The following is a 461373-nucleotide window of genomic DNA, read 5'->3' as shown; positions in this document are numbered from 1 at the left end:
GCGCAGGCGAAGCTGGTGCCCCAGTCGGCGATGGTGGTGGCATAGAACGCCGGCTCGAACAGCTTGTGCTCGATGAACACGTTCCAGTCGCTCGGGAGCGCGGCGTAGATCTCGCGCATGCTGTCCAGGTAGCGTTCCAGCGCGCCGCGCAGATTGTGCTGGCCGGGGAAGTTGGCGCCATCGCCGACCCACACGGTCAGCGCCTGCGAGCCGATCGCACGGCCAATCTCGATGCATTCGATATTGTGAGCCACTGCCTGCGCGCGCACGGCGGCGCTGGTCGAGGTGAGGCTGCCGAATTTATAGCTCTGTTCCTGGCCCTGCTGGTCCTGGAAGGTATTCGAATTGACCGCGTCGAAGGCCAGGCCCAGCGCCTTGGCCGTTTCGCGCAGCTCCGATGCATCGGTCGGTTTGTCCCACGGGAAGTGCGGCGACACGCTCGGGGTGGCGCGCGTCAGCTGGTGGATGACGGCGCAGTCTTCCAGCTTCTCGAACACATTGCGCGGCTCGCCGTGGCCCGGGAAGCGCGCGAAACGCGTGCCGCCGGTGCCGGCGCCCCAGCTGGGCACCGACACGGCGAAGGTTTGCGCCAGCGCGGTCAGTTTGTCGATGTCCAGGCCGCGGCGCGCCAGCATGCCGCCCAATCCCTCGTAGTCGGCCTGCAATTGCGCGTCCAGTTTGGCGTTCTGGTCCGCGACCAGGCCAGCGTCGATTACGCTTGTCATTCTCGTCTCCTCCATGCAGGCGGCATAAGCCGCCGATGACCGGTAACGCGACCTTGATGGGTCGGCGTCCCGGCTTGTTGTGATGTCTTGCTATCTTAGCGTATCGATCGTGGTCAGCGGGTGAAGGCAGCGGCGTTGCCGGCATCCACGTTCAGGATGTTGCCGGTGCTCTTGCCCGACTTGTCGCTGGCGAAGAAGTACACGGCTTCGGCGATGTCTTCCGGCAGCACCGACAGCTTGAGCATGCTGCGCTTGCGGTAGAACTCCTCGACGTCGTCGGCTTCGATCTTGTTGGAGGCAGCGCGTTCTTCCTTCCACTTGCCGTCCCAGATGCGCGAGCCACGGATCACGGCGTCCGGATTGACCACGTTGACGCGGATGCCGTGTTCTGCGCCTTCCAGCGCCACGCAGCGCGCCAGGTGCAGCTCGGCCGCCTTGGCGGTGCAGTAGGCCGAGGCGCCGGCTGATGCTACCAACCCATTTTTGCTGCCCACGAAGACCATGCTGCCGCCCAGCCCTTGCTGCTTCATGATGCGGAAGGCGGCGCGGGAGGCCAGGAAATAGCCGGTGACGAGGATGTCCTGGTTGCGCTTCCAGATGTCCAGCGTGGTCTCGTCCAGCGGCGCTGCCGAGGCGATGCCGGCGTTCGAGATCAGCAGGTCGACGCCGCCGAAGCGCAGCGACGCCGCTTCCAGGATGCCGGCCACTTCTTCCTCGCTCGTGATATTGGCGCGCACGGTGCCGATGCTGTCCTTGCCAGCCACCTTGACCAGGTCCTTCCCGGCCTGCTCGAGCGCCTCGGGGTCGATATCGGTCACCATCACGCAGGCGCCCTCTTGCAGCAGCTGGCGCGCGACCGCCTGGCCGATGCCGCCGGCGCCGCCGGTTACCAGCGCGATGCGTCCGGCCAGGCTTTTCGGCTTGGGCATGCGCTGCAGCTTGGCTTCTTCGAGCAGCCAGTATTCGATGTCGAAGGCTTCCTGTTCCGGCAGGCCGACATAGGTGTCGACGCCGTTCGCGCCGCGCATCACATTGATGGCATTGACGTAGAACTCGCCGGCGATGCGCGCCGTGGCCTTGTCCTTGGCAAAGGACAGCATGCCCACGCCCGGGATCAGGTAGATGATCGGGTTGGCGTCGCGGACCTTCGGGCTGGTGGCGCGCTTGCAGCGCTCGTAATACGCGGTGTAGTCGGCGCGGTAGTCGACCAAGGCCTGGTCGAGACTCGCCGCCAGGCGCTCGAAATCGGGCGCGCTTGGGTCGAAGTCCAGCACCAGCGGGCGAATCTTGGTGCGCAGGAAGTGGTCCGGGCACGAGGTGCCCAGCGCGGCCAGCGGCGCCAGGTGGGCGCTGCTCACGAATTCGAGCACGGCGTCGCTGTCGTCGAAGTGACCGAGCTTGTACTCGTCCTTGCTGATCTTGCCACGCAGGAGTGGCATCAGGCGCGCCGCCAGCGCCGCACGCTCGGACGCCGGCAGGATCGGGCTGGCCTGGCCGCCGAACACCGGCTGCTGGACGTTCTGCGCCAGCCAATCCTCGGCGCGCTTGATGATCGCCAGCGTGGTCTCGTAGCACGACTGCGAGGTATCACCCCAGGTGAACAGGCCGTGGCCTTCGAGGATGATGCCTTTCAGCTGCGGGTTCGCCTGCGACACCGCTTCGAGCTTCAGGCCCAGGTCGTAGCCCGGACGCTGCCATGGCAGCCAACCCAGCTCGCCCTCGAAGATCTTCGCGGTGAGCTCCCTGCTGTTCTTGCAGGCGGCGATCGCGATGCAGGCATCCGGGTGCATGTGGTCGACGTGGCGCCGTGCGATATAGGCGTGCAGTGGGGTGTCGATGCTGGCCGCGCGCGGGTTCAGGTTGAAGGTGCAGTGCGGCAGGTAGCCGACCATCTCGTCCTCGTGTTCGAGGCCGCGGTAACGTCCCTTGAGCGCATGCAGCTTGCTCATGTAGAGGGTCGAGAATCCGTCCAGCTTGATGCTGCCCAGGTCACCGCCCGAGCCCTTCACCCACAACACCTCGACCTGCTCGCCCGACAGCGGGTCGATCATATCGATCTTGGCCGAGGTATTGCCGCCACCGAAATTGGTGATCCGCAGGTCGGAACCCAGCAGGTTGGACCGGTACAGCAGCAGTTCCGGCTCACTCAGCGTGGCCGCGACGGCTTCATCCCAGCGCGAAGTGATCGGTTCGCGCTGCTTCGTTTCGCTCAAAGCGCCCATCAATATCTCCTAGTTGATTGTTTTGTCATCGAATCGATGCGTCTCTTCCATGTCCTGCGTCCGCATGCTGATCGGGCAGCGCTACGGCATCGGCAGACAGTAGAAAGCAGCGGCCCACGGGGTGTCAACGCGGAAACAATCAACTTGCTGACCAAGTCAGAATCAATCACCGACTTGATCGATTTGAGCGTTTGTGCGCTGCAGCGCGGGGAAATAATCAGTCAATTGATCATTTGGTGATTGACGATATTGCATCTAGAAACTACTCTTTTCGAACACCCCGCGATTCCTGCCCAAAAGAGGCATGGAACGACGGGCCCCATGCCGCACACATCCGGACGGCTTACGGAGGAGACACAATATGGTGAATCACAAACGCCGCAAGCGTTTGCTGAAACTGCTTGCCGAGCACCAGACGGCAACGGTCCAGCAGCTTGTCGAATGGCTCAACGCGTCCCCGGCAACGGTCAGGCGCGACATCAGCTGGCTGGCGGGACGCAATCTACTCACCCGCACCCGGGGCGGCGCAGAGAACCTGCTGCCCAAGACGCGCCAGTTCCCGCTGACCAGCGAAACGTTCCAGAACAATATCCAGTGCTTCGCCTCGCGCAAGCGCGCCATCGCCCGCCATGCAGCGGGCATGTGCAACGACGGCGAGACGATCATCATCAACGGTGGCACCACCACCTTCATGATGGCCGAATTCCTCACCGAAAAGCAGCTCAAGATCCTGACCAACTCTTTCCTGATGGCCGAGCGTCTGCTGGTCTCGAGCGAGAACGAGATCATCGTGCCGGGCGGCCGCGTGTACCGCGAGCAGAATGTCATCCTTTCGCCGTTCGACAACGACATCACCCAGCACCACTACGCCACCAAGATGTTCATGAGCGTCTACGGCCTGTCGCTGCTGGGACTGATGGAAGCCGACCCGCTGCTGATCCAGGCCGAGAAGCGCCTGATCAGCCAGGCCGAGGAACTGGTGGTGCTGGCCGACAGCTCGAAGTTCGCGCGCAAGGCCGGCCTGATCCTGTGCGGCCTGGACCGCGTGTCCACCGTGATCACCGACACCGATGCCTCCGACAAGGCGGTGCAGCTGCTGGAGCAGTATGGCGTGAAGGTCGTCACCGTCGAACCCGACGGCGACCTGCCGGCGCTGCGCACCACGCGCTACAGCCCCCAATATGACTTGCAGTCCGCAGCCCTGATGGAGATTTCGCATTGAAGATCAAACAGCTCCTGCTCGCTGCGGCGGCCGTCGGCATGATTGCCGGCCTGGCCGGCTGCGCCGACAAGAAGGCCGAAGCCGCGCCTGAAAAGACACGCATCGCGATGGTCGTGAAAAGCCTGGGCAACGGCTTCTTCGATGCCGCCCACCAGGGCGCGAAGGACGCCGCCGCCGAGATCGGCGGGGTCGAGATCATCTACACCGGCCCGACCACGCCCAGCGCCGAAGGCCAGATCGAGATCATCAATTCGCTGATCAGCCAGAAGGTCGATGCGATCGTGGTCTCGGCCAACGACCCCAACGCCCTGGTGCCGATCGCCAAGAAGGCGATGCAGCGCGGGATCAAGGTGATCTCCTTCGACAGCGCGCTGGCCCCCGACGGGCGCCAGATGCAGCTCAATCCCTCCAACGCGGAGCTGATCGGCCAGAAGCAGATCGAGATGGCGGCGGCCGAATTGAACGGCAAAGGCGACCTGGCAATCCTGTCGGCGTCGGCCCAGGCGACCAACCAGAACATCTGGATCGGCGTCATGAAGAAAACGCTCGAGCAGCCCCAGTACGCGGGCCTCAGGCTGGTGGCGACCGTTTATGGCGACGACCAGTCGGACAAGAGCTACCGCGAAGCCATCGGCCTGCTGCGCAGCCACCCCAACCTGAAGGCGATCATCGCCCCGACCACGGTCGGCATCGTTGCCGCCAGCAAGGCGGTGGCCGACGAAGGCCTGGTGGGCAAGGTCTTCGTCACCGGCCTGGGCCTGCCGTCCGAGATGGCCGGCCACGTCAAGAGCGGCGCGGTGCGCGAGTTCGCGATCTGGAATCCGATCGATCTCGGCTACGCAGCTACCTTCGCGGCCCACCAGTTCGTGGCCGGCAAGGCGCAAACGGGCGATGGCGCGATCGTCTCGGTCGGCCGCCTGGGCGCCGTGACGCTGGATGCGAATGGCGAAACCGCCCTCGGCCCGCCGTTCACCTACAACGCCGGCAACGTCGACCAGTTCGCGAAGCTGTTCTGACCCGGCCCGTTCGCCGCGCGCATGACCGCCTGGTCGATGCGCGCGGCGCCTTTCATCCGTTTGCAACACCAATATGCCAGTGACCCAACTGACAAGCCCTCCCCTGCGCCCGCACGACGGCGCGCCCGCCGCGCCGGTACTGCAGCTGACCGGCATCACCAAGCGCTTCAACGGCGTATGCGCCCTGAATGGCGTGCGCCTGTCCATCCGCCCGGGCGAAGTCATGGCCCTGATCGGCGAGAACGGGGCCGGCAAGTCGACCCTGGTCAAGACCCTGACCGGGATCCACCGTCCTGACGAAGGCGCGATCCTGCTCGACGGCAAGCCCGTCTCCTTCGGCAGCCCGCAGGAAGCGATGGCCGCCGGGATCACCGCCGTGCACCAGGAAACCGTGATGTTCGACGAATTGTCGGTGGCCGAGAACATCTATGTTGGGCGCCATCCGACCCGCGGCCCGGCGCGGCGCATAGACTGGGCCGGCATCGAGGCCGAGGCCGAGGAGCTGTTTGCGCGCCTGGAGGTATCGCTGCCGGTGCGTGCGCGGGTGCGCGACCTGTCGGTGGCGCAGCGCCACTTCGTCGAGATCGCGCGCGCGCTGTCGCAGGATGCGCGCGTGGTGATCATGGACGAGCCCACCGCCGCGCTGTCGCAGCGCGAGATCCGCGAGCTGTATCGCATCATCGACGGGCTGCGTGCGCGCGGCACCGCCGTCATCTTCATCTCGCACAAGTTCGACGAAATCTATGAGGTGGCCGACTGCTACACGGTGCTGCGCGACGGCCAGTTCGTGGCCGAAGGCCGCCTGGCCGACGTGAAGGAACCGGAGCTGGTGGCGCTGATGGTCGGCCGTGCGGTGCACCAGGCCTATCCCAAGGCCGCGGTGGAAATCGGCGCGCCGCTGCTGGAGGTCGAGGGGCTGTGCCATCCGACCGAATTCCAGGATGTCGGCTTCACCCTGCGCAAGGGTGAGATCCTCGGCTTTTATGGGCTGGTGGGCGCCGGCCGTTCGGAGGTGATGCAGGCGCTGTTCGGGTTGACGTCGCGGGTGACCGGCAGCGTGCGGCTGGAGGGCCAGCCGGCGGTATTTTGTCATCCGGGCGAAGCGATCGCGCGCGGTCTGGCCTATGTGCCCGAGGACCGCCAGCATCATGGCGCGCATTTGACCATGCCGATCATGCACAACATCACGCTGCCGATCCTGTCGACATTTGGCTTCTTTCCCCGCGCCCGGGCAGAGGCCGCGCTGGCGCGCCGCTTCGCCGAACAGCTCGAACTGAAGGCCGCCTATCTGAGCCAGAACGTCGACGAGCTCTCTGGCGGCAACCAGCAGAAGGTGGTGCTCGGCAAATGGCTGGCCACCGATCCCAAGGTCATCATCCTCGACGAACCCACCAAAGGCATCGACATCGGCTCCAAGGCCGCCGTGCACCGCTTCGTGAGCGGGCTGGTAGAACGCGGCCTGTCGGTGATCCTGGTCTCGTCCGAACTGCCCGAGGTGCTGGGTCTGGCCGACCGTGTGGTCGTGATGCGCCAGGGGCGCGTGGTGCGTGAATTCACGCGCGGGCAGGCCTCGCCCGAGACGGTGGTCGCGGCCGCGTCCGGGGTCGACCTGGGACTGGAGGCGGCGCCATGAACAAGCGTGTCTCCCTGACTGGGATATTCAGGCAGCGTGAAGCCTTGCTGGCCGTGATGGTGGTCGCGCTGGTGCTGCTGGTCGGCCTGCGCGCCCCGGTCTTCCTCACCACCGCCTCGCTGGCCAACCTGCTCACCGACAGCACCCTGCTCGTGATGCTGGCCCTGACCCAGATGCTGGTGATCGTCACCCGCGGTATCGACCTGTCGGTGGCCTCGAACCTGGCCCTGTCGGGCATGGTCGCGGCGATGCTGGCGTCGAACAACCCGGAACTGCCGCTGCTGTTCGTGATGCTGGCCGCGGCCGGCACCGGCCTGGCGCTGGGCCTCGTCAACGGCGGCTTGATCGGCTATCTGGCGCTGCCGCCCATCGTGGTCACGCTGGGCACCATGAGCGTGTACCGCGGCCTGGTGTTCGTGATCTCGGGCGGCGCCTGGGTGTCGGCGCACCAGATGCCGGCCAACTTCATCGGCTTCCCGTTGCAGCGCCTGTTCGGCCTGCCGCACCTGGTGTGGATCGCCCTCGGCGCGGTGCTGGCGATGGCCTTCCTGGCCCGTCACACCCGCTTCGGCCGCGACCTGTACGCGATCGGCAATGCGCCGCAATGCGCCGCCTACATCGGCATTCCGACCGCGCGCCGCCTGCTGTGGACTTATGGCCTTTCGGGCATGGTGGCGGGCTTGTGCGGCTACCTGTGGGTGGCGCGCTATGCGGTCGCCTATACCGAGATCGCCTATGGCTTTGAATTCACCGTGATCGCCGCCTGCGTGATCGGCGGCGCCAGCATCGCCGGCGGCGTCGGCTCGGTGCTCGGCACCGTGCTCGGCGCGTTGTTCCTGTCTGTGATCGGCAATGCCTTGCCGGTGCTGCAGGTCTCGCCATTCTGGCAAAGCGCGCTGACCGGCGCCGTGATCCTGGTCGCCGTGCTGCTCAATGCCGGCGGCAACCGCAAGCGCAGCCGCCAGATCCTGCCGCTGCACCAGACCGAACCCAATGCCGCAAGGAGCGCAGCATGAATGCGACCAGCATCGCCGAGGTCGAAACCCTACCTGACACCAAGACCGTGAACGAATCCAGCCACACCTCGCGTTATACGATCCTCGACCGCCAGCGGCCCGGCCTGCGCCATGTGCTGGCGCGCTGGGAGACCCTGCTCGCCCTGCTGCTGCTGGCGGTATTCGTCGCCGGCGGCGTCACGCTGGAGCACTTCCTCGATCCCTACAACCTGCTCGACGGGACGGTCAATTTCAGCGAGAAGGCCCTGATCGCGCTGCCGATGGCGCTGTTGATCATCTGCCGCGAGATCGACATCTCGGTGGCCGGCACGCTGGCGCTGTCGTCCGTGGCGATGGGCATGGCGCACACGGCAGGCGTGCCGGCTGGGGCCCTGCTGTTCGTGGCGGTCGGCGCCGGCCTGGCCTGCGGCTGGCTGAATGGCTTCCTGGTGACGCGCTTCATGCTGCCCTCGATCGTCGTCACCATCGGCACCATCGCCCTGTACCGGGGCCTGGCCAGCGTGGCGCTGGGCGACCAGGCCTTCACCAACTATCCGCAGTTGATGGCCGACTGGGGACAGGGAACGTTCTTTGGCGTGGTGCCGCGCGCCTTCGTGATCCTGCTCGGTTTCGCGCTGCTGTTTGCCGTGGTCTTGCATGCCACCACGGCGGGCCGCCGCATCTACGCGATCGGCAACAATCCGGATGCCGCGCGCTTCTCGGGCATCGCGGTCGACCGCTACCGCCTGGGACTGTTCATGCTCACCGGCGCGATGGCGGGCCTGGCGGCCTTCCTGCTGACCGGCCGCATCGGCAGCACGCGGCCCAACATCGCCACCGGCTGGGAGCTCGAGATCATCACCATGGTGATCCTGGGCGGCGTGAGCATCGCCGGCGGCGCCGGCACCATCGGCGGCGTGCTGCTCGCGGTACTGACGATGGGCGCGGTCACTTATGGCCTGGCGCTGGCCAACGTGCCCGGCATCTATATGACGATCGTGGTGGGCGTGCTGCTGCTGGCGACCATCGCGCTGTCGCGCCTGTTGCGCGGCAAGCCAACCCGCCATTGATGGAGCGCGATCCCATGCAAGCGACCCCGGACGACGCCCTGATCGTACTCGACATCGGCAAGACCAACGTCAAGCTGGCCCTGGTCGATGCCACCGGACGGCTGCTGGCCGAACGGCGCCGGCCCAACGCGATCCTGCACGACGGCCCCTATCCGCACCACGATACCGACGGCATCTGGGACTGGATGCTGACCACCTGCCGCGCCTACGCCGGCCAGGCGCGGGTGACGGCGATCGTGCCTGTGACGCACGGCGCCACCGCCGCCCTGGTCGACGACGACGGCCTGGTGCTGCCGGTGCTCGACTACGAGGCGGCGCTGCCGGGGCTCGACTACGCCGCGCTACGGCCGGCCTATGCGCAGACCTACTCTCCGTTGCTGCCGTCTGGCCTGAACCTCGGCCGCCAGCTCGCCTGGCTGCAGCAGCAGCACCCGGAAGCCTTCGCGCGGACCCGCCACATCCTGATGTACCCGCAGTACTGGGCCTGGCGCCTGTGCGGCGTGGCGGCCGGCGAGGTGACATCGCTCGGCTGCCACACCGATATGTGGGACCCGGTGCACCAGGACTACTCGTCGCTCGTGACGCGCATGGGTTGGGAGCCGCAGCTGCCACCGCTGGCGCCGGCCTGGACCGCGCTCGGCGTGCTGCGCCCCGAGGTCGCGCAAGCCACCGGGCTGGCGCCAAGCTGCGAAGTCCTCTGCGGCATCCACGACAGCAACGCATCGCTGCTGCGCCACCTGGGCCGCGATGGCGCCACCGCACCACGCACGGTGCTCTCGACCGGCACCTGGCTGATCGCGGCCGCCTTCGGCGCCAGCCTGGATGGCCTGCGCGAAGATGCCGACATGCTGGCCAACACCAACGCCCTTGGCCAACCGGTAGCCTGCATGCGCTTCATGGGCGGCCGCGAATTCGGCGCACTGGCCGGCGACCAGCCGGCCACCTGCTCGTTCGAACAACTCGAACAAATAATCGCGCGCGGCACGATGGCGCTCCCGGGATTCGCCGACGGCGGCGGCCCTTTCGCAGGCCGGCAAGGCCATATCAAGGGACCGCCTCCGCTCGACGTCGGCGAACGCTTCGCGCTCGCCACGCTGTATTGCGTGCTAATGACCGACTACTGCCTCGACGCGCTCGGCGCCCGCGGCCCGATCACCGTCGAAGGCGCCTTCACCGCCAACCCCTGGTTCGGCCCCCTGCTGGCCAGCCTGCGCCCCCACCAGGCCCTGGCCTATTCCGACGACGCCAGCGGCACCACCTGCGGCGGCTGGCTCCTGCGCTACCGCGACGCCACCCCAACCACCCAACACCACCCCAAGCCCCCGCGCAGCGTCACCGGCCTCTCCGCCTACCGCACCGCCTGGCGCGCCGCCCTTCCCACAGCCACCCCGCACCTATCCCACGCCCAATAACCCAACAATTAGGGTCAGAGTCGAATTATTGACCAATTGATTTACTGAAGTTGTCAAACAATTCGACTCCGACCCTATTTGTTTGAGTGCCACGGCAGGCCCATGATAGGGAAACCGTGACGGCCAACGGCGGCCGCTTTCTCTGACGACCACATAAATGCGCAAAAGCCATTGATCGGCACGATCTAGCCTCCTAATTAGGGTCAGAGTCAAATTTCCAAGCAATTGCCCAGCAAATTATTAGGGTCAGAGTCGAATTATTGGCCAATTGATTTACTGAAGTTGGCAAACAATTCGACTCTGACCCTATTTGTTGATTGGATGGGCGCGCTATTTTTGGGGGTGCTCGTCGTGGCCGGTCATGATTTCGAGGGGGACGCCGCCGCGGGTGGTGCGCAGGGGGAGGAGCTTGATGGGCTCCAGGGCGTTTTCGGGGCGGCCGTCGGTGGTTACTGCGAGCGCTACTGTGTTTTCGCCGTTCGGGTTCAGGATGCCCGGGGGGATAACGAAGGTGCGTTGGGGGCCGATGTGGGCGATGAATTGGCCCATGTTCCAGCCGTTGACGAAGATTAGCGCGCGGTTGTCGCGGTCGGAGCGGGGCTTGGCCGTGTCGCCGAAGGCCAGGGCCAGCTGGACGTCGTGGTCGCGCGGCAGGTCGAGCTTGAATTGCGTGCGCAGCCAATAAGTGCCGGCGGCTGGTGGGGCGTCGGTTGGACGCGTCGACTGCCAACCTTGGGACGGGACCGATGGCAGGTGCCAGCCGACGCGTTCGCCGTACAGGCCACCGTTGTTCATCGGGCCGCGTACGCGGTCGACCAGTTCCTCGCCACCCTGGCGGCCCTGGATGCGCCAGGCGATGGGCGTGCCGAAGCGCTGGCCGCCGCGGCTCGTCAGCGAGGCGGAGATCAGGCCGCGCGCCTCGCGGTGGAAGTCGTCCGCCATCAGGTTCCAGTTGTGGCCGTTGTTGCGCACCATGACCGCGATCACGTGCTCGCCCGGAGTCAGCTTGCCCAGGTCGAGCTTGACGCTGTCGGTGGTCTCCGGGAACGAGCGGCCGGTGTCCAGCTCGTGCTGGCCGACGAAGCGGCCGTCGATCCATACCTGGATCATGCCGGCGCCGCCGGCTCCGTAGAACAACTCGAGCTGGTTGGCCTTCGGATCGGTACTGGTGAAGCGGCCGCGATACCACACGTCGCCGTGGTGGAAGCCGTAGTCGCTCATCGCCAGCGTTGGCTGGCCGCGTTCGGGCATGGTCCAGGTCTGGGCCGCCGACGCGCGCCGGTCAGCCTGCACCCAGGCGCTGTCGTCGAAGCGCGGCGCCGCTTCCAGGCTGTCCATGCGACGGGTCCAGGCCAGGCGCGCCAGGTCCGGCACGCGCACCGCATCCGGTCCCTTCACGCCATTTGCACGCACGCTGCCGTCCGGCTGGGGCGTGAGCGCCAATGGCTGGCCGTTGAAGCTGGCCGTTTCGAACGCCGGGCCCCAGATTTCGATGGCGCCATCCTGGTCGACGTCGCCCGTCATTGCCAGCTCGCCGTCGGCGAGCCGCGCCGAACGCACCAGCGCCGGCGTCAGTTGCAAGGCGCGACCGGCGCCGGTGTCCTGGGTCCAGAAGCGCATGCTGGTCTGTTCGTCCGCCAGCAGGAGCAACATCGGGGCTCGCCCGCCGCCCGAGATGCGGACCCGCGCCAGGCCGTCGTGCACATAGTTCAGCACCAGGTCGCCCTTGGCTGCGTCCCAGCGCGATTGCACCTGGCCCGCCAGCACCTCGACCTTGGGCGCGCCCGCATAGCGCAGCACGGTCTCGCCCTCCAGTCCATCGCGCCCGTGCAGCAGCGCGATGTCGCGCTCGCCGTCGCGCAGGTGGGTCTGCAGCTCGGAGGTCGAATACACCAGGCGCTGGCGTTCCATGTCGTACGACGCCAGCAGCATGCGCGCGTCCTGGCCGCGAAGCAGCGACGCGATCGTGTACTCGCCGTCGCGCGTGGTCAGCCTGACGCTGAAGCGCTCTTCTCCCTTGCCATCAACGGGGTTGTGGGCCGCGAACACCACGTGGGTGCCCAGGCGCTTGTTGACGTTGTGGTAAACCTTGACCTTGCCGTCCAACGGCGCCAGCGATGGCCCCTTGTCCATCTCTGCCAGCACCGCCTCGGCAGCCTGCACGAACATGCCCTGCTGCTTGAGCGCGTAGGCCTTGGGACGCAGGCTGCGGTCTTCCGAGATCGCCGCACCGTAGTCATACGAAGTGTAGACCACCGGGCCGGCCAGCCAGCCCCAGGACGTTCCGCCGAAGGTCATGTAGACGTTGTGGATCGTGATCCGATTGATCAGGTTAGTGCCATAGAACACCCGCTGGTAGCCCTTGCCCTGGCGCTCGGCGGTGCAGGCATAGGTGCCGTTCGAGCCCCAGTAGTCGAACCAGCCGCCGCCCAGTTCCGCCGCAAAGCCCGGCGTGGCGGGGGAAGACAGCGCGCCCGCGCGGGGGCCCGGCGCGCCGTAGATGCCCCAGTCGGGCGCCTTGTTGGCGCCCGCCGGATTGGCGTGCACGTCGCAGCTGCCGCCCGGGTAGCCGTCGAAGGCGTAGATGTCGGTCGGGCCGGGATTGGCCCATGCCGCGCTCGAGTCCTTCGGCGTCCAGTCGGGCAGGCGGCCTGCCGAGTTGTGGAAGAACGGCACCGTGATGCCGTCGCGGCGCGCCTTGCGCGCCAGGTGCTCCATCTGGCGCACGTGCTTGGGCTCTACCTTGCCCAACTCGTTTTCGAGCTGGTAGGCGATCACGTTGCCGCCGCCATCGGTCACCTGGTGGCGTGCGATGATCGCATTCACCTGGGTCATCCACTCGTCCACCGCCGCCAGGTACACCGGATCGTCGGTGCGCGCTTCGCCGCGGTTGCGGAACATCCAGCCGGGATAGCCGCCGCCGGTCAGTTCCGAATTGATGTAAGGGCCGGTGCGGGCGATGATGTACATGCCCTCCTCTTTGGCAATCTGCAGCGCGCGCTCGACGTTGCGGATGCCGGAGAAATCGTAGACGCCGGGCGCCGGCGAGTGGTAGCCCCAGTCGAAATAGAAGGCCACGCCATTGAAGCCCAGCGCCTTCATCTTTTGCATCACGTCGCGCCACAGGGCCGGATTCGGCAGGCGGAACGGGTGGATCTCGCCCGACCACACCACCACCCGCTTGCCGTCGATCTTGAGCGAGTACTGGTCCCAACTGACCTTGCGCGGCTGGCTCTTGGAAACCGAAACGCCGGCCAGCGCCATGCCATCGGCAGCCAGCGCGCCGAAGCCGGACGCCATCGCGGCAGTGCCGGTCAGGCGCCGCCGTTCACCCCAGCTGCGGCCCCCATCGAGGCTGTCGGCATGCCATGCGCGCCGGGCGGCGTCGCTGCCATACAGGCGCAAGGCCGAGCCATGACGCACCAGGGCCGTCGCCGTCATGCCGGCGCCCAGTTTATCCAGGGTGGTCTCGATCTTCCACGGGCCGGCCAGGGCGCCGGCGCGCGCCAGCACCAGCCGGCCGCCCTGCTGGCGCACCACCGCCACATAGCCTTCGCCGTCAAGCAGCACGGCCGCGTCGAGGTGGCCGGCCAGCCCTTCCAGCCGCCGTGGCGCCGACCAGTCGTTCATTTGTGAGTCCGGCGCGACCACCTGGATGCCCCCGGCATTCGCGAACACGAGCTTGAGCGTACCATCGCGCTCGCGCACCCAGCCAGGCTTGCCGGCCTGGCCGGCACCGCCCAGCGGGATGTCGCGCACGAATTCCCATTGGCGCAGATCGGGGGAACGGGCCAGGCCGATGCCGCCCGCGCCGTTCGCATATGCCAGGTAGTAGCGACCATCGGCGTGCTGCGCCAGCGCCGGCTCGCGCAGGGCGCCGGATGGCGGCGTCCAGGTCTCGGAAGCCAGCGAGGTGAAATCGGCGCCATCGTTCGACACCAGGATGCTCAACGCATTGGCCGCACCGGCCGTCAGCGCCGGCATCAGGACGACCTGGCCGGCGCTGTCGCCGGCCTTGCCGGCGTCACGTGCAGCCTGCTGGCCCGAGCCTTGGGGAATGCCGAGCTCCTGCGCCGATGCCAGTCCTGCCGACCACAGGGCGGCGCAGGCCGCCATCGAGAGATGCCACTTCATACCCTACTCCTTTGCTGCACATCGTTACTTGAAACGTCAGTTTCCCTCATTGATCTCTTACCTTCCTATCGGCGACAGGTTCACCGAAGTCCGGCATACCGTCGGCGCGCCAGCCGATCGCCTGCGCGCGCGTGTGACGGTTCGGGTCGCGCAGCGGTTCACCCACGATGTCACGATAGTTGCGCGCGTGGTAGACCAGGATGTCAGTCTTGCCGTCTGGGCTGGTGGTAAAGCTGTTGTGGCCAGGTCCATACTGGCCAGTCTTGTCGCTGCTGCGCAGGACTGGCTGCGGCGACTTGGTCCACGCGGCCGGGTCGAGCAGGTCGGCGTCCTCTTTCGCCCACAGCAGGCCGAGCGCATAATTGGCGTCGGTCGCGCTGGCCGAATACGTCATCAGCACGCGGCCATTCCTGAGCAGCACCGCCGGCGCCTCGTTGACCCAATGACCGCGCTTCTCCCAGGCGTGCTCGGGACGTGTCAGCAGCACTGCCGGCTGGCGGATCGCCAGCGGCCCGTCCATCTGCGCCAGGTAGATATTGGTGCCCTTGCTGCCATCCGGCGCGACCTGGGTCCATGAGAGATAGCGCTGGCCACGGTGCGCGAAGGTGGTGGCGTCGAGGGCGAAGCTCTCCCAACCGGTCTTGAGCTGGCCGCGCTCGATCCACTCGCCCTCGAACGGATTCTCTGCGCTGTTCTCCAGCACGTACAGCCGGATCTCCCACACCTTGTCGGCGCGGCCGGCGCTGAAGTACAGATACCACTTGCCATCGATGCGGTGCAGCTCGGGCGCCCAGATATGGGCTCCCATCTCGCCGCCCGCGTGCTTGCGCCAGACCACCTCGGCCTCGGCCTTGCCGAGTTGGTCGAGGCTGCGCGCGCGGCGCAGTTCGATGCGGTCGTACTCGGGCACGGTGGCCGTGAAGTAGTACCAGCTATCAGGATGCAGCGTGACATGGGGATCGGCGCGCTGGCGCACCAGGGGGTTGGCGAAGCCCGCATCAACATCGGATGCGGGAGGCGCCTGGCAGCCCGTCAGCGCCAGCAGCATGCACAGTACCGGCAGTGCAGTGGGTTTCATGGAGTCCTCTCAAGCGAAAAAGCCAGCCACCCCATCAAGGGCGGCTGGCTGCAGACATCGGGAGCGAAATCAGATCTTGACGCCCAGGGTCAGGAAGTAGCGGCGTCCCGACCAGGCCAGTTCGTTGATCCGGAACGGGTCGCCCGCATCGCTGCGCTGCACTTCGTCGGTCAGGTTCTTGCCTTCCAGCGCGAGCGACACGCGGTCGTTGAAGCGCCACTGGATCTTCGCATCGAGGAAACCGGTCTTTTCCTGGAACACCGGATTGCCCGAGACGTCGTTGGCGCCGGTGAAGAAGCGGTCACGGTAGGTATAGGCCAGGCGCGCATTGACCGGACCCTGGTCATACCACAGCGAGAGGTTGTAGGCGCTCTTCGACATGCCGGGATACGGCAGCACGGTGTCGTCGAGCAGGTTCAGGCGCTCCTTGCCTGGCGCGTACTTGAAGTCCATGCGGGTGTAGTTGGCGTCGACGCCGAAACCGCTCAGCCAGCCCGGCAGGAAGGTCAGCGCGGTACGGCCGGCCAGCTCGATACCCTTGGTGGTGGCGCCCTCGCCGTTGACCGCCTGGGTGACGTTGAAGCGCTGGCCATTCTTGAAGATGTCGACGTCGCGGGTGAGCACGCGCTCGATCACATAGCTCGAGATGTCCTTCTCGAACACGGCCAGCGACAGCTGGCTGTCCGGGGTCGGGTAGTACTCGAGGCTGAAGTCGCTGTTGGTCGAGCGGTAGGGTTTCAGGTCCGGATTGCCGGCGGTGCAGGTATCGATGCCTTCGCCCCCGAACTGCGGATTGCCGCTGCCCAGGACGCAGGTGGCGTTCGGCGCCAGCAAGTCCATGCGCGGACGCGCCATCGCCTTGGCCCAGCCGACACGAGCGAGGAACTTGTTGTCGATGAACCAGAAGGCGCCATTAAAGCTCGGCAGCCAGTCGTGGTAGGTATTGTCGATCGTGACTACCCCGTTGCTCATGACGACGTCGGTGTAGGTCGAGGAGCCGGGAGACGTTGCGGTACGCACCGAGTAGCGCTGCAGGCCCGAGGACTTGTTGTCGGTGCGGGTGTAGCGCATACCGATATTGCCGTCGACCTCATAGCCGAACAGCTGGGTGGCCCAGTCCAGGCGCAGATAGGTGGCGGCGATCTTCTCTTCCACGCCGAACGCCGGGATCTGCGCATAGGTGTTGCCGTCGCTGCCAGGCGAGTTATACAGGTAGTCGTGGTTGAAGGCCGAGGTGTCGAAGTACGGCGCCGCATTCGCAAACACCGGCGACATCCAGCCCGACGGCATGCCCTTGACGTCCCCGAGGCCGCCGAAGAACGTGCCGGGCGAACGGCCGCTGACGGCGTTGATCAGCGCCGCCATCTGCGCCGCATTCATGTAGCTGGTCGAATAACCCGAGTTGATGAAGGACTGCGCGTCGTTCGGACGCTGCGCGCCGCCGGTATAGAACGGATCGTAGATGGCGGTCTGATTGACGTTGGCGCCGCGCACATTGATGTCGTCGGCCGTGGAACTCAGATTGGCGCCATTGCTGGCGAGGTAGCCGCCACCGTTGTACTGCGTCGATTCAGCCTTGCGCGCCTGGGCGCCGAACGACACCCTGGTGAAGAACGGCGTGGTGAGGCGATAACGCAGGTCGATCTTGGCCTGGTCTTCCTGGTTCTTGGTCTCGCTCGGGCGGTACTGGAGCTGGGCCTGGACGTAGGAAGCCGGGTCATCCGGGCTGTAGCCGGCCGGGAAGGTAAAGCGCGGCAGGCCCTGGTCGTCCAGCGTCACCTTCAGGCCCGGCGCATTCTGGGTCAGCGCGATATTGTTGCTGTCGCTGTCGTACATCGAGCGCGAGGTGCCGAACAGGCCTTCCATCTCGAGCCGGTCGCGCTTGTACAGGAAGCCCGAAGTGGTGTAGCGCGAATCGATGTCGAGCTGGAAGTCGCGCGCCGAGGTGCCAAAGGCGCCCTGCCCGCCGCGGCCTGCCGCGTACAGGCAGTTGCCGACGGTGTAGGACGTAACGTGGTGGTTCGTGATCACCATATCGTCCGGCGTCGTGGCCGCCGGGACGCAGGTGCCGACGGTGGTCGGCACGCCGGTGGCCTGATTGTAGACCGGCGCCTGGCCGGCGTTTGCCAGGCGATTCGCATCCGGGAAATCGGTGCCGAAGTTGCGGTCGTTCAGGCGCTGGCGCTGGGTATTGGCCTGGTAACTGACCCAGGCATTGAAGTTCTTGCTGAATTCGTACTGCGCGGTGACCTCGCCCGACGAGCGCTTGTGGTCGCGGGTCCAGATGCCGTAGCGCGCAATGCCCGGTGAGTAATCGAACCACTGGCGGCGGCAGGCGTCCGCCTGGGCGCTGGTCAGGCCCGAAGTCCCGCAACTGGCCGCGTCGCCGATCCCGGCCAGGCGCGGATCGGTGCTGACCACGGTCTTCTCGGGCGACTTGTCCCAGTCCTGGATGAAGCGCCAAGACGTGTTGCGCGCGTAGTCGTTGCGGGTGTGTACCTCGTCGTACACGAAGTTGGCCATCAGGCCCAGCTTGCCGTTCAGGTATTTGTCGGCCATGTACAGGTTGCCGCGCGGTTGCACGCCGCCGCGCGAGGTCGAGTGCTCGGCCGCGATACTGGTGCCGATGGTCGGCTCCTTGAAGTCGAGCGGCTTGCGGGTCTTGATCGACACCGATCCGCCGACGCCACCCTCGGTCATGTCGGCGGTGATGCCTTTGTAGACGTCGATCGAGCCGATCAGCTCCGACGCCAGCTCGCGCAGCTCGGCGCCGCGGCCGGCGCCGCCGCCGGTGCCGAGCACCGACATGCCGTTGATCTCGATGCGGTTCAGGTCAGGCTCGACGCCGCGGATCGAGATCTGCGAGCCTTCACCGAAATCGCGCGACAACTGCACGCCGGTCACGCGCGACAGCGCTTCGCCCACGTTCTTGTCGGGGAACTGGCCGATGTCTTCGGCCACGATGGAATCGGATACGGTACTGGCGCGCAGCTTGCGGTCGATGGCCGAGGCCACCGAGCGGCGCGTGCCGGCGATGTGGACGATTGCGGGCGCGGTCGCGGCATCGCTGATTGTGGCCGGCGGCGCGCTGGCCGAAGGTGCGGTCTGGGCGGCTTCCTGCGCCAGCGCGCCGTGCGCGGCGAGGATGGCGATCACTGCGGCTACCGCCCGCGCGCAGCGGGTCGGGTGAAGCACTTGCGTGCGTGTCGTTGCATGGTTCATCGGTCGTTGTCTCCAAGGGCTCTGTTTTAGATGTACTGCCTGGCCTTGAAAACATTCTATGTGCGTATAGTTGCCCGATCCCATATGGCATTGAAAGAATCATGCACCTGATCGAAAGGCGTACTTCCAACCGGGAATCGCTCAATCGACTGAGCGATTCCCGGGATGTGCATGGTGCGCAAGCCGCACTCCCCGCATCAGGGCAGCTCGTAGAACTCGGCCTCGACGATCGACAGCTGCGAACGCGCGACCTGCTGCGCGCCGGCGTCGGCATTGGCCTGGTTGGCCACTTCGAGCATCCGGATCGCTCCCGCGTCATCGGCCTGTCCGTCGAGCGCGATCCTCACTTCGCTGCCGCTGCGCGGAGCCAGCGGCAAGGTAACGTAACCGAGGTTCTTCGGCGTCGTGCCCCGGTACACCTCGGCGCCATCGACGAACACGCGCAGCGGATAGCTGCGCTCGCGCCATCCGGTCAGCTTCAGGACCAGCTCGCGCAGCAGCGCCGGCCGCGCCAGGCGATACGTGATCTCGGCCGGCACACCGGGCTCGTTGGCCCAGCTCGTGGTCTCGTCATCGTCGACCGACAGCGCGGCGCGCTCGCCGTTGCTTGCCGCGGTGCTGCCTGCCACCGGCACCGCGATACGTGATGGCGCGAACGATGGCGTCGGCGGGGTCGGGCCGCGTGCGAGGCGCAGTGGTGGCGGCGCCGGCAGCGCCGCCAGGCCGCCATTGACCGCAACCGGTGTCGACGCCAGCGCGAATTCAGCTGGGGCCAGGCCGTCGGAACGGGCACGCAGCACGATCTTGCCAGCGTCGGTCTTGCTGCGTACGAGGACGCGGTTCACGCCACCTTCCAGCGGCAGCGTGCGCGCCAGCACGTGGTTGTCCGCTCCCTGCGCGATCCCGCCGCGCCATTCGGCCGGCCCTGCCAGTTCGAAGCGCACCGTATCGAGCGCGACCGGATTGCGCCGGCCGGCGGCATCGACCGCCTCAACCTGCACCAGGGCCAGGTCGGCGCCGTCGGCGCGCAGGCCGTGCGGGGACGGTATCGCCGACAGGCGCAAGGCAACCGGCGGCCCGGCGGTCATGAGCACCGCCACGCACACCTGCCGCCCGCGCGCATCGATGCCCACCGCTTTCAGTTCTCCCGCCTCGAACGCCACCGCATCGAAAGTAAAGGTGAAGCGGTCGCTCTGGCGCGCAGGCCCCAGGTCCCGGCCATTGAGCATCAGCCTGACCTGCTCGGCGCTGGAGATCACGTGTACCGGCTTGACCGTTCCCGGGGCATAGTTCCAGTGCCCGACGATATGGGCGCGCGGGCGCTCGACGTCGACCCAGCCGTCCCACATCACCTGGTGCGCGAAGAACGCGTCCTTCGGGATCCGCATCGCGTCCACCTCGCCGCTGCGGCGGTAGTTTTCGGCACCGCGGTGGTGGGTATTACTGTCGGAGAAAATGATGTTGACGCCGCCGCTCGAGACACGCTTGCCGGTGCCGGGACGCTCGCGCCAGTAATCATGCCAGCGGCGCACCGTCTCGAGCGCGAAGCTGTCGCCGTTGCGGTTGTAGGTGGCGGCGCTCTGCCCCTTGTGGAGCGGGCCATCGCCGTCCTTGTGGAACGGCGGCGAGAAATCGTCCCAGAACTTGCGCGCGCCCTCGTCGCGCATGTATTCCATGGCCCACATCGGATTGCGCGCGCTCTTGTTAATGTACAGCATCTCACCGCCGTACTCGGCCACCTCCTGCAACGCGCCGCCCAGCATCTCGCGGCTGCCGGCGGCGCGCCCGCCATGCGGGTCGTAGCGGTCGCGCAGCGCCCGCATCTCGGCCATGTGGGCCGCGCTCACGCCCTTGTTGCCGGACTCGTAGAACAGGATGCTGGGGTTGTTGCGAAAGTAAACGATTGCATCGCGCATCGCCTCCACCCGCTGGCCCCAGCGCCGGTCGCCGACGTCGCGCTCCGAATCGCCGGCCGGCATGGCCTGGATCAGGCCGACGCGGTCGAGCGACTCGACGTCCTGGCGCCAGGGCGCCACGTGCATCCAGCGGATCAGGTTGGCATTGCTCTCCACCGCCAGGCCGCTGCTGTAGTCGCTCAGCCAGGGCGGCACCGACAGGCCCACCGCCGGCCATTCGTTCGAGGTCCGCTGGGCGTAGCCCTTCATCTGCAGCACGCGGTCGTTCAGCCTGACCATGCCGTCGCCGAACCCGGTCTTGCGAAAGCCGGTGCGCGTGACGACGCTGTCGAGCGCCTTGCCGTCGACCCTGAGGGTAGTGACCACGTCATACAGGTAGCCGTAGCCCCAGCTCCAGAAATGCAGCCCCTCGACCTTCGCGCCGGCGCGCGCGGTGACGGTGGCGCCGGCGGCGACAGTCTGTGGCGCGGCGGCGAAACGGGCGACCGCCTTGCCGTCCTTGTCGCGCACTTCCACCTCATACGTGAAGCTGCGCACTTGGTGTGACCCATTATGCACCTCGGATTCTGCCGTCACCGTCGCGCTGCGGCCCGGGATATCGAAATCGCGCGCGTAAACGTAGACGCCGGTCGTGCCCAGGTTCGACAACAGGGGCAGGGTCTGATACAGCGATTCGGTGACGTGCAGGCGCACGTTCTTGGGCAGGCCACCATAGTTGGCGTTGAAATTTCGGTCGGCCCATTGGTAGCGCTGGCCGGTGGCCTGCTCGCGGTAGTCCCAGCGGTTGTCGGTACGCACCGCCACCACGTTCTCGCCCGCGACCAGCGCGGCGCCGATATCGAAGCCGAAGGCCGTCACCCCGTTCTCGTGCAGGCCGATGCGGCGACCGTTGACGAACACCTCGGCCGCCTGGCGCGCGCCTTCGAACTCGATGAACACCTTCTGCCCGGGCGCGCGGTCCTCGATGGTGAAGCGCTTGCGGTACCAGGCGATCCCGGTCGAATGGTCGACGATGTCCCTGGCATAGGCGTCGTCCTCGTTCCAGGCGCGCGGCAAGGTCACCGGCTTCCACGCGCCGTCATCGAAGCCCGGCAGGTGGGCGCCGGCAGGGTCGCCGACCGTCAGCTTCCAGCCGGGGTTGAAATCGTATTGGGCCCGGGCGGCCCAGGCAGGCGTGGCTGCCGATGCAGCGGCCAACAGGACGGCCAGGGCCAGTGCGGTGCTATCCATGAATGTCTCCATCCGGCTAATGTATTAGTGCGCCAGTGCCGGTATTGTTCAGCATCCGGACCCGCCTGTGCGGCCCGGTCTCGAATCACTCAACATCGTGACCGATCGCGTCATCCGGATTGACGGGCGCGCCGAATCATCCGGTAATGGCGGCCTTGACGTATTTCATTCACCAGCAGCGACATCATGAGCAAACCATTCAGACGCATCCTCCTCACCGGCGCCGGCGGCAACCTGGGCCGCCGCCTGCGCGAGCGCCTGCACGATTTCGCCGACATCGTGCGCCTGGCCGACGTGGCCGATATCGGTCCCGCCGGTCCGAACGAGGAAGTGGTGCAGTGCGACCTGGCTGACCGCGCGCAGGTGATGCGCATGTGCGAGGGCGTCGACGCGGTGCTGCACTTCGGCGGCGTGTCGACCGAGGTCGAGTTCGCGCCCATCATGCAGGCCAATATCCTGGGCATGGTCAATCTCTATGAAGCGGTGCACAAGCTGGGCATCCGGCGCGTCGTCTTCGCCAGCAGCAACCACACGATGGGCATGTACGAGACGAGCCAGCGGGTCGACGCCGGCATGCTGCCGCGCGCCGACGGTTACTACGGCCTGTCGAAAGTCTGGGGCGAGAACCTGTCTCGCTATTACTGGGACCGCTTCGGGGTGGAGACGGTCTGCATCCGCATCGGCTACTGCTTCCCCGAGCCGGTGACCCATCGCCAGATGGTCACCTGGCTCAGCCTGGACGACCTGGTCGAACTGCTGCGGCGCGCGCTGGTCACGCCGCGTGTCGGTCACACCATCGCCTTCGGCGTCTCCGACAACCCGGGGCGCTGGTGGGATGACCGCGAGGCGCGCCACCTGGCGTTCCAGGCCGGTGACAGCTCGGCGCGGTTCACCGTCGATGGCGGCCAACCGTTCGCCTATCCGCCGGAGGACGACCTGAGCACCTTCCTGCAGGGTGGCGCGTTCGTGACTACCGGTCCGAAATATCCGCAATAAGGCCTCGATGAAGATTCCCGGCCTGCTTGCCCTTGCCGCGCTGCTGAGTGGCGGCGCTGCCCATGCCCAGCCATTCGCGCTGGACCGCGATGGCGCCCTGCCCCTGCTCGTCACCGACGGCAGCGCTACCACCCGCCTGGCCGCCGACCTATTGGGCCGCGACCTGGAGGCGCTGACCGGCATTGCCGGCCGGCGTGTAGAACGACTTGGCGACTGCCCGCAGCGCTGCATTGTGATCGGCAGCGCCGGCACCGCCCTGGTGCGCGAGGTCGCCGGCGCCATCGGCGCCGACCTGGCGCCGCTCGCCGGGCAGCGCGAGCGCTACGTCCGCGCCATGGGCCGCGCCGACGGACGCGAGGTACTGCTGATCGTCGGCGCCGACCGGCGTGGCGCCGTGTACGGCGTGGTCGACGCCTCGCGCGAACTGGGCATCTCGCCCTGGGAGTGGTGGGCCGACGTCAGGCCTGCGCGCAAGACAGGGCTCACGCTCGACGGTACGCAGCGCCTGTCCCCCGCGCCCTCGGTGACGTGGCGCGGGATCTTCATCAACGACGAGGACTGGGGCTTGCAGCCGTGGGCCGCCAAAACCCACGATCCAGCAAAAGACATCGGCCCGCGGACCTATTCCCGCGTATTCGAGCTGATGTGGCGCCTGAAAGCCAACCTGCTCTGGCCCGCGATGCATGACAGCACCAAGGCGTTCTACACGATCCCCGGCAATGCCCAGGCAGCCGACGACCATGCGATCGTGATCGGTACCTCGCATGCCGAGCCGATGATGCGCAATAACGTCGGCGAATGGCAGGCCGGCTTCGGAGAATTCAACTGGTTCACCAACCGCGACGCGCTGCTGGGCTACTGGCAGCAACGTGTGGACGAGGTCAAGGGCTTCGACAACGTCTACACCCTCGGCCTGCGCGGCGTGCACGATTCGGCCATGGAAGGCGCCAGCGGGCCGGACCAGGCCCGGGCGAAGGTGGAAGAAGTCATCACGGCGCAGCGCGCGATACTGGCGCGCAGAGTCGGCCAGAGCCCCGACCGCATCCCGCAGGCGTTCACGATGTACAAGGAGGTGCTGGACTACTACAACGGCGGCCTGCGGGTGCCGGACGACGTGACCCTGGTCTGGCCCGAGGATAATTACGGCTACCTGAACCAGCTCGGCACGGCGCGCGAACGCGCGCGCAGCGGCGGCAATGGCATCTATTACCACGTCTCGTACTGGGGCCGCCCGCACGACTACCTGTGGCTCGGCACCACCCACCCGGCGCTGATCCGCGACCAGCTCCAGCGCGCCTGGACCACCGGCGCGCATCGCCTGTGGATGCTGAACGTGGGCGACATCAAGCCCAACGAATACCTGGCCGAGTACTTCCTCGACGCCGCCTTCGACGCCAGGGTGCTGGGCCAGGAGCCGGCGCGCCACCTGTCCGCCTGGGCCGGACGGCAGTTCGGCGCCGCCCACGGTGAAGAAGTCGCGGCGATCAAGCTCGAATACTATCGCCTGGCCTGGGAAAGGCGCCCGGAATTCATGGGCTGGAGCCAGACCGAACCCACGCGCCCGGTGCGCACCACCGAATACGTCCGCACCGGCGGCGAGGAAGCCGAGCGGCGCCTGGCGTCCTACCACGCCCTGGTGCGGCGTGCCGAGGCGCTCCAGGACCGGCTGCCTGCGCAGCTGGCAGACGCTTACTTCCAGCTGGTGCTGTATCCGGTGCGCTCCAGCGCCAGCCTGAACGAGCGCATCCTGAAGCTCGACCTGGCCGCGGAGTACGCGCGCCAGCAGCGGCCCTCCTCGAACCTGTACGTACGCCAGGCGCGGCGGGCGCATGCCGCCATCGCGGCCGATGCCGCCGCCTACAACGCCCTGGCGAACGGCAAGTGGGCCCATTTCATGGACGTCGCGCCGCGCCGGCTGCCGGTGTTCGCCGAACCGGTCTACCCGACCTATGACACGTCCACGCGGCGCGGCTGCGGCCTGGTCTACCCGGCGCCGCATTCGGTCGAAGCCAGCCAGCTGGCGGTGCCGGCCGGACGCGCGGTCAGCCGCACGCTGACCCTGGTCAGCCATGGCGGCCAGGACGCCGCCTGGTCGGTCGCGCCCGAGGCGCGCGGCGTGCGCCTGGATGCGGCGTCGGGCCGTCTCGACGCGGCCAACGGCCACGAACAGCGCCTGGTGCTGCATGTCGACGGAAGCGCCAGCCCCGCGCTTACCCTGCGCTGCGGCGCGCAGGCGCTGAAGGTGAACCTGCAGGCGCATGCCGCCGACACTGCCCTGCCGGGCGAGCGCGAACGCATCGTCGTGCTGCCGGCGGCCAGCGCCACGGCATCGCCCGACTGGGAAGCCCTGCCCGGCCTGGGCACGTCCGGCAAGGCCATGCGTGCGCGCCTGGACCTGCCGTCGCGCGGCCCGGAGGCGCTGGCAGGCGTGGCGCCGCTCGAATACCGCTTCCAGACCCGCACTGAAGGCGGCGCCACGCTGCGCCTGGTCGCCGTGCCCGTACATGCACTGACGGCCGAAAACCGCCTGCGCATCGCCGTGCAGCTGGACGATGGGCCACTCGAGACCTTCGACTACACGACGGTCGGCCGCAGCGACGAATGGAAGCGCAATGTGCTGGGCAATATGGCGGTACGCAGCAGCGCGCGGGCGCGGCTCGATCCGGGCCTGCATACCTTGCGCGTCTATGCGCTCGATCCGGGTGTGGTATTGGACCGCATCGACGTCGTGATGGACGGGGCGCCGGAATACTACGGCATGCCGTCTGCTGACTGACGCGGCGCAGGTCGCCAACTACAAAGGTAAACGCAACGCATGAATCGAAAGGAAACGACGACAAACACTTTCGAAACCCTTCGAAACGGCCATTTTCCTCATTAATTATCAGTTCGAGCAGAGCGGCCACCCGAAAACGAAAGTTCTGCGGTACTATCGCTGAGCTGGCGCAATGACGCACCACAGCAACGGCGACGGCCTGGCAAACGAGGCTGCGCCTGACTGACAACCACGACCGGGACACAAGACCCCGGCGGCATAGAGACATCGACCCATGACCCCATTCACCACGCTCGACACGTTTGTCTTCCTGGTCTACTTCGTGGCCATCTCGGCCTACGGCATCTGGATCTACTGGCGCAAGAAGCGCACCAGCGGCAAGGCCACCCACGACTTCTTCCTGGCGGAGGGGTCCCTCACCTGGTGGGCGATCGGCGCCTCGCTGATTGCCTCGAACATCTCGGCCGAGCAGTTCATCGGCATGAGCGGCTCCGGCTACCGCATCGGCATGGCGATCGCCGTCTATGAACTGATGGCGGCCGTGACCCTTGTGATCGTGGCCGTGTTCTTCATGCCGGTCTACCTCAAGAACCGCATCTATACGATGCCGCAATTCCTCGAACAGCGCTACGGCAAGGCGGTGGCCACCACCATGGCGGTGTTCTGGCTGGGCCTCTACGTAGTGGTGAACCTCACCGCCATCCTCTACCTCGGCGCGCTGGCGATCAGCAGCATCGCCGGCCTGGACGTGATGGCCTGCATGCTGTTCCTGGCAGTGTTCGCAACCGTGATCACGCTGGGCGGCATGAAGGTGATCGGCTACACCGACGTGGTGCAGGTGCTGTGCCTCGTGATCGGCGGCCTGGTCACCACCTGGATCGCGCTCGACCTGGTGGCGGCGCTGGCCGGCGGCCAGGGCGCGCTGCGCGGCATGAGTGAGCTGTATCTGCGCGCCGGCGAACATTTCGACATGGTGCTGTCGCGCGACAATCCGGCCTATATGGACTTGCCCGGCATGTCGACCATCATCGGCGGCATGCTGATCGTGAACCTGAACTACTGGGGCTGCAACCAGTACATCATCCAGCGCGCGCTCGGCGCCGACCTGCACACGGCGCGCAAGGGCCTGCTGTTCGCGGCCTTCCTGAAACTCCTGATGCCGATCATCGTCGTCTTGCCGGGCATCGCCGCCTATGCGCTCGACCGCTCGGGCACGCTGGGCGACGCCATGCGTCCGAACGGCGAACTGAATCCCGACCGCGCCTATCCGACCCTGCTCGCCCTGCTCCCGGCCGGCATCAAGGGCCTGGCTTTCGCGGCGCTGACGGCGGCCGTGGTGGCCTCGCTGGCCGGCAAGGCCAACAGCATCGCCACCATCTTCACGCTCGACATCTACAACAAGCACTTCAACCGCGAAGCCAGCGAGCAGAAGATGGTGTGGATCGGCCGGGTGTCGGTAGTGGCCTCGATGGCCATCGCCGTGCTGCTGGCGCCACTGATGGGCATCGACAAGAAGGGCGGATTCCAGTACATCCAGGAATACACCGGCTTCGTCTCGCCCGGCATCCTGGCGATGTTCCTGCTCGGGTTCTACTGGCGCAAGACCACGGCGGCGGCGGCGATGTTCGCCACCATCGGCGGCCTGGTGTTCTCGGTGTTCCTCAAGTTCCTGCCGCTGGCGATGGACCTGTCGTTCCTGGCTCCGATCGGCTTCGCGGTCGACAACGGCGCCGGCGTGTACGAAATCCCCTTCCTCGACCGCATGCTGATCGTGTTCATCATGGTCGTCATCGGCATGGTCGTGATGAGCAAGATGGCCGCGCAGGACGGCACGCTCAAGCGCATGCACATCGACCGTTCGCTGTTCCGGGTCGATGGCGGCTTCGCGCTGGGCTCGGCCGTGATCTGCGTGCTGCTGGTCGCCATCTATGGCATCGGGTGGTAAGCTCAAGACCGACCAACCGACCATGACGAGGAACGCGATGTTCAATCCTACCGACCACCCGCACCGCCGTTACGATCCGCTCGGCGGCGACTGGGTACTTGTCTCTCCCCACCGCGCCAAGCGCCCCTGGCAGGGGCAGCAGGAAGCCCCGGACCGCGCGCCCAGGCCGGCGCACGACCCGGGCTGCTATCTGTGCGCCGGCAATGTGCGCGTCAATGGCGAGCGCAACCCCGATTACCAGGGTACGTATGTGTTCGCGAACGATTTCGCGGCCCTGATGCCCGACACCCCGGACGCGCCGCCTGGCGCCGATCCGCTGTTCCAGAGCATGAGTGCGCGCGGCACCAGCCGCGTGATCTGCTTCTCGCCCGACCATGCGAAATCGCTGCCGCAGCTGCCCTTGCCGGCGCTGCGCGGCGTGGTCAACACCTGGTGCGAGCAGGCCGCCGAGCTGGGGGCCAGCTACCGCTGGGTCCAGGTGTTCGAGAACAAGGGGGCGGCGATGGGCTGCTCCAATCCGCACCCGCACGGCCAGGTGTGGGCCACCAGCTTCCTGCCCGACCTGCCCGCACGCGAAGACCGCCTGCAGCGCGCCTACCACGCCGAGCATGGCCGGCCGCTGCTGCTGGATGTCGCCGAGCGCGAAGCCGGCGCGCGCGAGCGGGTAGTGGTCGAGACCGCGCACTGGCTGGCCGTGGTGCCTTACTGGGCGGCCTGGCCGTTCGAAACGCTGCTGCTGCCCCGGTTCCCGGTCCAGCGGCTGGAAGACCTGGATGACGAGCAGCGTACCGACCTGGCGCTCGCCCTCAAGCGCCTGACCACCCGCTACGACAACCTGTTCCAGACCTCGTTCCCGTATTCGATGGGCTGGCACGGCGCGCCGTATGGCGAGGGTGACAATACCCAGGCTTGGCAGCTGCATGCCCACTTCCATCCACCGCTGCTGCGTTCGGCCTCGGTGCGCAAGTTCATGGTCGGCTTCGAGATGCTGGCCGAGGCCCAGCGCGACCTGACGCCGGAACAGGCGGCCGCCATGCTGCGCGCCGTCTCCGACGAGGTGCACTACCTCGACGCCGCCGACACCTCTGCTTCCAACCCTTGAGCGTACGATGAACGATTCTTTGACGGCCAGAGCGGCCGACGTCTTCCTGGCCGCCTTCGGCCAGCCGGCCACGATCCGGGTGCAGGCCCCGGGCCGGGTCAACCTGATCGGCGAACATACCGACTACAACGGCGGCCTGGTGCTACCCTGCGCCATCGGCTACCGCACGGTGATCGTGGCGCGGCCGCGCACCGACCGCCGCATGCGGGTGGTGGCCGCCGACTACGACGACGCCATCGACGAGTATGCGCTCGACGCGCCGATCGAACGCCTGGCCGCGCCGATGTGGGCCAATTACGTACGTGGCGTGGTGCACGAACTGCTGCAGCGCGAGCCAGGGGGCCAGGGCTTGCGCGGCTTGGACATGGTCATCGCCGGCGACGTGCCGCAGGGCGCGGGCCTGTCCTCCTCGGCCTCGCTGTCGGTGGCGGTGTGCACCCTGTTCTCGGCCCTCCCCGACTATCCGGGCCTGGGACCGATCGAGGCGGCCCTGGTGGCCCAGCGCGCCGAAAACGACTTCGTCGGCTGCAAGTGCGGCAATATGGACCAGATCAGCTCCGCCTGCGGCGTCCAGGACCATGCGCTGCTGATCGATTGCCGTTCATTGGAAGTCAGTCCTGTACCGATTCCCGCGGGCGCGGCGATCATGATCGTCGAATCGCACATCACCCGCGGCCTGGTCGACAGCGCCTACAACACGCGCCGCGCCCAGTGCGAGGAAGCGGCGCGCCACTTCGGCGTGCCGGCACTGCGCGACGTCGACCTGGCCACGCTTGCCGAAAAAGGCGGCGAACTCGATCCGGTCGTGCTGCGCCGCGCACGCCACGTCGTCAGCGAGAACGAGCGCGTCGTCGCGGCGGCAGAGGCGCTGGCCGCCGGTGACCTGGAACGTATGGGAGAACTGATGGCGGCCTCGCACGCATCGATGCGCGACGACTTCGAGATCACGGTACCCGCCATCGACCGCCTGGTCGACATCGTCAAGGGAGCGATCGGCGCGGCCGGCGGCGTGCGCATGACGGGCGGCGGCTTCGGCGGCTGTGTGGTGGCGCTGGTGCCGGAAGCGCTGGTGGAGTCCGCGCGCCAGGCGCTGGCCCGCGACTATCGGGCGCCGAACGGCGCGCAGGCCACCGTGCACGTCTGCCGCGCGGCTGCCGGCGCCGGCAGCCTGTAAGGACTACAGCGACGCTTTCTTGCCGTTGACGATCACGTTGTCCAGCCGTACGCCGGTGGCGCCGGCAATGTCGAGCCTGGGGTCGCGCAGCGTGAGCTCGATGTCCTTGAACACGATGTCGCTAATCTCGGTCTGCCCGGGATTCGGCCGGATGCGCCCGAAGCCGCCATAGCGGCCCGTGATGCCCTCCAGCCGGATATCGCGCACGATGGACTTCGGCGGCGGGACGCCCTTGAGGTCCACGTACTGGGTCCACGGCTGTACCGACACGATGGCGCCGCGCTCCGACTGCAGGACCAGGTTGCGCAGGTGGACGTTCTCGTAGTGCTGGGGCGTGTCCGGGCGCAGCTTGAGCACCGCAACATTGAGCACGTGGCCCGTCACCCGGCAATCCTCGACCAGGATATCGCGCACCAGGGTCGCTTCGCTGCCCAGTGTGATGACGCTGTGGCCGCGCCTGAATTCGCAGTTACGCACCCGCACATCGGTTACGGGCGGGCTGTCCTTGTCCTGCAATGCAAACGGTCCCTTGGAGCCCTTGGCGGCGATGCAGTCGTCGGTCACCGAGAAGTAGCAGCCGTCGATTGTCACCCGCTGGCAGCTATCGAGGTCGATCCCGTCGGTGCTTGGCGCCTGCTTGTAATCGTCCGGCACCACGAAGCGCGCATGCTTGACCGTCACGTCCTGGCAGCGGTACAGGTGCAGGTTCCAGAACTGCGAATCCTTGAAGGTCACACCCTCGACCGTCACGCCGCGCGAACGCTCGATCAGGGCCAGGCGCGCGCGCGGCACGCTGATGTTCGGGAAGTTGCCCGGGTCCTTGTAGGCATTGCGCAGCTTCCAGAAGCGGTCCCAGATCGGACGCCCGGCACCGTCGAGCGTGCCCTCGCCGCTGAGATGGAAACCGTCGCAGCCGTCGGCATTGACCAGCGCCGGGTTGAAGTTCTCGGCGAAGTGGCCTTCGATCCGGGTGCGCCGGGCCGGAAAATGTTTCAGGTCCGTCGAGCACTTGAGGACCGCCCCCTTGGCCAGGTGCAGGTGCACGCCGGGCTTGAAGAACAGTGCCCCGCTGACGAAGACGCCGGCCGGCACGACCACCGTCCCACCGCCGCGCGCGGCCAGCCCATCGATCGTCTGCTGGATAGCGGCGGTGTTGACGGTCTTGTCGTCGGCCACGGCGCCATGAGAGGTGATGTCGGAGCGCTCGGCGCCTACCGCCAGGACCGGCACCGCGGAGGCGCCGAATGGCGCAGCCATCAACGAGAGCGTCAGGCGCCGGCGATGGGAGTGAGTGTGCGGCATGGTCTTTTCTCCTCGTGTGTCATGGTCCCACCAGGCCAGCCGCGCGCGCCGCCTCGTCCAGCGAATCGCCGACCAGCGCCATGTTCTGGATCGCGGCCAGGCTCCACTGCGCCGAGCCGTTGGTGCCGATATTCGGCAGCTCGTGTAGCTCGCGCAAGACCGCCACGCCGCCGACCTTTCTCGCGGCCGCGTGCGACTTCATGAAGTTCGAGGCGAACAGTTCGCGCCAGGCGCGCAGGGCCAGCGCCCGGTCGCGCTCGTGATGGGCGGCGTAGGCGGAGAGGCGCGAGTGCGAGTCTGGCTGGGCCCGGCCGCGCGGCGCGCTGCCCAGCAGCGCGACCAGTTCTTCACTGGTCGCGTTGTAGTAGCGGCAGTACTCTAGCCAGGCCTTGCGGTAGCCCGGTTCGTCGATCAGCGTCAGGAGCTCGGAACTCATCTCGACCACGCCGAACACGCCGTTCAGTTGCGAGATGCGGGCCTGGTCGCCCGGCCCGCTGAATTTCCCGGTCCTGGGATCGTAGGGCGCCGCCGAGGCAAACCAGCGGCGCTCGAGCGCGCCGATGGTGCGCATGCCGTTCACGATCTTGTCGCGCCAGCGGGTGTCGCCCGTGCGTTCCCATTCGGCCAGCCAGGCCGCGACCAGCGAGCCCCAGACGGTGCCGAAGGAGGCGTCGACCAGCGCCGGTGCATTGGCCGACCTGCCTGCCGACGGCAGCGCGCCGGGCGTGGAGCCGGGACGCAGCTTGCGGCCGATGTCGACCTTGTGCAGGTCGGCGTCGGAATCGAGCAGCTCGCGCATCAGGTCGCCCGTGCGTTCGTCGGCGGTGAGGAAGTAGTAGATGCGTCGATAGGCAGCGTTCGATACGCGCGGCTGCTTGGACGAATCCGACCAGTGCTGCACGCCATGGCGCGTACCGAAGCCCTTGAACGGACCGGCATGGTACACGTCCACTTCGCCCGTATGCCGCGTCATCGCCTCGGCGAACCTGAAGATGTCGGCGCGTCCGGTGCGCAGGTAGCTGTACCACAGCCACAGGTCGGTCGACAACTCCGAATTGTCCCAGGCATAGCCGCCGATATCGTAGCGCCACATGTGGCGGTCGTTGTCGTAGGCATGCATCACGTCGCCATAGGACCAGAACCCATACCAGCGATGCTGCTCGACTTCGCGCAGGTACTGGTCCAGCCTGAAGGCGAGATGATCCTCGATCAGCTGGCGCGCCGGCGTGCTGCGGTCGCTCACGTCCCAGTCGCCGAACACGCCGCAGGCGTGGATGCGGGCAGGTTCCAGCACCAGCCGGGCTGGATTGGCCACCTGCTCGGCCATGTCCGAGAAGTCCTGGTGCGAAGGCGTGGCGCCCAGCACCCACAGTTGCAGCTCGGTGGTGCGGGCCACGCCGGGCGAGGCGTCCCAGCCCGGCTCGTAGTCCTCGTAAGTGATGTTCAGGCCCGCGATTTGCTCCTCGAAGGTGTCCATGCCGTCGGCCGAGCGGTAGGAGCGCATGTCCATCGCCGGGCTTGAAGGGGACCACATCCAGGCGGTGACGTCGGCCATGTCGCTCGCCGCCTTGCGCACGTCCAGCTGGCTGGGTGTGCGCTGCCAGAAATCCTTGAAGCCGAGCGCCACGCCGCCCGTCGCGCCGCCGGCATACACCAGGCCGCGGGTCCTGGCGCCGGCGTTGGCGTCGATCCAGGCGTGGCCACTGCGGGTGCGCTTGCGCAGCGCGAAGCCGTCCGGCGTGGGCTGCGCCAGCGTAAAGTCGCCCCACTCAGGAATCCAGCGCAGGCCATCCTGCACCGGCTTGGCCATTCCGGCCAGCGGCGGCAGCGCCTGGCCGGCCACTTGCGCATCCTTGTATTCCTGGCCGGGATCGCGCCGCAGGCCGGTCACCGGCCGCACCGCCTCGCCCCACACGCCGACGCCTTCGCCGGCGAAGCGCACATGGCGGTCGTGGGTCGCATCAGGCATGGCTACCCTCGCCGTCACGCCGAGTCCTGCAATGAAATCCCGGGCCGGATCGCCGTCATAGATGAAGGAGTGGACGATGCGCACGCTGTCCGAACCGGCGTAGAAATACAGGCGCACCGAGAATGGCAGCCAATCGCGCCCGGCCCCTGCGCGCGCGGCATGCACGCCGTCGAGCTTGACGACGGCCCGCACCGGTCCCTCCTGCTCCAGCGTGACACGCGTGACCTTGCTGGTGAAGAGTTCGCGACGCACGCTGCCCGCGTCTTCCGGCTCGGGGCCGTCCTGGCGCAGCGCGACCAGGCGGAGGTGCTGCATCGTCACCCTGCCGGCGCGGGTCGCGCGCTCGACCAGGTATTCGCCGCTGGTCGGCACGGTCCACGTCAGTTCGCCGGCGCTGACCGTGAGCGCCTCAGCAGACTGCCTGACCGATACGCCCGCTTTCGCCGTGCCCCCGCCCGGCTCCAGGTTCCAGCCGGAGGCAGGCGCGCCGCCGGCCACCGCATGCGCGGTCCACTTGAGCGAGCCATCCGGCCAGTAGGCCAGCGGCCACGATTGCAGCGCGGGACCACCGGCGCCCAGCGTGAAGCGCAGGTTCTTGTTGGCGGCCAGGCGCAGCGTCCCGCGCGGCCACGGCACGCCCAGGGTGGCGCCTTCGAAGCGCGCCGGCGCCTGGCCGTCGAGCCAGCGCAACGCGGTGCCGGAGACCGGCTTGCCTTTGCCGCCGACGTTGGCGGTGGCGGCGTGGGATGCGATCGGTGCTCCCGGAACGGCGGCCAGCGCGGCCGCCATCTGCACGAAGCGTCTGCGGGATGGGAGGAATGGTGGCAAGCGGCGTCTCCATCTGATATTTCAGTGCGATGGATTATGCGGCCGTGGGCTGCGCGTTGGACTTCCTGAGCAGAAATAATCAAGCAATGGATCGATTCACGCGCAAGCCGCCAGCTCGCAGATCATCTCCGCCAGCAAACGCGATCCCTTCATCATCTCCTTCTCAACCACGTTCTCGGACAGCTCCAGGCAGGCCGCGGTTTCGAGCTGGGACAGCCCTTGGATTCTGCGCGCCCGGTAGACCTGCCGGCAGCGCCGCGGCAGCCGGTCGATCAGGCGCAGCACCCAGCGCAGCTCGGAACGCGCCATGGCGACGCGCTCGGTCGACGGGCTGGCCTCGGGCATATCGAGGTCGTCCAGGCTGGCCAGCATATCGATCCGCAGCGCGCAGTCGCGGCGAAAGCGGTCCAGCATGATGTTCTTCGCGACCTGCATCGCGAACGCCCTGGGCGTCGCGATGTGCTCGACCGACGCGCTGCGTAGCAGGCGGCAGTAGACCTCCTGGACCAGGTCGTCGACATCGTCCGGCGTCGCACACAGCCGCCGCATGCCGGCGCGCAGCTCCGCCTCGAACGGCATTACGTTGGCAGTGACCCATCCGCTGTTCAACGACATGGTTCGCTGGATCCTCATGTGGCTTGAAGGCCCCTCAGTATTTACACCTTTTGGTTCCGTTGGGCCCTCTATCGCCATTCAATCAACAACTTGATCTTTACGGTCGGCGGCGGCGGGAACCGTGTCCGAATTCGTCATTGATGCGGTAGACGGCATATCGCCACCTACCCAGAAAACATAACATCGATATCGGAGACAGCGACCATGAGATCCAGACATCAGCTTTCCCCCGGCGCCGCAGTCCTGCGCCGCAGCCTGACCAGCCTCGGCGTGCTCGGCATGCTTGCCACGCTCGATACGCAAGCGCAGGAGGCTGCGCCGCTCGAAACCGTGGTCGTCACCGGCTTTCGCGCCAGCTTGAACAGCGCGCTGAACACCAAGAAGAATGCAGATGGCATCGTCGACGTCATCAAGGCCGAAGACGTCGCCAAGTTCCCCGATGCGAACCTGGCCGAATCGCTGCAGCGCGTGCCGGGCGTGTCGCTGGTGCGCGGCGACGGCGGCGAGGGCAAGCAGATCAGCGTGCGCGGGCTGAACGCGGGCTTCACCCGCGTGCGCATCAACGGCATCGAGGCGATCTCCGCGACCGGGGCCTCGGACATCAATGGCAGCACCAACCGCTCGCGCGCCTTCGACTTCTCGGTGTTCGCCTCGGAACTGTTCAACAGCCTGGAAGTGCGCAAGACCTCGCAGGCCGACATCGAGGAAGGTTCGCTCGGCGCCACGGTCGACCTGCGCGCGGCGCGCCCGTTCGACTTCAAGGGCGAGACCATCAGCATCGGTGGCCAGCAAGCCTACAACACGCTCGCGCACCGCCCCGCCCCGCGCGCCACGGCGCTGTACTCGAACCGCTGGGATACCGGCATCGGCAAGGTGGGCTTCCTGGTCTCGGCTGCCTACTCCAAGCGCCATGCGACGGAGGAAGGCTATGAGGCGGTCGAACTGCTGTCGGCCGACTCGGACGGCGGCTTCTGCTCACCATTGGGCGCGACGCCGCAAAACCCCGCCAACTCGGGCGTCAAGGGCATCACCCCGGCCAACTGCGGCTTCAACCTGCCTCGCACTTCAACCGGCGCCGCTTACAACGACGTGTTCGGCCGCACCGACAGCTATGGCAATACGGTGGCCACGCCGGCGCCCGGGTCGGGCGCCTTCCATCCGCGCATTCCGCGCTACCGCCGCTCGGTGGCCGAATACGAACGCGCGGGCCTGACCGCGGCCTTCCAGTGGCGCCCCGCCGCCGGCACCGAACTCAATCTCGACCTGCTGGGCGGCGACTTCAAGAACGACCGCTATGACAACTACATCTCGGCGATCTCCTTCGGCCGCAGCCTCGCCGCCGCCAACGGCAAGCCGCAGACCTCGATCGTCGAGACCTCGTTCAACGGCAACGGCAGTTGGGAATACGGCCGCTTCAACGGCGTCGACGTGCGCTCGGAAGGCCTGCTCGACGTGAACAATACCGAATTCCGCCAGCACGTCTTCTCGGGCACGCACAAGCTGACCGACACCATCGAGCTCGATTTCATGAGCGGCGTGTCGCGCTCGACGCTCGATTCGCCGATGCGCGCCACGGTGCAGATCGACGCGCCCAACGTCAACGGCTTTTCCTATGATTTCCGTGGCAACCGCAACGTCCCGACCATCGATTTCGGCGTCGACGTCGCCAACCCGGACAACTTCAGCTGGGGCCCGGTGGACCCGGACGGCACGGTACACGGCCAGTTCGTCGGCCGCAAGCTCGAAACCGGCAACAAGCTCAAGACCCATGCAGTGGGCGCCAGCTGGGACATCAACGACAACCTCACCTTGCGTACCGGCTGGTCCAAGCGCGAGAACAGCTGGACCAATTTCGAGGTCGGCTCTGGCGCGCCGAACGGCCTGCCCAATCCGGCGGGATTCCGCATGGATAGCGTGACACGCATGATCAGCAATTTCGGCCGCGGCCTGGAAGGCAGCGGCTATCCCAGCCAGTGGGTGGCCATCGACCTCGACAAGTTCCGCAAGGTGTGGGACATCGAATGCCACTGCGCCGCGGTCCCGGGCTCCGAATACAATCTGCTGAACCAGTCGAACCGCCGGGTGCGCGAGAAGATCGATGCCCTGTACCTGTCGGCGGACTTCCACTACGACGTCGGCCCCGTCACCTTGCGCGGCAACGCGGGGGTGCGCGCCGCCGAAACGAAGGCCACGGCGGCGGCGCTGGTCAATGCCGGCGGGCGCCTGGAAGAGATCAGCTTCGACAAGACCTACCGCGACTACCTGCCGGCGCTGAACCTGACCGCGCAACTGCCGCGCGAGGTGTTCCTCCGATTCTCGGCCGGCAAGACCCTGTCGCGGCCTGAATACATCGACCTGGCGCCATCCGCTGCCGTCAATGTGCAGGCGCAGACGGTCGGCATCGGCAATCCAGAACTCGACCCGATCCGCGCCAGGACCTACGACCTGCAGGCCGAGTGGTACTACGACAAGGGCGCCATGGTGTCGTTGGGCTTCTTCCGCAAGGAGATCGACACCTATATCCAGAGCGTCGGCGAGCGGGTTCCGTACAATTCGCTGGGCCTGCCGGACGCGCTCCTGGCCGGCGCCGGCTGCTCGCTTACGGGCGGCACGCCGGCCTGCCCTACCCTGCCGGATTCACTGGTGACGGTCAGGCGCGCGGTGAACACGCCGGGCGGGCCGCTCAACGGCCTCGAATTCAACCTGCAGGCGCCGTTCAACTTCCTGCCCGGCGTATGGCGCAACTTCGGCCTGCTGGCCAACTACACGCGCGTGAAATCGACCATCACCTACATCACGCGCACCGCGACCGCCACCCTGCCCCAGCTGTCGATGGATGCGAACCTGGTCGGCATGTCACCCAAGGCGGGCAACCTGACCCTGTATTACGAGGATCCGAAGTTCAGCGCACGGATCTCGGCGGCGCACCGCTCCGAGTACCTGTTTAACGTGTTGGGCGACGTCAACGGCCACGACTTCACCTTCGTCGACGCCGCCACCAACCTGGACTTCTCGATGTCGTATAACCTGACGCCGCAACTCCGCGTCACGCTCGAGGGTTCCAACCTGACCGACGAGCCGCTGCGCTACGGGCGCGACTCGCAGCGCAACGACACGCTGCTGTACGCGCACTCGGGGCGGACCTTCGCCTTAGGGATGGCGTACAAGTTCTGAGGAGCCCAGGGCGCGTGCCTGGGCCCGCGCCTTGACGCCGGCGCGCGGCCCGGTCACGCGCACCAGCACGCTCGCGATCCCCGCCTCGGTTTCCACCACGTGGCTACCGACGATCTGCGCGCCTTCGATGCCGGAGAATGCAACTTCGGTGCCAGTCGCAGGCACCGTGGTGCCGTTGGCGTCGCGCAGGCGGGCGCGCAGGAAGACCAGGTCGCCCTCGACGGCGGGCACGCCGAGGTCGTCCAGTTCCAGCGCCAGCGTCGTCGGCTGCTGGGGCGTGCGCACGCGGTGCTCGGCCACGACTCGTCCGCCAGCATAGGCCAGCGCCACGAGTTCGCCGGGCGCATAGCCGCCGGTGTCGAATTCGAGCGGGGGATGCGCCAGGCGCGGGTGGGTGCTGGAAGGTGCGCTCTTCTGGCGGCCTACCAGCTTGCCGTTCAGGCGCAGCTCGACCTCCTCGGCATTGCTGAACACGCGCACGCGCGGATTCGAGTTGGCCTGCCAGTAGCTGGCGATGAAGACCATCGGGCCGCCACCCCAGCGGGGTGAACTCTCGGTGGCGCTACGTTGGGAGCGGAAGAACTCGGCCGCGAACTTGGGCAGGCGCTCGATGCTGAGCAATCCCGATTCCTCGAGATCCGCCGCATAACCGCGCGCATAGTCGAACATCACCCAATAGCCGTCGGCGAAGGCAGGCGTGGCGGCGTTGTCGTCGTGGGCCTCGGCCACATTGCGGGCCTGCTGCAGCAACCGGGTTTCGCCGCTACCCAGTGCCTGGCGGCTCGAGCGGTCGACCGGCTTGAGGTCGGCCCAGGCGTCCTGGTTCAGGCCAGCGTTCATTGCATAGTATTCCCAGTCCCCATACTCGGACACGATCAGCGGCTTAGCCGGCAAGGCATGCTTACTCCCTATCCTGTGCTGGCGCGCCTGCAGATAAAGATCATAGGTCTGCGGCACCCAGCCGGCGGACCAGGCCTGGTCGCCCGGGTATTCCTGGTGCACGGTGGCGTGCAGCGCCTGCACCAGCGGATCCGGCATATCGGTCTCGTTGAGCGAGCACTCCCAGGCTACGACACTCGCATGGTTGCGATCGCGCCGGATCATGTCGGCGCAGGTGCGCAGCGCCTGGCGTGCGAAAGCCGGGTCGGGATTGTGGAACTGCCAGCCGGGGATGGCCGGCAAGACCATCAGGCCCAGTTCATCGGCCGCCGCCATGAAGGCCGGCGACTGCGGATAATGCGACAGGCGCACGAAGTCGAAGCCGTAGCGCTTGATCAGCAGCGCATCGCGCGCATCGGCCTGCGGCGACAGCGCATAGCCGACGTATGGGTATTCCTGGTGGCGGTTGACGCCGCGCAGGCGCAGGGGCTCGCCGTTGAGCAGCAGGAGGCCGCCCTCGAAGGCCAGGCGGCGCACGCCGATGCGGGTCGCGACCAGATCCTCGCGGCCGGCGGCGGAGACCCTCGTCTTCAGCTGATACAGGTTCGGCGTCTGCGGCGACCATAACCTGGGCGTGCGCACCGTGAGCGGCATGGTGACGTGGCGGCGTTCGCCCGCCTTCAGACGCAGCTGCTGCTCGGCCTGGGCCACTTGCCTGCCCTCCCATGCCAGCGTGTGGCGCACAGTGACCGCCTGCGTGCTCTTCGACGTGTTGCTGACCTCGGCCTTGACCTCTACCTGCGCCTCGCCCTTGTCGGCGCGCGGATAGGTCACGAATATCCCGCCGCCGGCCGGCGTGGCCGAGAGCATTTCGTCCGTGACGTGCACCGGCGGCTTGATCACGAGCCGCACGTCGCGGTAGATGCCGCCGTGCTGGATGTAGTCGAGCTGCTTGAGCGGCTTGGGGCCGGTGATCGGGTTGTCCTCGTTATTGGCGCGCACCACGAGTTCGTTCGCGCCCACGGGCCGCAAGGCATCGGTGACGTCGAACGCGAACGGCAGGTAGCCGCCCAGATGCTGTCCCAGGTGGCGGCCGTTCAACCAGACGTCGGCCACGTTCATCACGCCCTCGAAACGCAGGATCGCGCGCTCGCCCGGCCGCAGCGTGACGTCCAGGCGCTTCTTGTAGAACGCCGTGCCCTGCCAGGGGGCGGTCGGTACGCGCGGCTCGATGCGCGCCGCGTGCGGGAGGTTCACCTCGGACCAGGCGCCGTCCGGGACCTGGTCCGGGCTAACGAGCTGGCCGGCCTCGTCGCGGTAGAACTGCCATGATGCGTTCAGGTTGAGTTCTGCCGCCTGTACAGGCGCGGCCAGTGCCAGCGCCAGGAGGGCCGCACGGATCAGGATCAAGACCATGTTCATCATTCGCGCACCAGGCTGAAGTCGTCGAGGGTGAGCCAATCGCCGTCCTTCCCTTCCGAGTAGACGCCGATCTGCACACTGCCGGTGGCAACCTGGATGCCGGGCAGCGTCACCTCGGTCCACTGCGCCAGCGGGTCCGGCAGCGAGCGGGCGATTTCGGCGCCGCCGTGCCCGGAAGCGTACAGCCGCGCCACGCGCTGGCCGCCGCTACTCTTCACCCAGGCCTTGAGGGTATAGCGGCCATTCGGCAGCGTGACATTCTGGATCGCACTGCCCATCGTCTGCCCCGCATGACGCAGGCTCAATGCCCAGCGTCCGGTGCGTCCCTCCAGCACGTTCATGAACGGCGCATCGCCCTTGATGCTGGTCCAGCTGCTGACCCATCCTGCGACGCTCGTCTCGCGCACCCGGTCCGCCTCGAAGCCGGGGTTGAGCAGGTAGTTATTGCCTTTGCCGACGGCCCAGGTGCCGCGCGCGGCGTCCAGCGTGAATTCGCTGAGCGAGTTGAAGCGCGGCGCGGTGCCCTCGAACGACAGCGGCGTCCAGACGTGGTAGCCATGCCCGTTGCCGGCAAAATTGCTCCAGCGGTCGCCCGCATACAGCACCGTGGTGCCGGCGCTGCCCTGGAGCGGAATGAAGAAGCCGTTCTGCGACACGTGCGAAAAGTCCGCCTCGGTGCCCTCGATGATCCGCTCCGGCGTGTACGGGCCGGTGATGTTCGGCGACGTCATGTAGAAGCTGCGCGAGGCGTTCCAGCCGTGCAGGTCGGACGAGCAGAAATAGTACAGGCCCTTGTGCTTGAACATCGCATTGCCTTCGCGCCCGCCGGCCGGCGTACTGTGGATGTTCGTCGCCGCCTCGACCTGCAGGAAGTCGGATTGCCGCAGCGGCGCCACGTACAACTGGCGCCGGTCGCCGTTGCTGCTGAAGATCAGGTAAGGCTGGCCGTCGTCGTCGGTGAACACGGTCTGGTCGCCCGAGGTGGGCGTGGCGACGTTGTCGATCTTCGCCTGCAGCCGCTCGAACACGAAGGGGCCGTTGGGACTGGCGCTGGTGGCGAACAGCACGCCGCCGCCAGTGCCCTTGCTGCTGTACTGGGTGAGCAGCACGTACTTGCGGGTCGCCTTGTGGTAGACCACGCCCATGCGTCCCAGCCAGGCCTTGGGATCGTACTGCTTGCCCAGGCCTTGAGGCGTAAGGACGTCGCCCTCGAAGGTCCAGTTCACCAGGTCGGTCGACGAGTAGGCGGTGACCGCGCTGAAGTGCGGCTGATCCAGCGCCTTTCCCGGCGCCTCGGCATAGCTCACCGCCTCGGCATACTTGACGCCATACCAGTAGTACTTCGCGCCGACCTTGAGCATGCCGCCGCCCTGCGAGTAGATCGGCCTGCCGGCGGTGTCCTTCCAGAAGATGCCGTTGCGGATGGTGGTGTCGGCGGCAGTTGCCCCCTGCGTCACGCCAGCAAGGGCCAGCGCCAGCGCCAGGCAGGCGAACCCGCCGCTGCGAAAGAAATGCTCGATCATCGATTCTCCAGTATGACGCCCGTCGCGTCGGGCATGCGGGAACGTCGCGTCCCGCCCGGCAGTATAAGAGTGCTCTGCCGCCCGCGACGACGCCCATCCGATCAACATGCTGAGCAATCCTTTCCGGGGCGGTCTGCCCCGGAACACATCGCCCATAATCGCAATCTGTCCATCCCGCACGGAGTCCAACCCAGCATGCATCGTCTCCTGTCTTCGATCATCGCCTACGCGGCCAGCGCCCTGATCGCCGTGCAGGCGCAAGGCCTCGCCCCCGCGCCCGCCCTTGAGGGATTCACCGCGGACCCGTCGATCAGGGTATTCGGAGACACCTATTATCTTTACCCGACTTCCGACAAGCCGAACTGGATGACCACCGACTTCTCGGTCTGGTCTTCGAAGGATCTCGTCAAGTGGAAGAAAGAGCGGATGGTGCTGGACGTCGCCAACGATCTGAAATGGGCCAATATCAAGGCCTGGGCGCCGGACGCCATCGAGCGTAACGGCACCTATTACTTCTACTTCAGCGCCGATCACAAGATCGGCGTGGCCACCGCCAAGTCGCCTACCGGCCCCTTCGTCGACGCCCTCGGCGCGCCGCTGCTGGTCCTCACCGCCCAGATGACGACGAATACGATCGACCCCTACCCCTTCATCGACGACGACGGCCAGGCCTATCTGTACTGGGGCAACGGCGATGAAGCCAACGCCTACAAGCTCAAGCCTGACATGGTCACCGTCGAGGGCGAGGTGCATCGCATCCCGATGAAGGATTTCCGCGAAGGCGTGGTGGTCTTCAAGCGCCAGGGCAAGTACTACTTCATGTGGTCGATCGACGATGCGCGCAGCCCGAATTACCGGGTCGGCTGGGGCACGGCGGATTCGCCATTGGGGCCGGTGAAGGCGGCCACGAACAACTTCATCGTCCTGCAAAAGAACGGCCAGGCGGTCGGCACCGCCCACCACAGCGTGGTCCAGGTCCCCGGCACCGATCGCTGGTACGTGGCCTACCACCGCCACGCCATCCCGGAAGGCAACGGCTACCAGCGCCAGACGGTGCTGGCGAAGATGAACTTCGACATCGACGGCAACATCCTGCCGATGGACCCCATGCAGAGCGCCTTCCAGCCCGGCGACGTCGGCGAGCCGATCGTCGACGGCAAGGGCTTGAACGCCGCCGCACCGGCAGACCGCCCCAACTACCTGCTGGCCCACTTTACCAGCGAGACCACCGACGGCGAGCAGATCTACTTCGCCACCAGCCAGGACGGCTACCTTTGGACCGACCTGAATGGCTCGAAGCCGGTCCTGCGCAGCACGATCGGCGTACAAGGCGTGCGCGATCCGGCGATCGTGCGCTCGCCACGGGGCGATAAATTCTGGATCCTCGCCACCGACTTGCGCATCGCCAGTGGCAAGGGCTGGCAAGCCGCCATGCACAAGGGCAGCACGAAACTGGTGATCTGGGAGTCTAACAACCTGGTCGACTGGTCGGCGCCGCGCCTCGTGGACGTGGCCGGCGCCATTCCAGACGCCGGCAGCGCCTGGGCGCCCGAAGCCATCTACGACGAGCGCAGCGGCGACTACCTGGTCTACTGGGCCACCATCTCGCCGGCCGACGGCGTCACCAAGCCGCGCATCTATTACTCACGCACGCGCGACTTCGTCAGCTTCACGCCGGCCACGCTGTACATCGACCGTCCCGGCACGCATGGCCTGATCGACACCCAGATCGTCAAGGTCGACGATCCGCGCTCACACTACCGCTACGTGCGCGCCTCGGGCGACGGCCAGCTGACGCTGGAAGGCGCCAATGAACTCCTGGGCCAGTGGGATGTCCTGGGCGACCTGCGCCCACTCGGCCTGACCGGCAAGGATGTCGAAGGTCCGATCCTGTTCAGGATCGCACAGACCGGCGAATGGGCCATGTGGGTCGACCAGTATGCGCGCAAGGCCGGCTACCTGGCATTGACCAGCGACGACCTGTCCCGGCCGGAGCGCTTCCGACGCGCGGACCCGGCCAGGATCGATTACGGCCAAAACAAGAAACGCCACGGCGCCATCCTGAACATCAGCACCGACGAATACCGGCGCATCCAGGCCCGGTGGCAGAGGGCCGCACCAACGAAGGCGAGCCTGCCATGAAGCGATACCTGCTGCCTGCCCTGCTGTTCTGCCTTGCCGCCGGCGCACACGCCGATAACCCTATCGCCACCGACATCTTTACTGCCGACCCGGCCGTCGTGGTCGACGGCAAGCGCCTCTATCTGTACACCGGCCGCGACGAAGCCAAGCCGGGCGAGACCACCTACAAGATGAATGAATGGCGCGTGTTCTCGACCTGCGATATGCGCAACTGGACCGACCACGGCGTGGCCGCCACGGTCAAGACCTTCGCCTGGGCCAAGGCCGATGCCTTCGCCGCCGACGTGGTCAGGCACAAGGGGAAATACTATCTGTATGCGCCGGTCAAGCACGCCACGATCCCCGGCTTCGCCATCGGCGTCGGCGTGTCCGACACGCCGACCGGGCCATTCAGGGATGCGCGCGGCTCGGCGCTGGTGACCAACGACATGACGCGCGAGACGCCGAACGGCTGGGACGACATCGACCCGGCCGTGTTCGTGGACGACGACGGCCAGGCCTATATGTACTTCGGGAACAAGGTGCTCAAATACGTCAAGCTCAAGCCGAACATGATCGAGCTCGATGGGCCGATCCAGACGGTGGGCCTGTTCAATTTCGAGGAGGCGCCCTGGCTGCACAAGCGCGACGGCGTGTATTACCTGAGCTATGCGAGCGGCCTGCCCGAAGTGATCGCCTATGCGACGGGGCCCAGCCCGACCGGCCCCTGGACCTATCGCGGCGTGATCATGGACAAGAACAAGGTGACGCACACGATCCACCAGGCCTTCGCCGACTTCAACGGCAAATCCTACATCTTCTATCACAACGAGATGCTGTCGGGCGCCGACTACCGCCGCTCGGTCGCGGTCGAGGAATTCAGCTACGGGAAGGACGGCGCGATTCCCCACGTCGCCCAGACCCGCACCGGCCCGGCAGCCAATCCGGCGCCGGGCTGTGGCGGCTAGCGATTCAGACCCTGATGACGTCAAGTCAAGGCAAAGGTCTTTTTGAGCTACCTTAAGAACGTCGTTGCCACGAAGGTGGGAACCTAAGTTGCTAGCGTTTCGACGACGTTAGCAGCACTTGGGTTCCCGCCTGCGCGGGAACGACGTTTTCAGGCGAACGATGGAAGAGTTGGCGCCCAACTCACTGGCACAAGATCAAACCCCGACCATCGAAACGGCCTTGGTGTTGAGGTAGGACTCCAGCGCCTCCGGACCGCCTTCGGAACCGTAGCCCGAATCCTTGATGCCGCCGAACGGCATCTCGGCACTCGGCGTGGCAGGCTGGTTGATCCACAACATGCCGACTTCGACGCGGTTCATCAGGAGCTGGGCGTTCTTGATCGAGCTGGTGAACGCATAGCCGGCCAGGCCGAACGGCAGGCGGTTGGCTTCCGCGATTGCGTCTTCGAGGCTGTCGAACCCGCGGATCGCCGCCACCGGGCCGAACGGCTCGTCGTTGAACACGCTCGCCGCCAAAGGCACGTCGGCCAGGATGGTCGGCGCGAAGAAGTTGCCGGCGTCGCCCACGCGTTCGCCACCGGTGGCGATCACCGCGCCCTTGGCGCGCGCGTCGTCCACCAGCTGCGACATCGCCGTCAGGCGACGTGGATTGGCCAGCGGCCCCAGGGTGGTGCCTTCGTGCAGGCCGTCACCGATTTTGAGGCTTTCGGCGTGCTTGACCAGCGCGCGGGTGAACTCGTCCTTGACCGCGTTGTGCACCAGGAAGCGGGTCGGCGAGATGCACACCTGGCCCGCGTTGCGGAACTTGGCGCCGCCGGCGGCCCTGACGGCCAGCGCGACGTCGGCGTCGGCCGCGACGATCACCGGCGCATGGCCGCCCAGCTCCATCGTCACGCGCTTCATGTGGGCGCCGGCCAGGGCGGCCAGCTGCTTGCCGACCGGGGTCGAGCCGGTGAAGGTGACCTTGCGGATGACCGGGTGCGGGATCAGGTAGCCCGAGATCTCGGCCGGGTCGCCGAACACCAGGCCCACCACGCCCGGCGGTACGCCGGCGTCGACGAAGCACTGGAACAGCGCGGCCGGCGACGCCGGGGTTTCTTCAGGCGCCTTGCACAGGAAGGAGCAGCCTGTGGCCAGCGCCGCGGCCAGCTTGCGCACGACCTGGTTGATCGGGAAGTTCCACGGCGTGAAGGCGGCGACCGGGCCGACCGGCTCCTTCAGCACCAGCTGTTGGGCGGCTGGGTTGCGCGACGGGACGATGCGGCCATACACGCGCATGCCTTCGGCGGCGAACCAGTCGATGATCTCGGCGCCGGCCATGGCTTCCATCTTCGCCTCGGCCAGCGGTTTGCCCTGTTCCTGGGTCAGGAGGCGCGCGATGTCGCCGGCGCGCTCGCGCAGCAGGTTGGCGGCGCGGCGCATGGTGGCGGCGCGCTCGGCGGCGGGAACGACGCGCCAGGCCTCGAAACCTTTCTGGGCGGCGGCCAGTGCGCGGTCCAGGTCGGCGATGGCGGCATGGGCCACGCTGCCGATCGGCTGTCCGGTGGCCGGATTGACCACGGCAATGGTCTTGCCGCCGGTGGCGTCGACCCATTCGTTGGCGATCAGGAGGCGGATGTCGGGATAGCTGGAAGTGGTCATGAGCATCAAGGTCCAGATTGGTAAGGCGTTCATGATAGTCGTTTTCGCGCAGCTTGGCCGGGCGCGCCGGGAAAGTGGCGCTGCGCGGCCGGGAAAGCGCCTACCGCTCGGTCTCGGAAGCGATCACGCCCCGCGGCCCGGGAACGGGGATGGGTACGGTATCCCAGCTGGTGCCGCATGCGATCGCGCATCGCCTGCTGATGCTGCCGATCGTCTGACCGGGATACCTTACCGGCCGGCGCAGCTCAAGGCCCATGCGGCGCGAGTTGCGCAACGGCGTCGGTCAAGCGCTCCAGCGAAATCGGCATTCCCAGGTAGCGCGCGAAACCGGCCGAGCGCAGCGCCGCGAGTTCGCCGTCGCGCAACTGACCGCCCATTGCGATGGCCGACACCTGGGCGTAGCCCGGCTGCTGGCGCAACAGGCTCAGTAGTTCCAGGCCGCTCATGTCTGGCAGGATTACATCCGACAACACCAGATCGAACGGGGTTGCGGCTTCGCGTGCGACCTGCAGAGCTTCCCTGGCGGTGCTCGCGCTGCCGACGACGGCTTGTTCGTGCACCAGCAGGTTCGACAGTGTCCGTATTGTGCGACCATTTCCATGAATCAAAAGAATATGCCTGCCGCGCAGCACCAAAGACCGGTCCGGGCCGGCTGCCGATGCCGGCGCTCCCGCGCGCATGCGGGGCAGATAGACCCGGAAACGCGCGCCCGGCACGCCCTCGGCGGATTCGACCTCCATCCATCCGCCATGGCTGGTCGCCAGATCCTTCACCAGCGTCAGGCTTAGCGCGGCGACATCCGCGGCGCCGGTTTGCTGCAGGGCGCCGCTGCGGGCCGGCTCGAACACGTCGCGCACCTGGGCCGGCGCGAAGCCGCCGCCCGCATCCTGCACTTCGACGCAGGCCAGCATGCCCTCGGTCGACAGCCGCAGCGCGACCGTGTCGCCGGGTGCGGAACGCGTAATCGCACTACGCAACAGGTTCCAGCCCAGTTGCCGGATGCGGACTGCGTCGCCGTCGACCATGACGTCGGCCGGCAACTCGACGTGCATCGTCACCTCGTGCTGCGCCGCGCTCGGCTGCATGATGTCAACAGCTTGTTGCAGCGCCTCGCGCATGTCCACGCTGCCACGCTCGATGCCCAACCTGCCGGTGCGCAGGCGTGTGAGGTCGTTCGCGTCGTCGATCATGCGGGCCTGGGTCTGGATCGCATCCCTGATGGTGGCCGCGAAGCGCGCGAACGTATCGGCGTTGCCCGCCCCCGATTGTCGCAGCAGGGATTCGCCGGTCAGCTGGATCAGGTTCAATGGCTCTTTCAACTCATGCGACAGCACGAGCAGGAAATGATCGCGCGCACGCGCGGCCTGTTCCGCGCGCATCCGTTCGTGCTGCTCCCATTCCAGCTGGGCAGCCTGCTGCTCGAGCATGCGCTTCGAGCCGGTCAGGTCGCGCGCGATCTTGACGAATCCACGCGCCCGTTCGTCCTGCAAAGGCGTGGTAATGTCGTTGCAAAAGACTTCGGTGCCATCCTTGCGCAACAGCCAGCGCTCGCGCTCCATGCGTCCGTCGTCGAGCGCGCGCCGCAGCTCGGTTTCGGCCTGGCCGCGGTTACGCTCTTCGGGCGGCAGCAGTGTATCGATGGAGCGGCCCAGCATCTCGAACTCGGCATAACCGAAGACGCGCTCGGCGCCGCGGTTCCAGCTGGTGACCAGCCCCTGCTGGTCGAGCGTGGCGATCGCGTAGTCCTGCGTGCTGGCGGCGATGAGGCGCATGCGCTGCTCGCTGGCGAGCAGCTGCTCCTCGGCCGCCTTGCGCTGGCTGATGTTCACGAAGGTCGCCACCACGCCGTCGATCTTGTCGGCCGAGGTACGATACGGCAGCAGCCGCGCGAAATACCAGCCGCCGTCGCTGCTGCGCACTTCGCGTTCCGTCGATCGCAGGTGCTCGACCGCATCCTCGATATCGGTCAACAAGTTCGGATAGGCCAGGCGGTGCGTGATGTCGGCCAGCGGGCGTCCGATATCGCTGTCAATCAGGTTGAACAACTTGTCGGTCGGCTTGCTGTAGCGCTTGATGCGCAGCTGGCGGTCGACGAAGATCGTCGAAATCTCGGTCGCGGCCAGGAAGTTCTGCAGGTCGTCGTTCGACTTCGTCGTCTCGTCGATCTTTCCCTTCAATTCGAGGTTCACCGTCAACAATTCTTCGTTGACCGATTGCAGCTCTTCCTTGCTGGTTTCCAGTTCTTCCATCGCCGAACGCAGCTCTTCGTTGACCGCCTGGAGTTCTTCGTTCGATGCCTTGAGGTCGCCCATGGTCGCTTCATACTGGTCGATCAATCCGCGCAGCTGTTCCTTCGTGTTGTGCAACTCGTCTTCCAGGTGGCGCGCGATCGAGAGTTCAGCGGCATTCACCCGCACCGGGGGCGCGTCCACCTTGATCTCCCTCGCCTCGAACAAGAGCATGCTCATGCCGGTGCCGCCGTTCTGCCGCCGGTCAGGCCGCACCGTGAGACGCAGGCCGATCGTCTGGCCGTCCAGACTCACCGGAATTTCCCCTGTTTCGACGACCTGTCCGGTCTTGTTGGCCTGGAACAGCGCGGCGCGCAGCTCGAGCTGCACGTCGGGATGCACGAGATCGAGCACCTGCTGCGTCGACTCGCCGGCCGGGGGCCGCATGAATCGGACGGCGGAGCTGCTCGCGTACATGACGTCGTTGTGCTCGTTGACCATGATGCTGGGCGGCGCGATATCTTGGATCAGCTCCAGATAGATCCGCTGGATCGGCCGCTCCTTGCGTTCGGCGACAGGCACCGCCGGCACGAAGGCCGCCGGAGCAATCGCGCCTGGCGTGGCCATGGGAGCGATGTACTGGTTGACGCGGCTCTTGACCGGCCGGTAGATGCGATTGCGCTTGTCGACCGCGGTGAACAGATGCGGGACCGAGTCGGCCGACTCGGCATTTCCGAGAAACAGGAAGCCATTCGGCTGCAGCGCATAGTGCATCATCTCGAACACCTTGCGCTGGACATCGCGGTCGAGGTAGATCAGCAGATTACGGCAGGTCAGCAGGTGCACCCGCGAAAAGGGTGGATCGCGCAGCACATTGTGGATCGCGAACAGCACGGAGTCGCGCAGCTCGCGTTTGATGCAGTAGTGCTCGTCACGCCCGTCGAAATAGCGGCGCAGGCGGGCCGGCGGCAAGTCGGTAACGATCGACTTGGGGTACGTTCCCGCGCGCGCGACCGCGAGCGCACGCGCATCGATGTCCGATCCGAACACCTGCAGCGAGCGCGCCTGGCCGGCAGGCTCCAGCGCATTCTGGTCGGCCAGCAGCATCGCCACCGAATAGGCCTCCTCGCCGGTCGCACAGCCCAGCGCCCAGCTGCGAATCTGCTCGTCGGCCGGGGTGGTCTGGAAAATCCGGGGAATGACCTCGCGCTCAAGGGCCTCGAATGCCTCGCGGTCGCGGAAGAAGTTGGTGACACTGATGAGCAGGTCCTGCAGCAGCGCGAACACTTCGCCGGGATCGGTCTCGACCAGGTTACGGTAATTGCGCACGTCGGGCAGCATCGAGACCTGCAAGCGGCGTTCGATCCGGCGCAGGATCGTGGCGCGCTTATACTGCCGGAAATCATGTCCGGTGCGCTGGTGAATGATGGTCAGGATGTCGCGCAAGGCCTGCTCATGATCGTCGTCGGCCACGCTTCTGCCACGACCGATGGCCAGGCTGAGCTCACCGGCCCTGGGCAGCACGATCATGCGCGAGTTGCGCGCGATTTCGATCAGCTTCTGAGGCATCTCGACCACCGGCAGCACGAAGTCGACCGTCCCGGTCGCGATCGCGCTCTGTGGCATGCCCGTGTGCTCGGCGTCATCCGGCACCTGGGCCATGGTCACCCCGCCCATCTCCTTGATGCGCGCGATGCCCACCGCGCCATCGGAACCCGCCCCCGACAGGATGACGCCGACAGAGCGCTCCCGATGCACCTCCGCCAGGGCGCGGAAGAACTTATCGATGGCGGTGCGCACGCCCCTGGTACGCGCCGCCGGGACGATATGCAGCGCGCCGTCATTCATGACCAGGTCCTGGTTGGGCGGAATGACGTAGACATGGTCCGCCTCGATGGCGACGGTGCCGGAGACTTGACTCACCGGCATCCTGGTCCTCAGTTGCAGGATCGCCGCCATGGCGCTTTCATGGTCCGGCGCCAGGTGCAGCACAATGACGAAGGCCATGCCTGTGCTGCTTGGAAGTTCCGTCAGGAATCGTTGTAACGCAACGATGCCGCCGGCCGAGGCACCGATGCCCACCACCGGAAAGTCCAGCGTGCTGGGCACGATGCCCGGATCGGATGGAAAATGGTCCAGCACATGCTGTTCGTTGTCGCTCATGAGTCAGGGTCGTGTCGTCCGTCTTGTGGCAGCCTGTTGCGCCGATGGCGCGACCAAGGCAATTTTTAACAGGATATATCGTTTTGCCGACCGCGAATAGGAACATCGGGCGCGAACCGGGCGCGCCTCGCATGCCGCAGGGCTGGCAGCACGCGCGCAGCCCGTGCGGCTGCCTCGGCCTGGCGAACAGTACTCCGCGCGGGGAAATGACGGGCTTTGCCTGATCGACAGCCGCCATTCGTGACGTCGGACACGCCCGCGGGCGGGCCGCACGCGCGCTCAGGGACCTAATCGACAAGCCACGGCAAATCGGCAAGCGCCAGGCCGGTGAGGACAGTTGACTCGTCGGACAGCATGCGTCCCGACTGCGGATAAGCAGGCTCCAGGCGTGCACTCGAGGGCACGGGCGGCACCGTAGCGGCCAGCCAGGAACTCGGCCTGTCGCTTGATCGCCCAGCCCTGCAGACCAGGCGGCTGGGGAAGCCCGAATCGCGCGAACGACGCTGGCATAAAACGGTTGGCGTGGTAGCGGCAGCAGTAGGGTCACAAGCCTCCCAGGCGAGACCAGGTTCGAGGCCTCCGTGTTCGATAAACATGCTATTTCGCAGTCCGGGCAGGATGGCAAACTGGCCGCGTACGGAGGGGCCGCACAACAGCGCCACCGCCGCGATTCGCCGGGGCGTTCTTCCTCGGGCCATGTCCGGTGTCATCAAAACCAGTGCTTCAGCATGCGCACACTTTCCAGCGGATGCCAGCCGAAAATTAAAAAAGCCCCTGAAATCAGGGGCTTGGGGTAATGCCGTTAAGTTAAGCTGCTGAGCCAACTATCAAATACGTCGTCCCCGCGAAGGCGGGACCCAAGTCCTGCAAACGTCGTTGAAACGCTTGCAGGATTGGGTCCCCACCTTCGTGGGGACGACGTTTTTATGCTAACTCAAGAAGCCTTTTGCCTTAACTTAACGCCATTAGGGGCTTGGGGTGTCTTTAATGCCTGAATCTGCCAGCAACTGCCGGGTCGGGAATCACTCCACTCGATTTTGCAGGAAAGCGACTTTATCTATGTCCTCGGTGTAGCGGTCGATTCTCTCGATCGCCTCTTGAATGTGGGCCAGATAATCGACCAACCGCTGCCGATCCTTGCTCATACCGGCACAGCTTCGGCAAGCACTGTTGCCCGGAATGTCTCGGGAAGCGCCCTCGGCGTAAGCACGTCAACTGGTACTCCAAGCAATTCCAGGAGTTCGTGTCGGATCGCCCCGATGTCGAAAAGTGTGGTTTCCGGCGTCGGGTCGACAAGTAGATCCAAGTCACCCTCATCCGTGTCGCGACCTTGAACCACAGATCCAAATACTCGAGGGTTGCTGGCACGATGTTCCGCCACAATCGTGCGAATAGCTTCCCGGTGTGCGCGTAAGGCGATAGATGGTTTCATGGCAACGGTCCGCGTAGTTCGGAGATGTTGGAGAGATCGTACCATTGTGAGTACATCGCCCAAGGTTGTGTGGGCCGCCATCCCAAGACCGTACGCGGAAACGAATGCACACTCACGACGCCCCTGCCTCCTACCCCCCCTGTCCAGCAGCGGCAAGTGCGCTTTCAAGTCGCCCGCGACCAGCGGTCCTGACATGGGTCATCCCCAGCCGCTTCGCCATTGCAACCACGGCCCCTTCCCTGGGCGCGCCTTCAGCAATGACCGAAAAGGCTACGGACACCAGCTCGGCCATACAAATTTCGTCCAGAGTTCGCCCGCCTTCAATATCGCCGCGGAACGCAACAGCAGTCCCAGGCCCTCGACCTTCCGCCCAGAAAAACACCCCAACGTCTTCCGCGGTGTGCGTTAGACACGAGAATGCGATCGAAGAAACGCGCTCCTGGATGCGCGCCCCAGTTCGCTGCCAGCCATGCTGGCGTGCAATCCTGCGCGCCAGCACAGTGTCCCTGATCGGTCCTTCGTTCCCGACGATTTCTCGCACCAAGTCTCGAAGCTGATCGTCGTACGCCGCGGCAAAGAATGCGTCAGCATTCAAGGAGGCGCCAGTTGAATGTTCGAGCTCCAGCTCCCTGACAGCAGGCGCTTCGCGATGGGCATCGCCATCACCCTGCGCAGCGGCTCCGACCGGTCCCGCCATATCTGCTGCAACCTGGGTGTCGGCCAGCACGCTGTCCTCGGTCCTGGCCTTGGCAATCGCTTCCCTGGCCTGCGCCGACGCTGCTTCACGCTGGCTCTCATGACTGCGCCGCTGACGGCTTGCGTCCAGCAGGTGCTCGAGAGCCGCATGCACCCTCTCGAGCGTTCCCTCCCGGTCGACCCACCAGTCGGTCGACCAAATCCGGACGATTTCCCAACCCAAGCCACGTAGTACCTGCTCGCGCAGCATGTCGCGATCGCGCGCGGTCGCTGAACGGTGGTAGGTTGCACCGTCGCACTCGACACCGCACAAATAGGTACCAGGAGCATCGGGATGAACGACCCCCAGGTCCACGCGGAATGACGATGCGCCGATCTGCGTCTGCACCTGCCACCCCTTCGACGCCAGAGCAGCCGCGACCGCCTCTTCAAACGGACTCTCGAACCCGCCCAGGCTGCCCTTGGTCGCCTCCGCCAATGCACGAGGCCCTCGTTCAGCGAACTCCAGGAAATGCTTCAGGTCCCTGACCCCTGCCGCTTGCGTGCGCGACAGATCGAACTGTTCAGCTTTGAGACTTGAAAAAATGCGTAGCTCTTGCCGGGCGCGGGTAATCGCCACGTTCAGACGGCGCTCGCCGCCATCCCGGTTCATCGGCCCGAAGTTCATCGATACCGCGCCCGACAGGTCAGGCCCATACGTGACTGAGAAATAGATGATATCGCGCTCGTCTCCCTGGACCGATTCCAGGTTCTTCACGAACAACGGCTCCAGTTCCACCTCCGAGAAGTACGACTCCAGCGTCGGATCTTTCCTGCGTTCTTCGTCAAGCAGGTCTTCGATGAGATTCATCTGCTCGGTATTGAAGGTCACCACTCCGATGGTCAACCTCGATTCCTTGAACCCCGGCGATTTCAGGCGAGCAACGATGTCCGCCACCAGCGCCTTGGCCTCCGATTTATTGATGCGCGCGCCACCCTTTTCATACACGCCGGCGACGTGATGGAAGCTGACGGCACGGTCTTCGGTGACTGGAGACGGGAAGGTGACCAGGCCGCCGCCGTAGTAGCGGTGATTTGAGAAGGCTATCAGCGATTCATTGCGGCTGCGGTAATGCCATGCCAAATTCATCGTGGGCAAGTTCGCACCCATGCACTCGTCGAGAATACTTTCCAGATCGGTCTCGACATCCTCGTCATCCGACGACGATTCGGCGCGATCGAAGAACGCCGTCGGCGGCAGTTGCTTCGGGTCGCCGACCATGACGACCTGACGGCCGCGTGCCATGGCGCCGATCGCGTCCCACACCGGGATCTGCGACGCCTCGTCGAACACCACGACGTCGAACGTGCTGGCATCCGCCGCCAGATACTGGGCGATCGATAGCGGGCTCATCAGCAAGCACGGCGTCAGTTTCGCCAGGGCGGTCGGAATGCTCTGCATGAGTTCGCGCAGCGGCATGTGCTGCTTCTTCTTGCCGATCTCATGCCTCAACACACCCCACTCGGACGCGCGAGGCACACTATCGGCCTTCGGCATGCCAGCGCATAGCGACGCCCGCACCCATGCCCGGGTCACGTCGGTGAACTGTTTGTCGAGCGCGCGGAAGTCGCCGATTCGCTTCTCGTGTTCGGCAGATACAAAACCGCGGACGACGGGTTCGTCGTCGACCGCACGATTGAGCCACCAGCGGCTGTAATTGGTCTCGAATACGCGTAATACTTGGTTTGGCCCAATCAAGCCGCTTTCCATCGCGTGAACGATTGGGCCCAGCGCAAGCGCCAGTGTTTCGTCTCGCACTTTTCGCCACGCGCACCAAGCCCTGAGACGCGGCTCGGCAGCCGCGATATGGCCGCAACAGGCAATCAGATCGTCGAGCGCCATGGCGTTAAATTGCAGTACTACACCTTCGTCAAAAGCGCCAATCGTTGCCAATGGAGAGATCGCCTCCTGCAATACCTCGAGCGTGCTCCGGTACTGCTTGGCCGCCTCGACAAAAGGCCCAGAGGGATCGAGCAAGGCGTTGCCTTCGTCCACCATCTGCTCGAATGCCTGTCGCAGCGCGGCTGCGTCATCCGGCGACTCGGCCAGGTTGGCGATTGCGGCAGAGACCACGGCATGGAAAGACGCCACGCGCTCAATCGCCTCCGCGCTGGTCTGCAGCCCTGCCCATATACCACCAGTCAGCTCGCGTAGCTCATCTAATCCACGCAGTTTATCCTCGACGGCGTCGCGCTCGCGCAACCGCTGGTAATCGCTTGCCAGTATCGCACCACAACCGGATGCTGCGACCTCGTCGTGTTCGCCCTGCAGCGTCCCCGCGTCCTGGACAGCGCGGAGGGCGGTTGCGAAGCGCAGCGCGGCACCCAGTAAATGCGGCTGGGTAGCGTCGCCAGCCCACAGTCCCTGCGTTTCCGCCGTCAGCGTCTGCATGCCGGCAATCTCGGCGTCGAGGCTGCGCAGCGTGCGCAATCGATTCAGGTCGTTGGCCAGCGCGGTACCACATCTACCATTCTCGACTGCCTCGAATTCCTGGTCTGCCCATTCGGCGCGCCGACGTGCCTGGGTCAAGGATTCCTGGAACCGTAGTGCGGTTCGAACGAATTCCTGCCGGGTCTTCAAGCCTGTCCAGATTCCTTCAACCATGGGACCGATCTCGACCCCCGCAAGCTCGGATTTCAGGTCGCGAATGCGTACCAGGAGCGGAAGGTCCCCGGCGATGTCGGCATCGCCGTCTCCCGTCACGCAATCCTGCACGGCCTTGGTGATCGCACGTTTGCGCAGCCACGACATCGGCCAGGCGCTGCGCTCTGCCTCCACCCAGCCCCGCTGCAACTGATGGACGTTCACTTGCTCGACCTGCTCGCCGTACCGGACCGACAAGCTATCTTCGCTTGCCGCCAGCTCCTCCAGCAGCCGCAGTCCTTTCTCGAGCTCGGACACTACATCGGACGACCATGGTTTCCCAAGCTGTGCATGCAGACCTTCACGTTCGGCCAGCAATGCGAGCGCTTTCTTGCAGCGGGCGACGACAGCCTCGGGCCAGGCGACGCTGATTTGCGCAGTCAGTTCGCGATGCTGGAGCACATATTGCATTCCTTCGCCCAGTCGATCCAGCAGCATTCGCACATCGGGACGGAAGACGAAGCCCCACTGGTGTCCGAATGCGTCGGGAAGGCAGCGCGACAGGTCGGCGATCGCAGTGCGGGCACGCCGGTTTGTCGGAAGACCCAGCAAGCCGGTAACGTCCTGCAGTGCCGAAATCGCGCGCTGGGTGTTCTGCGCTGCCGGGACGACCGTGCGCGCTGCGGTGATGAAGCTCTGCTGCCAGGTCGGCGTCCAATCAGCGCGCCCGACTGCCGTCAGCGGGCCTTCGACCAGATCGCCAGCACCGACCGCTTCGGCATTGACCTCGAGGCGTTCGGCCAGATCACGCAGATGGTCGAGCTGCCCGAGGTCATGAGCATTCGCATCGGCCCAGTACAATTCGACGACGGGCACATCCATGCCATCGACGACCTTGCCGATCGCAATGTAGATGGTCAGGCCATTCCGGTGCCGGTGGTGCAATCGCTCGACGTAATGGTTCAGGTCGTCACGATAGCGCTTCAACTTGACGGCCTGGGCGCGCCATTCTTCGGGATCAACATCGCCCTGCGCATCCCAGGCCTTTTGCAATTGCGCGATCACGTCGAGCTTACGTGCTTTGCTCGAATGCAGCTCCAGGCAAAACTCTCCCAGGCCCACCTCGCGCAGGCGCCGGTAGACAACGTCCAGCGCCGCGATCTTCTCGGATACGAAGAGGACACGTTTGCCCTCGGCGAGGCATTGAGCGACCAGGTTGGCAATGGTCTGGCTCTTACCAGTGCCAGGCGGCCCGATCAGGACAAAGTCCTTCCCGCGTGCACCCGCCATGACGGCCGACAGCTGTGACGAATCGGCAGGCAACGGGCAGAAGGTCGATTCGGGCGCAAAGTCGGCGTCAAGCTGTTTCGGCAACGGGAATGCGATACTGGATGGATACGGCTCCCGCGGGGTGTCGATCAGATGGCGCACGACCGCGTTCTGCCGCAGTTGGTCGGTTCGCTGCGCCAGATCGACCCACATCAAGTATTTTCCGAAGGAGAAGGATGCCAGAACGACTTCGTCCGACACCTCCCATCCCTTGACATCGCGGACCGCATGCGACACGGTCTTCCAGATGCGTGCGATGTCCAGGCCGGCGTCGTCCTGCGGAAGATCGCCATCGACGACGCCGAGGTTCAAACTGAAATCCTGGCGCAACATCTCGACCAGGGTAGGATTAAAGCGTGGTTCATCCTCATGAAGGGATACCGTGAAGCCAGAGCGGGCGCTCTTGCGGTGCAGAGAAACCGGAATCAGGATTAGCGGCGCCTTGTACTTCTGCCCGCCCTTATCGTCGCGCGTCCAGTTCAGGAAGCCGAGCGCCAAGAACAGTGTGTTAGCGCCCCCTTCCTGCATCGTCGTGCGCGCATGGCGATACATGTCGACTAGTCTGGTCTCGAGTTCAGTATCCTGCATGCCGATAAACACCTCGCGCCGCCTGAGCGCGTCCAGCGCATGTTCGCGGCGTACGTCCTCTTGGGAGCGCTGCTGATGCACAGCCTGGTCGCGCGGGTCACGTCCATCCATCAGATCGGGTCGCGGCAGCAGCCGGATTGTCGCCCCGCCAGACAACACGTCTTCCAACGCCCCGGGGTCCGGGGCATCGATCCGGACTGCCTTCTTGCCTGCCTTGAAATTGAGTAGGTTATTGCGTAGCGACAGGTCGAGGAGCTTGCGCTGCCAGCGCGCGAGCCTGTCCTTGGGATCGAGCACGGGCTCCTCGGCGACGGCAGCATCGTCAGAAAAATCGGGAGCGCCACTATCGAAGGTCGCCGCAGTCGCCTGGGTCGCGTCGTCAGGCGTCACGACGACCTGGCTATCGCCGCTGGCGAGCGGTTTGATTCGCTGCATCCGCGCACGCCGGATATCGACGACAAGCTCGAACGCTTCCTCGTATTCTTCTGCGATTGCACGTGCGGCGAACTCGGTGGCATATGTAAAGCTCGGCGCTGGACGATGGGTGATCAACGTGCTCTCGAACAACACCAATTCCTTGAGTCGCACGCGCTTGCGGATAGCGGTAACGTCATCCACCACCACCGTCGAGAACTCTTCATGCCGCAGCCAGACCCCCGGGAAGGCGTGCCCTTTCGTGAACACGACCATCGGGTTCAGGCCCGCCTGCTCGAGGGCCGAGCAAAACAGCAGCGTGAGGTCCAGGCAGGTGCCGATACCGGCATCGAGTATCTGCGAAGCGCTGCGCACCTTTTGTCCCCGGTGTTCGAAGCTCGCAGGTGGCAATGCGTAATCAAGACCAAGTCCCGCCACTGCGGTCCACAATGCAGAGGCAAGCTCCCAGGCCCGCTTTGCACCACCTTGATAGCCATCTAGTGCTGAGTTCTTGCCGGCTTCGCGCAGCACTTGGGCAGTGCGTTTCAAGAGCCGGTCGACGGCCAGTTCGTTCGGCTGCACGAAAGCGGCTACGAGATCCGGCAGATGAGCCAATCCACCCCACTGATTACGAGGCAGCAGTTCGATCTTGCGCTCTTCGGTTGCCAGGACCCGCTCTTTGTCCGTTCCTGCAAACTCAAGAAGTGATACCGTAATGGTCGAGGTCTCGGCTTCGGTTAACCTGGCGAGCAGGATGCCGTCCAGCGCAACGTCACAATCCTTGATGTGATACCGCGATATTGCATCGCATGCGTCGATGGACCACGTCTTTGGCTTCACGAACGGCGGGAAGGACTCAAGACGTACCTGCAATTGCAAGAGTTCCCGGTCACTCTGGTTGGCGATCGCCAATTCGCGCAAAAGCGGCACCGCGTTCTGGAAATCAGCGAGGTTGAGCTTACTGGCGTTCGAAATATGAATCTCGTAATCTACTCGCGCCACGACGGTATTTACCGCCGAGTCCAAAACCTGTTCCACACTCATCCCCCAATCCCGGTCACAAACCAACTCATCCTGTTCTACGTGGATCTCACGAAGACATAAGTCCACCTTCAACGGTAACACAATGAGATTTACCAATTACTCACCAAATCTATCTCAAGTGTTAAACCTGCACTTAGACAGTTTTGGCTGTAGTGACCTTTAGCACTATAAAAAAATTCGCTAATCCTTCGCGAGAGATGTTAAATCGTCCACAAAGAGCCAGCCCGAGGATCGCTCCCCCATGTGCCTAATTAGCAACAGAATTGCAAATGTGGAAACAGCCTCTACATATTTACGGGGAACGTCCGTAAGTACTCTTGGGGGATAAAAGATCTGCCGACTAATGAACAGCCGGCGGCAGGTGCGTATGCGGGTTCCGATATAGCTCCGTCGGAGAAAGAAACTGTCCCAACAAAAAAACCGCTGATCTTTCGGTTAGAAAAAATCAGCGGCTTATTTTTTAACTAGAAATCAAAAACTTAAAAAAATCCCTCACTCCCACTCGATCGTGGCCGGCGGTTTGCCCGAAATGTCATATACGACACGGTTCAAACCACGCACTTCATTGATGATGCGATTGCTCACCTTGCCCAGCAACGAATGCGGCAAATGCGCCCACTGCGCCGTCATGAAGTCCAGTGTCTGCACCGCGCGTAGCGCAACCACGTACTCATAAGTACGCCCATCGCCCATCACGCCCACCGACTTCACCGGCAGGAACACCGCAAACGCCTGGCTGGTCGCCTCATACCAATTGACCGGCGCCTTGCCAGCATCGATACCCGGCACCATTGGCACTTCGAACGGCGTATTGCGCAGCTCTTCGATGAAGATCGCATCCGCCTCGCGCAGCAGGTCCGCATACTCTTTCTTGACTTCGCCGAGAATACGCACGCCCAGGCCCGGGCCAGGGAACGGATGACGATAGACCATGTCGTGCGGCAGCCCAAGCGCCACACCCAATTTACGCACCTCGTCCTTGAACAGCTCGCGCAGCGGCTCGAGCAGCTTCAGGTTCAGGGTCTCGGGCAGCCCGCCCACATTGTGGTGGCTCTTGATGGTCTGGCCCTTCTTGCCCTTGCCGGCCGACTCGATCACGTCCGGATAAATCGTGCCCTGCGCCAGCCACTTGGCGTTGGACAGCTTGCCCGCCTCGACCTGGAACACCTCGACGAACTCGCGGCCGATGATCTTGCGCTTCTGCTCTGGATCAGTGACGCCGGCCAGGTGGCCCATGAACTGCGCCTCGGCATCGATGCGGATGACTTTCACGCCCAGATTCTTGGAGAACATGTCCATGACCATCTTGCCTTCATCCTTGCGCAGCAGGCCGTGGTCGACGAACACGCAGGTCAGCTGGTCGCCGATCGCGCGGTGGATCAGCGCAGCGGCGACGCTCGAATCGACGCCGCCCGACAGGCCAAGAATGACTTCATCGGTGCCGACCTGTTCGCGGATCTTGGCGACGGCTTCGCCGATGTAGTCCGGCATGTTCCAATCCGACTTGCAGCCGCAGATCTCGTGCACAAAGCGGCCGATGATGGCTTCGCCCTGGGTGGTGTGCGTCACTTCCGGGTGGAATTGCAGCGCGTAGAAGCGGCGCTCTTCGTCGGCCATGGCGGCGATCGGGCAGCTGTCGGTCGAGCCCATCAGCTTGAAGCCTTGCGGCATGTCCAGGACCTTGTCGCCGTGGCTCATCCACACCTTCAGCATGCCGTGGCCTTCGTCGGTGACGAAGTCGTTGATGCCGTTCAGCAGCGCGGTGTGATTGCGGGCGCGCACTTCGGCGTAGCCGAATTCGCGTTTCAGGCCGTTCTCGACCTTGCCGCCCAGCTGGGCCGCCATGGTCTGCATGCCGTAGCAGATGCCCAGCACCGGCACGCCGGCTTCGAACACCGCCTGAGGCGCGCGCGGCGAATCGCCTTCGAGCGTCGAGTTGTGGCTGCCCGACAGGATGATGCCCGAGGCGCCGTATTCGCGGACGAACTCGTCGCTGACGTCATAGGGGAAGACTTCGGAGAACACGCCGGCGTCGCGCACGCGGCGCGCGATCAGCTGGGTGACCTGGGAGCCGAAATCGAGGATGAGGATTTTGGAATGCATGGGATGCGTCTATGGTGAGGAATTCGTGGAGAGGAATTCGGTAGGGTGGAAGGCTCCGCCTTCCACGCGTCCAGGCAACGCGAGCGATGGTTGAACGCGTGGACGGCAAGCCGTCCACCCCACGAGTGGCCGCCGGGCGGCCGCGCGATATGGCTTATTCCGAACGATAGTTCGGCGCTTCCTTGGTGATCTGCACATCGTGCACATGCGATTCGCGCATGCCGGCCGAGGTGATCTCGACGAACTCCGCCTTCTCGCGCAGCTCTTCGATGGTGGCGCAGCCGCAGTAGCCCATCGACTGGCGCACGCCGCCGATCAGCTGGAAGATGATCGCCAGCACGCTGCCCTTGTAGGCGACGCGGCCCTCGATGCCTTCCGGGACAAACTTGTCGGCCTTGCTCGAGGCTTCCTGGAAGTAGCGGTCGGCCGAACCGTCGGCCATCGCGCCCAGGCTGCCCATACCGCGATAGGATTTGTAGCTGCGGCCCTGGTACAGGATCACTTCGCCTGGTGCTTCTTCAGTACCGGCGAACATCGAACCCATCATGACCGTGTGGGCGCCGGCTGCCAGCGCTTTCGAGATGTCGCCCGAGAAGCGGATGCCGCCGTCGGCGATGCACGGCACGCCGGTGCCTTCCAGTGCCTTGGCCACGTTCGAGATCGCGGTAATCTGCGGCACGCCGACGCCGGCGACGATACGGGTGGTGCAGATCGAGCCTGGGCCGATGCCGACCTTGACCGCATCGGCGCCCGCTTCCACCAGCGCCAGTGCGGCGGCGGCGGTGGCGATGTTGCCGCCGATGACGTCCACGTGCGGGAAGCGCTCCTTGATCCATTTCACGCGGTCCAGGATGCCCTGCGAGTGGCCGTGGGCGGTGTCGACCACCAGCACGTCCACGCCGGCGGCGACCAGCAGCTCGATGCGCTCCTCGTCGCGCGGGCCCACGCCGGTGGCGGCGCCGACCAGCAGCTTGCCCTGCGAATCCTTCGAGGCCAGCGGGTGCTCGTGCGACTTCTGGATGTCCTTCACGGTGATCAGGCCGCGCAGCTCGAACTCGTCGTTGACCACCAGCACGCGCTCCAGGCGGTGCTTGTTCATCAGGCGCTTGGCTTCAGCGGTGTCCGCGTCCTCCTTCACGGTCACCAGCTTGTCGCGCGGCGTCATCTTGGCGCGCGCTTCGGCCTCCAGGTCTTCTTCGAAGCGCAGGTCGCGGTTGGTGATGATGCCCACCACCTGGCTGCCCTCGACCACCGGGAAGCCACTGATGCCGTGCTGCTGCGAGAGCGCCAGCACTTCACGGATCTTCATGGTCGGCGGGATCGTGATCGGATCGCGCAGCACGCCGGCTTCAAAACGCTTCACCCGCGCCACTTCGCGCGCCTGGTCGGCCGGACGCAGGTTCTTGTGGATGATGCCGATGCCGCCTTCTTGCGCCATCGCGATCGCGAGATTCGCTTCGGTCACGGTGTCCATCGCCGCCGACAGCAGCGGAATGTTCAGCGAAATATTACGCGTCAGCTTGGTGCGGAGCGAAGTTGCAGCCGGAAGAATGTTGGAGTAAGCGGGGACGAGCAGCACGTCATCGAAGGTGAGTGCTTTTTGGAGGAGACGCATAGTATTTCCTATAGGCGCAAAAGCAAATTATACAGAAACTCTCAATTTCCGTCGCCGGGGAGGCCAAAATTTCTTTTGCTCGGTGCTCCAGGCAATTGACAGCCGAGCCAGGACATGGCGAAATCGACGCGATCATTCGGGAACCATTTCATGCCTCTTTTTTCCAGACACGCCCTCGGCGCCCTGCTCCTCGTCGCCGCCACCGCCGCCCACGCCCAGTACGTCTGGATCGGCCCTAACGGCACGCGCCAGTATTCCGACCGCCCGCCACCGCCGGGCACGCCGGCCGGCAAGATCCTCAAGGCGCCCGGCCGCCCCGCAATGGAACCGGCGACCTCTTCACAGACCAGCGCCGAGCCTGCTGCCGGGAGCCAGGACGCCGCCAGGCCGCCCACGCTGGCCGAGCAGGAGGCAGCTTTCCGCGAACGCAGCAAGGCGCGCGCGGAGCTGGAGCAGAAGAATCAGGAAGACGCTGAGCGCCGCAAGCGCCTGGCCGAGCATTGCGCGGCGGCCCGCGAGACGCAGGCCAGCCTGAACTCGGGCATCCGCGTCGCGCGGGTCGGCCCCGATGGCGAAAAAACCTATATGAGCGACGAAGAAAAGGCCGCGCGCAGCGAACAGGTCAGGCGCGCACTGCAGGAGTGCCGCTGATCCGCTACGCGGCCGGCGCGCTCACTGGCTCGGACGCGGCCTCCACGCGGTTGCGCCCGCCCGCCTTGGCCGCATACAGGGCCGTATCGGCGCGCGCCATCAGGCTCGCGATGCCTTCGCCCGGCTGCAGCATGGCCATGCCGATGCTGACCGTACAGGACACGCCGGCCGCGCCCACTTCCGCCTGCGGCGCACGTTCGAGCGCGGCGCGCAGGCGCTGGGCCACCGCCAGTACCGTGCCGTCGTCGGCATCGGGCAGCAGTACCGCGAACTCCTCGCCGCCCAGGCGCGCACAGTAGTCGATCTTGCGGATCACTTGCTGGGTGCGCTCGACGAGGTCGCGCAGCACCTGGTCGCCCACGCCGTGGCCATGGGTGTCGTTGATGCGCTTGAAGTGGTCGGCGTCCACCAGCAGCAGGCCCAGACCGCTGCCGCGGCGTTCGGCCCGCGCCAGCTCGCGCTCGGCGAAAGCGAAGAAGGCGCGGCGCGAAGCGGCCCCGGTCAGGTGGTCGTGGTCGGCGGCATGCGTGCTGGCGGCGATCAGGCGCGCATTGGCCATCATCACGGCGCCCAGGGTCAGCGCCGGCAGCGCCAGGGTGCCGATCGCGAAAAACACCAGGTTATAGGTGCTTGCCTCGAGCAGCGAATAAGGCTGGTAGGCGTCGATGGCGTAGAAGGTTCCGCGCCAGGCGTGGCCGACGCCCAGCACCAGGGCGGCGCAGCGAGTGAAGGTGAACGAATAGCGCAGGCTCGGCTCCACCGTCCCGCGCAGGGTGGTGCCGATCGCGAAACAGACGGCGCCATGGTAGAGCGACATCGCCACGATGCGCAGCGGCGCCGATTCGACCGCATGGTGGAAGAAGACGAGCGCGGACATCGCGGCCAGGGCGGCGCCGGCCAGCCAGCGCCACGGGACGGAGCGTCCCAGGAAGCGCCGAAAACCGACGTAACTCATCGTGATCGTGCCGAGGTAGAGCGCGTTGGCCACCTCGATGGTCAGGAACTCGGGGACCGCTCCCCGCGCCGCGAACAACAGCAGGGCCGCCACCGCCAGCAGGTTCGCCCGCCGCCACTCGCGAATGCCCGCCACCCCGCTCTTGGCGAGCGAGGACAGGACCAGCAGCATGACCCCCGACAAGGCGGTGGTCACTAATATCAGACTCAGGGCATTCAACATCGGCACAGCAATAAGGCGGGTAGAAAGGCGGCAGGTGGAAACGTTGCCTCTGCCCCATGGGATCCTTCATGATACCAAGAAACCCCGAGAAATCTATCCAATTATTGCAGTTGCGCAACAATTAAGGCTAGCACGCCCTGCACGGGTGCTAGGCGCCGTCGGCCGCCGGGTCCGTCGCGCTGCGCTCTTTCTTGGCCGCGCGCTTGCGGCGCGACTCCTTGGGATCGGCCACCAGCGGCCGGTAGATCTCGATGCGGTCGCGCTCACGCAGCACGGTGTCGAGCGTTTTTTTCTTGGCGTAGATGCCGACCGGCTGCGTCGTCAGGTTGATATCCGGGAAGGCTGCGAGAACGCCGCTGCGCTCGATCGCCTCGCCGATCGTCGTACCCGCCTCCACCTGCATCTGGTGCAGCCATTCGACCTTGTCGCTGGCATAGCACACCGAAATGCCCAGCAGCTCAGCCATACACCGCCTCGGCGCGCTTGCAGAACGAGTCGACCATGCTGTTGGCGATCATGCCGAACACGGGGCCGACGATCTGGGCCAGGATCACGCTCGAGAATTCGTACTGCATGTCGAAGTCGATCTTGCAGGCGTCTTCACGCAGGGCCTTGAAACTCCACGTCGCCTCCAGCATCTTGAAAGGACCGTCGACCAGGTGCATCTTCATCTGGGTCGGGCGCTGGTTGTGGTTCGATGTCGTGAAGCTTTGCTTGACGCCGTGGAAATTGATTTGCAGGCTGGCGACCAGCTTGTCATCGGTCCGCTCGACGACCTTGACGCCTGCGCACCAGGGCAGGAACTTTGGATAATCCTCGACCTTGGCAACGAGGTCGAACATCTGTTCTGCGCTATAGCCAAGGAAAACTGATTTGTGCACTACTGCCATTGGTCAACCGTTTGTTATGATGTTGGTCAAGTTGCATGCGCCATTCGTTGGCGCAATGGCAGTAGTTTAACCGACACGCGAATTTTCGCCTTTTCATGAGCATCGCTGACAATAAAAAAGCCTTTTTTGACTACTTCATCGAAGACCGCTACGAAGCGGGTCTGGTGCTGGAGGGTTGGGAAGTAAAAGCCATCCGCGAAGGGCGGGTGCAGATCAAGGAAGCCTATGTGCTCGTGCGCAATAACGAGCTCTACCTGTTCGGCGCGCACGTCAGTGCGTTGACGACGACTTCCACCTTTAGCCACCCGGAGGCGCTGCGCTCGCGCAAGCTGCTGCTGCACCGGGCCGAAATCGACAAGCTCATCGGCAAGGTCGAGCGCGCCGGCTTCACGCTGGTGCCGCTCAACCTGCACATGAAGAAAGGCCGCGTGAAGTGCGAGATCGGCCTGGCCAAGGGCAAGAAGCAGCACGACAAGCGCGCGACCGAGAAGGACCGCGACGCCAAGCGCGAAGTCAACCAGGCGATGAAGACCAACCGCCGCTGACGAATAAAAACGCGGCTCGGCAATCTCCACGTCGCTCCCGCACCTACCACGTCGCTCCCGCGAAGGCGGGAGCCCAAGTTCGCACGCCCCCGCTCTCCGTTCGACGTAGCGGACCTATTGAATGACTTGGGCTCCCGCCTTCGCGGGAGCGACGTTGGTGGTATTGGTATGCCGTTGACGGTATGCGCCCGCCTCAGGCCTCCTGCACCTTCGGCGCCACCGCACTGCGCACCGACAGGCGCCAGGCCCCAAAGCTCAGCAACAGGCCACCCGCCACGCCCAGCGCCAGTTTCAGCGCGCTGTCGAACAGCAGCGGCGCCACCAGGCCCGAGACCAGCGCGAACGACATCATCTGGATGAAGCCGACCATCGACGAGGCCAGCCCCCGGTTGCTCGGGAACAGGCCCATCGCGGTCAGCTGCACCGCCGGCATCGCCACCGCCAGGCCGAAGGTGTACACGAACAGCGGCAGCACCGACCATGGCACGCTGGCCGGGAACAGGCCGTGATAGCCGACGTTGAGCACCACGCCCAGCGTCATCACGGCGTAGCCGGTCCACATCATGCCGCCCGGCGTAGAACTGTGGGCACGCTTGCCGCCCCAGGCCGAACCCACCACCATGCCGCCCACCAGCGGGATGAACATCCACGCGAACGCCGTCTCGGGCAGGCCGAGGATCTCCATCACGAAGTTCGAGGCCGAGCCGATGTAAAGCGACAGGCCGCTGAAGGCCAGGCCCACCGACAGCGCCAGGAACACGAATTGCGGGTTGCGCAGCACCATCAGGTAGTTGCGGCCGATGGTGCCGGGATGGAAGGCCTGGCGCTTCTCGACCGGCAGGCTTTCCGGCAGCAGCTTCATGACCATCAGGATCATCGCCGCGCCGAACACGGCCAGGAATACAAAGGACGAGCGCCAGCCGAAGGTCACGTGCAGCCAGCCGCCCAGGATCGGGGCGATGGCCGGCGCCAGGCCGAACACCATCATGATGTGCGACATCATGCGCTGGGCTTGCGCGCCCGAGAAACGGTCCTGCACGATGGCCTGGCCGATCACCGAGCCGGCGCCGGCCGACAGGCCCTGCAGCGCGCGGAACACCAGCAGCCAGCCGAAGCTTGGCGCCCAGGCCGCGCCGATCGAAGCCAGCGTATAGACCGACAGCGCAGCCAGGATCACGGGGCGGCGGCCGAAGGAATCCGACAGGGTGCCGTAGAACAGCATCATGAAGGCGAACGTGAACAGGAACACGCTCAGGGTCTGCTGCACGGCCACCGGGCCGACCCCGAATTCGACACCAATGGCCGGCATCGACGGCAGATAGGTGTCGATGGCCAGGGCGCCGATCATGCCGAGGCAGGCGAGGATGACGGTGAGGAGCTTTTGCATGTACTGCACTTTCGGGATCATTGCCAACACCGCAGGATGCGGCATTGGGGGGACGCGATTGTACGCTATTTCGATCCCGCCAATCTTCACCGATCCTCACGCAGCGACATGCCGAAGCGGTCCAGGCGCGGCATCCAGTTCTCCTGATAGGCAGCCGACACGAGGATCCGTTCGGCGCGGCCGATCAGCTTCTCGCGCGGCACCAGGCCGATCACGCGCGAATCGGCGCTGTCGTTGCGGTTGTCGCCCAACATCAGGTACTGGCCGGCCGGGATGCGCTGCGGCGCGAAGTTGCGCGGCGCCGGCACGCCCGGCAAGACCTGGATGCGCTGGCGCGTGCCGGCCACCCGCTCTTCCATGCGGATCGCGCCCACCTCGATGCCGCGGCTGCGCTCGCGCGCCTCGCCCAGCACTGCGTAACTGGCGCCTTCGCCATTGACGAACAGGCGGTCGCCCCGCATTTCGACCAGGTCGCCCGGAACCGCCAGCACGCGCTTGATCAGGCGCGTGTCGTCTTGCGGCGAATGGAACACGACCATGTCGCCGCGCGCCGGCTCGCCCAGGTGCGCCACGCTGTGCTCAGTCAATGGTATCTTGAGGTCGAAGGCCATGCGGTTGATCAGCACCACGTCGCCCTCGAGCAGATTGGGGCGCATCGAGCCGCTCGGGATCGGGCTCCAGTCGGCCACCGCGCTGCGAAACACGCCGAACAACAGCAGGAACATCAGGAAGCCCTTGTTGGCGCGGACGAAGTTTTTCATGGACGACTCCTCGGTGAATGGAGCGCCAAGCATAGCCGCCGCCTTCGATACGAGGCTTAGCAGTTCATTAAGGAAATGGCGGCAGCGGCGGGGACGAGTGTCACCGGGCTGTCATATTTGACATCTACACTGCCTGCGGGACGACTACGACCGCAGAATATGGATATGAAGAAAAAGGCCATCGAGGCTGAGCTCAAACAATTTTCCGACGGCGGCGCCTATCTGAACCGCGAACTGTCGCTGCTCGAATTCAACCGCCGCGTGCTGGCCCAGGCCGAAGACCCGTCGGTGCCCCTGCTCGAACGGCTGCGCTTCTTGTGCATCGTGGCGAGCAACCTGGACGAATTCTTCGAAGTGCGGGTCGCCAGCCTGCTGGCCCAGTACCAGCTCGACCGCGCCAGCGGCGCCCTGCCCGATGGCCTCGCAGCCAGCCTGGAACGCGCCAGCGCCGAATGCCGTCACCTGATCGCGCGCCAGTATAGCCTGTTCAACACCGAGATCCTGCCACAGCTGTCCGAGCACGGCATCCATCTGCTGCACCGCAGCGAGCGCAACGCCGCCCAGCGCGCCTGGGTCAAGCAATACTTCGACCGCGAGGTGCGCCCGCTGCTCACGCCGATCGGACTCGACCCGGCCCACCCCTTCCCGCGCGTGATCAATAAAAGCCTGAACTTCATCGTGGAACTCGCGGGCAAGGATGCCTTCGGGCGCGGCTCGGGCATCGCCATCATGAAGGCGCCGCGCGTGCTGCCGCGCGTGATCCGGCTACCGGACGAGCTCTCGGACAAGAAAGGCGCCTCCTACTGCATGCTGTCGTCGGTGATCCAGGCCCATATGGCCGACCTGTTCACCGGCCGCGAAGTGGTCTCTTACTCGCAGTTCCGCGTTACCCGCAACAGCGACCTGTGGGTCGACGAGGAAGAAGTCAAGAACCTGCGCCAGGCGCTGCAGAGCGAACTGCATGGCCGCCAGTACGGCTTCGCGGTGCGCCTCGAGGTAGGCCGTTCCTGCCCCGAGCACCTGTCTAACTTCCTGCTCAACCAGTTCCAGATCGACCGCAGCCGCCTGTTCAAGGTCGACGGTCCGGTCAACCTGGGCCGCCTGCTGGAGATCGTCAACGCCAACGACCAGGCCGAGCTGAAATTCCCGCCGTTCGTCCCCGGCTATGCCGGCAAGCTGTCCGGCCCCGACCTGTTCGCCACGCTGCGCAAGCACGACGCGCTGCTGCACCACCCGTTCGAGTCGTTCCAGCCGGTGATCAACTTCATCGCCTGCGCCGCGGCCGATCCGAACGTGGTGGCGATCAAGCAGACCATCTACCGCGCCGGCAGCAATTCGGAACTGGTCGAAGCCCTGATCGAGGCCGCGCGGCGCGGCAAGGAAGTCACCGTCATCGTCGAGCTGATGGCGCGCTTCGACGAGGAGGCCAATATCAACTGGGCCGAGAAGCTCGAGCAGGCCGGAGCCCAAGTCGTGTATGGCGTGGTCGGCCTCAAGACCCATGCCAAGATGGCCCTGGTGCTGCGCCGCGAGCCCAGTGGACTGCGCCGCTACGCCCACCTGGGCACCGGCAACTACAACCCGACCACGGCCAAGTTCTATACCGATATGGGGCTGCTGACGGCAGACCCGGACCTGACCTCGGACGTCAACGAGGTCTTCATCCACCTCACCAGCATGACCCGGCCCAAGCAGCTGTCGAGCATCTGGCTGGCGCCGTTCTCGCTGCAGAAGGAAGTCGTGCGCGCGATCCGCCAGGAAGCCGATATCGCGCGCCACGGCCGGCCGGGCCGCATCATTGCCAAGATGAATTCGCTCACTGACGAATCGGTGATCAAGGCGCTGTACGAGGCCTCGAATGCGGGGGTCAAGATCGACCTCATCATCCGCGGCGCCTGCGCGCTGCGCCCGGGAGTGGACGGCCTGTCCGAAAACATCAAGGTGCGCTCGATCGTCGGGCGCTTTTTGGAGCACACCCGCATCTTCTACTTCCGCAACGACCTGAAGCACGACGTGGTACTCAGCAGCGCGGACTGGATGAACCGCAACCTGTTCCGCCGGGTCGAAGTGGCATTCCCGATCCGCTCGACGGCGCTCAAGCGGCGCGTGATGCGCGAGGGCCTGCAGCCCTACCTGAAAGACAACGTCAATGCCTGGGAACTGGCTCCCGACGGCCGCTACCGCCGCCGCAAGGCGCGCGGCAAGCAGGGGCAGTACAGCGCACAACAGGTGCTGATGGAGCTGCTGGGCGCCGCCAACCTCAATAACGATACCGACGACAAGGAAAACGATAATGGAACTGATCCTGTGGCGCCACGCTGAGGCCGAGCCGGGAGAGCCGGATTCCGCCCGCGAACTGACGCCCAAGGGCCAACGCCACGCCGCGCGCATGGGCGCCTGGCTGGACCGCAAGCTGCCGCCCGCTTGCCGCATCCTGGTGAGCCCCGCCACGCGCTGCATCCAGACGGTGGAGGCGCTGGGGCGGCGCTACGAGGTGGTCGAGGCGCTGGGCACCGAATCGAGCGCGGAAGCGATCATCGAAGCCTGCGGCTGGCCCGAGCACCGCCAGCCGGCGCTGATCGTCGGCCACCAGCCGCTGCTGGGCCAGGTGGCGTCGATGGTGCTGTGCGGGACCAAGCAGGATTGGCGCATCCGCAAGGCGGGCGTGTTCTGGATCGAACACAAGGAGGCGGATGGCGTGCCATATATCCGGCTGGTGGCGGGGCCGGATGTGATCGGCAAATTGCGCTAAGGCCGAACGAAACCACCAGTCCCGGCACGTCGTTCCCGCGAAGGCTGGAACCCAAGCGTGCTCGCGCTGAGGAGATGTTCGATGTTGCCTACTGCTCAAGAAACTTAGGTTCCCGCCTCCGCGGGAACGACGAGATGCGAGCGCGCGTGGCCAGCATCGACCTCACTTCGCCTGGAACCCGACCCCCACCTCATTCCAGCTGCACTCTTCCTTCTCGAACCATGGCGCCAGCGTCGGATGCCGCGCCAGCAGTTCCGGCGGCAGGTCGATCTCGATCTTGCCCTTCATGCGCAGGCGCAGGCCGCCGATGTCGTTGTCGGCGCGCGCATGCATCAACACCACCGCCAGCCGCAGCGCCAGCACCGCCTTGGCCAGGTCGGGCTCGACCAGCGCCTCGCGGATCTTGCGCAGATTTCCCTTCTGTCCCAGCACCAGGGTCGCCAGCAGGCGCTGCTCGCGCGTCGTGAAGCCGCCCAGGTCGGCGTGCTCGACGATGTAGGCGCCGTGCTTGTGGGCGCCGCTCATCGAGATGGCCAGGCCGATCTCGTGCAGCATGGCGCTCCAGGCCAGGTAGTGCGGCTGGCTGTCGGCCTGCGGCTGCAGGCGCTCGTACAGCAGGGTCGCGATGCCGCAGGTGCGCAGCGCGCGCTGGGTGTCGACCCGGAAGCGCTGCATGCAGGAGCGGATCGCGGCGTCGCGCCGGTCGCGCCGGTTGGCGCGCAGTTCGAGGTCGGACAGCACGCCCAGGCGCAGCCCGGCATTGACCGCGTGCAGGCGCTCGACCTTCAGCTCCTGCATGGCGCCGATGAGCACCGTCAGGCCGCCCACCATCACCGGCACCCGGTCGCGCTTGACGCCCTGCAGCGCGAACGCCTCCACGTGGCCCAGCTCGATCAGGATGTCGCGCAACGCGTGCAGACTGGCCTGCGACACCGTGCCGTCGCCGATCGCATTGCGGCCGATGACCTCCGAAATGGCGCGCATGGTGCCGGATGAGCCGTAAGCGGCGTCCCACCCCTGGGCGTGATAGAGCGAGGCGGCGTCCTCGAAACGGGCGCGCGCCGCGGTGACGGCGGCATCGAAGGAGCGCGCGGTGATGCGGCCGTCGGGGAAATAGTCCCTGGCCTGAGGCTGGGTGCCGATGCCGAACGACTCGACCAGGTGGATCTCGGGGCCGGTCCCGGCGATGACCTCGGTCGAGCCGCCGCCGATGTCGATCACCAGCCGCCGCTCGTCCTGGCGCTCGATCGCGCGCGTCACGCCCATATAGATCAGGCGGCCTTCTTCTTCGCCCGAGATGATCTCGATCGGATACCCGATCGCCGCCTCGAGCTGCGGCAGCAGCTGGTCGGCGTTCTTCGCCACGCGCATGGTATTGGTGGCGACCACGCGCACGGCGTCGAGGTGGTACTCGTCGAGGATCTTGCGGAAGTCGTGCAGGCAGGCGACCGCGCCGCGCATCGCCGCCTCGGTGAGCATGTTATTGCTGTCGAGCCCCGCCGCCAGGCGGAGCGGGTCGCGCGCGGTGCGCACGATGTGCATGCGGGCGCCGAGCGGCTCGCCGATGTGCAGGCGGAAGCTGTTGGACCCGAGGTCGACGGCTGCAAACATGAGGTCCTTTCGAAAATGGACGAATCCCGCGGCCAGCTCATGCTGCGCGGGATCGATTAGACGCCAAGTATACAGCGTGGCACGGGCCGCCACCAACCCCGGCACACGAAAAGTGTCCCGGGTGTTGCGCGGCGCGGCCCGTTCAGCGGTGCTGGCGGGCGGCCGGGCGGCGGCGCAGGCAGTACCAGGCGCCGACCAGGCAGGGAATGCCGAGCGTGACGGCGGACAGGGCGTCCCAGATGCCGTCGCCCAGCAGGGCCGAGATCAGGCCGATGGTGGTGAGGATGGCAAGCACGATCGGCGCGCCCCAGATCTGCATGGGCGTTTTGCTCACGATGCGCCTCCGTCGCGCGCCAGCACCGGCGCTTCATGGCCACGGGCCGGCACGTGCTTGTCCAGGGCCGCGGCCTTGGTCGTCGCACTGGCGGTCTTGCCGCGCTTGACCCACAGGTACAGGCCCGTCACCAGGATCACGATGGTCGCGATGTCGAGCACCGCCCACAGGAATTTCATCCACTGGCCGCCGTAGTCGCCGAAGTGCAGCGGCTGCGACACCAGCAGCGCCTTCAGGTACCACGGCAGTTGCGGGGCGTCGGTCAGCTCGCCGGTATGGGCGTCGACCAGCACCGGCTGGTACATGCGCGAGCTGAACGGCTCGTCGCCGTTCATGAAGATGCCGTAGTGGTGGGCGCTGCTGAAGTCCGTGCCCGGGAAGGCCACGAAGGCAACCCGCATGCCCGGCAAGCGTTCCTTGGCCTTTTCGATCGCGTCGTGCACCGAGGCGGTGTGCGGCTGCGGCGCCTTGTCCTTGTACTGGGCCAGGATCTGGCCCAGCTCATTGTGCTGGTAATACTTGAGCATCAGGTCGGCCCAGGTATTGATCATGCCGGTGCCGCCGACCACGAACAGCCAGGTGAGCGTGACGATGCCCAGCAGGTTGTGCATGTCGAGCCATTTGAGGCGGCTGCTCTTTTCCTTGCGCACGGTGCCGAAATCGAGCTTGCGCATGAAGGGCGAGTACAGGACCGCGCCGCTAACGATGGCGACCAGCAGCAACAGGGCCATCAACCCCAGGAACAGCTTGCCGGCCAGGCCCATGAACAGGTCGACGTGCAGCGCCAGCATGGTCGACATGAACACGCCGCCCTCGAAGGCCGGTTCGACGATCACCTTGGTGGTGCGGGCATCGACCGCGATCGGCTTGTAGTCGTGGTCGTGCATGTGGTCGGCCAGCGTCACATGCCAGATCTCGGGCACGTCCGCCTCTTGCGAGATGAACATCGGCTTCTTGGCCGGGTACAGCTCCTTGGCCGAGGCGATCACGGCGTCGACGTTGCCCATCGGCGTAGGCTGCGACAGGGTCGGCGGCTCAACCTCGTTGCCCAGCAGGTGGCCGATCTCATGGTGATAGATGAGCGGCAGGCCGGTGAGGCACAGCAGCAGCATGAAGATGGTGCAGACCAGGCTGGACCATTTGTGAATCCAGCCCCAGCGGCGCAGGGATACGGGTGACATGTTATTGGGTATGCATTATAGCTAGAGATACAGGTCATGAATAATAATCGTTCTCATTTACATAAGCAAGTATCGGGCATAGAATGCGCGTTACTTTTAATGCATAAAAAGAGCAAGACACATGAACACGCTGCGCTTCACTCCAACTCCGGCCGCGCTGGCCGCCGCTCTCCTCATCGCCACGACTGCGTCTTCCACAGCGTTTGCCCAGCAAGCCGAGCCGAAAACCGATGAGAACATCACGACCGTGGTCGTGACCGCCTCGGCCGACGCCTCGGCCCAGGGCTTGCCGGCCGCCTATGCCGGCGGCCAGGTGGCGCGTGGCGGCCGCCTGGGCCTGCTGGGCAACGTCGACATCATGGACACCCCGTTCAACAGCACCAACTACACCCATGCGCTGATCCAGGACCAGCAGGCGCGCAGCGTGGCCGACGTGGTGCAAAACGACCCGTCGGTGCGGGTGGCGCGCGGCTTCGGCAATTACCAGGAGCTGTACATGATCCGCGGCTTCGCGGTCGGTTCGGACGACACGGCCTATAACGGCCTGTACGGCCTGCTCCCGCGCCAGTTCGTCGCGACCGAGCTGATGGAACGGGTGGAAGTGCTGCGCGGCGCGCACAGTTTCATCAACGGCGCGGCGCCGGCCGGCGGCAGCATCGGCGGCTCGATCAACATCCTGCCCAAGCGCGCGCCGAACCAGGAACTGAGCGAAGTCACCGTCGGCGTCGAGACCGGCGGCCAGGGCTACGGCGCCATCGACCTGGGCCGCCGCTTCGGCGAGGAAGGCCGCGCCGGCGTGCGCGTCAACGTGGCGCACCGCAACGGCGACACGGCGGTCGACCGCGAAGAACGCGAATTGAGCGTGTACTCGATCGGCGTCGACTACCGCGGCCGCGGCTACCGCCTGTCGGCCGACGTCGGCGCGCAAGACCACCAGCTGACCAATGCCCGTCCGAGCGTAGACCTCGCCGCCGGCCTGCCGATGATCGCGGCGCCGGAGGCGGGCCGCAACTTCGCCCAGCCATGGACCGTCTCGAATGAGCGCCACACCTTCGGCACGGTGCGCGCCGAGGTCGACCTGGGCGCGAACGCGGTGGCCTGGGCGGCCGCCGGCCTGCGCAACGGCCAGGAATTCAACATCCTGTCCAGCATCGACGTCAACGCCGTCAATGGCGACGCCACCATGGGCCGTTTCGACAATATCCGCAAGGACCAGGTCCGCACCGGCGAAGTGGGCGTGCGCGGTTCGCTGCGCACCGGCTTCGTCAAGCACGTGCTGAGCGCCTCGGCCTCGGGCTTCCATTCGAAGTCGCGCAACGCCTATGCGATGGGCGCCAATTTCGCCTCGAACCTGTACAGCCCGCGCGACGCGGCGGCGCCGTCGCCGACCGCCTTCGTCGGCGGCGACATGGATAGCCCGCTGGTTACCTCCAAGACCATCCTGTCGGGCCTGGCGGTTGCCGACACCATGTCGTTCATGGACGACAAGGTGCTGGTCAACGTCGGCCTGCGCCACCAGCGCATCAAGGACTTCGGCTACGACTACAACACCGGGCTGGAGAACTCGGGCTACGAATCGAGCAAAAACACACCGTTCGCCGCCATCGTCTACAAGCCGCGCAAGGACTTGTCGGTGTATGCCAACTACAGCGAAGGCCTGCAACGCGGCCCGGTCGCCTCGGGCACCGACATCGTCAACCAGGGCGAGATCTTCGCGCCCTACGTCGCACGCCAGCGCGAAGCGGGCGTCAAGTACGACAGCGGCCGCTATGGCCTGACAGCCGCCGTGTTCACCACCAGCCAGCCGAGCGCCTATGTCCAGGACCGCGTGTTCGGCGTGTTCGGCGAGCAGCGCAACCGCGGCCTCGAGCTGTCGGTGTTCGGCAACCCGGTGCGCGGCCTGAAGCTGCTGGGCGGCCTGACCCTGATCGACGCCGAGCAGCGCATCACCATCGGCGGCATCAACCAGGGCAAGGACGCAATCGGCGTGCCGGAAACGCAGCTGAACATCGGCGCCGACTGGGACGTGCCGGGCGTGGACGGCCTGTCGGTCAACGCGCGCACGGTGTACACCTCGAAGCAGTATGCCGATGGCGCCAACCTGCAGAAGCTGCCGTCGTGGACCCGCCTGGACCTGGGCGCGACCTACAACACCCGCTTCATGGACCGCGACCTGACCCTGCGCGCGCGCGTGGACAACGTCACGGACAAGAATTACTGGGCGTCGGCCGGCGGCTATCCGGGCGCGGGCTACCTGGTGCTGGCGGCGCCGCGCAGCGTGGTGTTGTCGGCGACGGTCGGTTTTTAAGCCGTAGTCATTGCAGGCGCAGGTCGTCCTTCACGGCGGCCAGCGCCATCCTGTCGACCACCCCGGGCGCGATCAGCTTGAGCCAGCGCCCGATCCGGCCCTGCGCGGTCATCACGATCTCGCGCTCGCGGTTCTCCATCGCCTTGACGATCAGGCGCGCGCATTCTTTGACCGGCATCGCCTTTTCTTCCTTGAGCGCGCTGGCGCCGGCCTCCTCTCCCCTGGCGTTGAAGCCACGGTAGCGGATGCGCGTGGCCACCACACCTGGATAGGCCGTGGTCACGCTGACACCCGCCTCCTTCAGCTCCACCCGCAGCGCTTCGAAGAAGCCGCTCATCGCGAACTTGGTAGCGCAATACGCGGTGCGTCCCGGCACCCCGACCAGCCCTGCCAGCGACGACACGGCCACGATGGCGCCGCGGCTCGCCTTCAAATACGGCAGCGCGGCCTGGGTGCACCATACGCTGCCCCACAGGTTCACGCGCATCAGCTCTTCGTACCAGGCCAGGCTCTCGACCTCTTCGAACAGGGCGTGCGCCGAACGGCCGGCATTGTTGACCAGGACGTCGATGCGCCCAAAGCGTTCGACCGCCTGCGCGATCAGGCGCAGGCAATCGTCCTGGCGGCCGGCATCGAAGGTCACCGTGAGCGTGTCGGCGCCGAGCGCCTGGCACTGGCCGGCAACCAGGTCGAGCGGCCCCTGGTTGCGCGCGCCCAGCACGAGCTTGATCCCGGCGCCGTGCCGGGCCGCCAGCTGGCGCGCCATCTCGGCGCCAATGCCGTCCGACCCTCCGGTGATGACGATGACCCGGCTCATTTTTGCGCCTTCACGATCTGCAGCGCGCTGGCGATCACGGTGCTCATATCGCCCAGGTTGGCCGGCACGATCAGGGTGTTGTTGGTCTTGGCCAGGTTCGCGAACGCGTCCACGTAGTGCTCGGCCACGCGCAGGCTGACCGCGTCCATGCCGCCCGGTGAAGCTATCGCCTCGCCCACCTGGCGCAATGCCGCTGCGCTGGCGTCGGCCAGCGCCACGATGGCGGCAGCCTCACCCTGGGCGCGGTTGATCTCGGCCTGCTTTTCGCCCTCGGAGCGCGCGATGGCCGCCTCGCGCTCGCCGCTGGCGATATTGATCTGCTCCTGGCGCCGGCCTTCGGAGGCCGCGATCAGGGCGCGCTTCTCGCGCTCGGCCGTGATCTGGGCCTGCATCGCCAGCAGGATCTCGGCCGGCGGCGTCAGGTCCTTGATCTCGTAGCGAAGCACCTTGACGCCCCAGTTGGCGGCCGACTCGTCGATCGCGTTCACGATGTGGGTGTTGATCAGGTCGCGCTCTTCGAAGGTCTTGTCCAGCTCCATGCGGCCGATCACCGAGCGCAAGGTGGTCTGGGCCAGTTGCGTGATGGCCTGGATGTAATTCGACGACCCGTACGAGGCGCGCATGGCGTCGGTCACCTGGAAGTACAGGATGCCGTCCACATGCAGCTGGGTGTTGTCGCGCGTGATGCAGACCTGGGGCGGCACGTCGAGCGGGATCTCCTTCAGGCTGTGCTTGTAAGCGACGCGGTCGATGAACGGCACCACGATGTTCAGGCCGGGGGCAAGGGTGGCATGGTACTTGCCGAGGCGCTCGACCACCCAGGCGTTCTGTTGCGGCACCACGTTGATGGTCTTGAACACGAAGACCAGGGCGATGGCAAAGATCACGATCGCGACCACGCTGAAAGACAGTTCCATGTGCATCCCTTCCTGTTTTTGGGTTGTTCTCGTTCAGGCCTGGCGGCGGGCGACGATCAGGCGGTTGCCCTGGACCTCGACGATCTCGAAGTCGCCCGGTTCCGGGTCCAGGCCGGCGCGCAGCTCGACGTCCCACAGCGCCCCGCGGTACATCACGCGCGCGCGCCGCTCCTGCCACTGCGGCACGGTGACGCGCTGGCCGATGTCCAGGTTGATGCTGGGGTCGTTCGCGGCCTTGCCGCGCCCGGGCCGCGCGTAGCGGGTGCGGCGCAGGATCATGGTGGCGCCGATGCCGACGACGGCTGCCGCCAGCGTCTGCAGCGGGCCGCTGGCGCCGAGCCAGGCGACGGCGGCGCCGGACAGCAGCCCGATCGCGATCATCAAGAGGTAGAACGTGCCGATGAACAGCTCGGCCACGATCAGCACGCCGGCCCCAATCAGCCAGTACGTCCAGTCGGACATGTCAGGGTCTCCTTCTTGTCATGGAATGAAAAAACCCTCGCTACCCGGAGAGGGTAAGGAGGGTTTGCATGACCGCGCGGTGGGCTGCGGCGGTTGGTCGTGAGGGCTTGGAAAGCGATCATTCCTGCCAGTGTAGCACCGGCGGCCCCCCGATGGGGAATGTCGGGGATCAGCCCTTGGCCAGCTTCTGCCAGGTCTCGATCACCGAATCCGGGTTGAGCGACATCGACTCGATGCCCTCATCCACCAGCCACTGGGCGAAGTCCGGATTGTCCGACGGCCCCTGGCCGCAGATGCCGACGTACTTGCCCTGCTTGAGGCAGGCCTTGATCGCCAGCGACAGCATCGCCTTGACGGCCGGGTCGCGCTCGTCGAAGTCCTTGGCCAGCAGTTCCATGCCGGAGTCGCGGTCCAGGCCCAGGGTGAGCTGGGTCAGGTCGTTGGAGCCGATCGAGAAGCCGTCGAAGTACTCGAGGAACTGCTCGGCCAGGATGGCGTTGGACGGCACTTCGCACATCATGATCAGGCGCAGGCCGTTCTCGCCGCGCTTCAGGCCGTTCTTGGCCAGCAGGTCGACGACCTTTTCGGCCTGGCCCAGGGTGCGCACGAACGGCACCATCAGCTCGACGTTGGTCAGGCCCATCTCGTTGCGCACCCGTTTCATGGCCGCGCATTCCATCGCGAACGATTCGGCGAAGTCCTCGGCCAGGTAGCGCGCCGCGCCGCGGAAGCCCAGCATCGGGTTTTCTTCGTCCGGCTCGTAGCGCGAACCGCCGATCAGCTTCTTGTACTCGTTCGACTTGAAGTCGGACAGGCGCACGATCACCGTCTTCGGCCAGAAGGCGGCAGCGATGGTGGCCACGCCTTCGACCAGCTTGTCGACGTAGAAGGCGCGTGGCGAGGCGTGGCCGCGGGCCACCGATTCCACCGCTTTCTTCAGGTCGGCGTCGATGTTCGGGTACTCGAGGATGGCCTTCGGGTGCACGCCGATATTGTTATTGATGATGAACTCGAGGCGGGCCAGGCCGACGCCGTTATTGGGCACCGACTGGAAGTCGAAGGCCAGTTGCGGGTTGCCGACGTTGAGCATGATCTTGGTCTTGATCGGCGGCAGTTCGCCGCGCGCGACTTCGGTGACCTCGGTTTCCAGCAGGCCGTCGTAGATCATGCCTTCGTCGCCTTCGGCGCAGGACACGGTGACCAGGGTGCCGTCCTTGAGCACGTCGGTCGCGTCGCCGCAGCCGACCACCGCCGGCACGCCCAGCTCACGCGCGATGATCGCCGCGTGGCAGGTACGGCCGCCGCGGTTGGTGACGATCGCCGCTGCGCGCTTCATCACAGGTTCCCAGTTCGGGTCGGTCATGTCGGCCACCAGCACATCGCCCGGCTGCACGCGTTCCATCTCCGATGGGTCGGTGATGACGCGCACCGGGCCGGCGCCGATCTTCTGGCCGATCGCACGGCCATGGGTCAGCACGGTGCCGCTGCCTTTGAGCTTGAAGCGCTGCTGGGCATCGGTCGATTTCTGCTGCGACTTCACGGTTTCAGGACGCGCCTGCAGGATGTACAGCTTGCCGTCGCGGCCATCCTTGCCCCACTCGATGTCCATCGGACGGCCGTAGTGGTTTTCGATGATCATCGCGTACTTTGCCAGCTCGATGACTTCTTCCTCGACCAGCGAGTAGCGGTTGCGCAGCTCGATCGGCACGTCGACCGTCTTGACCGAGCGGCCGGCCTTGGCTTCGCTGGTGAACTCCATCTTGATCAGCTTGGAGCCGATATTGCGGCGGATGACGGCCGACTTGCCCTGGGCCAGCATCGGCTTGTGGACGTAGAACTCGTCCGGGTTCACTGCGCCCTGCACCACGGTCTCGCCCAGGCCATAGCTCGAGGTGATGAACACCACGTCCTTGAAGCCCGACTCGGTATCGATGGTGAACATCACGCCCGAGGCGCCGGTATCGGAACGCACCATGCGCTGCACGCCGGCCGACAGCGCGACCTCGGCGTGGGTGAAGCCCTTGTGCACGCGGTAGGAGATCGCGCGGTCGTTGTAGAGCGAGGCGAAGACGTGCTTCATCGCCTCGAGCACGTTGTCGATGCCGACCACGTTCAGGAACGACTCCTGCTGGCCGGCGAAGGACGCATCCGGCAGGTCTTCGGCGGTGGCCGACGAGCGCACGGCGAACGAGACTTCGGTTTCCGAACCGGCGACCAGGCGCTCGTAGAACGAGCGGATGTCGCTTTCCAGGCGTGGCTGGAACGGGGTCTCGACGATCCAGCCGCGAATCTCGGCGCCGGCGGCGGCCAGCGAGCGCACGTCATCGACGTCCAGGTTCTCGAGGCGGGTGGCGATGCGCTGGCCCAGCGATGGACCGCCGTTCGCGCTATGGTCGAGGAAGTCGCGGAAGGCGTCGGCGGTGGTGGCAAAGCCGGTCGGCACGCGCACACCGGCGGTGGCCAGCTGGCTGATCATCTCGCCGAGCGAGGCGTTCTTGCCGCCGACCGACTCGACGTCGGTCATGCGCAAGTCCTCGAACGAGGCCACGTAGACGCGGTTGGCCGCGTCTGGCGTCAATGCTGGAGTAGCTAGGTTAGTCATGATAAAACACCCTTACTTGATGATGGAAATCTGTTGGCGCATCGGTGCCGGTAAGCGGGGGCGTCTTGACGTGTTCTTGTTATTCTGGCCCGCGTGCAGCACAATGCAAAACCCGTTGCCGAGCATTTTACCCCGCGACAGGGTGAAGTGCAGCGCACTTTTGATGTTACTTTGTCAGCAAAGCATACCGATCCAGCCATCATGACCGACGATTCCCTGCCTCCTCCAGTCACCGCTTCGCGCACCGTCTTCTTCGTTTCGGACGGCACCGGCATCACGGCGGAGACCTTCGGTCACGCCGTGTTGAGCCAGTTCGACCTGCGTTTCCGCCAGATCCGGCTGCCGTTCGTGGATTCGATCGAGAAGGCGCACGACGCCGCGCGCCGCATCAACGAAAGCTTCGCGCTGCACGGCCAGCGGCCGATCGTGTTCTCGACGCTGGTGAAGCACGACCTGTCGAGCGTGATCCGCTCGGCCAACGGCATGCACATGGACCTGTTCCAGACCTTCGTCGCGCCGCTCGAGCAGGAGCTGGACGTCAAGTCGACGCACACGATCGGGCGCATCCACAATGCAGTGGACACCGAGGAATACAAGAACCGCATCGAGGCAATCAATTTCTCGCTAGCGCACGACGACGGCCAATCGCACAAGAACCTGGCCGAGGCCGACGTGATCCTGGTCGGCGTCTCGCGTTCCGGCAAAACGCCGACGAGCCTGTACCTGGCGATGCAATACGGCCTGAAGGCCGCAAACTATCCCTTGATCCCCGACGACTTCGAACGCGGCAAGCTGCCGAGTTCGCTGCCGCCATTCAAGGCCAAACTATTCGGCCTGACGATCACCCCAGAGCGCCTCTCGCAAATCCGCAACGAGCGCCGCGCCGGCAGCAAATACGCCTCCCTGGAAAACTGCCGCTACGAAGTCAACGAAGCCGAACACCTGATGCGCCGCGAAGGCATCCGCTGGCTCTCGTCGACGACGAAATCCATCGAAGAAATCGCCACCACCATCCTCCAAGAAATCAAACCCGACCGCCGCGAGTACTAACGCCCATTAGGGTCAGAGTCGAATTATCGAGAAAGCTTTCGGAGTGCCCATTAATTCTGCACAAGCCAGCCTCGACTTGCCTAAAAGCTCGTGCACATTAATTAGGGTCAGAGTCGAATTGTTTGACAGCTTTGAGGAATTGCTCCGCAATTCTACTCTGACCCTAATTAATTTCCGCGGTTTGAGCACCGTCGGCCGAGCACTCTGGAGATAAGATTCCGCAGAGGACTACAGTCCCCAACTGTTAGCGCTATATCACCCACAAATTAAATAGGGTCAGAGTCGAATTATTTGACAACATTAACAGCTGAGCCGTTAATTCGACTCCGACCCTAATTATCCGTCGAGTAATTGGCCAATAATTCGACTCCGACCCTATTTATTTGCGGGCCGAGTTTGGGAAATTGCTCAACAATTCTACTCTGACCCTAATTGGGGGTTAGAAGAATTGGCGCCAGTCGGCGAGCCAGGGGGGGAAGGCGGTGGCTTCCATGGGGTTGGCGATGTGGTAGCCCTGGGCGTAGGTGCAGCCGAGGCTTTGGAGGAAGTCCCAGTCCTGGCGGGTTTCGACGCCGACGGCGACGGACATGCGGTCGAGACTGTGGGCGAGGTTCAGGCAACTGCGCAGGACCGTACCCAAGGGGCGGCGCTTTGAGGCGCCGTCGACGAAGCTGCGGTCGATTTTCAGTTCGGTGAAGGGGATGCGCGCCAGTAGTTGCAGGTTCGATCTTCCTGTGCCGTAGTCGTCGATCGCCAGGCCGAAGCCCATCATACGCAGGCGGACCAGGCGTTCGATGAAATCGGGGTTCGTGTTCAGGACCGACGATTCCGGCAACTCGAAGGTGATGTAGTCGGGCAGGACCTTGTGGCGCTCCAGCGAGGCCACGATCTGGCGCACGAAGGCCGGATGGGCCAGCGTTTCGGGGGCGATGTTCAGCGAGATCGGGACCGGGATGCCCTGCTCCTGGAACCAGCGGCAACGCTCCACCGACAGCTCGATCATGCTCCAGTCCAGGAAGTCGATGCGGCCGCTTTCTTCCAGCGCTTCCATGAAGGATGCGGGGCCCAGCACGCCGTGCTCGGGGTGGCGCCAACGGGCGAAGGCTTCCAGGCCTTTCACCTGGCCGGTCGCGAGCTCGATCTTGGGCTGGAAGAAGGGCTCGAACTGGCGCTTCTGCAGGCCGATGCCGATCTGCTGGAAGGTGAAGCGCGGGCCGCCCGGCTTGCGCGGTGCACGCGCCAGCGGGGCATAGTTGTCGAGCAGCGGTTTCAGCTTGGCGGCGCTGACCGGCCTGGCGATCACGCCCAGCAGCTCGACGCCGTAAGCCTCGGCCAGGGTCTCGACCGAGAACAGCAAGTCGGCGGGCTGCGCGCCCGTGACCACCAGGCGCGCCGGCGTTTGAATCTCTCCCAGCTTGCGGATCAGCTCAAGGCCATCCATGCCCGGCAACGCGAGATCGATGATGGCGATGTTCACCGCCGGCGCCAGGCCGGCTTCCAGGGTCTGCAGCGCGTGATGCCCGTCCGGCACCTCGGTGACGCGGCTGGCGCCGAGCTGGCCCAGCAAGTCCACCAGCGCCCTGCGCTGGGCCGGGTCGGCTTGTGCCACCAAAAAATGCAAATGCGCGATGTCCATCGTTGCTCCAGTTTCCCAGCCGCCAGCCTACGCGATGCGCGGGAAGCCGTCCATATTTAAGCTACATCTGCTGCTGGCGCAGTCCTTCGAAGAAGCACACGGCCGCGCAGGCAGCGACGTTGAGCGACTCGACCTGGCCCGCATGCGGCACCGCGACCCGGTGCGTGGCGAGCTTCAATAATTGATCCGACACGCCCTGCCCTTCGTGCCCCAGCACCCAGGCCACCGGCCCGCGCAGGTCCAGCGCATACAGCCGCTCGGCCGCATAGCCGCTGGTGGCCAGCACCGGCACCGAGGCGCCCTGCACCAGCGGCGCCAGCTCTACCCCCTCGAAGATGTCGAGCACGAAGTGCGCGCCCATCGCCGCGCGCAGCACCTTCGGCGACCAGCAGAAGGCGGTGCCGGGGCTGCAGTAGACCTGCTTGATGCCGGCCGCCGCCGCGCTGCGAAGGATCGAGCCGACGTTGCCCGGATCCTGCACGCCGTCCAGCAGCACGCTCGACCCCACCAGGGCCGGCGCCGCCGAAGGCTGAGGCGAATCGATCACGAACAGCAGATGCACGCCATGTTCGACCTGGCTGACGGCGTTGAACAGCGCGTCGGGCAGCGCCGTCACCGGCGCATTCCGGTCTTCACAGCGAGAGACGATGGCCTGCACTTCGTGGTTGCCAAGTGCGCCCTCCGACACCACGCAGTGGTGCGGCGCGCCGCGCAGGTCGAGCCAGCTCTGGCACAGATGCACGCCGTCGAGCAGGCTTTGCCCGGCCTTGCGCCGCGCCTGCGAGCTGGTGGCCAGGCTTTTCAGGTCTTTATAGAACGCGTTGTCGCGCGAGGTGATGGTTTTCATACTGCTCATGCTTCAATCAATTCAGCAAACAGGTCGACCTGCAGCATATTGCGTACCGGCGCGAACGAACGCCGGTGTGCCGGCGACGGGCCGTGCAGGCGCAGGCGCTCGAGGTGCAGCGCCGTGCCGTAACCCTTGTGCTGGTCGAAGCCGTATTGCGGGTAAAGGTCGTGCAGGCGCACCAGCGCGGCGTCGCGCGCCGTCTTGGCCAGGATCGAGGCGGCCGAGATGGCGTTGACCTTGTCGTCGCCCTCCACGATCGCATGCGCACGCACGTCCATCTGCGGGCACCGGTTGCCGTCGATCAGGGCCAGCGTCGGCAGCGTGTGCAACGCTTCCACCGCGCGTCGCATCGCGAGCATGGTCGCCTGCAGGATGTTGATGCTGTCGATTTCTTCGCACGAGCATTCGGCGATGGCCCAGGCCAGTGCATGCTCGCGGATCAGGGGCGCAAGCTGGTCGCGCCGCGCCTCGCTCAGCTTCTTGGAATCGCGCAAGCCCTCGATCGGCCGCAGCGGATCGAGGATGACGGCGGCGGCGAACACCGGCCCCGCCAGCGGACCGCGTCCGGCCTCGTCGACACCGCAGACGATATCGAGTTCGGTGAACGGCCGCAGCCTGGGCGGCAGGCCGGGATACAGATTGACTTTCTTCTTCCTCATGTCAGCTCACGCGGCCCTGTCCAATGACGCGCAACACCGCTTCCGCGCTCTCGCGCGCACTGTCGCGCAGCAGGCTGTGATGCATCTCCAGGAAACGCGCGGCCAGCCGCTCGCGCCCGGCCGCATCCTGCAACTGGGCCCACACGGCGTCGGCCATGGCTTCGGGCGTGGCGGCGTGCTGGATCAGCTCCGGCACCAGGAACTCGCGCGCCAGGATGTTCGGCAGGCCGATCCAGGGCTGGTAGCCCATGTGACGCATGATCGCATACGAGGCCGCCATCACCTTATAGGCGATCACCATCGGCTTCTTGAACAGCGCCACTTCCAGGGTCGCGGTCCCGGAAGCGACCAGCACCGCGTCGGCGGCGGCGATCGCCGTGTGCGAGCCGGCGGCGGTCACCTGCAGTTCGACGTCCTGCAAGCCGGCCTTGACCACGAGCTCGTCGAAGTAGGCGCGCTGGCGTTCGCCGACCATCGGCACCACGAAGGTCAAGCCCGGATCGCGCGCGGCCAGCAGCTTGACCGCGCGGATGAACGGCTCGGCCAGGTATTTCAACTCGCCCATGCGGCTGCCCGGCATCACCGTCACCACGCGCGCATCCGGATCCAGGCCGAGTGCGCGCCGCGCCGCGGCCACGTCCGGCGCCAGCGGGATGGTCTCGGCCAGCGGGTGCCCGATATACGTCACCGGCACGCCGGCCTCGCGATAGATCGCTTCCTCGAACGGGAAGATCACCAGCATGTGCGACACAGCGCGCTGGATCTTCTTGATCCGCCCGCCGCGCCAGGCCCAGATCTGCGGCCCGATGAAGTGCACGGTCGGAATGCCGGCGCCGCGCAACTGCTCTTCGAGGCCGAGATTAAAGCCCGGATAGTCGGCGCCGATGAAGGCGGCCGGCCGCTCGGCGATGAGACGGTCGCGCAGCCGGCTCTGGATGCGTTTCAGTTCAGGGTAGCGGGGAATGACTTCGAACAGGCCGCGCACAGTGAGCGTGTCCATCGGGACCTCGCTGACGAAGCCCAGCTCGATCATGCGCGGCCCGCCGATGCCGTGGAAGCGCGCCTGGGGCAAATGCGGCCGCAGCCCGGCCAGCAGGCGCGCGGCAAGCATGTCGCCGGACGCCTCGCCGGCCACCAACGCCAGCGAAACGTCGTTGTTCATCTCGTTAGCGGACGATGCCACGGGTGGCGGTGCCGAGGAATTCGCGCAGCAGGCGAATGTCTGCGCTGGCCGCCGGCAGGCGCTCTTCTTCGGCCAGCAGAGCCGTCTTGGCTTCTTCCAGCGTCAGGTTCGAGCGGTACAGCAGCTTGTAGGCGCTGCGGATGCCGTCCAGCTGTTCGCGGCTAAACCCGCGCCGCTTGAGGCCTTCGAGGTTCACGCCGCGCGCGCCGGCCGGATTGCCGGAGACGAGCACATAGGGCGGCACGTCCTGGGTCAGGCTGGTGTACATGCCGATGAAGGCATGGGCGCCGATCTTGCAGAACTGGTGCACGCCGACGAAGCCCGACAGGATGGCCCAGTCGCCCACCTGCACGTGGCCCGCGAGCTGGGCGTTGTTCGAGAAGATCGTGTTGCTGCCCACCTGGCAGTCGTGCGCCACGTGGACGTAGGCCGAGATCCAGTTGTCGCTGCCGACGCGGGTCACGCCTTCGTCCTGGACCGTGCCCACGTTGAAGCTGACGAACTCGCGCACCGTGTTGCGGTCGCCCACTTCGAGGCGGGTTGGCTCGCCGTCCCACTTCTTGTCCTGCGGCGCGCCGCCGATCGAGCAGAACTGGAAGAACTTGTTGTCCTTGCCGATCGTCGTGTGGCCTTCGATGACCGCGTGCGGGCCGACCACGGTGCCGGCGTCGATGCGCACATGCGGCCCGATGACCGAATACGGGCCGACCTCGACCGAGCTGTCCAGCTCCGCCTTCGGATCGACGATCGCGGTCGAATGGATTTTACTCATCTGGCTCTCCTTACTCGGCCGCGCTATCAGGGCCTTTCATGGTGGCTTCGGCGGCGCCGCGGATGGTGCACATCAGCTCACCTTCGACCGCCACCTTGCCGTCGACGGTCGCCACCGCCTTGTACTTCCAGATGCCGCGCGACACGCGCAGGATCTCGATTTCCATGCGCAGCTGGTCGCCCGGCTCGACCGGACGCTTGAAGCGGGCGTTGTCGATGCCGACGAAGTACACCACCGAGTTTTCGTCCGGCTTGACGTTCATGGTCATGAACGACAGGATGGCCGCGGTCTGCGCCATCGCTTCGATCATCAGCACGCCAGGCATCACCGGCTTGTGCGGGAAGTGGCCGTTGAAGAATTCTTCGTTGACGGTGACGTTCTTGATCGCGACGATGCGCTTGCCCAGTTCGACGTCCAGCACGCGGTCGACCAGCAGCAGCGGATAGCGGTGAGGCAGGTATTCCTTGATCTGGGTGATGTCGAGGGTCTTGAGTTCTGGAGTGGTCATTTTTGTTCTGTCAGGTTTCTGATGGTTTTCTCGAGCGTGCGGATCTTGGCGCGCATCGAATCGAGATTGCGCACGATCGCCGCGCTGCGTTCCCATTCGGCGTTCTTGGCCAGGGGGTAGAAGCCGGTGTACTGGCCCGGTTCGAGGACCGAGCGCGACACCATGCTGCCCGAGGAAATATGGACGTTGTCGGCGATTTCGAGGTGGCCCAGCACCATGGCGGCGCCGCCGAAGGTGCAGCGGCTGCCGATCTTGGCGCTGCCGGCCACGCCGACGCAGCCGGCCATCGCGGTGTGCGCGCCGATGCGGCAGTTGTGGCCGATCTGGATCTGGTTGTCGAGCTTCACGCCGTCTTCGATCACGGTGTCGTCCAGCGCGCCGCGGTCGATCGTCGTGTTGGCCCCGATGTCGACGTCGTCGCCGATCAGCACGCGGCCGGTCTGCGGAATCTTGATGTAGGCGCCAGCTTCGACGGCAAAACCGAAGCCGTCGGTGCCGATCACCGCGCCCGAATGCAGGATGCCGCGCTTGCCGATGCGGCAGCGCGCGTGGAAGGTCACGTTCGCGAACAGCTGCGTGTGTTCGCCGATCGCGGCTTCGCGCCCGATGAAGCAGCCGGCGCCGATCACGACGTGGGCGCCGATGACTGCGCCCGCCTCGATCGTCGCGTGCGGCCCGACGTGGGCGGTCGGGTCGACCATGGCGCCGGGATCGACCACGGCGCTCGGATGGATGCCGGGCGCCGGCGCCTGCTCGGTGAGCGACACGAAATACTGTGCCGCGCGGGCGAAGTAGGCGTAGGGGTTGGTGGTGACGATGCGCGCGCCTTCATAGGTCGCGGCCACCGTCGGATCGTCCAGCGGCGACAGGATCAGCGCCGCCGCCTGGCTTTGCGCGGCCAGTGCGCGCAGCTTGCTGTTGCTGAGGAAGCTGATGTGCGAAGCGCCGGCGCTGTCCAGGGGGGCGATCGCCTGGACCTCGAGGTCCGGGTTGCCCACCAGCTGTCCGCCGAAGCGCTCGACCAAATCGCCCAGTCGAATGCCCATCTCGGTCTTTCCAGTGTAAGTCAAAATCGGTACTGCTTTACTTGTCGAGCAGTTTCAGGATCTTGTCGGTGATGTCCACGCGTGGGCTGACCCACGCCGCCTCGACCAGCACGGCGTCGAGTTTTTCCTGTTCCGCGACCTGCTCGACCAGCTTGTAGGCCTTTTGCGCGATCGCGGCGCGTTCTTCGTTCTTGCGCTGCTGCAGGTCTTCCTGGAACTCGCGCTGCATGCGCTCGACGTCCTTCTGCATGTTGTACAGCTCGCGCGCGCGGCGCGTGCGGTCCAGCTCATTGAGGCCCGCCGCTTCGGCGTCGAACTTCTCGGACGTCTGCTTGTACTTGCCGACCATCTCCTCGACCGCCTTCTGGCGCTTCGAGAACTCGGCGGCCAGCTTGGCGTCGGCCGCCTTGGCCATCCTGGAGTCGGTCATCAGGCGCTCGGTGTAGACGAAGCCGATGCGGCTGACGGTCGCCTGCGCCTGCGCCAGCGGCGCGGCACAAACTGCGGCCAGCACCAGCGAGGCGCCGAGCGCGGGTCGAACCGTGGACCTGCGTTCACCAGGCAGCGAGTCAATCAGATTTTTCAACATAAGTCTCTCGCAATCGTTCTTCGGGTCGCCGTGGGTCGCTTAGAAGCCGGTACCCATCTGGAACTGGAAGCGCTCCAGGCGGTCGCCCGGCAGCGAATTCAGCGGCTTAGCATAACTCAACTTGAGCGGACCGACCGGGGAAATCCAGGACAGGCCGATACCGGCCGAGTAGCGGAACTCGTCGAAACGGATCTTCGCGTCTTCCTGGAACACCTGGCCGCCATCGACGAAGGTGAACCAGCGCAGGCTGCGGTCGGTGCCGCTGCCCGGGAACGGGAACTGCAGCTCGGCGTTGCCGATGATGCGCTTGGAGCCGCCGATCGCATCGTAGTAACGCGGATCGACCACACCCAGCGACGAACTCTCGTAGCCGCGCACCGAACCGATGCCGCCCGCGTAGAAGTTCTTGAACACCGGGTAGGCGCTGCCGCCGATGCCCTTGCCGTAATCGAACTCGCCGCGCAGGGCCAGCGTCATCCAGCGGGTCAGCGGCTTCCACCACTGATGCTCGTACACCATCCGGTAGTACTTGGCGTCGCCGATGGCGTCGATCTCGAAGTTGGCGCGCTGGAAGCGGCCGCGGGTCGGGGTCACCGCGCTGTCGCGGGTGTCGCGGCCCCAGGCCGCGGTCAGCGGGATCGCATTGGTGGTGGCCTTGCCGATGCCGCTGGCCGGGCCGCCATTCTGGCGCACGAAGGTCTGGTAGACCGTCGGCGAGGTCTGGTCGGTTTCCAGCTCGGTGCGTTCGAGTCCGGCGCCGAAGTAGACGGTGTCGGATTCGGAGAACGGCACGCCGAAGGTCAGGTTGCCGCCCATCTGCTTGACGGTGTAGGAACCGATGTTCAGCGCCGGCGGACGCGAGGTGCGCAGGTACAGCGAGAAGGCGCGCGAGATGCCGTCATCCGTGAAGTACGGGTTGGTCTGCGAGAACGCGATCGTGCGGTTGTACTTGCTGGTGTTCAGCTCGATGCCGACCGTGTTGCCGCTGCCGGCGAAGTTGGCCTGCGAGATCGACGCAGTGAAGGTGAACTTCTCGGACTGCGAGAAGGCGCCGCCGATCATGAAGTTACCGGTCGGTTTTTCTTCGACCGCGATGTTCACGTCGACCTGGTCCGAGGTGCCTGGCGACTCCGGCGTCTCGACCTTCACGTCCTTGAAGTAGCCGAGTCGGTCGACACGGTCGCGCGACAGCTTGACGCGGTTGGCGTCGTACCACGAGCTTTCGAACTGGCGGAATTCGCGGCGGATGACTTCGTCGCGGGTGACCGTGTTGCCCGAGATGTTCATGTGGCGCACATAGGCGCGCTTCCCCGGATCGACGAAGAAGGTAAACGCGACTTCGCGTTTCTCGCGGTCGAGTTCCGGGTTGGCCGTCACGTTGGCGAAGGCGTAGCCGTAGGTGCCCAGGCGGTCGGCGATGAACTTGTTGGTCGCTTCCTGCAGGTCGCCGACATAGGTCTTGCCCGGCTGGAGCACGATCAACTCCTTGAGCTCTTCCTCGCGGCCGAACATCTCGCCCTCGAGCTTGACGCTCGAGACGGTGTACTGCTCGCCCTCGGTGATGTTGAGGGTCAGGTAGATGTCGCGTTTATCCGGGGTGATCGAGACCTGGGTCGATTCGACGTTGGCTTCGAGGTAACCGTGGTTCAGGTACCAGGACTTGATGGTCTCCAGGTCGCCGGTCAGCTTTTGCTTGGAATACTGGTCGGCCTTCGAGTACCAGGTGAACCAGCCCGACGGGCGCAGTTCGAGCAACTGGCGCAGCTGCTTGTCGGAAAAGGCCTTGTTGCCGATGATGTTGATGCCCTTGATCTTGGCGACATCACCCTCGTCGATATTGAACATGACCGTCACGCGGTTGCGCTCGATCGGGGTCACGGTGGTGGTGATCTTGACGCCGTACAGGCCATGCGACAGGTACTGGCGCTTGAGCTCCTGTTCGGCGCGGTCGACCGAAGCCTTGTCGAAGATGCGGGTCTGGGCCACGCCGATCTCGGACAGCGCCTTGACCAGCATGTCTTTTTCGAATTCCTTGGTGCCGGTGAAATCGACCGAGGAAATCGCCGGGCGTTCCTCGACCAGCACCACCAGCACGCCATTTTCTTCCTCAAGGCGGATGTCCTTGAAGAAGCCGGTGGCGTACAGTGCCTTGATCGCGCTCGAGGCCTTGGCGTCGTCGAAGGTCTCGCCCACGCGCACCGGCAGATAGCTGAACACGGTGCCTGCTTCGGTCCGCTGGATGCCTTCGACCCGGATATCCTTGACGACGAACGGGTTGGCGGCCAGCGCATTGCTTGCGCACAGGGTCAGCACGGCCGCGCCGATCAAGCTGCGACGAATGAACGGCAGGGCAAAACGATCTGGTTGTGATTTCATTGGCTGGATCAAAGGGTCAGTCATTTGGACAACGATTGCATATTATTCTGTGCCGGGAATTGCACGCCCGATTCCGGGAGCGCATGCGGGCCGCTAAAGCAGCCGCACCAGGTCATTGAAGACGGCGAGCGCCATCAGCATGAACAGCAGGCCGACCCCGGCGCGCTGCGCGAACTCTCCGACGCGCGCAGGAAGGGGACGCCCGGTCAAAACTTCCAGCGAATAATACAGTAAATGGCCACCATCCAGAACTGGAATTGGTAACAAATTCATTACTCCTAAGCTGATACTAATAAAGGCGATGAACTGTAAATAGCTTACGAGACCTATTCTTGCAGTCTGTCCGGCATAATCGGCGATGGTAATGGGACCGGTCACATTCTTCCACGACGCTTCCCCGGTAATCATCTTCCAGATCATCTTGAGGGTCATCACGCTGGTGTCCCAGGTGCGCTCCGCGCCGCGCGCGATCGCCTCGAACGGGCCCGAACTCACGGTCACCATCTCCGGGGCCTGGGCCACCATGGCCTTGATCACGCCGCGGCCATTCGCATCCGGCTCCGGGGTCAGGGTCAGCGCCACGGGGCGTCCGCCCCGCTCGACCTCGATCGCCATCGGCTTGCCTGCAGATGCGCGCACGGCCTCGATGAAGGCGATGCCATCGACGACGGGCTGGCCGCCGGCGCGCAGCACCAGGTCGCCGTCCTGCAGGCCGGCGCGCTGCCCTGCCCCATCCGCGATCACCTTCTCGATGCGCGGCTGCGGGCGCCACAGGTCCAGGCCCAGTTCGGCCATCACGTCGGTCTCGACGTCGAGCCGGCCGACCACGGCCGCAGGCAAGGTCGCGCCATAAGTGCCGCCGTTGGCGCTGCGCAGTTCGAGGCGCGCGTCGGATTTGTCGACCGCCGCCTGCAAGACCTGCCAGCGCAGCTCGGTCCACGAACGTACCCCGTTGCCGTTCACCGCCACCACGGTATCGCCGCCACGCACGCCGGCTTTTGCCGCCTCGGATGCCGCCGGCGCCTCGCGCAGGCGCGCCGAAGGCTCGTCCACGCCATGCATATACAGCGCGGCCATCAGGCCGATCGCGAGCAGGAAGTTGGCCAGCGGGCCGGCGGCCACGATGGCGATCCGCTTCCAGACGTTCTGGCGCGTGAATTCGCGATCCAGGTCGGCGTCGCTGGTCGGCGCGGTTTCGGGGTCGCGCGCATCGAGCATCTTGACGTAGCCGCCCAGCGGCAGCATGGATACCGCCCATTCGGTCTGGTCCTTGCCGAAGCGGCGCGACCAGACCACGCGGCCCATTCCGACCGAGAAGCGCAGCACCTTGACGCCGCAGGCGCGCGCGACCAGGTAGTGGCCCAGTTCGTGGATCACGATCAGGGGACCGAGCGCCAGCACGAAGGCCAGCACGGTGTAAAGCATGGTCATGGTGCGCTCCGTGGGATCAGCGCTGCAAGCCTGAAGCGAGGTTCGATACGGCGTCGTCGGCGGCCGCGCGCGCGCGCGCGTCCTGGGCCAGCACCGCCTCGATCGACGGGGCCGGGCCGTGCGGCACGACGTCGAGCGCGTGGCGAATCACGCGGTCGATGTCGCGGAAACCGATGCGGCGCTCGAGGAAGGCCTGCACCGCCACCTCGTTGGCCGCGTTGAGCAGGGCCGGGGCGGTGCCGCCCGCGCGCAGCGCGTCAAAAGCGAGTGCCAGGCAAGGGAAGCGCTCGAAGTCGGGCGCGAAGAACTGCAGCCCGGCCATCTGCGTCAGGTCGAGCTGGGCCACGCCCGAGTCGATCCGCTCCGGATAGGCCAGCGCATTGGCGATCGGCGTGCGCATATCGGGATTGCCCAACTGCGCCAGCACCGAGCCGTCCACATACGAGACCATCGAATGGATCACGCTCTGCGGATGGATCACGACTTCGATCTGGTCGGCCGGCGCGCCGAACAGCCAGTGGGCCTCGATCACTTCCAGGCCCTTGTTCATCATGGTGGCGGAATCGACCGAGATCTTGCGGCCCATGACCCAGTTCGGGTGCTTGCAGGCTTCATCGGGGGTCACGCTGTCGAGCGTCTCGACGGCGCGGTTCAGGAACGGGCCGCCGGATGCGGTCAGGAGGATCTTTGCCACGCCCGAGGCGGCTGGAACCCGCGCATACGAGGACGGCAGCGACTGGAAGATCGCATTGTGTTCGCTGTCGACCGGCAGCAGGGTCGCCTTGTGCTCGCGCACGGCATCCATGAACAGCTGGCCCGACATCACCAGCGCTTCCTTATTGGCCAGCAGGATCTTCTTGCCGGCGCGGGCCGCGGCGAGCGTCGGCGCGAGGCCCGCGGCGCCGACGATGGCGGCCATCACGATGTCGGTGTCGGCGCTGGAGGCGATATCGCACAGCGCCTGCTCGCCATATTCGACACTGGTCGGCAGGTCGGCGATCAGGGCCGCGAGCTGCGCGGCGGCTTCAGGGCTGCCGACCACGGCGCGCTGCGGGCGGAACTGGCGGCAGGCCGCGGCCAGTTCTTCCACGCGCGAATGCGCGCTGAGGGCGTAGACGCGGTAGCGGCCTGGATGGCGCGCCACCACGTCGAGGGTCGAGGCGCCGATCGAACCGGTGGCGCCAAGGATGGTAATGCCTTGCATGGAGACTTCCTTCTAGAGCCGGGTGGCGATCAGGGCCGCCAGCGGCAGGACCGGCACGAGTGCGTCGATCCGGTCCAGCACGCCGCCGTGGCCAGGCAGCAGATTGCTGCTGTCCTTCATGCCGGCGCGACGCTTGAGCTGGGATTCGAACAGGTCGCCGACCACGCTGGCGACGACGATGAGGGCGATGACGCCGAGCATGCCGGCCCAGCCGAAGCTGGCCTGCACGCGCACCGCGAAGGTATTGGCGAGGGCCTCGCCGCCGAACAGGACGGTGGTTGATGCCAGCAGCACGGTCACGATGCCGCCGCCGATGGCGCCTTCCCACGACTTGCCGGGCGAGATCGACGGCGCCAGTTTGTTCTTGCCGAAGGTCTTGCCGCACACATAGGCGAAGATGTCGGCCGACCAGACGATGACGAGCACCGACAGCAGGAACAGGGCCGAGTACTGGAACAGCATGACGATGGCGGCGAAGCAGGCCACCAGCGAAATCGCGTACAGCAGACTGAGCAGCGTGTTCGGCGTGCTGGCCAGCGGCGGCAGGCCGAGCTTGAGCGTGGGCGCGAAGCGCAACGCCCACAGCAGCGCGCCGATGGCGAACCAGAAGGTCGGATCGCCCTGCTCGCGCATGAAGAAGGCATAGGCGAAGGCGATGGTCCAGGCCGCCGCGATCGCCACCGCGCTCTTCGCGCCCGGATTGAACAGGCGGAAACACTCCCAGATCGCCGCTCCGAAGAACACCGAAGCGACCACCGCGAACGCCGTGGGGTTATTGGAGTACAACACCGGCAGCAGGACTGCCAGCAGGACGAGCGCGGTGACGATCCGGGTCTTGAGCATCAGTTGGTCTTCTTCGCTACTTGGGCGCTGGTCTGGCCGAAGCGCCGTTCGCGCGCCTGGAACGAGGCGATGGCCTCATCCAGCGCCTCGGGCGTGAAATCGGGCCAGAAGGTGCTTGTGAAATGCAGTTCGGCATACGCCAGCTGCCACAACAGGAAATTGGAGATGCGTTCCTCGCCGCCGGTCCGGATGAACAGGTCGGGTTCGGGCGCATACGCCATCGCCAGGTGCGGAGCCAGCATTTCCTCCGTAAATTCGGTCACGCCGGGGTTGGCCTGCACCATCTTCCCCGTTGCCTGCATGATATCCCAGCGGCCGCCATAGTTGGCGCACACGGTGACGGTCAGGCGGGTATTGCCGGCGGTGCGGCGCTCGGCATTGGCGATCATCTCCTGCAGCTTGGCGTCGAAGCGGCTCAGGTCGCCCACGACTTTCAGGCGAATATTATTGGCGTGCATCTTCGAGACTTCGCGCTCGAGCGCCGTCACGAACAGGCGCATCAGCAGCGAAACCTCGTCGGCCGGGCGGCGCCAGTTCTCGGACGAGAACGCGAACAGGGTCAGGTACTCGACCCCGCGCAGCACGCAGGCTTCGACGATGCCGCGTACGGCTTCCACGCCCTTGACGTGGCCGGCGACGCGCGGCAGCAGGCGTTTGGTGGCCCAACGGCCATTGCCATCCATGATGATGGCGACGTGGCGCGGCACGGCGGGCGTCTCGGGAACGGCGGTGGTCGAACTTTTGAACATCTTGTATCCAGCAGTGCTGCGCCCGGACTCCCGTCCGGCGGTGCGCATATGGCCAATCAGAATTGGACAATCATAAGGTAGGCGGACCGGCCGCGGCAAGTTGCCGGGGCCGGTCCGCAAGAAAGCCGTTGAGCCAGACCTTACACCGTCAGGATTTCTTTCTCTTTTTCACCCAGCAGCTTGTCGATGTCGGCCACGGCCTTGTCGGTCAGCTTCTGGATTTCGTCCGAGGCGCGGCGCTCGTCGTCTTCCGACGCGGTCTTGTCTTTGACCATTTTCTTGAGCGCTTCGTTGGCATCGCGGCGGATATTGCGCACGGCAATCTTCGCATCTTCGCCTTCCGACTTGGTCAGCTTGACCATTTCTTTGCGGCGCTCTTCGGTCAGCGGCGGGGTCGGCACGCGGATCATGTCGCCCTGCGACGATGGGTTCAGGCCCAGGTCGGCGTCGCGGATCGCTTTTTCGATGGTCGCGGCCATTTTCTTTTCGAACGGCTGGACGCCGATGGTGCGCGCGTCGACCAGGGTCAGGTTGGCGACCATCGGCAGCGCGGTCGGGCTGCCGTAGTAGTCGACCAGCACGTGGTCGAGGATGCCGGTGTGGGCGCGGCCGGTGCGGACCTTGGCCAGGTCGGCTTTCAGGGTCTCGATGGACTTGATCATGCGCTCTTGCGCGTTCTTTTTGACGTCAGCCAGGGACATGCTGCTCTCCTTGTTGTTCAGTAAATATTTAAACGTGTACCAGTGTACCTTCGTCTTCGCCCATGATCACGCGGGTGAGCGCGCCGGGTTTGACGATGGAGAACACCTTGATCGGCAGTTTCTGGTCGCGGCACAGGGCGAAGGCGGTGGCGTCCATCACTTGCAGGTGCTTGGCGATCGCTTCGTCGAACGTGATGCTTTCGTAACGCGTCGCGTGCGGGTCTTTCTTTGGGTCGGCGCTGTAGACGCCATCGACCTTGGTGGCCTTCAGGACGATCTCGGCCGAGATCTCGGCGCCGCGCAGGGCGGCCGCGGTGTCGGTGGTGAAGAACGGGTTGCCGGTGCCGGCGGCGAACACGACCACTTTACCTTCTTCCAGGTATTGCAGCGCTTTCGGGCGCACATACGGCTCGACCACCTGCTCGATGCCGATCGCCGACATGACGCGGGCGGTGATGCCGACGTGGCGCATGGCGTCGGCCAGGGCCAGCGCGTTCATGACGGTGGCCAGCATGCCCATGTAGTCGGCGGTGGCGCGGTCCATGCCCTGGGCGCCAGGGGCGACGCCGCGGAAGATGTTGCCGCCGCCAATCACGACCGCCACCTGCACGCCCAGCTTCGCCACTTCCGCCACGTCGGCCACCATGCGCTCGATGGTGGCGCGGTTGATGCCGAACGGGTCGTCGCCCATCAGCGCTTCGCCGGACAGTTTCAGGAGGACTCGTTGGTAGGCTGGTTTTGACATGATGAAGCGGCTCCTAATGTGATGTTTCGATGGTGCGAATTCGGGTCCGATCGCGGCCCGTGGGCTGCGATCTCATCTGCCTCGAGGGCGATGGCATTGTAAGGCGGGCGCTGCGCGTGAGGCGCTACGGTGTGCATCGAACTTAGGTTCCCGCCTGCGCGGGAACGACGTGCGGAAGGTGCGGACTGTGGAGCCTTCTTCGGCCCGCACCCCATGAACGTCGTTCCCGCGACGGCGGGAACCCCAGTTCGCCGTGCAGCCAAGAAATACTTCATGGCCGCAACACACAAACGATCCCACCTTAAAAAAACGGACCTTGCGGCCCGTTCTTTTGATTACTGCTTGTTTGCAGCCATCTGGGCTGCAACTTCTGCTGCGAAGTCGTCGACCTTCTTCTCGATGCCCTCGCCCACCACGTACATGGTGAATGCCTTGACGCTGGTGTTCGATGCTTTCAGGTATTGCTCGATCGACTGCTTGTCGTTCTTCACGAATGCCTGGTTCAGCAGCGACACTTCTTTCAGGTACTTCTGCACCGAACCGTCGATACGCTTGGCGACGATTTCGTCCGATTGCGGCTGCTTGCCTTCGGCGACAGCTTTTTCAGCGTCTTCCTTGGCCTTCAGTTCGGCGACCGAACGCTCTTTTTCGATCATTTCAGCAGGCACTTGCTCCGACGACAGAGCGACTGGCTTCATTGCAGCGATGTGCATGGCCAGGTCCTTGCCGACTTGCTCGTCCGCGCCGTCGAAGTCGACGATGACGCCGATACGGGTGCCGTGCAGGTACGAAGCCAGCTTGCCGGTGGTTTCGAAACGCTGGAAGCGACGCACGGTCATGTTCTCGCCGATCTTGCCGATCAGGCTGGTACGCACGTCGTCGAAGGTCTTGCCGTCGTGCGGCAGTGCTGCCAGGGCAGCGACGTCAGCCGGGTTGTTCTCGGCGACCAGCTTGGCAGCCAGGTTGACCATGGCCAGGAATTCTTCGTTCTTGGCGACGAAGTCGGTTTCGCTGTTGACTTCGACCAGCGCGCCGACGTTGCCGGAGATGTAGGTAGCCACGACGCCTTCGGCGGTGATGCGTGCCGATGCCTTCGATGCCTTGCCGCCCAGCTTGACGCGCAGGATTTCTTCAGCACGACCCATGTCGCCGTCGGCTTCGGTCAGTGCTTTTTTGCATTCCATCATTGGCGCGTCGGTCTTCGCGCGCAGTTCGCCTACCATCGCTGCAGTAATCGCTGCCATGTTGATTTCTCCTAAATGTTTTATCCGGGTTGCAGGTCGTTATAAAACGCCCCACAGGTATTCAGCTTAAAAAAAGGGGGGCTCGTGTGCGGCGCCCCCTTAGATGTGCCAGCGGGTCAAGGACCCGCCGTCACTTATGCCTGCTCGGAAACTTCGACGAAGTCGTCGCCGCCAGCCTTGACCATTTCAACGACTTCGTTGGTGGCGTTGGCGCGGCCTTCCAGGATCGCATCGGCGACGCCGCGTGCGTACAGGGTGATCGCTTTCGACGAGTCGTCGTTGCCTGGGATGACGTGGGTCACGCCTTCTGGCGAGTGGTTGGTATCGACGATGCCGATGACCGGGATGCCCAGCTTGCCGGCTTCGGTGATGGTGCCCTTGTGGTAGCCGACGTCGACGACGAAGATCGCGTCAGGCACGCCGCCCAGGTCCTTGATGCCGCCGATCGACTTCTGCAGCTTTTCCATTTCGCGCGAGAACAGCAGCGCTTCTTTCTTCGACATCTTCTCGACCGAACCGTCTTCGACCTGGGCTTCCATGTCTTTCAGGCGCTTGATCGAGGTCTTGATGGTCTTGAAGTTGGTCAGCATGCCGCCCAGCCAGCGCTGGTCGACGTAAGGCACGCCAGCGCGCTGAGCTTCAGCGGCGATGATGTCGCGTGCTTGACGCTTGGTGCCGACCATCAGGATGGTGCCGCGGTTGGCCGAGATCTGCTTGATGGTTTTCATCGCATCCTGGTACATCGCCATGGTTTTTTCCAGGTTGATGATGTGGATCTTGTTGCGATGACCGAAGATGAACGGCGCCATCTTTGGGTTCCAGAAACGGGTCTGGTGGCCGAAGTGGATACCGGCTTCCAGCATTTCACGCATAGTAACGGACATGTAATTCTCCAGGGTTGGGTCTTGAATGTGGCCAGTCACCAGTCAGGCACCCTTTTAGGGCCACATTCGCGATTTCAATAAATTAAAGGTACAGTTTTTACAACATTGCTCAATGCGAATCCGAGCAACCCGAGATTCTAGCGGGATTTGCCGTTTTATTCAAGCGTGACGTGGAGCTGGCGGCCGCAGCGACCCTGAGGAAGGAATGTTTCCTCTATAATGGACCCTTATTGCACACTCAGTGCATCGACTACCGCAGGATAAGAATCCCCTATGGCCTCCACTCCCAAAACTCCCGAAGAAATCGAAGGCATGCGCGTCGCCTGCCGCCTCGGCTCGGAAGTGCTCGACTATATCACCCCATTCGTGAAGCCCGGCGTCACCACCGGCGAACTCGACCGCCTGGCGTATGAGTACATGGTCAACGTCCAGGGCACGACCCCGGCGACCCTGAACTACGCCCCGCCCGGCTACCCGCCCTTCCCCGGCTCGATCTGCGCCTCGCTCAACGACGTGATCTGCCATGGCATCCCGGGCGACCGCGTGCTGAAATCGGGCGATGCGCTCAATATCGACATCACCCCGATCACCAAGGACGGCTACCACGGCGACAACAGCCGCATGTACCTGGTCGGCGAGCCGTCGATCATGGCGCGCCGCCTGTCCGAGATCACCTTCGAATGCATGTGGCTGGGCATCGCCGCCGTCAAGCCGGGCAAGCACCTGGGCGACATCGGCCACGCGATCCAGCAGCATGCAGAAAAAGCCGGCTACAGCGTGGTGCGCGAATTCTGCGGTCACGGCGTGGGCCGCGTGTTCCACGAAGAGCCGCAGGTGCTGCACTACGGCCGCCCCGGCACCCTTGAGGAACTCAAGCCGGGCATGATCTTCACCATCGAGCCGATGATCAACGCCGGCCGCCGCGACATCAAGGAAATGCCGGACGGCTGGACCATCAAAACGAAAGACCGCAGCCTGTCGGCCCAATGGGAGCACACGGTGCTGGTCACCGAGACCGGGGTCGAGGTGCTGACCATGTCGGCCGGCAGCCCGCCGCCGCCCGCCATCGTGCTGCCGCTGCTGAACCCGGGCGCGGTGCCGGCCCTGGCCGCGGCTTAAAGGAAAGCCCATGGGACAGGCCGCCCTGCTCGACACCGCCCGCACCACGCTGCGCCAGCGCCTGAAAGCCGAACGCCAGCTGGTATTCCAGGCCTTCCAGGAAGACGGCAAGCCCGAAAAACTCCTGCGCAGCCTGCGCCAGGTGGTCGACGGCGTGCTGCTCGATGCCTGGCAGGCCGCCGGCCTGCCGGAGCACACCGCGCTGGTGGGCGTGGGCGGCTACGGGCGCGGCGAACTGTTCCCCTATTCCGACGTCGACCTGTTGATCCTGCTGGGACAGCCGGCCGACGCCATCACCCAGGCGCGCCTGGAAGGCCTGGTCCAGCTGCTGTGGGACCTGGGCCTGGAGATCGGCCACAGCATCCGCACCGTGGACGAGTGCCTGAGCGAATCGGCCGCCGACATCACCGTGCAAACGAGCCTGCTGGAAGCGCGCCTGGTCACCGGCAGCGCGCCGCTGTTCGAGGAGCTGCAGCGGCGCTACCGCGACGCCCTCGATCCGCAGGCCTTCTTCCAGGCCAAGACCGCCGAGATGCGGCTGCGCCACGCCAAGCACGAATACACCGCCTTCGCGCTCGAGCCGAACGTCAAGGAAAGCCCCGGCGCGCTGCGCGACCTGCAGGTGATCCTGTGGGTGGCCAAGGCCGCGGGCCTGGCCGACACCTTCGGCCAGCTCGCCACGCGCGGCCTGATCACGCGCATGGAAGCGCGCCAGCTGCTGGAAAAGGAAAGCGCCTTCAAGGACATCCGCATCCGCCTGCACCTGCATACGAAACGGCGCGAAGACCGGCTGGTGTTCGACGTCCAGACCGCGATCGCCGGCACCCTGGGCCTGACCGCCAGCGGCGAAGGTCCTGATGCGCGCCGCGCCAGCGAATTTTTGATGCAACGCTACTACTGGGCGGCCAAGACCGTGACCCAGTTGAATACGATTTTGCTGCAGAACATCGAGGCCCAACTGTTCCCGCAGCCGTCGGTGGCCATCCCGATCAGCGCCCACTTCACCCAGGTGGGCAGCCTGATCGACGTCGTGGCCGACGACACCTTCGAGAAGCACCCCTCCGCCATCCTCGAGCTGTTCGTGGCGATGACCGAGCGCCGCGAACTGAAGGGCATGACGGCGCGCGCCACCCGCGCGCTGTGGCATGCGCGCACTTTCATCGACGAGGCCTTCCGCGCCGACCCTGGCAACAAGGCGCTGTTCCTGCGCGTGCTGCAGGCGCCGCGCGGCCTGGTGCACGCGCTGCGCCGCATGAACGAATTCGGCATCCTGGGCCGCTACCTGCCGGCCTTCCGCAAGATCGTCGGCCAGATGCAGCACGACCTGTTCCACGTGTACACCGTGGACCAGCACATCATGATGGTGGTCCGCAACCTGCGCCGCTTCACGATGCCGGAACACGCGCACGAATACCCGTTCTGCAGCCAGCTGATCGCCGACTTCCACGACCGCTGGCTGCTGTACGTGGCAGCCCTGTTCCACGACATCGCCAAGGGCCGCGGCGGCGACCATTCCAAGCTCGGGATGGACGATGCGCGCGGCTTCTGCCGCGAGCACGGCATCAGCGAGGAAGACACCGAACTGGTGGTATTCCTGGTCGAGCAGCACCTGACCATGTCGACCGTGGCGCAGAAGCAGGACCTGTCCGACCCCGACGTGATCCAGGCCTTCGCCGCCGTGGTGAAGGACGAGCGTCACCTGACCGCGCTGTACCTGCTGACGGTGGCCGACATCCGCGGCACCAGTCCCAAGGTGTGGAACGCCTGGAAGGCCAAGCTGCTGGAAGACCTGTACAAGGTCACCCTGCGCGTGCTGGGCGGCGAGCCGCATTCGGCCGACCGCGAGCTGCGCACGCGCCAGAAGGAAGCGCTGGCTACCCTGCGCCTGTTCGGCCTGGACGCCAATGCCCACGAAGCGCTGTGGAAGCAGCTCGACGTGGCCTACTTCCTGCGTCACGACGCCTCCGACATCGCCTGGCAGACGCGCGCGCTGGTCGACAAGGTCGACGCCGACAAACCCGTGGTGCGGGCGCGGCTGGCGCCGATCGGCGAAGGCCTGCAGGTGGCGGTCTATGTGAAAGACCAGCCCGACCTGTTCGCGCGCATCTGCAGCTACTTCGACCGCAAGAACTTCAGCATCCTGGACGCCAAGATCCACACCACGCGCCACGGCTATGCGCTGGACAGCTTCCTGGTGGCGGACGAGAACTTCGCCGGCAGCTACCGCGACATCATCAGCCTGATCGAGCACGAGCTGTGCTCCCAGCTGCTGTCGCAGGAGCCGCTGCCGGCGCTGGTGCGCGGACGCCTGTCGCGCGTGGCGCGCACCTTCCCGATCACGCCGACGGTCGAACTGCGGCCGGACGAGCGCGGCCAGTTCCACGTGCTGTCGATCGCCGCCAACGACCGCATGGGCCTGTTGTACGCGATCGCCAGCGTGCTGGCGCGCTACCGGCTCAACCTGCACACGGCCAAGATCATGACCCTGGGCGAACGCGTCGAGGACGTGTTCCTGATCGACGGCCCGGCCCTGAACAATCCACGCACCCAGGTGCAGCTCGAGACCGATTTGCTTGATGCACTGAAGGTCTAGCCCTTAAAGTTTGACTCACCTCCTTTTACAGTAAAGTTTTACCGATGACCGAACCGCTCCGCCTCTCCAAACGTATGTCCGAACTCGGCCTGTGCTCGCGCCGCGAAGCCGATGAATGGATCGCCCGCGGCTGGGTGCGGGTGGACGGCAAGGTCGTCTCGGAACTGGGCAGCAAAGTGCTGCCGACCCAGCGCATCACGGTCGAGCGCCAGGCCGCGGCCGAACAGTCGAAACGCGTGACCATCCTGATCAACAAGCCGGTCGGCTACGTCAGCGGTCAGGCCGAGGATGGCTACACGCCGGCGATCGCCCTGATCAAGCCCGAGAACCGCTGGGCGGACGATCCGGCGCCGGAACAGTTCCACCCTACCCAGTTGCGCAGCCTGGTGCCGTGCGGACGCCTGGACATCGATTCGGTGGGCCTGCTGGTGCTGTCGCAGGACGGCCGCATCGCCAAGCACCTGATCGGCGAGACCACCTCGGTCGACAAGGAATACCTGGTGCGGGTGCAGTACACCAAGCCGGGCAAGCTGCCCGAGAGCGACCTGAAAAAACTCAACCACGGCCTGTGGATGGACGGCAAACCGCTGTTGCCGGCGAAGGTGCGCTGGCAGAACGACGACCAGTTGAGCTTTACCCTGCGCGAAGGCAAGAAGCGCCAGATCCGGCGCATGTGCGATATGGTCGGGCTGAAGGTCGTGGGCCTCAAGCGCGTGCGCATCGGCAAGGTCAAGCTGGGCAACCTGCCCGAGGGACAATGGCGCTACCTGGGCGCCGACGAAGTGTTCTGACGGCGCAGTTGCAGGTCGCCTTTAAGCGAAGTCTAGCAGCGCCACTGCTCTTCAGTACTGTCGAACACAGTGCTGTCACACTCAGGTCGAATGCAAGACAATGCATTCGACTTCGACCATTCCCAACCTCACCTCCTCACCGAGTGTCGTCAATTATTAGGAATTAATTTCCACAACGGAATTCTCTATGTGCTGAGAAACGTCAAGCGACATCGACATCTCTCCATTAAATTGGAAGTGCGTTCCCTATCTGGAGAAACCGATGAAATCAGTCCGAAAGGTTGCGAAAAATTTCCAATTGATCATCTTGGCGATGCTGTTTTACTCCACAAGTGCATCGGCTAGTTATATCACTGCCAAATTGATCAACCCGCCGAACAGTTCGGGGTTCAGTCGCGCCAACCCTGCTATTCATGTAAAGCAAAGACTGCCGGTGGGCGATACGATGACAGCGACCATGACCTCGAATGGCGTAGTTATCACAAATAACGACGGAACTGTACCAACATATCAAGAAACAGTTACTGACGTTCATGATGGCGTCCAATTCGTCATGCCTGGCATAGTCAATAACAAAATTGTAACGGATATCTTCCAAACCCATTCCAATCCAACCGTTGGCAACGGGATCTTGCAGGCTGCTGCCTTCAACAATGAAGGCGAGCTGACTCCGAGCCTGGTCGAGTTCGAGGGACTGGGTGGTTGGCTTGCCGAAAACGGATACGTTAGCAGCAATCCGCTAGCTGTTCCTGATTTTATTATTTGCGGAGATATTTTCTACGGCGTGGACCTATCTATCTGGGCGGCGGCTGGCTTTTCGGATATGGAGTCCCGTCTGGGACAAACGTTTGCCATTACAAATGGTCGATCCGATGCCCTGCCGGGATTTTTGTTCGGCACAAGCGCCATGTTTTTTAATGGCGACGGATGGGAAACCGCTTCCCTGTTTACCGGTACGGTGACACTTGACTCATACCACGAATTCGATGTGCCGGAGCCAGGCAGCATGGCTCTGTTCGGCATTGCTGCCATTGGCTTCATTGCTCGACGAAAAACTTCCAGGGGAAATATGTCTTCTGAGAATTAAGGTATGAGACTTTATTGAAAGGACGGTAGCACCGTTCTGTCCAGGACAGACCGCAACTCGAAAGAGTTGCGGTTCAACGAGTATGCACGGCACGGCGCGGCCGGCAGTTGCCGCCTACAATGCCGGTTTGCCTTGCGGTAGCGGCGCGGCACCGGCGAGCAGGCCCTCGGCCTGGAGTTCTTGCCAGAACGCCGGCGGGATGACGATGTCCATCAATGCTGCATTGCGCTGCAGGTGGGCCACGCTGCTGGCGCCGGGGATGGTGGCCGCCACCACCGGATGCGCGAGGCCGAACTGCAGCGCCGCCGCCGGCAGGTCGACGCCGTGGCCCGCCGCCACCTGGCGCAGGCGCTCGCGCTGCGCGATTTTGTCTTCATCGGCCGGGCCATAGTCGTAGTTCGGGCCGCCCGCCAGGAAGCCGGAGTTGAACGGCCCGCCCAGCACCACCTTCGCGCCGCGCTCTTCGCACAGTGGGAACAGTTCGTCCAATGGCGTGGTTTCCATCAGCGTGTAACGGCCGGCCAGCAGGAAGATGTCGGGATCCGAATCGCGCAGCGCGCGCAGGCACGGGTCGACCGTGTTCACGCCCAGTCCCCAACCCTTGATCACGCCCTCCTCGCGCAGCTGCACCAGTCCCTCGAAGGCGCCGCCGCGCCCGGCCGCGATGGCGTAGTAGTGCTCGTACTCGGCCTGGCTGAAACGGTCCGGCGACAGGTCGTGCACGTAGACGATGTCGATGTGCGACAGCGCCATGCGCTGCAGGCTGTCCTCGATCGAGCGGCGCGCGCCGTCGGCCGTGTAGTCGGTGATGCGCCGGAACGGCAGGCCACCCACGAAGGGGGCGGCAATCTCGGGTGTCGCGCTCGGCGCCAGGATACGGCCGGCCTTGGACGACAGCGTGTACTCATCGCGCGGACGGCGCCGCAGCGCCTGGCCGAAACGGTGCTCGGACAGGCCGGCGCCGTAGTGCGGCGCGGTGTCGAAATAGCGGATGCCGGCGTCCCAGGCGGCATCGACGGTGGCTTGCGCCGCCTCTTCGCTCGTGTGGTGGTACATATCGCCCAGGCCGGTGCCGCCCAGGCCGAGACGTGTGAGGGGTTGATAGCGCTGCGTCATTATTCCGTCCTTTCTCGACTGCTCATGATGGGACAGATTCTGCCTGCCGGACCACGACGTCGGCGCACGCCAGCGCCGCGGCGCAACCTCGCCTTCAGGCCGCGCGCCGGCTTTCGATCTGCACCAGTGCGGCGCCCAGCACGTCGAGGTCGACCGGCTTGGCGAACAGGTCGTGGAAGCCCGCCGCCAGCGCCAGCGCCCGGTCCTTCTCCTGCGCATAACCCGTCACCGCGATCAGGATCGCCCCCGACGCCCCGGGCTTCTTGCGCAGCGCGGCGGCCAGCTCGTAGCCGTTCATCTCGGGCAGGCCGATGTCGAGCAGGCAGACGTCCGGCCCGAAGGCCGGCAGCGCGCTCAAGGCCTCGCGCGCGGAATGGGCCACCAGCACCGTATGACCCAGGGTTTCGAGCAGCAGCGACAAGGTGACCGCCGCGTCCTCGTTGTCGTCGACCACGCCGATGCGCAGCGCCGGCAGCTTGCCCTGCGGCGCGTTGCGGTCACGCGCGCGCCGCTCGATCTGCGCGCGCGTCGACAACGGCAGGCTGACATGGAAGGTGCTGCCCTGTCCGGGGCCATCGCTGCTGGCGCTGACCGCGCCGCCGTGCAGCTTGAGCAGGCTGCGCACCAGCGCCAGCCCGATGCCGAGACCACCCTGGCTGCGGTCCAGGCCGCGCGCGCCTTGCGCGAACAGGTCAAAGGCGCTGGCGATCAGCTCGGGCGACATCCCGATGCCGTCGTCGCGGATCTCGAGGCCGAGCGCAGCGCCATCGGTGGTCAGGCGCACCGCGATGCGTCCGCCTTCGAGGGTATATTTGGCGGCGTTGCTGAGCAGGTTGGTCATGACCTGCACCAAGCGCTTGCGGTCGCCGACGACGACGGCGCGCGCCGGCGGCAAGTCCAGTGTCAGGCGGTGCCGGTGCTTCTCGATCAGCGGCCGCACCTGCTCGATGGCGTCGGCGATGACGTCCTTGAAGTCAAGTTCGCGCAGCTCGAGTTCCACCTTGCCGCGGGTGACGCGCGAGACGTCCAGCAGGTCGTCGATCAACGACGTCATGTGGCCGGCCTGGCGCGCCACGATCTCGCTGGCGCGCTGCACCATGGCGGGATCGAGGTTGAAGTTGGACAGCATGGTGGCGGCCGAGACGATCGGCGCCAGTGGATTGCGCAGCTCGTGGGCGAGCATGGCGAGGAATTCGTCCTTGCGCTGGTCGGCCTCGCGCAACGCGGCGATCAGGGCGTCCTGCTCGGCCATCGCCTTGCGCAGCTCGATCTGGCTCATGATCTGGTGCGCCAGGGTGGCCAGCACGAACTGTTCCTGCTCGCTCAAGCCCTGCGGCCGCGGCTTGTCGTCCAGCACGCACAAGGTGCCGAGCGGCACGCCGTCGCGCGTCTTGAGCAGGGCTCCGGCATAGAAGCGCAAGCCGGAATCCTTCGTCACCAGCGGATTGCACCTGAAACGCGGATCCTCGCGCGTATCGGGCACGATCAACTGCTGCTCCTCGAGCAGCGCGAAGCGGCAGATCGAGTCGTCCAGCGGCATCTCGCGCGTGCCCAGGCCGATCTCGGACTTGAACCACTGGCGCCCGCGCGCGATCAGGTTGACCGCGGCGATCGGCGCCGACAGCAGCTGGCTGACCAGGCGCACGACGTCGTCGAACGAGCGCTCGGGCGGCGTGTCGAGGATGCCGTAGGAATCGAGGACGGCGAGGCGCGCTTCTTCGTCGAGGGTGGCGGTGCTGGACGTCATGGGTGGTCGGAGGTGGCGTAATCTGGCCGACAACACGCCGGCTGGCAGCCAATTATAGAAACAAAGCGGCGCACCCGGCCACACGGAACGTCCTGGAAAGTTTGCCCTGGGTCTTGCAATCGCGCCTGGACGGTGGTCAGGCGCCGAAGCGCCTGGCCCCAGCCGCGATCCAGACCACCACGCCCAGCACCGACAACGGCGTCAGGAAGATCATCGGCACCATCAGGCCCGGACGCCCGGCCACGACCCAGGCGCAGCCGAGGTTGACGAGGGCCGGCAGCATTACGCGCAGCGCTGCGTAGCGGTTCAGGCGCGCAACCTGGTCCCGCGCCGCCGGGTAGTGCACGAAATTGAGAAGCTTACGCCCCGGCGCGGCATACAGCACGATGGAGAGGATCAGGAAGATCGCGGCGAACAGCAGGAAGGGATGGCCCATGACAGGCGGACCTTTCAGGCCAGACCGGGACGCAGCCTGCGCCACAGCGCGCGCGCCGCCGTATGCACCAGCCAGGAAAGCAGCGCGATGACCGCCCCGAACATGGCCGGCAGAATTGGGCCGGCCACCAAGCTCATGGCCAGCACGAAACCCAGCAGATACTCGGCATGCCACAGGCGCACCACGAGGGCCAGCGCCAGCAGGCCAAAGAAAATGTAATCGACCAGCGGGCTGCCGGCCGCGAACAGCGCCGCCAGCGTGGCGCCATAGGCCAGCGCGCACAGGAAAGCGATGATGGGCGCCGGCTTGAGCGAGGACCCGCCGCTGGCGGCAAGTCGCGCGCGACGATCGATCCTGCCGACGGTCCACCAGGTCAGCAGCGGCACCAGCAGCAGGCCCCACCAGTTGGAGACTGCCGGAAGGTCGGGATTGGCCAGCAGGTGATGCGCCACCACGCCGCCATGCAGATGCTCGCGCGCGAGCAGGACCAGTTCGGCGCACAGCGCCAGGAGAGTCAGGAGGGTGCGGCGACGGCTGGAGGCGGCGTGCATGTGGGATTCCCGGGCTGGAGGTGGAAGAGCTCTAGCGCCTCACACTACCAGAAGTCGCAGCCCCGATCTACGCCGGGAGCGGATTCCATGCACCCATCATGATGTGCATACGCCTTCAGCCGCCCAGCACCGTGACGACCACCCGCCGCCGGTGCGGCGCGGTGCGGTGTTCCCACAGGTAGATGCCCTGCCAGGTACCCAGCAGCATGCGCCCTGCCCCGACCGGAATCGTCAGCGCGGTGTCGGTCAGCATGGTGCGGCCATGGGCCGACATATCGTCCGGTCCTTCGGCGTCGTGGCGGTAGGCCGGGTCGCCGTCCGGCGCCAGGCGAGAGATAATGGTTTCCAGGTCGCGCCGGACGTCGCTGTCGGCATTCTCGGTGAGCAGCAGCGAGCAGCTGGTGTGCTGGACGAAGACGTGGACCAGGCCACATTGCAGCGTCGACGCCGCGACCACCGCGGCGACGTCGCGCGTGATGTCGCGGGTGCCGCGCCCGCTGGTCGAAAATTCGAGGATGGTCTGGTGCGCCATGCTGCCGTCCTAGGATGATAGCCGAGGCCTTCATCATAAGCGACAGCTAGTCGCGGCGGCGGTCGGCCAGGAACTGCTGTGCGCGCGGATGCTGCGGATGGGCGAAGAACTCCTGCGGCGTGGCCTTCTCCAGGATCTTCCCCTCGGCCATGAACCAGATCCGGTCGGCGACGTCGCGCGCGAATCCCATCTCGTGGGTCACGCAGACCATGGTCATGCCCTCGCCCGCCAGCGAGCGCATCACCTGCAGCACCTCGCCCACCATTTCGGGGTCGAGCGCGCTGGTCGGCTCGTCGAAGAGCATGATCGGCGGCCGCATGGCCAGCGCCCGCGCGATCGCCACCCGCTGCTGCTGGCCGCCCGACAGCGCGTTCGGATAGGCGTCGGCCTTGTGCGCCAGGCCGACCCGCTCGAGCAGCTGCATGGCGTAGTCGCGCGCCTCGGCCTTCGTCGCGCGTTTCAACTTCACCGGCGCCAGCATGCAGTTCTCCAGCACCGTCAGGTGCGGGAACAGGTTGAAACTCTGGAACACGAAACCGATGCCGGCGCGCAGCGCGTTGACATCGAAGCCTTTGGCGTGAATGTCGCGGCCGTCGATCTCGATGCGGCCGGCGTCGATTTCCTCGAGCCGGTTGAGGGTGCGGATCAGGGTCGACTTGCCGGAACCGGAAGGCCCGCACACCACCAGCACCTCGTTGTTGTCGACGCGCTCGGTGATGTCCACCAGCGCGTGGTAGTCGCCATAGTATTTATTGACTTTATCGAGAACGATCATCGTTGATGCACTTTCATGACGCTTGCACAGCGCGCCGTTGCAGGCGCCGCTCGAGCAGGAAGGCCAGGCGGGACAGGCCGAAACACAGGATGAAATAGGTCAGCGCCAGGATCAGGTAGACCTCGACCGCCCGGGTGAACACCAGGGTATTGATCTGGGTGGCGATGAACGAAACTTCGGACAGGCCGATGATGTAGCCTAGCGAGGTCGCCTTGATGGTCGAGACCAGCTGGTTGACGATCGACGGCAGGCCATGGCGCAGGGTCTGCGGCAGCACCACGTGGCGCAGCGCGGCCCCGTAGCCGAGCCCCAGCGAACGGGCGCTTTCCAGCTGCCCCTTGGGCAGCGCGCGCATGCCGGCGGCCACGATCTCGGCCAGGTAGACGCTGTCGAACACCACCAGCACCATCAGCATCGTGGTCGCCTGCGAAGTCTTGACGCCGGTGACGGCGGGCAGGAAGAAGTACACCCAGAACAGCACCAGCAGCAGCGGCACGGCGCGCACCACCTGCACCAGGCCGGCCACCGGCAGGCTGATGGCGCGATACGGGCTGACGCGGGCGATGCCGAGCAGCAGGCCGAGCGGCATCGCCAGCACCAGCGCCGCGCCGGACAGCAGGATGGTCAGCACCAGGCCGCCCAGCGGCCCTTCGGGATATTGGCCGACCAGGAAGTACAGCCAGTAGGTATCGATCAGTTCGAGCATGCGTCGCCTCTCAGGTCGTCCGTACCGGATAACGGCGCTGGAACAGGTGCGCCAGCAGCGAGATCACGAGCGAGACCGTCAGGTAGGCCAGCGTGGCGAAGGTGAACGCCTCCAGGCTGCGAAAGCTGGCCGTTTCCACGCGCGCGGCCTGGTACATCAGTTCGGCGGCGCCGATGACGGTGGCCACGCTGGTGTCCTTCCACAGGTTGACGGTCTGCGACAGCAGCGGCGGCACCGAGGCGCGCAGCGCCTGCGGCAGCAGCACCAGGCGCACTGCGGCCACCCGGCCCAGGCCCAGCGAGCGCGCGGCCTCGAGCTGGGTCGCCGGGATGGCGCGGATGCCGCTGCGGATGTCCTCGGCCATGTGCACGCCGGCGTACAGAGAGAGGGCGATGACGGCGCAGATCACTTCGGGGTTGTTCGCGTACAGGACTTCGCGCGCGCCTTCCGGCAGCAGCTCGGGAAAGGCGAAGTACCAGAACAGCAGGTGCGCCAGCAGCGGCACGTTGCGGATCGCCTCGACGACGGTCGCGCCCAGTGCGCGCAGCGGCGCGAAGGTCGAGGTGCGCATCACCGCCACCAGCGCGCCGAAGGGCAGCGCGAAGGCGAAGCTGATGACGGTCAGCTGGATCGACAGGAAGAAGCCCTGCACCAGCCAGTCGTGGTACTCGCCGGACTGCAGGATGGTCGGATCGAAGAACAAGACCAGACTCAGATCTGATCGGTGTGGATCTTGAAGCTGCGCTTGGCCAGGTTGGTGCGGGTGCCGGGGCCATACCATTTATTGAACAGCTGCTCGGCGGCGCCGCTGCTTTCCAGCTCGCGCAGGGTCTGGTCGATCACGGCCTTCAGGCCCTTCTCGCCCTTGCGCAGGCCGAGCGCGAGCGGTTCGTTGCCGATCGACGGCGCCAGGATGGTGAAGCCCTTGGCGGCCTGGCCCAGCTTGCCGTAGTCGGACAGCAGCGAGGATTCGTCGTTGACGTAGGCGACGCCCTTCCCCTGGCGCAGCGCCTGGAAGGCTTGCTGGGTATTTTCGAAGGTCACCACCTCGACGTTCGGCACCGCCTTGCGGATATTCGTTTCCTGGGTGCCGCCGCGCACGGTCAGCACCTTCTTGCCGGCCAGCTGGGGCAAGCCGGTGATGCCGCTGGCCGCGCGCACCATGACCTTGGAACCGGTCACGAAGTGGGTCAGCGCGAAGTCCACCTGCGATTCGCGCTCCTTGTTGTGGGTGAGCGAAGCGGCCAGGATGTCGACGTGGCCCTGCTGCAGCTCGGGAATGCGGGCGGCCACCGAAATCTGCTTGAACACCGGCTTGACGCCCAGCTTCCTGGCCACCGCATTGGCGATGTCGATCTCGTAGCCCACCAGCTGGCGCGATTTCGGGTCGATGAAGCTGTTCGGTTCATCGGTGCCGAGCACGCCGAACACGATCTGGCCCTTTTGCTTGATGTCGGCCAGCTGGTCGGCTTGCGCGAGGCCGGCGGACAAGGAGGCGCCCAGGGCGAAGGTGCTCAGGATGAGGTGACGGCGAGTGATCATTGATGCTCCGGCTACGATAACGGTGACGATTGCGATTCCTTCGACTATAGAACAAACGCTTATATCGAAAAACGACTAATTTGCCATAAGAAAATGTCGAAAAACTCATATAGCGGCGCAACAAGGGGGCGACCCGTGCGCCTCGCGCCGCAAATTGTTGTCATAATTACCTCAACCCGATCGGAGAAGCCATGCTCGTCGTAACCTACAATGTCAACAGCATCAACAGCCGGCTGGACGCCCTCGTCCAGTACCTCGGCGAGCGAGCGCCCGACGTCGTCTGCCTGCAGGAGCTCAAGGCCCCGCAAGACAAATTCCCGCTGCAGGCGATCCAGGACGCCGGCTACCACGCGCTGTGGCACGGCCAGAAAAGCTGGAACGGCGTGGCGATCCTCACGCGCGAGCCGGCGCAAGAGGTCCAGCGCGGCCTGCCGGGCGACGAGACCGACGAACAAAGCCGCTACATCGAGGCCGTCTACAAAGGCATCCTGATCGCCGGGCTGTACCTGCCGAACGGGAATCCGGCCCCCGGCCCCAAGTTCGACTACAAGCTGGCCTGGATGGAGCGCCTGCGCCTGCGCGGCCAGGAGTTGCTGGCGCAGGGCATCCCCGCGGTGCTGGCGGGGGACTTCAACGTCATCCCCACCGAGCGCGACGTCTACAAGCCGGAGCGCTGGGTCGACGACGCCCTGTTCCGTCCCGAGACCCGCGCCGCCTTCGAACGCCTGATCGAACAGGGCTGGCTCGATTCGCTGCGCGCCATCCACCCGGACGAGACCATCTACACCTTCTGGGATTACTTCCGCAACGCCTTCGGGCGCGACGCCGGCATCCGCATCGACCACCTGCTGCTCAGCCCCAGGCTACAGCCGGCGCTGAAGGACGCCGGGGTCGACAAGTTCGTGCGCGGCCGCGAAAAGCCGAGCGACCATGCGCCGACATGGATCGAGCTGGACCTGGCGAAGATCACACCATAAAAATTTGAATCTATAAACCGGCGCTTGCGCATGACGCCGCATCGCCACCACCACCATTGCATAACAAGGAGCACACCATGAAACGACTACTCATCGCCGCCGCCGTCCTGGCCCTGCCGCTGGGCGCCCAGGCAGTCTCGATGCCGGGCTTTTGCGCACGCGGCATCGGCAGCGCCGAAGCCAAGGTCTGCCAGCATCCCGGCTCGGCAGAATCCGAAGGCCTGGTCTTTGCGCTGTACCGCGCCGCACTCGAAAAACTCGACGCGGGCCCCAGCAAGGAACTGCAGGAACAGCACACCAAGTGGTGGGACAGCGTCAAGGCGTGTGCCGAGTCCAAGGATATGAACGGCTGTATCAACAACGCCTACGGCACCCGCATGCTGCAGCTGCAGTCGAGCTACAAGCTGGTCAAGACCACCGGCCCGGTCGCCTTCACCTGCAGCGACGGCAGCAAGATCAGCGCCACCTTCTTCGATACCACGCCGGCCTCGATGGTCGCGGCGCGCAACAAGGAAAACGTGCTGCTGCGCGGCGAACGAACCGCCAGCGGCATCGCCTATGGCAACCGCAGCGAGGAATTCAAGGAACACCAGGGCAAGGTCACCATCAAGTGGGGCGCCAAGGCCAAGGAACTGAGCTGCAAGAAGTCGTAAGGCTCTGAGGCCGGCTCTGCCGAGCTGACATCTGCGGGCGAACATGCGTTAAGCTGTTCGTCCGTTTTCTTTTCCACGTCCCCATGCTCTCGCCCGAACAACTCTTCGGCTTTCTCGCCGCCGCCATCCTGGTCACCCTCTCCCCCGGACCCGACAACCTGATGGTGCTCAGCACCGGCATCGCCAAGGGCCGCGTGCGCGGCATCGCCTTCGGGCTCGGCTGCGCTTTCGGCTGCATCAGCCATACCGTGCTGGCGGTGATCGGCGTCAGCGCGCTGATCGCGGCCTCGCCGGCGGCCTTCACCGCGCTCAAGGTGGTGGGCGGCCTGTACCTGATCTGGATGGGATGGGGCGCGATCAGGAGCCGCGGCGGCGCGCGCGTGGCGACGGCCGGCGCATCCGACGAACCCGCCGGACGGCTGTTCGTGAAAGGACTGGTGGCCGCGGCCATCAATCCAAAGGTGGTGCTGTTCTTCCTGTCTTTCCTGCCGCAGTTCGTGGTGGCCGCGCGCGGCGACGCCAACCTCCAGATCGGCCTGCTGGGCATCGTGTTCACCCTGCAGGCGGCCGTCATCTTCGGCGCGCTCGGCTATTTTTCGGGCACGATCGGCCAGTGGCTCAACCGCACGCCCACGGCCGGCATGTGGCTGGACCGGATCGCGGGCGCGGTGTTCATCGGACTGGGGCTGCGCCTGATCGTGGCGCGCTGATTCAGGCCGCCGGTTCGTGGATCGGACAGCGATTGAACTCCGAACGGAAGTCGCGCGACACGGCCATCACCTGGCGCCGCGCGCGATTGACGGCGCCGAGGGGACGGTGAGCGGCCAGGCAGTTCCACTGGTCGAAGGCGGTTTCGTCTTCCAGGCGCTGCGAGCCGGCGTCCCAGCTGGTTTGCGGTGCGAGCGTCACGCGCGCCACCGCCACATAGGGGCTCAGGTCCTGCGGCCAGGCGACCGAGGCATCCTCGATCGGCATCTTGTCGGTATCGACGTTCAGCTGGACCCGCAGTTCCCACTCCCCGCCCCCGGCCGCGAAGTGCGCACGGATCGCTTCGCGCTGGGCGTCGTCCCCGCCCTCGATCGCTGAACCATCCAGCGCCTGCAGGGCCGGCGCCACCGGCGCCAGCGAGAACTTGGCCATGTGCTGGCCGTACAGGTAAGGTGTCTGGCTGAAATAGGTCTCGCCCAGCGGATGGTGCTGCGGCTCGCCGCCCATGGCCTTGAGCGACCCGCTCTCGCCCCCCACCGCCTCCAGCGCCGCCTCGGCGCCGCGCAGCACGGCCGAGATGACCTTCTTGCCGGTCTCGGTGCGGTTGGTGGTGGCGGCCAGCAGCTTGACGTTCTTGAGGAAGGCTTGCGGATCGGGCGCGTTGAAGGCCGGACCGTTCACCATCAGGAAGTCCTGCGAGTTGCCCTGCTTTGCGGCATCCAGGCGTTCACCCGGCACGTCCAATACCTTCATGGCGACCGCGCGCGGGGTCGAGACACCGTCCGGGAGCTGCTCGGCCGGCGGCGACGACCAGCGCAGCAGCACGTCATGGGTGCCGGCCTGGGCGAACAGCCCTTGCGCCAGCTGCGGCGGCAGGCCGTCGAGGATGGTCAACTTGCCGCGCACCAGGGCGTGGCCCTTGGCGTGCACGGCGCGATGGGCGTGGCCCTCGGCGTCGGCCACCTTCTTCGCCATGTTCGCGAACACGACCTGCAGGGCGTGGATGGTTTCTTCCTCGTCGGGCGCGGCGTGCTCGAGGTCGGGACGGTAGGGAATCGGATTGCTGGGGAAAGTCATTGGATGCTCCTTGGAGTGGAGCATCCAATGTAGCGGGGTTCATGGCAATGCGATGTTCGCCATTGCACCCCTGCGGCTTACAGCGAGATCGCCACCTGCGCCGCCTGGCCCTTGCGCGCCGGGACCTGCACTTCGAGCAGGTGCTGCTGGGCGTTGAAGATGAAGCTGGCCTTGCGTCCGTCGACCGTCACGCCGCGCGGCTTCGCCTGCACATTGTGGACCTTGAGCGAGAACGCCCGTTCCTTCGCCTGCATCGCCTTGCCGGTCTCGGTCGAAAAGCCGATCTCGAGACGCTTGTCGGCAAACTTGCTGTCGAAGCGCACGATCTCGTACTTGCCCTGCTCAAAGGCGCCCGCGGTCTCGCCGTCGTCGTCATACAGCTTGCCGTTCGAGTTGGCGACCGAGGCGTCGTGGTAATAGTGCAGGTCGATCTCGCGGCCGGTATAGTCGCGCGTGGTCTGCACCACCTTCGCCATCGGCACGAAGGCGCCGGCGCGCACATAGACCGGGATATTGGCCTCGACCGGCTTCACGGTCTCGAGGATGCCGCCCTTGTGCGCCTGGCCGGTATGGAAGTCGAACCACACGCTGCCGCTGTTCGGGAAATAGACCTCGGCGCGGGTGGCGCCCGGATGCACGATCGGCGTGACCAGGAAGTCCGGGCCCCACAGATAGGTGGTCGAACGCTCGGCCGGCTGGGCCGCGTCTAGCTCGACGAACATCAGGGGACGCATCAGCGGCATGCCGGTCTGCTCGTTGTCGAAGGCGATCGTGTAGTTATACGGCAGCATCGCGTAGCGCAGCCATACCGCTTCGCGCGCCAGCACCTTGGTCCGTTCGGAGCGGAACACCGGCTCGGACGCCACCGCCTCTTGCGCATGCGGACGGAAGATCGGCTGGAACACGCCATATTGCAGCCAGCGCACGTACAGCTCGTCGTCCAGCACCGCGCCGGCGAAACCGCCCAGGTCGGAATGCATATAGGCCAGGCCCTGCATGCCCATCTGCAGCGAGATCTCCATCTGCGACTGCAGGCCGCCCCAGCTGCGGGAGACATCGCCCGACCACGGGATCATGCCGAAGCGCTGCGAACCCGAGTAGCCGGCGCGCATCAGGATGAACGGACGCTCGGCCGGGAACTCCTGCTTGTAGCCTTCTGCAATCAGGCGCGCCCAGTCGTGGCCATACACATTGTGCACCTGGTCGGCCGGGCCGGTGGCGTGCTGCAGGTCGGATGGATGGACCTCGGGCTCGCCCAGGTCGCCCCACCAGCCGGTGACGCCGCCCTTCTTGAGGTCGCGGTAGATGCTCCACCACCAGTCGCGGCCTTCCTTCTTGTAAAGGTCGATCAGGCCGGTGTTCCCGAAATAGAAATCGTAGGTATAGGGCTTGCCCGCCTTGTCGGTGGCCAGCACCTTCTTGTCCACCGCTTCATTCCAGCGGTTCGACGTGGTCAGCACGAACGGCTCGGTGACCACCACCGTCTTGACGCCCTTCTCCTTGAAGTCGGCCATCATTTTCTCGGCGTTGGGGAAGGTGTCGCGGTCCCAGGCCAGGTTGCCCATCGTGCCCTGCACGGTCTTGCCGAACCAGTAGAGGTCGAGGATCACGGCGTCGAGCGGGATCTTCTCTTGCGCGAACCGGTCGACCACGGCGCGCGTCTCGGCCTCGGTCTTGTAGCCGAAGCGGCTGGCGAAGTTGCCGAAGGCCCAGCGCGGCGGCAGCGGCTGGCGGCCGGTCAGGCCGGTGTAGCCCGCCATCAGCTGGTCCCAGCTGTCGCCGGCCACGACCTGGTAGGTCTTGCGCCCGCCGATCACCTCGTAGCGCAGGGTGCCGTCCTTGCGGCTGTCGAAATCGAGCCAGCCGATCTGCGGGTTGTCGAAGTGGATCGCGTACTTCTTGGACGACAGCGCGACCGGAATCGTGTAGTTGAGCAGCTCGGAGCGCTCGGCATAGCCGTAATGGGCCTTGTTGTAGAGCTGGAAGCGGTGGCCGCGGCGGTTCATGCCCACCGCGCGCGCGCCGGCGCCGTACAGGGCCTCGCCGTCTTCCAGCGCGAATTCGATCGTGTCATGGCCGTCGGCGCGCCCGAAGCCGCGCTTCTCGGCCACCAGCGGCTTGCCTTTATACGCATAGCTGATGCGGAACGGCTGCTTATCAACCGTCACGCTGATGCCGCCATCGACGGCATAGGTGATGCGGCCGCCTTCGTCCTTGAGCGTGGCCTGCACCTGCACCGGCGCCAGGATCACCGCATGCGAGGCCGGATCGAAGCGCTCGCCCTTGGGGATGAAGGTGGTTTCGACGATCGTGCTCGAAAAAGGCTTGATCAGGTAGCGGCCGTCGTTGGTCGCGATCTCGAGGGTGTTCTGGTTGCGCGTCACGCCGGCCAGCTGGCGCTCGGCGTTCTGGGCGTAGGCGAGCGGGCTGGCGGCGAGCGGGATGGCGGCAAGGCTGAGCGCCAGGCGGGCAATCGGGGCTTTGGTCATGTCTTCATTATCGTTGTGGTGAGGTGCAGGCGAGAGCATGACAGAATTCGGCCCGCACAGACAGTCTTGACGCAAACGAAACGCCCCACGCTGCGCTGGGCAGGCGTGGGGCGCTGAAGACAATCTGAAGCTTGTCTCTGAGTGTTACTTTGTACCCAGCGTCAGCTGCATCAGGCGGCCCTGGCCGTCGGCGCGCTCGTTGGTCACCACGATGATGCGGCCGTCCGGATCCTGCATGAGCGCCGAGACCGAGGGCGTGCTGTACTCGTCGTCGGTCTTGCGTTCGTAGCCCGGCACCAAGGTCGAGATGTCGGTCCAGGTAGTGCCGCCGTCCTTCGACCAGGCCAGGTAGGGACGGCCGTGCATCTTGTCGAAGCCGCCGACGACCAGGGTATCCGGCTTGCCCTTGAGCGGCAGGAAGGCGCCGATGTAGGGATAGCCCTTGCCGTCCGAGAGCGGCTCGTGGATCACGAACTTGAAGCTGTTGCCGTTATCGACGCTGCGCAGCAGGCCGCCCTCGACGCCGACGAACACCGTTTGCGTATCCGGCACCGATTCGATGAACTGGACGTTGCGGTTTTCCATCTCGGGCAGGGTGACCGGCAGCTTGTCCTCGCTGGCCAGCGCGCCGCCGTCGCCCGTCAGGCGATAGGCCTCGACGAAGGCGAAGTCGAGCGGGCATTCGCCGCCCACCAGCACCCGGTCGCCCAGCACGTGGAACTTGGACGGATAGCACATCTGCGAATCCTTCGAGCCACGGATCACCTGCCAGGTATTGCCCTTGTCCTTCGAGGTCAGCAGGTTGTTGCCCGCGCCGGCATTGCTGTACAGGCGGTCGCCCGCCTGCTTGAGGTCCTGCATCGACAGGGTCTCGCAGAAGTAGGGATTGCAGGCGCGCAGGTCGCCGTCGCGCGGCACGAAGCTGGCCGTGTTGGCCACCAGGGTGCAGGTCGAATGGCCGTTGCTGGCTTCAGGGGTGTCGGCCCACGGCTGCATCAGCCACATGTCGCCGCCCACCATCTTGAGCTTCGGCGAGCGCATGATGAAGTCGCCGACCGGGCCCATGGCGCAGGCGCCCAGGCCCACCGGGCTCCAGGTGGAACCGGCCGTCAGCGGCAGCTTCGCGCTCAGCACCGCCGAGCCCTCGGTCGCGCTATTGGCCAGCGACAGGTAGGCGCTGCCGCCGTAGAAGGCCACGCTGTCCATCGCGCGCGTGGTGCTCGACAGCGCCTCGAGTTTGGTGGTCACCGGTGCCGGCTCCACCGCCACGGGTGGCGGTGGTGGTGGCGGCGCCTGGTGGTCGTTGCTCGAGCCGCCGCAGGCGGCCAGCATCAGCGCGCAGGCCGCGCCGATGGCGGCGAGTGAAGTGTGTCGTTGCATCCGGATCCCCAAATCTGTCATGACGACGGGGGCCGGCATGGCTCCCGCCCGAATGGGAGAATTCTAGGCAAGGCACCTGCCCGGTTTGGGGGATTATTGTCGACAGAATGTCGTGAATGTGTAAGCGTACTGCATCCGCACGGGGGCGGCTGCAGTACGCGACCGGCCGCTTAACCGCCCAGGTTCAGGAGCAGCAGCTTGCCCTGGCCTTCTCCGAGTTCGTTCATCGTCACCAGGATGCGCCCCTGCGGATCTTCGGTAATGGACTTGATCATGACAGTGGCGCCGGCGGGCGGCGTCTTGCCGTGGTTCGGCGTCAGGTTCGAGATGTCGGTCCAGGTCGCGCCGCCATCTTTCGACCAGGCCAGGTAAGCCATCTGGGTGGCCTTGTCGAAGCCGCCGATAATCATCGTGTCGGGTTTGCCCTTGAGCGGCAGGAAAGAGGTGATGTAAGGGTAGTTCTTGCTGCCCGAGAGCGGCTGCTGGATCACGAATTTGAAGCTGACGCCATTGTCTTCGCTGCGCAGCAGGCCGCCCTCGACGCCGATGAATACACGCTTGGTGTCCGCGACCGATTCGATGAACTGGACGTTGCGGTTCTCCAGCGCCGGCAGGTTCAGCGCCAGCTTGGCTTCGCTGGCCAGGGCGCTGCCGTCGGCGTTGAGCTGGTAGGCCTCGACGAAGGCCATGTCGAGCGGGCACTCGCCGCCGACCAGCACCCGGTCGCCAAGCACATGGAACTTGGTCGGGGTGCACACCATCGATGCCTTCTGGCCGCGCATCACGGTCCAGGTATTGCCGCCGTTGTTCGAGGTGAACAGGTTCACGCCCGCGCCCGGATTGCTGTACAGGCGCTTGCCGTGCAGCTTGACGTCCTGCATCGACAGGGTCTCGCAGAAGCCCCCGGTGCAGACACGCAGATCCTGGTCGCGCGGCACGAAGCTGTTACTGCTCGCCATCAGGGTGCAGGTCGAACTCTCGTTCTTCGACTCGGGCAGGTCGGCCCACGGCTGCATCAGCCACATATCGTCGCCCACCATCTTGAGCTTCGGCGCGCGCACGATGAAGTCGCCCTGCTTGCCCATGGCGCAGGCGCCCAGGGGAACAGGGGTCCAGCTCGACGTGTTGGTGACCGGCAGCGTCGCCTTGAGCACGGCCGAGCCTTCGGTCTTGCTGTTGGACAGCGACAGATAGGCGCTGCCGCCGTGGTAGGCGACGCTTTCCATGCCGCGCGCGGTGCTGGTGAGGCTCGTGATGGTGGTGGCCGCCGGCGGCGGCTGGACCACGACCGGCGGCTTGGCGTCGTCGTCGTCGTCCGAACCGCCGCAGCCTGCCAGCAGCAGCGCGCAGCTCATGGCCATGGCGGTGAATTTGATGTGGTGATGCATGCGTGTCCCCTGGGTGGTCGTTTTGACCAGGGGAATTCTAGGCAAGCGGCTATGCCCGTTTTCGGGTTTATTGTCGGCGGAATGTCGCGAAAGTGTAAAGATGAATCAGCGCAGATACGGCACCACATTGCGCGCCACGCGCGCCGTCTCGGCCTTTTCCAGCGGCAGGCGCAGGAATGCCTCCCAGGCATCCGGCGCCTCGCTGGCGCCGCGCGGGTCCGAACCGTACAGCACCCGGTCCAGGCCGAGCTGGCGCAAGCGCCGCACCAGGCGCCGCGCCTCGTCGGCAGGCAGGTCGGCCTGCACCACCGCCGCCACGTCGAACCAGACCTGGCGCATGCGCGGATCCTGGCGCGCGGCCGCCTCGGCCAGCACGGCCAGCGCCTCGCGCGCCGGGGTATCGCCGAAACCGGGGCCGTTGCCGGCCAGGTGCGACACCTGCACCGGCACGTCGGGCGCATACGGCAGCACCTGCTCCAGCAGCACGCGCGCCTGCGCGGCGCCATACGGTCGCCCGAGCGCACGCGAGGCGCGCATGTCCATCACGATCGCCATCCCGCGCGCATTGGCGGCGCGGAAGACCTGGCGCAGGCGCTCGACGTGGCCGGGCTGGTCGAGCTGGACGTCGGAGGCGGCGAAATCGAGCTTGATGCCGCGCCCGAAGCCGGGAGTGGTGGCGCAGCGCCCCAGTTCGAGCAGCGCATAGTCCTTGAGCGGATTGAAGCTGCACAAGGCCACCAGGCGTTCGGGATGACGCGCGGCCTGGGCCGCGACCCAGTCGTTCTCGGCGCGCACGCGGGCGTATTCATGGTCGATGGCGCGCGTCGGCAGGCCATAGGCATAGGCCGCCGACAGCACCGCCGCGCGCCCGACGCCGGCCGCGTCCAGCTGCGCCACCAGCTCGTCTGCGTCGACCGGCGCCAGCACGATCGAGGACGACATCCAGGCCGCCGCCGCGGGGCTGAACAGGTGCTGGTGGTGATCGGCGGCGGGCCTCAGGGGCGCCGGGGCTTCGCCGGCGCAAGCCGGGCCGAACGCGGCCATGGCGGCGTAGAAGATGGCGCCGGTGGTGATGCAGAATCGCCTCATGCGAACCTCGGTGTCTGGAAACCCGGACCATGTTAACGCAATGTCACCACCTGTTGTCAAGGCTGCGGATTCCATTCGAATGGCATAGAATCATCACTTTTGCGCCGGCCCCGCCCGGCGCGTTGTCAAAGGATTCATATGCAGCAGCCGCAGCACCAGCCGGACCTCGGGTCCAGGTTTGCAGTCAGCCCTCCTGTCACCCAGACCCGCTCCTTCCTCACCGTGGCCCTGATCGAGTTGTGGGAGCGCTTCGGCTACTACGGCATGCAGGCGCTGATCGTCTACTTCATGGTGCAGCGCCTGGGCTTCGACGATACCCGCGCCACCCTCGTGTGGGGCGCCGCGGCGGCCCTGATCTACGTCGCCCCGGCCATCGGCGGCTGGATCGGCGACAAGGTGCTCGGCACCCGCCGCTGCATGATCATCGGCGCCATCATACTGTCGCTGGGCTACGCCCTGATGGGCATCCCGGTCAGCGGCACCTGGCTGACCTTCGTGGCGCTGGGCGTGATCGTGGTCGGCAACGGCCTGTTCAAGCCCAACACCGCCAACCTGGTGCGCAAGATCTACGAGGGCGACGACGCCAAGATCGACAGCGCCTTCACGATCTACTACATGGCGGTCAACGTCGGCTCGACCGTCTCGATGCTGGCCACGCCGGCGATCAAGGACCATTTCAACGCCACTTCCGGCGGTGACCTGGGCTGGCATATGGCGTTCGCCTTCTGCAGCGTCGGCCTGTGGGTGGGCCTGCTCACGGTCGGCGTGCTGCGCCGCACCGTGAACCATATCGGCTCGCCGCCGGACGAGCTGCCGCTGGACTGGGGCAAGCTGGCGCTGGTGCTGGCCGGCGGCGTGCTCACCGTGATCGCCTCGACCTTCATCCTCGAATACCAGTGGCTGGCGCGCCTGTTCGTCTACGCCGCCGGCCTGGTGGTGCTGGGCATCTTCATCCACCTGATCCGCGCCAGCCAGGCCAGCGAGCGCGCCGGCCTGGTGGCGGCGCTGGTGCTGACCCTGCAGACGGTATTCTTCTTCATCTTCTACCAGCAGATGTCGACCTCGCTGTCGCTGTTCGCCCTGCGTAACGTCAACCTCGACTTCAGCCTGTTCGGCAGCCACCTGTTCACCTGGTCGCCGGCCCAGTTCCAGGCGCTCAACGCGATCTGGATCATGGTCCTTTCCCCGGTGCTGGCCTGGATCTACACGCGCTCCAGCGGCAGCCGCCTGGACCTGTCGATCGCCGCCAAGTTCGCGCTCGGCTTCGCGGTGGTGGCCGCCGGCTTCTTCACCTACGGCTTCGCTGGCGCCTTCGCCGTGAATGGCCTGACCTCGTCGTGGATCATGATCGCCGGCTACGGCCTGTATTCGCTGGGCGAGCTGCTGGTGAGCGGCCTGGGGCTGGCGATGATCGCACGCTACGTGCCGGCGCGCATGGGCGGCTTCATGATGGGCGCCTATTTCGTCGCGGTCGGCATCTCGCAGTACCTGGGCGGCCTGGTGGCCACCATGGCCAGCGTGCCGGAAGGGATGACGGATCCGCTGCAGACGCTGCCGATCTATACGAGCCTGTTCAACAAGCTGGGGCTCGCGGCCATCGCCTGCACCTTCATCGCGCTGGCCGCCCTGCCCCTGATGCGGCGCCTGACCGCTGCCCACCACGCCCACGCATAAGCGCAGCTTCCGGTAAGATGGCGGGGATTCCGACTCTCCGCCATCCAGCATGTCTCTCATCCTCCCCAACCGCCAGCTCCAGCTTGCCCAGCGCGTGCACGCGATCGAACCGTTCCGCGTCATGGAGATGGTCAAGGCCGCCGGCGAACTGAAACGCGCCGGCCACGACGTCATCAGCATGAGCGTCGGCGAGCCCGATTTCACCGCGCCCGACATCGTGGCCAGCGCCGCGATGGAAGCGATCCGCGGCGGTGTCACCCAGTACACCGAGTCGCTCGGCCTGCTCGAGCTGCGCCACGCGATCTCGGGCCACTACGCTGCCACCCAGGGCCTGGACATCGATCCGCGCCGCATCGTGATCACCGCCGGCGCCTCGGCCGGCCTGCTGCTGGCCTGCGCCGCGCTGGTGTCCGAGGGCGACGAAGTGCTGATGCCCGACCCGTCCTACCCATGCAACCGCCATTTCGTGGCCAGCTTCGGCGGCCGGCCGGTGCTCGTGCCTTCCTCGCATGAAGACCGTTACCAGCTCGGCGCCCACCACGTGGCCGAACGCTGGAGCGACCGCACGCGCGGCGTGCTGGTGGCCTCGCCGTCGAATCCGACCGGCACCTCGATGACCCCTGATCAGTTGCGCGAGATGCTGGCGGCGGTGCGCGCGCGCGACGGCTTCGCCATCGTCGACGAGATCTACCAGGGCCTGTCCTACGACCACCGCTTGGCGAGCGCGCTCGCGCTCGACCCCGACGCAATCACGGTGAACAGCTTCTCCAAGTATTTCAATATGACCGGCTGGCGCCTGGGCTGGCTGGTGGTGCCCGACAGCCTGGTGCCGACCTTCGAGAAGCTGGCCCAGAACCTGTTCATCTGCGCGCCGACCGTGGCCCAGCATGCGGCCCTGGCCTGCTTCGAGCCCGAGGCGCTGGCGATCTTCGAGGAACGCCGGCGCGAATTCCAGCGCCGCCGCGACTACCTGGTGCCGGCACTGCGCGAACTCGGCTTCGGGGTGCCGGTGATGCCGGACGGCGCCTTCTACGTGTACGCCGACCTCGATCGCGTGGCGCACCCGCTGCATGGCGACAGCGCGGCGTTCAGCATGGCGGTGCTGCGCGACGCCCACGTGGCGATCGTGCCGGGCGACGATTTCGGGGTGGCGGCGCCGCAGCGCCATGTGCGGTTTTCGTATGCGACGAAGTACGAGCGGATCGAGGAAGCGGTGGCGCGGCTGCGGCGATTGTTTGCCTGAATGACGGTGGCCGCTACGGCGTCACGCCCGCCAGCAGCTCGATCAACACGCCGGGCGCCACCGGCTTGACCAGGTAGCGGTCGAAGCCGGCCGCCAGGGCGCGTTCGCGGTCTTGCGGCTGGCCGTAGCCCGACAGGGCGATCGTCAGCGGTCGCGCACCCGTTTCCGCCCCCGCGGCGCGCAGGCGCGCCACCAGCTCCAGGCCGTCCAGGCCCGGCAGGCCGATGTCGCAGACGATCGCGTCGAAGCGCCCTTCCAGCGCAAGCGCCAGCCCGGTGTTGCCGTCGCCCGCGATCTCGACGTGGTGGCCTTCGACTTCGAGCAGCATGCGCAGCACGTCGGACGCGTCGTTATTGTCTTCCACGATCAGGATCCGGCGCCGGACGCCGGCAACCGGTGCGACGCTGTCGACGCTGCCGCTGGGCGCGGCGGCGCTCGATAACGGCAGCGATACCGTGAAGGTGCTGCCCTGCCCCAGCCCCGGGCTGGCGGCGCCGACACTGCCGCCATGCATCGTGACCAGGTTGCGCACCACGTTCAATCCTACCCCGAGCCCGCCCTCCGAGCGCGCAAGCGTACGTGGCCCCTGGGTGAACAGGTCGAAGGCGCGGTCGATGGTCTCAATGGACATGCCGGAACCGTTGTCGTCGATGGTGACCGTCACGCCGCCCTCGGCGCCGACCTGGGCCGCGACCGCGATCCGGCCGCCGTCCTGCGTGTATTTCGAGGCGTTGTTGAGCAGGTTGGTGAACACCTGGGTCAGGCGCACCCGGTCGCCCTCGACCACCAGCGCATCGGATGCCGGGGCAATCGCCAGCTCCTGGCCGCGCTCGCGCACGCGCGGCATGACGGTTTCCGCCGCATGCTCAATCAGCTCGGCCAACCGCAGCGGTTCGATCGCGAGCGTGATCTTGCCGCTGCTCAGGCGGGCGGCATCGAGCAGGTCGTCCAGCAGGCGCGCCATATGGCCCACCTGGCGCTGGATCACGCCGGTCAGGCGCTCGAGGGTGGCCGTGTTCACCGGCGAGCGTTCGAGCAGGCTGGCCGACACATTGATCGGCACCAGGGGGTTGCGCAGTTCATGCGCCAGCATGGCGAGGAATTCGTTCTGGCGGCGATTGGTCTCTTCGGCATCGTCGCGCGAGGTCTGGGCGTCGACTGCGGCCAGCACCAGGTGTTCGTTGGCCTCGCGCAGGCTCGCCGTCAATGCGAGGCTGGCCGCGAGATCGCCGCGCAGCTGGCTGTTCTCGAGTTCCAGCGCCGCCAGGCGGAGCGCCAGGGTGCCGTCGTCGATGCCTGGTGTCGCCGCCATGAGACTCATTCAGGGTGTCCCGCGCGAGATGGGCAGGCCGTGCAGCACGCCCTCGTATTCGGTGGCGATCGGCGCGATATGGATGCCGTCGTCGCCGATGCGGAATTCGCGTAGGTCGGTGCTGTGGGCGCTGCCGCGCACCTTGACCACCGAGATGAAGCGGCGCAGCTGGCCGCCGCTCTCGCCGAACCGCATCAGTACGATGGCATCGGTGAGGTAGGCGACGTCGGCCTGGCCGAACCTGAGCTGGGTGAAGTCGTCGTCCAGCCCCATCGTCACCAGCACGCTCACGCCACGCTTGGCCAGCGAGGACAGCATCTGGAACACGGTCGAGCGCAGCTGGTTGCGGCCTTCCGGCGCCAGGTACAGCGCCAGCTCGGACAGCGAATCGACCACCACCCGGCGCGCGCCGGTGCGGTCGATCGCCTCGTTCATCTCGTCGAGCAGCTCGTCGACCGTGAGGTCGATCTTGCGGCTCTCGACCATCTGCACGTCGCCGTTGGCGACCAGCGCCGCCAGTTCGGCGTTGCGCAGGCGCGAAGCGCCTTTCTCGAACGAGACCGCGACGCCCTTCTCGCCCAGCCGCGCGCCCTCCTGCAGGAAGCGGGTGCCGAGGATGGTCTTGCCGCAGCCGCTCGGGCCGGACACCAGCATCGAATGGCCTTGCGGCAGGCCGCCATGGAGCAGCGCGTCGAGGTCCGGCGTGCCGGTCGGGATGCGCCCAGTATTGCGGTCGACGCGCGCGCCCTGGTGGTGGTCCGCCGCCAGCGGCGGCAGGATGCGTGGATACACGCGGATGCCGTCGTCGGTGATGCGGAAGGTGTGCGAGCCGCCCAGGTGAGCCTGGCCGCGCATCTTGACCACCCGCATCTTGCGCACCACCGAGTTATCCTCGTGCACCGGGGTCAGCGAAATCATGCCGTCGGCCACCGTCATGATCGGGCTGGCCTCGGCGTCGCCATGCAGGTATTCGCCGATCAGGAAGGTGGTGGCCTGCCAGCTCGTCATGCGGGTGCCGAGGTCCTGGATGAAGTGCTGCAGATCGGCCACGCCTTCGTTGCCGGCGCGCGCCGTCTGCGCCACCGAGCGGAAGGAATCGACGAACACGAGGCTCGGCGAGAAATCCTCGACCTCCTTCATCAGGCGCGCGAGCACGCCGCTGAAGTCGCCGGTGCGCAGGTCTTCGGCCAGGTTGACGTAGCGGACGCAGTTGCCGACCATGTCCATGTCGAAGAAGCTGTACTGCTGCTGGTAGCGCAGCATTTTCAGGGGCGGCTCGCCCAGCACGGTGAAGAACAGGGCGCGGCGCTCGTTGCTGGCCAGCGAAAACATGATCTGGTGGGCGAGCGTGGTCTTGCCCGAACCCGGCGGCCCGGCGATCAGGTTGAAGGAAAATTCGCTCAGCCCTCCCCCCAGGAGAACATCGAGCCCTTGCACGCCCGTACTCAGCTTTCCAAGGGATACTTTATCGCTCATTACTTGTGCTCCTGTGCATTCTTCTCTTCCCCGTCACGCGCCGCGGCATCGAGCAGGCGCCGCGCAAGCGCCTGGCCGATCAGCGACGCCAGCAGCTCGGTAAACGTCTGGAGCAGTGCCGCGTGCGCGGCTTGTGCGTGGTCGGGTGCCACGCTGGCGAGCAGCTCGTCCAGCGCGGTGATTTGGGAGTCGCGGGTCTTGCATGGCGGCGTCTCGGCCAGCCATTTGAATTCGGGCCCGACCAAGCGGCATGCCCGCCCGTACAGCGCACAAAAGCCGCTGTCGCCGATGAGCGGACCCAACTGGTCCGCCAAGCGGCGCCAGGATTGGATGAGCTGGATATGCTCTTCAGAACGTCCGGGGCCGCCCTTACTCGTCATCATGTCTAGGTTGAATAGCAATTGCTGCCGTTGTCTTCATGAAAGGTCCATGCACACTCTCGCGCGGAATCGTCGTGCGCTCGCCCGGCGATAGGTTGACGAACATTATATCTTGGCTTTACGCCATTCCCAGGGCATACCGCGATTAAAGTTGCAGCGCACCATGTACCAGTGCAAGTATTTACGATACAAAACATGCGGTAGGCATGTGCCTGTTTCCCCGCTAAGATGTGTATCGCCGAGCAATAATGCTCTTTATCAAGCAGGGGATCAATGAAAATAAGCAAGCTGGGCGCCGCCGTCTCGACGGCCGTCGTCGTGATGGGTCTGGCATTCGCGCCGGCCATGGCCGCAACGGGCGCACCCGCGGCCGGGGTGAATACGACCGCGAGCGCTGCCGCGGCCGACGCGCGGTTCAAGGACATCTACACCAAGGAGTGGAAGTGGCGCATCGCCGAGCGCCTGGCGCGCGACGAGGACGCGCCTAACGCGAACCCGGGGTATGCGCGGGTCGACGCCGCGGCCCAGGAAGCGCGGCGCGTCTACTGGGCCGGCATCCTCAAGGAACTCGATGCAATCCGGCCAGCCGCGCTCTCGCCCGCCGAGCGCATCAACTTCGCCGTCTACCGCGCCCAGATCGCCTCCCTGCACGACGCCCAGCGCTTCCGGGAATACGAGCAGCCGGTCAATGCCGACACCGCGTTCTGGTCCGACGTCGCCTATGCCGCGCGCCGTCCGCTCAAGAGCGCCGACGAATACCGCAGGTACCTGGCAATGCTCGACGGCCTGCCCGGCTATTTCGACCAGGAGCTGGACAATATGCGCGCCGGCCTGGCGCGCGGCTTCACCCCGCCGAAGGTCACGCTGGCCGGCCGCGAAGGCACCCTGACTTCGGTGGCCGACGCGAAGACGCCGCAGGACGTCGTGTTCTACAACCCGTTCAGGCAGATGCCCGCCTCGATGCCCGCCGCCGAACAGGAAGCGCTGCGTGCGCAGGCGGTGGCCCTCATCCAGGGCAAGATACAGCCGGCCTATGCCAAGGCGCTGGCCTATTTCCGCGACGAATACGTGCCGAAGGCACGCACCACGCTGGCGGCCCAGGACATGCCGGGTGGGAAGGCGTACTACCAGTCGAAGATCGTGGAATTCACCACGACCGACATGACGGCCCACCAGATCCACGCGATCGGCCTGGCCGAGATGGCGAAGATCCGCGCCGAGATGCACGACGTCATGAAGCAGGTCGGCTTCAAGGGCGACCTGCAAGCCTTCCTGCATTTCCTGCGCACCGATCCGCAGTTCTATGCCAAGACGCCGCAAGAGCTGCTCAAGAGCGCGGCCTGGACCTCCAAGAAGTTCGACGCCAAGGCCGACCAGTTCTTCGGCCACCTGCCGCGCCGGCGCTTCGCGATCGTGCCGGTGCCGGACGACCAGGCGCCGTTCTGGACCGCGGGCCGCGGCGGTCCGGGCACCTATTGGGTGAACACGTATAACCTGCCGGCGCGGCCCCTCTACAGCCTGCCGGCCCTGACCCTGCACGAGTCGGCGCCTGGCCACGCCTTCCAGATCCCGCTGGCGCAGGAACAGAAAGGCGTGCCGCCGTTCCGCCGCGCCTATATCTCGGCCTACGGCGAAGGCTGGGCGCTGTACACAGAGCGGCTGGGTACCGAGATGGATATCTACGAGACGCCGTACGAGGTCTTCGGCATGCTCAGCTACCAGGCCTGGCGCGCCTCGCGCCTGGTGGTCGACACCGGCGTGCACGCCAAGGGCTGGACCCGCGAGCAGGCGCAGAACTACCTGCTGCAGAACACCGCCTTGTCGAAGCACGAGGTGGAGACCGAAGTCGACCGCTACATCTCGTGGCCGGGCCAGGCGCTGTCGTACTACCTGGGCCAGATGGCCATCCAGGAAGCGCGCGCCCGCGCCGAGAAGGCGCTGGGGTCGAAGTTCGACATCCGCCACTTCCACGACACCGTGCTGCACGTGGGTTCGGTGCCGCTGCCGGTGCTGCAGCAGCGGATCGACCAGTTCATCGCCGACGGCGGACCGAGCCCGTATCCGAAAGAAGGCTGATCGTTTGATGGCAAAGGGGCCGCATCGCGCGGCCCCTTTTTTATTTGTCGAACAGCTTGAACTTCAGCTGGAACGAAATCCCGCCATACAGGCGATCCTTGTAGTTCGGGATGATCCCGACGTTCACGCCGACCCGCTTGTATTCGTAGGTCAGGGTCGGGATCGCGCCCGGGAACCAGCCGCCGTCGCGCGTCTTCGGATAGCCGTCGAAGGCGGCGATCGCCAGGCCCACGCGCACCGGACCCACCGCATACGGCTGCCAGATCACGCCCGCGTAATTCGACCAGGCGCGATCGCTGTTGTAGAAGCGGCCGGCGGTGGCCGTCATCGTGCCCTTGAAGCGGTACTCGAGCGCCAGGCCCTTGTTGTTGTCGTTCAGGTCCTTGTCGCCGTCGAAGTGGGCGGTATAGAAGCCGGTGTCGATCCACAACTCGCTCGTCGGCGATGGGTCGATCTTGGTGAAGAAGTCAGCGGCGGATGCCGCCGGCGCGGCCAGGCACGCGCAGATGGCGGCCAAAGAGAGGAAGGCGCGGCTCAATCGTCGGCTCCGGGATCAAGATGGGGAAACATGACTTCGGTGAAGCCGAAGCGGGAAAAGTCGCGGATCCGCATCGGGTACAGGATGCCCAGCAGGTGATCCACTTCGTGCTGCACCACGCGCGCATGGAAGCCTTCGGCGTCGCGCACGATGCGCTTGCCGAACTGGTCGAAACCCTCGTAATGCAGGCGCGTATGGCGCGGCACGCTGCCGCGCAGGCCGGGCACCGACAGGCAGCCTTCGAAGCCCTCTTCCATCTCGTCGGACAGCGGCGTGAGCACGGGGTTGATCAAGACCGTCTCGGGCACCGGCGGCGCGTCGGGATAGCGCTGGTTGCTGCCGAAGCCGAAGATCACCAGTTGCAAATCCACGCCGATCTGCGGCGCGGCCAGGCCGGCGCCGTTGGCCGCATGCATGGTCTCGAACATGTCGGCGATTAACGCGTGCAGCTCAGGCGTATCGAATTCGGTGACCGGCTGCGCGACCCGCAGCAGGCGCGGATCGCCCATTTTCAGGATGTCGCGCACCGTCATGCCAGGCCCCGTCCTTCCAGCAGGCCAGCCAGCGAAGCGCGGAAACCCTCGGCCGTTTCCGGGTGCTTGAGGCCGATGGCGGCGGTGGCCTGCAGATAGCCCAGCTTTGAGCCGCAGTCGTAGCGCTGGCCGGCGTAGCGGTAGGCCAGCACGCGCTCGTCGCGCATCAGGGCCGCGATGCCGTCGGTGAGCTGGATCTCGCCGCCGGCGCCCTTGCCAATGTTTTCCAGGTAGCCGAAGATCGATGGCGAAAGCACGTAGCGGCCGACCACGGCCAGGGTCGACGGTGCGTCCGCCGGCTGGGGCTTTTCGACGATGCCCGACACCAGCTCCAGGTCCTGGCGGTAGGCCGAGGCGCTGACGATGCCGTACTGGCGGGTATGCTCGCGCGGCACGTCCTGCACCGCCAGGATGCTGCTGCGTTCATAGCCATAGACGTCGACCATCTGGGCCAGCACCGGCTTCTGGCCGTCGGCGGTGTCCATGAAATCGTCCGCCAGCAGCACGGCGAAGGGCTCGTTGCCCACCACCGGACGCGCGCACAGCACGGCATGGCCCAGGCCCAGGGGCGAGGACTGGCGGATATAGATGCAGTTGACGTTCTTCGGGATCACGCCGCGCACGGTCTCGAGCAGGGCCTGCTTGCCGGCCGCCTCGAGCTCGGATTCGAGCTCGTAGGCCTTGTCGAAATGGTCTTCGATGGCGCGCTTGTTGCGGCCCGTGATGAAGATCAGTTCAGTGACGCCGGCGGCCACCGCCTCTTCGACCGCGTACTGGATCAGCGGCTTGTCGACGATCGGCAGCATCTCTTTTGGCTGCGCCTTGGTCGCCGGCAGGAAGCGGCTGCCCAGGCCGGCGACGGGGAATACGGCTTTGCGAATCAGGTTCATGCGGTCTAGTATGGAAGGTTGTTATTGCATTATTATGACTGCGCCTGTCACTATCCCAGCTGCGCCAGCAGCGCCAGCAGCGCTGCCTCGTCCAGGATCGTGACGCCCAGCTCCTCGGCCTTGGCCAGCTTGCTGCCCGCTTCCGCGCCGGCCACCACATAGGAAGTCTTCTTCGACACCGATCCAGAAATCTTGCCGCCGGCCTGCTCGATCAGGGCGCCGGCAGCGTCGCGGCTCATGGTCGGCAAGGTGCCGGTCAGGACGAAGGTCTTGCCGGCCAGCGGCCCCTCGGGCGCGGTGGCCGCCGAGGCTTCGGGCAGGGATTCCAGCAGCGAGCGGCGCAGGGCCGCCAGCGACTGCACCCGTTCCCGGTTCTCACGCACTGCCATCCATTCCTCGAGCGCCATCGCAACCGCTGCCGGCAGGCCGAAGATGCCGAAGTCGGTGCGCACGCCGATGTCTTCCAGCGTCTGGCCGGCGCTCACCACCTGGCGCGCGCGCGGCTCGGTCAGTTTCGGGATGTCGAGCGCGGCCAGCAGCTTGATCTCGTCGAGCTTTTCGCGCAGCTGCGCTTTCGGCGGATGCTCGCCCTTGGGCGCCACACCGGCGTCGAGCAAGGCGTTCACGGCGATCTGGTTCTTTTCTTCGGCGAAGAATTCGGCGATCGACTCGGCCACCGTGCCGCCGATATCGGGCAGCACGCGCAGCAGCGCGGCCGGCGCGCGCCGCACCAGGGCCAGGTTGCCGAGCCAGTCGGCCAGCGTCTTGGCGGTCGACTCGCCCACGTGGCGGATGCCGAGCGCGAACAGCAGGCGTTCGAGCGGCGGCTGCCTGCTGGCGGCGATCGCAGCCAGCAGGTTGTCGGCCCACTTGGTCGCGACCTTGCCCTGTTTTACGGTCTCGGGCGTGGTGCCGTCGCGCTCGTCCGCCAGGCGCTTCATCTTGAGCAGGTCATCGAGACTCAGGCTGTACAGGTCGGCCACGCGCGTGACCAGGTTGGCCTCGACCAGGCTGTCGATATAGCGATCGCCCAGGCCTTCGATGTCCATCATGCGGCGGCCGGCGAAGTGGCGGATCGCTTCCTTGCGCTGGGCCGCGCAGGTCAGGCCGCCGGAGCAGCGCGCGATCGCCTCATCGGCTTCGCGCACCACGTGCGAACCGCATACCGGGCATTGCTTCGGCAATTCATAGACCGCCGGTTCCGGGCTCGGGCGGCGCTCCAGCACCACCGCCAGCACCTCGGGGATGACGTCGCCGGCGCGGCGCACGATCACGGTGTCGCCCACGCGCACGTCCTTGCGACGTACCTCGTCTTCGTTGTGCAGGGTGGCATTGGTGACGGTGACGCCGCCGACCGAGACCGGCACCAGGCGCGCCACCGGCGTGATGGCGCCGGTGCGGCCGACCTGCACCTCGATCGCCTGGACCGTGGTCAGCGCTTCCTCGGCCGGGAACTTATGGGCCAGCGCGAAGCGCGGCGCGCGCGAGACGAAGCCCAGCGCACGCTGGTCCTCGATGCGGTCGACTTTATAGACCACGCCGTCGATCTCGTAGGGCAGCGACTTGCGGCGTTCGCCGACCTCGCGGTAGAACTCGAGCAAGCCATCACGGCCCGCGACCACCTGGCGTTCCTTCGCCACCGGCAACCCGAGCGTCTCGAACCAGTCGAGCAGGCCCGAATGGGTGTCGGGCAAGTCGACGCCGTCCACCTGCCCCACGCCATAGGCGAAGAAGCGCAGCCGGCGTTCGTTGGTGATGCGCGCGTCGAGCTGGCGCAGGCTGCCTGCGGCGGCGTTGCGCGGATTGGCGAATTCCTTCTGGCCGGCGGCGCGCTGGCGCTCGTTCAGGGACTCGAAGTCGCGCTTGAACATCAGCACTTCGCCGCGCACCTCGAGCACGGCCGGCACCTCGCTGCCGTGCAGCCGCATCGGGATCACGCGCACGGTGCGGATATTGGCGGTGACGTCCTCGCCAGTGTAGCCGTCGCCGCGGGTGGCCGCCTGCACCAGGCGTCCCTCCTCGTAGCGCAGGCTGATGGCCAGGCCATCGAACTTGAGTTCGGCGTTGTAGACGACCTGGCGCACTTCGAGGCCTTCGCGCGCCTTGCGGTCGAAATTGTCGATGTCGTCGTCGGTGAAGCCGTTGTTCAGCGACAGCATCGGCACCGCATGGGTGACCTGGCCGAATTCCGGGATCGGGGCGTCGCCCACGCGCCGGGTCGGCGAGTCGGGGTCGACGCCTTCCGGGTGCTCGGTCTCCAGCGCCAGCAGCTCGTGGTACAGCTTGTCGTACTCGGCGTCGGGGATCGTCGGCGCGTCCAGCACATGGTAGTTGTAGCTGGCGCGGTTCAGTTCCGCGACCAGCCAGCGCATGCGTTCAATGCTGCGCTGGCCGTCATTCTGTTGCTCTTGCTCGGTCACCGGACTTCCTCAGCTGAACAGGCGCAGCGCGCGGGTCGAGCCGGCCGGAATGTCGGCCGCGTCCATCTCCTGGTAGAACTCGCCCACCTGGCTCTTGATCTCGTCGAGCGCCTCATCCACCAGCGGCTGGTCGAAATCGTCGACGATGGTCGCGTCCAGGCGCTGCGTCAGGCCACGCGCCGTATCGACCATACGGCCGAAGCCGTCGCGCCCGGGGGCCACGCACGGCACGTCCAGCAGCAGGGTCAGGCGCGAAGTGGTGTCGGCGCCCAGGGTGACGTTGGTCGACAGCGTGAACAGCACGCCGCCGCCCGTGCTTTCCTTGTCGGGCATCGCGAAGCGGCCGTCCGGACGCACGTCGAAGCCCGCGTTCTCGAGGGCGCCGATCAGGGTCGACATCGCCCATGGCGCGCCATTCGCGGCCAGGTTGACGCCCAACTGGGCGTCGTGGCCGGCCACGAAGCGGTGCAGGATGCGCGCCTCGGCCATCACCTCGATCATGTCCGGCACTTCCGGCTCGGCCCCGATCTCGTCGGCCACCGCGCGCAGGCGCGTGACCAGCTCGGAGTATTCGAGTTCGTTCAGCGCCGTGGTGCGGGTCGCCATCTGCACGCCCGCCTGCAGCTTGGTGTACACGCCGCCATGCACGATCGGCTCCCATTCGCCGCTGACGGCGAAGCCGATGTAGTGGATCGGCTTGTTGCCGACGCGGCGCAGCGTCTGCAGGGTCGGCAGGATCTTGTCGCCGCGAACAGGCGTTTCGAGCGACAGCGGAATCAGGCAGTCGATCAGCGGATCGACCAGGCATTCGGCCAGTTCGGCCGGGGGCATGCCGGGACGGGTGCCCGGCAGCGAGGCGGCCACCGCATCCTGGGCGGCGCTGGCGCCGGGAGCGCGGTAGGTAGTCGTGGGAGCGGTGGCGGTCGGCATGACTGGCGCCGCTGGTGCCGCTGGTGCCGGTGCCGGTGCCGGTGCCGGCGTGGCGGCCGGCGCCGGCGTGTCCAGCTGCGGCTCTGGCTTGACGTCGGCCGGCACGAAGGCGTCGGCGTCGAGCACGGGTTCCTTGGCGGCCACTGGCGCATTGTCTTGCAGGTCGGCCTCGAACACCGGCTCGTGGCGGTCCACGGCCGGGACCTGCTCGCCGTCGCGCATCAGGACGTCGTCGTGGTCGGAGGCGAAGGCGCGTTCGACGCTCTTCCTGGCCTTGTATTCCTGCCACTTGTTGTAGGTGATGACGCCGACGACGAAGACGCCGCCGGCTGCGATCAGGCTCATTTGGAAATCAGTCATGCTGCGTGTGCCTCAATAGCGAAGTTCGCGCCGGACGCCGGGTCCTGTTGTTGTGCGCGAAGGTTGATTCGATCGAAATGCCATCCGTGCGGGCGCTCCCCACGAAAACTCGTGCCATCATACCAACTCCCCCGCCCGGATGCCATGAATTGGCGGAGCAACCCCTATTTAAGGCCAGGCCGCCCTCAGGCCGGCAAGGCGACCACGACCTCGCTGCCCAGCCCCTCTCCTGGGCTCGAGGCCCGGACCCGACCGCCATGCAGGAGCACCAGCTTCTTCACCAGCGCCAGTCCGATGCCCAGGCCGCCCTGCGCGCGGTCGGGCGTGCGCTGCCCCTGGCGGAACAGCTCGAACACGCTGTCGACCAGCTCGGGCGCCATGCCGATGCCGTTGTCGCTCACCGCGATCTCCACCATATTCCCGGCGCGCGCCAGCGTGACGACGATGCGCCCACCGGGCGGCGTGTACTTGGCGGCATTCGACAGCAGGTTGGCCAGCACCTGGACCAGCCGCTTGCGGTCGCCGTGCACCTGGATGCCGGCGGCTTGGTCGACGACCGACAGCGCATGCTCGCGCGCCTCGACCAGCGGGCGCGCCTGCTCGATGGCCTCGTCGACCAGCAGGCGCACCGCCACGTCTTCCTGGCCCAGCGCGATCAGGCCGCGCGTCACACGCGACACGTCCAGCAGGTCGTCGATCAGGCCCGTCATGTGGGTCGATTGGCGCGCGATCACGCGGCCGATGTGCTCGACCCGCGCCGGATCGGCCTTGGCCAGCGGCAGCAGCGCCGCCGCGCTGCGGATCGGCGCCAGCGGATTGCGCAGCTCGTGGCCCAGCATGGCGAGGAATTCGTCCTTGCGTTGGTCGGCCTCGCGCAGCGCGTCCTCGGTCAGCTTGTGCTCATGGATGTCGGTGCACGTGCCCATCCAGCGCTGTATGCCCCCTTGCGCGTCGCGCACCGGCAAGGCGCGGCCCAGCACCCAGCGGTAGGTGCCGCTGTGGTGGCGCAGCCGGTATTCGATCTCGTAGGGCTCGCCAGTGGCCAGCGAATGGCGCCATTTCGCCCAGGCGGCCTCCTGGTCGTCCGGATGGAACATGCCGTTCCAGCCCTCGCCGTCGGTCGATCCCGCCGGCACGCCGGTAAAAGCGTACCACTGGTCGTTGTAGTAATCGTGGAAGCCGTCGGGAAGAGTCGACCACACCATCTGCGGCATCGCGTTCGTGATGGCGCGAAAACGCGCCTCGCTCTCGGCCAGCGCGCGTTCGGCGGCGCGCGTGGCCGAGATGTCGATCACCACCCCGAAGCCCTGGCGGCGGTCGGCCAGCAGGTTGCCGGCGCCGACCAGCACCGGGATGCGGCGGCCGTCGCGGTGCAGGAATTCCTTCTCGATCAGCGGCATCACGTCGTGCGCACGCAGGCGCGCGATGCCGGCGTCGTCGGCCTCGCGCCACTCGGGCGGCGTCAGCGCGCGCCACGACAGGCCGGCGCTCAGGTCGTCACGGTCCAGCCCCAGCATGGCGAGAAACGCATTGTTGCAGTCGAGGATATCGCCGTCGAGGGTGTAGCGCACCACGCCGACCGGACTGAGTTCGACCAGTCGGTCGAGTTCACGGGCGGCCTGGTCGACCTGCGGCGGCAGCGGCGCGGCCACGCCCAGCACGCCGACGATGGCGCCATCGGGTTCGCACACGGGCGACAGGGCCAGCTGGACGCGCGTGTGCAGCTCTACCTCGATGCGGGCCTGGGCCAGGCTGCCATCGAGGATGCGGGCGGCCAGCTCGCCGGCGCCGGGAAGCAGTGATGCGAGCGGCGCCCAGTTGTCGGGCGATGCGGCCGGAGCGCCTTCCAGCAGCGCCGCGAAGGCCGGATTGGCGGCAATCATACCGCCACCGCGCACGATGAACATCGGCGCCGGCGACGCGCCGATCAGCCGCAAGCCCTGCTCCAGTGCCGATGGGATGGGGGCGGATTGCAGTGGTATGGAGTGGTCGGTCATTGCAAGTATTTGTGCGGCGGCCCGGGGAGTCCGCGCCGGCTCAGGCGGCGGCCAGGTCGGCGGCCGACTCCATGTCCACCGCGACGATGCGCGAGACGCCCTGCTCCTGCATCGTCACCCCGATCAGCTGGCTGGCCATCTCCATCGCGATCTTGTTGTGCGAGATGAACAGGAACTGGGTGTGCTCGGACATGCGCTTGACCATGCGGCAGAAGCGTTCGGTATTGGCGTCGTCCAGCGGCGCGTCGACCTCGTCCAGCAGGCAGAATGGCGCCGGATTCAGGCGGAACATCGAGAACACCAGCGCGGTCGCGGTCAGCGCCTTCTCGCCGCCCGACAGCAGGTGGATGGTGGCGTTCTTCTTGCCCGGCGGCTGGGCCATGACCTGCACGCCCGCGTCCAGGATCTCGTCGCCCGTCATCACCAGCCTGGCGTTGCCGCCGCCGAACAGGATCGGGAACAGTTCCGAGAAGTGGCCGTTGACGCGGTCGAAGGTGTCCTGCAGCAGGTCGCGGGTCTCGCGGTCGATGCGGCCGATCGCGTCTTCGAGCGTGTTGATGGCCTCGTTCAGGTCGGCGTTCTGCGAATCCAGGAAGCGCTTGCGTTCGGTGGCCTGGGCCAGCTCGTCGACGGCCGCCAGGTTGACCGCGCCCAGGCCGCTGATGGCATTCGTCAGCCGCGTGACTTCGGCCTGCAGGTACTGGGGCTTGAGCTCGGGGTCGAGTTTTTCCGCCAGCGCCGCCTCGTCGGCACCGGTGGCGGCCAGCGCCTCGGCGAACTGCTCCTGGTTCAGGCGCGCGGCCTGTTCCTTCAACTGCATCTCGGTGATGCGGTCGCGCTGCGGCTGCAGGCTGCGCTCGGACCCCATGCGTGCTTCTTCGGCGGCGCGCAACTGCTGGGCGACCTGGTCCAGCTCGTGGCGAGCGTCGGACAGCGCCACTTCCTGCGTCGTGCGGCGGTCAAGCAGCTCTTGCAAGCCCTCGTGCGCGGTGCCGCTTTCGAGAGCCTCGAGCTCCAGGCGCGCCTGGGCCAGGGTGGCGCCGACCTGCTCGGCCTGGGTGGCGGCGGTCGCCATCGTGCGGCGCAACTCCTCGATCCGGCTGCGCTGGGCGCGTTCGGCGAACTGCGCTTCCTGCGCGCTGCGTTCCAGTTCGCGCAGGTGGTCGCGCGCGCGGACCAGCGCCTGTTCCTGTTCGAGGAAGGCGGTCTGGCCGTCTTCGTGCGCCTCCTGCAGCTCGGCCAGTTCCAGGTCGAGCTGCTCGAATTCCTGTTCACTCTCGGCCTGGGCCTGGCGCTGCTCGGCTTCCTGGGCCGCGATCTCGGACAGGTCGTCCGCGATCTGGCCGCTGCGCTGGTTGAAGCGGGCCTCGATCTCGCTCTGCTTGAGCACCTCGATCTGCAGCGCATGCCCCTCGCGCTGCAAGGTGGCCACGCGGCCGCGCGCATCCTGCAGGCGGCGCGCCAGGTCGCTGACGGCGGCGTCGGCGCGGACAGCGCGCGCACGCGCCTCGTCGGCCAGCAAGGCCTGGGCCTTGAGCTGTTTGCCGACATTCTCGATCTCGTGCTGGCGCGCCAGCATGCCGTCCTGCTCGGCGTCCGGCGCGTGAAAGCGCACGCTGGAACGGGTGACCAGGTGGCCATCGCGCGTGACGAAGGCGGCTCCCTGCGGTAGGCGCGCGCGCTCGGCGAAAGCCTGGGCCGCGTCATGGGCGACATACACGCCGTGCAGCCAGTCTTCGAGCACGCCGCGCACGCCGGCGTCGTTCACGCGCAGCAGGCTGGAGAACGGTTTCAGGCCGTCGGGCGCCGCCGCGTGGCCGCCCGCCTGCGGCGAATACAGCGCCAGGCGGGCTGGCGGGGCGTCGGCCACGAAGGCCTTGGCCCAGTCGATATTCGATACTTCGAGGGCGCCGGAACGCTCGCGCAGCACGGCTTCGAGCGCGGTCTCCCAACCCTGTTCCACGTCCAGCTTCTGCCACAGGCGCGGCAAGCCGGCCAGTTCGTGCTTCTCGAGCCAGGGCTGGACCTTGCCCTGGGTCTGCACGCGTTCCTGCATCTGGCGCAGCGCATTCAGGCGCGCCTCCAGCTGAGCGTTGACCGTGGTCTCCGACTGCACCTGCGCGTGCGCCTCATTGCGTTCGAGTTCTACCGCCTCCTGGCGGCCGGTCGCCTCCTCCAACAGCATGGTCTGCTCTTCCAGCGTCAGCTGCTTTTCTTCCAGCTGCAGGCGCAGGTTGTCGAGGGTCGCGCTATCGGGCAGGTTGAGGCCATTCCTCTCCTGCTGCAGGCGTTCGCGCCGCGCCGCCAGATTGTTCAGGATGCCGGCGGCGTTGCGGCCGTGGGCCGAGGCCAGTTCGATGCGCTGCTGGACCTGCATGATGCGCGCGCGCGAAGCGGTCGCGCTTTCCTGGCCGGCGCGCCAGGCCGCTTCCAGCTCGGGCAGGCGTTCGTGGTGGACCTCGACCGCGATCTGGGCGCCTTCCGCGCGCGCGGCCAGCTCTTCGAGCTGCATTTCGGCTTCTTCCTGGCCCTCGCGCTGCTCCTGTTCCTGCGCCAGCCATTGGTCGCGCTGGGCGGTGAGCGTGACGATCTGGTTCTGCAGGCGGGTGCGCGACTCGACCACGAACTTGATCTGCGCTTCCAGGCTGCCGATCTCGGAATTGATCCCGTACAGGGCGCCCTGCGCCGTGTGCAGGCGGTCGCCGGCCGCGAAGTGGGCCTGGCGCAGATGTTCGAGGTCGACTTCGACACTGCGCAGCTTGGCGGTCTGCGCTTCCAGCGCGGTCTGCGCTTCTTCCATCTCGCGGAAGAATTTGACTTGTTCGGCCTTGGCCTCGTTCTTGCGCATCAGCCAGAGCAGCTTCTGCTTTTCTTCCTGGTCGGCCTGCAATTGGTGGAAGCGGTTGGCCACCGCAGCCTGGGCTTCCAGCTTTTCGAGGTTGGCATTCAGCTCGCGCAGGATGTCCTCGACCCGCAGCAGGTTCTCGCGCGTGTCCGACAGGCGGTTCTCGGTCTCGCGGCGCCGTTCCTTGTACTTCGAGACGCCGGCCGCTTCTTCGAGGAAGACCCGCAGCTCTTCCGGGCGCGATTCGATGATGCGCGCGATCATGCCCTGGCCGATGATGGCATAGGCGCGCGGACCGAGTCCGGTGCCGAGGAAGATGTCCTGGATGTCGCGCCGGCGCACCGGCTGGCCGTTGATGTAATAGGTGGACGTGCCGTCGCGCGTGAGCGTGCGCTTGACCGCGATCTCGGCGTACTGGCCCCACTGGCCGGCGGCCTTGCCGGCGCTGTTGTCGAACACCAGTTCGACCGAGGCACGGCCGGCGCTCTTGCGGTGGGTGGAGCCGTTGAAGATCACGTCCTGCATCGACTCGCCGCGCAGCTCGGAGGCTTTCGACTCGCCCAGCACCCAGCGCACCGCGTCGATGATATTGGATTTGCCGCAGCCGTTGGGACCGACCACGCCGACCAGCTGACCCGGCACCTGGAAATTGGTGGGATCGACGAACGACTTAAATCCCGACAATTTAATGGAAGAGAGGCGCACGTGGATCGGCTATGACGGTAGAGGTAAAGCGCGCATCATACCATTGCCGGCATGGGCTTGACCGCCGCGCTCAGGATGCGGCCGACCACGCCCTCGGCCGCCACCACACGCATCGCGCCTTCGCGCAGCAGCTCGGCCAGGCGCGCGGCCGGCAGCGAAAACGCTTCCTGGCGGCCGGCACCCGAGAAGATGTACAGCGTGCGCAGCGGGCTGACCCAGGCCAGGCGCACCCGGCGCACGATGTGCGCCTCGCTCAGCTCGAGGCGCATGCCGCGCTCCAGGCCGGCCAGCGCGGCGGCGGCCGGATCGCTTGCCGCGGCCTGCGCTTGCTCGGCCTGGAGCCGGGCCTGCTCGCGCTCTTCTTCCTGCTCCTGCGCCACCCGGCGCAGAGCATCTTGCTGGGCCGCCTCGAGCGCCAGTTCGAGCTGGCGCTCGGGCAGGAGCTCGATCGGCGCGCGCACGATCGAGGCATGGCATTCGGCCAGCGTGGCGAAGAACTGGAGGCGCTCGGCGTCCTGCCAGCGGGTGGCGTCGAGCCAGTTGTTCAGGCTTGCCAGCAGCGCCGGCAGGCGCGCGATCAGGGCCTTCCGCTGTTCCTGGGTCGCCTTCGGCTTGACGCTCCAGATCAGGTCTTCCATCGTGCGCGTGGCATTGTCGACGGCGCCGGGACGGCTGTCCTCGATCGTGTAGGCCAGCGCCAGCGCGGCGCTCCAGCGGCCTTCGAGAAAACCCGAGACGGCCGGGATCAGCTGTTCTCCCGCCATGCGCAGCGCCACCGCGCGCCGGGCCGAGCGTTCGGCGGCGGCGCGCTTCTCGCTGCGCATGGCCTGGGCGATGGGCGCCGCCATGGCCGCCTCTTCGATGTGGTCGCGCGCGGCCAGACCGGCTTCGAGGTCGGCCACGGCCGCATCGAACTCGGGGTCGACCTGGCCGCGCACGCGCTCGACGCTGCGGTGCATCGCGCGGTAGACCGGGTCGTCCTGGTCCAGGGGGCGTTCCCAGCCGGCCTGCGACAGCAGGTCGAGCATGCGCCGCGCCGGATGAGCCTCCTGGAAGAAGAAGCTGCGGTCGCGCAGCGCGGTGCGCAAGACGGGCAGCTGCAGGTGGCCGATCAGTTCGCGCGTCTCGGGGGCGACGCCGTCGTCCTGCAGCACGCTGCCGAATACGCGCGACAGCAGGTCCAGCGTGGTTTCGTCGGCGCGCGACAGGGCGCCCTGCGGCAGGCTGGCGCGCAGGCCTGGCAGGACCAGGACGCCGGGGGCGGCGTCCGGGGCGGCGACGCCGACGCGGGCCAGTAGATCGATCAGAGGCTGCGCGGACGACGCCGGCAATGCGGCGCTGCCGGCGCCACCCGACGCGTAGACCATGGTTGGATGGGCGGCGGGGCCCGCGGTGGCGCCCGCTGCAGGCTCAGGCGACGCCGGCGGCGCCACCGCGAAGCCAGATGCCGTGCTCGGACGCCAACCGCCGCTGCCCTGCGGCAGATTCGGGATCTCCGGCACTGCCGGGTCGAACAACTGGCGCAGTTGCTGGGCCAGCGCGGCGTCGCGCCGGGCGCGTTCGGCCTGGCGCGATGCGCGGTCGTCGGTCTTGCTGAAGCGGGTATCGGCATTGTCGCCCTTGCGCGACTTGAGCTTCCCGACCAGGGCCTCGTACAGCGGCCCCAGGTCGAACATCAGCCCCGGCCGCAGCAGCGGCGCCACCAGGCCGTGGGCCTCGGGATCGGGTTCGAACTGGCGCCAGGCCGCATCCACGGCGGCCAGGAAGACGTCTGGACGGAAGGGATTGTGCGCAGCGCGCACCAGGTCGCGTCCGAGCAGCAGGCCGAGGCGCACGCCCAGCGTGGCCAGGCCCTCGGAATGCTGCAGGTCGAAGGGCCGGCTGACGGCGCCCAGCGCCATCTGCTGGTCGATCTGTTCCAGCGGGACGAGGCTCAGTTCGGCCGCGGTGGCTGGGGCAGCGGCTGGCGCATCCGCAACGTGCGGCAGCAGGCGCGCGACTTCCCGGCGCAGCGCCGCGTCGATCTCGCTCGTCGCCAGGTGGGTGAATGCGTAACCGTTGTCCTTGAGGAGATTCCCCGACTTGACGCGCCGCATGACGGTAGCGGGGTCAAGCCCGGCTGCGGTCAGGTCGAGCAGCGCGGACACCATGCGCCGCGCCATGTCCGCCAGGCCGGACTCGGCATGGCTGCACGCGATGTCGACCAGCTCGGCCAGCGCCGCCTGCTGGGCGGATGCGGCCTTGCGCGCGGCAGAGGTCTGGGCGGATGGTGTGACCATGACGGTTCGGCGAAGTGAGGCAAGCCCCTATTCTGCCATATTCTTACCTCTCAGCAATGACCAAACACATCCGGACGGGGGCGGCTCCGGCCGCCGGCGGACGATCCCGATTCAGATATTGCGCAGGATGGCGCCCTTGGGCGGCGCGAAGTCCAGCACCTCGTGGATCATCTTCGCCTGCTTGGCATCGCGCGCGGTCATATGCAGGTCGCCGTACTGGTGCACGCTCCACTGCTCGGGCGCGAGTTCGATTTCCTTGCGCAGGATGGCCTCGGTGCGCGCATCGTCGGCGCGCAGGCCTTCGACGATGATGTTGAGCGCATCCGGCCGCGAACCGGGAGAAGCGGTCGCATGCGACTTGTGGATCATGAAGCGCGCGGTCTCGCTGGCGTAGCGGCGCGAGCCGGCCAGGTAGAGCACCACCGCGATCGAGGCCACCGCCCCGGCGTTATACATCACAAACTTGATCGGCGAGCTGGCCATGAAGTTATACAGGCACAAGCCGTCGCTGACGTAGCCGCCATTCGACTGCAGCAGCACATGGGCGGTATCGATCCCATCCTCGGTCATCGCCGCCACCGCCTCGAACATCCGGTGCACCATATCGCTGTTGACGTCGCCCGACAGCGTGAACCAACCCTCTTTCTCCTGCAACGTTTTTTCTTCGCTCATAGTCTTTTCCCGCCTACAAAGTAAGTGGAACAAGTGTAGCAAATCACGACAACCACCCCGAATGCCCCGCCCCAATAGTGCGCAGCAATTCTTTCCAGCAATTCCGCAGCAAAACTCTCCAATTAGGGTCAGTGTAGATTTATTGGGCAATTCCTCAAAGTTGTCAAACAATTCGACTCCGACCCTAATTAAGTTTTGGCGGTTTAGCGCTACCAAAATCGGTCTTTGATTCTCACCGTCAAATAGTTTTCCAGAAGAACGCTTTTTGTTTCCCCAGCGGTCAGGAATTAATGAGGGTCAGAGTAGAATTAATGAGCAACTTCGAAAGTTGTCAAAGAATTCGACTCTGACCCTCATTGTTGGGTAAGGGGGTGGGGGCAATATGTGGGGGCTTGTGTGGTTGACAGGGTGGGCGGGGTGGCATATCCTCCGCAGTCTTGATCGGGAGAGCGCAGCGACGCTGCCGCCGAAGGGGCACTCACCCATAAACTCTCAGGCAAAAGGACCGGTCAAGGGACGGCGGCGCATGGCGCAGCCGGTCAACTCTGGAGAGCGGCCGCGATGCGGCCCACCGAAGGGGCAAGCGGCGCCAGCCGCTATCTCTCAGGTACCAAGGACAGAGGGGTCGATAACGCACGAAGATCGTGCCGACACCCTATTCATGCCCGAGGATTCCATGACGCTCAAAGCGACCCCGCTCAATTCCGCTCACCGTGCCCTTGGCGCCAAGATGGTCGATTTCGGCGGCTGGGATATGCCTGTCAATTACGGTTCGCAAATCGAAGAGCACAATGCGGTGCGCAGCGATGCCGGCATGTTCGACGTGTCCCATATGTGCGTCGTGGACGTCAAGGGCGCCAACACCCGCGCCTTCCTGCGTGGCCTGCTGGCCAATAACGTCGACAAGCTGCAAATGCCGGGCAAGGCCCTGTATTCGTGCATGCTCAATCCGGAAGGCGGCGTCATCGACGACCTGATCGTCTATTTTCTGTCCGAGGACTGGTTCCGTATCGTCGTCAACGCCGGCACCGCCGACAAGGACGTGGCCTGGATGAACGCGCAGAATGCCGCCACCAATAGCAGCGTGAGCATCACCCAGCGCCGCGACGGCAACGATCCGATCGCCCTCATCGCCGTCCAGGGCCCGAACGCCCGCGCCAAGGTGTGGCAGGTGCTGCCGACCACCCAGGCATCGACCGAGAACCTCAAGCCCTTCAACGCCGCCATCGTCGGCGATACCGCCTTCGGCGAAGCCATGGTCGCCCGCACCGGCTACACCGGCGAAGACGGCTTCGAGATCGGCGTGCCCGCGTCCCAGGCCGAAGCGCTGTGGAATGCCCTGCTCGCCGCCGGCGTCAAGCCGGCCGGCCTCGGCGCGCGCGATACCCTGCGCCTGGAAGCCGGCATGAACCTGTATGGCCAGGACATGGACGAAACGACCAACCCGCTCGACGCCGGCCTGGCCTGGACCATCGACCTGGTCTCCGAGCGCGACTTCATCGGCAAGGCCGCGCTGCAGGCCAAGGGCCAGGGCGCGCAATTCGTCGGCCTGATCCTGCGCGAAAAAGGCGGCATCCTGCGCGCCCACCAGAAAGTCGTGGCCGCATCCGGTAACGAGGGTGAAATCACCAGCGGCACCTTCAGCCCGTCCATGCAGCAGGCGATCGCCCTGGCGCGCGTGCCGATGGACGTCGCCGTCGGCGACACCGTGCACGTGATCATTCGCGACAAGCACCTGGCCGCCAGCGTGGTCAAGCTCCCGTTCGTGCGCAACGGCAAAGTGCTGGCCGCCTGATCGCCGCCGCGCAATAACAAACACGTATACTAATAACCCCACCATCATCAGGAGTTTCCATGAACATCCCTACCGACCTGAAATACACCGAATCCCATGAATGGGTGCGCCGCGAAGAAGACGGCAGCCTGACCGTGGGCATCACCGAATACGCGCAGGACGCGCTGGGCGACATCGTGTTCGTCGAACTGCCGCAGGTCGGCAAGGCATTCACCGCGGGCGACGACGCCGCCGTGGTGGAATCGGTCAAGGCCGCCAGCGACATCTACGCGCCGGTCTCGGGCACCGTCACCGCCGTCAACCAGCCGGTCGCCGACGCCCCCGACTCGATCAACCAGGATGCCTACGGCGCCTGGCTGTTCAAGCTGGCCCCGAGCGACGCCGCCGCCTACGACAAGCTGCTCGACGCCGACGCCTACGGCAAGACCACCGACCACTGATGGTCCAAGGTGCGCCCCTCCCCGGGCGCACCACCTAGAGTACCCCTCCTTGATCCAGCCAGCATTGGCGCCAGACCTCTTCTTACCATGACCCGCTCCAGCCTCACCCAACTTGAAGCACGCGATTCGTTCATCCCGCGCCACATCGGCCCGTCCGAATCCGAACAGGCAGCCATGCTGTCGACCCTCGGCTACGCTACCCGCGCCGCCCTGATCGACGCCGTGGTCCCGGCCAACATCCGCCGCAAGGATAAGCTGGACCTGGGCCAGTTCGCCGAGCCGCGGACCGAAGAAGAAGCGCTGGCGCTGCTCAAAGGCCTGGCCTCGAAGAACAAGGTCCTCAAATCGCTGATCGGCCAGGGCTACTACGGCACCCATACGCCGAAAGTCATCCTGCGCAACATCTTCGAAAACCCGGCCTGGTACACCGCCTACACCCCTTACCAACCAGAGATCTCGCAGGGCCGCCTGGAAGCCATCCTGAACTTCCAGCAGGCGATCACCGACCTCACCGGCATGGGCATCGCCAACTCGTCGATGCTCGACGAAGGCACTGCCGCCGCCGAGGCGATGACGCTGATCCAGCGCGTCGGCAAGTCGGCCTCGAAAGTGTTCTACGTGGCCGACGACGTGCTGCCGCAGACCCGCGAGATCATCGAGACCCGCGCCGAACCGATCGGCGTCGAAGTGCGCACCATCGCCCCGGCCGACATCGAAAAACTCGAGGAAACCTGCTTCGGCGTGCTGCTGCAATACCCGGGCGTCGATGGCGAAGTGCGCGACTACCGCGCCGCCGTCGAGCACCTGCATGCCGCAGGCAGCATGGTGATCGTGGCCGCCGACCTGCTGGCGCTGACCGTCCTGACCCCACCGGGCGAATGGGGCGCCGACGTCGTGGTCGGCAACAGCCAGCGCTTTGGCGTGCCGCTCGGTTTCGGCGGTCCGCACGCCGGCTACCTGGCCACCCGCGACGAATTCAAGCGCAGCATGTCGGGCCGCCTGGTCGGCGTCACCGTCGACGCCCAGGGCAACCCGGCCTACCGCCTGGCGCTGCAGACCCGCGAACAGCATATCCGCCGCGAAAAGGCGACCTCGAACATCTGCACCGCGCAAGTGCTGCTGGCCGTGATGGCCGGCATGTACGCCGTCTACCACGGCCCGCAAGGCCTGGCCCGCATCGCGCGCCGCGTGCACCGCCAGACCACCATCTTGGCCGCCGGCCTGCAGCAGCTGGGCTTCGAACTGGCCAACAAGACCTTCTTCGACACCGTCACCGTGCGCGTCCAGGATGCGGCCGCGATCCACCAGCAAGCCAATGCGCGCGGCCTGAACCTGCGCCAGATCGACGCCACCACCGTCGGCGTCTCGCTCGACGAAACCGTCACCCGCGACGACCTGGCCAGCCTGTTTGCCGTGTTCGGCAACGGCAAAAGCGTCGACCTGGACCAGCTGGACGCCGGCGTTGCCGACGCCTTCCCGGCCGCCCTGGCCCGCACCAGCGCCTACCTGACCCACCCGACCTTCAACCGCTACCACGCCGAGCACGAGATGCTGCGCTACCTGCGCGCGCTGGCCGACAAGGACCTGGCGCTGGACCGCACCATGATCCCGCTCGGCTCGTGCACCATGAAGCTCAATGCCACCGCCGAGATGGTGCCGGTCACCTGGCCCGAGTTCTCGAACGTCCACCCGCTGGCGCCGAACGAGCAGACCATCGGCTACCGCGAGATGATCGCCCAGCTGGAAGCCATGCTGTGCGCTGCCACCGGCTACGCCGCCATCTCGCTGCAGCCGAACGCCGGCTCGCAGGGCGAGTACGCCGGCCTGCTGGTGATCCAGAAGTACCATGAGTCGCGCGGCGAAGGCCACCGCAACGTGTGCCTGATCCCGTCGTCGGCCCACGGCACCAACCCGGCCTCGGCCAGCATGGTCGGCATGAAGGTCGTGGTAACCGCCTGCGACGACAACGGCAACGTCGACCTGGCCGACCTGAAGGCCAAGGCCGAGCAGTACAGCCGCGACCTGGCCTGCGTGATGGTCACCTACCCGTCGACCCACGGCGTGTTCGAAGAGGGCATCAAGGAACTGTGCGAGATCGTGCACGCCCACGGCGGCCAGGTCTACGTCGACGGCGCCAATATGAACGCGCTGGTCGGCCTGGCCGCGCCGGGCGCCTTCGGCGGCGATGTCAGCCACCTGAACCTGCACAAGACCTTCTGCATCCCGCACGGCGGCGGCGGCCCCGGCGTCGGCCCGATCGGCGTCGGCGCCCACCTGGCGAAGTTCCTGCCGAACCAGCTGTCGACCGGTTACGTGCGTGACGAGAACGGCATCGGCGCCGTCAGCGCCGCCGCCTTCGGCTCGGCCTCGATCCTGCCCATCTCGTGGATGTACATCGCGATGATGGGCGCCGAAGGCCTGACCAGCGCGACCGAAGTGGCGATCCTCAACGCCAACTACATCGCGCGCCGCCTGGCCCCGCACTACCCGGTGCTGTACGCGGGCCACGACGGCCTGGTCGCGCACGAGTGCATCATCGACCTGCGTCCGCTGCAGGACAAGACCGGCATCAGCAACGAAGACGTCGCCAAGCGCCTGATGGACTTCGGCTTCCACGCCCCGACCATGAGCTTCCCGGTGCCGGGCACGCTGATGATCGAGCCGACCGAGTCGGAATCGAAGGCCGAGATCGACCGCTTCATCGAGGCGATGATCACCATCCACGCCGAGATCGTCAAGGTCGAGCGCGGCGAGTACGATCGCATGGACAACCCGCTCAAGGGCGCGCCGCACACCGCCGAAGTCGTCACCGCCGACGACTGGCAGCACGGCTACACCCGTGAAGTGGCGGCCTTCCCGGTCGCCAGCCTGCGCAAGAAGAAGTACTGGCCGCCGGTCGGCCGCGCCGACAATGTGTACGGCGACCGCAACCTGTTCTGCGGCTGCGCGCCGATCAGCGATTACGAGTAATCGCAACGGGTAATCACTTGCGGCTCGACGCGAGCCGCAAGTGCGACGCCTGTTGACGGCGGCGTTCCCTGCCAGCCCCCCGGCGCTCGCGCGCCGGATCGAAGGGCTTCGACGGGGCAACGCCGCCGTCGTCTTTCCGGCCCGCCGCCTCTACCTGCGGCGCAACCTCCCGCGTCCCCTCCTCGTCCAGCCTGAACCCCGCCACCGTGCGCGACAGCGCCAGCGCCTGCATCTGCAGGGTGCGCGCCGCGCTCGCCGCTTCTTCCACCAGCGTGCAGTTCTGGCGCGTCACCTGGTCCATCTGCACGATCGCCTGGCCCACGTCGGCCAGATGCGTGGCCTGGCCTTCGCCGGCCGCACCGATGCGCCCGGCCAGGTCTTCCACCTCGCGCACCGTGCCGGCAATGCGCTCCATGCTGCTGCCGGCGTGCAGGGCCCAGGCCGCGCCGCCGTCGATCTCGGCCAGCGACTGCGCCGCCACGCTGCGGATCTCGCGGCTGGCGGCGGCTACCCGGCGCGCCAGCGCCCGCACCTCGCCGGCCACCGCGGCCATCGCCGGCGACTGCGCGCCCGCATCGAGTCCGGCATCCATCGTTGTCCGCGCCGCGTCCAGCGCCGCGTTCAGGGCCAGCGTGCCGGTCTCGCTCGCCGCCAGGTCCAGCCCATCGGCGATCTCGACCACCCGCTGCGCGCCGCGGCGGCTGCCCTCGAGCGTCGCCACCAGCCGCTCGACCACGTCGCTGCCTTCGTGCGCCGCCTCGCCGGCGCCGGCGGCCAGGCGGTTGGCGGCGCGCGCCTGGTCGGCGCCCAGCTGGACGTCGGCCGCCAGCTCGCGTAGCGCGCCTTCGGTATGGGCCAGCGCGCTGGCCCGGAACACGGCGCGGCTGCCCAGGCTCAGGCTGCCGAGCTTGATGTCGCGCGAGGCGACGCCGATGAGGCGGGCCGACTCCAGGATCGAGCGCAGCGTGCCGTTCAGGTTGCGGATGCTGGCATCGAGCTGGCGCGAGGTGTCGGCGATCTCGTCGCCACCATAATCGTGGCCTTCGCGCTGGCGCACGGTCAGGTCGCCGCTGGCCAGGCCGCTGGCGGCCCGCCGGATGCCGCGGATCTCGTCCAGCAGGATGCGGCGCACGGCGAAGGTGATCGCCAGCGACAGCCCGATCGCCAGCAGCACGACCGCCGGCATCAGGACCGAGATCATGCGAAAGTCGGCTTTCGCGCTGGCGGATGCCTCGCGCGACAGCGCTTCTTCGAGCGCACCCAGGTCGGCCAGGCGCTGCGCCACCAGCGCGAACGCGCTCTCGGCCTTCTGCATGGCGTTGGCGCTGATCGAGCCGTCCAGCGGCGCCAGTTCGATCACCTCGCGCACCGCCACGGCGTAGCGCAGCTGGGCCGCCGCGGCCTGCTCCACGTGGCGGTCTTCGGCCTCGGTCAGGGTCATCTGGCCCAATGTATCCAGGCCGGCCGCGATCCGCCGGTGCTGGGCCAGGATGTCCTGGCGCAGCGGCTCGGTGCGCGCCACCGGGAAGCTGCCGCCCATCCAGCTCAGCAGGCGATAAATGTCGGCGTGCGCCTTCTGCGACTGCGCCGCCAGGCTGCTGGCGGCGCGCATGCTGGCCGCGCGCTGGCCGACGATCGATTCGAGCGAATCGTTCTGGCGCACCATCGCGTAATAGGCCACCCAGGACAGCAGGAGCAGCAGGGCCAGCACGGCGCCGGGGGCGAGCAGCAGCTTGGGGCCGATTTTCAGCCGGGACAGCAGGCCCGACAGCATGGAGAACCCGGGAACGCGGTCGGCGGGCGGCGTGGTCATGGCGTCCTCTCGTCTTGGTGCATTATTTCCTCAGTGCATACAGCAATGTACGCCGCAGATGGACGGCGCACTTGTCGCGGCGCAAAACCCAGGTCCGCAGGCGGTGACTTGCCGCGAAGGGGAGTTTCGGGCAAGAATCCGTCCAACGAATAATGACGAACCACACGGAAACTTCCCGTGCGCCTGCCATGTGCACGCCTACAGCGCGTAGCACCGGCTCGACGATGAGCACCGGGTCGACGTGGGACCGTCCGCCGGGCTGCCGAATGGCCGGCCGCACGGCTTGAGCGTGCTGGCCGACGGCACCTGCTGGTCTACTGCGCCGACGGCATCTACCGCGGCACGCCCGGTTCAGCCGCCGGCGCACGCCGCTTCGTCAGGGTTTGCCCGGCATGCGCGAGGCGGCGCGCCTGGCCGGCGGCGTCCTCGAGATCGACAGTACGCCGTCCGGCACGGTCGTCAGTGTATGCATACTGGTAACAACTTCTTACCAAGGCATGCACCGTGCATGAGCACAGCGCCCGTTAACGCGCTATGCTTGCACGAGACCCGATCGAGGAAAACATGATGAAAGCTCGCGCCTTCGTATTGACGCTTGGATGCCTGGCCGCTGCCGGCTTCCATACCCAGGCCCAAGCCCAGCTGCTGCCCGACCCGGCGCCGCCCCAGCCGGCCCAGCTCGAGCGCAGCCAACCCGCCGCGCCCGATCCATTCGCCGGCAGCCATCAGCCCTATCCGCGCGTGTACGGCGGCAATGTGGCAGCCCTGCCCAACGACCATGTGTTCACCGGCATGCGGCGCGATCCGCGCCTGCTCGGCGGCGTCGAGGTGGCGCCCAACGTCTCCATCGAGGGCGGCTACCTCAACCTGCCGGACAAGGATTTGCACCAGGTCGAGCCGGGCAAGCCCGCCGACGCCTCGATCCCGCTGGGAGAAAAAGGTTCCAGCAACCACCTGGCCGCCAAATATTCGCTCTCGGCCGGCGACCGCCTGTCGGCTTACGGCAAGGCCGGCATCGCCTACACTGAAAAAAAGAAGGAAAAAGGCGTGTCAGGGTCCGATACCGGCCTGTACACCGGCGCCGGCGCCAGCTACAAGGTCGACAAGCGCACCACCGTGAGCGGCGACTTCGTGCGCCATGGCGACGCCGGGAAGAAGTTCGACCGCGCACGCGACGGCGTGCAGGGCAACCTCAAAATGGGCTTCTGAAAGGACGGTACATGAAACGGCCAGCCTTCCTCCTGGCGGCAGCCGTCGCCACCGGCGCGCCGGCGCAGGCGCAGCTGGCGGAACCGGCTCCCGCGCCAGTCGAGCTGGCCGACACCCGCCCACGCAGCGTGTTCTCGGCGCCGCGCGATCCCGAGGGCCAGACCTACCCCCGCGTCTATGGCGGGAACCTCAACGCCAATCCCAACGACCGCCTGTTCGGCGGCCTGTTCAAGACCGATCCCAGGTTGCTGATGGGCGTTGCGGTGACGCCGGCGTTGGCCTTCGAGGCCGGCTACGTCAACCTGCTCGACCAGGGTTTTCGCCCGGTGAACGAACGCGATCCCGAAGACACGACCGGCGCGATCGGCCTGCGCGGCTTCAACCTGCACGCGGGCGTCAAGGTCACGCAGCCGCTCGGGGAGCGCCTGTCGGCCTACGGCAAGCTGGGTGTGGCGCACAGCCAGAACCGCCGCGGCGTCCGCAAGGGCGTCGATACCGGCTTATACACGGGCGTCGGCGCCCGTTACCAGGTCAGCGAACGGGTCATGTTCGACGGCTCCTTCGAGAATCACGGCCATGCGGCCGAGCGTTTCGAGAATGCGACCAATTCCAGCAGCAGGGTCAGGGCCAATCTGAACATCGGCTTCTGACTCACCTTCCCGGGCGGGTGCGCGCTACACTAGCGCCCATGAGATTTTCCGTCTTCCTGGCGCGCCACCGGCGCCTGCTGCCCGCCGGCCTTGCCTCGCTGCTGCTGCACCTGCTGGCGATCGCCTGGGTCGATGCCCGCCTCGCGCCGCCGGCTGTCACGGTCGGCAATCCGGCGCTGGCGCTGCGCCTGGTCGACGCGCCGCCTGCCGCGCCGGCGCCACAGACGCCCGACCTGCCGGCGCCGGAAGTTCCCGCGCCGGACGCCGCGCCGGTGCCGGCCGTCGATGCCCCGGCCGATGAGGTGTCGGTGCCGGCACCCGCCCCAATGGCCGAGCCGCCCCCGCCGGAAACCGAGGGCGACGTCGCCACGACCCGTGTGCCCAACACCTACCGCGTCACCCCGCCCCCTTCCGGCCGCATCGACTACAGGCTCACGCGCAGCGCTCCCGGCGGCGCGCCACAGGACGCGGGCCAGGCCAGCATGGCATGGCGCAGCGACGGCAACCGCTATACGGTGGCACTCGACGGAGTGCTGGGAACGCTGGCCAGCGACGGCCGGGTCGATGACGCGGGGATCGCGCCGGACCGCGCCCGCCGCGCCGTGGGGACCGGTCAGGCGACCACCACCTTCGACCGCGCCGCCGGCACGATCATGCGCGCGCAAGGCGGCGCCGACCAGCTGGTGCCGGGCAGCCAGGATCCGGCCTCGCTATTGCTGCAACTGGCCGGCATCGGCCTGGGCGATGCGCGCCAGGTGAAAGATGAACTGGAATTCTGGGTCGGCGGCGCGGGCGGCGCCGGCGTCGAACGCTACCAGGTGCTGGGCCCCGAGCGGATCGAGACCGGCGCCGGACCGCTCGACACGGTGCGCCTGGCGCGTATGGCCGAGCATGGCGCGCCGCTGCTGGAGTTGTGGCTGGCGCCGCAGCATGCCTGGATGCCGGTGCAGCTGCGCCTGACCGATGCCGACGGCACGGTCAGCACCCAGACGCTGGCCGCGATCGCGATCGAGGCGGTGCAGGAGGAATAACACGGCGCGGAATGCTTCCCGCGCCGTGGCGGCCGTCAGGCCAGCTTGGCCGCGTGCTCGCGGGTCGCGTGGAACACCAGCTTGGGCCAGCGCTCCTGGGTCAGGCGCAGGTTCACGCCGGACGTCGCCAGGAAGGCCATATTGCCGGCGGCATCGTAGGCGACCTGGTGGCCGAGCTGGTTCTCGAAGTCGGCCAGCGATTTCTTGTCCTCGCTCGAGATCCAGCGCGCGCTGCTGATGCTGCTGCTTTCGAACACCGCGTCCACGCCATACTCGTTGAGCAGGCGGCTGGCCACGACTTCGAACTGCAGCACGCCGACCGCACCCAGGATCAGGTCCGAACCCAGCACCGGCTTGAACACCTGCACCGCGCCCTCTTCGCCCAGCTGCTGCAAGCCCTTGTGCAGCTGCTTGACCTTCAGCGGATTGCGAATCCGCACCGTGCGGAACAGGTCCGGGGCAAAGTAAGGGATGCCGGTGAAGGTCAGCATCTCGCCTTCCGAGAAGCTGTCGCCGATCTGCATATTGCCGTGGTTCGGCAGCCCGATGATGTCGCCGGCGTAGGCCTCTTCGACCTGTTCGCGGCTCGAGGCCATGAACGTCACGACCGACGACAGTTTCACTTCGCGTCCCAGGCGCAGGTGCTTGACCTTCATGCCCTTCTCGAAGCGTCCCGAGCACACGCGCAGGAAAGCGATGCGGTCGCGGTGGGCCGGGTCCATATTGGCCTGGATCTTGAACACGAAGCCCGAGAACTTGGGTTCGGTCGGCTCGACCGCGCGCACGGTGGCGTCGCGCTCGCGCGGCGCCGGGGCCCAGTCGACCAGCGCCGACAGGATCTCGCGCACGCCGAAGTTGTTGATCGCGGAACCGAAGAACACCGGGGTCTGCACGCCCGATAAAAAGCGCTCGAGGTCGAACACGTGCGAGGCGCCGTGCACCAGCTCCACTTCCATCTTCAGTTGCTCGATCTCGAGCGGGAACATTGCGGCCAGCTTCGGATTGTCGATGCCCTTGACGATCTCGAAGGCGCCGTCGGCCTTTTCCTCGCCGGCCTTGAACAGCATGATCTCGTCCTTCAGCAGGTGGTACACACCGCGGAAGTTCTTGCCCATGCCGATCGGCCAGGTCACCGGCGCGCACTCGATCTTGAGCACCGACTCGACTTCGTCCAGCAGTTCCAGCGGATCGCGGGTCTCGCGGTCCATCTTGTTCATGAAGGTGACGATCGGGGTGTCGCGCATGCGGCAGACGTCGAGCAGCTTGATGGTCTGTGCCTCGACGCCCTTGGCGGCGTCGATCACCATCAGGGCCGAGTCGACCGCGGTCAGCACGCGGTAGGTGTCTTCCGAGAAGTCCTGGTGGCCCGGGGTGTCGAGCAGGTTGATCACGTGGTCGCGGAACTCGAACTGCATCACCGAGGACGCGACCGAAATGCCGCGCTGCTTCTCGATGTCCATCCAGTCCGAGGTCGCGTGGCGGCCGCTCTTGCGGCCCTTGACGGTGCCGGCCAGCTGGATCGCGCCCGAGAACAGCAGCAGCTTTTCGGTCAGCGTGGTTTTACCCGCGTCGGGGTGGGAAATGATGCCGAAGGTGCGGCGGCGCGCGACTTCGCGCGCGGTCAGGCCGCCCTGGCGGGAGGTGGTGCTGGCGGTGTGGTCGCCGGCGTCGGGAGTATCGTTCGCGGCGGAGATGTCGGTGTCGTTGGCCATAGTCGAGCCCTTCTGGTGGCCCTGGTAAGAAAACCCTCGATTTTACCGTCTCCGCCCTCTCCCGTGTGAATTGAATGGCGCCGCCATGGCGGCGGCGGCGCCCACTGCTTCAATCGCGCACGCGGCGCCAGCCGGCGCGGTGCGCCTCGGTGGTCTCGGACGGCGGGAAACGGCCGGTCACCATGCTGCCGTCGGCGGTGGTGGTGATTGTCTTCAGGGCGCCCGACGGCAGGCGCACCACGATGAAGCCGACCGCCGCCGATGCCGCCAGCGGATAGCCGGCGACGCCGTCCGGCGAAGCGGCGCGGCCGGTGCAGACGTTGAGCTGGTACATGACGCTGGTGCCGCCCACCGAGCACTCGGTCGAGGAACTCGGCAGGTTGGTCACCACGTTGACGGTGCCGGCCACCACTTTCGGATCGAGGTTGACCCGCTCGCCCGTGTTCTGGTCGAAGTCCACATACCAGCCGTCCTGGCGCGCCAGGTCGACATCGTCGCCCGAGATACTGAAAGGCACCGCCGCCTGGCTCGTCCCGCCTTCTTCCTCGATCCGGGCCAGCTGCCGCTTGACCATGGACGAGCCGGGCCAGCCGCTGGCGCCGATCGTCTGCCCGCTGTCCTTGAGCACGTAGGCGCTCTGGCGCTTGGTGTTCTCGACGTCGATGAGGTCCAGCAGGCGTCCGCTGCCGAATACCACCACGCGCTGGGCGCCGGCCACGGTCTTGCCGCTCTCGTCGTCATCGCCATCCTCGCCCAGCACCGGCCGCTCGACCCGGCAGGCGGTGACCTCGGGACGGGTGGTGAATGGTTTGTCGACGCCGGCGTCGCCCATCAGCAGGCGGGTCGTCGTGCCCGGCACGGTGAAGTCGAAGCGCCACATCTTGCCGGTATTGTCGCCGCCGTAGACGTAGGTCACCAGCGGATCGTTGTTCGGATCGTTGGTGATCGCCGTGATCTTGGCCAGGCCCGACGGCGTGCCGACGCTGCCGACGTCGGTGCTGATCTTGCGCAGGATGCGGCCGCTGGCGATGTCGACCACGAACAGATAGCCCTTGCCGTCGCCGCCGGCCACGCCGTCCGTGCCCGGGATATTGTTATAGCCCGAGGTCAGGAACACGACCCATTTCTCTTCGCCGTTCGCCTCGTCCTTGATGGTGCCGAACTGCGGATTGCCGAACGAGTAGCCGATCTGCGGCTCATTGTGGATGCCGCTGCACACGGCACTGTCGGCGCACAGTTCCCACAGCGGCTGGGGATCGTCCGGATCGGTGACGTCGAGCGCGTAGTAGCCGCGTCCGCCCGCGTTCAGGCCGGCCACCAGCACGGTGCGCCATTCATCGCCGATCTTGACGTCGGCCACCTCGGGCGAGCCATCCACCGAGAAGATGTGATTCGTGCCATAGGTGGTGCTGGCCAGCAGGTGCAGCTTCTTCATCGTGATGCGCGGCGCGTAGGCCCAGGTCTCCTCGCCGCTGCTGGCGTTGAACGCGTGCAGCATGCCGTCGTTGGCGGCGGCGAACACCGTCGCCGCGCGCCGGGCGTTGGCGATCTTGTAGGCGCTGTAGCCATCGCGATCGAAATTGCGGCGCGGTTCGCGCAGGTAGGCCGGCTTGGAAGAGGCGATATCGCCCAGCACGATCGGTACCGAACTGTTGCCGCTGTTCTCACCCACCGTGGTGCGCGAATAGGAACGCAACACGGTGTCGTCGGCATGCTGCTGCTGGCCGCGCAGCCAGTTGACGATGTTGGCCCCATTATTGACGATCTGGCGGTTGGCGGCGGACATGCTCGCGCACTGGGTCAGCGCATTGCACTTGTTGTCGAACCAGGCCTTCTCAAGGTCCATCTCGGCATACAGGAAGTTGGCGCGCGCGCCGCTGGCAGGGTTGCGCATATAGATCCTGCGCTCGTCGCTGCTGGCGTCGACCTTGGTGCCGAGGGTGTCGGAGGTATTCCACGATTCTGTCGTGCTCACCTCGCCGGTCGCGACGTCGACGCTGCGCTTGGCCAGGCGGCCGAACCAGCGCACGGTAGTGAAGGTGGCCGAAAAGATGTCGTTGTCGTTCTGAGAGATGTTCGGGGTCGAGGTCGCGGCGGCCGCGGCGGCGCCGGTCTTGACCTCGATATTGGCCAGCGCCGAACGCAGGCCCTCGACCACCTGCAGCGGATCGGAGGCGGAGAAATACTTGCCATGTCCGTTGATCGCGGCATGCCACAGATCGTCCACCCGCGACTGGTAGGCGGCCGAACCGCTGTTGACGCCGGTTTCCGGATTGGGCCAGACCCAGGCTCCGCCGCCGTTCCAGGGGCAGCCCTCTTTCGCCTCGCTGATCACCTTGTACAGGTCGCCGCCCGGCAACGGCGCCACGTCGTAGTTCGGCTCGTAGTTCATGATGCCGTCCACGCCCAGACCCAGCGCATAGGTGCGCATGTGGAGGCGGTTGTTCTCGCCCCCGGCGGCCGGCACCGCGCCCACCTTGCCCTCCAGGTCGCGCCGCAGGGACGGGATGTCCGGCTTGGGATCGCGGCCGTCCCAGCCGCCGTTGTACCAGTACAGGGCGATGTCGGCCAGCGACGGCGTGGACTGGGTGCGCTTGTCGACGCAGCCCTGCGACTGCAGGCAGAAGCGGGACGGGTCGTGCTTGTTGTCATTGCTGGCAATGCCGCCGGGCGCGCCGCCGTTCCAGTAGCCGTCGGTGGTAATGAAGGTGAAGTTCTGCTGGCAGGCGAACTTCACCACCCGCGCATCGCCCTCGACCTCATAGGGGGCCTTGTTGGCGAACATCTTGCCGATCGCATGCAGGGCCAGGCGCACCGGTGTCGCGCCCGAGGTATTCATGTCGTACAGGTCGGAGTACCACTTGGTGCGGTCCGTGCCGGCGAACGGTTTCGGCGGGTTCATGGCGCCTTCTTCGGCAGCCACCGACAGCGACACCAGGCCGACATTGTACTTGTCGTTGATCGGGCCGAAGGCCTGGCCGACCGAGGTCTTCATCATCTGGTTGCGGGTCTTGTAGTAGCCGTACCAGTTGGCGAAGTTGGTCATCTCCTGGGCATAGGTGCAGAAGGCGCCGGTGCAGTCGCTGCGGTTCGGGTAGCGCGGATAGACCGAGCGCGTGGGCACGATATCGGTGCGCACGAATACCGAGCTGCCCAGGCCGGTGGTGCTGTGGGCCACCACGTCCGAGACCGCCGCCACCTTGGTGAGGGTCAGGTTGGTGCGGCCGCTGGAGGTATTGTTGGTCGGGCCGTCATAGCTGACGCTGGTCCCGTCGGCATTGTTGGACGAGTCGATCACGCACAGCGTGGTGTTCTGCTCGCGCCGGCACGACGGCGAGGAATCGGCATCGCCGCCGACATAGGCGCGGATGGTGCCCCGGTTGCCGACCGATTCGTTGATGTAGTCGCGGATGCGGTTGGCGACCCAGGCCGCGCTCTTGCCCCGGTCCAGGCTCAGCGAACGCGCGAACAGCGCCGTCCGGTTCAGCGAGAAATTGCTGATCACCTGGGTGCTGCTGGCGTGGGTGGTGCCGCCGATACGCAGCAGCGCGGTGGCGCCGGTGCCGGTGTCCAGCATCAGGTTGGTGCCGGCGCGGCTGTTATCGGTCACCAGGGTACAGTTGTCGAACGATTTGCCGGTCGTGCCTTCGGCGCAGACGATCGGCAGCACGCCGACCACGTTGTCCCCGGCCAGCGTGATGCCGAGCGATTCGCACGAAGGCACGCCGCTGCTGCCGGGCGACATGACGCAGGCTGCGAACTGGTTGGCCAGGCCGGTCTTGTCGATGATCGAGCGGGCCAGCGCGCGCGCCAGCGCGATCTGCTTGTCGGCGCTGTTGGTGCCGGTGTCGGCGCTGACGGCGCCCGCGGTGATGACGTCCTCTCCCGCCAGGCCGGTTGCGGTAACGCTCGCGATCGCGCGCACCTGGGTGCCGGCCGAGCTGCCGATGCTGATGGTGCCGTACCATGGGGCGATCTGGTTGCCGCCCGAGAAGCGCGGATAGATATAGTCGCCGACATACTTGGCCTGGCACGTGGTCAGCTTGGTCGAGTTACAGAAACGCACCCGCGCCGGGAACGTGTAACGGCTGGTGGGCGGCCCGCCGTTGGCGGTCGCCGCGCGGCAATCGGTCAGGGTGGCGTCGAGGCAGTACTCGGCGACGTTAATCGAGTAGTAATACGGATTCGCGGTGAAATACTGGCCGTAGCGACGCTGATTGGTCGGATAGGTGTAGCCGGTCCGGTTGTAGTCGCAGTTGCTGTTGCGGCTGACGCACCAGTTCAGGTCGGGGAATCCGGTCACCAGGTTGGTGCTGGAAGTGCTGTTGCGGTTACCCAGCAAGTCGGTCCTGTTCACCTCGAACACGTCGTTGGGCACCACTTTCCAGTCGCTCGTTGCGCGCGCGTCCAGGTCGCCGTAGTAGGTGCCGTCCGCCTTCAGCGGCGGCATATAGCGCACTTTCGGATCGTAGTATTGCCGGTTGAAGTCGGCGCTGGCGAAAGGCGGATAGCCGGCCACGCAGGCATTGGTGCCGTCGTCCATCGTATTGCCGAGCCGGCAAGTGCTGCTGAGGTTGACGTAGTCGGGCGTGTAGTTGAAGTTCATCGAGCCCGAGTTATCGTACAGCAGCATCAGGTTCGGCTGGACGGTGCCGCTGCCGCTGATATTCATCAGCGGCAGTTGGGCGATGGCGGTCGGCTCGGCCCCGGCCGGGAGCGCGAACAACAGAACTAACAGGGCAAGCAGGCGTTTCATGCGCATTCCATCAGAGTATTGCAGCGTCTCAGACGCCGATCAGGACCACCATCTGGTTGACCACGGTGCCGCCGCGCGCACCCTTGATGCGGGCGGTGATCACATAATGCAGTTGGGGGCTGCCGGCGTAGCTCGGCGCGTCCGAGGCCAGGCTTTCGCCGATCGCGACCGGGGTGCCGAGCACCGCGGTATTGGCGGCGGTCTGGACGCAGACATTATCGTTGGCGTCATACGGCCCGTCGCTGCGGCACATGCGGTGGATGACGTATTCGACGCTGGTCTCGCCGGGCCCCGCGACCGTCATGGCGTTGCCCCAGAACTGGTTTTCGTCCCGGATGTTCAACCCCGGCGGCCGGATGGCGGAATAGCCCTCGTCCGGCAGGTTGACGTCGAGGTCGATCTTGCTGGCGGCGGCTTTGTCCTTGAGCCACTCGAAGCCCGTGTGCAGACCCAGGTCGGCGGCGCGGCTGAGCGAGGCATCGTAGGCCAGGTTGGCGGCCGTCAGCGTGGTCGAATTGGTCGACTTGAGCAGGTAGATGCCGGTCACCAGCATCACCAGCATCATGATCAGCATGACCGGCAGCGCGATGCCGCGCTGCTTCGGCGTCCTGTGCGGGATCGGCATCAATTCCTCCACCCTGCGTTGCGCAGCGGGACGATGGTCTCGAACACGCGGTAGCGGTAGCACTGCCAGTCGACCGGATCGCCCTCGACGGCCAGGTCGACTTTCAGCGGCGCGGCCTCGACGCCCTCCGGCTGCGCGCTGTTGAACAGGTATACCGGCTCCTGGTTTTCCACTTCGACGGTGGCCTTGCACACGGCTTCGCCGTCGGCGTCGGCGACCGGCCGCTCGGGATTTTTGGCGCGCGCCACCACGGCAATGCGCAGCGCCACGATGCGGCCATAATCGCCCGCGCCGCCGCTCACGCCATCGCCGTCGGCATCGATCATCTCGGACGACCACTCGCCGACCGCCGTGCCCAGGCCCGGCTTGAAATCGGTGGCCTCGCGCGTATCGAAGCCGTACTGCGCTTTGAGCATGACGATATTGTCGGCCACCGCCTGGCTATCTTTCGCAGCGCCAGCCATGTCGGTGGCGCGCAGGCGCAGATAGCCCTTGTCGACCGACCAGGTATGGAAGGCCAGACGCGCGCCCGGCCCCAGATTGAACACGCGGGTGGTATTGCCGTCGTAGAGGACGTCGAGCTGGCCGCGGTTAAAGCGCTGCTCGACCGAGCCGAATTGCAGCTGGGTGGGACTGGGCGGCTGGGTTGCCGGGTCGACCGAGATCTGGGCCATCGCGCAGTTCTCGCCCATCTGCTCGGGCGCCACCACGATCACGTCACCGAGGGCGAAATAGCCCCAGGGAAGACGGTCGACGGTGATGGTATTGCCCCCGACGTAGTTCTGGGTCACACGCAAAGTCGTGGCGCCGCCGGTCGCGCCGCCCGCGTACAGGGTCAGCCTGTCCGGGCCCTCGCCGCCCGGTTCGATCACGGCCGCCGCCAGCGGACGCACGGTCACACCGTCGCGCTGGGCCGGCGCCAGTTCATAGCCCTGGCTGTCGCTGAACACGGTGTTGCAGCCGGTGATCAAGGGATCGTTCAGGCCGAAGCCCGCCTGCTCGGCATCGGCGCTGATCTGGAACATGGCCAGCATCCCGTTCTGCATCGAGTCCGAGCCGCCCATCGCCGCATCCTTGTTGCGCTCGCCGTCGGTCATGATGCGGGTCGCGAACAGGATCGCCAGCAGGCCGATGACCACGCTGACCATCAGTTCGACGAGCGAGAAGCCGCGCGCGCGGCGGGTCAATTGGAGGTTCATGTCGCCGGCGACAGGTAGGAGGTGACTTGGTGTTGGTTGACCTGGCTGTCGGTGGTGCGCTGCCAGCCGATGACGATGTCGACTTCGGTGCGTGTCGTGCCGGCGGTCGGCGTCACGGCGATCTCGATGGTGGCGCCGGGAATCCGCTCACGCACACCGGCGTACCAGGGTGCAAGGCGCTCGCCCGGGGTCGCGGTCTTGGCCACCGCATAGGCGCCGGCATTGGCGATATCGGTATTCATGATGCCCAGCAGCTGGTTGGCGGCGATGGTCGCCTCGGCGCGCAGGCCGGCGTCGGACAGGGCCGCCATCGAGCGCGCCTGCAGGCCGAGCGTGCCGACCAGGGCGATGCCCAGGATGAGGATCGCGATCAACGACTCGATCATGGCAATGCCGCGTTGCGCGCACCGCGCGATACCGCGGAAGCGTTGCAGACGCGCGCTCATTCGGGGCACCTGCGCGAATCGCCGTCGTCGTCGCCGCCGAGCGTCGGATCGCAGGTGGTCACGACCCCGGCCAGCGTCAGCATGACGGCCGATGGCCTGAATTCGTTTTCCTTGCCCTCGGCCGGCGCCAGGCCGATTGCGGTCACGCGCGGCGTGATCGCGCCGTCGACCCAGCCCAGCGGCGTGAAATAGACCGCGTCGGCATCGTCGTCGGGCCCCAGCGTCACGGCCAGCAGGCTCGAGGGCGGCAAGCTGGCCGCGCTGCGGCGGATCGAGCGGAATGCCGCCGACTCGCCCGGCGCATCGGCGGCCGCGGCGGTCGCCGTCGACCAGTCGTTGCTGGTGTCGTCGCAGGCATTGCCGGTGGCGCGAAAGCAGATATCGACCCGCCAGTCCGGTTGGCCGCCAGGGTTGTCGATGAAGACCAACCGGCTGTGGCTGTTGTGGGCCAGGGCCTGGGTGCGCGCCAGCGTGAAACCCTCGACATAGAACTGGCCGGCGCCGGCGGCCTTGGTCGCGGCCAGCCAGCCGGACATGCGCGGGACGCCGACCGCCATCAGGATGCCCAGGATGGCCACCGCGATCACGGCTTCGAGCGCCGTAAAGCCCGACTGGCCCCGGGCGGGACGCAGCGTCACTGGGTGCACGAGCCGTCCTTGCGATCGACCCAGCAGCTATCGCTCCTGGTCCAATCTGCCGGCGCCCCGGTGGTGGCGCGGGCGCCGGCCTGGTTCAGCGTGTACTTGAAGTCGGCGGCCGCGGCCCGGCCGGTGGCGACCAGTTGATAGCCGGTAGCGCTGGCGTTCTCCAGCGTGTAGACAAAATTGTCGGTGTCGTCCGGCATGAGCTTGGGATCCTGCTCCTCGCCGTCGAAGTCCTCATAGCTGCGGGTATTGGCCCAGAACTGCTCGAGCTTGGGCTGGGTCGAGGCCAGCGCGCTGTGCGCCTCGGCCAGGCGCGCCCGCATCACGTAACTGCTGTAGGAAGGCAGCGCGACCGCGGTCAGGATGCCGATGATGACGACGGCGATCATGATTTCGACGAGGGTGAAGCCGGACTGGCGCTGCATGGGATTCTCCTGGAAGGCGGACGGACTCCGCCAATAATGTTGCCATGGAGAATGATAGCCCAGGAACCTGTCATTTCCCTGAGGAAAAGCTGACAAAGTCCTGACAGCGACGGAAATACGACGGTGTGTCGCCTCTTATTTTGCCAGGCCAGCAGCAAAATGCACCGTGACGCGGGTGCCGCCGCCCTCCGCCTCGTCCAGTACCACGGTGGCGCCGTGCGCCAGCACGATATCACGCACGATCGCCAGCCCCAGGCCGCTGCCGGTGGTCTTGTCGTCCAGGCGCACGAAGCGCTCGAACACGGCGGCGCGCCGGGCGGGTGGAATGCCGGGGCCGGAATCCTCGACTCTAAACAGCACGGCGTCGCCCTCCTGGGCGCAGCTGACGGTGACCCATCCCCCGGCCGGTGTGTAGCGCAGCGCATTGTCGACCAGGTTGTCGACCAGGTCGCGCAGCTGGAAGGCGTCGCCTTCGACGGGCGCCGGGGCCAGCTCGAAGCCGAGGTCGATGTCCTTGACGGCAGCCTGGCCGACGAAGAACTGGATCGTCTCCTGCACCAGCTGCGCCAGGTCGAGCGGCGCATGCTGGCCGTCCGGCCGCCCCTCCCTGGCGCGCGCCAGCGCCAGCAGCTGGTTGACCTGGCGGATCATGCGCTCGTTGGCCAGTTCCATCATGCCCAGCGAGCGCACGGTGTCGGGGTCGCGCGCATGGCGCGCGCGCAGCCACTCGAGCTGCAGCTGCATGCCGGCCAGCGGCGTGCGCAGCTGGTGCGCCATGTCCGCCAAAAAGTCGCGCTGGGCGCGCGCGCCGGCTTCGACCTTGTCCAGCAATTCGTTGAAGCCGGCGACCACCGGCGCGATCTCGTAGGGCACGCTGGCTTGGGGGATCGGCGCCAGGTCGCCCGGCCCGCGCGCGGCCAGCTCGGCGCGGATACGCGCCAGCGGGCGCAGGCCATTGCTGACCGATAGCCAGACCACGCCGACCAGGGTCAAGGTCACCAGCGAGACCAGCACCACCAGCGAGCGCACGATGGCCGAGCGCACCTCGAGCCGCTGGCGCAGGGTGCGCGCCACGCCCAGCTGGCGTTCGCCGTCGGCCGTCTGCACCGCCAATGCGACCACCCGCACCGGTTCGCCGTCGACTTCGGCGTCATACGGCGCGGCGCCGGGCCGCAGGGCGGGAAAAGCAGCGGCGCCGGCCAGGTGGCGGCCGTGCCCGTCGCGCACCACGAACCAGCTGCGGTCGGCATTCGGCGCGGCGGGCGGCAGTTGCGGCACGGCGCCCGCCGCCAGCCTTGCGGCCAGGCCGTTGGCGGTGTCCTGCAAGCCACCGTCGAAAGCGACCTGGGCCGGGGTCCAGGCCAGGCCCGCGACGAGCGCGGCGAGCACCAGGTTGACCAGCAGGATCGGGCCCAGCAGCCACTTGAGCAGGCGCAGCCGGATGCTGCTCATGCCACGAGGATCATGGGATCGACCTTCACTCGGCCGCCTCCAGCAGGTAGCCGAAGCCGCGGATGGTGCGGATCGCCACGCCCGAACCGTCGAGTTTCAGGCGCAGGCGCGACACATAGACCTCGACCGCGTTCTGGGTGACGTCCTCGCCCCAGGGCAGGATGGCGTCGATGATCTGCTGCTTGGATACGACTCGCCCGGCATGCTGCAGCAGGTATTCGAGCACGCCCCACTCGCGTACCGACAGGTCGATGGGATTGCCGGCGACGCGGGCGCGGCGGGTGGCGCGGTCCAGGCTCAGGCCGGCCAGAGCAATGCTGGTGGATGGCGGCGCGTGGCGCCGCGCCAGCGCGCGGATGCGGGCCACGAGTTCGGCGGTGGCGAAGGGTTTCACGAGGTAGTCGTCGGCACCGGTTTCGAGGCCGCGCACCCGGTCCTCGACCGCGTCGCGCGCCGTCAGCAGCAGCACTGGCGTGGCCGCGCCGCGCGCGCGCAGGCGGCGCACCACCTCGAAGCCGTCGATGCCGGGCAGGCCGATGTCGAGCACCGCGACCTCGGTCCCGGCTTCCTGCAGCGCGCGGTCGGCGGCCAGGCCGTCGGCCACCAGCGTGACCGTCATGTCCTGCGCCTGCAAGGCGCGCAGCAGGCCGTCGGCCAGCACCGCATCGTCTTCCACCAGCAATACCCGCAGACCCATATCTTTTAATTCGCCCCGTGTCGTGATGCGCTCGTGATGTAGGCGCCGGCGAATTATGCGGCATTTCGACGTTCTTTAACGAAACTTTGCGGCGGAAGGTGCGCCAACGCACGGTCTTCCCTAGTAGGACTGGGCTGACACGACATCATGCTTGGAACCTACATGGGGGCGGATACTCGTCTTATGTGCGGCAACAGACGGTAGCCTTAAAGTACACCCATCGCGATGAGGTAAGAAAGACAAGCCTCCTGAATCGCCCCTGACGCAAGATAGACATAAGAGGACATAAGATGAACAACACTCAGTTTGGTGGTCTCACCCAAAAATCGAAGAACCAGGCTCCTGCCACGAGTGAGGCACTGAAGTCCACGTCCAAACCGATCGTCAGCTATAGCGGCACCCAGCAGAATGAATTGCTGGCCGCCCTGCCCCGCACCGACCTGGAAGACATGTTCGACCACCTTGAACTGGTCCCGATGCCGTTCGGTAAAGAACTGTTCGAGTATGGCAGCAAACTGGAATACGTGTATTTTCCAACGACCGCAATCGTGTCGCTGCTGTACGTGATGGAAGACGGCGCCACCACCGAGATCGCCGTGGTCGGCCACGAAGGCGCGGTTGGCGTGTCGCTGTTCATGGGCGAGCGCGCCACCTGCAGCGCAGTCGTGCAAAGCGCCGGCTACGGCTACCGCCTCAAGACCCAATACCTGCGCGACGCCTTCAACCGCGGCGGCGCCCTGCCCCAGCTGCTGATGCGCTACACCAATGCGCTGTTCGCCCAGATGGCCCAGAACGCCGTCGGCGGCCGCCACAGCTCGATCGAGCAGAAGCTGTGCCGCTGGCTGCTCGACCGCCTGGACCGCTCGGCAAGCAACGAGCTGAAAGTGACGCAAGAGCTGATCTCGATCATGCTGGGTGTGCGCCGCGAAAGCATCACTGCCGCCGCCGGCAAGCTGCAGGACGAAGGCCTGATCCAGTACCGCCGCGGCAATATCACCGTGCTGGACCGCGCCGGCCTGGAAGAATATGCGGGCGAATGCTACAAGGTCGCCAAATCGGAATACGACCGCCTGCTCATGGATGTGGCGCGTTGAGATGACGCCGAATCGGATCCGCCTGCGCCCCGTCCGGGGCGGGCGGATCCAGCAAGACCGCTTCGGCCTGTACGCAAGATAGGGCAACCGCAGCGGCAGTCACCACCCCAGCTGCACTCGCCTCTTCATTGCCCCCCGGGGCCGCCGCCGGAATCATGGCGCGCACGCAAGTTCCCACCCCATTCACACCAGGCTCGACCACCAGGGTGCCGCCCAGCAGCAAGGCGCGTTCGCGCATGCCGAGCAGGCCATGCGATTTCGTCCTCGCCATGGCGTCAGGCGGAATGCCAATGCCGTCGTCGGTGATCTCGAGGCCCCAACCATCGGGTTCCCGCGTCAGGTTGACGATCACATTCCGCGCCTTGGCGTACTTGGCGGTATTGTTCAAGGCCTCTTGCGTGATACGGAAGAGCGCGATTGCCTGCATCGGACCGGCAGTATCGACCTCGGCGTCGATCAACGCATCGCAGTCGAGCGATGTGATGCGTGCATAATCGGCGCAATAACTTTGCAGCGCAGCCGACAGGCCCATATTATCGAGCAGGCTCGGCCGTAAATTTTCGATGATGCGGCGCTTCAGCTGCACGGTATCGACCAGGGTGCGCTTGGCGCGTCCCAGCTTCGACGCCAGATCCGGATGAGTGGCGCGCAGGTGCTCGGCGACCGTGGACAGGTCCATGCCGATCGCCGTCAGGTTGGCGCCCATTTCATCGTGCAGTTCGCGCGCCAGGCGCGATTTTTCTTCTTCCGAGACTTTGATCAAGTGACGCGACAGCACCGACAACTGGCCGGTGCGCTCGGCCACGATTTCTTCCAGGCCATCGTTCGTGTGTTGCAAGGCGCGCTCGGCCAACAGGCGCAGGCGGAAGGCGCGCTTGATCATCTTGTAGAACAGCAGCAGCACGAAGATGGCGGCGGCATTGATGCCGACGCCAAATACCACGGCGTGCCGGTATTGCTGGTAGAACGCGGCGGTGCGGGTGGTCAGCAATTCGTTCTGCTCGCGCGTCATGATCACGACCTGCAGGCGGATCTCGTCCATCTGCGCCCGGTCGTCGGGAGAAGCCGCGATCGCCACGATATCGTTCAGTCCACCCTCGCGGTAGACCTCAAGCGACTGTTGAAGCAGACCAAATTTCTTGTCGACCAGCGTGCGTAACTGCTGCAGGTTCTTTGCCTGGGAAGGATTGTCGCGTAGCAGCTCATCCAGTGAGCGCATCTGCTTGTTGATTTGCTGGGAAGCGCTGCGCAACGGGCCGAGGTACACCTCGTCGCCCGACAAAAAATAGCCGCGCAGGCTGCTTTCGGCATCGGTGACGATCAGGTTCAGGTATTGCAGCTCGTCCGACACCTGGGCGGTCTGCGCCTGCAGCGCATTGGCCGCCCGCAAATCGTCGAGGTTACGCGCCAGGAATACGCCATTGACGACCAGCAGCACCACGCACATCAGGCACAGCAGCGTCTTGTGTAGGGGGAGACTGCGAATGGATTTCTCGTCCGCAGCGGTAGTGAAGTACATCCAGGCTTCCTTTCGCGCAAGGAATGTGGCCCTTCATTATAGGCGTATGGACGGAATGTTGCACTGCGAAATTCTCGGCCGTAACTATTTGTTGCATTTGCGATTGAAGATGCCGAACGCTCAACCCGAAAGCAAAAACGCGCCCGGGTGGGCGCGTTGTCAGATGAATCTGGCTAAAAAATCAGCCGAAGATTAATCGAGCAGATTGTTCTTCATGGCGTAATAGGTCAGGTCGGAATTCGACTGCAGGCCCATTTTTTCCATGATCCGGGTACGGTAGGTGGACACGGTCTTGATCGACAGCGACAGCGCGTTGCCGATATCGGACACGGTCGCACCCTTCGCCAGGCGCAGGAAGACCTGGAACTCACGATCGGACAGCTCGGTATGCAGCGCCGTGTTGGGATCGCGGTCGAAACTCTGGGCCAGCAGTTCGCCGACCGTGGAGGACACATAGCGACGCCCCTGGAAGACGGTACGCACGGCGGTCTTGAGTTCGTCGGCCTCGCACTCCTTGTTCAGGTAGCCGTTGGCGCCCATCTTGAACAGGTTGAGCGCATACTGCTGCGCCGGGTAGCCGGACAGGATCAGCACCGGCAGATTGGGCTGGCCCTGGCGGATGGTGCGCAGGATGTCGATGCCGCTCTGGTCGGGCATCGCGATGTCCAGCAGCAGCACGTCGCAGATCTCGCGGCGTGCGATATCGAGGGCCTCGCGGCCGGTGGCGCCTTCGGCGACGACTTCAAAGTCGCCCGACGACGAGAAAATCTGCTTGAACCCTGCTCTAACTATCTGGTGATCGTCACAAATGGCAACGCGTATCATTGTCTTCCCTTAAATTTTCCTTGCGCAGGAAAGTGCCGGGTCTGAACCGCCCGGTTTACATGCGTTAGATTCAGCATATGCGCGGGTGACATTTTAACACTCAGAGGGCCGCGTTCAACAGGTGCACGAATGCTTGAGTATTCAGACGCAGCGCGCGACCGGCACAATCCCGGCAACTGAACCGTGGACGACCCGCCGGCATGGCAACGCGAGTTTCTGAGAGGCACGATTTGCTCACGACCGGCCAGCTTGGCGACCGATGTCGACAGACTGCAAGAGCCTGCCCAGGCTTTACGCCGGTCGCGATCCGTTCTTGAGCAAGTCGAGAATGCCCAGCAAATCGGCGCGCAGTTTGTCGGCGTCGATCGCTGGCGGACTGTCGGGCAGGTCCAGCCCGTCGAACTCGGCAGCCGCACTGGCGCGATTGTCGAGGCGGTTACGGGCGCCGCTGATGGTGAAGCCCTGCTCGTACAGCAGCGCGCGGATACGCCGGATCAGCAGGACTTCGTGGTGCTGATAGTATCGGCGGTTTCCACGACGTTTGACCGGCTTAAGCTGAGTAAATTCCTGTTCCCAGTAGCGCAAGACGTGGGGTTTGACTCCGCACAAGTCACTGACTTCCCCAATCGTGAAATAACGCTTGGCCGGAATCGGCGGCAGCACGTTCGGTTCGATCTTGTTCGGTCGGTCATTCATCGCTTATCGGGCGTCCTCAGGCTGCACGCGCCAGGGAACCCCCGGTTGGACTAGCTGGCGTGGTCTCTTCGACCATTCCTTTGAGTTTCTGGCTGGCGTGGAATGTCACGACGCGGCGCGCCGTGATGGGGATTTCTTCCCCCGTTTTCGGATTGCGGCCGGGCCGCTGCGGCTTGTCGCGCAACTGGAAATTGCCGAAGCCGGACAGCTTGACTGCCTCGCCGCGCTCGAGCGCATTGCGGATTTCGTCAAAAAAAGTTTCGACCATATCCTTGGCTTCGCGCTTGTTCAGGCCGACCTGCTCGAACAGCAGCTCGGCCAGCTCGGCCTTGGTCAAGGTCGGCAATGACTGTTCAGCTTCCTTGCGTACCCGCGCCACCTGCATGGCACGGTCCAGATCGGCGGCCAGCGCCTCTTGGAAGACGGCGGAATCAACGTCGTTGTTGTTAATTTTGAAGCCCTGCCTTCGAGTCAAACGATGTTTCGGATGACGGGACAAGCCTGGGCTTGCCCGTCATGGAATGGTCTTGCTGTCGGATGTCGCGACTTGGTTCGCTACTCAAGCGCGCAGCCGCGCGCTCAGTTTCGTCGATGCGGATTCGGCGACGGCCGCCATGATGGCGTCGACCGCTTCGTCCTGCAGCGTCGATTGAGTATCTTGCAAGCTAAAGCGGAAAGCAAGGCTTTTTTCATCCGTCTCCAGGCCCTTGCCGCGATATTCATCAAACAAAACAACGGCTTGCACGATCTTGCCTGCAGGATTGGCGGCGATCTCGGCATTGAACGCATCGATCACCAGCTGGGCCGGAACGTCCTGCTTCACCACCAGCGCCAGGTCGCGCGTGGCGCCCGGGAACTTCGAAATCTCGGTGTAGCTCGGAACCACGCGCTCGCACAGGGCGGCGGCATCGACTTCGAACAGCACCGGCGCCTGCGGCAGATCGTACTTTTGCAGCCAGCGCGGATGCAGCTCGCCGACCAGGCCGATCTGCTTGCCGTCCAGCTCCACCGTGGCGCAGCGGCCCGGGTGCAGCGCCGGGTGCTCGGCCTTGGTGAAACGCAGCTGGCGCGGGGCAAACAGCGCTTCCAGGTCGGCCTTCACGTCGAAGAAATCGACGGCGCGGGTCGCCAGGCCCCACTGCTCGTCCGCGGCAGGACCGTAGGCGATCGCGGCCACGCGCTTGGGCTGCTCGTAGCCGGCCACCGCCAGCGGACCGTCCTGGACGTCGCTATTGCGCATGAACACGGCGCCGACTTCAAAGGCGCGCACGCGGCCGGCCTTGCGGTTGATGTTGTAGCGCACATTGGCGACCAGGCTGCCGATCAGGCTCGAACGCATCACGGAGAGCTGGCTGGCGATCGGGTTCTGCAGGCGGATCGGCTCGAGGTTGCCGGCGAAATCCGCCTCCCAGGCGCTCTCGACGAAGCTCATATTGACCACTTCCTGGTAACCCAGGTCGGCCAGCTGGTGGCGGATCGCGAACAGCGAACGGGTGTTTTCCGGTTCGATCAGCATGGCGCTCGGCGCCACCGGCGGATTGGCTGGAATGTTCTCGAAGCCATAGACGCGCGCCACTTCTTCGATCAAGTCTTCCTCGATCTCGATGTCGAAGCGGTACGACGGCGCCGTCACCAGGAAAGTACCCTCGCCGCGCGTGAATTCCAGGCCCAGGCGCGTGAAGATGTCGGCGATCAGCTCGTCGGTCAGCGGCACGCCGATGACTTTTTGCGCGCGCGCGGTGCGGAGTATCACCGGCTGGCGCTGCGGCAGATTGACGACCTGGTCATCGACCGGGCCGACTTTGGTCTCGCCGGTGCCGCAGATCTCGACGATCAGCGCGGTGATGCGCTCGATATGGTCGGGAATGGTCGCGTAGTCGACGCCGCGCTCGAAGCGGTGCGCCGCGTCGGTCGAGAAATTGTAACGGCGGGCACGGCCCTGGATCGCATTCGGCCACCAGAAGGCCGCTTCCAGGTAGATGTCGGTCGTGTCCAGCGAGACGGCGGTGGAATCGCCGCCCATGATGCCGGCCAGCGATTCGATCTCCTTGTCGTCGGCAATCACGCCAACCCAGTCATCGAGCTCGACGGTATTGCCGTTCAGCAGCTTGAGCGATTCGCCCTTCTTGCCCCAGCGAACGTCGAGCGAACCGTGGATCTTGGCCAGGTCAAACACGTGCGACGGACGGCCGACTTCCAGCATCACATAGTTGGAGATGTCGACCAGGGCCGACACCGAGCGCTGGCCGCTGCGTTCCAGGCGGCGCTTCATCCATTCCGGGGTAGCCGCGCGCGCGTTCAGGCCGCGGATCACGCGGCCGGCGAAACGACCGCACAGGTCGGGCGCAGACACCTTGACCGGCAGGATTTCGTCGCTGCTCACCGGCACGGCGCGCGTCGGCGCCAGGCTCAGGGGCGAGCCGGTCAGGGCCGACACTTCGCGCGCCACGCCCAGCACCGACAGGCAGTCGGCCTTGTTCGGGGTCAGCTTGATGGTGAATTTCAGGTCGTTCAGGCCCAGGTAGTCACGGATGTTCTGGCCGACCGGCGCGTCTTCCGGCAGCTCCATCAGACCATTGCTCTCTTCCGAGATGCCCAGCTCTTTGCTTGAACACATCATGCCCTGCGACTCGACGCCGCGCAGCTTGCCGACCTTGATCTCGAACGGCTTGCCATCGGCGCCCGGCGGCAGCAGCGCGCCGGCCTTGGCGCAAATCGCCTTCATGCCGGCGCGCACATTCGGCGCGCCACACACGATATTGAGCAGCGTGCCGGTGCCTGCATCGACCTGGCACACGTTCAGGCGGTCGGCGTTCGGGTGCTTCGCCACTTCGACGACGTGCGCAACCACCACGTTCGAGAACGGCGGCGCGACGGCTTCGACCTCTTCCACTTCGAGGCCGGACATGGTCAGCAGATGGGACAGCTCATCCGAACTCATCTTAGGATCGACGATGGAACGGAGCCAGTTTTCCGAGAATTGCATATTCTTTTTACCTCAGCTTCGCAAATTAATTGAACTGCTTCAGGAAACGCAGATCGCCTTCATAGAACAGGCGCAGGTCATTGATTCCATAACGCAGCATCGTCAGGCGCTCGAGGCCGGAGCCGAACGCGAAGCCGATGAACTTTTCCGGATCCAGTCCGAAGTTGCGCACGACGGTCGGGTGCACCTGGCCGGCGCCCGACACTTCCAGCCAGCGACCCTTGAGCGGACCGGAACCGAAGGCGATGTCGATCTCGGCCGACGGTTCGGTAAACGGGAAGTAGGACGGACGGAAGCGCACCTGCAGGTCGTCGGTCTCGAAGAAGGCCTTGACGAAGTTCAGGTACACGCCCTTGAGGTCGGCAAAACTGATGTCCTCGCCGATCCACAGGCCTTCGACCTGGTGGAACATCGGCGAGTGGGTGGCGTCGCTGTCGACGCGGTAGGTGCGGCCCGGCGCGATTACCTTGATCGGCGGCGTGTGGGTGCGCGCATAACGCACCTGCATCGGGCTGGTGTGGGTGCGCAGCAGCAGCGGTTTGCCGGTGCTGTCATTGCCCTCGATATAGAACGTGTCCTGCATCGAACGCGCCGGGTGATTTTCGGGGCTGTTCAGTGCGGTGAAGTTGGTCCAGTCGGTCTCGATCTCGGGACCGTCGGCGACGTCGAAGCCGATCGAGCGGAAGATCTGCTCCACGCGTTCCCAGGTGCGCATCACCGGGTGGATGCCGCCCTTGGAGCGGCCACGGCCCGGCAGGGTGACGTCGATGCTCTCGGCGGACAGGCGCAGCATCAGCTGCGCGTCGGCAAGCGCCTCGCGGCGCGCGGTCAAGGCCTGTTCGATTTGTTCTTTGGCGGCATTGATCAGGGCGCCCTGCGCCTTGCGCTGTTCAGGGTCGAGCTTGCCGAGGCCCTTCATGAGGTCGGTCACCTGGCCGGTCTTGCCCAGGTACTTGGCTTTCGCATTTTCGAGCGCGGCGGCGTCCGCGGCGGCAGCGAAGTCGTTCCTTGCCGCGACGACGAGTTCTTCCAAGTTCATGCTTGTTCTTTTCCTGTTTTTCGTTGGCGGGAGACGCCAGAATCAAAAACGGGGCACAGGTGTGAACCTTGCCCCGCTTCTAGTGCGCCATATCGCTATGGCGCTTCTTGCTAGCAGACTGAATTAAGCAGCCAGCTTGGCCTTGACGGCGCTGACGATCGCGGCGAATGCCGGCTTGTCATGCACAGCCATGTCGGCCAGGACTTTACGGTCCAGTTCAATCGCGGACTTTTTCAGGCCGTTCATGAAGGCGCTGTAGGTCATGCCGTGCGAACGCGAAGCCGCGTTGATACGGGTGATCCACAGTGCGCGGAAGACGCGCTTCTTGTTGCGGCGATCGCGGTAGGCATACTGGCCAGCGCGCATGACTGCTTGCTTGGCAATACGGTATACCTTGCTGCGGCGACCACGGTAGCCTTTAGCAAGATCAAGGACTTTCTTATGACGGGCACGTGCAGTAACCCCACGTTTAACTCTAGGCATGTTAGCTCCTTAGTGTGAGATTAAGCAGACGGCATCATACGCAGAACGCTAGTCACGTCCGACGCATTGATGTTACGGGTGCCGCGCAGTTGGCGCTTGTTCTTGGTGGTCTTCTTGGTCAGGATGTGGCGCTTGAACGCCATGCCCGACTTGACGGTACCGCCCGGACGCACGCGAAACCGTTTCTTCGCGGAGCTCTTGGTTTTCATTTTTGGCATAGTCATCTGTCCTCGCGGACAGCCTCATATGGGACAGGATTGCAGGTGGCAGCAACGCTGCTCTTGGATGCCTACTTTCACTTGTCTTGCAGCAGAAGCGAGTCTGCTACAACCCGTTTCTAAAAACAGGAATCGCAGATTGTAGCACAGGTTTCGAGGGAATGGACGGGTTGCACATAGCCAATAACCCGTGGGGTTGCGGGCACACACTTACCAACTGTACAGACGTGTGAAAGCCGGGCCGCGGCACCGACTTTCGCCTGCACCACGGACCCGGCCGTGTATCTACTTCGCTCGAAGAATTACTTCTTCTTCTTCGGTGCAACCACCATGATCATCTGGCGACCTTCGAGCTTCGGGAACTGCTCGACCGTCCCGACGGCCTCCAGATCGGCACGCAGGCGTTCGAGCATGCGCAGGCCGATGTCCTGGTGGGCCATCTCGCGACCACGGAAGCGCAAGGTGATCTTGGTCTTGTCGCCTTCTTCCAGGAACTTGATGAGGTTGCGCAGCTTGATGCTGTAGTCGCCTTCATCGGTACCCGGACGGAATTTGATTTCCTTGACCTGGATGATCTTCTGCTTGAGCTTGGCTTCGTGGGCCTTCTTCTGCTCCGAATACTTGAACTTGCCGTAGTCCATCAGGCGGCAAACCGGAGGGACCGCATTTGGCGCGATCTCAACCAGGTCGACGTTCTTTTCTTCGGCCAGACGGAACGCTTCGGCCAGGGTCACGATGCCCAGCGGCTCGTTGTCCACACCGTTCAAACGCATTTCCGGATGGGTGATCTCGCCATTGATGCGATTCTGCTTGTCAGTAGCTATGTCGTTTCCTTTGAATGTATTGGTATTGGCCGGGATTATTTCGTCTTGGCGGCAACTTCGCCGACCAGACGCTCCACGAGCGCGTCGATGGGCATCACACCCAGATCGACGTTGCCGCGGGCACGCACGGCCACAGTGTTCGCGTCCTTTTCTTTATCCCCAACAACGAGGATATACGGCAGTTTTTGGACGGAATGTTCGCGTATTTTATAGGTGATCTTCTCGTTCCGCAAATCAGCGTGAACGCGCAGGCCTGCCGCGCGCAACTTCGCCTCGACCTGCTTGACGTAATCGGCCTGCGCATCCGAAATATTCAGGACTGCAACTTGCACTGGCGCAAGCCAGAGCGGCAGTGCGCCCGCGTAGTTTTCGATCAGGATGCCGATGAAGCGCTCCATCGAACCCACGATCGCGCGGTGCAGCATCACCGGCACCTTGCGGGTATTGTCTTCTGCCACATACTCGGAACCGAGGCGGCCCGGCATCGAGAAGTCCACTTGCACGGTGCCGACCTGCCATGGACGGCCCAGGCTGTCCTTCAGGTGATACTCGATCTTCGGACCATAGAAGGCGCCCTCGCCCGGCAGCTCGGTCCACTCCACGCCACAGGCGCGCAGCGCCGAACGGAGCGACTCTTCGGCCTGATCCCAGACCTCGTCGGAACCGATGCGGCTGTCGGGACGCAGCGCCAGCTTGACGTCGATATTGGTGAAGCCGAAGTCGTCGTAGACGCCCATCGCCTGGGCGTGGAATTCGGTGACTTCGCGCTCGACCTGGTCTTCGGTACAGAAGATATGGCCATCGTCCTGGGTGAAGCCGCGCACGCGCATCAGGCCGTGCAGCGCGCCGGACGGCTCGTTGCGGTGGCACTGGCCGAATTCGCCGAAGCGCAGCGGCAGGTCGCGGTAGGAGCGCATGCCCGAGTTATAGATCTGCACGTGGCCCGGGCAGTTCATCGGCTTGAGCGCGTACGAGCGGTTTTCGGATTCGGTGGTGAACATATTGTCACGGTAGTTTTCCCAGTGACCGGTCTTTTCCCACAGGGTGCGATCGAGGATCTGCGGCGCCTTGACTTCGCTATAGCCGCTCACCTGGTACTTGTGGCGCATATACTGCTCCACCTGTTGCCAGACGGTCCAGCCCTTCGGATGCCAGAACACCAGGCCCGGCGCTTCTTCCTGGAAGTGGAACAGGTCCAAGGCCTTGCCGAGCTTGCGGTGGTCACGCTTTTCCGCTTCTTCGAGCATGTGCAGGTATTGCTCCTGGTCTTCCTTCTTGGTCCAGGCGGTGCCGTACACGCGCTGCAGCATCTCGTTCTTCGAATCGCCGCGCCAGTAGGCGCCCGCCAGCTTCATCAACTTGAAGACCTTGATCTTGCCGGTCGATGGCACGTGCGGGCCGCGGCACAGGTCGGTGAAACCGCCTTCGCTGTACAGCGACACGTCTTCATTGGCCGGGATCGAGGCGATGATCTCGGCTTTGTAGTGTTCACCGATCGACTTGAAGTAGGCCACGGCTTCGTCGCGCGGCAGCACCTTGCGGGTGACCGGCTCGTCCTTCTTGGCCAGCTCGACCATTTTCTTTTCGATCGCGGCCAGGTCGTCCGGGGTGAACGGGCGCTTGTACGAGAAGTCGTAATAAAAGCCGTTCTCGATGACCGGGCCGATGGTGACCTGGGCTTCCGGGAACAATTCCTTGACCGCATAGGCCAGCAAGTGGGCGGTCGAGTGACGGATCACGTCCAGGCCTTCCGGATCGCGGTCGGTCACGATCGCCAGGTCGGCGTCGGCGTCGATCAGGTGCGAGATGTCGACCACCTTGCCATTGACCTTGCCGGCCAGGGCCGCCTTGGCCAGGCTCGGGGCGATACTCTGCGCTACCTGGGCCACCGTCACGGGGCCGTCGAATTGACGGCTGGAGCCATCGGGAAGTCGGACGTTCAGCATGCTGCTCTCCAATTGGCGTAGGCGCCGGTGAAAAATAAACAAAAAGATAACGAAAACGTAAAAGACGAAAAAAAACGCGGCACTAGCCGCGTTTCTCTGTTGTGTCGAGCAAAAGCACACCCCATCGCGTCTAGCGATTCCCCCACAACCAGGTTGTAGTTCGCGGTGTCATAACCGTTGATGCCTTTCTCGCTCTTACATGTGTACTGGTGGGCGGTGCAGAATTCGAATCTGCGACCCCTTGGATGTCGACCAAGTATTCTAACCAGCTGAACTAACCGCCCGATGCCGCCATTATAAGGACCGCATCGCGAACCCGCAACCCTCGCACGGAAATAGTTGCCGCAGGGTCCGCCCACGCCCCGCGGCGCAGGATGCTTTACACTTCGACACCAGGCCCATATTTACTTCATGCGATGAACTTGAAACAGCTCGACCCTTCCCGCCTGCACGCCCACCTGGACGGCGACGCCAGCCATTCGCACTCGATCGAGGCGCGCAGCCAAAAGGCGCTGGCCGTGGCGCTCGGCCTGACCCTGCTGTTCGCCGTGGTCGAAGTCATCACCGGCTTCATTTCCAATTCACTGGCCCTGATCTCGGACGCCGGCCACATGGTGACTGACGCGGCCGCCCTCGGCCTGGCCCTGCTGGCCCAACTGATCGCCAAGCGCCCGCCGTCGGCCCGCCACTCCTTCGGCTTCGTGCGCGCCGAGGCGCTGGCCGCCTTCGTCAACTGCCTCGCGATGCTGGGCCTGGTGGGCTGGATCGGCTACGAAGCGGTGCAGCGCCTGCTCCATCCTGAGCACGTGCAAGGCGGCATCGTGCTGGTGGTGGCGGCCCTGGGCGCCTCGATCAACCTGCTGGTGGCCTGGATTCTTTCCCGCAATAACGACAGCATCAATACCCGCGCCGCCCTGGTCAATGTCATGGGCGATTTGCTGGGTTCGCTTGCGGCGATCGCCTCCGGCGCCATCATCTATGTCACCGGATGGTTGCAGGCCGACCCGATCCTGTCGATCTTCGTCGCCCTGCTGATCCTGCGTTCGACCAGCGGCATCTTGCGGGAGTCGTACCACTTCCTGATGGAAGGCGTGCCGCATGCGATCGACTACGTGCAGGTCGGCGCCGACATGGCGGCCGTCGACGGCGTGCTGGCCGTGCACGATATGCATGTGTGGGATATGTCGCCGGGCCACCCGGCCCTGATCGGTCACATCGAGATCCGCAGCCTGGAAGAGTGGCCGCCGGTGCTGGAGGCCGTGCGCGCCATGCTGCGCGAGCGCCACGGCATCGATCACGTGACCCTGCAGCCCGAGGCTGCCGGCGGCAAGTCGCTGTGAAGGCTCGCGTGTAAGCCAATGCCGACCCGGCGCGCAGGCGCGCGCCGATAGCCCGGCCGTTTGCCGCTTGGGATAATCGACGGCATGGAACTCAAACAGAATGTCTTCGACACGCTGATCGTCGGCGGTGGCCCCGGCGGCCTGACCGCCGCCATCTACCTGCACCGCTTCACGCGCAACGTGGCCCTGGTCGACAAGGGCAATAGCCGGCTGGGCTGGATTCCCGTCTCGCACAACTATCCCGGATTTCCGGATGGGATCAACGGCAAGCTGCTGCTGGACCAGTTGCGCTGCCAGCTGGGCAATTATGGCGGGCACGTGATCCCCGGCGAAGTGGTCGATCTGCGCATCGAGGATGGACTGTTCGTGGCCGACTGCTGCAGTCCCGAGGGAGATTTGACGACCTTGCGCGCGCATACGGTGCTGCTGGCGACCGGTGTGGCCGACGCCGGCATGCCGGTCGAGCGCTGGGAAGAAGCCGTGGCCGCCGGCGCCGTCCGCCTGTGCCCCGTGTGCGACGGCTTCGACGTGATCGACAAGCGCATCGCGGTGGCGACGTCCGAGGTCAATCCGGTGGGACACGCGCTGTTCATGCGCAGTTTCAGCACCGACGTATGGCTGTTCGAGCGCACGGAGGAATCGGTCGTCGACGCTGACGAAAAGCGCCAGCTGGAGGCGGCGAACGTCCGCCACATCACCTCGCCGCTGGCCGGCGTGACGCTCACCGACGACCTGCGGCCGGTGCTGCACACGCGCGATGGCGAGGACTACGAATGCGATGTGTTCTATCCGATGCTGGGCGAGTCAGCCCGTTCGGGATTGGCGGCGGCGCTCGGTGCTGAGACCGTCGAATGCGACAAGCTGCTGGTGGACGACCACTGTCGCACCTCGGTGCCGGGACTGTTTGCCATCGGCGACGTCACGCGCGGACTGAACCAGATCGCGGTGGCGGCGGGACAGGCGGCGATCGCCGCGACCACCATTCATAACACCTTGCCGTGGGCGCTGCGCAGCGCGTCGATGGACGGAGGCGGGCAAACCGGCTGCGGCACCGCCTCCGACAAACCACACACCGTCTAGAGCAATTGCGCCAGGTCGACCCAGAAGCCGTCCGACGTATACACCCATTCGATGAACGTACTGGGATCGGCCTGGAAGAAGTCCTGGTCGATGACACCATCGTCCATGAAACCATCGGCAAAATCATCGAGACTGGCCAGCCACAGGTCGTCGCTGTTCGGCGGACGATAAAAGGCCAGCTGGTCCCACGAGATGGCGGTGAACTGGATGAAATCCTCACCCCCGCCATAGCCCGGGACGGTTGCCTCGGAGTCGCCGTCGTTGATGATGTCGACGCCGCCATTGGCAGTGTGCAGATAGATGTCGTTGCCCGGCCCGCCACTGAGCGTGTCGTTGCCGGCGCCGCCGTCCAGGATGTCCTCGCCGGCGTCCTGGCTGCCGCCGTGGATGAAATCGTCGCCGGCGCCACCGAACATGGTGTCGTTGCCTTGCTGACCGATCAGGGCGTCGTCGCCACCGTATCCGTACAACACGTCGTCTCCCGTTCCGCCCTCGATGATGTCGACCCACGAGCTGCCGTAGACAATGTCATTGCCTCCGAGCGCATTATATCCATGTGCGGTTTCGGGAAAAACAACCGGCCCCATGGTACTCATATAAAATTCGTCGTCGCCGTTAGTGCCATTTTCAACAGCCATAGCATTCTCCGATATCTATATAAAGATAGAAACTACCATATGCGCAGAATCGATTTCAGTTATCAGCTGAGAAAACGATCCCACGCGCATAGGGGCGCTTACAGCAACTGGGCGAGATCCACCCAATAACCGTCAGCGGTATAGACCAGTTCGATAAAGGTATTGGCGTCGGCCAGATAGAAATCCTCGATAATGACGCCATCGTCCATTACGCCATCGGCGAAATCGTCGAAGCTGCCGAGCCAGAGATCGTTGCTGTCCGCTGGACGGTACGCGGCCAGCTGATCCAGCGTGATGGCGGTGAACTGAAGGATGTCCTCGCCACCGCCGTAGCCGGGCGCCCCGCCCTCCGACGTGCCGTCATTGATGGTGTCCACCCCGCTGTTGGCGGTGTGAATATACAGATCGTCGCCGGGACCACCGAACAGGCGATCGTTGCCGGCGCCGCCGTCCAGCACGTCCGCGCCCGCATCGCTGCTACCGCCAGTGAGAACGTCATCGCCGGCGCCGCCAGACAAGGTGTCATTGCCTTCCTGGCCGAGCACGATATCGTTCCCAGCATTTCCGTAGAGCACGTCGTTCCCGGATCCGCCCTGGATGATATCGTTCCAGGAACTCCCATAGACCGTATCGTTGCCGCCCAGTGCGTTGTATCCGTGTCCAGTCTCGAATGGAAAATTGGGGGCCCCGAATATACTCATGTCGAATATATCGACACCATTCGTTCCAGTAGCTGAAGTCATAGCAATCCTCGATATTTATACGTTAATAATAATTACCATATTAAACAGAAGTCCTGGCCCGAGCTTGCAGCATCGGGCTCAAAAATATTGCCATGCGGATATATTTTAAGTCAAACGAATTGTCGAGATCGCATCTTCGTGACATCCGCAATGGATAATCAGACGAAGTCCACGATACTGAATGGCGCGATATGGAAAGTGCATAAAAACGAAAAGGCGCACCGCATGCCGATTGGCATTATCAGATTACCGGCCGCGCACGTGGCGCCCATATCAGGCCAGGGCGGCGGCGGTCCGCGGGAGCCTGATCTCGGCGATCATTTCGCCCAGCTCGTCCACGCCCACTTCGACGAAGCCACAGGACAGGTAGAGTCCACGCGCCGCAAGGTTCTCGGGCTTGTAGCAGATCGTGATGCGCTGCGCATCCGGCTGCGCGCGCAGTTCCTCGAGCAGCAGTTCCAGGGCGCGGCGCCCGATCCCTCGGCCCTGCCTCGGATGGTCCACCATGAAGCGGTAGATGCCGTAGTGCCCTGCCTCGTCGTGCGAGGCGACGTCGTACAGCAGGAAGCCGGCCGGTGCGCCCTCGTGATAGATGGCGCGCGTGCGCCAGTCCGGATAGAAGCTGGCCTGCGCTATCGAACACGCATTATTGGCGATCCAGCGATCCTGTTCCGGCGGCAGTTCCATCTCGAGCAGCGTCTCGAAATTATCGACCGTCACCGGCTCCAGCGAAACGTTCAACGTAGCGCTCAAGCGTCGCCTACCCTCATTGTCCCGACACGAGCGCCATCCGGCGCCGGATCTGCTCCGCCGCCACCGTGTCTCCCGCCGCCTTGGCGCGCTGTTCCTGCACGCCGAGCCAGGCCAGCAAGGGCCGCCGCCAGCCCTGATTCGACGCCGTGTCGGCCGCCAGCTCGATGCCCGGCGGCGTCATGCGCCCGGCCTTGAACAGCGCCCCGGCCGCGACCAGGCGCGACAGCGGGTCTTCGATCTTGTCGAGCGCACCGCCACCGACCACCGCGCGATGCTGCTCGGGCAGCAGCGCCACGTCCAGCCCCTCCCACTGCCCCGCCAGGTAGGCGGCATAGGCGCGCTGCGCCGGCGTGGCGTCCGCGGCCAGCGCTGCATAGCCCGGGCAATCCTCGAACACCAGGCTGGCCGCCTGCACCGCGCAGCGCACCAGCTCGACCTGGGCCACGCGATCGGGCCGGCCGGTGGCCGCCGTTTCGGCGCGCGCCTCACGGAATTCCGATGCCGCCGCTGCCGTGTGGCCCTTCAGGTAATCGTCGACCGAGGCGTCGAGCGCTCCCTTGGCATTGGCCTGCCAGTCGGGCGGCAGCGGCTTGCTGGCGCAGCCGGCCAGCACGACGGCGGTCAGGATGATGGCGATTTTCATGGAAGCTTGATCTCCTGGCTGCTGCGGGCAAATGGCCACTTGCGGTTGATTTCCTCGACCAGGCGATTCACCTTGCGCAGGCTGGCGTCGACCTCGCCGCGCAGGGCGCCCAGGTCTTCGGTGGCCTCGCGCGTGTTGGCGCCCACCGCCTGGGCCTCGACCAGCACCGCATCGACCTTCTTCAGCGTGGTGCTGGCGTCCTGCAGCACCACGTCCAGCTGGCGGATCGCGGCTTGCGTGTCGTCCATCACGCCCGCCTTGCCGAACACGCGCTGGTCCGCCTTGGCCAGGATGAGGTTGACCCGGTCCAGCGCTTCCATGAGCTTCTTCGCCTCTTCATCGCCGCCCAGCGCGCCACCGAGCACGCCGTAGCGGCCCGACATGCGCCCGGTCACCGCCGACAGGTTGGCCAGGCTGGCGTTGACGTCCGAGCCCGATGCCGTCATGGTTTCCAGGTTTTCCAGCAGTGCCCTGGCGGTGGCGACGATGCGCGGGATCTCGGCGGTGGCGTCGCCGCGCAGCACGGTGCGGGTGGAATTGGGCGGCAGCGGCGCGTCGGTCAGCACCCCGGTATAGGCGCGCAGGCGGGTTTCGCCCACGATGCTCGACTCCAGCGTGAACACGCTCGAGGCGCGCAGCCACTTGGCGTCCTTGCTTTGCACGTCGACCGTGATCTGCACCTTGCCGTCGTCGCCCAGGTCGACCTGGCGCACGCGCCCGATCGGAAAGCCCGCGAAGGTCATGTCCATGCCGGGGATGACGCCGGACGAATCCTCGGCCACCAGGGTCAGGCGCTGGGTCGGCTCGAACACGCCGCGCGCGTACATCACGTACAGCACGAAGGCCGCGATCATGAGGCCGAGCAGCACCAGCAGGATCACCGCCTTGGCTTCGACGTTCTTCGGTTCGTCGGGGATGGATGGATCGGGAGTGAGGTCCGGCATCTAGTTCTTCTTCCAGGATTCAGATGTATTTCAGGGCCAGCGAGCCGGCCTCGATCACGATCAGCACGAACAGCAGGCGCAGCGCGCCGGGCTGCACGCTGGTGGCCAGGGCGCGCGGATAGCGTTGCAGCTCGAGCACGGCGGCGGTCGGGATCAGGGCCACGGCCAGGCCGAACAGCACCGTCTTGAGCACGAAGCCGGCCGTCACCACCGGCGCGAACACGCGGCCCACGGTGCGGGTGTAGTCGGGGATGCCCCAGGGCGACAGACCATACACGTTCAGGTAGGCCAGCAGCAGCACGATGATCGACGTGACCATCGCCAGGGACAGCACCGCCACCGCGTTGGCGATCAGCTGCGGCACCAGGTCGCGCCGCACGCGCCTCAGGGCTTCGTCGCTGGCGGCGCGGATCGACAGGCCGGAACGGGCCAGGCCCAGGGCCGCGGCATCGAAGGCCATGCTGGCGCGCAGGGCCACGAACAGCGCCGCAGATAGTGGAATCAGCTCCAGCACCAGCACCCGCACCACCATCTCGAGCGCGAGGCCGGACAGGCCATAGCTCTTGGCCGTGACCAGCACGATGCGGATGATGACCAGGCTGACCAGGCAGGACGCCAGCGTGAACCAGGGCAGCACCTGCCAGGTGCTGGCGTGGATGTGGCGCGCGGTGGCGTGGAAGCTCGCGCGGCGCCAGGTGGAGGGCGAGAGCGCCGTGACGACGGCGATCGCGCCCAGGTGGATCATGTACCACCAGCTGCGCAGGTAGCGCGCCAGGTAGGCGGGCCAGAGGGTCGGTTGGGCGATGGGCGGGATCGTTCGCGGCATGGGCAGAATGATACTTGGTCCGGGCGCCTATATGCGCGTTCGTGACAAATGATTACGTTCACACGAGCACCCTATTGCCTCCTCGCCTCCATCACCCCCGACACCTCCATGATCGCCGCCAGCGCCTTCTGCGCCTGCGCCGTCGACCCGATCTCCGCCGTGAACACCATGCGCGCCTGGCCCTTGGCGCTCTGGGTGTTCACCCCGATCACATTGATCTTCTCGCGCGAGAACACCTCGGAGATGTCGCGCAGCAGGCCTTGCCGGTCTTGCGCAAGGATGAACAGGTCGACCGGGTAGACGGTTTCGACCCCGGCCATCCCCCACTCGACATGGATCACCCGCTCGGGCGACTTGGCCTGCATCTCGGCGAAGTTCTTGCAACTGAGGCGATGGATCGAGACGCCCTTGCCGCGCGTGACGAAGCCGACGATCGGATCCGGCGGCGCCGGTTTGCAGCACTTGGCCAGCACCGTCATCAGCCCCTCGGTGCCGACCACCAGCACGCCCGACTTGGCGCCCTGCTCCACGCTCGAGGCGCGGCTTTTATTGACCACGGCCGCGTCTTCGACGGGAGCCGGCTCGGCGCCCTCGTGCAGCGCCGCTTCCACGTGGCGCAGGCTGAACTTGTCCTTGCCGACCTCGATGAACAGTTCGTCCACCTTGGCAAAGCCCAGCTTCTGCGCCAGCAGCTCGAGATTGACCGCGGTCTTGCCCTCGCGTTGCAGGGATTTTTCAACCAGTGCCCTCCCCTGGGCCAGGGTCTCGGCCTGGTCCAGGGCGTGGAACCAGGCGCGGATCTTGGACCGGGTGCGGCTGCTGGCCGCGTAACCGGGGCTGAGCCAGTCGCGCGACGGCCCCTGGCCGGCGGCGCCACCCTTGGCGGTGATGATCTCGCAGGTCTGGCCGTTCTTGAGCTGGGTATTCAGCGGCACCATCGTGCCGTCGATCTTGGCGCCGCGGCAGCGGTGGCCGACGTCGCTGTGCAGGTGGTAGGCGAAATCGATCGGCGTCGCGCCGACCGGCAGCTCCAGCACCCGCGCCTGCGGCGTCAGCACGAAGATGCGGTCGTCCAGGCTGGTCGCCTTGAGCTTCTCGACCCATTCCTTCTGCAGGTCTTCCTGGCCGGCCACGGCGTCGGTGACGTCGGTCTTCCAGGCCAGCAGCTGGCGCAGCCAGGCGATCTTCTCGTCGTAGGCCTGGCTCTTGAAGTTGGAGCCGCCCTCTTCCTTGTAGCGCCAGTGGGCGGCGATGCCGTACTCGGCGAAGTTGTGCATCTCTTGCGTGCGGATCTGCACTTCGAGCGGACGGCCGTCGTCGGCCGTCACCACCGTGTGCAGCGAGCGGTAGCCGTTGGGCTTGGGCCGCGAGATGTAGTCGTCGAACTCCTTCGGCACCGGGGTCCAGATATTGTGGATCACGCCCAGCACCGTGTAGCAGGTCTTGATGTCGGGAACGATCACGCGGAAGGCGCGCACGTCGTACAGCTCCGAGAAATCGAGCTCCTTGCCGCGCATCTTGCTCCAGATGCTGTAGATGTGCTTCGGCCGCCCCGAGACGTCGGCCTTGATGCCGGCCGCGGCCAGTTCGTTTTGCAGGCGCGCGATCGACGAGGCCACGAAGCTCTCGCGCGACATGCGCTTCTCTTCGAGCATCTTGGCAATGCGTTTATAGGTGTCCGGCTCGATGAAGCGGAAGGCCAGGTCTTCCAGCTCCCATTTCAGTTGCCAGATGCCGAGCCGGTTGGCCAGCGGCGCATAGAAGTCCAGCACTTCGCGGCCATAGGCGCGCGTGACCTCGTCGAAGCGTTTATGTTCGGCGAAGTAGCGCAAGGTGGCGGCGCACGAGGCCAGGCGCATCAGGACCACGCGCATGTCGGTGGCCATCGCCAGCAGCATCTTGCGCAGGGTTTCGTTCTGGGCCGCGGCCTGCTGGGCCGCGTTCTTGCCGCTGCCCACCGGCGCCTGGCCGGCGGTCAGGTCGCGCAGGCGGATCAGCTGGTGCACGCCCTGCACCAGCGCCGCCACCTCGGGGCCGAAGCGCTCCTCGATGCGTCCGAAGGTGGAGGGATCCATCAGCGCCAGCTCGAACAAGAGGCCGGCGATGCGGGTCTCGGCGTCGGTGTTCAGGTAGGCCAGGGTGCCGGCAGCGCCGAGCGAGAACTCGAAGGCGCCCTGGCCCGAGGCCGCAACCCGTTCGCCATAGCCCGCGGCCGCGTACTCGAGCGCCGCGTGCACGCGCACGCAGTCCTCCTGCCCCAGCCCCTGGACCAGGCCACTATTGACGTCGCCCAGCAGGGCGGTCGATACCATACCCCTGCCTTAGCGCAGCGCGGCGATGACGCAGACCTCGACCAGGCAGGCGGGGTTGGCGAGCCTGGCTTCGACGGTCGCGCGCGGCGGGGTGTGCCCCTGCGCTACCCACTCGTCCCAGACGCTGTTCATGCCGGGGAAGTTGTCCATGCTGGAAATGAAGATCTGGCAGGAGAGGATGCAGGTCTTGTCGCTGCCGGCCTCGCCCAGCAGGCGGTCGACGTGGCCCAGCACCTCGCGCATCTGCTCCTCGATGCCCTGGCTGGTGTCCTCGGCGATCTGGCCGGCCAGGTAGATGGTGTCATTGTGGATCGCCACTTCGGACAGGCGTTTGCCTACATGCAGTCGTTTGATTTCCATGATCTCTTTCTTCTATATCGAAAAGGTAAATATTCAGCCAATTAAAAACGCGCGCGCAATCGCAATCTGGTCGTCGTGCACGAAGGTCGGCGCATGGCCCACCCCGGGGATCTCGACCAGGCGCGGACGCGGTCCGCGCTGCGTCATCTGCTGCGCCGTCTCGCGCGACAGCAGGTCGGACTGCTCGCCGCGCACCAGCAGGGTCGGGCAGCGGATCGCGTCCCAGGCCGCCCACAGCGCGGCCTCGTCCTGGGCGGCGCCTTCCAGCGTGATGGCCCGGAACGGCTGCGCCAGGTTCAAGTCGTAGTGGCGCTCCCACTGGCCGTCCTGTCCCTCGCGCAGGACGTCGGCCGCCAGCTTGCGCCATTCGTCGTCGGAATGGGGGCCGAAGGATGCCGACACCGTTTTCACGAACTCGGCCCCGGCGGCGAAGCTGGGGAAGCGCAGGTCCTGGCCGATGTAGTCGCCGATGCGCCGCAGCGCCGCGCCGTCGAGCACCGGACCGATATCGTTGAGCACGAACCGGCGCACCGGATTGCCCTCGAGCGCAGCCAGCGCCATGCCGATCAGGCCGCCCATCGAGGTGCCGAACCAGGCTACGCCTTCGTCATCAGCGCCGGCTGTCACGCGCGCGATCAGCGTCACCATATCGGCCACGTATTGCGGCACCGTGTAATAGGCCGGGTCGCGCAGGCGCTCCGAGCGCCCGCGCCCCACGATATCCGGGCATACCACGCGGTATTCATCGCACAGGGCGCGCGCCAGATGGTCGAAATCGTTGCCGACGCGGGTCACGCCGTGCACGCAGACCAGCACCTTCGGATTGTCCGCGTCGCCCCATTCCTTATAGGCGACGCGGTGCAGCCCGGCGGGCGAGCTGCACTGGACGCTTTTTAATCTGGGTTCAGACATCGTGACTCCGTGATGGGAATATGGTTACGCGGCTCTGCAATTCACCATTGCGATAGCGTTACGATTAGAATTCTACCAATTCTTAGGAAGTTCCCCCGATCACCTTCATATAGAGGACACAATGAAATCCACCATGCTAGTCGGCAAAACAGCTCTCGTCACCGGTTCGACCTCCGGCATCGGGCTCGGAATCGCGCGCTCGCTGGCCGAACAGGGCGCCAACATCGTGTTCAACGGCTTCGGCGACGCCCAGCAGATCGAGAAGCTGTACACAGACATCGGCGCCGAATTCGGGGTGCAGACCGCCTACCACAACGCCGACATGTCCAAGCCACAAGAGATCGAGGCCCTGATGGCCTACGCCCTTGAGAAATTCGGTGGGGTCGACGTGCTGGTCAACAACGCCGGCATCCAGCACGTGGCCGCGGTCGAGGACTTCCCCACCGAGAAATGGGACGCGATCATCGCCATCAACCTCAGCTCGGCCTTCCACACCACCCGCCTGGCCCTGCCCGGCATGAAGCAGAAAAACTGGGGCCGCATCATCAACCTGGCGTCGGTGCACGGCCTGGTGGGATCGAGTCAGAAATCGGCCTACGTCGCCGCCAAGCACGGCCTGGTCGGCTTCACCAAGGTAACGGCGCTCGAGACGGCGCAGACCGGCGTGACCGCGAATGCGATCTGCCCCGGCTTCGTGCTGACCCCGCTGGTGCAGAAACAGGTCGACGACCGCGCTGCGCGCGAAGGCCTGGACAACGACGCCGCGCGCAGGGCCTTGCTGTCCGAAAAGCAGCCCTCGGGCGAATTCGTCACCCCGGAAGAACTGGGCGCGCTGGCCGTGTTCTTCTGCAGCCCGGCCGCCGCCCAGGTGCGCGGCGTGGCCTGGAATATGGATGGAGGCTGGGCTGCGCAATAAGCCCGAGGTGGCCGACGGCGGCGCGGCCCAGGGCATCGATGCGCTCAGCCGCCTGCTGTCGCTGTTCACCCTGCGCACCTCGCTCGACATCCGCTGCGCGCTGGCCGCGCCGTGGGTGCTGGAGCAGCCGGCGGCCAGCGCCGGCGTCGCGCCCTACCACCTGATCGTCGAGGGCGAAGCCGCGGTCGACACACCCAGCGGCGAACGGATCGCGCTGCGCGCCGGCGACATCGTCGTCTTCCCGCAGGGCGGCGCGCACCGCTTGCATGCCGGTCCGATGGAACAGGCGCGTTCGCTGACGGACGTGCCGGGCCCGGCGCCGCTGCGCTGGGTCGCCAATGGCGGCGACGGCGCGCCGACCGGCATCCTGTGCGGCCAGTTCGTGTTCGACGACGGCGCGCGCCGCGTCCTGCAGCCGGCGCTGCCCGCCATGATCGTCGTGCACGCCTCGTCACGCTCCGACTTCGCCGGCCTGCTGGCGCTGGTGACGATGCTGCGCAGCGAAGCCGACAGCGCACGCCCCGGCGCCGCGGCCGTGGTGGCGCAACTGTCCGGGGCGCTGTTCACGCTATTGCTGCGCGCCTGGCTCGACGATAGTCCGACCACGCCGGGCCTGCTGGCGGTGCTGGCCGACCGCCGCCTGGGCCCCGCACTGCGCCTGATGCTGGCGCAGCTGGACCGATCCTGGCTGGTGGAAGAACTGGCGGCGGCCTGCTTCATGTCGCGCGCCACCTTCGCGCGCCTGTTCCGCCAATTGGCGGGCACGACGCCGCTCGATGCCTTGGTACAGTTGCGCATGACCCAGGCCGCGCAGTGGCTGGCGCGCGACACGCGGCCGATCGCGGCGATCGGCGAAGCGGTCGGCTACCAGTCCGAGGCGGCGTTCAACCGCGTCTTCAAGCGCCGCTACGGCGTGGGACCGGGCGCCTGGCGCCGCGCCGCAATGGCAGCATAGGTCGACGCCGACGTCATACCGGATGATCTCTCGGCCAACCATCACCGCGTGGACGGCATAGCCGACTGCGCGTCCCGGTCCACCCGACGCACCGCTGCGGTGCGTGGTTTTCCACAATGCCCTGGTGCAGTGCAGCATGCGGATTTCCACAATAGCCCGCAGGGAACGATTGCTCCAACATGGAACAACCACCAACCTCGTTGAAGAGTTGCCATGAAGAAGCCTTTTTATAAAGTACTGTATGTCCAGGTGCTGATCGCCATTGTCCTTGGCGTGTTGCTGGGGGTGTTCTACCCCGAACTGGGCACCGCGATGAAGCCATTGGGAGACGGCTTCATCAAACTGATCAAGATGATCATCGCCCCCGTGATCTTCTGTACCGTCGTCGCCGGCATCGCCGGGATGCAGGACATGAAGAAGATCGGCCGCGTCGGCGGCAAGGCGCTGATCTATTTCGAAGTCGTGTCGACCTTCGCCCTGGCCATCGGCCTGGTGGTCGCCAACCTGGCCAAGCCGGGCGCCGGCTTCAACGTCGATCCGGCCCACCTCGATTCGAGCTCGATTGCGCAATACACCACCAATGCGCATGCCCAGACCACGACCGAGTTCATCATGCACATCATCCCGACGACGTTCGTGGATGCTTTCGCTACCGGTAATATCCTGCAGGTGCTGCTGATCGCGATCCTGTTCGGCTTCGCGCTGTCGATGATGGGCGAGCGCGGCCGTCCGGTGACCAAGTTCATCGATGACATCGCCCACGTGATCTTCGGCATCGTCAACATCGTCATGAAAGTCGCCCCGATCGGCGCCTTCGGTGCGATGGCCTTCACCATCGGCAAATACGGCCTGGAATCGCTGGTGCCGCTGGCCAAGCTGATGGGTTCGTTCTACCTGACCTGCGCGCTGTTCGTGTTCGTCGTGCTCGGCGCCATCGCCAAGTTCACCGGCTTCTCGATCTTCAAGTTCATCAAGTACATCAAGGAAGAACTGCTAATCGTGCTGGGCACCTCGTCGTCGGAAAGCGCCCTGCCGAACCTGATGCGCAAGCTGGAAAAACTGGGCTGCTCGAAGCCAGTGGTCGGTCTGGTCGTTCCGACCGGCTACTCGTTCAACCTGGACGGCACCAATATCTACATGACGATGGCGGCGCTGTTCGTGGCGCAGGCAACCAATACCGACCTGACCCTGACCCAGGAACTGACCATCCTGCTGGTGGCGATGCTGACCTCGAAAGGCGCATCGGGCATCACCGGCGCCGGCTTCATCACCCTGGCCGCGACCCTGGCCGTGGTGCCGACCATTCCGGTGGCGGGCATGGCCCTGATCCTCGGCATCGACCGCTTCATGAGCGAAGCGCGCGCCCTGACCAACTTCATCGGCAACGGTGTGGCGACGGTGGTGGTGTCGAAGTGGGAGAAGGAACTGGATTCGGCGCGCATGGACGACGTCCTGAGTGGCCGTGTGCATATCGAAGACCAGAACAGCATGAAGGAAGTGCGCGAAGCGGCGTAATCCCGCGCTTCCCCCTCCCCCAAGAAACCGTGTCCTCGTGACACGGTTTTTTTTCGCCAGCGTTTTTATGCCCGCATCGGGTCTGCTATATTGCGGCTACCAAGATTGCCGACCGCGTCCACGATGCACATCGCCGCCAAACCCGATAACGAGGCCAGCCGCCTCGCTGCCCTCTACGAACTGCTGATCCTCGACACCCCGCCCGAGGAACGCTTCGACAAGATCGCCCAATTCGCCGCCAGCGAATTCGACATGCCGATCGTGCTGATTACCCTGCTCGACGTCGAGCGCCAGTGGTTCAAGGCGCGCGTCGGCACCGACGTGTGCGAGACGGGACGCGACCTCTCGTTCTGCTCGCACGCCATCCTGAGCGACGCCACCATGGTGGTCGAGGATGCGCTGCAAGACCCGCGCTTCGCCGACAACCCGCTGGTGACGGGCGCGCCGCACATCCGCTTCTATGCCGGTGCGCCGCTGGCGCTGCCATCCGGCCTGCGCCTGGGCACCCTGTGCCTGATCGACCGCCGGCCGCGCACGCTCGACGCGCTCGACCTGGGGATCCTGGGTACGCTGCGCGACCTGGCGGTGATGGAATTGGCGCGTACGGAGGAAAAACACGATGCCTGACAGCCACATCCTGCTGGTCGAACCGGAGCCGATATTGCGCCGCACCGTGGTCATGACGGCGCGCAGCCTTGGCATGAGCCAGGTGCATGAGGCGGCCAGCAACGACGCCGCGCTGCGCCTGCTGCGCTCGCGCACTTTCCACGGCGCCGTGGTCGCCGTCGATTGCGTCGGTCGTGGCGCCGACCGGCAATACGACCTGGGCCTGATCGACCGCTTGCGCGCCGACGATACGCCTGGCAAGACAATGCCGATCGCCATCATGGCCGAGCAGGCCACGGCGGAACTGCTGAGCGCACTACGCGACCGCAATATCAGCCGCGTCATTCTCAAGCCATTTCGGGCCAAGGTGCTGCTGGAAACGATCGAGCGATTCGGCGCGAATCCGCGCCTGCCCTGAGCGGCCATTACCGCGGCATCGCCTCACATTACCCAGCGCGGGTGAACACGCGAATTGATGTAGACATCGCAATCTAGACAGGATAATCTAGGTACATCCTGAACAGACGAGGTCATGTCATGTCGCGCTCCCCCGACGCTCCCAAGCCCACGCCCGCCGAACTCGACCTGCTGCAAGTGCTCTGGCCGCTCGGCGCAGCCACCGCCAAGCAGGTGCACGAGGCGATGCTCCCGCAGCGCCCCGACGTGACCTATGCCACGGTCTTGCGCCTGATGCAGGTCATGCACGGCAAGGGCTTGCTCAGCCGCGACGAGAGCGAACGTTCGCACGTGTACGCGCCGATCCATGAACGCGACGCCCTGCAGACCAATCTGCTGCAAGACCTGATGCAGCGCGCCTTCTCGGGCTCGGCCAAGGCGCTGGTACTGGCCGCGCTGAAAAGCGGCATCTCGAAGAAGGAACGGGACGAGATCGAACAGCTCCTGAAGGACGAGGACAAGCGATGAACGCCTTCGGCATCGTCGACAGCATCGGCTGGACGCTGATCCACTTCAGCTGGCAGGGTGCGCTGGTCGGCGGCCAGACCGCGCTCGCCCTCGCCCTGCTGCGCAAGGCGCGTCCCGAGACGCGCTACCTCGTCGCCTGCATCGGGCTGCTGCTGTGCCTGGCATGGCCGGCGACCGAACTATTCCTGCGCCTGGGTAACGACAGCGGCGCCGATGGCGCCCTCGCGATCGTGCTGTCCGGCGCCGCAGTCGGCGTGGCACAAGAAAGTGGCTGGAGCGGCCTGTTCCAGCGCAACCTGGCCTGGATCGTGGCGGCCTGGGCTGTGTGCGCGCTGCTCCTGGCGCTGCGCATGATCGCGGGGCTCATGTGGGTGCGGCGCGCGGCCACGCGGGAAGGCCACGATCCGGCATGGCAGGCGCGCCTCGACCGCCTCGCCACGCAGTTCGGCCTGGCGCGGCCGATCCGCCTGCGCATCGTCAACGGCTTATCGAGCCCGGTCACGGCCGGCTGGTGGCGTCCGGTGGTGTTGGTGCCGGCCTCGCTGGTAACTACCATGCCCCCGCACCTGCTGGAAGCGCTGCTGGCGCATGAACTGGCGCACATCCGGCGCCACGACTACCTGGTCAACCTGTGCCAGAACGTCATCGAATCGCTGTTGTTCTACCACCCGGCGGTCTGGTGGATCTCGCGCCGCATCCGCGTCGAACGGGAACAGATCGCCGACTCCATCGCGGCACGGCAACTGGGTGAACCGCGGCGCCTGGCCCTGGCCCTCTCGGAACTGGAAAAACTCCAGTTCTCCACCCACCACCTGGCCCAGGCGGCCAACGGAGGAGATCTCATGTCACGCATCAAACAACTGGTTCGTCCCGATACCGAAGCGCTGAACTGGAAAGCCGCGATCCCGGTGCTCGGATTTCTATTGGCCGGCCTGGCCGGCTGCGCCCAGACGCCGCCATCCAGCCCGGCAATGGCCAGGACGGACAGCATCGTCAATATCCCGCTTGCGAAGTTCGATTCCTGCGAACGGCCGAAGTATCCGGCCGAGGCGCTGGCGCGCGATATCCAGGGCACGGTGACCCTCGGCTTCCTGGTCAGCGCCGAAGGGGCCGTGCGCGAGACCGCCTTGCGCAAGTCGAGCGGCGACACGTCGCTGGACGAGGCGGCCCGCACGGCGCTGGCCAGCTGCACGTTCAAGCCGGGTACGGTCGACGGCAAGCCGACCGAGCAGTGGACTGAGGTACAGTACGTCTGGGTTTCTAAATAAGAGAAAAGGAAAAGTAATGCCTATCAAGGAGCGCATCCCGTCCCTTCCACTCCGGCCCGGAAAACGTCGCGTAGCTATTCTGGCGATGGGACTGATGATGGGACTGACAGCGACGATCCTGGCCGGCTGCGCCGGGACGGCGCCGGTCAATCCCTTCGCCGGGATGCCGGACAGTGTCACCACCGAGCCGGTCGTGAACTTCAAGTCGTGCCGCAAGCCGGAGTATCCCCCGCAGGCGCTGGCCGCCAAGGTCGAAGGCACGGTCACCCTCGCCTTCCTGGTCAGGGCCGACGGCACGGTGCGCGAAGCGGTGGTGCGCAAGACCAGCGGCAATGCCTCGCTGGACGAAACGGCGCGCGCGGCGCTCGCCAAATGCCGGTTCCAGCCGGGTACGGTAAACGGTGCGCCGAAGGAGCAGTGGACTGAGCTGAAATACGCCTGGGTGCCGGAATGAAGCCGGGCCTGGGCATGCCCGCGGCCTTTGCCATGGCCGTTGCCGTCCTGGCCGGTTGCGCACAGGCGCCGGTGGCGGAACAAGCCGCCGCGAATCCGACTGCGGCGCAGCAGCCGGTCGTGGACTTCGCTTCTTGCCACCGACCGGTGTATCCGCCACAAGCTCTCGCCGACAAGATCGAGGGCACGTCAACGATCGGCTTCCTCGTCGGCCCCGACGGCAAGGTGATCGCATCGAAGGTCTATACCTCGAGCGGCAATGCGTCGCTCGACGAGGCGGTCCGCAGCGCGATCTCGCAATGCACCTTCAGGCCGCCGAGCCACAAGGGGAAACCGGCCCAGGCCTGGATTCCGGTGCAATACGTCTGGAAGATGGATTGAGCGTCATTCGGCACGCTGTAACGACAAAGGGCGCTGGAAACTCCAGCGCCCTTTGTCGTTAACGGCCGCGCGGCTTACAGCGCCGAGGTATCCAGTTCGCAGCCGGTGGCGGCCACGATTTCGTCACGGCTCACGCCAGGCGCAAGTTCGACCACCTTGAGGCCGGTATCGGTCACGTCGATCACGCCGAGGTCGGTGATGATGCGGTCGACCACGCCCACGCCGGTCAGCGGCAGGTCACATTTCTTGAGGATCTTGTGGCTAGTGCTGCCATCCTTGGCGGTGGCGACGTGCTCCATCACGACCACCACGCGCTTGACGCCGGCGACCAGGTCCATCGCGCCGCCCATGCCCTTGACCATCTTGCCCGGGATCATCCAATTGGCCAGGTCGCCATGTTCCGACACCTGCATCGCGCCCAGGATCGCCAGGTTGATCTTGCCGCCGCGGATCATGCCGAAGGAATCGGCCGAGCTGAAGTACGCCGAGCCGGGCAGCGCCGTCACGGTCTGCTTGCCGGCGTTGATCAGGTCGGCGTCGACCTCTTCTTCCGTCGGGAATGGGCCGATGCCCAGAAGGCCGTTCTCGGACTGCAGGAAGACCTCGATATCCTTGGGTACATAGTTGGCGACCAGGGTCGGCAAGCCGATGCCCAGGTTCACATAGAAGCCGTCCTGCAGCTCCCCGGCCGCGCGCGCGGCCATTTCATCACGAGTCCATGCCATGTTCTTGTCTCCGAATATAGGTGATCAAGCGCGTACGGTGCGCTGTTCGATGCGTTTCTCGGGCGTCGGATTGTGGACGATGCGGTGCACGAAGATGCTGGCCAGGTGCACCTGGTCCGGATCGATCTCGCCGATCTCGACCAGCTGTTCGACTTCCACGATGCAGACCTTGCCGGCCATGGCCACGTTCGGATTGAAGTTGCGTGCAGTCTTGCGGAACACCAGGTTGCCGGCGCGGTCGGCCTTATAGGCCTTGACCAGCGACACGTCCGGGAACAGCGCATGTTCCATCACGTAGTGCTCGCCGTCGAACTCACGGGTTTCCTTGCCCTCGGCGACGATGGTGCCGTAGCCGGTCTTGGTGAAGAAAGCCGGGATGCCGGCGCCGCCGGCGCGCAGCTTCTCGGCCAGGGTGCCCTGCGGGGTGAACTCGAGTTCGAGCTCGCCGGCCAGGAACTGGCGCGCGAATTCCTTGTTCTCGCCCACGTAGGACGAGATCATCTTCTTGATCTGGCGCGTTTCCAGCAGTTGGCCGAGGCCGAAACCGTCCACGCCGGCGTTATTGGAAATGGCGGTGAGGTTCTTGGCGCCTGAATCGCGCAGCGCCGCGATCAGGGCTTCCGGAATGCCACACAGGCCGAAGCCGCCCACGGCGATGGTCTGGCCGTCTTGCACGATGCCGGCCAGGGCCGAACGCGCGTCAGGATAAACTTTATTCATACCCGTCCCTTTTATTGGTTAAGCCGAAGCTCTTCTGTACTACTGAGTAGACTCTCAGCATAGAATACGTGACAAAGAAGCACAATACCGTAGAACTACGGCCAATCCCAACACATAGCACCACGAATGAAGACGGCTGTCGATCTGCATCAGATGAACCATCAGAACCTACATGCGCCGGGCATCGATTACGAGATGATCTTCCAGCACGCGCCGGTGGGCATGTGCGTCTCGGTCGATCGCGTGATCCAGACCTGCAACGGTGCGCTGGCCGAGATGTTCGGCTATCCGCCCGGCCACCTGCAAGGCCTGTCGTTCAGCGTGCTGTACCCGACCATGGACGAGTTCCTGCGCACCGGCGACCGCATCATCCCCATCATGAATGCCAAGGGACGCTATTCGGATGAGCGCATCATGCGCCGCGCCAACGGCGAGCTGTTCTGGTGCCACGTGACCGGGCGCGCGCTGGATCTGGCCCTGCCCCTGGGCGCCGGGGTCTGGACCTTCGAGGACGTCAGCGAAAAACGCCCTGTCACGGCGCAACTGACCCCGCGCGAGCGCGAGATCGCGGCGCTGCTGGTGGAAGGAAAGACGAGCAAGATGATTGCACGCGATACGGCCCTGAGCCCGCGCACGGTGGAAATGCACCGGGCCAGCCTGATGCGCAAATTCGCCGCATCGACCTCGTCGGAGCTGGTACACAAGCTGGTGGGTGTGCGCGGCTAGCAGTCCCGCCCGCGCTTGGTAAATACGACGGCGCCGTCGCCGGTGGCCATGGAGGGCCGATGGCCGGGATTCGCGGGCATGGCGTTTGTCCGCCGCGTCAGCACGAAGACCAGGGCCGCGATCCAGACCGCGCCGGTCCAGCCCAGCAGCGCGCACCACAGGAAGACCCGGTCCGCATGGGGATAGTCGCGCTTCATGGCGATCACGCCTGGCAGCAGCAATAGATACACCAGGGTTCCCAGGAGCACGAGAGCGACGCGCAGGAGGCAGAGCCCGCAGACGGCCAGCAGGACGATTCCGATACGCGCGATCCGCTTCATGTATCCCCCCGAATCGGCTGGCGCAGCCGTTCACGCAAGGTCAGGACGAAGGCCCCGCCGATGCCAAGGAACAGGCCGAGCACGACGGACAGCGCAACGATCACCTTGCGCGAACCGGCCGGTTTCATCGGCACGACCGCCTCGTCGACGATCCTGACGTTGCTGGAGCGGTCTCCGGCATCGACGTCGAGTTCTTCGGTGCGGCGCAGCACCGCGTTATACAGGTCGGTCTCGGCCTTCAGGTCGCGCGCCCGCCGCTCGAGCTCGGTTGCCAGGGCGGGCAGGCGCCCGGCCTGGGCCTCGAGGCCGGCAATCTCCTGGCGCGCTCCGTCCAGCTGCCGGTCCAGCGCCATCAGCTCCGGATGCCGGTCGCCGAAGCGCACGCCCAGTTCGGCGCGCCTGCGCTGCAGTTGGGCCAGTTGCTCGCGGGTGGCGGACAGGCGGCCGAGCGCCAGACGCGTATCCTCGACGACGTCGGCGGCGCCGTGCTGGCGGCGGTAGGATTCGTAGCGCTCCTCGGCGGCGGCGACGCGCTGGCGCAGCGCGGGAAGGCGCGCGCGCAGTACGTCCATCGACCCGGTCGACTCGCTCGCTTTCTCGCTACGCACATGCTCCATATAGACATTGCCGATCTCGTTGAGGACGGCCGTGAGCCGGCGCGGCTCGGCGCCCTGGAGCCTCACGCTGAGGACGCCCGTGTCCTTGCCGAGTTCGGCAACCTCGAGCGCGGTCGCGATCTCGTCGATCACGGCCGGGACCGAGCGCCGCGCCACCAGGTAAACAGTGCCGGGCGCGCCCTCCAGCGCGGCGATCGTGAGGCGCACGCTGCCGCCGCCCTGCTCCGTCACCAGCGGCGTGCCGACCCGGCCGACGACGGCGCGGGCTTCGTCCCCGGCGCGCAGGCTGTAGCGTTCCCGGTCGAGGCGCGTGACATGGAGCGGCTGGTCGAGAAGGTCCAGGGGCACCGCCAGCTCGCTCACCCGGATGCGCTCGCCGCCCCAGGCATAGCCGCCGTAAGGCGCCGGCGCCAGGCCGTGGCGTGCATTCCAGCGCGCCAGCGCCGTGCCGATCGCCGGGAAGTAGCGCGGCTCGGCCACCACGTCCAGCCGCAGGCGCGTCGCGGCCGTCCCGATGACCGATCGCGAGCGCAGCAGCTCGGCTTCGGCCATGGCGCGCTTGTACGCCGTGCCGGGCGTGGCCTGGCCGAGCAGCGTGCGCGGTTCGGACGAACGCATGTCGGTCACGTGGATCATCAGGTTGGCCGTATAGGACTGTGGCCGCGCCAGCGCGTAGAGGGTGCCCAGCGCCGCCACCGACAGGGTCACCAGCGCAATGAACAGCCGGTGACGCACCATCACCCCGACATGTTCCGTCAGCCTGAACGGCACCAGCGCGGGGCCCGGATCGAACCTGTCCAAGGGCGTGGCTTCCGGTGTCAGGATCTCGTTCTTCCCCATGCTGCTCCCTCGGTTGGACCGGCACCGCGCACTGCTGCGCGGCTATTCAAGAGCCTATCCCCATAAGCTCTCAATGACGTGGCGCGTGAAGGCAAGCCTGCTATCACTACCCTATCGCGATAAACACATCACTTGCTGAGTTAGATCAAGGCGATCGGTAACTCAGCAAGAAGAATCTGTGCTTCAAGCGCCCCCAGCCGGCGCTGAAGCGGGTTTCAGCTAGGGTTTCAGCTACCTACGTGCTCCAGGAATGGCGACTTCAGGCCGATGGCGGCCGCGCCGCGACCGGCGCCACGCCAGCAACGGCGAACGGCGCGCTCAGGCGGCGCAGCTCTCCCAGGCCGCCACACGCGGCAAACAGCGCCAGGGTCGCGGCGGCGTACACGCCCAGCTTGCCCCCGAGGGCGCGCCACGGGTCGGCGCCGAAGGCGGGCGCGCACCATTCGGCCAGCAGAACGGCCGCCACGCAGGCGCCCAGCACCAGCCCCGCCAGCCGCAACGGAAACATCGCGCGCCATGGCTGCTCCAGCACCTTCCCGACGGCGCGCGCATTGGCGAGTTCGCACAGCAGGAAGGCGGCCACGCTGCCGAGCGCCGCCCCGGCCAGGCCGAACCAGTGCACGCCGGCCAGGCTCAGGGTGCCGGACAGCGCCAGCCCGGCAAGATTGATCCGCAGCGCCAGCCGGCCCATGTCGAGCGCCGGCATCGCGAAGCCGACCGCCACCGACTGCAGCACGACCAGCAGCAAATACACGCGCATCACCGGAACCGCCGCCAGATAGCGTTCGGTGTACACCAGCGCCACGATCTCGGGCGCCAGCAGGAACAGCGCGCAGGCCAGGGGCGCCAGCAGCAGCGTCGCCGCCCCGCTCCCCTTGAGCAGCAGCGCGTGTACTTCGGCGCGGGCGCCGCCGGCGAAGGCGCGGTTCAGGTGCGGGAGCATCGCGCTGTTGATCGGCTGGCGAATCAGCGTGGCGACCGGCAGCACCACGGCGCCGATGGTGAACGCGGCAAAGACGTGCGGCGGCATCACCGACGCGGCGATCCAGCCGTCGGCCTGGGCCCGCATGGCGAACAGGCTGCCGCCCGCGGCGAACGGCAGCGCATAGCGCAACTGCGCCAGCAGGCTCGCCGGCTCGCAGCGCAGGCGCGCACCGCCCGGCCGGGTCAGCAGATAGGCCGCCAGCACCGCCAGGCGCAGCGAGGCGTCGAGCACCAGCGCCGCCACCACCCAGCCGATGTCGTGCGACAGGACCGCGGCCATGGCCACCAGGGCGGTGCGCAGCAGCGCCAACACCAGCTCGGTACTGCAATGCCACAGAATGCGCCCCTCGGCGATCGCCAGCGTGGTCATGACCGTCAGCAGCACCGACAGTCCGAGGTAGAGCGCCGACAGGCCGTGCGTGGCCCGGTACAGCGCGCAGAGCAGCTCGCCCGCGAGCGGACTGGCCGGACTCACGAGGAAGGCCACGACCAGGCCCATGCCGGCCAGCCAGGCGGCGGCGTTGCCGATCACCGTCAGTTGCCGGCTGCCGGCGCGCGGGAGGAAGTAGTACAGCGCCTGCGGCATGAAGGCCGGCGCCAGCGCCAGCGCCGTGCCCAGCACCAGGGTCAGGAAGCGGTACTGGCCGAAGGCATCAGGGTCGAGCTGGCGCACCAGGATCACGGGCAGCAGGAACTGCAAGACGAACTCGACCATGCCGCCGGCGGTCAGGTACGCCGCCGACCGGCTCACTCCCATGGCTTGGCCGGCGCGTCCCATATCAGTGGCGCACCAGGTCGCTGAATTCGCGCGCGTAGGCGTCGACCATCCGCGTCAGCGAGAATTCGCTGATCACCTTGCGCAGGCTGGCGGCGCCGAACGCGCTGCGGCAGCCCGGGTCGGCCATGCGCAGGATGCGGTCGGACAGCGCGGCCACGTCGGCCTTGGGATACAGGTAGCCATTGCCCGAGTGCTCGACCTGCTCCGAGGCGCCGCCCACGTCGGCCATGATCAGGGGTTTACCCAGTGCCATCGCCTCGAGCGCCGCGATCGAAAACGTTTCGTTATGCGAGGGCACCACGATCACGTCGCACGAGGCGATGGCGAGCCGCACGTCGGCCAGCACGCCCGTGATCGCGACGTCCTCCGTCAGACGCAGGCTTTCGATGGTGGATTCGATCGCCGGCCGCATCGGCCCGTCCCCGATCATCAGACACTTGGCGCAGGTGCCGGCCGCATGCGCCATGTGGAGCGCGCGCAGCAGGTCCTGGTGCCCTTTCTCCTGGCGCAGGATGCCGCAGATGCCGACCACGTAGTCGTGATCCGCGAAGCCGTTCAGGCGGCGGAAAGCGAATATCTGCGCCGGCCCGAAGTCGTTCCTGAAGCGGCCCAGGTCGACGCCGTTGTGCACCACCTGCGAGCTGCGCGCCCTCACCCGCTGGGTCTCCCAGTACGAGCGCTGGTTCTTGCAGACGAAGACCAGCAGGTCGGACATCCACATCAGGGGCCGGTACAGATACATCTGCAGCCACGCGCGCCGCGTAAACGGCTCGGTCGAATGCAGGATCTCGACCACGCGCAGGCGCCGTCGCGACAGCAGCCGCACCGCCCATGCATAGATCAGCGGATATGGGTTTGCGCAGACGATGATGTCGACCTCGCGCTCTGCCGCATACTCCGCCAGCCGGCGCGCCGCACCCAGGTCGAGCTTGTTGCGGGCGTTGAGGCAGAACGCCGACACCCGGCAATGTTCGTCGTCGAAGGCGCCGGGGATCTCGGCCTCGTCCTTCAGGTAGACCAGCGACACCGAGAAGCGGCGCCGGTCGAGCGCCTGCGCCAGCGTCACCGCATGGGTCTCGGCCCCGCCGACGCTGGCGGACACGACTAGGAACATCACGTGCAGCGGCCGTTCAGTTGCTCGTTCCATGGCAGACCTCCTCGAGTCCATCCAGATAGGGGCCAAGCACGTCCTGCTCGGCATAATGCCGCTCCATGTAGGCGCGGCAGCGCGCGCTGCGCGCCTGCCAGTCGGCACCGCCCGCGGCCAGCGCGGCAACCTGCGCCGCCATGTCGTCCAGCGTGGTTGCAGCATGACCGAGTCCTTCGCGCGCGATCACGCCGTCGGGGTCGAAGAAGGCGACCGTGGGCGTGCCGTGGATCCAGGCTTGCAGGTAGGAGTTGGGGAAACCTTCGCTGTCCGAGGTATTGACGAACACCCGCGCCGCCGCGTAGCGTCCGGCCATCCGGTGGTAGGGCACGCGGCCGCTGAAGGACAGGTTGGGCAACTGCGCGGCCTGCGCCGCGATGCCGGCATACAGTTCGGCGGCGCCCGGCTGTTCGCCGCCGATCATGCAAAAACGCAGGCGCGGCAGGCGGCGCGCCAGTTCGAGCAGCAGGTCCGGGCGCTTGAACTGGCGCAGGTTGTTCACCCACAGCACGTCGACCTCGCGCTCCACCGGCTCCGCCGCCGCCTGCACCAGCATGCGCGCGACCGTGCTGTGGCGCCGGTAGTTCTGCAGCATCGCGTCGCGCTGGCGTTGGGTCTGGACCAGCACCAGGTGCGCCCGCCGCAAGCCGTATTCGTACAGCTTGCGGTCGCGCCGGTATTTGATGAGGAGCGCATCCGGTTCGCAGTCGCTGTCGTGCGCGACCCGGAACACCAGCTTGCGACCATAAAGGCGGCAGAACAGCGCTACCAGGCCCAGCTGCATGCCGGCGCAGCTCAGGTAGTACGCGTCGGCGTCGGCGCGCCGCAGCGCGCGCCAGGTCTTGATCCAGCGTGGATACACGAAACGCAATACCGGTAGTCCGGCCGCCTGGCGGAACGCGCGGTGGGTGACGACGCCCGACCAGCTGCGGCGATCGGCCTGGCCGTAGTCGAACACAACCATGCTGACCTCGAAGCCGCGCCGCACCAGTGCGCCGGCCAGCAGCGTCTGCTGGACCTGCTCGCCGCCGATCCCGTGCATATTGAATTCCTCGGCCAGCACCGGCAGGTTGTCCATGCCGACGAAACAGACTTTCATGTCGCCTCCCCCGCTGCGGGCCGGCCGCGTGCCCGGTTGCCTGTCGCATGCACGGACTGCGCCCGGGCCAGGGTCCCGACCGCCGCGCCGTAGCACAGCCAGAAATACACATGCGTGAATGCCGGCATGAAGCTGTCGTCGGTCAGGCCCTGGACCAGCAGCAGCAGGATGCAGGCCGCGCCGCCAATGAAGAATCCGGCCAGCGCGCCCTGGGCGAGCCGGGCGGCCTGGCGCGCCGCGCGCCGCAGCAGCCGCCAGGCATGGGCGAAGAACAGCGCGGTCAGCACGCTGCCGACGATGCCGACGTCGAGCAGCGAGGCCAGGTAGGCGCTGTGCGGGTGGCTCACCGGCAAGATCGTGCGCGCCTGCGCCGCCTGCGACCACAGGATCGATCCATGCCCGGCGCCCAGGATCGGGTGGTCGAGTATTTCGGGCGCGAGCGGCAGCCAGATGGCGTCGATCCGGCCCGAGCTGAGAAAATCGAGGTCGCCGCCGCCGATGCCGTGCAGGGCCCGCTGCGCCAGCGAGTCGGACGACAGGGCCGCGACCAGCGCCAGCGCGACCAGCACCCACAGCGGCCAGCTGCGGCCGCGCGCGGCCGCCAGCGCATACAGGATGACCACCGCCAGCCCGAGGAAGGCGCCGCGCGAGAACGTCATCAGGACGCCCGCCATCAGCACCAGGCAGGCCAGCGCCAGCGCGACCCGGGCCATGACCCGCCGGGCCGTCCCGAGGGCGCAGATCGCCAGCGCCAGCGCCATGTTCAGCAGCAGGCCGAGTTCGTTGGCATGCAGGCCCAGCACCGACAGCGAGCGGCGCGATTCCTGCTGCGCCAGGTCGGCGCCGGCGCTGGCGCCGTGCAGCGCGAACAGGCCGACCAGCGCCGCCAGCAGCACCGCCGACGACAGCACCGGCAACAGGAGCCAGCGCGGATCGCGCACGTTCGCCGCCAGCAGGCCCACGATCGCACAGCCGGCGATGATCAGCGCGGGGGCGAACAGGCTCACCCGCAGGTAGCCCAGCGGCGTCGTCTCGCGCACCACCTCGAGCACCCTGAAATACTCCGGGATGGCGCTCGCCGACGTGGCGCCGTTGAGGGCGGCGAACACGAACACGGCGACGTAGGCCAGGAAGGCCGGCCGCCAGCGGGGATAGCGGATGCGCCAGGGATCGAGCGCATGGCCGCAGGCGACCGATACCAGGACGAGCAGCATTACGAGGCCGACGATGCGCTGGCCGGACACGCCGGCCACGCCTTCGGACAGGAACCAGGTCGGCACATAGGGCAGCAAAAAGGCCGCCGCCACGGCCAGGATGCGGAAATCGCGCATGCCGAGCAGCGTCACCACGCTGGCGCCGAGGACGGCGGCGGCGCGCACGCCGCCCAGGAGCTCGCAAGCCACGCCGACCGCCAGCGCCGCACCCAGGCAGGCCAGGTACACGAGCGCCGCGTCGGCGGATCGGACCGCGCCGGGCGGAAGCGCAACGGCTGCCGGGATCGATGGCGACAGCGGTGGCGACAGCGGTGGCAGGATAGGTTCGCTCATGGGTATGCGTCGGGCCGGCCCCTCAGGGAGCGAAGCAATGGGTCTTGAAATCGACCACGGTCACGTTGCCGTCGGACGAGATGTGGTGGCTGCCGAGCGAGCGCTGCAGGTAATCGTGCCGGATGTCGGTCACCTTGCGCTCCGAATACCTGGTCTCGTCGAGTTCGACGATCTCGTACAGGGCCAGGCCCTCGCCGTACTGGTCGAATCCCTGGCGCTGGGCGGCGCGGTAGATGCGCCCTTCGTCCACGATCAGGCCGGCGTTGCGCCCCATGTCGGTATCGATGTATAGCGGGTTCATGGGGTGCGGGGTCCACGCTCCGCCGAGCGGATCGGGCGCATGGAACAGGCACAGCTCGGAACAGTGATCGTTCAGGCCCGAGCGGTCGATGCTGGTGAGCAGCCACCAGCGACCGCGGTGCTCGAAGAACATCGAGTCGGCAGCCGAGATGCCGTCGATGGCGACTGAATCGAGCGTCCAGCGCAGCGGGAACTCGTCGCATTTGTAGATGCGGATCTGGTTGCTCTCGGAGGTCTCGGGGCACATATAGAGACGGCCCCCATACTCGAACAGGAAGGGAAACGACAGGTGGAACGGCTCCTGCAGCGCCACCCCGAGGCACCTGACGTCGTTCTTGGTGATCTCGAGCACCGAGATATGCGCGCGGTTGGTGGCATACACATAGTCTTCGACGAAGCAGTACACCCTTCCGCCATGGACCCGCAGGAAGGGATCGGCCCAAAAATGTCCGTGCGGCGCCGCCACCGGCACGCCGCGCCACAAGGCGGCGTTGCGCCACCCGGAACGGGTCACCGACAGCGTCCATTTGTGACGGATGCCGAGCACGCGCCGCGCGCCGCGCATGCCGAGACGGCCGGCCAGCTTGAACGCGTACAGCAGCGCGTGCAGGCTGCCCGGCGGCGCCAGGCAGCAACCCGAGTAGGGCACCGGATCGCGCGCGGCTGGCAGCGCGCGTGTCGTGGCCACGTCGCCCAGCAGCCTGCGCAACTGGGCATGCGCCTTGCAGAACAGGTGGGCCTGGTTGAGCAGGAAGGAATACTTGGTACGGAACGCCCCCTCGACCAGGACCTGGCCCGCCTCCCCTGCCGGTCCCGGCCGAACGATGGCGAATCCGGTCTTGCGTGCGCGGTGGTAGGTTTCCCAGAAGCCGATAGGCGCGCTGCCGGTGATCTGGTCGCGCCGGTAGTCGATGCCGATGGCGCCGAGGCGCGCCGCGCGTCCCAGGCGCTCGTCGCAGGCGACGCCGTCGCAGCACACCAGCAGGTCCAGTTCGAGGCCGGCCAGCTCGGCATGCGAAATCGCGAGGAGCGCGGGGTCGGGCGCGGCAGTGGACACGTCAGCGGACACCTCAACGGGCCCCTCAGCGAACACCTCGGCGGACCCCGAAGCGTTTGCAAGGCCGGGCGGCGCCACGCTGCGCACCGGCACCCCGCGCGCGGCGGCCAGGGCGGGCACGTCGACCACGGCCAGGTGCGCGCGGTGCGCCTCATAGTGGCGCAGTAACTGACGCTCGACGGCCATCACGGCGGCGAACAGCAGCGGTGTCCGCGGCGCCGTCGTCCCACGGGCCGCGGGGCGGCGCCTGCGCCCGGCCCGGCCGGGCGGCTCCCCGTCTGCCACCAGCACCAGCGCCATCTCGAGGTCACGGCTTTCCGCCAGCCAGTCGCACAGGGCGGCCACATAGCCGTCGCTCGCGCGCGCCTCGAGCAAGAGGCCCACGCGCAAGGGCTTCACTGCACCCTCACGCTGCATGGCTCGCCCCTTCCCAGCGCCGTATAGCGGTCGATCAGGTATTTGGTATGGCGCACCTTGCCCAGGCTGGAGGCGCCGAACACGATCGATTCGATGCGCGGCTGGCCACAGACGTACTCGATCGCCTCCTCGGCCGGGATCGCACCGGAAGCGAACACCGACATCGCCACCGCGCGGAACTTGCGCGAAGCGACGGTTTCTTCGTAGGCCGGCAAGCCGCCGCACATCCTGAAGCCGATCTTGTTGACGTTGGCGCAGACGATCGGGTTGTCGATGCCCATCGCGTCGAGTGCCTCGAGCAGCCGCGGCAGGTTCATGGTGATGAAGCCCGGTTCGGCCCCGTAGCGCTCGCGCACATGGTCGTGGAAGGTACGCAGCGCGTCGTGAAAGCCCAACCCCAGCGCCAGGTCGGTGACCACGTTCTGCAGGAAGATGACCGGTGTCGGGATCGCCACGAACATCTTCATCTCGGCGTCGATCAGACGCCGGATCAGGGCGTCGACGTCGCGCCGCGCCACTGCGATGCCGCTCTTGACGGCCGCCGTCAGCGGCGACTCGTCCGGCAGGAATTTGCGGACCGCGTCGACGATTCCCAGATCGGACACGGCGTTGGCATACTTGTGTGCGTAAGGCATGCAGGGATAGATCTTCAGCTGGCGGTAGCGCGCCGGCTGCGCGCGAATGGACTCGCAGATCGCGGCGACCCGCTCGTGGGTGGTGCACATCAACACCTCGATGCCTTCTTCGAGGACGCCGTCGAGCATCGCCATGATGGCCTCGTTGCTCTGGAACTGCATGCTCTGGGCGCGCGCATGTTCGTCCGACATGTGGTTGATGCCGAAGAACTGGTTGTCTCCAAATAGAATACGGTCCATCAAGGGCTCCCTTTTAATGCCTTCATGATCGTCTCGGGCGAACTCAGCACTGCGTCGCGCAGCCTGCCCCAGCGCCCCGGCACGCCGCGCGCGGTCACCAGGTCCGTGGCGACGCCCGCCCCGACGCCGGCACTGGCGCCGGCGCCAGCCGCGCTGGCGGCGTCGCGCCGAATCATGTCGGCCACGATGTCGGCGGCCAGGCCCGCGGCCAGGCTGCAGTGGCTGTCGACCCGGCGCTGCCGGATCGATTCGGCGAAATAATCGATCTGCGCCGAATACTCTTCGCCCCGCAGGTAGAACCACACCGGCCTGGTCAGCTCGGTGGTATAGCGGACGTTCCAGCCTTGCGCCAGGTCGGGACGGGCCGCCACCGGCGCGCGCAGGTGGATGTGCAGTTCCTGGCGGCTGGCCTCGATCTTGCCGTTGGTACCCCACAGCACGAGCGTGGTCGACATCTTGCGGTGACTGTCGTCGCTCCAGTTGGCCGACAGCTGCGCGGTCTTGCCGTCGGCGTAAGCCAGGTTGGCGTACACCTCGTCGTCGGCCGACGCGGAAAATACGCTGCTGAGGATCGAGCCCGATACGCCGCTCGGCGCGCCGACCGTGAAATTGAGCAAGTCGATTCCGTGGCATGCATAGTCGTACAGGCAGCCACCGCCCTCGTTGCGGCTGCTGCGCCAGGTGACGCCCTTCGGGCGCAGCACCACCGGGCCATAGCAGTCGACGCGCGCGTGGTGTACGCGTCCGATCGCGTCCACGTCGAGCAGGCGCCTGGCCTCTTCGAAGGTACCCAGGAAGCGGTTGTGGTAGCCGACCTGGGTGACCGCGCCGCGCTCGGCGGCCAGCGCCACCAGGCGCGCGCCTTCCTCGACGTCCAGGCAGAACGGCTTTTCGCAGAACACGTCGAGACCGTGCTCGAGCGCCGCGCGCACCATGCGCGCGTGCAGCCGCGATGGCGTGGCGACCAGCACCGCATCGAGCCGCTCGCGTTCGAGCATGCGCGCATAGTCGCTGTAGGTGGCCACCTTTGTGTAGCGGCCGATGATGTCCAGCAGCCAGGTGGCTGGATCGCAGACGGCGACCAGCTCCAGGTCGGGGTGGGCATTGACGATGGCCTGGTGCGACAGGCCCATCTTGCCCAGGCCGGCAATGGCGATGCGGATGCGGGGCGTGTCAGGCGTGTGCATGGGTTACCTCGTGCTTGATCATGTCGTAGGCGGTGCGCCCCTTGGCGAGCAGGCCGGCGTTGGGGCCGGCCTGCTCGCGCGAGGCCAGGTAGTCCAGGGCGTCCTGCGCGGTAAGCGCCGGCAGGTGGGCGCAGGCGCCCTCGGCGATCAGGTAGCGGTCGACGTCGAGCAGCGCGTCCTGGTAGACCGAGATCGTGGGCACGCCGAGCACGGCCATCTCGCGCGTCATGGTGCCGCCCGCGCCGATGAACAGGTCGCACTCGCCGGCGATGGTATCGATGTCGATCACGCCGGACAGGGTGCGGCAGTGTTTGAACGCAGGGCCGGCATAATGCAGGTACTGCTCGCGCGAGCGCGGCAGCACGGTGACGCTGGCCCGGTGCTGCAACGCGCCGATGACGTCGTCCAGGAAATTGCGCGGCCCCCGGTAATACTGGGCGGTCCAGGGTTCGGGGCGGACGAAGATGCGCGGCCGCGCCTGCGGATCGCGGGCGCGCGCCGCCGCCGACGTCGGGGCCGAGGCCGAACAGCGCTGCGCATACTCCCACAGGTAGATGCCCTCCTTCACGCCGGGATAGCGTTCCACCTTGGCCAGCGACGCACCCTGGCGCCTGAGGTTCCGGGCCGTGAGGAATTCTGGCACCATGATCAGGTCGGCGCAGGCGAAGGCCGGCACGTTGCCGGCCGCATGCTCGTTGTCGTTCAGGTAGATCGACCGGATTCCCAGCAGCCGGGCCACAACCGGCGAGTGGAAGGAGCTCTGCGACACCGCCACCTCGACCCCGCGCCGGCGCAGGAAGCGCACCAGTTGCGCGACGCGGATCGGGAAGCCGCACGTCTTGCCGATCAGGGAGCGGCCATAGTGCACGCCCACCGTCGTGTACGGGATGCGGTGCATGCGCAGCAAGTCCTCGGTGTTGGCCAACGGACGGCTGGTGACGATCACCTCGTGCGACCGCTGCAGGTCGCGGATCATCGTGCGGAACATATTGATGTGCGGCGAATTGGATAGATCGAACCAGATCTTCATGGATTCCCCCTTGTCAGGCCCCGGCACGGTCAGCCGATTTTCTCGTCGAAGCGCTCGCGCGTCCCGGGCCGGCGCGCCTCCCTGGCCGCCAGCTTCTCGTACAGGTCTTCCAGCGTGGCGATCATCCGCGTGCTGGAGAACTCGGTCCGGACCCGCTCGCGGCCGGCGGCGCCCAGGCGCATGCGGGCATCCGGGTCGGCCAGCAGGCCGAGTACCGCGTCGGCCAGCGCCGCCGTGTCGCCGGGCGCGACCAGCACGCCCTCCACCCCATCGCGCACCGCCTCCGGGATGCCGCCGACCGCCGTGGCGACGACCGGGACTCCATGCGCCATCGCCTCAAGCAGACTCATCGGCAAGCCCTCGGCGTGCGACGGCAGCACGAAGACGGTCGCCGCATCGAGCAGGGCCGCCCGTTCGCCTGCGTCGACCCAGCCCGGCAAGTCGACATTGGCCTGCAGCCCGAGCGCCGCGACAAGCGCGCGCGCCTCGTCGCGCTGCCCGTCGCCGCACAGCAGCAGCCGCGCCTGCGGCACGGCGGCGACGATCGTGCGCATCGCGCGCAGCAGGTCGTGGCAGCCCTTGCCTGCTTCCAGATGCCCGAGGAAGAGCAAGGTCGCCGGCGCGCGCGCGGGTGCTGGCCGGGCCCCATGCGCCCCCCCATGCGCGCGCTGCGGCAGCAGCACCGGGTTGTGCAGGACGACGACGCGGTCCTGGGATGAGACGGTGCGCACCCAGGCCTGCAGCTCGGCCGAGACGACGACGACGGCCCGCGCCCGGTCGAAGGCGAAGCGCATCAGCAGGCGCGCCAGTGGGCCGCAGCCGCTGCGGTAGTAATCAGGGTAGCGCCCCGCGTGCAGGTGCAGCGCGACCGGCACGCGGCACAGGTAACCCAGCAGGAAGAAGACATACTTGCGCCAGAAGCTGGCGTTGATGGCCACATGGATGTGCAGCAGCGCGACCTCGCCCCTGGCCAGGAGGCGGACCAGGGCCAGCAGGGCCTGCGCGAACAGGTGGACCTTGGCCCGCCCCGGGCCGGTGCGGTGCGTCGGAAGATAGACGATGTCGCGCCGGGCGAGCAGCCCCGCGGCCCGGTATACCGCGATGACCGACGCGATGCCGCCGCAGCCATCGACATGGGTTCCGAGCATCACGATTTTCTTTTCACGGTTCATGGCTGTCGCTCCAGGCATGTGCGCGCCCTCGTTTCACAGGAAGTGGGAAGCCAGCAGGATCGCGCCGAGCAGGGTCAGGAGCACCGTCTTGGCGCGCCGCGTCTCGCGTTCGATGACGGCATCGCGCTCGCTCGCCGCGCGTGGTGCCGGATGCCTTGGCGCCGGCGCCGGCGCCTCTGCCTCGTCCCACAGCAATGGCAGCTGTTCGGGCGGGCCGCTGCGCTCCCGTTCGGACAGGGGTCGACTGATATCTAGGATTTCCACGATCGCCTCCAGGACGAAATGCGCTGTTTGGCCTGTCGCCCCCGCCCGCGCACCAGGGTACGGGCATAGGTCGGCAGGCTCGCCACGACCGACGCCAGCGAACGGTAGACGACGATGCGGTCGAAGTCGCGCTGCTGCCCGAGCAGCCTGCGCTTGTAGTCATAGCGGCCGGAGAGCAGGTGGTACTCGCGCAGGCCGCGCCGGATCGACTCGCAGATGCTCATGAAGCAGCACAGCAGGCCGAGCCGGGCCTGGTCAAAGCCGGGATCGTGCGCGATCACGTGCATGTAGGCATGCCCGCCCACATGGGTACACGCCACGCCGGCGCGGATGCGGCCGCCGCTACGGGCGAACAGCACGCATCCATACGCGCCGAGCATGCTCTGGAGCGTGGCCAGCGAGTCCGCCGTGTGGCTCGGGAATTGTCGCTTGTTGGCCAGGCGCAGGCAGTTGAGCTCGACCAGGGCGGCGACATCGGCGCGGTCGATGGTGCCGGGGCCGTGGAAGGAAAACGCCAGGTCGGGCGCATGCTGCGCGACCATCCGCTGGGCGCGCCGGATCGCCGCACGGGTATTCGGCCCGAGGCTGGCGAGATAAGCGTCGGGCGTGCCCGGCAGCGAGATCACGAGGTCTTCGGTGGCGCCGTAGCGCTGGCACGGAAACGGCAGGGGCCAGGGCGGCGTCTGCACCGCCGGGAAATGGATCAGGTGCACACCCTGGTGCCGCGCGAACAGGCAGTGCGCCATCTGCTCGAGCGCGCCGCCTGCGATGGAGAGCAGCTCGCTCAAGACGGTGATCGTGCGCCCTTCGCGGCGATACAGCATGCCCGTGACCGGGTCGCCGTCGCGCAGCGCGAGATAGCAGGCCACCTCGGTGTCGGCCGGCACGGCCGCGCAGCGCGCCTCGGTGCAGAACACGTTTTCGTGGCAGCTCTCGAGCATGGCGCGCAGCGACGGTGGAAAGGGCCGCCCGACGAACACCGCTTCTTGCCGCGCCGAGCCGTTTGCCAGGTCGAGTCGATCGTCGAGTCGATCATTCATTGTTCCACCATGTGATATTGGGCTGAAGGCCGGCCGCACCGCGCCCGTCTTCATGGTCCGCAGGCCGTCAGGCATCGGTACCGTCTCCATTGCGCCGGAAGCACGGCTTGCCGGCTCCGCCCGCCGACAGGAAGCGCAGGCGCCGCAGCCCTTTTCTTGCGTGGCGCAGCGCGGAGAGGGAGTAAGCCAGGAGTCGCTTGCCCGCGCCGTCGCGCGACTGCACCGTCGCCACGAGCAGCCGGAGATCGTGCAACCTCAAGCGCGCTGCGTTGCGCAACAAGGTGCGCCAACAGACGAGCACGGCAACGCGGGAACGGTAGATCGTCACGCTGCCGAGGATCTTGCGGCGTGCCAGGAAATGGGACTTCCAGTCGTGATGCCCCCCCATCATCCACAGCTCCCGGCCGCCGATGGCGATGGCATGGTAGATGGTATGCAGGGTTACCTGGCGGCCTAGCCGGTAGGCATCGAAACGTGGGGAGTGGCCAACCAGGTGCAGGAAGTGCCGCGTCCCTACCCTGGAGCAGAGGCAGGCCGCCACGATGGTGTCGTCGATCAGCATGATGCCAAGGTAGCCGTGGCTGCGCGCCAGCCGTACGATGCGGTCGATGTCGGAATCCTCGACATACGGCGTGGCATTGCGCGCATCCATCCGCTGATCGGTCAGGTCGACCAGTTCGCGCACGTGGCGCGGCGTGATCTGGTGCGTCGACAGGATCTCGAAACGACAGGAAGGAAACTGCGCTGCGCACTTGCGCATGCTGCGCCGCATCAGTTCCCGGGTGCTCTTGCCCAGCTGACCCATATAGGCGTCCGCGCTCGACGGAAGCGCGACCACGTTCTCCTCCAGCTGGGGCAGGACCTGGACGGGGAAGGCGAAGGTGGATGCGAAGGTGGACGCGAAGGTGGACGCGTCAACCGGCGTGTCGAGCGCGTAGCCTTCGATGCGCCTCGCCGCCGGGTAGCGGGAAAACACGTTGACGGCGAAGTAAGCGAGATCGCCTGTGCTCAGGGCGACCTGCTGGTTGACGATGCGGACCGTGTTGCGATCGATCCGGAACAGGATCAGCAGGACGATGTCATGCTCGTCGGCGGCGGCGAAGGTGTGGATGTCGTCAAGCCGCTCGTAGAGGCCGATCCGGGTCAGGGTGCAGTAGATATTTTCATAGAGGCGTTCGAGGGACGCGTCGGCAAAATCTGGAATGGCGCTATCGTAAAAGCGGGTGGAGACGATGTTCTTGTCTGCATGAGCTACAAAGGGCGGATTTCCTTCTTTCCAGAAATTGGCTGGAATCGCATGAGCGGTGGTGTTTTCAATGCCCATTTTATTCCCATCCTCCGCATGAAATGAATTTACATTCAAATTCTATTTTTTCTGCGCTGGATCGGGCGTGATTAATATCAAACCATGCATGAGCAATAAACATTTACCGCTACCGAGCATGGCTTTACCATCCTCACTAAATTCACATTGACAAGATCGTCGAATAGCCCAAGCCCATTGGGCCAGATGTGTCATATTTCTCACGAAATACCTTGATAAATACTATAAGCCACCCACAGATTTCCTCCACCATTTATTATAATAATTCGACATTAGCATATTCGACGACAGAAAAAAAAACCGCCGCATTTTCATGCGGCGGCTCGTGGTCTAGCGAGGAACTTACGGTGCGATCGCAGGCGCCAGTGGCTGGCGCGGGGTGCCGCCGCCACCGATGCTGGTCGGGCTGTTGTTGTCGACCACGCTCAGTGCGCGCATGAGGCGCTGGATGTCACGCATCCAAGCGGTATTGCCCTGGACCTTCTGGTTCATGTCGAAGCCCCAATCGCGCTTGAACTCGGTGCGTTTCGAGCCGTCCGGACCGTCTTCGGCGCTGATATCGAAACCGGGCGCATAGGTGTCGTCGACGATGTAGGCGCCGTAGTTCTGCAGCGTCCACGCCAGTTGCTTGGCCGGCGTGGTTTCCAGGCCCAGCGACGTGATCGAGGTACTGCCAGGAATCGCCAGCAAGGCGCCCATCTTCATGGCGGTGTTGCCGTTCCCGGTGGCGCTGCCGTACCAGCCGACCGCATAGCTGTCCGAGGTCGTTGCCGGCCAACGCGAGCAAGCGCTGCGCGTCGTGCACCTGAACAGCGCTTCCTTGGCGTACACATTGACCTTGAGCGCATGGCGCGGACCGGTAGTGGTACCTGGACGCAACTCACCGAGGCGGATGCTGCCGCCGATGGCCGACAGGCCCGAGCCGCCGTGCGCCCCGGTGATGCCCGAACCGTACAGGTCGACGTTGGAGAACTTGGCGAATGATGTCGCCGGTCCGCCGGCGGTGCAGCGCGCCACCGGCTGGGTTTGCACCAGTGTGCGGCCATCCCTCATCAGGAACACGGCCGAGCTGTTCTTGTTGGTGTTGGGAATGACGTAATTGCTGGGCATCGGCACCTGGTACATCAGGCCGCCCGTTGCGCTGCAACGATTCCTGCCGGTCCAGGCGGCACTGCTGTAATTGATATTGACCAGCGGTGCGGTTGGCTTGAGGATGATTTTTTCATCGTCGATGCCGGGCATTTGCGCCCAAATATTATTGCCCGGCCGTGAATTCAGGTTGGCGCGCACGAACCGTGCACCGCTACCGATCGGCATATTCCAGATGCTGTTGCTGGCGAACGGTTGTTTGAGGGGATCTCGGCCACCCACCGCAGTCACGCTTGCCAGGGACTTGTTGCCAGTGGGTGCTTCAGTCGTCGCAGCGGCGTCGGTTGCGGCTGCGGGGGCGCCATTGGCGGACTGTCCATCCGCCGTGGCATCGGTAACGGGCGCATCCGCTGCGGTAGTGGCAGCGGTGTCAGGAGCATAATCGGCGGGACGAACTGGAGTTTCTACTTCAGCCAGGGAAAGGCTGGCCGGGTCAATCGAGGCTGGATCGCTGCCACCACAGGCGGCGAGTGCGGCAAACACAGGGGCGAGCACCATGAGTTTGGCTTTCGGTTGGAGTCGAGTGGAATTGTTCACAGAATCTTTCCTTACACAATGATGAAATGAGGTCGTTGGAGGATTCCAAAGGCCAATGAGTTCCATCACTTCAGGAAAATATTTTCTGCTGGCTATTTCATCAACTCAAATAAACAAAGATTTTTACCACTCAGAAATTGAACCAGGGATAAAAAATACGGAACCGGCATTATTCGATGCGCTCATGGAAACAGAGTTTCTACGCGACACGCTATCGTCAACACAGCATATAGACAGTTATTCACAGCCGCATTCGCCAATCGGCGATCATAAGATATCAAACAAATATCTGAACGACGCCATACCGTTCGTGAATGGCGAGCACAGCCATGGCATGCCATCGATGGCTGGCTGGAGAATGGGGTGAATACAGTTAATTACTGAGACAGCGGACCTTGTATCGTGGCGTTGCCACGACTGCGCGCGTGCGCAGCGGGAGTCGATGGAGCGAGGCAGCGCCGAGGCCGACGCGGCCCCGGCTTGCGATCACGAAGCGGTCGGCAGCCCGGCGCGCAGGGATTCCGGCAACGGCGCCGACTTGCCGAGCCTGAAATCGACCCACACCACCTTGGCGACGCCGTCGGCGTGCAGGTCGCCCGGTTCGCCGTCCGCCCCGACCAGGCGGATCTCGTGCGACACCTCGACGCTCGAGCGTCCCGGCGGCGCCACGAAGGTACGCACCTCGATCTCTCCCGGATAGGTCAATTGCTTGAGGAAATTCATCGACGCATTCACGATCACCGGCCCTTCGGCGCGTGAATCCAGCAGGCCGCCCACCTGTTCCAGCCAGGCGATGCGGGCCGACTCGATGTAGCGGAAATAATTCGTGTTATTGACATGCCCCATGGCGTCCATATCGCCCCAGCGAATCGGCATGCGCATGGTGTGAACCCACTTCTTGCTACTCATTCCCGGTCTCTGCTTCCAAAAAAATTACTGCGCCGTCATCCCGTCATCGGCCGTGATGATGGCGCCATTGATGAAATGGGCTTCTTCCGCCGCCAGCAGCAGCAAGAGCCCGTCGAGGTCTTCCGGCTTGCCCGGCCGCTTGCGCGGCAACATCTCGATCAGCTTGCGGCCCGGCTCGGTGTCGAAATAATCCTCGTTCGAATCGGTGGCGATGTAGCCGGGGCAGATCGCATTGACGTTGATCCCGTATTTGCCCCACTCCACCGCCATCGCCTTGGTCATCTGCACCACGCCGGCCTTGCTCATGCAGTACACGCCGATCTGCGGCAGCACCCGCAGGCCCGCGACCGAGGCGATGTTGACGATGCGGTGCTGCTTGCGCGGGTCACCCTTGGCGCGCGCAATCATCCGCTTGGCCGTCTGCTGGGCCATGAAGAAGGCGCCGCGCAGATTGGTGTCCATGATATAGCCATAGTCGTCTTCGCCGACATCCAGCAAACGCTGGGTTGTCGAGACGCCCGAGTTGTTGACCAGGATATCGATCGGCCCGGCCTCGGTCTCGGCGTGCGCGATCGCCGCCTTGATGCTGCCCAGGTCGGTCACGTCGAGACGCACCACGTGCGCTGCCCCGCCGTCGGCCTCGATCTCGGCGCGCAATTCCTTCAGGCGCTCGACCCGGCGCGAGGCCAGCACGACCTGGGCCCCGGCCCCGGCAAGCGCCTTCGCGAAGCGCGCGCCGAGTCCGCTCGACGCGCCGGTGACCATTGCAATCTTTCCTTCGAAATTGACTTCGATTCCCACGTCCCGCTCCCCAATGCTGTCGTGCTGGCCAAGAACCTGACTCGGCAGGTTCTGATTGCGAAAGCATCATGATCCCACAAATGTCCAGTATTAGATTGCCTCATCTAATATTGCCTTTACAATGGCGCGCAAGTTGCATTGAACAGCAAAAACCCGCACACTCGTGCTATTTTCAAGATTGCCTCATTAAGAGCACACTAACAACCATGACAGAGACAACCAACCTCCTCGAACAATACGGACCGCGCGAAGCCATGGAATACGACGTCGTGATCGTCGGCGGCGGCCCTGCCGGCCTGTCCGCGGCGATCCGGCTCAAGCAGCTGGCTGCGGAAAAAGGCCAGGAAGTATCGGTCTGCGTATTGGAAAAAGGCGGCGAGCTGGGCGCGCACATCCTGTCGGGCGCGGTGATGGATCCGCGTGCGCTGAACGAACTGATTCCTGACTGGAAAGAAAAAGGCGCGCCGCTGAACACGCAGGTGACCGAAGACCGCGTCATGTTCCTGACCGAGACCAAGTCGTTCTCGACGCCCGTGTTCGCCATTCCGCCGGCGCTGAAGAACCACGGCAACTACATCGTCTCGCTGGCCAACGTCGTGCGCTGGCTGGGCCAGCAGGCCGAAAGCCTGGGCGTGGAAATCTTCCCGGGCTTCCCGGCCGCCGAGATCCTGTACAACGAGGATGGCTCGGTCAAGGGCGTGGCCACCGGCAATATGGGCGTCAACCGCGAAGGCGGGCCGGGGGCGGACTTCCAGCTCGGCATGGAACTGCACGCCAAGTACACTTTCTTCGCCGAAGGTTCGCGCGGCCACCTGGGCCGCCAGCTGATGGCGAAATATGACCTGAACAAGGGCAAGGATCCGCAAACCTACGGCATCGGCATCAAGGAACTGTGGGAAATCGACCCTGCCAAGCACCAGCCGGGCCTGGTGATCCACACGGCCGGCTGGCCGCTGCCGAACGACACCTATGGCGGCTCCTTCCTGTACCACCTGGAAAACAACCTGGTCGCGGTCGGCTATGTGGTGGGGCTCGGTTACCAGAATCCCTATCTGTCGCCTTACGAGGAATTCCAGCGCTACAAGACCCACCCGGACATCCGCGGCTTCTTCGAAGGCGGCAAGCGCATCTCGTATGGAGCGCGCGCCATCACCGCCGGGGGTCTGCAATCCTTGCCGAAGACCGTCTTCCCGGGCGGCTGCCTGATCGGCTGCGACGCCGGATTCCTGAACACCAGCCGCATCAAGGGCAGCCACGCCGCGCTCAAGACCGGCATGCTGGCCGCCGAAGCGGCCTTCGCGGCGCTGGGCGAAGGCCGCTCGGCCGACGAGCTGGTCGCCTTCCCGGCCGCCTTCGAGAAATCGTGGCTGCATGAAGAGCTGCACATCGCGCGCAACTTCAAGCCGTGGATGAGCAAGGGCCTGGTGCTGGGAACGATCATGACGGGCATCGACCAGATCGTGTTCCGTGGCAAGGCGCCCTGGACCTTGCACCACCAGCACGCCGACCACGATGCTTTGCGCCCGGCGTCGCACTACAAGCCGATCGCCTATCCGAAGCCGGACGGCAAGCTGACCTTCGACAAGCTGTCGTCGGTGTTCATCTCGAACACCAACCACCGCGAGGACGAGCCGGTCCACCTGACGCTCAAGAACCCGAGCGTGCCGGTCGACGTCAACCTGGCCAAGTATGCGGGCCCGGAACAGCGTTACTGTCCGGCCGGGGTGTACGAGTTCGTCAAGCGCGAGGATGGCGGCGACCGCCTGCAGATCAATGCCCAGAACTGCGTGCACTGCAAGACCTGCGACATCAAGGATCCGACCCAGAACATCGTCTGGGTCGCACCGGAAGGCGGCGGCGGCCCCAACTATCCGAATATGTAAGGCGCCCAGTCCTAGCGTATTGCTGACTTCCCGTTTTACTGCTGACTTTGTCTGATAAATCCTACGAAGTCTCCACCAATACGCTGATTGGCGAGGTCCGCCATCGGCGTAGCATGGGTCTTCCAGACACCAGTGCTAGGAGACGAACATGGGTGAACACAAAGGTCATAGCGATAAAGCGCCGAATTACCCCGAGCTGGACGAGAAGGGATCGGCAGCAAGCCGCGCCGGGCAGAATGCCGGCAATCAACAGAGCGCCGGGAAGCAGCAAGACGCCGGCCAGCAGCGAGACAGCAGTATCCAGCAACAAGGTAAACAGCAAGATCCGCAACAGCGCCGCGGCAATCAGCAAAGCGCCGGCGGACAACGGCAGAACCAGCAACATGGCGGCCAGCATGCCTCGGGCGGAACCCCGGCTCTGGACGACCTGAACGCCGACCACGACAGCCGTCACCGTGGGTCGCCGGGCAACGCGTCCCGGCAAATGGACCAGACGAACGACTGGAACGGCAAGCAGGACAAGAACCGTTGACGTGGCACCGACCACGCATGGCGCGGCCCGCAACGCAGGCCGCGCCTGTTTTTTTTGTGCGCCGTCCTTCACTAGCGCGTGGCGCTGCTGGCGTCGATGCCGAACCACTTGATCGACAAGCGGCGCAGCGTGCCGTCGGCGCGCGCTGCATTGAGGATCTTGTCGACCGCCGCCTTGAATTGCGGATTGCCCTTGCGGATGGCGATGCCGATGCGCGCATCCCTGCCGACCCGTGGCCCGGCCTTGATCGGCAGTTCCGAATGCTTCAGCAGGTAGCTCACCATCAGGCTGTCGTCGAGCGAGGCGTCGATGCGGCCGAAGGCAAGGTCTTGCAGGTTCTCGGGCACGGCCGGGTAACTCCTGACCTCGATTCCCTTCACCTCTTTCGCCTGCTGCTCGAACACGCTGCCCTGGCGCACGCCCAGCTTGCGGCCCTTGAGGTCGGCCAGGCTGCGATAGGTGGCGCGCTCGTTCTTGCGCACGATGAGCTGGAAGCTCGAATAAGTGTAGGGCACCGAAAAGTCGAAGGCCTGCTCGCGCTCCGGCGTGATGATCACCTGGCTGATGGCGGCATCGACCTTGCCGGACGATACGGCTGGCAGGATGGCGCTCCATTCGGTGAAGACAAACTGTGGCTTGAGTTTCAGCCCGGCGGCCACCAGGCGCGCAACCTCGACGTCGTAGCCGGTCAGGTGGCCGCTTTTCGGATCCTTGAAATTAAAGGGCGGATAAGTACCCTCGACGGCGATGCGCAGGACGCCGCGCGCCCTGGCCTCGTTCATCAGGTCGGCGCCGTGCGCGACCGGCAGCAGGATGGCGACCAATGCCACCGCCACTCCCGCAACCATGCACCGCCGCCGCTCCTTCGTTACTACCTCATGCATCGAGTTTTATCCTGCACCACGGTCAAAGGCACTTTATAACCGAAAAATACCACGAATGCCTAGCCGCGCAGGACGATTCGTTTCTGTTCTCGCGCCGATCGATAAACAGCCTCGATGATGCGGATGTCGCGCAAGCCTTCCTCGCCGGGCACGATGGTCTCGCGGTTATCCTTCACGCATTGCGCCATATGGTCGAGCTGGCCTACCCACTGGTTCGCATACGGCCCCGGCGGCGGCGTGACCAGGGTCTTGTCGCTGCGCTCGCCGCCGACCCACATACGCTGGCCGCTGTAGGCGGTGGCAGGCTCGAGCTCGATCCGCCCCTTGTCGCCCATCAGCACGAACTGGTTGCGGTTGGCGCTGTACATCGACATGCACGAACCGATGACGCCGGACGGGAATTCGAGCTGGAAGTCGATCATGTCCTCGACCTCGCGGAAACGCGGGTCGCTGCGGTCGGTGGTTTCCTTGGCGAACACGGCGACCGGCTCCTCGCCCGTCATGTAGCGCGCCGCCTGCAGCGCGTAGATGCCGATGTCCATCAGCGAACCGCCGCCCGATTGCGCCTTCTTCATGCGCCAGGTATTCGGGTCGCGCGCAGTGAAACCGTGTTCGGAGCGGAAGTAGCGCAGCTTGCCGATGGCCCCGCTGCGCGCCAGGCGGATCGCCTCGACATTGTGCGGCTCGAAGCGCGAGCGATAGCCCAGCATCAGCTTCTTGCCGGCCTTGCGGCAGGCGGCGATCATCTGCTCGCATTCCGCCACGCTGATCGCCATCGGCTTCTCGCACATCACGTGCTTGCCGGCCTGGGCGGCGCGGATCGTGTACTCGGCATGCATGAAGACGGGCAGGCAGATGTAGACGATGTCGATGTCGGGGTTGTCGCGGATGCTGTCGAAGTTCTGGTAGTTGTAGATGCCGCGTTCGGGCACGCCGTGTTCGGCCGCCACCTTCTTCGCCTTGGCCGGATCGCCGCTGACCAGCGCCACCAGGCGGCTGTGCTGGCATTCCTTGAACTGGGGAATGATGCGGCCCAGTCCATAGCCGCCCAGGCCGACGACCGCATAGCCCAGCTTGCGCTCGGGATTGGCCCAGGCCGGCATGCCCACCGCGCCGGCCGCCAGCACACCACCCGCGGCCATGACCAGGCCGCGCCGATTCAGGTCGATCATTCAGGTCTCCTTGCAGAATGTTTTCATTCGAATACCGTGCCGGTCCGGCGGCGCGGGTTACCATCGCTGAGTAAGGATACAATTGATTCGATTGAAATGGTAGCGTTAACACATCACGCGCCACCCCTGGCATTCATTCATGAAGGAGACCACATTGATGACCCGATCCCGTCCATTCCACTCACCTCCCCTCGTGCGCGCCTTGCTCGCAGCCAGCGTGGCGCTCGCCCTGCCGGCAACCGCCATGGCCGCCAGTTGCAGCGGCAAGCCGCCGTCGGGCGAACTCAAGGCCGAAAGGATCGCCGCGATCAAGCCGTCGCGCAGCGAACCGGGCCTGTACGAGGGACCGGTATGGATCAGGGATGCGCTGTACTTCTCGGACTTCAGCTTCAGCGCAGGGTTTCCTTCGCGCGTGCGCAAGTTCTCGCCCGACGGCACGGTGAGCACGGCAATCGAGGATGCCGGCAGTAACGGCCTGGCGGTCGATGCCAATGGCGCGCTGGTCGCCGCCACCCACAAGTACAAGGCCATGTCGCGCTATGACATCGCGACGGGCCAGCGTGCCGACGTCGCCACGCGTTATCAGGGACAGGTCTTCAATTCGCCGAACGATATCGCGATCGCGGCCGACGGCGCCATCTACTTCACCGACCCGGATTACCAGAAGGCCGCGGCGCCCGGCGGCCAGCCGGTGACCGGCATCTACCGCATCGCGCCCGACGGCGCCGTGACGCTGGTCGACGGCACGCGCAAGAATCCGAACGGGATCGCGCTCTCGCTGAATGGCGACACCCTGTACGTGAACGCGAGCGACGGCGCGGTGCGCGCCTATCCGATCAAGGACGGCGTGCCGCAGGCGGGCCGCGATGTCATCCGCGGCATCGAGAATGGCGACGGCATGACGCTCGACTGCCACGGCAACCTGTACGTGACGGAACATGCACCGAAGCGCGTGCGCGTATTCACGCCGCAGGGCCGGGAATTGGCGACGATCCGGACCGACGCCAATGTCACCAACGTGGCCTTTGCCGGCGCCGACGGCAAGACCCTGTACATCACCGGCGCCGGCGCCGTGTGGCAGCTGCGGCTGGACGTGACCGGCCTGCCCTACTGATTACCAGACCCGCCGGCCGGCAGATCCAAAATTGTGGCCGCTCACCAGCGTCGTGCTCTGCACCAGCATCGACAGGCCAAGGATCAACTGCACCAGCCTGTCGTCCGGCAGCAGCCAGTAGTGGCCGCGCGGCTGCTCGGCGCCGGTGGCGGCCATGATCAGGGGCGCGATCCACCCGGCGTCGTCATCGACGTCGAGCACGATCGCGTCTTCCGTCGTCTGCATGTGCACCGTGCCGCCCTCGGCCAGCGTGAAACAGATGCCGACGCCGGTCTCTTGCGGACGGATCAGCTCCTGCATCGCGGCGTTGTGTTCGCCGATCCAGAGTTCGACGTCCTGCGGCGTCTCGAGGGGCGTCCAGGGGCGGGGTTTGAAGCGGGGTTGGTCGGACGGAAGAGTCATGTGCTGCATGGTTGAAGAAACGGCCCCTATCTTAAGGGATTTCCGGGGCCCGCGCCCGGTCCGGGGAGCGCTTTCCTGGCACAAGGAGCTGTGTGACAATGCTTGCACGACAACAACAAAGGTCTTCGCGTGAAAGCTCTCCTTGCCGCCTGTGTGTTTTCTCTCTCGACGCTCGCGTCCGCCGCTCCCGCCGCCCCACCACCCTACGTCCTGCCCAATACCGAAGTACGCGACGTCCGCGCCAGCACCCTGGGGCGCGACTACCAGGTCTTCGTCGCCCTGCCGGATTCGTATGCCACAAGCAAGCGTTCCTACCCGATCATGTTCGTCGTCGATGCCGACTATGCTTTCCCGGTGGTGCGCAATATCGCGTCGCGCCTGAGCAAGCATGCGGGCATGGAAGAAGCCATCGTCGTCGGCCTGTCGTATGCGAAAGGCGACGGCGCCGTCTTCAGCCGCCGTCGCGACTATACGCCGACCACCCCACGCAAGCATGCCTACCGCTCGGACAAACCGGGACAAGCGCCGGCTTTCGGCGAAGCGTCGGCCTATGGCCGCTACCTGACCGGCGAAGTCTTCCCCTTCATCGCCCGCCACTACCGCGCCGACATGAACCGCAAGATCTTTGTCGGCCACTCCTACGGCGGCCTGCTCGGCCTGCAGATGATGCTCGATGCGCCGCGCAGCTTCGAGCACTACATCCTCGGCAGTCCCTCGCTGTGGTTCGACGCCGGCATCATGTTCGAGCGCGAGCAAGCCTATGCCGCGCGCAACAAGGACTTGCCGGCCAGCGCGTTCTTCGGCATTGGTAGCCTGGAAACCCTAGCGCCCGGCAAGAAGCGCTCGCGTGCGGAAGAAGATGCCGACATGGTGGCCGACCTGCGTGAATTCGATGCGGCGCTCAAGAGCCGTGGCTACAAGCACCTGCGTACCGGCCTGAAAGTGTTCACCGACGAAGACCATGCCAGCGTGTTGCCGATGGTCGTCACCCACGGCCTGCGGGCCTACCTGGCAACGCAGAAGAAGTGAGGCGGCGCCGGCTTACGGTACGTCGAGCGTGACCAGCCGCACGTCCACCCGACCATCGTCGACCAGCAGTTCGCCGACCGACACCGGCAAGGTGAAACGGCGCCGTCCCGCGGCGCCCGGATTGACGTAGAGCACGCCGCTACGTTCTTCGCAGGCGGGCTTGTGCGAATGGCCGGTCACGACCACGCGCACGCCTTGCGCGACCGGATCGATGGCGAGTTCCTTGAGGTCGTGCAGCATATGGATGACGATGCCGCCGAGGTTCAGGGTGACGCTCTCGGGCAAGGCTTGCGCCCAGTCACCATGATCGTTATTGCCGCGTACGGCGGTCAATGGCGCCAGGCCGGCGAGCTGGTCGAGGAGGTCCGCGCCGACGATGTCGCCAGCGTGGAGGATGTGATCGCTGCCGCGCAGGAAATCGAGCGCCTGCGGCCGCAGCAGCCCGTGCGTGTCGGAAATCAAGCCAATGCGCACGGGCCGGACTCTCAGTGCCGCTTGCTGCTGGCCATCTTGGCCATGGTATAAATCGAGTACAGGGCGGCCAGGCCCACCACCACATACACGATGCGGGTCAGTGCGGTGGCGGGACCGAACAGCGTGGCAACCATGTCGACGTCGAACAGGCCGACCATGGCCCAGTTGAGGCCGCCAATGATCAGGAGCGCCATCGCGATATAGTCGATGGCGGACATGGCCGGGCGCTCGCGCGCATGAACGTTGACGCGGCGGTCGGGCATGGACCGGCGGTCCATGGTTGGTGCATTGATTGTTGCCATCACAGCCTCCTTGGAAAGACGTGGGACAGCCAGGGCGTCCTGCCCCGGCACTTGACAACAATACTATCCCAAGTTAACCGACACGTTCGCACGCATCGGCGGGATAGGAAATCACCCCTTCCAGGTACGTTCGAGGCCCGTATCCGCGTGAATCCAGCCGCCGCGCGGGCCGGAACGGTAGTAGTAGCCAACCCCACCACCGCGGAAGCTCTTGATCAGGCCGCCGAGCACTTCTTCGTTCAGGCCGGCGATGCGGATATCGGCCGCCTTGCCCACCATGTGCAGCGACTGGCGCGCGGCCGGGATGCCCGCTTCGCGCAGGCGCGCGTTGGATGCCGCCGAGCGGTAGCCGGACAGGATTTCGAGCGGCTGCAGCAAGCCGTAGCGGGCGATGAAGGCCTGGGTGCTCCACAACATCTCGAGCAGCTTGGGATCGATCTTGGCGGTGGCCTTGCCGTTCACGTCGCGCAGCAGGTGGCACAGCTGTTCGTAGGCGGAGTCGATCACTTCGCCATCCTTCCAGTACAGCACGCTGGCGCGTTCGCCGCTGGCCGGACGGGTCACGGACAGGGTGCGCGGCTTGACCCAGAAATCCAGGTCCAGCGCTTGCGAATCGAACAGGTCGGGAGGCGGTTGGAGGTCGGTGGCGGCGGCCGCCAGCGGCGCGCCGAGTGCGCCCAGCGCGGCCAGGCGGGCACTATGGTGAAGAAAATCTCTGCGTGAAGCCATGGGTGCGGATCCGTTACTCGACAATTGCGATAGTGCGTACTATAGCGTATCCGTCAAGCATGCAGAAGTGTTCACGAAGCGTGCAAATGTTATCGCTTTGTTGCACGTTGGCGCCAGGCTCAGGTATTTACTCGCCGCAGTTGCAGAAGCGCTTGCGCGTCGCCGGATCGCAGGCGCCGTCCAGGCGCTTCCATAGCAGGTCGCACTCGAGGCCGAAGCAGGCTTTTTCTTTGCCGGCATTGATGTAGCCGTGGCGCTCGAAGAACATGCTGGCGCCCGAGGGGCTGTGCAGGTGCAGCTTGCTGATGTTCCATTCTCTCGCCTGCTGCTCCACGGCATCGAGCAAGGCGCGGCCGACGCCGCAGCGCAAGGCGTCAGGCAACACGTAGCACAGCGCCACCTTGCCGGCCTGCGTCAACAGGGTCAGGCCGACCAGTTCGCCTTCGCTTTCGGCGACCACCGCATAATTGGTGGGCGAGGCAAACCAGGTGACGACGTTGGCCGGCGTCTTGTTGCCGAGCCAGGCATCAAGCACGCCGGGCTGGTCCTGGTGGTCGGCGCGGCAGCCCTCCTCGATCGAACGGCGCAGCAGATTGCAGGCAGCCGTTGCATCGTCAGGGACAGCCTTGCGGATTTCAATACGCGTGGACATCAATCATCTACTTGGAAACGGACATGAACGAACGATGACGCGGCATCGCACGGCCTCGACTATACACCGAAAGTAAGAGACCCTGCTGGCGACACGGTCAAACGCGTTCCCCATATAACCATATGACGAAACTATCGTTCCGTTCAGCGCGTGGATTAGGGAACATGCACTCTGTCACTAATATTTCCTTAAGCGAGAACACATAATGCGCGACACCACTCCGAACACGCTGCGCCGCTCGATCCTGGCCCTGACCCTGGCGCTCGGCAGCGCACTGCCCCTGCACGCCAGCGCGGCCGATGCCGAACTGCTGAACGTGTCCTACGACGTGGCGCGCGAGCTGTACAAGGAAGTCAATCCGGCCTTCATCGCTTCGTATAAGCAGCAGACCGGCCAGACCCTCACCATCAAACAATCGCATGGCGGCTCGAGCAAGCAGGCGCGCGCCGTCGCCGACGGCCTCGAGGCGTCGGTGGTGACCATGAACCAGGCCAACGACATCGACCTGCTGGTCGACCGCGGCCTGGTGGCAAAAGACTGGGCCAAGAAGTTCCCGAACAACGCCACCCCGTACTACTCGACCATGGTGTTCCTGGTGCGCAAGGGTAATCCAAAACAGGTGCGCGACTGGGCCGACCTGGCGCGTCCGGGCGTGGCCAGCATCATCCCGAATCCCAAGACCTCGGGCAATGGCCGCTACACCTATCTGGCAGCCTGGGGCTCGGTGATCAAGAAAGGCGGTAGCGAAGCGCAGGCGCGCGACCTGGTCGCCAAGATCTTCAAGAACGTGCCGATCCTGGACGGTGGCGGCCGCGCCGCGACCACCACCTTCACCCAGCGCCAGATCGGCGACGTGCTGGTGACTTTCGAGAACGAGGTCAGCATGGTGCGCCAGGAATTCGGTAACGATTTCGAAGTGATCTATCCGGCCAGCTCGATCCTGGCCGAATCGCCGGTGGCCGTGGTCGACAAGGTGGTCGACCGCCTCAAGGTACGCCAGCCGGCCACCGCCTACCTGAACTTCCTGTACACGCCGGCGGGTCAGGAAATCGGCGCCAAGCACTTCATGCGCGTGCGCTCGGAAACGGTCATGAAGAAGTATGCGGCCAACTACAAGCCGATCAGCCTGTTCACCGTGGACGAAGTCTTCGGCGGCTGGACCGCGGCCCAGAAGCGCCACTTCAACGATGGCGGCGAGTTCGACAAGATCTACCAGGCCAAGTAAATTCCGCCTGATACCGAACAGCCCTGCCCTGCGCAGGGCTGTTTTGCTTGAAATGCACAGGAATTAGTCACTCGACATTTCTATGTGACATGAGTTGTTAATCTCGCGAATCGCCAGCGTCACATTTCCGACAAAAAATGGCTTCCCATAGGGGAATTTGCTCGTGCGCCATAGACATGCAGCTGGGATGGATGATATTGTCCTTACTCTAGTTGCCCTAGAGATAGATGTTGATCCTGCGCCGCCCGGCGCCCCGACGTTCAACTTCAACCCAGATTTCATACAAATAATGATCAAGAAACTGTTCGCAACGGTCCTGATGACCTTTTCGGCTGCGGCATTCGCCGTGCCGTTCGGTTCGCAATCGGTGCTCGTGGTGGAAGACGACACCGGCAAGATCCTGCTCGAGAAAAATGCCGATGCAGTCGTACCGATTGCCTCGCTGACCAAGCTGATGACGGCGATGGTCGTGCTCGACGCCAAGCTCGACATGGACGAGATGATCGAGATCGACCGTGAAGACGTCGACCGCGTCAAGTTCAGCAGCTCGCGGGTGCCGGTCGGCGCCAGCATCGCACGCCGCGACGTGCTGCACCTGGCCCTGATGTCCTCGGATAACCGCGCCGCCGCCGCCCTCGCCCGCACCTTCCCGGGCGGCAAGGAAGGCTTCAAGGCCGCCGTGCGCCGCAAGATCCGCGCGCTGGGCATGGCCCATACCGAGATCGAAGAACCGACCGGCCTGTCTCCGCACAACCGCTCGACCGCGGCCGACCTGGTCAAGATGGCGTCGGCTTCGACCGGCTATCCGGAAATCGTGCACATGACCACCGAGACCCGCGAGATCATCGACATCAACGGCCGCGGCGTCGAATACCGCAATACCAACCGCCTGGTCGGCGCCAAGGGCTGGGACGTCGGCCTGTCCAAGACCGGCTTCACCAACGAAGCCGGCCGCTGCCTGATCATGAACATCACCGCCGCCGGCAAGAAGGCGACGCTGGTGCTCCTCAACGCCAACGCCTCGTCGGCGCGCGTCATGGATGCGCTCAACATCCGCCGCTTCATCACGGGCGACGAGCCGGTGGCGAGGGTCGCGCGCGCCGCGGGTGGCCCGCGCATCAAGGCCAGCGCCGGCAGCTCGAAGGCCAAGGCCCGCGCCAAGTCGAAGGGGTCGAAGGCGAAGGCGACCAAGAAGCGCACCTCGGCCAAGGTCAAGGCGACGCGCAAGCGCCGCGACTAAGAACACACCATGACAAAGGGGCCGCGAGGCCCCTTTTTTTCTTGCATCCTTCAGGCCACCAGCGCGCGCAAGCCGCTGGTGCGGTAGGTCCGGCTCGCGATCGCCTCGCGCAGCACCGCGCCGTTCGGCGTCACCAGCGTGAACACCTTGCTGGCGCGCGTGATGCCGGTGTAGACCAGCTCACGCGTGAGCACCGCATTGCTCTCGCGCGGCAGCGCCAGCACCGTGTGACGGAACTCCGAGCCCTGCGATTTATGCACGGTCATCGCGAACGCCGTCTCCACATTGCGCAGGCGCGACGCCAGCACGCTGCGCACCGCATCGCCTTCCAGGAAGTACACGCGCGGCGCGCCGGGACGCGCCGGGTCGGGCAGCGTCACGCCGATGTCGCCGTTGAATACGCCGGTCGCGTAATCGTTGCGGGTCACCATGACCGGGCGTCCCGCATACCATTCGGCGCCGTGGCGCAGCAGGCCCTGGACGGCCAGCCGCCTCTCGATCGCCTCGTTCAGGCCCGACACGCCCCACTCTCCCTCCCGCACCGCGCACAGGATGCGGAACGCCTCGAAGCGCTGCAATACCTGGCGCACCCAGTCCTCGTGCTCCCCTTGCGGCCCGGCGCGCAGCAGCTCCAGATAAGGCGCATAGCCGGCCTGCGCCAGTTGCAGGACGTGGGCCTGCTGCGCATGGTCGATCCAGCGCACCTCGTCGCCATCGGCGCGCAGGACCTCCTCGACGCGCGCCTCGTCGCCCGCGTTCACCGCCAGCGCCAGCTGCCCGATCGGACCGCCGAAACGGCGGCTGCGGCGCAGCATCACGGTCTGCTGGGCCAGCGGGCCGCCGCCGCCGTGGTAGGCATCGGGTATGGCTTCGCCGCTGGCGCGCCGGATATAGTCGACCGTCGCCGCATCGTAGTTGCCGAGGTGGGCGTCGTGGCACAGGTCGCCCAGCACGGCCCCCGCCTCCACCGACGCCAGCTGGTCCTTGTCGCCGAGCAGGATCAGGGTCGCACCAGGCGGCAACGCATCGAGCAGGCTGGCCATCATCTCGAGGTGCACCATCGAGGCTTCGTCGACGATCAGCACGTCGACTTCGAGCGGATTGCCGCGATTGTGGCGGAAGGCGCGGGTATCGGGCCGCGCCCCGAGCAGGCTGTGGAGCGTACGGGCCGCGCCCATGCGCTCCGTGAGCTTGCGCAGCGGCAGGTCGCCGCCGACGCGGTCGGCCAGCTCGCTCAAGGCCTTGTCGATCGACTGTTTCAGGCGCGCTGCGGCCTTGCCGGTCGGCGCTGCCAGGGCCACGCGCTGGCGGTCGGCATCCGGCGCGGTCGCGAACAGCAGCGCGAGCAGGCGCGCGACGGTATAGGTCTTGCCAGTGCCGGGGCCGCCGGTGATGATCGCGACCGAGCCGCGGAGCGCCACGGCGCAGGCCAGCTTTTGCCAGTCCGGCCCCTCGCCATCAGACTGGGAGACAAAAAGGCGGTCGAGCCAATCGCGCACCAGCGCTTCGTCGACCGCGTGCGCCGTGCCGGCCCGCTCGCGCACGCCGCGCGCCACCTGGGTCTCGTCGCGCCAGTAGCGGCGCAGGTAGAGCCGCTCGCCATCGAGCACCAGCGGCTGGTCATAGTCCAGCTCGCTGCGGTCCCACACCTGTTCGCAGCCTGCAAGCAGCTTGCGCCAGCCGGCCGCACCCTTGGGCAGCGGCGCGGCGCTCGCCGCAAGCTGGGCCCACTGTTCCTCGTCCCAGCCCAGCAGCCCGGCCGGGCCGGCGGCCAGGTCGGCAAGCTGCAGGCAGCTGTGGCCGCGGCCTTCGAGCTCGGACAGCACGGCTGCCGCCAGCACCAGCGGCGGCGACGCACTCCCCAGGCCGGCGACGAAGCGCGCGAAGGCGCTCGACAGGCGGCGCAGCTCGCCCGCTTCGCTCAAGCGGCCGATCTCGGCCCACAGGGCGTCGATATTCGGTTCAACCTTCGGCATACTGTTCCTTGTCCAGCAATCGTTCGAGTTCGTCCAGCAAATCCAGGTCGGGCGCCAGCACGCAGCAACCGCGCGTGTCGGGGTTGGCGATCCCGCGCAGGAACATGAACACCGCGCCGCCCAGCTGGTACTCGGGTTCGTAGGCAGCGCCCAGGCGCGACCGCAGCAGGCGGTGCAGCGCCAGCAGGTAGATGCTGCCCTGGATCTCGTAGCGGTGCTCGGCCATCCCGGCCTCCATCGCGGCACGGGTATAGGCGGCATCGCCCGGTCCCAGCGCGTTGGACTTGTAGTCGAGCACCCAGTAGCGGCCCTGGTGCTCGAACACCAGGTCGGCAAAGCCCTTCAGCATGCCGTGCAATACCCGGTCGGGCAACACCGGCCGCTCGACCCCACCCAGCAGGCGGGTGCGGCACAGCGCGTCGAGCGCGGCCAGGTCGAGGTACTGACTGGGGAACCAGAACTCCATCTCGGGCAACACCCCCTTCAAGTCGCGCAGGGCGGCATTCAGGGGCGGCAGCGGGGTGTCGACGATCGCGCGCAACCAGGCCAGCGCGTCGTCCAGGCGGTTGCCCCAGCCCTGGCGCTCGATATGCCTGACCAGGCGCGCCTGGCAATCCGCATCGTCCAGGCAATCGAAACCTTCGCGCGCCAGCCATTCGAGCTGCTCGTGCATGAAGTTGCCGGGCACCGAACCGCGCGGGAAACGGTGCCACGGCGCGTCCTCGATGCGCGGCGGCGTGACCACCTGCGGCGCTTCCTCCAGCAAGGTCTGCTCCTGGGCGCGCATCGGCGTCGGCGGCGCCACCGCGTGGCGGGTCATCGAGGTGAACGAGCCGACCGACCAGTCGCGCTCGAAGTCGGCGCTGTAGGCCGGGATCCGCACCAGGTCGGGCATGGCATCCTGGCGTGACAGCAGCGTGACGCCGTCGCCCGGCGCCAGCTCATGCACCACGATGCCGTCGACATCCCCGCGCAAGGTAGCGACGTGCGCGGACAGCTCGTCCGCCGCCATCCGTTCGCCGCCGCGCAGCAGGTAGCCGAGCGCCGTCTCGTGAAGGCGGTTGCTCTTCTCGTTGCCGTGCATGACGCCGGCCGCGCCCAGCCACAGGAAATGACGGGCACGGGTCAGCGCGACGTACAGCAGGCGCAGTTCTTCTTCCAGGCGGGCGCGGTCGACCGCTTCCAGCGAAGCATCGCTGCGCGCGAAATCGATACAACGCTCGCCATCGGCGTCGATGTAGTTGAAGAAAGGATCCTTGCGCGTAGTCTGGAACATGGTGACGCCAAACGGCAGGTACACGAGCGGGTACTCCAGACCTTTGGATTTGTGCACCGTGACCACCTTCACCAGCTGGTCATCGCTCTCCAGGCGTACGACGCGCTCGTCGCCGGCGCCGTCTTCGGCCTCGATCTGTTCCGCCAGCCAGCGCACCAGGGCCTGCTCTCCCTCGAGCTGGCCGCTGGCTTCCTGCAACAGCTCGGCCAGGTGCAGCAGGTTGGTCAGCGACCGTTCGCCGCCCGCCTCGTTCAGCAGGCGGGCCGGCAGCCCGAGCTGGTGGATGAAACGGCGCAGCATGGCCAGCACACCCTGGCGCTGCCAGATGCCATGCAGGCCCTTGAGCTGCTCGATGCGCGCTTCCCATTCGAGCTCGTCGACCGACAGGCGCGCGAGCAGCGCCAGTTCGAGTCCCGCCGAGCGCGTGGCGAAGGCGGCCCGCGCGAGGGCGCCGTCGAGCGGCGCGGCCACCGCCCGCAGCCAGCGCAGCACATCATGCGCCTCGTCGCTGTGCAGCACGGAATCCTTGTCCGACAGGTAGACGCTCTTGACCCCGCGCCGCGCCAGGGCCTTGCGCACCGTCGCCGCCTCGGTGCCGCTGCGCACCAGGATCGCGATGTCGGCCGGCTGCAGGCGTTCGAAGACGGCCTTGCCATCCTTCTCGTCCTCGAAGCCGACCTGTTCGTCGTTCAGCAGGCCCACGATGTGCTCGGCGCAGTGATGCGCGAAGAATGTGCGGTAGGCCTCGGCCTTCATGTCTTCCTGGCCGTTCAGGCACATCGCCAGCGCCTGGTAGGGCTCGCAGACCCCGACCAGCCTGCGCCGGTGGTCGTTGGCCTTCACCGGCTCGAACGGCAGCGGATTGAGCTCGCCCTTGCGGAAGCGGAATGCGCCGGCCGCATGGCCGGGATGCACCTTGCTCTCCTCGGCGAAGGCGAACACGCGGTTGACCGCCGCCACCAGCGCGGCGCTGGAGCGGAAGTTGGTGCCCAGCTTGTAATGGCGGCCGGTGGTGGCCAGGCGCGCAGCGAGGTAGCTGTTGATGTCGGCGCCGCGGAAGCCGTAGATCGATTGCTTGGGGTCGCCGATCAGGAACAGGCCGCGCTGCGGATCGTTGTCCTCGACCCGGTACAGCAGGTCGAAGATGCGATACTGGTCGGGCGACGTGTCCTGGAACTCGTCGACCATCGCCACCGGGTACTGGTCGACGATGCGGCGCCGCAACGCTTCGCCGTTCTCGCCTTCCAGCGCCGCCTTCAGCCGGTCCAGCATGTCGGCAAAGCCGAACTGGCGGTTGCGGCGCTTGAGTTCCTGCATGCGCTGGCCGATATGAAAGGCTGCGTGGGCCAGCATCGCATGCGACACCGGCGCGAGGGCCTCCAGCGCGCGCTGCAACTCCTCGGTCGCGTCGAAACAGGCCGGCACATCGGGGACGTAGCCATCCTTCCCGGCGGCGCGGATGCCGTCCGGCGTCAGCCGCTCCCAGCCCTTGAGCAAGTCCGGCTTGCGCGCCTGCGGATCGTTGACCCAGCCGCGCAGCTTGGCGAACCAGCCGGCGACATGGTTGCTTGCGTACATGCTGCCATTGAACTTGCGGCCCGCATTGGCCCTCTGGTCGGCGATCCACGCCTCCATCAGGGCGGCGCGCTCGCTCCAGCCTTCCTTCAGGCCCGCCAGCGCGTCGGCGTCCGCGCGCGCCAGGCGCGCCACCATCGGACCGAGCGCGCCGGCATCTGCATCGAGCAGCGAAGCCAGCGCAACCAGCTTGCGCACCTTCTTCTTGAGCGTGCCGACATCCTTCCAGCTGTCCAGCACCAGCGACAGCTGTTCGGCGCCGAGCGGATAGACGTGCTGGCGCCAATAGTCGTTGGCGGCGTCCTCGAACAGCATGTCCTCGCTGCTGACCAGCTCTTCGTCGAACAGGCTGCCGCTGTCGAAGGCGTGCTCGCGCAGCATGCGCTGGCACCAGGCGTCGATGGTGAAGATCGCCGCCTCGTCCATGGTTTCGGCAGCCAGCATCAGGCGGTGCGCCGCGACGTCGCGCGCGCCCTGGTCGGGATAGTCTGCGGCAAGCTGCGCCAGGTAGGGGTCGTCCTGCGCCTCCTGGCCGCGGAAGTAGCCGGCGGCCTGCACCAGCCGCTCGCGCACCCGGTTCGACAATTCGCGGGTAGCGGCGCGGGTGAAGGTCATCACCAGGATCTCGGCCGGCAGCAAGGGCCGCGAGAAGGCGTCGGGGCCGCCATGTCCGAGCACCAGGCGCACATAGAGCGCGGCGATGGTCCAGGTCTTGCCGGTGCCGGCCGAGGCCTCGATCAGGCGCGAACCGTGCAGGGGAAACACCAAGGGTACGAGATCCTGGCTCATTGGGCCGACTCCTGCAAGGGGGTAACCGTTACCGCTTCGGCGAACCAGCGCGCCAGCGGTCCGTACAATTCGTGGGCGACATCCGGCCAGCCGCCGGCCGCGCGCAGGGCGTCGAAATCGGGCCACAGCCGGGCCAGGCACACGTCCCTGACCTCGCCCCGGACATCGTCGCTGCCCTCGTACACCTGGCGCGGCTTGCCGCCGGCCAGCTCGGCCAGCGCCGTGCGGCAGGCCACCGGCAGCGGTTGGTCGAGATTGGCGCGCCACAGGCGCGCCAGGTCGCGCAAGGCCTGCAGCGAGTCGTCCGGATCCAGCGGCGCCATCTCGAACTTGGCGTCACGCGCCACCAGGATGCCGGCCACCGGACTGCCGACGGCGGCGCTGGCCAGCTGGCGCAGCCAGAATGGCGCCAGCTTGTCGGCGCGTGGTTTGCCGTCCTTGCCGAGCACCTGCGACGCCGTCTGCAGCAGCCATGCGGTCTGCCCGTCGCCGCTGTGCAGGCGGTCGATCCAGTCATCGAGCCGCAGGCCGTCGAGGTCGAGCGACACCGCCAGCTTGGGCGCCGCTTCGGGGAACCGCGCGCCAACGCGCAGCCATTCGGAACGCACCGGCGCCAGGCCCCCGACCAGTTCGTCCTGCAGCATGCGGCCCACCAGGCCGATCGGCAGCATGCCGGCGCGCGCCAGGCGCGCGGCGCGCACTTCGAGCGTGGCGCGCACCTCATCGAGCGCTTCCGGTTCGCCACTGTCGTCCAGCAGCCGGTCGTTCACCTGCCAGCGCTCCAGCGCGTCGAGCGCGAACGGCTCGTCGTCATCGCCCACCTGGCTGTCGCGGTCGAACACGACGCCCATGCGGCGCTTGAAGAAATACGTCGCCGGCTGGCGCAGGAATCCATCCAGGTCGGCCAGCTTGAGCACCGTGTTCGTATCCAGCTGGTAGGGGGGCAAGGGATCGGCCACGCCCGCGCCGTCGCCGCCGTGGGCGGCGCGCCATTCGCCGGCGTAGGTGAGTAAGCCGCCCTCCTCGAAATAACGGCGGCTGAACGGCTGCAGCGCGTGCTCGGTCGTGAGCTGGCCCAGGTTCTTCATGGCCCAGCCGGCTTTCAGGTAGTCGCGCAGCTGCGACACCAGCACCGATGGCGGCTGCTCGCTGTTGTCGCGCACGTTGCGGCCGACCCAGCTCACATAGAACTTGTCGCGCGCCGCCAGCAGCGCCTCGAGCATCAGGTAGCGGTCGTCGTCGCGGCGCGAGCGGTCGCCGGGGCGCGCCATGCCGGGCAGCGCGAGCAGGTCGAAGTCCGACTGGCGCGCGCGGCGCGGGAAATCGCCGTCATTCATGCCGAGCAGGCACACCACGCGGAACGGCACCGCACGCATCGGCATCAGGGTGCAGAAGGTCACGCCGCCCGACACGAACTGGTGATTCAGGGTCGGCTGGTCCAGTTCGTTGAGCCAGGCTTCGCGCAGCACCGCCAGGGGCACCGGTTCGTCGAAGCCCGCGGCATCGCACGTCTCGAGCCAGCACTGCAGGCCCTCGTCCAGGCTGGCCAGGGTCAGGCGGTCGTCCTCGCCGATGGCGGCATAGAAGCACGACAGCATCTCGCGCGCGGCCTCGCCCCACGCGGCCGGCGTGCGCGGCGTATCGAGCCGGGCGCGCCAGGTCAGCAGGCAGTCGACCAGTTGGGCCAGCGAGCCGGCCAGCGCGGCGTCCAGCCCGCCCACCTCCGCGTACGGTTCGATGTCGGCGAAGCTGGCGCCGGCGCCGCTGGCATAGCCGAGCAGCATGCGCCGCACGCCGAAGATCCAGGCATTCTGCTCCCCTGCCATGCCCAGCCCCAGACCGGCGCGGTGTTCGTGGTCCAGGCCCCAGCGCACGCCGGCGCCCTCGATCCAGCGGCCCAGGACCGGCAGGTCATCGTCGGCCAGGCCGAAGCGGCGCGCCACGGCCGGCACGTCCAGCAGGTCGCGCACCTCGCTCTGGCGGCAGCGCTGCTGCGGCAGGCGCAGCAGCCATTCGAGCGAGACCAGCAGCGGATCGACGCTGCGGTCGCGCACGTCGCCGATCTCGAACGGAATGTGGCGCGGTTCCTTGTGCCGGTACTGGCCGAACACGGCGTGGATCGCCGGCGAGAAGGCATCGATGTCGGGCACCATCACCACCACGTCGCGCGGCCGCAGGCTCGGGTCTTGCGCGAACCACGACAGCAGCTGGTCGTGCAGCACCTCGACCTCGCGCTGCACGCTGTGCGTCACGTGGAACTCGATCGACCGGTCATCGGGCATCGGCGATACCTTCGGATGCTCGGACAGCGGCAACAGGTCGCGCACCGCGGCCTGGGCCTGGGCCAGCAGGGTCGCGCCATCGTCGTCGGCGAACAGGTCGACCTTCAGCGGCGCCGTTTCCTCTTCGGTACGGTCCTGGTTGTCGAATTCGTCCAGCATGCGCACGAAATCGCGGCCCTGCCGGCCCCAGCTCGCCAGCAGCGGATGGCTGTGGGCGTGCAGTTCCTCGATCGGATAGGCGCCGAGGTCGACGCCGTTGCGCTGGGGCTGGCGGCGGCGCGCCGCCCTGAGCAGGTCGCGGCCCTCGATGATGTCGCCCCAGTAGAAGCGGCACGGGTTCGGCACCGCGAACAGCACTTGCGTATGGCGCGCAAGCGCCGCGATCGCTTGCAGGGTCTGGTAAGGCAGTGTCGACATCCCGAACAGCACCACCCGGCGCGGCAGGCGGCTGGCGGGCGTCTCGCCGGCCTCGATTGCGGCCAAAAATTGCTGATGGATGGTGGCGCGCCCGCTATCGCGCTGCGACTCTTCCAGGCTGGCGTGCACGGCGCGCCACAGGCAGGCCTGCCAACGCTGGTCCGGGGCCAGCGGCAGCGGCTCGCCGGCGGCACGACGCAGCACGTCGCGGCCCGCGGCCCAATCGGCCAGCCAGTCGGCGCGATAAACCTGGTACTGGTCGTACAAGTCGGCCACTCGTTCGGCCAGCTGCAGGCGGCGCTCGGCGTCGCCGTCGGCCAGGAAGCGCGCCAGCGGCTCGTAGCCATCCTCTTGCAGCAAGGTCGGCAACAGGCGCATCAGCCGCCAGGTCAACGGATCCTTGTCGAACGGGGCCCGGGTCGGCACCCGTGCGCGGCCCAGCATGTCGCGATAGGCTTCCCACATGAAGCGCGCCGGCAGCGCCACCCGGGTCGCGGCGCACACGCCGAGCTCCTCGGCCAGCGCGATCTTGAGCCATTCGGCCACCCCGTTCGATTGCACGAGGAAGATCTCGTCTTCCAGAGGCCCCAGCGGATGGTTGCGCAGCCAGTCGAACACGGCGCTGCGAAGCAGCTCCATCTGGTTACCGTGGAGGATGATTAAGCCGGGAGTGATCGTGGAAGACATGCATGTGGCTCGAACGGTCGGGCCAACAGCATACCGTGTTTGGCGCACCGGCGGTAGGCTTGACAGCGGTGCTTCTCGCGCTCAGCGCACCTCGCCGTCCCGGCTGCCGAACTGGGTCGACACTTCGCGCTCGATCCGGATCAATAGTGCGCGCAGGCGCGCCGCCAGCGCCCGGGCCTGGGCGGTGCCGGCCGCACCCAGGCGCGGCGCCCGCTTCGGTTGCGCCTCCAGGTCTTCGCAGATGGCGCCGAAGCTGGCGGCGCCGATCGCGCGCGCGGCCGACTTGAGCTGATGCGCCAGGCTCGCGGTATGGGTCAGGTCGCCGCCGGCCAGGGCGGTGTCGATCCCGGCCAGGTTCTCGCGCGCGGTATCGAGGAACAGGAAGACATACTTACGCATCCGCTCGGTGTCGCCGCCGGCCGTGCTGGCCAGGCTGGCCAGGTCGAGCACTTCTGCCTGTCCCGCGCCGGCGGACGATCCCGGTGTCCGCTGCATTGCCCCCGCCATCGCAACGTCGGCCACCGGCGCCGTGGTGCGGCCAAGGCAGCGCGCGATGGTGGCGGCCAGCAGCTCCGGCACCACCGGCTTGGCCAGGAATTCGTTCATGCCCGCGGCCAGGCAGCGCGCGCGGTCGTCGACGCCGGCATTGGCCGTCATCGCCACCACCAGGGTATCGCGCAAGGCCGGATCGCGGCGGATGCGGCGGGTCGCTTCCAGCCCATCCATCACCGGCATCTGCACGTCCATCAGCACGCAGTCGAAGTGTTTATCCACCATCGCCGCCAGCGCTTCCTGGCCATTGTTCGCGACCTCGACCGCGGCGCCGGACTGCTCCAGCAGCTCGCGCGCCACCTGCTGGTTGAAGGCATTGTCCTCGACCAGCAGCACCGCGCAGTCGTCCAGGCGCGCCTGGGCTGGGGCCGGCGCGGCGCCCAGGCCGGCGCCGAGCATGCCTCCAGAACGCCCGCCGCCGGCATCGTCCAGGGCCAGGCGCGCCGTGAACCAGAAGGTACTGCCCTCGCCCAGCGTACTGACCACCCCGACCTCGCCGCCCATCAGCTCGGCCAGCTGGCGGCTGATGGCCAGTCCCAGGCCGGTGCCGCCGTGGCGCCGCGTGGCCGACTGGTCGGCCTGCTGGAACGGCGAGAACAGGTGGGGCAGCGCGGCCGCGTCGATGCCGATGCCGCGGTCTTCGACCTCGAAGCGCACCAGCACTTCGGGTCCGAAGGCGCGCGCCAGGCGCGCGCGCAACGTGATCCGGCCGCGCTCGGAGAACTTGACGGCATTGCCGGCGAAATTGAGCAGCACCTGCTCCAGCCGCAGCGAGTCGCCGCACAGGGGCCGCATCAGGACCGGGTCGATCTCGATGTCGAAGCCCAGGCCCTTGGCCACGGCCGCGGTGCCCAGCTGCGCCTCGACATTGCGCATCAGGGCGTCGAGCATGAAGCACACCCGCGACAGTTCCAGCATGCCGGCCTCGATCTTGGAGAAATCGAGGATGTCGTTGATGATGCCCAGCAGGTGCTGGCCCGAGTGGTAGATCTTTTCGAGGTAGTCGCGCTGGCGCGCGTCGGGCGCGGCCTGAAGCGCCAGGTGGGTCATGCCGATGATGCTGTTCATCGGGGTGCGGATCTCGTGGCTCATATTCGACAGGAAGTCGCTCTTGGCCTTGCTGGCGGCGTCGGCGCGCGCCTTCAGGCGGTGCAGCTCGGTGACGTCGGTCGCCACGCACAGCACGGCCGCTTCCTCGTCGACCTGCATCGGCAGGCGCACCGTCCACAACTGGCGCGGCGCGCCGCCCGGCGCCGACTGCGCCACCTGGGCGCTGCTGCGGCGGCCGTCGTGCAGCACCGCGCGGTCGAGCTCCCAGGCTGCATCGGCCAGGGCGCGGCCCATCGCCTCGACGTCGCGCCGCCCGATCAGCTCCGCCGCCGGCCGCCCCAGGCTCGCGGCGCCTTTGGCATTGAGGTAGCGGATGCGGCGCAGCCCGTCCTTCAGGTAGACCTCGGCGTCCAGGTTGTCCAGCACCGTGTCGAGCAGCAGGCGCTGCTCGTCGGCGGCGCGCCGCGAACGGTACTGGGCCAGGAACAGGCCATAGACCAGCAGGGTCGCGCCGAAGCCGAAGGCCAGCGCCGCCATCGGCAGCCAGGGATCGAGCCCGGTCAGCATCGCGCGCCTGGGCGCCGAGAAATGCGCCAGCCAGCGGCTGCCCGCGAAGTCCACGTCCAGCGCCCGGGCGAAGTGCTCCCCTTGCGTCGGCGGCGTGCGCCGCACGTCGGCGCCGTGCAGCACGAGGTCGCCCGCTCCGCCAGCCGTGCCGACGCCATAGATGCTGACCGCGAGCGGCTGGGCGCCAGGCGCCGCCAGCGCGTTCTCGACCAGGTCCGGCACCGAGAACGCGATCCCGAACGAGCCGAGATAGGCGGCGCGGCGCGCCTCGACGCCCAGCGGCGTCACGCCGCCGCGATAGACCGGCATGCGCATCCCGAGCGCGTAATGGGGTTTGGGTTCGCGCAGGAAGACTGGCTGGCCCGAGGCGCTCATGCCCCCGCTGTCGCGCGCCCCCTCCAGGGCACGGGCGACGGCCGGCCTGGCCGCCATGTCGAAGCCGAGCCGGCGGCTCGGCTGGTCGATCGGGAACTGGTAGGCGACCACCTCGTACCAGGGACGGCGGCCAGCCGGGAAGATCGTGAAATCGGGATAGCCGCGCGCGTCGACGCTGCGGTCGGCGCGCATGGCGGCGATGAAGGCCTCGCGTTCGTCTTCGCGCACGTGGGCGGCGTAGCTCACGCCCTCGATCGCCGGGAAGTTGGATGGCAGGTCGAGCGCGGCGACGTAGCGGTGGAAAGCGGCGCGGTCGGGCACGGCGTCGCCGCCGCCGGCCGCATGCAGCGCCGCCAACGCGCGCGCCGCCTGGCCATACGAGGCGAGCGCGGCGTCGATCCTCTCGCGCGCGGCCTGCGCCGCGTGTTCGAAGCGGCCCCGGGCCGCGTCCTCGATGGCGGCGCTGGCGACCGCGTGCAGCAGCAGACCGACCGCCAGCGACAGGGCGAGGCCGCCACCCCACAGCACGAACGGCCGGCCCAGGCGCGCGCAAGCCGCTTTGATGGCGTCGATTCCTGGCATGGTCAAGCGCTTCATGCTTCCCCTGGCGGACGGTGGCCGCTACGCAAAATTGCTAGTATATCGGCGCGCCACGCCGGCGTGATACCGATGAGGACAGCATGCAACACCACGACGATCCCTGGCTGTGGCTGGAACAGATCGACACCGACGAATCGCGCGCCTGGGTCGCCGCCCGCAACGCGGCCGCCGAAGCCGAGCTGGAGGCCGACCCGCGCTTCGCGCCGCTGCGCGAGCGCCTGAAGGGCATTCTCGATTCGAGCGACAAGATTCCCTATGTGGGCGTGCATGGCGGCTGGTGCTACAACTTCTGGCGCGACGCGACCCACGTGCGCGGCGTCTGGCGCCGCACGACGCTGGCCGAATACCGCAAGCCAGTCCCTGACTGGGAAACGGTGCTCGACCTCGATGCGCTGGCGCGCACGGAAAATGAAAACTGGGTCTGGGCCGGCGTGTCCTGGCTCGAGCCGCAGGCCGATCGTTGTCTGATCTCGCTGTCGCGCGGCGGCGGCGACGCCAAGGTGGTGCGCGAATTCGACCTGGCGCTGCCCGGCTTCGTGGCCGACGGCTTCACGCTGCCCGAGGCCAAGAGCGACGTGTCCTGGATCGACCGCGACACCCTGTTCGTCGGCACCGACTTCGGCCCCGGCAGCCTGAGCGAGTCGGGCTACCCGCGCATCGTCAAGGAGTGGAAGCGCGGCGCGCCGCTGGCGGCGGCCAGCACCGTGTACGAGGCGGCCGCGAGCGACATGGCGGCGTCCGGCTACCAGGACAACAGCCCCGGCTGGGAGCGCGCCTTCGTGCTGCGCCAGATCGATTTCTATACGAGCGAGCTGTTCTGGCGCCGCGGCGATGCACTGCTCAGGATCGGCAAGCCGCTCGACGCCAGCGCCTTCGCCCTGCGCGACCAGCTCGTGATCGAGCTGCGCTCGGACTGGACGGTCGACGGCGTGACCTATCCCCAGGGCGCCCTGCTGGCGACCGGCTTCGACGCCTTCGTGGCAGGCGGCCGCGCCTTCGAGGTGCTGTTCGCGCCGACCCCATCGACCTCGCTGGACGGCGTGGCGGCCACCAAAAGCTGCCTGCTGCTGACGGTGCTCGACAACGTCAAGAACCGCGTCGTCGAATTGCGCCATGACGATGGAAGATGGCTCCGGCGCGAGGTCGCCGTGCCCGGCATCGGTTCGCTGGGCGTGTCGGCCCTGGACTCGGACCACTCGGACGACTACTTCCTGAGCGTGACCGATTTCCTGCATCCGACCACGCTGTTCCTGATGCAGGCCGGCAGCGACGACCGCGAACCACTCAAGGCGATGCCGGCCTTCTTCGAGGCCGAACCGTATGAGGTGAGCCAGCACACGGCGACCTCGGACGACGGCACGCTTGTGCCCTACTTCGTCGTCACGCGCCGCAACCGCGCCGCCGGCGCAGCCAATCCGACCCTTCTGTACGGCTACGGCGGCTTCGAGGTCTCGCTCAAGCCTTTCTACAGCGGCATGACCGGCGCCGCCTGGCTCGAGCAGGGCGGCACCTATGTGCTGGCCAATATCCGCGGCGGCGGCGAGTTCGGCCCGCGCTGGCACCAGGCGGCCCTGCGCCAGCACCGCCAGCGCGCCTTCGATGACTTCATCGCCGTCGGCCAGGACCTGGTGGCGCGCGGCGTCACCACGGCGCAACAGCTGGGCATCATGGGCGGCAGCAATGGCGGCCTGCTGGTCGGCGCGGCGCTGACCCAGCGTCCGGACCTGTTCGGCGCCGTGGTATGCCAGGTGCCCCTGCTGGACATGCGGCGCTATCACCTGCTGCTGGCCGGCGCCTCGTGGATGGGCGAATACGGCGATCCGGACGATGCCGACGACTGGGCTTACCTGGCCCGCTACTCGCCGTACCACAATGTGCGGCCCGGCGAGCGCTACCCGCGCGTGCTGTTCACCACCTCGACCCGCGACGACCGCGTCCATCCGGCGCATGCGCGCAAGATGGCGGCGCGCATGCTGGACCAGGGACACGACGTGCTGTATTGGGAAAACACCGAGGGCGGCCATGCCGGCGCCGCCGACAACGCCCAGACCGCGCGCATGGTGGCGCTGACCTATACCTTCCTGCTGCGGCAACTGGGCGCCTGATTGGTCCAACACGCGGTGTGATTCCCTGGCCGGCTCAGGACGCGAGCCGCCTGGCGAACAGCGCTTCCCAGGTCGGCTCGATCTCCACGTAGAGCGCGACCGCGGTCTCGATCCCGACCGCCTGCGGCGCCCCGATGCGGGTGATGACCACGCCGGCCCGGCGCAGCATGCGCTCGATCGCGGTGGTGGTAACGGTGACGTAGCGCGACAGGCCGCGCTCGTGGGCGTGACGGATGATGGCCTCGATCGATTCCATCGTCATCTCCGAGAAGCCGTAGCTGCCGGCGCCCTCGGTCTCGATCGCGAAGCGCGACAGCTCCCAGATGTGCGGGTCGCTGGGCGCCTCCTGGCCGTCGAGCAGCTGGGGGAAGGAATCCTTGAGCATATACGGCCCTTCGGTCGGCAGCAGGCGCCAGCAGCCGCGCAGCGTCTCGCCGTCGCGCATCAGCATGTAGCGCGGCTCGAGCGCGTCGTAGCCGTCGATCTCCATGCCGGACAGCACCGGCACTTCCCAGCCCAGCCGCCCGCGGAACACCTTCGCGCGCAAGGTATGCATTTCCCACAGCTCTTTGGATGCGAATGCGCGCCGCGGCGCGATCGTGATTTGCATGCTCATTGCCAACCCCCTCCTCGTTGAGAAAATCGGTTCAAGTAATATGCACTACGCATGGAAGCGTTATGCAAATCGGGTAAGCTGGGTACTATCAGCATTGATAGGTGGCGAGCAATATCGGCGGTGCAATACTTTTGGAAACGACGCAGTTTCTGAATTATTTGATTCATCACCCCGAAAGGAACCACCATGGCAAACGATCTGATGTGCGACGCACTGGCAGCCGAACTGCAGGCCAACCAGCTGGTCCACGCCGCCGGCGCGGTACGCCTGGCGCCGCACGAACTGCGTCGGCTGCGCATCACCAAGCGCGAAAGCCAGGAAAAATTCTGGGGCCGCTTCGGCGTCACCCAGTCCAGCGGCAGCCGCTTTGAAACCGGCCTCGCGATCCCGGCGCCCGTGTCGATTCTTCTGCGCATGTACATGAACGGTAAGCTCAGCGATGGTGATCTTCAGGGGTGATGAGCCCCAGGGCGATGGCCTTGACCACCGCCTGCTGGCGAGTGTTGACGTCAAATTTTTGACGCACATTCGCCAGATGGAAATTAACGGTGGCTTCGGAACAGCCCGTGATGCGCGCGACTTCCCATGACGATTTGCCCGCCATCACCCACTGCAGCACTTCGAGCTCGCGCCGCGTCAGGCGCGGCGCCTCGTCCGGCCGCGCCGCCTCCTCGCGGAAACGCCCGGACGACGCGAACGCATAGTCGCGCACCAGCGACAGCATCGGCAGCGCCTCGTTCATCGCGCGCTGCGCAGCAGCATCGGGCCGCGCGTCGGACGCGAAACTGATCACCCCGAATTCTCCCTGCGGCCCGTGGATCGGCAGCGTCGCACCGCTACGGATGCCATGGGCGCTCGCTTCTTCGTACAACTCGGCCTGCTGGGAGCTGGAGGCGAAGGTGCCGGGTTGCCACACGATGGGCGTCGTGCTCGACAGGCAATGGGCGACGGTCGGATCGACGTAGGCGAAGCCGTTGCGGTCGTAGCGCTCGCGCCAGTTTTCGGAATAATTACTGCGCAAGAAGGCCGACTCGAAACGGGTATGGCGCGAATTGACGACACCAAACAGCACCTGGTCGAAGCCCAGCCCCCGCGCAATGGTGAACAAGGACGCGCTCCAGTGGGAAGCATCCTTGGCCTGCATCAGATCAAGTAATAAGGCGGTATCAATCATGGGGGCAAAGTTTGATGTAACACCCCTATGCTAGATGGTTCACCCCGTTCACAAATTCACAGAAATTAACAATCAAGATATTTACTTCTATCTAGCTTGCATGTTGTCGTGCATAAACAACAACAATGTTGCAATCGTGCGCCCTGCCAGAGGGGAATCGGCTACCCTCCGCCGAATTACCTGAAACAAATTTCAGATTTGCAAGTATTTGCTAGCCGAGATACCGTTTTACAGCTTGACTTAGATCTATAGAAATGTATCTTGTGCGTGTGTAAAAACGACACTTTTGCCGGCCGCACCGGCTAACCACAGACTTCCTTTCAGGACGAGGATCCAGGCGATGAATACCATGACCGATATGGGCGAGCAGTTGGACGTCAAGCTGCTGCTCACCACATTGATGGCCTTGAAAAAAGGCGATTTTTCGGTACGCATGCCTGACGACTGGACCGGCGTGTCCGGCAAGATCGCCGATACCCTGAACGACATCATCGAGACCAAGCAAAAGATGGTCGAGACCGTCACGGAAGTTTCGCGGGTGGTGGGCCGCGAAGGCCACCTGACCCAGCGCGCCGACCTGCCGGGCGTGGTGGGCGGCTGGAGCACCATGATCAGCTCGGTCAATACCCTGATCGACGACCTGGTGCGCCCCACCACCGAAATGGCGCGCGTGATCGGCGCGGTGGCGAAAGGCGACCTGTCCCAGACCATGGCCCTCGAAGTCGACGGCCACCCGCTCAAGGGCCAGTACCTGCGCGCGGCGATGACGGCCAACACCATGGTCGAGCAGCTGTCGTCCTTCTCGTCCGAAGTCACACGCGTGGCGCGCGAGGTCGGCACCGAAGGCAAGCTGGGTGGCCAGGCGCAAGTCAAGGGCGTGGCCGGCACCTGGAAGGACTTGACCGACTCGGTCAACTCGATGGCGGGCAACCTGACTTCGCAGGTGCGTAATATCGCCGAGGTGACCACCGCGGTGGCCAACGGCGACTTGTCCAAGAAGATCACGGTCGACGTGCGCGGCGAGATCCTGCAACTGAAGGACACCATCAACGTCATGGTGGACCAGCTGCGTTCCTTCGCCTCCGAAGTGACGCGGGTGGCGCGCGAGGTCGGCACCGAAGGTAAACTCGGCGGCCAGGCCTATGTGCCGGGCGTGGCCGGCACCTGGAAGGACTTGACCGACAACGTCAACTTCATGGCGTCGAACCTGACGGGCCAGGTGCGTAATATCGCGGCGGTGACGACCGCGGTGGCGAACGGCGACCTGTCCAAGAAGATCACGGTGGACGTGAAGGGCGAAATTCTCGAGCTGAAGAACACCATCAACGTGATGGTCGACCAGCTGTCCTCATTCGCCTCCGAGGTAACCCGGGTGGCGCGCGAGGTCGGCACCGAAGGTAAACTCGGTGGCCAGGCGGTGGTGAAAGGCGTGGCCGGCACCTGGAAGGACTTGACCGACTCGGTCAACTCGATGGCGGGCAACCTGACCGGCCAGGTGCGCAACATCGCCGACGTGACGACCGCGGTGGCGAACGGCGACTTGTCCAAGAAAATCACGGTGGACGTGAAAGGCGAGATTCTCGAGCTGAAGAACACCATCAACGTGATGGTCGACCAGCTGAACTCCTTCGCGTCGGAAGTCACGCGCGTGGCGCGCGAGGTCGGCACCGAAGGTAAGCTCGGTGGCCAGGCGAACGTGCCGGGCGTGGCCGGCACCTGGAAGGACTTGACCGATGGCGTGAACTCGATGGCGGGCAACCTGACCGCCCAGGTGCGCAATATCGCGGAGGTGACCACCGCGGTGGCGAACGGCGACCTGTCCAAGAAGATCACGGTGGACGTCAAGGGCGAGATCCAGGAACTGAAGAACACGATTAACGTGATGGTCGACCAGCTGTCCTCGTTCGCGTCGGAAGTGACGCGCGTGGCGCGCGAGGTCGGCACCGAAGGTAAGCTCGGCGGCCAGGCCTATGTGCCGGGCGTGGGCGGCACCTGGAAGGACTTGACCGACAACGTCAACTTCATGGCATCGAACCTGACCGGCCAGGTGCGGAATATCGCGGCGGTGACCACCGCCGTGGCGCGCGGCGACCTGTCCAAGAAGATCACCGTGGACGTGAAGGGCGAGATTCTCGAGCTGAAGGACACCATCAACGTCATGGTGGACCAGCTGTCCTCGTTCGCCTCGGAGGTGACCCGGGTGGCGCGCGAGGTCGGCACCGAAGGCAAGCTCGGTGGCCAGGCGAACGTGTCGGGCGTGGCCGGCACCTGGAAGGATTTGACGGAAAACGTCAACCAGCTGGCGGCCAACCTGACCAACCAGATGCGCGCGATCGGCGAAGTGGCGACCGCGGTGACGCGCGGCGACCTGTCGCGCTCCATTCAGGTGGAGGCGCGCGGCGAGGTGTCCTACCTGAAGGACAACATCAACGAGATGATCCGCAACCTGAAGGAAACCACGCAGAAGAATGCGCAGCAAGACTGGTTGAAAACCAATCTGGCGCGCTTCACGCGACTGCTGCAAGGCCAGCGCGACCTGCAGGCGGTGACCAAGCTGATTCTGTCGGAACTGGCGCCGCTGGTGTCGGCCCACCACGGCGTGTTCTACATGATGGACTCGCAAGAGAGCGACGCCCGCCTGCGCATGATCGCGAGCTACGGCTACCGCTCGAGCCGCAAGCTGCCGACCTCCTTCCTGCCGGGCGAAGGCCTGGTGGGCCAGTGCGCGCTGGAGAAGACCCGCATCTGGCTGACCGACGTCCCGCGCGACTATATCGTGGTGTCCTCGGGCCTGGGCTCGGCGCCGCCGAACAATATCGTGGTGCTGCCGATCCTGTTCGAGCAGCAGGTCAAGGCCGTCATCGAGATCGCCTCGCTCGACCGCTTCACCGAAACCCACCTGTCCTTCCTCGACCAGCTGATGGAATCGATCGGCGTGGTCCTGAACACGATCGAGGCCAATAGCCGCACCGAGTCGCTGCTGACCCAGTCGCAGTCGCTGGCGCAGGAACTGCAGCAGACCAACCAGGAACTGGGCGAGAAGGCCCGCCTGCTGTCCGAGCAGAATATCGAGGTGGAGCGCAAGAACCGCGAGGTGGAGCAGGCCAAGCTGGCGCTGGAAGAAAAAGCGACCCAGCTGGCGCTGTCCTCCAAGTACAAGTCGGAATTCCTGGCCAATATGTCGCACGAGCTGCGCACGCCATTGAATTCGCTGCTGATCCTGGCCCAGCAGCTGTCCGACAACCCGGAAGGCAATCTGTCGGGCAAACAGGTGGAGTTCGCCAAGACCATCTACGGCTCGGGTTCGGACTTGCTGACCCTGATTAACGACATTCTCGACCTGTCCAAGATCGAGTCGGGCACCGTCACCCTGGACGTGTCGGAATACCGCTTCTCGAACCTGCGCAACTACGTCGACCGCACCTTCAGGCACATGGCCGAGGCCAAGCACCTGGGCTTCCAGGTCGACCTGGCCGAGAACCTGCCGACCGCCGTGATGACCGACACCACGCGCCTGCAGCAGGTCTTGAAAAACCTGCTGTCCAATGCCTTCAAGTTCACCAGCCACGGCCAGGTCTCGCTGGGCATCAGCCTGGTGACCAGCGGCTGGACCGCCGACCACCCGAACCTGGAGCACGCCGACGCGGTGCTGGCGTTCTCGGTCTACGACACCGGCGTGGGCATCCCGGCCGACAAGCTGCAGCTGATCTTCGAAGCCTTCCAGCAGGCCGACGGCTCGACCGCCCGCAAGTATGGCGGCACGGGTCTGGGCCTGTCGATCTCGCGCGAACTGGCGCGCCTGCTGGGCGGCGAGATCCGTGTCGAGTCGACCGTCAACGTCGGCTCGGTATTCACGCTCTACCTGCCGTACAACCGCGCCGGCTTCATCAATTATGAACAGGCGCGCCAGCCGCAGCCGGCGCGCCTGCTGCCGCCGCAGATGGTCCCTGCCCCGCTGGTGCCGGTGCTGCAGGAGAACAGCGAAACGGCTTCCCTTGATCTGACGACCGACCTGCTCGACCCGAGCGGCGCCGTGGTCGAATACGCCAGCGTGCTGGACGACCGCGGGCTGGTGACGCCGGGCGATCCGTCGGTGCTGATCGTCGAGGACGACGAGCGCTTTGCCAAGGTGGTGCTCGAATTCGCCCGCGAGAAAAACTTCAAGGCGATCGTGACCCACCGCGGGGATTCCACGTTATCGCTGGCGCGCGACTACCTGCCGTCGGCGATCCTGCTCGACATCGACCTGCCCGATATCGACGGCTTCACGGTGCTGGATCGCCTGAAGCGCGACCCGAGCACGCGCCATATCCCGGTGCACGTGATGTCCTCGCTGCGCGAGCGCGAGCGCGCGCTGCGCCAGGGCGCGATCTCGTACATCAACAAGCCGGTCGAGCGCGAACAGCTGAAGGAAGAATTCAAGCGCATCCAGAAATTCCTGATGGGCGGCAAGCGCAGCCTGCTGGTGGTCGAGGACGATCCGGCCCAGCGCGATTCGATCGTGTCCCTGATCGGCAATAACGACATCCATATGGTCACCGTCGACAACGGCGCCGCTGCGCTCGAGGCGCTGCAATCCTCGCACTTCGACTGCATGGTGCTGGACCTGACCCTGCCCGACATCTCGGGCTTCGACCTGCTCGACCAGATCGGCCGCAACGAACGCCTGCGCGACCTGCCGATCGTGATCTATACCGCCCAGGAGCTGAACCGCAAGGAAGTCACGAAGCTCAAGCGCTTCGCCAAGACCATCGTGATCAAGGATGCGCGCTCGCCCGAACGCCTGCTGGACGAGACGGCGCTGTTCCTGCACCGTTCGCAGGCCAGCCTGCCCGAGACCCAACGGCGCATGCTGGAGGAAATTCACGCTCTCGACTCGGGCCTGGCCGGACGCAAGGTGCTGATCGTCGACGACGACCTGCGCAACATCTTCGCCCTGTCGACGCTGCTGGAGCGCCAGCAGATGCAAGTGCTGTTCGCCGAGAACGGCCGCGACGGCATCGAGGTGCTGGAAAAGGATCCCGGCATCGAGATCGTCCTCATGGACATCATGATGCCCGAGATGGACGGCTACGACACGATGCGGGCGATCCGTCGGATCCCGAAATTCCGCTCGCTGCCGATCATCACCCTGACCGCGAAGGCGATGAAGGGCGACCGCGACAAGTGCATCGCGGCCGGCGCCTCGGACTACATCACCAAGCCGGTCGACGTGGCGCAGCTGCTGTCGATGATGCGGGTTTGGCTGCACTGAGGCACCAGTGAACGCATTGACTGGTGTGCCGGTCGATACCGGCCTGGCGGAGCTCGAGATCGAGCTGCTGCTCGAAGCGCTGTACCAGCGTTTCGGCTTCGACTACCGCAGCCACGAGCGCGCCATCTTGCGCCGCCGGCTACAGGAACTGGCGCGCCTGCACGCCCTGCCGAACCTGACGCGGCTGCAGGAACAGGTGCTGCATGCGCCCGGCGCAGCGCTGGGCGTGGTGCGCGCGCTGGCGGTGCAGCCGGCGGCGCTGTTCGACCGTCCCGACTGGGCGCGGCGCCAGCGCAGCGCGCTGGCCGACAGCCTGCGTCCGACCGCTCTGCCCAAGGTCTGGCTGCCCGAAGTGGCCGGCGTGGGCGAGGCCTGGACCCTGGCCGTGCTGCTGGCCGAGGAAAAGCTGTACGGGCGCACCGAGGTGTTCGCGACCCTGTCCAGCGACGAACTCCTGTTCGAGGCGCGTGAAGCGACCTTGCCGGCAACGATGCTGGTAGAGGCCCAGCGCGGCTACGAGGCCAGCGGCGGCACGGGCCGGCTGGCCGATTACTTCGAGGTCAGCGACGGTCGCGCGCGCCTCTTGCCGCGGCTGCGCGAGCGCATCACCTGGCTGCAGTACTGCCTGGTGACGGACGGCTCGTTCAACGAGTTCCACGCGATCGTCTGCTGCCGCGCCCTGCCCGACTTCGGGCCAGTGCTGCGTCAGCGCGTGCTGCGCCTGTTCAGGGACAGCCTGGCCTTGTTCGGGGTGCTCGGGATCGACCGTGAGCTGGCGCCGGGCGATGCGGCGGCCGGCGACTACCAGCCCCTGTTCGACGATGGGGCCTGGTACAAGCGGGTGCGCTGAGTTTTACACGATGGCCGTGGCCGACCGTTCGGCGGCCATCCACGCATCGATCCTGCCCGCCACGCCCGGCCGCAGGTGCAGGCCCAGCTTGGTGCGGCGCCACAGCACGTCGGCTGCGCTGCGGGCCCATTCGTGCCGCATCAGGTAGCGCAGCTCGGCCTCGTACAGCCCCGGCGCCACCTCGTTGCCCAGGTCGGCCAGCGACCGGCTGGCCCCCAGCAAGATGTCCACCCGCGTGCCATAGGCGCGCGCATAGCGCAGCGCCAGCGGCTTGGGCAGCCAGGCATGGCGCCGCTGCAGCGCCGCCACCCAGCGGTCGAACTCCAACACGCCGCGGCTGTCGGGCTGCGGCCCGAACAGGTCTCCGCCAGGCAGCACGGCCTGCGCCGTCCATGCCCCCGTCGGCGTCTTGCCGAGCAGCGGCGCGATCCAGTCGACGGCTTCCTCGGCCAGCTTGCGGTAGGTGGTGATCTTGCCGCCGAAGACCGAGAGCAGCGGCGGACCACCGGCGTCGTGTTCCAGAAAGTAGTCGCGCGTGATCGCCGCCGGATTGCCGGCATCGTCTTCCAGCAGCGGGCGCACGCCCGAATAGCTCCACACCACGTCGCTAGGGGCCAGCTGGCGCTTGAAGTAGCGGTTGACCAGCGCACACAGGTAGCGCGTCTCGCCCTCATCGATCGCCACCGCGCCGGGATCGCCCGCGAAGTCGACGTCGGTGGTGCCGACCAGGGTGAACGCTTCTTCGTAGGGGATCGCGAACACGACCCGCCCGTCCGCATGCTGGAACAGGTAGGCGCAGCTGTGCTCGAACAGGCGCGGCACGACGATGTGGCTGCCCTTGATCAGGCGCAGCGCGCGGTGCGGCGCCTCCCGGTTGGCGCGTCCGGCGAAGCGGGCCGCCCACGGGCCGGCGGCGTTGACCAGGCCGCGCGCGCGCACGGTAATGGGCGCGCCATCCTGGTCGATGCGTGCTTCCCAGTGCGCGGCGCGCCTCACCACGTCGTTGCAGGCCGCATGGGTGAGCACCCGCGCACCGCGCTCATGCGCATCGAGGGCGTTGAGCACCACCAGCCGCGCATCGTCGACCCAGCCGTCGGAATACGCGAAAGCACGCGTAAACTCGGGCTTGAGCGGCGCGCCGGCGCGGTGGCCGGCCAGCTCGATCGAGCTCGATGCGGGCAGGAAGGCGCGCGGCGCCAGGCGGTCGTAGAGGAACAGGCCGGCGCGGATCAGCCAGGCCGGCCGCTGCCCGGGGACGTGCGGCATCACGAAGCGCAAAGGACGCATGATGTGCGGCGCGCTCCTGAGCAGGGTCTCGCGCTCGGCCAGCGCCTTGCGCACCAGGCCGAACTCGCGGTATTCGAGGTAGCGCAGCCCGCCATGGATCAGCTTGCTGGAGGCGGACGAGGTATGCGCGCCCAGGTCGTCCTTTTCGCACAGCACGACCGTCAGCCCGCGCCCGGCCGCATCGCGCGCGATGCCGGCGCCATTGATGCCGCCGCCGACCACCAGCAGGTCGCAATCGATCGTCGTGTCCGCTCCCATCGCCCCTCCATCATGGCCTCCAGCGCATCCGATCCACTTTACGCGGGCGCGCAGGTCCTGCGTTCGCCTGTATCAATTATGCGGAGAATGGACGGGCCGGTGTGTAAAATCGCCACATGCCCATCCCGTTCACGCCAGACCGGACCCGCGCCTGGGTCCGCATGCCCTCCGGTCGCCGCCTCGACCTGCTCGACCCGACACCCTTCGACTGGGACGACGCCGACCTGGCGCTCGGCCTGGCCCGCACCTATCGCTGGGGCGGGCATTCGGCCTGGCCGCTGCCGCTGTCGGTGGCCCAGCACTCGATCGCGGTGATGCTGCTGCGCCGCGCCGCCGCGCCTTCCATCACGCCGCTGGAAGAATTGCGCGAACTGCTGCACGACGCCGAGGAAGGCCTGCTCGGCTTCGATGCGATCTCGGTCATCAAGCCTTTCCTGGGCGACGCCTTCCGCGCGCTCACGAAACGCCTGGAACACATGGTCTTCCTGCGCTACGGCCTGCCGGCCTGGGATACGCGCAGCCACGCGGCGCACAAGCGCGCCGACCGCCTGGCCGCGGCCACCGAAGCCGTACACGTGGCCGGCTGGTCGCGCGAGGAGGTGCGGCGCACCCTCAAGATCCGCGCCGAAGTGCTGGCCGAGGATCCACTTGCCGCCTATTACGATTGCCGGCCGTGGGAGCCGTGGGCGCCGGGCGTGGCCTGCGAACGCTTCCTGGCAGAACTCGAGCGGCTCAAGGCGAGCGCCCATGGATGAGATCGCGCGCGCCTGCGAACTGCTGAGGGAGGCCGACGGCCTGTTAATCGCTGCCGGCGCCGGCATCGGCGTCGATTCGGGCCTGCCCGATTTTCGCGGCAATACCGGGTTCTGGAAAGCCTATCCGCCACTGGCCGAACGCGGCCTGCCGTTTCGCGAGATGGCCAATCCGGCGAGTTTCGAGCGCGATCCGCATCTGGCCTGGGGCTTCTATGGTCACCGGCTCGACCTGTACCGCCGCACGCGCCCGCATGCGGGCTTCGCGATCCTGCGCGCGCTGGGCGAACGCATGCGGCATGGCAGCTTCGTCTTCACGAGCAATGTCGACGGCCAGTTCCAGCGCGCCGGTTTCGCGGATGACCGGGTCGCCGAATGCCATGGCACGATCCACCAGTTGCAATGCACCCGCCCCTGCCGCGATATCACCTGGCCGGCGGACGACTTTGAACCCGAAGTCGACCTGGCGCGCTGCGCGCTGCTGTCGCCGCTGCCGGCCTGCCCGCACTGCGGCGCCCTGGCCCGTCCCAACATCCTGATGTTCAACGACGTCGCCTGGGTCGACCGCCCCAGCGAGGCCCAGCTCGAGCGGCTAGAAAAGTGGCGGGCTGGGGTCGCGCGGCTGGCTGTGATCGAACTCGGCGCCGGCACCGACCTGCCTTCGGTGCGTCGCTTCACCGAGTCGCAGGGCGTGCACGCGATCCGCATCAATCCGCGCGAACACCGGATCGTGCGCGGGGTCGGAGTCCCCATGGGAGCGCTTGCCGCACTGCAGGCAATCGCACAGGAAATGGAAATTGTGATCAAGTAATATTGAACACTAAGTGGCTGATTTTATTCAGCCTTTTGGACTATCCACAAGAAATGTGGATAAGTGTGTGGAAAAGCGCCACTTGACAAGCCGCAAGCGCAGTATCGATGCGGGTTTCAACAAAATGCCCGTTCTGAAGGCAAAAAAAACCTTCCATAAAATCAGTCACTTGCACGCGCACCACTTCCGCGCGTCCATGTCACATACGGCAAATTCCTACAAAAGCGGTGCACGGGGGATAAGTCGACAATTTACCCGCATCTGTCGTCATTTCCACGCGTTTCGGGCCCGGTCGCGCACCATCATGCGGATACTGTCGGGCATCGGCGTGCGCAGCTCGCGTTTGTCGGCGCTGAGCCAGGCGCATTCCTCGAAATGCTTGAGCATGACCGGCGTAATGAAACGCGACCGCGCCGCATACACATGGCGGTCGCCCATGCTCGACTGCTGCTTGATGAAGAATCGGTTCGGCACCACCAGGTGCAGGTTTTCACGCGCGCGCGTCATGGCCACGTAGAGCAGGCGCCGCTCTTCCTCGATGTCTTCCTGGCTGCCGGTCGCCATATCCGACGGAATGCAGCCGTCGACGACGTTCAGCACGTGTACTGAATTCCACTCTTGCCCCTTGCTCGAATGGATGGTGGACAGGATCACGTAGTCTTCGTCGAGCAGCGGCGCGCCGGCGCGGTCGCTGGTCGCTTCGGGCGGGTCGAGCGTGATCTCGGCCAGGAAGCTCTCGCGATTGCCATAGCCGCCGGACAGCGCCACCAACTGGTCGAGGTCGGCCGCGCGTACCTGGGCATCGTCGTGCAGGCGCTCCAGGTGCGGCTGGTACCACGCGCGCGCCAGCTCGAGGTCCAGCGGCCAGCGCAGGCCGGGCGTACGCAGGCGCCGGTACAAGTCGCAGAACGCCTGCCAGTCGGCCTTGCAGCGCGCCGGTACGGGAAAGGCTTCCAGCGCCGCAGCAGCATCGCTGCTGGTGCCCGCGGCCTCGACCAGGCGGGTGGCGGTCGCCTGGCCGATGCCGGGAATCAGCTGCAACGCGCGGAAACCCGCCAGGCGTCCGCTCGGGTTCTGGGCGAAGCGCAGCACGGCCAGCACGTCCTTGATGTGGGCCGCTTCCAGGAATTTGAGGCCGCCGAACTTGACGAAGGGGATGTTGCGGCGCATGAGTTCGAGCTCGAGCGCGGCGCTGTGGCTGGCGGCGCGGAACAGCACCGCCTGGCTCTTGAGCGGCATGCCGGTTTCGCGCTGCTCGAGGATGCGGTTGCAGACCCAGCGCGCCTGCTCGGCTTCGTCGGGTATCAACACCAGCTGCGGCTTGATGCTCGACACCTTGTCGGTCCACAGGGTCTTGGCGTGGCGCTCGAGCGCGGCGCCGATCACGGCGTTCGATGCGTCCAGGATCGGCTGCGTGGAGCGGTAGTTGCGCTCCAGCGTGATCAGCTGCGCCGGCTGCGAGAACTGGCCGGCGAAGTCGAGGATGTTGCGCACGGTGGCGCCGCGAAAGCCATAGATCGACTGCGCATCGTCGCCCACCACCATCACGCCGCGGCCGTCGGGCTTCATGCCGGTGACGATGGCCGCCTGCAGGCGGTTGGTGTCCTGGTATTCGTCGACCAGCACATGGTCGAACAGCGCGCCGAGCTCCATCCCCAGCACCGGGTCGGCCGCCATCTCGGCCCAGAACAGCAGCAGGTCGTCGTAGTCGAGCACATTCTGCTCCTGCTTGGCGTCGACATAGGCGCCGAACAGCGTCTTGAGCTGGGCTTCCCACTCGCTGCACCAGGGGAAGAATGCCTGCAGCACCTGATCGAGCGGCTCGCGGCCGTTGACCACGCGCGAATAGATCGACAGGCAGGTGCCCTTCAATGGAAAGCGTTTTTCCGTCTGGCTCAGACCGATCTCGTGGCGGACCATGCCCATCAGGTCTTCGGAGTCGCCGCGGTCGTGGATCGTGAACTGATCGTCGAGCCCGATGCGGCCGGCGAACTCGCGCAGCAGGCGCGCGCCGATGCTGTGGAAGGTGCCGGCCCAGGGCAACGTGACCTGCGCCTGGCTGCCCTTGAGCCCAAACAGCCGGTGCAGCACGCCGCCGGCGCGCTGGGTCATTTCGGTGGCGGCGCGGCGCGAAAACGTCAGCAGCAGGATGCGCTGCGGATCGGCGCCCGACTGGATCAGGCGCGCCACCCGGTGCGCCAGCGTATTGGTCTTGCCGGAACCGGCGCCGGCCACCACCAGCAGCGGGCGCGGTGCGTCCGCGCCGACGTCGTGCTCGACCGCCGCCCTCTGTTCTGGGTTCAGGCTGGCGAACGGGTCGTCGGTAGCGGACGGGTTAGCAATCGGATCGGCGACGGCGGACATGGGGCGGAATCTGGAAATGCCATACTGTACATTTATCCAGTCATGCGCTGCAAGAAGAAAATGCCGACACTCCGCGACGCTGTCAAGGAGTTGTCAAGAATGACATCAGCCATGACCTGAGCAATCGCTGCCAAGTCACGGAAATTCAAGACGTTTTTTGGATATCCACAAAGTCTGTGAATAAGTATGTGGAAAAGCGGGGGCTTGACACGCTGGACGCGGCCTCCCGTGCGGCTTTCAACAATTTGCCTATTGGGAAGGCAATCTCGTTTCCGCTGAAAATCAAGGGTTTACAAGATTTCACCCCGACCGCCACAGTATGCACCACAAATAAATCTTGCGGGAACTTTGTGGGCAATCGCAAGCGGCTGCCAATGCTCAGGCGAGCGCCCGGCGGCGTTCGGGTTCGAGCAGGACGCGCTCGATCACCTGCGGGCGCACGCCATGCGCCTTGAGGTACTCGAGCGCCGGCATGGTGCCGCACTCCCCCAGGGTCGCGATGCCGCGCGCCACGATGTCTTGCTGGCGCATGTTGCGCCTGAGCTCGGACGATCCGGAGAGGCTTTGATTGATATCCTGGGCACGGTAGGGGCTCATGGCGCGGGTCTCCGGTGGGTTATGTCACTGACGCACCACGAGTATTGACGATCGCGGCATGAAGTCAATGTCAAATCTGTATCAAGACGCGAAAACCTTTTCTATGGCAGCTCCCGGCGCCCTTCCGCCTGCGCTGCGCCGTGCAGCCGCCATCCTGCCTACAATCGGTCGCAACACACCAATTATCAGGATTCCCATGAGCACCCAACCCGACCTGAACCCCGGCGACGACGCCGCTCCCGGCACCCCTGGCGCCGGCGAGGACATCTGCGACGCCTGCGCCGGCCGCGGCACGCTGGCCGACGGCAAGCCATGCCCGCAATGCGGCGGCACCGGCCGCGTGATGGAAGGCATCGGCGGCGGCTGAGCGCCTATCCAGTGCGGGTAGCGCGTGGACACGGCGTGGGCCCTGCGGCGATAATCGCCGGATGAGCGCCTCACCCCTGCCCTTGCCGCCTTCCGCGCCACGTTCCGCACAAGCTGCGCCGCCGGCCGAACCCGATCGTCCGCGCCCGACGTCGCTGACCGACCTGTTCGTCTCGTTCACGCTGATCGCCCTGCAGGGCTTCGGTGGGGTGCTGGCCGTGATCCAGCAGCAAGTCGTCGAGCGCAAGCGCTGGATGAGCAACGAGGAATTCATCGAGGAATGGTCGGTGGCCCAGATCATGCCGGGCCCCAACGTCTGCAACCTGGCCATGATGATCGGCACTCGCCACTTTGGCCTGGCCGGCGCCATGAGCGCCCTGGCCGGCATCCTCACCGTGCCGCTGATCCTGGTGCTGTGCCTGGCCCTGGTCTATGCGCAGTTCGCCACCCAGCCCCAGCTGCAGGGCGCACTGCGCGGCATGGCTGCGGTCGCCGCCGGCCTGATCGCCGCCACCGGCCTCCGCATGTCGGTCGCGCTGTCCAAAAACGTGATCCCGCTCGCCGTCTGCATTGGGATCGCCGCCACCGGTTTCGTGCTGCTGGCCTGGATCCGCGTGCCGCTGGCGGCCGTGATCGGCCTGCTCGGCGGCCTGGGCTGCGTACTGGCCTGGCGCCGGCTCAAGCCATGAACGCGCCCAGCCTGGTATTCGGCTGGCATGACTGGCTGAACCTGTTCGTCCATTTCCTGATGCTGTCCATGATGTCGCTCGGCGGCGCGATCTCGACCACCTCCGAGATGCAGCGCTACCTGGTCGAGCGCCAGGGATGGCTCAGCCAGACCCAGTTCGCCGACTCGGTGGCCCTGGCCCAATCGTCGCCCGGGCCCAACGTCCTGTTCGTGGCCCTGCTGGGCTGGAACGTGGGACTCAATTCCGGCAGCGTGACGGCCGCGCTCTACGGCGTAGCGATCTCGATGATCGGCATCATGCTGCCGTCCACCGTGTTTACTTACCAGGTGGCGCAGTGGGCCCAGCGCAACCGCGAGCTGCGCGCCGTACGCGCCTTCAAGCAGGGCATGGCGCCGCTGGTGATCGCCATGCTGCTGTCGACCGCCTGGCTGCTGGCCACCGGCGGCGGCAAGGGCGGCGACCACATGAACAACTGGCCCCTCTGGCTGCTGACGGCGGCCACCGCCATCGTCATCTGGCGCACCCGCCTGCACCTGCTGTGGATGCTGGCGCTCGGCGCGCTGCTGGGGGCGCTGGGCGTGGTCTAGTTGGCAAGCGCCGCCCGGAACCGGCATACTGGCGCCATCCATCAACTGCACCCGACACCAAGATGCCCCAACTCCTCAATGAACACGCCTGCTTCGGCGGCGTGCAGCGCTTCTACCAGCACGACTCGGCCGCCATCGGCCTGCCGATGAAATTCTCGGTCTACTTGCCGCCGGCAGCGGGCGAGAAGAAATTGCCGGTGCTGTTCTACCTGGCCGGCCTGACCTGCACCGAAGAAACCTTCATGACCAAGGCCGGCGCCCAGCGCCTGGCCAGCGAACTGGGCATCATCCTGGTCGCGCCCGACACCAGCCCGCGCGGCGCCAACGTGCCGGGAGAAAGCGACAGCTGGGACTTCGGCGCCGGCGCCGGCTTCTACCTCGACGCCACCCAGGAACCGTGGGCGCGCCACTACCGCATGCACAGCTATCTGCTGGAACTGCACGCGCTGGTGCTGGCCACTTTCCAGGCTGACCCAGGCAAGGTGGGCATCTTCGGCCACTCGATGGGCGGCCATGGCGCGCTGACCATGGCGCTGAAGCACCCCGACCTGTTCCGCTCGGTCTCGGCCTTCGCCCCGATCGCCGCGCCAAGCCGCTGCCCATGGGGCAAGAAGGCCTTCGGCGGCTACCTCGGCGCCGACGAAAGCGCCTGGCAGCAATACGATGCCAGCGCCCTGATGGCGTCGCGTACGAGCGCGCCATTCCCCGGTGGCATCCTGATCGACCAGGGCCTGGGCGACAAATTCCTGGTCGAGCAGTTGTTGCCCGAGGCCTTCGAGGACGCCTGCGCCAAGGCCAATCAGCCGCTGACCCTGCGCCGCCATGCCGGCTACGACCACGGCTATTACTTCATCTCGACCTTCGTCGAAGACCACCTGCGTTTCCACAGCCGCCAGCTCGGCTAAGCTGCCAGACAACCACGCGCGGCCCCGTCCGGGGCCGCCATTCTTCACCTCGTCATTCCGCACGGCAAACGAACGACGGCCACGCTCGTCCATGTGTATGCTGGAAGTTAACAACTTCTTCATCATGCAAGAGCTCGAACCATTCATCGACCGCGTCGACGCCGGCAGGCATTTGGCCGGGGCGCTGCGTCATTACGCCGAACGCGACGATGTGCTGGTACTCGCGCTGCCGCGCGGGGGCGTGCCGGTCGCCTTCCCCATCGCCCAGGCGCTGCATGCCGAACTCGACTTGATGCTGGTGCGCAAGCTCGGCTTGCCGAACCAGCCGGAGTTCGCCATGGGCGCCATCGGCAGCGGCGGGGTGTGCGTGCTGCAGCCCGGCGTGCCGGGCCTGATGGGCGTGACCCAGGGCGAAGTCGATGCGGTCATCGCGGCGGAGCAAAGCGAACTGGCGCGGCGCGAGCGGCACTACCGCGGCGAGCGTCCGCCGGCCCGGCTTGCGGGACGCTGCGTGATCCTGGTCGACGACGGCGTCGCCACCGGATCGACGATGCTGGCGGCGGTCGAAGTCGCGCGCCGCCAGCATCCGTCCAGGCTGGTGCTGGCGGTGCCGGTGGCGGCCCAGGATGCGCTGCAGGTCTTGCGTGGCGTTGCCGACGAGGTGGCCTGCCCGCTCGCCCCGATGCGCTTTCGCGCCGTGGGGCAGTGGTACCGGCGCTTCGAGCAGACCGACGATGAAGAAGTGCAATCCCTGCTGGCGCAGGCGTGGGCGCACCAAGGCCACGCCGCCAGTCAACCCTACCTCAAGGAGCCGAGATGAACGATACGAACAACGAACAAGCAAACAACGTGGGCAAGTGGATCGGCGCAGCAGTCGCAGGCGCCTTGCTGATGTACGCATTCGACCCTGATCGCGGCGCCAAGCGCCGCTCCCGCGCCCGCGGCGCCCTGCGCGACGCCCGCGAGCGCACCGGCAACCGCCTCGAGCACGCCTGGCACGACGCCGGCGACCGCCTCGACTCGGCGCGCATGCGCGCCACCGGCGCCGCCGCCATTGCCGGCGAACGCCTGGCCGGCGCCGCCCATGCGGCGGGCGACCGCCTGGCCGAGGTCTCGCACCGCACGCGCGATCGGCTCGAACATGCGCGCGAGCGCCTGGCCGAGGCCTCTTACGACGCGAAGGACCGCGCCAGCCACGCCGCGTACGAGACGCGCGATCGTGTAAAGCACGCCGCCTACGAGGCGCGCGACCGCGCCGGGCATGCAGCCCATGAAGCGCGCGAACATGCCGAGTACGCCGCCGACCAGGCGCGCGACCGCGCCGAACATGCTGCCGAACGCGCCCGCGAACGTGCCGACCACGCGCGCGAACGCCTGGAACAGACCGCCCACAGCCTGAAAGCCGACGCCCGCTCGCGCGCCCACGCCGCCGGCAACCAGGTGCGCGCCTGGACCGACCACCTGAGCCAGGTGTTCGGCTCGCGCAGCCCGACGCTCACCAATTCCGCCCTGCTGGGTACCGGCGCCCTGAGCGTGGTCGGCCTGGCGCGCCGTTCGCCGCTGGCTGCCGTGCTCGGCCTGGGCGCGCTGGCCGTGCTGCTGCGCAGCGACCGCGGCCGCCACCTGGTCGATTCGCTGCGTCACCGCGGCGCCGCCAGCCAGGTCGAGGTGGAGAACTCGGTCCACATCGACGCCTCGCCAAAAGAAGTGTTCGACGCCTGGTCCGAGGTCGAGAACTTCCCGCGCTTCATGTCGCACGTGACCGAGGTGCGCGACCTGGGCCACCGTCGCTCGCACTGGGTGGTGCGCGGCCCGGGCGGCATGGAGTACGCCTGGAACGCCGTCATGACCGAGCAGTCGCGTCCCGAGCGCCTGTCGTGGCGCAGCGAACCGGGTTCGGAGATCGAGCAGGAAGGCACTGTGACGTTCGAACCGTCCGGCAACGGCACCCGCGTCACGGTGCACATGACCTACTCGCCGCCAGCCGGCGCGCTGGGCCACGGCATCGCGCGCATGCTGGGCGCCGATCCGCAGCGCCAGATGGACGACGACCTGGCGCGCATGAAGGAGTTCATCGAGCGTGGCGGCGCCCACTATGCCGGCCATCAGGCGCCGCCAAGCCACAGCGTCCTGCACTGATGTGACCATCCTCACCAATGCCACCCTCGACGCGGTGCGCGCGTCGGCCCGCCCCCTCATCGGGGGCGCGGACGACTACGACGCCCTGCTCGACATGGTCGGCAACGCCCGCTTCGTGCTGCTCGGGGAGGCCACCCACGGCAGCCACGAGTTCTACGCGGAGCGGGCGCGCATCACCCGGCGCCTGATCGAAGAGAAGGGCTTCACCGCGGTGGCGGTCGAAGCCGACTGGCCCGATGCCTGGCGCGTCAATCGTTATGTGCGCGGCGAAGGTGGGGACACCGACGGCCGCGCCGCCCTGGCGGGCTTCGAACGCTTCCCGGCCTGGATGTGGCGCAACACGGCGGTGCTCGATTTCGTCGAGTGGCTGCGCACGCACAACGAAGGCCTGGCCGCTGGCGCCGCAAAGACGGGCTTCTACGGCCTGGACCTGTACAGCATGTACACCTCGATCCACGAGGTGCTGGGCTACCTCGAACGGGTCGACCCGAACGCCGCGCGCGAGGCGCGCAAGGTCTACGCCTGCTTCGACCACTACGAGCGAGACAGCCAGCAATACGGCTACCAGGCCAGCTTCGGCATGTCGCCTTCCTGCCAGGAAGGCGTGATCGCCACCCTGCGCACCCTGCAGCAGCGCGGTTTCGACTACGTGCAGCGTGAGGGCGGCGACGACGCGTTCTTCTACGCCCAGCAGAACGCGCGCCTGGTCAAGAACGCGGAAGAGTATTACCGCACCATGTTCAAGGGCCGCGTCTCGTCCTGGAACCTGCGCGACAGCCACATGGCCGAGACCCTGGACGCGGTGGCGCGCCACCTGTCGCAGGGCGGCAAGCCCGCCCGCATCGTGGTGTGGGAACACAACTCGCACATCGGCGACGCGCGCGCGACCGAGATCGGACGCCAGGGCGAATGGACGCTGGGCGAGCTGGCGCGCAAGGCGCACGGCGCCGATACGGTCCTGGTCGGCTTCACCACCTACGAGGGCCGGGTCACGGCGGCGTCCGAATGGGATGGCGAGGGCCTGCACAAGCACGTGCGGCCGGCCCTGCAGAACAGTTACGAGCACCTGCTGCACAGCACCGGCATCGAGCGCTTCTTCCTGCCGCTGCGCGAGCCGTCGGCGGCGCGCGACGCGCTCATGGAAGAGCGGCTGGAGCGCGCCATCGGCGTGCTGTACCTGCCGCGCAGCGAGCGCCAGAGCCACTACTTCATGGCCCAGCTGCCGCGCCAGTTCGACGCCGTGGTCCACATCGACCGCACCACGGCGGTGGAGCCGCTCGATGCGACCAGCGGCTGGCATTCGGGCGAGCCGCCGGAGACGTATCCGGGCGGTTTGTGACGCCGGCAGCTACGCTGCCGCCCCCACCACATACCCGTCCCGGCCATTCGCCTTGGCCACGTACAAGGCCCCATCCGCCGCCGCCAACAGGGCGTCTTCACCCTGCCCCGGCCGCCACAATACAACACCGACGCTGGCCGACACCGCCAGCATGCCGGCCCCGGTGGCGAACGGCGCGCGCATCGCGGCCACGATCTTGGCCGCGATTTTGGCCACGGTATGCTCGGCTTCCGCACCGCTCCCGATCTCTTCCAGGATCACCACGAACTCGTCGCCCGACAGCCGCGCCGGCAGGTCGCTGGCGCGCACGCAGGCGCGCAAGCGTTCGCCGAATTCCTTCAGCACCTCATCGCCCACGCCGTGGCCGTAACTGTCGTTGACGCGCTTGAAATGGTCGACGTCCAGGTAGGCCAGCGCCAGCGCCCGGCCGTGGCGCGAGGCGCGCGCCAGCGCCTGCTGCAGGGTCTCGTTGAAGCTGCGCCGGTTGGCCAGGCCGGTCAGGGTATCGATGCGCGCAAGCCGGCTCAGCTGCTCCTCGACCTCCTTCACGTGCGTCATATCGTGCTTGAGCGCGTACACGCCGGCCACGCTGCCGTCAGGCTGCAGGTCGGGGATGTAGACGCCTTCCAGCACCCGCGGCGCGCCCCCGATCAGCAGCCGCATCTGGCAGGTGGTGGCATGGCCGGCGAATGCGCCGTCCAGGCCCTCCGCGCCCTGGCGCGCGGCATCCTCGCCCATCAACTGGGCGATCGACATGCCCACCAGCCGCTCGGGCGTGACACCGAACCAGCGCTCGAAGGTCGCGTTGCCGAACCTGAAGCGCCGGTCGCGGTCGAGGTAGGCGATCAGCACCGGCAGGTTGTCGGTGATCAGGCGCAGGCGCTTCTCGCTGGCGGTGCGCAGGCCTTCGGCGTTCTCGCGCTCGGCCATCAGCTGGTAGAAGGCATTGCCCAATTCCCCGATCTCGTCGCGCCGGGTGTCGTGCAGCACCGCGATGTCGGCGCCGTCGTGGCGGATCGCGCGGATGCGGTCGCGCAGCCGCTGCAGCGGCGCCAGCAGCCGGAACACCAGCGCCCAGGCCAGCACGCCCGAGGCCAGCGCCAGGCCGGTCGCGCCATAGATGGCGTTGCGGCGCATCTGCGCCAGCGGGGCGAAGGCTTCCTCGGTCGGATAGCGCGCGCCCAGGATCCAGCCGGTGGTGCGCAGGCGCTGGTAGGCAAAGATCGATTCGCGTCCATCCAGCCCGACCGCCTCGATCCAGCCCTCGAAGCCATGCAGGGCCCGGTCCAGGCCGGACGCCTGCAGCCCGATCGGCTGCAGCATGCGGAGCGGATCGGGATGGTCGATCATGGTGCCGTCGGGCGTCATCAGGAACAGGTAGCCCGAGGCGCCCGGCTTGAGGGCGCTGATCTGGCGCAGGAAGCCGGACGCCTGCAAGTCCATGCTGGCGGTGAGCACCCCGGTCGCATTGCCGCCTCCGTCGAGCAGCGGCGCACTGACGATCACCACCTGGCGTTCCGAAATGCGGCTGAAGAAGGGCTGCGACATGAAGCCGCGCAGGGTCGCCATCGGGCGCTCGAAGTAGTCGCGTCCCGCCGCGTCGAGCCGCCTCTCGTTGCCGAAGGAGCGCACCGACGCCACCTGCTGGCCGCGCGCGTCGAGCAGGATCAGGTTCAAGTATTCGTGTTCCCAGATCGGCGCCTGGGCTTCGAGGAAGCGGCGCGCCATCTCGGGCTGAGTTAGCACCGCCGGCGGCAGGCTGGACGCCAGCGACTCGACCTGCGCCACGCGCGCCAGGATGCGGTCGTCCATGAAGGAGGCGGCGCTGGCCAGCATCGCATACTGCTGGTCGCCGATCACCGACTTCATGCCGCGCTCGGCCACCGCCAGGGTCGACAGGGTGACCAACAAGGTGGCCACGAAGACCAGGACGGCCGCAACGCAGGCCATGCGCAGCTTCAGGTTCGCCGGCATCAGGCGCAGACCGCGTTTAAGCATAGAAGATGGTGTCGACTCTAATGCAACAAAGTATTACATACTAAGCCGTAGCGTCCAAGGCGCCAGTGCAAATGGCGTATTTACTGCTTCGAAGGAAATAAAACAGCCGTTGCAATACTGTTGAATTAGTGAAATTTCAGCTAGCATTGTCAGCTTGTTCGGACTGCCTTGAAGGAGCGTCATGAGTACTTACACCCTGAATGTCAACGGCAAGGCGCAGGCGGTGGATGTCGAAGCCGATACCCCGCTGCTGTGGGCCCTGCGCGATACCCTGGGCCTGGTCGGCACCAAGTATGGCTGCGGCCTGGGACAGTGCGGCGCCTGCACCATCCACCTCGATGGCGTGGCGACCCGCGCCTGCGTGCTGCCGGTGTCCGCCATCGGCAACGCGAAGATCACCACCATCGAGGGCCTGGACGCCAATGCCCGCCATCCACTGCAGGTGGCCTGGCAAGAGCTCGACGTGCCGCAATGCGGCTACTGTCAATCGGGGCAGATCATGAGCGCCTGCGCCCTGCTCAAGCAGCATCCGAAGCCGACCGACGCCCAGATCGACGACGCCATGGCCGGCAACCTGTGCCGCTGCGCCACCTATATGCGGATCCGCAAGGGCATCCACCGCGCCGCCGAAATCGCATCGACCGAAGGGACCAAGGCATGACGCTCGCATCCACTTCCCGCCGCGGCTTCCTGCGCGCCGGCGCCGCCGGCGGCGCCTTCCTGATCGGCATGTCGGCGCAAGGCGTGCTGGCCGCCGTGACCGATACCACGGCCGCTGCCGCCAACCCCGACTTCGTGCCGAACGCCTTCATCCGCATCGCGCGCGACGGCAGCGTGACCCTGATTTCCAAGCAGCCCGAGATCGGCCAGGGCATCAAGACCTCGCTGCCGATGGTCATCGCCGAGGAACTCGACGTCGCCTGGGAAAGCGTGCGCGTGGTCCAGGGCGACCTGAACCTGGAAGCCTATGGCAGCCAGGGTGCGGGCGGCTCGAACTCGACCCCGAACAACTACGAGAACTTCCGCCGCCTGGGCGCCACCGCGCGCGCCGTGCTGGTGCAGGCCGCGGCCCAGTCCTGGAAAGTACCGGCCGCGGAATGCACGACCGACGGCGGCTTCGTGCTGCACGCGGCCGGCAAACGGCGCCTGGCCTACGGCGACCTGGTCGAGGCGGCGGCAAAGCTGCCGCTGCCTGAAGCGGCAAGCGTGGCGGTGAAGGATCCGGCCACCTTCAAACTGCTGGGCAAGCGCATCGGCGGCGTCGACAACCCCGCCATCGTCAGCGGCAAGCCGCTGTTCGGCATCGACGTCCAGCTGCCGGGCATGCTGCACGCGCAATACGTCAAGTGCCCGGTCTTCGGCGGCAAGCCGCTGCGCGCCAACCTGGACGCGGTGCGCGCCCTGCCCGGCGTCAAGGACGCCTTCATCCTCGAAGGCACCAGCAACCTGAACGGCCTGCGTCCCGGCGTGGCGATCGTCGCCACCTCGACCTGGGCCGCGATCCGCGCCCGCCGCGCGCTCGAAGTGACGTGGGACGAAGGCGGCGCCGCGAAGCACAGCTGGGCCGACTTCACGGCCCAGGCCAAGGCGGCGGCCAAACAGCCCGGCGCCACCGTGCTGCGCAAGGATGGCGACGTCCCCAACGCCCTCAAGGGCGCCGCGAAGACGGTGGAGGCGGCCTACAGCTACCCCTTCATCTCGCACGCCAGCATGGAGCCGCAGAACTGCACCGCCTGGATCAAGCCCGACGGCGCGCTCGAACTGTGGGCGCCGACCCAGAACCCGAACGCGGGCCAGGCGCTCGTGTCGAGCACCTGCGGCATCCCCAACGAGAAGATCACGATGCACATCATCCGCAGCGGCGGCGGCTTCGGCCGGCGCCTGAGCTCGGACTTCATCGTCGAAGCCACCGCGATCGCCCAGCGCATGAAGGACAAGGCCCCGGTCAAGCTGACCTGGACCCGCGAGGACGACCTGCAGCACGACCACTTCCGTCCGGGCGGCTTCCACTTCCTGCGCGGCGGCGTCGACAAGGCCGGCAAGGTGGTCGGATGGCACAACCACTTCGTCACCTTCGCCAACCGGGTGGAGCAGGACGGCAAGAGCACCCTGCGCAACGGCAGCGGCGGCAGCCTGTCGCCCGACGAGTTCCCGGGCCGCTGGCTGGCCAACTGCCAGCTGGAGCAGACCGCGCTGGAATGCAGCATCCCGATGGGGCCGTGGCGCGCGCCGGGCAGTTGCGTGTTCGCATGGGCCTTCCACAGCTTCATCGACGAGCTGGCGCATGCGGGCGGGCGCGATCCGCTGGCCTTCCGCCTCGAACTGCTGGGCGACAAGGACGTCATGCCGCCGAGCGTCGAGCGCGGTCAGCCCTATAACGTGGCGCGCATGCGCGCGGTGCTGCAGACCGCGGCCGACAAGGCCGGCTGGGGCAAGAAGAAATTCGCGCGCGGCCAGGGGCAAGGCATCGCCTTCCACTTCAGCCACCGCGGCTATGTGGCGCAAGTGGCCGAGGTGACCGTCTCGAAGGACGGCAAGGTGAAGGTCGACCGTGTGGTGGTGGCGTCCGACGTCGGGCCGACCATCATCAACCTGTCGGGCGCCGAGAACCAGGTGGAGGGATCGGTGATCGACGGCCTGTCGACCTTGATGTTCCCCGAGCTGAACCTCGAGAACGGCCGCATCGTGCAGAGCAACTTCCACGATTACCAACTGCTGCGCATCGGCGACGCGCCGGCAAAAATCGAGATGCACTTCGTGAAGTCGGATCAACCTGTGACTGGTCTGGGCGAACCGCCCCTGCCTCCGCTGGCGCCGGCGGTGTGCAATGCGATCTTCGCCGCCACCGGCAAGCGGGTGCGCGAGCTCCCGCTCAGCAAGGTTGATTTGAGCTGGAGCTGAGCCGTTAAATCCTAGGGCACGCGCTGCTCGCTCAGCGCGTGCGGGTTCGCCGCGCGATGGCGTTCGATGACGGCGCGCGCCAGCTCTTCCTCTCGTGGATTCTGGGCCAGCACCCTGAGGATGCAGGCGCCATGTATATCGCCTTCGGGGCGATAGACGTCGTTGTAGTCGGTGCCGCCCTTGGCCGACGGCGAGTCGCCGACCGTGAAATTGGATTGGCCCGGGCCCGCCTCGTCTCCAATGGGCGACAAGGCTACGCTGTCCTGGGACAGGCCGGCGGCCAGCAGGTCGGCCCGCAATTGCTCTGCGATGGCGAAATCCTGGATGACGTGCACGATGGGATTGTTCATTTGTTGCTCCTTGGTTCACTATTGAACCAAGTTACCAGAATGACCGGGGCGGTGGCGCTCGGTCGAGACGACTACTTGCAAACCAGGGGTGTCCGAGATGAACCGTGAGGAGGCCTGTCCAGCCGTGCGCGTTCCAGAGAGCATGTCGATCGCGGTGGCCGGCTATGTGTGGGCGCGCGACAAGGTCGGCGAATCGGGCGGCGCCGTCTACCGGCTACACGGCAAGCCAGGTACGCCCGATCTCTACCTGAAGCACGGCAAGCGTGCCGTTGCCGACGACATCGCCGATGAGATGGCGCGGCTTCGCTGGCTGTCCGGACGCCTGCCCGTGCCCGCTGTCGCGCATTTCAACTGCACCGTCGACGAGGCCTGGCTCCTGATGACGGCCGTGCCAGGCCAGACCGCATATCAGCTGCTGCAAGCCGACCCCGGCCAACATGACGCGGTGGTGGATGCCCTGGCTCGATTCCTGAAGCGTCTGCATGCGATCCCGACGTCCGCCTGCCCGTTCAACAGCGACCATGCCTATCGCCTTGGCCTGGCGCGCTCGCGCATCGAGGCGGGCCTGATCGACGAAGACGATTTCGACGACGAGCGCGCCGGCTGGACCGCGCAGCAGGTGTGGGACGCGATGCAGGCCCTGCTGCCGCTCGCGCCCGATCAGGTAGTGACCCATGGCGACTATTCGCTCGACAACCTTCTCATGGTCGATGGCGAGGTGGCCGGCTGCATCGACGCCGGGCGGGTCGGCATCGCGGACCGCTACCAGGATCTCGCCATCGCCTGGAACTGTCTCGGCGAGTTTGGCGGCGCGCTACAGGAGCGCTTCCTGCGGCAATATGGCGTCGCCACGCCCGATCGACGCAAGCTGCAGTTCCACCTGCTGCTGGACGAGCTGTTCTAAAACGGTCTTATTCCTGAATTTCAGGGACCTTGACTTCACGAACTTCCACTTTGGCAGTCAGGCCGCTGCGCCGTATCGCTTTATGGATAGACGAATTGATCAAATTCGTCATGACCTTGGCAGTAAACTGCTTGTCCATCGATTGCACCGGAGATAGCGGGTTCGCCGTCAAATCATTCAGCTTTTGTTCATCGAACACTTTTTCTTTACTGATCACCGCCAACGTTTTCGGATCAAGTATCCAGATACAAAGGTAAGAAAACGGGGCCTGAAACGTGGTGGAGGCGATCTTCTTTCCGTCAGGTGTCAACACTGTGGCGGGGCCTCCCGGCAAGTCTGCTGGTGTATCACACTTCAGATCTGTGAGGGTCGACCTGCACATCGGCTGTATAAAAATGCCCAAGCCACCGAGCATACTCGCCATATTGTTTTTACTTTGGGACCGGTATGCCGGCGTCACGACGACGATTTTGTCCCAGGCCGCGCGTTCGGGATAATCTTGCAGCGCCTTGATCACTGCTTCGATCGCCGCCTGTTCGCGATCGGCTGGCGCAACCAGATTGACTCCAGGAGTAGGTATGGACAGGAAAATGCGTTTGCTGTCAGGGGCAGACGCACCAACAAGCTCGTCCAGGTTATGCAGGACCAGGCGGTTCAGACCATCCTCGGGCATGTCGATATTGCTGCGGTCGTAGGGTGCCATATGGCTGCCCACAACTCTCTTTTCCGCCACAAAACTGAAGGACTGTCCCATGGCTGCGACCAGGGCGTAGCTTACCGGCCTGCCCGCTGATGCATCGGACTGAGCAAGCGCCTCGTCATATAGCATCAGCCCCGAAAGCACCATAGAAATAATAGTGGCACGTACCGTCGAGGCGCAGGGCGATAATGCCATGGATTCTCTCCTGGAATGAATGGTGCGTTCATTCGGAGCGCACCATTGTGAAACACGAAATGCAGTGCCAAGTCTACTGTCAATTCCGTCACAACTGAACCTTTCACACTTGCCTGACACTTATGGGATAGCTCAAAAAAGGAAGTGATATCCCATACGCAGCGTTCACTTTCGCTGCTATAAAGTAGACGTTCGCGTCAATGTGACGGTCGATGCGGCTAGCGTGGTGGTGTTGATTGCTACCACCACGATGGCGTACCTGTTCTATAAGCAGAACAAGCAGGACAGACAGGACAGGCTCGCATCGAGCAAGCCCTGGCTCAGCGCTCGATCGCTTCGACCAGCTCGAAATGCAGCGTGACGAACTCGACGTCGTCATGCTGCGTCTCTGCAACGCTTTACCATGTCAATCGGGTATGACCGCAGTCACCTCGATCTCCACCCGCGCCCGGTCTTCCATCAGCGCAGCCACCTGCACCGCGCTCATGGCGGGATAGTGACGCCCCAGCACCTCGCGGTAAGCGGCGCCGAGTGCCCGCCCCGCATCGAGATACTCGCGCTTGTCGACCACGTACCAGGTCATGCGCACGATGTGCTCCGGTCCGGCGCCCGCTTCGCGCAGCACGGCGACGATGTTTTCCAGCGCCTGGCGCGCCTGCCCGACGAAGTCGTCGGTGTGGAAGCGCCCTTCGGCATCCCAGCCGATCATGCCGCTGACGTAAATCTGCCGTCCGCGGCAGGCCACGCCATTTGCATAGCCCCTGGGTCGCGGCCAGCCCGGCGGTTGAAGAATATCCATTCCTGCTCCAGACCTTGGGTTAAACCTTCGGCGCGAGCAGCTCGCGCGCGATGATCAGGAGCTGCACCTCGCTCGCTCCCTCGTAGATGCGCAGCGCGCGGATTTCGCGGTACAGGCTCTCGACCACTTGCCCGCTCTGCACGCCCTGTCCGCCGAACAGCTGCACCGCGCCGTCGATGACGCGCTGCGCCGACTCGGTGGCCGCCAGCTTAGCCATCGCCGCCTCCTTCGTCACCCGCTTGCCGCTGTCACGCAGCCAGGCCGCGCGGTAGGTCAGCAGCGCGGCGGCGTCGATCTCCAGCGCCATCTGGGCCAGCTTCGCCTGGGTAAGCTGGAAGTCGGCCAAGGTCTTGCCGAACATGGGCCGCGCCTGGGCGCGCGCCAATGCTTCTTCCATGGCGCGCCGCGCAAAACCCAGCGCGGCGGCGGCGACCGAGGTGCGGAATACGTCCAGCGTCGCCATCGCCACCTTGAAGCCCTGGCCTTCGGCCCCAATCAGGCAATCGGCCGGCACCCGGCAGCCGGTGAAACGCAGGCGCGCCAGGGGATGCGGGGCGATCACGTCGATGCGCTCGGCGATCTCCAGCCCCGGCGTCGCGGCGTCGACGATGAAGGCAGAGATGCCTTTCGAGCCCCGCCCCTCCTCGCCGCCGCCGTCGCCGCTGCGGGCGAAAACGACGTAGAAATCGGCGATGCCGCCGTTCGAGATCCAGGTCTTCTCGCCATCGAGCACCCAGTCGTCGCCATCGCGCCGCGCGGCGCACTGCATGGCGGCGACGTCTGAGCCGGCTTCCGGTTCCGACAGGGCGAAGGCGGCAATCGCTTCCCCTTCGGCCACCGGCGGCAGCCAGCGCCGCTTCTGGTCCTGGGTGCCGAACAGCGAAACCGCCCCGCTGCCCAGGCCCTGCATCGCGAAGGCGAAGTCGGCCAGGCCGGCGTGGCGCGCCAGGGTTTCGCGGATCAGGCAGATGGCGCGGGTGTCGATGGCCCCATTTCCGCTGCCGACGGCGTGGCGCAGCCAGCCGTCGCGGCCCAGGCGCGCGACCAGCGCGCGGCACACTGCATCGACGTCGCCGCCATGCGCATCGTGCAGATTGTCCGCCGCCCAGGCGTCGAGTTCGCGCGCCAGTGCGCCATGCCGCTCTTCAAAAAAAGGCCAGTTCAGATAGTCCATCAGTCCCCCTCGAAGCGCGGGCGTTCCTTGGCCACGAAGGCGTGGTAGGCGCGATGAAAATCATTGGTCGCCATGCAGATCGCCTGGGCCTGGGCCTCGGCTTCGATCGCCTCGTCCACGCCCATATTCCATTCCTGCTGCAGCATCTTCTTGGTCATGCCGTGGGCGAAGGTCGGCCCATTGGCCAGCGTGGCGGCGAACGCGCTCGCCTCGCCCAGCAGTTCCTCCGGCGCGCACAGGCGGTTGAAGAAGCCCCAGCGCTGGCCTTCCTCGCCATCCATCGAGCGGCCCGTGTACAGCAGCTCGGCGGCGCGGCCCTGGCCGATCACGCGCGGCAGCAGCGCGCAGGCGCCCATATCGCAGCCGGCCAGGCCCACCCGGGTGAACAGGAAGGCGGTGCGGCTGCGCGCCGTGCCGTAGCGGATGTCGGAGGCCAGCGCCAGGATCGCGCCGGCGCCGGCGCACACGCCGTCGACCGCCGCCACGACCGGCTGCGGGCAGGCCCGCATCGCTTTCACCAGGTCGCCCGTCATGCGGGTGAAGGCCAGCAGGCCGGGCATGTCCAGCTTCGTCAGCGGGCCGATGATCTCGTGCACGTCGCCGCCGGAACAGAAGTTCTCGCCGGCGCCGGCGATCACGACCGCCTTCACGTCGTCGGCATACGCCAGCGCGCGGAACAGGTCGCGCAGCTCGGCATAGGAATCGAAGGTCAGCGGATTCTTGCGCTCGGGCCGGTCCAGGGTGATGGTGGCGACGCCGGCATCCAAAGCGAATCCGAAATGCTGCCCCTTGTAGGCGGCGAGGCTGTGGCGGCTGCCCGGCAAGTGATGCGGCTGGCCCGGTAGATAATGCATGTGTGACTCCTGATGGATGATGGTCAGCCTTCGAGCAGGCGCGCGGCCACCTGCTGCGGCGACAGGCCGTTCGATGCCGCCTGCAGTTGTCGTTCGCGCCCCAGGTTGCGCTCGAGTTGCTGTTTGCCTGCCACGTACTGGCGCGGCCAGGCGGCGCCAGTGTAGCCGATGCGCGCCGCTTCCATCAGCGTCCAGGCCGGGTTGGCCAGGTGCGGGCGCGCCACCGCGCACAGGTCGGCGCGGCCGGCGGCAATGATGCCGTTCACGTGGTCGGCCTCATAAATACTGCCGACGGCAATGGTCGGAATGCCGGCCTCGTTGCGGACGCGGTCCGCGAACGGAGCCTGGAACATGCGGCCGAACACGGGCCGCTCCTGCTTGCTGACCTGGCCCGAGGAACAATCGATCATGTCGGCGCCCGCCGCGCGGAACAGGCGCGCGATCTCCACCGCGTCCTGCGGCGTGATGCCGCCCTCGACCCAGTCGTGGCTTGAAATGCGCACGCTGATCGGCAGCCCGGCCGGCCAGGCCGCGCGCACCGCCGCGAACACCGCGAGCGGATAGCGGCAGCGGTTCTCAAGACTGCCGCCGTAGGCATCCTGGCGCCGGTTGGTCAGGGGAGAAATAAAACTCGACAGCAGGTAGCCATGGGCGCAGTGCAGTTCGAGCCAGTCGAAGCCGGCGTCAAAGGCAGCCCGGGTGGCGCGCACGAAGTCGTCCTTGATGCGGTCCAGGTCACCCTGCGTTGCTTCCTGCGCGATCTGCGAGACCCCGTCGATGTACTGCTGGCTGGATGCCGACAGCAGCGGCCAGTTGCCGCTTTCCAGTGGCAGGTCGATGCCGTCCCACATCGGCCGGGTCGAACCCTTGGCGCCCGCATGGCCGAGCTGGATGCCGATCCTGGCATCGCTGGCCGTGTGCACGAAGTCGACGATGCGTTTCCAGGCCAGCATCTGCTCTTGCGTGTACAGGCCCGGGCAGCCGGGCGTGATGCGGGCGTCGGCCGAGACGCAGGTCATCTCGGCCATCACCAGCGCCGCGCCGCCCAGCGCCCGCGCGCCAAGGTGGGCCAGGTGGAAGTCGCCGACCACGCCATCCACGGCCGAGTATTGCGCCATCGGCGAGACCACCACCCGGTTCTTCAGCACCACGTCGCGCACCTTGTAGGGCGTGAACATGGGCGGCACGGCCCCCGGGGGCGGCGCCAGGCCGGCCTGGCGCGCTGCCGCAATGGCGAAGCGGCGTTCGAAACCGTCGACATAGGCGGCGTCGCGCAGGCGCAGGTTTTCGTGAGACAGCTGCTGGCTGCGCGTGAGCAGCGAATAGGCGAACTGCTCGGCTTCCATGCCCGTGTAGCGCGCCACGTTCTCGAACCATTCCATCGAGTTGCGCGCGGCGCTCTGCAGTTTCAGCACCTCGACCAGGCGCGCCTCGTGGTAGCGCGCCAGCGCCGATGCCACATCGTCCCCGTCATCGAGCGCATCGGCCAGCCCGATCGCATCTTCCAGCGCCAGCTTGGTGCCGGAGCCGATCGAGAAGTGGGCGGTATGGGCGGCGTCGCCCATCAGCACCAGCGGCACCTGGCGCCCATCGATCTCGAGCGGATGCACCCACTGGCGGCAGGCCAGGCGCGGAAAGCGGATCCACATGCTCGATCCGCGCAGGTGGGCGGCGTTCGCCATCAGCGGCTGGCCGTCCAGATGGCGCGCGAACAGGCGCTCGCAGAAGGCCAGCGCCTCGGGCTGGCTCATGTCGGCCAGGCCGCTCGCGCGCCAGGTGGCGTCGGGCGTCTCGATGATGAAGGTCGAGGTCTCGCCATCGTACTGGTAGGCGTGGGCCTGGAACCAGCCGTGTTCGGTTTCCTCGAAAGCGAAGGTGAAGGCATCGAAGCGCTTCTTCGTACCCAGCCACACGAAGCGGCACTCGCGCTCCTCGACCTCGGGCTGGAACGCCGCGCGGTACTGCTGGCGGAGGGCGCTGTTCACGCCGTCGGCGGCCACCACCAGGTCGGCGCGGTAGCGGCGCGCCAGCTCGGGCACGTCCTCGACCCGGGTCTCGAACACCAGCTCGACGCCCAGCGCGCGGCAGCGCTCTTGCAGGATGTCGAGCAGGCGCTTGCGCCCGATGCCGCAAAAGCCGTGGCCGTGCGAAGTGACGGTGGCGCCCTGGATATGGACGTCGATCGCATCCCAGTGATTGAACGATTGCAGGATGGCGCGCGCGCTCGGCTCGTCGGCCCGGGCCAGGTGGCCCAGCGTCTGGTCCGAGAACACCACGCCCCAGCCGAAGGTGTCCCCCGGCCGGTTGCGCTCGACGACGGTCACCGCATGCGTCGGATGGCGCAGTTTCATGAGCAGGCCGAAATAGAGACCGGCCGGGCCGCCGCCCACGCAGACGATGTTCATTTCCCCTCCCGGTGCTGGAATACGGCATAGTTTAGCCGCCCCAATGCTTGAGGTGTCAATCTCTTGTTGCTCATTTAAGAATCCCCCTCTGGAAATCGCCAGTTTTTAGTACAATCAAGAAAGAACGTACCGAGAGCCCGGATGATGCGCAGCCGGCCACCCAACTTGGATAAACGACACCGACAAGATGAAGATCTCAGACCGAATCGCGCACTCCCGTCCCCTTGCCACCACCGCCATGCACGGCCGCGCCGAAGCGCTGCGCAATGCGGGGGAACGCGTCATCGATTTCTCGATCGCGATTTCGCACTTCCCGGCCCCGCCCACCGTGCTGGACGCGGTCTGGGGCGCCATCGAGCGCGAGCGCACCTTGCCGTATACCGAGGTGGGCGGCGCGTTGAAGGTGCGCGAAGCGCTGCGCGCCAAGCTCGCGGCCGAGAACCGGATCGAGGCGCAGGTGGATGAGATCATCGTGACCAACGGTTGCAAGCAGGCGTATTACCAGGCCTTGTACGCGATGACCGATCCGGGCGACCGCATCGCCGTATTCCGTCCGCACTGGCCGGCCTATCTCGCGACCGCCGAGCTGCTGGGACTCGAGGTGGTGTTGGCCGAGCTGCCGGAGACGCTCACCGAAGCCTGCCTGGCGGCCCTCGGCGAGGTCAAGGTGCTGGTGCTGAACAATCCGCACAACCCGACCGGCAAGGTGTACACCCGGCGCGAGCTGGAACTGGTGCGCGACTGGGCCACGGCCGGCGGCGTGCACGTGATCGTCGACGAGAGCTACGAACACCTGATCTATGACGGCGAACACGTCACGCTGGCGGCGCTGTGCGACTGGCGCGAAGTGGGCGTGGTCACCCTGTTCTCGGCCTCGCAAAGCTATGCCATGATGGGCTGGCGGGTCGGTTTCGCGCTCGCCCCCGCCGCGCTGGTCAATGCGATGCAGACCCTGCAGGGGCCGATCACGGCCGCCGCGCCGCACCTGTCGCAGGTGGCGGCGGTGGCCGCCTTCGCCACCGGCACCCCGCATGAACTGCTGCGCGATTATCGCGCCCGCCGCGACCTGGTGGTGGGCCGCTTCGCCGACGTGCCCTGGATCACCATGCATGCGCCGGCTTCCGGGCCCTATCTGTGGGGCGACGTGCGCGGGCTCACCATGGACACGGTCGGCTTCGCCGAGCGCCTGCTGGATGAGGAAAGGGTGGCGCTGATGCCGGGCGATGCGCTCGGCGAGCCCGGCTTCATCCGCATCGGCTACATCTCCGACGACGAAGACACGCTGGTGGAAGGCGTGCGCCGCATCACTGCATTCGGCACACGGTTGGCGGAGTTGGCGGAGACTCGATGAGCAATTTGCTGGGGCGCTTTCGCCTGAATAGCCTGCGCAGCCGCCTGATGCTGCTGGTGCTGCTGGCGATCACACCGATCGCCATCGTCACCGTATTGGGCGGCCTGCGCGAGCGCGAGGCGGCGATCCGCGCCTCGGAAGAAAACCTCAAGCGCCTCACCGCCCTGGCGGCCGCCAACGAGGCGCAATCGATCGACCGCGCGCGCCAGATCCTGGTCGACCTGGTCAGCGTGCCTGCCCTGATGGGCGACACCGCCGGCTGCAATTCCCTGCTGTCCAATGTCCTCGACCGCAACGAGGGCTACGTGAACTTCGGCCTGATCCAGCTGAACGGCGAGGTCAGTTGCAGCGCGGTGCCGATGCTGCACCCGGTGAACCTGGGCGACCGCAGCCATTTCAAGCGCGCGATCGCCGAACGCCGCTTCATCGCCAGCGACTACGTGTTCGGGCGCGTGATCCGCAAGCACACGATCAATCTCACCTATCCCGTCATCGACCGCTCGGGCGACGTGGTGGCGGTGGTGTTCGCGGCCATGGACCTGGCCGGCCTGGACACCTTCGTCAACGACATCAGCATGCCGCCCGGCTCGATCCTGGAGACGGCCGACGCCTCGGGCAACCTGATCTCGCGCCGTCCCGATCCCGAGCGCTGGTTCGGCAAGCGCGTCACCGGTGAGATGCTGGACGCGATGCGCGGGCCGTACGACCGCGCGCTGGTGGTGCGCGGCGAGGACGGGATCGATCGCCTGCATGCCTTCGCCCGCGTCGGCTCGCCGACCCTCACCGACTACACCATCACCATCGGTGTGCCGACCGACCTGATCACCCAGGTCGCCCGCGACGCCCAGTTCATGTCCCTGCTCGGCCTCGGCGCGACCACCCTGCTGGCGCTGCTGGCAGCCTGGCTCGCCGGCGAAAAACTGATCGTGCAGCGGGTGCGCGGCCTGACCACGGTCGCGCGCCGCATCGCCGCCGGCGAACTCGATACGCGCACGGGTATCGAATACGGCAACGAAGAGATCGGGCGGCTGGCGGCGGCGCTGGACGAGATGGCCGAGAACCTGCAGAAGAAGGAAGCCGCGCGCGGCCAGGCCGAGCGCGAACTGCGCGCGGCCGACCAGCGCAAGGACGAATTCCTGGCGATGCTGGCGCACGAGCTGAGAAATCCGCTGGCGCCGATCAGCACCGGCGCCCACCTGCTCAAGCTGCTGCACTCGGATAATGCCCAGATCACCCAGACCTGCGCCATCATCGCGCGCCAGGTCGAGCACATGACCAGCCTGGTGGATGACCTGCTGGACGTGTCGCGCGTGACGCGCGGCCTGGTGTCGCTGTCGACCCAGGTGCTCGACCTGCGCAACGTGGTCGACGACGCCGCCGAGCAGATCCGCCCATTGATCGGGGCGCGGCGCCACAAGGTGGTGCTCGACCTGCCGACCGGCCCGGCCCACGTCAAGGGCGACCACAAGCGCCTGGTGCAGGTGGTGGCCAACCTGCTGGGCAACGCCACCAAGTACACGCCGGAGGGCGGCCACATCCAGTTGCAACTGGTCGACGTGGGCGACGACTGGGAACTGAGCGTGAGCGACGACGGCATTGGCATGGAGGCGCGCCTGGTCGAACGCGTGTTCGACCTGTTCACCCAGGCCGAGCGCACCCCGGACCGTTCGCAGGGCGGCCTGGGCCTGGGCCTGGCGCTGGCCAAGAGCCTGGTCGAGCTGCACGGCGGCAGCGTCGGCGCACGCAGTCCCGGCCTGGGCCACGGCAGCACCTTCACCGTGCGCCTGCCGCGCCACCGCCAGGAAAGCCTGCCCCTGGCCACTCACTTGCCGGGCCACCTGCCCGCAAGCAGCACTATCCTCGATGCAGCCCCGCCGCACGCGCTGCGCATCCTGGTGGTGGACGACAACCTCGACGCCGCGCACACGCTCAACCTGTTCCTGCGCGCCACCGGCCACGAGGTCGAGATCGCCTATTGCGGCGTCGACGCGATCGAGATCGCCAAGGTGTTCGCGCCCCAGGTCTGCATCCTCGACATCGGCCTGCCCGACATGGACGGCAACGAGCTGGCGCGCCGCCTGCGCCGCCTGCCGCAGACCAGCGACGCGACCCTGGTCGCCGCCACCGGCTACGGACGCCAGCAAGACCGCGAGGCGGCCAGCCAGGCCGGCTTCGACCATTACCTGGTCAAGCCGGTCAACACGCTGCAGCTGGGCGAGCTGCTGGCCACGGCCGCCACCCGCTAGTCATTGACAGGCCCGCATCGTGTCGATGCGGGCCTGTTGTCATTTCACCTTTGGTCGTTTCGGAACAACATCGCGGCAAATATCGCGTGACAGGCCGCATGCTAGCTACATAGAATTTGCCGATAAGCAAATCTATGCACTTCGGAGAAATTCTGTGGGCATGCTGACCTGGATGCTGCCTGATGGTTCCCACTGACGATATCGCGCAATGGCGCGAGCGTGTTTTCTCTACCTTGCTGCCGATCGTGCTGGTGCTGGGCATCGGCGCCGCCTTGCCGAGCATCGCCGTGGCGCTGCGCCAGGGCCTGTGGCAGATCGCGCTGATGGATACGCTGGCCTTGGCCTGGATCTTCGCCATCTGGCGCCTCGACCGCCTGCCCCACACCTTCCGCGTGCTGAACTTCCTGGCCGTGCTGTTCATGGTCGCCATCGGACTAATGCTGGCGGTGGGGCCGGTAAGCCTGAACTACCTGATGGCGCCGCCCATCATGGCCGTGATCCTGCTCGGCAACCGGCCCGGCATGCTCACGCTGGCCCTCGGCGCGCTCTGCATCGTGGCCTTCGGCGTGAACGGCTACGCGAAGCTGTACGTGCCGGGTCTGGAGACCGATGCGCTGTTGTCATCGCTGGTGGTGGCGATCAACTTCAGCTGCGTTGGCGCCCTCGTCACCTTCGCCGCCGGCTTTCTCCTAAAAGGGCTGGCAAGCTCGGTGCAGGAAGCGCGCACCGCCGCCGAGGCCGTCAACCGCCTTGCCTTCTATGACGTGCTCACCGGCCTGCCGAACCGGCGCCTGCTGATGGACCGCCTGGCCGAGCTGGCCGAAGGCGCGCGGCGCAACGGCAGCCTGGGTGCGGTGCTGTACGTCGACCTCGACAACTTCAAGAACGTCAACGATGCGCGCGGCCATGCCGTCGGCGACCAGCTGCTGTGCCAGGCCGCCGAGCGCCTGGCGGCGACCGCCGGCGCGCAGGCCTGCGTGGCGCGCCTGGGCGGCGACGAATTCGTGGTGCTGCTGGACGACCTGGGCCCGGACGCCGGCGCCGCCACCGCGCGCGCGCTGGCACTGGCCGAGGAAATTCGCGGCGCGCTGTGCGAAAAGATGATCATCGAGGGCCAGCGCTACTACGCCACCACCAGCATCGGCGTCGCGCTGACCGCGGCGGCGGGCTCGCCGGCCCCGCTGCATGACCTCTTGCGCGAAGCCGATACCGCCATGTACCACGCCAAGGCGCGCGGTCGCAACGGCGTGGCCCTGTTCGAGGCCGGCATGCTGCGCGACGCCGAACGCCGCCTCACCCTGGAGCGCGACCTGGGCCTGGCGCTGGACCACGGCGAGCTGTCGCTGCACCTGCAGCTGCAGGTCGACGGCGCGCGCCGCCCGATCGGCGCCGAGCTCCTGACGCGCTGGCGCCGCAAGGACGGCAGCAGCGTACCGCCCGACCAGTTCATCCCGGTCGCCGAGTCGAGCGGCCTGATCGTGCCGCTGGGCGAATGGGTGCTGCGCGAGGCCTGCCTGGCCTGGCATGTGCTGGCGCGCGCCGGCCATCCGCTGCCGCTGTCGGTCAACGTCAGCCCGATGCAGTTCCGCCAGCCCGACTTCGTGGCGCGGGTGGAAAGCATCCTGCAGGAGACCGGCGTGCCGCCCGGCCAGCTGGTGTTCGAGATCACCGAAGGATTGCTGGTCGACCGCCGCGACCGCACCATCGAGCGCATGCACGAACTGGCCGCGCTGGGCATCCGGGTCTCGGTCGACGATTTCGGCACCGGCTACTCGAGCCTGGCCTACCTGACCCGCATGCCGCTGTACGAACTCAAGATCGACAAGAGTTTTATTCGCGACACCCCGCACGACAAGGACGGCACCGCAATCGTGCAGTCGATCCTGTCGATGGCCGGCCACCTGGGCCTGCGCGTGGTCGCCGAAGGCGTCGAGACCGAGGCCCAGGCCGGGTATCTCGCGCGCCATGGCAATGCCAGCATGCAGGGTTATCTGTTCCACCGGCCGATGCCGCTGGAAGATCTGCTAGCGCATCTGCGCGGCCCTGCTATCGAAAAGGTGCACACAGGTGCACACCGTTCTCTTCCTGCCCCGAGCCGTCCTGTTGACCGTGCTCGTACCTGACAGGCGTGACTTTCCCGCCTGCCGCCGGAACCTCTCCAGCAGCAGTGCCATGCGTTGCCGCATGACTCGCCTCGGGTAGCGCCGTTCTCGCCACGAGGGCGCCGGTGGCGAGCCGTTGTAGATTAATTGCGGCATTCACGTCACGGTCGTGACGAGCGCCGCAGGCGCAAGTCCAGTTGCGCTCACCGAGTTTTAACCCGGTGTAATGCGCGCCGCATGTTGAACACAGTTTGCTGGATGGATACCAGCGATCGGCCAGCACCAATGTAGTTTCGTAACGTTGCGCCTTGTACTGGAGTTGACGCCGGATCTCGTAAAATCCAACGTCAGCGATCGCATGCGCCAACCGATGGTTGGCCAGCATGCCGCTCACGTTCAGGTCCTCGATCGCTATCGCTTGGTTTTCGCGGCACAGTCGAGTCGTGAGCTTATGGATGAAGTCGGTGCGAACATGAGTGATGTGCGCATGCAGGCGTGCCAGCGCACGCGCATCCTTTTTTCGGTTGCGTGAAACCGGCAGGCGCACACCTTTCGGGATCGCGCCTGTGATGCCGGCTCTAGCCTTCGCGGCTTTCAGCTTGCGTGCATGGCGGCGCCCGCGGATGCGCAGGCGCCGCTGGCTTGCACGTAGTGGCCGTGGGGCCGCGATCTTCTCGCCATTGGACAGAACGGCCGCAGCGCTCACGCCAAGATCGACGCCGACCACACCATCGCCCTGGCGCTGCAGGCGGGCCAGTTGCTCCGGCAGCTTGACCTGCACGGCCAGATACCAGTGGTCGGCTTCGCGCGATACGCAGGCGCCCATGATCTTGCCGGGGAACCGCAGGAGCTCGGCGAGCAAAACCTCTCCAATCTTTGGCAGCACTACGCACTTGCCCTCAAAACGAATCCTGTCGTTGGCAATATAGAACGAGTCCCGGCAGCGGCCTTTCCTTTTAAACGTCGGTGGATAGGCCTTCTTGCCGGCTTGCCGTTGCTCGTAGTAGCGGCGCCAGGCCCGCTCCAGGTACGCGAAAGGCTGTGCATGCGCATCGCGGTGGATTGTTCGCAGCCACGGTCTGCCTTCGGCATCGAGCCAGTCTGGATGGGCATACTTGATCCCATTGAACTGCTTTTTCAGTTTCATGGCATCTGGCTGCTGGCCAAGCGCGATTTGCCGCTGCCACTCGGCCACCGCCCAGTTCCAGACCTTACGGGCCGTCCCCGCCGCTCGCGCGAAATAGTCGCGTTGCTCAGGCGTGGCTTCAAGCCGGATGCGATGTGACAGCAGCATTGCGCACATCCTTATTCAATGCAACATCCAGCTGGCGGCGATAGTTGCGCAACCCATATAAACGACTTGAGAAACAATGCACGATGGTCATCATGTCTTGCACCATTTCCTGTTCAGGGGACATGCGCTCCTGATTCAGTACAAGCAGCTCGCAGCCATGTTCGTGCGCGATGTGTTCGAACCATTCGTACCCGAAGCGCGTCAGGCGATCCCGGTGCGCCAGCACCAGGGTGCGCACCTCGCCTCGCCCGATTGCGTCGGTCAGTTCCAGCAGGCGAGGACGCTTGAAATTGAGCCCGCCGCCGATCTCTTCGATGAACTCGACATTCGCCAGTCCTCGGGCTGTGCAAAATTCTTCCAGAACCCGACGCTGATTACGCAAGTCAGGCTTTTGCGCAGCGCTGGACACCCTACAGTACCCGATGATCCGGTACGGAGCCGGGCGTGACTGCAATCCGATCCGCTCAGCAATCTGCGTTTCGCTATAGAGGCGCAGGCCGGTTGGGCTACGCGCTAAGGGAGAGAACGTGCCACAGCGATCCCAGCGTTGCAACGTCTTGGGTGTCACACCAAGCCGGCGCGCCGCCGCTCCGGTCTTCAGCATCATTTCCATGGTGTTCTCTCATGTACGCTTACGTAGACTCAGACACCATAATTGTGACAAGAGTTCCGCTCCCGAGTTACTGGCCTAAGCGGCCAACGTAAATCAGCGCGATCCCGTATCATTTCATTTTGTCATGCGATGCTTGAACGGGGGGAATGTCGATGGATGAGGTAGGAATCGTACTGGCAATGCTGCTGGCGGTGGTGGCGAGCGGCTACCTGGTGCGGATGCTGCCGTTCGCCGTCCCCCTGCCGCTGGTCCAGATCGCGCTCGGCGCCGCCATCTCCGGCACCACCAGCCATGGTGTGCGGCTCGAGCCGCACATCTTCTTCCTCGTGTTCCTGCCGCCGTTGCTATTCCTTGACGGCTGGCGCATTCCCAAGGTCGGCCTGTTCCGCGACCGCTCCACCATCCTCGAGCTGGCGCTTGGCCTGGTGCTGTTCACCGTGATCGGGGCCGGCTTCCTGATCCACTGGCTGATCCCGTCGTTGCCGCTGGCCGTATCCTTCGCGCTAGCCGCGATCCTGGCGCCCACCGACCCGGTCGCGGTGTCGTCGATCGCGGCGCGCGTGCCGATTCCGCCGCGCCTGATGCACATTCTCGAAGGCGAGTCGCTGCTCAACGACGCCAGCGGCCTGGTGTGCTTCCGCTTCGCGGTGGCGGCCGCGCTCACCGGCACCTTCTCGCTGGGCGACGCCACCCTCACCTTCCTGTGGGTGGCGCTCGCAGGCATCGCGATCGGCGTCGGCCTGACGGTGGCCGTCAGCGCCGCGCAGCGCGTCCTGGCGGCGCGCATCGGCGAAGAAAGCGGCTCGCCGATCCTGATCAACCTGCTGCTGCCTTTCGGCGCCTACCTGGCGGCCGAGCACCTGCAGGCCTCGGGCATCCTGGCGGCGGTGGCGGCCGGCATCACCATGAGCTACGTCGAGCTGAGCGGCCGCGCGCTGGCCACCACCCGGGTACGCCGCGCCGTGGTCTGGGATACCGTCCAGTTCGCACTGAACGGCGTGATGTTCGTGCTGCTGGGCGAGCAGTTGCCGAATATCGTGAAAGCGGCGCTGGTCGCGCCCGAGCTGCCGGCGGCCCACGACGTCTGGTGGCTGCTCGGCAATGCGCTGGCCATCAGCATCGGCCTGATCCTGCTGCGCTTCATCTGGGTCTGGATCTCGCTGCGCCTGACCCTGCTGGCCGCGCGGCGCCAGCAGCAGGCCGTGTACCGCCCCAATCCGCGCCTGATCCTGGCCACCTCGCTGGCCGGCGTGCGCGGCGCGATCACCCTGGCCGGCGTGCTGACCCTGCCGCTGGCGATGCCGAACGGGACACCATTCCCGGGCCGCGACCTGGTGATTTTCCTCGCCAGTGCGGTGATCGTCGTGTCCCTGGTGCTGGCCAGCGTCGGCCTGCCGCGCGTGCTGCGCGGGCTGGAACTGCCGGCCGAACCCGCCCACGAAAGCGAGGAAGACCAAGCACGGCACGCCGCCGCGCTGGCCGCGCTGGAAGCGATCGCGACGGCCCCGCCGCCACCGCCGACCGCGGGCTGCGATGCCGAAGGTGCGGCCGAGATGCATGCGAGCGCGGCCGACCAGGTGCGCAGCCTGTACCAGTACCGGCTCGACGGAGGCACTGGCGCCGACATCGCCCCGGAGCGCGCACGCGCCGCCGAAAATGCCGAGCGCCATTACCGCCTCGCCGCGCTCGAGCAGGAACGCGCGGTGCTGCTGCGCATGACGCGCCACAACCAGCTGTCGGACGAGATCGCGCGCAAGCTGCTGCGCGAGATCGACCTGGTCGAGGCGCGTTACCGCTGAGCGCGCAGCCGGCGCCGGGCTGCGCCTACGTTACTTCGCGTACAGTGAGCGTAGGAATGCAGGGGTAGGATCGACTGGAAGATCCACCTACCAGCGAACCTGCCATGCCCAGTGAAAAACCGGACGCCGACGCCGTCCCCAGCGATCCAACTGCAGCCGCACGCGCAGCCGGCCTGCGTTACGTCCATGACGGCCGGCCGGGCATCCGGCGCGAAGCCGTCAAGGATGGCTTTCGCTATCTCGACGCCCGCGGCGAACCGGTGACCGACGAAACGGCGCTGGCACGCATCAAGAGCCTGGTGGTGCCGCCCGCCTGGACCGAGGTCTGGATCTGCCCCCAGGCCAACGGCCATCTGCAGGCTACCGGACGCGACGCCCGCGGCCGCAAGCAATACCGCTACCACCCCAAGTGGCGCACGGCGCGCGACGAGGTCAAGTACGAACGCATGCTCAAGTTCGGCCAGGCCCTGCCGGCCATCCGCGCCGAAGTCGACCGCGCCCTGAAGCTTCCCGGCCTGCCGCGCGAGAAGGTGCTGGCCACCATCGTCTATCTGCTCGAAGCGACCATGATGCGGGTCGGTAACGAGGAATACGCGCGCACCAATAAATCCTTCGGGCTGACGACGCTGCGCAACCGCCACGCCAAAGTCGATGGCAGCGACGTCGAGTTCAGCTTCCGCGGCAAGAGCGGCGTCTATCACAAGGTCAAGGTGCACGACCGGCGCCTGGCGCGCATCGTCGCGCGCTCGCGCGACCTGCCGGGCCAGGAACTGTTCCAGTACGTGGGCGAGGATGGCGAGACCCATGCCATCGATTCGAGCGACGTCAACGACTACCTGCGCGCCATCACCGGCGAAGACTACACGGCCAAGGATTTCCGCACATGGTCGGGCACCGTGCTGGCCGCGCTGGCCCTGCAGGAGTTTGAAAAATTCGACTCCGAGGCCCAGGCCAAGAAGAATATCGTCCGTGCGATCGAGTCGGTGGCCGAGAAGCTCGGCAATACGCCGTCGATCTGCCGTAAATGCTATGTGCACCCGGCGGTGCTGGATGCCTATCTCGACGGCGCCGCGCTCGAGGTGCTGCGCGAGCGTACCGAGGAAACACTGCAGGAAGACCTGCACGCCCTGCAACCGGAGGAAGCGGCGGTGCTGGCCATGCTGCAGCAGCGCCTGCGCCACGAGCAGGAGAATCCGAGGCCGCCGGCGTCACGCAAGAAGCGTGCGCCGGCGAAGGCCGCGACCCGCAAACCACCGCGCCCTGCCGCCCGCGCGGCAGCCTGAGCGCATCACGAAAGGAATCGCATGACCGCACACAATATCGAACTCGTCGCCCGTTTCGAACACCAGGTCACCGGCGTCTCGGTATCCGAGGATAACCGCATTTTCGTTAACTTCCCACGCTGGACCGAGGATAACGCGGTCTCGGTGGCCGAACTGCAGAAGGACGGCACCCTGCGCCCCTACCCCGACCAGGAATGGAATGCCTGGCGCAATGCGCGCAAGGACGACGTATCGCCCAACGACCACTGGGTCTGCGTGCAGAGCGTGGTGGCCGATGGCCGCGGCAGCCTGTGGGTGCTGGATCCGGCGGCGCCGGCCCAGGCCCACCTGGTGTCCGGCGGCGCCAAGCTGGTGCAGGTCGACCTCGAGGGCGACAAGGTCGTGCGCACGATCGCCTTCGACGAGGACACGGCGCCGCAAGGCTCCTACCTGAACGACGTGCGTTTTTCCGACGACGGCAAATACGCCTACATCACCGACTCGGGCGTGGTCGGCGCCATCCTGGTGGTCGACCTCGAGCACGACAAGACGGTGCGCCTGCTCGACGGTCATCCGTCGACCCAGATGAAGAAGGGCTTGAATGTGAAAGCCGACGGTGAAGTGCTGCGCCGCCCGGATGGACGCGGGGTCGAGTTCTCGGCTGACGGCATCGAACTGTCGGGCGACGGCGCCTGGCTGTACTGGCAGGCAATCAAGGGCGACACGCTGTACCGCATCTCCACGCAAGTGCTGATCGAACGCGGCTTGAAGGGCGAAGACGTCGGCGACGCGGTCGAGGAATACGGCCACAATGGCGTCAACGACGGCCTGCTGTTCGACCGCGGCAGCAACCGCATGTACCTGACCTCGGTGCAGGACGACGCGATCAAGATGCGCGACCTCGACGAAGGACCGCAGGCCAAGGTGCGGGTGGTCGTGCAGGACGAACGCCTGCGCTGGCCGGACACCTTCACCCAGGGCCCGGACGGCGCCGTCTACGTGACGACCTCGCACATCCAGGATTCCGCCTTCTTCAAACCGGAGGCGCCGGCGGCGCTGCCGACCGAACTGTGGAAGCTTATTGAATCAGATAGGTGATGACCTTCCAGCCGCCCTCGGCTTCCCGGGACGTGACCACGGTTTCGGTCACGCCTGGCCGGTTGGCGTACACCGCCCCGTATTGGATCACCACATAGTCGGCTTCCGGTGCGCCGGGCAGTGTGCGGGTATAGCGCGCGTTGGCCAGGGTGCGCGATTTCAGTTCACCCAGCGGCGCGCGGGCGCCCGCCAGCATGCCGTTCCACTGCTCTGCGGTGACGGCGCTGCGAAAGACCGTGCCGGCGCTGCGCCAGCTTTCGACACCATTGCCCGAATCGGCGAGCTTGAGCCACTCTTCGGCGGCCGCCACCCCGGCCTTGGTGTGCTCGGTTTCCTGCGCATGCACGGCGGCGACGGGCATGGCGAACATCATGGCGAGGGCGATCGGTGCGAGCTGCTTCATGGCGGACTCCGTCTGGAAAGGATCGATAAACCCACAGCATAGCGCGTCCCGGCGCCGCACAATCTCACACAATTTCGCAGCGCGGCCCGCGCCAGGGCTCAGTCGCCAGCGTCGTACTTGTTGAACACCTGGCGCAGGTAGGCGATGAAAGTCTCGTCCGTGCTCTGCGACTTGCCCTTGGTATCGGACAGCTTGGCCACCGGCTGGCCGTTGCAGCGCACCAGCTTCATGACGATGTTCAGCGGTTTATGGGGCGTGTCGTTGGTCAGCTTGGTGCCGATGCCGAAGCCGGTCATCACGCGGTCGGCGAAGTGACGGTACAGCTCGAGCGCCCTGGGCACCGTGAGCGAGTCGGAAAACACCAGGCGCTTGGTGCGCGCGTCGATGCGCAGCTTGGCGTAGTGCGCCAGCGCCTTCTCGCCCCACACGACCGGGTCGCCCGAATCCTGGCGCAGGCCGTCGAACAGCTTGGCGAAATACAGGTCGAAGTCGGCCAGGAAGGCGTCCATGCCCACCACGTCGGTCAGGGCCGTGCCCAGGTCGCCGCGGTATTCCTGCACCCAGTTCTCGAGCGCGGCCTTCTGGAAGTCGCGCAGGCGGGTGCCGAAGGACTGGTGGGCCTGCAGGTATTCGTGGGCCATGGTGCCGATCGGCGTCAACTTGAGTTTATAGGCGAGGTACACGTTCGAGGTACCCTTGAAGTACTCGGGCAGCTCGCGCGCCATGGTCGCCACCACCTCGTCGTGCCATTCGCCGGAATAGCGGCGGCGCACGCCGAAATCGAAGAACTCGAAGGGATTGGCGCGCGGCGCCTCCTTGCCGAAGGCGCGCAGCTCGTCGATCTTCTGCTGCAGGCGGCGCCGCGCCTCGGCCAGGGCTTCCGCCTGGTCGAAGCGTCGGAAGTACAGCTCGTTGACGATGTAGAGCACGAAGATCTCGAAGCCCATCACATGCACCAGCGGACCGCTGGCGCGGATCGTCAGGTGCGGGCCGTCGGTGTCGACCCGGATGAACTTGCGCTGGAAGCGGAACAGGGTGAGGAAATCGGCGAAATCGCTCTTGATGAAGCGCAGGCCGCGCAGGTACGCCACCTCGCCCTCGGTGAACATCATGCCGCACAGGTAGTCGAGCTCGCGCTCGACGTCGTCCTTGAGTTCGGCCAGCGGATAGGCGGGTTCGTTACGGCAGCGGAATTCGTAGTCGCCGATGGCGCCGGGATGGCTGTGCAGGAGGGCCTGCCACATCGTGAACTTGTAAAGATCGGATTCCAGCAGGCTGCGGACTACGGGTTTCATCAAGGCTCCAGGCATCTGCGCAACGGGCGCGGCAGGCTGTATTGTCGCCTACTTCTTTGCGCGGCGCTTTGGAGCCAGCATGGTGCCGGTGCAATCGGGGGTGCCGCAGCGGCAGGCGAACAGCTTCTTGAGCGCGGGCGTGTGGCGCTCGTCGTAGATCAGCGCGTAGTTGTAGTTGAGCTCTTCGCCGGCTTCGATGTCTTGCATCGCGTGGATATAGACCTTGCCGTCGTCCTCGAAAGCTTCGCAGTTGGGCGTACAGGCGTGGTTGATCCAGCGCGCGTCGTTGCCGTCGCGGCCGCCGTCGATCACGCGGCCGTCGGCCAGGCTGAAATAAAAAGTGTGGTTGATCGGCCCGCCCGCCTTCTCGGCGCGCCGTGTGGCCTTGTCCCAGCTGATGCGCTGCCCCTTGTACTGGATGATGCGTTCGCCGGCAGCGATCGGGCGGCGCGCGAAGACGCCGTTGCCATGAACGGGCGACTGGCGCACCTCGTACATGCGGTCTTTATCGGCGGATTTGCTGCCGCCCTTGATGGCGTTTTTTTTGCTGGTCATCTGATGCCGAATGGATGTTTAAAGGAATGCATCCATTATGGCCGCAATCGCTGCTCAGCGGCAGCACGCTTCATCAAGAAAGCCCGGCCGCGACGCGCAAGGCGGCGACGTCGATCTTCTTCATCGGCAGCAGCGCCGTCATGACGGCGTCGGCTTGCGGACCGGACGTCAAGGACATGATCTCGGTCGGCGTCACCTGCCACGACAACCCGAACCTGTCCTTCAGCCAGCCGCACTGGCGCGCCGCCTCGTCCCCGCCCTCGCCCAGGCGCTCCCAGTAATAGTCGATCTGCTGCTGGCTGTCGCACATCACCATGAACGAGACGGCTTCGGTAAAGTGGAACAGCGGCCCGCCGTTCATCGCGATGCAAGGTTGGCCGTCGACCTCGAACTGCACCGCCATCACGCTGCCCGGCGTCATGCGGTGCACGTCCTGGCCGGCCGCGCTGTAGTGCGACACGTGCGTGATGCGCGAGTCGGGGAAGATGGATATATAGTGCTTGACCGCTTCCTCGGCCTGGGTGTCGAACCACAGGCAGGGCTGGATCGGGGCGTGCAGTTGCATGGTGGTTCTCCTGTCAGGTCTGGCTACTAGCCCGGAAAATCCTCTGCGCGGTACTCGATGGTATCCGCGGCCCCAGCGTCGCGCCCTGCTTCCTCGCGGCGCAGCTCGACGCGCCGAATCTTGCCCGAAATGGTCTTGGGCAGCTCGCGGAAGGCGATGCGCCGGATCCGCTTGTAGGGCGCCAGCCGTTCGCGCGTGAAGGCGAACAGCGCGGCGGCCATCTCGCGGCTCGGCTCCACCCCGGCGCGCAGGGTCACGAAGGCCTTCGGCACGGCCAGGCGCAGCGGATCGGGACTGGGCACGATGGCCGCCTCCAGCACGCTCTCGTGTTCGATCAGCACGCTCTCGAGTTCGAACGGGCTGATTCGGTAGTCGGACGACTTGAACACGTCGTCGTTGCGGCCGACATAAAAATAATAACCGTCGTCGTCCACGCTCGCCGTGTCGCCCGTGTGGTAGTGGCCGGCCCGCATCGCTTCCACCGTTTTTTCCTCGTTGCCTTCGTAGCCGACCATGAGACCGATCGGATTCGCCGCAAGTTCCACCGATATTTCGCCCTCAGCCGCCGGCCGGTCGTCGAGGTCGAGTAGCGCGATGCGGTAGCCCGGCAGCGGGCGGCCCATCGAGCCCGGCTTGATGGGCTGGCCCGGCGAGTTTCCGATCTGGCAGCTCGACTCGGTCTGGCCGAAACCGTCGCGGATGCGGATGCCCCAGGCGCGCTCGACCTGCTCGATCACTTCCGGGTTGAGCGGTTCGCCGGCGCCGACCAGTTCGCGGATCGCCGGCTTCCAGGCCGCCAGGTCTTCCTTGATCAGCATGCGCCAGGCGGTCGGCGGCGCGCACAACGAGGTCACGCCGCAGCGCACGAGGGTGTCGAGCACGGCGCGGCTGCTGAAGCGTTCGAAATTGAACACGAATACCGTGGCGCCCGCATTCCACGGCGCGAAGAAGCAACTCCAGGCGTGCTTGGCCCAGCCGGGCGCGCTAATGTTCCAGTGGACGTCGCCCGGCTGCAGGCCGATCCAGTACATGGTCGACAGATGGCCGACCGGATAACTCTGGTGAGTGTGCAACACCAGCTTCGGCTTGGCGGTGGTGCCGGACGTGAAGTACAGCAGCAAGGGATCGGTGGCGCGGGTCTCGCCTTCGGGGACGAACACGCTGGCCACGTTGTCGCTGTCGGCGTAGTCGTGCCAGCCGGCCGACGCGCCGCCGACGGCGATCCGTGTGTAGCTGCCGGCCATCGTCTCGAATTTATGGGCTTCGCTGGCCTGGGCGATCACGTGTTTGACTTGCCCGCGCTCCAGGCGGTCGGCCAGGTCGTCGCCCGCCAGCGCCATCGTGGTCGGTACCAGCACCGCCCCCAGCTTGATCCCGGCCAGCATGATTTCCCACAGCTCGACCCGGTTCGGCAGCATCAGGAGCACGCGCTCGCCGCGCCGCACGCCGAGATTGCGCAGGTATTCGGCCACCTGGCTCGAGCGCGCCGCCATGTCGGCAAAGGAGATCTTGCGTTCGCTGCCGTCTTCCTCGACCACCCACAGGGCGGGAGCGTGATTGTCCCGGGCCTGGTGGTCGAAGAAGTCGAGCGCCCAGTTGAAGCGATCGAGCTCGGGGCGCTGGAAGTCACGGTAGGCGGTGTCGTAGTCGAGCCGGTGCCGCTGGAGGAAGTCGCGCGCCTGCACGAAGCGCTGGGTTGGCGTCATGGGGAGTCTCCTGGTCGCTATGCCACGTGGATGGCGGGATGCCCGACGCTCCCGCCTTGCGACCATTCTGCCACCGATCCGCTGGGCGGTGATGCCTTAGTTACGACGCAGCGCCGTCACCTTCATCTCGTCGGTAGGCGTCATCATGTCGATCACACGGCAGTCGCCGCACATGCGCAGGCGATCGAGGTTGGCCGCGAACGCCGGGTGGGAACCCAGGCGCCCGAGCATGTTCTCGACCATCTGCAGCGTGCCGAACGGCTTGCTGCAGCGGATACAGTGGAAGGGCTGCGATTCGTTCAGCACCACGGCCGCCATGCGCTCGGGCGCGAACGAGATGCGCGGCAGCAGCGCGATCGCGTTCTCGGGGCAGGTATTGGCGCACAGGCCGCACTGGACGCAGTTCTTCTCGATGAAGCGCAACTGCGGCGCGCCCTGCCCGTCCTGCAGCGCATTGGCCGGGCAGACGCCGACGCAGGACATGCACAGGCTGCAGGCCTGGCGGTCGACCGCCAGCGCGCCGAACGGTGCTTTCATGGGTAAGCCGATGTCCAGCGGCTGCTGCGGGGCATGGCGGTGCAGGTGGTCGAGGGCGTAGTCGAGGGTGTTGCGCTTCTCGACCGACAGGTGGAACACGGCCGGCGTGGCCGGCGCGTCGCCGCGCGGCGCGTGGCGCAGGGCCAGCGCCAGTTCCTGGGCCGCCTCCAGTGGAGAATTCCCAAGCTGGAGCAACTGGAAGTGCGGCCCGGCATAGCCCAGGCCATCGAGTACGGCCTGGGCGATGCCCATCTGCTCGCCCAGCGCCTGCACGTATTGCGGCGCCTCGTCGCCCGTCGTCAGTACGGCGATGCCGGCCGCGCCATAGGCCAGCGCTGTCAGCCAGACGTCGATGCCGGTCGAGGCGACGTGGTGCAACGACAACGGCAAAATGCGCCCCGGGACGCTGTCGCCAACGCGATTGAGCACGTCCTGCCCCCGCCCATCGTGCAGCAGCAGCACCGGCTGTGCGCCTCCTGCCTCGCGGAACGCGCGCAGGGCCGCCTGGATGCGCTTGCCGGTCAACGGCACCGGCGGATAGGCATAGCTCATGGCCCCGGTCGGGCACACGGTGCCGCAGGCGCCGCAGCCGGCGCACAGGTAGGGGTTGACCTTCACGCGGTCGCCGTCGCTCGCGATCGCCTGTGCCGAGCAGATGTCGACGCAGGCGGTGCAGGCGTGGATGCCATTGCGGCCGTGGGCGCAGATGCGCTCCTTGTAGCTGAAGTATTTCGGCTTCTCGAAATCGCCGACCATATCGAGCAGGGCCTCGACCGCAGCCAGCCGCGCCGCCTCGTCCTGGCCGGGCGCGTAGTAGCCGTGCGGGCGCTGGTGGCTGGCGATCAGGCGCGCCGGGCACAGGTCGAGCACCAGGTCGAACCTGCCCTCGCCCACCGGCTGGCCGGCCGCGCGCCAGCGCGCCTCGAAGGCGCCCAGCCAGCCGGCCACCGCCACCGTCTGCGCTAGATGCACCGGATACAGGCGCGGCTGCCCGTCCGGCTCGTCCAGCAGCAGCACGGTGATTGGCAGCGTGCCTGCCAGCCGGTCGGCCAGCGGCAGCGCGTCGACCGCGCTGCCCACCACCAGCGTGCGCCCGTGCGAACGGTAGTCGACCGTGACGGCGGCCTCGAAGTCGGGAAAATCCCGCGCCGCCTGCAGCGCGGCCAGGCGGGCGGTCCGGTCGCGGTCATCCTGGACGGGGTCGGAGGCCGCCCCGTCGTTGAGTCGGATATTCATGGGGTCCCTTGTGTTGGCGCGCCCTCGCCCTCGGCTGGCGGGTCATCGTCGTCGTCATCCTCGCCCAGCAGGCGGTTCAACACCCCCGGTGCGTGCTTGAGCGAAGCCAGCATGGCGTCGGTGAGCGGCGCGGCCTTGTTGTAGTCGGCGATGTAGATGTCCAGGCCGTCCATCACCGCGAAGTTCGGATCGGCGAACAGTTTTTTGAGCGCCATGCGCTGCACGGCCTTGTCGACGCCCTTGGCGACGAAGGCCGAGTAATCGGATTCCGGCGTCAGGCGCGCCACGTCGTCCAGGGTCGGCAGCGGCCGCGCTTCTTCCACCGGCGGCGGCTGGACGGCGGGAACCGGCGCCTCGGCGGCCACGGCCTGCTCCACCGGCTCCGGCGACGATTTCATTCGCGCCCAGCGGCGCAGGAACCCTTCTTCGGCCAAGACGTCAGCGCTCATCCGTGCTGCCTTCCCTTGCGCGGACGCGGTGTGAAGTTCTCGCGCAGATAGCCCGCGACCCAGCTGTAGATCTCGGCCGGCATGGTCACGCCGTCGGCCGCCTCCCCCGAATCGAACATGCGTGTACCCTCGACGTAGCTCACCGAGGCGCGCGCCGGCATCGCGCGCCCCTCTTCCATCCGCCACAGCACGAACACCTTCGATTCGGGCGCCATGATGTTCTCGTAATAGCCTTCGTTCTCGTCGGTGTACAGTTCGAGCTCGAGGCCGGAGACCAGGTAGTAGTCGCGTTCCGCGCTCTCGCTCAGCACCGACAGGCGCGGCAGCTCGCCACGGTCCGGCACGATGCCCACCGCGGCCCAGCTGTCCAACTCGCCCCAACGGTGCTGCACCGCGCGCCGCTGCATGATGATGGCGACCGGCATGCTTCCCATTTTCATCGTTGTGCCTTTACTGTTTGGGGGCGTTCTCGGGCACGCCCTTCTTGTTCACCGTCGGCGAAGCCCCGGCCGGCTCGGCGCGGGTCGGCCCCTGCTTGACGTCTTCGCTCGGACGCGCCGTGCCCAGCTTCTCGCTCTTGACCGGCACATTGGCCGCATGCAGCGCACGCGCCCCGAGCGGCGCGGCGGCCGTGGCGGGCGCGGCGCCCGACGTTCCCGGAGCGCCGCCGGCAGGGGCAGGCGCCGGCACGCCGGCACTGGCCGGAGTCGGATCGGATGCGGCGACACCCATCGGCCCACCCACGGGCGGCGGCGGCTTGATGGTCCAACCCTCCTGCGCGGCGCGCTGGCGCCATTGACCGCTGATTCGCTCCATCGACGCGTTCAGTGCTTCCTTTTCCTTGGCCGCCTTGGCGTCAGCCTCGGCCTTCTTCGCCGCTGCGGCCTGGGCCTGGGCCGGCGGCGGCGGCGGCAGGGCCGCCCAGGAGACGCCGGCCAGGCTCAGGCCCAGCGCCAGCGCCGCCAAGGTGTGCATTCGCTTGGTCATCATCGTGTTCCTCCTGACTGCCCCTGCGGCGCGGCATTATTGGCTGCCGGGGCTTCGGTGCTTCCCGGCGCCGGCGCGGCGGGGCGATTCTCGCCCGACGGCAGGTCGCCGCCTGGACGTCCGGCGCCCGCCGGCTGGGTGACGCCGCTCGACGGCCCCTGGCCACTTTCCTGGGTCGCGCCGCCGATCTCGGCGCCGCTGGTATTGCCGCCCGAACCGCCGGCGATGCCCGGCGTGCCGCCGGCATAGGTGGCATCGGTTTCCGGCCGGGCCGTGCGCGCCATGATCTGGCCGCTCGTCATGCCGCCGGACGAGACCTGGCCGGGATACTTTGTCTGGATCACGCCGTTGGCGGCGGGCGCCTGGCCGCGGTCGCAGCCGGCCAGCGTGCACGCCAGCAGCACCACGGCGCCCACGATCGATGCATTGCGTAGTCTCATCGCCATTCCTCAGTGCGCCGGACCGGGTTGCGGCCGGCCGCCCTGGCCAGGCACCATCTTGCCGTCCTTGTCCATGCCGGGCGGGACGCCGGTCTTCATCTGTTCGTACCACAGCTGGTGGTGGGCCTTGGCCCAGTTCTCGTCCACCGTGCCGTAGCGCATCGCCTCGTAGGCGCCGGGCGTGCCCATGGTGCCGATGTAGGCGTGGCCCATCGCGGCGGCCATGTACAGCGCCGCAGCCCCCACATGCAGCACGTTCGCCACCTGCATCACGTAACGGGTCTGGCCGACGGCGAAGTCGAGCACCAGGCCGGTGACCGACATGATCAGGCCCAGCAGCGCCACGCCGCCCCAGAACCAGGTCTTTTCGCCGGCATTGAAGAAGCCGGCCGGAACGTGCTTGTGGCTGATGAGCCCCCCGCCCTGCTTGACCCATTGCCAGTCGGCGCGGTTGTAGAAATTGCGCTTCAAGAAGGTGAAGAACATCAGGATCGAGCACAGGATGAACAGCGGTCCGACGAAGTTGTGCAGATATTTGGAGATGATCGCCACCCAGGAAAACAGGTCGTGCCCCATCCACGGCAGCATGATCTTCTTGCCGTACATGATGATGATGCCGGTGAGGCCGAGCGCGATGAAGCTGAAGGCCGTCGCCCAGTGCACCTGGCGTTCCCAGCGATTGAAGCGCTGCATCTTGCGGCCTGCTTCCGCCACCTGGTTGGCCGGGCCGATGGTCCGGTAGAACACGAAGATCGCCAGCGGCACCGCGAGCAGGATGAAGCCGGCGATGGTCGCAAGCGGCCCGTTGCGCAGGTGGCGCCAGGTATTGCCGCCGCGCTGGACGATGACGTTGCCTTCCTTGCTACCGTACTGGCCCAGGTAGTGGCGGTCCATGTGCACCCGGCCCGATGCCGGGCTGGTCATGCCGGGATCGGGCACCACCGAGTCGGCCTCGATCTGCAGCATGGTCTGTTCTTCGGCATAGGCCGGCGTGGCATTCTGGTTCTTGACGCCGGCCCAGCTAGCGGAGAACACCAGGGCCGCCGCCAGGAACAGCATGGCGCGCAGCGTATTTAAAGTCGCTCGCATGGTGCCTCCTCAGGGGTTGGCCCGGTTGTATTCGTTCTGCTTGCCGTTGCGGTTCTCGACCGTGGCCCACCAGGCCAGGCGGTCGTTGTGGAAGCGGCGCTGGTAGTGGCGGTCGTCCTTCTTGCCGGCGTATTCGCCCTTGATCCATGGCGGATGCTGGTCCACTTCGAGGCAGCCGGCCAGCAGCACGGCCGGCAGGATCAGTGCGCAGATCTTGATGAGCTTCATGTCGGGAACCTCCCGGAATGGTTCTGCGAATCGCGCGTGTCCTGGTTGACGCGTGGCGAGTCGCCCTCGGCCTTGTACTGGCCGCCGCGTTTCGGTTTGCCGTAGGCGATCTTCCAGCCCCACAGCTGCGGGCCATAGCCGCGCGTCTCGACCCGCTGGCGATAGATGTCGGCGATGATGTTGGCGTCGCCGCCCAGCAGCGCCTTGGTGCCGCACTGTTCGGCGCAGGCCGGCAGCTTGCCTTCGGCGATGCGGTTGCGGCCATACTTCTTGAACTCGGCTTCCGAGGTATCCGGTTCCGGGCCGCCGGCGCAGAAGGTGCACTTGTCCATCTTGCCGCGGTGGTTGAACAGGCCCGTCTCGGGGAATTGCGGCGCGCCGAACGGGCAGGCGTAATAGCAGTAGCCGCAGCCGATACACTGGTCCTTGCTGTGCAGGACGATGCCATCCTCGGTATGGTAGATGCAGTTGGTCGGGCACACGGCCAGGCACGGCGCGTCGGTGCAGTGCATGCATGCCACCGATACCGAGCGCTCGCCCGGGATGCCGTCGTTGATCGTCACCACGCGGCGCCGGTTGATGCCCCAGGCCAGTTCGTGCTCGTTCTTGCAGGCGGTCACGCAGCCGTTGCAGTCGATGCAGCGCTCCGTGTCGCAGATGAATTTCATTCTTGCTGGCATGTCGGTCTCCTCCGTCAGCTCAGGCGCGCACCACGCGGCACAGCGACACCTTGGTTTCCTGCATCATGGTCACGGCGTCATAGCCATAGGTCCAGCCGGTATTGATGGCCTCGCCGCGCACGATCGGCGCCCCATGTTCGGGATAGTGTTGTTCCAGGTCTTCGCCCATCCACCAGCCGCCGAAGTGGAACGGCGCCCACACCAGGCCCACCGGCACCCGCTCGGTGACCATCGCCATCATCTTCAGGCGCGCGCCGGTCGGGGTCTCGAGCCACACGTACTCGCCCAGCTTGGCGCCGATCTGCACCGCATCGCGCGGGTTGATTTCGACGAACATGTTTTGCTGCAGCTCGGCCAGCCAGGGATTGGACCGGGTTTCCTCGCCGCCGCCCTCGTATTCGACCAGGCGGCCGGAGGTCATGATCAGCGGAAAATCCTTCGAATAGTCGACCGCCTGCACCGATTTGAACAGCGTCGGCAGGCGCCAGTGATTGGCCTTGTCGTCGTAGGTCGGGTACTGGGCCACCAGGTCGCGCCGTGGCGTGGCCAGCGGCTCGCGGTGGACCGGCACCGGATCGGGGAAATTCCACACATTGCAGCGCGCCCGGGCATTGCCGAACGGCGCGCAGCCGTGGGCGATGACGACCCGGATGATGCCGCCCGACAGGTCGGTCTTCCAGTTCTTGCCCTCGGCCATGGCTTGCTCGGCCGGGGTCAGCTCGGCCCACCAGCCCAATTTTTTCAGGAACACGTGGTCGAACTCGGGGTAGCCGAAGTCCAGCTCGCTGTGCTTGTTGGTCGAGCCGTCGGCCGCCAGCAGGCTCGAACCGTTGTGCTCGACGCCCCAGTTGGCACGGAACGGCAAGCCGCCCTCGGCCACGCTCTTGCTCAGGTCATACAGGATCGGCGTGCCCGGATGCTTCATTTCCGGCGTGCCCCAGCACGGCCACGGCAAGCCGTAGTAGTCGCCCTTGCACGGGCCGGAATCGGCGCGCAGCGTCGTCGGGTTGAAGGTGTGCTTGTTTTCCATGTGCAGCTTGAGCCGCTCGGGCGAGCAGCCCGTGTAGCCGATGGTCCAGCACGAGCGATTGATCTCGCGCAGGATGTCCTCGACCACCGGCTCGTTGTGCACCACCTTGATGTTTTTCACCAGCTCGTCGGCGAAGCCCAGCTTGCGCGCGAACAGGTACATGATTTCGTGGTCGGTCTTGCATTCGAACAGCGGCTGGATCACCCGCTCGCGCCACTGGATCGAGCGGTTCGAGGCGGTGCAAGAACCCTGGGTCTCGAACTGCGAGGCCGCCGGCAACAGGTAGACCCCATCGCTGCGGCCATGCATCGCCGCCGTCATGCTCGGATAGGGGTCGATCACCACCATCATGTCGAGCTTTTGCATCGCCGCCTTCATGTCCGGCAGGCGGGTCTGGCTGTTCGGCGCGTGGCCCCAGTAGAGCACGGCGCGCAGATTGCTGGGCTGGTCGATGAACTGGTTTCCTTCATTCACCGCGTCGAACCAGCGCGACACCGTGATGCCAGGCTTTTCCATCAATTCTTTTGAACCGAAGCGCGACTTGATCCACTCGTAGTCGACGCCCCAGACCGCGGCGAAGTGCTTCCAGGCCCCTTCGGCCAGGCCGTAGTAGCCAGGCAGCGAATCGCCGTTGGGGCCGACGTCGGTGGCGCCCTGCACATTGTCGTGGCCGCGGTAGATATTGGCGCCGCCCCCGGGAATGCCGATATTGCCCAGCGCCAGCTGCAGGATCGACAGCGCGCGCACATTGGCGGTGCCGACGTGGTGCTGGGTGATGCCCATGCACCAGACCACGGACGAGGGACGGTTGGTGGCCAGCATCTCGGCCGCCATGCGCACCGCCGATTCCGGCACGCCGGTAACGTCCGACACCTTATCGGGCGTCCATTTCATGACTTCGGCGCGCACGTCCTCCATGCCCCAGGTGCGCTCTTCGATGAATTTCTTGTCTTCCCAGCCGTTATTGAAGATATGCCACAGGATGCCCCACACCAGCGGGATGTCGGTGCCGGGCCGCACGCGCACATAGTGATCGGCAAAGCGCGCCGTGCGGGTAAAGCGCGGATCGATGACGATCATCTTGGCGCCCAGTTCCTTGGCGTGCAGGAAGTGCAGCATCGAGATCGGGTGCGCCTCGGCCGGGTTGGAGCCGATGAACAGCACCGCCTTGCTGTAGTGCAGGTCATTGAACGAGTTGGTCATCGCCCCGTAGCCGAAGGTCTGGGCCACGCCGGCGACGGTGGTCGAGTGACAGATGCGGGCCTGGTGGTCGCAGTTATTGGTGCCGAAGAATGATACCCATTTGCGCAGCAGGTAGGCTTGCTCGTTATTGTGCTTGGAGCTGCCGATCACCATCAGCGCATCGGGCCCGGCTTCCTTGCGCAGTTGGAGCAGCTTGTCGCCGATCTCGTCGATCGCCTGGTCCCAGGAGATGCGCTGGTACTTGCCATTGACCAGCTTCATCGGATAGCGCAGGCGATGCTCGCCGAAGGCGTGCTCGCGCACCGAAGCGCCCTTGGCGCAGTGGGCGCCCATATTGATCGGCGAATCGAAGGCGGCCTCTTGCCGCACCCAGACGCCGTTGGCGACGACGGCATCGACCGAGCAGCCGACCGAGCAGTGGCTGCAGACGGTGCGCTTGACCACGGTCGGCACCGGGGTATCCGCTACCGGGTCGGCCTGGGCCGGTTCGATCACGTTCAGCGGCAGGTGGCGCGCCAGGGCTCCGGCGCCGGCGGCAACGCCGGCCCCGACCAGGAAGCGGCGCCGTTTCAACGCGCTGTCGCGCGTGGACTTGACCAGTGACATATCGATTCCTCTGCTTGCCTACCAGTAGGCGGCGGTGGCGTAATAGCGGCGGATGTGATCCGTCTCGTGGTAGCCGCGCTTGACCTTGGGGTCGGGCGCGGCCGGGGCGGCCTGCGGTGCCGCGGTCGCCGGGGCGGCGGCAGCGGCCACCACCAGTGCGCCCAGGGGGGCGGCTTTCAGGAAGCCGCGGCGGGCCGGGTCGGGCTGGTCATGGGCTTGTGGATCATGCTTGCTCATCGGTTTCCTCTCCTACGCCGAAGCTTTCGGCCTCGATTGCCAGGAATGCCTGGGCGAAGCGCGCGACCAGGCAGTAATAATTGGCGCCATCGGCATTGGCGATGTCGTCCAACGCGCGCATGCACCAGGAGCCGATGTGGGCCTCGAAGAAGCGGCGCTGCACGTCGAGCGGCTGACGCCGGATGCCGGGCGTGCCGGCCACCAGCACGCGCATGGTCTCGCACAGCGCGCCGAGGTGGTCTTCGAACTCGCCCCGCCCCTGTATGCGCGCCAGGCCAAGCTGGGCCAGGTCTTCGCGCAGATGCGCGAGCGGCGTGTCGTTCATGTAGCCGGCCAGGTAGCGCGAGCCATACGGATCGACCGGCGGCGTGCCGACGCTGACGAACAGCGCGCTGAATTCATCGTGGACGAGTCGGGGGTCCATCACGCCGGATGCGACGGTCAGTTGGTCCCAGGCGCGTTCGAGCGCCGGGTCGCCGCCCTCGGCCAGGATGGGATCGCTGGACGCGAGCGCATCGAGCAGCGCCGCGTCGGGCGCGGCCAGCAGTAGCCGGGAGAGCAAGGCATACAGATCCGCCCTGGCCTGGTCTTCGCCGCCCGGCGGCAGGTCCGGTCGAACGATTGCGGTGGCAAAGGCGCTGCGATCGGGCACGGTCTCGGTTGTTGATGACACTGGGGAACACTCCAGTTGTTCAATTTATATGGCAGTGTAGGCCTCGATTGATATTGAGTGCGCACAGTTGCCTATACGGCTAAATGAACCCAGCATGGGTGAGCACGGGCGCCAAACGACCGGAACACAACGAATTTGTTTCTCAAATGCAATAAATGGCATTTGTTTGTCGAGATAAACGCTTCAACACGTCTATAATTCCGGTGTACCCGAACCAAGCGACCATCCCTCATGAGCCAGACCCTGTCCCGGCAAGCCGAGCCGCCTCTCAATATCCACGCCCTCAAGTCCTGCGCGCAGTGCAGCATGCACCAGCTGTGCCTGCCGATGGGCCTCGAAGACGCCGAGATCGACCGCCTGGACAAGATCATCGGCCGCCGTCGCCGCCTGGAACGCGACGAGCGCCTGTACAGCGTGGGCGAATCGTTCCGCAACCTGTACGCGGTGCGCTTCGGCCACTTCAAGACCTACCAGGTGAACGCGGCCGGCGAAGCGCAGATTACGGGTTTCCAGATGGCCGGCGAGCTGCTGGGCATGGACGCGATCAGCGGCACCCACCATTGCGACGCGGTGGCGCTGGAAGATTCCGAGGTGTGCGAGATCCCGTTCGCGCGCCTGGAAGACCTGTTCGGCGAAGTGCCGACGCTGCTGCGCCACTTCCACCGCATCATGAGCCAGGAAATCACGCGCGAGCAGAACGTCATGCTCTTGCTCGGCAATATGCGCGCCGAGCAGCGCTTCGCCGTGTTCCTTGTGAACCTGTCGGCGCGCTACGCCACCCGCGGCTATGCGGCCAACCGCTTCCAGCTGCGCATGTCGCGCGAAGACATCGGCAACTACCTGGGCCTGACGATCGAAAGCATCAGCCGCCTGCTGTCGCGCTTTAAAAAGCAGGGCTGGCTCGAGGTCGACAAGCGCGAAGTGACGCTGCTCGATCCGGTCAAGCTGAAGGCGCTGGCGGCCGGCACCGACGTGTGCAGCCCGATGGCCTGAAACATCATGGCGCCCGACCTGCACCTGCGTAGCTACGACCGCGTGCACTGGGGCGACCGCCACGACTTCGCCCAGCTGGTGCTGCCGGTGCACGGCGAAGTCGTGCTCGACATCGAAGAGCGGCGCGGCCGGCTCGATCCCCTGCATGGCGCGCTGGTGGCGCCCGGCGCCTGGCATGCGCAATCGAGTCCGGGCGCGAATGATTCCCTGATCGTCGACGTCGATGGCGCCGCCTTCGACGACGGTCCCTGGCAGCGCCTGCTGGAGCGGCCTTTCGTCACGCTGGCCCCTGCGGCGCGCAAGCTGGTCGAGTTCATGGGACTGATGGCCCGTGAAACTGGTCCACACCGCGCGCCGGCCCGTTCGCTAGTGCAGGGCTGGGTGCCGCTGCTGCTCGACACCCTGAGCCTGGACGCGCCGCGCGCCACCTCGCGCCTGGCGGCCCTGCTGGCACGGATCGAGGCCGCGCCCGGCCTGGCCTGGAGCACCGAATCAATGGCGAATGCCGCCAACCTGAGCGTCAGCCGCCTGCACGCACTGTTTCGCGAAGAGCTGGACAGCACGCCGCATGCCTGGCTGCTGGGCTGCCGCCTTGATTGCGCGCGCGGTCTGTTGACCCACAGCGCGCGCAGCGTGGCCGACATCGCCCTCGCCTGCGGCTTCTCGGACCAGGCCAGCCTGACGCGGGCCATGCGCCGCGTATTCGGTACCACGCCCGCTGCCTATCGGCGTGCAGGTCAAGAGAATCCACCAAAGCCGCAGTAGTCCCGGCCAAGACTGGATGCACGATCAGGTCCGAGAATCTCCTTTCAAAGGAGATTCATCATGTACACCGCTACTGGCGCGGGCGGACTGTCCCGCTCCACCCTGCTCGGCATCGGCGCCGGCATCGCCGCCGGCGCACTCTGGGGCCTGGTCTTCCTGGCCCCGGAACTGGCGCCCGGATTCCTGCCGATCCAGCTCTCGGCCGGACGCTACCTGGCCTATGGCTTGATTGCCACTATCCTCATCTACCCGGCATGGGGACGGCTGCGCCGCCACCTCGGCTGGCCGGCGTGGCGCGGCCTGATCTCGCTCAGCCTCACCGGCAACATCATCTATTACCTGTTCCTGGCCAACGCCGTGCAACTGGGCGGCGTGGCAATGGCCTCGATCGTGATCGGGCTGCTGCCGATCGCGGTCACCCTGGTGGGCTCGCGCGACGGCAATGCGGTGCCGCTGCGCCGGCTGCTGCCTTCACTGCTGCTGAGCGGCGCCGGCCTGGCCTGCATCGGCTGGGAGTCGCTGTCGGCGTCCGGGCCTGGATCGCTGGCCGGCCTGGCCTGCGCCTTCGGCGCACTGGTGTCGTGGACCATCTTCGCGGTACATAACATCCGCTGGCTGGCGCGCATCGAGGGGATTTCGTCGCATGAATGGAACCTGCTGGTGGGCGTGGTCACGGGCGTCATGGCCTTGGCGCTGGCGGTACCGGCCTTCGTGCTGGCGCCGGGTGAGCACACCCTACCGGCCTGGCTGCAGTTCGGCGCGCTGGTCAGCGCGGTGGCCATCCTGTGCTCGGTGGTCGGCAACGCCCTGTGGAACCACGCCAGCCGCGCGCTGCCCCTGAGCCTGATGGGGCAGATGATCGTGTTCGAGACAATCTTCGCGGCCCTGTATGGCTTTTTGTGGGAAGCGCGCTGGCCGAGTGGGTTCGAGACGGCCGCGCTGGGGTTGCTGGTGGCGGGAGTCATTTCGTGTGCGTCGGCGCACCGCGGCGCGCATTGAGGGCGCTTAAGCGACTAGTTGCGCAGGATCCGATTCATTCGTCCCCCTCCTTGGCAGCAGCTCGGGATGCTGGTCGATGATTTTTTCCAAACGCTTGAGGCGCTTCAAGCCACTACCTGTATGCTTGCTCAGATCGATCATGGCCTTGTAGATCGTCACCATGTCGTCGACTTCTTGCTGGCACCTCGATTCGATCGCTTGATAATTCTTGACGTCGTAAGCATCCCAGACACGCGTGCCGGACTCCATTGTTCGGCCAGGAATATATTTTTGATAGAGTGCCGCTTTGGTTTTCGGATAGGCGAAGTAGCTCTGATTGAACGAGAATTGGGTGTATGTCGCAACACTCAAGTCAATCTGTCGACATCCGCAAAGAAGATCATGTACATTTTCCGGCGGCGCAACCCTAGCATGAACCATACGCGCCAGCAGCACCGGTATATCGCTGTGCGAGATGCCAATCCCTGCAAGCATCAGCCCTCCAGATTGTTTGCTGATCGAACGCCACTGCGCCTCCAGGTATTCGTACAGTCCTCTCAATACTGCGTCTTCCGATCCGAGTTCCCACTCCCAGAACCGTCGCGGCGCTTCCAGCCGATCCTGCATCGGAAAATAAGTCTGCAAGACACCGCCAATGATTTTATGCCCAGGCAGGAATGGCGAAAAACTCAGTCCGCCGTGACTGGTGCGCACCCGATCTGCTTCAGGCACGTAATACTCCAGGTCAAAAAAAATGACCTTCGTCGTCTCAGGGTAAAAGCGCAGCATGTTCGATTCGAAGAGTGGTTGGAGCGAGGATTCTACTTGCGCTTCGAAACGCACAGACGCCTGCTCCGGAGGTAGCGCCTGCTGCACCCCGCAGGAGCAGGCGGCGCTACCTGCCGTTCATCGCAAGCCAGGCTGCGGGACGGACAGTATGATCGACGCACTTTCCTTTCGTACCCGCCGCCATGTTCTCACGCTACCGCCCGTCTCCCCGCATCGCACGCCTGTCCGCCGCTGCCATTCTGCTGCTGGCCGCCGCCGTCCCGGGCGACGCCAGCGCCTCCCTCCTGCCGGACGTCCCCGACATCAAGGCCGTCACCGACTACCGTCCGAAGATCCCGCTGCGCGTGTACACCGCCGACAAGGTCCTGATCGGCGAATTCGGCGCCGAGCGCCGCGAATTCGTCCCGGTGGCCAAGGTGCCGGCGCTGCTCAAATCGGCCGTGCTGGCGATCGAGGACACCCGCTTCTACGAGCACGGCGGGGTCGACTGGATTCGTGCGCTCGGCGCGGCCAAGGCCAATATCGGCGACTTCGGCAGCCAGGGCGCGTCCACCATCACGATGCAGGTCGCGCGCAACTTCTTCCTGTCGCGCGACAAGACCCTGCCGCGCAAGCTGACCGAAGTCGCCCTCGCCTACAAGATCGAAAAGGCGCTCTCGAAGGACCAGATCCTAGAGGTCTACCTGAACCAGATCTATCTCGGCCAGCGCGCCTACGGCTTCGCCAGCGCGGCGCGCACCTATTTCGGCAAACCGCTGCCAGACCTGAGCCTGGCCGAGATCGCGATGCTGGCCGGCCTGCCGCAAAACCCTTCCAGCAGCAACCCGGTGTCCAATCCCCAGGCGGCCCGCAAGCGCCAGCAGGTCGTGCTCAGGCGCATGCGCGAACTGGCGATGATCACCGAACTCCAGTACCGCCGCGCCCTGGACGAACGGCTGCAGGTGCGCAGCTACGGCGCTACCCTGAACCCGCGCGCGGCCTGGGTCGCCGAGATCGCGCGCCAGGCGGTCCACGCCCGCTTCGGCCAGGCGGCCTACGAACGCGGCATTACGGTCACCACCACCATCGTGGCCGCCGAGCAGGACGCGGCCTATGAATCGGTGCGCCGCAACGTGCTCGCCTACGACCGCCGCCACGGCTACCGCGGCCCGGAAGCGCGCATCGCGCTGCCGGCCGGCGCCGACGAAAAAACGGACGCGATCGCCGCCGCCCTGCAGCAACGCCCCTCCGTGGACGGCTTGATCCCGGCGGTGGTCGTCGCTGCATCGCCAAAGCGGGTGCGCGCCCTGCTCGCCAACGGCGACGCCGTCGAGATCACCGGCCCGGGCCTGGCCTTCGCCGCCGGCGCCCTCTCAAGCAAGGCCAAGCCCGCGGCGAAACTGGCGCCCGGCGCCGTCATCCGGCTTGCGAAGGCCGCCGATGGCGCCCTGGCGATCGCCCAGCTGCCCGAGGTGGCCGCCGCCTTCGTGGCGCTCGACACCGAGACCGGCGCCTACCGCGCGCTGGTCGGCGGCTTCGATTACTCGGTCCACAAGTTCAACCACGTGACCCAGGCCTGGCGCCAGCCTGGATCGAGCATCAAGCCCTTCGTCTATTCCGCCGGCCTGGAACGCGGCTTCTTCCCCGGCACGCAAATCCTCGACGAGCCGCTCGACTTCAGCGCCGAGAAGGCCTACGCCAGCTGGTCGCCGCGCAATGACGACAATGTGTTCGAAGGCCCGGTCACGGTGCGCCACGCGCTGTCGCGCTCGCGCAATGTGCCGACCGTGCGCATGCTGCGCGCGCTGGACGTCGACTACACCCGCGAGCACCTGGCGCGCTTCGGCTTCGACGCCGCCCGCCAGCCGCGCAACCTGACGCTCGGCCTGGGCACGGGCGCCGTGACGCCACTGCAGATGGCCGGCGCCTATGCGGTGCTGGCCAACGGCGGCTACCGCGTCGAACCGTGGCTGATCGCGCGCATCCAGGATGGCGACGGCAAGGTCTTGCTCGAACAGGCTGCGCCGCCGCCACGCCAGGCAAGCGCCCGGGTGCTCGACGAGCGCAACGCCTTCATCGTCGACAGCATGCTGCGCGACGTCACCCGTGTTGGCACCGCGGCGGCGGCCTCGCGCCAGTTGCAAAGGTTCGACCTGGCCGGCAAGACGGGCACCACCAGCAATGCGATCGACGGCTGGTTCGCCGGCTATGGCGGCGGCGTGTCGGCGGTGGCCTGGATGGGTTATGACGAGCCGCGCTCGCTCGGCGGCCGCGAATTCGGCTCGACCCTGGCGCTGCCGATGTGGGTCGACTTCATGCGCGTCGCGCTGGCCAAGACCCCACAGCACGAGCCGCTGCCGCCCGAGGGCGTGGCGCGCGCCGGCGGCGACTGGGTATATGCCGAATATGCGGAACAGGAACACCCGCCCGAGGCGGCGGATGGAATCGAGGTCTTGATGGGGACCTTCTCGTCGGCCGACGAGGCGACGCAGTAGTCTGGCTTACAGCTCGATCACTAGCTCGGGACGGAAGCCCTCCTGCTCGCCCTTGCTCAGGTAGCCCAGCGGATTGGCCACAACCCGGCACGACCAGGAATGGGCGCCGTCGCGGCCCTCGACCATGTAGTCGTTCAGGCAGTGCAGGTGGCCGTGCATCCACAGCTGCGCGTGCTTGAACAGGCCGTCGAGCGCATTGCAGAAGCCGGCCGTGCCGGGCGTGAGGCCGTAGCGCGGATCGGCGCTCATCAGGCTCGGCGCGAAGTGGGTGACCACCGCCGTCTTGCCTTCGAACGGCGTGGCCAACGCTGCGCGCAGCCAGGCCTGGCAGTCGAGCGACATGGCGCGGATGCCCTCGGCCAGGACCTTCTCGCCCTCCTTCAGGGTCGTGTTCTTGCTCAGGTAATAGTTGGCCGCGCGGAACGCCTTGTTGCGCTGCTGCATCTGCTTGGTGAGGTCGGTGTCGCGCAGCGCCAGCGCATCGAAATCGCTCCACAAGGTGGTGCCGATGAAGCGCACGTGATCGATGACGACGATCTCGCGGTCGAGCCAGACGATGCCGAGACGCTCGCAGGTGGCGCGCAGCCGCGCATAGGTGGCGTCGTGGTCGAGGGAATCGAATTCGTGGTTGCCGGGAATGAACAGCACGCGCTTGCCGGCCAGCGCCGGCAATGCGGGAGAGAAGCGCTCGAGTCCGAAATCCTGGGTTTCCAGGCGCGAGCCGTCCTGGTAGGAGCCGATGTCGCCGGCCAGCACCACGACGTCGGTGTCCGGCAGGATCAACGGCTGGAAGCCGGGATAGCGTTCGAGGTGCAGGTCGGAGAAAAGCTGTATGCGCATGGGCTCCGAGTATACAGCAGGCGCCGCCCGGCTTCAGGCGGCGCCGGCGTATCAGAAGCGCACGTTCGCCGTCAGGCTGGCCGAGCGCGGCGTGCCCGGCGTGTAGCGGTAGCCGCTCTTGTTGATGGCCGCGACATACTTCTCGTCGCCGATGTTGTACACGTTCAGGCGCAGGTCGAAGTTCTTGCTGACCTTGTAGCCGACCATGGCATCGAACACCCAGTACGACTCGGTGTAAGCCGGGGTGCCGATCGCGCCGTCGGTGCCGCGCGCCAGCTTGTCGCTGAAACGCGCGCCGCCGCCGATGCGCAGGCCCCACGGCAGGTCGTACGAGGTCCAGGCGGTGAACGACTGCTTCGGCGTGTAGGTCAGGCTGTTCTCGCCGGCCGCGGTGACGTTGCGGCCACGCTCGACGCTGGTGTCCATGTACAGGTAGCCGGCGCTGAGCAGCCAGTGCGGGGCCAGCTCACCGGTGGCGCCCAGTTCCACGCCCTGCACCCGCTTCTCGCCGGTCTGGTACCACTGCTGGTCGGCCGGATCCTGCTCGACCTCGTTCTCGACCTCGGTGCGGAACAGCGCGGCCGACAGCGACAGCTTGGATTTCAGCAGATCGAGCTTGCCGCCGACTTCGGTGGTGACCGTCTTCTGCGGGTCGTAGATCGGATTCTGGGCGCTGTTGGCGCTGCCCGACGCGGTGAAGCTGCCACCCGGCGGCTGCTTCGAGCTGGCGACCATTGCGTATACGCTGCTGTTGGCGGTGGGCTTGTACAGCGCCGACAGCTTGCCGTTGACGAGGTTCTCGCCGACCTTGAAGCGGGTCGCGGTCAGCACGTTATTGGTCAGCGCCACCACCGAATAATCGCCGCGGAAGTGGTCGAGGCGCACGCCGCCGTTGAAGATCCAGCGTTCGCCGACCTTGACGGTGTCGAACACGTACACGCTCTGGGTGTCGATCTCGCCCTCGTTGTAGGCGCCGGTGCGGCGCACGTTGACCGGCGTGGTCGGCGCATCGCTCGGGTTCGGACGGTAGATATTCGCGGCCGGCAGCGTGCCCAGGCCAGTCAGGCCCCAGGTGGTCTGGCGTTCGCTGGTGATTTCGAGGCCCGTCACCAGGGTGTGCGACACGGCGCCGGTATTGAACTGGCTGGTCAGGGTCGTGACGTTGGTGAGGATCTTGTTTTCCTGGTCCTTGCCGGTGCGGATGCTGCGCGCCAGGGTCCAGGTGCTCGGGTCGCCCTGCACCGGCGTGGCCAGGTTGGCGGCGCTGGTGAGGAAGGCGGTCAGCAGGTAGTCCTGGCTGGTCTTGCCGTAGCGGCTCGTGTTCTGCAGCTTCATGGTCGGCGAGAAGTCGTGCTCGATGCGCACGGTGGCCATGTCGGCCTTCACGTCGTCGTAGTCATCGACCGAGCCATAGAAATTCTTCGGGTCGACCTTGGGAGCGTCGGCGACCCAGGGCCGGGCGCGGTCCGGGCTGGTGTAGCCGGGCAGGCCGATCACGAAGACGCCGCCGTCGGGGATGTTGTTCTGGTCGACGTGCAGGTAGTCCAGGTGCACGCGGGTCGGGCCGTTCAGGCCAAAGCCGATGCTCGGCGCTACCGCCCAGCGCTTGTTCTCGACCACGTCGCGCGCGGCGCTGCCCGAATCCTGGGCCAGCACGTTCAGGCGCACGGCGATGCCGCGCTGTTCATCCAGCACCTTGTTGACGTCAGCCGTGATGCGTTTCTGGTCGCCGCTGCCGCCGGTGATCGCGGTAGTCACCAGGTCGGTGAGATTCGCCTTCTTGGTCACAAGGTTGACCGAGCCGGTGGGGGCGCTGCGGCCGTTGTCGGTGCCGGCCGGGCCTTTCAGCACGTCGATCTGCTCCAGGTTGAACACGTCGCGCGAGATCGAGCCGATATCGCGCACGCCGTCGACATAGATGCTGCTGGAGGTGTCGAAGCCACGCATGAAGATCGCGTCGCCGGTGTTCGTGTTGCCGTTCTCGCCCAGGAAGAAGGCGCCGACGCCGGGGGTGTTGCGCAGTGCCTCGGTCAGGGTCAGGGCGCCCTGCTGCTCGAACAGCTCCTTCTTGATCACCTGGATCGTCTGGGCGGTATCGACCAGGCGCTCGGTGTACTTGGGCGACGAGGCATTCTCGGCGCGGAACGGGTTCTCGTAGGCGCCGACGACTTCGACGGTCGACTGTGGAGCGATGGTGGCAGGCGCTGCGGTGGCAGCGGTGGCAGCGGTGGCATCGTCGGCGGCGTGCGCGCCGAGCGGCAGCAGGGCCGCGGCCAGTGCGGTGCCCGCGAGCTGGCTGCGGGTGATGGGGTGCTTGCGGCTTTTTATTGCTTTCATGGCGAGGCGGTCTCTCTCAAGTAGTGGTGCGTGTTGAAACGCTGCAAGTAAAACAATGATTCTACCGAGAACGTCAATACAAGTAAACGATAATCATTATCATTCGCGTTCGCGCCACACTCTTGACCGGGTTCGCATCCACCCTTTGCCAGTAGCAGAAAGCAAACGTCCCCGCTCATGGCGGGGACGCTGTTCAATCATGCGGCATGCGGCGCCTCGCCGCATGCCATGCCGACATCAGCTCTTCTTTTGCTGCGCGATCCAGTTATCGACCAGCTCGCCCAGTACGTCGAGCGGCACCGAGCCGGCGCCCAGCACCAGGTCATGGAAGGCGGGCAGCGAGTATTTGTCGCCCAGTTCCTTCTGTGCTTTCTCGCGCAGTTCCAGGATGCGCAGCATGCCGATCATGTAGGCATTGGCCTGGCCCGGCCACACGACGTAGCGCTCGGTTTCCTGCGCGCCGATACCGTAGTCGATCGCCTGCTGGCGGGTCCAGCCCTTGGTGTGCAGGCCGGTGTCGACCACCAGGCGGCGGGCGCGGAACAGTTCCGAACCCAGGGCGCCCAGGAGGCCCGGGACGTCGTCCTTGTACCAGCCCTGCTCCACCGCCAGGCGCTCGGTGTACAGCGCCCAGCCTTCGGAGTGCGCGCTGCCGCCGCTGAAGATGCGCTGGCTGCGGAACTTCGGCAGGCCGGTCATCTCCTGCTGAATCGCGAGCTGGAAGTGGTGGCCCGGCACGGCCTCATGGTAGGCCAGGCTGCGCATGCGGATCATGTCGAAGGTCGGGCCGCGCAGCGGCACCCAGAAGATGCCCGGACGGCTGCCGTCCGGCGCCGGCAGGGTGTAGTGGGCGGCGGCCGACGGCTCGGTCAACGGCGGCACGCGGCGCACGTCGACCGGCGCGCGTGGCTTGAGGTTGAACAGCGAGGCGCTGCGACGTTCGGCGTCGCGCACCATCTCGTTGTAGCTGGCGATGATCGCCGGGCGCGGATCGCCCTCGCCCTTCGGCTGGAAGCGCGCGTCGAGCTGCTTCATGCGGGTTTCGATATTCCCTTCGGTCAGGCCCAGCGAGCGCAGGTGCTTGTCCATCTCGGCTTCGATGCGCGCCACTTCGCGCAGGCCGATGGTGTGGATCTCGTCGGCGGTCAGCTGGGTGCTGGTGAAGTTCTCGATCGCGCGCTTGTAGGCGGCCGCGCCGTTCGGCAGGCGCGAGATGCCGGCCACGTCGCCCGTTTTCGGATGGATCTCGGCCATGAAGGCCTGCACGCGGGTGTAGGAAGGACGGATCTTCTGCTCGACGATGCCGGTCGCGCGCGCGATGGCGGCCGTGCGCGCCTCCGGCGACAGGTCCTTGATCTCCGCGGTGCGCTGGGCCAGCGTGGTCACCAGCACGTTCTCGGCCGCGGCCGGCTTGAGGAAGTGATCGACCTGGAACTGGGCGCGCTCGAGGATGAAGCGCGGCGGGATCATCTGCTTGCTTGCTGCGCCCTTGGCGCGCGCCAGCGCTTCATCGAGACGCACCGCCACCTGGTCCAGGCGGGCCAGGTAGCTGTCGACGTCGGCGGCATTGCGCATCGGGTGGGTGTTGGTCATGAAGTTGACCAGGCCGATCTGCGGACCGCTGAACTGCGAGAATACGAATGAATGGTCTTCGAATGGCTCATTGGCGATCACGTTCTGCAGCGACCAGCGCATCACCGCCGCCGAGATCTTCTGGGTCTCGTTCAGCGGTTGCGACTTGAAGCCGTCGAGGCGCTTGATGCCTTCGCGCGCCATGGCGACCGACTTCTGGCGGTGTGCCGAGGTCAGCGGGGTCAGTTCGCGGTCCAGCCTGGCCTGCTCGGCGCCGCTGAAGTACTGGGTCGAGGTCGCCAGCTGCGGGCTCAAGCGCACCCAATCCTCGGCAAACTTGTCGCTCCAGGCGTCGAAGGCTTTATAGGGGGCGACTGCGGCGGCCTGGGTGGCGGCTGGCGCAGCCAGGGCTGGCAGCGACGCGCCGGCGAGCATGGCGGGGATGAACAGGGCGGCAATGGTGGCGCGCAGGCTGCGCTGGCAGGTCGATGGCATCTTGGGTGTCTTCCTTGTGGTTGATTATCTGCGGCGGGTAGCAATGCCGCCAAGGAATCTAACATGGAAGTAAACAGATCGACAACGCCGGTGTTGTCGGGCGGCGTACGTACGGCGCCGCAAAATACAGACGCGGCGATCGCCACTTGCTACACTTGAACCATTGCAAACCTGGAGGCTTGCCGATGCGCTTTCCTTTCCTGCTCGCCTGCGTCACGCTTTCCCTGTCCGCGGGAGCGTCCACGCCCAATGGCGAATCGCACCACGTCTTCGCGGTGACCTCCCTGCCCGCCGACGTGCAAACGCTGCTGCAGGCACGGCACGGAGACATTGCGGGCCGCTTCGACACGCTTTCCCGTACCTGTCTGGTCGACCCGAGCTTGGTCGGCCAGCGCCTGGCCATGGCCCGCGTGGAGCCGCAGCGCATCCAGGTCGATATCGAGCACGCACGCAAGCGCGAACTCACGCGGGTGGAATTCCGGCTCGAAGACGAGGCATGGATCCATGCGTCGACTGAGAGCGTCGTTCCAATCGGGGTGCAAAAGGCGGCGTTTGCGGCCGCCCTGCAAAAAATGACCGGGTCACCGGCGTGGACGCCGTTGCCGACCGATGGCACGATTGGCGTCAATCTGCCCAAGGACTAATGCAATAGCGGGCCGACGTCAGCCTGACGGGTGATCGACGTACGCGCGCGCCTCGGAGAGCATCCTGTCCTTGAGCTCGGTCTCGCCGCAGTAATACAGCACGGCCGCGCCAAGGCAGGCCAGCACCATCCACCCCAGCAGCAGGCTGCCGACGCACACCACCGCGGCGCCGATCGCCAGCCTGATGGCAAAGGTGCGGCGCGTCATGCCGAACACCATGCGGCTGTATGGACGCTGGTGGAAGAACACCACGAACAGCAGCCAGTAGGGAATCGCGTAGACGAAGTACAGCAGCGCGCCGATGCCAAGCGCAAAGCCGATGAAGGGCACGCGAAACGCCAGCATCCCGAGTACGCCGATCGTCAGCCAGTACAACAACAAGTTCCGGTACCGCACTTCCTCTCCCGCTGAATCGCATTGGACGGCATCTTACCTCACGACCGCCTCGGGGTCGGACCGCGCTCCGTATAATCCCGCCTGGCGGGTTTGCAAGGGCCAGCCCTCCTCCACGAAGAAAGCGACGACACCGCATGCAGCACCTCAGGGACAAACTGGAAAACAATCAGATCGGCATCTATTTCGCGACCGTGGCGCTGGCCGCGCTGGCGGCGCTCACGCTGCCGGGGACCACTGCGCTGGAGTTCGCGGTCAACCCCGCCCTGGCCTTCATGCTGTTCGTGACCTTCCTGCAGGTGCCGCTGGCCGAACTGGGACGCGCCTTTACGCACACGCGCTTCCTGGGCGCGCTCCTGGTGACCAACTTCGCCGTGATTCCACTCCTGGTCGCCGGCCTGCTGCCATTCGTGCCAGGCGATCCGCTGATTCGCCTGGGCGTCTTGCTGGTGCTGCTGGCCCCCTGCATCGACTACGTAGTGACGTTTTCCCACCTCGGCCGCGCCGATGCGCGTCTGCTGCTGGCGGCGACGCCCGTCCTGCTGGTCGTGCAGATGCTGATGCTGCCGGTCTACCTGCGCATCCTGCTCGGAGACAGTGCGGCCGGTCTGGTCCAGCCGGGTCCCTTCATCGACGCCTTCGTGTGGCTGATCGCCGTGCCGCTGCTATTGGCGGTCGCGCTGCAGCTCTGGGCCAGCCGCAGCCCTGCCGGCGCGCGTGCATCAACCGTGCTTGGCCTGCTGCCGGTGTCGGCCACGGCCCTGGTGCTGTTCATCGTGGTGGCGTCGGTGCTGCCGCAGCTCGGCCAGGCGCGCGATGCGGCGCTGCAGGTGGCGCCGGTCTATATCGCCTTCGCCCTGCTGGCCCCAATCGCCGGCTGGCTGGTGGCGCGCCTGTTCCGCCTGGCGCCGCCCGCAGGGCGGGCCGTCGCCTTCAGCGGCGCCACCCGCAACTCGCTGGTGGTGCTGCCGCTGGCGCTGGCCGTTCCGGGCGCGGTACCGCTGCTGCCGGCGATCATCGTCACGCAGACGTTGGTCGAACTGGTCGCGGAGCTGGTGTATGTTCGGATACTTCCACAGTTGGGTGATGTGAAAGACAAGGATGCCGACGAAGTTCGTCACTAGATCTGTCTGCTGACATCGCCGCCTGTCACGCCATCGCCGTTGACAATTTAAGGAAGTGCCGCTCTATTCGCACAATATGTATGGATACTGAGTCACGCCAAAGAAAAAAAGTACGCCAATATTGCTGATTCATCGATACCGATGTCGCAAGTTTAGTTTTCATCCCGACAGGAGAAGCCATTGAAAAAAGATAGAGTCCTAATCGATGGTGCCCCACGTGACACCAAATGGCTGAACGCTCTGCATAGCGCATCGATCGTACATGACGATGTTTTTGACAGACTCGAATTAAAGACCTCCACGCAGATAGCAGAAGCCAACCGTTCTATAGCCCTTGTGAAAGAACTGCTGGAAACCATGAGCACTTTCATGCATGGATTTCATATGAAAAAGAGGTTCTTGCAGCGAGTAGCCGATTTTTTCGGGCCGCCTCCACGCGTCGACAGCATCGAAGTGAGCGTAGTCTCGCTTGCCAACTACTGTGCATTCGCATACAAAGGCTCTCCTTATCGCATCGAGTTATCAATCGGGGCAATTGTAAGAACCGCATCTTTGTGTAACGAAATTAGTGCTATCCTGCATGATGGGGTTACGATAAACAAACCCTCCTCAATTTATTCATCATCGATACACGGCAAACTGTTTGAAACCAATCCATCGAGTACACTATCCCGCAATAGTGCAGACCGGCTCACGCTGATAGGCATATTACTTTTATTTGGCCATGAATTTTCCCACGTTTGCCATGGTCATTGTGACCTTAATGTTCGTCGAAAATTAAGCGACGATGAGCGATGCGCAATAGAGTCTGATGCTGATCTTAGCGCAGGATCAACTGCAGCTGGAACTATTCTGCAAAATAAATCCATATTAGATCTGATACACATTACCGCCACGCCAAGCGAAGAGGAGCAGAAAAACCTAATGCGAGACGCCGTGATGAGCTCTCTTGTCCAATTCATCCTATTACAAGAATTTTCGGACAACGCGAGCCGCAAATACCTTGTACCGGCAATTCGTCAAGCATGCTTCTTCAGCAGCTTCATCAATTACATCGCTTGGCTACCCAAGGCGCCACTCCAACCGGTGTTCCATATACTACCAAAGTATCTTGACGATGCTTTTGCGCACGCAATTCACACACAATGCATCGAGACTTTAAAATCAAGCTCAATCGAATCGGCGATTACAAACATCTCATTCCGAGAGGACGATTTTATTCGACTGCAAAGTATCAGCAATCTCAGAGATAAACTAAAGGTAGAATTAGCGCCGTTACGGCCATTTGGCATGGTCGATTATCTCAAATTCATCGGAGAAAAAAATACGAATTGACAGTAGCATATTCCCAAATATCGAATAGCGCCACGCAATCCACGATTGTCGACCACCCAAACAGTGACGAGACCTGCCCAATTACCCAGCAGCGCCTGCTGAAATTCAGCCAATTCCACCTCACTAAGACGACTGGATCCGCATTATATACTTGCACGAATATCTGCAACTCTCCTGCCGTTATCAGCTCAGCCACGACCTCCCGATAATTTTATCAGGTGCTACTATTGGGAATCCGCCTCAATCATGAGGCGCCCCTGCTTCGCCGGACTCCAGCTGCGCGCCAGCCGCCAGTCGCGCGCCGCGCCTTCCACCACCACCTGCCAGTGGGTCGGCTCGAGGATCGGCAGCGCGGCCGAGAAGCGGCCCTGGGCGTCGGGCAGCGCCTCCAGTTCCAGGTCGCGCTCCGGCAAGGTCGGATGCGCCAGCCGGATGTGGAATGGCGCCACCACCGGTTGGCCGCCGCTGACCAGGCGTCCGTTCAGGCGGCCCGCCTGCGCATCGTGGCTGGCCTCGAAGTTCAGCGCCAGCTCGGTGGCGATGCGGTCGCGCCGCAGGTCCTGGTTGATGGCCTTGCCCTGCTTGTAGTAGTCGGCCACCACCATCGCATCGGGCTGCTGCGCGCCGAGCCAGGCCGAGACGCCGGTGCCGATCATCACGGCCACCGGGCCGATCATCAGGAACCACGGCCAGCGGTGCTTGTACCAGGGCGCCGCGGCGTCTTGCGGGAAGTTGGGATTGGTCGCTTGCATATCCTTCTCCTTGCTCATATCAGCCTCACTTCGGAACGATGAAGGCCGCGCCTTCGGTCACGAACAGGTCCGGATCGGTCAGCGAGCGCACCGTGAATTCGATCTTGTTTGATCCTGGCTTGCCGGCGCCCTGGTCGATGCGCACCCGCACCGGCACCGCACGCGTGCTGGCGCCGTCCATTGCGATCGCGCCGTCGTCCACCACCGTGGCCGAGGGAATGCCGCTCACGCTCACCTGCAGCGTCTGCGGCGCCTCGCTGGTGTTCATCACCTGCAGCCGGTACACATTCTCGATGCGGCCATCCTCGACTTCGCGCCCCATCGAGCCGCGGTCGCGGATCACGTCCAGCTTGAGCGGGTTGCGCAGCGCCAGCGACGTGCCCATCGCCGCCACCAGCATCGCCAGCACCGCGCTGTAGACCAGCACGCGCGGGCGCAGCATGCGACGCCGGATCTCGAGCGCGCCGAGCTTCTGGGCCAGTCCGTTCTCGGTCGCATAGCGGATCAGACCGCGCGGTCGCTGCACCTTGTCCATCACGATATTGCAGGCATCGACGCAGGCGGCGCAGCCGATGCATTCATACTGCAGCCCCTTGCGGATGTCGATCCCGGTCGGGCACACCTGCACGCACAGGCTGCAGTCGATGCAGTCGCCGCTCTTGCCGGCGAGCGCCTGGGCTTCGCCCTTGCGCCGGCCGTTATGCGGCTCGCCGCGCTCGACGTCGTACGTGACGATCAGCGTGTCCTTGTCGAACATCGCGCTTTGGAAGCGCGCATACGGGCACATATACTTGCAGACCTGCTCGCGCAGCCAGCCGGCGTTGCCGTAGGTGGCGAAGGCATAGAACAGGATCCAGAAGGTTTCCCACGGCCCCAAGCCGAAGGCGGCGATCTCGCCGCCCAGCGAGCGGATCGGGGCGAAGTAGCCGACGAAGGTAAAGCCGGTCCACAGCGCGACCGCGCCCCACGACAGGTGCTTGGCGCCGCGCTTGGCGATCTTCTCGGCATTCCACGGCTGGCGTGCGAGCCGTATCTGGCTGCTGCGCGAGCCTTCGATCTTGCGTTCGATCCAGAGGAAGATTTCGGTGTAGACCGTCTGCGGGCAGGCGAAGCCGCACCACACGCGGCCCGCCACCGCCGTCACCAGGAACAGGCCATAGGCGCACACGATCAGCAGCGCCGCCAGGTAGATGAAGTCCTGCGGCCAGAACACCATGCCGAACAGATAGAACTTGCGGCTGGCCAGGTCGAACAGGACGGCCTGGCGGTCGTTCATGTTCAGCCATGGCAGGCCATAGAACAGGATCTGCGTCAGCCAGACGCAGGCCCAGCGCAGCGTCGCATAGCGTCCCTTGATCTCGCGCGGGAAGATGTCTTCCCGCGCGGCGTACATGCGGACGACCGCTTCGCGCGGCGCTCCAGCAGGGTCTGTCATTTTGCTGCCGTCGCTTTCGTCACATTGGCGGGTGCCGGCGCGGTCGGATTCGACAGGCTCCATACATAGGCCGCCAGCACGTGGACCTTCTCTTCACCCAGGAAGTCGCCAAAAGCCGGCATGGTGTTGGTGCGGCCCTTGCGGATCGTCTCCATCACGGTCTCGACGCTGCCGCCGTAGAGCCAGGTCTTGTCGGCCAGGTTCGGTGCGCCCAGCATCGTATTGCCCTTGCCCTCGGCGCCGTGGCAGGCCACGCAGGTGGCGAACTTCGGCTTGCCGAAGGCGACCTTGATCGGATCGGCCGACAGGCCCGACAGCGAGCGCACGTAGTGGGCCACGCTCTCGACGTCCTTGTCCGAGCCCACCGCCGCGCCCATCGGCGGCATCATGCCGGTGCGGCCGTTCATGATGGTGGTCTTGATGACGTCCGGCTCGCCGCCGTGCAGCCAGTCGTCATCAAGCAGGTTCGGGAAGCCCTTGCTGCCGCGCGCGTCCGAGCCGTGGCATTGCGAGCAGTAGGTCAGGAACAGGCGCTCGCCGATCGCGTGGGCCTGCGGGTCGGCCGCCACCGCTTTGAGGTCGAGCTTCTTGTACTGCTCGAACAGCGGACCGTATTCGGCCTTCGCCTGTTTCAGCTCGGCCTGGTACTCGCTCACCTGGTTCCAGCCCAGGGTGCCGCGCCAGGCCCCCAGGCCCGGATACATCACCAGGTAGCCGGCGGCGAACAGGATCGACAGCCAGAACAGGATGATCCACCAGCGCGGCATCGGCGTGTTCAGTTCCGTGAGGTCTTCGTCCCACACGTGGCCGGTGGTCTGCTGCGGCTTGCCGTCGGCATCGAGCTTGACCTTGAACTTGGACTGCGACCAGAGCAGGATGCCGCAGCCGGCGATCGACAGGATCGTGATTACCGCGACGTAGTAATGCCAGAAATCGTTGAAGAAGTCGGCCATGTCAATTCTCTCCGTCTTCAATGGTGCCGTCGGCGAACGGCAGCCGCGCCGCCGCGTCGAAATCGCTGCCCTTGTGCAGCAGGTAGGTCCAGCCCACGATGCCCATGAAGGTCGCGAAGCTGATGACGGTCATGACGCTGCTGGCGTCGTCGAATATTTGTTGAAGTGCCATATCAGTTCCTCGTCTTGATCTGGGTGCCCAGCCCCTGCAGGTAGGCGACCAGCGCGTCCTGCTCGGTCTTGTCGACCAGGTCTTTCGGTGCTTCCGCAATCTCTTCGTCGGTGTAGGGCACGCCGACGCGCTTGAGCGCGCGCATCTTCGGCATGATCTCGCCCGGGATCAGCTTCGTTCTAGCCAGCCACGGGTAGCCCGGCATATTCGACTCCGGCACCACGTCGCGCGGATTGTCGAGGTGAGTGCGGTGCCATTCGTCGCTGTAGCGGCCACCGACGCGCGCCAGGTCGGGACCGGTGCGCTTGGAGCCCCACTGGAACGGGTGCTCGTAGACCGATTCGCCGGCCACCGAATAGTGGCCATAGCGCTCGGTCTCGGCGCGGAACGGCCGGATCATCTGCGAGTGGCAGCCGTAGCAGCCTTCGCGGATATAGACGTCGCGGCCTGCCAGGCGCAGCGGCGAATAGGGTTTGAGGCCGGCGACCGGTTCAGTGGTCGACTTCTGGAAGAACAGCGGCACGATCTCGACCAGGCCGCCGAAGGAGATGACCAGCAGGACGAGGCCGATCAGCAGCCACACATTCTTTTCGATCCACTCATGGGTGAATTTCATTGCAAACTCCTGGTTTCTTTAGGCTGGGACGACGTGCTCGGCTTCGTTCACGCCGCGCGGATTCTTCGGCCCGACCGGGATCGGGACGTCGACGCTCTTGGTGCCGCGCATCGTCATCCAGGTATTCCAGGCCATCAGCACCATGCCGCAGAGGTACAGCGCGCCGCCGGTGACGCGGATCACGTAGTAGGGATACGTCGCCTTGACGCTCTCGGCGAAGGTATAGGTCAGGGTGCCGTCGGCATTCACCGCGCGCCACATCAGGCCCTGCATCACGCCGGCGATCCACATCGAGGCGATGTAGAGCACGACGCCGATGGTCGCCACCCAGAAGTGGGTTTCAACCATCGCCACGCTGTGCATCTGCTTCTTGCCGGCGACGCGCGGGATGATGTAGTAGATCGAACCCATGGTGATGAAGCCGACCCAGCCCAGGGCGCCGGCATGGACGTGGGCGACGGTCCAGTCGGTGTAGTGCGACAGCGCGTTGATGGTCTTGATCGACATCATCGGGCCCTCGAAGGTGGCCATGCCATAGAACGACAGCGAGACGATCATGAATTTGAGCAGCGGGTCGGAACGCAGCTTGTGCCAGGCGCCCGACAGGGTCATGATCCCGTTGATCATGCCGCCCCAGGATGGCGCCAGCAGGATGATCGAGAACACCATGCCCAGCGATTGCGTCCAGTCGGGCAACGCGGTGTAATGCAGGTGGTGCGGACCGGCCCACATATAGGTGAAGATCAGGGCCCAGAAGTGCACGATCGACAGGCGGTACGAATACACCGGACGCTCGGCCTGCTTCGGAATGAAGTAATAGACCATGCCCAGGTAGCCGGCGGTGAGGATGAAGCCGACCGCGTTATGGCCATACCACCACTGGATCATGGCGTCCTGTACGCCCGAGTACACCGAGTACGATTTCATCAGCGAGGCCGGCGAGGTCATGCCGTTGACGATGTGCAGGATGGCGACCGCCAGGATGAAGGCGCCGAAGAACCAGTTGGCGACGTAGATGTGCTTGACTTTGCGCTTGACGATGGTGCCGAAGAACACCACGGCGTAGGCGACCCAGACGATGGCGATCAGGATCGAGATCGGCCATTCGAGTTCGGCGTACTCCTTGCCGCGGGTGAAGCCCATCGGCAGCGTGACCGCGGCGCACAGCAGCACCGCCTGCCAGCCCCAAAAGGTGAACGCGGCCAGCTTGTCCGAGAACAGGCGGACCTGGCAGGTACGCTGCACCACGTAGTACGAGGTGGCGAACAGGCCGCAGATGCCGAAGGCGAAAATGACCGCGTTGGTGTGCAGCGGACGCAAGCGTCCGTAGCTGAGCCATGGGATATCGAAGTTAAGCGCGGGCCAGGCCAGCTGGGCCGCGATGAACACCCCTGCCGCCATGCCGATCACGCCCCATACCACGGTCGCAATGGCAAACTGGCGCACGATCTTGTAGTTATAGTTTAGACTGCTGTCCAAGATACTCTCCTGAAATGACACGATTGAGTGACAGTCAGGAGTGTGCTTTTAGGAACCTTAAAAATCCTTGATGTGTATCAAAATGTTCCTTGATGGATAGAGTATGAGGAACGCCTGTTGCAGCCCTGTTGTGCCTGAGCTGCGACGCTTTCTTCCACGATTCCACGGGCATCGTTTTGAGACGAGTCAAGTCCAAAACTAGACGGCCCACCGAGTTCCGGGGGGCTTTTCCTCACTAACCAATAAGGAATCGCTATGCCGCCTCTTTCCCGATCCGTTCACGAAGAAATGTCCAAGCGCCTGAACGCGGCGCGTGAAGACCTGCTCGGCGCCGTCCGTGCGCGCACCACGGCCGACGAGGGCGATGCCCCATCGATCGGCCCGCTCGCGCATGAAGCGCAGGGCGATGACCGCAATACCGCCGAGATGATCGGCCACGACGAAGTCCACCTGGCCGAACACGATGCCAACACGCTGCACGAAATCGACGTCGCCCTCGGCAAGCTCGAAGCCGGCGGCGCCGGCATCTGCGAGTCGTGCGGCCGCGAGATCCCCGATGCGCGCCTGCTGGCCACGCCGACGGTGCGCACCTGCATCGAATGCCAGGACCGCATCGAGAAGGAAACCCATACCGGACGCGGTCCGTCCATGTGATCTACCGGCTCGTAGGGTGGACGGCTTTGCCGTCCACGCGTTCAACCCGGCCCGCTCCGCGATCACGCATGTATCATGCGCCGCGATCGTCATCCTGCAACACGCGATACGCCGGCCCCTCCAGATCGTCGAACTGCCCGCTCTCTGCCGCCCCGAAGAACACCCACAAGGCCACCCCCACCACCACCACGCTGAGCGGCACCAGCAAATACAAGGCTTCCATCGTCTAGTCCTTTCGCAAGCGCAGCGCATTGAGCACGACTACGGCCGAACTGGCCGCCATGCCGATCCCCGCCAGCCAGGGATTCAGCAGGCCCGTCGCCGCCGCCGGAATCGCCGCCACGTTGTAGACCGTGGCCCAGGTCAGGTTCTGGCGGATCACGGCCAGGGTGCGGCGCGCCGTGTCTAGCGTGTCGGCCAGCGGCGCCAGGCTATCGCCCATCAGCACCCCATCGGCATGCAGCTGCGCCAGCTCGGCCCCGCGGCCCATCGCGAACGAGACGTCGGCCCCGCGCAGCACCGCTGCGTCGTTGATGCCGTCGCCGACCATCGCCACGATCGCGCCTTCCTGCTGCAGGCGCCGCACATAGGCCAGCTTTTCCTGCGGCAGCTTGCCGCCGATGGCGGTCGAGATGCCCAGGCGGGCCGCCACGGCCTGCGCCGCATGCTGCTCGTCGCCGCTGAGCAGGATCACGGTCTTGCCGCTGTCGCGGATGCGGCGCACCACGTCCGCGGCATCGGCCCGCAGGCCGTCGGCCAGGTCGAAGCGCGCCAGCCAGCCTTCGCTGTTGCCGAGCCATACCGAGGTGGTGCCCACCGGCGCCGCCGCGCGCGCCACGCCGCCGGCCACGCCGGCGACCCAGGCAGCGCGCCCCAGGCGGTAGTAACGCCCGTCCACCCAGCCCTCGACGCCCTGCCCGACCGTGAACTGCGTGCGTTCGGCGCGCGCCGATTCGCCCGGCGATCCGATGACTGCTTCGCGGATCCCCAGCGCCAGCGGATGCGGATTGTCGGCCTCCAGCGCGGCGGCGATACGCAGGCAGTCGAAGCCGGCCAGGCTGCCTACCGACAGGGTCTGGCGCAGCACCGGGCGGCCATGGGTGAGCGTGCCGGTCTTGTCGAACACCACGTGAGTAGCGCGGTCGAAGGTTTCCAGCGTGTGCGGCTGCACCGACAGCACGCCGCGCCGCAACAGGCGGTCGGTGGCGGCGGCCAGCGCGGTCGGCGTGGCCAGCGACAGCGCGCACGGACACGACACCACCAGCACCGCGATCGCCACCTGCCAGGCCCGGTGCGGGTCGACCTGCAGCCACGCGAAATAGGCCAGCACGGTCAGCACCAGCAGGCCGAACACGAACCAGGCCGCCACCCGGTCGGCCCACAGGGCCAGCGCTGGCTTACCCTGTCCCGCGCGCTCGACCAGCCGCACCAGCATCGCCAGCGTGCTGTCGTGGGCGGTCGAGGTCACGCGCAGCACGATGGCGCCGGCAGCATTGAGCGCGCCGCCCGGCACCAGGTCGCCCACGCCGCGGCGCTGGGTGCGGCTCTCGCCGGTCAGGAGCGCCAGGTCGACGTCGGTGTCGCCTTCGACGATCATGCCGTCGGCCGGCGCCGCCTGGCCGGCGCGCACCAGCACCAGGTCGTCCACCCGCAGGCTGCCAGCCGTTACCAGCTCGGTATCACGCAACTGCGGGTCGCCACGCAGGCGCAGCGCCGACGGCGGCAGGCCCTGCTGCAGGCGCTCGAGCGCGCCGGCCGCCTTGCGGCGCGCACCCAGTTCGAGGTAGCGGCTGCCCAGCAGCAGGAACACGAACATGGTCACCGAATCGAAGTACACATCGCCCTGCCCGGATACCAGCGCATGCAGGCTGCCGGCGAAGGCGGCGCCGATCCCGAGGGCGACCGGCACGTCCATGCCCGGCATGCCGCGCCGCAGGTCGCGCCAGGCGCCGCTGAAGAACGGCCGGGCCGAGTACAGCACCGCCGGCAGGGTCAGGAAGAACGAAGCCCAGTGCATCAGCGCCGTCATCGCGGCGTCCATCGTGCCCTCGTCGGCCATGTACACGGGCACCGCATACATCATTACCTGCATCATCGACAGGCCGGCCACGAACAGCTGGCGGAACAGCTTCTTGCGCGCGCGCTCGAGCTGCTCGCCGTGGCGCCGCGCATCGTAAGGGTAGGCGGTGTAGCCGATCGCCCGCAGGGTGCGCAAAATGCTGCTCGGGCGGCAGCCGGACGGATCCCAGCGCACGAACAGGCGCTCGGTGGCCACGTTCAGGCTGACGTCGAGCACCCCGGGCAGGCCTTGCAGGCGGCGCTCGATCAGCCACACGCAGGCGGCGCAGCGGATGCCCTCCACCGTAAAGCTGGCCGAGCCATCGAAATCGCCGTCGTCGACCAGGTCGAGCTCGGGCGCATTGGCCGCCTCGAGGTCGGCCTGGGCGGCGTAGGCGGTGCGGGTCGCGTAGTAGTCGGCAAGGCCGCCGTCGACGATGGCCTGGGCCGCCGCCGCGCAACCGGGACAGCACATGCGCTCCATATTGCCGGCGATCGTGGCGTGCCAGGCGCTGTCGTGCGGCACCGGCAGGCCGCAGTGGAAGCACCCGGCAGATCTCGTGTGCGCGGCGGTCACGCCGGCCGCGTCGCGCACCGCTTCTTTGAGAACGGCGCTCATGCCGGACTCCCAAGGCACAGCTCATGCATCCAGCCCGCCGGCAGACCACCGGCGGCGCGCGCGAGGCCGAGGATGCCGAAGACCAGGATCGCCAGAGCGCAGCACAGGCGCACCGTCCGCCGCGCCATCAAGGTGCGCAGGCGGCCGCCCGCCAGGCCAAGCGCGGCGAGCATCGGCAGCGTGCCCAGGCCGAACGCCAGCATCACGCCGGCGCCTCCCAGCGCCGAGCCGCTCAGCATGGCCGTCACCAGCACGCTGTACACCATCCCGCACGGCAGCCAGCCCCACAGTGCGCCGAGCGCGAACATGCGCCCGCCGCCCGCCCTGGCGCCGTTCACCCTCCGCAGCAGCGGAGCGAGATGGCGCCACAAGGCCTGGCCGGCCTGCTCGACGCGGGCCAGGCCGCGCCAGGCGTCCATCAGGAACAGCCCCAGCGCCACCAGCATCAGGTTCGCGGCCCAGTAGAAGCCCGCCTGCAGGGCCGGCAATGAGGCCAGCGATGCGGCACTGCCGGCCAATCCCCCGGCCAGTGCGCCAGCCGTCATATAGCTGGCGATGCGCCCGGCGTTATAGGCGCCGATCCAGGTAAGCGACGCGCTCGCGGTGCTGCTCCGCACCGGCACCGGGAAAGCCGGTTCCCGCAAGGCCGGGGTAGGCTGGCGGGGGCGCGGCAGCGACAGTGCGCCGACGATCCCGCCGCACATGCCGACGCAATGCACGCTGCCGGCCAGGCCGACGAGAAACACCGGAAACAGGCTGACGCCGCTCATGGATCGCCCCTAGACGGTTTGCGAGTGGCGCGGCCCCTCGCCCGGCCGGGCGAGGTAGCGGTCGAACACCATGCACACGTTGCGGATCAACAGGCGGCCCTTCATCGTGACGGTCAGCCACTCCGGCCCCACCTGCACCAGGCCGTCGTCCTGCATCTTGAGGAGCAGCCCCAGCTCGGCGGCGAAGTGCTGGTCGAACGCGATCGGGAAAGCCTGCTCGATGGCCGGGATCGACAGCTCGAATTGGCACATGAGCTTCTGGATGATCGCGCGGCGCAGGGCGTCGTCCATCGACAGGCGGATGCCGCGCTGCACCGGCAACTCGTTCTGGTCGATCAGGTCGTAGTACTCGTCGAGCGTCTTGACGTTCTGGCTGTAGGTGGCGCCCACCGCGCCGATGCTCGACACCCCGCAGGCCACCAGGTCGGCGTCGGCATGGGTCGAGTAGCCCTGGAAGTTGCGGTGCAGGCGACCCTGGCGCTGGGCCACGGCCAGGTCGTCGTCGGGCTTGGCGAAATGGTCCATGCCGATGTACACATAGCCGGCCGCGCCGAGGCGCTCGATGCACAGCTGGAGCATCTTGAGCTTGGTGTCGCTGTCCGGCATGTCCGCATCCAGGATGCGCCGCTGCGGCTTGAACAGGTGCGGCATGTGGGCATAGTGATAGACCGAGATGCGGTCCGGGCTGGCCTTGATCACCTTGTCCAGGGTTTGCGTCATGCTGTCCAGCGTCTGCTTCGGCAGGCCGTAGATCAGGTCGATGCTCACCGAACGGAAACCCGCGTCGCGCGCGGCGTCGATGATGGCCACCGTCTCGGCCTCGGGCTGGACCCGGTTGACCGCCGTCTGCACGTCGGGATCGAAATCCTGTACGCCCAGGCTGATCCGGTTGAAACCCTGGCGCCGCAGGCTGTGCACCCGTTCGGTCGAGACGGTGCGCGGGTCGACCTCGATCGAATATTCACCGCGCTCGTCGGGCGCGAAGCTGAAGCAGCGCCGCAGGTGCGTCATCAGCTCGCCCATCTGCTCGTCCGACAGGTAAGTGGGGGTGCCGCCGCCGAAGTGCAGCTGCTCGACCTCGTTCATGCCGGCGAACAGCAGGCCCTGCATCTCGACCTCGCGCTTCAGGTAGGACAGGTAAGTCGCCGCCTTGTCGCGGCGCTTGGTGACGATCTTGTTGCAGGCGCAGTAATAGCAGACGCTTTCGCAGAACGGGATGTGCAGGTACAGCGATAGAGGACGCTTGCCGCGGGTGCGCACGCTGGCCACCGCATGCAGGTAGTCGCGGTAGCCGAAGTCGGGGCTGAAGCGGTCGGCCGTCGGGTAGGACGTATAACGGGGGCCGGACTTGCCGAGCCGCGCCAGCAGGTCGCCATCGAATTCGACGACCGGGTGGAGCTCGATGGCGGGTTGGGATGGGACCTGGGTGGGGACCGGCGCGGGGGACGCCGCTTGCACTTCTGCGAACATGACTGAGGTACTCCAGCTGCTGGCCACTTTGCGGAAATGCAAAGTGGCACGATTAGCTGCTAGTTTATTGATCTACTTCACGCGAATCCTTGACATGCATCAAATATGGAAGAGTTGACCTAGCCGCGGTGCTGGAACTTGAATACCGACAAGGCCAGCGACAGGCGCGCCGCTTCATCGGCCACGCTGCCCGACGACACGGCCGATTCCTCGACCTGGGCGGCGTTCTGCCGCGTGATCGCGTCCAGCTCGTTCATGGCCGCATTCACGCCGAGGATGTCCTGGGCCTGTTCGCGGCTGGCGGCGGTGATCGCGCTCATGATGGCAGCCGCCTCGGCCACCTGGTCGACCACCGCGCGCATGGTCTGGCCGGCCTGGCCGACCAGTTCGGTCCCCTCGCCCACGTGGCCGCTGGAGACCTCGATCAGTCCCTTGATCTCCTTGGCGGCACCGGCGGTACGCTGGGCCAGGCTGCGCACCTCGCCGGCCACGACGGCGAAGCCGCGCCCCTGCTCGCCGGCCCTGGCCGCCTCCACCGCCGCGTTCAGCGCCAGCAGATTGGTCTGGAAGGCGATGCCGTCGATCAGGCCGATGATGTCGCCGATGCGGTTGGCCGAACCGCTGATCCGGTCCATGGTCTGGCCGACGCGCTCGACCGCCTGGCCGCCCTGGCCAGCCACCGTGGTGGCGGCCAGCACCATGCCGTCGGCCTGCACCGCACTGTCGGTATTGCGGCCGGCGGCGCGCGCGATATTTCCCAGGCTGCTCGCGGTCTGCTCCAGGCTCGCGGCCTGGGCTTCGGTACGGCTGGCCAGGTCGGCGTTGCCGGCGGCGATCGCGCGGGTGGCCAGTTCGATCGAGCTGACGTTGTCGCGCACGTCGCCCATGATGGCGGTGAGGTTGATGTTCAGCTGGCGCAGCGCCAGCTGCAGGCGGCCGATCTCCCCGCCGCCAGGCGCCGGAACGGGACGCGCCAGGTCGCCGCCGGCCAGCGCATAGACCGTCGCGACGGCATCCTGCAGGGGCCGCGCGATGCTGCGGTTGAGTTCATACCAGACCGCCAGCGAGGCCAGCACGCCGGCGCCGGCCAGCACGCGCCAGCCCAGGCCATCGGCGGCGGCGCCGAGCGCGGCCAGCAACAAGGCCTGCCCGCCCATCATCCAGCCCACGCGCTGGCGCAGCGGCAGCTCGCGCACGGCGGCCAGGACGTTCAGGCGCCGGCGCCAGCCGGTGCGCACCACCTGGCCGCGCACGATGCCCAGGCCGTCCGCATTCCCGGCGCGGATCTGGCGGTACAGCCGGTCGGCCTGCTCGATCTGCTGGCGTGTGGGCGCGGTGCGCACCGACATATAGCCGGTCACGCGGCCGCGCTCCTGGATCGGCACCACGTTCGCCACCACCCAGTAGAAGTCGCCGTTCTTGCGGCGGTTCTTGACCAGGCCGGTCCAGGGTTCGCCCGCCTGAAGGGTCGCCCACAGGTCGGCGAAGGCTTCGGGCGGCATGTCGGGGTGGCGCACCATATTGTGGGCCTTGCCCAGCAGCTCGCCCTCGCTGAAACCGCTGACGTCGACAAAGCTCGGGTTGACGTAGGTGATGCGGCCCTTGGTATCGGTCTTCGAGACGATCGACTGTCCCGCTTGCATCACGTATTCGATCCCGGTAACTGGCTGGTTATTGCGCACTGTGCTCGCTCCTTATTGCTTTTGAGAAATATAGTTTATTGCATTCTAACGACGAGCAAATGCGAAAAATATGACCTGCATCAAAAATGCGATGGTCCACCATGCTATGTAACCAAGAGAATCTTGATTTGCTTCAATGTCTTGCTTTCACGGTAAACTTGTGGGATGGACAATCTCACTCACTCCCTCGTGGGCCTGGCGCTGGGCGAACTCGCCAACCGCGCCCTGCCCGCCCATCCCGATCCCGATAAAGCGCGCACGCGCCGCCGTGTTCTGCTCGCCACTGGCGCGCTGGCCAGCAATTTCCCCGACCTGGACCTGGTGCTGACGCCCTTGCTGGCGCCGCCGCTCGGCTATCTGCTGCACCACCGCGGCCATACGCATACGCTCCTGTATGCCCTGCCCCAGATCGCACTGCTGCTCGGCCTGTTATGGCTGCTGTGGCCGGGCGCGCGGCGGCTGATGGGTGATGACCGCCCGGCGCGGCGTGCGGTGCTGGCCACTGCCGCCGTCGGCATGGTGCTGCACCTGTCGCTCGACTTCCTCAACGTGTATGGCGTGCACCCCTTCCACCCGCTCGATTCGCGCTGGCTGTATGGCGACATGGTGTTCATCATCGAGCCGGTGTTCTGGACCGCGCTCGGGATCGCGCTGGCCTTGCTCGTGCCGAACCGGGTGCTGCGCTGGCTGTTTGCGGCCCTTATCCTGGCCGCACCTGTGGCGTTTACCTATCTGGGCTTCCTTCAATGGGGCTCGCTGGCCGGGCTGCTGATCGTGGCTTGTGTAGTGGCCGTGATGGCGCGCCGTGGCGGGTCGGCCGGCCTGGTCACCGCGATCGTGGCCTGCCTGGGCTTCATCGCGGTGCAGGGCGTGGCCGGTCACCTGGCGCGCGAGCAGATCCGGTCGGCGCTAGCCCAGCTCGAACCAGGCAGCCGCATCCTCGACATGCCGCTGTCGGCCTTCCCTTCCAATCCCCTGTGCTGGTCGTTTGCGGCCATCACCGACAACGGCGCCGCCGGCAGCTATGCGGTGCGTATCGGCGCCCTGAGCCTGGCGCCAGGCGTGAGCGACGTCGCCGCCTGCCCGGCGCGCTTCGGCGGCGAGCCTGGCTCCGCGCAGAGAACGCTGTCATGGAAATACAAGGAAGACGGCAGCTTGGCTGGGCTGCGCGCACTACAGCAGGACAACTGCCATTTTGACGGCTGGCTGCGCTTCGCGCGCGTGCCCTCGCTGATCGACGGCAAGGCCACCGATATCCGCTTCAGCGCGCCTGGAGTCGATAATTTCTCGACCCTGCCGTATGTGGAGATGGCGGCCCTGCCCTGCCCGGCGCCGGTGCCGCAATGGGAACGGCCGCGCCAGGATCTGCTGGATGGGCGATGAACGGCGTGCGTCAAAAGTAGATCCTAAAGCAGAGCCGAATTTCACGCCCGGTAACGTATGATCGAACGCAACCGTCCCAAGACCGAACAGGAGGATTGATGACTACCGAACTTGCCCTGCTGGCCTGGACCCTGGTGCTGGCCCTGGTGCAGATCCTGCTGCCCTCCACCCTGCGTACCCAGGAGACGGGCGCGCAATACAATATGAGCGCGCGCGATGACGCCGCGCCGCCGCCGCGCCCGGTAACGGCGCGCCTGCAGCGGGCGCAGGCCAATCTGTTCGAGACCCTGCCGCTGTTCGCGGCGGCGGTGCTGATCGCCCATGTCTCGGGCACGCACGGCGCCTTGACCTTGTGGGGTTGCTGGCTCTACCTGCTGGCGCGCATCGTCTACGTGCCGCTGTACGCGGCCGGCATCCCGGTACTGCGCACGCTGGTGTGGCTGGTGTCGGTGGCCGGCCTGGTGCTGATCCTGTTTGCGCTGCTGACGGCCTAGCCTGGCGGGACAGCGCCGCCGTTGGCGACGGCCAGGCGCAGCTGTTCCAGCGTGGCGTCGTCCGGCTCGGCCGTGACCGGCAGTCCCTGCGCCTTCTGGAAGTCGATCACCGCCATCTCGGTGCCCTGCCCCAGGATGCCGTCGATGCCGCGCGGCCGGTAGCCGAGATAGGTCAGCCAGGCTTGCGCCATGCGCACCGTGATGCTCGGCGTCCCCTTGAGCTCATACAGGTCGTGGAAGTGGGCGAGCCTGCGGTCGTAGCCATGCCTGGCATAGGCCGCGCCGTTATAGAAAAAGGCCACGCGGGTCCATTTCTTTTGCGCGAACGCCTGGCGCAAGGGAGGATTGGCGCTGATGAAGCGCTGCGCGGCCGCCAGCTGTTCGTCCTCTCCCTCGCAAAAGCGCGCCACCATCTCCTCGGTGCTCGGGTAACCGAGACGGGTCGCGTGGTAGCCCATGACCTGCCCGAGTCCCCACGAGGCGCTGTCGAACGCGGCCTGGCGGTCCGGTCGCATCGCCCGCTCCAGGCGTGCATATTCGGCGCCGCCGCCGAGGTGGCCGCCCACCGTCGTTGCACTGATCTCGGCATGCGCATCGTGCCTGCCGCCGGTGCGGCGGTGGAACACATGGCGTTCGAACAGGATCTTGGGCCGCCGGTCGGGCAGGAAGCCAAAGCCGCTGGTCTCCACCGCGATCAAGGCCCAGAGCGACTCGGCATCGGCCTCGAGCGACTGCTTCGCCCGTTCGAACCCGGCGTTCGACAGCGGCGCCGCACCGCCTTGAAAAGCCGTCATCATCGTCTCCCAGGACACTAGGCCAGAACCAGTTGCAGGGGGCGGGCCTCATCGTCGGCGTCCACCACCAGCGTCTGCCCACCGTGGACCTCGCGGCCGGCGCGCCGGCCGTGCGCCTCGACCCGGTACGGCCGTCCCGGCGCCAGCGCAAGCTCCACGCAGCCGTCCCCCGGAACGCCCACCCGGATGCCGTCCACGCTCAGGGCCGCCGATCCTTCTTCCAGGTCGTCGTCGACGCACAGGCGGATGTGGACCGGCTCGGCGGACGTATCCTCTCCGGGCCGAACGCCCAGGCGCAGGGGCTGGAGGCCGGCATCGCTGGTTCCCGGCCCCCACGTTGCCACCGGCACTGCGCCACCCTGGCTGTCAAGCCCGGCCGGGGCCGCGGCCGGACGGCCCGGCAGCGTGGCCCGCGGGTGCAGGCCGTTGGCGACGCCGCGGATCATCAGCAGGATGGTTTCCGAGCCAAAGCCGGCCAGGAAGGCGAGCGCCACGGCGCCGGCCTGGCTCGCGGGATCGAGCACCTGGTAGGCCGTGATCGCGATCAGCGGGGCGGATGCAAACTGCATGATCTGGAACACCAGTTCCTCGCGCCCCTGGCGCGCATCGATCGCCGGTTCGGCCGCGGTTCCCACGAACCCCCGTTCGGACCACTTCTGGATCTCGGGCACGCGCCGCGACAGGCTGACGGCCCCGCCGAACAAGGCCACGATCACGAAGGGCAACGGCACCACCACGCCGCCCGTGATGTCGACCCGATTGCCCGGGGAGCCGAGCAGGCATGCCTCGAGCGAGCTCGACGTGCATGGCAGTTCGGACTGGGCACGCAGGGCGCCACCGATGTTGACGAGCCACTGGTTATGGGCGGGCCGGGGAGCTGGCTCGGTGTCGGCTGCGCTCGCGGCGGCGGCCGGGCGGCCCTCCTCCACCTGCGCGCCAGTCCTGGGGACGGGCCGCCCATCAGGATCGCAGCGCAGCTGGGCCGCGGCGTCCGCATCCGCGACGCAACCCGACACGATGCCGATCGGCTCGCTCCCGAGCGCCTGGCTCTTCACAAAAGGCGGAATCATCAGGACCGCGAAGGAAGCGATCACGAAGAAGTAGGCGAACTTGACCTGCTCACGGCGCCGCGCCAGCGGATCGCCGGTGAAGGCGTGGATGAACCAGCCAGCGGCGCAGGCAATGGTGACCAGCAGCAGGAGCTTATAGGCGTGCGGCGCAGGAGATTCGCGCAGCGCGGCGCCATCGGCGGTGCCGGTAGCCAGCGCGACGAGATGGGGCTCGACGAGGTAGGCGATGGCCGTGACCAGGCACAGCAGCAGGAGCAGGACGGAAAAAGTCACGCTCCAGTTTCCTCTGTGCATGATGATCTCCGCGGGCCGACCTTGCTTCTTAGGATCGCCCGAACCCGATTTGGTTCGCGCGGCCCTAGCGCGCCGCGTGCGGCCCGACCTGGCCGACGCCGATGCCGCGCCCGGTCGCCGCCCAGTAGATCCGTCCGGCATCGGCGGTCCACAGCAGCGGGGTCAGGTCTGACATTTAGACACGGCCTCGACAATAAACGTGCTTGAAGGCTGAGCTCGTGTCTGAAAGTCAGACCTGACCCTCGCTTTTCTGCAGGCGAGGACGAGGGCGACAAACGGACGGATCATCGGCGTGGACCGGCAAGGTGGCGAGGAGGTCAACACACGGCAGCGGGGTCCGGCAGCGGGGTCAGGTCTGACATTTAGACACGGCCTCGACAATAAACGTGCTTGAAGGCTGAGCTCGTGTCTGAAAGTCAGACCTGACCCTCGCTTTGACCCTCGCTTTTCTGCAGACCCTCGCTTTTCTGCAGGCGAGGACGAGGGCGACAAACGGACGGATCATCGGCGTGGACCGGCAAGGTGGCGAGGAGGTCAACGCTAATCCTTCACTTCTTGCTTGTCAACAAAACCATCCCAGCACAGGACGCCGCGATATTTCACCCCTGTTTGATCGCGATCAACCGTGCGCCTGACATGCTCCCTTGCGCGGCGTATAGTGAAACGCCGTGCGCCACGTTCCAGTCTCGCGTTCGAACGGAGTCATCACCATGTTCAAGACCATACTCGTCCATGTCGACGGCGGCCCCTGCCAGGAGAGCCGCCTGCGCGCGGCCGCGCTGCTCGCCGGCGCGCACGGCGCCCACCTGGTGGGCAGCGCCGCCACCGGGCTGTCGATGGCCAGTTATGCGGTGCTCAACGGCTCGATGGCCATGCCGGTCTCCAACCGCGAATTCCAGGAATTGCGCGACGCCGTCACGGTCGTGCTCGACGATTTCGTGGCCCAGGCCGAGCGCCTCGGCATCCACGGCGCCGAGACGCGCATGGTCGAGGACGCCGACCGCGACGGCCTGCTGCTGCAAGCGCGCTATGCCGACCTGGTCGTGGTCAGCCAGGACAATGGGCGCGGCGCCCACCGCGCCACGACCGAACGGGGCCTGCCCCAATACCTCGCCCTGCACGGCGCCCGTCCGGTGCTGGTGGTGCCCGACACCTACCACGGCAAGCCGATCCCCGGCAACGCGCTGGTCGGCTGGGACGGCAGCATGCCGGCCCAGCGCGCGATCAGCGCCGCCCTGCCCCTGCTGGCCCAGGCCGGCACCGTGCACCTGGCGCTGGTCAACCCCGACCGGCAATCGGGCCTGCACGGCGACGAACCGGGCGCCGACATGGCGCACTACCTGGCGCGCCACGGCCTGAAGGTCGACGTCGCCGTCGCGCACACCCGCGCCACCGAGGGCGAGGCCCTGATGGACATGGCGCGCGACTGCCACGCCGGGCTGATGGTCACCGGCGCCTTCGGCCACAGCCGCTACCGCGAATGGATCCTGGGCGGCGTCACGCGCGACGTGCTCGACCATGCCCCGGCGCCGCTCCTGATCGCCCATTGAATCCTGACCCCACTTGCCACTATTTCCGCCATGACTTTTCACCACTATCCAGGAGGCAGCGCCGGCGCCATCGGCGCCGCGATCCGCCATGCACGCCGCCACCTGTGCGCCCGCCTGGCCGACACGGCCGACAGCAGCTGCACGCCGGACGACCGCTTCGTGCACGCCTTCCCCGCCGTCGTCACCGCGGTCGAGGTGGGGTTCCGGCACGAAGAGCTGGTCATGGAATCGCTCGACTACGAACGGCTGCACGAACACCGCGCCGAGAACGCCACCATCCTGGCCGCACTGCACCGCGCCATGCCGCTGGTCGAGGATGGCGACGTCACGCTCGGCCGCCAGCTGGTGGCGGCGCTGCTCGACCTGCTGTCGCTGCACCGGATCAGCACCGACCTGGCGCTGGCCACGGCGCCGCATGCGCCGGCCGGCCGCACCGGTGGGCGGGTGCCGCGCATCATGCTGCATCGGGGTGGGCACGCCGGATGGCGCTCGCGGTAGGCCTACTTCAAGCCGGCGCGATTGCGCCGAATTACCTTGCCCGACACCATGAACGTGCCGTCGCCCTTGTAGTGCAGGGTCTTGGGATGACGCGGCCGCGGCGCGACGCGCGCCGCCACCACTTCCCAGATGAAGAAATCGTAGCGCCCGACCAGGCTGTCGTCGTGCAGCCGGCACTCGAACTGGGCGTGACACTCGCGGATCGACGGCGCCGCCACCTGCTCGCTGGCCTCCGGCGTCAGGCCGAAGGCGGCGAACTTGTCGATCTCGGCGCCGGTGGTCGAACCGACGCCCAGCACCGCCTCGAGCTGGCGCGTCGTCGGCAGGTTGATCACGCACTCGCCGCTGGCGCGGATCAGGCCGTGGCTGTGGTTGGCGGACGAGATCACGCAGCCGATCAGCGACGGACTGAATTCCATCACCGTGTGCCACCCCATCACCATGACGTCGCGCTCATCGGCGTGGCATGAGGTCACCAATACCACCGGCCCCGGTTCCAGGTAACGCCGCACCTCGTGCAGCGGCAGGTCGTGCTTGCGTGCCATCCGTCCTCCCATCGTGAGCCCGGCCATATTATCGCCCTGCCCGGATGCGTCCGGCGTACGCTTGCCGGCGCCGCACGCGACAGCAGAAAAATTCTAGCGCCGGCGCGCGCACGCGGCGGACAATGCGACAAGATACGACCCGCTGCCGCCACTACAGACACGAGGCTTGCCATGGATTCCGGCCCATCCGCCCCCACCAGAATCGCCTTCCTCGACTTCGAACTGCTGCTCGCCCAGCGCCTGCTGCTGCGCGCCGGCCGCCCGCTGCCGATCGGGGCGCGCGCCTACGACCTGCTGGTGCTGCTGGCCTCCCAGCCCGGCGAAGTATTGAGCAACCGCGTGCTGATGGCCGGGGTGTGGCCGCGCAGGGTGGTGGTCGAGGCCAACCTGCGGGTGCAGATTGCGGCCCTGCGCAAGCTGCTCGGCGACGGCGGCAGCGCGATCGTGAACGTGGCCGGCCGCGGCTATGCCTTTACCGCCGTACCCGCTCCCCAGCTTGCCCCGGATGCTCAGGCCCCAGCCGGCGCCACCGCGTCCTGCAGCGCCTCGATCGTCGCCGGCTTGGTCAGGTGCACGTCGAAGCCCGCCGCCAACGCGCGCGCGACATCGTCCTGCTGCCCATAGCCGGTCAACGCCACCAGCCGCAGCGCGGCGCCGGCGGCCGGGGCGGCCGGTACGCCCGCATCAGCGCGCAGGGCCGCGGCCAGCGCATAGCCATCCATATCGGGCAGGCCGATGTCGAGGATCGCCACCTCGGGCGGCTCGACCAGGGCCAGCGCGCGCGCCTGGGCCGCGCTATGGGCCACCCGCACCGCATGGCCAAGGTGGCGCAGCAGCAGCGCGCTGGCCGCGGCCGCATCCTCGTTGTCGTCGACCAGCAGGATGCGGCGTCCCGGCGCCGCCGGCGCCAGCGGGACCGGCTCGCTCGCCGCGCTCGGCGCGCCGAGCGGCAGGATCACCTCGAAGCGGCTGCCGGCGCCCGGGCCGTCACTGTAGGCTGCGACCCGGCCGCCATGCAGCTGGGCGATCTCGCGCACGATCGCCAGGCCGAGTCCGAGGCCGCCGGTGCGCCGCGCCAGCGGTTGCGGCGCCTGGTAAAACGGCTCGAACACGCGCGCCAGCAGTTCCGGCGCCATGCCGGCGCCGTTGTCGCTCACGCCCAGCACCGCCTCGCCATCCAGCGCCGCCAGCGTGACGCGGGTGTCGTTGCTGCCGAAGCGGGCCGCGTTCGACAGCAGGTTGCCCAGCACCTGCACCAGGCGGGTCTCGTCACCAACGACCCAGACCTCCGGCGGCGCCTCCAGGGCGATCGGCTCGCCCGGCAGGGCCGCCACCGCGTGGCGCGCCAGTTCGGCCAGGTTCAGCGGGCGGGTCTCGATCGCCAGCTTGCCGGAAGCGATGCGCGAGACATCAAGCAGGTCGTCGACCAGGCGCCGCAGGTGGGTCACCTGGCGCCGCATGACGGCACGCTCGCGCTGGCTGCCCGATTCGTTGCGCAAATCCATCAGGTCGAGCGAGGTCAGGATCGGGCTGAGCGGATTGCGCAGTTCGTGGCCCAGCATGGCCAGGAAGGCGTCCTTGGCCTGGCCGGCCTGGCGCGCCTGGGCCAGCGCTTCCTCGAGCGATGCCAGCAGGCGCGAACGCTCCTCTTCCTGCGCCGCGCGGCGGCTGGCGGCAGCCTCCAGTGCCTGGCCCATCTCGCGGATTTCCTTGATCCGCGACGGCGCCACCCGCACCGTGCGCGCGCTGCCCAGGGCGGCGGCGCCGGCCTGCACGCTCTCGATGCGGCGCACGATGCGGCCCGAGAGCCACGAGGCCAGCGCGATGCAGGCGCTCAGCACCACCCAGGCGCCCAGCATGTAGACCGCGAAGCGCTGGAAGAAGCCGACCCCGAAGCCGGCGCTGGGGGCGCCCACCGCCACCACCCAGCCATAGCGTGGCGAGGTGGTGTAGGCGCTGATCACGTCGTCGCCCTCGAGCGCGGTGGTGGCGCCCACGCCCTCCGGGCCGCCGCTCTTCATCAGCGCCACGAGCGAAGCGCTGGGTGCGCCGACCACGGTGCGTTCCTGGTCGCGCGAGCGCGCCACCAGCGCGCCGCCGCCGTCCATCACCGCGATCACGGACTCGGGCGGAATCTTCTGGCGCGTGATCACGTCCAGGAAGCGGTCCGGCTGGACCACGGCGGTCAGCACCCAGGGCTGGCCGTCGGGACCGGTGACCGGGATCCGCACCGGCACCGCCGGGCGCCCGCCCTGCCCTCGCGCCACGCGGCCGGCCATCGGGCGGCGCTCCTCCATCGCCCGGTGCAGGCTGGCCGGATCGGCGACGCGCGCCGCCGGCGCCCCGTACGGCGCCATGGTGCGAAACAGCGGACGGCCGGTCGCATCGGACAGCACCACACCCAGCCAGTCGGGCCGCGACAGGCGGCTGGCGGTGTCGTGGAAGGCGCGCAGGTCGCCGCTGGCGAGCTGCGGACTCTTGGCGATGCCGCTCAGGGCGGCCACGGTGGCGTCGAGCTCGGCGTCGACGGCGCTCGACAGCGCGCGCGCATGGCCGACCATCATCCTTTCCTGCTCCTGTTCCAGATACAGGCCGGCGCCGTGGATGGTCCAGGCGCCCAGCAGGACGAGCGGCAGCAGGCCGATCGCGGTGAGCAGGATCAGGAGGTGTCGAAGGGACAGGACGGGTCCGGCAACGGCGCGCATGGGTGTTCCAGAGAGGAAACTCTCATTATAGGATGAGCTGGCCAGATCCTTGCGGTTTTTGCGGGATCGACGGTCAGGATCAGCGCGGAATCGACAGCGCCAGCGTTTCCTTCAGCTCTTCCATCACCACATAGCTCTTCGACTGGCCGGCGTCGGCCACGTGCAGGATCTCGCCCAGCAGGCGCCGGTATTCGGACATCTCGGGAATGCGCGCCTTGATCAGGTAGTCGAAGTCGCCTGACACCAGGTGGCATTCCATCACCTCGGGAATTGCCAGCATCGCGCGCCGGAAGCGTTCGAAGGCCTTGTCGGATTTCTGATGCAGGTTAATCTCGACAAACACCAGGATCTGCATGCCCAGCGCCTGCGGATTGATGCGCGCGTAGTAGCCCTGGATGACGCCGTCGCGCTCCATGCGCTTGACCCGCTCGATGCAGGGCGTGAGCGACAGCCCGACCTGCTCGGCCAGGTCCTTCATCACGATCCGCGCATCCTGCTGCAGGATGGACAGGATGTGCAGGTCGATCCGGTCCAGGATGCGGTTCGAGGCTTTTTGTACACGCATGGCTTCAATCCAGAATATTTGCTGAAAAATGACGTATTAACAGAAACAATTATCTCCCTACCCGCGATACGATGGCAACCTTTTCTGGATTCAGCTTTCGAGGGATATATGCGAGTCATCGTATTGGGCAGCGGCGTGGTCGGCGTCACCACCGCGTATTACCTGGCGCAGGCCGGCCATGAGGTCACCGTCATCGACCGCCAGCCCGGTCCGGCCCTCGAGACCAGTTTCGCCAACGCCGGCCAGATCTCGCCCGGCTATGCCTCGCCCTGGGCCGCGCCCGGCATTCCCCTCAAGGCCGCCAAGTGGCTGTTCCAGCGCCACGCGCCGCTGGCGATCCGTCCCGACGGCTCGCTGTTCCAGCTGCAGTGGATGTGGGAGATGTACCGCAACTGCGACCCGTCCCGCTACGCCGTCAACAAGGAACGCATGGTGCGCCTGGCCGAGTACAGCCGCGACTGCATGCGCGCGCTGCGGCGCGACACCGGCATCGCCTACGAAGGCCGCCAGCAGGGCACGGTGCAGCTGTTCCGCACCCGCCAGCAGTTCGACGGCGCCGCCAAGGACATCGAGGTGCTGCGCGATGCCGGCGTCGCCTACGAAGTGCTGGAAGGCGCGCAGCTGGCCACGGCCGAACCGGCGCTGGCCAATGTGGCCGACAAGCTGGTCGGCGGCCTGCGCCTGCCGAACGACGAAACCGGCGACTGCCAGCTGTTCACCACCCGCCTCACCGCCATGGCGCGCGAGCTGGGCGTGCGCTTCGAATTCGACACCACGATCCGCCATCTGAATGAAGCGGGCGGCGAGATCGTCTCCGTCATGACCGACAAGGGCGAGTTCAAGGCCGATCGTTATGTTCTCGCCCTGGGCAGCTATTCGCGCCTGCTGCTGCAGCGCTGGTTCCCGCTGCCGGTCTATCCGATGAAGGGCTATTCGCTGACGGTGCCGATCACGGACGCCGCCCGCGCCCCGGTGTCGACCATCCTCGACGAGACCTACAAGATCGCCGTGACCCGCTTCGACGACCGCATCCGCGTCGGCGGCATGGCCGAGCTCTCCGGTTACAACCTCGACCTCAATCCACGCCGCCGTGAAACCCTGGAGCTGGTCGTCAACGACCTGTTCCCGGGCGCGGGCGACACCGCCCAGGCCAGCTTCTGGACCGGCCTGCGCCCAATGACGCCGGACAGCACCCCGGTGGTGGGCGCCACGCCGCTGCGCAACCTGTTCCTGAATACCGGCCACGGCACGCTCGGCTGGACCATGGCGGCCGGCTCGGCCAGCGTGATCGCCGACCTGGTGGGCGGCAAGGCGCCGTCGATCCGCGCCGACGACCTGGCCGTGTTCCGCTACGCGGGCAGCAGCGGCGCTGCCGCCGGCGGCAAGCTGGCGCAGGCGTGACGCCATGAGCGAGCAGGCAAGCTGCGCCCGCGCCGGGGCCATCCTCACGGTCGACCTGGACGCGGTGCGCGCCAACTACCGCCTGCTGCGCGAACGCGGCCAGGCCGATGGCGCGCAGGCCGCCTGCGCGGCCGTGCTCAAGGCCGACGCCTATGGGCTCGGCATGGACAAGGTCGCGCAAGCGCTGGTGCGCGAAGGCTGCCGCAGCTTCTTCGTGGCCCACCTCGACGAAGGCATCCGCCTGCGCCAGCTGGTGCCCGCGGATTGCACCATCCACGTAATGCATGGCGCGATGCCGGGCACGGCGCGCGACTGCGTCGAGCACGACCTGGTGCCGGTGTTGAACGACCCCGGCCAGGTGGCCGAATGGCGCGCGCTGGCAGGTGAGCTCGGACGCCAGCTGCCGGCCGCGCTGCAGGTGGATACCGGCATGTCGCGCATGGGCCTGGCCCCGGCCGATCTCGAGCGCCTGCGCCAGGACCCGGCCTGGCTCGAAGGCATCGACCTGCGCCTGGTGATGAGCCACCTGGCCTGCGCCGACGTGCCGGCGCATCCGCTCAACGACCGCCAGCGCCTGCGTTTCCAAGAGGTGCGCGCGCTGTTCCCCGGCGTGCCGGCCAGCCTGGCCAACTCCTCGGGCGTGTTCCTGGGCCGCGCCTGGCACTTCGACCTGCTGCGTCCGGGTTGCGCGCTGTACGGCATCAATCCCCAGCCCGGCCACGCCAACCCGCTGGCACAGGCGGTGTCGCTGGCGGCGCGCGTGGTGCAGCTGCGCACCGTGACCGCCGGCGACATCGTCGGCTATGGCGCGCGCTATGTCGCGCCGGGCGAGCGCCGCATCGCCACCATCGCCATCGGCTATGCCGACGGCTGGCTGCGCGCCCTCACCGGCCACTCGCAAGCCTTCGTCGATGGCGTGGCCGTGCCCTTCGCCGGCACCGTGTCGATGGACAGCATCACGCTCGATGTCACCGGCATCCCTGAAGCGCGGATCGCGCCCGGCCAGACGGTCGACCTCCTGTGCCCGCAGCAGACGGTGGACGAGGTCGCGGGCCAGGCCGGCACCATCGGCTACGAGGTGCTGACCCGCCTGGGTGCGCGCTTTTACCGTCATTACGTCGGCGGCTAGAACAACTCCAGGTTCGGCGATGGCGGCGGCGCCGCCCGCTTCGGCGCCAGCGGCGCCGCCCAAGCTTTCATGGCCTCGGCCGGGTAATGCCGCAGGAAGCTGCGCGCGACGTCCGTGTCGCGGCAAGCCAGCCAGTCCCCCACTTCTTCCTGCCCCAGCAACACCAGCGAGCGCTTCTCGTCGCCCGGCTTGTGCATGCGCCGCATCAGCGGATGGTCGTCGGCATTGATGGTGATCTGGGTGAAGGCGGTCGACATGGCGCCGTCGGCCTCCTGCCACTCGCGCCACAGCCCCGCCACCCAGAACAACTCATCGTCGACCATGCCGATCGCGGTGCGCTCGGCGCGTCCGCTCTCGTAGCACGGCTCGTAGAACCACAGCATCGGCACCGCGCACAGCTGCAGGCGGCGCCAGGCCGGGGCGAACGAGCGCCGCTCGAGCAGCGATTCGGCGCGCGCATTCATGGTGTCGAAGGGTTTGACCTCGGGCGGGATGTGGCGCCGCGGCACCATGCCATAGCTGGCCACGCAGGCTTCCAGCGGCAAGCCGGGCGCGGCGCGCAGGATCGGCGCCGCGTAATCCTTCCAGCTCTCCTCGGGCCAGTGCCAGTCGCGCGGCAGGATACTGAACGCGCCGATGCGACCATTGAACTGCTCGGGAGTCGGGGGACGATAATTAACGCACATGAAAGGGACCTGGGAATTGTTGCCTAATAATAACAGTGGCGACGAACATGGCGTCTTCCATGTTAACTGAAGTGTAAAATGCATCGTCCACTTTTTAGCATTCGCACCGATGCCGCCAGCCAGCCTTCCCTTCCTGCCCGCCACTGACGAGACGTCGCGACTGATAGTAGCATTCCCCTGGGATACCACGAGCCTGGGCCCGATCGAAGACTGGCCGACCGTGCTCAAGACCACGGTGGCCCTGATCATGGCCACCCCGGCGCCGATCGTCACCCTGTGGGGCGAGGACGGCTACATGATCTACAACGACGCCTACCGGGTATTCGCCGGCGGGCGCCACCCGGTGTTGCTCGGCTCGAAGGTGCGCGAAGGCTGGCCCGAGGTGGCCGACTTCAACGACAACGTGATGAAGGTGGGCCTGGCGGGCGGCACCCTCAGCTACCAGGACCAGGAACTGACCCTGCACCGCAGCGGCCAGCCCGAGCCGGTCTGGATGAACCTCGATTATTCGCCGATCCGCGACCCGGAAGGCCGCATCGCCGGCGTGATGTCGGTGGTGGTGGAGACGTCGAGCAAGGTCAAGGCCGAACGCCATGTGCGCGCCGAGCGCGAACGCCTGAACAATATGTTCGAGCAGGCGCCCGGCTTCATCTGCCTGCTGGAGGGCGGCGAGCACCGCTACGCCCTGGCCAACGACGCCTACCGCGCGCTGACCGGCCACCGTCCCCTGCTCGGCATGCCGGTGGCGCAGGCGGTGCCGGAGCTGGCCGAACACGGCATCGTCGAGGTGCTCGACCGCTGCTTCGCCGATGGCACGACCTTCCGCGCCGAGGGCGTCGAACTCACGCTGCGCAATCCCGGCCTGGACGCGCCGGTACGCACCTTCATCGACTTCGTGCTGCAGCCGCTGCGCGACGCCAACGGCGCCGTGTACGCCACCTTCGTGGAAGGCAACGACGTCACCGAACGGGTGAGCGCCGAACGCGCGCTGCGTTCCAGCGAGGCGCGCTTCCGCACCTTCGCCCAGGCCATGCCCAATCACGTGTGGGCGGCGCGCGAGGATGGCAGCGTGGAATGGATCAACGACCGCGTGCATGAGTATGCCAGCGCCGGCGCCGATCCGCAGGGCGTGCTGGGCCGCGGCTGGGGTTCGCTGATACACCCGGACGACGCCGCGCGCTACCGCACGCTGTGGGACGCCAGCGTGGCGTCCGGCGCCCCGCTCGACGCCCAGATCCGGCTGCGCCGCCACGACGGCGAATACCGCTGGCACTTGGTGCGCGCGCGCCGCTCGCCGGGCGAGGCCGGCGAAGGCGCCCTGTGGATCGGCAGCAGCATCGACATCGAGGAACAGAAACGCGCCAGCGAGGCGCTGGCCGCCGTCAACGCCACCCTCGAGGAACGGGTCGAGCGCCGCACGGCCGAGCGCGACCGCATGTGGCGGCTGTCGAAGGACATCATGCTGGTGGCCGACTTCCAGGGGAGCTTGTCCGCCGTGAACCCTGCTTTCACGAACATCCTTGGCTGGCTTGAATCCGAGGTGCTCGCCACGCCGCTGCTCGACCTGGTGCACCCGGACGACCGCGAACCCACCACGCGCCAGATCGAGGCGCTGCGCCTGGGCGGCCAGGTTTACCGCTTCGAGAACCGCTATCGGCGCAAGAACGGCAGCTGGTGCCACCTGTCCTGGACCGCCTCGCCCGACGAGCAGTACATCCATGCGGTGGGCCGCGACATCAGCACCGACCTGGCCCAGATGGAAGCCATGCGGCGCACCGAAGCCGCGCTGCAGCAGGCGCAGAAGATGGAAACCATCGGCAAACTCACCGGTGGCGTGGCGCACGACTTCAACAACCTGCTGCAGGTCATCGGCGGCAACCTGCAACTGATCGCGCGCCGCGCCGACGGCCTGCCCGAGATCAAGAAGCGCGTCGAGAATGCGATGAACGGCGTCGAGCGCGGCGCCAAGCTGGCCAGCTCCCTGCTGTCGTTCGCGCGCCGCCAGCCGCTCGAGCCGAAGGCGGTCAAGATCGGCCGCCTGCTGGGCAGCATGGAAGACATGATGCGGCGCGCCCTGGGCGAAGAGATCGACGTCGAGATGGTGATGTCGGGCGGCCTGTGGACCACCGAGGTCGACCCGGCCCAGCTCGAGAACGCGATCCTGAACCTGGCGATCAATGCACGCGACGCCATGGACGGCGCCGGCAAGCTGACCATCGAGGTCGCCAATGCCGCGCTGGACGCCGGCTACTGCGCCGCCCACCCCGAGGTCACGCCCGGCCAGTACGTGCTGCTGGCCGTCAGCGACACCGGCAGCGGCATGCCGCAGGAAGTCATCGACCAGGCCTTCGAGCCCTTCTTCTCGACCAAGCCCGAGGGCAAGGGCACGGGCCTGGGGCTGTCGATGGTGTATGGCCTGGTCAAGCAGTCGGGCGGTCACGTCAAGATCTACAGCGAGGTCGGCGAAGGCAGTACGGTCAAGATCTACCTGCCACGTTCGCTGCAGGCCGAGGACCTCGCCGGCGAGCAGCTGGCGCAGCCGGTGACCGGTGGCCACGAGACCGTGCTGGTGGTCGAGGACGACGAGCAGGTGCGCCTGACCGTGGTCGACCTGCTGACCGACCTGGGCTACCGGGTGCTGCGCGCCAACGACGCCGCCTCGGCCCTGACCGTGATCGACAGCGGCATCCACATCGACCTGCTGTTCACCGACGTCGTGATGCCGGGGCCCCTGCGCAGCCCGGAGCTGGCCAGGAAGGCGCGCGAGCGCCTGCCGAACGTCGCGGTGCTGTTCACCTCGGGCTATACCGAGAACGCGATCGTGCACGGCGGCCGGCTCGACCCGGGCGTCGAACTACTGGGCAAGCCGTATACCCGTGACAACCTGGCGCGCAAGATCCGCCACGTGCTGACCAACCAGCAGCAGAAGAACGCCGCCCTGCAGCCGTCGTCCGGCGCCGCCGCGCCGGCCGGCTCCAAGGCGCGCGTGCTGCTGGTGGAAGACGAGGACGACATCCGCGAGAACACCGCGGAACTGTTGCGCATCATGGGCTATGAAGTGCTGGAGGCGGCCAGCGCCGAAGCGGCGCTGGCGCTGCTGGACAAGCAGCCGGACATCGTGCTGACCGACCTGCAGCTGCCGGGCATGGGAGGCGAAGCGCTGGCGCAGGCGCTGCGGCAAAGACTGCCGCGCGCGCGGATCGTCTTCATGAGCGGGGCCAGCCACGCGTCGGAGGCAGCCGACGCGCTGCTGCCCAAGCCCTACGATGCCGGGCAGCTCCAGGCGCTGCTGGAAAAGCTCGCCTAGAACTGGTGGTTGACGCCCAGGTCGAGGTGGCGGACGCGTTGCGGCGCCTTCTTGCTCGACACGTCGGCGTAGAGACGGGTGCGCTTCGATAAGTCGTACTCGTAGCCGAGCGAGGCCTGCCTGGTCGTGGACGATTCGTCCACGTCCTTCCAGCCGTAGCCCGCCAGCACCCGGCCGGGGCCGAGCGCCTGCTGCAGGCCGATGACCCAGGCCTTGCTGTGCGCCTGTACGACCCGGATATGGGACTGGTCTTGCCTGGTATGCGACACCATCACCCGCGTCGACGACGCCAGCACCAGCGACAACCCGGCGGCGTAAAGGCGGCTTTCAACGGCATTGCGCTCGAAGGCCAGCATCATCGACAGGTCCTTGCGACGATACGTGGCCGTCAGCGATACCGGCGTGCTTGATGCCGCCGCGTTCGCGGGATATTGCGGATCTTGTGCACTGCCCTTGCCGATCAGGGGCGGCCCGCCATTCGCCTCGCGCGTGCCGACCGTCGCATTGAGCTGCATGCCGGCCACCTCGGGCGAGTTGTAGAAAAGCCCGTTCGACATCCGGTTGGTCGAGTTGCCGACCGGGCCGAGCGGGTCGGACGTGAAGCCCGCAATGGTGAGATCGGTCTGGAAACCGGCCGGCGTCGGCGACCCATACCATGGGTCAAAGGCCGCGCTCGACTCCTGGAAGGCGGTCAGGCCGCGCCCCAGCCTCACCGTGCCGAAAGCGCCTCTCAGGCCGACCCGGCTCTGTCCCTGGAACAGGGGGCGCTGCGCACCTCCCGGCCCTTGCTCGGCGCTGCCGGTGTCCGGCTCGTAGCGAATCTCCAGCTGGAACAAGGCATCGAGGCCGTTGCCGAGCGCCTCGCTCCCCTTGATGCCCAGCGTATTGTTGGCGCGCTTGCCGAGCGCCAGCGGCTGGCCGCTACGCTTGATCAAGCCGATATCGATATTGCCATAGAACTGGACCGACGATTGCGCGTATGCGCTGCCGATGAATGCACTCAATAGTGCCAGCGGGGGAAGCAGGATGTTCACGAAGATCAGGAATGAAACGATGTGTAGGGGGGGGACAGTGCCGGAGCGGGCTCCGGCACTGGACGACGGGGGAATGATGGTGAGACGGCGGCGCGTCAGGCCGGCGGCAGGCCGGTCTGGGCTTTCTTGCTCAGCTCACGCAGCCACACGTCGTGCTGCTCGACGAGTCCCTTGGTGAACACATCGGTGGACCAGATGCCGAGGGTGCTGATCTGGGTTTCGTCGGTGATCAGCAGCGTGGTGCCGTCAGCCAGCGGATGCAGGTACCAGGTGTGGTAGGCCAGCACTCCGTCGGCTTTCGCCACCCAGGCCAGGCGGCGCTCCTTCTCGAAATCGTGCACGGTCGACGTCAGGCGGAAACCGAAGGTCGACCAGCGGAACTCCGAGCCGGCCCGCAGATAGGGGCCAGGCCAGATGGTGAACTCCACGTCCTGCGCGTTCGGATACCACTCGGGCCAGCTCTTGGCATAGGTCAGCCAGGCCCAGACCGTGGCCGGCGGCGCAGGAATGACCAGCTCGTTGCGGGCGTACAGGGGGGCGGTTTCCGGCTTGTAGGCCTCTGGCCAGTTGATGTCGTTGCGAGGGTCGTTGGTGGCATCGAAGCCGGCGGTCGTGGTCGTAGTGCGGGTCATATTGCTTCTCCAGATAAAAGGTAAACGATGTCGAAAAATGGATGACGATCGACATCTTTTTTATTATTCGCACGCCGAGAAATGGATGTCAATCATAATCCTCATGACCGTGAGCACTCGATTTCTTCTTGTATCTCACACAAAGAATGATTGTTTGAGTTTGTATCCCGGGGACCCTAGACTGGCGCGTCAAGCCTTCCGTAAGGCGTCAACCCGGATCGAATGGAGTACCGATGACCCAGAAATACTATGCGATGGACATGCCCTTCTACAGCAGCCTGGGGGTCTACCCCTTCGAAGAGCGCTGCGAGATCGTCAAGGAGGTGGGCTTCGACGCGATGCACCTGAGCGTATGGGATGGCCGCAACTGGGCCAGCACGGCGCCGCTGGCGCACGTCGGCGAACGCTACGGGCTCGAGGTGGCCGGCGTGTACATCGTGCTCGACCTGACGCTGGGTGAACGCGATCCGCGCAACAGCGGCATCCTCACCATGATCGAGACGATGCCAGAGGGCTCGACCATCGAGCTGGCGATCCGCTCGGCTGGCCCGCAACTCACCCATTCCGATCCGGCCGGCGACGCGCCGGTATGCGCCTGGCTACGGCAGGCACTGGCCATCGCCCAGGCGCGCGGCAGCCGCATCCTGCTGTACACCCATATCGGCTTCTGGCTCGACAAGCACGACGACGCGCTGCGTCTGTGCGAAAAGATGGCGCACCCCAACCTGGGCATGCTGTTCACCAGCGGTAACTGGTATATGGGCGGAGGCGACCAGCTGGCGGCCCTGCTGCGCCGCGCCCTGCCCTACATCAGGCAGGTCAACTTGGCGGGCGCCCGGCGCAGCCCGCTCGGCTTCATGGGCATCGCGACGATCGAGCCGCTCGACGTCGGTGAACTGGACAATTTTGCGGTGGTCGCGCTGCTCAAGCGCCTGGGCTACGAGGGCTATATCGGCTATACCGGCTGGGAAGAAGGCGGCGACGCCTATCACAAGCTGGAACGGTCGCTGCGCATGCTGCGCGATATCGAGCGCCGCGTGGCGCGCCACCCGCACTGGGGCAGCCACCTGGGTTGACCCTGCGCCTCAGCGCGCCAGCATGCCGACCAGCCAGCTCGTCAGGGGGCTGGACGCCGCGCGCGGATGCCAGGCGGCGATCAGCTCGAAGCCGGGCGGCACCACGTCACCATCGAGCCGCACCCGCGCCAGGCCCGGATGCGGCAGCAGCCGCGATGGCAGGAAAGCGACCGCGCCGGTCGCCTCGAGCACCTGCGGCATCAGCAAGAAATGCGGCACCGACAGGATGATATTGCGCTCGAGCCCCAGCTGCTGCAGCCAGCCGTCGGCCGAACCGACCAGGTTGGCGCGCGCCGGCGACACCACCACATGCTGCTGCTGCGCCAGCGCCTTCAGGCTCAGGCGCTTGCCCGCAAGCCGCGAACTGGCCGCCGCCACGCACACATAATGCTCCTGGAACAGGACGCGGCGCTCGAAACTGGCCGGCACATTGGCCGGGATATTCACCGCCAGGTCGATCTCGCCGCTGCCCATCCTGGCCGGCAAGGAGTCGACCTCGGCTTCGCTCAGGATCAACTTGAGGTGCGGCGCCTGCTCGCGGATGGCGCGCAGGCGCGGCGCGACCGCCACCGCATGGGCGTAGTCCGAGGCCGAGATATTCACCGTCGCCCGCACCTCCATTGGATCGAAGGGGCCGCGCTCGACCAGCCGCTCGAGCGCGGCCAGGATGGCATTGATCTCGCTCCCCATCTCCAGCGCCAGCGCGGTCGGCAGCACGCCCCGTCCGGTACGCACGAACAGGGGGTCGCCGAATACGTCGCGCAGTGTCGCCAGGTTGGCGCTGATGGCCTGCTGCGTCAATCCCATCTGGTCCGCGACCTGGCTCAGGTTGCCGTCCTTGAGCAGGGCCGCCATGATGCGCAGCTGCTTGATGCCCAGCCTCGATAATTGGTTCATATTTGTATCTTATACCAAAAACGATTGTTGGATTTTGTATCAGCCACTCCCTATGCTCATCGCTCCACACACCTCAACAGGGAGCAGAAACATGAAAATGACGGGTAACACGATCCTGATCACCGGCGGCGCCTCGGGCATCGGCCGCGGCCTGGCCGAAGCCTTCCACCGGCTCGGCAACCATGTCATCGTCGCCGGGCGGCGCAAGGACTACCTCGATGCCGTGACGCAGGCCAATCCAGGCATGCGCGCCATCGAAATCGACGTGACCGACCAGGAAAGCATCGCCGAGGCCAGTGCGCGGGTGCTGCGCGACTTCCCTTCGCTGAATGTCCTGATCAATAACGCAGGCGTGATGGCGCTCGATAACCCGGCCGAACCGATCGACGACCGCATGCTGGTCGACAGCGTCGCCACCAATTTCCTCGGCCCGATCCGCGTGACCTCGGCCCTGGTCGAGCACCTGAAAAGCCAGAGCGCAGCGACCATCGTCAACGTCACCTCGGGCATGGGCTTCGTGCCGTTCGCCATCGGCGCGGTCTATTCGGCCAGCAAGGCCGCGCTGCACTCCTGGACCATGACCCTGCGCTACCAGCTCGAAGGCAGCACGGTCAAGGTGGTGGAACTGGCGCCGCCCTGGGTGCGCACCGATCTGCTGAACAGCAACGAGGCCGAAGGCGCCATGCCGCGCGCCGAATTCATCGCTGAATCGATGGCCTTGCTGGCCACCGGCGTCGACGAAGTCCTGGTGGACCGGGTGCGCAGGATCCGCGCCAATCCGGGCCCGAACGAAGCGGCCTATTTCCAGGAATTCAACGACATGATGCTCAAGGGCTGACACGTCCGCAGCCGCTTTCTTCAAGACCCACATGACTACACACCACGCCCCCATGCCCGCCGGCGTGATCGCGCTGGCGATCAGCGCCTTCGCCATCGGCAGCTCCGAGTTCATCGTGGTCGGCATCCTGCCGGCCATCGCCGCCGACCTCGGGATCTCCCTCGACAGCGCCGGTTCCCTGGTGAGCCTGTACGCACTGGCGCTCGCGCTGGGCACACCGCTGCTGGTGCTCGCCCTGTCGCGTCTGGCACCCACCCGGGTCCTGGCCGGACTGATCGTCGTCTTCTTGCTCGGCAACCTGTTGTCGGCGTTCGCGACGGGCTACACCATGCTGCTGGCCGGACGCGTCGTCACGGCGGTCGCCCATGGCGCCTTCTTCGCCATCGGCGCCACCGTGGCGGCCGGGCTGGTCGCGCCACAACAGGCCGGCCGCGCGATCGCCACCATGTTCGCCGGGTTGACGCTGGCGATGGTGATCGGAGTACCGCTCGGCAGCTTCCTGGGCAACCTGATGGCATGGCGCCTGCCCTTCCTCGCCGTGGCGCTGCTGGCCGCCGTCGGCCTGGGCGCGATGCTGCGCTGGCTGCCCGGCCAGCTCCCCCAGGGCGGCGCCGGCAAGGCCAGCGCCCAGCTGGCAGCGCTGGCCAGTCCCGCCATCCTGTCGATGATGGCGGTGACCGTGCTGGGCTTCGGCGCCAGCTTCGCCGCCTTCACCTTCATCACGCCGATCCTGACCGATATCTCCGGCTTTTCGGCGGCCACCGCCAGCGCGCTGCTGGTCGTGTTCGGCGCGGCCACCTTCATCGGCAACCTGGTGGGCGGACGCCTCGTCACCCGCCATGGCTGGGCCCGCACGCTGGCCGGCATGCTGGTGGGTCTGGCGCTGGCCCAGGCCCTGGTCGCACTCGTCCTCCGCGCGCAGGCGCCGATGGTGGCGATGCTATTCGTGTGGGGCCTGTTCGCCTTCGGTCTGGGCCCGCCGCTGCAGGCGGCGATGCTGGCCACCGCGCAGCGCTACTCGCCGCAGGCCGTGGACTTCGCCTCCAGCCTGAACATCTCCGCCTTCAACCTGGGCATCGCGCCGGGCGCCCTGTGCGGCAGCCTGATCGTCGCCCGCGGCGCCATGGAACTGACGCCGTGGGCCGGCAGCGCGGCCGCACTGGCCGCCCTGCTGCCCCTGGCGGCGCTCGCTGCGCGCCATGCCAGGCCCGCGCCCGACGCCATCCAACCCGTCACCACTCGCTAGGATCCACCATGCTTTCTCCATCGTCACGCCCGTATTCCACCCTGCCCGGCTTCACGCGCTGCTTCGCGCCGGGCCGGCTGACCCTCGGCCTGTTCTATCCGATCGAAGCCTACCAGGGCGACGCTCCCTCCATGGAAGGCCACGCCGAGCGGGCGCAGGAAGCCGAAGCCGCCGGCTTCGCCTCGCTGTTCATCCGCGACGTACCGCTGCGCGACCCGAGCTTCGGCGACCTGGGCCAGATCTTCGATCCCTTCGTCTATCTCGGTTACCTGGCCGCCAGGACCTCGACCATCGCCCTCGGCACCGGCGGCATCGTGGTCCCTCTGCGTAACCCGCTGCACGTGGCCAAGGCGGCCACCAGCGTCGACCGGCTCAGCGGGGGCCGCCTGTTGCTGGGAGTGGCCTCCGGCGACCGCCCGGTGGAGTTCCCCGCCTTCGGCGTCGACCCCGAGCGCCGCGGCGCGATCCTGCGCGAGCACCTGGCGGTGATGCGCACCGTCCAGGGCAGCAGTTTCGAGCCGGCGCGCTGGGAAGGCGGCGCGCTGGAGGGGGCCGACCTGGTGCCCAAGCCGCTGGCGCGGGAAGTGCCGCTGCTGGTCACCGGCAATAGTCGCCAGTCGGTGGACTGGATCGCCGAACACGCCCACGGCTGGATCACGTATCCGCGCCAGCTCGAGCACCAGGAGCTGCTGATCGCGACCTTCCGCGCCAGCGTGGCCGCCAGTTGCGGCGAGGCGTTCAAGCCATTCATCCAGTCCCTGTTCATCGACCTGGCGAGCGATCCGGATGCCGCGCCGCAGCCGATCCACCTCGGCTACCGGCTGGGCCGCAACCAGTTGCTCAAGCTGCTGGAGCTGCTGCAGGAGATCGGCGTCAATCAGGTGATCCTGAGCCTCAAATACAGCGCGCGTCCGGCGCAGGCCGTCATCGAGGAGCTCCAGCGCCACGTCGTGCCGCATTTCCCGGCGCTGGCGCCATGAGCGGCTTCCCCAATCGTACCGCGCTGATCGTGGGCGCCGGCCCCGGCATCGGCGCCTCGCTGGCGCGCCAGTTGGTCGCGCAGGGCGTCAGGGTGGCGCTGGGCGCGCGCGACATCGCACGCCTGCGGCCGCTGGCCGCGGACATCGGGGCCCTGGCGTTCGAGGCCGACGCCGCCGATCCGGCGTCGGTCGCCGAGCTGTTCGCGTGCGCCGAATGGGCCAATGGCCCGGCCGACGTCGTGGTCTACAACGCCGCGTCACGGCCGGCCCGCGCCTCCATTCTCGCGCTCGACCCGCGGCAGGTGGGCGCCGACCTGGCCGCGTCGGCCTACGGCGGGTTTTTGGTGGTCCAGCAGGCCGCCCTACGCATGGCGCCGGCGCGCCACGGCTGCATCGTCCTCTCCGGCGCCACGGCCAGCGTCAAGGGCTTCGCCGACTCGGCTCCGTTGGCGATGGGGAAGTTCGCCTTGCGCGGCCTGGCCCAGAGCGCGGCGCGCGAACTGGGGCCGCAAGGCATCCACGTGGCCCATATCGTGATCGATGGCCTGGTGCGCTCCGCGACGCGCGCCGATCCGCCGGCGCGGCCGGACAGCACCCTCGATCCCGAGGCGATCGCGCGCAGCTACCTGGCCGTGATGCGGCAGGAGCGCTGCGCCTGGAGCCACGAGATCGACCTGCGGCCCTGGGTCGAGCCGTTCTGAGCAGCGGTCGGACAGCGCTGCGCGTTATACTCGCGCCAGCAGAAATCCTGGAGGAAGTGGATGGGAAAATCGAGAGTCGAGGCGGCGCAGACGCGCGAGCGGATCGTGGACACAGCGTCGACGGTGTTTCGCCAGAACGGCATCCACCAGACCGGCATCGCCGAACTGATGTCCGCGGCCGGCCTCACCCATGGCGGCTTCTACAAGCATTTCGCATCGAAGGACGAGCTGATCGCCGAGGCCAGCGCCCTGGCCCTGCGCCAGGCGGAGCAGCGGCTCGCTCCCGGGGAGGATGGCGGCCCCGCCGACCTGGAAGCCCTGGCCTGGACCTATCTGCGCCTGGAAGAAGCCGCCCATGCCGGCGGCGGCTGCCTGTTCGCGGCGGTGGGGAGCGAACTGGCGCGCGCCGCGCCCGCCACCCGCCAGGTCGCCAGCGAAGGCTTCGAACGGCTGGTGCAGGTCTTCGCACGGCGCATGGGGGCTGTCCCGGCAGTTGAGGCGACCCGGCGCGCGCGGATCGCCCTGTCCATCATGATCGGCGCGCTTACCATGGCGCGCATCGTCACCGACCCCGAGGTGGCGCGCACCCTGCTGGGCGACGCCGTGGAGGCCGTCAAGCAGCTCGCGTGAGCTGCCCGCGCAGGGTCGCCAGGAAGCGTTCCTTGTCCAGCAAGGTCCGCACATCCTCGCGGCCGTCCTCGCCCGGCACCTCGAGCACTTCGGCGGCATCGCGCCGCATATCGTCCGGCCCGTTCACGCGCAGCAGCTGCGGCGATGGACGGCGCTGGCTGTCGGGCAGCGACAGGATGGTGTCCACGCGATCGACCACCAGGCCGAAGCGCTCGCCCTCGTGCTCCAGCACCAGGATGCGGCAGCCGGAGCGGTCTTCGAGCGGCGCCATGCCGTACAGGGTGCGCAGGTCGATCACGCACACCATCTGCTGGCGCACTTGCATCATGCCGTGCACGCAGTCCGGCATGCCGGGCGGACGGGTGACGGGGCCGTCGAAATCGACGATCTCGCGCACCTGGCCGATGTCGGCCGCCCAGCCGTTGTCGAGGGAGAACGCCAGGTAGACGCGGCGCGCGCCCACCTTCTTCTCGGCCGCGCGCGCGGCGCCGGCTTCGGCCGCATACAGGCGGCGGTGGCCGGCGCAGATCTCGGCCACCTCGGCATCCGAAAACAGCGCATCGTGCGCCAGGAACAGGCTGTCGCCCAGCTCCGCATTGGGCAGGCAGCCCCGGTACATGGCGCCGCGCGCCGTGCCCAGCATCGGAATCGGCAGGATGTCGGTGTCGAAATAGGGCCGGATGTCGTCGACCGCGTCGACCAGCAGGCCCATCTGCTCATCGCCGATGCGCACCACCAGCACCCGCGCGTCATCCGGGTCGCCGGTACCGGGCGCGCACTGCAGCAGCGCGCCGAAATCGACCACGCCGACCGGCGCGCCGCGCAGGTTGAGCCAGCCCTTGCACAAGCGGCCCAGCATCACCGACGGCAGCAGCGCGGGCACGCGCATGATCTCCTGGATCGCCTCCATCGCCAGCGCGAAGCGCAGCCCGCCGACGGTGAACGAGATGCACTTGCGGCCCTGCGCCTGGCGCAGGAAGCGCATGCGCCAAGCTTCGCGCGCCACGCTGGCGTGGGCCCGCACCTGGGGCACGTTGTCGATGCGTACCAGGCGCGCGGCATCGAGCATCTGGACGATGCGCGCGCCGTCTTCGAGGGTGATCGCACCCGCGACCACACCAGGCTGCTGGCCGTCGCTCCAGCGCAGGCCGGCGCGCTGCTCTGGGCGCACGCGCAGCACTTCGCCGGTGGCGTCGAACACCAGGCCCACCTGGATGTCGTCGACGTCGACGATCGCCACCCGCTGCTCGCTTGACGCGGCGGGCGCCGCCGGGTCGAAGATGCGGCCCAGGTTCAGGAGCGGTATCGCCGCGCCGCGCAGGGTGAAGATGCCTTCCAGGCAGGCTGGCGACAGCGGGATCGGGGTGATCCGCTGCGGCATACCCACCACTTCGCGCACGTGATCGGCCGGCAGCGCGAATTCCTGGCCGGCCAAAAAGAAGGTGCCCACCACTTCCATGCCGGCCGCGTCGCGCAGCACGCGCGCGGCGGCGGCCTGCTGCGCATCGATCGCGGCCACGGCGGCGCGCGCATCGGCATGCATGTCGTGCAGCGCGTTCATGCGGCCACCATCTGCGCGCGCTGGGCGGCTTGGATGCGCACCACGCTGAAGGTCTGGCGATCGCAGTCGATCGACAGGCGCCGTCCCTGCGAGCCGCCCACGTCCTGGAACGTCACCTGCAGGCCGCGCAGCGAGATCTGCGAACGCGCCGCCGCGATATTGCGGGTGCCCACCGCGCCGTCGTGGGTGCGCAGGTTGAGCATGCGCGCGCCGCCGGCGATCACCACGTCCACCTCGTCGTACTGCTCGCGCCGCACGCCCAGCGCCGCCAGCAGGCGCGGCACCGCGGCGCTGACGTAGCGCGCCGAATCTTCACCGGTTTCGACGCCCTCGGGCAGGAAGCAGTGCGCCAGGCCGCAGCGGCGCTGGCGGCGCCAAATCATGCCGATCCCGACGCAGGAACCCAGCAGCGCGGTCAGGACCTGGTCGCCATGGCCGACCTGCATCTGGCCGGACAGGACATGGGACGTGTGATTCAAGCTGTGCGTGTTCATGGTGTGTTCAATCCCCGATACGATAGACGTGGGCCTGCTCGAACACGAAGGCCGTGTCCAGGCGGGTGATGGATTCCTGTTCGCCCAGGACCAGGCGCGCCTCGCGCTGCATCGATGCACGGGCGCCGGCCAGCACCCGCTGCTGGGCCTGTGCATCGAAGTAGATCAGCACATTGCGCAGCATGACCAGGTCGAAACCGGCCACGCGCGGCGGCCGCTGCAGCAGATTGTGTTCGCCGAATTCGACGCACTGCGACACCTCGCTGGCGACGCGGAAGGCGTCGCCCACCGGACGCAGGTATTTGCGGAACAGTTCCGGGTGGTCGCGCTCGAAACGCTCCACGCTGCGCCCGCGGTACATGGCCGCGCGCGCCGTGGCCAGGGCCTCGGTCGAGATGTCGGTGGCCAGGATCTCGAAGCGCAGTCCGGGGAAGTTGCTGCGCGCCTCGAGACAGGTCATGGCCAGCGAATACGCTTCCTCGCCGGTGGCGGCGGCGGCCGACCAGATGCGCAGCGGCGCATTGGTGTTGGCAAACTCGGCGCGCACGGCCCACTCGGGCAGGAAGTCGCGCTCCAGCCAGCGCCACACGGCCGGGGTGCGGAAGAAGGCGGTGTCGTTGGTGGTCACCGAATTGATGAACGACACGACTTCCTGGCGGTCCTGCTCAAGGCGCGTGATATAGGCGCCGTAGTTGTCGAGCCCCAGCGCGCGCAGGCGCGGCTGCAGGCGCCCCTGCAGCAGCACGCGCTTGTGGCGGCCCATGGCGATGCCGGTGTGCTGGCGCACCAGGCCGATGATGGCGTCCAGCTTGTCGTCGCTCAGTTCCATGTCGCTCAGTCCCATATCCTTCCTTTACACCACGAAGCGGGCCACGGTGGCGTTCAGGTGGCCGGCGTGCTCGTTCAGGCCCTCGGTCGAACGCGCGATGCTGTCGCAGGAACCCGCCGAACGCTCGGTTTCCTGGGCGATGTAGGAGATCGCGGCGCTGACTTCCTTGGCCGTCAGCGACTGTTCGCTGGCGCTGTCCGAGATCTCGGCGATCGCCAGCGAGGTCTTGCCCACGCCGGTGGTGATGCGGTCGAAGGCCTCGCTGGCCTGGCGCGAGATCTCGCTGCCCTGGGCCACGCGGCGCACCGATTCGTTGATCAGCTTCGAGATTTCCTTGGTCGCCTGCGAGGAGCGCTCGGCGAGCTTCCTGACCTCGTCGGCCACCACCGAGAAGCCCAGGCCGTGCTCGCCGGCGCGGGCGGCCTCGATCGCGGCATTGAAGGCCAGCATATTGGTCTGGCCGGCGATCTCGCCGATCACCTTCACGATCTCGCCGATGTCTTCCGACGACTGGTTGATCATGGCCATCGCCTCGATCGAGCGGGCGATCGCCTTGGCGCCGATCTCGGCTTCGTCGCGGGTGTTCTGGGCCAGGGAATTGGCTTCCTGGGTGCTGCGCGCGATGGTGTTGATCGAGGCGGTCAAGCCGTCGACCGAGGCGTTCATCTGCTCCACCGTGGCGCCCAGCGCCTGGGCGCTGGCGGCCACCGTGTTGGAACGGTCGGCGATCGCACGCGACGAGTCATTGAGCTTGCCGGCGGCGTTGACGGCGTCGCCGATCACCGCGCGCAGGTCGCCGATCATCTTCATGACGCCGCGCGCCAGCTGGTCGAGCGGCTCGTCGCCGCTGGTGTCGATCGAGCCGGTCAGGTCGCCGCGCGAGGCGCGCGCCACCTGCTCCAGCAGGGCGTCGACCTTCTGGCGCTCGGATTCGGCGCGCGCGACGGCGGCCTGCTCCAGCATCACCTGCTCGGTGATGTCGGTGGCGAACTTGACCACCTTTACCGGCTTGCCGTCGGCATCGAAGATCGGGTTGTAGGTGGCCTGGATCCACACCGTCTTGCCGTTATTGCCATGGCGCTTGTAGCGGCCGGCGTCGAACTCGCCGCGATTGAGCTTGCCCCAGAAGCGGCGATAGGCCGCGCTGGCGGCATATTCGTCGTCGCAGAACACGCGGTGGTGTTCGCCGCGCACGTCTTCCAGCGCGTAGTCGAGCAGGTCGAGGAAGTTGGCGTTGGCGTCCAGCAGCATGCCGTTCATGTCGAATTCGACCACGGCCTGGGCCTTGCCGATTGCGGCCACCAGGCCCGAGGTCTCGGCCGCGCGCAGTTTTTCCAGCGTGATGTCGGTGGCGAACTTGATGATCTTGCACACCCGGCCGCTGGCGTCCTTGACCGGATTGTAGGAGGCGTTGATCCAGAACTCGCGCCCGCCCTTGGCGATGCGCTTGTACTCGGCGCGGTCGGCCTTGCCGGCGGCCAGGTCTTGCCAGAAGCGCACGTAGGCCGGCGAGTCGATCAGGTCGCGCTCACAGAACATCGAATGATGCCGGCCCGTCAACTCGTCGTCGGTATAGCCGGTCACGGCCAGGAAGTTGTCATTGGCACGCAGGATGTTGCCATTCAAATCGAATTCGATGATGGCTTGGGCGCCGTCGAGCGCCGAGTAGATCGCGCGCAAGTCCTGCAGGGCGTCGGGCGATTCCAGGTAGATGGTTTCCATATATCCACAGGTAAGTAGGTGAAGACGACGCGGAACGCGGCGCCACAGCATGCATGGAAACAATCATGCGCCAAAAAACGCAAACAGTAAATTCAGCAAAGTCAGAAGATTAAAAAACAGGACAGATGTCGTTGTTTCTCAACAACAACATCCGCAACTTGCCGATCTTTTAGGCCAACTGTCTATGAACAGGCTGCTATCGCTTGTTCAAGATGTTCCCTCACAACATCAAAATCTGCAAATACGAAATATTTTTCTTGAGTAATTCAGTAAATTCGATAGAATGCAGATCATCAGCTAAACCAGTAAATCCGAAACCATGATGACCCCACCAACCCACCGTTCGATTCAAAGGAATTCCATGACCATTCGTATCCTGAATATCCTGCTGTTCTGGACCATCGTGCTGGCAGGCACGAAAGTATTCGCGGCCGATACCCAGGCTGTCGACGTGCGTTTGCAAGCCTTCCAGGTCGTCGCCCAGGACAAGGGCGCCGAGAAGCTGGTGCCGGCCCTCGAAGCCGAAGTCGGCGACACCATCGAATACCAGATCACCTATCAGAACCAGGGCAAGAACGTGGCCCAGGCAGTGGCGGCGACCCTGCCGGTGCCCGAAGGCGCGATGAGCTACCTGGCCGGCAGCGCGGCGCCGAAGGCGGTCCAGGCCAGCCTCGACGGCAAGACCTTCGCTCCCCTGCCCCTCACCCGTGAAGTCGTGCGCAAGGGCCTGCGCGTCGTCGAGCGGGTGCCGGCCTCCGAATACCGCTTCCTGCGCTGGAACCTGGGCGACCTCGCGCCTGGCCAGGCCGTCACCGTCAGCTCACGCATGAAAGTGATCTCGATCGGCAGCGCGCCCAAGTTGGCAAGCAAATAAGGGAGGACCGCCCTGACGCCCGAATACCATCGATTTAGTTGTCATTTTGATATTTTTAGCCAGTTTTTACCCGGTTCAATCGCAGTACAAACCCGATTCATTTCCCGTCTGACAAGAAGGAAGAAGCCATGAAAACCCGTCTCACGCTCGTCGCCGCAGCCTCGCTGCTGGCAGTTGCCAACGCCAACGCGGCCCCGACCGCCGCCGGCACCCTGATCACCAACCAGGCCAGCGCCACCTATACCGACTCGACCGGCACCAAGACCGTCCAGTCGAACGTGGTCACCACCACCGTCCAGCAAGTGGCCAGCCTGAACATCAACAACGGCACCGCCAAGAGCGGCGCGGCCGGCACCCAGGTGGTGTTCGCCCATAGCGTGACCAACACCGGTAACGGTCCTGACACCTTCGCCCTGAGCCAGACCAACAACGGCGCCCTGGCCCTGACCGGCGTCGTGTTCTACCTGGACGCCGACGGCAACGGCGCCGCCGACAACGCCACCCCGGTCACCAGCACCGGCCAGCTGGCCCCGGGCGCCACCTACCGCTTCGTGGCCGTCGCCACCCTGGCGGCTGGCGCGACCACCGGCAACACCAACACCATGCAAGTGAAAGCCACCAGCGGCTTCAACGGCAGCGTCAGCGCCACCAGCACCGACACCACCACCGTCGGCGCCGGCGCCCTCATCGACCTCACCGCCAATTCCTTCGGCCCGACCGCGCCGGGCAACGGCCAGGGTCCGGAAGCCTCGGCCATGGAGACCAAGCTCACCACCGCCGGCACCATGACCTCGTTCGTCATCTACCTGAACAACACCGGCGGCAGCCCCGACACCTTCACGCTGGCCGCCAGCACCGACGTCAATTTCGGCGGCACCCCGCTGCCGGCCGGCTGGACCGTCGTGTTCAAGGACGCCAACGGCCAGGTGATCACCAACGCCACCGTCGCCGCCGGCGCCAACGTCAAGGTCACCGCCGAAGTCACGCCGGCCGCCGGTACCGCCCCGGGCACCACCGATATCTGGTTCCGCGCCCAGTCGACCACCAACGTCGCCATCTCGGACCGCATCCACGAAGCCGTGACCGTCGTCGCCGGCGACTCGCTGCTGGACCTGGTCAAGACCCAGGCCCTGGACGCCGACTGCAACGGCACCCCGGAAGGCGAGTTCACCAAGGACCCGATCACCGCCGCCCCTGGCGCCTGCATCCGCTACCAGATCGTCGCCACCAACAAGGGCCTGACCACCATCAACGCCGTGGTCATCACCGACAACGTGCCGGCCAACACCACGTACCACACCGGCGCCGCCGCCCAGACCCTGCTTGGTTCGATCCTGGCGCCGGTCGCTGCAGGTGTGGTCACCACCGTGTCGGCCACCGGCTTCAACCTGAACCCGAACGAGTCGAACACGCTGAACTTCGGCGTCAAGATCAACCCGTAAGCGTTCTTTCATCCAGCAAGCGCGGCGTCCCCGGACGCCGCTTTTCGAATTCTCTTTCCGACTCCCGCGCCATGATCACTCAGCTCCGACACTTCGTCTTCTTCTGCCTGGTCACCACCCTGCTGCTGTGCAGCGACGCGGGAGCCGCCATCGTCAACAAGGCCAGCGCCAGCTTCGCCCAGCCGGGCGGCGGCACTGTCGCCGTCGAGTCGAACACGGTGCGCGCGCAACAGACCGACACCATCACCTATTTCACCTCGGCCGCCTTCTCGACCGTCGCGCGCGCCACCCGCGCCAACGGCCAGCTGTTCGTGCAGATCTCGGCGGCCGACTGCAACGCCGACCCGGCCCGGGTAGACAATATCAGCGTCACCATTTCCTCGAAAAAGACCGGCGACCGCCAGGCATTCATGGCCGCCGAGACGGCGGCCGACAGCGGCCTGTTCCGCATCACCCCGATGGCCATGGACCGCTCGCAGGACGAAGACGGCCACGAGAACGACATGGGCGACGGCATGCTCGAAGTCATGGCCGACGACACCCTCACCGCCAGCATCGCCGGCTGCGGCAACGGCACCATCTCGACCGACATCCTGGTCGACCCGATCGGCGTCGTGTACGACAGCGTCAGCAACGAGCCGGTCGCCGGCGCCACCGTGACCCTGATCGACATCACCGGCGCCGGCAACGGCGGCAATCCGGGCGCCCCGGCGGTCGTGTTCGACGTCGACGCCGTCACCCGCATGCCGAGCACGGTCGTCACCGACGGCAACGGCATGTACCACTTCCCGCTGGTCGCCCCGAGCCTGTACCGCCTGAAGGTCACCGCGCCCAACAACTATGGCTTCCCTTCGAAGACCTCCCCGGGCCAGCTGCCGGGCAACCGCGAGACCAATCTGTACGGCTCCTACGGCGGCGAGTTCACCGTCAGCGCCGCCCTCGGCGTGGTCACCATCGACGTCCCGCTCGACCCGATCCCGGGCACCCTGTATCTGCAAAAGAACGCCTCGCGCGCCGTGGTCGAAGTCGGCGAAGTGCTGGACTACACGGTGCGCGTGTTCAATACCGCCGACGAGACCCTGACCGGCGTCACCGTCATCGACGACCTGCCGGCCGGCTTCAGCTACGTGCCGGGCTCGATGCGCCTGGATAACGCGCCGTTCGACGGCAAGTTCGCCAACCGTGGCCCGCAGCTGGTGATCAATGTGGGCGACGTGCCGCGCCGCTCGAACCGCGTGCTGCGCTACCGCGTGCGCATCGGCGCCGGCGCGCTGCAGGGCGACGGCATCAACCGCGCCCACGCCACCAGCGCTGCACCGCTGGTCTTCACCAGCACCGTGGCAGCCGCCAAGGTGAAGGTCGAAGCCGGCATCTTCAGCGACAAGGGCCATATCCTGGGCACCGTGTTCGCCGACTGCAACGCCAACGGCCTGCGCGACAAGGACGAGCCGGGCGTGCCCGACGTGCGCATCTGGCTGGAAGACGGCAACTTCGCGCAGACCGATGCCGAAGGCCGCTACAGCTTCGCCGGCGTCACCCCGCGCACCCACGTGGCCAAGGTCGATACCACCAGCCTGCCGGCCGGCAGCCAGCTGGCCATCCTGTCGAACCGCAATGCGGGCGACGCCGGCAGCCGCTTCGTCGACCTCAAGGACGGCGAGCTGGCGCGCGCCGATTTCGCCCTGGACGCCTGCGGCGACGAGCTGCGCGCCGCCATTGCCGGCCGCGCCGAGCGCCTGCGCGCCGAGCTGCAAGCCGCCTCCGCACTGACCGTGCCCGAGAAAGCCGTCGCGATCACGAAGATCGAAGACCTCGACCTGGCGAAAATGGACAACAAGCTGGCCTTCATCGGCCTGGAAGACGGCGCCGTCCTGCCCTACGGCCAGGCGATGGTGCGCATCAAGGGCGCCGCCGGCAACAGCTTCACCCTCACCGTCAACGGCGTGGAAGTCGACGACAGCCACGTCGGCCAGCAAAGCACCGTCGCCGACCGCCAGCTCGACGTCTACGAATACGTGGGCGTGGCCCTGCGCCCGGGCCGCAACGAGCTGGAAATCGCCCAGAAGGATGCTTTCGGCAATGCCCGCGGCAGCCAGCGCATCGGCGTCGTGGTGCCCGGCAAGCTGGCGCGCCTGCGCATCCAGCCGCAGACCGAAGCCGCTCCGGCCGACGGGAAGCAGCCGGTGCTGATCAACGTGAGCCTGGAAGACGCCGACGGCGTGCCGGTCGTCGAGCGCACCCCGGTGACCCTGGACGCCAGCGCCGGCCAGTGGGACACGACCGACCTCGACCCACGCGAACCCGGCTACCAGGTGTTCGTCGAAGGAGGCAAAGCCGAGTTCTCGCTGCGCGCCCCGAAAGAAGCCGGCGAAGCCCGCCTGCTGGCCGCCAGCGGCCTGCTGCAGGCCAAGGGCGCGCTGCGCTTCGTGCCGGACCTGCGTCCGCTGGTCGCGGCCGGCGTGGTCGAAGGCGCCATCAGCCTGAACCGGGTGCGCGGCAATACCGCCAACCCGCTGCGCGACTTCGACGGCTTCGAAGACAAGCTGCGCCACATGGCCGAGCGTGGCAACGGTAACGGCGCAGCCGCCGGCGCCCGCGCCGCCATGTTCGCCAAGGGCCAGGTGGGCGAAGACACCCTCTTGACCATGGCCTACGATTCGGACAAGGAAACCGAGCCGAAGCTGTTCCGCGACATCGATCCGCTGGCCTACTACCCGACCTACGGCGACGACGCGCGCCGCGGCTTCGAGGCGCAATCGACCAGCCGCCTCTACCTGCGCGCCGACCGCGACCGCTCGTACGTGATGTACGGCGACTACGTGCCGCCAGGCGTGACCCCGGCGCGCAACCTGGGCGCCTACAGCCGCAACCTGACGGGCCTGCGCACCCATTCGGAAATCGGCAACCTGACCTTCGAGTCGTTTGCCAGCTACGACACCACCCGCCAGATGGTCGAAGAGATCGCCGCCAACGGCACCTCGGGCCCATTCCTCACCGGCGGCGGCCTGATGGTCATCAACAGCGAGCGCGTCGAGATCGTCGTGCGCGACCGTAACCAGACCGGCCTGATGCTGTCGCGCCGCCTGCTGGCGCGCTACGCCGAGTACGACATCGACCCGCTGACCGGCCGCATCCTGCTGCGCGCCCCGATCGCCAGCCTGGACCTGGACATGAACCCGGTCAGCCTGCGCATCAGCTATGAAGTCGACCAGGGCCACCCGCGCTTCTGGGTCGGCGGCATCGCCGCCCAGTACAAGATCGGCGAGATGGTCGAAGTCGGCGGCAGCGCCGTGGAAGACCGCAACCCGGCCGCCCCGACCCGCCTGGTGAGCGTGAACGCCAGCGTGACCCCGGACGACAAGACCACGGTCATCGTCGAAGCCGCGCAAATGGAAAAGGCCGACCAGAAGGGCCGCGCCGCCCGCCTCGACGCCACCCGCACCGACGGCAAGCTGGAAAGCCGCCTGTTCGTCGGCCGCGCCGACGCCAACTTCGACAATCCATCGTCGTCGCTGCCGAAGGGCCGCACCGAAGGCGGCGCCACCGTGCGCTACCGCGTCACCGAGCGCGCCAGTCTCGGCATGGAAGCCCTGCATACCGCCGACCTGGAAACCGAGGCCGAGCGCAATGGCGTGCAGCTGTTCGGCGGCTACACCTTCGACAACGGCGTGCAGGTCGAGCTGGGCGTGCGCCACGCCCGTGAATCGGCCGGCGAGAGCGTGGTGCTGGCCCAGCCGGACCTGACCAGCGTGCGCGCCAAGATCGCCACCCAGATCCCGGGCCTGCCGCAAGCCGGCGTATTCCTGGAAGGCGAGCAGGACATCCACGACAACGGCCGCCGCATGGTGGCCCTGGGCGGCGACTACCGCTTCGCCGGCGGCAGCCGCGTCTACGGCCGCCATGAACTGATCAGCAGCCTGGGTTCGACCTATGCGCTGAACCAGGGCCAGCAGCGCAGCGCCACCGTGTTCGGCGTCGACAGCGACTACATGCAGGACGGCCGCGTGTTCACCGAATACCGCGCCGGCGGCACCTCCCCGGCCGGCACCCTCCTCGGCGAGCGCCAGGCCGAGGCAGCCCTCGGCCTGCGCAACCTGTGGACCCTGGGCGAAGGCGTGCGCGCCAACACCAGCGTCGAGCGCGTGAAAGTCATCTCGGGCGCCCGCGACAACGAAGCGATCGCCGTCACCGGCGCCATCGAAGTGAGCCGCCATCCAACCTGGACCGGCAACGCACGCCTCGAACTGCGCCACGGCGAAGACAGCGACGGCCTGCTGTCGACCCTGGGCCTGGCCTACAAGATCGACGAAAGCTGGACCTTCCTGGGCAAGAACACCCTGGCCGCGACCCGCTCGAAAGGCGCCGGCAACACGCTGCGCCTGACCGAGCTGATGCAGAGCGGCGTGGCCTACCGCGCGCTGGAATCGATTGGCGTGACCGGCCTGGCCAAGTACGAGTACAAGCTGGAACGCGACGACGGTCCGGCCAACCTCAAGCGCGCCGTGCACGCGGTGTCGATGAACGCCAACTGGCAGCTGCGCCGCGATACCGTGGTGAGCGCGCGCTATGCCGCCAAGGTCGCACTGGACCGCTCGAACGGCCTGTCTACCCGCACCATCAGCCACCTGGTGGCCGGCCGCGTGACCCACGAGATCAATGAGGACTGGGATATCGGCGCCACCGCCCAGATGCTGCTCGACCGCGACACCCGCGGCCGCCAGTACGCCGCGGGCCTGGAAGCGGGCTACCAGCTCAAGAAGAATATGTGGGTCTCGGCCGGCTACAACTTCATGGGCTTCACCGAGCGCGACCTGGCCGGCGCCGACGCCACCGCCAAAGGCGCTTATGTGCGGATGCGCATGAAATTCGACGAAAATACCCTGCAGGGCCTGCTGTCCGGCGATCTGCTCAAGTAACAAGAACGAGGAAAAAGACATGACTTCGCGATTCGTGAGCTTCACCTGGCTGCGTACCCTGCTGGTAATCCTGTGCCTGGCTTGCGCCCTGCCGGCGCGCGCGGAATGCAACGCCACCGGCGCCTGCATCACCGCCGGCCCGCGCCTGGCCAGCATCGACACCAACAAGAGCGCCCTCCTCGGCCCCCTGCTGGGCGGCCTGCTCGGCACCGGCGTCTCGCTCAACGCGCTCGACTGGAACGCGCTGGCCGGCGGCAACCTGAACCTGCTGAACTTCCTGAAGGTGCTGCAGACGCAATTGAACCTGTCCAGCCCCTCGCAAGTGCTGGGCGCCAACATCACGCTGGCCCAGATCGCGAACGCGCTGTCGGTCGAGGCGCAGGCCGAAGCCAAGCCGCAGCTGGCCGCCGCCTTGTCCGGCCTGGCCTCGCAGCTGAACGGCGCCGGCGCCACCGTGCGCCTGGGCGACCTGCTCAAGATCACGGCCGACACCGGCTCGCTCGGCACCACCACCGTCAATGCGCTCGACATGTTCACCGGCCTGATCCAGCTGTACAACCGCCGCAACGTGCTCACCACCCCGGTCCCGGTCGGCATCTCGGGCGGCGTCCTTGCCGCCGCCGGCATCGTCAACAGCCTGCAGCTGTACGCCCAGGTGATCGAGCCGCCATCGTACGTGTGCGGCCCGACCGGCTCGACCTTCTATTCGGCCGCGGTGCGCATCAAGCTCAAGCTCGACCTGATCACGCTGGCCCCGGTCACCGACACCCTGGTCGGCATCGGCCTGCTGCAGAGCGCCTCGATCGCGATCGGCAAGCTCGACGTGTATGCCGACGTCGCACGCGGCCAGGGCAGCCTGGCGGCCGTCAACGCCGCCAGCAAGGCCGTCACCCTGCAGGTGGCGCCGGGCGTGGCCGACCTGTATATCGGCAAGATCGAGGACAACGTGTTCTTCAACCGCTCGAGCACCATCCGGGACTCGGACGTCGACTATGGCAACATCGGCAACCTGCAGGCCACGCTGGCCCTGGGCCTGGCCTCGGTCAACATCCCGCTCGACGTCAAGAGCATCGTGCGCGCCCAGGCACCGTTCTCGACCAGCGTCACGATGAGCGGCAGCTTCCCGCAAACCCGCACCGTCAGCAGCAGCACGCTGTTCGTGACCAATGCGGCCAACAGCCTGGTGACCAACCTCAAGTTCCGCGACATGCCGGGCCTGGGCCTGCTGCAGGGCGTGGTCCAGCCGCTGGTGGTGACCCTGGTGACCAAGGTCGTGTCGCCGCTGCTGGCGCCGGTCCTGTCCGGCGTGGCCGACCCGCTGCTCAAGCTGCTGGGCATCGGCCTGGGCGAGATGGTGGTGACCGTCGAGGGCATCTGCCAGACCTGCGACGATTTCAAGCTGACCAAGGCGGCCGACAAGTCCGCCGCCCTGCCCGGCGCCACCATCACCTATACGATCACCTTCGAGAATACCGGCACGACCACGCTCAACAACCTGAAGGTCAGCGATCCGACCCCGGCCTACACCACCTATGTGGACAGCAACTGCGGATCGATGCCGGCGGGCTTGTCGTGCAGCGTGGCGAGCAAGCCGGAGGTCGGCGCCACCGGCAAGGTCGAATGGGGCGTCACGGGGACGCTGGCGCCCGGCGCGACAGGCAGCGTCAGCGTGTCGGTCAAGGTCCAGTAGGGCTGGTCACGGAATTCAATCGTGCTGCATAAGTCAGCCACCGCAAGTTACAATAAAGAAACGAATTATCGAGTTTCACTATCGCAAATTGTGAGAATTTGATAGATTGTTGACTTGCCCATGCGTATTTGTTGCGCATGCTGGCAGCCTGTATCATGCTCCGTCGCACCCTTGCGCCAATCCGGCAAGCGTGCGCCGCGCGTTTTTGCCGGCCCATGCCGGCGGGGCGTTTAACCCTATGCACACTTGAATCCATGAAATCGCACAGCAGTCCATCGCCGGCGCAGCCAGATCCCGCTTCCTCGGAAGTCTGTTCGACCAAGGAGGCCGCGAGCCTGCTCGGCGTCTCGCACCGCACCGTGCAATTGTGGGTCGAGGGCGGCGTGCTGCAGGCGTGGAAGACGGCGGGCGGCCACCGCCGCATCCTGCTCACCTCAGTGCACCGCCTGGTGGCGCAGCGCAATCAGGCGGTGGCGGGCGGCGCGGCCGCCAGCCAGCCGGCCGCAGCGGCCGCGCCCTCGTCAGCGCGCCGCATCGTGATGGCCGACGACGACGCCACCCTGCTGCGCCTGTACGAGCTGGAAATTTCCGGCTGGGGCCTGGATGCCGAGCTGATCAAGGCGCGCGACGGTTTCGACGCCCTGATCCGGATCGGCGAAGCCAAGCCCGACCTGTTGATCAGCGACTTGAACATGCCGGGCATGGATGGTTTCCGCATGGTACGTACGCTACGTGCCGATCCGCGTTATGGCAAGATGGCGATCATCGTCATCAGCGGGCTGGACCGGGCAACGATCGCCTCGATGGGCTTGCCGTCCGACATACCGGTGTTCTCCAAACCGGTGCGTTTCCCCGAACTGCGCGCCAAGGTAGAACAGATCCTGGGCGCGGGCGACGGAGCCATGGAGACCTAACCAGGACTGAGAAGAATGCGACACGAGCCGCACAAGATCGTTCGTACCGCCTTGCCCGATCCCCAGCCCGACGCCGCGCGCGTCCGGGCACTGCACGAGCTGCAACTGCTCGACACCCCTCCCGAAGAACGCTTCGACCGCATCACCCGCCTCGCCTGCCGCCTGCTCGGCGTGCCGATCTCGCTGGTCGCCCTGGTCGACGCCGAGCGCCAGTGGTTCAAGTCGCGGGTCGGCATCGACCTGCACGAAACGTCGCGCGCCACCTCGTTCTGCACCCATACCATCCAGCACCCCGAAGGCCTGGTGATCGAAGATGCGAGGCAAGACCCGCGCTTCGCCGCCAATCCGTTCGTGCTGGGCGAGCCGCGCGTGCGCTTCTATGCCGGCATTCCGCTGGCCGCGCCTGACGGCAGCCGGGTCGGCGCCCTGTGCGTGATCGACAGCCAGGTGCGCCAGTTCGACCAGGGCCAGATGGCGACCTTGCGCGACCTGGCGGCGATCGCCGGCGACGAGCTGCGTGCGCGGCCGGCAGGCCGCCCCGCACCCGAGGGCTGGGAAAAGGCCCTGGTGGCCCACCTGCCGGACGGGATCCTGATGCTCAACGTGCACGGCGTGATCGTGGCCGCCAATCCGGCCGCCGAAAAGATCTTCGGCGCCAGCGGCGCCATGCTGGCCGGCCGTCCGCTGGGCGAGCTGCTGGACGAAGACCTGGTGGCCCGGCGCCGCGCCGGCCTGCTGGTCGAGGGCTGCCCCTACGAGACGGGCGCGCGGCGCCTGGACGGCAGCCGCTTCCCGGTCGAATTCTCGTACTGCCGCATGGCCTGGGCCGCGCGGCCCAAGTTCGCCGTCACCGTGCGCGACATCACCGAGCGCCGCGCCCAGGAAGAACGCGCGCGCGCCACCGACGCGCGGCGGCGCCACCATTTCGCCACCGCCACCCATGAGCTGCGCACCCCGATGTCGAGCGTGCTGGGATTTTCAGAGCTGCTGCTCAAGCGCGACTTCGATCCCGCCACCCAGCGCGAGCTGGTCGAGATCATCCACCGCGAATCGGGCCGCCTGGTCGACCTGGTCAACCAGATGCTCGACCTGGCGCGCATCGAGGCCGGCGGCGCCGCCGAACTCAAGCTCGCCGCGGTCGCCCTGCCTCCGCTGGTGGAACAGACCCTGGCCTGCCTGGAAGGCCTGGGCCAGTCGCACCGCGTGCGCACCGACCTTTCGCCCGACCTGCCGCCGCTGGCGGCCGACGCGCAAAAGATGCAGCAGGCGCTGACCAATATCGTCAGCAACAGCATCAAATACTCGGCCCCCGGCACACCGATCACGCTCCAGGCGCGCCTGGAGCGGCGCGACGGGCGGCTCATGGTCGCGGTCCGGGTGCGCGACCAGGGGCTGGGCATGACGCCGCAGCAGCAGGCCCAGGTATTCGACGCCTTCTACCGCGTCGACCGCGATTCCAGCGTGCCCGGCAGCGGCCTTGGCATGACCATCCTGAAGGAAATCGTCGACCTCCACGGCGGCCAGATCACCCTCGAATCGCAGCTGGGCGTGGGCACGGAAGTCACACTTTATCTGCCCCCTGCCATCACCGACGAAGGCCCCGGATAACCATCCCGGAGGGCCGGTGTACCGCCCGCACCACACCAGTACTGCGTTACAGTCATTTGCTCAGCGGTAATTTGATCTACCTGTGGTTTGCCCTTGACAGGCAAATGTGAAACAGTAAAATCAGTAAATATGAAAACCGCCGATCAGCAAGTCACCGAAGGACGTTCATTCGACCGGGCCGCCTTTTGCACCACCAGGCAGGCCGCCGACCGGATCGGCGTATCGCACCGCACGGTGCAGATGTGGGTCGAGAACGGCACGCTGCAGGCCTGGAAGACGGCGGGCGGCCATCGCCGCATCGCCGTCGACTCGGTCGAGCGCCTGCTGTCCGAACGCCGCACCGCCCTGGCCGGCGTGCCCCGTCCGATCCCTGCTACGCGCCCGATCGCGCCGACCGCCTGCGCGCGCAGCGTCCTGATCGTCGACGACGACGCCATGCTGCTGCGCCTGTACGAGCTGGAGATCTCCACCTGGGGCCTGGACCTCGCGGTGCGCAAGGCCAGCAACGGCATCGAGGCGTTGATCCGGATCGGCGAGGCGCGGCCCGACATCCTGGTGAGCGACCTGCACATGCCGGGCATGGACGGCTTCGGCATGATCCGCACCCTGCGCAACAACCCGGCCACCGCCAGCCTGCCGCTGGTCGTCGTCAGCGGCATGGACAAGCCGATGGTGCTGGCCATGGGTCTGCCGGAGGACGTCGCGTATCTCACCAAGCCGGCCCCGCTCGCGGCCCTGCGCGCGGCGGTCACGTCGCGGCTGCCGGCGGCATCCTGAACCGGGCCAGAGTCGCCAACGCACGCCAACGCATACCAATGATAATGAACGAGACACTCCACACTGCCGCCCCGCTGCCCGCCGACGAGGCGCGCCGCTTGCAGGTCCTGATCGACCTCGAGCTCCTGGATTCGCCTCCCGACGAACGCTTCGACCGCATCACGCGGCTGGCGGCGCGCATGTTCGACGTGCCCACCGCCCTGGTCAGCCTGATCGACGCCGACCGCCAGTGGTTCAAGTCACGGGTCGGCCTGGCGCTGCCGGAAACACCACGCTCGACCTCGTTCTGCGCCCACGCCATCCTGCAGGACGACGTGATGGTGGTGCGCGATGCCTGCGAAGACGCCCGCTTCGCGAACAATCCGCTGGTCCTGGGCGATGCCGGCATCCGCTTCTACGCCGGCTCGCCGATCGAGGTCGGCGACGGCACCCGCATCGGCACCCTGTGCATCATCGACCGCGTGCCGCGCGAATTCGGCCCGGAAGAACGCACCCTGCTGCGCGACCTGGCCGGCATCGTCGCGGGCGAGGTTGCCGCTCTCGAACTGCGGGCCGCGGTCGAACGCGAGCGGCGCAACGCGGCGACCGTGCGCGCCCTGCTCGACCACCTGCCGGATGGCGTGCTGCTGTTCGACGCGGCCGGCACGATCCAGTCCTGCAACCCGGCCGCCGAGCGCATGTTCGGCGCTCCCTGCCAGGTGCTGGCCGGCCAGGCGTCCAGCGCCCTGATCGGAATCGCCCCGAAGGCGGTGGCGCGCCACGAAGGCACCGGCCGGCGCGCGGATGGCAGCACCTTCGCGGCCGAGGTCTCGATCGCCGGGATGACGCTCGACGGCCGTGACTACCTGGTGGCGACGGTGCGCGACGTGGCCTGGCACCGCGCCGAGCAGGAACGGGTGCGCGCCGCCAACCGGCGCCGCCACGATTACTTCCGCACCGCCAGCCACGAGCTGCGCACGCCGATGGCCAGCATCCTGGGCTTTTCGGAATTGCTGCTCAAGCGCGACTTCGACGCCGCCACCGGGCGCGAGCTGATCGACATCATCCACCGCCAGGCCAATCGCCTGATCGGCCTGGTGAACCAGATGCTCGACCTGGCGCGCATCGATTCCGGCGGTTCGGACCAGTTGCACCCGGCGCCGCTCGACCTGGCCCAGGTGGTGGAGAAGGTGAAAGCCGGGATCGAGGACCCGGCGCAGTCGGCCCGCCTCGTGCTGCGCCCGGCCCCGGACCTGCCGCAGGTCCTGGCCGACCCGCAGCGCGTGCCGCAGGCGCTGGCCAATATCGTGGCCAACGCCCTGGCCTATTCGGCGCCGGACAGCCAGGTCGAGATCGGCATCGCTGCTGCGGCGCGCGACGGCCGTGCGGGCGTCGCCGTGACCGTCAGCGACCGCGGCGTCGGCATGACACAAGAGCAGCGGACCCAGGTCTACGACGCCTTCTGGCGCGCCGGCGCCCTGCCCGACGTGCCGGGCAACGGCCTGGGCATGACCATCGTGCGCGAGATCGTGGCCGTCCACTGCGGCAAGGTGGAAATCGTTTCGCATCCGGGGGACGGCACCCAGGTGACCTTCTGGCTGCCGCGCGACGGCGTGCCCGCCGATCCGGAGGCCTCTTGACGACACGCCGCATCCTCGTCGTCGACGACCAGCCCGACCTGCGCCTGCTGATCCGCCTGACCCTGCGTTCGCTGGGCGAGGTGGCCCAGGCCTCCAGCGCCGAAGCCGCGCTGGCCCAGCTGGCGCAAGCCGTGCCCGACCTCCTGATACTGGACGTGTGGCTGGGCGAAGCCATCAGCGGCCTGCAACTGTGCCGCAAGCTAAAGGACGCACCGGCGACTGCAGGCATGAAGATCATGCTGCTGTCTGCCTGCGGCCAGCAGAGCGACGTCGCGGCCGGCCTGGCCGCGGGGGCCGATCATTACATGGTCAAGCCCTTCAGCCCCGAGGCGCTGGCGGAGGCGGCGGCGGGATTGCTGGACGGCTGAGTCACGTATTGACGTATCATGACGTCTCCATATCACGCCTGGAGACGACAGTGAGCACGCAAGGCCATCACCACCAGATCGACAACATCGAATTCAACGTCGCCGACATCGCGCGCAGCAAGGCCTTCTATGGCCAGGTGTTCGGCTGGACCTTCGTCGACTATGGCCCCGGCTATACCGAATTCCGCGACGGCCGCCTGGCCGGCGGCTTCACGACCGACGGGCCGGTGCGCGCCGGCGGCCCGCTGGTGATCCTGTATTCGAACGAGCTGGAAGCGACCCTGCGCCGCGTCGTCGACGCCGGCGCCCGCATCAGCAAGGAGACTTTCTCTTTCCCCGGCGGCCGGCGCTTCCATTTCGTCGACCCCGACGGCTACGAACTGGCCGTGTGGACGGCCGACCAGGAACCCGGCTAAGACTCCGGCTGAACCGCTCAGGCCGCGAGCGCGCGCTGCGCAGCCGCCGTCAGCGGCAGGTCGACATGGAAGCAGGTGCCGCCGCCCTCGCGGTCCTCGAACGACAACTCTCCGCCATGCTCGACCATGATCTGGCGGCTGATCGCCAGCCCCAGTCCGGAACTGGTCTTGCGGTCCGAGGCCGCGTCGGCCTGGGAGAAGCGCTGGAAAATGCGCGCGCGGAATGCGGGCGGGATGCCCGGCCCGCGGTCGGCCACGGTGATGCGCAGGCCGCGGCTGCCGCGCACCAGCATCACCTCGATTGCGCCCTGGGGCGGCGAATACTTGAGCGCATTCGACAGCAGATTCATCAGGACCTGGGTGATGCGGTCGCGGTCGACCTCGACCGGCAACCGTTCCAGGCCCGCTTCACAGGCGCTGCGCAGCTCGACCTGCGCATCCTGGGCCTGGACCCGCATCGCACCCAGCGCATCGTCCACGATCGGCATCAGGGGCTGCGGCCTGGGAGCGGCCGACAGGCGCCCCGATTCGATCTTTTCCACGTCCAGCATATCGCTTACCAGGCGCACCAGGCGCTCGCAGTGGCGGTGCGCGATCTCGACCAGTTCCCCGACCTCGCCGTCGATCGGCCCGGCCGCGCCGCTCTTCAATAGCGACAGAGAGGCGCGCATCGAGGTCAGGGGCGTGCGCAGCTCGTGCGACACGGTGGCCACCAGCTCGTTCTTCATCTGGTCGACGCGCTTCCTGAGCGAGATATCGTGCAGGAAGATGGAAAAGAAGCTGCGCTCGCCGATGCCGGCGATGCCGGCCGTCATCTCGATCGCGAACTCCTCGCCCTGGCGCGTGCGCACGATGCGCTCGACGCGCCGGTTCAGGGCGCCCGTATGGCCGGTGGTGCGGAACTCGACGATGGCTCGCCGCAGCGAGTCGTGATAGCGCGGCGGCAGGGTCAGGTCGGACAGCGGACGGCCGATCGCCTCGTGGCGGCGCCAGCCGAACATGCGCTCGGCCTGGGTATTCCAGTCGGTGACCATGCCGTCCAGGTCCATGCCGATGAAGGCATCGTGGGCGGTCTCGATGATGGTATTGATGTGCTGCGCGTTCTGCTGGACGATGGCCAGCGCGCTCGCCAGCTCCTGGGTGCGGTCGCTCACCCGCTGTTCCAGCGTGCGATTCAGGTCTTCCAGCTCGCGCCCGCGCCGCACCAGGTCGGCCAGCAGCGTGTTCAGGGCGCTGGCCAGGCTGCGCACCTCGTCGTAGGACCGCTCGTCCGGCACCAGCGGCGCGGCGCTGCCGCGGTGGATGCGGTCGGCGTAGGCCTGCAGGTTCTTGATCGGATGGGTGATCCAGTTCGCCACCAGCACGCCGGCGATCGAGAACAGCACCGCCAGGCCCACGCCGGTCCACAGCGCATACTGGCCAAGCCGCTGCACCGGCGCATAGGCATTGCCCGCCTCCTGGCGCAACAGCACGGTCCAGCCCAGGCCCGGATAGTCGGCATAGCCGTCGGTCTGGCTGTAGCCGACCAGGTATTCCTTGCCGTCGCTCCAGCGCTCCAGCACGTAGCCGATGCCGCGCTCGTCCCGCGCGCGGCGCAGGCTGGCGGTATCGACGGTGGTGCCCTGCAGGCCGGGCGGTCCGAGCAGGACCAGGCCCTTGGTATCGACGATTAGGGCGTCCACCTGCCGCCCCTCCTGAATCGGCTCGATCACCGAGCGCTCGACGTCGTGCGCCCACTGCCACGACAGGTGGGCGCCCAGCACCGCGCGCGGCTGACCGTCGGGAGCCTCGATCGGAAACGCGACGTCGACGAAGCGCTGCGGCTCGCCGTTCACCGACGGCAATAGCTTGGCCAGCAGCAGCGCCTCGTGCACGTCGCCGATGTGGATACCGGCCAGGGCGTTGGTGAACCACGGCCGGGCCGCGACGCTGGCGCCTTCGAGCAAGCCGCGCGCCGCCGCCTGGACCTTGCCGTCCACGGTGGCGATGCCCATCCAGCTGTAGTAACCATAGCTGCGGTGGGCATCGTCGAGCATGCGGCGCTGCGATTCCAAGGTTGCATGCGGCCCCAGGTCGCCGATGCGGCGCGCCAGCAGATTGACTTCCCGGTAGCGTTCGTACATGCCGCGGTCGAGCTTGTCCGCGGCCTGCTGGGCCAGCTCGCCCAGGCCGAAGCCGATGCTTTCGCGCACGTGGTCGCGCGCCTGGTTCTGGACCAGGGCGACCAGGATGATGGTAAGGACCGCGCACAGGATGGAAGTTGCGAGCGCCATATAGCCTGCCAGTCCACGGGGAAGCAGGATGCGCGGCAGATTCCGGACAGTTGGCATACGCATCAACGAGCGTTCATATGAAGTATGTAACTTACCGATTTTACGTGAATAGTTGCCCTGCGAGAACTGCAGAACCGGCTGTTCAATAACTTGCGTGGCCTGTCCGCCACAGGTAAACAGCCTTGTTTTCATTCTGGCTTGCAAAAAAATATAAACCCTTCCGTCTACCCTGGTTTATACTGCAAGCCCTTTTCGTCGCACCCTGTTTGCGACCATCTTTCAAGGGCTTTGCGCCAAGGCTGATCCGGACCGTGCGTCGACCGCTATCACTATTGCTGATGCTGTTCCTGCTGTTCACCCAGCAGGCTTCGCTATCGCACGCCGTCAGCCACCTGGCGCCCGCCGCGACGATCGCGGCAGCAGCAGCCCAGGAACTGAGCAGCGACACCCAGGAATTCGCGGCTCACGCCTGCGAACTGTGCGTCGCCGCGGCCCAGTTCGCGGCCGCCCTGCCTGCATCCACCTTCCATCTGCAACCGGCCGATCCGGCCGCCGTCGTTCACCACGCCGTCCCCACGCGCGGCATCGAAGCCGCGCCCGCGCTGGCCTTCCGCTCGCGCGCTCCTCCCTTCGCCTGATCCGTCGCTGTACCTGAAGTCCGCCCGGCGCCTGGATTCTCCAGTCGCGCCCGTGCGTCCTCTCGTTTCGGCCTGACCCGTCGCTGACGGGCCACGGCCATGCACCGGGTCCTCGCCGCACCATGAACATCGTCATCCATCCGCACGCCGGCATCGGCCGTGCGTGCCCGCGCTCGATCTTCCGGCCAGCGCACGCCTGAATTCGCAACGCCGTTGCATCAACCAGCGGCGTTGCCGCGTCCCGCCCATGGCGGGACGCGGCCGCCGCACGCCTCAAGGAAAGAAAAATGAAGAAGCCTTTCGATACCGCATCCCGCCCCGCGCCGCGCCGCACGCTCATGGGCCTGTGCCTCGGCGCCGTCCTCGCAGGCTATGCCTCCGCGCAGGACTTGCCGCAGGTCGTGGTCAACGCCAGCCTGGAAGAACCGTATGCGCCGTCGCACGCCACGGTCGGCGGCAAGACCCAGCAGCGCCTGATCGACATCCCGCAATCGGCGACCGTGTTCAGCGCCGAACGGATCCGCGACCAGAACCTGTTCACCCTGGGCGACCTGATGCAGCAGGCGCCGGGCGTGAGCGTGATGCCGTTCGATGGCGCCAATCCCGACTTCCGCGCGCGCGGCTACGCCATGGAGCTAAGCTATGACGGCATTCCCGCCAGCCAGGCCGGCAGCGGCCAGCAGGAATTCGAACTGGCGGTCTACGAACGGATCGAGGTGCTGCGCGGACCGTCGGGGGTGACCGCCGGCGCCGGCCAGCCGGGCGGCGTGATCAACTTCGTGCGCAAGCGCGGCAGCCGCGAACCCATGTTCTCGGGCGCCGTCAGCCTAGGCTCCTACGACAACCGCCGGGTCGAACTCGACGCCGGCGGGCCGCTCAACGCCGCCGGCACGCTGCGCGGGCGCGCGGTCGCGACCTTCCACGACCGCGACTACTTCCACGACGTCACCCACGACCGCAAATGGCTGGGCTACCTGGCGCTGGACGCCGACGTGGCGCGCGGCACCACCCTGTCGTTCGCCTTCACACGCCAGGTCGACGACCTCGACTCGACCACCATGGGCTTGCCGGCATGGAGCGACGGCGCCTTCTTCGAGGCGCCGCGCGAGACCCATGTGTATCCGTCCTGGAACCGCATGGCGTGGGCCACCAGCCAGGCCGAACTCGAACTGGCCCACAAGCTGGCGGCGGGCTGGGAAGTGCGGGCGCGCGCCGTGCGCCGCAACGTCGACAAGTTCTACAAGGACGGCTACCCGAGCACGGGCGTGAACCGCGCCACCGGTACCGCCACCTACGCGCGCCGCATGGCCGGACTGGACTTCGAGCGCGAGGCCGCCGACCTGTTCGCCAGCGGTCCGTTCTCGCTGTTCGGCCGCCGCCACAGCCTGACGGTGGGCTACAACTTCGACCGGCGCGTGGCCGACAACCAGGCGGTCACCTATGCCGCGGTGCCGAACGTCGACGTCTTCGATCCCGACAGCGTGCCGGAACCGGATGGCGACTTCACCCGCGGCAACGCCAACCGCGTCACCCAGAGCGGCGCCTACGCCCAGGCACGCCTGTCGCTGGCCGACCCATTCACCCTGGCGCTGGGTGCGCGCAGCTCCAACTACCGCAACGAGACCCGCAATATCGCGCCGACACCGGAGACGGCATTCGTCGCCACCACCCGTGAACGCGGCGAGGTGACGCCGTCGGCGGCCCTGCTGTGGCATGTCGCGCCGGACGTCAATGCCTACGTCTCCTACGCCGACATCTTCTTCCCGCAATCGCAGATGGACGCCCAGCGCCGCACGCTCGAGCCGCGCGTGGGTAGCCAGGTGGAGATCGGGGCCAAAGGCGTGTTCCTGGACGGCCGCCTGAACGCCTCGGCCGCCGTGTTCAATGCGCGCGACCGCAACCGCGCGCTGGCCACCGACGTCGTCGACGTCTACGTGCCCGCCGGCGACGTCAAGGTGCGCGGTGTCGAGTTCGAGATCGGCGGCCGGCCCTTGCCGGAGCTGAACCTGAGCGCCGGCTACACTTTCCTGCGCACGGAATACGGCGCCCATCCGACCCTGGAAGGCGCCGAATGGTCGACCTTCGAACCCAAGCACAGCCTGAAACTGTATGCGCGCTGGCAGCCGGCCTGGATGCGCGGCCTGTTCCTCGGCGGCGGCATGACCGCCAGCAGCGCGCTGCTGGGCACCGGCGAACCGGGCCTGCGCGAACAGGGCGGCTACGCGGTCGCCAACGCCCAGATGGGCTATGCGCTGGACCGCCGCCTGGCCGTCACGCTCGCCGTCAACAACGTGTTCGACCGTACTTACTGGGCGCGCGTGGGCGGTCTGAACACCTACAACATCTATGGCGATCCGCGCAGCGTGTTGCTGAGCGTGCGCGGGAGCTACTGATGGCGACCGCCATGTCACCCCTCCGGCTGATCGTGCGCCAGCAGTGGATGTCGCTGGCGCGCGAGCGCCGTCTGCGCCTGCTCGGCCTGCTGGTGCTGGCCCTGAGCGCGCTCGCCCTGTTCGACGCGGCGCTCGACTCCCGGCGCCTGGAGACCGCGCGCATCCACGACACCCTGGCCGAGGAAGCAGTATGGGAGGCCCAGGGCGAGGCCAACCCGCATGGGGCGGCCCACTTCGGGCGCTTCGTCTACAAGCCGGCGGCGCCGCTGGCGGTGCTCGATCCTGGCGTCACAACCCACTTGGGTTCCACCCTCAAGCTCGAGGGCCACGTCCAGAACGCCAGCCGCTTCAGGGCCACCGACGGCGGCGCGGCCCTGAGCCGTTTTGGCGGCTTCAGCCCCGCCTTCGCCCTGCAGGTGCTGGTGCCGTTGACGATCGTGTTCGCCGCCTTCGGCGTCTTTTCCGGCGAGCGCCCGCGCCAGCTGGCCTGGCAGGAAATCGGCGCCGGCGCCACTCCCTGGCAGCTGATGCTGGGCCGCTTCGCCGCCTGCGCGGCCGTCCTGCTGCTGCTCCTGGCGCTGGTGGGCGTGCTGGCGGCGCTGGCTACCGTCCCGGCCTGGAGCGCCGCCCACTTCGCGGCCCTTGGCCTGATGCTGGCCGCCCATGGCCTGTACTGGACCGCCATCCTCGGCGTTACGCTGGCCATCTCGGCCTGGAGCGCCAGCAGCCGCGGCGCGCTGTTCGGCGCCCTGGCGTTCTGGATCGTGACGGCGGTGCTGGCGCCGATGCTGGCGCCCATGCTGGCCGAAGCGCGCCATCCGACGCCGAGCGCCGAAGCCTTCGAGGCCGCCGTGACCGACGAGGTGATGAAGGGCCCGGACGGCCACAGCCCGCGCGACGTGCGCTTCGCCGAGTTCGAAAAAGCCACGCTGGCCCGCTACGGCGTCAAGCACATCGACGAGCTGCCGATCAACTACGCCGGCCTGCTGTTCGAGCATGGCGAGAAGGCGACCGCCGACATCTACAATCGCCACGTCGACCGGCTGTACGACGGTTACGCGGCCCAGGCGCGCCTGGCGCTGGCCGGCAGCGCGTTCTCGCCGCTGCTGGCCCTGCGCCCGCTGTCGTCCAGCCTGGCGCGCACCGATATGGAAGCGCACCGCCACTTCCTGGCCCAGGCCGAGCGCTACCGTTACGAGACGGTGCAGGCGCTCAACCGTGACATCAAGCTCAACCGCAAGCCGCAGATGCGCGAATACGCCAGCGACGTGGCGGCGATCACGCGCGGTATCGCGTTCGCGCCGCAGCCGCTGGCCCTGGGCGAGCTGCTGCCGCGCACGATCGTACCGTTTGCCGCGCTGGCGGCCTGGGTGGGCGGCGCGTTGCTGCTGATGCGCCTGGCCGCGCGCCGGCTGGAGGGCGCGGCATGAATGCGACCTTGACCATCATCCGCATGGAAGGACGGCGCCTGCTGCGCGGACGCTGGCTGCTGCCGCTGTGGCTCCTGTTCGGCGTGCTGTGCGCCTGCGCCGCCTGGAACGGCGCGGCCTGGGTCGAGGGGCGCCAGGCCACGCTCGCGCTCATCCTCGAGGACGAGCGGGCGACGCACGCCATGCGCCGCACCCAGCTCGCCGAACAGGTCACGCCGGACAACAAGTCGCGCTACGGCGGCGCGCTGTACGCCACCGCGATGTCGCTGCGCGCAACCCTCCCGCCGGGCGAACTGGCGCTGTTGACGGTCGGCCAGGCCGAGGGTTACCCGATGGCGGCGACCATTTTCCCGTTTAGCGCCAGCAACACGATCTTCGACCGCCACACGGCCGGGATGGAAAACCCGGCGGTGCTGGCGGCCGGCCGGTTCGACCTGGCCTTCGCGATCGTCTGGCTGCTGCCCCTGCTGGTACTGGCCGGGAGCTTCGACCTGTTCGCGTTTGAACGCGAGCGCGGGATGGCGCCGTGGCTGCTGTCGCAACCGATCGCGCCGGCGCATCTGCTGGCGGCGAAGACGGCGGCGCGTGCGCTGCTGCTGGCGCTGCCGCTGGCGGTGATCGTGATGGCGACCCTCGCGTTCGCGAGCGAGGCAGGGCCGGCGGCGCTGCTGCAGGCCGGCGGTCTGGTCCTGCTGTACGCGCAGTTCTGGCTGGTGCTTGCCCTGCTCGTCAACCTGGTCGCCCGCAATGCCGCCCAGGCGGCGCTGGGCTGCCTGGCCGCCTGGCTGGGCCTGGTCGTGCTGTTGCCGGCGCTGGCCCTCGGCGTGGCCGACCTGGCCGCGCCACCGGTCAGCGAGGCGGAGCGCGCGAACGCGCTGCGCGCCAAGGCGATGCAGGCGCGCGCCGAACTACGCTCTGCCGTCGTTCCCGATCGCGTGCCAGCGCCCAACATCCCCGACAGCCTGCGCCGCCGCGCGCTCGAAGTCGAGCGCGGCGAACGGCTGATCCGGGAGGCGCTCCAGCCCTACCGCGCGCAGCAGGCGCAGCGCCTGGCCTGGCTCGACGGCCTGCGCGTGGTCTCGCCCGCGATCGCGCTGCAGGACGCGCTGGAACGGCTGGCCGGGAGCGACGCCGGGCGCGCCCTGCGCTTCCAGGACCAGACCCATGGCTTCCTGCTCGAGGTGCGCCAGATCGTCCAGCGCCACCTGGACCAGGACCGCCTGCTCACCGTCGCCGACTACGACCGCGGCTTGCCCCGCTTCCAGCTGCGCGAGGCGTCGCCCGCCGAGCGCCTGGGCGCCCTGCTGTTCGACGCCGCCGTCATCGTCCTCGGCATCGCCGCCCTGCTGCTGGCGGCCGGCCGCCGGCTGCGCCGCCACGCCACCTTCACCGAATGAGGTCCACCATGCTGCACGCACAAGCGCTGTCCAAATCCTTCGGGGCCCAGCGCGCCCTCGACAACCTCGACCTGCACATCGCGCCCGGCGAGATCTTCTGCATGCTCGGCGCCAACGGCGCCGGCAAGACCACCACCATCAAGCTGCTGCTGGGTTTCCTGGCGCCGACCTCCGGCCTGGCCCTGGTCGACGGCATCGACGTTCAAAAGGATCCCCTGGCCGCGCGCCGCCGCCTGCTCTACCTGCCGGAGCAGGTGGCGCTGTACGGGGAACTCACCGGCCTGGAAAACCTGGATTACTTCGCCGGCCTGGCCGGTGTGCCTGACCGTACCCCGGCGCGTCTGCGCGGCTGGCTGGAACAGGCCGGGGTGCCGGCCGCCGCCGTCGAGCGCCGCGCCGCCGGCTATTCGAAAGGCATGCGCCAGAAGGTCGCGATCGCGCTTGCCATCGCGCGCCAGGCGCGCGGCCTGCTGCTGGACGAGCCGACCTCTGGCCTCGACCCACAGGCGAGCGCCGAATTCCACCGCCTGTTGCTGCGCCAGCGCGACGCCGGCGCGGCGGTGCTGATGGCCACCCACGACCTGTTCCGCGCGCGCGAAGTGGCGACCACGATCGGCCTGATGCGCGACGGACGCCTGCTGCGCACCTTGCGCGCGAACGAGGTCTCGGCGCTGGAACTCGAGCAACTGTATCTGGAAGAGATGGCGCTCGCCGCCTCGGCCGCAGCAACCGTTTGATCACCCTGAAAGGATAACCATGAAACGTCTTCCCATCCTGGGCGCCTGCCTTGCCCTGGCGCCTTCCCTGCCGCTGGCCGCCGAGCGCGACCCTGAGCCCGACAGCACCGTCGTCGTCACCGCCCGCCGCGACGACGCCGCCCCATTGACCGTCACACCGGTACAGACGCTGTCGGGCCAGGAACTCGTCCGGCGCCGCATGGGCACCCTGGGCGAAACGCTGGCCGGCCTGCCCGGCGTCCACCTCGACAATTTCGGCGCCGGCGCCGCCAGGCCGGTGATCCGCGGCCAGACCCTGCCGCGCATCGAAGTGCTGAGCGATGGCGCCACGCTGTTCGACGTGTCGTCGGTCTCGCCCGACCACGGCATCGCCACCGATCCGCTGCTGCTGGACGCCATCGAGGTCCAGCGCGGACCGGCGGCCGTGCGCTACGGCGGCAACGCGACCGGCGGCGCGATCAACCTGATCGACAGCAAGGTACCCAAGCTGGTCCCCGAGGGCGGCATCACCGGCGCCACCGAAGTACGCTACGGCACCGGCGACAATGAGAAAACCGTGGTCGGCCGCGTCACCGGCGGCAGCGGCAACTTCGCCGTGCATGCCGAAGGCGCCAAACGCAATTCCGGAGAGTACGAGGTGCCGTCCGCGTTCGGCGCCGACAGGCTGCGCGACTCCTTCGCCGACAGCGAGAGCTATAGCGTGGGCGGGTCGTGGATCACGAAGAAGGGCTATATTGGCGCGGCCTATACGCGCGTACGCAACGAATACGGCCTGCCGGGACACAGCCATGCGAATGGCGTGTGCCACCTGCATGGCTACTTCAATCCAGTGCGGGTCGACCTGCATTGCGTGGGGCATGGGAGTTATCAGAATCCGCTGGACAATCCCGACTCGGACACGGCCTGGATCGACTTGCGCAGCGATCGCGTGGATGTCCGGGCCGACTATGTCGATCCCCTGCCCGGCTTTTCCGGCCTCAAGTTCCGCGCCTCCCACACCGACTACCAGCACGACGAGATCGATGGCCCCATTCTGTACAGCCGCTATACCAACAAGGTCAAGGATGGCCGCCTCGAACTCACCCACAAACCCTTGTTCGGATTCACCGGCACCCTGGGCCTGCAATATACGGACGGCACCTTCGGTGGGTTGAATCTGATCGACCTACACGTGCCCTCGACCAATTTCTACGGGTTCGAAGGGCAGACGCGCTACGTGACCGAGAACTCCGGGCTTTTCCTCAGTGAACGGCGCGCGTTCGGCGCCGTCGACGTCGAGCTCGCCGTACGCAAAGACTGGCGCACGGTCAGCGTGCCGATTCCCGGCGAGTTTTTCATCCGGGTGCCGGAGGAATATATTCCCTCCTATGAGCAGATGGACGGCCCGAACTGGCGCCAGGTGCTCGAAGCAAGCATGCGCGAGGGCCATGTCAGCAGAAACCCCGACCGCAAGCATCGTCCGCTCTCCGCGTCGATCGGCGCGACCTGGAATCTCGGCGGCGGCTACTCGGCCGCCCTGGCGCTGGCGCGCACCGAGCGGGCGCCAAATATGCGCGAGCTATTCGCCTTCGGCAACAATCTCGCCACCAATAGCTATGAACTGGGATTGCTGGCCGACTGGGAGTTCATCGATCCGATTCTCGAGGAAGCCGGCATTTTCCGTGGCGACGTCCTGGAGAAATCGGACACGCTGAACATCACCTTGCGCAAGGCCGGCGGGCCGTTCGAGTTCGAAGTCGGGCTATTCCACCAGGACGTCGACGAGTATGTGTACGCCCACGCGCTGGAAACCGAGACCCGGAACGGCCTCGCCCACCATTTCCTGATCTATACGGCCGGCAAGGCGCGTTTCAAGGGCATCGACGGCCAGGCCAGCTACCGCCTCACGCCGGCCTCGCGCATGACCGTCTTCGGCGACTATGTGCATGCCGAGCTCGGCGATGAAAAGGGTTATCTGCCGCGCATCCCGCCGGCACGGCTGGGCGCCCGCTACCAGGGCGACTGGGGCCCACTGTCGGCGGGATTCGAGGTCTACCGCCAGTTCACCCAGGACCGGCTGGCGCCGCTGGAGACGCGCACCGATGGCTACAATATGCTCAACGCCACCCTGGCGTACCGCTTCCCCCACGGCCCCGGCCGCTGGACCGAGCTCTACCTTAGCGGCACGAACTTGACGGACGAGTTGGCCTATAGCCACGCGTCCTTCGTAAAAGCCCAGTCGCCGCTGCGCGGACGCAATATCGTGTTCGGACTGCGCAATCAGTTCTGATCCTTGATCCGGACGGCAACGCCTTGCCGCCGATCCGGAACAATCGACGAAGCCCGGCATCTGATCCATGCCGGGCCACCTCCACCACGTCGAAAGGAAACACGATGGCTTATTTCACCACCCGCGACGGCGTCGATATCTATTACAAGGACTGGGGCCGCGGCCGGCCGGTCGTGTTCTGCCACGGCTGGCCGCTGGGCGCCGACAGCTGGGAAGCGCAGATGCTGCACCTGTCGCACAACGGTTTCCGCACCATCGCCCACGACCGGCGCGGGCATATGCGCTCCAGCCAGCCGTGGGATGGCAACGATATGGACCATTACGCCGACGACCTGGCACAGCTCCTGGAGTTGCTCGATCTCGATGACGTTTGCCTGGTCGGTTTCTCGACCGGCGGCGGCGAGGTGGCACGCTACGTGGGGCGCCATGGCACCGGCCGCATCGCCCGGCTGGCCCTGATCGGCGCCGTGCCGCCGCTGATGGTGCAGCGCCCCGATAATCCGGACGGCGTGCCGCGCGAGGTGTTCGACGGCATCCGCGCCGGCCAGATCGAGAACCGGGCCCAGCTCTACCTCGATATTCCGTCCGGCCCCTTCTATGGATTCAACCGGCCGGGCGCAACGCCGTCGCCGGGGCTGATCCAGTCGTGGTTCCTGCAAGGAATGTTAGGCGGGCACAAGAATACCTACGACTCGATCGCGGCGTTTTTCGAAACTGATTTTCGGGATGACCTCAGGAAATTCGACAAGCCGACGCTGATCATCCACGGCGACGACGACCAGGTGGTGCCGATCGACGTCGGCGGCCGGGCCTCGGCGCGCCTGGTGCCGCATGCCACCTTCATTGCCTATGCCGGCGCGCCGCATGGCTTGACGGACACGCACAAGGACAGGGTGAACGCCGACCTGCTGGCGTTCGCGCGCGGAGAAACCGTCGGCCACTAGTCCGGATACTCCCCGGCTTGCGCCGTTCGCGCGGGCATACTCCCCCTCCCGGCATCCGCCGGGAGAGTCGCACTGCATTTTTCACGCTGCAGTGAAAGGCTATCGCTCATCCGTTAGCGGCAAAACAAGAAAATCTATCACTCGTCCATATCCACAGCCACAACAACACCTATCGCTCATCCATGGACCATTCTGGCACAGCCAAAGGACAACATTAACGAAAATTAATAATTCGCACACCCCCGCTTAAGCCGGCGACGGGCATGATCAAAGGTAGGGAAAATACCGCTCTCAACCTTGCATTCCGGATCCGACTACATGCCTTCGACCACTTCCTTGCGCCGCCAGCCGGCCCTTGGCGCCGCCGTCCTTGCGGCGCTGCTGCTGTCCGCCTGCGCCAAAGACCCGAAACCCGTCGCGCCCACCGTTCCGGAGGTGGCCGTCCTGACGATGAACACGACCAACGTGGCGCTGAACATCGCCCTGCCGGGTCGCACCGCGCCCTACCTGCTGGCCGAGGTCCGGGCCCGGGTCGACGGCATCGTGCAGGAGCGCCGGTTCAAGGAAGGGGCCGACGTGAAGGCGGGCGATCCGCTGTACCTGATCGACCCGGCGCCCTACCGCGCCGCGCTGGCCAGCGCCGAGGCCGAGCTGCAGCGGGCCCAGGCTACGCTGGCCAGCAACGCCTCCCAGCTCAAGCGCAACCAGGTGCTGGTGAAGGAGAACGCGGTCAGCAAGCAGGAATTCGAGAACGCCGAGGCGGCCCAGCTGGAAGCCGCGGCCGACGTCGCCGCCGCCAAGGCCGCCGTCGACACCGCCCGCATCAACCTCGGCTACACCAGCGTGAGCGCGCCGATCACCGGCCGCAGCAGCGTGTCGGCGGTGACGCAGGGCGCCTATGTCCAGGGCAGCGCCGCGACCCTGATGACCACCGTCCAGCAGATCGACCCGATGTACGTCGACCTGCAGCAGTCGAGCGTCGACGGCCTGGCCCTGCGCCGCGAGATCGCCGCCGGCCGGGTGCGCATGGATGGCGCGAATGCCGCCAAGGTCAGCCTGACGCTGGAAGACGGCAGCACCTATGCCCGCCACGGCACGCTCGAGTTTTCCGGCGTGACGGTCGACCAGGCCACCGGCGCGGTCACCCTGCGCGCACGCTTCCCGAATCCCGACAAGCTGCTACTGCCCGGCATGTTCGTGCGCGCCAGCGTCAGCCAGGGCGTGCGCCAGGCCGTGATGCGGGTGCCGGCGCCGGCCGTCTCGCGCACTCCGCAGGGCACCGCGACCGTCATGGTCGTCGACCGCGAGAACAAGGCCCAGCTGCGCAGCGTGCGCACCGGCGCCCTGGTCGACGGTTACTGGCTGATCGACGAGGGCCTGAAGGAAGGCGAACGTGTGATCGTCAGCGGCACCCAGAAGCTGCGTCCGGGCACCGTGGTCCGGATCGGCGCGCCGTCGGCGCCCGCCAGCCAGGCGCCGGCAGCACCCGCCCAGGCCGAGCCGGCGCAGGCCCAGGCGCAGCGGGGATAAGCGACGATGCCAAAGTTCTTTATCCAGCGTCCGATCTTCGCGATCGTGATTTCCCTGCTGATCATGCTGGTCGGCGGGATCGCCCTGTTCAAGATGCCGGTCGAGCAGTATCCGCCGGTGTCGCCGCCGTCGGTGCAGATCCAGGCCACCTTCCCCGGCGCCTCGGCCGACACCATGCAGAACACCGTGGTGCAGGTGATCGAGCAGCAGATGACGGCGATCGACAACCTGCTCTACATGCAGTCGACCAGCGACGACACCGGCCGCTCGACCACCACCCTGACCTTCGCCGCCGGCACCGATCCCGACATCGCCCAGGTGCAGGTACAGAACAAGCTGCAGACCGCGGTGCCGCGCCTGCCGAGCGAGGTGCAGCAATCCGGCCTGCAGGTGACCAAGTCGACCTCGGACTTCCTGATGGTCGCGGCCTTCGTCTCGGACGACGACAGCATGACCAAGTTCGACATCGCCAACTACGTGGCCTCGAACATCCAGGATCCGCTCAGCCGCATCCCGGGCGTGGGCAGCATGAACCTGTTCGGCACCCAGTACGCGATGCGGGTCTGGATCGACCCAGTCAAGCTGACCAGCTACCAATTGACCCCGCTTGACGTGGCCGACGCCATCCGCGCCCAGAACGTGCAGATCGCCGGCGGTGCGCTGGGCGGCCTGCCGGCCGTCCCCGGCCAGACCCTGACCGCCACCATCAACCAGGCCACCATGCTGCGCACGCCCGACGAGTTCAAGCGCATCCTGCTCAAGGTGCAGCGGGACGGCTCGTCGGTGCGCATCGGCGACGTGGCGCGGGTCGCGCTCGGCCCCGAGAACTACAACGTCGACGTGCGCCTGAACGGCAAGTCGGCGTCGGGCCTGGGCATCCAGCTGGCGCCGAACGCCAATGCCCTCGAGACCGCGGAACGGGTGCGCGCGCGCCTCGAAGACCTGGGCCAGTTCTTCCCGCCCGGCTTGCGCACGGTCTACCCGAACGACGTCACGCCCTTCATCGAGGAATCGATCAGCGGCGTGGTGCACACCCTGATCGAGGGCATCGTGCTGGTGTTCCTGGTCATGTACCTGTTCCTGCAAAACTTCCGCGCCACCCTGATCCCGTCGATCACGGTGCCGGTGGTGCTGCTGGGGACCTTCGGCATCATGGCGGCGCTGGGCTTCACCGTCAATACGCTGTCGATGTTCGGCCTGGTGCTGTCGATCGGCCTGCTGGTCGACGACGCCATCGTGGTGGTCGAGAACGTCGAGCGGGTGATGCACGAGGATGGCTTGCCGCCGAAGGAAGCGACCGTCAAGGCCATGGGCCAGATCACCAGCGCGCTGATCGGCGTGGCCCTGGTGCTGTCGGCGGTGTTCGTGCCGGTGGCCTTCTCGAGCGGCACGGTGGGCGCGATCTACCGTGAATTCTCGCTGACGGTAGTGGCCTCGATGCTGCTGTCGGCCTTCATCGCGCTGACGCTCACGCCGGCCCTGTGCGCGACCATGCTCAAGCCGGTCGACCCCAACCACCATGAAAAGAAGGGTTTCTTCGGCTGGTTCAACCGTTCGTTCGACAACACGCGCGACCGCTACCTGGGCGGCGTGTCGCGCATCCTGAAACGGCGCGCCCTGTGGATGGTCGTGTACCTGGTCATGGTCGGGATCGTGATCGCCCTGTTCCTGCGCCTGCCGGGCGGCTTCCTGCCCAAGGAAGACCAGGGCTTCATGTTCGTCCAGGTGCAGACCCCGGCCGGCAGCAGCCAGGAAATCACCGGACACGTGCTGGAAGAGATCAGCAAGTACCTTCTGAACGAAGAAAAGGCGGTGGTCGAAGCAACCTTCATGACCAATGGCGCGTCGCAGCCGCAGCGCGGCCAGAACCAGGGCCGCCTGTTCGTGCGCCTGCGGCCATGGGACGAGCGCAAGGGCGACGAGCTGGGCGTCTCAAGCCTGGCCAGCCGCATCACCGCGCGCTACGCCAACTACCAGGGCGCGGTGATCAATACCGTCGAACCGCCGTCGATCCGCGGCCTGGGCTCGGCCACCGGCTTCAACCTGCAGCTGCAGGACCGCGGCGGCCTGGGCCACGAGGCCCTGGGCCAGGCGCGCGACCGGCTGCTCGAACTGGCTGCCAAGGACCAGCGACTGCAACGCGTGCGCTTCTCGGGGCAAGCCGACAACGCCACCTACAAGATCGACATCGACCGCGAGAAGGCGGCGGCGCTGGGCGTCGACCTGACCCAGGTCGACCAGACATTCTCGACCGCCTGGGGCTCGCGCTACATCAACAACTTCCTGGATACCGACAACCGCATCAAGCGTGTCTACATCCAGGCCGACGCCCAGTTCCGCATGAACCCGGACGACCTGCGCCACCTGTACGCAAGGAATGACGACGGCACCATGGTTCCCTTCTCGTCCTTTGCCACCGCGCGCTGGACCTGGGGCTCGCCGGCGATGGCGCGCTACAACGGCATCGAGTCGGCCGAGATCCAGGGCCAGCCGGCGCCAGGCTACAGCACCGGGGAAGCGATGGCCATCATGACCGAGCTGGTGGGGCAGCTCCCGCAGGGCATCGGCTATGAGTGGACCGGCATCTCGCTGCAGGAATCGCAGGCAGGCGCCCAGGCGCCGCTGCTGTACGCGCTGTCGATCCTGGTCGTCTTCCTGTGCCTGGCGGCGCTGTACGAAAGCTGGGCGATCCCGATCTCGGTGATCATGGTGGTGCCGATCGGCGTGCTCGGTGCGCTGGGCGCGGCCACCGCCTTCGGCATGGAAAACGACGTGTTCTTCCAGGTGGGCCTGCTGACCACCATCGGCCTGTCGGCCAAGAACGCGATCCTGATCGTCGAATTCGCGCGCGAGCTGCAGATGCAGGGCATGGACCTGGTGGAGGCGGCGCTGGAAGCCTCCAAGGTGCGTCTACGTCCGATCATCATGACCTCGATGGCCTTCATCCTCGGCGTGACGCCGCTGGCGATTTCGAGCGGCGCCGGTTCGGGCAGCCAGAACGCGCTGGGCATCGGCGTGATCGGCGGGATGCTGACGGCGACCTTCCTGGCGACCTTCCTGATCCCGCTGTTCTATGTACTGGTCGCGGGCCGTTCGAAGCCGCCGGTGGTCCATACGCCGCCGCCACCACCGGTGGCCCACGCGCCCAAGGCCGAAACACCGGATACAATGCCGGCTTCCCAATGAGACTGCCGTGAAACTGTTACTCGTCGAAGACAATGAACGCGTGGCCCGCTTCGTCAAGAAGGGGCTGACCGAGGCAGGCCATACGGTCGACCACGCCGACAATGGCCGCGACGGCATGTACCATGCCGTCAGCGAGCCTTACGACGCGATCGTCATGGACCGCATGCTGCCGGGCGGGATCGACGGCCTGGGCATCATCGAAGCGCTGCGCCAGCAGGGCAACCGGGTGCCGATCCTGATCCTCTCCGCGCTGGACGGCGTGGACGACCGCATCCGCGGCCTGCGGTCCGGCGGCGACGACTACCTGACCAAGCCGTTCGCCTTCGGCGAGCTGCTGGCGCGGCTCGACGCCCTGCTGCGCCGCTCGCAGAGCCAGGCGGTGGAAACCGTGATGAGCCTGGGCGATCTGTCGGTCGACATGCTGTCGCACCGCGTCACGCGCGCCGGCAAGCCGGTGGCGCTGCAGCCGCGCGAATTCAAGCTGCTGACCTATCTGCTGCGCCACGCGAACCAGGTGGTGACGCGCACCATGCTGCTCGAGAACGTGTGGGATTACCACTTCGACCCGCAGACCAACGTCATCGACGTCCACATCAGCAAGCTGCGCCAGAAGATCGACGCGGGTTTTGCGACCCCGCTGCTGCGCACCGTGCGCAATGCCGGCTATATGCTGACCGACCAGCCCTGAGGCATCTGTCTTGAACCTGCGCCTGCCCAGCTTTTCCGCCCGCACCATCGCGATCGGCTACGCCGTCGTCACCCTGCTGGTGCTGGCGATGTTCGCCGCGCCGCTGTGGTTCGCCTGGCACAAGAACATCGGCGAGGTGCGCACCCAGCTGCTCAAGTCGGACGCCCAGCACCTGCGCAATCTGTTCGAGCGCCAGGGGCCGCCGGCGCTGGCGGCGGCGATCGACAGCCAGGTCCATGGCGTCAACGATGGCGTGCGCAAGATCATGCTGTTCGTGGCGCCCGACGGCGCCAAGCTGGCCGGCAATCTGCCGGAATGGCCCGAGGGCGTGCCCGAGCGCGACGGCCTGTGCCAGGTGACGATCCGGGTCGACGACAAGCCGCGCAATGTGGAGCTGGTGCGGGTGACGCTGGAGGACGGCTATATGCTGCTGGTGGCCAGCAACCTGGATCGCTTCCAGCAGCTCGAGCGCCTGTTCGCCTATGGCCTGCTGGGTTGCGCGCTGGCGGTGCTGGTGGGCGCCGCGCTGGGCGGCGTGTTGATCCGCCGCGCGCTGCTTGGGCGGGTGCAGCGCATCAGCCAGACCACGGCCTCGATCATCGAGGGCAAGCTGTCGCACCGCCTGGTGGAGCCGCGCGACGGCGACGAACTGCAGCAACTGACCCGCACCGTAAACCGCATGCTGGACCAGATCGAGCATCTGGTGACGGGGGTGCAGGACGTGTCGAACGCGATCGCGCACGACCTGCGCACGCCGCTGTCGGAGCTGCGCGCGCGGCTCGAGGAGCTGTCGGTGGCGCGTCCGCCGAGCGAGGAAACCTTCGCCGAGATCGACGCCGCCATCGACGACGTCGATCGCGTGATGGGCATCTTCAACGCGCTGCTGCGCCTGGCCGAGATCGACAGCGGCAGCCGGCGCGGCGGTTTCATCGAGGTCGACCTGGCCGCGCTGGGCGCCGAAGTCACCGAATTCTACGGCCCGGTGGCCGAACTGAAGGACATCGACCTGGGCTTCGACGCACCCGAGGATTTGCGGGTGGTGGGCGACCCGGTGCTGCTGGCCCAGGCCCTGGGCAATATGGCCGACAACGCCCTGAAATATGCGCCGGTGCGCGGCGCGATCGCGATCACCGCGCGCCGCCTCGACGCCGACCGGGTGGCGGTGGTGGTGGCCGACAACGGCCCGGGCATTCCGGAACACGAGCGCACGCGCGTGATCGAGCGCTTCTACCGGGTCGACGCCAGCCGCGGCACGCCGGGCGTGGGCTTGGGCCTGAGCGTGGTCTCGGCGGTAGCGCGCCTGCATGGCGGCAGCCTGACGCTGGAAGACAACCATCCGGGCCTGCGCGCCACGCTGCTGCTGCACGCGAATCCGGCGGCGCAAACCTATTGAGGTTTCACCCCTGCGCGTTCGAGGATGGCGTCGATCGAGGCGCGCGCCTCTTTCATCACGCGGGGAACGTCGACACCGAGCAGGCGCCCGTCTCGCTTGCGCACGACGCCATCGACGATCACCGTATCGACGTTGGCCGGCGTGGCCGAATACACGATCAGGGCATAGGGGTCGCTGTCCTGGGTCAGGGCCATGTTCAGGGCGCCGGGATCGAGCAGGATCAGGTCGGCGCGCTTGCCGGGCGTGATCGAGCCGATCTGGTCGTCCATGCCGATCGAGCGCGCCGCCTCGATCGTGGCCAGTTCGAGGATGCGGCGCGGCGCGACCGCCGTTTCCTTTTTCCCGGCGCCGGATGCGGTGAGCGCGAGCAGGCGCATATTGGCGAACAGGTCGGCGCTGCCGGCCAGCGCCGTGCCGTCGATGCCCAGGCCGATGCGCCCGACGGCCGCGTAGTCATCCAGCACGGTCAGGCCATAGCCGACCCGTTGCTCGGTGACCGGCGTCAGCGACAGCGCACTGCCGGCCTTTCGAAACGCCGCCAGCTCGGCCGGCGTAGCGCCGGTAGCGTGCACGATCTGCACATCCGCGCCTAACAGGCCGCTGGCGGCCAGCGCGCCATTGCGCTTTCCCCCGGAATGCACCGACACCGGCAAGCCGAGCTTGCGCGCCGCCGCGATCTCGCGGCGGCCGGTCGCGGCCACGTCGGCCTTGCCCTCCCCCACACCGCGCCAGCCCAGCCCCAGCGTAACCCGCCCCGGCCGCGCCCGCGCCGCCGCGGCCGCGAGCAGCTCGAGGTCGACGCTCTCGGCCGCACCAAGATCGTCATGCGCGCCCGCCAGCAACCGCGCGCGAATACCGCTCTGCAGCAGCGCCTGTTCAGCCGCCTCGAGATGCGCCGGACTGCGCAGGTTATGAAAGAAATCGACGGTAGTCGTAACGCCCGACGCCAGGGTCTCGACCGCGCCGAAATAGGTGCCAATACGAACATCGTCCGGCGTGTAATGTCGCCCCAGCCGCTTCTTGAGCGCAAAATAATCAGTGTCAGGCGTATTCCGAAACTGCCCGCGCGCCGCACTGAGCCACAGATGGTTATGCGTATCGACCAGCCCCGGCAGCAAGATCATCCCACGCGCATCGATCCGCTCCGCCCCCGCCGCCTCGATCCCGCGCCCAACCGCAACAATCCTCCCATCCCTTACCAGCACATCCGCATCGCGTCGCTCGCCCAACTGCGGATCAAGACTAACGACATACGCGTTCTGAATCAGCAAGCCACTCGGCTGCCCAAAAACCGCCTGACACGACGCAAACAACAGCCCGAACACAACACAATGCAATAGACGCGGCATGGCAATTTCCAAACAATAAAATTGCCACCAATTCTACAACCCACCCCCGCCGAGCCGCGCGCGCTTACCGCCCCAAGCCCAATCCACAATTAGGGTCAGAGTAAAATTGTTTGACAACTTCAGTAAATCAATTGGCCAATAATTCGACTCCGACCCTAATTGTTAGGTAATATCTCTGATCGACCTGGGCATTAGCGTCGAGCTTATCGACAATCCAAGAAATTGTTCAATAAATCGACTCTGACCCTAATTCTTTGCGCCAGATTTGGCGCCATTTTTGTTGGCGATTGAGAACCAGTTAGAGCCGAGAACTACTCTTACCGATGATAGCGCTCGCACGAGCATAAAACAAAGAGGGTCAGTGTCGAATTGTTTGCCAATTTGCGAAAATCAATTGGCAAACAATTCAACTCTGACCCTCATTATTTCGCTGCCTGATTGCAGGCAGCTGTTCATCGGGTGTAGCTGCCGATCAAGCGGGGAAATTGCTCAATAATTCGACTCTGACCCTAATTGGGATTTAGCTGCCGAAGTAGCGGCCGGAGCGGTGCCAGACCATGACCATGCTGCTCATGGCCACGGCGCTCAGTGCCGACCAGCCGACCAGGTGCGGGGCTACCAGGCCGAGGGCGAGCAGCAGGATGACGCTGTCGATCATGACCTGGGTGCGGCCGGCGTTGATGCCGTACTTTTTTTGCAGCCACAGGGTGACGATGCCGGTGCCGCCGACGCCGGCGCCGTGGCGCGCCATGGCCAGGATGCCCATGCCGCAGAAGGTGCCGCCGCCCAGCGCCGCCACCGCGGGGTGGATGTGGTCGATCACCAGCACGAAAGGCATGATCTTGAGCAGGCCCATGATCAACGCGCTGCCAGCCAGCGACTTCAAGGTGAAAAGCGGGCCCATGAACAGGTAGCCGAACAGGAAGAACGGCACGTTGATCATCATGAACAAGGTGCCGACCGACAGCCCGCTCACATACGACGTCAGCAGCGCGATGCCGGCCACGCCGCCGGTGATCAGCTGGGCCGCCTGCAGCAGCACGATGCCGATCACGACGAACAGCACGCCGACGGCAATGCCGTAGACATCATCAAGTGGCGAATGCGGCTTGACCACGACTGCGCGCTGCGACGAAGACGCCGATCCGGGGAACATGGCAGACTGGCTCATCCGCGCACCGCCGCATCGACGACGATGGTGGCGATCGCCACGCGAACGGACAGGGTCCGCCGGGTGGCCGTGCAGGGGGTAGCGACGAGCGTAGAGCTGAAGTTCATGTTCCTTGAGATATAGAGGTAACAGGGATGCCGGCGCGCCGGGTAGGCGCAAATGCGCGAAACGCACGGGGTATGGTGTGCTTCGGGGCGCTATTATCGCTCATGTTGCGGCGCAATGTCGATACGCCGCGCATCGTGGCGTAGTAGATGAGAAACACCTGAACCAAGACACTTGTGCGGAGCACCATTCCGGTGCGCGCAACCCTGTTTCGGTGCGAGTCGTCCAGCCAAAATGCCCTATTCCGGTGCCCGCCCCGCCGCCAGCTCGCGCTCCAGGAACTCCACGCACACCCGCACCTTGGCCGAATTGCCCAGCCGCTGCGGGTACACAGCCCAGACATTGGCTTCCTGGCTGAAGTCGGGCAGCACCTGCACCAGCCGCCCGGCATCGAGATGGGGCTGGGCATGCCAGCGCGAGCGCAGGATGATGCCGGCGCCGTCGAGCGCCCAGCGCAGCGCGATCTCGCCATGGTTGGTGGACAGCGCGCCGGAGACCTTCACCGTCTCTTCGCCTCCGCGCGCGCGCAGCCGCCACACGCCGAACGGGTGGTCGCGCTCCTTGATCACCAGGCACTGGTGGCCGGACAGCTCCGGCAATGAGCGCGGCGTCCCATGCCGTGCGAGGTAATCCGGCGCCGCGCACAGGATGCGGTGGTTCGCCATCAGGCGGCGCGCGATCAGCTGCGGCGCGATCTCGTCGCCGATGCGCACGTCGAGATCGAAACCTTCGGCCACCGGATCGACCAGGCGGTCGAACACCTCGAACCGGATCTGCAGCGCCGGATAAGCGCGCACCAGCTTGGCGATGGCCGGCGCCACCACATTGCGCCCGAAGCCGAAGCTGCTGCAGATGCGCACCCGGCCACTGGGCTCGCGGCGCCGCTCCGATACCTCGTCGACCAGGTCGTCCAGGCTGTCCAGGATGGCCTGGGCCCGCCCGAAGGCCTGTTCCCCCTCCTCGGTGATGACGATGCGGCGCGTGGTGCGCTGGAACAGCCGCACGCCCAGCGCCTCCTCCAGCACGCCGATGCGCTTGCTCACATAAGCCGCCGACATGCCCAGTTCCGCGGCGGCCTGGGCGAACGAGCCCTTGCGCACGACGGTCACAAACACGCGCAAGTCGGCATTCTCAAGCAGATTATTCACAATTCGTGTTTCTTGCCGCCACGGAAAGCCATATTATAAACACCGTGTTTCGGATTATGCTGGGAACACTAAAACCAGCACCCAGGAGCACGCCACATGAACACCCACAAGATCGCAGTCATCGCCGGCGATGGCATCGGCAAGGAAGTCATGCCCGAGGGACTGCGCGCCCTCGAAGTGACCGCCCGCCGCTTCGGCATCCGCCTCGAATTCACCACCTTCGCCTGGGCCGACTGCGACTACTACGCCCAGCACGGCAAGATGATGCCGGACGACTGGCGCCAGCAGCTCGACGGCTTCGAAGCCATCTATTTCGGCGCCGTCGGCTGGCCCGACACGGTGCCCGACCACATCTCGCTGTGGGGTTCGCTGCTTAAATTCCGGCGCGAGTTCGACCAGTACGTCAACCTGCGCCCGGTGCGCCTGATGCCCGGCGTGCCATGCCCGCTGGCCAACAAGAAGCCGGGCGACATCGATTTCTACGTGGTGCGCGAAAACACCGAAGGCGAATACTCCTCGGTCGGCGGCAAGATGTTCGAAGGCACCGACCGCGAATTCGTGCTGCAGGAATCGGTCTTTACCCGCCACGGCACCGACCGCATTCTCAAGTACGCCTTCGATCTGGCCCAGCGCCGCCCGAAGAAACACCTGACCGCCGCCACCAAGTCGAACGGCATCTCGATCTCGATGCCCTACTGGGACGAACGCGTGGCTGCCATCGGCCAGCAGTATGGCGACGTCAAATGGGACAAGTACCACATCGACATCCTGTGCGCGCGCTTCGTGATCTCGCCCGAGCGCTTCGACGTGGTGGTGGCCTCGAACCTGTTCGGCGACATCCTCTCGGACCTCGGCCCGGCCTGCACCGGCACCATCGGCATCGCGCCGTCGGCCAACCTGAATCCGGAACGGACCTTCCCCTCCCTGTTCGAACCGGTGCACGGCTCGGCGCCCGACATCTACGGCAAGAACATCGCCAACCCGATCGCGATGATCTGGTCCGGCGCGATGATGCTCGAGTTCCTGGGCCAGGGCGACGCCAACTACACCGCCGCCCATGACGCCATGCTGGCCGCGATCGAACGCTGCCTGGTCGAGGGCCCGCGCACGCCGGACATGGGCGGCGAGGCCAATACCACCGAGGTGGGCCAGGCGGTCGCGCGCTACCTGGACAAGGACGACTGACCTGCGTCTGACCTGCGCCCGGCCTGCTTGCATGCCGGCCGAGCCGGTGCTACTGTCCACTGCACCACTGACATCCCACGAAAGGACAGCATGGCGCCGCATGACGCAAGCGAACCGGAATACGTCGGCTTCTGGCTCCGGGTAGGCGCCGCCCTCCTCGACACCATCCTGATGATGATGCTCACGGGGCCGCTGCTCTGGTACCTGTACGGGCCGGCCTACTGGCACGATCCGTCCTTCGACGGCGGCCTGGCCGACCTGTTCATCGGCTGGGTGCTGCCCGCCATCGTCATCATGCTGTTCTGGCTCGCGCGTTCGACCACGCCGGGCAAGATGGCCATCGACGCCGTCATCGTCGACGCCCGCACCGGCGCCAGGCCGAGTGCGCGCCAGTTCCTGGTGCGCTACATCGGCTACTTCGTCTCCAGCATCCCGCTGGGGCTCGGCCTGATCTGGGTCGGCATCGATGCGCGCAAGCAGGGCTGGCACGACAAGATGGCCGGCACGGTCGTGGTCAAGCGGCGCAGGCGCACGACGCCGCCGATCAAGCGGTAAGCCGCCGCATCTCGGCAATCAGGTCGGCCTTGCCCTCGAAGCCGACCCCCGGCAAGTCCGGCATCGTGATGTAGCCATTCTCGACCTTCACGCCGTCAGGGAAGCCGCCATACGGCTGGAACAGGTCGGGATAGGACTCGTTGCCGCCCAGCCCCAGCCCGGCCGCGATATTCAACGACATCTGATGCCCGCCGTGCGGAATGCAGCGGCTGGCCGACCAGCCATGCTGGCGCAGCATGTCGAGCGTGCGCAGGTATTCCACCAGCCCGTAGCTCAGCGCGCAGTCGAACTGCAGCCAGTCGCGGTCGGGACGCATGCCGCCGTGGCGGACCAGGTTGCGCGCGTCCTGCATCGAGAACAGGTTCTCGCCGGTGGCCATCGGCTTGTCGTAGTAGTTGCGCAGGGTGGCCTGCAGCTCGTAGTCGAGCGGATCGCCCGCTTCCTCGTACCAGAACAGATCGTACTGCGACAGCGCCTTGGCGTAGCGGATCGCGGTGTCCAGGTCGAAGCGGCCGTTGGCGTCCACCGCCAGCTTCTGGCCATCCCCCAGCACGCTCAGGATCGAATCGATGCGGCGCAGGTCTTCGTCGAGCGAGGCGCCGCCGATCTTCTTCTTGACTACCGTGTAGCCGCGATCCAGGTAGCTGCGCATCTCGTCCTTCAGCTTGCCGTGGTCCTGGCCCGGATAATAATAGCCGCCGGCCGCGTAGACGAACACCTTGCGATCCGGCTCGCCGTTGCCGTAACGCTCGGCCAGCAGCTGGAACAGCGGCTTGCCGGCGATTTTCGCGGTCGCGTCCCATACCGCCATGTCGATGGTGCCGATGGCCACCGAGCGCTCACCATGGCCGCCCGGCTTCTCGTTGGTGAACATCGCCTGCCACACCTTGTGCGGATCCAGGTTGTCACCGCTGGCGTCGACCAGCGACGCCGGGTCGGCCTCGAGGATGCGCGGGATGAAGCGCTCGCGCATCAGGGTGCCCTGGCCGTAGCGGCCGTTGGAATTGAAGCCGTAGCCGATCACCGGTTGCCCGTCGCGCACGACATCGGTCACCACGGCGACCACGCTCAGCGTCATCTTGCTGAAATCGATATAGGCGTTGCGGATCGGGGAGCTGATCGGGACGGTCTTTTCGCGGATTTCGACGATTCTCATCTGGTATTCCTTCGCATTGAACGAGCCACCAGATTATTCGCTTCAAAGGCGGTTATGATTGAGCCGGATTCACTAGATTATTAACCTGCGGTGAAAAACGACCTCGCCTCCCACCTCGAATTCTTCGTCCTGCTGGCACGCCACGGCAACCTGTCGGCCGCCGCGCGCGAGCTGGACCTGACCCCGCCCGCCGCCACCAAGCGCCTGGCGCAGCTGGAACAACACCTGGGCGTGCGCCTGGTCAACCGCACCACCCGCACCAGCAGCCTGACGCCGGAAGGCGAAACCTATCTGCACTACGCGACCCGGATCCTGGCCGAGCTGCGCGAGATGGAAGAAGCGGTGTCCAGCACGCGCTCGGTGCCGCGCGGCCTCTTGAAGGTGAACGCCTCGCTGGGCTTCGGGCGCACCGCGATCGCGCCGCTCGTCTCGAGCTTCGCCCAGCGCTATCCGCAGGTCGAGGTGCAGCTCGACGTCACCGACCGCCCGATCGACCTGGTCGCGAACGGCATCGACCTGGCGATCCGCTTCGGCGAGCTGCCCGACCAGCGCCTGGTGGCGCGCCGCATCATGTCGAACCGGCGCTTCCTGTGCGCCTCGCCGCGCTACCTCGAACGGCATGGAGAGCCGGGCAGCCTGGCCGACCTGGCACAGCACCGCTGCATCGTCCATCGCCAGAACGAGGACGCGCACGGCGTGTGGCGCCTGGTGCACGAGGGCCGTAATGTCTCGGTGAAGGTGCAGGGCACGCTATCGAGCAACGATGGCGACATCGTGCTTGGCTGGGCGCTGGACGGCCACGGCATCCTGGTGCGCTCGGAATGGGACTTGAAAAAATACGTCGACAGTGGCCGCCTGCGCATCGTGCTGCCGCAGTACGTGCAGCCGGCGGCCGACCTGTACGTGGTCTATCCGGGCGGACGCCGGCAATCGGCGCGGGCGCGCGCCTTCATCGATTTCCTGGCCGCGCAGTTCGCGCCGTCTTGAGTTGGCTCAGGCGCCGCCGGTCACCAGCATCGTGACGGCAGCCGCCAGCAGCACCGAGCTGAACGCCACCCGCAACAGCTTTGGCGGCAGGGTATGCGCCAGGTGCACGCCCCACGACACGGTCAGCACCCCGCCCAGCGCCAGCGGCAGGCCTACCTGCCAGTCGACCGCGCCGCTATGGCCATAGGTGGCCAGCGCCACGAAGGCGCCCGGCACCACCAGCGCCAGCGCCATGCCCTGGGCGCGCGTCTGCGGCATCTTGAACAGGCTCACCAGCGCCGGCACCACTACCATGCCGCCGCCGATCGTGAAGAAACCCGATACCGCGCCGCTGGCGATGCCGATCGCCGGCATCAGCCGGCGCGGCACTTCCCTCGCGGGCGGCGGGGGCGCGCCGGTCTTGCGCCGCGACGGCCAGCCGAAGTACAGCGCCAGCGCGAGCAGGAAAAGCGCGAAGGCGTAGTGCAGCACCTGGGCGTCGATCGCCACCGCGAAGCGCGCCGCCAGCCAGGCGGTCCCGATCGAGCACAGGCCGGCCACGCCGACCGAGCGCAGGTCGACCGGGTGCTTCTGGTGATAGCGCCAGAAGCCGATCGCCACGTTCGGCGCGATCATCACCAGCGCCGTGCCCTGGGCCAGGTGCTGGTTCATGCCGTACAACAGGCCCAGCACCGGAATGGCGATCAGGCCGCCGCCGATGCCCAGCATGCCGCCGGCGATGCCGAGCGTGGCGCCCAGGCCGAAGTTCAATGCAAGGTCAATCACCGAAATCATAGACAAAGCCAAAAACGCGACGGCCCCTCGCAAGGGGCCGTCGTATGGGAAGGATTACCGCCTTAGACGACCTGCGCCGCCGCCAGCGCCGTCATGTTGACGATGCGGCGCACGGTGGCGCTCGGGCTCAGGATGTGCACCGACTTGGCCGCGCCCAACAGGATCGGACCCACCGTCACGCCCTTGCCGCTGGCGACCTTGAGCACATTGAACAGGATGTTGGCCGCGTCCAGCGACGGCATCACCAGCAGGTTGGCGCTGCCCGTGTAGCCGGCGTCGATCCCGTAGATGTCGCGGATTTCCTGCGACAACGCGGCGTCGCCGTGGATCTCGCCGACCACCGCCAGCTCGGGGGACTGTTCGGCCAGCAGCGCGCGGGCTTCACGCATGCGGCGCGCCGACGGACGCTCGGACGAACCCTGCGAGGAGTGCGACAGCAGCGCCGCCTTCGGCTCCAGGCCGAAGTGCTGCAGGGCCTCGGCCGCCAGGCGGGTGATGGCCGCCAGTTCCCGGGCGCTCGGGGTCTCGTTGACGTAGGTGTCGGTGATGAACAGGGTCAGCTTGTCGAGCACCAGCGCGTTCATCGCGGCCAGCACTTCGGCGCCCGGCGCCACGCCGATTTCGTTCCTCACGTGTTCCAGGTGGCTGTCATAGCTGCCGGTCATGCCGCAGATCAGGGCGTCGACCTGGCCCGACTTCAGCAGGCGCGTGCCTTGCAGCGTGGTGTCGGCTTGCGCCGCGATGACCGTGTAGTCCACGCCCGCCTGCAGGCGCAGGCCGGCCTGCTTGACGGCGCGCGCGATCGCGGTCTCGTCGCCGATCAGCACCGGCTGGGCGATGCCCTCGTCCACCACCGCCTGCACCGCGCGCAGCACGCGCGGCTCGTTCGCTTCGGCGTAGGCCACCTTGCGCACATTGGCGCGCGCCTTGTTGAACACGGGCTTCATGAAGAAACCGGTGTGGTAGATCATCTCGCCCAGCTTGTCGCGGTAGGCGTCCATGTCGGCGATCGGACGGGTCGCCACGCCCGACTCGGCGGCCGCTTGCGCCACGCGCGGGGCAATCGCCGCCAGCAGCCGCGGATCGAACGGTTTCGGGATGATGTATTCAGGGCCGAAGGTCAGGTCCTGGCCTTCGTAGGCCAGCGCCACCACGTCGCTCGCCTCGGCTTCGGCCAGTTCGGCGATCGCGGTCACGCAGGCCAGCTTCATCTCGTCGGTGATGCGGGTCGCGCCGCAGTCCAGCGCGCCGCGGAAGATGTAAGGGAAACACAGCACGTTGTTGACCTGGTTCGGATAGTCCGAACGGCCGGTGGCGATGATGACGTCCGGACGCGCGGCCTTCGCTACTTCCGGACGGATTTCCGGTTCCGGATTGGCCAGGGCCAGGATCACCGGCTTGTCGGCCATGGTCTTGACCATGTCGCCGCTCAAGACGCCGGCGGTCGAGCAGCCCAGGAACACGTCGGCATCCTTGACGATGTCGCCCAGGGTGCGCGCATCGGTCGCCTGCGCATAGCGCGCCTTGTTGGCTTCCATATTCGCTTCGCGGCCCTGCCAGATCACGCCCTTCGAGTCGGTGACGTAGATGTTCGACTGCTTCACGCCCAGCAGCACCATCATGTCGAGGCAGGCGATGGCCGCCGCGCCGGCGCCCGAGGCCACCAGCTTGATCTGGCCGATGTCCTTGCCCACCACCTTCAGCGCATTGAGCAGCGCGGCGGTCGAGATGATCGCGGTGCCGTGCTGGTCGTCGTGGAAGACCGGGATGTTCATGCGCTCGCGCAGCTTCTTCTCGATGTAGAAGCATTCCGGCGCCTTGATGTCCTCCAGGTTGATGCCTCCCACGGTCGGCTCGAGCATGGCGATGGCGTCGACCAGCTTGTCCGGATCCAGTTCGTCCAGTTCCAGGTCGAACACGTCGACGCCGGCGAATTTCTTGAACAGGCAGCCCTTGCCTTCCATGACAGGCTTCGATGCCAGCGGTCCGATATTACCCAGGCCCAGCACCGCGGTGCCGTTCGTGATCACGGCCACCAGGTTGCCGCGCGAGGTGTAATCGAAGGCGGTCGCCGGGTCGGCGGCGATTTCCTCGCAGGCGTAGGCCACGCCCGGCGAGTAGGCCAGCGACAGGTCGCGCTGGTTCGACAGCGGCTTGGTGGCCACCACTTCGATCTTGCCGCGGGTCGGGCTGCGGTGGTATTCGAGCGCGTCGATGCGCAACTGGGTGTTCTGGGCTTCGTTCAGATTACTATCGGTACTCATGGTCTTCCTATAACTTGGATGTCGCGGCGTGGAAGGCGGCCTTCCATTCATGGGCAAACATTCTAGCCGAAGCGACACCATCGCGTGTGGACGCGGTTACGTACGGTCGTGCTGTTTTATGCGCCGCGCAGGCGTACGTACAGCAGCGCCGCGCCGGCGACGTCGCGCGCCAGCAGCAGCAAGGACACCATCAGGAACAGGCCGGCGGGCCGCGCCAGCACGGCGGGGAACAGGCAGGCCAGCACCAGCAGCGCCAGCCCGGCAAGATGCCAGCGCCACTGGCGCGCGGCCTGCGCCTCGCCCAGCACCGCCGACATCTTGGGGATGCGTTCGCGCGGCAGACGCTCGTCGTGGGCCAGGTGGTACCAGACCAGGAAGGGCACGATCTTGTACAGCATGCCGTTCACCGCCGACATCGCGCAGCCCACGATCACGAGCACGCCGGTGAGCAGGGGCAGCGCATCCACCGAATCGAAGACCAGCTCGAACGGAATGAAATGCAGCAGCGCCGCCAGCAGCAGGCAGCCCATCGCGAGCAGCCAGTAACGGGTCCCGGTATCCGGCTTGCGCTTGCGGCGCCCTAGCCAGGCCACCGTGGTGACCGCATAGTGCAGCAGAAGCGCGCCGATGCCGATCTCGCAGGCCAGGCGCCACCAGCCGGCGTCGAACAGCGTCGCCGCGCTCCAGCCGAACAGCAGCGCGAACACCAGCGGCGGCAGCCAGGTCTCGAGCAGGCGCGGATAGGTGGCCGTACCCTGGAACATCGGGATCACCTGGAACGACACGGTCGCCGTCAGCACGATCACCCAGCCGACCAGGCCCCAGGTGGCGTGGATGTCGGTGAGCAGCGGCGCGTTGAGGCTTCCCACTCCGCCTAAATAGAGCGCCAGCGCGGCGCCGATCGCGATCGTGATCGCCAGCGCCGCCGCCGCGTAGCGCACGCCTTCCACCAGCGGCTTCGCGCCCGCCGGCACCGGACGCGCGATGGCGGCCCCGATCGCGCTCAGGAACACAAAGCCGGCGCTGCCCAGCAGGCCCGCCGCGAGGTGAAACGCCGACGCGCCCAGGCCCAGGCCGAGCGCCGCGGCCAGCACGGCCGTGCCCAGCGCCAGCGCGCACCAGCAAAAGACCGCTACCTGCCGCGCCAGCGGCACCGCCACGCCCGCCGTCACCGGCAACAGCTGGAACAGTGCGCCGACGATCGTCATGGTCAGGAAACCCAGCACCACCAAGTGGGTCATGCTCAGCGTGACCGGGGTCCAGCGCAAGACCAGCGCCGCTTCGCCGTGCCACACCAGCAGCAGCGCCGCCGCCAGCGCGAAGCACGGCGCCGCCAGCATGAACGGCAGCGGCACCCGCAGCGCGGGCATCGCCGCGTAGCTCAGGGCGCGCTGCATGCCATCGCTTCGATCACGAGGTCGTAGCGGGCATCCGGCCGGCGCGTGGTGCGGTGGTCCCAGCCGCGCCGGTCGAGGATCTCGTACAGCGGAAACGGCTCGCGGTGGATCAGCACCTGCAGCCGGGCGCCCGGCGGCAGCACGGCAAGCGCATCGAGGATGCGCTCCATCGGCTCGGGCGCCGCCAGCGCCGAGACGTCGATCCGGACCGTGTCGGCGATGGCGTTCATGCCCCCTCCTCCAGCGTCGAGTGCTGCCAGCGCCAGGCATTCGTGGCCAGCCAGCCCGGCATCTCACCGTGCGCCTCCCCGCCGCCGGGAATCAGGTCGGCCAGGGTCACGCGATTGAGTTCGGCCAGATAGGCGGCGGTGGCCACCGCCAGCGACTGCTGCAGGCGGTCGTCAGGCTGGCGGCACGGCGGCCGCTCGCCATCCTGAGCACTGCGCTGAGCACTGCGCGGATCACTGCGCGCGCCGCGCGCCAGGCCGCGCTCGGTGCAGCGCACGACTTCGCCCAGGCGGATGTCGCGCGGCGCGCCGGCCAGGCGCATCCCGCCCAGGCGGCCGCGCGAGGTCTCGATCAGGCCCGACGCGGACAGCACGCAAGACACCTTGGCCAGGTGGTGGCGCGAAATGCCGTAGCGCTCGGCGATCTCGTTGATGGTCGCGATCCGCTCGCGGTGGTTGCCGAGGTAGACCAGCAGGCGCAGTGCGTTGTCGGTGAATTCGGTCAGGTGCATGTACATATGAACGCCTTCGTGGTTGGTTGATGACGGCGCGGCGTCAGCCTTCGTAGGCGCGCAGGCGCTCGATGTCGAGGATGGTGATGCTGCGCCCGGCGATGCCGACCATGCCCCGGTGGGCCATGTCGTGCAGCACGCGCGAAAAGTATTCGGGCGACAGCGACAGGCGCGACGCGATCATTTTCTTGCGCGCCGCCAGCGTCACCTCGGCGCCCTGCGCCGGATCGTCCTTGAGCAGGTAGCTGACGATGCGCTGGCTGCCGCTGCGCAGGGTATAGGATTCGACGTCCGAGATCAGGCCGTGCAGGCGCCGGCTCATGGACGCCAGCAGGCGCCGCGAGAAACCGGGATTGCGCTCGATCTGGGCGTAGATCGCGTGCTTCGAGATGTGCAGCAGCATGCTGTCGGCCAGCGTCTCGGCCTGGGTCATGTAGGGCCGCTCCATGAACAGCGGCGCCTCGCCGAAGCTCTGGCCGGGGCCGATCAGTTCGACCACCTTCTCGTCGCCTTCGCTCGAGACGATGGAGAGCTTGACGTCGCCGTAGATCACGGCGTGCAGGCCGCTGCAGGATTCGCCGCGCTCGACGACCACGCGGCCGCGTGGCACGTGCAGTTCGGTAGTCGCTTGCGCGAGCATGTCGAGCTGTTCGGACGAGAGGTCGGCGAACAGGGGCAGGGTTGCCAGGAACTGGCGGGGTGCGATGCGGAGTCGGCTCACGATAAATTCAGGGCGTAGCCCGTGGAAACGAACGAAACGGGGGCGCCTGGAACATCCGGCGCACCGGAAAGCGCATTCGCTCCAAAGCAGCGATTGCGCATGCCGCATCCTACAATTCGTTGACTAAACAAAAACTTGATGTGGATCAAAAACGCCCGAGCTAGCTGTGGAAATAGTCAATTAGGCCTAGAAACCGTACGTCGTCATGCCGACTGCCGCCGAAGCCGCCCCTGCCTACAATGGGGCCAACCGGAGGCCGACATGCAGGACATCGAAAAATTCATCCGCGGCTTCAGCCGCTTCCAGGAGCAATACCTGAAGGAGCCCACCGCGCTCGACAGCCTGCGCCAGGGCCAGCATCCGCGCACCCTGGTCATCGGCTGCTGCGATGCGCGGGTCGACCCGGCGCTGCTCACCGGCTGCGATCCGGGCGACATCTTCGTGGTGCGCAATATCGCCAACCTGGTGCCGCCGTGCGCCCCGGACGCCCCGCCGGGCGTCAGTTCGGCCATCGAGTTCGCGGTCTGCGGCCTGGAGGTGGCGCGCATCATCGTGCTCGGCCACGCGCGCTGCGGCGGGATACGCGCCCTGATGTCGGGCGCACGCATCAGCGAAGAGGCGGAGCAGACCGGCTTCGTCGCGCGCTGGATGCGGCTGGCCGAACCGGTGCGGCGCGACGTGCTGCGCGAACTGCACCACAAGCACGCCGACGAGCAGTGCCGCGCGGCCGAACTGGCCAGCATCCTGCATTCGCTCGACAACCTGTTGACCTATCCGTGGGTCCGCCGCCGCGTCGAGGCTGGTACACTAGCCATGCACGGCTGGTATTTCGACCTTGCCGCCGGCACCCTGCTCGCCTACTCGGCACGCAAGCAGGAATTCCTGCCCATCCTCGATCCCGTCGCGGTGAACGTGCCGCACGCCGCCTGAACCGCATGCCAGCCTACTCCGCCCTCGCACCCTTCCAACGCCTGTCCACCAAGATCGTCGGCGCCCTGATCGGCTTCCTGCTGCTGGCCCTGGCCGCGATCGGCGCCACCCTGTGGCTGTCGTGGCAGCTCGAAGGCGCGGCGGCCGCGATCAACGAAACCGGCAGCCTGCGCCGCCACAACTACCGGCTGGCGCTGGCCCTGCCGCGCACGCAGGAAGCGCCCGTCACCGACGCCTATGCGCGCGTCGAACGCCAGATCGCCACCATCGAAGCGACCCTGCAGCTGCTCGAACGCGGCGATCCACAGCGTCCGCTGGGATTGCCGCCGACGCCGGCGATCCACGGCGCCTTCCTCGACGTGGCGCGGCGCTGGGGCGGCCAGGTGCGGCCCAGCGCACGCCAGGTGCTGCAACTGGAGGGACCGGCGCGCATCGAGGCGCTGCGCCTGTTCGACAACCAGCTCGAAGACTACGTGGCCGACCTCGATCGCCTGGTCAACCTGATCGAACGCGACAACGAATTGCGCACCTTCTGGCTGCGCGCCTCGCAGCTGGTGCTGATCGCGCTGGCGATCGGCGGCACGGTGGCCCTGGTCTACCTGATGTTCGCGCTGATCATCGCGCCCGTGATGCGGCTGCGCGAAGGCATGCGCAGCATGGCCGGCAGCGACTTCGGGGTGCGCCTGGACGTCGAGAGCCGCGACGAATTCGGCCAGCTGTCGAGCGGCTTCAACGAAATGGCCGACCGCCTGCAGCACCTGTATTGCAACCTCGAAGACGAAGTAAGGCGCAAGACCGCCAGCCTCGAAGACAAGAACCGCGAACTGGCCCTGCTGTACGACTGCGCCGCCTTCCTGCAGCAGCGCCACACTTTGGCGACCATGTGCAGCGGCTTCCTGTCGCGTATCGCGGCCTATTTCGGCGCGGCCGGCAGCACCGTGCGCATCGTCGACCCGGCCAACGAGAACATGCACATGGTGGTGCACGACGGCCTGTCCAGCGAGATGGCCGAGGCCGAGCGCTGCATGAAGATCGGCGAATGCCTGTGCGGCGAAGCGGCGGCCCGGAAGATCTCGGTGGTGCACAGGCTGGAAGACATGCCGCAGATCGGCCCTCTGGCCTGCAGCCGCGAAGGTTTCGCCACCATCTCGGTGTTCCAGATCCACGCGCAAGACCAGCACGTCGGCCTGTTCAGCCTTCACTTCATGCAGGGGCGCAGCTTCAGCGAGCGCGAACAGGCCCTGCTCGAGACCTTGGCCAAGCTGGTCGGGGTGGCGATCGAGAACATGCGGCTGGCGGCGCGCGAGCGCGAGATGGCGATCTCGGAAGAACGCAACCTGGTCGCGCGCGGCCTGCACGACAGCATCGCGCAAGGCCTGAACTTCCTCAACCTGCAGGTACAGATGCTGGAAACCTCGCTCGCCGCGGGACGCGCTGCCGAGGCGGCCGAGATCGTGCCGCTGCTGCGCGCCGGGGTCCAGGAAAGCTACGAGGACGTGCGCGAGCTGCTGCTGAACTTCCGCAGCCGGCTGGCCGAGGAAGACCTGAACGCGGCCCTGCACAAGACGGTGCGCAAGTTCTCAACCCAAGCCGGCGTCGACACCGCGTTCTCGGTGCACGGCAAGGGCGGACCGCCGATCGAGCGCGAGGCGCAGCTGCAGATCCTGTTCATCGTCCAGGAAGCGCTGTCGAACGTGCGCAAGCACGCCCGCGCCAGCCGGGTCGAGGTACGGGTCGACGACGGCGACGACTACCTGGTGAACGTCCGGGACGACGGCGCCGGCTTCGACGCCGGCGCCAGGCCAGACGCCGACGGCGGCCACGTGGGCCTGCACATCATGGGCGAGCGCGCCGGCCGCATCGGCGCCAGCCTCGACATCGAATCGACGCCGGGGGCCGGGACCACGGTCCGGCTCCGGATCGGGCAGGCGCAGCGCCGCGCCGCTTGAATCAAAATGAAAGGAAGACTGAATGCCTAATGAAGGCGAAACGATCAGCGTGCTGCTGGTGGACGACCATACCCTGTTTCGCAGCGGCGTACGCTCGCTGTTGCAGCGCAATCCACGCTTCAATGTGGTGGGAGAAGCGGCCGACGGGGTCGATGGCGTCAAGCGCGCCCTGCAACTCAAGCCCGACGTCGTCCTGCTCGACCTGAACATGCCCGGCATGACGGGCATCGAGACCCTGCAGCTGATGCTGCAGGACCGGCCCGGCGCCGCGGTGCTGATGCTGACCGTGTCCGAGGAAGCCGAGGACCTGGCCGCGGCCCTGCAGGCCGGCGCGCGCGGCTACCTGCTCAAGAACATCGACGCCGATTACCTGACCCGCGCCGTGGAACGCGCGGCCGCCGGCGAATCGGTGCTGGCCGAGTCGCTGGCCGGCAAGCTGTTCGCCCACGTGCAGCGTGGCGGCGCAGCCAGGGCGCCTGCGCCGGCGTCGGAACTGGACAAGCTCACCCCGCGCGAGCGCGAGATCCTCGCCTGCCTGGCGCGCGGCGAGAGCAACAAGGTGATCGCCCGCGCCCTGGACCTGGCCGAGAGCACGGTCAAGATCCACGTCCAGAACATCCTCAAGAAGCTCGGGCTGTCGAGCCGGGTGCAGGCGGCGGTGTTCGCGGTGGAGCATGGCTTGCAGTCAGGGCAGGAGCGGCGCGAATAGGGTCTGACTGAGGGTGCGGGATCAGCAAAGTGTTTTGCGTTTGTACCGCGACCTCAGCACGTCATTCCCGCGAAGGCGGGAATCTAAGTTCGAAGCGCAGCCACTCCGTGAAAGGGCGGCAGTGGAGCATAAGACTTGGATTCCCGCCTTCGCGGGAATGACGTGCCGAGGCGGCGCGACTGAGCTGGGCCGGGCCGGGCCGGCCCATCTCACTCGCCGTCGAGCGCCATCCTCGCCTGGCTCGCCAGCTGGGCCAGCGTGAACGGCTTGGCCAGGGTCCGCGCCCGCTCCAGCATGCCTTCGACCGCCTCCACGTCGCGCGTATGCCCGCTGGTGAACAGCACCGGCAGGCCGGGCCGGCGCTGCAGCGCGCGGGCGGCGAGCTGGCGGCCGTCGAGTTCGGGCATCAGCACGTCGGTGAACAGCAGCGCAATGTCGGGATGCGCGTCGAGCAGGTGCAGGGCCGCCGCCGCGCCGTCCGCCACATGCACCACGTAGCCCAGCATCTGCAGCATCTCGGCCGACAGGCTGCGCACCGCCTCCTCGTCGTCCACCACCAGGACCACTTCGCCGTCGCGCGCGCGGACGATGTCCGGCGCCGCCGCCGGCTGCGCGGCCGTGCTGCCTGCCTCCAGGTGGCGCGGCAGGTACAGCTCGACCCGCGTGCCGGCGCCGGGCGTGGAGTCGATGCGCACCTGGCCGCCGGATTGCTTGACGAAGCCGTACACCTGGCTCAGGCCAAGTCCCGTGCCGCGCCCCACTTCCTTGGTGGTGAAGAAGGGCTCGAAGGCCTTGGCCAGCACGTCGCGCGGCATGCCGGCGCCGGTGTCGGCCACCGCGATCATCACGTAGTCGGCGGGTGCGGCATCGCCCAGCTCCACGAAGTCGTGGCGGTCGAGCACGCAGTTGGCGGTCTGGATCAGCAACTGGCCGCCATGCTCCATCGCGTCGCGCGCGTTCACCGCCAGGTTCAGGATCGCATGCTCCAGCTGGTTATGGTCGGCGTGCAGCAGCCACGGGGCGCCGCCCAGCTCCAGCTCGACGCGGATGCTGCCGCCGAGCGAATGCCGGATCAGCTCGGACATGCCGGCCACCAGATCGTTGGCGCAGACCGATACCGGCTGCAGCGGCTGCTGGCGCGAGAAGGCCAGCAGCCGCTGCGTCAGCTGGGCCGCGCGCCGCACGCCGCCCTTGGCGATGGCCACGTAATGCTGGGCGCGTTCGTCGCCCTCGCCCAGGCGCCGGCCGAGCAGCTCCATCGCGTTCGACACCACCGCCAGCATATTGTTGAAATCGTGGGCGATGCCGCCGGTGAGCTGGCCCACCGCCTCCATCTTCTGCGACTGGCGCAGCGCCTCTTCCATACGCGCGTGGCGTTCCAGTTCGCTCGCCACGCGCCGCTCGAGGGTGTCGTTCATGTCGCGCAGCGCCACCTCGGCGCGATGGCGCTCTGTGATGTCCTGGAACAGCACGGCGACCTGGCGCCGCTCGGGCGGCTCGATGCGCAGCGCCGCCAGTTCGAGGAAGCGCCCGGTGTGTTCAAGCTCGCGCTCGAAGCGGATCGGCTGGCCTTCGAGCAGCACCTGGCGGTAGATCTCGATCCAGCCCTCGGCCTCCAGCGGCACCATGTCCCGGACCCGTTGCCCGACCACGTCCTCGATGCCGGCATTGGCCGCATAGGCGGGGTTGGCCAGCACGTGCACATAGTCGCTCATCGGGCCATGGGGACCGTCCAGGAACTCGATCACGCAGAAGCCCTCGTCGATCGATTCGAACAGGGTGCGAAACAGGCGCTCGCTTTCCTGCAGCGCCGCCCGGGTCGCCCGCTGCTCGCTCAAGTCGAGCATGGCGCCGATCATGCGCCGCGCGCGGCCTTCGGCGTCGCGCAGCACGGTGCCGCGGTCAAAGATCTCGGCATAGCTGCCGTCGGCGCGCAGGAAGCGGTACTCGCCCGACCAGCTGCTGCCCTGGCTGTCGATCACCGCGTGGATGGTGCTGTCGATGCGCGGCCGGTCCTCGGGGTGGATGTGCTCGAGCCACCAGTCGGCGCTGGTCGCGTCGAACTGGTGGCCGAACAGCGTCTGCACCGCCTGGTTCCAGATCACGTGGCCGTCGGCCATATTCCAGTCCCAGATGGCATCATTGGTCGACAGCAGGGCAAGCCGGTAACGCTCCGCCGTCTCCTGCGTCTGCGCGGTGCCGCGCGCGGCGGCGGCCTCGCTCTCGCGCAGGCTGCGCCGGGCGGCGACCGTCGCGCTCACGTCCTGCACCGTGCACAGCAAGCCGTGCACGCGACCGGCGTCGTCGCGCAGCGGCGCGAATGCGAACGTCGCCCAGGCCTGCGCGGCGCCGCCAGCGCCAGGCAGCGCCAGCTCATCGACGCGGCTGCCCCGGCCATCGAGTGCCCGCAAGGCCGCAGGCCGCAGCGCATCCCAGGCGTCGCCCCAGGCTTCGGCGGCCGGCGCGCCGGGCCGCCGGTCGCCGGGCGACGGCAGCAAGGCGCCGCAGGCGTCGTTGGCGAGCAGCGCCAGCGCATCGCCCCAGGCCAGCCACATCGGCGCCGGGGATTCGAGGACCAGCGCAGCGGCCAGGCGCAGTGCAGAAGGCCATTCGCACGGGTCGCCCAGCGGCGAATCACGCCATTGCTGCTCGCTTAATCCTGCCTGGCGTAATACGGCTGTGTTCATCGATTGGTGCGGAAGTTAAGAAAATGGCTTAATGGCCAATACCACAAGGGATAGTACAGGAACAGCATAAAGTTGTCGCGCCGGAAAGTACCCGCCTGCGCTGCCAGATGGCGAGCCGATATCGCGACACGCTACCTATCCGCGCTAAATATTTCCCTAAAGAATCTAAATTTGATCTAGATCAACTTTTAGTCGCGACGCCGTTTGCTACACTGCGAGCACGCAGCCCAGCCCCCGCTGCCACTCCTCGTCGACGGGATCCGCGCATTGCAACGATGCGCACAAGCCATGCGAACCGACCGTCCGCGCCTCTCCCGGCAGCACACGATATGTCGTTCCACATCCCGGCCGCGCCGCCGCGCATGACGCATGGCGGCCGGCGTCACAACCCGAATTGCAGTACCCGAAACGAAGAAGTCGACTATGAAACTCGCAAATTTATCGATTGGTAAACGGCTGGCCGCCGGATTCGGCCTGGTAGGCATTCTGCTCCTCATCATGATCGCGATCGGCAGCACGATGCTCGGCCGCGTCAAGGCCAGCACCGATGAGATCATCGGCCAGCGCATGCCGCGCATCGAGGCTACACAGCAGCTGCTGTCCGACGTGAACGACATCGCGATCGCCCTGCGCAACCAGATCCTCACCGACAACGCCGACGACCGCGCGGCCCAGTCCCGTGCCATCCTCGCCGCCCGCGACGCGGCCGAGCGCACCTTGCAGTATTTCGACCGCACGCTCGACCGCGCCCGCGGCCGCGAGCTGCTGGCGCAGATCCGCAAGGAGAACGCCCTGTACGTCGCCGGCCAGGACAAGCTGATGCGCACCGTGGAAGCGGGCGACCTGCCTGCCGCGCGCGCGATCCTGACCGACGAGCTGCGTCCCATCCTGGCGCGCCTGAAGGGTGCGGCCACGGCGCTGATCGACTACCAGAAGACGCTCACCACGCAGTCGGCGGCGGCGGCCGACGCGGCCTATACGCAATCGATGCTGCTGTCCTGGTCGATCGGAACCGCGGCGCTGCTGCTGTCCGCGCTCACCGCATGGTGGATCACGGCATCGATCGTGACGCCGGTGCGGCGCGCGCTGGAAGTGGCCAACACCGTCGCCGCGGGCGACCTGACCAGCACCATCGACGTCAGCGGCCGGGACGAGACGGGCCAGTTGCTGGCCGCGCTGCGGGCGATGAACGATAGCCTGGCGCGCACGGTCGGCACGGTCCGCGCCGGCACCGAGACCATCGCCGTGGCCGCGGGCGAAGTGGCGGCCGGCAGCCAGGACCTGTCGAGCCGCACCGAACAGCAGGCCAGCGCGCTGGAAGAAACCGCGTCGTCGATGGAAAAGCTGACGTCGACCGTGCGCCAGAGCGCCGACAATGCGCGCCAGGCCAATGCGCTGGCCCAGAGCGCGTCCGGCATCGCGAGACAGGGCGGCGCCGTGGTCGGCCAGGTGGTGGCGACCATGGACGCCATCCGGACCTCGGCCGAGCGCATCGGCGCCATCATCAACGTCATCGACGGCATCGCCTTCCAGACCAATATCCTGGCGCTCAACGCGTCGGTGGAGGCGGCGCGTGCCGGCGAACAGGGACGCGGCTTCGCCGTCGTGGCCAGCGAGGTGCGCAACCTGGCCCACCGCTCGGCCTCGGCCGCCAGGGAAATCAAGGGCCTGATCGGCGACTCGTCGGCGCGCGTGGCCGACGGCTCGGCCCTGGTCGCGCAGGCCGGGGCCACCATGGACGAGCTCCTGCACAGCGTCGAGCGGGTCACCGACATCATGGGCGAGATCACCAGCGCCGCGATCGAGCAGTCGGCCGGCATCGAACAGATCAGCGAAGCGGTCGGCCAGATGGACGCGGTCACCCAGCAGAACGCGGCGCTGGTCGAGCAGTCGGCGGCGGCGTCGGAGACGATGCGCGAACAGGCGGCGGGGCTCGCGCAGGCGGTGGCGGTGTTCCGTCTCGGGGGCGCCGCCAACGGGGCGCTCTCCCGGCGCGCGCTCACGCGCCCTGGCGTCGCGGCAGCGTGAGAGTGAAGGTCGTGCCGTTGTCCGCGGTCGAGGCGACTGTCAGTTGACCGCCGTGCGCCTGCACGATCTCGCGCGAGATGAACAGGCCAATGCCCAGGCTTGTGCGTTCGGTGTAATCGGTATTGACGCTTGATGCGATTCGCACCAGGGGGTCGAAGATGCCGGCCAGCTTGTCGGGAGGGATCAAGGGACCGCGGTTATTGACCGCGACCACGACGGCGTCGTCGCCGTCCCTCACGCGCACCTCGACCGGCGCCTCCGGGGCGCCGTATTGCAGGGCGTTGCCGATCAGGTTGGACAGCACCTGGGCGATGCGGCTGTCGTCGAATACCGCTTCGAGCTGGGCTGGCGCCTGGAAGTCGATCAGCTTCTCGGGATAGAAGGTGCGCAGTTCTTCGACCACTTCTTCACATACCTTCAGCAAATCACCTTCCCTTGCCTTGATCGGGATTCCCGGCCCCAGGTGGGTGCGCGTGAAATCGATCAGGTCGTTGATCAGCTTGCTCATGCGCTTGGCGCTGTTGAACATCCGCGTCGCGACCAGCACGTATTTCGGCGGAATGTCATGCGCCTGCATGACAAAGCTGGCACCGGTGACGATCGTGCCGAGCGGGTTGCGCAGGTCGTGCCCGAGAATGGCGAGGAACATGTTCTGAGACTGCTTGACCATCGCCTGGTAACGCGCAACCGATTCGGCCAGCGCCTGATCGACCGCCTCATTGAAGCGATTGACGTCTTCCATATCGGTCGGCCGCCCGGCCGCGACATCCTCCGCCCACAAGGTCAGCACGCTGGAGCGCAGTGCGCGATACTCGGACACCAGCTGCACCACCGTGTAACCGGAGACGAGTCGCGCTTCGGCGTGGACTTCGGCTGCGGTATCGGCGCGCTCGCGCTTGCCCAGGCCGCGCGATCTGGCGCTGCGTTCGGCCTCGTCCTGCGGCTGCGCCAGGTCTTTGGCGAAGGCCTGCAGCATCTGCTTGGCGTGGTCGCGCAATTCGACGTCGTCCATGGTCAGTGCGGGCGGCTCGATGGTGCGCGCGAAATCTTCCCAGGCCTGGAGGATGGGTTCCAGATTATCCCGAATAAAATCCCCGAGGCGACTTTTTGTCATTATTATTTTTCCATTTCCCGACGTTGCGCCAATCGCATCGCACCAGACTTTTTCGTCATAACAGCCATCCCTGATTTGCTTGAAAAACAACTCATCATTGACGGTCAATTAAATTCAGAAACAATTAGGACATTCCAATAAAGTCGTGTATCTTTCATTTCTGCACTACATCAAGTCGTTGTTATTGTTGGATTTTCTCTCCAGTCTCGCCGTTTGGCAGTCCCGTTTGATTCCCTCCCGTTACACCTTTTCTTGGTCAAATGTGCATCCGAGCAATCTTGCTCAATTTAATGCAAAAGGAATTATTAAATGACTACCCAAACCGGCACCGTAAAATGGTTCAACGATTCCAAGGGCTTCGGCTTCATCGCTCCTGATGCAGGCGGCGCCGATTTATTCGCGCATTTCCAGGATATTCAATCCGAAGGTTTCAAGAGCCTGTCCGAAAACCAGCGCGTGTCCTTCGTGCGCTCGACCGGACCTAAAGGCGATAAAGCAGGAAACATCCTCGCCATCTGATCTGAAAGCCCAGCGGCGGCGCGCACCACGCAGATAGCGTGGGCGAGGCTGCCGCAGGCTACAAGCACCTGAAAGCCCGCCTTCCGGCGGGCTTTTTGCATGGCGCCGCCCATCGCACTATCGCTCCGGGCGCAGACCGGCCCTACTCCCTAGTGTCTAGCTTCCCTCCCGCCCCATAGCCCATCCGGCTGACTTTCCTTAGGTCGTTATTGCTGCCGCCAGCCCACCTGTGGCGAATGGCCGCGCACGCCCGCAATCCCTAACCTTGGTGGTAGTCGTCCCACCACCCAAGGAGAAAAATATGGGAACCAATAACCATCGTGACAGGCGGCCGCTCGCGGTCCTGGTCAGCAGCACCTTCGCCTTCACGATCTGCTTCGCCATCTGGATGATGTTCGCCGTGTTGGGCATCCCGATCAAGGCCCAGCTCGGCCTCAATGAAACCGAATTCGGCCTGCTGGTCGCCACACCGGTCCTCACCGGCTCCCTGATCCGGGTGCCGCTCGGGATCTGGACCGACCGCCATGGCGGGCGCATCGTGTTCTTCCTGCTGATGCTGACCTCCGTGCTGCCGATCTGGATGATCGGCTACGCCACCGAGTTCTGGCACTTCCTCGTCTGCGGCCTGTTCGTCGGCCTGGCCGGCGGCTCGTTCTCGGTCGGCACGCCCTACGTCGCGCGCTGGTTCAAGCAGGAGCGGCGCGGCTTCGCGATGGGTGTATTCGGCGCTGGCAATTCCGGCTCGGCCCTGACCAAGTTCGTGGCCCCGGCCATCATCGCGGCGTGGGGCTGGCAAACCCTGCCCCACGCCTACGCGGCCCTGATGCTGGGCACCGCCCTGCTGTTCTGGTTCTGCTCCTACTCCGATCCTGCCCACAAGGCGCCCACCGGCGTCACCTTCGCCCAGCAAATGAAGGTGCTGAAAGACCCGCGCGTGTGGCGCTACTGCCAGTACTACTCGGTGGTGTTCGGCGGCTACGTGGCCCTGGCCCTGTGGATGACCAAGTACTACGTGGGCGAATACGGCTTCGACCTCAAGCTGGCCGCCCTGCTGGCCGCCTGCTTCTCGCTGCCGGGCGGCGTGCTGCGCGCGCTGGGCGGCTGGATCTCGGATAAATACGGCGCCCATAAAGTTACCTGGTGGGTGATGTGGGTGTGCTGGGTGTGCTTCTTCATCCTCTCGTATCCGCAGACCAGCATGACGATCCAGACCGTCGAGGGATCGATGGGTCTCGATATCGGCCTGGGACCGGTCCTGTTCACCGCGCTGCTGTTCGTGGTCGGCGTGGCCATGGCCATCGGCAAGGCCTCGGTCTTCAAGTTCATCTCGGACGACTTCACCGACAACATCGGCGCCGTCTCGGGCGTGGTCGGCCTGGCCGGCGGCCTGGGCGGCTTCATCCTGCCGATCATGTTCGGCGCCGTGGTGGACCTCACCGGCATCCGTTCCAGCTCCTTCATGCTGCTCTACGGGACCGTCTGCGTCTCGCTGGTGTGGATGCACTTCTCGTTCAAGCCCGGCCGCCAGGACACCCCGGCGGCCCAAGCGGCCCCGCTCGAGCGCGCGGCCTGACATCACCCTACTAACACCATCTGGAGAACAACGTGAGCCGCTATCTCATCTCGACCTGGGAACCCGAGGTTCCCGCCTTCTGGCAAAGCCAGGGCAAGGCCACCGCCAACCGCAACCTCTGGATCTCGATCCCGGCCCTGATGCTGGCGTTCGCGGTCTGGATGGTCTGGAGCGTGGTCGTGGTCAACCTGCCGAACATCGGCTTCACCTACAGCACCAACCAGCTGTTCTGGCTGGCCGCCGTGCCCGGCCTGTCCGGCGCCACGCTGCGCATCTTCTATTCCTTCATGGTGCCGATCTTCGGCGGGCGCAAATGGACCGCCATCTCCACGGCCTCGCTGCTGCTGCCGGCGATCGGCATCGGCTATGCGGTGCAGGACCCGTCCACCGGCTATCCCACCATGCTGGTGCTGGCCCTGCTGTGCGGCTTCGGTGGCGGCAACTTCGCCTCGTCGATGGCGAACATCAGCTTCTTCTTCCCCAAGGCGCAAAAGGGTTACGCCCTCGGCATGAACGCCGGCCTCGGCAACCTGGGTGTGTCGGCGGTGCAGTTCGTGGTGCCGCTGGTGATCACCGCCGCCGTCTTCGGCGGCGACCCGCAGACCTGGACCCGCGCCGGCGTGGTCAAGGAGATGTGGCTGCAGAACGCCGGCTTCATCTGGGTGCCCTTCATCGCCCTGACCGCGCTGGCCGCCTGGTTCGGCATGAACGACCTGGCATCGGCCAAGGCCTCGTTCGCCGAGCAGGCCGTGATCTTCCGGCGCAAGCATAATTGGCTGATGTGCTGGCTGTACGTGGGCACCTTCGGTTCCTTCATCGGCTATTCGGCCGCCTTCCCGCTGCTGACGACCACCCTGTTCCCGCAAGTCGACCCGCTGCAGTACGCCTTCCTCGGTCCGCTGGTCGGCGCCCTGGCGCGCGTGGCCGGCGGCTGGATCTCGGACAAACTGGGCGGCGCGGTGGTCACCCTGTGGACCTTCGTGGCCATGATCGGCGCCGTGATCGGCGTCCTGCAATTCCTGCCGCTGCAAGGCAATGCGGGGAATTTCTGGGGCTTCTTCTGGATGTTCATGGTGCTGTTCGCCTGCACCGGCGTGGGCAACGCCTCGACCTTCCGCATGATCCCGGTGATCTTCCTGACCCTGCACCAGCGCGCCGCCAAGGGCAAGCCCGAGGCCGTGCAGCAGCAGGCACTCGTCAACGCCAACAAGGAAGCCGCTGCCGTGCTGGGCTTCACCTCGGCGGTGGCGGCCTATGGCGCCTTCTTCATCCCCAAGAGCTACGGCACCTCGATCGACCTCACCGGCAGTCCGGGCGCGGCCCTGTGGTGCTTCATCGGCTTCTACGCGACCTGCATCGCGATCACCTGGTGGTACTACTCGCGCAAGGGCGCCGAGATGCCTTGCTAGTTTTTCATTAGATCGAAAGGACTAGTCGGTCTAGTCCCGATGCGACGGCACCGACCGACTTCCTGCGAATACCCGGCGTCGCAGCGCAAACCTACACTGGTTCCAGGCTGTACGCACCAATGGAGAAATCATGAGTCACTTTCTGGACCGCCTGAATTTTTTCGGCAAACCGAAGCAAACCTTCTCGAACGGCCATGGGGCCGTGGTCGAGGAAGACCGCACCTGGGAAAACGCCTATCGCCAGCGCTGGCAGCACGACAAGATCGTGCGCTCGACGCACGGCGTCAACTGCACCGGCTCGTGCAGCTGGAAGGTCTATGTCAAGAACGGCCTGATCACCTGGGAAACCCAGCAGACCGATTACCCGCGCACCCGTCCCGACCTGCCCAACCACGAACCGCGCGGCTGCCCACGCGGCGCCAGCTACTCGTGGTATGTCTACTCGGCCCAGCGCGTCAAGCACCCGATGGTGCGCGGCCGCCTGATGCAGATGTGGCGAGAAGCGCGCAAGACCATGGATCCGGTCCAGGCCTGGGCTTGGGTCAGCCAGGACCCGGAGCGTGCGCGCAGCTATAAATCGATCCGCGGCCAGGGCGGCTTCGTGCGCGCCAAATGGGACGACGTCAACGAGATGATCGCCGCCGCCAACGCCCATACGATCAAGGAATACGGGCCTGACCGCATCATCGGCTTCTCGCCGATCCCGGCCATGTCGATGGTGAGCTATGCCGCCGGCACCCGCTACCTGAGCCTGATCGGCGGCGTGGCCATGAGCTTCTACGACTGGTACTGCGACCTGCCGCCGGCCAGCCCGCAAGTCTGGGGCGAACAGACCGACGTGCCGGAATCGGCCGACTGGTACAACTCGACCTACCTGATGGTGTGGGGTTCCAACGTGCCGATGACCCGCACCCCGGACGCCCACTTCTATACCGAGGTGCGCTACAAGGGCACCAAGACCGTGGCCGTGTCCTCGGACTTTGGCGAGATGGCCAAGTTCGGCGACATCTGGCTGGCCCCGAAACAGGGCACCGACGCCGCGCTGGCGATGGCCATGGGCCACGTCATCATGAAGGAATACCACGCCTCCGGCAAATCGGCGTACTTCAATGAATACGCCAAGCAGTACACCGACTTCCCGATGCTGGTCATGCTCAAGGAAAAAGACGGCCGGCTGGTGCCCGACTACTTCCTGCGCGCCTCGCACCTGGCCAACAACCTCGACGAGACCAATAACCCCGAGTGGAAAACCCTGGTGCTCGACCAGTCCACGGGCAAGATCGTCGCCCCGAGCGGCTCGATCGGCTTCCGCTGGGGCGAAACCGGCAAGTGGAACCTGGAGCAGAAGGACGGCAGCTCGCGCGCCGCCATCGATCCGCAGCTGTCGCTGCTGGACGCGCACGACGACATCGTCAGTGTCGGTTTCCCCTACTTCGGCGGCAAGGATGCCGATGACCTCCTCGAGCGCAAGGTGCCGGTGAAAAAGGTCACCCTGGCCGACGGCACGCAAGCCCTGGTCACCACCGTGTTCGACCTGTCGATGGCCAACTACGGCGTCGACCGCGGCATCTGCCCGAATACCCCGAAGAGCTATGACGACGACCTGCCCTATACCCCGGCATGGCAGGTCAAGCATACCGGCGTCAAAGCGCTTGATGTGATCACGGTGGCGCGCGAGTTTGCCGACAACGCCGACCGCACCCGCGGCAAGTCGATGGTGATCGTGGGCGCCGCCCTGAACCACTGGTATCACATGGACATGACCTACCGCGGCATCATCAATATGCTGATGATGTGCGGCTGCATCGGCCAGAGCGGCGGCGGCTGGTCGCACTACGTGGGCCAGGAAAAGCTGCGTCCACAAACCGGCTGGACCCCGCTGGCCTTCGCGCTGGACTGGAACCGTCCATCGCGCCAGATGAACTCGACCTCGTTCTTCTACGCCCACACCAGCCAGTGGCGCCACGAGAAGCTGAACACGTCCGAGATCCTGTGCCCGACTGCCGACGGCGAACGGGCCGAGATGTCCCTGCTCGACTACAACGCCAAGGCCGAGCGCATGGGCTGGCTACCGTCCGCACCGCAGCTCGAGACCAATCCGCTCGACGTCGTCAAGGCCGCCGAAAGCGCGGGCGAGGATCCCGTCAAGTACGCTGTCGACCAGATCAAGGCCGGCAAGCTGAATCTGTCCTGCGACGACCCGGACAATCCGAAGAACTTCCCGCGCAATATGTTCGTGTGGCGCTCCAACATCCTGGGCAGCTCGGGCAAGGGCCACGAGTACTTCCTGAAGTACCTGCTCGGCACCCAGAACGCCCTGATGAGCGATGAAGACGATTGCGTCAAGCCGCGCGACGTCAAGGTGCGCCCTGCGGCCGAAGGAAAACTCGACCTGCTGGTGGTGCTCGACTTCCGCATGTCCACCACCTGCCTGTACGGCGACATCGTGCTGCCGACCGCCACCTGGTACGAGAAGGACGACCTGAATACCTCGGACATGCACCCCTTCATCCACCCGCTGTCCGAAGCCGTGCAGCCGCTGTGGGAATCGAAGTCGGACTGGGAGATCTACAAGGGCATCGCCGCCAAGTTCTCCGAGATCGGCGGCGCCCACCTGGGCACCCAGAAAGACCTGGTGCTCACGCCGCTGATGCACGACACCCCGGGCGAACTGGGCCAACCCTTCGATCCGAAGGACTGGCGCGCCGGCGAGTGCGAACCGATCCCGGGCAAGACCATGCCGAGCATGACCGTGGTCGAGCGTAACTACGCGGACGTCTATAAAAAATTCACCTCGATCGGTCCGCTGCTCGAGAAAGTGGGCAACGGAGGCAAGGGCATCGGCTGGAAGACCGGCCACGAAGTCGAGGTCCTGCGCGGCATCAACCGCACCGTGCTGGCCGATGGCGTCTCGAAGGGCCAGCCGCGCCTGGACACCGCGATCGACGCCGCCGAGATGATCCTGTCGCTGGCGCCCGAGACCAATGGCCACGTGGCGGTCAAGGCCTGGGATGCGCTGTCGAAGATGACGGGGCGCGATCACACCCACCTGGCCATCCCGCGCGAGCACGACAGCATCCGCTTCCGCGACATCCAGGCGCAGCCGCGCAAGATCATCTCGTCGCCCACCTGGTCGGGCCTGGAAAGCGAGGAAGTGAGCTACAACGCCTGCTACACCAACGTCCATGAACTGATCCCATGGCGCACCCTCACCGGCCGCCAGCAGTTCTACCAGGACCACGCCTGGATGCGCGACTTCGGCGAGGGACTGTGCGTGTACAAGGCCGCGATCGACACCAAGACCACCGACGCGCTGCTGAATGCACGTCCGAACGGCAACAAGGAGATCGCGCTGAACTTCATCACGCCGCACCAGAAGTGGGGCATCCACTCCACCTATTCGGACAATATGCGGATGCTGACCCTGTCGCGCGGCGGCCCCCACGTGTGGCTGTCGGAAATCGACGCGAAGAATGCCGGGATCGAGGACAACGACTGGATCGAGGTGTTCAACGTCAACGGCACCCTGACCGCGCGCGCTGTGGTGAGCCAGCGCGTCCCCGAGGGCATGACCCTGATGTACCACGCCCAGGAAAAGATCGTGAACGTGCCGGGCGCCGAGCTCTCCAAGAAACGCGGCGGCATCCACAACTCGGTCACCCGCGCCGTCACCAAGCCGACCCACATGATCGGCGGCTATGCCCAGCTGTCGTACGGCTTCAACTACTACGGCACGGTCGGCTCGAACCGCGACGAATTCGTCCTGGTGCGCAAGATGCGCGATGTGGAGTGGATGGAGGGCGCGCGCGACGAGTCGCGTCCGAACGGCGATCCCGGCATCAAGGCACGGCCAGAGGCGGTTGAGAACAACAGGAGTCAAGCATGAAGATCAGAGCACAAATCGGGATGGTCCTGAACCTGGACAAATGCATCGGTTGCCACACCTGCTCGGTGACCTGCAAGAACGTCTGGACCAGCCGCGACGGCGTCGAATACGCCTGGTTCAACAACGTCGAGACCAAGCCGGGCATCGGCTATCCGAAGGAATGGGAAAACCAGGACAAGTGGAACGGCGGCTGGAAGCGTAACGCAGCGGGCAGGATCGAACCGCGCCAGGGCTCGCGCCTGAAAATCCTGGCGAACATCTTCGCCAACCCCAACCTGCCGGCGATCGACGAGTACTACGAACCGTTCACCTACGACTACGAGCGCCTGCAGAACGCGCCCCTGAGCGAAACCCCGCCCACCGCGCGTCCGGTGTCGGTCCTGACCGGCAAGAAGATGGACAAGATCGAATGGGGCCCGAACTGGGAAGATGACCTGGGCGGCGAGTTCGCCAAGCGCAGCAAGGACAAGCTGTTCGACAATGTGCAGAAAGAGATGTACTCGACCTTCGAGAACACCTTCATGATGTACCTGCCGCGGCTGTGCGAGCATTGCCTCAATCCGGCCTGCGTGGCCTCTTGCCCATCGGGCTCGGTCTACAAGCGCGAGGACGACGGCATCGTGCTGATCGACCAGGACAAGTGCCGCGGTTGGCGCATGTGCATCTCGGGTTGCCCATACAAGAAGATCTACTACAATTGGTCGTCGGGCAAGGCAGAGAAGTGCACCTTCTGCTATCCCCGCATCGAGGCCGGCCAGCCGACCGTGTGCTCCGAAACCTGCGTGGGCCGCATCCGCTACCTGGGTGTGCTGCTGTACGACGCCGACAAGATCGAGGCCGCTGCCTCCGTGGCCGACGAACAGGACCTGTACGAATCGCAGCTCGGCCTGTTCCTCGACCCGCACGACCCCGAGGTGATCGCCGAAGCACGCCGCCAGGGCATCCCGGACGCGTGGCTGGAGTCGGCCAAGCGCTCGCCGGTGTACAAGATGGCGGTCGAGTGGAAGATCGCCTTCCCGCTGCATCCCGAATACCGCACCTTGCCGATGGTGTGGTACATCCCGCCGCTGTCGCCGATCCAGGCCGCGGCCGAAAGCGGCAAGATGGGCATGAACGGCATCCTGCCCGACACCCGCAGCCTGCGCATCCCGGTGCGCTATCTCGCCAACCTGCTCACCGCCGGCAAGGAAGCGCCGATCGTGCACGCGCTGGACCGCATGCTGGCGATGCGCGCCTATATGCGGGCAAAGACAGTCGATGGCCAGCCCGACCTGAAGGTGCTGGGCCAGGTGGGCCTGTCCCAGGAAGTGGTCGAGGACATGTACCACATCATGGCAATCGCCAACTACGAAGACCGCTTCGTGATCCCGAGCAGCCACAAGGAGATGGCCGAGGACAGTTTCAACGACAAGGGCTCTTGCGGTTTCTCGTTCGGTAACGGCTGCTCGGACGGGGTCAGCGACGCTTCCCTGTTCGGCAAGAAGAAGCAGGGCTCGACCCACTTCGTCTCGATGCCCAAGTCGCGCAAGAAAAAAGAAGCCGAGCAGGCCTGAAACAAGGGACACATCATGAAACACTACCGCATCCTTTCCGCCCTGCTGCTCTACCCCGAGCCGGAGCTGGTCGCCGCACTGCCCGAGATGGAAGCCGGCCTTGACGCCAGGCCCGGCATGCGCGCCGCCCTGCGGCCGCTGCTGACCCATCTGGCGAACGAAGACCTGATCACGCTGCAGCAGTACTACGTGCAGACCTTCGATCGCACGCCCTCGCACTCGCTGCACCTGTTCGAGCACATCCACGGCGAGTCGCGCGACCGCGGACAGGCCATGGTCGACCTGATGGAGGAATACAAGAAGCATGGCCTGCAGATGGAGGGCGACGAACTGCCCGACTTCGTGCCGCTGTTCCTCGAGTTCCTGTCCCAGCTCGAAGGCGAGCTTGACGCCGGCCCGCTGCTGGGCGACGCCGTCCACGTGCTGGCCCATATCGGCAACAAGCTGGCCGCCAACGGCAACGTCTACGCCTGCGTGTTCGACGTGCTGGAACAGCTCAGCCCCGTGCTAGCGGAGGAACTCTCCGAACCGCCGATCAAGGACATGGACGAGGCGCTCGAGACCTTCGGCCCCGGTGCCGATGGCGTCGAGCCGCTCCTCAAGCACGCGCCAGGTGGCGCGCAACCGATCAACTTCTACCCGCAAGGCGCGCACCGCGCCCCGGTATCCGCCTGAACAGGAGACCATCATGGACTACGTGAACCAATTCTTCTTCGGGATCTATCCCTATATCGCGCTGGCGATCTTCCTGCTCGGTAGCCTGATCCGCTTCGACCGCGAGCAGTACAGCTGGAAATCCGAATCGACCCAGGTGCTGCACCGGGGCAGCCTGCGCTGGGGCTCGGCGCTATTCCACATCGGCGTCATTGGCCTGCTGTTCGGCCACGCCGTCGGCCTGCTCACCCCGGTCTGGGTATGGGACACCATGGGCATTGCCCACAGCACCAAGCAGATCGTCGCCATGGCCGGCGGCGGCGTGATGGGCCTGATCTGCCTGGTGGGCATCACCATGCTGCTGGTGCGCCGCTTCACCTCCGACCGCCTGCGCCGCGTCACCACCTTCAAGGACAAGATCGTGCTGCTGTGGATCCTGGCCACCCTGCTGCTGGGCCTGGGCTCGATCTTCACTTCCTTCGACCACCTCGACGGCGAGACCATGGTCAGCCTGATGCGCTGGGCCCAGCACATCGTGACCTTCCGCGGCGACGCGGCGTCCTATGTGGCCGAGGCCCCGATCGTCTTCAAGCTGCACCTGTTCATGGGCATGTCGCTGTTCGTGATCTTCCCATTCACCCGCCTGGTGCACGTATGGAGCGGCTTCGGCGCATTGGCTTACCTGGGCCGCGCCTTCCAGCTGGTCCGTCCACGTTAAGGAGCTGCATCATGGGACTGTCCGTCAACGGCGTCGACATCGACGACCACGTCATCGAACGCGAACTGGCGCACCACCAGCATGCCGCCAACCCGCTCAAGCAGTCGGTGCACGAAGTGGTGCTGCGCACCCTGCTGCTGCAAGAGGCCGACCGCCTCGGCCTGTGCATGCTGGGCGAGGACGAGGATGCGTGCATCGAAGCGCTGCTGGCGAGCAAAGTGAAAGTGCCGCAGGCCGACGATGCCGCCTGCTCTCGTTACTACGCCGCCAATCCACAGCAATTCACTAACGGCGAACTGGTCGAGGCGCGCCACATTCTGTTCCAGGTGACGCCCAACGCGCCGCTCGAACTGTTGCGCGAGACGGCCGAGTCGGTACTGGCGGCACTCAAGGCGGCGCCCGAACGCTTCGACGAACTGGCGCGCCAGTACTCGAACTGCCCGTCCGGCGCCGTCGGCGGCAGCCTGGGCCAGCTGGCGCGCGGCCAGTGCGTGCCCGAGTTCGACGCCGTCGTCTTCCGCCTGGAACAAGGCCGGCTGGCCGAGCGCCCGGTCGAGACCCGCTTCGGCCTGCACATCGTGCAGGTGCAGCGCCGGGTCGCGGGCCGCCTGCTGCCATTCGAGGCGGTGCGCGAGCGGATCGCCGACTACCTGGCCACCGCGGCCTGGCAACGCGGCGTGCACCAGTACCTGCAATTGCTGGTGGGCCGCGCCGACGTCCAGGGCGTCACGCTCGAAGGCGCCGCCACGCCGCTGGTGCAGTAAGGGGACGACTTGACCATGCAGATCACCGACTTCAACGATTTTCTCCTGGCCGCACGCGCCCAGGACGAGCCGCAACGGCTGCTGCTCGTCTTCGCCGCGCGCGAGCTGCCGCTCAACCATACACCGGGCCAGAAGAAGCGTTTCGAGGCCGGCCAGGGCGGGGCGCTGGCGCCCGTCATGTGCGTCGACAAGGCGGTCGACGAACTGCCGGACTTCGCCACGCTGGCGCGCGAATCGCAGCAGACCGGCCAGCCATGGGACGTCGCCTTCGTCGCCGCCCTGCCGGGCATCGACGGCGCCCTGCCCACCGCTCCGGATGTCGAACGCGCGCTCAAGATGATGATCGATGCCGTGCACCGCGGCGCCATCGAACGCTTCCTGGCGTTCGATGCCGATGGCAAGGTGCTGCGGCTCACGTAGTCCTTGAACCAGTTCAATGCGCCCGGAACCCCGGGTCGCTACAGTCACGGCACGCACCATCAACCTGCATCGCCCATGACACCGACACCTGCCGAACTCCCCGCCACCATCCGCCCACCCATTGAACTGGTCTGCCCCGCCGGCAGCCTGCCCGCCCTCAAGGCCGCCGTCGACAACGGCGCCGACTGCGTCTACCTCGGCTTTCGCGACGCCACCAATGCCCGCAACTTCGCCGGCCTGAACTTCGGCGAGGATGCCATCCGCGCCGGGATAGACTATGCCCACCGGCGCGGCCGCAAGGTCTTCCTGGCCCTGAACACCTATCCCCAGGCGGCCGGCTGGGATGCCTGGCGCGCCGCCATCGACCGCGCCGCCGACTTCGGCATCGACGCCGTCATCCTGGCCGATCCCGGCCTGATGGAATACGCGGCGCGCGTCCATCCCGGGCTGCGCCTGCACCTGTCGGTACAGGGTTCGGCCACCAACCTGGAAGCCATCGATTTCTATCACCGCCACTTCGGCATCGTACGCGCGGTGCTGCCGCGCGTGCTGTCCCTGAGTCAGGTCGAGCACCTGATAGGCCGCACGCCGGTCGAGATCGAAGTGTTCGGCTTCGGCAGCCTGTGCGTGATGGTCGAAGGCCGCTGCCAGCTGTCGTCCTATGTGACGGGCGAATCGCCGAATACCCACGGCGTCTGCTCACCGGCCAAGGCGGTGCGCTGGCAGCACACACCCAAGGGACTGGAAGCGCGCCTGAACGAGGTGCTGATCGACCGCTACGACCATGGCGAACATGCCGGCTATCCGACCCTGTGCAAGGGCCGCTTCGACGTCGGCGACGAGACCTATTACGCGGTCGAGGAGCCGGCCAGCCTGAACACGCTCGAGATACTGCCGCATCTGGCCGCTCTCGGCGCACGCGCGATCAAGATCGAGGGCCGCCAGCGCAGCCCGGCCTATGTGGCCCAGGTGACGCGGGTCTGGCGCGAGGCGATCGACACCTGCCTGTCGGGCCAGCGTTTCTCGCTCAAGCCAGCCTGGATGGCGGAGCTCGACAAGGTGGCCGAAGGCCGGCAGCACACGCTGGGCGCCTATCACCGTCCCTGGAAATAAAAATATGAAGATCTCTCTTGGCCCCATCCAGTACTACTGGCCGCGCGCCACCGTGTTCGCCTTCTACGAGGCGCTCGCCAACAGCCCGGTCGACATCATCCATCTCGGCGAAGCCGTATGCTCGCGCCGCCATGAACTGCGCCTGCCCGACTGGCTGGCCCTGGCTGAGCTGCTGCAGGGGGCCGGCAAGCAGGTGGTGCTGTCGACCCAGGTGCTGATCGAATCCCATTCCGACCTCGGCGCCATGCGCCGCGTCGCCGCCAATGGCCGCTTCCTGGTCGAGGCCAACGACATGGGCGCCGTCAACTGCATGAGCGGCCAGCCCTTCGTGGCCGGCCCGCACCTGAACCTGTACAGCGCCCAGTCGCTCGACATCGTGGCGCGCCTGGGCGCCACCCGCTGGGTGATGCCGCTCGAGATGTCGCGCACCGGCCTGGCCGCGCTGCTGGCAGATCGCCCGGACGGCCTGGAGACCGAGGTATTCGCCTATGGCCGCCTGCCGCTCGCCTTCTCGGCGCGCTGCTTCACCGCGCGCCAGCGCAACCTGCCGAAGGACGACTGCCGCTTCAGCTGCATCGAGCATCCGGACGGGCTGGTGATGCAGACCCGAGAAAAACAATCCTTCCTGGTGCTGAACGGCATCCAGACCCAGTCGGCGCTGGTCTACAACCTGGTGGGCGAGCTCGATGCCATGCGCGCCATGGGCGTGGACGTGGTGCGTCTCAGCCCGCAAGCGAACAATATGCCCGCCATCGTGGCCCTGGTGCGCGCCGCCCTGGACGGCGCCATTGCCCCTGGCGATGCGACGGCGCGCATGGCGCCCCTGATGCCGGCCGAAGCCTGCGACGGCTTCTGGCATGGCCGGCCGGGACTCGAGCGCATCGCTGCCTGACCCGCCGCCTGACCACACGACAAGGAACCACCATGCACCCTGAATCGCATCCCCTGCCCGCGCCCGTCAAGCGTCTGCTGTCGCTGCTGCCGGCCGCCCCCGGCTCGCGCCTGTTCGCCACCGCACTCAACCTCGCGCTGGTGCGCCACCTTCCCGACGACGTGCGCGCCGCCCTGCGCGGCAAGCGCCTGCGCCTGTGCGCGCCGGATGCCGGCCTCGCCTTCGACTTCGTCTGGAGCGGCAGCGCCTTCGGACCGGCCGCGCGCAGCCAGGCGCCCGACCTCACCATCAGCGCCAGCCTGCACGACTTCGCCCAGCTGGCGGCGCGCAAGGAAGATCCGGACACCCTGTTCTTCAGCCGCCGCCTGCTGATGGAAGGCGACACCGAACTCGGGCTGACGATCAAGAACACGCTCGACGCGATCGACGGCCCGGTGTTCGACCCGGCCCGGCTGGCGCCGCACCGGGTGCTGGCGTCGCTCATCCCGCGGCGCCCCGGCGCGCCGCCCCATCCCCATTGAAAGGCCATCATGGACAAGTCGACTTTTCCCATCGTGTACTCGTGCTCGGGCTGTTCCAGCGCCGCCCAGACCGCCAACCAGGTCGCCCTCGAACTGGACCGCATGGGCGTGGCCGAGATGTCCTGCATCGCCGGCATCGGCGGCGACGTCAAGCCGATCCTCAAGCTGGCGCGATCCGGCCGGCCGCTGGCCGTGATCGACGGCTGCCCGCTGCTGTGCGCCCGCAGCTGCCTGGCGCGGCACGGTATCGAGCCGGACCTGCACTGGCAGCTGGCCGAACACGGCGTCAAGAAGCGCTTTCACCATGACGTCGATCCGGACCAGGCGCGCACGATGACGGCGCTGATCGCGCAAGACCTGGGAACGCTGTCGGAATCTTGAACCGGTTTAAGGCGCCGGGCGCCCGAAGCGCGGATAGTGGACGAACACCTAACCCACAGGATCGAACGATCCACGATCCGTAGAATTCGATGAACGCCAAAGACCACCTGTTTACCGCGGCCATGCCTCCACAAGAGGTATCGACCGACGTCCTGCGCGAAAAATACGCGCGCGGCCTGGAAACCTCGATCGAGGAAGTGCGCGCCCGCGTGGCGCATGCGCTGGCAAGCCATGAGCCGCAAGCCCTGCGCGCCGAGATGGAGCAGCGCTTCCTGTGGGCCCAGGAACACGGCTTCGTGCCGGCCGGCCGCATCAATTCCGCCGCTGGCCTGGGCATCAAGGCCACCCTGATGAACTGCTTCGTGCAGCCGGTGGGCGACTCGATCACCGGCGACACCGACGGCCTGCCCGGCATCTATACGGCGGTGGCGGAAGCCGCCGAGACCATGCGCCGCGGCGGCGGCGTCGGCTACGATTTCAGCCCGATCCGCCCGGCCGGCAGCCTGGTCAAAGGCACGCACTCGCGCGCTTCCGGCCCGGTGTCGTATATGGAAGTGTTCGACGCTTCCTGCCGCACGGTCGAATCGGCCGGCGCCCGCCGTGGCGCCCAAATGGGCGTGCTGCGCATCGACCATCCCGATATCGAGCGCTTCATCGCCGCCAAGGACGGCGGGGCCTTCAGCAATTTCAACCTGTCGGTGGGCGTCAGCGACGCCTTCATGGAAGCGGTGCTGGCCGACGAAGCCGTCGAGCTGGTGCACCGCGCCCCGCCGGCCCAGGACGCCATCGATGCCGGCGCCTTCCAGCGCGACGACGGCCTGTGGGTCTATCGCAGCGTGCCGGCCCGGACGCTGTGGGACAAGGTGGTCGGTTCGACCTACGACCACGCCGAGCCGGGCGTGCTGTTCATCGACCGCATGAACGCGGAGAACAACCTGTACTGGTGCGAGCGGCTGGCGGCCACCAATCCCTGCGGCGAGCAGCCGCTGCCACCGTATGGCTGCTGCGATCTCGGTTCGCTCAACCTGACCCGCTTCGTCAGCCAGCCCTTCACCCCCGGCGCCGCCTTCGACTTCGACACCATGCGCGAAGTCGCCGCGATCGGCGTGCGCATCCTCGACCTGGTGCTCGACGCCAACCAGTGGCCGCTGCCGCAACAGGCCGAGGAAGGCGCCAGCAAGCGCCGCATCGGCCTGGGCTTCATGGGCCTGGGCAGCGCCCTGGTGATGCTCGGCCTGCGCTACGACGCGCCGGAAGGCCGCGCCATGGCGGCCTGCATCGCGCGCGAGCTGCGCAACGCCGCCTATGCGGCCTCGATCGCGCTGGCCCGCGAGAAGGGTCCGTTCCCGCTGTTCGACGCCGAGCGCTACCTGGCCGGCCAGTTCGTCGCCCGCCTGCCGGATGCGCTGCGCGAAGACATCGCGCGCCACGGCATCCGCAATTCGCACCTGCTGTCGATCGCGCCGACCGGTACCATCTCGCTGGCCTTCGCCGACAATGCCTCGAACGGCATCGAGCCGGCCTTCTCCTGGGTCTACCAGCGCCGCAAGCGCATGCCGGACGACTCCATCCGCACCTATGAAGTGGCAGACCACGCCTGGCGCCTGTATCGTCACCTCGGTCTCCAGGCCGACGGTGAGCCGCTGCCGCCGCAATTCGTCACCGCGCTCGAGATGTCGGCGCTCGACCACCTGCGCATGATGGAGGCGGTGCAGCCCTACGTCGACACGGCGATCTCGAAGACCGTCAACGTGCCGGCCGATTATCCCTATGCCGAGTTCAAGGACTTGTACACCGAAGCCTGGCGCGCCGGCCTGAAAGGCCTGGCCACTTACCGTCCCAACAGCGTCACCGGCAGCGTGCTGAGCGTGGGAGCGCCGGCTCCGGCTTCGACGTCGCCCGCGCCGTCCGACGACGATCCACTGCGCAAGCGCTTCGAGTCGCGCCCGCTGGGCGAGCTGGAATCGCTCACCTCGAAAGTCGAGTACACCACCCAGGAGGGCAAGAAGGCGGTCTACCTGACCATCAGCTTCCTGCGCGTGGAGGGCCTGCACGACGGGCGCCCGGTGACCATCGAGCGTCCCTTCGAATTCTTCATGCCGGCCAACCAGCGCAGCGACGGCCACCAGTGGATCACCTCGACCATGCGCCTGCTGTCGCTGGCGGCGCGCGCCGGCAGCCCGGTGGCCAAGGCCCTGGCCGACATGCGCGAGGTGGTGTGGGAAAAAGGGCCGGTGCGCTGCGGCCACCTGGTCCGCGAGGACGGCGTGCAGGTGCCGGTCTACCACGATTCCGAAGTGGCGGCGATCGCCTTCATGCTGCAGCGGATGCTGATCCGGCGCGGCTTCCTGGACACCTGGGGCAACCAGGTGCCGGTCGACCAGCTCGACCGCGCGCTGGCGGCGCGCGCGGCGGACCATGAAGAAGCCACGCCGGCGCCGCTTGCCGAAAACATCGCCGCCGAGCCGCGCACGGCCGCCGCCAAGTGCCCGGAATGCGGCGCCCGCGCCCTGCACAAGGTCGACGGCTGCGCGCGCTGCGCCGAATGCCATTACATCGGCAGCTGCGGCTGACCGTTCATCACCACCGAAAGGATCCAACCATGGAACACCGAATGCAACTGGACACGGCGCTGGACCAGCCCGGCGCCGACCACATCCTGTACTGGCTGCGCGCCATCCCCGGCGTGAACGCGGTCGAGGCCAATGCCGGCGCCAGCTACGTAAGGGTGCTGTACGACGGCGACCTGACCACCTCGCGCGAGATCGACATCACGGCCACGCGCGCGGGCTTCCCGGTGCGCCAGGCGCGGGCGGGCGGCTGTTGCGGCGCCTGCGGCGGGGCCTAGCACCGCAAGAAGCTAGATACTGCTCAGATAATCCGCCGCGTCCGGCCTCGGGCGCGGCGGTTTTTCAATTCCCGCCGTACCCAGGCCGATGAAGCAGATCGCGCGCTCGTGCGCTTCCAGGCGCAACAGGCGGCGCATGCCCGGCGCGTCCATGGCGGCGCCGCTGGCCAGGCCGGTCGCGAAGCCGGCGGCGCCGGCCGCGAGCAGCAGGTTCTGCAAGGCGCAGCCGAGCGAGACCAGCTTCTCGGCCACGGGAATCGCCTTGGCCGCCGTATCGTCGCGCAGCACCGCCACCAGCAGGCAAGGCGCGCGCTGCGCCTTGTCGCGCGCGGTGGCCAGCGCTTCTTCGCCGCAGCCGGGGTCGCGCTCGGCCAGGGCTTCGGCGAACACCTCGCCCAGGTCGGCGCGCCGCTCTTGCGGGATGAGCACGAAGCGCCACGGCCGCAGCAGGCCATGGTCGGGCGCATGCGCCGCCGCTTCGACCATGCGTTCCAGCGCTTGCGCATCGGGTCCCGGCGCGTGCAGGCGCCGCAGCGTGAAATTGCGGCGCGCCGCCACGAGGGCCTGGAAATCGCCGCCGGCGTCGGATTGGGGAATGTTCATGCGCGCAGTATAACGAGAGCGGCGCCAGCCTGCAGATGCCGTATGGCGTAGTTCGAATGGCTACCGTCGTCACGCGCGCCCAGCCTGCGGAGTGCGGGCGTTGGGTCAGTGTCCGGCGCCACCTGCAGTCACGTCCGAAAAACCATTCTTACCACGTTTTCGGCCGACAATGCCATCCAGAATCAGGGGGACACCAGGCTCGCCAAATGTGGGCTGGCGAGCCATGCGCCGCGGGGATGTAATGGAGCTCCATCCACAAGGAGAACCCTGATGACCACCACACCATCCACCATCGGCCGCGCATTGGCCTGCGTCCTGGCTGGCACCCTGACCGGCGCCCTGTTCGCCACCGGCGCCGCCGCCCAGATCCCAGCGAAGTATGCCGATCCCGCCAAACCAGCCCTGCCCGATCCGGGCATGCAGCTCGACCTGAAGCGCACGGCGCTGGTCGTGATCGACCCGCAGATCGACTTCATGAGCGCCAAGGGCGCGGCCTGGGGCGTGGTCGGCGAAAGCGTCACCGAGCAGAACCTGGTGCCGAACCTGACCAAGCTGTTCAAGGCCTCGAAGGCGGCCGGCATCGTGGTGTCGATCTCGCCGCACTATTACTACCCGCACGACCACGCCTGGAAGCACGGCGGCCCGGCCGAGATCTTCCAGCACAAGATCAGGATCTTCGACCGCCCCAGCGCCCTGAGCCTGGATGGCTTTCGTGGCTCCGGCGCCGACTTCATGCCCGAGTTCAAACAGTTCATCGAGGACGGCAAGACCGTCGTCGCCTCGCCGCACAAGCTGTACGGCCCGCAGTCGAACGACCTGATGCTCCAGCTGCGCAAGCAGGGCGTGGACAAGATCATCCTGGCCGGCATGCTGTCGAACCTGTGCGTGGAGTCGCACCTGCGCGAATTCCTCGAGCGCGGCTTCGAAGTGGCCGTGGTACGCGATGCGGTCGCCGGTCCCAAGACGCCGGAAGGCGACGGCTACGCCAGCGCGCTGGTCAACTACCGCTACATCGCCAATGCGCTGTGGACCACCGACCAGACCGTGCAGAAGCTCCAGGGCGGCAAGTGAAGGAGGCTCAATAGACGTCGCGCCGGTAGCGCCCCGCGTCCATCAGCCGTTCCAGTTCCGCCCGTCCCAGGATCGCGGCCAGCGCTTCGTCCACCGCCCCGGCCATTCCCTGCAGGCTGCCGCAGACGTGGATCGTGGCGCCGTCGTCGATCCATTGGCGCAGAACGTCGGCGCGCGCATGCAGGCGGTCCTGGACGTATTCAGGCCCCGGGTCGCGCGAAAATACCAGGTCCAGTTCGGGCAGCGTGCCTTCTGCCCGCAAGACCGCGAGTTCGGCGTCGCATACGCTGTCGAAGGCACGCTGGCGCTCGCCGAACAGCAACCAGTTGCGGCCCCGCCCCATGCTGGAGCGGCTGCGCAGGTGGCCGCGCAAGCCGGCCATGCCCGAGCCATTGCCGATATAGATGCAGGGGCGGTCGTCGTCCGGCGCATGGAATCCGGGATTGGTGACCAGCCGTGCACGCACCGACCCGCCCACGGCCAGTTGTTCGGTGAGCCAGCCGGAGGCCAGGCCGAGGCCGTGTTCATGACGCTGCTGGCGCACCAGCAGTTCGACCGCGCCGTCCTCCTGCACGCTGGCGATCGAGTAGCGGCGCGGCGCCGTCGGCGCCGCGGGAACGACGATCTCGAGCAAGTCGCCCGCCTGCCAGCTCGCCTCAAGGCCTGGCCGCAGGGCGATTTCGTACAGCGGCGCGCCCTGGCTGCCCGGGTTGAGCAGGCGCCTTGAATGAAGTATCCAGTCCGACAATGGTGCGGCCTCGCCGGCTGGCGGCAGCTCGCCCGCGCTGGCGCCAAGCTCGCCCAGCGCATGCATCCAGCGTCCCAGCGCCGTTTCGTCGCCCTGGTCCACTTCGATCAGCGGGAACAGCGGCGTGCTGCCCAGCGCCTGCAGGCGGCGGTCCAGTGCATGCCCATAGCCGCAGAAACGCGCGTAGTTGCGGTCGCCCAGCGCCAGCACGGCGAAGCGGCAGCCCTCAAACATGGACTGCCATGCCTCTAATTCGCGGCTGAAGCGCCGTGCGGAATCGGGCGCCTCGCCTTCGCCGAAGGTGCTGGCCACGAACAGCGCCTGCCCGTAGCCGGCCAGGTCGCCCGGCGCCAGCGCCGACACGGCGCGCAGGTCGACCGCGCGGCCGCCGGCGCGCAAGGCGCCGGCGCTGTGCAGCGCGATCCGTTCGGCGTGGCCGCCCTGGGTCGCAAAGGCCACCAGGACCGGTGCACCGGTGGTGTCCGCGCCGGCTTGCGCCGCCAGGCTGCGCTCGCGCGCCAGCGCACGCTTCTGGCGCCGGCGGCCAAGATAGAGCATCCAGCCGGTGATCGCGAAGCCAGGCAAGGCCAGGCTGGCGAGCATCATGACGATCCGCCCCGGCAATCCGAAATACGTCCCGGTGTGCAGCGGACGGATGGTGGTCAGGGCACGCTGCCCGGCGTTCTTGTCGGCATGGCGTTCGTCCTGGCGCACCGCGCCATCGCCGCCGAGGGTCATCCGGTTGCGCGCACGGTCGTGAGGTGCATCCTGTGCAAGCCAGGTCAGTTGATAGGCGCCATTCCCGCGCTCCGGCAAGCGGATGGTGGCGCTCGACCAGTCGGGCGCCGTCGACACGAAAGTATTCCAGGCCGGCGCCAGACCGCCCTCGCCCCGCGTCGTGGCAGCTGACCTGGCTTCGCGCGGCTGTGCTGAAGGTGTGCCGGCCCAGTCCTGCAAGGTGCCGCGCACGATATCGAAACTCCAGTACAGTCCGGTGCCGGCCACCACCAGGTAGGCGACCAGGGCCCAGGTGCCGGCGATCGCGTGCAGCGCCCACAGGAAGGATCGGCCGCGCAGCGAGGTGTTGAAGGTCAGCCAGCTGCGCCAGTCTTTCTTGCGCGGCCAGCGCAGGTACAGGCCGCTGAGCGCCAGCCCGACCAGGCACAGGGCCAGGATGCCGAGCACGATGCGGCCCGGCGCGCGCGGCAACAGCAGCCAGCGGTGCGTCGAATCGACGAACTGGAAAAAGGCCGCGCCGCGCACGGCGGGCAGCACGTCGCCGCTATACGGATGGAGATGGATCTCCAGGCCGCGCCGCTCCCCTGGCGGTGGGGCGAAGCGTACGCCGACGGTGCTGCCGGGCTGCGCCTCGAACGTGAGACTGGCGACCCGTTCGCCGGGATGGGCCTGGCGGGCCGCGCGCAGGATCTGTTCCGGCTCCAGGCGCGACCGCTGTTCGACCGGGACGGCGAACACGCCGGGATTGATGGCTTCGACAATCTCGTCCTCGAAAGCGAGGATGGCGCCGGTCAGGCCGATCACCGCCAGCAAGGTGCCGGCCGTGATGCCGACGAACCAGTGCAGCTGGAACCAGACCTCGCGCATGGTCGGCAGGCGCCAGCGCCGTGGCGAATTGGGCGCCGCCATCACAGGTCCACCTTCATCGACAGCTTGACCAGGCGCGGCAGGCCAGCCGACAGACGCGTACCCGCTCCCGCCCAGTACTGCTTGTCGGCCGCATTATCGATATTGAGCTGCCAGGTGGTGCGCTTGCCGAAAGCCTGCGTGGCATAGCGCCCGCCGGCGCTGAACAGCGTGACGCCGCCCAGCCAGGCCTGGTTCAGGTCATTCACCGGACGCTTGCCCGTGTAGTAAGCGCCCAGGGTCAGCGACAGGCCGGGCACCGCGTCCAGGTCATAGGCCAGGAAACTGCTGGCGGTGCGGCGCGCCGCGTTCTCGGGCAGCTTGCCGTCATAGGCGGCGCCAATGTCGCGGAACTCAGGATCGAGCACCTGGGCCGATCCCTGCCAGGACAGTCGGCGTGTGAGGCGCCCCTGCGCCGACAGCTCGACGCCGCGATAGCGCTGCTCGCCGTCGGCGGTGAACACGTTGGCGGCATTGGTGTAATAGCCGGGACGCTCGATGTCGAACAGCGCCAACTGGGTCAGGAAGCCGCCGCCGCTGCGCCAGCGCGCGCCGATCTCCTTCTGCTTGCTCACGCCCGGCGCCATGCGGGTGCCCTCGTTGGCGCTACCGGTGGGGGCGGGCTCGCCTTCCTCGAGCCCTTCGGCCATCGAGGCATACAGCGAAAAGTCGTCGCGGGCGCGCCAGATCACGGCCGCCATTGGCGTGGTCTCGCTCACGTCGTAGCGGTTGGCGCCCTGGCTGCTCTGGTAGTCGACCCGGCGCACCCCGCCGATCAGCTGCCACTGGCCCAGCTGGATGCGGTCGACCAGGTACAGTCCCTTGTCGCGGCTATCCAGCGCGGCCGTGGTGGGCCGCGTCGGCACGGCGCCGAAGCTGGCGTTGCGGATCGGGACCGGGTCGTACAGGTTCTGAGCGGGGATCGTGTAGGTGGACTGGTAGACCGGCGCCTGGCCCTTGTCGGTGCCGCTCACGCCGAGCGTCAGGTCGTGGCTCAGCGCGCCGGTCACGAAGCGCCCGGCCAGCTCGGCGCGCAGCATGTCGGAATCGACGTCGGCGAATTGGGAGTTGCCGGTGATGCGGCCGGCACCGCTGGCGACGTTGGCCGCGCTGTCGAAGCGGAAGATCGGCAGGTTGCGCTCGCGCCCGGTCTCGGCGTGCCCCGCCTCCAGGGTCAGGGCCCAGTCCTGGCTCAGGGCGATGTCGGCGCGTAGCTGGGCATTGCGCGAACGGGTTTCGAAACGCGCCCAGTCCGGGCCGATCAGGCGCCGCGGATCGACGGGCCGCGGCAGCGCGATGACGCCGCCCACCACCGGCGGCAGGTTGATGCCGGCCTGCTCGGTCACGCGCCGCTTGTCGTATTCGAGGTCGGCGCGCAGGCGTATCCGCTCGCTCAGGCGCCAGTCGAGGGCGACCGAGCCAAAGCCGCGATTGCCGTTGCCGACGCCGTCGAGGTGCGAGCCGAGCGTGCCGCCAGCCACGTTGACGCGCACGCCGAATTCCTGGCGTTGTCCGAAGCGGCGCGCCACGTCGGCGCTGGCGACGGCGGAACCGTTGTCGTCCAGGGTCAGCCCGACGGTGTTGACCGGCGCGCTGCCGGCGCGCTTGGTGACGAAGTTGACGACGCCGGCCGGCGAGGTGAAGCCGTAGTACAGGGCGGTGGCGCCCTTGAGCACCTCGACCCGTTCCTTGTTCTCCATCGAAACCTGGCCGAAGTTCATCAGCGGCAGCGAGCCGTTGAGGCGGTAGTTGGTGCGGTTCTCGACCGCGATGCCGCGGATGACCAGCTGGTCCCAGGTGTCGCCGCCGTTTTGCTGGCGCGTGACGCCGGCCGTGTTGCGCAGCGCGTCGTACAGGCCGGCGGCGGCCTGCAGCTCGAGCACTTCGCGCGTGATCACGTTGACGGTCGAGGGCACGTCCATGACGTCCGAACCACGGAAGCTGCCCGCCTCCACGGTGTTCGGCATGAAGCCCTGGGCGCGGGTGGCGGTGACGCGCACCGCCTGCATATCCTGTTCGTCAGTCTCCTGCGGCGCCGCGAAGACAGGGAAAGCGTGAGACAAGGCGAGGACAATCAGGAGCGGACGACGGGACACGGGCGTGGGCATGGCATGCGGGATTCATGAACAAACCGGCATCCTATCGTGAATGAGAATCATTTTCAATACGAGCAATTACTTAGTATCGCGATACCAACGATCCTTGCCCAGCATGATCTCGTGGTGCCCACGCCCGCCCGGCATCATCGGGAAGCAGTTCTCGGCCTGAGCCACCCTGACATCGAGCAGGAAGGGCCGGTTCGATGCCAGACAGGTGTCCATGCACTCCTCAAGCTGGGACGCATGCTCCACCCTCCCTGCTTCCCATCCGAAGGCGCGCGCCAGCGCCACGAAGTCGGGCAAGGCTTCGGTATAACTGTGGCTATACCTCCCGCCATGATGCAGCTCCTGCCACTGGCGCACCATGCCCATGCAGCCGTTGTTCGACAGGACCAGCTTGACCGGACAGCGGTGCTGCACCGCGGTCGACAGTTCCTGGATATTCATCAGCACCGACGCATCGCCGCTGACGCACACGACCAGCGCGTCCGGATGCGCGACCTGGGCGCCGATCGCGGCCGGCAAGCCATAGCCCATGGTGCCGGCGCCGCCCGAGGTCAGCCAGCGGCGCGGCGCCTCGAAGCCCAGGTATTGCGCGGCCCACATCTGGTGCTGGCCGACGTCGGTCGAGACGATCGCGCTGCTCCCCGCGAGGCGCCTGGCCAGGGTGGACATCAGCTGCTGGGGGACGATCACGTCATCCTGCGCGGCGAAGTCCAGGCAGCGCTCGGCGCGCCAGTTGTCGATCGTGCGCCACCAATCCTTTAGCAGGGCCGGATCGGCGCGCAGGCCGCCAAGGCGCTCCAGCAGGCCGCGCAGCACCGCGCCGCAATCGCCGCGCAAGCCGACGTCGGCCGCCACCACCTTGCCGATCGAGCGGGGATCGATATCGACGTGGACGATCTTCGCGCCCGGGCAGAAGTCGGCCAGCCGTCCGGTAACCCGGTCGTCGAAGCGCGCGCCGACGCACACGACCAGGTCGGCGTGGTGCATCGCCAGGTTCGCTTCCAGCGTGCCGTGCATGCCCAGCATACCCAGCCAGCGCCGGTCCGAGGCCGGGAAGGCGCCGAGGCCCATCAGGGTCAGCGTGCAGGGCCCGTCCTTCCAGCGCACCAGGCGCGTGAAGGCGGCGCAGGCGTCGAGACCCGCGTTTATCAGCCCTCCCCCGCCGTAGAACACCGGGCGCCGTGCCTGGCGGATGAGGAGCGCGGCCGCATCCAGGCCTTCCAGGTCGTCGCCCGCCGGCGGCAGTTGCGGGGCCGGTTTGACCTGGCGCCCGAAGTCGGCCGCATCCACCGCGCGCGCCTGGATATCCTTGGGCACGTCCACCAGCACCGGACCGGGCCGGCCCTCGAGCGCCTCTTGCACTGCGCGCCGGATCGTGGCGACGATGTCGCGCGTGGCCCGCACCTGCGTATTCCACTTGGTGACCGTGCGCGAAATGCCCAGCGCGTCGCACTCCTGAAAGGCATCGGTGCCGATCGAGGTGGTCGCGACCTGGCCGCTGATGCACAGGATGGGGATCGAATCGCTCAGGGCGTCGAGCAGGCCGGACGTGGTGTTGGCGATGCCCGGCCCGGACGTCACGAACACGACGCCCAGCCGGCCGGTCGAGCGCGCATAGCCTTGCGCCGCATGGACGGCGGCCTGCTCGTGGCGCACCAGCACGTGTCGCAGGCGCCCGTCCTGGGCCAGCGCATCGTATAGCGGCAGCACGGCGCCGCCGGGATAGCCGAACACGGTGTCGACGCCGCAGGCGACCAGGGTGTCGAGCAACAGGCCGGCGCCGGTCAGGGCGACCTTGCCGGCCGGCGGCGGGAGGAATTCGGGATGTGGTTTCATGCCTTGAAGTCTATCGACTCAGGACATGAAAGTGCTTCATAATTTCAGCTAGAATTGACTCCTTACCTGAATATTTTTCACCAGATATGAGCCAAGATAAAAAGTCTTTCGACGCGACCGATCTGACCATCCTGGGCATCCTGCTGCGCGAATCGCGCACGCCGCTGCAGGAGATCAGCGCCACGGTGGGCCTGTCGACCACCTCGTGCTGGAACCGCATCAAGCGGATGACGGATAGCGGGGCCCTGCAGGGCTATACGGTCAAGGTCGACCTGCCCAGCCTCGGCTATCACGACCAGCTGATCGTGCAGGTCACGCTGGACAGCCACAGCGAGGAGACGCTGTATGAATTCGGGCGCGCGCTCGAATCGATTCCGGAGGTGCTGGAAGCCTCGCTGATCTCGGGCGACTACGATTATTACCTGCGCATCGCGGTGAAAGACACGCGCGACTACGAGCGCCTGCTGCGCGAACGCCTGTACAAGATCCCCGGCATCCGCCACAGCAAGTCGAGCTTCGTGCTGCGTACCCTCAAGAAGGTCGATACGCCGCTGATCGGCTAGCGCCGCAAGTGAATGCCCAGCTTGAGCGCGGCCGCGATATTGCGCGCCGTGCACTGCAGGTTGAACTGCGCGCCCGCCAGCACCTCGGCCACCGTCCCCGCCTTCATGACGGTGCTGAAGGTCGCCGCGATGCCGTGCGCATGCACCGCATGGGCGTCGTTCGCCAGGCAGCCGCCGATGGCGATCACCGGCTTGCCGTGGCGCTGGGCCACGCGCGCCACACCGATCGGCGTCTTGCCGTTGACGGTCTGGCTGTCGATGCGCCCCTCGCCGGTGACGACCAGGTCGGCCTCGCGCACGACCGCGTCGAGACCCACCGCATCGGCCACGATCTCGCTGCCGGGACGTAGGCGCCCTTTCAGGAACACCAGCATTGCCGCGGCGATGCCGCCGCCGGCGCCGGCGCCGGGAATATCGGCCACCTCCTGGCCCAGGTCGCGCGCGATCACGCCCGCGTAGTGGCGCAGGTTGGCGTCGAGCTGCTCGACCATCTCCGGCGTGGCGCCCTTCTGCGGCCCGAAGATCGCGGACGCGCCTTTGGGGCCCACCAGGGGATTGCTGACGTCGCAGGCCACCTCGAACACGCAGTCCTTGATGCGCGGATCGAGCCCGGAGACGTCGATGTGCGAAAGCAGAGCCAGTGCGCCGCCGCCCGGCGCCAGCTGCGCGCCTTGCGCATCCAGCAGTTCGACGCCCAACGCCTGCAGCATGCCGGCCCCGCCATCGTTGGTGGCGCTGCCGCCCACGCCCAGGATGAAGCGGCGCGCGCCTGCATCGAGTGCGGCGCGGATCAGTTCACCGGTGCCGCGGCTGGTGGCCACCAGCGGATCGCGCTCGGCGGGCGCCACCAGTTCGAGGCCGCTGGCGGCGGCCATCTCGATCACCGCGGTCGATTCGTCGCCGGTCAGGCCATAAAAGGCCTCGACCGGCCGCCCCAGCGGACCGGTGGCCTGCAACACAACCTGGCGGCCGCCGGTGGCGGCGACCATGGCCTCGACCGTGCCTTCGCCGCCGTCAGCCACCGGCACCTTGACGTAGACCGCGTCGGGGAAGATTTCCCGAAAGCCGGTCTCGATGGCGGTGGCGGCTTCCAGCGCCGACAGGCTTTCCTTGAACGAATCTGGAGCGATGACGATTTTCATGGACCTCTCCTTTAGCGATTGACCAGACGGGCAGGCACGACCAGCACCAGCATGGCGCCGATGAACAGGACGGTGGACAGGATGTACAGCGCGACGTCGGTGCTGCCGGTGGCGTCCTTGATCCAGCCCACCAGGAAGGGGCTGACGAAACCTGCCACCTGCCCCATCGAATTGATCAGGGCCAGGCCGCCGGCCGCCGCCGCGCTGCCCAGGAATGCCGCCGGCAAGGGCCAGAACATCGGCAGGCCGGTCAGCGCGCCCATCGTGGCCAGGGAGAGGCCCACCAGCACGATCACCGCGTTGTCCGAGAAATTGGCGGCCATGAGCAGGCCCACCAGCGCCATCAGGAGTGGCGCCGACAGGTGCCAGCGGCGCTCGCGCCGGCGGTCGGCCGAGCGGCCCACCAGCACCATGAACACGCCGGCGAACAGGTAGGGAATGGCGCTCAGCCAGCCGACCGTGGTCGCGTTCTCGAAGCCCAGCGACTTGATGATCGACGGCAGCCAGAAGTTGATCGCGTAGACGCCCATCTGGATGCTGAAGTAGATGAAGCCCAGCATCCAGACATGCCAGTCGCGCAGCACGGCGCCGAAGGAATGCACCGCATGCACGCCCGTCGAGCGTTGCTGCTCGTCCTGGTCGAGCGCGTCCTGCATCGCCGTTTTCTCGGCATCGGTCAGCCAGCCGGCCTGTTTGATGCCATCGTTCAGGTAGAAGAACACGGCCACGCCCAGGAACACGGTGGGCAGGCCCTGCAGCAGGAACAGCCACTGCCAGCCATCCATGCCGCCCTGGCCGTGGGCGAAGTGGCTCAGCATCCAGCCCGACAGCGGGCCGCCGATCAGGCCCGAGACGGGGATCGCGGACATGAACAAGGCCATCACCTGGCCGCGCTTGTGCGACGGGAACCACTTGGTGAAGTACAGGACCATGCCGGGGAAGAAGCCGGCTTCGGCCACGCCGGTGAAGAAGCGCAGCACATAGAATTCGGTCGGCGTGGTCACGAACAGCATGCAGGCCGACAGCGCGCCCCAGGCCATCATCATGATGGCGATCCAGCGCCGCGCGCCCAGCCGGTGCAGGATCAGGTTGCTCGGCACCCCGAAGGTCACGTAGCCGATGAAGAAGATGCCGGCGCCCAGGCCGTACACTGTTTCACTGAGCTGGAGCGCGTCGAGCATCTCGAGCTTGGCGAAGCCGACGTTGACCCGGTCCAGGTAGTTGAACAGGTAGCAGACGAAAATGAAAGGGATCAGGCGCCAGGTGGCCTTGCGGTAGGCGCCGTCCAACAGGGCCGCGCCGGCCCCGCCGTCCTGGATGCCGGATGTGCTTGCGGTGGTGCTCATGCTGTCTCCGAATTTCTAATAAGGGTAATCGACAAGATTATCGGCCAAACAAGGGATATCGGGCGTCGGCGACACGCACAAAACGGAAGGCCAAATAGTCGGCATTTTTCGTGCAATGTCACAATCTTCACTATCATTTGCCGGAATTCGGCCCCTCGGCGCAGGAAGTTTTGTGCATAATCACAAGGTTCGTTCCACCTTCCAGGCCCTACCCATGCAGATCCTAGACACCCGGCTCGCTCAGGAAATCGTCACCCGCACCATGCGCATCATCCCGTTCAACGTCAATGTGATGGATGCCAGCGGCGTGATCCTCGCCAGCGGCAACCCCGAGCGGGTGGGCGAACTGCATGCGGGCGCCCTGCTCGCGCTGGCCAAGAAGCTGACCGTGGAAATCGACGCGGCCGCCGCGCGCAAGCTGCATGGCGCCCAGCCGGGCACCAACCTGCCCCTCTCCGTCGGCGGCCAGCTATGCGGCGCGGTAGGCCTCTCCGGCGCGCCGGATGAGGTGCGCCAGTTCGGCGAACTGGTGCGCCTGACGGCCGAGATGATCCTGGAACAGGCGGCACTGGCGAACGAGTTGCAGAACAACTCGCGCTACCGCGAAGCCTTCGTGTTGAACCTGATCCGTTATGAAGCGGCGCACCGCCCCGAGCTCGAAGGCTGGGCGCGGCGCCTGGGGCTGGACCTCGAGCGCATGCAGCTGGTATTCCTGCTCGAGCTGCAGCCGCGCCCGGACGGCGGCGACGCCGGGGCCGCCCTGCACGACATCCAGCGCCTGCAGATGCGCCTGCTGGCGCGGCGCGAGGATGCGCTGACCGCCACCGTCGGCCCGTCCGAGATGGTGCTGCTCGACTCCTGGGACCCCGCGCGCAAGGGCTACGAGACGACGCCGCAGCGGCGCCTGGACCTGCTGGCCCAGCTGGTGCGCGAGGAATGCGAGCTGCCCTTCACGCTGGCAATGGGCATCGCCCTGCCCGGCCTGGAAGGCGCCGCCGTCTCGTACCAGAGCGCGCGCAGCGCCAGCCGGCTGGGGCGCCTGCGCCTGCCGCAGCAACAGGTGTTCAGCTATTACGACCTGGCCCTGCCGGTGCTGCTGTCCGGGCTGGACAGCGGCTGGCAGGCGCACCAGTTGCGCATGCCGATCGCGCGCCTGGCGGGCGACAAGAGCCGCGCCATGCTGCGCACCACGCTCGACACCTGGTTCGCCCAGCACGAGAACTCGGCCGCCACCGCGGCCACGCTCGGCATCCACCGCAACACGCTCGATTACCGCCTGCGCCGCATCGGCGAGCTGACGGGGCTCGACCTGGCGCGCAGCGAAGACAAGCTGCTGCTGTACGTGTCGGCGCTGCTCAGCCCCGCCTGATCTTCCGGCCCTTTAGCGCGCAGTTCTCACCTATTCACCAGCCGCGCCGGCACCGTCAGCACCAGCAAGGCGCCGACCAGCATCACGCTCGACAGGATGTACAGCGCGATGTCGGTGCTGCCGGTGAGATCCTTGATCCAGCCGACCAGGAAGGGGCTGGCGAAGCCGGCCACCTGCCCCATCGAATTGATCAGGGCCAGGCCGCCGGCCGCGGCCGCGCTGCTGAGAAAAGCGGCCGGCAGGGGCCAGAACATCGGCAGGCCGGCGAGCGCGCCCATCGTCGCCAGGCACAGGCCGATCATGGCGAGAATGGCGTTGTCCGAGAAGTGCGCGGCCATCGCCAGGCCCGCCAGCGCCATCAACAGCGGCGCCGACAGGTGCCAGCGGCGCTCGCGCAGTCGGTCGGCCGAACGGCCCACGATGACCATGAACACGCAGGCGAACAGGTAGGGAATGGCGCTCAGCCAGCCGACCGTGCCGACGTCCTCGAAGCCGAGCTCGCGGATGATCGACGGCAGCCAGAAGTTGATCGCATACGCCCCCATCTTGATGCTGAAATAAATAAAGCCGAGCATCCACACATGGCGGTCGAGCAGCAGCGCGCGCAGCGAGTGCACGGCGCTCGCGCCGGGCGGGCGTTCGCGCTCGTCGCGCGCGAGTTCCTCTTGCAGGGCGGCCTTCTCGTGGGCGCCGAGCCAGCTGGCCTGGGCCACGCCGTCGTTCAGGTAGAACAGCGCCGCCAGGCCCAGGAACACGGTGGGTAGTCCCTGCAGCAGGAACAGCCACTGCCAGGCCGCCATGCCGCCCTGGCCGTCGGCGAAGTGGCTCAGCATCCAGCCCGAGAGCGGGCCGCCGAGCAGGCCCGAGACGGGGATCGCCGACATGAACAAGGCCATCACCTGGCCGCGCTTGTGCGATGGGAACCACTTGGTGAAGTACAGGACCATGCCCGGGAAGAAGCCGGCTTCGGCCACACCAGTGAAGAAGCGCAGCAGGTAGAATTCCAGCGGCGTGGTCACGAACAGCATGCAGGCCGACAGCGAGCCCCAGGCCATCATCATGATGGCGATCCAGCGCCGCGCGCCCAGCCGGTGCAGGATCAGGTTGCCCGGCACCCCGAAGCTCACGTAGCCGATGAAGAAGATGCCGGCGCCCAGGCCATAGATGGTCTCGCTGAACTGCAGGGCGTCGAGCATCTCGAGCTTGGCGAAACCGACGTTGACCCGGTCCAGGTAGTTGAACAGGTAACAGACGAAGATGAATGGGATCAGGCGCCAGGTGGCCTTGCGGTACGCCCCTTCCAACGTGGCCGGGCCGGCCTCTTGCACGGACATGCCGGGCCGGCTTGCGGTGTCGCTCATGTGGTCTCCGAGTGTTCTGACAAGTAAACCTTACCATTATCGGCTGAACCGGCGCCTCTGGAAAGGCGCTGTCAATCCGGCGGAGTCCGAGCCTGTCCTAACGGGCCTGCCGCTTGCGCTTCCAGGCGCGCCAGGTCATGGCCCACTGCGAAGGATCGTCGAGATGACCCTTCAGGCGGTGGATCGCCCCGTTGTGCGGCGCGGTCTTGACCAGTTCAGGGTTGGAATAGGCCTCGTCAGATATCTGCGCCAGCACCGCGATCCAGGTGTCGAGCGCTTCCTTGCCATACATCTCACCGGCTTCCGGTGTGAACGGCTCGGGAATCAGCCACGGGTGGTGGCTGCTCCACATCGGATCGATGCCGAAGTCGCTCATCCGGTTCTGCACGTCGTGGGCGTCGACCCCGGTTTCTTCCTTCATCTGCTGCAGGCTGTAGCGCGTCATTTCAAGGCGCGGCGTGGTGTGGCCGGGGTGGGAGCGGGTCACGCCGCGGATCGCCAGCAAGCCTTTCTCCATATAGTTATTGGCCAGCACCGAGATGTCGGCCGCTTCGGCCATGCCGTCCGCGCCCATCGCGCGCGCCCAGGCATAGGCTTTGATGATCACCGGGACGTTGCCCCAGAATTCGCGGATCTTGCCGATGCTGAGCGGACGGTCGTGGTCCAGGCGATAGCGTTCGCCGTCGCGCACCACCACCGGCCTGGGCATGAACGGGGCGAGTTCGGCCGAGCAGCCATAGGCGCCCACCGCCGGCCCGCCGACGCCGCTCTTGGGCGCGCCGAAGGTCTTGTGCAGCATGAACATGCAGGCGTCGAAGCCCAGTTCACGGGCACGCAGGCGGGTCATCACGCCGTTGAAGTTGGCGTGATCGTAGAACGACAGGCCGCCGGCTTCTCGCACGATGCGGGTCCATTCCCTGATTTCGGGGTTGTACACGCCCATATCGTCCGGATTATTCACCATCAGCGCCGCCGTGCGCTGCGACACCGCCGCCTTGAGCGACGCCAGGGACGGGTAGCCGGTCTCCTCGTCGATCATCAGGGTGATGACCTTGAAGCCGGCCGCGGCGGCGGTGGCCGCGCTGCTCGGGTGGGTCTGGATCGTGGTGATGATTTCGTTGCGCTGTTCCAGTTCTCCCCGTGCGGCGTGATAAGCGCGCGTCACCGCGGCGCTGGTATAGGCCGCGTCGGCGCCGCCGCCGGCCTGGAACACGAACTGGTCCATCCCCGACAGCTCGCGCAGGATGGCATCCATGCCCCAAACGATCTCCAGCGCGCCCTGCAACGTGTCCTCGTCCTGCAGCGGATGCACGTGGGTCACCTCCGGACGCCAGGCCACGGCCTCATTGACCTGGGCGTTGTACTTCATGGTGCAGGTGCCGAACAGGCTGATGTTCATCATGCCCAGCGTCTGCTGCGACAGGCGCAGGTAGTGGTACAGGACCTCGGGTTCGGACATCTCGGGCAAGGCAGGTCGCGCCTTGCGCCGCACGGCGGCCGGCACCAGGTCAGCGCCACTGCCCACGGCCGCCCTTACGCCCTCCTCGGCTTGCGGGATCAGCACGCCGCGGCGGCCGGGATAGCCCATCTCCATGATGATGGGTTCGTTCCACACCGGGGCGTGGTATTCCTTGACTGGCTTATTCATCGTTGATCACCTTGTTGATTGCCGCGGCCAGGCGGTCGATATCGGCCTGGGTATGCACTTCGGTCACGCAGTACAGCGCGCTCGGGCCGAGTTCGGGAAACTCCAGGCTGAGGTCCTTGCCGCCGAAGATCCCTTCGGCCAGCAGGCGCTTGTTGATCTCGGCCACGCCCAGCGCGGCGCCGTCGAAATTGACGACGAACTCCTTGAAGAAGCCCGAGGGAAAGGTCACGCGCACGCCCGGGATGGCGGACAGCTTGTGCGCCGCGTAGTGCGCGCGCTGCAGGATCAGGTCACCGACTTCCTGGAAGCCCTGCGGGCCCATCATCGCCATATACACCGCATTGGCGATCGCCCACATATAGACCGAGTGGCCGGTCCAGTCGTTACCCTTGTCGCGCAGGCCGTAGGACGACTGCTCGAACAGGCTCAGGCCAAAGCCGTACTCGCCCTGGCGCGTTGTTTCGGCGATGCTGATGAACAGGGTCGGGTACTGGTGGGCGTAGCGCTCCTCGTCGCGCGAGGCCATGAAACCGCTGACGCCGCCGCCGATATTCATGTGCACGCCCAGCGGCTGCATGGGACCGACCACGATGTCGGCGCCGTAGTTCGCCGGCGTCTCGAGCACGCCAAGCGAGATCGGATCGACGCCGACGATGACCTCGGCGCCGGCCGCATGGGCGATGGCGGCAATCTCCGCGCCCTGGCGCTCGATGACGCCGAAGTACGAGGGCGTCTCGAAATAGACGGCGGCGGTGTCTGGACCGACCAGGGTGCGCAGGTGGTCGAGGTTCATCAGGCCGGTGTCCGGGTCGAAGTCGACCGCGCGGATCGCGATATGGCCCGGCATCTGCACCGGTTCGCAGAAATTCTCGATCACGGCCAGGCGCTCGGGATCGATGGCGCGCACCACCACGACTTCATTGCGCCCGGTGAGGCGCGCGGCCATGCGGATCGCATGGCCGGCGGCGACGCCCCAGCTGCGCACCGGCAGCGCGACCAGGTCGAGCTCCAGCAATTCGCCGAGCTGGCTGCAGAATTCGAACCAGGCCTGGTTGCGCCCGTGGTCCGAGCTGGGTTCGCCGAACACGGATGTGAGCCATTCATTGCGGCGCACGACTTCGTCGACGGCGGCCGGCACGTGGTGCTGCCAGACGCCGGCGCCGAGGAAGTTCAGGTTGTCGTCGACGGTGCGGTTCTTCGACAGCGTCTCGACCAGGTGCCGGCGCAGCTGGCTCTCGGTCAGGGCCGGCGGCAGGTCGATCGGGCGGGTGGTGCGGTGATCCTGGGGGATCTGGACGAACAACGCTTCGATGCTGGCGGCGCCGATCGCGTCGAGCATTTCCTGCTTGATCGCTGGCACCGAGTTGGCCATATAGGGATGGGCGGTGTGGTCACGCATGTGGACCTCCTTGTGGTGGGTGAAAACAGGTCACGACTGGACCTGGAAGAAAATGGAACGGTCGGGCGCGGTGCGCACCGGCAGGTGGCCGGCAAGCATGGCGTCGAGCGCCTCGTCGCCGGTGTCCACGTGCAGGGAACGGGGCGAGAGCTGCAGCAGCTTGTCCATCGACGCCACGACGATGATGTTTGCGCGCCCGACGCGGCGTATGACCTCGCTGCTGATCTGCTGGTTGCCGCGCCCGAACAGGCTGCCGTGGCCGCCCAGCACGCCGACGACGAGCGCAGTCTCCCTGCCCTCCATCAGGCGCAACAGGTCGGCTTCGGCCAGGTCGGATCCGAGCAGCTTGCGGTCGGCGACGACGTCGACCCCGAGCAGCGTCGCCGGCAGCGACAGCGCCGACATCACGCGCCGCGTGGTGGTGCCCGGCCCCAGGATGTAGAGGCGGCCGGGTTCCATCTCGCGCGCGACCTGGCGGCACACGGCTTCCAGCGCCACGTCCTCGCGCAGGCTGGAGCCGGCCTTGGCGTTCTGCGACAGTGCCGGCGCATATGGATTGCTGGCGTAGCCATACAGGCGGGTCGAGACGCGGTCGCCGCGCATGGCGTCCTCGTCGATGTCCATCACCTCGGCCTCGCGCAGGCGCACCGCCCGGTCGCCGGCCAGGAAGCGCGCGGCCAGCGTGCCGACGTTGCCGGGGGTGGTGCCGAACACCGCCGACACCATCTTGACGCCCGCCGGAATGCCCAGCAGCGGGATCCGATTGCCGACCACGTCGAGGATGTCGCGCGCGGTGCCGTCGCCACCGGCGAACAGCAGCAGGTCGACCTTCGCATCCAGCATGGCGCGCGCCGCGGCGCGGGTATCGGCGGCGCTGCTGCTGGCGACGGATGCGGGGGTGTGCACGAGCGTCGGCGCCAGCCCGGCGCGGCGTGCCGCGTCCTCGCCGAGCGCGCCGGCAGCAGTAAGCACGGCCAGCCCCGGGCAGGAGGCGGCCAGGCGCAGCAGGGCTTTCATCACGCGCTCCTGGGAGGCCGGGAGCGCGCCGCGGCGGCGGGCTTCTTCCAGCGCGGCGGCGCCGTCGGTGCCTTTCAAGCCAACCCGCCCGCCCATGCCGGCGATCGGGTTGACGATCAGGCCGATCGTCCGTGAGAGAGGTGTTGCAGACATGGCGCGTCCTTTCCTGGAACCGTGGGCGGCGCGCTGGAGCCGGAAACACTCACATACGCCTCGTATGTGAGGTATACTAGTCACATACATTGCGTATGTCAAATGACATTCGCTGCGTATGTGAATTTATCCTGATAGAGAGAGGCCGATGGCACAGAAGCGCGCAGACATGATTGTGGAAACGAGGGGCAAGCTGATCAAGGCGGCAAGGGAAGCCTTTGCCAGCAAGGGATTCGCCGACAGTTCGATGGACGAGCTGACGGCGCAGGCCGGGCTGACCCGGGGCGCCCTGTACCACCATTTCGGCGACAAGAAGGGCTTGCTGAAGGCGGTGATCGCGCAGATCGACGGCGAAATGATGGCGCGCCTGGCGGCGATCCTGGCGAACGCGCCGACCGCATGGAATGGCTTCGTCGACGAGAGCGTCGCCTACATCATGATGGCGACCGAGCCCGAGATCCAGCGCATCATGCTGCTCGACGGCCCGGCCGCGCTGGGCGATCCGTCGCAGTGGCAGATGCAGAACGCCTGCATCAGCAGCACCCAGCGCAGCCTGGAAAAACTGATGGAAGAAGGGACCATCCGCGAAGTGGACGCGCTGGCCACCTCGCGCCTGGTCAACGGCGCCCTGCTCAGTGCCGCCCTGTGGATTGCTCACGCCGACGACCCGCAGGCCGTGTCGAAGCAGGCGGTCGACAGCTTCGTGGTGCTGGTCGAAGGCCTGCTGCTGAAGCGCTAAGAGCCCGTCCCGGCGAGCGCCGGAAAGTGCGGCGCCACGAATTCGCCCAGCTCCTGCACCACCTCGTGCGCAGGGCGGCGCCCGTACTTCAGGTTCAGCCCGACGTGGTTAACGCCGATGGCGCGCAGCTGTTCGAGATACCCGACCAGGAAACGGTGGCCGGTGCGCAGCCCGAGGAAGATCGGCGACGGCGCCTCGTTCGCGTCCTCCGCCAGGTCGATGTACAGCGACTGGGCGAATGGCTTGAAGGTCGGCGTCGCCGCGCGCCACTGGCGCACCAGGCCAGCCTGCTGCGCCAGGTTTTGTGGATAGAACAGCCAGCCGTCCGCATGCTCGGCAATCCACTGCAGGCTCTGGCGCGAATTCCCCGTCACCATCACCGGAATGTCGCGCAGCAGCGGCTTGGGCAGCAGGTCGCCCTCGCGCATGTCCAGGCGCGGCGTGGCGATCGTCGGATCATCCTCGGCCCACAGCCGGCGCAAGACCGCCAGCGCTTCGCGGAAGCGCTCTCCCTTCTCGTCGACCGGCACCCTGAAGGCCGAGAATTCGGACGGCCGGTCGCCGGTCGCCAAGCCCAGCACCAGCCTTTGCCCCGACAGGCGGTCGATCGACGCCGCCGCCTTGGCCAGGTGAAGCGGATGGCGCAGGGTGCTGACGATGCTGCCGGTGGCGAGCGCGATGCGCGAGGTCTGGCCCAGCACCAGTCCCATGAACACCCACGGGTCGTAGATATGGCCAACGTCCCCGAACGACGGCACGTTGAGCGGCACGTCGCGGAAATACAGGGCCGAGAAGCCCTTCTCTTCGGCCAGCCGCGCGGTGGCGAGCTGGGTGGCGACGTCCATCTCGGGCACCGCGCCCGAGTAGGCTTCGATCGGAAAGAACAGGCCCAGGGTCAGGAGGTCCTGCCGGAACATGGCGGCATGGCCGCGGTGGCTGGCAAATGAAGTCATGGTTTTCGACTGGAATCACGGGTGAAGGAATTGGACGCAGGCGGTGGCCATCCGGCCTTTTGCATACGTTGCGTATGAATTCTAGCATGCTGACATACGAAGCGTATGTCAGCTAGAATTTTTACATACGCGACATATGAGATCGCGTATCCCTCACTTCTTCCAGCATAACTCCATGATCGGCAGCCTTGCCGGATACCACCGGCCGATTACTAATACCTGCCCACCACGGCGGCAGCTGGCATGACGCCGCCGCGAAGACATCGTCAGAACGTGAACACGGTATAGCCGTCGGCCGAAATCTGCGCGATGCTCGGCAGGCCGGAGGTGCCCGGCACGCTGTTATCGGTGATCATGTCGAAACCCGCCTTCTCGGCTTCTTCGCGTGCGCCGAACACGTCGGCGCAGCCGCAGGAGATGCCCACCACCTTGTCTTCGACCGCCTTGTACAGGGCGTGGATCGGGTGCTTGTCGTCGGCCAGCACGCCCGGCCAGCGGGTGCCGGTGCCCTGGAAGTAGATGCCGACCTCGGTGTTCTTCTGCTTGAAGTCGTAGGCGGCGGCCAGGCCGTTGAACATGCGTCCCAGCGCGTCTTCGCCGGCTTTGGGATCGGACAGGATGATGATGGCTGCTTTCATGGTTTTCTCCTAGTGGGCTTGTGTTCGCCGCGCCGTGCAGCGAATGAGGCCATTCTAGGAACCGGCGACGCCAAGAGAAATCCCGCGCAGGACAATACATCGTTGCGCCTGCCGAAATGCCGGACCGGACGCTAATTGAGATGCGGGTTGGCGCGCAGGTGGTCGGCCAGCAGGTCGATGAAGTTGCGCACCTTGGACGAGCCGAACTTGCTCTCGCGGTGCACCAGGTGCACCGGCCATGGCGCTTCCTCGTATTCGGCCAGCACGATCTTCAGGCGGCCGGCGGTCAGCTGGTCGGCGATCTGGTAGGACAGCAGCCGGCAGATCCCCAGCCCGGCGCAGGCGGCCTCGATGGCGGCGTCGTTGCTGGTCACCGTCAGGCGTGGCCGCAGGCGCACCATGGTCGGATCGTCGACCGCGCCGAACTTCCACTCGACCCGCGGCGAAATACCGGTGGCGGCGATGACCGTATGACGCAGCAGGTCGGCCGGATGCTGCGGCAAGGGCTGCCGCTCCAGGTACTCGGGCGAGGCGCACAACACGCGCCGCACCTGCCCCACGCGCAGCGCCTTCAGGCTCGAATCGGGCAAGTGGCCGATGCGCACGGCGACGTCGATGCCCTCGTCGACCAGGTTCACGATCCGGTCCAGGAACAGCGCCGACACCTCGACTTCGGGATACTCGTTCAGGAACTGCACGATGCAGGGCATGACGAAGGTCTTGCCGAACAGGACCGAGGCCGTCACCGACAGATTGCCCTTGGGCGCCGCATTGACCCCGGCGGCCGCCTCGTTGGCTTCATCGATGCTGGCCAAGATGGCGCGCGTGTCGTCCAGGTAGCGCCGGCCCGCTTCCGTCAGGCGCACATTGCGCGTGGTGCGCAGCAGCAGCTTGACGCCCAGATTTTCCTCGAGCCCGGCGATGGCGCGCGTGACGGCGGCCGGCGACAGGTCCAGGCGCCGCGCCGCCGCAGCGAAGCCTTCTTCTTCGCCGACCGCGACAAAGACGTTCATCAGATGGATCTGGTCCACTCATTACTCCCTGCGAAATTGTGCCTTGCGTAGCACGCCGATTCCAATGGGCTTCATTATTTCGCAGAATGGCACTCTCAGCAATCACCTGCCGCCGCACTCCCCACTATGATGGACCATCAGTTCGTATGAATTCGTATGACGCGCGCCCCGCCGGCACGGGACTCGACCTGCGCACCCGCATCCGCATCGACCTGTTCCTGGCGCGCCGCCGCGCCGGGACGGGAGCGGCCACGCCGCGGATCCTGCGCCTGCGCGAGCGCGGCCGGGCGGCCGGCATGAACACCGCCGAAATGATGGCCAACGAAGAAGGCAGCAGCCATGAGGCCAGGGCGACCGCCTGCCTCGCCTTCGTCGCGACGCTGCTGGCGCAAACCGGCGCGCCGTCGCCGGAGGCGCTGCGGCGCATGCACGACGCCGGCTACGGGCCGGACGGCATCGACGCGGCGATCGCACGGGTCAGGCGGGAGGCCGACTGACGATCAACGGCGCACTACCGGCGCCGTCAGCAGGTAGCCGCGTCCCGGCACGTTGAGGATGTAGCGCTCCACCCCCTGGACGTCGAGGGCGCGGCGCAGGGCGGCGATCTGCACCCGCAGGTTGGCCTCGCCGACGACGCGCCCGGCCCAGGCCCGATCGAGCAGGTAGCGGTGCTCGAGCACCTGCCCGGGCGCCTCGGCCAGCAGCCACAGGATGTCGAAGGCGCGCGCGCCGATGCGCACGACGGCGCCGCCGCGGCTGAGGCGGCGCAGGCGCGGCTCGATGTCGAATTCTGCAAACGACAGCGTGTAGCTGGCGCGGTCGTCCCTGGTCATAGTTCCCATCATGGTTCACCGATAGTGCACGGCGCCGCCAGCCCCCTGGCCGGCCAGGCGCACACCATCATTGTCGTAAATACTGACCATTTAGGGAATGGATATCGCTAGAAATTCATCGTTTCGCTGAAAGCAACACTGACTTGCCAATTGACGATGAATGTTTGCCGCGCCGGCGCCAGGTGAGCCGTTACAACCCGAGGTCGGACAGGCCGGGATGATCGTCCGGGCGGCGACCCAGCGGCCAGCGGAACTTGCGCTCTTCTTCGCTGATCGGCATGTCGTTGATGCTGGCATAGCGGTTGACCATCAGGCCGTCCGGGCCGAATTCCCAGTTCTCGTTGCCATACGAGCGGTACCAGTTGCCAGAGTCGTCGCGGCTCTCGTAGGCGTAGCGCACCGCGATGCGGTTGTCGGTGAAGGCCCACAGCTCCTTGATCAGGCGGTACTCGAGCTCCTTGTTCCACTTGCGCTCGAGGAAGCCGCGCGCCTCGTCGCGGCCGTTGGCGAATTCGGCGCGGTTGCGCCAGCGGGTGTCCAGGCTGTAGGCCAGCGACACCTTGGCTGCGTCGCGCGTATTCCAGCCGTCTTCGGCCAGGCGCACTTTTTCGATCGCGGATTCGCGGGTGAACGGCGGCAGCGGCGGACGCACTGCGGTGGGCGTTGTCATCGTGAGACCTTTCGGTTGGTGGTGGTGAAAACTACAGATCGAGTTCCAGCAGCGGGCCCCGGGCCCAGGAGACGCAGGGCGTCATGCCCATGGCCCGCTGCTGCGCGTTGAGGCAGACGTCGCGGTGCAACGGCTCGCCCGACACCACGCCAGCATAGCAGTTGCCGCATTCGCCGCGCTTGCACTCGTAGGAGACGAAGACGTCGGCCTCGATCATCGCATCAAGGATCGACTTGCCCGGCGCGACCTCGAGGGTCCTCCCCGTCTGGCGCAGGACGACCTGTATTGGACTATCCTCATCGTGGGCGCGCGCGCCGAAGCTCTCGAAACGGACGTGCTGCTGCGGCCAGCCCTGCGCAGTCGCGGCCGCGCGGATCGCTTCCAGCAGCAGCGACGGCCCGCAGGCGTGCAGCTCGCAGCCCTCTTCCCAAGGCCCGATCAGGCCTGCCAGGTCGGGACGGCCCTGGGTGGCGGTGACGTGGGTCTGGACGCGCTCCGGGTTGAACTTTGTCCAGTCGTCGGCCAGGACCAGCCGTTCGGCATCGTGCGCCAGGTAGTGCAGCCGGTAGCTGGCGCCGGCCGCATCTAGCGCGCGCGCCATCGGCAGCATCGGCGTGATGCCGATGCCGCCCGCGATCAGCACCGTGCGGGTGCGGCCCACATGCAGCTTGAACGCATCCAGCGGCGGGCTGACCTCAAGCGTCATGCCGGACTCGAATTCGTCATGCAGCACGCGCGAGCCGCCACGCCCGCCCTCCTCGCGTTGCACCGCGATGCGCAGCATGCCACCTTCCTCGCCGACCACGGAGTAGGCATTGCGGTGGCTGGCGCCGGCGCGCGAAATGAATTCGAGTTCGACGTGGGCCCCGGGCTGCCACGGCGGCAGCGGCGCGCCGCCTTCCGGCGCCAGGCGGAACTCCTTGACCATGGGGCCATGGCGGATGATGGCATCGATCAGATATCGCATGATCAGGCCTCCACCGCCGGATTGAAGGGCGAAGCGTCCAGGTATTCCCAGTCCAGGCGCTGCGGCGCGCGGTGCAGCAGCCAGCGCTCGATCGCGACTTCCCAGAAGCGCCCGGTGCCGCCGGTCAGGCCGTGCGGGTCGTCCTGGCCATGCAGGATGCGTGCGCGGCCGCTCAGCTGCAACAGGCGCTGGCCGTCGAAGTCGGGAATGCACAGGCCCACGCGCGGATCGACCGTCAGGTTGCCGAAGGTGTTGAACAGGCTGTTGCCGGAGTAGTCGGGGATGCGCAACAGCGCGTCGTTCACCAACTGGATGAAGCCGGAGCTGCCGCCGCGATGCGAGGCATCGGCGCCGCGCTCCTGGTGGTTGCTGGCCACGAAGACGGTGTCGGCGCGGCGCACGATGGCGCGCGTATCGTCGTCGAGCGCGCGGCCCTCGCCCAGCAGGGCCGGTGCCACGTCGCCTTCGATGCGGCGCAGTTGGCGGCGCTGGATGTACTTGGGGCAGTTCGGATAGGCCTCGCGCACGGCCAGGTCGAATCCGTCATCGTCCAGGCGCTGCAAGCCGCCGTTGATGCGGTAGCGGCGGCGCGAGCCGAGTTCGATGAACAGGCTGCCGACTACCGGATTGGCGGCGACGTTGCGCCAGAACGGCTCCTCGGGATTGCGCAGCGCCGCCGGCAGGTCGACCGTCACCTGCGCCGCGCTGTCGGCATGGGCGAAACCGGGCGGGCCAAACAGGACGGTGGACCAGGGCGCGCCGTCGGCGTCGACGCTGGCCAGCACCACCATCGACTGCTTGCCGATGAAGGGCCGGGCGCCGCCGAGGATGGTGTCGGCGATGACGACGCCATTGCGGTCGGCGATGCCGACTTCCCCGGCGCTGCGCTGCACGGCGCGTTCGCCGTCATGGTAAACAGAGGTCATCATGCTGCGTTCTCCCAGGCTGGCGGCCCGGTGTGGCCGCGTTCGTCATGGCAGCATTTTCATGAATTATGCGAACGCGGGGAATCGGTGCGACCCGCAATACATTATTTCTCCAGAGGGAATACCGAGCCGGATCTGAGGCTTGCGCGTATCAGATTCGCAACATCCCTCGTTTCCGGCATCGATTGTTGTCTTTACGGCTCGCAGCGCGTTTACACTCGTCGGTTATTGCGTAGTTTCACAAGGACAATTGATGAATATGAAGTTGAAGGCTGCGGCACGCGCCGTGCGCGGCGCGCTGCTGGCGGGCGCCTGGATGGCGACAGGGGTATCGACGGGCGCGCTGGCGCAGGAAGCGCCTGCGACTGAGGCCGCCCCGGTGGCGGTGCCGACACCGGCCGCCATGCCGAAGGTCGAAGTCACCGGTTCCGCCATCCGCAGGGTGCTATCCGAGACCGCGCTGCCGGTGCAGATCGTCTCGCGCGCTGAGATCGAGAAGGCCGGCGTGACCACCGCCTCCGAACTCCTGGCCCGGGTATCGAGCAACGTCGGCGGCCTGACGGACGGCGCCAGCATCAATGTCGGTGGCGACCAGCGCGGCTTCAACAGCGCCAACCTGCGCGGCATCGGCACCTCGTCGACCCTGGTGCTGCTCAATGGCCGGCGCATGGCCAACTTCGCCTCGCCCGGCGACGACAGTGGCGTCGACCTGAACAACATCCCGGCGGCCGCGCTGGAGCGGGTCGAGGTGCTGCTTGACGGCGCCTCCGCGCTGTACGGCACCGATGCGATCGGCGGCGTCATCAACTTCATCACCCGCAAGGACTTCCAGGGCCTGGAACTGAACGCCTACGGCAGCACCACCGACGAAGGCGGCGCCGGCAAGCGCACCGCCAGCATCAGCGCCGGCACGGGCGACCTCGAACGCGACGGCTACAATGTGTTCGCGGTGGCCGACTTCCAGCGCACCAACGCGCTCAATACTTCGCAGCGCAGCTTCATCCCCGGCTTGCGGGTCGAGGAACGCCTGGGCCACCTGCTGTCGGGCTATACCGGTCCGGCCAACATCCGCCTGACCTCGAACCAGCGCGACCACCTGCAGGAACTGGGCTACACCATCAACGGCCGCCCGATCACCAACCGCCTGATCAACCTGTCGGCGCCCGATTGCGCGCCGCCGGCCAACGTCTACCTGCCCGACGGCACCGGCGGCGTCGATGCCTGCACCTACAACTATATGGGCGACACCGAGCTGTATCCAAAGACGGAAAAGGCGAGCCTGCTCAGCCGCGGTGTGCTGAAACTCGGCGGCGGCCACCAGGCCTATGCCGAGGTCGCGCTCAGCCGCTCCAAGTCGTACTACACCGGTTCGTCGGCGCGCGTGACCGGCTATATCGACTATCGCCTGGTGCCGCAACTGGTGGGCACCGGCCTCGAAGAGCTGGACGACGACTATCCGGGTGAACTGGAACTGCGCATGCGCCTGTCCGAAGCCGGCCAGCGCACCAGCGAGCTGACCAGCGAAGGCATGCGCTTCGTGGTGGGCGTGAGCGGTACCGTGGGCGGCTGGGACTACGACACCGCCTACAACCACAGCGTCAACACGGTCAAGGACCGCGACACCAATGGCTACGTGCTGTACAACGAGCTGATGGAAGGGATCCTGGACGGCCGCATCAACCCATTCGGCCCATCCAGCCCCGAGGGGCGCGCCCTGATCGACAGCATCCAGGTCGACGACGTCGTGCGCCGTGCGCGCGGCACCCTCGACGCAGTCGACTTCAAGTTCTCGCGTGCGCTCATGCCGCTGGCGGGCGGCGAGCTGGCGGTCGCCATCGGCGGCGAGGTGCGGCGCGAGAAGAACAACTTCACGCCATCCGCCCTGCTCCTGTCCGACAACATCAACAACGACGCCGCGCCGGAAGGCGGCCGCGCCACCAGCGACAAGCGCGATGTCGCCGGCCTGTACGGCGAAGTGCTGGTGCCGTTCGCCAAGCAGTGGGAGGCCCAGCTGTCGGCGCGCTACGACCATTACGAGCAGGTCGGCGGCGCGGCCAGCCCCAAGATCGGCCTCTCCTACCGCCCGACCGATGCGCTGCTGGTGCGCGCCTCGGCCGGCCGCGGCTTCCGCGCGCCAACGATGACGGAGCTGTTCCGCCCCACCGTCTACAGCAGCACCGCCACCCTGCCCGATCCGGTCTATTGCGCCACGGTCGAGAACAACTACGCCGACTGCGCCGACAACTGGGATACGCGCCGCTATAGCAATGCCGACCTCAAGCCCGAGCGCAGCCGCCAGTTCTCCTTCGGCGCCGTGTTCGCGGCCGGCCGCAATGTGAGCGCCTCGCTCGACTACTGGAATATCAAGCGCACCGACTTGATCAGCGAGATCGGCGACGACATCATCCTCGGCAACCTGGCCAAGTACGGCGACCTGGTGTACCGCGATGAAGACGACGTGATCGACTACATCGAACTGCGCAAGGAAAACCGCGGCGCCCAGGTGGCCAAGGGCCTGGACCTGGCGGTCACGGTGCGCGGCGTCGACACCGCCATCGGCCGCTTCGGCGGACGCCTGAACGGCACTTATGTGCTGTCGTCCGAAATCCAGAACGCGCCGGGCGACGCCTTCGTGAGTAATCTGAACAAATTCGTCACCGACGGCGTGGTGCAGCGCTGGCGCCATACGGTGAGCTTCGACTGGGATCGCGGCCCCCTCTCGGCCAGCCTGCAGAACACCTGGTCGAGCGGCTACGACGACCAGAACACGGCGATCAATATCGACGACGGTTCGGTGGTGGCGCAGAACAAGGTCAAGTCATACTCGCTGTGGGATCTGTCGGCGGCGTATCAGGCGACGTCTCGCCTGAAGCTGCGCGCCGGCGTGCAGAACCTGTTCGACGAAAGCCCGCCGTATTCGAACCAGGCCTACTTCTTCCTGTCCGGGTACGATCCGAGCTATACCGATCCGCGCGGGCGGCGGTTCTATGCCAGCGTGAATTACTCGTTCGATTGATCTGGGGCGGTCAATGGTAGGGTGGACGGCTTCGCCGTCCACGCGTTCAAATCACATATGCTCAGTGGCAGAGCGCAGTGGCGTTGAACGCGTGGGCGGGAAACCCGCCCACCCTACGCCTTATACATCGACGCGTACTTGGCGCCGAAGTACAGGACGAAGGCGTAGCACGCCGCCGGCAGCAGGAACGACACCTGCACATTGAACCCGTCCGCCAGGGCTCCCTGCGCGAACGGCACCAGCGCGCCGCCCACGATCGCCATGCACAGGATGCCCGAGGCCTGGCCTGTGTGCCTGCCCAGGCCATGCAGCGCCATGCTGAAGATGGTCGGGAACATGATCGAATTGCACAGGCCGACGGCCAGGATCGCCCACATCGCCAGGTCGCCCCGGGTGAAGGTCGCCACCAGCACCAGCGCGATCGCCGCCAGCGAATTGAAAGCCAGCGTCTTGCCGGGGCTGACCACGCGCATCACGGCGAAGCCGATGAAGCGCCCGATCATCGCCCCGCCCCAGTAGATGCTGACGTAATGGGCGGCGTCGGCATGCGACAGGCCGGCGATGTGCGGCTCGCCGATGAAGTTGATCAGGAAGCTGCCGATGCTCACTTCCGCCCCCACGTACAGGAAGATGCCGATCGCGCCCAGCACCAGGTGGCGGTGCGACAGCGCCGAGACTTGGCTTTCGCCCGCCAGCGGCACGTCTTCGGTGTCGGCGATCGCCGGCAGGCGGGCCAGCCAGAACAGCACCGCCAGCACGACCAGCACACCGGCCAGCACCAGGTAGGGACCGCGCACCGATGCCGCTTCGGCTGCCGCCTCAGCTACCGTATCGACACCGGCCACCGCGACCGCCCCCGCGGCCGACAGGATCAAGAGGCCACCGACGGCCGGCCCGATCGTGGTGCCCAGCGAATTGAAGGCCTGGGTCAGGGTCAGGCGGCTCGAGGCCGTGCGCGCCGGGCCGAGCACCGCCACGTACGGGTTCGCCGCCACCTGCAGCACCGTGATGCCCGAGGCCAGCACGAACAGCGCCAGCAGGAACAGGCCGTAGCCGCCGAACGAGGCCGGATAGAACAGCGTGCAGCCAACGGCGGCCACCAGCAGGCCGGCCACCGCCCCCTTCTGGTAGCCGATGCGGCGGATCAGCGCGCCGGCCGGCAGCGACACGATGGCGTAGGCCCCGAAGAAGCAGAACTGCACCAGCATGGCCTGCACATAGGTCAGGGTGTAGACCGCCTTCAGGTGCGGGATCAGGACGTCGTTCAGCGACGTGATGAGGCCCCACATGAAGAACAGGATCGTGACGATGACGAGCGCACTCGTGTTGTTGTCCAGCTGCGTCGCCGCGCCCTGGTTGGGGGCGGCAGGCGCCGCCTTGTATGGCATATTGGCCATGCTGTCTCCTGATATTGTTTTATCTGCGCTTGGTTCGCTCAATCAGCCAGGCCGGCCGGTGGGCGCGGCAGGTCACGCCCGCGCGTGCCCCAGCCCTTGGTGTCCGGCTGCGTGGTGAGCTGGTACTTCAGCGTGCCCGCCGACTGCAGCTGCTCCCAGTCCAGCCACACGCGCTCCACCGCACGGCCGCCGTAGTTCACCGACTTGACGAAGCGGCGTTCGCCCGGCTTGGCGCCCGGCGCCTCGATGCGCAGGATGCGGCCTTGCGGCAGGTCGATCTCGGCTTTGGCGAAGCGCGGCGCGTGCAGCAGGAAGCGGCCGCTGCCCGGCATGTCCGGATAGATGCCCAGCGCGCTGAACAGGTACCAGGACGACATGGTGCCCAGGTCGTCGTTGCCGGTCACGCCGCCGGGACCGTTGGTGAACAGCGTCTCGGCCGCGCGCACCACGGTGGTGGTCTTCCACGGCTGGCCCATCAGCGTGTACATCCATGGCGCGTGCAGGTCGGGTTCGTTGTTCGGGTTGTAGCGGAACTGGGCGTAGTAGCTGTACGGTCCCACCACCCACGACTTGCGCACCGCGTTCGGATCGGCCAGCACCGCCGGATAGTCGAAGAACTGGTCCAGGCGGCCCAGAGCCGGCGCCGCGCCGCCCATGGCATCGGCCAGGCCCGGCACGTCCTGCGGCACCAGCCACTGGTATTGCCAGGCCGTGCCTTCATGGAAGCCGTGGTCGCCGCGCGGATCGTAGCCGCTGCCGACGTCGCCGAACCAGCTGCCGTCCAGCAGGCGCGGACGCGGGAAGCCTTTCTGGCCGGTCTCGGCGTCGACCACGCTCGGGTCCCAGACCGCCTTCCAGTTGAGGGCGCGCTGCGCCAGCATTTTCGCGTCGTCGGCGTGGCCGAGCGCCTGGGCCATGCCGGCCAGCGCACCGTCGGCCGCCGCGTATTCGAGCGTCGCCGAGGCGCCGTGGTGCGGGTCGGTGTCCATGCCCTTCGAAATGAAGCTGCGGTCGTACTGCACGAAGCCTTGCTTGAGGTAGCTCGGGTTGCCCGAACGGCCTTGCGGACG

Annotated in this window: 371 protein-coding genes, 1 tRNA gene and 2 riboswitches (2 of these 374 only partly in view); of the genes, 149 read left to right on the top strand and 223 right to left on the bottom strand. The window is 66.4% G+C overall.

The features are described 5' to 3' along the window. Nucleotides 1–725: the 5' portion of an L-rhamnose catabolism isomerase gene (gene rhaI, locus SOM28_RS02835; protein WP_320467113.1), read on the bottom strand. Its footprint begins 571 nt before the window's first position; 725 of the gene's 1296 nt are visible here — the first part of the coding sequence; the start codon lies at nt 723–725; its stop codon lies beyond the left edge, outside the window. A 113-nt stretch (nt 726–838) separates the two neighbouring features. Continuing rightward, on the bottom strand, nt 839–2947 hold the full coding sequence (locus SOM28_RS02830; RefSeq protein WP_320467112.1) for a bifunctional rhamnulose-1-phosphate aldolase/short-chain dehydrogenase: 2109 nt from the start codon (nt 2945–2947) through the stop codon (nt 839–841). A gap of 361 nt (nt 2948–3308) precedes the next feature. Here SOM28_RS02830 and SOM28_RS02825 point away from each other — a divergent pair, with 361 nt between their 5' ends. The 6 genes from SOM28_RS02825 to SOM28_RS02800 all read left to right on the top strand — a co-directional run bounded on the left by SOM28_RS02825 (nt 3309) and on the right by SOM28_RS02800 (nt 10295). Next, the gene (locus SOM28_RS02825) at nt 3309–4169 is read left to right on the top strand and encodes a DeoR/GlpR family DNA-binding transcription regulator (protein WP_123068358.1); all 861 of its coding nucleotides are present in this window, start codon (nt 3309–3311) and stop codon (nt 4167–4169) included. Then, nucleotides 4166–5185: a rhamnose ABC transporter substrate-binding protein gene (rhaS, locus tag SOM28_RS02820; RefSeq protein ID WP_123068359.1), complete on the top strand. Its 1020-nt coding sequence runs from the start codon at nt 4166–4168 to the stop codon at nt 5183–5185. Before SOM28_RS02825 ends, rhaS begins: the two co-directional genes overlap by 4 nt. 73 nt (nt 5186–5258) lie before the next feature. Beyond that, nucleotides 5259–6818 carry a sugar ABC transporter ATP-binding protein gene (locus SOM28_RS02815; protein ID WP_320467111.1) on the top strand — a complete coding sequence of 520 codons (1560 nt, stop codon included), beginning with the start codon at nt 5259–5261 and terminating at the stop codon, nt 6816–6818. Continuing rightward, nucleotides 6815–7834: an ABC transporter permease gene (locus tag SOM28_RS02810; protein ID WP_320467110.1), complete on the top strand. Its 1020-nt coding sequence runs from the start codon at nt 6815–6817 to the stop codon at nt 7832–7834. Before SOM28_RS02815 ends, SOM28_RS02810 begins: the two co-directional genes overlap by 4 nt. Beyond that, complete coding sequence (locus tag SOM28_RS02805) at nt 7831–8883, top strand: ABC transporter permease (RefSeq protein ID WP_320467109.1); 1053 nt, start codon at nt 7831–7833, stop codon at nt 8881–8883. The genes SOM28_RS02810 and SOM28_RS02805 overlap by 4 nt, the downstream gene beginning before the upstream one ends. Before the next feature lie 14 nt (nt 8884–8897). Further along, complete coding sequence (locus SOM28_RS02800) at nt 8898–10295, top strand: FGGY-family carbohydrate kinase (protein WP_320467108.1); 1398 nt, start codon at nt 8898–8900, stop codon at nt 10293–10295. Between the two features lie 330 nt (nt 10296–10625). Here the strand turns inward: SOM28_RS02800 and SOM28_RS02795 are convergent, their stop codons facing one another. The 4 genes from SOM28_RS02795 to SOM28_RS02780 form a co-directional block, all read right to left on the bottom strand. Then, nucleotides 10626–14429, bottom strand: a complete 3804-nt coding sequence (locus SOM28_RS02795; protein WP_320467107.1) for a beta-galactosidase — start codon at nt 14427–14429, stop codon at nt 10626–10628. A 46-nt stretch (nt 14430–14475) separates the two neighbouring features. Further along, nucleotides 14476–15507: a glycoside hydrolase family 43 protein gene (locus tag SOM28_RS02790; protein WP_320467106.1), complete on the bottom strand. Its 1032-nt coding sequence runs from the start codon at nt 15505–15507 to the stop codon at nt 14476–14478. 69 nt (nt 15508–15576) lie between these two features. Next, the gene (locus SOM28_RS02785; RefSeq protein ID WP_320467105.1) at nt 15577–18729 is read right to left on the bottom strand and encodes a TonB-dependent receptor; all 3153 of its coding nucleotides are present in this window, start codon (nt 18727–18729) and stop codon (nt 15577–15579) included. A gap of 197 nt (nt 18730–18926) precedes the next feature. After that, nucleotides 18927–21875 (bottom strand): glycoside hydrolase family 2 protein, encoded by a 2949-nt coding sequence (locus tag SOM28_RS02780; protein WP_320467104.1) that lies wholly within the window; start codon nt 21873–21875, stop codon nt 18927–18929. Nucleotides 21876–22061: 186 nt separating this feature from the next. On the opposite strand from SOM28_RS02780, the gene SOM28_RS02775 reads away from it, so the two are divergent. The 5 genes from SOM28_RS02775 (at nt 22062) to galK (ending at nt 29868) form a co-directional block, all read left to right on the top strand. After that, on the top strand, nt 22062–22871 hold the full coding sequence (locus tag SOM28_RS02775) for an NAD-dependent epimerase/dehydratase family protein (RefSeq protein WP_320467103.1): 810 nt from the start codon (nt 22062–22064) through the stop codon (nt 22869–22871). Nucleotides 22872–22878: 7 nt separating this feature from the next. Next, nucleotides 22879–25647, top strand: coding sequence for a glycosyl hydrolase 115 family protein (locus SOM28_RS02770; protein WP_320467102.1), 2769 nt, complete (start codon nt 22879–22881; stop codon nt 25645–25647). Between the two features lie 274 nt (nt 25648–25921). Beyond that, complete coding sequence (locus SOM28_RS02765) at nt 25922–27592, top strand: sodium:solute symporter family transporter (protein WP_320467101.1); 1671 nt, start codon at nt 25922–25924, stop codon at nt 27590–27592. A 37-nt stretch (nt 27593–27629) separates the two neighbouring features. Next, a complete protein-coding gene (locus SOM28_RS02760; RefSeq protein ID WP_320467100.1) occupies nt 27630–28694 on the top strand; it encodes a UDP-glucose--hexose-1-phosphate uridylyltransferase in 1065 nt (354 codons plus the stop codon). A 7-nt stretch (nt 28695–28701) separates the two neighbouring features. After that, nucleotides 28702–29868: a galactokinase gene (gene galK, locus SOM28_RS02755; RefSeq protein WP_320467099.1), complete on the top strand. Its 1167-nt coding sequence runs from the start codon at nt 28702–28704 to the stop codon at nt 29866–29868. A gap of 3 nt (nt 29869–29871) precedes the next feature. Here galK and SOM28_RS02750 read toward each other — a convergent pair whose 3' ends face one another. The 3 genes from SOM28_RS02750 to SOM28_RS02740 all read right to left on the bottom strand — a co-directional run bounded on the left by SOM28_RS02750 (nt 29872) and on the right by SOM28_RS02740 (nt 34582). Further along, nucleotides 29872–31170 (bottom strand): glycoside hydrolase family 28 protein, encoded by a 1299-nt coding sequence (locus SOM28_RS02750; RefSeq protein WP_320467098.1) that lies wholly within the window; start codon nt 31168–31170, stop codon nt 29872–29874. Nucleotides 31171–31189: 19 nt separating this feature from the next. Then, nucleotides 31190–33967: an exo-rhamnogalacturonan lyase family protein gene (locus tag SOM28_RS02745; RefSeq protein WP_320467097.1), complete on the bottom strand. Its 2778-nt coding sequence runs from the start codon at nt 33965–33967 to the stop codon at nt 31190–31192. 96 nt (nt 33968–34063) lie between these two features. Further along, complete coding sequence (locus SOM28_RS02740; protein WP_320467096.1) at nt 34064–34582, bottom strand: RNA polymerase sigma factor; 519 nt, start codon at nt 34580–34582, stop codon at nt 34064–34066. A gap of 204 nt (nt 34583–34786) precedes the next feature. Here SOM28_RS02740 and SOM28_RS02735 point away from each other — a divergent pair, with 204 nt between their 5' ends. After that, nucleotides 34787–37756, top strand: a complete 2970-nt coding sequence (locus tag SOM28_RS02735) for a TonB-dependent receptor (protein ID WP_320467095.1) — start codon at nt 34787–34789, stop codon at nt 37754–37756. Here SOM28_RS02735 and SOM28_RS02730 read toward each other — a convergent pair. After that, on the bottom strand, nt 37733–40060 hold the full coding sequence (locus tag SOM28_RS02730; protein WP_320467094.1) for a glycoside hydrolase family 2 TIM barrel-domain containing protein: 2328 nt from the start codon (nt 40058–40060) through the stop codon (nt 37733–37735). The genes SOM28_RS02735 and SOM28_RS02730 overlap by 24 nt on opposite strands. After that, nucleotides 40057–41580, bottom strand: coding sequence for a family 43 glycosylhydrolase (locus tag SOM28_RS02725; protein ID WP_320467093.1), 1524 nt, complete (start codon nt 41578–41580; stop codon nt 40057–40059). Before SOM28_RS02725 ends, SOM28_RS02730 begins: the two co-directional genes overlap by 4 nt. Nucleotides 41581–41775: 195 nt before the next feature. On the opposite strand from SOM28_RS02725, the gene SOM28_RS02720 reads away from it, so the two are divergent. Both SOM28_RS02720 and SOM28_RS02715 read left to right on the top strand, forming a co-directional pair. Then, nucleotides 41776–43722, top strand: coding sequence for a family 43 glycosylhydrolase (locus SOM28_RS02720; RefSeq protein WP_320467092.1), 1947 nt, complete (start codon nt 41776–41778; stop codon nt 43720–43722). Next, nucleotides 43719–44669 carry a glycoside hydrolase family 43 protein gene (locus tag SOM28_RS02715; RefSeq protein WP_320467091.1) on the top strand — a complete coding sequence of 317 codons (951 nt, stop codon included), beginning with the start codon at nt 43719–43721 and terminating at the stop codon, nt 44667–44669. The genes SOM28_RS02720 and SOM28_RS02715 overlap by 4 nt, the downstream gene beginning before the upstream one ends. A gap of 195 nt (nt 44670–44864) precedes the next feature. Here the strand turns inward: SOM28_RS02715 and SOM28_RS02710 are convergent, their stop codons facing one another. The 6 genes from SOM28_RS02710 to guaB all read right to left on the bottom strand — a co-directional run bounded on the left by SOM28_RS02710 (nt 44865) and on the right by guaB (nt 62545). Further along, entirely contained in the window at nt 44865–46310 is a 1446-nt protein-coding gene (locus SOM28_RS02710; RefSeq protein ID WP_320467316.1) for an NAD-dependent succinate-semialdehyde dehydrogenase, read from the bottom strand. Between the two features lie 245 nt (nt 46311–46555). After that, on the bottom strand, nt 46556–50701 hold the full coding sequence (locus tag SOM28_RS02705; protein ID WP_320467090.1) for a chemotaxis protein CheB: 4146 nt from the start codon (nt 50699–50701) through the stop codon (nt 46556–46558). Between the two features lie 1141 nt (nt 50702–51842). Further along, nucleotides 51843–52133 (bottom strand): nucleotidyltransferase family protein, encoded by a 291-nt coding sequence (locus tag SOM28_RS02700; RefSeq protein ID WP_123069521.1) that lies wholly within the window; start codon nt 52131–52133, stop codon nt 51843–51845. Between the two features lie 130 nt (nt 52134–52263). Continuing rightward, nucleotides 52264–58827 (bottom strand): anti-phage protein ProA, encoded by a 6564-nt coding sequence (proA, locus tag SOM28_RS02695; protein WP_320467089.1) that lies wholly within the window; start codon nt 58825–58827, stop codon nt 52264–52266. 492 nt (nt 58828–59319) lie between these two features. Further along, nucleotides 59320–60930 (bottom strand): glutamine-hydrolyzing GMP synthase, encoded by a 1611-nt coding sequence (gene guaA, locus SOM28_RS02690; RefSeq protein ID WP_123069510.1) that lies wholly within the window; start codon nt 60928–60930, stop codon nt 59320–59322. Nucleotides 60931–61084: 154 nt separating this feature from the next. Continuing rightward, nucleotides 61085–62545, bottom strand: coding sequence for an IMP dehydrogenase (gene guaB / locus SOM28_RS02685; RefSeq protein ID WP_123072325.1), 1461 nt, complete (start codon nt 62543–62545; stop codon nt 61085–61087). Between the two features lie 150 nt (nt 62546–62695). Here guaB and SOM28_RS02680 point away from each other — a divergent pair, with 150 nt between their 5' ends. Beyond that, nucleotides 62696–63196 (top strand): DUF4124 domain-containing protein, encoded by a 501-nt coding sequence (locus tag SOM28_RS02680; RefSeq protein WP_320467088.1) that lies wholly within the window; start codon nt 62696–62698, stop codon nt 63194–63196. A gap of 4 nt (nt 63197–63200) precedes the next feature. Here the strand turns inward: SOM28_RS02680 and SOM28_RS02675 are convergent, their stop codons facing one another. From SOM28_RS02675 to SOM28_RS02665, 3 genes are all read right to left on the bottom strand, one after another. Then, nucleotides 63201–64346: a GGDEF domain-containing protein gene (locus tag SOM28_RS02675; RefSeq protein WP_320467087.1), complete on the bottom strand. Its 1146-nt coding sequence runs from the start codon at nt 64344–64346 to the stop codon at nt 63201–63203. A 175-nt stretch (nt 64347–64521) separates the two neighbouring features. After that, nucleotides 64522–64839, bottom strand: a complete 318-nt coding sequence (locus tag SOM28_RS02670) for an RnfH family protein (RefSeq protein ID WP_320467086.1) — start codon at nt 64837–64839, stop codon at nt 64522–64524. After that, nucleotides 64832–65263: a type II toxin-antitoxin system RatA family toxin gene (locus SOM28_RS02665; protein ID WP_123072329.1), complete on the bottom strand. Its 432-nt coding sequence runs from the start codon at nt 65261–65263 to the stop codon at nt 64832–64834. The genes SOM28_RS02670 and SOM28_RS02665 overlap by 8 nt, the downstream gene beginning before the upstream one ends. A 95-nt stretch (nt 65264–65358) precedes the next feature. Here SOM28_RS02665 and smpB point away from each other — a divergent pair, with 95 nt between their 5' ends. Then, nucleotides 65359–65808: an SsrA-binding protein SmpB gene (gene smpB / locus SOM28_RS02660; RefSeq protein WP_123072330.1), complete on the top strand. Its 450-nt coding sequence runs from the start codon at nt 65359–65361 to the stop codon at nt 65806–65808. 193 nt (nt 65809–66001) lie between these two features. Here smpB and SOM28_RS02655 read toward each other — a convergent pair whose 3' ends face one another. Both SOM28_RS02655 and lepB read right to left on the bottom strand, forming a co-directional pair. Beyond that, nucleotides 66002–67195 (bottom strand): multidrug effflux MFS transporter, encoded by a 1194-nt coding sequence (locus tag SOM28_RS02655; protein ID WP_123072333.1) that lies wholly within the window; start codon nt 67193–67195, stop codon nt 66002–66004. Nucleotides 67196–67281: 86 nt separating this feature from the next. Continuing rightward, nucleotides 67282–67956, bottom strand: a complete 675-nt coding sequence (gene lepB / locus SOM28_RS02650) for a signal peptidase I (RefSeq protein ID WP_123072334.1) — start codon at nt 67954–67956, stop codon at nt 67282–67284. A 159-nt stretch (nt 67957–68115) separates the two neighbouring features. Here lepB and ppk1 point away from each other — a divergent pair, with 159 nt between their 5' ends. Together ppk1 and SOM28_RS02640 are read left to right on the top strand one after the other, a co-directional pair. Beyond that, nucleotides 68116–70278, top strand: a complete 2163-nt coding sequence (ppk1, locus tag SOM28_RS02645) for a polyphosphate kinase 1 (protein ID WP_123072331.1) — start codon at nt 68116–68118, stop codon at nt 70276–70278. Continuing rightward, the gene (locus tag SOM28_RS02640; protein WP_320467085.1) at nt 70250–70708 is read left to right on the top strand and encodes a SixA phosphatase family protein; all 459 of its coding nucleotides are present in this window, start codon (nt 70250–70252) and stop codon (nt 70706–70708) included. Before ppk1 ends, SOM28_RS02640 begins: the two co-directional genes overlap by 29 nt. Nucleotides 70709–70870: 162 nt before the next feature. On the opposite strand, the gene SOM28_RS02635 is transcribed toward SOM28_RS02640, so the two are convergent. The 3 genes from SOM28_RS02635 to SOM28_RS02625 all read right to left on the bottom strand — a co-directional run bounded on the left by SOM28_RS02635 (nt 70871) and on the right by SOM28_RS02625 (nt 73834). Next, nucleotides 70871–72319: a Ppx/GppA phosphatase family protein gene (locus SOM28_RS02635; protein ID WP_320467084.1), complete on the bottom strand. Its 1449-nt coding sequence runs from the start codon at nt 72317–72319 to the stop codon at nt 70871–70873. 142 nt (nt 72320–72461) lie between these two features. After that, a complete protein-coding gene (locus tag SOM28_RS02630; RefSeq protein WP_148044124.1) occupies nt 72462–72653 on the bottom strand; it encodes a hypothetical protein in 192 nt (63 codons plus the stop codon). Further along, nucleotides 72650–73834 (bottom strand): PepSY-associated TM helix domain-containing protein, encoded by a 1185-nt coding sequence (locus SOM28_RS02625; protein WP_123071704.1) that lies wholly within the window; start codon nt 73832–73834, stop codon nt 72650–72652. The genes SOM28_RS02630 and SOM28_RS02625 overlap by 4 nt, the downstream gene beginning before the upstream one ends. A gap of 121 nt (nt 73835–73955) precedes the next feature. Here SOM28_RS02625 and SOM28_RS02620 point away from each other — a divergent pair, with 121 nt between their 5' ends. After that, the gene (locus SOM28_RS02620) at nt 73956–76142 is read left to right on the top strand and encodes a TonB-dependent receptor (RefSeq protein ID WP_123071703.1); all 2187 of its coding nucleotides are present in this window, start codon (nt 73956–73958) and stop codon (nt 76140–76142) included. A gap of 7 nt (nt 76143–76149) precedes the next feature. On the opposite strand, the gene SOM28_RS02615 is transcribed toward SOM28_RS02620, so the two are convergent. The 4 genes from SOM28_RS02615 to ppsA form a co-directional block, all read right to left on the bottom strand. Further along, complete coding sequence (locus SOM28_RS02615; protein WP_123071702.1) at nt 76150–76959, bottom strand: SDR family oxidoreductase; 810 nt, start codon at nt 76957–76959, stop codon at nt 76150–76152. Next, entirely contained in the window at nt 76956–77876 is a 921-nt protein-coding gene (locus SOM28_RS02610; RefSeq protein WP_123071701.1) for an SPFH domain-containing protein, read from the bottom strand. Before SOM28_RS02610 ends, SOM28_RS02615 begins: the two co-directional genes overlap by 4 nt. Before the next feature lie 33 nt (nt 77877–77909). Continuing rightward, complete coding sequence (locus tag SOM28_RS02605; RefSeq protein WP_320467083.1) at nt 77910–78338, bottom strand: NfeD family protein; 429 nt, start codon at nt 78336–78338, stop codon at nt 77910–77912. Between the two features lie 169 nt (nt 78339–78507). Next, complete coding sequence (gene ppsA / locus SOM28_RS02600) at nt 78508–80940, bottom strand: phosphoenolpyruvate synthase (RefSeq protein WP_320467082.1); 2433 nt, start codon at nt 80938–80940, stop codon at nt 78508–78510. Nucleotides 80941–81141: 201 nt separating this feature from the next. Here ppsA and ppsR point away from each other — a divergent pair, with 201 nt between their 5' ends. Continuing rightward, the gene (gene ppsR, locus SOM28_RS02595; protein WP_123071698.1) at nt 81142–81990 is read left to right on the top strand and encodes a posphoenolpyruvate synthetase regulatory kinase/phosphorylase PpsR; all 849 of its coding nucleotides are present in this window, start codon (nt 81142–81144) and stop codon (nt 81988–81990) included. A gap of 439 nt (nt 81991–82429) precedes the next feature. Here the strand turns inward: ppsR and SOM28_RS02590 are convergent, their stop codons facing one another. The 17 genes from SOM28_RS02590 to rpsB form a co-directional block, all read right to left on the bottom strand. Then, on the bottom strand, nt 82430–83626 hold the full coding sequence (locus SOM28_RS02590; protein ID WP_320467081.1) for an EAL domain-containing response regulator: 1197 nt from the start codon (nt 83624–83626) through the stop codon (nt 82430–82432). A 61-nt stretch (nt 83627–83687) separates the two neighbouring features. Further along, entirely contained in the window at nt 83688–84473 is a 786-nt protein-coding gene (locus SOM28_RS02585; RefSeq protein ID WP_123070392.1) for a TrmH family RNA methyltransferase, read from the bottom strand. A 5-nt stretch (nt 84474–84478) separates the two neighbouring features. Then, nucleotides 84479–85135 (bottom strand): ribonuclease HII, encoded by a 657-nt coding sequence (gene rnhB / locus SOM28_RS02580; protein ID WP_183407474.1) that lies wholly within the window; start codon nt 85133–85135, stop codon nt 84479–84481. 1 nt (nt 85136) lies between these two features. Then, complete coding sequence (gene lpxB, locus SOM28_RS02575; protein WP_320467080.1) at nt 85137–86297, bottom strand: lipid-A-disaccharide synthase; 1161 nt, start codon at nt 86295–86297, stop codon at nt 85137–85139. Between the two features lie 4 nt (nt 86298–86301). Next, a complete protein-coding gene (lpxA, locus tag SOM28_RS02570) occupies nt 86302–87090 on the bottom strand; it encodes an acyl-ACP--UDP-N-acetylglucosamine O-acyltransferase (RefSeq protein ID WP_123070390.1) in 789 nt (262 codons plus the stop codon). Nucleotides 87091–87100: 10 nt separating this feature from the next. Continuing rightward, on the bottom strand, nt 87101–87598 hold the full coding sequence (fabZ, locus tag SOM28_RS02565) for a 3-hydroxyacyl-ACP dehydratase FabZ (RefSeq protein ID WP_123070389.1): 498 nt from the start codon (nt 87596–87598) through the stop codon (nt 87101–87103). Then, the gene (gene lpxD, locus SOM28_RS02560) at nt 87595–88644 is read right to left on the bottom strand and encodes a UDP-3-O-(3-hydroxymyristoyl)glucosamine N-acyltransferase (protein ID WP_123070388.1); all 1050 of its coding nucleotides are present in this window, start codon (nt 88642–88644) and stop codon (nt 87595–87597) included. The genes fabZ and lpxD overlap by 4 nt, the downstream gene beginning before the upstream one ends. 37 nt (nt 88645–88681) lie before the next feature. Further along, entirely contained in the window at nt 88682–89233 is a 552-nt protein-coding gene (locus SOM28_RS02555; RefSeq protein ID WP_123070387.1) for an OmpH/Skp family outer membrane protein, read from the bottom strand. A gap of 39 nt (nt 89234–89272) precedes the next feature. Continuing rightward, nucleotides 89273–91609 (bottom strand): outer membrane protein assembly factor BamA, encoded by a 2337-nt coding sequence (bamA, locus tag SOM28_RS02550; RefSeq protein WP_123070386.1) that lies wholly within the window; start codon nt 91607–91609, stop codon nt 89273–89275. 93 nt (nt 91610–91702) lie between these two features. Continuing rightward, the gene (gene rseP, locus SOM28_RS02545) at nt 91703–93040 is read right to left on the bottom strand and encodes an RIP metalloprotease RseP (protein WP_320467079.1); all 1338 of its coding nucleotides are present in this window, start codon (nt 93038–93040) and stop codon (nt 91703–91705) included. 16 nt (nt 93041–93056) lie between these two features. Further along, nucleotides 93057–94244, bottom strand: a complete 1188-nt coding sequence (ispC, locus tag SOM28_RS02540; protein ID WP_320467078.1) for a 1-deoxy-D-xylulose-5-phosphate reductoisomerase — start codon at nt 94242–94244, stop codon at nt 93057–93059. 12 nt (nt 94245–94256) lie between these two features. After that, nucleotides 94257–95087, bottom strand: a complete 831-nt coding sequence (locus SOM28_RS02535; protein ID WP_320467077.1) for a phosphatidate cytidylyltransferase — start codon at nt 95085–95087, stop codon at nt 94257–94259. Continuing rightward, complete coding sequence (gene uppS, locus SOM28_RS02530) at nt 95087–95836, bottom strand: polyprenyl diphosphate synthase (protein WP_123070382.1); 750 nt, start codon at nt 95834–95836, stop codon at nt 95087–95089. Before uppS ends, SOM28_RS02535 begins: the two co-directional genes overlap by 1 nt. 140 nt (nt 95837–95976) lie before the next feature. Next, nucleotides 95977–96537 (bottom strand): ribosome recycling factor, encoded by a 561-nt coding sequence (frr, locus tag SOM28_RS02525; protein ID WP_123070381.1) that lies wholly within the window; start codon nt 96535–96537, stop codon nt 95977–95979. Nucleotides 96538–96565: 28 nt separating this feature from the next. Beyond that, the gene (gene pyrH, locus SOM28_RS02520; RefSeq protein WP_123070380.1) at nt 96566–97282 is read right to left on the bottom strand and encodes a UMP kinase; all 717 of its coding nucleotides are present in this window, start codon (nt 97280–97282) and stop codon (nt 96566–96568) included. A gap of 335 nt (nt 97283–97617) precedes the next feature. Further along, nucleotides 97618–98526, bottom strand: coding sequence for a translation elongation factor Ts (gene tsf / locus SOM28_RS02515; protein ID WP_320467076.1), 909 nt, complete (start codon nt 98524–98526; stop codon nt 97618–97620). A 134-nt stretch (nt 98527–98660) separates the two neighbouring features. Then, a complete protein-coding gene (gene rpsB / locus SOM28_RS02510) occupies nt 98661–99410 on the bottom strand; it encodes a 30S ribosomal protein S2 (protein WP_005667508.1) in 750 nt (249 codons plus the stop codon). Nucleotides 99411–99683: 273 nt separating this feature from the next. On the opposite strand from rpsB, the gene map reads away from it, so the two are divergent. The 4 genes from map to SOM28_RS02490 all read left to right on the top strand — a co-directional run bounded on the left by map (nt 99684) and on the right by SOM28_RS02490 (nt 105000). Next, nucleotides 99684–100529: a type I methionyl aminopeptidase gene (gene map, locus SOM28_RS02505; RefSeq protein WP_123068828.1), complete on the top strand. Its 846-nt coding sequence runs from the start codon at nt 99684–99686 to the stop codon at nt 100527–100529. Nucleotides 100530–100539: 10 nt separating this feature from the next. Beyond that, entirely contained in the window at nt 100540–103122 is a 2583-nt protein-coding gene (locus SOM28_RS02500; RefSeq protein ID WP_320467075.1) for a [protein-PII] uridylyltransferase, read from the top strand. 44 nt (nt 103123–103166) lie between these two features. Then, nucleotides 103167–103913: a pseudouridine synthase gene (locus tag SOM28_RS02495; protein ID WP_320467074.1), complete on the top strand. Its 747-nt coding sequence runs from the start codon at nt 103167–103169 to the stop codon at nt 103911–103913. A 262-nt stretch (nt 103914–104175) separates the two neighbouring features. After that, entirely contained in the window at nt 104176–105000 is an 825-nt protein-coding gene (locus SOM28_RS02490) for a PEP-CTERM sorting domain-containing protein (protein WP_320467073.1), read from the top strand. A gap of 114 nt (nt 105001–105114) precedes the next feature. Here the strand turns inward: SOM28_RS02490 and SOM28_RS02485 are convergent, their stop codons facing one another. From SOM28_RS02485 to SOM28_RS02445, 9 genes are all read right to left on the bottom strand, one after another. Next, nucleotides 105115–106116: an aldo/keto reductase gene (locus SOM28_RS02485; protein ID WP_320467072.1), complete on the bottom strand. Its 1002-nt coding sequence runs from the start codon at nt 106114–106116 to the stop codon at nt 105115–105117. A 94-nt stretch (nt 106117–106210) separates the two neighbouring features. Beyond that, nucleotides 106211–107863 carry a hybrid sensor histidine kinase/response regulator gene (locus SOM28_RS02480; RefSeq protein ID WP_320467071.1) on the bottom strand — a complete coding sequence of 551 codons (1653 nt, stop codon included), beginning with the start codon at nt 107861–107863 and terminating at the stop codon, nt 106211–106213. Between the two features lie 136 nt (nt 107864–107999). Continuing rightward, nucleotides 108000–108299, bottom strand: coding sequence for a hypothetical protein (locus SOM28_RS02475; RefSeq protein WP_320467070.1), 300 nt, complete (start codon nt 108297–108299; stop codon nt 108000–108002). A gap of 14 nt (nt 108300–108313) precedes the next feature. Next, the gene (locus tag SOM28_RS02470) at nt 108314–108850 is read right to left on the bottom strand and encodes a hypothetical protein (RefSeq protein ID WP_123071758.1); all 537 of its coding nucleotides are present in this window, start codon (nt 108848–108850) and stop codon (nt 108314–108316) included. 115 nt (nt 108851–108965) lie between these two features. After that, nucleotides 108966–109382: a secondary thiamine-phosphate synthase enzyme YjbQ gene (locus tag SOM28_RS02465; RefSeq protein ID WP_123071759.1), complete on the bottom strand. Its 417-nt coding sequence runs from the start codon at nt 109380–109382 to the stop codon at nt 108966–108968. 46 nt (nt 109383–109428) lie between these two features. Further along, the gene (locus SOM28_RS02460) at nt 109429–110157 is read right to left on the bottom strand and encodes an amino acid ABC transporter ATP-binding protein (protein ID WP_320467069.1); all 729 of its coding nucleotides are present in this window, start codon (nt 110155–110157) and stop codon (nt 109429–109431) included. A gap of 13 nt (nt 110158–110170) precedes the next feature. Beyond that, nucleotides 110171–110863, bottom strand: a complete 693-nt coding sequence (locus SOM28_RS02455; RefSeq protein WP_123070940.1) for an amino acid ABC transporter permease — start codon at nt 110861–110863, stop codon at nt 110171–110173. Nucleotides 110864–110873: 10 nt separating this feature from the next. Beyond that, on the bottom strand, nt 110874–111566 hold the full coding sequence (locus tag SOM28_RS02450; RefSeq protein ID WP_320467068.1) for an amino acid ABC transporter permease: 693 nt from the start codon (nt 111564–111566) through the stop codon (nt 110874–110876). An 8-nt stretch (nt 111567–111574) separates the two neighbouring features. Then, nucleotides 111575–112405 (bottom strand): ABC transporter substrate-binding protein, encoded by an 831-nt coding sequence (locus SOM28_RS02445; RefSeq protein WP_320467067.1) that lies wholly within the window; start codon nt 112403–112405, stop codon nt 111575–111577. A gap of 191 nt (nt 112406–112596) precedes the next feature. Between SOM28_RS02445 and xth the strand changes: the two genes are divergently transcribed. The 3 genes from xth (at nt 112597) to SOM28_RS02430 (ending at nt 114745) form a co-directional block, all read left to right on the top strand. After that, entirely contained in the window at nt 112597–113382 is a 786-nt protein-coding gene (gene xth / locus SOM28_RS02440; protein ID WP_123070942.1) for an exodeoxyribonuclease III, read from the top strand. Nucleotides 113383–113459: 77 nt separating this feature from the next. Next, complete coding sequence (locus tag SOM28_RS02435; protein WP_320467066.1) at nt 113460–114035, top strand: MliC family protein; 576 nt, start codon at nt 113460–113462, stop codon at nt 114033–114035. 83 nt (nt 114036–114118) lie between these two features. After that, entirely contained in the window at nt 114119–114745 is a 627-nt protein-coding gene (locus SOM28_RS02430; protein WP_320467065.1) for a LysE family translocator, read from the top strand. Nucleotide 114746: 1 nt separating this feature from the next. On the opposite strand, the gene SOM28_RS02425 is transcribed toward SOM28_RS02430, so the two are convergent. The 5 genes from SOM28_RS02425 to SOM28_RS02405 all read right to left on the bottom strand — a co-directional run bounded on the left by SOM28_RS02425 (nt 114747) and on the right by SOM28_RS02405 (nt 122166). After that, nucleotides 114747–115820 (bottom strand): catalase family protein, encoded by a 1074-nt coding sequence (locus SOM28_RS02425; protein WP_123070945.1) that lies wholly within the window; start codon nt 115818–115820, stop codon nt 114747–114749. 77 nt (nt 115821–115897) lie between these two features. Next, a complete protein-coding gene (locus SOM28_RS02420) occupies nt 115898–118309 on the bottom strand; it encodes a glycoside hydrolase family 31 protein (RefSeq protein WP_320467064.1) in 2412 nt (803 codons plus the stop codon). Nucleotides 118310–118453: 144 nt separating this feature from the next. Beyond that, nucleotides 118454–119689 carry a WD40/YVTN/BNR-like repeat-containing protein gene (locus tag SOM28_RS02415; protein ID WP_320467063.1) on the bottom strand — a complete coding sequence of 412 codons (1236 nt, stop codon included), beginning with the start codon at nt 119687–119689 and terminating at the stop codon, nt 118454–118456. Nucleotides 119690–119859: 170 nt separating this feature from the next. Then, a complete protein-coding gene (locus tag SOM28_RS02410) occupies nt 119860–121077 on the bottom strand; it encodes a beta propeller repeat protein (RefSeq protein ID WP_320467062.1) in 1218 nt (405 codons plus the stop codon). Between the two features lie 105 nt (nt 121078–121182). Further along, nucleotides 121183–122166 carry an amidohydrolase family protein gene (locus tag SOM28_RS02405; protein ID WP_320467061.1) on the bottom strand — a complete coding sequence of 328 codons (984 nt, stop codon included), beginning with the start codon at nt 122164–122166 and terminating at the stop codon, nt 121183–121185. Between the two features lie 138 nt (nt 122167–122304). On the opposite strand from SOM28_RS02405, the gene SOM28_RS02400 reads away from it, so the two are divergent. Further along, entirely contained in the window at nt 122305–123840 is a 1536-nt protein-coding gene (locus SOM28_RS02400) for a peptide MFS transporter (protein ID WP_320467060.1), read from the top strand. 49 nt (nt 123841–123889) lie between these two features. Further along, on the top strand, nt 123890–125083 hold the full coding sequence (locus SOM28_RS02395) for a pyridoxal phosphate-dependent aminotransferase (RefSeq protein WP_320467059.1): 1194 nt from the start codon (nt 123890–123892) through the stop codon (nt 125081–125083). A gap of 13 nt (nt 125084–125096) precedes the next feature. Here SOM28_RS02395 and SOM28_RS02390 read toward each other — a convergent pair whose 3' ends face one another. From SOM28_RS02390 to SOM28_RS02380, 3 genes are read right to left on the bottom strand one after another with little or no spacing between them, the layout of a single operon-like run. After that, a complete protein-coding gene (locus tag SOM28_RS02390) occupies nt 125097–126395 on the bottom strand; it encodes a hybrid sensor histidine kinase/response regulator (RefSeq protein ID WP_320467058.1) in 1299 nt (432 codons plus the stop codon). Between the two features lie 9 nt (nt 126396–126404). Beyond that, a complete protein-coding gene (locus tag SOM28_RS02385; protein WP_320467057.1) occupies nt 126405–127871 on the bottom strand; it encodes an ATPase domain-containing protein in 1467 nt (488 codons plus the stop codon). Continuing rightward, on the bottom strand, nt 127871–128254 hold the full coding sequence (locus tag SOM28_RS02380) for a hypothetical protein (protein WP_123071171.1): 384 nt from the start codon (nt 128252–128254) through the stop codon (nt 127871–127873). The genes SOM28_RS02385 and SOM28_RS02380 overlap by 1 nt, the downstream gene beginning before the upstream one ends. 270 nt (nt 128255–128524) lie before the next feature. On the opposite strand from SOM28_RS02380, the gene SOM28_RS02375 reads away from it, so the two are divergent. After that, nucleotides 128525–130327, top strand: coding sequence for a DUF885 domain-containing protein (locus tag SOM28_RS02375; protein WP_320467056.1), 1803 nt, complete (start codon nt 128525–128527; stop codon nt 130325–130327). 40 nt (nt 130328–130367) lie between these two features. Here the strand turns inward: SOM28_RS02375 and SOM28_RS02370 are convergent, their stop codons facing one another. From SOM28_RS02370 to SOM28_RS02330, 9 genes are all read right to left on the bottom strand, one after another. After that, entirely contained in the window at nt 130368–130865 is a 498-nt protein-coding gene (locus SOM28_RS02370; protein WP_320467055.1) for a hypothetical protein, read from the bottom strand. Then, nucleotides 130862–131398 (bottom strand): peptide deformylase, encoded by a 537-nt coding sequence (gene def, locus SOM28_RS02365; protein WP_320467054.1) that lies wholly within the window; start codon nt 131396–131398, stop codon nt 130862–130864. Before def ends, SOM28_RS02370 begins: the two co-directional genes overlap by 4 nt. After that, nucleotides 131395–132288, bottom strand: coding sequence for a UTP--glucose-1-phosphate uridylyltransferase GalU (gene galU / locus SOM28_RS02360; protein WP_123071167.1), 894 nt, complete (start codon nt 132286–132288; stop codon nt 131395–131397). Before galU ends, def begins: the two co-directional genes overlap by 4 nt. Before the next feature lie 50 nt (nt 132289–132338). Then, entirely contained in the window at nt 132339–134708 is a 2370-nt protein-coding gene (ligA, locus tag SOM28_RS02355; protein WP_414675124.1) for an NAD-dependent DNA ligase LigA, read from the bottom strand. Nucleotides 134709–134717: 9 nt separating this feature from the next. Beyond that, the gene (locus SOM28_RS02350) at nt 134718–135998 is read right to left on the bottom strand and encodes a cell division protein ZipA C-terminal FtsZ-binding domain-containing protein (protein ID WP_320467053.1); all 1281 of its coding nucleotides are present in this window, start codon (nt 135996–135998) and stop codon (nt 134718–134720) included. A gap of 185 nt (nt 135999–136183) precedes the next feature. Then, entirely contained in the window at nt 136184–137995 is a 1812-nt protein-coding gene (locus SOM28_RS02345; RefSeq protein WP_123071338.1) for a sensor histidine kinase, read from the bottom strand. 40 nt (nt 137996–138035) lie between these two features. Next, nucleotides 138036–141545, bottom strand: coding sequence for a chromosome segregation protein SMC (gene smc, locus SOM28_RS02340; protein ID WP_320467052.1), 3510 nt, complete (start codon nt 141543–141545; stop codon nt 138036–138038). A gap of 35 nt (nt 141546–141580) precedes the next feature. After that, complete coding sequence (locus tag SOM28_RS02335) at nt 141581–143824, bottom strand: DUF1631 family protein (protein WP_320467051.1); 2244 nt, start codon at nt 143822–143824, stop codon at nt 141581–141583. Between the two features lie 111 nt (nt 143825–143935). Further along, nucleotides 143936–144496, bottom strand: coding sequence for an ATP-dependent Clp protease proteolytic subunit (locus SOM28_RS02330; RefSeq protein ID WP_123072069.1), 561 nt, complete (start codon nt 144494–144496; stop codon nt 143936–143938). A gap of 432 nt (nt 144497–144928) precedes the next feature. After that, a riboswitch (glycine riboswitch) is annotated at nt 144929–145014 on the top strand. Nucleotides 145015–145031: 17 nt separating this feature from the next. Beyond that, nucleotides 145032–145126, top strand: a riboswitch (glycine riboswitch). Between the two features lie 46 nt (nt 145127–145172). On the opposite strand from SOM28_RS02330, the gene gcvT reads away from it, so the two are divergent. The 3 genes from gcvT to gcvP all read left to right on the top strand — a co-directional run bounded on the left by gcvT (nt 145173) and on the right by gcvP (nt 149701). Then, the gene (gene gcvT / locus SOM28_RS02325) at nt 145173–146291 is read left to right on the top strand and encodes a glycine cleavage system aminomethyltransferase GcvT (RefSeq protein ID WP_320467050.1); all 1119 of its coding nucleotides are present in this window, start codon (nt 145173–145175) and stop codon (nt 146289–146291) included. A gap of 59 nt (nt 146292–146350) precedes the next feature. Beyond that, nucleotides 146351–146731 carry a glycine cleavage system protein GcvH gene (gene gcvH / locus SOM28_RS02320; protein ID WP_147935818.1) on the top strand — a complete coding sequence of 127 codons (381 nt, stop codon included), beginning with the start codon at nt 146351–146353 and terminating at the stop codon, nt 146729–146731. 87 nt (nt 146732–146818) lie between these two features. Next, a complete protein-coding gene (gene gcvP, locus SOM28_RS02315; protein ID WP_320467049.1) occupies nt 146819–149701 on the top strand; it encodes an aminomethyl-transferring glycine dehydrogenase in 2883 nt (960 codons plus the stop codon). Between the two features lie 13 nt (nt 149702–149714). On the opposite strand, the gene SOM28_RS02310 is transcribed toward gcvP, so the two are convergent. After that, nucleotides 149715–151514 (bottom strand): methyl-accepting chemotaxis protein, encoded by a 1800-nt coding sequence (locus SOM28_RS02310; RefSeq protein WP_320467048.1) that lies wholly within the window; start codon nt 151512–151514, stop codon nt 149715–149717. 564 nt (nt 151515–152078) lie between these two features. Here SOM28_RS02310 and SOM28_RS02305 point away from each other — a divergent pair. From SOM28_RS02305 to SOM28_RS02295, 3 genes are read left to right on the top strand one after another with little or no spacing between them, the layout of a single operon-like run. Beyond that, the gene (locus SOM28_RS02305; RefSeq protein WP_183407572.1) at nt 152079–152723 is read left to right on the top strand and encodes an outer membrane beta-barrel protein; all 645 of its coding nucleotides are present in this window, start codon (nt 152079–152081) and stop codon (nt 152721–152723) included. Between the two features lie 11 nt (nt 152724–152734). After that, on the top strand, nt 152735–153373 hold the full coding sequence (locus SOM28_RS02300) for a putative outer membrane beta-barrel protein (protein WP_123072094.1): 639 nt from the start codon (nt 152735–152737) through the stop codon (nt 153371–153373). Nucleotides 153374–153411: 38 nt separating this feature from the next. Next, nucleotides 153412–154404 (top strand): DUF3108 domain-containing protein, encoded by a 993-nt coding sequence (locus tag SOM28_RS02295; RefSeq protein WP_320467047.1) that lies wholly within the window; start codon nt 153412–153414, stop codon nt 154402–154404. A 35-nt stretch (nt 154405–154439) separates the two neighbouring features. Here SOM28_RS02295 and SOM28_RS02290 read toward each other — a convergent pair whose 3' ends face one another. From SOM28_RS02290 to SOM28_RS02250, 9 genes are all read right to left on the bottom strand, one after another. Further along, the gene (locus SOM28_RS02290) at nt 154440–156116 is read right to left on the bottom strand and encodes a peptide chain release factor 3 (RefSeq protein WP_320467046.1); all 1677 of its coding nucleotides are present in this window, start codon (nt 156114–156116) and stop codon (nt 154440–154442) included. 109 nt (nt 156117–156225) lie between these two features. Beyond that, nucleotides 156226–160872, bottom strand: a complete 4647-nt coding sequence (locus SOM28_RS02285; RefSeq protein ID WP_320467045.1) for a pilus assembly protein — start codon at nt 160870–160872, stop codon at nt 156226–156228. Nucleotides 160873–160900: 28 nt separating this feature from the next. Beyond that, the gene (locus SOM28_RS02280) at nt 160901–161497 is read right to left on the bottom strand and encodes a pilus assembly PilX family protein (RefSeq protein ID WP_123067848.1); all 597 of its coding nucleotides are present in this window, start codon (nt 161495–161497) and stop codon (nt 160901–160903) included. Continuing rightward, on the bottom strand, nt 161497–162696 hold the full coding sequence (locus SOM28_RS02275) for a PilW family protein (RefSeq protein WP_123067849.1): 1200 nt from the start codon (nt 162694–162696) through the stop codon (nt 161497–161499). Before SOM28_RS02275 ends, SOM28_RS02280 begins: the two co-directional genes overlap by 1 nt. Further along, nucleotides 162693–163142 (bottom strand): type IV pilus modification PilV family protein, encoded by a 450-nt coding sequence (locus tag SOM28_RS02270; RefSeq protein WP_320467044.1) that lies wholly within the window; start codon nt 163140–163142, stop codon nt 162693–162695. The genes SOM28_RS02275 and SOM28_RS02270 overlap by 4 nt, the downstream gene beginning before the upstream one ends. Next, nucleotides 163139–163789 carry a pilus assembly FimT family protein gene (locus SOM28_RS02265; protein ID WP_320467043.1) on the bottom strand — a complete coding sequence of 217 codons (651 nt, stop codon included), beginning with the start codon at nt 163787–163789 and terminating at the stop codon, nt 163139–163141. The genes SOM28_RS02270 and SOM28_RS02265 overlap by 4 nt, the downstream gene beginning before the upstream one ends. Next, nucleotides 163777–164211, bottom strand: coding sequence for a type IV pilin protein (locus SOM28_RS02260; RefSeq protein WP_320467042.1), 435 nt, complete (start codon nt 164209–164211; stop codon nt 163777–163779). Before SOM28_RS02260 ends, SOM28_RS02265 begins: the two co-directional genes overlap by 13 nt. Before the next feature lie 135 nt (nt 164212–164346). Next, complete coding sequence (locus SOM28_RS02255) at nt 164347–165663, bottom strand: sensor histidine kinase (RefSeq protein ID WP_320467041.1); 1317 nt, start codon at nt 165661–165663, stop codon at nt 164347–164349. 25 nt (nt 165664–165688) lie between these two features. Next, a complete protein-coding gene (locus SOM28_RS02250) occupies nt 165689–166360 on the bottom strand; it encodes a response regulator transcription factor (protein WP_320467040.1) in 672 nt (223 codons plus the stop codon). Nucleotides 166361–166650: 290 nt separating this feature from the next. Between SOM28_RS02250 and SOM28_RS02245 the strand changes: the two genes are divergently transcribed. Then, the gene (locus SOM28_RS02245; protein ID WP_123070342.1) at nt 166651–167454 is read left to right on the top strand and encodes a Crp/Fnr family transcriptional regulator; all 804 of its coding nucleotides are present in this window, start codon (nt 166651–166653) and stop codon (nt 167452–167454) included. On the opposite strand, the gene SOM28_RS02240 is transcribed toward SOM28_RS02245, so the two are convergent. The 11 genes from SOM28_RS02240 to SOM28_RS02190 form a co-directional block, all read right to left on the bottom strand. After that, nucleotides 167435–168973: a CHASE3 domain-containing protein gene (locus tag SOM28_RS02240; RefSeq protein ID WP_320467039.1), complete on the bottom strand. Its 1539-nt coding sequence runs from the start codon at nt 168971–168973 to the stop codon at nt 167435–167437. The genes SOM28_RS02245 and SOM28_RS02240 overlap by 20 nt on opposite strands. A gap of 192 nt (nt 168974–169165) precedes the next feature. Then, nucleotides 169166–169798: a response regulator gene (locus SOM28_RS02235; protein WP_091873377.1), complete on the bottom strand. Its 633-nt coding sequence runs from the start codon at nt 169796–169798 to the stop codon at nt 169166–169168. Between the two features lie 291 nt (nt 169799–170089). Next, nucleotides 170090–170494, bottom strand: a complete 405-nt coding sequence (locus SOM28_RS02230; RefSeq protein WP_183407472.1) for a MerR family transcriptional regulator — start codon at nt 170492–170494, stop codon at nt 170090–170092. Between the two features lie 16 nt (nt 170495–170510). Beyond that, complete coding sequence (locus tag SOM28_RS02225) at nt 170511–170879, bottom strand: integration host factor subunit alpha (RefSeq protein WP_123070340.1); 369 nt, start codon at nt 170877–170879, stop codon at nt 170511–170513. A gap of 174 nt (nt 170880–171053) precedes the next feature. Further along, on the bottom strand, nt 171054–173480 hold the full coding sequence (gene pheT / locus SOM28_RS02220; protein WP_320467038.1) for a phenylalanine--tRNA ligase subunit beta: 2427 nt from the start codon (nt 173478–173480) through the stop codon (nt 171054–171056). Nucleotides 173481–173505: 25 nt separating this feature from the next. Then, nucleotides 173506–174519, bottom strand: a complete 1014-nt coding sequence (pheS, locus tag SOM28_RS02215; protein ID WP_123070123.1) for a phenylalanine--tRNA ligase subunit alpha — start codon at nt 174517–174519, stop codon at nt 173506–173508. Nucleotides 174520–174642: 123 nt separating this feature from the next. Beyond that, a complete protein-coding gene (rplT, locus tag SOM28_RS02210) occupies nt 174643–175002 on the bottom strand; it encodes a 50S ribosomal protein L20 (RefSeq protein ID WP_123070124.1) in 360 nt (119 codons plus the stop codon). Between the two features lie 20 nt (nt 175003–175022). Further along, nucleotides 175023–175220: a 50S ribosomal protein L35 gene (gene rpmI, locus SOM28_RS02205; protein WP_057262756.1), complete on the bottom strand. Its 198-nt coding sequence runs from the start codon at nt 175218–175220 to the stop codon at nt 175023–175025. Between the two features lie 302 nt (nt 175221–175522). Continuing rightward, the gene (gene infC / locus SOM28_RS02200) at nt 175523–176080 is read right to left on the bottom strand and encodes a translation initiation factor IF-3 (protein WP_267876066.1); all 558 of its coding nucleotides are present in this window, start codon (nt 176078–176080) and stop codon (nt 175523–175525) included. Next, a complete protein-coding gene (gene thrS, locus SOM28_RS02195) occupies nt 176080–177990 on the bottom strand; it encodes a threonine--tRNA ligase (RefSeq protein ID WP_320467037.1) in 1911 nt (636 codons plus the stop codon). The genes infC and thrS overlap by 1 nt, the downstream gene beginning before the upstream one ends. A 207-nt stretch (nt 177991–178197) precedes the next feature. Next, nucleotides 178198–178274: transfer RNA gene (locus tag SOM28_RS02190), tRNA-Val, on the bottom strand. Between the two features lie 132 nt (nt 178275–178406). Here SOM28_RS02190 and SOM28_RS02185 point away from each other — a divergent pair. Then, nucleotides 178407–179330, top strand: coding sequence for a cation diffusion facilitator family transporter (locus SOM28_RS02185; RefSeq protein WP_320467036.1), 924 nt, complete (start codon nt 178407–178409; stop codon nt 179328–179330). An 84-nt stretch (nt 179331–179414) separates the two neighbouring features. Beyond that, nucleotides 179415–180410: an NAD(P)/FAD-dependent oxidoreductase gene (locus tag SOM28_RS02180; protein WP_320467035.1), complete on the top strand. Its 996-nt coding sequence runs from the start codon at nt 179415–179417 to the stop codon at nt 180408–180410. Here the strand turns inward: SOM28_RS02180 and SOM28_RS02175 are convergent. The 9 genes from SOM28_RS02175 to SOM28_RS02135 form a co-directional block, all read right to left on the bottom strand. Then, nucleotides 180407–181048: a calcium-binding protein gene (locus tag SOM28_RS02175; RefSeq protein ID WP_320467034.1), complete on the bottom strand. Its 642-nt coding sequence runs from the start codon at nt 181046–181048 to the stop codon at nt 180407–180409. The genes SOM28_RS02180 and SOM28_RS02175 overlap by 4 nt on opposite strands. 98 nt (nt 181049–181146) lie before the next feature. Beyond that, nucleotides 181147–181791: a calcium-binding protein gene (locus SOM28_RS02170; RefSeq protein ID WP_123070128.1), complete on the bottom strand. Its 645-nt coding sequence runs from the start codon at nt 181789–181791 to the stop codon at nt 181147–181149. A 273-nt stretch (nt 181792–182064) separates the two neighbouring features. Next, nucleotides 182065–182544: a GNAT family N-acetyltransferase gene (locus tag SOM28_RS02165; RefSeq protein WP_320467033.1), complete on the bottom strand. Its 480-nt coding sequence runs from the start codon at nt 182542–182544 to the stop codon at nt 182065–182067. Nucleotides 182545–182557: 13 nt separating this feature from the next. Beyond that, complete coding sequence (locus SOM28_RS02160; protein ID WP_320467032.1) at nt 182558–183187, bottom strand: hypothetical protein; 630 nt, start codon at nt 183185–183187, stop codon at nt 182558–182560. After that, nucleotides 183184–184131 (bottom strand): MlaD family protein, encoded by a 948-nt coding sequence (locus SOM28_RS02155; protein ID WP_320467031.1) that lies wholly within the window; start codon nt 184129–184131, stop codon nt 183184–183186. The genes SOM28_RS02160 and SOM28_RS02155 overlap by 4 nt, the downstream gene beginning before the upstream one ends. A gap of 19 nt (nt 184132–184150) precedes the next feature. Next, nucleotides 184151–184957 carry an MlaE family ABC transporter permease gene (locus SOM28_RS02150; protein WP_123070132.1) on the bottom strand — a complete coding sequence of 269 codons (807 nt, stop codon included), beginning with the start codon at nt 184955–184957 and terminating at the stop codon, nt 184151–184153. Between the two features lie 71 nt (nt 184958–185028). Then, nucleotides 185029–187269, bottom strand: a complete 2241-nt coding sequence (locus SOM28_RS02145; RefSeq protein ID WP_320467030.1) for a RelA/SpoT family protein — start codon at nt 187267–187269, stop codon at nt 185029–185031. Between the two features lie 9 nt (nt 187270–187278). After that, on the bottom strand, nt 187279–187629 hold the full coding sequence (locus SOM28_RS02140) for a RidA family protein (protein WP_123070134.1): 351 nt from the start codon (nt 187627–187629) through the stop codon (nt 187279–187281). A 33-nt stretch (nt 187630–187662) separates the two neighbouring features. Next, a complete protein-coding gene (locus SOM28_RS02135) occupies nt 187663–188541 on the bottom strand; it encodes an alpha/beta fold hydrolase (protein ID WP_320467029.1) in 879 nt (292 codons plus the stop codon). Between the two features lie 133 nt (nt 188542–188674). Between SOM28_RS02135 and SOM28_RS02130 the strand changes: the two genes are divergently transcribed. The 9 genes from SOM28_RS02130 (at nt 188675) to SOM28_RS02090 (ending at nt 195559) form a co-directional block, all read left to right on the top strand. Then, nucleotides 188675–189457, top strand: coding sequence for a 3-hydroxybutyrate dehydrogenase (locus SOM28_RS02130; RefSeq protein WP_414675121.1), 783 nt, complete (start codon nt 188675–188677; stop codon nt 189455–189457). Then, nucleotides 189435–190412 carry an AraC family transcriptional regulator gene (locus SOM28_RS02125; protein WP_320467027.1) on the top strand — a complete coding sequence of 326 codons (978 nt, stop codon included), beginning with the start codon at nt 189435–189437 and terminating at the stop codon, nt 190410–190412. The genes SOM28_RS02130 and SOM28_RS02125 overlap by 23 nt, the downstream gene beginning before the upstream one ends. Before the next feature lie 213 nt (nt 190413–190625). Then, the gene (locus SOM28_RS02120) at nt 190626–191927 is read left to right on the top strand and encodes a dicarboxylate/amino acid:cation symporter (protein WP_123069863.1); all 1302 of its coding nucleotides are present in this window, start codon (nt 190626–190628) and stop codon (nt 191925–191927) included. Between the two features lie 123 nt (nt 191928–192050). After that, the gene (locus SOM28_RS02115; RefSeq protein WP_320467314.1) at nt 192051–192554 is read left to right on the top strand and encodes a GAF domain-containing protein; all 504 of its coding nucleotides are present in this window, start codon (nt 192051–192053) and stop codon (nt 192552–192554) included. Then, nucleotides 192547–192951, top strand: a complete 405-nt coding sequence (locus tag SOM28_RS02110; RefSeq protein WP_320467026.1) for a DNA-binding transcriptional response regulator — start codon at nt 192547–192549, stop codon at nt 192949–192951. Before SOM28_RS02115 ends, SOM28_RS02110 begins: the two co-directional genes overlap by 8 nt. A 119-nt stretch (nt 192952–193070) precedes the next feature. Beyond that, nucleotides 193071–193457, top strand: a complete 387-nt coding sequence (locus tag SOM28_RS02105; protein ID WP_123069866.1) for a BlaI/MecI/CopY family transcriptional regulator — start codon at nt 193071–193073, stop codon at nt 193455–193457. Beyond that, entirely contained in the window at nt 193454–194725 is a 1272-nt protein-coding gene (locus SOM28_RS02100) for a M56 family metallopeptidase (RefSeq protein WP_320467025.1), read from the top strand. Before SOM28_RS02105 ends, SOM28_RS02100 begins: the two co-directional genes overlap by 4 nt. A gap of 94 nt (nt 194726–194819) precedes the next feature. After that, nucleotides 194820–195179, top strand: a complete 360-nt coding sequence (locus tag SOM28_RS02095; protein WP_320467024.1) for an energy transducer TonB — start codon at nt 194820–194822, stop codon at nt 195177–195179. After that, entirely contained in the window at nt 195176–195559 is a 384-nt protein-coding gene (locus SOM28_RS02090) for an energy transducer TonB (protein WP_320467023.1), read from the top strand. The genes SOM28_RS02095 and SOM28_RS02090 overlap by 4 nt, the downstream gene beginning before the upstream one ends. A 74-nt stretch (nt 195560–195633) precedes the next feature. Here SOM28_RS02090 and SOM28_RS02085 read toward each other — a convergent pair whose 3' ends face one another. Together SOM28_RS02085 and SOM28_RS02080 are read right to left on the bottom strand one after the other, a co-directional pair. Next, nucleotides 195634–196284 (bottom strand): 3-oxoacid CoA-transferase subunit B, encoded by a 651-nt coding sequence (locus SOM28_RS02085; protein ID WP_123069870.1) that lies wholly within the window; start codon nt 196282–196284, stop codon nt 195634–195636. A 24-nt stretch (nt 196285–196308) separates the two neighbouring features. Further along, a complete protein-coding gene (locus SOM28_RS02080; RefSeq protein ID WP_123069871.1) occupies nt 196309–197004 on the bottom strand; it encodes a CoA transferase subunit A in 696 nt (231 codons plus the stop codon). A 153-nt stretch (nt 197005–197157) separates the two neighbouring features. On the opposite strand from SOM28_RS02080, the gene SOM28_RS02075 reads away from it, so the two are divergent. Further along, nucleotides 197158–197730, top strand: coding sequence for a LuxR C-terminal-related transcriptional regulator (locus SOM28_RS02075; protein WP_320467022.1), 573 nt, complete (start codon nt 197158–197160; stop codon nt 197728–197730). Here SOM28_RS02075 and SOM28_RS02070 read toward each other — a convergent pair. The 15 genes from SOM28_RS02070 to SOM28_RS02000 all read right to left on the bottom strand — a co-directional run bounded on the left by SOM28_RS02070 (nt 197727) and on the right by SOM28_RS02000 (nt 215045). Beyond that, complete coding sequence (locus tag SOM28_RS02070) at nt 197727–198050, bottom strand: superinfection immunity protein (protein WP_320467021.1); 324 nt, start codon at nt 198048–198050, stop codon at nt 197727–197729. The genes SOM28_RS02075 and SOM28_RS02070 overlap by 4 nt on opposite strands. Continuing rightward, nucleotides 198047–199507 (bottom strand): GNVR domain-containing protein, encoded by a 1461-nt coding sequence (locus tag SOM28_RS02065; RefSeq protein ID WP_320467020.1) that lies wholly within the window; start codon nt 199505–199507, stop codon nt 198047–198049. Before SOM28_RS02065 ends, SOM28_RS02070 begins: the two co-directional genes overlap by 4 nt. A gap of 259 nt (nt 199508–199766) precedes the next feature. Beyond that, a complete protein-coding gene (locus tag SOM28_RS02060; protein WP_320467019.1) occupies nt 199767–201248 on the bottom strand; it encodes a lipopolysaccharide biosynthesis protein in 1482 nt (493 codons plus the stop codon). Between the two features lie 22 nt (nt 201249–201270). Beyond that, nucleotides 201271–202416, bottom strand: coding sequence for a glycosyltransferase (locus SOM28_RS02055; RefSeq protein WP_183407517.1), 1146 nt, complete (start codon nt 202414–202416; stop codon nt 201271–201273). Next, nucleotides 202400–203515, bottom strand: coding sequence for a glycosyltransferase family 4 protein (locus SOM28_RS02050; protein WP_123071253.1), 1116 nt, complete (start codon nt 203513–203515; stop codon nt 202400–202402). Before SOM28_RS02050 ends, SOM28_RS02055 begins: the two co-directional genes overlap by 17 nt. Continuing rightward, nucleotides 203512–205062: an O-antigen ligase family protein gene (locus SOM28_RS02045; protein WP_320467018.1), complete on the bottom strand. Its 1551-nt coding sequence runs from the start codon at nt 205060–205062 to the stop codon at nt 203512–203514. Before SOM28_RS02045 ends, SOM28_RS02050 begins: the two co-directional genes overlap by 4 nt. Before the next feature lie 22 nt (nt 205063–205084). Then, nucleotides 205085–206836, bottom strand: a complete 1752-nt coding sequence (locus SOM28_RS02040; RefSeq protein WP_148044093.1) for a glucosamine inositolphosphorylceramide transferase family protein — start codon at nt 206834–206836, stop codon at nt 205085–205087. Continuing rightward, entirely contained in the window at nt 206815–207711 is an 897-nt protein-coding gene (locus SOM28_RS02035) for a hypothetical protein (RefSeq protein ID WP_123071250.1), read from the bottom strand. The genes SOM28_RS02040 and SOM28_RS02035 overlap by 22 nt, the downstream gene beginning before the upstream one ends. Further along, on the bottom strand, nt 207711–208898 hold the full coding sequence (locus tag SOM28_RS02030; RefSeq protein ID WP_320467017.1) for a Gfo/Idh/MocA family protein: 1188 nt from the start codon (nt 208896–208898) through the stop codon (nt 207711–207713). Before SOM28_RS02030 ends, SOM28_RS02035 begins: the two co-directional genes overlap by 1 nt. After that, entirely contained in the window at nt 208885–209928 is a 1044-nt protein-coding gene (locus tag SOM28_RS02025) for a DUF354 domain-containing protein (RefSeq protein WP_320467016.1), read from the bottom strand. Before SOM28_RS02025 ends, SOM28_RS02030 begins: the two co-directional genes overlap by 14 nt. Nucleotides 209929–209957: 29 nt before the next feature. Further along, nucleotides 209958–211076, bottom strand: coding sequence for a glycosyltransferase family 4 protein (locus SOM28_RS02020; RefSeq protein WP_320467313.1), 1119 nt, complete (start codon nt 211074–211076; stop codon nt 209958–209960). A 57-nt stretch (nt 211077–211133) separates the two neighbouring features. Further along, nucleotides 211134–211364, bottom strand: a complete 231-nt coding sequence (locus SOM28_RS02015) for a hypothetical protein (protein WP_320467015.1) — start codon at nt 211362–211364, stop codon at nt 211134–211136. Further along, complete coding sequence (locus SOM28_RS02010) at nt 211352–212404, bottom strand: GNAT family N-acetyltransferase (protein WP_320467014.1); 1053 nt, start codon at nt 212402–212404, stop codon at nt 211352–211354. Before SOM28_RS02010 ends, SOM28_RS02015 begins: the two co-directional genes overlap by 13 nt. Before the next feature lie 67 nt (nt 212405–212471). Beyond that, the gene (locus SOM28_RS02005; RefSeq protein ID WP_320467013.1) at nt 212472–213728 is read right to left on the bottom strand and encodes a GNAT family N-acetyltransferase; all 1257 of its coding nucleotides are present in this window, start codon (nt 213726–213728) and stop codon (nt 212472–212474) included. Nucleotides 213729–214070: 342 nt separating this feature from the next. Beyond that, on the bottom strand, nt 214071–215045 hold the full coding sequence (locus SOM28_RS02000) for a hypothetical protein (protein ID WP_123069244.1): 975 nt from the start codon (nt 215043–215045) through the stop codon (nt 214071–214073). A gap of 424 nt (nt 215046–215469) precedes the next feature. Here SOM28_RS02000 and SOM28_RS01995 point away from each other — a divergent pair, with 424 nt between their 5' ends. Beyond that, the gene (locus tag SOM28_RS01995) at nt 215470–215781 is read left to right on the top strand and encodes a hypothetical protein (protein WP_148043982.1); all 312 of its coding nucleotides are present in this window, start codon (nt 215470–215472) and stop codon (nt 215779–215781) included. Nucleotides 215782–215900: 119 nt separating this feature from the next. On the opposite strand, the gene SOM28_RS01990 is transcribed toward SOM28_RS01995, so the two are convergent. Continuing rightward, a complete protein-coding gene (locus SOM28_RS01990; RefSeq protein ID WP_320467012.1) occupies nt 215901–216323 on the bottom strand; it encodes an acyl-CoA thioesterase in 423 nt (140 codons plus the stop codon). A 24-nt stretch (nt 216324–216347) separates the two neighbouring features. Then, on the bottom strand, nt 216348–217124 hold the full coding sequence (locus SOM28_RS01985; RefSeq protein ID WP_123069242.1) for an SDR family oxidoreductase: 777 nt from the start codon (nt 217122–217124) through the stop codon (nt 216348–216350). Between the two features lie 206 nt (nt 217125–217330). On the opposite strand from SOM28_RS01985, the gene SOM28_RS01980 reads away from it, so the two are divergent. Both SOM28_RS01980 and SOM28_RS01975 read left to right on the top strand, forming a co-directional pair. Continuing rightward, complete coding sequence (locus SOM28_RS01980) at nt 217331–219007, top strand: electron transfer flavoprotein-ubiquinone oxidoreductase (RefSeq protein WP_320467011.1); 1677 nt, start codon at nt 217331–217333, stop codon at nt 219005–219007. 148 nt (nt 219008–219155) lie between these two features. Then, complete coding sequence (locus tag SOM28_RS01975) at nt 219156–219539, top strand: hypothetical protein (RefSeq protein ID WP_320467010.1); 384 nt, start codon at nt 219156–219158, stop codon at nt 219537–219539. A gap of 71 nt (nt 219540–219610) precedes the next feature. On the opposite strand, the gene SOM28_RS01970 is transcribed toward SOM28_RS01975, so the two are convergent. Next, on the bottom strand, nt 219611–220423 hold the full coding sequence (locus SOM28_RS01970) for a transporter substrate-binding domain-containing protein (RefSeq protein WP_320467009.1): 813 nt from the start codon (nt 220421–220423) through the stop codon (nt 219611–219613). A 59-nt stretch (nt 220424–220482) separates the two neighbouring features. Beyond that, nucleotides 220483–221595, bottom strand: coding sequence for a Gfo/Idh/MocA family protein (locus SOM28_RS01965; RefSeq protein WP_123069238.1), 1113 nt, complete (start codon nt 221593–221595; stop codon nt 220483–220485). 157 nt (nt 221596–221752) lie between these two features. Here SOM28_RS01965 and SOM28_RS01960 point away from each other — a divergent pair, with 157 nt between their 5' ends. Further along, nucleotides 221753–222709, top strand: a complete 957-nt coding sequence (locus SOM28_RS01960) for an SMP-30/gluconolactonase/LRE family protein (protein WP_320467008.1) — start codon at nt 221753–221755, stop codon at nt 222707–222709. On the opposite strand, the gene SOM28_RS01955 is transcribed toward SOM28_RS01960, so the two are convergent. Beyond that, nucleotides 222710–223111, bottom strand: a complete 402-nt coding sequence (locus tag SOM28_RS01955; protein ID WP_123069248.1) for a hypothetical protein — start codon at nt 223109–223111, stop codon at nt 222710–222712. Nucleotides 223112–223240: 129 nt separating this feature from the next. Here SOM28_RS01955 and SOM28_RS01950 point away from each other — a divergent pair, with 129 nt between their 5' ends. After that, nucleotides 223241–224140 (top strand): alpha/beta hydrolase, encoded by a 900-nt coding sequence (locus SOM28_RS01950; protein WP_320467007.1) that lies wholly within the window; start codon nt 223241–223243, stop codon nt 224138–224140. 12 nt (nt 224141–224152) lie between these two features. On the opposite strand, the gene SOM28_RS01945 is transcribed toward SOM28_RS01950, so the two are convergent. The 4 genes from SOM28_RS01945 to SOM28_RS01930 form a co-directional block, all read right to left on the bottom strand. After that, complete coding sequence (locus SOM28_RS01945; RefSeq protein ID WP_229414912.1) at nt 224153–224602, bottom strand: metallophosphoesterase family protein; 450 nt, start codon at nt 224600–224602, stop codon at nt 224153–224155. Nucleotides 224603–224625: 23 nt separating this feature from the next. Then, entirely contained in the window at nt 224626–224916 is a 291-nt protein-coding gene (locus SOM28_RS01940; RefSeq protein ID WP_221176154.1) for a DUF378 domain-containing protein, read from the bottom strand. Between the two features lie 111 nt (nt 224917–225027). Next, complete coding sequence (locus SOM28_RS01935; RefSeq protein ID WP_123069233.1) at nt 225028–225645, bottom strand: YcbK family protein; 618 nt, start codon at nt 225643–225645, stop codon at nt 225028–225030. Nucleotides 225646–225772: 127 nt separating this feature from the next. Next, on the bottom strand, nt 225773–226297 hold the full coding sequence (locus SOM28_RS01930) for a GNAT family N-acetyltransferase (RefSeq protein ID WP_123069232.1): 525 nt from the start codon (nt 226295–226297) through the stop codon (nt 225773–225775). A 205-nt stretch (nt 226298–226502) separates the two neighbouring features. Between SOM28_RS01930 and SOM28_RS01925 the strand changes: the two genes are divergently transcribed. Together SOM28_RS01925 and SOM28_RS01920 are read left to right on the top strand one after the other, a co-directional pair. Beyond that, the gene (locus SOM28_RS01925) at nt 226503–227522 is read left to right on the top strand and encodes a sulfate ABC transporter substrate-binding protein (protein ID WP_221176153.1); all 1020 of its coding nucleotides are present in this window, start codon (nt 226503–226505) and stop codon (nt 227520–227522) included. Nucleotides 227523–227811: 289 nt separating this feature from the next. Then, entirely contained in the window at nt 227812–228762 is a 951-nt protein-coding gene (locus SOM28_RS01920; protein WP_123069231.1) for a serine hydrolase, read from the top strand. Nucleotides 228763–228812: 50 nt separating this feature from the next. Here the strand turns inward: SOM28_RS01920 and recD are convergent, their stop codons facing one another. From recD to SOM28_RS01900, 4 genes are all read right to left on the bottom strand, one after another. After that, nucleotides 228813–230738, bottom strand: coding sequence for an exodeoxyribonuclease V subunit alpha (gene recD, locus SOM28_RS01915; RefSeq protein ID WP_320467006.1), 1926 nt, complete (start codon nt 230736–230738; stop codon nt 228813–228815). After that, nucleotides 230725–234378, bottom strand: a complete 3654-nt coding sequence (recB, locus tag SOM28_RS01910; protein WP_320467005.1) for an exodeoxyribonuclease V subunit beta — start codon at nt 234376–234378, stop codon at nt 230725–230727. The genes recD and recB overlap by 14 nt, the downstream gene beginning before the upstream one ends. Next, on the bottom strand, nt 234375–237764 hold the full coding sequence (gene recC, locus SOM28_RS01905; protein ID WP_320467004.1) for an exodeoxyribonuclease V subunit gamma: 3390 nt from the start codon (nt 237762–237764) through the stop codon (nt 234375–234377). Before recC ends, recB begins: the two co-directional genes overlap by 4 nt. An 81-nt stretch (nt 237765–237845) precedes the next feature. Beyond that, entirely contained in the window at nt 237846–240905 is a 3060-nt protein-coding gene (locus SOM28_RS01900; protein WP_320467003.1) for a CHASE domain-containing protein, read from the bottom strand. 44 nt (nt 240906–240949) lie between these two features. Here SOM28_RS01900 and SOM28_RS01895 point away from each other — a divergent pair, with 44 nt between their 5' ends. Further along, nucleotides 240950–243013 (top strand): prolyl oligopeptidase family serine peptidase, encoded by a 2064-nt coding sequence (locus SOM28_RS01895; protein WP_267876103.1) that lies wholly within the window; start codon nt 240950–240952, stop codon nt 243011–243013. Between the two features lie 34 nt (nt 243014–243047). On the opposite strand, the gene SOM28_RS01890 is transcribed toward SOM28_RS01895, so the two are convergent. Then, the gene (locus SOM28_RS01890) at nt 243048–243629 is read right to left on the bottom strand and encodes an acyl-homoserine-lactone synthase (protein ID WP_320467002.1); all 582 of its coding nucleotides are present in this window, start codon (nt 243627–243629) and stop codon (nt 243048–243050) included. Between the two features lie 186 nt (nt 243630–243815). On the opposite strand from SOM28_RS01890, the gene SOM28_RS01885 reads away from it, so the two are divergent. Further along, nucleotides 243816–244088: a helix-turn-helix domain-containing protein gene (locus tag SOM28_RS01885; RefSeq protein WP_123072342.1), complete on the top strand. Its 273-nt coding sequence runs from the start codon at nt 243816–243818 to the stop codon at nt 244086–244088. On the opposite strand, the gene SOM28_RS01880 is transcribed toward SOM28_RS01885, so the two are convergent. Further along, nucleotides 244063–244803 carry a helix-turn-helix transcriptional regulator gene (locus tag SOM28_RS01880; RefSeq protein WP_221176232.1) on the bottom strand — a complete coding sequence of 247 codons (741 nt, stop codon included), beginning with the start codon at nt 244801–244803 and terminating at the stop codon, nt 244063–244065. The genes SOM28_RS01885 and SOM28_RS01880 overlap by 26 nt on opposite strands. Nucleotides 244804–245143: 340 nt before the next feature. Between SOM28_RS01880 and SOM28_RS01875 the strand changes: the two genes are divergently transcribed. Together SOM28_RS01875 and SOM28_RS01870 are read left to right on the top strand one after the other, a co-directional pair. Then, the gene (locus tag SOM28_RS01875; protein ID WP_320467001.1) at nt 245144–250057 is read left to right on the top strand and encodes a response regulator; all 4914 of its coding nucleotides are present in this window, start codon (nt 245144–245146) and stop codon (nt 250055–250057) included. 7 nt (nt 250058–250064) lie between these two features. Then, entirely contained in the window at nt 250065–250907 is an 843-nt protein-coding gene (locus SOM28_RS01870) for a protein-glutamate O-methyltransferase CheR (RefSeq protein WP_123068943.1), read from the top strand. A gap of 3 nt (nt 250908–250910) precedes the next feature. On the opposite strand, the gene glpD is transcribed toward SOM28_RS01870, so the two are convergent. Beyond that, complete coding sequence (gene glpD, locus SOM28_RS01865; protein ID WP_123068942.1) at nt 250911–252452, bottom strand: glycerol-3-phosphate dehydrogenase; 1542 nt, start codon at nt 252450–252452, stop codon at nt 250911–250913. Between the two features lie 116 nt (nt 252453–252568). Here glpD and SOM28_RS01860 point away from each other — a divergent pair, with 116 nt between their 5' ends. Then, nucleotides 252569–253207, top strand: a complete 639-nt coding sequence (locus tag SOM28_RS01860) for a phosphohydrolase (RefSeq protein WP_123068941.1) — start codon at nt 252569–252571, stop codon at nt 253205–253207. After that, nucleotides 253200–254015, top strand: a complete 816-nt coding sequence (locus SOM28_RS01855; RefSeq protein WP_320467000.1) for an SIR2 family NAD-dependent protein deacylase — start codon at nt 253200–253202, stop codon at nt 254013–254015. Before SOM28_RS01860 ends, SOM28_RS01855 begins: the two co-directional genes overlap by 8 nt. A gap of 267 nt (nt 254016–254282) precedes the next feature. On the opposite strand, the gene SOM28_RS01850 is transcribed toward SOM28_RS01855, so the two are convergent. Together SOM28_RS01850 and SOM28_RS01845 are read right to left on the bottom strand one after the other, a co-directional pair. Beyond that, nucleotides 254283–256379 carry an ATP-dependent helicase gene (locus SOM28_RS01850; RefSeq protein WP_320466999.1) on the bottom strand — a complete coding sequence of 699 codons (2097 nt, stop codon included), beginning with the start codon at nt 256377–256379 and terminating at the stop codon, nt 254283–254285. Between the two features lie 378 nt (nt 256380–256757). Further along, complete coding sequence (locus tag SOM28_RS01845) at nt 256758–256976, bottom strand: hypothetical protein (RefSeq protein ID WP_123068938.1); 219 nt, start codon at nt 256974–256976, stop codon at nt 256758–256760. A gap of 196 nt (nt 256977–257172) precedes the next feature. On the opposite strand from SOM28_RS01845, the gene SOM28_RS01840 reads away from it, so the two are divergent. The 7 genes from SOM28_RS01840 to SOM28_RS01810 all read left to right on the top strand — a co-directional run bounded on the left by SOM28_RS01840 (nt 257173) and on the right by SOM28_RS01810 (nt 263001). Further along, the gene (locus SOM28_RS01840; RefSeq protein ID WP_183407374.1) at nt 257173–257343 is read left to right on the top strand and encodes a hypothetical protein; all 171 of its coding nucleotides are present in this window, start codon (nt 257173–257175) and stop codon (nt 257341–257343) included. Between the two features lie 61 nt (nt 257344–257404). Beyond that, entirely contained in the window at nt 257405–258031 is a 627-nt protein-coding gene (locus tag SOM28_RS01835) for a chromate transporter (RefSeq protein WP_123068937.1), read from the top strand. After that, a complete protein-coding gene (locus SOM28_RS01830) occupies nt 258028–258618 on the top strand; it encodes a chromate transporter (protein WP_123068936.1) in 591 nt (196 codons plus the stop codon). The genes SOM28_RS01835 and SOM28_RS01830 overlap by 4 nt, the downstream gene beginning before the upstream one ends. A 62-nt stretch (nt 258619–258680) precedes the next feature. Further along, nucleotides 258681–259523, top strand: coding sequence for an S-formylglutathione hydrolase (gene fghA, locus SOM28_RS01825; RefSeq protein WP_320466998.1), 843 nt, complete (start codon nt 258681–258683; stop codon nt 259521–259523). A gap of 97 nt (nt 259524–259620) precedes the next feature. Then, nucleotides 259621–260343: a phosphoribosyltransferase gene (locus SOM28_RS01820; RefSeq protein WP_414675120.1), complete on the top strand. Its 723-nt coding sequence runs from the start codon at nt 259621–259623 to the stop codon at nt 260341–260343. Beyond that, on the top strand, nt 260340–261662 hold the full coding sequence (locus tag SOM28_RS01815; protein WP_320466997.1) for an SRPBCC family protein: 1323 nt from the start codon (nt 260340–260342) through the stop codon (nt 261660–261662). Before SOM28_RS01820 ends, SOM28_RS01815 begins: the two co-directional genes overlap by 4 nt. Nucleotide 261663: 1 nt before the next feature. Continuing rightward, nucleotides 261664–263001 (top strand): erythromycin esterase family protein, encoded by a 1338-nt coding sequence (locus SOM28_RS01810; protein WP_183407373.1) that lies wholly within the window; start codon nt 261664–261666, stop codon nt 262999–263001. Nucleotides 263002–263010: 9 nt separating this feature from the next. Here SOM28_RS01810 and SOM28_RS01805 read toward each other — a convergent pair whose 3' ends face one another. After that, the gene (locus tag SOM28_RS01805; RefSeq protein ID WP_320466996.1) at nt 263011–264999 is read right to left on the bottom strand and encodes a diguanylate cyclase domain-containing protein; all 1989 of its coding nucleotides are present in this window, start codon (nt 264997–264999) and stop codon (nt 263011–263013) included. 181 nt (nt 265000–265180) lie between these two features. On the opposite strand from SOM28_RS01805, the gene SOM28_RS01800 reads away from it, so the two are divergent. Both SOM28_RS01800 and SOM28_RS01795 read left to right on the top strand, forming a co-directional pair. After that, on the top strand, nt 265181–265660 hold the full coding sequence (locus SOM28_RS01800; protein WP_123068930.1) for a (2Fe-2S)-binding protein: 480 nt from the start codon (nt 265181–265183) through the stop codon (nt 265658–265660). Further along, nucleotides 265657–267900, top strand: a complete 2244-nt coding sequence (locus SOM28_RS01795; protein ID WP_320466995.1) for a xanthine dehydrogenase family protein molybdopterin-binding subunit — start codon at nt 265657–265659, stop codon at nt 267898–267900. Before SOM28_RS01800 ends, SOM28_RS01795 begins: the two co-directional genes overlap by 4 nt. 11 nt (nt 267901–267911) lie before the next feature. Here the strand turns inward: SOM28_RS01795 and SOM28_RS01790 are convergent, their stop codons facing one another. Beyond that, entirely contained in the window at nt 267912–268250 is a 339-nt protein-coding gene (locus tag SOM28_RS01790; RefSeq protein ID WP_123068928.1) for a hypothetical protein, read from the bottom strand. A gap of 88 nt (nt 268251–268338) precedes the next feature. On the opposite strand from SOM28_RS01790, the gene SOM28_RS01785 reads away from it, so the two are divergent. Beyond that, a complete protein-coding gene (locus SOM28_RS01785) occupies nt 268339–269154 on the top strand; it encodes an APH(3')-I family aminoglycoside O-phosphotransferase (RefSeq protein ID WP_123068927.1) in 816 nt (271 codons plus the stop codon). A 7-nt stretch (nt 269155–269161) separates the two neighbouring features. Here the strand turns inward: SOM28_RS01785 and SOM28_RS01780 are convergent, their stop codons facing one another. The 5 genes from SOM28_RS01780 to SOM28_RS01760 form a co-directional block, all read right to left on the bottom strand. Then, nucleotides 269162–270049, bottom strand: coding sequence for a hypothetical protein (locus tag SOM28_RS01780; RefSeq protein WP_123068926.1), 888 nt, complete (start codon nt 270047–270049; stop codon nt 269162–269164). Nucleotides 270050–270455: 406 nt separating this feature from the next. Continuing rightward, a complete protein-coding gene (locus tag SOM28_RS01775; protein WP_123068925.1) occupies nt 270456–270848 on the bottom strand; it encodes a RidA family protein in 393 nt (130 codons plus the stop codon). A gap of 19 nt (nt 270849–270867) precedes the next feature. Beyond that, a complete protein-coding gene (locus SOM28_RS01770; protein WP_320466994.1) occupies nt 270868–272022 on the bottom strand; it encodes an acyl-CoA dehydrogenase family protein in 1155 nt (384 codons plus the stop codon). Beyond that, entirely contained in the window at nt 272022–272876 is an 855-nt protein-coding gene (locus SOM28_RS01765) for an enoyl-CoA hydratase family protein (RefSeq protein ID WP_320466993.1), read from the bottom strand. Before SOM28_RS01765 ends, SOM28_RS01770 begins: the two co-directional genes overlap by 1 nt. Before the next feature lie 23 nt (nt 272877–272899). Continuing rightward, nucleotides 272900–275281: a bifunctional salicylyl-CoA 5-hydroxylase/oxidoreductase gene (locus SOM28_RS01760; protein WP_320466992.1), complete on the bottom strand. Its 2382-nt coding sequence runs from the start codon at nt 275279–275281 to the stop codon at nt 272900–272902. 187 nt (nt 275282–275468) lie between these two features. On the opposite strand from SOM28_RS01760, the gene SOM28_RS01755 reads away from it, so the two are divergent. The 3 genes from SOM28_RS01755 to SOM28_RS01745 all read left to right on the top strand — a co-directional run bounded on the left by SOM28_RS01755 (nt 275469) and on the right by SOM28_RS01745 (nt 281001). Further along, nucleotides 275469–276632 (top strand): pyridoxal phosphate-dependent aminotransferase, encoded by a 1164-nt coding sequence (locus SOM28_RS01755; protein ID WP_320466991.1) that lies wholly within the window; start codon nt 275469–275471, stop codon nt 276630–276632. Beyond that, the gene (locus SOM28_RS01750; protein WP_320466990.1) at nt 276629–278878 is read left to right on the top strand and encodes a hybrid sensor histidine kinase/response regulator; all 2250 of its coding nucleotides are present in this window, start codon (nt 276629–276631) and stop codon (nt 278876–278878) included. Before SOM28_RS01755 ends, SOM28_RS01750 begins: the two co-directional genes overlap by 4 nt. 182 nt (nt 278879–279060) lie before the next feature. Further along, nucleotides 279061–281001, top strand: coding sequence for a putative bifunctional diguanylate cyclase/phosphodiesterase (locus tag SOM28_RS01745; RefSeq protein WP_320466989.1), 1941 nt, complete (start codon nt 279061–279063; stop codon nt 280999–281001). Here the strand turns inward: SOM28_RS01745 and SOM28_RS01740 are convergent. Then, nucleotides 280925–282274, bottom strand: a complete 1350-nt coding sequence (locus tag SOM28_RS01740; protein WP_320466988.1) for an RNA-guided endonuclease InsQ/TnpB family protein — start codon at nt 282272–282274, stop codon at nt 280925–280927. The genes SOM28_RS01745 and SOM28_RS01740 overlap by 77 nt on opposite strands. Beyond that, nucleotides 282246–282887 (bottom strand): IS607 family transposase, encoded by a 642-nt coding sequence (locus SOM28_RS01735; RefSeq protein WP_320466987.1) that lies wholly within the window; start codon nt 282885–282887, stop codon nt 282246–282248. Before SOM28_RS01735 ends, SOM28_RS01740 begins: the two co-directional genes overlap by 29 nt. A 152-nt stretch (nt 282888–283039) precedes the next feature. Between SOM28_RS01735 and SOM28_RS01730 the strand changes: the two genes are divergently transcribed. From SOM28_RS01730 to SOM28_RS01720, 3 genes are all read left to right on the top strand, one after another. Next, nucleotides 283040–284686: a Na+/H+ antiporter gene (locus SOM28_RS01730; protein WP_320466986.1), complete on the top strand. Its 1647-nt coding sequence runs from the start codon at nt 283040–283042 to the stop codon at nt 284684–284686. A 104-nt stretch (nt 284687–284790) separates the two neighbouring features. Next, entirely contained in the window at nt 284791–285969 is a 1179-nt protein-coding gene (locus tag SOM28_RS01725; RefSeq protein WP_123071139.1) for a DNA topoisomerase IB, read from the top strand. Between the two features lie 21 nt (nt 285970–285990). Beyond that, nucleotides 285991–287046 (top strand): L-dopachrome tautomerase-related protein, encoded by a 1056-nt coding sequence (locus SOM28_RS01720; RefSeq protein WP_320466985.1) that lies wholly within the window; start codon nt 285991–285993, stop codon nt 287044–287046. Here the strand turns inward: SOM28_RS01720 and SOM28_RS01715 are convergent. The 16 genes from SOM28_RS01715 to SOM28_RS01640 form a co-directional block, all read right to left on the bottom strand. After that, nucleotides 287027–287449, bottom strand: coding sequence for a DUF4019 domain-containing protein (locus SOM28_RS01715; protein WP_320466984.1), 423 nt, complete (start codon nt 287447–287449; stop codon nt 287027–287029). The two genes, SOM28_RS01720 and SOM28_RS01715, sit on opposite strands and share 20 nt — an antisense overlap. Before the next feature lie 98 nt (nt 287450–287547). Further along, entirely contained in the window at nt 287548–288744 is a 1197-nt protein-coding gene (gene pncB / locus SOM28_RS01710; protein ID WP_123071136.1) for a nicotinate phosphoribosyltransferase, read from the bottom strand. Between the two features lie 48 nt (nt 288745–288792). Next, nucleotides 288793–289299, bottom strand: coding sequence for an SET domain-containing protein (locus SOM28_RS01705; protein ID WP_320466983.1), 507 nt, complete (start codon nt 289297–289299; stop codon nt 288793–288795). 73 nt (nt 289300–289372) lie between these two features. Next, nucleotides 289373–289864 (bottom strand): VOC family protein, encoded by a 492-nt coding sequence (locus SOM28_RS01700; protein ID WP_320466982.1) that lies wholly within the window; start codon nt 289862–289864, stop codon nt 289373–289375. Between the two features lie 26 nt (nt 289865–289890). Then, nucleotides 289891–291570 carry an AMP-binding protein gene (locus SOM28_RS01695; RefSeq protein ID WP_320466981.1) on the bottom strand — a complete coding sequence of 560 codons (1680 nt, stop codon included), beginning with the start codon at nt 291568–291570 and terminating at the stop codon, nt 289891–289893. A gap of 96 nt (nt 291571–291666) precedes the next feature. Then, on the bottom strand, nt 291667–293343 hold the full coding sequence (locus SOM28_RS01690; protein WP_320466980.1) for a 4Fe-4S binding protein: 1677 nt from the start codon (nt 293341–293343) through the stop codon (nt 291667–291669). Then, nucleotides 293340–293792: a DUF3306 domain-containing protein gene (locus tag SOM28_RS01685; protein ID WP_320466979.1), complete on the bottom strand. Its 453-nt coding sequence runs from the start codon at nt 293790–293792 to the stop codon at nt 293340–293342. The genes SOM28_RS01690 and SOM28_RS01685 overlap by 4 nt, the downstream gene beginning before the upstream one ends. Beyond that, on the bottom strand, nt 293789–294232 hold the full coding sequence (locus tag SOM28_RS01680) for a DUF3305 domain-containing protein (protein WP_320466978.1): 444 nt from the start codon (nt 294230–294232) through the stop codon (nt 293789–293791). Before SOM28_RS01680 ends, SOM28_RS01685 begins: the two co-directional genes overlap by 4 nt. A 10-nt stretch (nt 294233–294242) precedes the next feature. Next, nucleotides 294243–294782 carry a hypothetical protein gene (locus SOM28_RS01675; protein WP_320466977.1) on the bottom strand — a complete coding sequence of 180 codons (540 nt, stop codon included), beginning with the start codon at nt 294780–294782 and terminating at the stop codon, nt 294243–294245. Beyond that, a complete protein-coding gene (locus SOM28_RS01670) occupies nt 294779–295219 on the bottom strand; it encodes a hypothetical protein (protein ID WP_320466976.1) in 441 nt (146 codons plus the stop codon). The genes SOM28_RS01675 and SOM28_RS01670 overlap by 4 nt, the downstream gene beginning before the upstream one ends. 9 nt (nt 295220–295228) lie before the next feature. Then, the gene (locus tag SOM28_RS01665; protein WP_320466975.1) at nt 295229–296308 is read right to left on the bottom strand and encodes a formate dehydrogenase subunit gamma; all 1080 of its coding nucleotides are present in this window, start codon (nt 296306–296308) and stop codon (nt 295229–295231) included. A gap of 9 nt (nt 296309–296317) precedes the next feature. Further along, nucleotides 296318–296536: a hypothetical protein gene (locus tag SOM28_RS01660; RefSeq protein ID WP_123071126.1), complete on the bottom strand. Its 219-nt coding sequence runs from the start codon at nt 296534–296536 to the stop codon at nt 296318–296320. Further along, complete coding sequence (fdh3B, locus tag SOM28_RS01655; protein ID WP_221176203.1) at nt 296533–297216, bottom strand: formate dehydrogenase FDH3 subunit beta; 684 nt, start codon at nt 297214–297216, stop codon at nt 296533–296535. The genes SOM28_RS01660 and fdh3B overlap by 4 nt, the downstream gene beginning before the upstream one ends. 19 nt (nt 297217–297235) lie before the next feature. Beyond that, nucleotides 297236–300055, bottom strand: coding sequence for a formate dehydrogenase subunit alpha (locus SOM28_RS01650; RefSeq protein WP_320466974.1), 2820 nt, complete (start codon nt 300053–300055; stop codon nt 297236–297238). A gap of 18 nt (nt 300056–300073) precedes the next feature. Continuing rightward, nucleotides 300074–300292: a formate dehydrogenase gene (locus SOM28_RS01645; protein WP_123070648.1), complete on the bottom strand. Its 219-nt coding sequence runs from the start codon at nt 300290–300292 to the stop codon at nt 300074–300076. Beyond that, the gene (locus tag SOM28_RS01640) at nt 300279–300965 is read right to left on the bottom strand and encodes a TorD/DmsD family molecular chaperone (RefSeq protein ID WP_320466973.1); all 687 of its coding nucleotides are present in this window, start codon (nt 300963–300965) and stop codon (nt 300279–300281) included. Before SOM28_RS01640 ends, SOM28_RS01645 begins: the two co-directional genes overlap by 14 nt. A gap of 231 nt (nt 300966–301196) precedes the next feature. On the opposite strand from SOM28_RS01640, the gene fnr reads away from it, so the two are divergent. From fnr to SOM28_RS01625, 3 genes are read left to right on the top strand one after another with little or no spacing between them, the layout of a single operon-like run. Then, the gene (fnr, locus tag SOM28_RS01635) at nt 301197–301958 is read left to right on the top strand and encodes a fumarate/nitrate reduction transcriptional regulator Fnr (protein WP_320466972.1); all 762 of its coding nucleotides are present in this window, start codon (nt 301197–301199) and stop codon (nt 301956–301958) included. Between the two features lie 6 nt (nt 301959–301964). Beyond that, nucleotides 301965–302723: a helix-turn-helix transcriptional regulator gene (locus tag SOM28_RS01630; RefSeq protein WP_123070651.1), complete on the top strand. Its 759-nt coding sequence runs from the start codon at nt 301965–301967 to the stop codon at nt 302721–302723. 60 nt (nt 302724–302783) lie between these two features. After that, a complete protein-coding gene (locus SOM28_RS01625) occupies nt 302784–303722 on the top strand; it encodes a DMT family transporter (protein ID WP_320466971.1) in 939 nt (312 codons plus the stop codon). 6 nt (nt 303723–303728) lie between these two features. Here the strand turns inward: SOM28_RS01625 and SOM28_RS01620 are convergent, their stop codons facing one another. Continuing rightward, nucleotides 303729–304490, bottom strand: coding sequence for a 3'-5' exonuclease family protein (locus SOM28_RS01620; protein ID WP_320466970.1), 762 nt, complete (start codon nt 304488–304490; stop codon nt 303729–303731). Between the two features lie 182 nt (nt 304491–304672). Between SOM28_RS01620 and SOM28_RS01615 the strand changes: the two genes are divergently transcribed. Then, on the top strand, nt 304673–306964 hold the full coding sequence (locus SOM28_RS01615) for a penicillin-binding protein 1A (protein ID WP_320466969.1): 2292 nt from the start codon (nt 304673–304675) through the stop codon (nt 306962–306964). Between the two features lie 6 nt (nt 306965–306970). Here SOM28_RS01615 and SOM28_RS01610 read toward each other — a convergent pair whose 3' ends face one another. The 3 genes from SOM28_RS01610 to SOM28_RS01600 form a co-directional block, all read right to left on the bottom strand. Next, nucleotides 306971–307804: a metallophosphoesterase gene (locus tag SOM28_RS01610; protein WP_320466968.1), complete on the bottom strand. Its 834-nt coding sequence runs from the start codon at nt 307802–307804 to the stop codon at nt 306971–306973. Between the two features lie 51 nt (nt 307805–307855). Continuing rightward, nucleotides 307856–310141: a catecholate siderophore receptor Fiu gene (locus SOM28_RS01605; RefSeq protein ID WP_320466967.1), complete on the bottom strand. Its 2286-nt coding sequence runs from the start codon at nt 310139–310141 to the stop codon at nt 307856–307858. Nucleotides 310142–310378: 237 nt separating this feature from the next. Next, on the bottom strand, nt 310379–312208 hold the full coding sequence (locus tag SOM28_RS01600) for a DUF885 domain-containing protein (RefSeq protein WP_320466966.1): 1830 nt from the start codon (nt 312206–312208) through the stop codon (nt 310379–310381). A 185-nt stretch (nt 312209–312393) separates the two neighbouring features. Here SOM28_RS01600 and SOM28_RS01595 point away from each other — a divergent pair, with 185 nt between their 5' ends. After that, a complete protein-coding gene (locus tag SOM28_RS01595) occupies nt 312394–312852 on the top strand; it encodes a hypothetical protein (RefSeq protein WP_320466965.1) in 459 nt (152 codons plus the stop codon). An 18-nt stretch (nt 312853–312870) separates the two neighbouring features. Here the strand turns inward: SOM28_RS01595 and SOM28_RS01590 are convergent, their stop codons facing one another. Next, nucleotides 312871–313227 carry a hypothetical protein gene (locus SOM28_RS01590; RefSeq protein ID WP_123069158.1) on the bottom strand — a complete coding sequence of 119 codons (357 nt, stop codon included), beginning with the start codon at nt 313225–313227 and terminating at the stop codon, nt 312871–312873. Nucleotides 313228–313382: 155 nt separating this feature from the next. Here SOM28_RS01590 and SOM28_RS01585 point away from each other — a divergent pair, with 155 nt between their 5' ends. Next, nucleotides 313383–314369 (top strand): arsenic resistance protein, encoded by a 987-nt coding sequence (locus SOM28_RS01585; RefSeq protein WP_320466964.1) that lies wholly within the window; start codon nt 313383–313385, stop codon nt 314367–314369. 180 nt (nt 314370–314549) lie between these two features. Then, nucleotides 314550–315704, top strand: coding sequence for a hypothetical protein (locus SOM28_RS01580; RefSeq protein WP_320466963.1), 1155 nt, complete (start codon nt 314550–314552; stop codon nt 315702–315704). 224 nt (nt 315705–315928) lie between these two features. Here the strand turns inward: SOM28_RS01580 and SOM28_RS01575 are convergent, their stop codons facing one another. Genes SOM28_RS01575 through ccoN form a run of 6 tightly spaced genes read right to left on the bottom strand, consistent with a single transcriptional unit; the run spans nt 315929 to nt 321111 of the window. Continuing rightward, complete coding sequence (locus tag SOM28_RS01575; RefSeq protein ID WP_320466962.1) at nt 315929–316456, bottom strand: FixH family protein; 528 nt, start codon at nt 316454–316456, stop codon at nt 315929–315931. A gap of 25 nt (nt 316457–316481) precedes the next feature. Beyond that, nucleotides 316482–317891 carry a cytochrome c oxidase accessory protein CcoG gene (gene ccoG, locus SOM28_RS01570; protein WP_320466961.1) on the bottom strand — a complete coding sequence of 470 codons (1410 nt, stop codon included), beginning with the start codon at nt 317889–317891 and terminating at the stop codon, nt 316482–316484. Next, nucleotides 317888–318844, bottom strand: coding sequence for a cytochrome-c oxidase, cbb3-type subunit III (gene ccoP, locus SOM28_RS01565; protein ID WP_320466960.1), 957 nt, complete (start codon nt 318842–318844; stop codon nt 317888–317890). Before ccoP ends, ccoG begins: the two co-directional genes overlap by 4 nt. Nucleotide 318845: 1 nt before the next feature. Then, nucleotides 318846–319016 (bottom strand): cbb3-type cytochrome oxidase subunit 3, encoded by a 171-nt coding sequence (locus SOM28_RS01560; protein WP_320466959.1) that lies wholly within the window; start codon nt 319014–319016, stop codon nt 318846–318848. A gap of 1 nt (nt 319017) precedes the next feature. Next, a complete protein-coding gene (gene ccoO, locus SOM28_RS01555) occupies nt 319018–319632 on the bottom strand; it encodes a cytochrome-c oxidase, cbb3-type subunit II (protein WP_320466958.1) in 615 nt (204 codons plus the stop codon). A gap of 18 nt (nt 319633–319650) precedes the next feature. Next, nucleotides 319651–321111 (bottom strand): cytochrome-c oxidase, cbb3-type subunit I, encoded by a 1461-nt coding sequence (gene ccoN, locus SOM28_RS01550; RefSeq protein WP_320466957.1) that lies wholly within the window; start codon nt 321109–321111, stop codon nt 319651–319653. A 288-nt stretch (nt 321112–321399) separates the two neighbouring features. Between ccoN and SOM28_RS01545 the strand changes: the two genes are divergently transcribed. Further along, a complete protein-coding gene (locus SOM28_RS01545; protein ID WP_320466956.1) occupies nt 321400–321765 on the top strand; it encodes a TraR/DksA family transcriptional regulator in 366 nt (121 codons plus the stop codon). A gap of 73 nt (nt 321766–321838) precedes the next feature. Here the strand turns inward: SOM28_RS01545 and ccoS are convergent, their stop codons facing one another. The 5 genes from ccoS to SOM28_RS01520 form a co-directional block, all read right to left on the bottom strand. Then, the gene (gene ccoS, locus SOM28_RS01540) at nt 321839–321988 is read right to left on the bottom strand and encodes a cbb3-type cytochrome oxidase assembly protein CcoS (protein WP_123069167.1); all 150 of its coding nucleotides are present in this window, start codon (nt 321986–321988) and stop codon (nt 321839–321841) included. Between the two features lie 3 nt (nt 321989–321991). Then, the gene (locus tag SOM28_RS01535; protein ID WP_320466955.1) at nt 321992–324442 is read right to left on the bottom strand and encodes a heavy metal translocating P-type ATPase; all 2451 of its coding nucleotides are present in this window, start codon (nt 324440–324442) and stop codon (nt 321992–321994) included. After that, a complete protein-coding gene (locus SOM28_RS01530; protein ID WP_123069169.1) occupies nt 324439–325212 on the bottom strand; it encodes a sulfite exporter TauE/SafE family protein in 774 nt (257 codons plus the stop codon). The genes SOM28_RS01535 and SOM28_RS01530 overlap by 4 nt, the downstream gene beginning before the upstream one ends. Nucleotides 325213–325221: 9 nt before the next feature. After that, on the bottom strand, nt 325222–326682 hold the full coding sequence (hemN, locus tag SOM28_RS01525; RefSeq protein ID WP_320466954.1) for an oxygen-independent coproporphyrinogen III oxidase: 1461 nt from the start codon (nt 326680–326682) through the stop codon (nt 325222–325224). Nucleotides 326683–326801: 119 nt separating this feature from the next. Then, a complete protein-coding gene (locus tag SOM28_RS01520) occupies nt 326802–328364 on the bottom strand; it encodes a methyl-accepting chemotaxis protein (RefSeq protein ID WP_320466953.1) in 1563 nt (520 codons plus the stop codon). A gap of 165 nt (nt 328365–328529) precedes the next feature. Here SOM28_RS01520 and SOM28_RS01515 point away from each other — a divergent pair, with 165 nt between their 5' ends. Then, complete coding sequence (locus SOM28_RS01515) at nt 328530–329747, top strand: metal-dependent hydrolase (protein ID WP_320466952.1); 1218 nt, start codon at nt 328530–328532, stop codon at nt 329745–329747. A gap of 98 nt (nt 329748–329845) precedes the next feature. After that, a complete protein-coding gene (locus tag SOM28_RS01510; protein ID WP_123069172.1) occupies nt 329846–330241 on the top strand; it encodes an MAPEG family protein in 396 nt (131 codons plus the stop codon). Here the strand turns inward: SOM28_RS01510 and SOM28_RS01505 are convergent. Both SOM28_RS01505 and SOM28_RS01500 read right to left on the bottom strand, forming a co-directional pair. After that, on the bottom strand, nt 330238–331035 hold the full coding sequence (locus tag SOM28_RS01505) for an N-acetylmuramidase domain-containing protein (RefSeq protein ID WP_320466951.1): 798 nt from the start codon (nt 331033–331035) through the stop codon (nt 330238–330240). The genes SOM28_RS01510 and SOM28_RS01505 overlap by 4 nt on opposite strands. A 17-nt stretch (nt 331036–331052) precedes the next feature. Then, nucleotides 331053–332378, bottom strand: coding sequence for a hypothetical protein (locus SOM28_RS01500; protein ID WP_320466950.1), 1326 nt, complete (start codon nt 332376–332378; stop codon nt 331053–331055). A gap of 731 nt (nt 332379–333109) precedes the next feature. Here SOM28_RS01500 and SOM28_RS01495 point away from each other — a divergent pair. Together SOM28_RS01495 and SOM28_RS01490 are read left to right on the top strand one after the other, a co-directional pair. Continuing rightward, a complete protein-coding gene (locus SOM28_RS01495) occupies nt 333110–333949 on the top strand; it encodes a universal stress protein (RefSeq protein ID WP_320466949.1) in 840 nt (279 codons plus the stop codon). A gap of 30 nt (nt 333950–333979) precedes the next feature. Further along, nucleotides 333980–334447, top strand: a complete 468-nt coding sequence (locus SOM28_RS01490) for a hypothetical protein (protein ID WP_320466948.1) — start codon at nt 333980–333982, stop codon at nt 334445–334447. Nucleotides 334448–334449: 2 nt separating this feature from the next. Here SOM28_RS01490 and SOM28_RS01485 read toward each other — a convergent pair whose 3' ends face one another. Continuing rightward, nucleotides 334450–334992, bottom strand: a complete 543-nt coding sequence (locus tag SOM28_RS01485) for a flavin reductase family protein (protein ID WP_320466947.1) — start codon at nt 334990–334992, stop codon at nt 334450–334452. Nucleotides 334993–335163: 171 nt separating this feature from the next. On the opposite strand from SOM28_RS01485, the gene SOM28_RS01480 reads away from it, so the two are divergent. Beyond that, nucleotides 335164–335616, top strand: coding sequence for a winged helix-turn-helix domain-containing protein (locus SOM28_RS01480; protein ID WP_320466946.1), 453 nt, complete (start codon nt 335164–335166; stop codon nt 335614–335616). Here SOM28_RS01480 and SOM28_RS01475 read toward each other — a convergent pair. Then, nucleotides 335502–337697 carry a hybrid sensor histidine kinase/response regulator gene (locus SOM28_RS01475; RefSeq protein WP_320466945.1) on the bottom strand — a complete coding sequence of 732 codons (2196 nt, stop codon included), beginning with the start codon at nt 337695–337697 and terminating at the stop codon, nt 335502–335504. The two genes, SOM28_RS01480 and SOM28_RS01475, sit on opposite strands and share 115 nt — an antisense overlap. Before the next feature lie 79 nt (nt 337698–337776). Continuing rightward, nucleotides 337777–338262 (bottom strand): Lrp/AsnC ligand binding domain-containing protein, encoded by a 486-nt coding sequence (locus tag SOM28_RS01470; RefSeq protein ID WP_005667188.1) that lies wholly within the window; start codon nt 338260–338262, stop codon nt 337777–337779. Nucleotides 338263–338370: 108 nt separating this feature from the next. Here SOM28_RS01470 and SOM28_RS01465 point away from each other — a divergent pair, with 108 nt between their 5' ends. Both SOM28_RS01465 and alr read left to right on the top strand, forming a co-directional pair. After that, the gene (locus SOM28_RS01465) at nt 338371–339663 is read left to right on the top strand and encodes a D-amino acid dehydrogenase (RefSeq protein ID WP_320466944.1); all 1293 of its coding nucleotides are present in this window, start codon (nt 338371–338373) and stop codon (nt 339661–339663) included. A 4-nt stretch (nt 339664–339667) separates the two neighbouring features. Beyond that, nucleotides 339668–340792 carry an alanine racemase gene (gene alr / locus SOM28_RS01460; protein ID WP_320466943.1) on the top strand — a complete coding sequence of 375 codons (1125 nt, stop codon included), beginning with the start codon at nt 339668–339670 and terminating at the stop codon, nt 340790–340792. On the opposite strand, the gene SOM28_RS01455 is transcribed toward alr, so the two are convergent. After that, the gene (locus tag SOM28_RS01455) at nt 340789–341478 is read right to left on the bottom strand and encodes an SOS response-associated peptidase family protein (protein ID WP_320466942.1); all 690 of its coding nucleotides are present in this window, start codon (nt 341476–341478) and stop codon (nt 340789–340791) included. The genes alr and SOM28_RS01455 overlap by 4 nt on opposite strands. A gap of 109 nt (nt 341479–341587) precedes the next feature. Here SOM28_RS01455 and SOM28_RS01450 point away from each other — a divergent pair, with 109 nt between their 5' ends. Next, nucleotides 341588–344785, top strand: a complete 3198-nt coding sequence (locus tag SOM28_RS01450; RefSeq protein WP_320466941.1) for a hybrid sensor histidine kinase/response regulator — start codon at nt 341588–341590, stop codon at nt 344783–344785. Here SOM28_RS01450 and SOM28_RS01445 read toward each other — a convergent pair. Both SOM28_RS01445 and SOM28_RS01440 read right to left on the bottom strand, forming a co-directional pair. Continuing rightward, nucleotides 344782–345819 (bottom strand): porin, encoded by a 1038-nt coding sequence (locus SOM28_RS01445; protein WP_320466940.1) that lies wholly within the window; start codon nt 345817–345819, stop codon nt 344782–344784. The genes SOM28_RS01450 and SOM28_RS01445 overlap by 4 nt on opposite strands. Before the next feature lie 95 nt (nt 345820–345914). Next, complete coding sequence (locus SOM28_RS01440) at nt 345915–346451, bottom strand: SRPBCC family protein (RefSeq protein WP_320466939.1); 537 nt, start codon at nt 346449–346451, stop codon at nt 345915–345917. 233 nt (nt 346452–346684) lie between these two features. Between SOM28_RS01440 and SOM28_RS01435 the strand changes: the two genes are divergently transcribed. Beyond that, entirely contained in the window at nt 346685–347527 is an 843-nt protein-coding gene (locus SOM28_RS01435; RefSeq protein WP_320466938.1) for a sugar phosphate isomerase/epimerase family protein, read from the top strand. A 9-nt stretch (nt 347528–347536) separates the two neighbouring features. Here the strand turns inward: SOM28_RS01435 and SOM28_RS01430 are convergent, their stop codons facing one another. Beyond that, on the bottom strand, nt 347537–348424 hold the full coding sequence (locus tag SOM28_RS01430; RefSeq protein WP_320466937.1) for a LysR family transcriptional regulator: 888 nt from the start codon (nt 348422–348424) through the stop codon (nt 347537–347539). Nucleotides 348425–348515: 91 nt separating this feature from the next. Here SOM28_RS01430 and SOM28_RS01425 point away from each other — a divergent pair, with 91 nt between their 5' ends. The 5 genes from SOM28_RS01425 to SOM28_RS01405 are packed head-to-tail and all read left to right on the top strand — an operon-like array spanning nt 348516 to nt 352819. Beyond that, nucleotides 348516–349262, top strand: coding sequence for an SDR family oxidoreductase (locus SOM28_RS01425; RefSeq protein WP_320466936.1), 747 nt, complete (start codon nt 348516–348518; stop codon nt 349260–349262). A 31-nt stretch (nt 349263–349293) separates the two neighbouring features. Beyond that, complete coding sequence (locus SOM28_RS01420) at nt 349294–350508, top strand: MFS transporter (protein ID WP_320466935.1); 1215 nt, start codon at nt 349294–349296, stop codon at nt 350506–350508. Nucleotides 350509–350516: 8 nt separating this feature from the next. Further along, complete coding sequence (locus SOM28_RS01415) at nt 350517–351488, top strand: LLM class oxidoreductase (protein WP_320466934.1); 972 nt, start codon at nt 350517–350519, stop codon at nt 351486–351488. After that, entirely contained in the window at nt 351485–352189 is a 705-nt protein-coding gene (locus tag SOM28_RS01410; RefSeq protein ID WP_320466933.1) for an SDR family oxidoreductase, read from the top strand. Before SOM28_RS01415 ends, SOM28_RS01410 begins: the two co-directional genes overlap by 4 nt. 60 nt (nt 352190–352249) lie before the next feature. Next, nucleotides 352250–352819 (top strand): TetR/AcrR family transcriptional regulator, encoded by a 570-nt coding sequence (locus tag SOM28_RS01405; RefSeq protein ID WP_320466932.1) that lies wholly within the window; start codon nt 352250–352252, stop codon nt 352817–352819. Here SOM28_RS01405 and SOM28_RS01400 read toward each other — a convergent pair. From SOM28_RS01400 to SOM28_RS01385, 4 genes are read right to left on the bottom strand one after another with little or no spacing between them, the layout of a single operon-like run. Beyond that, the gene (locus SOM28_RS01400; protein ID WP_320466931.1) at nt 352803–354380 is read right to left on the bottom strand and encodes a chemotaxis protein CheW; all 1578 of its coding nucleotides are present in this window, start codon (nt 354378–354380) and stop codon (nt 352803–352805) included. The genes SOM28_RS01405 and SOM28_RS01400 overlap by 17 nt on opposite strands. Next, nucleotides 354377–354874, bottom strand: coding sequence for a chemotaxis protein CheD (locus SOM28_RS01395; RefSeq protein ID WP_320466930.1), 498 nt, complete (start codon nt 354872–354874; stop codon nt 354377–354379). Before SOM28_RS01395 ends, SOM28_RS01400 begins: the two co-directional genes overlap by 4 nt. Nucleotides 354875–354881: 7 nt before the next feature. Continuing rightward, nucleotides 354882–355718, bottom strand: coding sequence for a CheR family methyltransferase (locus tag SOM28_RS01390; RefSeq protein WP_320466929.1), 837 nt, complete (start codon nt 355716–355718; stop codon nt 354882–354884). A gap of 9 nt (nt 355719–355727) precedes the next feature. After that, entirely contained in the window at nt 355728–357425 is a 1698-nt protein-coding gene (locus SOM28_RS01385) for a methyl-accepting chemotaxis protein (RefSeq protein WP_123068792.1), read from the bottom strand. A 361-nt stretch (nt 357426–357786) separates the two neighbouring features. Here SOM28_RS01385 and SOM28_RS01380 point away from each other — a divergent pair, with 361 nt between their 5' ends. From SOM28_RS01380 to SOM28_RS01335, 10 genes are all read left to right on the top strand, one after another. Beyond that, nucleotides 357787–358299: a hypothetical protein gene (locus tag SOM28_RS01380; protein ID WP_320466928.1), complete on the top strand. Its 513-nt coding sequence runs from the start codon at nt 357787–357789 to the stop codon at nt 358297–358299. 128 nt (nt 358300–358427) lie between these two features. After that, nucleotides 358428–359741, top strand: coding sequence for an NEW3 domain-containing protein (locus SOM28_RS01375; RefSeq protein ID WP_123068790.1), 1314 nt, complete (start codon nt 358428–358430; stop codon nt 359739–359741). Nucleotides 359742–359812: 71 nt separating this feature from the next. Continuing rightward, nucleotides 359813–364657 (top strand): SdrD B-like domain-containing protein, encoded by a 4845-nt coding sequence (locus SOM28_RS01370; protein WP_320466927.1) that lies wholly within the window; start codon nt 359813–359815, stop codon nt 364655–364657. Nucleotides 364658–364676: 19 nt separating this feature from the next. Next, entirely contained in the window at nt 364677–366347 is a 1671-nt protein-coding gene (locus tag SOM28_RS01365) for a DUF7507 domain-containing protein (protein WP_320466926.1), read from the top strand. A 254-nt stretch (nt 366348–366601) separates the two neighbouring features. Then, nucleotides 366602–367261 (top strand): response regulator, encoded by a 660-nt coding sequence (locus tag SOM28_RS01360; RefSeq protein ID WP_123068787.1) that lies wholly within the window; start codon nt 366602–366604, stop codon nt 367259–367261. Nucleotides 367262–367276: 15 nt separating this feature from the next. Beyond that, nucleotides 367277–368869: a sensor histidine kinase gene (locus SOM28_RS01355; protein WP_320466925.1), complete on the top strand. Its 1593-nt coding sequence runs from the start codon at nt 367277–367279 to the stop codon at nt 368867–368869. A gap of 129 nt (nt 368870–368998) precedes the next feature. Then, nucleotides 368999–369646, top strand: coding sequence for a response regulator (locus SOM28_RS01350; RefSeq protein WP_320466924.1), 648 nt, complete (start codon nt 368999–369001; stop codon nt 369644–369646). Between the two features lie 44 nt (nt 369647–369690). Next, nucleotides 369691–371265 carry a sensor histidine kinase gene (locus SOM28_RS01345; protein ID WP_320466923.1) on the top strand — a complete coding sequence of 525 codons (1575 nt, stop codon included), beginning with the start codon at nt 369691–369693 and terminating at the stop codon, nt 371263–371265. Next, complete coding sequence (locus SOM28_RS01340) at nt 371262–371633, top strand: response regulator transcription factor (RefSeq protein WP_320466922.1); 372 nt, start codon at nt 371262–371264, stop codon at nt 371631–371633. The genes SOM28_RS01345 and SOM28_RS01340 overlap by 4 nt, the downstream gene beginning before the upstream one ends. Nucleotides 371634–371683: 50 nt before the next feature. Next, nucleotides 371684–372049, top strand: coding sequence for a VOC family protein (locus tag SOM28_RS01335; RefSeq protein ID WP_320466921.1), 366 nt, complete (start codon nt 371684–371686; stop codon nt 372047–372049). Between the two features lie 17 nt (nt 372050–372066). Here the strand turns inward: SOM28_RS01335 and SOM28_RS01330 are convergent, their stop codons facing one another. Next, a complete protein-coding gene (locus tag SOM28_RS01330; protein ID WP_320466920.1) occupies nt 372067–374322 on the bottom strand; it encodes an ATP-binding protein in 2256 nt (751 codons plus the stop codon). Between the two features lie 311 nt (nt 374323–374633). Here SOM28_RS01330 and SOM28_RS01325 point away from each other — a divergent pair, with 311 nt between their 5' ends. From SOM28_RS01325 to SOM28_RS01275, 11 genes are all read left to right on the top strand, one after another. After that, nucleotides 374634–374960, top strand: coding sequence for a hypothetical protein (locus SOM28_RS01325; protein ID WP_320466919.1), 327 nt, complete (start codon nt 374634–374636; stop codon nt 374958–374960). A 287-nt stretch (nt 374961–375247) separates the two neighbouring features. Further along, nucleotides 375248–377353: a TonB-dependent siderophore receptor gene (locus SOM28_RS01320; protein WP_320466918.1), complete on the top strand. Its 2106-nt coding sequence runs from the start codon at nt 375248–375250 to the stop codon at nt 377351–377353. 11 nt (nt 377354–377364) lie between these two features. Continuing rightward, entirely contained in the window at nt 377365–378783 is a 1419-nt protein-coding gene (locus SOM28_RS01315; protein ID WP_320466917.1) for a DUF3526 domain-containing protein, read from the top strand. Next, complete coding sequence (locus SOM28_RS01310; protein WP_320466916.1) at nt 378780–380180, top strand: ABC transporter permease subunit; 1401 nt, start codon at nt 378780–378782, stop codon at nt 380178–380180. The genes SOM28_RS01315 and SOM28_RS01310 overlap by 4 nt, the downstream gene beginning before the upstream one ends. Before the next feature lie 8 nt (nt 380181–380188). After that, entirely contained in the window at nt 380189–380917 is a 729-nt protein-coding gene (locus SOM28_RS01305; RefSeq protein WP_320466915.1) for an ABC transporter ATP-binding protein, read from the top strand. A 19-nt stretch (nt 380918–380936) separates the two neighbouring features. Then, nucleotides 380937–383186, top strand: coding sequence for a TonB-dependent receptor domain-containing protein (locus SOM28_RS01300; RefSeq protein ID WP_320466914.1), 2250 nt, complete (start codon nt 380937–380939; stop codon nt 383184–383186). 104 nt (nt 383187–383290) lie between these two features. After that, nucleotides 383291–384130, top strand: a complete 840-nt coding sequence (locus SOM28_RS01295; protein ID WP_320466913.1) for an alpha/beta fold hydrolase — start codon at nt 383291–383293, stop codon at nt 384128–384130. Between the two features lie 318 nt (nt 384131–384448). Further along, the gene (locus tag SOM28_RS01290; RefSeq protein ID WP_320466912.1) at nt 384449–385660 is read left to right on the top strand and encodes an efflux RND transporter periplasmic adaptor subunit; all 1212 of its coding nucleotides are present in this window, start codon (nt 384449–384451) and stop codon (nt 385658–385660) included. 6 nt (nt 385661–385666) lie between these two features. Beyond that, entirely contained in the window at nt 385667–388846 is a 3180-nt protein-coding gene (locus SOM28_RS01285) for an efflux RND transporter permease subunit (RefSeq protein ID WP_123067708.1), read from the top strand. 7 nt (nt 388847–388853) lie between these two features. Then, nucleotides 388854–389534, top strand: a complete 681-nt coding sequence (locus SOM28_RS01280) for a winged helix-turn-helix domain-containing protein (RefSeq protein WP_123067707.1) — start codon at nt 388854–388856, stop codon at nt 389532–389534. Between the two features lie 10 nt (nt 389535–389544). Beyond that, nucleotides 389545–390927, top strand: a complete 1383-nt coding sequence (locus SOM28_RS01275; RefSeq protein WP_123067706.1) for a sensor histidine kinase — start codon at nt 389545–389547, stop codon at nt 390925–390927. Here the strand turns inward: SOM28_RS01275 and SOM28_RS01270 are convergent. The 3 genes from SOM28_RS01270 to SOM28_RS01260 all read right to left on the bottom strand — a co-directional run bounded on the left by SOM28_RS01270 (nt 390921) and on the right by SOM28_RS01260 (nt 394700). Then, complete coding sequence (locus SOM28_RS01270) at nt 390921–392051, bottom strand: amidohydrolase family protein (protein ID WP_123067705.1); 1131 nt, start codon at nt 392049–392051, stop codon at nt 390921–390923. The genes SOM28_RS01275 and SOM28_RS01270 overlap by 7 nt on opposite strands. 745 nt (nt 392052–392796) lie before the next feature. After that, nucleotides 392797–393447: a YitT family protein gene (locus SOM28_RS01265; RefSeq protein WP_229415048.1), complete on the bottom strand. Its 651-nt coding sequence runs from the start codon at nt 393445–393447 to the stop codon at nt 392797–392799. Between the two features lie 344 nt (nt 393448–393791). Continuing rightward, entirely contained in the window at nt 393792–394700 is a 909-nt protein-coding gene (locus SOM28_RS01260; RefSeq protein ID WP_123071213.1) for a LysR substrate-binding domain-containing protein, read from the bottom strand. Between the two features lie 96 nt (nt 394701–394796). Here SOM28_RS01260 and SOM28_RS01255 point away from each other — a divergent pair, with 96 nt between their 5' ends. Together SOM28_RS01255 and SOM28_RS01250 are read left to right on the top strand one after the other, a co-directional pair. Next, nucleotides 394797–395885, top strand: a complete 1089-nt coding sequence (locus SOM28_RS01255) for a tartrate dehydrogenase (protein WP_320466911.1) — start codon at nt 394797–394799, stop codon at nt 395883–395885. A gap of 90 nt (nt 395886–395975) precedes the next feature. Continuing rightward, nucleotides 395976–396440, top strand: coding sequence for an RDD family protein (locus tag SOM28_RS01250; protein WP_320466910.1), 465 nt, complete (start codon nt 395976–395978; stop codon nt 396438–396440). Here SOM28_RS01250 and SOM28_RS01245 read toward each other — a convergent pair. Continuing rightward, entirely contained in the window at nt 396430–397596 is a 1167-nt protein-coding gene (locus SOM28_RS01245) for a mandelate racemase/muconate lactonizing enzyme family protein (RefSeq protein WP_320466909.1), read from the bottom strand. The two genes, SOM28_RS01250 and SOM28_RS01245, sit on opposite strands and share 11 nt — an antisense overlap. Nucleotides 397597–397686: 90 nt before the next feature. Here SOM28_RS01245 and SOM28_RS01240 point away from each other — a divergent pair, with 90 nt between their 5' ends. Beyond that, nucleotides 397687–398583, top strand: a complete 897-nt coding sequence (locus tag SOM28_RS01240; protein WP_320466908.1) for a LysR family transcriptional regulator — start codon at nt 397687–397689, stop codon at nt 398581–398583. A 6-nt stretch (nt 398584–398589) separates the two neighbouring features. Here the strand turns inward: SOM28_RS01240 and SOM28_RS01235 are convergent, their stop codons facing one another. The 6 genes from SOM28_RS01235 to SOM28_RS01210 all read right to left on the bottom strand — a co-directional run bounded on the left by SOM28_RS01235 (nt 398590) and on the right by SOM28_RS01210 (nt 404481). Beyond that, the gene (locus tag SOM28_RS01235; protein WP_320466907.1) at nt 398590–399357 is read right to left on the bottom strand and encodes a sulfite exporter TauE/SafE family protein; all 768 of its coding nucleotides are present in this window, start codon (nt 399355–399357) and stop codon (nt 398590–398592) included. A 62-nt stretch (nt 399358–399419) separates the two neighbouring features. Next, the gene (locus SOM28_RS01230) at nt 399420–401621 is read right to left on the bottom strand and encodes an NADP-dependent malic enzyme (protein WP_147934108.1); all 2202 of its coding nucleotides are present in this window, start codon (nt 401619–401621) and stop codon (nt 399420–399422) included. Nucleotides 401622–401737: 116 nt separating this feature from the next. After that, on the bottom strand, nt 401738–403018 hold the full coding sequence (locus SOM28_RS01225) for a permease (protein ID WP_320466906.1): 1281 nt from the start codon (nt 403016–403018) through the stop codon (nt 401738–401740). Further along, complete coding sequence (locus SOM28_RS01220; RefSeq protein ID WP_123068251.1) at nt 403003–403248, bottom strand: DUF2249 domain-containing protein; 246 nt, start codon at nt 403246–403248, stop codon at nt 403003–403005. Before SOM28_RS01220 ends, SOM28_RS01225 begins: the two co-directional genes overlap by 16 nt. Further along, nucleotides 403245–403763 (bottom strand): Rrf2 family transcriptional regulator, encoded by a 519-nt coding sequence (locus tag SOM28_RS01215; RefSeq protein WP_229414843.1) that lies wholly within the window; start codon nt 403761–403763, stop codon nt 403245–403247. Before SOM28_RS01215 ends, SOM28_RS01220 begins: the two co-directional genes overlap by 4 nt. Before the next feature lie 37 nt (nt 403764–403800). Further along, complete coding sequence (locus SOM28_RS01210; RefSeq protein ID WP_183407336.1) at nt 403801–404481, bottom strand: Crp/Fnr family transcriptional regulator; 681 nt, start codon at nt 404479–404481, stop codon at nt 403801–403803. Between the two features lie 258 nt (nt 404482–404739). Between SOM28_RS01210 and SOM28_RS01205 the strand changes: the two genes are divergently transcribed. Genes SOM28_RS01205 through SOM28_RS01195 form a run of 3 tightly spaced genes read left to right on the top strand, consistent with a single transcriptional unit; the run spans nt 404740 to nt 408066 of the window. Beyond that, nucleotides 404740–405408 carry a carbonic anhydrase gene (locus tag SOM28_RS01205; protein WP_123068249.1) on the top strand — a complete coding sequence of 223 codons (669 nt, stop codon included), beginning with the start codon at nt 404740–404742 and terminating at the stop codon, nt 405406–405408. Nucleotides 405409–405413: 5 nt separating this feature from the next. Further along, nucleotides 405414–407357: a type IV pili methyl-accepting chemotaxis transducer N-terminal domain-containing protein gene (locus SOM28_RS01200; protein WP_123068248.1), complete on the top strand. Its 1944-nt coding sequence runs from the start codon at nt 405414–405416 to the stop codon at nt 407355–407357. A 22-nt stretch (nt 407358–407379) separates the two neighbouring features. Next, nucleotides 407380–408066, top strand: coding sequence for a response regulator (locus tag SOM28_RS01195; protein ID WP_123068247.1), 687 nt, complete (start codon nt 407380–407382; stop codon nt 408064–408066). Nucleotides 408067–408275: 209 nt separating this feature from the next. Here the strand turns inward: SOM28_RS01195 and SOM28_RS01190 are convergent, their stop codons facing one another. Then, entirely contained in the window at nt 408276–410753 is a 2478-nt protein-coding gene (locus SOM28_RS01190; protein ID WP_320466905.1) for an ATP-binding protein, read from the bottom strand. A gap of 423 nt (nt 410754–411176) precedes the next feature. Here SOM28_RS01190 and SOM28_RS01185 point away from each other — a divergent pair, with 423 nt between their 5' ends. Beyond that, nucleotides 411177–412781: a methyl-accepting chemotaxis protein gene (locus SOM28_RS01185; protein WP_320466904.1), complete on the top strand. Its 1605-nt coding sequence runs from the start codon at nt 411177–411179 to the stop codon at nt 412779–412781. Here the strand turns inward: SOM28_RS01185 and SOM28_RS01180 are convergent. Then, nucleotides 412753–413895, bottom strand: coding sequence for a sensor histidine kinase (locus SOM28_RS01180; RefSeq protein WP_320466903.1), 1143 nt, complete (start codon nt 413893–413895; stop codon nt 412753–412755). The genes SOM28_RS01185 and SOM28_RS01180 overlap by 29 nt on opposite strands. A gap of 309 nt (nt 413896–414204) precedes the next feature. On the opposite strand from SOM28_RS01180, the gene SOM28_RS01175 reads away from it, so the two are divergent. The 15 genes from SOM28_RS01175 (at nt 414205) to SOM28_RS01105 (ending at nt 431146) form a co-directional block, all read left to right on the top strand. After that, the gene (locus SOM28_RS01175; RefSeq protein ID WP_123070176.1) at nt 414205–414414 is read left to right on the top strand and encodes a cold-shock protein; all 210 of its coding nucleotides are present in this window, start codon (nt 414205–414207) and stop codon (nt 414412–414414) included. 301 nt (nt 414415–414715) lie between these two features. Next, entirely contained in the window at nt 414716–415987 is a 1272-nt protein-coding gene (locus SOM28_RS01170; protein WP_123070175.1) for an MFS transporter, read from the top strand. Nucleotides 415988–416019: 32 nt separating this feature from the next. Next, complete coding sequence (locus SOM28_RS01165) at nt 416020–417396, top strand: NarK family nitrate/nitrite MFS transporter (RefSeq protein ID WP_123070174.1); 1377 nt, start codon at nt 416020–416022, stop codon at nt 417394–417396. A 130-nt stretch (nt 417397–417526) separates the two neighbouring features. Further along, nucleotides 417527–421282, top strand: a complete 3756-nt coding sequence (locus tag SOM28_RS01160; RefSeq protein ID WP_320466902.1) for a nitrate reductase subunit alpha — start codon at nt 417527–417529, stop codon at nt 421280–421282. Next, nucleotides 421279–422835 carry a nitrate reductase subunit beta gene (gene narH / locus SOM28_RS01155; RefSeq protein ID WP_123070172.1) on the top strand — a complete coding sequence of 519 codons (1557 nt, stop codon included), beginning with the start codon at nt 421279–421281 and terminating at the stop codon, nt 422833–422835. Before SOM28_RS01160 ends, narH begins: the two co-directional genes overlap by 4 nt. 15 nt (nt 422836–422850) lie before the next feature. Further along, complete coding sequence (narJ, locus tag SOM28_RS01150; protein ID WP_123070171.1) at nt 422851–423510, top strand: nitrate reductase molybdenum cofactor assembly chaperone; 660 nt, start codon at nt 422851–422853, stop codon at nt 423508–423510. Between the two features lie 13 nt (nt 423511–423523). After that, entirely contained in the window at nt 423524–424207 is a 684-nt protein-coding gene (narI, locus tag SOM28_RS01145) for a respiratory nitrate reductase subunit gamma (protein ID WP_123070170.1), read from the top strand. Between the two features lie 11 nt (nt 424208–424218). Then, entirely contained in the window at nt 424219–424971 is a 753-nt protein-coding gene (locus SOM28_RS01140; RefSeq protein ID WP_123070169.1) for a peptidylprolyl isomerase, read from the top strand. Between the two features lie 15 nt (nt 424972–424986). Continuing rightward, nucleotides 424987–425391, top strand: a complete 405-nt coding sequence (locus SOM28_RS01135; RefSeq protein ID WP_123070178.1) for a ribonucleotide reductase subunit alpha — start codon at nt 424987–424989, stop codon at nt 425389–425391. A 75-nt stretch (nt 425392–425466) separates the two neighbouring features. Beyond that, nucleotides 425467–426504, top strand: a complete 1038-nt coding sequence (gene ubiU, locus SOM28_RS01130) for a ubiquinone anaerobic biosynthesis protein UbiU (protein ID WP_123070168.1) — start codon at nt 425467–425469, stop codon at nt 426502–426504. Nucleotides 426505–426508: 4 nt separating this feature from the next. Further along, nucleotides 426509–427396, top strand: coding sequence for a U32 family peptidase (locus SOM28_RS01125; protein WP_123070167.1), 888 nt, complete (start codon nt 426509–426511; stop codon nt 427394–427396). A gap of 32 nt (nt 427397–427428) precedes the next feature. Further along, nucleotides 427429–427917: a ubiquinone anaerobic biosynthesis accessory factor UbiT gene (gene ubiT, locus SOM28_RS01120; RefSeq protein ID WP_123070166.1), complete on the top strand. Its 489-nt coding sequence runs from the start codon at nt 427429–427431 to the stop codon at nt 427915–427917. Nucleotides 427918–427926: 9 nt separating this feature from the next. Beyond that, nucleotides 427927–428298 carry a putative zinc-binding protein gene (locus tag SOM28_RS01115; protein ID WP_123070165.1) on the top strand — a complete coding sequence of 124 codons (372 nt, stop codon included), beginning with the start codon at nt 427927–427929 and terminating at the stop codon, nt 428296–428298. A gap of 89 nt (nt 428299–428387) precedes the next feature. Further along, entirely contained in the window at nt 428388–430871 is a 2484-nt protein-coding gene (locus SOM28_RS01110; RefSeq protein ID WP_320466901.1) for an adenosylcobalamin-dependent ribonucleoside-diphosphate reductase, read from the top strand. Nucleotides 430872–430900: 29 nt separating this feature from the next. After that, nucleotides 430901–431146 carry a hypothetical protein gene (locus tag SOM28_RS01105; protein ID WP_148044176.1) on the top strand — a complete coding sequence of 82 codons (246 nt, stop codon included), beginning with the start codon at nt 430901–430903 and terminating at the stop codon, nt 431144–431146. A gap of 12 nt (nt 431147–431158) precedes the next feature. Here SOM28_RS01105 and SOM28_RS01100 read toward each other — a convergent pair whose 3' ends face one another. Continuing rightward, nucleotides 431159–431749, bottom strand: a complete 591-nt coding sequence (locus tag SOM28_RS01100) for a nitroreductase family protein (RefSeq protein ID WP_320466900.1) — start codon at nt 431747–431749, stop codon at nt 431159–431161. 270 nt (nt 431750–432019) lie between these two features. On the opposite strand from SOM28_RS01100, the gene SOM28_RS01095 reads away from it, so the two are divergent. Next, nucleotides 432020–432820: a cysteine hydrolase family protein gene (locus tag SOM28_RS01095; RefSeq protein WP_414675116.1), complete on the top strand. Its 801-nt coding sequence runs from the start codon at nt 432020–432022 to the stop codon at nt 432818–432820. A 7-nt stretch (nt 432821–432827) separates the two neighbouring features. Here the strand turns inward: SOM28_RS01095 and SOM28_RS01090 are convergent, their stop codons facing one another. From SOM28_RS01090 to ilvB, 3 genes are all read right to left on the bottom strand, one after another. Beyond that, nucleotides 432828–435215 carry a sulfite reductase flavoprotein subunit alpha gene (locus tag SOM28_RS01090; protein ID WP_320466899.1) on the bottom strand — a complete coding sequence of 796 codons (2388 nt, stop codon included), beginning with the start codon at nt 435213–435215 and terminating at the stop codon, nt 432828–432830. Then, nucleotides 435215–437221, bottom strand: a complete 2007-nt coding sequence (locus SOM28_RS01085; protein WP_320466898.1) for a TonB-dependent siderophore receptor — start codon at nt 437219–437221, stop codon at nt 435215–435217. Before SOM28_RS01085 ends, SOM28_RS01090 begins: the two co-directional genes overlap by 1 nt. A 165-nt stretch (nt 437222–437386) precedes the next feature. Next, nucleotides 437387–439153, bottom strand: a complete 1767-nt coding sequence (gene ilvB, locus SOM28_RS01080) for a biosynthetic-type acetolactate synthase large subunit (RefSeq protein WP_123072230.1) — start codon at nt 439151–439153, stop codon at nt 437387–437389. A gap of 86 nt (nt 439154–439239) precedes the next feature. Between ilvB and SOM28_RS01075 the strand changes: the two genes are divergently transcribed. Continuing rightward, on the top strand, nt 439240–439716 hold the full coding sequence (locus SOM28_RS01075; RefSeq protein ID WP_123072231.1) for an Lrp/AsnC family transcriptional regulator: 477 nt from the start codon (nt 439240–439242) through the stop codon (nt 439714–439716). On the opposite strand, the gene SOM28_RS01070 is transcribed toward SOM28_RS01075, so the two are convergent. Both SOM28_RS01070 and SOM28_RS01065 read right to left on the bottom strand, forming a co-directional pair. After that, nucleotides 439713–440858, bottom strand: a complete 1146-nt coding sequence (locus SOM28_RS01070) for a glycerate kinase (protein WP_320466897.1) — start codon at nt 440856–440858, stop codon at nt 439713–439715. The two genes, SOM28_RS01075 and SOM28_RS01070, sit on opposite strands and share 4 nt — an antisense overlap. A gap of 11 nt (nt 440859–440869) precedes the next feature. Then, complete coding sequence (locus SOM28_RS01065; RefSeq protein ID WP_320466896.1) at nt 440870–442204, bottom strand: MFS transporter; 1335 nt, start codon at nt 442202–442204, stop codon at nt 440870–440872. Between the two features lie 214 nt (nt 442205–442418). Between SOM28_RS01065 and SOM28_RS01060 the strand changes: the two genes are divergently transcribed. Further along, nucleotides 442419–443573, top strand: coding sequence for a sugar diacid recognition domain-containing protein (locus tag SOM28_RS01060; RefSeq protein WP_320466895.1), 1155 nt, complete (start codon nt 442419–442421; stop codon nt 443571–443573). A 26-nt stretch (nt 443574–443599) separates the two neighbouring features. Here the strand turns inward: SOM28_RS01060 and SOM28_RS01055 are convergent, their stop codons facing one another. The 4 genes from SOM28_RS01055 to SOM28_RS01040 all read right to left on the bottom strand — a co-directional run bounded on the left by SOM28_RS01055 (nt 443600) and on the right by SOM28_RS01040 (nt 449151). Beyond that, complete coding sequence (locus SOM28_RS01055; RefSeq protein ID WP_414675115.1) at nt 443600–444934, bottom strand: MFS transporter; 1335 nt, start codon at nt 444932–444934, stop codon at nt 443600–443602. 97 nt (nt 444935–445031) lie between these two features. Beyond that, nucleotides 445032–446582: an aminomethyl-transferring glycine dehydrogenase subunit GcvPB gene (gene gcvPB / locus SOM28_RS01050; RefSeq protein WP_320466894.1), complete on the bottom strand. Its 1551-nt coding sequence runs from the start codon at nt 446580–446582 to the stop codon at nt 445032–445034. Continuing rightward, complete coding sequence (gene gcvPA, locus SOM28_RS01045; RefSeq protein ID WP_320466893.1) at nt 446575–447981, bottom strand: aminomethyl-transferring glycine dehydrogenase subunit GcvPA; 1407 nt, start codon at nt 447979–447981, stop codon at nt 446575–446577. The genes gcvPB and gcvPA overlap by 8 nt, the downstream gene beginning before the upstream one ends. A 30-nt stretch (nt 447982–448011) precedes the next feature. Beyond that, a complete protein-coding gene (locus SOM28_RS01040; protein WP_320466892.1) occupies nt 448012–449151 on the bottom strand; it encodes an ATP-NAD kinase family protein in 1140 nt (379 codons plus the stop codon). Nucleotides 449152–449299: 148 nt separating this feature from the next. On the opposite strand from SOM28_RS01040, the gene SOM28_RS01035 reads away from it, so the two are divergent. Further along, nucleotides 449300–449890, top strand: a complete 591-nt coding sequence (locus tag SOM28_RS01035) for a TetR/AcrR family transcriptional regulator (RefSeq protein ID WP_123067926.1) — start codon at nt 449300–449302, stop codon at nt 449888–449890. Here the strand turns inward: SOM28_RS01035 and SOM28_RS01030 are convergent. The 3 genes from SOM28_RS01030 to SOM28_RS01020 form a co-directional block, all read right to left on the bottom strand. Continuing rightward, the gene (locus SOM28_RS01030; RefSeq protein WP_320466891.1) at nt 449887–450843 is read right to left on the bottom strand and encodes an LLM class oxidoreductase; all 957 of its coding nucleotides are present in this window, start codon (nt 450841–450843) and stop codon (nt 449887–449889) included. The genes SOM28_RS01035 and SOM28_RS01030 overlap by 4 nt on opposite strands. 266 nt (nt 450844–451109) lie before the next feature. Next, the gene (locus SOM28_RS01025; RefSeq protein WP_123067927.1) at nt 451110–451481 is read right to left on the bottom strand and encodes a DsrE family protein; all 372 of its coding nucleotides are present in this window, start codon (nt 451479–451481) and stop codon (nt 451110–451112) included. A 131-nt stretch (nt 451482–451612) separates the two neighbouring features. After that, on the bottom strand, nt 451613–452512 hold the full coding sequence (locus tag SOM28_RS01020) for a LysR family transcriptional regulator (RefSeq protein WP_320466890.1): 900 nt from the start codon (nt 452510–452512) through the stop codon (nt 451613–451615). Nucleotides 452513–452640: 128 nt separating this feature from the next. Between SOM28_RS01020 and SOM28_RS01015 the strand changes: the two genes are divergently transcribed. Continuing rightward, nucleotides 452641–452991 carry a hypothetical protein gene (locus SOM28_RS01015; RefSeq protein ID WP_123067929.1) on the top strand — a complete coding sequence of 117 codons (351 nt, stop codon included), beginning with the start codon at nt 452641–452643 and terminating at the stop codon, nt 452989–452991. A 3-nt stretch (nt 452992–452994) separates the two neighbouring features. On the opposite strand, the gene SOM28_RS01010 is transcribed toward SOM28_RS01015, so the two are convergent. The 4 genes from SOM28_RS01010 to SOM28_RS00995 all read right to left on the bottom strand — a co-directional run bounded on the left by SOM28_RS01010 (nt 452995) and on the right by SOM28_RS00995 (nt 455893). Next, complete coding sequence (locus tag SOM28_RS01010; RefSeq protein WP_320466889.1) at nt 452995–453339, bottom strand: winged helix-turn-helix domain-containing protein; 345 nt, start codon at nt 453337–453339, stop codon at nt 452995–452997. 178 nt (nt 453340–453517) lie between these two features. Continuing rightward, nucleotides 453518–453997 (bottom strand): nuclear transport factor 2 family protein, encoded by a 480-nt coding sequence (locus tag SOM28_RS01005; RefSeq protein WP_320466888.1) that lies wholly within the window; start codon nt 453995–453997, stop codon nt 453518–453520. Between the two features lie 31 nt (nt 453998–454028). Beyond that, on the bottom strand, nt 454029–454964 hold the full coding sequence (locus SOM28_RS01000; protein WP_320466887.1) for a PDR/VanB family oxidoreductase: 936 nt from the start codon (nt 454962–454964) through the stop codon (nt 454029–454031). A gap of 2 nt (nt 454965–454966) precedes the next feature. Next, entirely contained in the window at nt 454967–455893 is a 927-nt protein-coding gene (locus SOM28_RS00995) for a pyridoxamine 5'-phosphate oxidase family protein (protein WP_320466886.1), read from the bottom strand. A gap of 250 nt (nt 455894–456143) precedes the next feature. Here SOM28_RS00995 and SOM28_RS00990 point away from each other — a divergent pair, with 250 nt between their 5' ends. Further along, nucleotides 456144–458906 carry a TonB-dependent receptor gene (locus SOM28_RS00990; protein WP_320466885.1) on the top strand — a complete coding sequence of 921 codons (2763 nt, stop codon included), beginning with the start codon at nt 456144–456146 and terminating at the stop codon, nt 458904–458906. Between the two features lie 113 nt (nt 458907–459019). On the opposite strand, the gene SOM28_RS00985 is transcribed toward SOM28_RS00990, so the two are convergent. After that, entirely contained in the window at nt 459020–460294 is a 1275-nt protein-coding gene (locus tag SOM28_RS00985) for a sugar MFS transporter (RefSeq protein ID WP_320467309.1), read from the bottom strand. 47 nt (nt 460295–460341) lie between these two features. Beyond that, a protein-coding gene (locus SOM28_RS00980; RefSeq protein ID WP_320466884.1) for a GH92 family glycosyl hydrolase crosses the window boundary here: on the bottom strand, nt 460342–461373 show its 3' end. It continues 1449 nt past the right edge of the window; the window shows 1032 of its 2481 coding nt (coding positions 1450–2481); its start codon lies beyond the right edge, outside the window; it ends in the stop codon at nt 460342–460344.

The sequence above is a fragment of the Massilia sp. CFBP9026 genome (assembly GCF_034045165.1).
Lineage (GTDB): Bacteria > Pseudomonadota > Gammaproteobacteria > Burkholderiales > Burkholderiaceae_D > Telluria > Telluria arenae.
Note: the sequence above shows the minus strand (reverse complement) of the source record. Positions and strands in the feature narration are given on the sequence as shown.

Excerpts from the sequence above, each read along its gene's own strand:
- SOM28_RS02830 (WP_320467112.1), bottom strand. The coding sequence starts at position 2,947 with ATGGGCGCTTTGAGCGAAACGAAGCAGCGCGAACCGATCACTTCGCGC.
- SOM28_RS02825 (WP_123068358.1), top strand. The coding sequence starts at position 3,309 with ATGGTGAATCACAAACGCCGCAAGCGTTTGCTGAAACTGCTTGCCGAG.
- SOM28_RS02815 (WP_320467111.1), top strand. The coding sequence starts at position 5,259 with ATGCCAGTGACCCAACTGACAAGCCCTCCCCTGCGCCCGCACGACGGC.
- SOM28_RS02810 (WP_320467110.1), top strand. The coding sequence starts at position 6,815 with ATGAACAAGCGTGTCTCCCTGACTGGGATATTCAGGCAGCGTGAAGCC.
- SOM28_RS02805 (WP_320467109.1), top strand. The coding sequence starts at position 7,831 with ATGAATGCGACCAGCATCGCCGAGGTCGAAACCCTACCTGACACCAAG.
- SOM28_RS02800 (WP_320467108.1), top strand. The coding sequence starts at position 8,898 with ATGCAAGCGACCCCGGACGACGCCCTGATCGTACTCGACATCGGCAAG.
- SOM28_RS02795 (WP_320467107.1), bottom strand. The coding sequence starts at position 14,429 with ATGAAGTGGCATCTCTCGATGGCGGCCTGCGCCGCCCTGTGGTCGGCA.
- SOM28_RS02790 (WP_320467106.1), bottom strand. The coding sequence starts at position 15,507 with ATGAAACCCACTGCACTGCCGGTACTGTGCATGCTGCTGGCGCTGACG.
- SOM28_RS02785 (WP_320467105.1), bottom strand. The coding sequence starts at position 18,729 with ATGAACCATGCAACGACACGCACGCAAGTGCTTCACCCGACCCGCTGC.
- SOM28_RS02780 (WP_320467104.1), bottom strand. The coding sequence starts at position 21,875 with ATGGATAGCACCGCACTGGCCCTGGCCGTCCTGTTGGCCGCTGCATCG.
- SOM28_RS02775 (WP_320467103.1), top strand. The coding sequence starts at position 22,062 with ATGAGCAAACCATTCAGACGCATCCTCCTCACCGGCGCCGGCGGCAAC.
- SOM28_RS02770 (WP_320467102.1), top strand. The coding sequence starts at position 22,879 with ATGAAGATTCCCGGCCTGCTTGCCCTTGCCGCGCTGCTGAGTGGCGGC.
- SOM28_RS02765 (WP_320467101.1), top strand. The coding sequence starts at position 25,922 with ATGACCCCATTCACCACGCTCGACACGTTTGTCTTCCTGGTCTACTTC.
- SOM28_RS02760 (WP_320467100.1), top strand. The coding sequence starts at position 27,630 with ATGTTCAATCCTACCGACCACCCGCACCGCCGTTACGATCCGCTCGGC.
- galK (WP_320467099.1), top strand. The coding sequence starts at position 28,702 with ATGAACGATTCTTTGACGGCCAGAGCGGCCGACGTCTTCCTGGCCGCC.
- SOM28_RS02750 (WP_320467098.1), bottom strand. The coding sequence starts at position 31,170 with ATGCCGCACACTCACTCCCATCGCCGGCGCCTGACGCTCTCGTTGATG.
- SOM28_RS02740 (WP_320467096.1), bottom strand. The coding sequence starts at position 34,582 with ATGTCGTTGAACAGCGGATGGGTCACTGCCAACGTAATGCCGTTCGAG.
- SOM28_RS02735 (WP_320467095.1), top strand. The coding sequence starts at position 34,787 with ATGAGATCCAGACATCAGCTTTCCCCCGGCGCCGCAGTCCTGCGCCGC.
- SOM28_RS02730 (WP_320467094.1), bottom strand. The coding sequence starts at position 40,060 with ATGATGAACATGGTCTTGATCCTGATCCGTGCGGCCCTCCTGGCGCTG.
- SOM28_RS02725 (WP_320467093.1), bottom strand. The coding sequence starts at position 41,580 with ATGATCGAGCATTTCTTTCGCAGCGGCGGGTTCGCCTGCCTGGCGCTG.
- SOM28_RS02720 (WP_320467092.1), top strand. The coding sequence starts at position 41,776 with ATGCATCGTCTCCTGTCTTCGATCATCGCCTACGCGGCCAGCGCCCTG.
- SOM28_RS02715 (WP_320467091.1), top strand. The coding sequence starts at position 43,719 with ATGAAGCGATACCTGCTGCCTGCCCTGCTGTTCTGCCTTGCCGCCGGC.
- SOM28_RS02710 (WP_320467316.1), bottom strand. The coding sequence starts at position 46,310 with ATGACCACTTCCAGCTATCCCGACATCCGCCTCCTGATCGCCAACGAA.
- SOM28_RS02705 (WP_320467090.1), bottom strand. The coding sequence starts at position 50,701 with ATGAGCGACAACGAACAGCATGTGCTGGACCATTTTCCATCCGATCCG.
- SOM28_RS02700 (WP_123069521.1), bottom strand. The coding sequence starts at position 52,133 with ATGAAACCATCTATCGCCTTACGCGCACACCGGGAAGCTATTCGCACG.
- proA (WP_320467089.1), bottom strand. The coding sequence starts at position 58,827 with ATGAGTGTGGAACAGGTTTTGGACTCGGCGGTAAATACCGTCGTGGCG.
- guaA (WP_123069510.1), bottom strand. The coding sequence starts at position 60,930 with ATGCATTCCAAAATCCTCATCCTCGATTTCGGCTCCCAGGTCACCCAG.
- guaB (WP_123072325.1), bottom strand. The coding sequence starts at position 62,545 with ATGCGTCTCCTCCAAAAAGCACTCACCTTCGATGACGTGCTGCTCGTC.
- SOM28_RS02680 (WP_320467088.1), top strand. The coding sequence starts at position 62,696 with ATGCCTCTTTTTTCCAGACACGCCCTCGGCGCCCTGCTCCTCGTCGCC.
- SOM28_RS02670 (WP_320467086.1), bottom strand. The coding sequence starts at position 64,839 with ATGGCTGAGCTGCTGGGCATTTCGGTGTGCTATGCCAGCGACAAGGTC.
- SOM28_RS02665 (WP_123072329.1), bottom strand. The coding sequence starts at position 65,263 with ATGGCAGTAGTGCACAAATCAGTTTTCCTTGGCTATAGCGCAGAACAG.
- smpB (WP_123072330.1), top strand. The coding sequence starts at position 65,359 with ATGAGCATCGCTGACAATAAAAAAGCCTTTTTTGACTACTTCATCGAA.
- SOM28_RS02655 (WP_123072333.1), bottom strand. The coding sequence starts at position 67,195 with ATGCAAAAGCTCCTCACCGTCATCCTCGCCTGCCTCGGCATGATCGGC.
- lepB (WP_123072334.1), bottom strand. The coding sequence starts at position 67,956 with ATGAAAAACTTCGTCCGCGCCAACAAGGGCTTCCTGATGTTCCTGCTG.
- ppk1 (WP_123072331.1), top strand. The coding sequence starts at position 68,116 with ATGGATATGAAGAAAAAGGCCATCGAGGCTGAGCTCAAACAATTTTCC.
- SOM28_RS02640 (WP_320467085.1), top strand. The coding sequence starts at position 70,250 with ATGGAACTGATCCTGTGGCGCCACGCTGAGGCCGAGCCGGGAGAGCCG.
- SOM28_RS02635 (WP_320467084.1), bottom strand. The coding sequence starts at position 72,319 with ATGTTTGCAGCCGTCGACCTCGGGTCCAACAGCTTCCGCCTGCACATC.
- SOM28_RS02625 (WP_123071704.1), bottom strand. The coding sequence starts at position 73,834 with ATGTCACCCGTATCCCTGCGCCGCTGGGGCTGGATTCACAAATGGTCC.
- SOM28_RS02620 (WP_123071703.1), top strand. The coding sequence starts at position 73,956 with ATGAACACGCTGCGCTTCACTCCAACTCCGGCCGCGCTGGCCGCCGCT.
- SOM28_RS02615 (WP_123071702.1), bottom strand. The coding sequence starts at position 76,959 with ATGAGCCGGGTCATCGTCATCACCGGAGGGTCGGACGGCATTGGCGCC.
- SOM28_RS02610 (WP_123071701.1), bottom strand. The coding sequence starts at position 77,876 with ATGGAACTGTCTTTCAGCGTGGTCGCGATCGTGATCTTTGCCATCGCC.
- SOM28_RS02605 (WP_320467083.1), bottom strand. The coding sequence starts at position 78,338 with ATGTCCGACTGGACGTACTGGCTGATTGGGGCCGGCGTGCTGATCGTG.
- ppsA (WP_320467082.1), bottom strand. The coding sequence starts at position 80,940 with ATGACTAACCTAGCTACTCCAGCATTGACGCCAGACGCGGCCAACCGC.
- ppsR (WP_123071698.1), top strand. The coding sequence starts at position 81,142 with ATGACCGACGATTCCCTGCCTCCTCCAGTCACCGCTTCGCGCACCGTC.
- SOM28_RS02590 (WP_320467081.1), bottom strand. The coding sequence starts at position 83,626 with ATGGACATCGCGCATTTGCATTTTTTGGTGGCACAAGCCGACCCGGCC.
- SOM28_RS02585 (WP_123070392.1), bottom strand. The coding sequence starts at position 84,473 with ATGAAAACCATCACCTCGCGCGACAACGCGTTCTATAAAGACCTGAAA.
- rnhB (WP_183407474.1), bottom strand. The coding sequence starts at position 85,135 with ATGAGGAAGAAGAAAGTCAATCTGTATCCCGGCCTGCCGCCCAGGCTG.
- lpxB (WP_320467080.1), bottom strand. The coding sequence starts at position 86,297 with ATGAACAACGACGTTTCGCTGGCGTTGGTGGCCGGCGAGGCGTCCGGC.
- lpxA (WP_123070390.1), bottom strand. The coding sequence starts at position 87,090 with ATGAGTAAAATCCATTCGACCGCGATCGTCGATCCGAAGGCGGAGCTG.
- fabZ (WP_123070389.1), bottom strand. The coding sequence starts at position 87,598 with ATGACCACTCCAGAACTCAAGACCCTCGACATCACCCAGATCAAGGAA.
- lpxD (WP_123070388.1), bottom strand. The coding sequence starts at position 88,644 with ATGGGCATTCGACTGGGCGATTTGGTCGAGCGCTTCGGCGGACAGCTG.
- SOM28_RS02555 (WP_123070387.1), bottom strand. The coding sequence starts at position 89,233 with ATGTTGAAAAATCTGATTGACTCGCTGCCTGGTGAACGCAGGTCCACG.
- bamA (WP_123070386.1), bottom strand. The coding sequence starts at position 91,609 with ATGAAATCACAACCAGATCGTTTTGCCCTGCCGTTCATTCGTCGCAGC.
- rseP (WP_320467079.1), bottom strand. The coding sequence starts at position 93,040 with ATGACCATGCTTTACACCGTGCTGGCCTTCGTGCTGGCGCTCGGTCCC.
- ispC (WP_320467078.1), bottom strand. The coding sequence starts at position 94,244 with ATGCAAGGCATTACCATCCTTGGCGCCACCGGTTCGATCGGCGCCTCG.
- SOM28_RS02535 (WP_320467077.1), bottom strand. The coding sequence starts at position 95,087 with ATGCTCAAGACCCGGATCGTCACCGCGCTCGTCCTGCTGGCAGTCCTG.
- uppS (WP_123070382.1), bottom strand. The coding sequence starts at position 95,836 with ATGTTCAAAAGTTCGACCACCGCCGTTCCCGAGACGCCCGCCGTGCCG.
- frr (WP_123070381.1), bottom strand. The coding sequence starts at position 96,537 with ATGTCCCTGGCTGACGTCAAAAAGAACGCGCAAGAGCGCATGATCAAG.
- pyrH (WP_123070380.1), bottom strand. The coding sequence starts at position 97,282 with ATGTCAAAACCAGCCTACCAACGAGTCCTCCTGAAACTGTCCGGCGAA.
- tsf (WP_320467076.1), bottom strand. The coding sequence starts at position 98,526 with ATGGCAGCGATTACTGCAGCGATGGTAGGCGAACTGCGCGCGAAGACC.
- rpsB (WP_005667508.1), bottom strand. The coding sequence starts at position 99,410 with ATGTCCGTTACTATGCGTGAAATGCTGGAAGCCGGTATCCACTTCGGC.
- map (WP_123068828.1), top strand. The coding sequence starts at position 99,684 with ATGGCCTCCACTCCCAAAACTCCCGAAGAAATCGAAGGCATGCGCGTC.
- SOM28_RS02500 (WP_320467075.1), top strand. The coding sequence starts at position 100,540 with ATGGGACAGGCCGCCCTGCTCGACACCGCCCGCACCACGCTGCGCCAG.
- SOM28_RS02495 (WP_320467074.1), top strand. The coding sequence starts at position 103,167 with ATGACCGAACCGCTCCGCCTCTCCAAACGTATGTCCGAACTCGGCCTG.
- SOM28_RS02490 (WP_320467073.1), top strand. The coding sequence starts at position 104,176 with ATGAAATCAGTCCGAAAGGTTGCGAAAAATTTCCAATTGATCATCTTG.
- SOM28_RS02485 (WP_320467072.1), bottom strand. The coding sequence starts at position 106,116 with ATGACGCAGCGCTATCAACCCCTCACACGTCTCGGCCTGGGCGGCACC.
- SOM28_RS02480 (WP_320467071.1), bottom strand. The coding sequence starts at position 107,863 with ATGACGTCCAGCACCGCCACCCTCGACGAAGAAGCGCGCCTCGCCGTC.
- SOM28_RS02475 (WP_320467070.1), bottom strand. The coding sequence starts at position 108,299 with ATGGGCCATCCCTTCCTGCTGTTCGCCGCGATCTTCCTGATCCTCTCC.
- SOM28_RS02470 (WP_123071758.1), bottom strand. The coding sequence starts at position 108,850 with ATGCACGCCGCCTCCAGCCGTCGCCGCACCCTCCTGACTCTCCTGGCG.
- SOM28_RS02465 (WP_123071759.1), bottom strand. The coding sequence starts at position 109,382 with ATGGCGCACCAGACCATCCTCGAATTTTCGACCAGCGGGCGCGGCACC.
- SOM28_RS02460 (WP_320467069.1), bottom strand. The coding sequence starts at position 110,157 with ATGATCGTTCTCGATAAAGTCAATAAATACTATGGCGACTACCACGCG.
- SOM28_RS02455 (WP_123070940.1), bottom strand. The coding sequence starts at position 110,863 with ATGCTCGAACTGATCGATACCTACTGGCTGTACTTCCTGGTCGGCCAA.
- SOM28_RS02445 (WP_320467067.1), bottom strand. The coding sequence starts at position 112,405 with ATGATCACTCGCCGTCACCTCATCCTGAGCACCTTCGCCCTGGGCGCC.
- xth (WP_123070942.1), top strand. The coding sequence starts at position 112,597 with ATGCTCGTCGTAACCTACAATGTCAACAGCATCAACAGCCGGCTGGAC.
- SOM28_RS02435 (WP_320467066.1), top strand. The coding sequence starts at position 113,460 with ATGAAACGACTACTCATCGCCGCCGCCGTCCTGGCCCTGCCGCTGGGC.
- SOM28_RS02430 (WP_320467065.1), top strand. The coding sequence starts at position 114,119 with ATGCTCTCGCCCGAACAACTCTTCGGCTTTCTCGCCGCCGCCATCCTG.
- SOM28_RS02425 (WP_123070945.1), bottom strand. The coding sequence starts at position 115,820 with ATGACTTTCCCCAGCAATCCGATTCCCTACCGTCCCGACCTCGAGCAC.
- SOM28_RS02420 (WP_320467064.1), bottom strand. The coding sequence starts at position 118,309 with ATGACCAAAGCCCCGATTGCCCGCCTGGCGCTCAGCCTTGCCGCCATC.
- SOM28_RS02415 (WP_320467063.1), bottom strand. The coding sequence starts at position 119,689 with ATGCAACGACACACTTCACTCGCCGCCATCGGCGCGGCCTGCGCGCTG.
- SOM28_RS02410 (WP_320467062.1), bottom strand. The coding sequence starts at position 121,077 with ATGCATCACCACATCAAATTCACCGCCATGGCCATGAGCTGCGCGCTG.
- SOM28_RS02405 (WP_320467061.1), bottom strand. The coding sequence starts at position 122,166 with ATGAGGCGATTCTGCATCACCACCGGCGCCATCTTCTACGCCGCCATG.
- SOM28_RS02400 (WP_320467060.1), top strand. The coding sequence starts at position 122,305 with ATGCAGCAGCCGCAGCACCAGCCGGACCTCGGGTCCAGGTTTGCAGTC.
- SOM28_RS02395 (WP_320467059.1), top strand. The coding sequence starts at position 123,890 with ATGTCTCTCATCCTCCCCAACCGCCAGCTCCAGCTTGCCCAGCGCGTG.
- SOM28_RS02390 (WP_320467058.1), bottom strand. The coding sequence starts at position 126,395 with ATGGCGGCGACACCAGGCATCGACGACGGCACCCTGGCGCTCCGCCTG.
- SOM28_RS02385 (WP_320467057.1), bottom strand. The coding sequence starts at position 127,871 with ATGAGCGATAAAGTATCCCTTGGAAAGCTGAGTACGGGCGTGCAAGGG.
- SOM28_RS02380 (WP_123071171.1), bottom strand. The coding sequence starts at position 128,254 with ATGATGACGAGTAAGGGCGGCCCCGGACGTTCTGAAGAGCATATCCAG.
- SOM28_RS02375 (WP_320467056.1), top strand. The coding sequence starts at position 128,525 with ATGAAAATAAGCAAGCTGGGCGCCGCCGTCTCGACGGCCGTCGTCGTG.
- def (WP_320467054.1), bottom strand. The coding sequence starts at position 131,398 with ATGACGGTGCGCGACATCCTGAAAATGGGCGATCCGCGCCTGCTGCGG.
- galU (WP_123071167.1), bottom strand. The coding sequence starts at position 132,288 with ATGAACCTGATTCGCAAAGCCGTATTCCCCGTCGCCGGCCTGGGCAGC.
- SOM28_RS02350 (WP_320467053.1), bottom strand. The coding sequence starts at position 135,998 with ATGACTGATTTCCAAATGAGCCTGATCGCAGCCGGCGGCGTCTTCGTC.
- SOM28_RS02345 (WP_123071338.1), bottom strand. The coding sequence starts at position 137,995 with ATGACCGACCACTCCATACCACTGCAATCCGCCCCCATCCCATCGGCA.
- SOM28_RS02335 (WP_320467051.1), bottom strand. The coding sequence starts at position 143,824 with ATGGTCACACCATCCGCCCAGACCTCTGCCGCGCGCAAGGCCGCATCC.
- SOM28_RS02330 (WP_123072069.1), bottom strand. The coding sequence starts at position 144,496 with ATGAGCGAAGAAAAAACGTTGCAGGAGAAAGAGGGTTGGTTCACGCTG.
- gcvT (WP_320467050.1), top strand. The coding sequence starts at position 145,173 with ATGACGCTCAAAGCGACCCCGCTCAATTCCGCTCACCGTGCCCTTGGC.
- gcvH (WP_147935818.1), top strand. The coding sequence starts at position 146,351 with ATGAACATCCCTACCGACCTGAAATACACCGAATCCCATGAATGGGTG.
- gcvP (WP_320467049.1), top strand. The coding sequence starts at position 146,819 with ATGACCCGCTCCAGCCTCACCCAACTTGAAGCACGCGATTCGTTCATC.
- SOM28_RS02310 (WP_320467048.1), bottom strand. The coding sequence starts at position 151,514 with ATGACCACGCCGCCCGCCGACCGCGTTCCCGGGTTCTCCATGCTGTCG.
- SOM28_RS02305 (WP_183407572.1), top strand. The coding sequence starts at position 152,079 with ATGATGAAAGCTCGCGCCTTCGTATTGACGCTTGGATGCCTGGCCGCT.
- SOM28_RS02300 (WP_123072094.1), top strand. The coding sequence starts at position 152,735 with ATGAAACGGCCAGCCTTCCTCCTGGCGGCAGCCGTCGCCACCGGCGCG.
- SOM28_RS02295 (WP_320467047.1), top strand. The coding sequence starts at position 153,412 with ATGAGATTTTCCGTCTTCCTGGCGCGCCACCGGCGCCTGCTGCCCGCC.
- SOM28_RS02290 (WP_320467046.1), bottom strand. The coding sequence starts at position 156,116 with ATGGCCAACGACACCGACATCTCCGCCGCGAACGATACTCCCGACGCC.
- SOM28_RS02285 (WP_320467045.1), bottom strand. The coding sequence starts at position 160,872 with ATGAAACGCCTGCTTGCCCTGTTAGTTCTGTTGTTCGCGCTCCCGGCC.
- SOM28_RS02280 (WP_123067848.1), bottom strand. The coding sequence starts at position 161,497 with ATGCCGATCCCGCACAGGACGCCGAAGCAGCGCGGCATCGCGCTGCCG.
- SOM28_RS02275 (WP_123067849.1), bottom strand. The coding sequence starts at position 162,696 with ATGAACCTCCAATTGACCCGCCGCGCGCGCGGCTTCTCGCTCGTCGAA.
- SOM28_RS02270 (WP_320467044.1), bottom strand. The coding sequence starts at position 163,142 with ATGAGCGCGCGTCTGCAACGCTTCCGCGGTATCGCGCGGTGCGCGCAA.
- SOM28_RS02260 (WP_320467042.1), bottom strand. The coding sequence starts at position 164,211 with ATGCAGCGCCAGTCCGGCTTCACCCTCGTCGAAATCATGATCGCCGTC.
- SOM28_RS02255 (WP_320467041.1), bottom strand. The coding sequence starts at position 165,663 with ATGAGCAGCATCCGGCTGCGCCTGCTCAAGTGGCTGCTGGGCCCGATC.
- SOM28_RS02250 (WP_320467040.1), bottom strand. The coding sequence starts at position 166,360 with ATGGGTCTGCGGGTATTGCTGGTGGAAGACGATGCGGTGCTGGCCGAC.
- SOM28_RS02245 (WP_123070342.1), top strand. The coding sequence starts at position 166,651 with ATGAACAACACTCAGTTTGGTGGTCTCACCCAAAAATCGAAGAACCAG.
- SOM28_RS02240 (WP_320467039.1), bottom strand. The coding sequence starts at position 168,973 with ATGTACTTCACTACCGCTGCGGACGAGAAATCCATTCGCAGTCTCCCC.
- SOM28_RS02235 (WP_091873377.1), bottom strand. The coding sequence starts at position 169,798 with ATGATACGCGTTGCCATTTGTGACGATCACCAGATAGTTAGAGCAGGG.
- SOM28_RS02230 (WP_183407472.1), bottom strand. The coding sequence starts at position 170,494 with ATGAATGACCGACCGAACAAGATCGAACCGAACGTGCTGCCGCCGATT.
- SOM28_RS02225 (WP_123070340.1), bottom strand. The coding sequence starts at position 170,879 with ATGCAGGTGGCGCGGGTACGCAAGGAAGCTGAACAGTCATTGCCGACC.
- pheT (WP_320467038.1), bottom strand. The coding sequence starts at position 173,480 with ATGCAATTCTCGGAAAACTGGCTCCGTTCCATCGTCGATCCTAAGATG.
- pheS (WP_123070123.1), bottom strand. The coding sequence starts at position 174,519 with ATGAACTTGGAAGAACTCGTCGTCGCGGCAAGGAACGACTTCGCTGCC.
- rplT (WP_123070124.1), bottom strand. The coding sequence starts at position 175,002 with ATGCCTAGAGTTAAACGTGGGGTTACTGCACGTGCCCGTCATAAGAAA.
- rpmI (WP_057262756.1), bottom strand. The coding sequence starts at position 175,220 with ATGCCAAAAATGAAAACCAAGAGCTCCGCGAAGAAACGGTTTCGCGTG.
- thrS (WP_320467037.1), bottom strand. The coding sequence starts at position 177,990 with ATGCTGAACGTCCGACTTCCCGATGGCTCCAGCCGTCAATTCGACGGC.
- SOM28_RS02185 (WP_320467036.1), top strand. The coding sequence starts at position 178,407 with ATGAACTTGAAACAGCTCGACCCTTCCCGCCTGCACGCCCACCTGGAC.
- SOM28_RS02180 (WP_320467035.1), top strand. The coding sequence starts at position 179,415 with ATGGAACTCAAACAGAATGTCTTCGACACGCTGATCGTCGGCGGTGGC.
- SOM28_RS02175 (WP_320467034.1), bottom strand. The coding sequence starts at position 181,048 with ATGGCTGTTGAAAATGGCACTAACGGCGACGACGAATTTTATATGAGT.
- SOM28_RS02170 (WP_123070128.1), bottom strand. The coding sequence starts at position 181,791 with ATGACTTCAGCTACTGGAACGAATGGTGTCGATATATTCGACATGAGT.
- SOM28_RS02160 (WP_320467032.1), bottom strand. The coding sequence starts at position 183,187 with ATGAAAATCGCCATCATCCTGACCGCCGTCGTGCTGGCCGGCTGCGCC.
- SOM28_RS02155 (WP_320467031.1), bottom strand. The coding sequence starts at position 184,131 with ATGCCGGACCTCACTCCCGATCCATCCATCCCCGACGAACCGAAGAAC.
- SOM28_RS02150 (WP_123070132.1), bottom strand. The coding sequence starts at position 184,957 with ATGCCGCGAACGATCCCGCCCATCGCCCAACCGACCCTCTGGCCCGCC.
- SOM28_RS02145 (WP_320467030.1), bottom strand. The coding sequence starts at position 187,269 with ATGGTATCGACCGCCCTGCTGGGCGACGTCAATAGTGGCCTGGTCCAG.
- SOM28_RS02140 (WP_123070134.1), bottom strand. The coding sequence starts at position 187,629 with ATGGAAATCAAACGACTGCATGTAGGCAAACGCCTGTCCGAAGTGGCG.
- SOM28_RS02135 (WP_320467029.1), bottom strand. The coding sequence starts at position 188,541 with ATGTCTGAACCCAGATTAAAAAGCGTCCAGTGCAGCTCGCCCGCCGGG.
- SOM28_RS02130 (WP_414675121.1), top strand. The coding sequence starts at position 188,675 with ATGCTAGTCGGCAAAACAGCTCTCGTCACCGGTTCGACCTCCGGCATC.
- SOM28_RS02125 (WP_320467027.1), top strand. The coding sequence starts at position 189,435 with ATGGAGGCTGGGCTGCGCAATAAGCCCGAGGTGGCCGACGGCGGCGCG.
- SOM28_RS02120 (WP_123069863.1), top strand. The coding sequence starts at position 190,626 with ATGAAGAAGCCTTTTTATAAAGTACTGTATGTCCAGGTGCTGATCGCC.
- SOM28_RS02115 (WP_320467314.1), top strand. The coding sequence starts at position 192,051 with ATGCACATCGCCGCCAAACCCGATAACGAGGCCAGCCGCCTCGCTGCC.
- SOM28_RS02110 (WP_320467026.1), top strand. The coding sequence starts at position 192,547 with ATGCCTGACAGCCACATCCTGCTGGTCGAACCGGAGCCGATATTGCGC.
- SOM28_RS02105 (WP_123069866.1), top strand. The coding sequence starts at position 193,071 with ATGTCGCGCTCCCCCGACGCTCCCAAGCCCACGCCCGCCGAACTCGAC.
- SOM28_RS02100 (WP_320467025.1), top strand. The coding sequence starts at position 193,454 with ATGAACGCCTTCGGCATCGTCGACAGCATCGGCTGGACGCTGATCCAC.
- SOM28_RS02095 (WP_320467024.1), top strand. The coding sequence starts at position 194,820 with ATGATGGGACTGACAGCGACGATCCTGGCCGGCTGCGCCGGGACGGCG.
- SOM28_RS02090 (WP_320467023.1), top strand. The coding sequence starts at position 195,176 with ATGAAGCCGGGCCTGGGCATGCCCGCGGCCTTTGCCATGGCCGTTGCC.
- SOM28_RS02085 (WP_123069870.1), bottom strand. The coding sequence starts at position 196,284 with ATGGCATGGACTCGTGATGAAATGGCCGCGCGCGCGGCCGGGGAGCTG.
- SOM28_RS02080 (WP_123069871.1), bottom strand. The coding sequence starts at position 197,004 with ATGAATAAAGTTTATCCTGACGCGCGTTCGGCCCTGGCCGGCATCGTG.
- SOM28_RS02075 (WP_320467022.1), top strand. The coding sequence starts at position 197,158 with ATGAACCATCAGAACCTACATGCGCCGGGCATCGATTACGAGATGATC.
- SOM28_RS02070 (WP_320467021.1), bottom strand. The coding sequence starts at position 198,050 with ATGAAGCGGATCGCGCGTATCGGAATCGTCCTGCTGGCCGTCTGCGGG.
- SOM28_RS02065 (WP_320467020.1), bottom strand. The coding sequence starts at position 199,507 with ATGGGGAAGAACGAGATCCTGACACCGGAAGCCACGCCCTTGGACAGG.
- SOM28_RS02060 (WP_320467019.1), bottom strand. The coding sequence starts at position 201,248 with ATGGGAGTGAGCCGGTCGGCGGCGTACCTGACCGCCGGCGGCATGGTC.
- SOM28_RS02055 (WP_183407517.1), bottom strand. The coding sequence starts at position 202,416 with ATGGAACGAGCAACTGAACGGCCGCTGCACGTGATGTTCCTAGTCGTG.
- SOM28_RS02050 (WP_123071253.1), bottom strand. The coding sequence starts at position 203,515 with ATGAAAGTCTGTTTCGTCGGCATGGACAACCTGCCGGTGCTGGCCGAG.
- SOM28_RS02045 (WP_320467018.1), bottom strand. The coding sequence starts at position 205,062 with ATGAGCGAACCTATCCTGCCACCGCTGTCGCCACCGCTGTCGCCATCG.
- SOM28_RS02040 (WP_148044093.1), bottom strand. The coding sequence starts at position 206,836 with ATGCAGCGTGAGGGTGCAGTGAAGCCCTTGCGCGTGGGCCTCTTGCTC.
- SOM28_RS02035 (WP_123071250.1), bottom strand. The coding sequence starts at position 207,711 with ATGGACCGTATTCTATTTGGAGACAACCAGTTCTTCGGCATCAACCAC.
- SOM28_RS02030 (WP_320467017.1), bottom strand. The coding sequence starts at position 208,898 with ATGCACACGCCTGACACGCCCCGCATCCGCATCGCCATTGCCGGCCTG.
- SOM28_RS02025 (WP_320467016.1), bottom strand. The coding sequence starts at position 209,928 with ATGAAGATCTGGTTCGATCTATCCAATTCGCCGCACATCAATATGTTC.
- SOM28_RS02020 (WP_320467313.1), bottom strand. The coding sequence starts at position 211,076 with ATGCTCGGAACCCATGTCGATGGCTGCGGCGGCATCGCGTCGGTCATC.
- SOM28_RS02010 (WP_320467014.1), bottom strand. The coding sequence starts at position 212,404 with ATGAATGATCGACTCGACGATCGACTCGACCTGGCAAACGGCTCGGCG.
- SOM28_RS02005 (WP_320467013.1), bottom strand. The coding sequence starts at position 213,728 with ATGGGCATTGAAAACACCACCGCTCATGCGATTCCAGCCAATTTCTGG.
- SOM28_RS02000 (WP_123069244.1), bottom strand. The coding sequence starts at position 215,045 with ATGCCGATCGGTAGCGGTGCACGGTTCGTGCGCGCCAACCTGAATTCA.
- SOM28_RS01995 (WP_148043982.1), top strand. The coding sequence starts at position 215,470 with ATGAGTTCCATCACTTCAGGAAAATATTTTCTGCTGGCTATTTCATCA.
- SOM28_RS01990 (WP_320467012.1), bottom strand. The coding sequence starts at position 216,323 with ATGAGTAGCAAGAAGTGGGTTCACACCATGCGCATGCCGATTCGCTGG.
- SOM28_RS01980 (WP_320467011.1), top strand. The coding sequence starts at position 217,331 with ATGACAGAGACAACCAACCTCCTCGAACAATACGGACCGCGCGAAGCC.
- SOM28_RS01975 (WP_320467010.1), top strand. The coding sequence starts at position 219,156 with ATGGGTGAACACAAAGGTCATAGCGATAAAGCGCCGAATTACCCCGAG.
- SOM28_RS01970 (WP_320467009.1), bottom strand. The coding sequence starts at position 220,423 with ATGCATGAGGTAGTAACGAAGGAGCGGCGGCGGTGCATGGTTGCGGGA.
- SOM28_RS01965 (WP_123069238.1), bottom strand. The coding sequence starts at position 221,595 with ATGATCGACCTGAATCGGCGCGGCCTGGTCATGGCCGCGGGTGGTGTG.
- SOM28_RS01960 (WP_320467008.1), top strand. The coding sequence starts at position 221,753 with ATGACCCGATCCCGTCCATTCCACTCACCTCCCCTCGTGCGCGCCTTG.
- SOM28_RS01955 (WP_123069248.1), bottom strand. The coding sequence starts at position 223,111 with ATGACTCTTCCGTCCGACCAACCCCGCTTCAAACCCCGCCCCTGGACG.
- SOM28_RS01940 (WP_221176154.1), bottom strand. The coding sequence starts at position 224,916 with ATGGCAACAATCAATGCACCAACCATGGACCGCCGGTCCATGCCCGAC.
- SOM28_RS01935 (WP_123069233.1), bottom strand. The coding sequence starts at position 225,645 with ATGGCTTCACGCAGAGATTTTCTTCACCATAGTGCCCGCCTGGCCGCG.
- SOM28_RS01930 (WP_123069232.1), bottom strand. The coding sequence starts at position 226,297 with ATGTCCACGCGTATTGAAATCCGCAAGGCTGTCCCTGACGATGCAACG.
- SOM28_RS01925 (WP_221176153.1), top strand. The coding sequence starts at position 226,503 with ATGCGCGACACCACTCCGAACACGCTGCGCCGCTCGATCCTGGCCCTG.
- SOM28_RS01920 (WP_123069231.1), top strand. The coding sequence starts at position 227,812 with ATGATCAAGAAACTGTTCGCAACGGTCCTGATGACCTTTTCGGCTGCG.
- recD (WP_320467006.1), bottom strand. The coding sequence starts at position 230,738 with ATGCCGAAGGTTGAACCGAATATCGACGCCCTGTGGGCCGAGATCGGC.
- recB (WP_320467005.1), bottom strand. The coding sequence starts at position 234,378 with ATGAGCCAGGATCTCGTACCCTTGGTGTTTCCCCTGCACGGTTCGCGC.
- recC (WP_320467004.1), bottom strand. The coding sequence starts at position 237,764 with ATGTCTTCCACGATCACTCCCGGCTTAATCATCCTCCACGGTAACCAG.
- SOM28_RS01900 (WP_320467003.1), bottom strand. The coding sequence starts at position 240,905 with ATGAAGCGCTTGACCATGCCAGGAATCGACGCCATCAAAGCGGCTTGC.
- SOM28_RS01890 (WP_320467002.1), bottom strand. The coding sequence starts at position 243,629 with ATGAGCATGCAAATCACGATCGCGCCGCGGCGCGCATTCGCATCCAAA.
- SOM28_RS01885 (WP_123072342.1), top strand. The coding sequence starts at position 243,816 with ATGGCAAACGATCTGATGTGCGACGCACTGGCAGCCGAACTGCAGGCC.
- SOM28_RS01880 (WP_221176232.1), bottom strand. The coding sequence starts at position 244,803 with ATGATTGATACCGCCTTATTACTTGATCTGATGCAGGCCAAGGATGCT.
- SOM28_RS01875 (WP_320467001.1), top strand. The coding sequence starts at position 245,144 with ATGAATACCATGACCGATATGGGCGAGCAGTTGGACGTCAAGCTGCTG.
- glpD (WP_123068942.1), bottom strand. The coding sequence starts at position 252,452 with ATGGGAGCGGACACGACGATCGATTGCGACCTGCTGGTGGTCGGCGGC.
- SOM28_RS01860 (WP_123068941.1), top strand. The coding sequence starts at position 252,569 with ATGCCCATCCCGTTCACGCCAGACCGGACCCGCGCCTGGGTCCGCATG.
- SOM28_RS01855 (WP_320467000.1), top strand. The coding sequence starts at position 253,200 with ATGGATGAGATCGCGCGCGCCTGCGAACTGCTGAGGGAGGCCGACGGC.
- SOM28_RS01850 (WP_320466999.1), bottom strand. The coding sequence starts at position 256,379 with ATGTCCGCCGTCGCCGATCCGATTGCTAACCCGTCCGCTACCGACGAC.
- SOM28_RS01845 (WP_123068938.1), bottom strand. The coding sequence starts at position 256,976 with ATGAGCCCCTACCGTGCCCAGGATATCAATCAAAGCCTCTCCGGATCG.
- SOM28_RS01840 (WP_183407374.1), top strand. The coding sequence starts at position 257,173 with ATGAGCACCCAACCCGACCTGAACCCCGGCGACGACGCCGCTCCCGGC.
- SOM28_RS01835 (WP_123068937.1), top strand. The coding sequence starts at position 257,405 with ATGAGCGCCTCACCCCTGCCCTTGCCGCCTTCCGCGCCACGTTCCGCA.
- SOM28_RS01830 (WP_123068936.1), top strand. The coding sequence starts at position 258,028 with ATGAACGCGCCCAGCCTGGTATTCGGCTGGCATGACTGGCTGAACCTG.
- fghA (WP_320466998.1), top strand. The coding sequence starts at position 258,681 with ATGCCCCAACTCCTCAATGAACACGCCTGCTTCGGCGGCGTGCAGCGC.
- SOM28_RS01820 (WP_414675120.1), top strand. The coding sequence starts at position 259,621 with ATGCTGGAAGTTAACAACTTCTTCATCATGCAAGAGCTCGAACCATTC.
- SOM28_RS01815 (WP_320466997.1), top strand. The coding sequence starts at position 260,340 with ATGAACGATACGAACAACGAACAAGCAAACAACGTGGGCAAGTGGATC.
- SOM28_RS01805 (WP_320466996.1), bottom strand. The coding sequence starts at position 264,999 with ATGCTTAAACGCGGTCTGCGCCTGATGCCGGCGAACCTGAAGCTGCGC.
- SOM28_RS01800 (WP_123068930.1), top strand. The coding sequence starts at position 265,181 with ATGAGTACTTACACCCTGAATGTCAACGGCAAGGCGCAGGCGGTGGAT.
- SOM28_RS01795 (WP_320466995.1), top strand. The coding sequence starts at position 265,657 with ATGACGCTCGCATCCACTTCCCGCCGCGGCTTCCTGCGCGCCGGCGCC.
- SOM28_RS01790 (WP_123068928.1), bottom strand. The coding sequence starts at position 268,250 with ATGAACAATCCCATCGTGCACGTCATCCAGGATTTCGCCATCGCAGAG.
- SOM28_RS01780 (WP_123068926.1), bottom strand. The coding sequence starts at position 270,049 with ATGGCATTATCGCCCTGCGCCTCGACGGTACGTGCCACTATTATTTCT.
- SOM28_RS01775 (WP_123068925.1), bottom strand. The coding sequence starts at position 270,848 with ATGGATATTCTTCAACCGCCGGGCTGGCCGCGACCCAGGGGCTATGCA.
- SOM28_RS01770 (WP_320466994.1), bottom strand. The coding sequence starts at position 272,022 with ATGGACTATCTGAACTGGCCTTTTTTTGAAGAGCGGCATGGCGCACTG.
- SOM28_RS01765 (WP_320466993.1), bottom strand. The coding sequence starts at position 272,876 with ATGCATTATCTACCGGGCCAGCCGCATCACTTGCCGGGCAGCCGCCAC.
- SOM28_RS01760 (WP_320466992.1), bottom strand. The coding sequence starts at position 275,281 with ATGAACATCGTCTGCGTGGGCGGCGGCCCGGCCGGTCTCTATTTCGGC.
- SOM28_RS01755 (WP_320466991.1), top strand. The coding sequence starts at position 275,469 with ATGAAGATCTCAGACCGAATCGCGCACTCCCGTCCCCTTGCCACCACC.
- SOM28_RS01750 (WP_320466990.1), top strand. The coding sequence starts at position 276,629 with ATGAGCAATTTGCTGGGGCGCTTTCGCCTGAATAGCCTGCGCAGCCGC.
- SOM28_RS01745 (WP_320466989.1), top strand. The coding sequence starts at position 279,061 with ATGGTTCCCACTGACGATATCGCGCAATGGCGCGAGCGTGTTTTCTCT.
- SOM28_RS01740 (WP_320466988.1), bottom strand. The coding sequence starts at position 282,274 with ATGCTGCTGTCACATCGCATCCGGCTTGAAGCCACGCCTGAGCAACGC.
- SOM28_RS01735 (WP_320466987.1), bottom strand. The coding sequence starts at position 282,887 with ATGGAAATGATGCTGAAGACCGGAGCGGCGGCGCGCCGGCTTGGTGTG.
- SOM28_RS01730 (WP_320466986.1), top strand. The coding sequence starts at position 283,040 with ATGGATGAGGTAGGAATCGTACTGGCAATGCTGCTGGCGGTGGTGGCG.
- SOM28_RS01725 (WP_123071139.1), top strand. The coding sequence starts at position 284,791 with ATGCCCAGTGAAAAACCGGACGCCGACGCCGTCCCCAGCGATCCAACT.
- SOM28_RS01720 (WP_320466985.1), top strand. The coding sequence starts at position 285,991 with ATGACCGCACACAATATCGAACTCGTCGCCCGTTTCGAACACCAGGTC.
- SOM28_RS01715 (WP_320466984.1), bottom strand. The coding sequence starts at position 287,449 with ATGAAGCAGCTCGCACCGATCGCCCTCGCCATGATGTTCGCCATGCCC.
- pncB (WP_123071136.1), bottom strand. The coding sequence starts at position 288,744 with ATGAAACCCGTAGTCCGCAGCCTGCTGGAATCCGATCTTTACAAGTTC.
- SOM28_RS01705 (WP_320466983.1), bottom strand. The coding sequence starts at position 289,299 with ATGACCAGCAAAAAAAACGCCATCAAGGGCGGCAGCAAATCCGCCGAT.
- SOM28_RS01700 (WP_320466982.1), bottom strand. The coding sequence starts at position 289,864 with ATGCAACTGCACGCCCCGATCCAGCCCTGCCTGTGGTTCGACACCCAG.
- SOM28_RS01695 (WP_320466981.1), bottom strand. The coding sequence starts at position 291,570 with ATGACGCCAACCCAGCGCTTCGTGCAGGCGCGCGACTTCCTCCAGCGG.
- SOM28_RS01690 (WP_320466980.1), bottom strand. The coding sequence starts at position 293,343 with ATGAATATCCGACTCAACGACGGGGCGGCCTCCGACCCCGTCCAGGAT.
- SOM28_RS01685 (WP_320466979.1), bottom strand. The coding sequence starts at position 293,792 with ATGAGCGCTGACGTCTTGGCCGAAGAAGGGTTCCTGCGCCGCTGGGCG.
- SOM28_RS01680 (WP_320466978.1), bottom strand. The coding sequence starts at position 294,232 with ATGAAAATGGGAAGCATGCCGGTCGCCATCATCATGCAGCGGCGCGCG.
- SOM28_RS01675 (WP_320466977.1), bottom strand. The coding sequence starts at position 294,782 with ATGATGACCAAGCGAATGCACACCTTGGCGGCGCTGGCGCTGGGCCTG.
- SOM28_RS01670 (WP_320466976.1), bottom strand. The coding sequence starts at position 295,219 with ATGAGACTACGCAATGCATCGATCGTGGGCGCCGTGGTGCTGCTGGCG.
- SOM28_RS01665 (WP_320466975.1), bottom strand. The coding sequence starts at position 296,308 with ATGCGAGCGACTTTAAATACGCTGCGCGCCATGCTGTTCCTGGCGGCG.
- SOM28_RS01660 (WP_123071126.1), bottom strand. The coding sequence starts at position 296,536 with ATGAAGCTCATCAAGATCTGCGCACTGATCCTGCCGGCCGTGCTGCTG.
- fdh3B (WP_221176203.1), bottom strand. The coding sequence starts at position 297,216 with ATGCCAGCAAGAATGAAATTCATCTGCGACACGGAGCGCTGCATCGAC.
- SOM28_RS01650 (WP_320466974.1), bottom strand. The coding sequence starts at position 300,055 with ATGTCACTGGTCAAGTCCACGCGCGACAGCGCGTTGAAACGGCGCCGC.
- SOM28_RS01645 (WP_123070648.1), bottom strand. The coding sequence starts at position 300,292 with ATGAGCAAGCATGATCCACAAGCCCATGACCAGCCCGACCCGGCCCGC.
- fnr (WP_320466972.1), top strand. The coding sequence starts at position 301,197 with ATGAGCCAGACCCTGTCCCGGCAAGCCGAGCCGCCTCTCAATATCCAC.
- SOM28_RS01630 (WP_123070651.1), top strand. The coding sequence starts at position 301,965 with ATGGCGCCCGACCTGCACCTGCGTAGCTACGACCGCGTGCACTGGGGC.
- SOM28_RS01625 (WP_320466971.1), top strand. The coding sequence starts at position 302,784 with ATGTACACCGCTACTGGCGCGGGCGGACTGTCCCGCTCCACCCTGCTC.
- SOM28_RS01620 (WP_320466970.1), bottom strand. The coding sequence starts at position 304,490 with ATGCTGCGCTTTTACCCTGAGACGACGAAGGTCATTTTTTTTGACCTG.
- SOM28_RS01615 (WP_320466969.1), top strand. The coding sequence starts at position 304,673 with ATGTTCTCACGCTACCGCCCGTCTCCCCGCATCGCACGCCTGTCCGCC.
- SOM28_RS01610 (WP_320466968.1), bottom strand. The coding sequence starts at position 307,804 with ATGCGCATACAGCTTTTCTCCGACCTGCACCTCGAACGCTATCCCGGC.
- SOM28_RS01605 (WP_320466967.1), bottom strand. The coding sequence starts at position 310,141 with ATGAAAGCAATAAAAAGCCGCAAGCACCCCATCACCCGCAGCCAGCTC.
- SOM28_RS01600 (WP_320466966.1), bottom strand. The coding sequence starts at position 312,208 with ATGCCATCGACCTGCCAGCGCAGCCTGCGCGCCACCATTGCCGCCCTG.
- SOM28_RS01595 (WP_320466965.1), top strand. The coding sequence starts at position 312,394 with ATGCGCTTTCCTTTCCTGCTCGCCTGCGTCACGCTTTCCCTGTCCGCG.
- SOM28_RS01585 (WP_320466964.1), top strand. The coding sequence starts at position 313,383 with ATGCAGCACCTCAGGGACAAACTGGAAAACAATCAGATCGGCATCTAT.
- SOM28_RS01575 (WP_320466962.1), bottom strand. The coding sequence starts at position 316,456 with ATGCAAGCGACCAATCCCAACTTCCCGCAAGACGCCGCGGCGCCCTGG.
- ccoG (WP_320466961.1), bottom strand. The coding sequence starts at position 317,891 with ATGACAGACCCTGCTGGAGCGCCGCGCGAAGCGGTCGTCCGCATGTAC.
- ccoP (WP_320466960.1), bottom strand. The coding sequence starts at position 318,844 with ATGGCCGACTTCTTCAACGATTTCTGGCATTACTACGTCGCGGTAATC.
- SOM28_RS01560 (WP_320466959.1), bottom strand. The coding sequence starts at position 319,016 with ATGGCACTTCAACAAATATTCGACGACGCCAGCAGCGTCATGACCGTC.
- ccoO (WP_320466958.1), bottom strand. The coding sequence starts at position 319,632 with ATGAAATTCACCCATGAGTGGATCGAAAAGAATGTGTGGCTGCTGATC.
- SOM28_RS01545 (WP_320466956.1), top strand. The coding sequence starts at position 321,400 with ATGTCCAAGCGCCTGAACGCGGCGCGTGAAGACCTGCTCGGCGCCGTC.
- ccoS (WP_123069167.1), bottom strand. The coding sequence starts at position 321,988 with ATGGAAGCCTTGTATTTGCTGGTGCCGCTCAGCGTGGTGGTGGTGGGG.
- SOM28_RS01535 (WP_320466955.1), bottom strand. The coding sequence starts at position 324,442 with ATGAGCGCCGTTCTCAAAGAAGCGGTGCGCGACGCGGCCGGCGTGACC.
- SOM28_RS01530 (WP_123069169.1), bottom strand. The coding sequence starts at position 325,212 with ATGAGCGGCGTCAGCCTGTTTCCGGTGTTTCTCGTCGGCCTGGCCGGC.
- hemN (WP_320466954.1), bottom strand. The coding sequence starts at position 326,682 with ATGTTCGCAGAAGTGCAAGCGGCGTCCCCCGCGCCGGTCCCCACCCAG.
- SOM28_RS01515 (WP_320466952.1), top strand. The coding sequence starts at position 328,530 with ATGGACAATCTCACTCACTCCCTCGTGGGCCTGGCGCTGGGCGAACTC.
- SOM28_RS01510 (WP_123069172.1), top strand. The coding sequence starts at position 329,846 with ATGACTACCGAACTTGCCCTGCTGGCCTGGACCCTGGTGCTGGCCCTG.
- SOM28_RS01505 (WP_320466951.1), bottom strand. The coding sequence starts at position 331,035 with ATGACGGCTTTTCAAGGCGGTGCGGCGCCGCTGTCGAACGCCGGGTTC.
- SOM28_RS01495 (WP_320466949.1), top strand. The coding sequence starts at position 333,110 with ATGTTCAAGACCATACTCGTCCATGTCGACGGCGGCCCCTGCCAGGAG.
- SOM28_RS01490 (WP_320466948.1), top strand. The coding sequence starts at position 333,980 with ATGACTTTTCACCACTATCCAGGAGGCAGCGCCGGCGCCATCGGCGCC.
- SOM28_RS01485 (WP_320466947.1), bottom strand. The coding sequence starts at position 334,992 with ATGGCACGCAAGCACGACCTGCCGCTGCACGAGGTGCGGCGTTACCTG.
- SOM28_RS01480 (WP_320466946.1), top strand. The coding sequence starts at position 335,164 with ATGGATTCCGGCCCATCCGCCCCCACCAGAATCGCCTTCCTCGACTTC.
- SOM28_RS01475 (WP_320466945.1), bottom strand. The coding sequence starts at position 337,697 with ATGCGCGCCGTTGCCGGACCCGTCCTGTCCCTTCGACACCTCCTGATC.
- SOM28_RS01470 (WP_005667188.1), bottom strand. The coding sequence starts at position 338,262 with ATGCGTGTACAAAAAGCCTCGAACCGCATCCTGGACCGGATCGACCTG.
- SOM28_RS01465 (WP_320466944.1), top strand. The coding sequence starts at position 338,371 with ATGCGAGTCATCGTATTGGGCAGCGGCGTGGTCGGCGTCACCACCGCG.
- alr (WP_320466943.1), top strand. The coding sequence starts at position 339,668 with ATGAGCGAGCAGGCAAGCTGCGCCCGCGCCGGGGCCATCCTCACGGTC.
- SOM28_RS01455 (WP_320466942.1), bottom strand. The coding sequence starts at position 341,478 with ATGTGCGTTAATTATCGTCCCCCGACTCCCGAGCAGTTCAATGGTCGC.
- SOM28_RS01450 (WP_320466941.1), top strand. The coding sequence starts at position 341,588 with ATGCCGCCAGCCAGCCTTCCCTTCCTGCCCGCCACTGACGAGACGTCG.
- SOM28_RS01440 (WP_320466939.1), bottom strand. The coding sequence starts at position 346,451 with ATGACCCGCACTACGACCACGACCGCCGGCTTCGATGCCACCAACGAC.
- SOM28_RS01435 (WP_320466938.1), top strand. The coding sequence starts at position 346,685 with ATGACCCAGAAATACTATGCGATGGACATGCCCTTCTACAGCAGCCTG.
- SOM28_RS01430 (WP_320466937.1), bottom strand. The coding sequence starts at position 348,424 with ATGAACCAATTATCGAGGCTGGGCATCAAGCAGCTGCGCATCATGGCG.
- SOM28_RS01425 (WP_320466936.1), top strand. The coding sequence starts at position 348,516 with ATGAAAATGACGGGTAACACGATCCTGATCACCGGCGGCGCCTCGGGC.
- SOM28_RS01420 (WP_320466935.1), top strand. The coding sequence starts at position 349,294 with ATGACTACACACCACGCCCCCATGCCCGCCGGCGTGATCGCGCTGGCG.
- SOM28_RS01415 (WP_320466934.1), top strand. The coding sequence starts at position 350,517 with ATGCTTTCTCCATCGTCACGCCCGTATTCCACCCTGCCCGGCTTCACG.
- SOM28_RS01410 (WP_320466933.1), top strand. The coding sequence starts at position 351,485 with ATGAGCGGCTTCCCCAATCGTACCGCGCTGATCGTGGGCGCCGGCCCC.
- SOM28_RS01405 (WP_320466932.1), top strand. The coding sequence starts at position 352,250 with ATGGGAAAATCGAGAGTCGAGGCGGCGCAGACGCGCGAGCGGATCGTG.
- SOM28_RS01400 (WP_320466931.1), bottom strand. The coding sequence starts at position 354,380 with ATGAACGCGCTGCACGACATGCATGCCGATGCGCGCGCCGCCGTGGCC.
- SOM28_RS01395 (WP_320466930.1), bottom strand. The coding sequence starts at position 354,874 with ATGAACACGCACAGCTTGAATCACACGTCCCATGTCCTGTCCGGCCAG.
- SOM28_RS01390 (WP_320466929.1), bottom strand. The coding sequence starts at position 355,718 with ATGGGACTGAGCGACATGGAACTGAGCGACGACAAGCTGGACGCCATC.
- SOM28_RS01385 (WP_123068792.1), bottom strand. The coding sequence starts at position 357,425 with ATGGAAACCATCTACCTGGAATCGCCCGACGCCCTGCAGGACTTGCGC.
- SOM28_RS01380 (WP_320466928.1), top strand. The coding sequence starts at position 357,787 with ATGACCATTCGTATCCTGAATATCCTGCTGTTCTGGACCATCGTGCTG.
- SOM28_RS01375 (WP_123068790.1), top strand. The coding sequence starts at position 358,428 with ATGAAAACCCGTCTCACGCTCGTCGCCGCAGCCTCGCTGCTGGCAGTT.
- SOM28_RS01370 (WP_320466927.1), top strand. The coding sequence starts at position 359,813 with ATGATCACTCAGCTCCGACACTTCGTCTTCTTCTGCCTGGTCACCACC.
- SOM28_RS01365 (WP_320466926.1), top strand. The coding sequence starts at position 364,677 with ATGACTTCGCGATTCGTGAGCTTCACCTGGCTGCGTACCCTGCTGGTA.
- SOM28_RS01360 (WP_123068787.1), top strand. The coding sequence starts at position 366,602 with ATGAAATCGCACAGCAGTCCATCGCCGGCGCAGCCAGATCCCGCTTCC.
- SOM28_RS01355 (WP_320466925.1), top strand. The coding sequence starts at position 367,277 with ATGCGACACGAGCCGCACAAGATCGTTCGTACCGCCTTGCCCGATCCC.
- SOM28_RS01350 (WP_320466924.1), top strand. The coding sequence starts at position 368,999 with ATGAAAACCGCCGATCAGCAAGTCACCGAAGGACGTTCATTCGACCGG.
- SOM28_RS01345 (WP_320466923.1), top strand. The coding sequence starts at position 369,691 with ATGAACGAGACACTCCACACTGCCGCCCCGCTGCCCGCCGACGAGGCG.
- SOM28_RS01330 (WP_320466920.1), bottom strand. The coding sequence starts at position 374,322 with ATGGCGCTCGCAACTTCCATCCTGTGCGCGGTCCTTACCATCATCCTG.
- SOM28_RS01320 (WP_320466918.1), top strand. The coding sequence starts at position 375,248 with ATGAAGAAGCCTTTCGATACCGCATCCCGCCCCGCGCCGCGCCGCACG.
- SOM28_RS01315 (WP_320466917.1), top strand. The coding sequence starts at position 377,365 with ATGTCACCCCTCCGGCTGATCGTGCGCCAGCAGTGGATGTCGCTGGCG.
- SOM28_RS01310 (WP_320466916.1), top strand. The coding sequence starts at position 378,780 with ATGAATGCGACCTTGACCATCATCCGCATGGAAGGACGGCGCCTGCTG.
- SOM28_RS01305 (WP_320466915.1), top strand. The coding sequence starts at position 380,189 with ATGCTGCACGCACAAGCGCTGTCCAAATCCTTCGGGGCCCAGCGCGCC.
- SOM28_RS01300 (WP_320466914.1), top strand. The coding sequence starts at position 380,937 with ATGAAACGTCTTCCCATCCTGGGCGCCTGCCTTGCCCTGGCGCCTTCC.
- SOM28_RS01295 (WP_320466913.1), top strand. The coding sequence starts at position 383,291 with ATGGCTTATTTCACCACCCGCGACGGCGTCGATATCTATTACAAGGAC.
- SOM28_RS01290 (WP_320466912.1), top strand. The coding sequence starts at position 384,449 with ATGCCTTCGACCACTTCCTTGCGCCGCCAGCCGGCCCTTGGCGCCGCC.
- SOM28_RS01285 (WP_123067708.1), top strand. The coding sequence starts at position 385,667 with ATGCCAAAGTTCTTTATCCAGCGTCCGATCTTCGCGATCGTGATTTCC.
- SOM28_RS01270 (WP_123067705.1), bottom strand. The coding sequence starts at position 392,051 with ATGATCTTGCTGCCGGGGCTGGTCGATACGCATAACCATCTGTGGCTC.
- SOM28_RS01265 (WP_229415048.1), bottom strand. The coding sequence starts at position 393,447 with ATGAGCCAGTCTGCCATGTTCCCCGGATCGGCGTCTTCGTCGCAGCGC.
- SOM28_RS01255 (WP_320466911.1), top strand. The coding sequence starts at position 394,797 with ATGAACACCCACAAGATCGCAGTCATCGCCGGCGATGGCATCGGCAAG.
- SOM28_RS01250 (WP_320466910.1), top strand. The coding sequence starts at position 395,976 with ATGGCGCCGCATGACGCAAGCGAACCGGAATACGTCGGCTTCTGGCTC.
- SOM28_RS01245 (WP_320466909.1), bottom strand. The coding sequence starts at position 397,596 with ATGAGAATCGTCGAAATCCGCGAAAAGACCGTCCCGATCAGCTCCCCG.
- SOM28_RS01235 (WP_320466907.1), bottom strand. The coding sequence starts at position 399,357 with ATGATTTCGGTGATTGACCTTGCATTGAACTTCGGCCTGGGCGCCACG.
- SOM28_RS01230 (WP_147934108.1), bottom strand. The coding sequence starts at position 401,621 with ATGAGTACCGATAGTAATCTGAACGAAGCCCAGAACACCCAGTTGCGC.
- SOM28_RS01225 (WP_320466906.1), bottom strand. The coding sequence starts at position 403,018 with ATGCAGCGCGCCCTGAGCTACGCGGCGATGCCCGCGCTGCGGGTGCCG.
- SOM28_RS01220 (WP_123068251.1), bottom strand. The coding sequence starts at position 403,248 with ATGAACGCCATCGCCGACACGGTCCGGATCGACGTCTCGGCGCTGGCG.
- SOM28_RS01215 (WP_229414843.1), bottom strand. The coding sequence starts at position 403,763 with ATGTACATGCACCTGACCGAATTCACCGACAACGCACTGCGCCTGCTG.
- SOM28_RS01205 (WP_123068249.1), top strand. The coding sequence starts at position 404,740 with ATGCAGGACATCGAAAAATTCATCCGCGGCTTCAGCCGCTTCCAGGAG.
- SOM28_RS01200 (WP_123068248.1), top strand. The coding sequence starts at position 405,414 with ATGCCAGCCTACTCCGCCCTCGCACCCTTCCAACGCCTGTCCACCAAG.
- SOM28_RS01195 (WP_123068247.1), top strand. The coding sequence starts at position 407,380 with ATGCCTAATGAAGGCGAAACGATCAGCGTGCTGCTGGTGGACGACCAT.
- SOM28_RS01190 (WP_320466905.1), bottom strand. The coding sequence starts at position 410,753 with ATGAACACAGCCGTATTACGCCAGGCAGGATTAAGCGAGCAGCAATGG.
- SOM28_RS01185 (WP_320466904.1), top strand. The coding sequence starts at position 411,177 with ATGAAACTCGCAAATTTATCGATTGGTAAACGGCTGGCCGCCGGATTC.
- SOM28_RS01180 (WP_320466903.1), bottom strand. The coding sequence starts at position 413,895 with ATGACAAAAAGTCGCCTCGGGGATTTTATTCGGGATAATCTGGAACCC.
- SOM28_RS01175 (WP_123070176.1), top strand. The coding sequence starts at position 414,205 with ATGACTACCCAAACCGGCACCGTAAAATGGTTCAACGATTCCAAGGGC.
- SOM28_RS01170 (WP_123070175.1), top strand. The coding sequence starts at position 414,716 with ATGGGAACCAATAACCATCGTGACAGGCGGCCGCTCGCGGTCCTGGTC.
- SOM28_RS01160 (WP_320466902.1), top strand. The coding sequence starts at position 417,527 with ATGAGTCACTTTCTGGACCGCCTGAATTTTTTCGGCAAACCGAAGCAA.
- narH (WP_123070172.1), top strand. The coding sequence starts at position 421,279 with ATGAAGATCAGAGCACAAATCGGGATGGTCCTGAACCTGGACAAATGC.
- narJ (WP_123070171.1), top strand. The coding sequence starts at position 422,851 with ATGAAACACTACCGCATCCTTTCCGCCCTGCTGCTCTACCCCGAGCCG.
- narI (WP_123070170.1), top strand. The coding sequence starts at position 423,524 with ATGGACTACGTGAACCAATTCTTCTTCGGGATCTATCCCTATATCGCG.
- SOM28_RS01140 (WP_123070169.1), top strand. The coding sequence starts at position 424,219 with ATGGGACTGTCCGTCAACGGCGTCGACATCGACGACCACGTCATCGAA.
- SOM28_RS01135 (WP_123070178.1), top strand. The coding sequence starts at position 424,987 with ATGCAGATCACCGACTTCAACGATTTTCTCCTGGCCGCACGCGCCCAG.
- ubiU (WP_123070168.1), top strand. The coding sequence starts at position 425,467 with ATGACACCGACACCTGCCGAACTCCCCGCCACCATCCGCCCACCCATT.
- SOM28_RS01125 (WP_123070167.1), top strand. The coding sequence starts at position 426,509 with ATGAAGATCTCTCTTGGCCCCATCCAGTACTACTGGCCGCGCGCCACC.
- ubiT (WP_123070166.1), top strand. The coding sequence starts at position 427,429 with ATGCACCCTGAATCGCATCCCCTGCCCGCGCCCGTCAAGCGTCTGCTG.
- SOM28_RS01115 (WP_123070165.1), top strand. The coding sequence starts at position 427,927 with ATGGACAAGTCGACTTTTCCCATCGTGTACTCGTGCTCGGGCTGTTCC.
- SOM28_RS01110 (WP_320466901.1), top strand. The coding sequence starts at position 428,388 with ATGAACGCCAAAGACCACCTGTTTACCGCGGCCATGCCTCCACAAGAG.
- SOM28_RS01105 (WP_148044176.1), top strand. The coding sequence starts at position 430,901 with ATGGAACACCGAATGCAACTGGACACGGCGCTGGACCAGCCCGGCGCC.
- SOM28_RS01100 (WP_320466900.1), bottom strand. The coding sequence starts at position 431,749 with ATGAACATTCCCCAATCCGACGCCGGCGGCGATTTCCAGGCCCTCGTG.
- SOM28_RS01095 (WP_414675116.1), top strand. The coding sequence starts at position 432,020 with ATGACCACCACACCATCCACCATCGGCCGCGCATTGGCCTGCGTCCTG.
- SOM28_RS01090 (WP_320466899.1), bottom strand. The coding sequence starts at position 435,215 with ATGGCGGCGCCCAATTCGCCACGGCGCTGGCGCCTGCCGACCATGCGC.
- SOM28_RS01085 (WP_320466898.1), bottom strand. The coding sequence starts at position 437,221 with ATGCAGGCGGTGCGCGTCACCGCCACCCGCGCCCAGGGCTTCATGCCG.
- ilvB (WP_123072230.1), bottom strand. The coding sequence starts at position 439,153 with ATGAAACCACATCCCGAATTCCTCCCGCCGCCGGCCGGCAAGGTCGCC.
- SOM28_RS01075 (WP_123072231.1), top strand. The coding sequence starts at position 439,240 with ATGAGCCAAGATAAAAAGTCTTTCGACGCGACCGATCTGACCATCCTG.
- SOM28_RS01070 (WP_320466897.1), bottom strand. The coding sequence starts at position 440,858 with ATGAAAATCGTCATCGCTCCAGATTCGTTCAAGGAAAGCCTGTCGGCG.
- SOM28_RS01065 (WP_320466896.1), bottom strand. The coding sequence starts at position 442,204 with ATGAGCACCACCGCAAGCACATCCGGCATCCAGGACGGCGGGGCCGGC.
- SOM28_RS01060 (WP_320466895.1), top strand. The coding sequence starts at position 442,419 with ATGCAGATCCTAGACACCCGGCTCGCTCAGGAAATCGTCACCCGCACC.
- SOM28_RS01055 (WP_414675115.1), bottom strand. The coding sequence starts at position 444,934 with ATGAGCGACACCGCAAGCCGGCCCGGCATGTCCGTGCAAGAGGCCGGC.
- gcvPB (WP_320466894.1), bottom strand. The coding sequence starts at position 446,582 with ATGAATAAGCCAGTCAAGGAATACCACGCCCCGGTGTGGAACGAACCC.
- gcvPA (WP_320466893.1), bottom strand. The coding sequence starts at position 447,981 with ATGCGTGACCACACCGCCCATCCCTATATGGCCAACTCGGTGCCAGCG.
- SOM28_RS01040 (WP_320466892.1), bottom strand. The coding sequence starts at position 449,151 with ATGTCTGCAACACCTCTCTCACGGACGATCGGCCTGATCGTCAACCCG.
- SOM28_RS01035 (WP_123067926.1), top strand. The coding sequence starts at position 449,300 with ATGGCACAGAAGCGCGCAGACATGATTGTGGAAACGAGGGGCAAGCTG.
- SOM28_RS01030 (WP_320466891.1), bottom strand. The coding sequence starts at position 450,843 with ATGACTTCATTTGCCAGCCACCGCGGCCATGCCGCCATGTTCCGGCAG.
- SOM28_RS01025 (WP_123067927.1), bottom strand. The coding sequence starts at position 451,481 with ATGAAAGCAGCCATCATCATCCTGTCCGATCCCAAAGCCGGCGAAGAC.
- SOM28_RS01015 (WP_123067929.1), top strand. The coding sequence starts at position 452,641 with ATGAATTCGTATGACGCGCGCCCCGCCGGCACGGGACTCGACCTGCGC.
- SOM28_RS01010 (WP_320466889.1), bottom strand. The coding sequence starts at position 453,339 with ATGATGGGAACTATGACCAGGGACGACCGCGCCAGCTACACGCTGTCG.
- SOM28_RS01005 (WP_320466888.1), bottom strand. The coding sequence starts at position 453,997 with ATGACAACGCCCACCGCAGTGCGTCCGCCGCTGCCGCCGTTCACCCGC.
- SOM28_RS01000 (WP_320466887.1), bottom strand. The coding sequence starts at position 454,964 with ATGCGATATCTGATCGATGCCATCATCCGCCATGGCCCCATGGTCAAG.
- SOM28_RS00995 (WP_320466886.1), bottom strand. The coding sequence starts at position 455,893 with ATGATGACCTCTGTTTACCATGACGGCGAACGCGCCGTGCAGCGCAGC.
- SOM28_RS00990 (WP_320466885.1), top strand. The coding sequence starts at position 456,144 with ATGAATATGAAGTTGAAGGCTGCGGCACGCGCCGTGCGCGGCGCGCTG.
- SOM28_RS00985 (WP_320467309.1), bottom strand. The coding sequence starts at position 460,294 with ATGCCATACAAGGCGGCGCCTGCCGCCCCCAACCAGGGCGCGGCGACG.